This is a genomic window from Polaribacter sp. HA6-7 (genome assembly GCF_055693625.1).
Window position 1 is genome coordinate 1103871 of sequence record NZ_CM146338.1, and the last position, 461373, is coordinate 1565243.

General features: G+C 29.2%; 391 protein-coding genes, 3 tRNA genes, 1 other RNA gene, 127 pseudogenes and 1 riboswitch (2 of these 523 running past the window's edge). Of the genes and pseudogenes, 236 read left to right on the forward strand and 286 right to left on the reverse strand.

Going from position 1 to position 461373, the window contains the following annotated elements; genetic code table 11:
• Positions 1-514, reverse strand: a pseudogene (locus ACZ1HD_RS06035) (M14 family metallopeptidase); it reaches 1964 nt to the left of the window's first position.
• A gap of 206 nt (positions 515-720) precedes the next feature.
• Between ACZ1HD_RS06035 and bshC the strand changes: the two are divergent.
• Together bshC and rlmF are read left to right on the forward strand one after the other, a co-directional pair.
• Positions 721-2313, forward strand: a pseudogene (bshC, locus tag ACZ1HD_RS06040) (bacillithiol biosynthesis cysteine-adding enzyme BshC).
• A gap of 70 nt (positions 2314-2383) precedes the next feature.
• Positions 2384-3240 (forward strand): annotated as a pseudogene (gene rlmF, locus ACZ1HD_RS06045) (23S rRNA (adenine(1618)-N(6))-methyltransferase RlmF).
• A 12-nt stretch (positions 3241-3252) separates the two neighbouring features.
• On the opposite strand, the gene ACZ1HD_RS06050 reads toward rlmF, so the two are convergent.
• From ACZ1HD_RS06050 to argS, 4 genes and pseudogenes are all read right to left on the reverse strand, one after another.
• A complete protein-coding gene (locus ACZ1HD_RS06050) occupies positions 3253-3852 on the reverse strand; it encodes a hypothetical protein (protein ID WP_472688912.1) in 600 nt (199 codons plus the stop codon).
• 360 nt (positions 3853-4212) lie between these two features.
• On the reverse strand, positions 4213-4587 hold the full coding sequence (locus ACZ1HD_RS06055; protein WP_172830883.1) for a LysM peptidoglycan-binding domain-containing protein: 375 nt from the start codon (positions 4585-4587) through the stop codon (positions 4213-4215).
• Between the two features lie 135 nt (positions 4588-4722).
• Positions 4723-6108: pseudogene (lpdA, locus tag ACZ1HD_RS06060) on the reverse strand (dihydrolipoyl dehydrogenase).
• Between the two features lie 130 nt (positions 6109-6238).
• A pseudogene (gene argS / locus ACZ1HD_RS06065) lies at positions 6239-8013 on the reverse strand (arginine--tRNA ligase).
• An 87-nt stretch (positions 8014-8100) separates the two neighbouring features.
• Here argS and ACZ1HD_RS06070 point away from each other — a divergent pair.
• From ACZ1HD_RS06070 to ACZ1HD_RS06085, 4 genes and pseudogenes are all read left to right on the forward strand, one after another.
• Positions 8101-8625, forward strand: a complete 525-nt coding sequence (locus ACZ1HD_RS06070) for a YkgJ family cysteine cluster protein (RefSeq protein ID WP_472688913.1) — start codon at positions 8101-8103, stop codon at positions 8623-8625.
• 60 nt (positions 8626-8685) lie between these two features.
• Positions 8686-9512: pseudogene (locus tag ACZ1HD_RS06075) on the forward strand (sterol desaturase family protein).
• A 111-nt stretch (positions 9513-9623) separates the two neighbouring features.
• The gene (locus ACZ1HD_RS06080; RefSeq protein WP_472688914.1) at positions 9624-9812 is read left to right on the forward strand and encodes a thioredoxin family protein; all 189 of its coding nucleotides are present in this window, start codon (positions 9624-9626) and stop codon (positions 9810-9812) included.
• Between the two features lie 162 nt (positions 9813-9974).
• Positions 9975-10391, forward strand: a complete 417-nt coding sequence (locus tag ACZ1HD_RS06085) for a hypothetical protein (protein ID WP_472688915.1) — start codon at positions 9975-9977, stop codon at positions 10389-10391.
• Positions 10392-10421: 30 nt separating this feature from the next.
• Here ACZ1HD_RS06085 and ACZ1HD_RS06090 read toward each other — a convergent pair.
• Positions 10422-11677: pseudogene (locus ACZ1HD_RS06090) on the reverse strand (exo-beta-N-acetylmuramidase NamZ family protein).
• A 4-nt stretch (positions 11678-11681) separates the two neighbouring features.
• On the opposite strand from ACZ1HD_RS06090, the pseudogene ACZ1HD_RS06095 reads away from it, so the two are divergent.
• The 3 pseudogenes from ACZ1HD_RS06095 (at position 11682) to ACZ1HD_RS06105 (ending at position 15868) form a co-directional block, all read left to right on the forward strand.
• A pseudogene (locus ACZ1HD_RS06095) lies at positions 11682-12914 on the forward strand (ABC transporter permease).
• Between the two features lie 74 nt (positions 12915-12988).
• A pseudogene (locus ACZ1HD_RS06100) lies at positions 12989-14347 on the forward strand (pyridoxal-phosphate dependent enzyme).
• Positions 14348-14570: 223 nt separating this feature from the next.
• Positions 14571-15868, forward strand: a pseudogene (locus tag ACZ1HD_RS06105) (dipeptidase).
• Between the two features lie 278 nt (positions 15869-16146).
• On the opposite strand, the gene lipA reads toward ACZ1HD_RS06105, so the two are convergent.
• Genes lipA through ACZ1HD_RS06130 form a run of 5 tightly spaced genes read right to left on the reverse strand, consistent with a single transcriptional unit; the run spans position 16147 to position 20154 of the window.
• A complete protein-coding gene (gene lipA, locus ACZ1HD_RS06110; protein WP_079738544.1) occupies positions 16147-17016 on the reverse strand; it encodes a lipoyl synthase in 870 nt (289 codons plus the stop codon).
• Positions 17017-17055: 39 nt separating this feature from the next.
• Complete coding sequence (locus ACZ1HD_RS06115; protein ID WP_472688916.1) at positions 17056-18276, reverse strand: Nramp family divalent metal transporter; 1221 nt, start codon at positions 18274-18276, stop codon at positions 17056-17058.
• Complete coding sequence (locus ACZ1HD_RS06120) at positions 18277-18840, reverse strand: RNA polymerase sigma factor (RefSeq protein WP_340934232.1); 564 nt, start codon at positions 18838-18840, stop codon at positions 18277-18279. It abuts the gene before it with no gap.
• Positions 18831-19937 carry a glycosyltransferase gene (locus ACZ1HD_RS06125; RefSeq protein ID WP_472688917.1) on the reverse strand — a complete coding sequence of 369 codons (1107 nt, stop codon included), beginning with the start codon at positions 19935-19937 and terminating at the stop codon, positions 18831-18833. The genes ACZ1HD_RS06120 and ACZ1HD_RS06125 overlap by 10 nt, the downstream gene beginning before the upstream one ends.
• Positions 19938-19950: 13 nt before the next feature.
• Entirely contained in the window at positions 19951-20154 is a 204-nt protein-coding gene (locus ACZ1HD_RS06130; RefSeq protein WP_077808957.1) for a membrane or secreted protein, read from the reverse strand.
• 126 nt (positions 20155-20280) lie between these two features.
• Here ACZ1HD_RS06130 and ACZ1HD_RS06135 point away from each other — a divergent pair, with 126 nt between their 5' ends.
• The 11 genes from ACZ1HD_RS06135 to ACZ1HD_RS06185 all read left to right on the forward strand — a co-directional run bounded on the left by ACZ1HD_RS06135 (position 20281) and on the right by ACZ1HD_RS06185 (position 25250).
• A complete protein-coding gene (locus ACZ1HD_RS06135; RefSeq protein ID WP_472688918.1) occupies positions 20281-20649 on the forward strand; it encodes a mechanosensitive ion channel family protein in 369 nt (122 codons plus the stop codon).
• Positions 20633-21112, forward strand: a complete 480-nt coding sequence (locus ACZ1HD_RS06140; RefSeq protein ID WP_472688919.1) for a mechanosensitive ion channel family protein — start codon at positions 20633-20635, stop codon at positions 21110-21112. Before ACZ1HD_RS06135 ends, ACZ1HD_RS06140 begins: the two co-directional genes overlap by 17 nt.
• 83 nt (positions 21113-21195) lie before the next feature.
• Positions 21196-21774: an RNA polymerase sigma factor gene (locus ACZ1HD_RS06145; protein WP_472688920.1), complete on the forward strand. Its 579-nt coding sequence runs from the start codon at positions 21196-21198 to the stop codon at positions 21772-21774.
• A gap of 64 nt (positions 21775-21838) precedes the next feature.
• Entirely contained in the window at positions 21839-22153 is a 315-nt protein-coding gene (locus tag ACZ1HD_RS06150) for a hypothetical protein (protein ID WP_472688921.1), read from the forward strand.
• Between the two features lie 6 nt (positions 22154-22159).
• Positions 22160-22648, forward strand: coding sequence for a hypothetical protein (locus ACZ1HD_RS06155; protein WP_472688922.1), 489 nt, complete (start codon positions 22160-22162; stop codon positions 22646-22648).
• Between the two features lie 320 nt (positions 22649-22968).
• The gene (locus ACZ1HD_RS06160; RefSeq protein ID WP_472688923.1) at positions 22969-23076 is read left to right on the forward strand and encodes a hypothetical protein; all 108 of its coding nucleotides are present in this window, start codon (positions 22969-22971) and stop codon (positions 23074-23076) included.
• A gap of 170 nt (positions 23077-23246) precedes the next feature.
• Positions 23247-23567 (forward strand): hypothetical protein, encoded by a 321-nt coding sequence (locus tag ACZ1HD_RS06165; RefSeq protein ID WP_472688924.1) that lies wholly within the window; start codon positions 23247-23249, stop codon positions 23565-23567.
• Positions 23545-24024 (forward strand): YHYH protein, encoded by a 480-nt coding sequence (locus ACZ1HD_RS06170; protein WP_472688925.1) that lies wholly within the window; start codon positions 23545-23547, stop codon positions 24022-24024. The genes ACZ1HD_RS06165 and ACZ1HD_RS06170 overlap by 23 nt, the downstream gene beginning before the upstream one ends.
• Positions 24011-24460, forward strand: a complete 450-nt coding sequence (locus tag ACZ1HD_RS06175; RefSeq protein WP_472688926.1) for a toxin-antitoxin system YwqK family antitoxin — start codon at positions 24011-24013, stop codon at positions 24458-24460. The genes ACZ1HD_RS06170 and ACZ1HD_RS06175 overlap by 14 nt, the downstream gene beginning before the upstream one ends.
• Positions 24417-24605, forward strand: a complete 189-nt coding sequence (locus ACZ1HD_RS06180) for a hypothetical protein (protein ID WP_472688927.1) — start codon at positions 24417-24419, stop codon at positions 24603-24605. Before ACZ1HD_RS06175 ends, ACZ1HD_RS06180 begins: the two co-directional genes overlap by 44 nt.
• Before the next feature lie 60 nt (positions 24606-24665).
• Positions 24666-25250, forward strand: coding sequence for an SCO family protein (locus tag ACZ1HD_RS06185; RefSeq protein ID WP_472688928.1), 585 nt, complete (start codon positions 24666-24668; stop codon positions 25248-25250).
• Between the two features lie 53 nt (positions 25251-25303).
• Here the strand turns inward: ACZ1HD_RS06185 and murB are convergent, their stop codons facing one another.
• Both murB and ACZ1HD_RS06195 read right to left on the reverse strand, forming a co-directional pair.
• Entirely contained in the window at positions 25304-26314 is a 1011-nt protein-coding gene (gene murB, locus ACZ1HD_RS06190) for a UDP-N-acetylmuramate dehydrogenase (protein ID WP_472688929.1), read from the reverse strand.
• Positions 26315-27504: pseudogene (locus ACZ1HD_RS06195) on the reverse strand (pyridoxal phosphate-dependent aminotransferase).
• 195 nt (positions 27505-27699) lie between these two features.
• On the opposite strand from ACZ1HD_RS06195, the gene ACZ1HD_RS06200 reads away from it, so the two are divergent.
• On the forward strand, positions 27700-28998 hold the full coding sequence (locus ACZ1HD_RS06200) for a PDZ domain-containing protein (RefSeq protein WP_472688930.1): 1299 nt from the start codon (positions 27700-27702) through the stop codon (positions 28996-28998).
• Here the strand turns inward: ACZ1HD_RS06200 and ACZ1HD_RS06205 are convergent.
• Positions 28995-29399: a DUF1573 domain-containing protein gene (locus ACZ1HD_RS06205; RefSeq protein ID WP_340934219.1), complete on the reverse strand. Its 405-nt coding sequence runs from the start codon at positions 29397-29399 to the stop codon at positions 28995-28997. The genes ACZ1HD_RS06200 and ACZ1HD_RS06205 overlap by 4 nt on opposite strands.
• 123 nt (positions 29400-29522) lie before the next feature.
• Between ACZ1HD_RS06205 and ACZ1HD_RS06210 the strand changes: the two are divergent.
• Positions 29523-32160, forward strand: a pseudogene (locus tag ACZ1HD_RS06210) (valine--tRNA ligase).
• Between the two features lie 157 nt (positions 32161-32317).
• Positions 32318-33187, forward strand: a complete 870-nt coding sequence (locus tag ACZ1HD_RS06215) for an OmpA family protein (RefSeq protein WP_472688931.1) — start codon at positions 32318-32320, stop codon at positions 33185-33187.
• A gap of 148 nt (positions 33188-33335) precedes the next feature.
• Here the strand turns inward: ACZ1HD_RS06215 and ACZ1HD_RS06220 are convergent, their stop codons facing one another.
• Positions 33336-33683, reverse strand: coding sequence for a DUF4199 domain-containing protein (locus tag ACZ1HD_RS06220; protein WP_472688932.1), 348 nt, complete (start codon positions 33681-33683; stop codon positions 33336-33338).
• A gap of 70 nt (positions 33684-33753) precedes the next feature.
• Positions 33754-33921, reverse strand: a complete 168-nt coding sequence (locus ACZ1HD_RS06225) for a lmo0937 family membrane protein (RefSeq protein WP_149025846.1) — start codon at positions 33919-33921, stop codon at positions 33754-33756.
• A gap of 101 nt (positions 33922-34022) precedes the next feature.
• On the opposite strand from ACZ1HD_RS06225, the gene kdsB reads away from it, so the two are divergent.
• The 5 genes and pseudogenes from kdsB (at position 34023) to ACZ1HD_RS06250 (ending at position 36675) form a co-directional block, all read left to right on the forward strand.
• Positions 34023-34754, forward strand: a complete 732-nt coding sequence (gene kdsB, locus ACZ1HD_RS06230; RefSeq protein ID WP_375240328.1) for a 3-deoxy-manno-octulosonate cytidylyltransferase — start codon at positions 34023-34025, stop codon at positions 34752-34754.
• A 1-nt stretch (position 34755) separates the two neighbouring features.
• Positions 34756-35447: pseudogene (locus ACZ1HD_RS06235) on the forward strand (HAD family hydrolase).
• Positions 35448-35578: 131 nt separating this feature from the next.
• A pseudogene (locus ACZ1HD_RS06240) lies at positions 35579-36067 on the forward strand (CatA-like O-acetyltransferase); the annotation flags it as partial.
• A 26-nt stretch (positions 36068-36093) separates the two neighbouring features.
• A complete protein-coding gene (locus ACZ1HD_RS06245; RefSeq protein ID WP_079738567.1) occupies positions 36094-36354 on the forward strand; it encodes a hypothetical protein in 261 nt (86 codons plus the stop codon).
• Between the two features lie 123 nt (positions 36355-36477).
• Positions 36478-36675: a hypothetical protein gene (locus ACZ1HD_RS06250; protein ID WP_077808976.1), complete on the forward strand. Its 198-nt coding sequence runs from the start codon at positions 36478-36480 to the stop codon at positions 36673-36675.
• 45 nt (positions 36676-36720) lie between these two features.
• On the opposite strand, the gene ACZ1HD_RS06255 is transcribed toward ACZ1HD_RS06250, so the two are convergent.
• Positions 36721-36864, reverse strand: coding sequence for a hypothetical protein (locus tag ACZ1HD_RS06255; protein WP_472688933.1), 144 nt, complete (start codon positions 36862-36864; stop codon positions 36721-36723).
• A 551-nt stretch (positions 36865-37415) separates the two neighbouring features.
• Between ACZ1HD_RS06255 and ACZ1HD_RS06260 the strand changes: the two genes are divergently transcribed.
• A complete protein-coding gene (locus tag ACZ1HD_RS06260; RefSeq protein ID WP_472688934.1) occupies positions 37416-37553 on the forward strand; it encodes a hypothetical protein in 138 nt (45 codons plus the stop codon).
• A 200-nt stretch (positions 37554-37753) separates the two neighbouring features.
• Here ACZ1HD_RS06260 and ACZ1HD_RS06265 read toward each other — a convergent pair.
• Both ACZ1HD_RS06265 and ACZ1HD_RS06270 read right to left on the reverse strand, forming a co-directional pair.
• Positions 37754-38303 (reverse strand): annotated as a pseudogene (locus ACZ1HD_RS06265) (RNA polymerase sigma factor).
• Positions 38304-38354: 51 nt separating this feature from the next.
• A pseudogene (locus ACZ1HD_RS06270) lies at positions 38355-39799 on the reverse strand (TonB-dependent receptor).
• A gap of 77 nt (positions 39800-39876) precedes the next feature.
• On the opposite strand from ACZ1HD_RS06270, the gene ACZ1HD_RS06275 reads away from it, so the two are divergent.
• The 8 genes from ACZ1HD_RS06275 to ACZ1HD_RS06310 all read left to right on the forward strand — a co-directional run bounded on the left by ACZ1HD_RS06275 (position 39877) and on the right by ACZ1HD_RS06310 (position 43950).
• Positions 39877-40659, forward strand: a complete 783-nt coding sequence (locus ACZ1HD_RS06275; protein WP_472688935.1) for an MBL fold metallo-hydrolase — start codon at positions 39877-39879, stop codon at positions 40657-40659.
• Between the two features lie 106 nt (positions 40660-40765).
• The gene (locus ACZ1HD_RS06280) at positions 40766-41119 is read left to right on the forward strand and encodes a hypothetical protein (protein ID WP_077808982.1); all 354 of its coding nucleotides are present in this window, start codon (positions 40766-40768) and stop codon (positions 41117-41119) included.
• Complete coding sequence (locus ACZ1HD_RS06285; protein ID WP_472688936.1) at positions 41120-41659, forward strand: hypothetical protein; 540 nt, start codon at positions 41120-41122, stop codon at positions 41657-41659.
• Complete coding sequence (locus ACZ1HD_RS06290) at positions 41653-41925, forward strand: hypothetical protein (RefSeq protein WP_472688937.1); 273 nt, start codon at positions 41653-41655, stop codon at positions 41923-41925. The genes ACZ1HD_RS06285 and ACZ1HD_RS06290 overlap by 7 nt, the downstream gene beginning before the upstream one ends.
• 5 nt (positions 41926-41930) lie before the next feature.
• Entirely contained in the window at positions 41931-42275 is a 345-nt protein-coding gene (locus tag ACZ1HD_RS06295; protein WP_472688938.1) for a Rab family GTPase, read from the forward strand.
• Positions 42268-42417 (forward strand): hypothetical protein, encoded by a 150-nt coding sequence (locus ACZ1HD_RS06300; protein WP_472688939.1) that lies wholly within the window; start codon positions 42268-42270, stop codon positions 42415-42417. Before ACZ1HD_RS06295 ends, ACZ1HD_RS06300 begins: the two co-directional genes overlap by 8 nt.
• A gap of 7 nt (positions 42418-42424) precedes the next feature.
• Positions 42425-43132 (forward strand): sensor histidine kinase, encoded by a 708-nt coding sequence (locus ACZ1HD_RS06305; protein WP_472688940.1) that lies wholly within the window; start codon positions 42425-42427, stop codon positions 43130-43132.
• A gap of 62 nt (positions 43133-43194) precedes the next feature.
• On the forward strand, positions 43195-43950 hold the full coding sequence (locus tag ACZ1HD_RS06310) for an ATP-binding protein (protein WP_472689294.1): 756 nt from the start codon (positions 43195-43197) through the stop codon (positions 43948-43950).
• Between the two features lie 2 nt (positions 43951-43952).
• Here the strand turns inward: ACZ1HD_RS06310 and ACZ1HD_RS06315 are convergent.
• Positions 43953-45190: pseudogene (locus ACZ1HD_RS06315) on the reverse strand (DEAD/DEAH box helicase).
• 112 nt (positions 45191-45302) lie between these two features.
• Between ACZ1HD_RS06315 and ACZ1HD_RS06320 the strand changes: the two are divergent.
• Positions 45303-45960: pseudogene (locus ACZ1HD_RS06320) on the forward strand (methyltransferase domain-containing protein).
• Here the strand turns inward: ACZ1HD_RS06320 and ACZ1HD_RS06325 are convergent.
• The 15 genes and pseudogenes from ACZ1HD_RS06325 to ACZ1HD_RS06395 form a co-directional block, all read right to left on the reverse strand.
• Positions 45957-46340 carry a VOC family protein gene (locus ACZ1HD_RS06325; RefSeq protein ID WP_340934203.1) on the reverse strand — a complete coding sequence of 128 codons (384 nt, stop codon included), beginning with the start codon at positions 46338-46340 and terminating at the stop codon, positions 45957-45959. The pseudogene ACZ1HD_RS06320 and the gene ACZ1HD_RS06325 overlap by 4 nt on opposite strands.
• A 24-nt stretch (positions 46341-46364) precedes the next feature.
• Positions 46365-47006 (reverse strand): alpha/beta hydrolase, encoded by a 642-nt coding sequence (locus tag ACZ1HD_RS06330; protein ID WP_340934202.1) that lies wholly within the window; start codon positions 47004-47006, stop codon positions 46365-46367.
• A gap of 12 nt (positions 47007-47018) precedes the next feature.
• On the reverse strand, positions 47019-47345 hold the full coding sequence (locus ACZ1HD_RS06335; protein ID WP_077808990.1) for a hypothetical protein: 327 nt from the start codon (positions 47343-47345) through the stop codon (positions 47019-47021).
• Positions 47345-48529, reverse strand: coding sequence for a dihydroorotase (locus tag ACZ1HD_RS06340; RefSeq protein ID WP_472689295.1), 1185 nt, complete (start codon positions 48527-48529; stop codon positions 47345-47347). Before ACZ1HD_RS06340 ends, ACZ1HD_RS06335 begins: the two co-directional genes overlap by 1 nt.
• A 70-nt stretch (positions 48530-48599) precedes the next feature.
• Positions 48600-49076: a hypothetical protein gene (locus ACZ1HD_RS06345; protein WP_472688941.1), complete on the reverse strand. Its 477-nt coding sequence runs from the start codon at positions 49074-49076 to the stop codon at positions 48600-48602.
• Positions 49077-49888: 812 nt separating this feature from the next.
• Entirely contained in the window at positions 49889-50350 is a 462-nt protein-coding gene (locus ACZ1HD_RS06350; protein ID WP_472688942.1) for a hypothetical protein, read from the reverse strand.
• A 3-nt stretch (positions 50351-50353) separates the two neighbouring features.
• Positions 50354-50515 (reverse strand): annotated as a pseudogene (locus ACZ1HD_RS06355) (BatA domain-containing protein); the annotation flags it as partial.
• A 99-nt stretch (positions 50516-50614) separates the two neighbouring features.
• Positions 50615-51377 (reverse strand): annotated as a pseudogene (locus ACZ1HD_RS06360) (TIGR02757 family protein).
• Position 51378: 1 nt separating this feature from the next.
• On the reverse strand, positions 51379-51924 hold the full coding sequence (locus ACZ1HD_RS06365; RefSeq protein WP_340934198.1) for a CPBP family intramembrane glutamic endopeptidase: 546 nt from the start codon (positions 51922-51924) through the stop codon (positions 51379-51381).
• 48 nt (positions 51925-51972) lie between these two features.
• Positions 51973-52631: pseudogene (locus tag ACZ1HD_RS06370) on the reverse strand (ABC transporter ATP-binding protein).
• 99 nt (positions 52632-52730) lie between these two features.
• A complete protein-coding gene (locus tag ACZ1HD_RS06375; RefSeq protein ID WP_472689296.1) occupies positions 52731-52943 on the reverse strand; it encodes a DUF5916 domain-containing protein in 213 nt (70 codons plus the stop codon).
• Positions 52892-53137 (reverse strand): DUF5916 domain-containing protein, encoded by a 246-nt coding sequence (locus ACZ1HD_RS06380; protein ID WP_472689297.1) that lies wholly within the window; start codon positions 53135-53137, stop codon positions 52892-52894. The genes ACZ1HD_RS06375 and ACZ1HD_RS06380 overlap by 52 nt, the downstream gene beginning before the upstream one ends.
• A complete protein-coding gene (locus ACZ1HD_RS06385; RefSeq protein ID WP_472688943.1) occupies positions 53056-53358 on the reverse strand; it encodes a DUF5916 domain-containing protein in 303 nt (100 codons plus the stop codon). Before ACZ1HD_RS06385 ends, ACZ1HD_RS06380 begins: the two co-directional genes overlap by 82 nt.
• A pseudogene (locus ACZ1HD_RS06390) lies at positions 53306-54506 on the reverse strand (DUF5916 domain-containing protein). Before ACZ1HD_RS06390 ends, ACZ1HD_RS06385 begins: the two are co-directional and overlap by 53 nt.
• 2 nt (positions 54507-54508) lie before the next feature.
• Complete coding sequence (locus ACZ1HD_RS06395; RefSeq protein WP_472688944.1) at positions 54509-55216, reverse strand: carbohydrate binding family 9 domain-containing protein; 708 nt, start codon at positions 55214-55216, stop codon at positions 54509-54511.
• Positions 55217-55443: 227 nt separating this feature from the next.
• Here ACZ1HD_RS06395 and sucC point away from each other — a divergent pair, with 227 nt between their 5' ends.
• Together sucC and ACZ1HD_RS06405 are read left to right on the forward strand one after the other, a co-directional pair.
• Positions 55444-56640: an ADP-forming succinate--CoA ligase subunit beta gene (sucC, locus tag ACZ1HD_RS06400; protein WP_077808997.1), complete on the forward strand. Its 1197-nt coding sequence runs from the start codon at positions 55444-55446 to the stop codon at positions 56638-56640.
• Positions 56641-56725: 85 nt separating this feature from the next.
• Positions 56726-57190 carry a hypothetical protein gene (locus ACZ1HD_RS06405; RefSeq protein ID WP_375240316.1) on the forward strand — a complete coding sequence of 155 codons (465 nt, stop codon included), beginning with the start codon at positions 56726-56728 and terminating at the stop codon, positions 57188-57190.
• 339 nt (positions 57191-57529) lie between these two features.
• On the opposite strand, the pseudogene uvrB reads toward ACZ1HD_RS06405, so the two are convergent.
• The 6 genes and pseudogenes from uvrB to ACZ1HD_RS06435 form a co-directional block, all read right to left on the reverse strand.
• A pseudogene (gene uvrB, locus ACZ1HD_RS06410) lies at positions 57530-59515 on the reverse strand (excinuclease ABC subunit UvrB).
• 30 nt (positions 59516-59545) lie between these two features.
• Entirely contained in the window at positions 59546-59776 is a 231-nt protein-coding gene (locus ACZ1HD_RS06415; RefSeq protein WP_472688945.1) for a T9SS type B sorting domain-containing protein, read from the reverse strand.
• 1587 nt (positions 59777-61363) lie between these two features.
• Positions 61364-62443: a YncE family protein gene (locus tag ACZ1HD_RS06420; RefSeq protein ID WP_472688946.1), complete on the reverse strand. Its 1080-nt coding sequence runs from the start codon at positions 62441-62443 to the stop codon at positions 61364-61366.
• A 43-nt stretch (positions 62444-62486) separates the two neighbouring features.
• A pseudogene (locus ACZ1HD_RS06425) lies at positions 62487-63331 on the reverse strand (ABC transporter permease).
• A 58-nt stretch (positions 63332-63389) separates the two neighbouring features.
• Positions 63390-64289 (reverse strand): ABC transporter ATP-binding protein, encoded by a 900-nt coding sequence (locus tag ACZ1HD_RS06430; RefSeq protein ID WP_472688947.1) that lies wholly within the window; start codon positions 64287-64289, stop codon positions 63390-63392.
• A 121-nt stretch (positions 64290-64410) separates the two neighbouring features.
• A complete protein-coding gene (locus ACZ1HD_RS06435; protein WP_079738590.1) occupies positions 64411-64902 on the reverse strand; it encodes an IS1096 element passenger TnpR family protein in 492 nt (163 codons plus the stop codon).
• 71 nt (positions 64903-64973) lie between these two features.
• Between ACZ1HD_RS06435 and ACZ1HD_RS06440 the strand changes: the two genes are divergently transcribed.
• The 3 genes from ACZ1HD_RS06440 to ACZ1HD_RS06450 are packed head-to-tail and all read left to right on the forward strand — an operon-like array spanning position 64974 to position 66472.
• On the forward strand, positions 64974-65396 hold the full coding sequence (locus ACZ1HD_RS06440; RefSeq protein ID WP_077809006.1) for a PaaI family thioesterase: 423 nt from the start codon (positions 64974-64976) through the stop codon (positions 65394-65396).
• Positions 65397-65403: 7 nt separating this feature from the next.
• Complete coding sequence (locus ACZ1HD_RS06445; RefSeq protein ID WP_472688948.1) at positions 65404-66153, forward strand: chorismate-binding protein; 750 nt, start codon at positions 65404-65406, stop codon at positions 66151-66153.
• Between the two features lie 10 nt (positions 66154-66163).
• Positions 66164-66472, forward strand: coding sequence for a chorismate-binding protein (locus ACZ1HD_RS06450; RefSeq protein WP_472688949.1), 309 nt, complete (start codon positions 66164-66166; stop codon positions 66470-66472).
• 169 nt (positions 66473-66641) lie between these two features.
• On the opposite strand, the pseudogene ACZ1HD_RS06455 reads toward ACZ1HD_RS06450, so the two are convergent.
• A pseudogene (locus ACZ1HD_RS06455) lies at positions 66642-67009 on the reverse strand (PUR family DNA/RNA-binding protein).
• A gap of 77 nt (positions 67010-67086) precedes the next feature.
• Positions 67087-68839: pseudogene (locus tag ACZ1HD_RS06460) on the reverse strand (ABC transporter ATP-binding protein).
• A 280-nt stretch (positions 68840-69119) separates the two neighbouring features.
• On the opposite strand from ACZ1HD_RS06460, the gene nusB reads away from it, so the two are divergent.
• From nusB to ACZ1HD_RS06510, 10 genes and pseudogenes are all read left to right on the forward strand, one after another.
• Entirely contained in the window at positions 69120-70058 is a 939-nt protein-coding gene (gene nusB, locus ACZ1HD_RS06465; RefSeq protein ID WP_079739025.1) for a transcription antitermination factor NusB, read from the forward strand.
• A 50-nt stretch (positions 70059-70108) separates the two neighbouring features.
• Positions 70109-70570, forward strand: a complete 462-nt coding sequence (locus ACZ1HD_RS06470) for a DUF1573 domain-containing protein (protein WP_340934188.1) — start codon at positions 70109-70111, stop codon at positions 70568-70570.
• Between the two features lie 5 nt (positions 70571-70575).
• A complete protein-coding gene (yajC, locus tag ACZ1HD_RS06475) occupies positions 70576-70893 on the forward strand; it encodes a preprotein translocase subunit YajC (RefSeq protein ID WP_077809010.1) in 318 nt (105 codons plus the stop codon).
• 103 nt (positions 70894-70996) lie between these two features.
• Positions 70997-71293: a hypothetical protein gene (locus tag ACZ1HD_RS06480; protein ID WP_472688950.1), complete on the forward strand. Its 297-nt coding sequence runs from the start codon at positions 70997-70999 to the stop codon at positions 71291-71293.
• A gap of 43 nt (positions 71294-71336) precedes the next feature.
• Positions 71337-71516 (forward strand): hypothetical protein, encoded by a 180-nt coding sequence (locus ACZ1HD_RS06485; protein ID WP_472688951.1) that lies wholly within the window; start codon positions 71337-71339, stop codon positions 71514-71516.
• 415 nt (positions 71517-71931) lie between these two features.
• Positions 71932-72528: a dephospho-CoA kinase gene (coaE, locus tag ACZ1HD_RS06490; RefSeq protein ID WP_472688952.1), complete on the forward strand. Its 597-nt coding sequence runs from the start codon at positions 71932-71934 to the stop codon at positions 72526-72528.
• A gap of 115 nt (positions 72529-72643) precedes the next feature.
• Complete coding sequence (locus ACZ1HD_RS06495; RefSeq protein ID WP_472688953.1) at positions 72644-73546, forward strand: hypothetical protein; 903 nt, start codon at positions 72644-72646, stop codon at positions 73544-73546.
• Positions 73543-74199, forward strand: coding sequence for a sensor histidine kinase (locus ACZ1HD_RS06500; protein WP_472688954.1), 657 nt, complete (start codon positions 73543-73545; stop codon positions 74197-74199). Before ACZ1HD_RS06495 ends, ACZ1HD_RS06500 begins: the two co-directional genes overlap by 4 nt.
• A 15-nt stretch (positions 74200-74214) precedes the next feature.
• On the forward strand, positions 74215-74916 hold the full coding sequence (locus ACZ1HD_RS06505) for a response regulator transcription factor (RefSeq protein ID WP_079738598.1): 702 nt from the start codon (positions 74215-74217) through the stop codon (positions 74914-74916).
• Positions 74917-74986: 70 nt separating this feature from the next.
• Positions 74987-75603, forward strand: a pseudogene (locus ACZ1HD_RS06510) (L-threonylcarbamoyladenylate synthase).
• Between the two features lie 3 nt (positions 75604-75606).
• Here ACZ1HD_RS06510 and ACZ1HD_RS06515 read toward each other — a convergent pair.
• A pseudogene (locus tag ACZ1HD_RS06515) lies at positions 75607-76603 on the reverse strand (glycosyltransferase family 2 protein).
• A 69-nt stretch (positions 76604-76672) separates the two neighbouring features.
• Positions 76673-77113: pseudogene (locus ACZ1HD_RS06520) on the reverse strand (type I restriction enzyme HsdR N-terminal domain-containing protein).
• Positions 77114-77228: 115 nt separating this feature from the next.
• On the opposite strand from ACZ1HD_RS06520, the gene ACZ1HD_RS06525 reads away from it, so the two are divergent.
• The 3 genes from ACZ1HD_RS06525 to ACZ1HD_RS06535 are packed head-to-tail and all read left to right on the forward strand — an operon-like array spanning position 77229 to position 79095.
• On the forward strand, positions 77229-77627 hold the full coding sequence (locus ACZ1HD_RS06525) for a P-loop nucleotide/nucleoside kinase family protein (protein ID WP_472688955.1): 399 nt from the start codon (positions 77229-77231) through the stop codon (positions 77625-77627).
• Positions 77628-78629 carry a DNA polymerase III subunit delta gene (gene holA, locus ACZ1HD_RS06530; RefSeq protein ID WP_472688956.1) on the forward strand — a complete coding sequence of 334 codons (1002 nt, stop codon included), beginning with the start codon at positions 77628-77630 and terminating at the stop codon, positions 78627-78629.
• A gap of 13 nt (positions 78630-78642) precedes the next feature.
• Positions 78643-79095, forward strand: a complete 453-nt coding sequence (locus ACZ1HD_RS06535; RefSeq protein WP_472688957.1) for a DUF1569 domain-containing protein — start codon at positions 78643-78645, stop codon at positions 79093-79095.
• A gap of 42 nt (positions 79096-79137) precedes the next feature.
• On the opposite strand, the pseudogene ACZ1HD_RS06540 reads toward ACZ1HD_RS06535, so the two are convergent.
• From ACZ1HD_RS06540 to ACZ1HD_RS06590, 11 genes and pseudogenes are all read right to left on the reverse strand, one after another.
• Positions 79138-80912: pseudogene (locus ACZ1HD_RS06540) on the reverse strand (AMP-dependent synthetase/ligase).
• Positions 80913-81378: 466 nt separating this feature from the next.
• Complete coding sequence (locus ACZ1HD_RS06545) at positions 81379-82077, reverse strand: pentapeptide repeat-containing protein (RefSeq protein ID WP_472688958.1); 699 nt, start codon at positions 82075-82077, stop codon at positions 81379-81381.
• Positions 82078-82288: 211 nt separating this feature from the next.
• Positions 82289-82429 (reverse strand): hypothetical protein, encoded by a 141-nt coding sequence (locus tag ACZ1HD_RS06550; protein ID WP_472688959.1) that lies wholly within the window; start codon positions 82427-82429, stop codon positions 82289-82291.
• A 14-nt stretch (positions 82430-82443) separates the two neighbouring features.
• Positions 82444-82857 carry a hypothetical protein gene (locus ACZ1HD_RS06555; protein ID WP_472688960.1) on the reverse strand — a complete coding sequence of 138 codons (414 nt, stop codon included), beginning with the start codon at positions 82855-82857 and terminating at the stop codon, positions 82444-82446.
• A gap of 312 nt (positions 82858-83169) precedes the next feature.
• Positions 83170-83867, reverse strand: a pseudogene (locus tag ACZ1HD_RS06560) (phosphoribosylformylglycinamidine synthase subunit PurQ).
• A gap of 87 nt (positions 83868-83954) precedes the next feature.
• Positions 83955-84311: a hypothetical protein gene (locus ACZ1HD_RS06565; RefSeq protein ID WP_472688961.1), complete on the reverse strand. Its 357-nt coding sequence runs from the start codon at positions 84309-84311 to the stop codon at positions 83955-83957.
• A 14-nt stretch (positions 84312-84325) separates the two neighbouring features.
• Positions 84326-85549 (reverse strand): AIR synthase-related protein, encoded by a 1224-nt coding sequence (locus tag ACZ1HD_RS06570; protein WP_472688962.1) that lies wholly within the window; start codon positions 85547-85549, stop codon positions 84326-84328.
• Complete coding sequence (locus tag ACZ1HD_RS06575) at positions 85550-86845, reverse strand: hypothetical protein (RefSeq protein WP_472688963.1); 1296 nt, start codon at positions 86843-86845, stop codon at positions 85550-85552.
• A 159-nt stretch (positions 86846-87004) separates the two neighbouring features.
• On the reverse strand, positions 87005-87511 hold the full coding sequence (locus tag ACZ1HD_RS06580; protein ID WP_472688964.1) for a T9SS type A sorting domain-containing protein: 507 nt from the start codon (positions 87509-87511) through the stop codon (positions 87005-87007).
• 5 nt (positions 87512-87516) lie between these two features.
• Positions 87517-89208, reverse strand: coding sequence for an endonuclease (locus tag ACZ1HD_RS06585; RefSeq protein WP_472688965.1), 1692 nt, complete (start codon positions 89206-89208; stop codon positions 87517-87519).
• 80 nt (positions 89209-89288) lie between these two features.
• Positions 89289-90496 (reverse strand): annotated as a pseudogene (locus tag ACZ1HD_RS06590) (RsmB/NOP family class I SAM-dependent RNA methyltransferase); the annotation flags it as partial.
• A gap of 527 nt (positions 90497-91023) precedes the next feature.
• Here ACZ1HD_RS06590 and ACZ1HD_RS06595 point away from each other — a divergent pair.
• The 5 genes and pseudogenes from ACZ1HD_RS06595 (at position 91024) to recG (ending at position 96285) form a co-directional block, all read left to right on the forward strand.
• Positions 91024-91824: a hypothetical protein gene (locus ACZ1HD_RS06595; RefSeq protein ID WP_472688966.1), complete on the forward strand. Its 801-nt coding sequence runs from the start codon at positions 91024-91026 to the stop codon at positions 91822-91824.
• A gap of 254 nt (positions 91825-92078) precedes the next feature.
• A complete protein-coding gene (locus tag ACZ1HD_RS06600) occupies positions 92079-93107 on the forward strand; it encodes a hypothetical protein (protein ID WP_472688967.1) in 1029 nt (342 codons plus the stop codon).
• Positions 93108-93217: 110 nt separating this feature from the next.
• Complete coding sequence (locus tag ACZ1HD_RS06605; protein ID WP_472688968.1) at positions 93218-93892, forward strand: hypothetical protein; 675 nt, start codon at positions 93218-93220, stop codon at positions 93890-93892.
• The gene (locus ACZ1HD_RS06610; protein WP_472688969.1) at positions 93879-94124 is read left to right on the forward strand and encodes a hypothetical protein; all 246 of its coding nucleotides are present in this window, start codon (positions 93879-93881) and stop codon (positions 94122-94124) included. The genes ACZ1HD_RS06605 and ACZ1HD_RS06610 overlap by 14 nt, the downstream gene beginning before the upstream one ends.
• 68 nt (positions 94125-94192) lie before the next feature.
• Positions 94193-96285: pseudogene (gene recG / locus ACZ1HD_RS06615) on the forward strand (ATP-dependent DNA helicase RecG).
• A gap of 16 nt (positions 96286-96301) precedes the next feature.
• Here recG and ACZ1HD_RS06620 read toward each other — a convergent pair.
• From ACZ1HD_RS06620 to ACZ1HD_RS06665, 10 genes and pseudogenes are all read right to left on the reverse strand, one after another.
• Positions 96302-96979 (reverse strand): anti-sigma factor domain-containing protein, encoded by a 678-nt coding sequence (locus tag ACZ1HD_RS06620; RefSeq protein WP_472688970.1) that lies wholly within the window; start codon positions 96977-96979, stop codon positions 96302-96304.
• Positions 96980-97093: 114 nt separating this feature from the next.
• Positions 97094-97624, reverse strand: coding sequence for an RNA polymerase sigma factor (locus tag ACZ1HD_RS06625; RefSeq protein ID WP_472688971.1), 531 nt, complete (start codon positions 97622-97624; stop codon positions 97094-97096).
• Positions 97625-97773: 149 nt separating this feature from the next.
• Positions 97774-98493 (reverse strand): hypothetical protein, encoded by a 720-nt coding sequence (locus ACZ1HD_RS06630; protein WP_472688972.1) that lies wholly within the window; start codon positions 98491-98493, stop codon positions 97774-97776.
• 329 nt (positions 98494-98822) lie between these two features.
• Complete coding sequence (locus tag ACZ1HD_RS06635; RefSeq protein ID WP_472688973.1) at positions 98823-99734, reverse strand: hypothetical protein; 912 nt, start codon at positions 99732-99734, stop codon at positions 98823-98825.
• Positions 99721-100814, reverse strand: a pseudogene (locus ACZ1HD_RS06640) (3'-5' exonuclease). The gene ACZ1HD_RS06635 and the pseudogene ACZ1HD_RS06640 overlap by 14 nt, the downstream one beginning before the upstream one ends.
• A 25-nt stretch (positions 100815-100839) precedes the next feature.
• Positions 100840-101507, reverse strand: a pseudogene (locus tag ACZ1HD_RS06645) (YggS family pyridoxal phosphate-dependent enzyme).
• A gap of 1 nt (position 101508) precedes the next feature.
• Positions 101509-102746 (reverse strand): annotated as a pseudogene (locus ACZ1HD_RS06650) (DUF1015 domain-containing protein).
• 3 nt (positions 102747-102749) lie between these two features.
• Positions 102750-103700, reverse strand: coding sequence for a D-2-hydroxyacid dehydrogenase (locus ACZ1HD_RS06655; protein WP_472688974.1), 951 nt, complete (start codon positions 103698-103700; stop codon positions 102750-102752).
• Positions 103701-103752: 52 nt separating this feature from the next.
• Positions 103753-104820, reverse strand: coding sequence for a 3-phosphoserine/phosphohydroxythreonine transaminase (gene serC / locus ACZ1HD_RS06660; RefSeq protein WP_472688975.1), 1068 nt, complete (start codon positions 104818-104820; stop codon positions 103753-103755).
• Positions 104821-104845: 25 nt separating this feature from the next.
• Complete coding sequence (locus tag ACZ1HD_RS06665; protein WP_472688976.1) at positions 104846-105907, reverse strand: acyl-CoA reductase; 1062 nt, start codon at positions 105905-105907, stop codon at positions 104846-104848.
• 69 nt (positions 105908-105976) lie between these two features.
• On the opposite strand from ACZ1HD_RS06665, the gene ACZ1HD_RS06670 reads away from it, so the two are divergent.
• Positions 105977-106327 (forward strand): 4Fe-4S dicluster domain-containing protein, encoded by a 351-nt coding sequence (locus ACZ1HD_RS06670; RefSeq protein ID WP_340934163.1) that lies wholly within the window; start codon positions 105977-105979, stop codon positions 106325-106327.
• A 122-nt stretch (positions 106328-106449) separates the two neighbouring features.
• Here the strand turns inward: ACZ1HD_RS06670 and ACZ1HD_RS06675 are convergent, their stop codons facing one another.
• Both ACZ1HD_RS06675 and ACZ1HD_RS06680 read right to left on the reverse strand, forming a co-directional pair.
• Entirely contained in the window at positions 106450-106896 is a 447-nt protein-coding gene (locus tag ACZ1HD_RS06675; RefSeq protein WP_472688977.1) for a hypothetical protein, read from the reverse strand.
• A 76-nt stretch (positions 106897-106972) separates the two neighbouring features.
• On the reverse strand, positions 106973-107878 hold the full coding sequence (locus ACZ1HD_RS06680) for a carboxypeptidase-like regulatory domain-containing protein (protein ID WP_472688978.1): 906 nt from the start codon (positions 107876-107878) through the stop codon (positions 106973-106975).
• Between the two features lie 150 nt (positions 107879-108028).
• Between ACZ1HD_RS06680 and ychF the strand changes: the two are divergent.
• Positions 108029-109119: pseudogene (gene ychF / locus ACZ1HD_RS06685) on the forward strand (redox-regulated ATPase YchF).
• 40 nt (positions 109120-109159) lie between these two features.
• On the opposite strand, the gene ACZ1HD_RS06690 reads toward ychF, so the two are convergent.
• The 6 genes and pseudogenes from ACZ1HD_RS06690 to gcvT all read right to left on the reverse strand — a co-directional run bounded on the left by ACZ1HD_RS06690 (position 109160) and on the right by gcvT (position 114199).
• Positions 109160-109756, reverse strand: coding sequence for an aspartyl/asparaginyl beta-hydroxylase domain-containing protein (locus ACZ1HD_RS06690; RefSeq protein ID WP_472688979.1), 597 nt, complete (start codon positions 109754-109756; stop codon positions 109160-109162).
• Between the two features lie 276 nt (positions 109757-110032).
• A complete protein-coding gene (locus tag ACZ1HD_RS06695) occupies positions 110033-110827 on the reverse strand; it encodes a hypothetical protein (RefSeq protein WP_472688980.1) in 795 nt (264 codons plus the stop codon).
• 73 nt (positions 110828-110900) lie between these two features.
• Positions 110901-111134, reverse strand: coding sequence for a hypothetical protein (locus tag ACZ1HD_RS06700; RefSeq protein ID WP_472688981.1), 234 nt, complete (start codon positions 111132-111134; stop codon positions 110901-110903).
• Between the two features lie 103 nt (positions 111135-111237).
• A complete protein-coding gene (locus tag ACZ1HD_RS06705; RefSeq protein ID WP_472688982.1) occupies positions 111238-111897 on the reverse strand; it encodes a metal-dependent hydrolase in 660 nt (219 codons plus the stop codon).
• A 215-nt stretch (positions 111898-112112) separates the two neighbouring features.
• Entirely contained in the window at positions 112113-113030 is a 918-nt protein-coding gene (locus ACZ1HD_RS06710) for an SDR family oxidoreductase (RefSeq protein WP_472688983.1), read from the reverse strand.
• An 84-nt stretch (positions 113031-113114) separates the two neighbouring features.
• A pseudogene (gcvT, locus tag ACZ1HD_RS06715) lies at positions 113115-114199 on the reverse strand (glycine cleavage system aminomethyltransferase GcvT).
• Between the two features lie 132 nt (positions 114200-114331).
• Here gcvT and ACZ1HD_RS06720 point away from each other — a divergent pair.
• The 4 genes and pseudogenes from ACZ1HD_RS06720 to ACZ1HD_RS06735 all read left to right on the forward strand — a co-directional run bounded on the left by ACZ1HD_RS06720 (position 114332) and on the right by ACZ1HD_RS06735 (position 116840).
• Positions 114332-115959 (forward strand): annotated as a pseudogene (locus tag ACZ1HD_RS06720) (aminopeptidase P N-terminal domain-containing protein).
• Between the two features lie 155 nt (positions 115960-116114).
• A complete protein-coding gene (locus ACZ1HD_RS06725) occupies positions 116115-116366 on the forward strand; it encodes a hypothetical protein (RefSeq protein WP_472688984.1) in 252 nt (83 codons plus the stop codon).
• Positions 116348-116629, forward strand: coding sequence for a Rossmann-fold NAD(P)-binding domain-containing protein (locus tag ACZ1HD_RS06730; protein WP_472688985.1), 282 nt, complete (start codon positions 116348-116350; stop codon positions 116627-116629). The genes ACZ1HD_RS06725 and ACZ1HD_RS06730 overlap by 19 nt, the downstream gene beginning before the upstream one ends.
• Positions 116622-116840, forward strand: a complete 219-nt coding sequence (locus ACZ1HD_RS06735; RefSeq protein ID WP_077809049.1) for a VF530 family protein — start codon at positions 116622-116624, stop codon at positions 116838-116840. The genes ACZ1HD_RS06730 and ACZ1HD_RS06735 overlap by 8 nt, the downstream gene beginning before the upstream one ends.
• 152 nt (positions 116841-116992) lie before the next feature.
• Here ACZ1HD_RS06735 and ACZ1HD_RS06740 read toward each other — a convergent pair.
• The 6 genes and pseudogenes from ACZ1HD_RS06740 to lysA form a co-directional block, all read right to left on the reverse strand.
• Positions 116993-119310, reverse strand: a pseudogene (locus ACZ1HD_RS06740) (DNA topoisomerase 3).
• Positions 119311-119431: 121 nt separating this feature from the next.
• Positions 119432-119575 (reverse strand): hypothetical protein, encoded by a 144-nt coding sequence (locus tag ACZ1HD_RS06745; RefSeq protein ID WP_154066972.1) that lies wholly within the window; start codon positions 119573-119575, stop codon positions 119432-119434.
• An 18-nt stretch (positions 119576-119593) separates the two neighbouring features.
• Positions 119594-121717: a Tex family protein gene (locus tag ACZ1HD_RS06750; protein ID WP_472688986.1), complete on the reverse strand. Its 2124-nt coding sequence runs from the start codon at positions 121715-121717 to the stop codon at positions 119594-119596.
• A 207-nt stretch (positions 121718-121924) separates the two neighbouring features.
• Complete coding sequence (locus ACZ1HD_RS06755; RefSeq protein ID WP_472688987.1) at positions 121925-122290, reverse strand: GNAT family N-acetyltransferase; 366 nt, start codon at positions 122288-122290, stop codon at positions 121925-121927.
• A gap of 32 nt (positions 122291-122322) precedes the next feature.
• Positions 122323-122934 carry a fumarylacetoacetate hydrolase family protein gene (locus ACZ1HD_RS06760; protein WP_472688988.1) on the reverse strand — a complete coding sequence of 204 codons (612 nt, stop codon included), beginning with the start codon at positions 122932-122934 and terminating at the stop codon, positions 122323-122325.
• A gap of 90 nt (positions 122935-123024) precedes the next feature.
• Positions 123025-124269 carry a diaminopimelate decarboxylase gene (gene lysA / locus ACZ1HD_RS06765; protein ID WP_472688989.1) on the reverse strand — a complete coding sequence of 415 codons (1245 nt, stop codon included), beginning with the start codon at positions 124267-124269 and terminating at the stop codon, positions 123025-123027.
• Positions 124270-124487: 218 nt separating this feature from the next.
• On the opposite strand from lysA, the pseudogene ACZ1HD_RS06770 reads away from it, so the two are divergent.
• The 4 genes and pseudogenes from ACZ1HD_RS06770 (at position 124488) to ACZ1HD_RS06785 (ending at position 131001) form a co-directional block, all read left to right on the forward strand.
• Positions 124488-126346, forward strand: a pseudogene (locus ACZ1HD_RS06770) (DNA topoisomerase IV subunit B).
• Positions 126347-126541, forward strand: a complete 195-nt coding sequence (locus ACZ1HD_RS06775) for a hypothetical protein (protein WP_472688990.1) — start codon at positions 126347-126349, stop codon at positions 126539-126541.
• Between the two features lie 225 nt (positions 126542-126766).
• A pseudogene (locus ACZ1HD_RS06780) lies at positions 126767-129522 on the forward strand (DNA gyrase/topoisomerase IV subunit A).
• 159 nt (positions 129523-129681) lie between these two features.
• A complete protein-coding gene (locus ACZ1HD_RS06785) occupies positions 129682-131001 on the forward strand; it encodes a LuxR C-terminal-related transcriptional regulator (RefSeq protein ID WP_472688991.1) in 1320 nt (439 codons plus the stop codon).
• Between the two features lie 223 nt (positions 131002-131224).
• On the opposite strand, the gene ACZ1HD_RS06790 is transcribed toward ACZ1HD_RS06785, so the two are convergent.
• Together ACZ1HD_RS06790 and ACZ1HD_RS06795 are read right to left on the reverse strand one after the other, a co-directional pair.
• Positions 131225-131581: a TroA family protein gene (locus tag ACZ1HD_RS06790; RefSeq protein ID WP_472688992.1), complete on the reverse strand. Its 357-nt coding sequence runs from the start codon at positions 131579-131581 to the stop codon at positions 131225-131227.
• Positions 131578-132312 carry an ABC transporter substrate-binding protein gene (locus ACZ1HD_RS06795; RefSeq protein WP_472688993.1) on the reverse strand — a complete coding sequence of 245 codons (735 nt, stop codon included), beginning with the start codon at positions 132310-132312 and terminating at the stop codon, positions 131578-131580. Before ACZ1HD_RS06795 ends, ACZ1HD_RS06790 begins: the two co-directional genes overlap by 4 nt.
• 56 nt (positions 132313-132368) lie before the next feature.
• Positions 132369-132566, forward strand: a riboswitch (cobalamin riboswitch).
• Positions 132567-132650: 84 nt separating this feature from the next.
• Between ACZ1HD_RS06795 and ACZ1HD_RS06800 the strand changes: the two genes are divergently transcribed.
• Entirely contained in the window at positions 132651-134294 is a 1644-nt protein-coding gene (locus ACZ1HD_RS06800) for a TonB-dependent receptor plug domain-containing protein (RefSeq protein ID WP_472688994.1), read from the forward strand.
• A complete protein-coding gene (locus tag ACZ1HD_RS06805; protein WP_472688995.1) occupies positions 134272-134589 on the forward strand; it encodes a hypothetical protein in 318 nt (105 codons plus the stop codon). The genes ACZ1HD_RS06800 and ACZ1HD_RS06805 overlap by 23 nt, the downstream gene beginning before the upstream one ends.
• Before the next feature lie 68 nt (positions 134590-134657).
• On the opposite strand, the gene ACZ1HD_RS06810 is transcribed toward ACZ1HD_RS06805, so the two are convergent.
• From ACZ1HD_RS06810 to ACZ1HD_RS06825, 4 genes are all read right to left on the reverse strand, one after another.
• Entirely contained in the window at positions 134658-135170 is a 513-nt protein-coding gene (locus ACZ1HD_RS06810) for a DUF7935 family protein (protein WP_472688996.1), read from the reverse strand.
• A gap of 3 nt (positions 135171-135173) precedes the next feature.
• A complete protein-coding gene (locus tag ACZ1HD_RS06815; protein ID WP_472688997.1) occupies positions 135174-135893 on the reverse strand; it encodes a DUF3307 domain-containing protein in 720 nt (239 codons plus the stop codon).
• Between the two features lies 1 nt (position 135894).
• Positions 135895-136110, reverse strand: a complete 216-nt coding sequence (locus ACZ1HD_RS06820; RefSeq protein ID WP_472688998.1) for a sigma factor-like helix-turn-helix DNA-binding protein — start codon at positions 136108-136110, stop codon at positions 135895-135897.
• A 68-nt stretch (positions 136111-136178) separates the two neighbouring features.
• On the reverse strand, positions 136179-136508 hold the full coding sequence (locus tag ACZ1HD_RS06825; RefSeq protein ID WP_472688999.1) for a hypothetical protein: 330 nt from the start codon (positions 136506-136508) through the stop codon (positions 136179-136181).
• A 282-nt stretch (positions 136509-136790) separates the two neighbouring features.
• Here ACZ1HD_RS06825 and ACZ1HD_RS06830 point away from each other — a divergent pair.
• The 13 genes and pseudogenes from ACZ1HD_RS06830 (at position 136791) to ACZ1HD_RS06890 (ending at position 150996) form a co-directional block, all read left to right on the forward strand.
• A pseudogene (locus ACZ1HD_RS06830) lies at positions 136791-139106 on the forward strand (ATP-dependent helicase).
• 128 nt (positions 139107-139234) lie between these two features.
• Positions 139235-139884: pseudogene (locus ACZ1HD_RS06835) on the forward strand (DUF4290 domain-containing protein).
• A gap of 6 nt (positions 139885-139890) precedes the next feature.
• Complete coding sequence (gene murA / locus ACZ1HD_RS06840; protein WP_472689000.1) at positions 139891-141201, forward strand: UDP-N-acetylglucosamine 1-carboxyvinyltransferase; 1311 nt, start codon at positions 139891-139893, stop codon at positions 141199-141201.
• A gap of 101 nt (positions 141202-141302) precedes the next feature.
• Positions 141303-141850: pseudogene (locus ACZ1HD_RS06845) on the forward strand (nucleotide exchange factor GrpE).
• A 69-nt stretch (positions 141851-141919) separates the two neighbouring features.
• Positions 141920-143058, forward strand: a pseudogene (gene dnaJ / locus ACZ1HD_RS06850) (molecular chaperone DnaJ).
• A gap of 186 nt (positions 143059-143244) precedes the next feature.
• An RNA gene (gene rnpB, locus ACZ1HD_RS06855) (RNase P RNA component class A) lies at positions 143245-143552 on the forward strand.
• Between the two features lie 230 nt (positions 143553-143782).
• A pseudogene (locus tag ACZ1HD_RS06860) lies at positions 143783-146558 on the forward strand (bifunctional aconitate hydratase 2/2-methylisocitrate dehydratase).
• Between the two features lie 206 nt (positions 146559-146764).
• Positions 146765-149032, forward strand: a pseudogene (locus ACZ1HD_RS06865) (aconitate hydratase).
• 63 nt (positions 149033-149095) lie between these two features.
• Complete coding sequence (locus tag ACZ1HD_RS06870) at positions 149096-149362, forward strand: hypothetical protein (RefSeq protein ID WP_472689001.1); 267 nt, start codon at positions 149096-149098, stop codon at positions 149360-149362.
• A 65-nt stretch (positions 149363-149427) separates the two neighbouring features.
• On the forward strand, positions 149428-149790 hold the full coding sequence (locus tag ACZ1HD_RS06875) for a peptidoglycan DD-metalloendopeptidase family protein (RefSeq protein ID WP_472689002.1): 363 nt from the start codon (positions 149428-149430) through the stop codon (positions 149788-149790).
• Between the two features lie 68 nt (positions 149791-149858).
• Positions 149859-150308 carry a Crp/Fnr family transcriptional regulator gene (locus ACZ1HD_RS06880; protein WP_472689003.1) on the forward strand — a complete coding sequence of 150 codons (450 nt, stop codon included), beginning with the start codon at positions 149859-149861 and terminating at the stop codon, positions 150306-150308.
• A 113-nt stretch (positions 150309-150421) separates the two neighbouring features.
• Positions 150422-150529 carry a hypothetical protein gene (locus tag ACZ1HD_RS06885; protein WP_472689298.1) on the forward strand — a complete coding sequence of 36 codons (108 nt, stop codon included), beginning with the start codon at positions 150422-150424 and terminating at the stop codon, positions 150527-150529.
• Positions 150530-150606: 77 nt separating this feature from the next.
• Positions 150607-150996, forward strand: coding sequence for an anti-sigma factor (locus ACZ1HD_RS06890; RefSeq protein WP_472689004.1), 390 nt, complete (start codon positions 150607-150609; stop codon positions 150994-150996).
• Between the two features lie 16 nt (positions 150997-151012).
• Here the strand turns inward: ACZ1HD_RS06890 and ACZ1HD_RS06895 are convergent, their stop codons facing one another.
• Positions 151013-151180, reverse strand: coding sequence for a hypothetical protein (locus ACZ1HD_RS06895; protein ID WP_472689005.1), 168 nt, complete (start codon positions 151178-151180; stop codon positions 151013-151015).
• On the opposite strand from ACZ1HD_RS06895, the gene ACZ1HD_RS06900 reads away from it, so the two are divergent.
• Positions 151164-151379 (forward strand): hypothetical protein, encoded by a 216-nt coding sequence (locus ACZ1HD_RS06900; protein WP_472689006.1) that lies wholly within the window; start codon positions 151164-151166, stop codon positions 151377-151379. The two genes, ACZ1HD_RS06895 and ACZ1HD_RS06900, sit on opposite strands and share 17 nt — an antisense overlap.
• A 274-nt stretch (positions 151380-151653) precedes the next feature.
• Here the strand turns inward: ACZ1HD_RS06900 and ACZ1HD_RS06905 are convergent, their stop codons facing one another.
• From ACZ1HD_RS06905 to ACZ1HD_RS06935, 7 genes and pseudogenes are all read right to left on the reverse strand, one after another.
• A complete protein-coding gene (locus ACZ1HD_RS06905; RefSeq protein WP_077809074.1) occupies positions 151654-152004 on the reverse strand; it encodes a hypothetical protein in 351 nt (116 codons plus the stop codon).
• Between the two features lie 184 nt (positions 152005-152188).
• Positions 152189-153371, reverse strand: a pseudogene (locus tag ACZ1HD_RS06910) (aspartate aminotransferase family protein).
• Positions 153372-154301: a hypothetical protein gene (locus ACZ1HD_RS06915; protein ID WP_472689007.1), complete on the reverse strand. Its 930-nt coding sequence runs from the start codon at positions 154299-154301 to the stop codon at positions 153372-153374.
• Complete coding sequence (locus ACZ1HD_RS06920; protein ID WP_472689008.1) at positions 154298-154915, reverse strand: OstA-like protein; 618 nt, start codon at positions 154913-154915, stop codon at positions 154298-154300. The genes ACZ1HD_RS06915 and ACZ1HD_RS06920 overlap by 4 nt, the downstream gene beginning before the upstream one ends.
• A gap of 217 nt (positions 154916-155132) precedes the next feature.
• A complete protein-coding gene (locus ACZ1HD_RS06925; protein WP_472689009.1) occupies positions 155133-156404 on the reverse strand; it encodes an adenylosuccinate synthase in 1272 nt (423 codons plus the stop codon).
• A 41-nt stretch (positions 156405-156445) separates the two neighbouring features.
• A complete protein-coding gene (locus ACZ1HD_RS06930) occupies positions 156446-156895 on the reverse strand; it encodes a Fur family transcriptional regulator (RefSeq protein ID WP_077809077.1) in 450 nt (149 codons plus the stop codon).
• A gap of 73 nt (positions 156896-156968) precedes the next feature.
• Positions 156969-159190 (reverse strand): annotated as a pseudogene (locus tag ACZ1HD_RS06935) (RelA/SpoT family protein).
• Between the two features lie 113 nt (positions 159191-159303).
• Here ACZ1HD_RS06935 and ACZ1HD_RS06940 point away from each other — a divergent pair.
• Complete coding sequence (locus tag ACZ1HD_RS06940; RefSeq protein WP_340934126.1) at positions 159304-159771, forward strand: hypothetical protein; 468 nt, start codon at positions 159304-159306, stop codon at positions 159769-159771.
• Here the strand turns inward: ACZ1HD_RS06940 and ACZ1HD_RS06945 are convergent.
• From ACZ1HD_RS06945 to ACZ1HD_RS06965, 5 genes and pseudogenes are all read right to left on the reverse strand, one after another.
• Positions 159768-161003: pseudogene (locus tag ACZ1HD_RS06945) on the reverse strand (M48 family metallopeptidase). The gene ACZ1HD_RS06940 and the pseudogene ACZ1HD_RS06945 overlap by 4 nt on opposite strands.
• Positions 161004-161005: 2 nt before the next feature.
• A pseudogene (locus ACZ1HD_RS06950) lies at positions 161006-161811 on the reverse strand (TrmH family RNA methyltransferase).
• Between the two features lie 214 nt (positions 161812-162025).
• Entirely contained in the window at positions 162026-163321 is a 1296-nt protein-coding gene (locus ACZ1HD_RS06955) for an amidohydrolase family protein (RefSeq protein ID WP_472689010.1), read from the reverse strand.
• Positions 163322-163332: 11 nt separating this feature from the next.
• Entirely contained in the window at positions 163333-166284 is a 2952-nt protein-coding gene (locus ACZ1HD_RS06960; protein ID WP_472689011.1) for an amidohydrolase family protein, read from the reverse strand.
• A 103-nt stretch (positions 166285-166387) separates the two neighbouring features.
• Positions 166388-167458: a DUF3810 domain-containing protein gene (locus ACZ1HD_RS06965; RefSeq protein WP_472689012.1), complete on the reverse strand. Its 1071-nt coding sequence runs from the start codon at positions 167456-167458 to the stop codon at positions 166388-166390.
• 138 nt (positions 167459-167596) lie between these two features.
• Here ACZ1HD_RS06965 and dnaB point away from each other — a divergent pair.
• Both dnaB and ACZ1HD_RS06975 read left to right on the forward strand, forming a co-directional pair.
• A pseudogene (dnaB, locus tag ACZ1HD_RS06970) lies at positions 167597-169109 on the forward strand (replicative DNA helicase).
• Positions 169110-169256: 147 nt separating this feature from the next.
• Positions 169257-170441 (forward strand): asparagine synthetase B, encoded by a 1185-nt coding sequence (locus ACZ1HD_RS06975; protein ID WP_472689299.1) that lies wholly within the window; start codon positions 169257-169259, stop codon positions 170439-170441.
• Here ACZ1HD_RS06975 and ACZ1HD_RS06980 read toward each other — a convergent pair whose 3' ends face one another.
• From ACZ1HD_RS06980 to ACZ1HD_RS07005, 6 genes are all read right to left on the reverse strand, one after another.
• Positions 170442-170621, reverse strand: coding sequence for a helix-turn-helix domain-containing protein (locus ACZ1HD_RS06980; protein WP_472689013.1), 180 nt, complete (start codon positions 170619-170621; stop codon positions 170442-170444).
• Entirely contained in the window at positions 170618-172129 is a 1512-nt protein-coding gene (locus ACZ1HD_RS06985; RefSeq protein ID WP_472689014.1) for a hypothetical protein, read from the reverse strand. The genes ACZ1HD_RS06980 and ACZ1HD_RS06985 overlap by 4 nt, the downstream gene beginning before the upstream one ends.
• A gap of 74 nt (positions 172130-172203) precedes the next feature.
• The gene (locus ACZ1HD_RS06990) at positions 172204-172389 is read right to left on the reverse strand and encodes a hypothetical protein (protein WP_472689300.1); all 186 of its coding nucleotides are present in this window, start codon (positions 172387-172389) and stop codon (positions 172204-172206) included.
• A 2-nt stretch (positions 172390-172391) separates the two neighbouring features.
• Entirely contained in the window at positions 172392-173222 is an 831-nt protein-coding gene (locus ACZ1HD_RS06995) for a tetratricopeptide repeat protein (protein WP_472689015.1), read from the reverse strand.
• A 296-nt stretch (positions 173223-173518) separates the two neighbouring features.
• On the reverse strand, positions 173519-173902 hold the full coding sequence (locus tag ACZ1HD_RS07000; RefSeq protein WP_472689016.1) for a hypothetical protein: 384 nt from the start codon (positions 173900-173902) through the stop codon (positions 173519-173521).
• An 89-nt stretch (positions 173903-173991) separates the two neighbouring features.
• Entirely contained in the window at positions 173992-175509 is a 1518-nt protein-coding gene (locus ACZ1HD_RS07005) for a helix-turn-helix domain-containing protein (RefSeq protein WP_472689017.1), read from the reverse strand.
• 487 nt (positions 175510-175996) lie between these two features.
• Here ACZ1HD_RS07005 and ACZ1HD_RS07010 point away from each other — a divergent pair, with 487 nt between their 5' ends.
• Positions 175997-176842, forward strand: a complete 846-nt coding sequence (locus ACZ1HD_RS07010; RefSeq protein ID WP_472689018.1) for a transketolase — start codon at positions 175997-175999, stop codon at positions 176840-176842.
• Positions 176843-176984: 142 nt separating this feature from the next.
• Positions 176985-178110 (forward strand): annotated as a pseudogene (gene bshA, locus ACZ1HD_RS07015) (N-acetyl-alpha-D-glucosaminyl L-malate synthase BshA).
• A gap of 70 nt (positions 178111-178180) precedes the next feature.
• On the opposite strand, the gene ACZ1HD_RS07020 reads toward bshA, so the two are convergent.
• Positions 178181-178816: a DUF937 domain-containing protein gene (locus ACZ1HD_RS07020; RefSeq protein WP_079738666.1), complete on the reverse strand. Its 636-nt coding sequence runs from the start codon at positions 178814-178816 to the stop codon at positions 178181-178183.
• Between the two features lie 123 nt (positions 178817-178939).
• Here ACZ1HD_RS07020 and ACZ1HD_RS07025 point away from each other — a divergent pair.
• The 4 genes and pseudogenes from ACZ1HD_RS07025 (at position 178940) to ACZ1HD_RS07040 (ending at position 181429) form a co-directional block, all read left to right on the forward strand.
• Positions 178940-180267 (forward strand): annotated as a pseudogene (locus ACZ1HD_RS07025) (dicarboxylate/amino acid:cation symporter).
• A 12-nt stretch (positions 180268-180279) separates the two neighbouring features.
• Positions 180280-180801 carry a rhodanese-like domain-containing protein gene (locus ACZ1HD_RS07030; protein WP_472689019.1) on the forward strand — a complete coding sequence of 174 codons (522 nt, stop codon included), beginning with the start codon at positions 180280-180282 and terminating at the stop codon, positions 180799-180801.
• Positions 180774-181124, forward strand: a complete 351-nt coding sequence (locus ACZ1HD_RS07035; protein WP_472689020.1) for a rhodanese-like domain-containing protein — start codon at positions 180774-180776, stop codon at positions 181122-181124. The genes ACZ1HD_RS07030 and ACZ1HD_RS07035 overlap by 28 nt, the downstream gene beginning before the upstream one ends.
• Complete coding sequence (locus ACZ1HD_RS07040; protein WP_472689021.1) at positions 181121-181429, forward strand: hypothetical protein; 309 nt, start codon at positions 181121-181123, stop codon at positions 181427-181429. Before ACZ1HD_RS07035 ends, ACZ1HD_RS07040 begins: the two co-directional genes overlap by 4 nt.
• Positions 181430-181623: 194 nt before the next feature.
• Here the strand turns inward: ACZ1HD_RS07040 and ACZ1HD_RS07045 are convergent, their stop codons facing one another.
• The 8 genes from ACZ1HD_RS07045 to ACZ1HD_RS07080 form a co-directional block, all read right to left on the reverse strand.
• Positions 181624-183573 (reverse strand): SbcC/MukB-like Walker B domain-containing protein, encoded by a 1950-nt coding sequence (locus tag ACZ1HD_RS07045; protein WP_472689022.1) that lies wholly within the window; start codon positions 183571-183573, stop codon positions 181624-181626.
• Between the two features lie 434 nt (positions 183574-184007).
• On the reverse strand, positions 184008-185276 hold the full coding sequence (locus tag ACZ1HD_RS07050; protein WP_472689023.1) for an AAA family ATPase: 1269 nt from the start codon (positions 185274-185276) through the stop codon (positions 184008-184010).
• 12 nt (positions 185277-185288) lie between these two features.
• The gene (locus tag ACZ1HD_RS07055; RefSeq protein ID WP_472689024.1) at positions 185289-186491 is read right to left on the reverse strand and encodes an exonuclease SbcCD subunit D C-terminal domain-containing protein; all 1203 of its coding nucleotides are present in this window, start codon (positions 186489-186491) and stop codon (positions 185289-185291) included.
• Positions 186492-186543: 52 nt separating this feature from the next.
• Positions 186544-187326 (reverse strand): YkgJ family cysteine cluster protein, encoded by a 783-nt coding sequence (locus ACZ1HD_RS07060; protein WP_472689025.1) that lies wholly within the window; start codon positions 187324-187326, stop codon positions 186544-186546.
• Between the two features lie 215 nt (positions 187327-187541).
• Positions 187542-188726, reverse strand: a complete 1185-nt coding sequence (locus ACZ1HD_RS07065) for an ATP-binding protein (RefSeq protein ID WP_472689026.1) — start codon at positions 188724-188726, stop codon at positions 187542-187544.
• The gene (locus ACZ1HD_RS07070) at positions 188701-189207 is read right to left on the reverse strand and encodes a hypothetical protein (protein ID WP_472689027.1); all 507 of its coding nucleotides are present in this window, start codon (positions 189205-189207) and stop codon (positions 188701-188703) included. Before ACZ1HD_RS07070 ends, ACZ1HD_RS07065 begins: the two co-directional genes overlap by 26 nt.
• Positions 189208-189210: 3 nt before the next feature.
• Positions 189211-189891, reverse strand: coding sequence for an SIR2 family protein (locus ACZ1HD_RS07075; RefSeq protein WP_472689301.1), 681 nt, complete (start codon positions 189889-189891; stop codon positions 189211-189213).
• Positions 189846-190175 (reverse strand): hypothetical protein, encoded by a 330-nt coding sequence (locus ACZ1HD_RS07080; protein ID WP_472689028.1) that lies wholly within the window; start codon positions 190173-190175, stop codon positions 189846-189848. The genes ACZ1HD_RS07075 and ACZ1HD_RS07080 overlap by 46 nt, the downstream gene beginning before the upstream one ends.
• 398 nt (positions 190176-190573) lie before the next feature.
• On the opposite strand from ACZ1HD_RS07080, the gene ACZ1HD_RS07085 reads away from it, so the two are divergent.
• The gene (locus ACZ1HD_RS07085; RefSeq protein ID WP_472689029.1) at positions 190574-190858 is read left to right on the forward strand and encodes an HU family DNA-binding protein; all 285 of its coding nucleotides are present in this window, start codon (positions 190574-190576) and stop codon (positions 190856-190858) included.
• A gap of 122 nt (positions 190859-190980) precedes the next feature.
• Here ACZ1HD_RS07085 and ttcA read toward each other — a convergent pair whose 3' ends face one another.
• Together ttcA and ACZ1HD_RS07095 are read right to left on the reverse strand one after the other, a co-directional pair.
• The gene (ttcA, locus tag ACZ1HD_RS07090) at positions 190981-191637 is read right to left on the reverse strand and encodes a tRNA 2-thiocytidine(32) synthetase TtcA (protein WP_472689302.1); all 657 of its coding nucleotides are present in this window, start codon (positions 191635-191637) and stop codon (positions 190981-190983) included.
• The gene (locus tag ACZ1HD_RS07095) at positions 191594-191773 is read right to left on the reverse strand and encodes a hypothetical protein (protein ID WP_472689030.1); all 180 of its coding nucleotides are present in this window, start codon (positions 191771-191773) and stop codon (positions 191594-191596) included. The genes ttcA and ACZ1HD_RS07095 overlap by 44 nt, the downstream gene beginning before the upstream one ends.
• Before the next feature lie 333 nt (positions 191774-192106).
• Between ACZ1HD_RS07095 and ACZ1HD_RS07100 the strand changes: the two genes are divergently transcribed.
• Entirely contained in the window at positions 192107-192553 is a 447-nt protein-coding gene (locus tag ACZ1HD_RS07100) for an FKBP-type peptidyl-prolyl cis-trans isomerase (protein ID WP_079738676.1), read from the forward strand.
• Between the two features lie 52 nt (positions 192554-192605).
• Here the strand turns inward: ACZ1HD_RS07100 and ACZ1HD_RS07105 are convergent, their stop codons facing one another.
• The 6 genes from ACZ1HD_RS07105 to ACZ1HD_RS07130 all read right to left on the reverse strand — a co-directional run bounded on the left by ACZ1HD_RS07105 (position 192606) and on the right by ACZ1HD_RS07130 (position 197123).
• Positions 192606-193262, reverse strand: coding sequence for an aspartate/glutamate racemase family protein (locus ACZ1HD_RS07105; RefSeq protein ID WP_472689031.1), 657 nt, complete (start codon positions 193260-193262; stop codon positions 192606-192608).
• 11 nt (positions 193263-193273) lie between these two features.
• Positions 193274-194221: an L-histidine N(alpha)-methyltransferase gene (gene egtD / locus ACZ1HD_RS07110; protein ID WP_472689032.1), complete on the reverse strand. Its 948-nt coding sequence runs from the start codon at positions 194219-194221 to the stop codon at positions 193274-193276.
• Position 194222: 1 nt separating this feature from the next.
• Positions 194223-195371, reverse strand: a complete 1149-nt coding sequence (egtB, locus tag ACZ1HD_RS07115) for an ergothioneine biosynthesis protein EgtB (RefSeq protein ID WP_472689033.1) — start codon at positions 195369-195371, stop codon at positions 194223-194225.
• 197 nt (positions 195372-195568) lie between these two features.
• Positions 195569-195901, reverse strand: coding sequence for a nuclear transport factor 2 family protein (locus ACZ1HD_RS07120; protein WP_472689034.1), 333 nt, complete (start codon positions 195899-195901; stop codon positions 195569-195571).
• Positions 195902-196047: 146 nt separating this feature from the next.
• Entirely contained in the window at positions 196048-196704 is a 657-nt protein-coding gene (locus ACZ1HD_RS07125) for an HAD family hydrolase (RefSeq protein WP_472689035.1), read from the reverse strand.
• Positions 196705-196706: 2 nt separating this feature from the next.
• Positions 196707-197123: a thiol-disulfide oxidoreductase DCC family protein gene (locus tag ACZ1HD_RS07130; protein WP_472689036.1), complete on the reverse strand. Its 417-nt coding sequence runs from the start codon at positions 197121-197123 to the stop codon at positions 196707-196709.
• 178 nt (positions 197124-197301) lie between these two features.
• Between ACZ1HD_RS07130 and ACZ1HD_RS07135 the strand changes: the two are divergent.
• The 4 genes and pseudogenes from ACZ1HD_RS07135 to ACZ1HD_RS07150 all read left to right on the forward strand — a co-directional run bounded on the left by ACZ1HD_RS07135 (position 197302) and on the right by ACZ1HD_RS07150 (position 201607).
• Positions 197302-197998 (forward strand): annotated as a pseudogene (locus ACZ1HD_RS07135) (ABC transporter ATP-binding protein).
• A 1-nt stretch (position 197999) separates the two neighbouring features.
• Positions 198000-199231 (forward strand): annotated as a pseudogene (locus ACZ1HD_RS07140) (ABC transporter permease).
• Between the two features lie 2 nt (positions 199232-199233).
• Positions 199234-200478, forward strand: coding sequence for an ABC transporter permease (locus ACZ1HD_RS07145; RefSeq protein WP_340934095.1), 1245 nt, complete (start codon positions 199234-199236; stop codon positions 200476-200478).
• Positions 200479-200497: 19 nt separating this feature from the next.
• Positions 200498-201607, forward strand: coding sequence for an efflux RND transporter periplasmic adaptor subunit (locus ACZ1HD_RS07150; RefSeq protein ID WP_079738686.1), 1110 nt, complete (start codon positions 200498-200500; stop codon positions 201605-201607).
• Positions 201608-201739: 132 nt separating this feature from the next.
• Here ACZ1HD_RS07150 and ACZ1HD_RS07155 read toward each other — a convergent pair whose 3' ends face one another.
• On the reverse strand, positions 201740-202207 hold the full coding sequence (locus ACZ1HD_RS07155; protein WP_472689037.1) for a GNAT family N-acetyltransferase: 468 nt from the start codon (positions 202205-202207) through the stop codon (positions 201740-201742).
• Between the two features lie 217 nt (positions 202208-202424).
• On the opposite strand from ACZ1HD_RS07155, the gene ACZ1HD_RS07160 reads away from it, so the two are divergent.
• The 7 genes from ACZ1HD_RS07160 to ACZ1HD_RS07190 all read left to right on the forward strand — a co-directional run bounded on the left by ACZ1HD_RS07160 (position 202425) and on the right by ACZ1HD_RS07190 (position 208984).
• The gene (locus ACZ1HD_RS07160; RefSeq protein ID WP_472689038.1) at positions 202425-203558 is read left to right on the forward strand and encodes a helix-turn-helix domain-containing protein; all 1134 of its coding nucleotides are present in this window, start codon (positions 202425-202427) and stop codon (positions 203556-203558) included.
• A 99-nt stretch (positions 203559-203657) separates the two neighbouring features.
• A complete protein-coding gene (locus ACZ1HD_RS07165) occupies positions 203658-204146 on the forward strand; it encodes a serine hydrolase (protein ID WP_472689039.1) in 489 nt (162 codons plus the stop codon).
• A gap of 47 nt (positions 204147-204193) precedes the next feature.
• Positions 204194-204796, forward strand: coding sequence for a serine hydrolase domain-containing protein (locus ACZ1HD_RS07170; protein WP_472689303.1), 603 nt, complete (start codon positions 204194-204196; stop codon positions 204794-204796).
• Positions 204797-205056: 260 nt separating this feature from the next.
• Positions 205057-205914, forward strand: coding sequence for an alpha/beta hydrolase (locus ACZ1HD_RS07175; protein WP_472689040.1), 858 nt, complete (start codon positions 205057-205059; stop codon positions 205912-205914).
• A 479-nt stretch (positions 205915-206393) separates the two neighbouring features.
• Positions 206394-206690: a hypothetical protein gene (locus tag ACZ1HD_RS07180; RefSeq protein WP_472689041.1), complete on the forward strand. Its 297-nt coding sequence runs from the start codon at positions 206394-206396 to the stop codon at positions 206688-206690.
• Positions 206671-207906: a S41 family peptidase gene (locus tag ACZ1HD_RS07185; RefSeq protein WP_472689042.1), complete on the forward strand. Its 1236-nt coding sequence runs from the start codon at positions 206671-206673 to the stop codon at positions 207904-207906. Before ACZ1HD_RS07180 ends, ACZ1HD_RS07185 begins: the two co-directional genes overlap by 20 nt.
• Positions 207907-207988: 82 nt before the next feature.
• Positions 207989-208984 (forward strand): redoxin domain-containing protein, encoded by a 996-nt coding sequence (locus tag ACZ1HD_RS07190; RefSeq protein WP_472689043.1) that lies wholly within the window; start codon positions 207989-207991, stop codon positions 208982-208984.
• A gap of 197 nt (positions 208985-209181) precedes the next feature.
• Here the strand turns inward: ACZ1HD_RS07190 and ACZ1HD_RS07195 are convergent.
• The 4 genes and pseudogenes from ACZ1HD_RS07195 to ACZ1HD_RS07210 form a co-directional block, all read right to left on the reverse strand.
• Positions 209182-211385 (reverse strand): annotated as a pseudogene (locus ACZ1HD_RS07195) (M1 family metallopeptidase).
• A 146-nt stretch (positions 211386-211531) separates the two neighbouring features.
• Positions 211532-213657: pseudogene (locus ACZ1HD_RS07200) on the reverse strand (M1 family metallopeptidase).
• 106 nt (positions 213658-213763) lie between these two features.
• Positions 213764-214183, reverse strand: a complete 420-nt coding sequence (locus ACZ1HD_RS07205; RefSeq protein ID WP_472689044.1) for a DUF6702 family protein — start codon at positions 214181-214183, stop codon at positions 213764-213766.
• 30 nt (positions 214184-214213) lie between these two features.
• Positions 214214-215014, reverse strand: a complete 801-nt coding sequence (locus ACZ1HD_RS07210) for a hypothetical protein (RefSeq protein ID WP_472689045.1) — start codon at positions 215012-215014, stop codon at positions 214214-214216.
• Positions 215015-215244: 230 nt separating this feature from the next.
• Between ACZ1HD_RS07210 and ACZ1HD_RS07215 the strand changes: the two genes are divergently transcribed.
• Together ACZ1HD_RS07215 and ACZ1HD_RS07220 are read left to right on the forward strand one after the other, a co-directional pair.
• Entirely contained in the window at positions 215245-215484 is a 240-nt protein-coding gene (locus tag ACZ1HD_RS07215; protein WP_375240601.1) for an ArsR/SmtB family transcription factor, read from the forward strand.
• Positions 215485-215533: 49 nt separating this feature from the next.
• Positions 215534-215803, forward strand: coding sequence for a CBU_0592 family membrane protein (locus ACZ1HD_RS07220; protein ID WP_340934086.1), 270 nt, complete (start codon positions 215534-215536; stop codon positions 215801-215803).
• A 172-nt stretch (positions 215804-215975) separates the two neighbouring features.
• Here the strand turns inward: ACZ1HD_RS07220 and ACZ1HD_RS07225 are convergent, their stop codons facing one another.
• The 3 genes from ACZ1HD_RS07225 to ACZ1HD_RS07235 form a co-directional block, all read right to left on the reverse strand.
• Entirely contained in the window at positions 215976-216638 is a 663-nt protein-coding gene (locus ACZ1HD_RS07225) for a carboxypeptidase-like regulatory domain-containing protein (protein ID WP_472689046.1), read from the reverse strand.
• A 75-nt stretch (positions 216639-216713) separates the two neighbouring features.
• The gene (locus ACZ1HD_RS07230; RefSeq protein ID WP_472689047.1) at positions 216714-217130 is read right to left on the reverse strand and encodes a hypothetical protein; all 417 of its coding nucleotides are present in this window, start codon (positions 217128-217130) and stop codon (positions 216714-216716) included.
• Between the two features lie 104 nt (positions 217131-217234).
• Positions 217235-217498, reverse strand: a complete 264-nt coding sequence (locus tag ACZ1HD_RS07235) for a hypothetical protein (protein WP_472689048.1) — start codon at positions 217496-217498, stop codon at positions 217235-217237.
• Positions 217499-217596: 98 nt separating this feature from the next.
• Between ACZ1HD_RS07235 and pepE the strand changes: the two genes are divergently transcribed.
• Positions 217597-218298, forward strand: a complete 702-nt coding sequence (gene pepE / locus ACZ1HD_RS07240) for a dipeptidase PepE (RefSeq protein ID WP_472689049.1) — start codon at positions 217597-217599, stop codon at positions 218296-218298.
• A 170-nt stretch (positions 218299-218468) separates the two neighbouring features.
• On the opposite strand, the pseudogene ribB reads toward pepE, so the two are convergent.
• The 7 genes and pseudogenes from ribB to tpx all read right to left on the reverse strand — a co-directional run bounded on the left by ribB (position 218469) and on the right by tpx (position 225201).
• Positions 218469-219615, reverse strand: a pseudogene (gene ribB / locus ACZ1HD_RS07245) (3,4-dihydroxy-2-butanone-4-phosphate synthase).
• A gap of 7 nt (positions 219616-219622) precedes the next feature.
• On the reverse strand, positions 219623-220378 hold the full coding sequence (locus ACZ1HD_RS07250; protein ID WP_472689050.1) for an LptF/LptG family permease: 756 nt from the start codon (positions 220376-220378) through the stop codon (positions 219623-219625).
• Between the two features lie 10 nt (positions 220379-220388).
• The gene (locus ACZ1HD_RS07255; protein WP_472689051.1) at positions 220389-221072 is read right to left on the reverse strand and encodes an LptF/LptG family permease; all 684 of its coding nucleotides are present in this window, start codon (positions 221070-221072) and stop codon (positions 220389-220391) included.
• A gap of 60 nt (positions 221073-221132) precedes the next feature.
• A complete protein-coding gene (gene lolA1 / locus ACZ1HD_RS07260) occupies positions 221133-221789 on the reverse strand; it encodes an outer membrane lipoprotein periplasmic chaperone LolA1 (protein ID WP_077809125.1) in 657 nt (218 codons plus the stop codon).
• A pseudogene (locus tag ACZ1HD_RS07265) lies at positions 221786-224238 on the reverse strand (DNA translocase FtsK). Before ACZ1HD_RS07265 ends, lolA1 begins: the two are co-directional and overlap by 4 nt.
• Before the next feature lie 80 nt (positions 224239-224318).
• Complete coding sequence (locus tag ACZ1HD_RS07270) at positions 224319-224699, reverse strand: diacylglycerol kinase family protein (RefSeq protein WP_077809127.1); 381 nt, start codon at positions 224697-224699, stop codon at positions 224319-224321.
• 4 nt (positions 224700-224703) lie between these two features.
• Positions 224704-225201, reverse strand: a complete 498-nt coding sequence (gene tpx / locus ACZ1HD_RS07275) for a thiol peroxidase (RefSeq protein ID WP_472689052.1) — start codon at positions 225199-225201, stop codon at positions 224704-224706.
• 172 nt (positions 225202-225373) lie between these two features.
• On the opposite strand from tpx, the gene ACZ1HD_RS07280 reads away from it, so the two are divergent.
• The 3 genes and pseudogenes from ACZ1HD_RS07280 (at position 225374) to ACZ1HD_RS07290 (ending at position 227732) form a co-directional block, all read left to right on the forward strand.
• Complete coding sequence (locus ACZ1HD_RS07280; protein WP_375240607.1) at positions 225374-225940, forward strand: fasciclin domain-containing protein; 567 nt, start codon at positions 225374-225376, stop codon at positions 225938-225940.
• Between the two features lie 124 nt (positions 225941-226064).
• Positions 226065-227458, forward strand: a pseudogene (locus ACZ1HD_RS07285) (MATE family efflux transporter).
• A 49-nt stretch (positions 227459-227507) separates the two neighbouring features.
• A complete protein-coding gene (locus tag ACZ1HD_RS07290; RefSeq protein ID WP_472689053.1) occupies positions 227508-227732 on the forward strand; it encodes a hypothetical protein in 225 nt (74 codons plus the stop codon).
• Positions 227733-227800: 68 nt separating this feature from the next.
• Here ACZ1HD_RS07290 and ACZ1HD_RS07295 read toward each other — a convergent pair whose 3' ends face one another.
• From ACZ1HD_RS07295 to ACZ1HD_RS07310, 4 genes and pseudogenes are all read right to left on the reverse strand, one after another.
• A complete protein-coding gene (locus ACZ1HD_RS07295; RefSeq protein ID WP_472689054.1) occupies positions 227801-228193 on the reverse strand; it encodes an OmpH/Skp family outer membrane protein in 393 nt (130 codons plus the stop codon).
• Between the two features lie 166 nt (positions 228194-228359).
• Positions 228360-229568, reverse strand: a complete 1209-nt coding sequence (locus tag ACZ1HD_RS07300; protein WP_472689055.1) for a DUF2254 domain-containing protein — start codon at positions 229566-229568, stop codon at positions 228360-228362.
• 55 nt (positions 229569-229623) lie between these two features.
• Positions 229624-230535 (reverse strand): tRNA (adenosine(37)-N6)-dimethylallyltransferase MiaA, encoded by a 912-nt coding sequence (gene miaA, locus ACZ1HD_RS07305; RefSeq protein ID WP_340934075.1) that lies wholly within the window; start codon positions 230533-230535, stop codon positions 229624-229626.
• Positions 230536-231359, reverse strand: a pseudogene (locus tag ACZ1HD_RS07310) (ion transporter).
• A 192-nt stretch (positions 231360-231551) separates the two neighbouring features.
• On the opposite strand from ACZ1HD_RS07310, the pseudogene ACZ1HD_RS07315 reads away from it, so the two are divergent.
• The 5 genes and pseudogenes from ACZ1HD_RS07315 to ACZ1HD_RS07335 all read left to right on the forward strand — a co-directional run bounded on the left by ACZ1HD_RS07315 (position 231552) and on the right by ACZ1HD_RS07335 (position 236463).
• Positions 231552-232207: pseudogene (locus tag ACZ1HD_RS07315) on the forward strand (DUF4331 family protein).
• 26 nt (positions 232208-232233) lie between these two features.
• Positions 232234-232794 (forward strand): DUF4331 family protein, encoded by a 561-nt coding sequence (locus tag ACZ1HD_RS07320; RefSeq protein ID WP_472689056.1) that lies wholly within the window; start codon positions 232234-232236, stop codon positions 232792-232794.
• Between the two features lie 132 nt (positions 232795-232926).
• The gene (locus tag ACZ1HD_RS07325) at positions 232927-233871 is read left to right on the forward strand and encodes a tetratricopeptide repeat protein (protein ID WP_472689057.1); all 945 of its coding nucleotides are present in this window, start codon (positions 232927-232929) and stop codon (positions 233869-233871) included.
• A gap of 10 nt (positions 233872-233881) precedes the next feature.
• Positions 233882-234115 carry a hypothetical protein gene (locus tag ACZ1HD_RS07330; RefSeq protein ID WP_472689058.1) on the forward strand — a complete coding sequence of 78 codons (234 nt, stop codon included), beginning with the start codon at positions 233882-233884 and terminating at the stop codon, positions 234113-234115.
• Between the two features lie 123 nt (positions 234116-234238).
• A pseudogene (locus ACZ1HD_RS07335) lies at positions 234239-236463 on the forward strand (TonB-dependent receptor).
• 99 nt (positions 236464-236562) lie between these two features.
• Here the strand turns inward: ACZ1HD_RS07335 and ACZ1HD_RS07340 are convergent.
• Together ACZ1HD_RS07340 and meaB are read right to left on the reverse strand one after the other, a co-directional pair.
• Complete coding sequence (locus tag ACZ1HD_RS07340) at positions 236563-237036, reverse strand: DUF3124 domain-containing protein (protein ID WP_472689059.1); 474 nt, start codon at positions 237034-237036, stop codon at positions 236563-236565.
• 46 nt (positions 237037-237082) lie between these two features.
• On the reverse strand, positions 237083-238150 hold the full coding sequence (meaB, locus tag ACZ1HD_RS07345; protein ID WP_472689060.1) for a methylmalonyl Co-A mutase-associated GTPase MeaB: 1068 nt from the start codon (positions 238148-238150) through the stop codon (positions 237083-237085).
• 196 nt (positions 238151-238346) lie between these two features.
• Between meaB and ACZ1HD_RS07350 the strand changes: the two genes are divergently transcribed.
• The 9 genes and pseudogenes from ACZ1HD_RS07350 (at position 238347) to ACZ1HD_RS07390 (ending at position 243774) form a co-directional block, all read left to right on the forward strand.
• The gene (locus ACZ1HD_RS07350; RefSeq protein ID WP_472689061.1) at positions 238347-238799 is read left to right on the forward strand and encodes an RNA polymerase sigma factor; all 453 of its coding nucleotides are present in this window, start codon (positions 238347-238349) and stop codon (positions 238797-238799) included.
• On the forward strand, positions 238783-239058 hold the full coding sequence (locus tag ACZ1HD_RS07355; RefSeq protein WP_472689062.1) for a hypothetical protein: 276 nt from the start codon (positions 238783-238785) through the stop codon (positions 239056-239058). The genes ACZ1HD_RS07350 and ACZ1HD_RS07355 overlap by 17 nt, the downstream gene beginning before the upstream one ends.
• A gap of 261 nt (positions 239059-239319) precedes the next feature.
• The gene (locus ACZ1HD_RS07360) at positions 239320-239634 is read left to right on the forward strand and encodes a hypothetical protein (RefSeq protein ID WP_472689063.1); all 315 of its coding nucleotides are present in this window, start codon (positions 239320-239322) and stop codon (positions 239632-239634) included.
• A gap of 29 nt (positions 239635-239663) precedes the next feature.
• Positions 239664-239951 carry a hypothetical protein gene (locus ACZ1HD_RS07365; protein WP_472689064.1) on the forward strand — a complete coding sequence of 96 codons (288 nt, stop codon included), beginning with the start codon at positions 239664-239666 and terminating at the stop codon, positions 239949-239951.
• Between the two features lie 140 nt (positions 239952-240091).
• Complete coding sequence (locus ACZ1HD_RS07370) at positions 240092-240256, forward strand: hypothetical protein (RefSeq protein WP_472689065.1); 165 nt, start codon at positions 240092-240094, stop codon at positions 240254-240256.
• A 539-nt stretch (positions 240257-240795) separates the two neighbouring features.
• Positions 240796-242276, forward strand: a pseudogene (gene cysS, locus ACZ1HD_RS07375) (cysteine--tRNA ligase).
• A gap of 47 nt (positions 242277-242323) precedes the next feature.
• Positions 242324-242566, forward strand: a complete 243-nt coding sequence (yidD, locus tag ACZ1HD_RS07380) for a membrane protein insertion efficiency factor YidD (RefSeq protein WP_472689304.1) — start codon at positions 242324-242326, stop codon at positions 242564-242566.
• 54 nt (positions 242567-242620) lie between these two features.
• Positions 242621-243454 (forward strand): prolipoprotein diacylglyceryl transferase, encoded by an 834-nt coding sequence (lgt, locus tag ACZ1HD_RS07385; protein WP_299060819.1) that lies wholly within the window; start codon positions 242621-242623, stop codon positions 243452-243454.
• 8 nt (positions 243455-243462) lie between these two features.
• Positions 243463-243774, forward strand: a complete 312-nt coding sequence (locus ACZ1HD_RS07390; protein WP_340934063.1) for a DUF6787 family protein — start codon at positions 243463-243465, stop codon at positions 243772-243774.
• Here the strand turns inward: ACZ1HD_RS07390 and ACZ1HD_RS07395 are convergent.
• A complete protein-coding gene (locus tag ACZ1HD_RS07395; RefSeq protein ID WP_472689066.1) occupies positions 243771-243920 on the reverse strand; it encodes a hypothetical protein in 150 nt (49 codons plus the stop codon). The genes ACZ1HD_RS07390 and ACZ1HD_RS07395 overlap by 4 nt on opposite strands.
• Positions 243921-244270: 350 nt before the next feature.
• Between ACZ1HD_RS07395 and ACZ1HD_RS07400 the strand changes: the two genes are divergently transcribed.
• Together ACZ1HD_RS07400 and ACZ1HD_RS07405 are read left to right on the forward strand one after the other, a co-directional pair.
• A complete protein-coding gene (locus tag ACZ1HD_RS07400) occupies positions 244271-244750 on the forward strand; it encodes an NUDIX hydrolase (RefSeq protein ID WP_472689067.1) in 480 nt (159 codons plus the stop codon).
• A 57-nt stretch (positions 244751-244807) separates the two neighbouring features.
• Positions 244808-245622: pseudogene (locus tag ACZ1HD_RS07405) on the forward strand (lysophospholipid acyltransferase family protein).
• Positions 245623-245625: 3 nt separating this feature from the next.
• On the opposite strand, the gene ACZ1HD_RS07410 reads toward ACZ1HD_RS07405, so the two are convergent.
• The 6 genes and pseudogenes from ACZ1HD_RS07410 to ACZ1HD_RS07435 all read right to left on the reverse strand — a co-directional run bounded on the left by ACZ1HD_RS07410 (position 245626) and on the right by ACZ1HD_RS07435 (position 257550).
• Positions 245626-246075, reverse strand: a complete 450-nt coding sequence (locus ACZ1HD_RS07410; RefSeq protein ID WP_299060806.1) for a hypothetical protein — start codon at positions 246073-246075, stop codon at positions 245626-245628.
• Between the two features lie 161 nt (positions 246076-246236).
• Positions 246237-247241, reverse strand: a complete 1005-nt coding sequence (locus tag ACZ1HD_RS07415) for an aldo/keto reductase (protein ID WP_340934061.1) — start codon at positions 247239-247241, stop codon at positions 246237-246239.
• Positions 247234-248484, reverse strand: a complete 1251-nt coding sequence (locus ACZ1HD_RS07420) for an MFS transporter (protein WP_472689068.1) — start codon at positions 248482-248484, stop codon at positions 247234-247236. Before ACZ1HD_RS07420 ends, ACZ1HD_RS07415 begins: the two co-directional genes overlap by 8 nt.
• Before the next feature lie 4 nt (positions 248485-248488).
• Positions 248489-251384 (reverse strand): annotated as a pseudogene (locus tag ACZ1HD_RS07425) (FAD-binding and (Fe-S)-binding domain-containing protein).
• A gap of 179 nt (positions 251385-251563) precedes the next feature.
• Positions 251564-253772 (reverse strand): annotated as a pseudogene (locus tag ACZ1HD_RS07430) (endonuclease MutS2).
• A gap of 286 nt (positions 253773-254058) precedes the next feature.
• Positions 254059-257550, reverse strand: a complete 3492-nt coding sequence (locus ACZ1HD_RS07435) for a DUF7619 domain-containing protein (protein ID WP_472689069.1) — start codon at positions 257548-257550, stop codon at positions 254059-254061.
• Positions 257551-257953: 403 nt separating this feature from the next.
• Between ACZ1HD_RS07435 and ACZ1HD_RS07440 the strand changes: the two genes are divergently transcribed.
• Positions 257954-258616 (forward strand): uracil-DNA glycosylase, encoded by a 663-nt coding sequence (locus ACZ1HD_RS07440; protein ID WP_472689070.1) that lies wholly within the window; start codon positions 257954-257956, stop codon positions 258614-258616.
• On the opposite strand, the gene ACZ1HD_RS07445 is transcribed toward ACZ1HD_RS07440, so the two are convergent.
• The 5 genes from ACZ1HD_RS07445 to ACZ1HD_RS07465 form a co-directional block, all read right to left on the reverse strand.
• On the reverse strand, positions 258600-259130 hold the full coding sequence (locus ACZ1HD_RS07445; protein WP_472689305.1) for a glycosyltransferase family protein: 531 nt from the start codon (positions 259128-259130) through the stop codon (positions 258600-258602). The two genes, ACZ1HD_RS07440 and ACZ1HD_RS07445, sit on opposite strands and share 17 nt — an antisense overlap.
• Positions 259103-259612, reverse strand: a complete 510-nt coding sequence (locus ACZ1HD_RS07450; RefSeq protein ID WP_472689071.1) for a glycosyltransferase family protein — start codon at positions 259610-259612, stop codon at positions 259103-259105. The genes ACZ1HD_RS07445 and ACZ1HD_RS07450 overlap by 28 nt, the downstream gene beginning before the upstream one ends.
• A 3-nt stretch (positions 259613-259615) precedes the next feature.
• Positions 259616-260446 carry a UDP-2,3-diacylglucosamine diphosphatase gene (locus tag ACZ1HD_RS07455; RefSeq protein WP_472689072.1) on the reverse strand — a complete coding sequence of 277 codons (831 nt, stop codon included), beginning with the start codon at positions 260444-260446 and terminating at the stop codon, positions 259616-259618.
• Positions 260447-260732: 286 nt separating this feature from the next.
• A complete protein-coding gene (locus ACZ1HD_RS07460; RefSeq protein ID WP_472689073.1) occupies positions 260733-261182 on the reverse strand; it encodes a hypothetical protein in 450 nt (149 codons plus the stop codon).
• The gene (locus tag ACZ1HD_RS07465) at positions 261176-261634 is read right to left on the reverse strand and encodes a LysR family transcriptional regulator (RefSeq protein WP_472689074.1); all 459 of its coding nucleotides are present in this window, start codon (positions 261632-261634) and stop codon (positions 261176-261178) included. Before ACZ1HD_RS07465 ends, ACZ1HD_RS07460 begins: the two co-directional genes overlap by 7 nt.
• A gap of 91 nt (positions 261635-261725) precedes the next feature.
• On the opposite strand from ACZ1HD_RS07465, the pseudogene ACZ1HD_RS07470 reads away from it, so the two are divergent.
• Positions 261726-262321: pseudogene (locus tag ACZ1HD_RS07470) on the forward strand (NAD(P)H-dependent oxidoreductase).
• 90 nt (positions 262322-262411) lie between these two features.
• On the opposite strand, the gene ACZ1HD_RS07475 reads toward ACZ1HD_RS07470, so the two are convergent.
• The 10 genes and pseudogenes from ACZ1HD_RS07475 to rlmD form a co-directional block, all read right to left on the reverse strand.
• Positions 262412-262552 carry a hypothetical protein gene (locus tag ACZ1HD_RS07475; protein WP_154066975.1) on the reverse strand — a complete coding sequence of 47 codons (141 nt, stop codon included), beginning with the start codon at positions 262550-262552 and terminating at the stop codon, positions 262412-262414.
• Between the two features lie 19 nt (positions 262553-262571).
• A complete protein-coding gene (locus ACZ1HD_RS07480; protein WP_472689075.1) occupies positions 262572-263432 on the reverse strand; it encodes a substrate-binding domain-containing protein in 861 nt (286 codons plus the stop codon).
• Positions 263433-264300: pseudogene (locus ACZ1HD_RS07485) on the reverse strand (nucleoside phosphorylase). It lies immediately after the preceding gene.
• Position 264301: 1 nt separating this feature from the next.
• Complete coding sequence (locus ACZ1HD_RS07490; RefSeq protein WP_472689076.1) at positions 264302-265246, reverse strand: DUF1835 domain-containing protein; 945 nt, start codon at positions 265244-265246, stop codon at positions 264302-264304.
• 4 nt (positions 265247-265250) lie between these two features.
• Positions 265251-265574, reverse strand: a complete 324-nt coding sequence (locus tag ACZ1HD_RS07495; RefSeq protein ID WP_472689077.1) for a translation initiation factor — start codon at positions 265572-265574, stop codon at positions 265251-265253.
• Between the two features lie 74 nt (positions 265575-265648).
• Entirely contained in the window at positions 265649-266596 is a 948-nt protein-coding gene (locus ACZ1HD_RS07500) for an isopenicillin N synthase family dioxygenase (protein ID WP_472689078.1), read from the reverse strand.
• Positions 266597-266663: 67 nt separating this feature from the next.
• Complete coding sequence (locus tag ACZ1HD_RS07505; RefSeq protein ID WP_472689079.1) at positions 266664-267383, reverse strand: DUF6048 family protein; 720 nt, start codon at positions 267381-267383, stop codon at positions 266664-266666.
• Positions 267364-267855, reverse strand: coding sequence for a DUF6452 family protein (locus ACZ1HD_RS07510; protein WP_472689080.1), 492 nt, complete (start codon positions 267853-267855; stop codon positions 267364-267366). The genes ACZ1HD_RS07505 and ACZ1HD_RS07510 overlap by 20 nt, the downstream gene beginning before the upstream one ends.
• 31 nt (positions 267856-267886) lie before the next feature.
• Positions 267887-268183: a 4a-hydroxytetrahydrobiopterin dehydratase gene (locus ACZ1HD_RS07515; RefSeq protein WP_079738739.1), complete on the reverse strand. Its 297-nt coding sequence runs from the start codon at positions 268181-268183 to the stop codon at positions 267887-267889.
• A gap of 81 nt (positions 268184-268264) precedes the next feature.
• Positions 268265-269659, reverse strand: a complete 1395-nt coding sequence (rlmD, locus tag ACZ1HD_RS07520) for a 23S rRNA (uracil(1939)-C(5))-methyltransferase RlmD (RefSeq protein ID WP_472689306.1) — start codon at positions 269657-269659, stop codon at positions 268265-268267.
• A gap of 391 nt (positions 269660-270050) precedes the next feature.
• Here rlmD and rocD point away from each other — a divergent pair.
• Positions 270051-271326 (forward strand): annotated as a pseudogene (rocD, locus tag ACZ1HD_RS07525) (ornithine--oxo-acid transaminase).
• Positions 271327-271556: 230 nt separating this feature from the next.
• A complete protein-coding gene (locus ACZ1HD_RS07530) occupies positions 271557-271877 on the forward strand; it encodes a hypothetical protein (protein WP_472689081.1) in 321 nt (106 codons plus the stop codon).
• 139 nt (positions 271878-272016) lie between these two features.
• Here the strand turns inward: ACZ1HD_RS07530 and ACZ1HD_RS07535 are convergent, their stop codons facing one another.
• The 3 genes from ACZ1HD_RS07535 to ACZ1HD_RS07545 form a co-directional block, all read right to left on the reverse strand.
• Complete coding sequence (locus tag ACZ1HD_RS07535) at positions 272017-273027, reverse strand: AsmA-like C-terminal region-containing protein (RefSeq protein WP_472689082.1); 1011 nt, start codon at positions 273025-273027, stop codon at positions 272017-272019.
• A gap of 77 nt (positions 273028-273104) precedes the next feature.
• Positions 273105-274514: an AsmA family protein gene (locus ACZ1HD_RS07540; RefSeq protein WP_472689083.1), complete on the reverse strand. Its 1410-nt coding sequence runs from the start codon at positions 274512-274514 to the stop codon at positions 273105-273107.
• 119 nt (positions 274515-274633) lie between these two features.
• Positions 274634-274957 (reverse strand): YbaB/EbfC family nucleoid-associated protein, encoded by a 324-nt coding sequence (locus tag ACZ1HD_RS07545; protein WP_472689084.1) that lies wholly within the window; start codon positions 274955-274957, stop codon positions 274634-274636.
• Positions 274958-275090: 133 nt separating this feature from the next.
• Between ACZ1HD_RS07545 and ACZ1HD_RS07550 the strand changes: the two genes are divergently transcribed.
• The 14 genes and pseudogenes from ACZ1HD_RS07550 to hisIE all read left to right on the forward strand — a co-directional run bounded on the left by ACZ1HD_RS07550 (position 275091) and on the right by hisIE (position 287883).
• Entirely contained in the window at positions 275091-275717 is a 627-nt protein-coding gene (locus ACZ1HD_RS07550; protein WP_472689085.1) for a hypothetical protein, read from the forward strand.
• Positions 275718-275728: 11 nt separating this feature from the next.
• Positions 275729-276423: pseudogene (locus ACZ1HD_RS07555) on the forward strand (hypothetical protein).
• Between the two features lie 154 nt (positions 276424-276577).
• Positions 276578-277191 (forward strand): annotated as a pseudogene (locus ACZ1HD_RS07560) (prolyl oligopeptidase family serine peptidase).
• A 112-nt stretch (positions 277192-277303) separates the two neighbouring features.
• Positions 277304-278300, forward strand: a pseudogene (locus tag ACZ1HD_RS07565) (PLP-dependent cysteine synthase family protein).
• An 87-nt stretch (positions 278301-278387) separates the two neighbouring features.
• Positions 278388-279634, forward strand: a pseudogene (locus tag ACZ1HD_RS07570) (aminotransferase class I/II-fold pyridoxal phosphate-dependent enzyme).
• A 332-nt stretch (positions 279635-279966) separates the two neighbouring features.
• A pseudogene (gene hisG / locus ACZ1HD_RS07575) lies at positions 279967-280823 on the forward strand (ATP phosphoribosyltransferase).
• Between the two features lie 152 nt (positions 280824-280975).
• Positions 280976-282255, forward strand: a pseudogene (gene hisD / locus ACZ1HD_RS07580) (histidinol dehydrogenase).
• A 37-nt stretch (positions 282256-282292) separates the two neighbouring features.
• Positions 282293-283348 (forward strand): histidinol-phosphate transaminase, encoded by a 1056-nt coding sequence (gene hisC / locus ACZ1HD_RS07585; protein ID WP_472689086.1) that lies wholly within the window; start codon positions 282293-282295, stop codon positions 283346-283348.
• 39 nt (positions 283349-283387) lie between these two features.
• A pseudogene (hisB, locus tag ACZ1HD_RS07590) lies at positions 283388-284526 on the forward strand (bifunctional histidinol-phosphatase/imidazoleglycerol-phosphate dehydratase HisB).
• A 53-nt stretch (positions 284527-284579) separates the two neighbouring features.
• Positions 284580-285162 (forward strand): annotated as a pseudogene (gene hisH / locus ACZ1HD_RS07595) (imidazole glycerol phosphate synthase subunit HisH).
• Between the two features lie 78 nt (positions 285163-285240).
• Positions 285241-285977 (forward strand): annotated as a pseudogene (gene hisA, locus ACZ1HD_RS07600) (1-(5-phosphoribosyl)-5-[(5-phosphoribosylamino)methylideneamino]imidazole-4-carboxamide isomerase).
• 72 nt (positions 285978-286049) lie between these two features.
• Positions 286050-286684: pseudogene (gene hisF / locus ACZ1HD_RS07605) on the forward strand (imidazole glycerol phosphate synthase subunit HisF); the annotation flags it as partial.
• 138 nt (positions 286685-286822) lie between these two features.
• On the forward strand, positions 286823-287284 hold the full coding sequence (locus ACZ1HD_RS07610; protein WP_375240665.1) for a GNAT family N-acetyltransferase: 462 nt from the start codon (positions 286823-286825) through the stop codon (positions 287282-287284).
• Positions 287284-287883, forward strand: coding sequence for a bifunctional phosphoribosyl-AMP cyclohydrolase/phosphoribosyl-ATP diphosphatase HisIE (hisIE, locus tag ACZ1HD_RS07615; RefSeq protein WP_472689087.1), 600 nt, complete (start codon positions 287284-287286; stop codon positions 287881-287883). The genes ACZ1HD_RS07610 and hisIE overlap by 1 nt, the downstream gene beginning before the upstream one ends.
• A 574-nt stretch (positions 287884-288457) precedes the next feature.
• Here hisIE and ACZ1HD_RS07620 read toward each other — a convergent pair.
• From ACZ1HD_RS07620 to ACZ1HD_RS07630, 3 genes are all read right to left on the reverse strand, one after another.
• Complete coding sequence (locus ACZ1HD_RS07620; RefSeq protein ID WP_472689088.1) at positions 288458-288739, reverse strand: hypothetical protein; 282 nt, start codon at positions 288737-288739, stop codon at positions 288458-288460.
• A gap of 35 nt (positions 288740-288774) precedes the next feature.
• A complete protein-coding gene (locus ACZ1HD_RS07625; RefSeq protein WP_472689089.1) occupies positions 288775-289158 on the reverse strand; it encodes a hypothetical protein in 384 nt (127 codons plus the stop codon).
• Positions 289159-289220: 62 nt separating this feature from the next.
• On the reverse strand, positions 289221-289952 hold the full coding sequence (locus tag ACZ1HD_RS07630) for a hypothetical protein (RefSeq protein WP_472689090.1): 732 nt from the start codon (positions 289950-289952) through the stop codon (positions 289221-289223).
• 150 nt (positions 289953-290102) lie between these two features.
• On the opposite strand from ACZ1HD_RS07630, the gene yiaA reads away from it, so the two are divergent.
• Positions 290103-290591 carry an inner membrane protein YiaA gene (gene yiaA, locus ACZ1HD_RS07635; RefSeq protein WP_472689091.1) on the forward strand — a complete coding sequence of 163 codons (489 nt, stop codon included), beginning with the start codon at positions 290103-290105 and terminating at the stop codon, positions 290589-290591.
• Positions 290592-290724: 133 nt separating this feature from the next.
• Here yiaA and ACZ1HD_RS07640 read toward each other — a convergent pair whose 3' ends face one another.
• The 5 genes from ACZ1HD_RS07640 to ACZ1HD_RS07660 all read right to left on the reverse strand — a co-directional run bounded on the left by ACZ1HD_RS07640 (position 290725) and on the right by ACZ1HD_RS07660 (position 293160).
• The gene (locus ACZ1HD_RS07640; protein WP_472689092.1) at positions 290725-291462 is read right to left on the reverse strand and encodes a DUF5694 domain-containing protein; all 738 of its coding nucleotides are present in this window, start codon (positions 291460-291462) and stop codon (positions 290725-290727) included.
• An 8-nt stretch (positions 291463-291470) separates the two neighbouring features.
• Positions 291471-291653 (reverse strand): hypothetical protein, encoded by a 183-nt coding sequence (locus ACZ1HD_RS07645; RefSeq protein WP_472689093.1) that lies wholly within the window; start codon positions 291651-291653, stop codon positions 291471-291473.
• 93 nt (positions 291654-291746) lie between these two features.
• Positions 291747-291887, reverse strand: a complete 141-nt coding sequence (locus tag ACZ1HD_RS07650; protein WP_472689094.1) for a hypothetical protein — start codon at positions 291885-291887, stop codon at positions 291747-291749.
• Between the two features lie 183 nt (positions 291888-292070).
• Positions 292071-292553, reverse strand: coding sequence for a hypothetical protein (locus tag ACZ1HD_RS07655; RefSeq protein ID WP_472689095.1), 483 nt, complete (start codon positions 292551-292553; stop codon positions 292071-292073).
• A 175-nt stretch (positions 292554-292728) separates the two neighbouring features.
• Complete coding sequence (locus ACZ1HD_RS07660; RefSeq protein ID WP_472689096.1) at positions 292729-293160, reverse strand: TMEM175 family protein; 432 nt, start codon at positions 293158-293160, stop codon at positions 292729-292731.
• Between the two features lie 210 nt (positions 293161-293370).
• Between ACZ1HD_RS07660 and ACZ1HD_RS07665 the strand changes: the two are divergent.
• Positions 293371-294292, forward strand: a pseudogene (locus ACZ1HD_RS07665) (EamA family transporter).
• A gap of 197 nt (positions 294293-294489) precedes the next feature.
• Here ACZ1HD_RS07665 and ACZ1HD_RS07670 read toward each other — a convergent pair.
• Both ACZ1HD_RS07670 and smpB read right to left on the reverse strand, forming a co-directional pair.
• Positions 294490-295175: pseudogene (locus ACZ1HD_RS07670) on the reverse strand (UbiA family prenyltransferase).
• 9 nt (positions 295176-295184) lie between these two features.
• A pseudogene (smpB, locus tag ACZ1HD_RS07675) lies at positions 295185-295640 on the reverse strand (SsrA-binding protein SmpB); the annotation flags it as partial.
• Positions 295641-295741: 101 nt separating this feature from the next.
• Here smpB and ACZ1HD_RS07680 point away from each other — a divergent pair.
• A complete protein-coding gene (locus tag ACZ1HD_RS07680; RefSeq protein WP_472689097.1) occupies positions 295742-296485 on the forward strand; it encodes a DUF6503 family protein in 744 nt (247 codons plus the stop codon).
• A gap of 75 nt (positions 296486-296560) precedes the next feature.
• Here ACZ1HD_RS07680 and ACZ1HD_RS07685 read toward each other — a convergent pair whose 3' ends face one another.
• A complete protein-coding gene (locus tag ACZ1HD_RS07685; protein ID WP_472689098.1) occupies positions 296561-297058 on the reverse strand; it encodes a SixA phosphatase family protein in 498 nt (165 codons plus the stop codon).
• 91 nt (positions 297059-297149) lie between these two features.
• Positions 297150-299759 (reverse strand): annotated as a pseudogene (gene clpB, locus ACZ1HD_RS07690) (ATP-dependent chaperone ClpB).
• A 162-nt stretch (positions 299760-299921) separates the two neighbouring features.
• Between clpB and ytxJ the strand changes: the two are divergent.
• The 6 genes and pseudogenes from ytxJ to ACZ1HD_RS07720 all read left to right on the forward strand — a co-directional run bounded on the left by ytxJ (position 299922) and on the right by ACZ1HD_RS07720 (position 306098).
• Positions 299922-300323, forward strand: coding sequence for a bacillithiol system redox-active protein YtxJ (gene ytxJ / locus ACZ1HD_RS07695; RefSeq protein ID WP_340934020.1), 402 nt, complete (start codon positions 299922-299924; stop codon positions 300321-300323).
• Between the two features lie 60 nt (positions 300324-300383).
• Entirely contained in the window at positions 300384-301934 is a 1551-nt protein-coding gene (locus tag ACZ1HD_RS07700) for a DEAD/DEAH box helicase (RefSeq protein ID WP_079738767.1), read from the forward strand.
• 484 nt (positions 301935-302418) lie between these two features.
• A pseudogene (locus ACZ1HD_RS07705) lies at positions 302419-303809 on the forward strand (type III PLP-dependent enzyme domain-containing protein).
• Between the two features lie 71 nt (positions 303810-303880).
• Positions 303881-304824: pseudogene (speB, locus tag ACZ1HD_RS07710) on the forward strand (agmatinase).
• Positions 304814-305790 (forward strand): annotated as a pseudogene (locus tag ACZ1HD_RS07715) (deoxyhypusine synthase family protein). The pseudogenes speB and ACZ1HD_RS07715 overlap by 11 nt, the downstream one beginning before the upstream one ends.
• A 41-nt stretch (positions 305791-305831) precedes the next feature.
• Complete coding sequence (locus ACZ1HD_RS07720) at positions 305832-306098, forward strand: hypothetical protein (RefSeq protein ID WP_472689099.1); 267 nt, start codon at positions 305832-305834, stop codon at positions 306096-306098.
• A 47-nt stretch (positions 306099-306145) separates the two neighbouring features.
• Here ACZ1HD_RS07720 and ACZ1HD_RS07725 read toward each other — a convergent pair.
• The 3 pseudogenes from ACZ1HD_RS07725 to fahA form a co-directional block, all read right to left on the reverse strand.
• Positions 306146-307669: pseudogene (locus ACZ1HD_RS07725) on the reverse strand (GNAT family N-acetyltransferase).
• 100 nt (positions 307670-307769) lie between these two features.
• Positions 307770-310033 (reverse strand): annotated as a pseudogene (locus tag ACZ1HD_RS07730) (FUSC family protein).
• A 130-nt stretch (positions 310034-310163) separates the two neighbouring features.
• Positions 310164-311440, reverse strand: a pseudogene (gene fahA, locus ACZ1HD_RS07735) (fumarylacetoacetase).
• 197 nt (positions 311441-311637) lie between these two features.
• Here fahA and glyA point away from each other — a divergent pair.
• A pseudogene (glyA, locus tag ACZ1HD_RS07740) lies at positions 311638-312912 on the forward strand (serine hydroxymethyltransferase).
• A gap of 79 nt (positions 312913-312991) precedes the next feature.
• Here glyA and ACZ1HD_RS07745 read toward each other — a convergent pair.
• The 3 genes and pseudogenes from ACZ1HD_RS07745 to ACZ1HD_RS07755 form a co-directional block, all read right to left on the reverse strand.
• Positions 312992-313177 (reverse strand): CsbD family protein, encoded by a 186-nt coding sequence (locus tag ACZ1HD_RS07745; RefSeq protein WP_079738774.1) that lies wholly within the window; start codon positions 313175-313177, stop codon positions 312992-312994.
• 60 nt (positions 313178-313237) lie between these two features.
• On the reverse strand, positions 313238-313528 hold the full coding sequence (locus ACZ1HD_RS07750) for a hypothetical protein (protein ID WP_472689100.1): 291 nt from the start codon (positions 313526-313528) through the stop codon (positions 313238-313240).
• Between the two features lie 96 nt (positions 313529-313624).
• A pseudogene (locus tag ACZ1HD_RS07755) lies at positions 313625-314964 on the reverse strand (DNA recombination protein RmuC).
• Positions 314965-315057: 93 nt separating this feature from the next.
• On the opposite strand from ACZ1HD_RS07755, the gene ACZ1HD_RS07760 reads away from it, so the two are divergent.
• Complete coding sequence (locus ACZ1HD_RS07760; protein WP_472689101.1) at positions 315058-315444, forward strand: 1-acyl-sn-glycerol-3-phosphate acyltransferase; 387 nt, start codon at positions 315058-315060, stop codon at positions 315442-315444.
• 228 nt (positions 315445-315672) lie between these two features.
• Here the strand turns inward: ACZ1HD_RS07760 and pepT are convergent, their stop codons facing one another.
• The 4 genes from pepT to ACZ1HD_RS07780 all read right to left on the reverse strand — a co-directional run bounded on the left by pepT (position 315673) and on the right by ACZ1HD_RS07780 (position 318575).
• Positions 315673-316974: a peptidase T gene (gene pepT, locus ACZ1HD_RS07765; RefSeq protein WP_472689102.1), complete on the reverse strand. Its 1302-nt coding sequence runs from the start codon at positions 316972-316974 to the stop codon at positions 315673-315675.
• A 32-nt stretch (positions 316975-317006) separates the two neighbouring features.
• Positions 317007-317546, reverse strand: a complete 540-nt coding sequence (locus ACZ1HD_RS07770) for a hypothetical protein (RefSeq protein WP_472689103.1) — start codon at positions 317544-317546, stop codon at positions 317007-317009.
• The gene (locus tag ACZ1HD_RS07775; RefSeq protein ID WP_472689104.1) at positions 317536-317883 is read right to left on the reverse strand and encodes a WD40/YVTN/BNR-like repeat-containing protein; all 348 of its coding nucleotides are present in this window, start codon (positions 317881-317883) and stop codon (positions 317536-317538) included. The genes ACZ1HD_RS07770 and ACZ1HD_RS07775 overlap by 11 nt, the downstream gene beginning before the upstream one ends.
• A 71-nt stretch (positions 317884-317954) precedes the next feature.
• Positions 317955-318575 carry a WD40/YVTN/BNR-like repeat-containing protein gene (locus ACZ1HD_RS07780; RefSeq protein ID WP_472689105.1) on the reverse strand — a complete coding sequence of 207 codons (621 nt, stop codon included), beginning with the start codon at positions 318573-318575 and terminating at the stop codon, positions 317955-317957.
• Positions 318576-318620: 45 nt separating this feature from the next.
• Between ACZ1HD_RS07780 and ACZ1HD_RS07785 the strand changes: the two genes are divergently transcribed.
• Positions 318621-319589 (forward strand): patatin-like phospholipase family protein, encoded by a 969-nt coding sequence (locus ACZ1HD_RS07785; RefSeq protein ID WP_472689106.1) that lies wholly within the window; start codon positions 318621-318623, stop codon positions 319587-319589.
• Positions 319590-319627: 38 nt separating this feature from the next.
• Here ACZ1HD_RS07785 and ACZ1HD_RS07790 read toward each other — a convergent pair whose 3' ends face one another.
• The 3 genes from ACZ1HD_RS07790 to ACZ1HD_RS07800 all read right to left on the reverse strand — a co-directional run bounded on the left by ACZ1HD_RS07790 (position 319628) and on the right by ACZ1HD_RS07800 (position 322578).
• On the reverse strand, positions 319628-320455 hold the full coding sequence (locus ACZ1HD_RS07790) for a S41 family peptidase (RefSeq protein ID WP_472689107.1): 828 nt from the start codon (positions 320453-320455) through the stop codon (positions 319628-319630).
• 472 nt (positions 320456-320927) lie between these two features.
• On the reverse strand, positions 320928-321119 hold the full coding sequence (locus tag ACZ1HD_RS07795) for a hypothetical protein (protein ID WP_472689108.1): 192 nt from the start codon (positions 321117-321119) through the stop codon (positions 320928-320930).
• A 1-nt stretch (position 321120) separates the two neighbouring features.
• Positions 321121-322578: a S41 family peptidase gene (locus tag ACZ1HD_RS07800; RefSeq protein WP_472689109.1), complete on the reverse strand. Its 1458-nt coding sequence runs from the start codon at positions 322576-322578 to the stop codon at positions 321121-321123.
• 166 nt (positions 322579-322744) lie between these two features.
• Here ACZ1HD_RS07800 and ACZ1HD_RS07805 point away from each other — a divergent pair, with 166 nt between their 5' ends.
• The 10 genes and pseudogenes from ACZ1HD_RS07805 (at position 322745) to ACZ1HD_RS07850 (ending at position 329903) form a co-directional block, all read left to right on the forward strand.
• Complete coding sequence (locus tag ACZ1HD_RS07805) at positions 322745-323254, forward strand: RNA polymerase sigma factor (RefSeq protein WP_077809219.1); 510 nt, start codon at positions 322745-322747, stop codon at positions 323252-323254.
• Positions 323241-323675, forward strand: coding sequence for a hypothetical protein (locus tag ACZ1HD_RS07810; RefSeq protein ID WP_472689110.1), 435 nt, complete (start codon positions 323241-323243; stop codon positions 323673-323675). The genes ACZ1HD_RS07805 and ACZ1HD_RS07810 overlap by 14 nt, the downstream gene beginning before the upstream one ends.
• Before the next feature lie 40 nt (positions 323676-323715).
• A complete protein-coding gene (locus ACZ1HD_RS07815) occupies positions 323716-324222 on the forward strand; it encodes a DUF4252 domain-containing protein (RefSeq protein WP_077809221.1) in 507 nt (168 codons plus the stop codon).
• A 60-nt stretch (positions 324223-324282) separates the two neighbouring features.
• Positions 324283-324648, forward strand: coding sequence for a DUF4252 domain-containing protein (locus tag ACZ1HD_RS07820; protein ID WP_472689111.1), 366 nt, complete (start codon positions 324283-324285; stop codon positions 324646-324648).
• A gap of 306 nt (positions 324649-324954) precedes the next feature.
• Positions 324955-325611: a hypothetical protein gene (locus ACZ1HD_RS07825; RefSeq protein ID WP_472689112.1), complete on the forward strand. Its 657-nt coding sequence runs from the start codon at positions 324955-324957 to the stop codon at positions 325609-325611.
• Between the two features lie 143 nt (positions 325612-325754).
• Complete coding sequence (locus ACZ1HD_RS07830; RefSeq protein ID WP_472689113.1) at positions 325755-326465, forward strand: S41 family peptidase; 711 nt, start codon at positions 325755-325757, stop codon at positions 326463-326465.
• A 197-nt stretch (positions 326466-326662) separates the two neighbouring features.
• Positions 326663-328024: pseudogene (locus ACZ1HD_RS07835) on the forward strand (M1 family metallopeptidase); the annotation flags it as partial.
• 620 nt (positions 328025-328644) lie between these two features.
• On the forward strand, positions 328645-329103 hold the full coding sequence (locus ACZ1HD_RS07840; RefSeq protein ID WP_472689114.1) for a hypothetical protein: 459 nt from the start codon (positions 328645-328647) through the stop codon (positions 329101-329103).
• Positions 329104-329127: 24 nt separating this feature from the next.
• Positions 329128-329694: a zinc-dependent peptidase gene (locus ACZ1HD_RS07845; RefSeq protein WP_472689115.1), complete on the forward strand. Its 567-nt coding sequence runs from the start codon at positions 329128-329130 to the stop codon at positions 329692-329694.
• A gap of 53 nt (positions 329695-329747) precedes the next feature.
• On the forward strand, positions 329748-329903 hold the full coding sequence (locus ACZ1HD_RS07850) for a zinc-dependent peptidase (protein WP_472689307.1): 156 nt from the start codon (positions 329748-329750) through the stop codon (positions 329901-329903).
• A 48-nt stretch (positions 329904-329951) separates the two neighbouring features.
• Here ACZ1HD_RS07850 and ACZ1HD_RS07855 read toward each other — a convergent pair whose 3' ends face one another.
• The 3 genes from ACZ1HD_RS07855 to ACZ1HD_RS07865 form a co-directional block, all read right to left on the reverse strand.
• The gene (locus ACZ1HD_RS07855) at positions 329952-330632 is read right to left on the reverse strand and encodes a tRNA-uridine aminocarboxypropyltransferase (protein WP_472689116.1); all 681 of its coding nucleotides are present in this window, start codon (positions 330630-330632) and stop codon (positions 329952-329954) included.
• Positions 330633-330888: 256 nt separating this feature from the next.
• The gene (locus tag ACZ1HD_RS07860) at positions 330889-331251 is read right to left on the reverse strand and encodes a hypothetical protein (protein WP_472689117.1); all 363 of its coding nucleotides are present in this window, start codon (positions 331249-331251) and stop codon (positions 330889-330891) included.
• A gap of 280 nt (positions 331252-331531) precedes the next feature.
• Positions 331532-331840, reverse strand: a complete 309-nt coding sequence (locus tag ACZ1HD_RS07865) for a hypothetical protein (protein WP_472689118.1) — start codon at positions 331838-331840, stop codon at positions 331532-331534.
• A gap of 163 nt (positions 331841-332003) precedes the next feature.
• Here ACZ1HD_RS07865 and ACZ1HD_RS07870 point away from each other — a divergent pair, with 163 nt between their 5' ends.
• From ACZ1HD_RS07870 to ACZ1HD_RS07880, 3 genes are all read left to right on the forward strand, one after another.
• The gene (locus tag ACZ1HD_RS07870) at positions 332004-332531 is read left to right on the forward strand and encodes a hypothetical protein (protein ID WP_472689119.1); all 528 of its coding nucleotides are present in this window, start codon (positions 332004-332006) and stop codon (positions 332529-332531) included.
• An 8-nt stretch (positions 332532-332539) separates the two neighbouring features.
• Positions 332540-333316 carry a radical SAM protein gene (locus tag ACZ1HD_RS07875; RefSeq protein WP_472689120.1) on the forward strand — a complete coding sequence of 259 codons (777 nt, stop codon included), beginning with the start codon at positions 332540-332542 and terminating at the stop codon, positions 333314-333316.
• Positions 333317-333397: 81 nt separating this feature from the next.
• On the forward strand, positions 333398-333856 hold the full coding sequence (locus ACZ1HD_RS07880; RefSeq protein ID WP_472689121.1) for a hypothetical protein: 459 nt from the start codon (positions 333398-333400) through the stop codon (positions 333854-333856).
• 360 nt (positions 333857-334216) lie between these two features.
• On the opposite strand, the gene ACZ1HD_RS07885 is transcribed toward ACZ1HD_RS07880, so the two are convergent.
• From ACZ1HD_RS07885 to ACZ1HD_RS07895, 3 genes and pseudogenes are all read right to left on the reverse strand, one after another.
• On the reverse strand, positions 334217-334600 hold the full coding sequence (locus ACZ1HD_RS07885) for a DUF3037 domain-containing protein (RefSeq protein WP_472689122.1): 384 nt from the start codon (positions 334598-334600) through the stop codon (positions 334217-334219).
• Positions 334590-335368: pseudogene (locus tag ACZ1HD_RS07890) on the reverse strand (HipA family kinase). The gene ACZ1HD_RS07885 and the pseudogene ACZ1HD_RS07890 overlap by 11 nt, the downstream one beginning before the upstream one ends.
• Before the next feature lie 77 nt (positions 335369-335445).
• Complete coding sequence (locus ACZ1HD_RS07895) at positions 335446-335808, reverse strand: helix-turn-helix domain-containing protein (RefSeq protein WP_077809230.1); 363 nt, start codon at positions 335806-335808, stop codon at positions 335446-335448.
• 550 nt (positions 335809-336358) lie between these two features.
• Here ACZ1HD_RS07895 and ACZ1HD_RS07900 point away from each other — a divergent pair.
• The 5 genes from ACZ1HD_RS07900 (at position 336359) to ACZ1HD_RS07920 (ending at position 341094) form a co-directional block, all read left to right on the forward strand.
• The gene (locus tag ACZ1HD_RS07900; RefSeq protein WP_472689123.1) at positions 336359-337204 is read left to right on the forward strand and encodes a M14 family zinc carboxypeptidase; all 846 of its coding nucleotides are present in this window, start codon (positions 336359-336361) and stop codon (positions 337202-337204) included.
• An 85-nt stretch (positions 337205-337289) separates the two neighbouring features.
• A complete protein-coding gene (locus ACZ1HD_RS07905) occupies positions 337290-337769 on the forward strand; it encodes an Lrp/AsnC family transcriptional regulator (RefSeq protein WP_077809232.1) in 480 nt (159 codons plus the stop codon).
• 112 nt (positions 337770-337881) lie between these two features.
• Positions 337882-339870: an alpha-ketoacid dehydrogenase subunit alpha/beta gene (locus tag ACZ1HD_RS07910; RefSeq protein ID WP_340933996.1), complete on the forward strand. Its 1989-nt coding sequence runs from the start codon at positions 337882-337884 to the stop codon at positions 339868-339870.
• A 34-nt stretch (positions 339871-339904) separates the two neighbouring features.
• Entirely contained in the window at positions 339905-340909 is a 1005-nt protein-coding gene (locus tag ACZ1HD_RS07915; RefSeq protein ID WP_340933995.1) for an NADP-dependent oxidoreductase, read from the forward strand.
• A complete protein-coding gene (locus ACZ1HD_RS07920) occupies positions 340909-341094 on the forward strand; it encodes a CPXCG motif-containing cysteine-rich protein (protein WP_340933994.1) in 186 nt (61 codons plus the stop codon). Before ACZ1HD_RS07915 ends, ACZ1HD_RS07920 begins: the two co-directional genes overlap by 1 nt.
• A 165-nt stretch (positions 341095-341259) precedes the next feature.
• Here ACZ1HD_RS07920 and ACZ1HD_RS07925 read toward each other — a convergent pair whose 3' ends face one another.
• Positions 341260-341733: a pseudouridine synthase gene (locus ACZ1HD_RS07925; RefSeq protein ID WP_472689124.1), complete on the reverse strand. Its 474-nt coding sequence runs from the start codon at positions 341731-341733 to the stop codon at positions 341260-341262.
• Between the two features lie 10 nt (positions 341734-341743).
• Entirely contained in the window at positions 341744-341968 is a 225-nt protein-coding gene (locus tag ACZ1HD_RS07930) for a pseudouridine synthase (protein ID WP_472689125.1), read from the reverse strand.
• Positions 341969-342077: 109 nt separating this feature from the next.
• Here ACZ1HD_RS07930 and ACZ1HD_RS07935 point away from each other — a divergent pair, with 109 nt between their 5' ends.
• A complete protein-coding gene (locus tag ACZ1HD_RS07935) occupies positions 342078-342623 on the forward strand; it encodes a DUF4251 domain-containing protein (RefSeq protein ID WP_472689126.1) in 546 nt (181 codons plus the stop codon).
• A 3-nt stretch (positions 342624-342626) separates the two neighbouring features.
• Here ACZ1HD_RS07935 and ACZ1HD_RS07940 read toward each other — a convergent pair whose 3' ends face one another.
• The 10 genes and pseudogenes from ACZ1HD_RS07940 to ACZ1HD_RS07985 all read right to left on the reverse strand — a co-directional run bounded on the left by ACZ1HD_RS07940 (position 342627) and on the right by ACZ1HD_RS07985 (position 349888).
• Positions 342627-343829, reverse strand: coding sequence for a multidrug effflux MFS transporter (locus ACZ1HD_RS07940; RefSeq protein WP_472689127.1), 1203 nt, complete (start codon positions 343827-343829; stop codon positions 342627-342629).
• A 108-nt stretch (positions 343830-343937) separates the two neighbouring features.
• The gene (locus ACZ1HD_RS07945; protein ID WP_472689128.1) at positions 343938-344309 is read right to left on the reverse strand and encodes a DUF805 domain-containing protein; all 372 of its coding nucleotides are present in this window, start codon (positions 344307-344309) and stop codon (positions 343938-343940) included.
• A gap of 21 nt (positions 344310-344330) precedes the next feature.
• Entirely contained in the window at positions 344331-344765 is a 435-nt protein-coding gene (locus ACZ1HD_RS07950) for a DUF805 domain-containing protein (RefSeq protein ID WP_472689129.1), read from the reverse strand.
• A 12-nt stretch (positions 344766-344777) separates the two neighbouring features.
• The gene (locus ACZ1HD_RS07955) at positions 344778-345158 is read right to left on the reverse strand and encodes a DUF805 domain-containing protein (RefSeq protein ID WP_472689308.1); all 381 of its coding nucleotides are present in this window, start codon (positions 345156-345158) and stop codon (positions 344778-344780) included.
• Positions 345159-345201: 43 nt separating this feature from the next.
• Complete coding sequence (locus ACZ1HD_RS07960; protein WP_472689130.1) at positions 345202-346536, reverse strand: DUF58 domain-containing protein; 1335 nt, start codon at positions 346534-346536, stop codon at positions 345202-345204.
• A 20-nt stretch (positions 346537-346556) separates the two neighbouring features.
• Positions 346557-347575 (reverse strand): annotated as a pseudogene (locus ACZ1HD_RS07965) (AAA family ATPase).
• 97 nt (positions 347576-347672) lie between these two features.
• Positions 347673-348788 (reverse strand): hypothetical protein, encoded by a 1116-nt coding sequence (locus tag ACZ1HD_RS07970; protein ID WP_472689131.1) that lies wholly within the window; start codon positions 348786-348788, stop codon positions 347673-347675.
• On the reverse strand, positions 348789-349181 hold the full coding sequence (locus ACZ1HD_RS07975) for a hypothetical protein (RefSeq protein ID WP_472689132.1): 393 nt from the start codon (positions 349179-349181) through the stop codon (positions 348789-348791).
• Positions 349182-349488: 307 nt separating this feature from the next.
• Positions 349489-349830, reverse strand: coding sequence for a stage II sporulation protein M (locus ACZ1HD_RS07980; protein WP_472689133.1), 342 nt, complete (start codon positions 349828-349830; stop codon positions 349489-349491).
• Positions 349790-349888, reverse strand: a complete 99-nt coding sequence (locus ACZ1HD_RS07985; RefSeq protein WP_472689309.1) for a hypothetical protein — start codon at positions 349886-349888, stop codon at positions 349790-349792. The genes ACZ1HD_RS07980 and ACZ1HD_RS07985 overlap by 41 nt, the downstream gene beginning before the upstream one ends.
• 795 nt (positions 349889-350683) lie before the next feature.
• Here ACZ1HD_RS07985 and ACZ1HD_RS07990 point away from each other — a divergent pair.
• Positions 350684-351292 (forward strand): RDD family protein, encoded by a 609-nt coding sequence (locus ACZ1HD_RS07990; RefSeq protein ID WP_472689134.1) that lies wholly within the window; start codon positions 350684-350686, stop codon positions 351290-351292.
• A gap of 768 nt (positions 351293-352060) precedes the next feature.
• Here the strand turns inward: ACZ1HD_RS07990 and ACZ1HD_RS07995 are convergent.
• The 4 genes and pseudogenes from ACZ1HD_RS07995 to ACZ1HD_RS08010 form a co-directional block, all read right to left on the reverse strand.
• Positions 352061-353308: pseudogene (locus ACZ1HD_RS07995) on the reverse strand (NAD(P)/FAD-dependent oxidoreductase).
• A 1-nt stretch (position 353309) separates the two neighbouring features.
• A pseudogene (locus ACZ1HD_RS08000) lies at positions 353310-354321 on the reverse strand (4-hydroxyproline epimerase).
• 1 nt (position 354322) lies between these two features.
• A pseudogene (locus tag ACZ1HD_RS08005) lies at positions 354323-355895 on the reverse strand (aldehyde dehydrogenase (NADP(+))).
• A 71-nt stretch (positions 355896-355966) separates the two neighbouring features.
• Positions 355967-356902 (reverse strand): dihydrodipicolinate synthase family protein, encoded by a 936-nt coding sequence (locus ACZ1HD_RS08010; RefSeq protein ID WP_472689135.1) that lies wholly within the window; start codon positions 356900-356902, stop codon positions 355967-355969.
• Positions 356903-357067: 165 nt separating this feature from the next.
• On the opposite strand from ACZ1HD_RS08010, the gene ACZ1HD_RS08015 reads away from it, so the two are divergent.
• The 5 genes from ACZ1HD_RS08015 (at position 357068) to ACZ1HD_RS08035 (ending at position 360312) form a co-directional block, all read left to right on the forward strand.
• Positions 357068-357424: an AraC family ligand binding domain-containing protein gene (locus ACZ1HD_RS08015; RefSeq protein ID WP_472689136.1), complete on the forward strand. Its 357-nt coding sequence runs from the start codon at positions 357068-357070 to the stop codon at positions 357422-357424.
• Between the two features lie 2 nt (positions 357425-357426).
• Complete coding sequence (locus ACZ1HD_RS08020) at positions 357427-357912, forward strand: helix-turn-helix domain-containing protein (RefSeq protein ID WP_472689137.1); 486 nt, start codon at positions 357427-357429, stop codon at positions 357910-357912.
• Between the two features lie 678 nt (positions 357913-358590).
• The gene (locus ACZ1HD_RS08025) at positions 358591-359073 is read left to right on the forward strand and encodes a hypothetical protein (RefSeq protein WP_472689138.1); all 483 of its coding nucleotides are present in this window, start codon (positions 358591-358593) and stop codon (positions 359071-359073) included.
• Between the two features lie 359 nt (positions 359074-359432).
• Positions 359433-359669, forward strand: a complete 237-nt coding sequence (locus ACZ1HD_RS08030) for a hypothetical protein (protein ID WP_472689139.1) — start codon at positions 359433-359435, stop codon at positions 359667-359669.
• Positions 359670-359814: 145 nt separating this feature from the next.
• The gene (locus tag ACZ1HD_RS08035; RefSeq protein ID WP_472689140.1) at positions 359815-360312 is read left to right on the forward strand and encodes a hypothetical protein; all 498 of its coding nucleotides are present in this window, start codon (positions 359815-359817) and stop codon (positions 360310-360312) included.
• 437 nt (positions 360313-360749) lie between these two features.
• On the opposite strand, the gene ACZ1HD_RS08040 is transcribed toward ACZ1HD_RS08035, so the two are convergent.
• Both ACZ1HD_RS08040 and ACZ1HD_RS08045 read right to left on the reverse strand, forming a co-directional pair.
• A complete protein-coding gene (locus ACZ1HD_RS08040; RefSeq protein ID WP_472689310.1) occupies positions 360750-360911 on the reverse strand; it encodes an Lrp/AsnC ligand binding domain-containing protein in 162 nt (53 codons plus the stop codon).
• The gene (locus ACZ1HD_RS08045) at positions 360908-361159 is read right to left on the reverse strand and encodes an Lrp/AsnC family transcriptional regulator (RefSeq protein ID WP_472689141.1); all 252 of its coding nucleotides are present in this window, start codon (positions 361157-361159) and stop codon (positions 360908-360910) included. The genes ACZ1HD_RS08040 and ACZ1HD_RS08045 overlap by 4 nt, the downstream gene beginning before the upstream one ends.
• Positions 361160-361279: 120 nt before the next feature.
• On the opposite strand from ACZ1HD_RS08045, the gene ACZ1HD_RS08050 reads away from it, so the two are divergent.
• Together ACZ1HD_RS08050 and ACZ1HD_RS08055 are read left to right on the forward strand one after the other, a co-directional pair.
• On the forward strand, positions 361280-362020 hold the full coding sequence (locus ACZ1HD_RS08050) for an NAD(P)-dependent oxidoreductase (protein ID WP_472689142.1): 741 nt from the start codon (positions 361280-361282) through the stop codon (positions 362018-362020).
• Positions 362021-362212: 192 nt separating this feature from the next.
• Entirely contained in the window at positions 362213-362626 is a 414-nt protein-coding gene (locus ACZ1HD_RS08055; protein ID WP_472689143.1) for a VOC family protein, read from the forward strand.
• 120 nt (positions 362627-362746) lie between these two features.
• Here the strand turns inward: ACZ1HD_RS08055 and ACZ1HD_RS08060 are convergent.
• Positions 362747-363716, reverse strand: a pseudogene (locus tag ACZ1HD_RS08060) (IS110 family RNA-guided transposase).
• A gap of 355 nt (positions 363717-364071) precedes the next feature.
• On the opposite strand from ACZ1HD_RS08060, the gene ACZ1HD_RS08065 reads away from it, so the two are divergent.
• The 4 genes and pseudogenes from ACZ1HD_RS08065 to ACZ1HD_RS08080 form a co-directional block, all read left to right on the forward strand.
• A complete protein-coding gene (locus ACZ1HD_RS08065; RefSeq protein ID WP_472689144.1) occupies positions 364072-364611 on the forward strand; it encodes a hypothetical protein in 540 nt (179 codons plus the stop codon).
• Positions 364506-365888, forward strand: a complete 1383-nt coding sequence (locus ACZ1HD_RS08070; protein WP_472689145.1) for an RNA-directed DNA polymerase — start codon at positions 364506-364508, stop codon at positions 365886-365888. Before ACZ1HD_RS08065 ends, ACZ1HD_RS08070 begins: the two co-directional genes overlap by 106 nt.
• Before the next feature lie 6 nt (positions 365889-365894).
• Positions 365895-366542 carry an SLATT domain-containing protein gene (locus ACZ1HD_RS08075; RefSeq protein WP_472689146.1) on the forward strand — a complete coding sequence of 216 codons (648 nt, stop codon included), beginning with the start codon at positions 365895-365897 and terminating at the stop codon, positions 366540-366542.
• A 905-nt stretch (positions 366543-367447) separates the two neighbouring features.
• Positions 367448-368041: pseudogene (locus tag ACZ1HD_RS08080) on the forward strand (DUF6266 family protein); the annotation flags it as partial.
• Between the two features lie 140 nt (positions 368042-368181).
• On the opposite strand, the gene ACZ1HD_RS08085 reads toward ACZ1HD_RS08080, so the two are convergent.
• The 5 genes from ACZ1HD_RS08085 to ACZ1HD_RS08105 all read right to left on the reverse strand — a co-directional run bounded on the left by ACZ1HD_RS08085 (position 368182) and on the right by ACZ1HD_RS08105 (position 370612).
• Positions 368182-368436 (reverse strand): helix-turn-helix domain-containing protein, encoded by a 255-nt coding sequence (locus ACZ1HD_RS08085; protein ID WP_079738828.1) that lies wholly within the window; start codon positions 368434-368436, stop codon positions 368182-368184.
• A gap of 253 nt (positions 368437-368689) precedes the next feature.
• Positions 368690-368771: transfer RNA gene (locus ACZ1HD_RS08090), tRNA-Tyr, on the reverse strand.
• Between the two features lie 179 nt (positions 368772-368950).
• On the reverse strand, positions 368951-369865 hold the full coding sequence (locus tag ACZ1HD_RS08095; RefSeq protein WP_472689147.1) for a bifunctional metallophosphatase/5'-nucleotidase: 915 nt from the start codon (positions 369863-369865) through the stop codon (positions 368951-368953).
• Positions 369866-369867: 2 nt separating this feature from the next.
• Complete coding sequence (locus ACZ1HD_RS08100; protein WP_472689148.1) at positions 369868-370194, reverse strand: 5'-nucleotidase C-terminal domain-containing protein; 327 nt, start codon at positions 370192-370194, stop codon at positions 369868-369870.
• Positions 370172-370612 (reverse strand): 5'-nucleotidase C-terminal domain-containing protein, encoded by a 441-nt coding sequence (locus ACZ1HD_RS08105; protein WP_472689149.1) that lies wholly within the window; start codon positions 370610-370612, stop codon positions 370172-370174. The genes ACZ1HD_RS08100 and ACZ1HD_RS08105 overlap by 23 nt, the downstream gene beginning before the upstream one ends.
• Before the next feature lie 254 nt (positions 370613-370866).
• Here ACZ1HD_RS08105 and ACZ1HD_RS08110 point away from each other — a divergent pair, with 254 nt between their 5' ends.
• Together ACZ1HD_RS08110 and ACZ1HD_RS08115 are read left to right on the forward strand one after the other, a co-directional pair.
• Entirely contained in the window at positions 370867-372852 is a 1986-nt protein-coding gene (locus tag ACZ1HD_RS08110) for a sensor histidine kinase (RefSeq protein WP_472689150.1), read from the forward strand.
• 105 nt (positions 372853-372957) lie between these two features.
• A complete protein-coding gene (locus ACZ1HD_RS08115; RefSeq protein ID WP_077809286.1) occupies positions 372958-373575 on the forward strand; it encodes a DEAD/DEAH box helicase in 618 nt (205 codons plus the stop codon).
• Here the strand turns inward: ACZ1HD_RS08115 and ACZ1HD_RS08120 are convergent.
• The 3 genes from ACZ1HD_RS08120 to ACZ1HD_RS08130 all read right to left on the reverse strand — a co-directional run bounded on the left by ACZ1HD_RS08120 (position 373572) and on the right by ACZ1HD_RS08130 (position 375658).
• The gene (locus ACZ1HD_RS08120; protein ID WP_472689151.1) at positions 373572-373793 is read right to left on the reverse strand and encodes a hypothetical protein; all 222 of its coding nucleotides are present in this window, start codon (positions 373791-373793) and stop codon (positions 373572-373574) included. The two genes, ACZ1HD_RS08115 and ACZ1HD_RS08120, sit on opposite strands and share 4 nt — an antisense overlap.
• A gap of 100 nt (positions 373794-373893) precedes the next feature.
• Entirely contained in the window at positions 373894-374520 is a 627-nt protein-coding gene (locus ACZ1HD_RS08125; protein WP_472689152.1) for an FAD-dependent oxidoreductase, read from the reverse strand.
• Positions 374501-375658, reverse strand: a complete 1158-nt coding sequence (locus ACZ1HD_RS08130) for an FAD-dependent oxidoreductase (RefSeq protein WP_472689153.1) — start codon at positions 375656-375658, stop codon at positions 374501-374503. The genes ACZ1HD_RS08125 and ACZ1HD_RS08130 overlap by 20 nt, the downstream gene beginning before the upstream one ends.
• Before the next feature lie 189 nt (positions 375659-375847).
• Here ACZ1HD_RS08130 and ACZ1HD_RS08135 point away from each other — a divergent pair, with 189 nt between their 5' ends.
• From ACZ1HD_RS08135 to ACZ1HD_RS08180, 10 genes and pseudogenes are all read left to right on the forward strand, one after another.
• On the forward strand, positions 375848-376432 hold the full coding sequence (locus ACZ1HD_RS08135; protein ID WP_375241052.1) for a TetR/AcrR family transcriptional regulator: 585 nt from the start codon (positions 375848-375850) through the stop codon (positions 376430-376432).
• Positions 376433-376457: 25 nt separating this feature from the next.
• Complete coding sequence (locus ACZ1HD_RS08140; protein ID WP_077809289.1) at positions 376458-377090, forward strand: nitroreductase family protein; 633 nt, start codon at positions 376458-376460, stop codon at positions 377088-377090.
• A gap of 39 nt (positions 377091-377129) precedes the next feature.
• On the forward strand, positions 377130-378290 hold the full coding sequence (locus tag ACZ1HD_RS08145) for an iron-containing alcohol dehydrogenase (protein WP_472689154.1): 1161 nt from the start codon (positions 377130-377132) through the stop codon (positions 378288-378290).
• 1 nt (position 378291) lies between these two features.
• Positions 378292-379097: pseudogene (locus ACZ1HD_RS08150) on the forward strand (type 1 glutamine amidotransferase domain-containing protein).
• Between the two features lie 97 nt (positions 379098-379194).
• Positions 379195-380102 (forward strand): annotated as a pseudogene (locus tag ACZ1HD_RS08155) (EamA family transporter).
• 75 nt (positions 380103-380177) lie between these two features.
• Positions 380178-380745 (forward strand): annotated as a pseudogene (locus ACZ1HD_RS08160) (Crp/Fnr family transcriptional regulator).
• A gap of 64 nt (positions 380746-380809) precedes the next feature.
• Positions 380810-381550 (forward strand): acyl-CoA desaturase, encoded by a 741-nt coding sequence (locus ACZ1HD_RS08165; RefSeq protein ID WP_472689155.1) that lies wholly within the window; start codon positions 380810-380812, stop codon positions 381548-381550.
• A gap of 222 nt (positions 381551-381772) precedes the next feature.
• Positions 381773-383359, forward strand: a complete 1587-nt coding sequence (locus ACZ1HD_RS08170; protein ID WP_472689156.1) for a M14 family metallopeptidase — start codon at positions 381773-381775, stop codon at positions 383357-383359.
• A gap of 16 nt (positions 383360-383375) precedes the next feature.
• Complete coding sequence (locus ACZ1HD_RS08175) at positions 383376-384260, forward strand: M14 family zinc carboxypeptidase (protein ID WP_472689157.1); 885 nt, start codon at positions 383376-383378, stop codon at positions 384258-384260.
• Positions 384176-385117 (forward strand): M14 family zinc carboxypeptidase, encoded by a 942-nt coding sequence (locus ACZ1HD_RS08180; protein ID WP_472689158.1) that lies wholly within the window; start codon positions 384176-384178, stop codon positions 385115-385117. Before ACZ1HD_RS08175 ends, ACZ1HD_RS08180 begins: the two co-directional genes overlap by 85 nt.
• A gap of 73 nt (positions 385118-385190) precedes the next feature.
• Here ACZ1HD_RS08180 and ACZ1HD_RS08185 read toward each other — a convergent pair.
• The 7 genes and pseudogenes from ACZ1HD_RS08185 to hpf form a co-directional block, all read right to left on the reverse strand.
• A pseudogene (locus tag ACZ1HD_RS08185) lies at positions 385191-386726 on the reverse strand (SDR family NAD(P)-dependent oxidoreductase).
• Positions 386727-386741: 15 nt separating this feature from the next.
• A pseudogene (locus tag ACZ1HD_RS08190) lies at positions 386742-388071 on the reverse strand (DEAD/DEAH box helicase).
• Between the two features lie 96 nt (positions 388072-388167).
• Positions 388168-389491, reverse strand: a pseudogene (locus ACZ1HD_RS08195) (DEAD/DEAH box helicase).
• A gap of 103 nt (positions 389492-389594) precedes the next feature.
• Positions 389595-390410 (reverse strand): annotated as a pseudogene (locus ACZ1HD_RS08200) (YihY/virulence factor BrkB family protein).
• Between the two features lie 107 nt (positions 390411-390517).
• Positions 390518-390931, reverse strand: a complete 414-nt coding sequence (locus ACZ1HD_RS08205) for a redoxin domain-containing protein (protein ID WP_472689159.1) — start codon at positions 390929-390931, stop codon at positions 390518-390520.
• 100 nt (positions 390932-391031) lie between these two features.
• A pseudogene (locus ACZ1HD_RS08210) lies at positions 391032-392154 on the reverse strand (alkene reductase).
• A gap of 36 nt (positions 392155-392190) precedes the next feature.
• Positions 392191-392493, reverse strand: coding sequence for a ribosome hibernation-promoting factor, HPF/YfiA family (gene hpf / locus ACZ1HD_RS08215; RefSeq protein ID WP_077809301.1), 303 nt, complete (start codon positions 392491-392493; stop codon positions 392191-392193).
• Between the two features lie 165 nt (positions 392494-392658).
• Here hpf and ACZ1HD_RS08220 point away from each other — a divergent pair.
• The 4 genes and pseudogenes from ACZ1HD_RS08220 to ACZ1HD_RS08235 all read left to right on the forward strand — a co-directional run bounded on the left by ACZ1HD_RS08220 (position 392659) and on the right by ACZ1HD_RS08235 (position 394962).
• Positions 392659-393235, forward strand: a pseudogene (locus ACZ1HD_RS08220) (Maf family nucleotide pyrophosphatase).
• Positions 393236-393380: 145 nt separating this feature from the next.
• Positions 393381-394332 (forward strand): annotated as a pseudogene (locus tag ACZ1HD_RS08225) (transketolase family protein).
• A gap of 37 nt (positions 394333-394369) precedes the next feature.
• A complete protein-coding gene (locus ACZ1HD_RS08230) occupies positions 394370-394675 on the forward strand; it encodes a hypothetical protein (protein WP_472689160.1) in 306 nt (101 codons plus the stop codon).
• Positions 394600-394962, forward strand: a complete 363-nt coding sequence (locus tag ACZ1HD_RS08235) for an outer membrane beta-barrel protein (RefSeq protein WP_472689161.1) — start codon at positions 394600-394602, stop codon at positions 394960-394962. The genes ACZ1HD_RS08230 and ACZ1HD_RS08235 overlap by 76 nt, the downstream gene beginning before the upstream one ends.
• Positions 394963-395199: 237 nt before the next feature.
• On the opposite strand, the gene ACZ1HD_RS08240 is transcribed toward ACZ1HD_RS08235, so the two are convergent.
• Genes ACZ1HD_RS08240 through ACZ1HD_RS08250 form a run of 3 tightly spaced genes read right to left on the reverse strand, consistent with a single transcriptional unit; the run spans position 395200 to position 396006 of the window.
• Positions 395200-395421 carry a hypothetical protein gene (locus ACZ1HD_RS08240; protein ID WP_472689162.1) on the reverse strand — a complete coding sequence of 74 codons (222 nt, stop codon included), beginning with the start codon at positions 395419-395421 and terminating at the stop codon, positions 395200-395202.
• Entirely contained in the window at positions 395402-395614 is a 213-nt protein-coding gene (locus ACZ1HD_RS08245; protein WP_472689163.1) for a hypothetical protein, read from the reverse strand. The genes ACZ1HD_RS08240 and ACZ1HD_RS08245 overlap by 20 nt, the downstream gene beginning before the upstream one ends.
• Positions 395608-396006 (reverse strand): hypothetical protein, encoded by a 399-nt coding sequence (locus ACZ1HD_RS08250; RefSeq protein WP_472689164.1) that lies wholly within the window; start codon positions 396004-396006, stop codon positions 395608-395610. The genes ACZ1HD_RS08245 and ACZ1HD_RS08250 overlap by 7 nt, the downstream gene beginning before the upstream one ends.
• A 79-nt stretch (positions 396007-396085) precedes the next feature.
• On the opposite strand from ACZ1HD_RS08250, the gene ACZ1HD_RS08255 reads away from it, so the two are divergent.
• Both ACZ1HD_RS08255 and ACZ1HD_RS08260 read left to right on the forward strand, forming a co-directional pair.
• A complete protein-coding gene (locus tag ACZ1HD_RS08255) occupies positions 396086-396463 on the forward strand; it encodes an RNA-binding S4 domain-containing protein (protein WP_079738851.1) in 378 nt (125 codons plus the stop codon).
• Positions 396463-396965 (forward strand): annotated as a pseudogene (locus ACZ1HD_RS08260) (phosphoribosyltransferase domain-containing protein). The gene ACZ1HD_RS08255 and the pseudogene ACZ1HD_RS08260 overlap by 1 nt, the downstream one beginning before the upstream one ends.
• Here the strand turns inward: ACZ1HD_RS08260 and ACZ1HD_RS08265 are convergent.
• Positions 396957-397451, reverse strand: a complete 495-nt coding sequence (locus ACZ1HD_RS08265) for a shikimate kinase (RefSeq protein ID WP_472689311.1) — start codon at positions 397449-397451, stop codon at positions 396957-396959. The pseudogene ACZ1HD_RS08260 and the gene ACZ1HD_RS08265 overlap by 9 nt on opposite strands.
• Before the next feature lie 115 nt (positions 397452-397566).
• Here ACZ1HD_RS08265 and ACZ1HD_RS08270 point away from each other — a divergent pair.
• From ACZ1HD_RS08270 to ACZ1HD_RS08290, 5 genes are all read left to right on the forward strand, one after another.
• Positions 397567-397639 (forward strand) — tRNA-Lys (locus tag ACZ1HD_RS08270).
• A gap of 46 nt (positions 397640-397685) precedes the next feature.
• A tRNA-Leu gene (locus ACZ1HD_RS08275) sits at positions 397686-397769 on the forward strand.
• A gap of 94 nt (positions 397770-397863) precedes the next feature.
• The gene (locus tag ACZ1HD_RS08280) at positions 397864-398160 is read left to right on the forward strand and encodes a carboxypeptidase-like regulatory domain-containing protein (RefSeq protein ID WP_472689165.1); all 297 of its coding nucleotides are present in this window, start codon (positions 397864-397866) and stop codon (positions 398158-398160) included.
• The gene (locus tag ACZ1HD_RS08285; RefSeq protein WP_472689166.1) at positions 398147-398461 is read left to right on the forward strand and encodes a hypothetical protein; all 315 of its coding nucleotides are present in this window, start codon (positions 398147-398149) and stop codon (positions 398459-398461) included. Before ACZ1HD_RS08280 ends, ACZ1HD_RS08285 begins: the two co-directional genes overlap by 14 nt.
• Positions 398428-398649 (forward strand): hypothetical protein, encoded by a 222-nt coding sequence (locus tag ACZ1HD_RS08290; RefSeq protein ID WP_472689167.1) that lies wholly within the window; start codon positions 398428-398430, stop codon positions 398647-398649. The genes ACZ1HD_RS08285 and ACZ1HD_RS08290 overlap by 34 nt, the downstream gene beginning before the upstream one ends.
• Before the next feature lie 293 nt (positions 398650-398942).
• On the opposite strand, the gene ACZ1HD_RS08295 is transcribed toward ACZ1HD_RS08290, so the two are convergent.
• From ACZ1HD_RS08295 to ACZ1HD_RS08345, 11 genes and pseudogenes are all read right to left on the reverse strand, one after another.
• Positions 398943-399773, reverse strand: coding sequence for a prohibitin family protein (locus tag ACZ1HD_RS08295; RefSeq protein WP_077809310.1), 831 nt, complete (start codon positions 399771-399773; stop codon positions 398943-398945).
• A gap of 70 nt (positions 399774-399843) precedes the next feature.
• Positions 399844-400791 (reverse strand): hypothetical protein, encoded by a 948-nt coding sequence (locus tag ACZ1HD_RS08300; RefSeq protein WP_472689168.1) that lies wholly within the window; start codon positions 400789-400791, stop codon positions 399844-399846.
• 148 nt (positions 400792-400939) lie between these two features.
• Positions 400940-401635, reverse strand: a complete 696-nt coding sequence (locus tag ACZ1HD_RS08305) for a hypothetical protein (RefSeq protein WP_472689169.1) — start codon at positions 401633-401635, stop codon at positions 400940-400942.
• Positions 401636-401971: 336 nt separating this feature from the next.
• Complete coding sequence (gene fabG / locus ACZ1HD_RS08310) at positions 401972-402718, reverse strand: 3-oxoacyl-[acyl-carrier-protein] reductase (protein ID WP_472689170.1); 747 nt, start codon at positions 402716-402718, stop codon at positions 401972-401974.
• A gap of 103 nt (positions 402719-402821) precedes the next feature.
• Positions 402822-403694 carry a succinate--CoA ligase subunit alpha gene (sucD, locus tag ACZ1HD_RS08315; RefSeq protein WP_077809312.1) on the reverse strand — a complete coding sequence of 291 codons (873 nt, stop codon included), beginning with the start codon at positions 403692-403694 and terminating at the stop codon, positions 402822-402824.
• 61 nt (positions 403695-403755) lie between these two features.
• Positions 403756-404681 (reverse strand): annotated as a pseudogene (locus tag ACZ1HD_RS08320) (UDP-3-O-(3-hydroxymyristoyl)glucosamine N-acyltransferase).
• Between the two features lie 2 nt (positions 404682-404683).
• Positions 404684-405250: an elongation factor P gene (efp, locus tag ACZ1HD_RS08325; RefSeq protein ID WP_340933888.1), complete on the reverse strand. Its 567-nt coding sequence runs from the start codon at positions 405248-405250 to the stop codon at positions 404684-404686.
• A 53-nt stretch (positions 405251-405303) separates the two neighbouring features.
• The gene (gene lpxA / locus ACZ1HD_RS08330; protein ID WP_077809315.1) at positions 405304-406089 is read right to left on the reverse strand and encodes an acyl-ACP--UDP-N-acetylglucosamine O-acyltransferase; all 786 of its coding nucleotides are present in this window, start codon (positions 406087-406089) and stop codon (positions 405304-405306) included.
• A gap of 1 nt (position 406090) precedes the next feature.
• Positions 406091-407482: a bifunctional UDP-3-O-[3-hydroxymyristoyl] N-acetylglucosamine deacetylase/3-hydroxyacyl-ACP dehydratase gene (locus tag ACZ1HD_RS08335; protein ID WP_340933884.1), complete on the reverse strand. Its 1392-nt coding sequence runs from the start codon at positions 407480-407482 to the stop codon at positions 406091-406093.
• Positions 407482-408516 carry a UDP-3-O-(3-hydroxymyristoyl)glucosamine N-acyltransferase gene (gene lpxD / locus ACZ1HD_RS08340; RefSeq protein WP_340933881.1) on the reverse strand — a complete coding sequence of 345 codons (1035 nt, stop codon included), beginning with the start codon at positions 408514-408516 and terminating at the stop codon, positions 407482-407484. Before lpxD ends, ACZ1HD_RS08335 begins: the two co-directional genes overlap by 1 nt.
• 45 nt (positions 408517-408561) lie before the next feature.
• Positions 408562-409653, reverse strand: coding sequence for an HD domain-containing protein (locus ACZ1HD_RS08345; protein WP_472689171.1), 1092 nt, complete (start codon positions 409651-409653; stop codon positions 408562-408564).
• Positions 409654-409978: 325 nt separating this feature from the next.
• On the opposite strand from ACZ1HD_RS08345, the pseudogene porX reads away from it, so the two are divergent.
• From porX to ACZ1HD_RS08365, 4 genes and pseudogenes are all read left to right on the forward strand, one after another.
• Positions 409979-411520, forward strand: a pseudogene (porX, locus tag ACZ1HD_RS08350) (T9SS response regulator signal transducer PorX).
• A 68-nt stretch (positions 411521-411588) separates the two neighbouring features.
• Positions 411589-411996, forward strand: a complete 408-nt coding sequence (gene tsaE / locus ACZ1HD_RS08355) for a tRNA (adenosine(37)-N6)-threonylcarbamoyltransferase complex ATPase subunit type 1 TsaE (protein WP_472689172.1) — start codon at positions 411589-411591, stop codon at positions 411994-411996.
• Positions 411997-412002: 6 nt separating this feature from the next.
• Positions 412003-413199: an alanine dehydrogenase gene (locus ACZ1HD_RS08360; protein WP_077809321.1), complete on the forward strand. Its 1197-nt coding sequence runs from the start codon at positions 412003-412005 to the stop codon at positions 413197-413199.
• Between the two features lie 195 nt (positions 413200-413394).
• Positions 413395-413661 carry a DUF4258 domain-containing protein gene (locus ACZ1HD_RS08365; protein ID WP_472689173.1) on the forward strand — a complete coding sequence of 89 codons (267 nt, stop codon included), beginning with the start codon at positions 413395-413397 and terminating at the stop codon, positions 413659-413661.
• Between the two features lie 2 nt (positions 413662-413663).
• Here ACZ1HD_RS08365 and ACZ1HD_RS08370 read toward each other — a convergent pair whose 3' ends face one another.
• Together ACZ1HD_RS08370 and ACZ1HD_RS08375 are read right to left on the reverse strand one after the other, a co-directional pair.
• Positions 413664-414254 carry a YdeI/OmpD-associated family protein gene (locus ACZ1HD_RS08370; protein WP_472689174.1) on the reverse strand — a complete coding sequence of 197 codons (591 nt, stop codon included), beginning with the start codon at positions 414252-414254 and terminating at the stop codon, positions 413664-413666.
• A complete protein-coding gene (locus ACZ1HD_RS08375) occupies positions 414254-414925 on the reverse strand; it encodes a TrmH family RNA methyltransferase (RefSeq protein ID WP_340933871.1) in 672 nt (223 codons plus the stop codon). Before ACZ1HD_RS08375 ends, ACZ1HD_RS08370 begins: the two co-directional genes overlap by 1 nt.
• 70 nt (positions 414926-414995) lie before the next feature.
• Here ACZ1HD_RS08375 and ACZ1HD_RS08380 point away from each other — a divergent pair, with 70 nt between their 5' ends.
• Positions 414996-415685: an SIR2 family NAD-dependent protein deacylase gene (locus ACZ1HD_RS08380; RefSeq protein ID WP_472689175.1), complete on the forward strand. Its 690-nt coding sequence runs from the start codon at positions 414996-414998 to the stop codon at positions 415683-415685.
• Here the strand turns inward: ACZ1HD_RS08380 and manA are convergent.
• The 4 genes and pseudogenes from manA to ACZ1HD_RS08400 all read right to left on the reverse strand — a co-directional run bounded on the left by manA (position 415678) and on the right by ACZ1HD_RS08400 (position 418527).
• A complete protein-coding gene (gene manA / locus ACZ1HD_RS08385; RefSeq protein ID WP_472689176.1) occupies positions 415678-416889 on the reverse strand; it encodes a mannose-6-phosphate isomerase, class I in 1212 nt (403 codons plus the stop codon). The genes ACZ1HD_RS08380 and manA overlap by 8 nt on opposite strands.
• Positions 416890-416905: 16 nt before the next feature.
• On the reverse strand, positions 416906-417121 hold the full coding sequence (locus ACZ1HD_RS08390; RefSeq protein ID WP_472689177.1) for a hypothetical protein: 216 nt from the start codon (positions 417119-417121) through the stop codon (positions 416906-416908).
• Positions 417109-417324 (reverse strand): hypothetical protein, encoded by a 216-nt coding sequence (locus ACZ1HD_RS08395; RefSeq protein ID WP_472689178.1) that lies wholly within the window; start codon positions 417322-417324, stop codon positions 417109-417111. Before ACZ1HD_RS08395 ends, ACZ1HD_RS08390 begins: the two co-directional genes overlap by 13 nt.
• A gap of 64 nt (positions 417325-417388) precedes the next feature.
• Positions 417389-418527 (reverse strand): annotated as a pseudogene (locus tag ACZ1HD_RS08400) (response regulator).
• 172 nt (positions 418528-418699) lie between these two features.
• Between ACZ1HD_RS08400 and ACZ1HD_RS08405 the strand changes: the two are divergent.
• From ACZ1HD_RS08405 to ACZ1HD_RS08420, 4 genes and pseudogenes are all read left to right on the forward strand, one after another.
• Positions 418700-421792 (forward strand): annotated as a pseudogene (locus ACZ1HD_RS08405) (hypothetical protein).
• On the forward strand, positions 421792-422073 hold the full coding sequence (locus tag ACZ1HD_RS08410) for a hypothetical protein (RefSeq protein WP_472689179.1): 282 nt from the start codon (positions 421792-421794) through the stop codon (positions 422071-422073). The pseudogene ACZ1HD_RS08405 and the gene ACZ1HD_RS08410 overlap by 1 nt, the downstream one beginning before the upstream one ends.
• 46 nt (positions 422074-422119) lie before the next feature.
• Positions 422120-423004, forward strand: a complete 885-nt coding sequence (locus tag ACZ1HD_RS08415; RefSeq protein ID WP_472689180.1) for a hypothetical protein — start codon at positions 422120-422122, stop codon at positions 423002-423004.
• Entirely contained in the window at positions 422998-424512 is a 1515-nt protein-coding gene (locus tag ACZ1HD_RS08420) for a glycoside hydrolase 5 family protein (RefSeq protein WP_472689181.1), read from the forward strand. The genes ACZ1HD_RS08415 and ACZ1HD_RS08420 overlap by 7 nt, the downstream gene beginning before the upstream one ends.
• Positions 424513-424514: 2 nt before the next feature.
• Here ACZ1HD_RS08420 and ACZ1HD_RS08425 read toward each other — a convergent pair.
• The 3 genes and pseudogenes from ACZ1HD_RS08425 to ACZ1HD_RS08435 form a co-directional block, all read right to left on the reverse strand.
• Positions 424515-425695, reverse strand: a pseudogene (locus tag ACZ1HD_RS08425) (glycosyltransferase).
• 99 nt (positions 425696-425794) lie between these two features.
• Positions 425795-427072: an oligosaccharide flippase family protein gene (locus ACZ1HD_RS08430; protein WP_472689182.1), complete on the reverse strand. Its 1278-nt coding sequence runs from the start codon at positions 427070-427072 to the stop codon at positions 425795-425797.
• Between the two features lie 14 nt (positions 427073-427086).
• Positions 427087-427359: a hypothetical protein gene (locus tag ACZ1HD_RS08435; RefSeq protein ID WP_079738872.1), complete on the reverse strand. Its 273-nt coding sequence runs from the start codon at positions 427357-427359 to the stop codon at positions 427087-427089.
• 139 nt (positions 427360-427498) lie between these two features.
• Between ACZ1HD_RS08435 and ACZ1HD_RS08440 the strand changes: the two genes are divergently transcribed.
• The 4 genes from ACZ1HD_RS08440 to ACZ1HD_RS08455 all read left to right on the forward strand — a co-directional run bounded on the left by ACZ1HD_RS08440 (position 427499) and on the right by ACZ1HD_RS08455 (position 429568).
• Complete coding sequence (locus ACZ1HD_RS08440) at positions 427499-427636, forward strand: hypothetical protein (RefSeq protein ID WP_472689183.1); 138 nt, start codon at positions 427499-427501, stop codon at positions 427634-427636.
• A gap of 125 nt (positions 427637-427761) precedes the next feature.
• On the forward strand, positions 427762-428634 hold the full coding sequence (locus ACZ1HD_RS08445; protein WP_472689184.1) for a tetratricopeptide repeat protein: 873 nt from the start codon (positions 427762-427764) through the stop codon (positions 428632-428634).
• A 197-nt stretch (positions 428635-428831) separates the two neighbouring features.
• Complete coding sequence (locus ACZ1HD_RS08450) at positions 428832-429272, forward strand: hypothetical protein (RefSeq protein ID WP_472689185.1); 441 nt, start codon at positions 428832-428834, stop codon at positions 429270-429272.
• Positions 429273-429286: 14 nt separating this feature from the next.
• Positions 429287-429568, forward strand: a complete 282-nt coding sequence (locus ACZ1HD_RS08455) for a hypothetical protein (protein ID WP_472689186.1) — start codon at positions 429287-429289, stop codon at positions 429566-429568.
• A 52-nt stretch (positions 429569-429620) separates the two neighbouring features.
• On the opposite strand, the gene ACZ1HD_RS08460 is transcribed toward ACZ1HD_RS08455, so the two are convergent.
• From ACZ1HD_RS08460 to ACZ1HD_RS08575, 24 genes and pseudogenes are all read right to left on the reverse strand, one after another.
• Positions 429621-430496, reverse strand: coding sequence for a T9SS type A sorting domain-containing protein (locus tag ACZ1HD_RS08460; RefSeq protein ID WP_472689187.1), 876 nt, complete (start codon positions 430494-430496; stop codon positions 429621-429623).
• Positions 430471-431265, reverse strand: a complete 795-nt coding sequence (locus ACZ1HD_RS08465) for a hypothetical protein (RefSeq protein WP_472689188.1) — start codon at positions 431263-431265, stop codon at positions 430471-430473. The genes ACZ1HD_RS08460 and ACZ1HD_RS08465 overlap by 26 nt, the downstream gene beginning before the upstream one ends.
• Before the next feature lie 108 nt (positions 431266-431373).
• Positions 431374-432093: a LytR/AlgR family response regulator transcription factor gene (locus ACZ1HD_RS08470; protein ID WP_472689189.1), complete on the reverse strand. Its 720-nt coding sequence runs from the start codon at positions 432091-432093 to the stop codon at positions 431374-431376.
• Between the two features lie 5 nt (positions 432094-432098).
• The gene (locus tag ACZ1HD_RS08475; RefSeq protein ID WP_472689190.1) at positions 432099-432416 is read right to left on the reverse strand and encodes an Hpt domain-containing protein; all 318 of its coding nucleotides are present in this window, start codon (positions 432414-432416) and stop codon (positions 432099-432101) included.
• A gap of 2 nt (positions 432417-432418) precedes the next feature.
• Entirely contained in the window at positions 432419-433198 is a 780-nt protein-coding gene (locus tag ACZ1HD_RS08480; RefSeq protein ID WP_472689191.1) for a sensor histidine kinase, read from the reverse strand.
• A 40-nt stretch (positions 433199-433238) separates the two neighbouring features.
• Positions 433239-433460 carry a hypothetical protein gene (locus ACZ1HD_RS08485; RefSeq protein ID WP_472689192.1) on the reverse strand — a complete coding sequence of 74 codons (222 nt, stop codon included), beginning with the start codon at positions 433458-433460 and terminating at the stop codon, positions 433239-433241.
• Complete coding sequence (locus tag ACZ1HD_RS08490) at positions 433460-433657, reverse strand: FIST C-terminal domain-containing protein (RefSeq protein ID WP_472689312.1); 198 nt, start codon at positions 433655-433657, stop codon at positions 433460-433462. The genes ACZ1HD_RS08485 and ACZ1HD_RS08490 overlap by 1 nt, the downstream gene beginning before the upstream one ends.
• Before the next feature lie 2 nt (positions 433658-433659).
• Entirely contained in the window at positions 433660-434589 is a 930-nt protein-coding gene (locus ACZ1HD_RS08495) for an FIST signal transduction protein (RefSeq protein WP_472689313.1), read from the reverse strand.
• 26 nt (positions 434590-434615) lie between these two features.
• Positions 434616-435251: a sensor histidine kinase gene (locus tag ACZ1HD_RS08500; RefSeq protein WP_472689193.1), complete on the reverse strand. Its 636-nt coding sequence runs from the start codon at positions 435249-435251 to the stop codon at positions 434616-434618.
• 108 nt (positions 435252-435359) lie between these two features.
• Positions 435360-435566 (reverse strand): annotated as a pseudogene (locus ACZ1HD_RS08505) (PAS domain S-box protein); the annotation flags it as partial.
• 165 nt (positions 435567-435731) lie between these two features.
• On the reverse strand, positions 435732-436253 hold the full coding sequence (locus ACZ1HD_RS08510) for a PAS domain-containing protein (protein WP_472689194.1): 522 nt from the start codon (positions 436251-436253) through the stop codon (positions 435732-435734).
• Positions 436234-436587: a PAS domain-containing protein gene (locus ACZ1HD_RS08515; protein ID WP_472689195.1), complete on the reverse strand. Its 354-nt coding sequence runs from the start codon at positions 436585-436587 to the stop codon at positions 436234-436236. Before ACZ1HD_RS08515 ends, ACZ1HD_RS08510 begins: the two co-directional genes overlap by 20 nt.
• Positions 436587-437126: a heme NO-binding domain-containing protein gene (locus ACZ1HD_RS08520; protein WP_077809341.1), complete on the reverse strand. Its 540-nt coding sequence runs from the start codon at positions 437124-437126 to the stop codon at positions 436587-436589. Before ACZ1HD_RS08520 ends, ACZ1HD_RS08515 begins: the two co-directional genes overlap by 1 nt.
• Positions 437104-437540, reverse strand: a pseudogene (locus tag ACZ1HD_RS08525) (response regulator). Before ACZ1HD_RS08525 ends, ACZ1HD_RS08520 begins: the two are co-directional and overlap by 23 nt.
• A 126-nt stretch (positions 437541-437666) precedes the next feature.
• Positions 437667-438132 (reverse strand): annotated as a pseudogene (locus tag ACZ1HD_RS08530) (DUF6495 family protein).
• A gap of 64 nt (positions 438133-438196) precedes the next feature.
• Positions 438197-441320: pseudogene (locus ACZ1HD_RS08535) on the reverse strand (TonB-dependent receptor).
• A gap of 96 nt (positions 441321-441416) precedes the next feature.
• Positions 441417-441863: a 50S ribosomal protein L9 gene (gene rplI, locus ACZ1HD_RS08540; protein WP_079738883.1), complete on the reverse strand. Its 447-nt coding sequence runs from the start codon at positions 441861-441863 to the stop codon at positions 441417-441419.
• Positions 441864-441878: 15 nt separating this feature from the next.
• Positions 441879-442175 (reverse strand): 30S ribosomal protein S18, encoded by a 297-nt coding sequence (rpsR, locus tag ACZ1HD_RS08545; protein WP_077809345.1) that lies wholly within the window; start codon positions 442173-442175, stop codon positions 441879-441881.
• 3 nt (positions 442176-442178) lie between these two features.
• Entirely contained in the window at positions 442179-442520 is a 342-nt protein-coding gene (rpsF, locus tag ACZ1HD_RS08550; RefSeq protein WP_077809346.1) for a 30S ribosomal protein S6, read from the reverse strand.
• Positions 442521-442627: 107 nt separating this feature from the next.
• Positions 442628-443713, reverse strand: coding sequence for an alanine dehydrogenase (ald, locus tag ACZ1HD_RS08555; RefSeq protein ID WP_077809347.1), 1086 nt, complete (start codon positions 443711-443713; stop codon positions 442628-442630).
• 215 nt (positions 443714-443928) lie between these two features.
• On the reverse strand, positions 443929-444270 hold the full coding sequence (locus ACZ1HD_RS08560; protein WP_472689196.1) for a hypothetical protein: 342 nt from the start codon (positions 444268-444270) through the stop codon (positions 443929-443931).
• 807 nt (positions 444271-445077) lie between these two features.
• Positions 445078-445374 carry a hypothetical protein gene (locus ACZ1HD_RS08565; protein WP_472689197.1) on the reverse strand — a complete coding sequence of 99 codons (297 nt, stop codon included), beginning with the start codon at positions 445372-445374 and terminating at the stop codon, positions 445078-445080.
• Positions 445375-445474: 100 nt separating this feature from the next.
• Complete coding sequence (locus ACZ1HD_RS08570) at positions 445475-445882, reverse strand: hypothetical protein (protein WP_472689198.1); 408 nt, start codon at positions 445880-445882, stop codon at positions 445475-445477.
• Positions 445869-446428, reverse strand: a pseudogene (locus tag ACZ1HD_RS08575) (RNA polymerase sigma factor). The gene ACZ1HD_RS08570 and the pseudogene ACZ1HD_RS08575 overlap by 14 nt, the downstream one beginning before the upstream one ends.
• A 123-nt stretch (positions 446429-446551) precedes the next feature.
• On the opposite strand from ACZ1HD_RS08575, the gene ACZ1HD_RS08580 reads away from it, so the two are divergent.
• The gene (locus ACZ1HD_RS08580) at positions 446552-447697 is read left to right on the forward strand and encodes an NAD-dependent epimerase/dehydratase family protein (protein ID WP_472689199.1); all 1146 of its coding nucleotides are present in this window, start codon (positions 446552-446554) and stop codon (positions 447695-447697) included.
• Here ACZ1HD_RS08580 and mqo read toward each other — a convergent pair.
• The 3 genes and pseudogenes from mqo to ACZ1HD_RS08595 all read right to left on the reverse strand — a co-directional run bounded on the left by mqo (position 447692) and on the right by ACZ1HD_RS08595 (position 453029).
• Positions 447692-449167: pseudogene (gene mqo, locus ACZ1HD_RS08585) on the reverse strand (malate dehydrogenase (quinone)). The gene ACZ1HD_RS08580 and the pseudogene mqo overlap by 6 nt on opposite strands.
• A 33-nt stretch (positions 449168-449200) precedes the next feature.
• Positions 449201-451641 (reverse strand): annotated as a pseudogene (priA, locus tag ACZ1HD_RS08590) (replication restart helicase PriA).
• A 206-nt stretch (positions 451642-451847) separates the two neighbouring features.
• Positions 451848-453029, reverse strand: a complete 1182-nt coding sequence (locus tag ACZ1HD_RS08595; RefSeq protein ID WP_472689200.1) for a THUMP domain-containing class I SAM-dependent RNA methyltransferase — start codon at positions 453027-453029, stop codon at positions 451848-451850.
• 187 nt (positions 453030-453216) lie between these two features.
• On the opposite strand from ACZ1HD_RS08595, the gene ACZ1HD_RS08600 reads away from it, so the two are divergent.
• Together ACZ1HD_RS08600 and ACZ1HD_RS08605 are read left to right on the forward strand one after the other, a co-directional pair.
• On the forward strand, positions 453217-453942 hold the full coding sequence (locus ACZ1HD_RS08600) for a class I SAM-dependent DNA methyltransferase (protein WP_472689201.1): 726 nt from the start codon (positions 453217-453219) through the stop codon (positions 453940-453942).
• Positions 453939-454616 carry a ZIP family metal transporter gene (locus ACZ1HD_RS08605; RefSeq protein ID WP_472689202.1) on the forward strand — a complete coding sequence of 226 codons (678 nt, stop codon included), beginning with the start codon at positions 453939-453941 and terminating at the stop codon, positions 454614-454616. Before ACZ1HD_RS08600 ends, ACZ1HD_RS08605 begins: the two co-directional genes overlap by 4 nt.
• A 64-nt stretch (positions 454617-454680) precedes the next feature.
• Here ACZ1HD_RS08605 and ACZ1HD_RS08610 read toward each other — a convergent pair whose 3' ends face one another.
• Positions 454681-456864 (reverse strand): ATP-dependent DNA helicase RecQ, encoded by a 2184-nt coding sequence (locus ACZ1HD_RS08610; protein ID WP_079738894.1) that lies wholly within the window; start codon positions 456862-456864, stop codon positions 454681-454683.
• Between the two features lie 137 nt (positions 456865-457001).
• Between ACZ1HD_RS08610 and ACZ1HD_RS08615 the strand changes: the two genes are divergently transcribed.
• The 4 genes and pseudogenes from ACZ1HD_RS08615 (at position 457002) to lptB (ending at position 459933) form a co-directional block, all read left to right on the forward strand.
• A complete protein-coding gene (locus ACZ1HD_RS08615) occupies positions 457002-457970 on the forward strand; it encodes a KpsF/GutQ family sugar-phosphate isomerase (protein ID WP_472689203.1) in 969 nt (322 codons plus the stop codon).
• Positions 457970-458781: pseudogene (gene tatC / locus ACZ1HD_RS08620) on the forward strand (twin-arginine translocase subunit TatC); the annotation flags it as partial. The gene ACZ1HD_RS08615 and the pseudogene tatC, both read left to right, overlap by 1 nt.
• A gap of 30 nt (positions 458782-458811) precedes the next feature.
• Positions 458812-459117, forward strand: coding sequence for a carboxymuconolactone decarboxylase family protein (locus ACZ1HD_RS08625; RefSeq protein ID WP_472689314.1), 306 nt, complete (start codon positions 458812-458814; stop codon positions 459115-459117).
• A 77-nt stretch (positions 459118-459194) separates the two neighbouring features.
• Positions 459195-459933 (forward strand): annotated as a pseudogene (gene lptB / locus ACZ1HD_RS08630) (LPS export ABC transporter ATP-binding protein).
• Positions 459934-459987: 54 nt separating this feature from the next.
• Here the strand turns inward: lptB and ACZ1HD_RS08635 are convergent.
• Positions 459988-460728: a CDP-alcohol phosphatidyltransferase family protein gene (locus ACZ1HD_RS08635; protein WP_472689204.1), complete on the reverse strand. Its 741-nt coding sequence runs from the start codon at positions 460726-460728 to the stop codon at positions 459988-459990.
• Positions 460729-460834: 106 nt separating this feature from the next.
• On the opposite strand from ACZ1HD_RS08635, the gene ACZ1HD_RS08640 reads away from it, so the two are divergent.
• Positions 460835-461373: the 5' portion of a YheT family hydrolase gene (locus tag ACZ1HD_RS08640; RefSeq protein WP_472689205.1), read on the forward strand. It continues 91 nt past the right edge of the window; the window shows 539 of its 630 coding nt (coding positions 1-539); it begins with the start codon at positions 460835-460837; its stop codon lies off the right edge, out of view.

Below are 461373 nucleotides of genomic sequence, written 5' to 3' on the forward strand. Positions count from 1 at the left end.
GGTGTACTTTTTACTTGGTTGTACCAATTTACATATCGATCTCTACCATCAGGATTAATACAAGGGTCTAAAATAACAACCGTGTTTTCTAACCAAGCTTTTTTTGCAGTAACCAGTTCGTATAATGTTAACATTGCTGCTTCTGTACTAGAAGCTTCATTACCATGTACATTATAACTTAGCCATACAATGGCAATATCGTTTTTAGAATTACCGAAATAACCCCTGTTTGACTTAGATTATTTTTTCTTATGCTTTCTAAATTCTTAATATTTTCTGCAGAAGAAATGTAACTAACATACAAAGGTCTGTGTTCATTTGTTTCCCCGTATTTCTCTAACTTTACATTAGATAAAGTGTTGCTAACATAATTAAAATAGTCTACAACTTTATGATGTCTTGTAAAACGAGCGCCAATTTCGTAACCTAAAAATTCTTTTGGAGATTTAATTTTTTGAGAAAATAGTGTTCCTGTTAATAAAAAAAGAACAACTACAATAGATTTGATTTTCATGTAAGTGTTTGATTAGAAAATCAAAAGTAATAATATATTTTTAAAATTGTTAATTTGCAGAAAATAGAACTTGTTAAAACTTTGTTAGATTGATTTGTAGTGATTTACAAAGCTTAAAATAGTTGTATTTTTATAAAAAATTTAGAAGTCAAAATGAGCAGTAAGATAGATAGAGAATGTTGTTGTATTAAAAACCATGTAGCCTAATGAAAGTTACTCAAATTCCGTTTAAAAAAACAGGTTTTTTCTCTAATACAATGATAGATTATTTAGAGCAAAAAGATACTTTAAAACCGTTTTACAATAATTTTCCGAGATATTACAGGGTTTTACAATCAAATAGAAGAAAAAGAAACATCTTTTAGTTTGCAAACTCGTTTGGTTTTGGCAGAAGCGATAAAAAATCAATATTTAAATTTTGATGTTTCAGCGAAAACGGAAGAAAACATACAACTTTTAAAACTTAAAAATACTTTTACAATTACAACCGGTCATCAATTAAACTTATTTACAGGACCGTTGTATTTTTTATATAAAATTATTTCTGCCATTAATTTAGCAGAAGAATTGTCAGAAAAATTTCGAGAGAAAAATTTTGTGCCAGTTTATTGGATGGCAACAGAAGATCACGATTTTGATGAGATTAACTATTTTAACTTTAAAGGTAAAAAAGTTGTTTGGAATAGAGAAGATGGTGGTGCAGTAGGACGATTTTCTACTGAAGGTTTAGATAACGTTTTAAATGTTTTCGCAAATCAATTAGGTGGTTCTAAAAATGCTACATATTTGCGAACTCTTTTTTCTGATGGTTATTTAAAGCACAATAATTTAGCAGATGCAACACGATATATCGCAAACGAATTGTTTAAAGAATTTGGATTGGTAATAGTTGATGGAGATGATGAACAATTAAAAGAACTTTTTATTCCTTTTGTTAATGAAGAACTAGAGCATGGTACTTCGTATAAAGAAGTTTCTAAAACGATAGAAAAATTAGAAGAAAATTATAAAATTCAAGTAAACCCTAGAGAGATTAATTTATTTTATTTAGGTGATAACTTTAGAGAACGTATCGTTTTTGAAGAAGGAGTTTACAAGATAAACAACACGGAAATTACATTTACTAAATCAGAAATTCTACAGGAAGTAGAAAAAAACCGAAAGCATTTTCGCCAAATGTAATAATGAGGCCTCTATATCAAGAAGTTATTTTACCAAATATTTGTTATTTAGGTGGTGGAGGCGAAATGGCATATTGGTTTGAGTTGAAACAATATTTTAATAAAGTAAATGTTCCTTTTCCTATTTTATTATTAAGAAATTCTGTACAAGTTGTCTCAGAAAAACAACAACGAAAACTAGATAAATTAGATATTTCTATAGAAGAGTTGTTTTTAAATCAACACGAGTTGTTATCTAAAAAAGTAATTGAAAACGCAGATTTAGAAGTTAAATTTAACAATAAAATTACTTATTTAGAACAACAATTTGAAGAGTTAAAAACGGTTGCAGAAAAAACTGATGTTACTTTTATAAATGCAGTAAAAGCTCAAGAAAAGAAACAAATTAAAGGTTTACAGAATTTACAGAAGAGATTAATTAGAGCAGAAAAAAGAAGGCAAAAAGATTTGGTAGATCGAATTACTTTTCTTCAAAATGAAATTTTACCGAATCAAAGTTTAGAAGAAAGACAGCGTAATTTCTCTGAATATTATTTAGAATATGGTTGTGATTTTATAAAAGCGCTTAAAAAATCTTTAAAACCATTAAATCTTCAATTTACTGTTTTAGAACTTTAATTTAGTATAAAATTTACAGTTCTAAAAATATGGTTTATAACCATTAATTGTTTTAAAAATATCGATATTTATGAGTAAAGAAAAAGGTTTACATCCAAAAAATAAATTTAATACAGGTTATAATTTTGATGAACTTGTTCTTAATAATTCTAATTTAAAGGAGTTTGTAGTAACAAATAACTACGGAAATTTAAGTATCGATTTTTCGAACCCTAAGGCAGTAAAAGAACTGAATAAAGCACTTTTATTTTCTTATGATAAATTGACTGTTTGGGATTTTCCTGATGAAAATTTATGTCCGCCAATTCCTGGTCGTTTAGATTACATTCATCATTTATCTGATTTGCTTTCATCCGAAGAAAATATTAAAATATTAGATATAGGAACCGGTGCAACTTGTATTTATCCTATTTTAGGTGTAGCAGAGTATAATTGGACATTTGTTGGTTCTGATATTGATTTAGATTCTTTAGATTATGCGCAAGACATTATTTACGATAATAAGTTAGAAGATAATATCACTTTACGTCAGCAATTTAACGAGCAAAATATTTTAAAAGGAATTATAGAAGAAGTAGATTCTTTTACTGCAACCATTTGTAATCCTCCTTTTTATAAATCTGCAGAAGAAGCACAAGGTGCAAACCGAAGAAAGACTAAGAATTTAGGAAATAATGCAGTTAGAAATTTTTCGGGAATAACAATGAGCTTTGGTATGTTGGCGGAGAAAAAGCTTTTCTACACAATTATTTATACGAAAGTTCTTTATTTAAAACCAAAAGCAAATGGTTTACAAGTTTAGTTTCTAAGAAAGAAAATATAGAAAGTTTAGAAAAATCTTCAAAAAAATTAGGTGCAGTTCAGTTTAAAGTAATCCCAATGAATCAAGGTAATAAGGTTACTAGAATTGCTTGTTGGCAGTTTTAATTAAAAGTTTTTTTAATTGTATACTAGATCTTTAATATTGTATTTTTTGCAAAAGTAGTGTAGTATTGTATACACTAACATATGTACAAAAACCAAACAGATAAAAGCATATAGAGGTACTCCGAAAAGCTGATAAGGCCAATAATACGTCCAAACACCTAACTGAATCGTAATAACTTCACCGAAAGCAGGTAATATTAATGCTAAAATTAAAGCAAGTATAATTTTATTTTTTTGACTTTTATTTTTTAATAACGGAATTAATTTTAATTCTAATTTGTATAAAAAATAGAAGGCATACATCCAAGCAAAAGGTAGCCAAAGCGGTAATTCTCTGCTAACTTCATGGTATTGCCAATAACCGTTTGCAACACCCCAAGTTTCACCTACAATTCCGCCAAAGCAAGTTAAAAGCATTCCTATAAGTAACAACCAATTTTTATTTTTGGGTTTAATAATATCCTTGTAAACGTTATGTGTAAGTTTTGCAACTAAAATTAAGGCAATTATTAAGTCGTATTCTTTTAAATAACCAATAAAAACACCTGCAACTATTAGTTTGGCAATTCCTTTTAAAAGTTCTGCTAAAAATTTCTTCTTATTAGTTATCAAAATTCTGAGGGTCGTTTTTTAATTTTTGATATCTTTTCTCATACATATTATAGGTTATGTAATAGGTAAGTAGAAAATAAATACAGAAAATAGAAATAAATTTAAATGCAAATTGCAAAGTTAAAAAGCCTTTTAAACTTTCTAAAGCTTGAAAAATAAAACTAAAAGGAACGGCAAAATACAAGCTTTGTAGTAAAGCATATTTAAGTCTATTTTCTCTTTTGGTTCCCAATACTTTAGTAAACCTTCGTTTTTCTTTTTGTAGTAGTCTTTTGAGTTCATTAGAAACTTTTATTAATTTTCAAATATAAAAAAACCGAAGCAAATTTGCTTCGGCTTTATTATAGAATTTTATAATTCTTATAAATTAGGAATTACTAATTCTTGACCTGGATGAATTACATCCGGGCTTTTTAAGATATTAGTATTTGCTTCAAAGATAGCAGTATATTTAGATGACTTACCATAATATTGCTTTGCGATTTTACCAAGAGTATCTCCGCTTTTTACAGTATGGTTTGCAAAGATAGAAGTATCTTCTACAGAAATATCTGCCATAATATCTGTAGGGTTTTCACCACCAACTTTTTTTATTTCATCCCAAAGTAAATTTTTTTCATATTGGTTTTTTGCAGTACCTACAACATGTAGTACGCCGTTTTCTTCTTTTACATCTCCATTTTTAATAGCTAATTCTTCTCCTAGATTTAATACGCTTTGATATTTTGCTCTCATTTTAATTTTTTGATTTTTAATTATAGTCTAAATGTACAAAAAAACCAAAGCTTTTAGCTTTGGTTTTTCGATTAAACTACAAATTTTATAGTTAAATGATAATTATATATCAGTTATAAATTTTAAATAATAATCTTATAAATGAATTACTTCGTCGTAAGCATCTGCAACAGCTTCCATTACAGCTTCACTCATTGTTGGGTGAGGATGTATTGTTTTTAAAACTTCATGACCAGTAGTTTCTAATTTTCTACCAAGAACAGCCTCTGCAATCATATCAGTAACACCAGCACCAATCATGTGGCAACCTAACCATTCACCATATTTTGCATCAAAAATTACTTTTACAAAACCATCAGGCGTTCCTGCTGCTTTTGCTTTTCCTGATGCTGAAAATGGAAATTTACCAACTTTAAGTTCGTAACCTGCTTCTTTAGCTTTTGCTTCTGTCATACCAACTGACGCAATTTCCGAGTTGCATATGTACAACCAGGTACGTTACCGTAATCGATAGCTTCTGTATGCAAACCAGCTAATTTTTCAACACAAGTAATTCCTTCTGCAGAAGCAACGTGTGCCAAAGCTTGTCCAGGAACAACGTCACCAATTGCATAATAACCAGGTATGTTAGTTTGGTAAAAATCGTTTACTAAGATTTTATCTCTATCAACAATAATACCTACATCTTCTAAACCAATGTTTTCGATGTTCGATTTAATACCAACTGCAGATAATAAAATATCAGCTTTTAAAGTTTCTTCTCCTTTTTTAGTTTTTACAGTAGCAACAACACCATCACCGAAGTATCAACAGACTCTACAGAAGAGTTTGTCATAACTTTAATTCCGATTTTTTAACAGAGCGTTCAAATTGTTTAGAAATATCAATATCTTCTACAGGTACTAAATTTGGCATATATTCTACAATAGTAACTTCTGTTCCCATAGAGTTATAGAAATGAGCAAACTCAACACCAATTGCACCGTAACCTACAACAATCATAGATTTTGGTTGCGATGGCAACGTCATTGCTTGTCTATAACCAATTACTTTTTTACCATCTTGTGGTAAGTTTGGTAATTCTCTAGAACGTGCACCAGTTGCAATAATAATATTGTCTGCACTATATTCTGTTACAGTACCATCTTCTGCAGTAACATCAACTTTTTTACCAGTTTTTATTTTACCAAAACCATTTATAATATCGATTTTGTTTTTCTTCATTAAAAAAGCAACACCTTTGCTCATTCCGTCTGCAACACCACGACTTCTTTTAATAACAGCATCAAAATCTTTATCAATTGCTTCTGCTTTTAAACCATATTCATCAACATGTTTTAAATAATCATAAACTTGTGCAGACTTTAGTAATGCTTTTGTTGGGATACATCCCCAGTTTAAACAAATTCCACCTAAACTTTCTTTTTCTACAATGGCAACTTTAAAGCCTAATTGAGAAGCTCTAATTCCGGTAACATATCCTCCAGGTCCACTTCCAATAATTATGATGTCGTATTTCATTTTTTTAATATTTACTAGTTGTTTGTTTTATTTTGGGCGTTTTAACAGGCTTTACGTTCTATCTTTTTTTATCGTACCTCAAAAAAGGATGCCACTTCAATCCTTAACGCGTGCTAATTTACTAACTTTTTTACATTCTTTCAGGAACCTGAATTCCTAATAAAGAAAATGCCGATTTTATAGTGTCTGCAACTTTTTTAGATAATTGAACTCTGAATGTTTTTTTATCTAAATCTTGTTCTCCTAAAATGTGTACATTTTGATAAAAAGAATTAAATTCTTTCACCAAATCATAGGTGTAATTTGCAATAATTGCTGGCGAATAATTTGTTGCAGCTTGCTGTATTGTTTCAGGATATAATTCTAATTGTTTTAATAATTCTTTTTCTTTTTCGTGTAAATCTACACTTACAGATTTCGAATAATCAAAATTTGCTTTTCTAATTATAGACTGAATTCTAGCATACGTATATTGTATAAAAGGACCAGTATTTCCTTGGAAATCTACAGAAGATTTCGGGTCGAATAAAATTCTCTTTTTAGGATCTACTTTTAAGATAAAATACTTTAAAGCTCCTAAACCAATCGTTTTATACAACTCTTCTTTTTCTTCATCAGAATACCCTTCTAACTTTCCTAGTTCTTCAGAAATAGTTCTAGCAGTATCTGTCATTTCTATCATTAATTCATCAGCATCTACAACAGTTCCTTCTCTAGATTTCATTTTTCCGAAGGTAAATCTACCATTCCGTAGCTTAAATGATGTAATTGTTTAGCCCAATCAAAACCTAGTTTCTTTAGTATTAAAAATAATACTTGAAAATGGTAATCTTGCTCGTTACCAACAGTATAAACCATACCGCCAACATCTGCATAATCTTTTACACGTTGTATGGCTGTACCAATATCTTGAGTCATATAAACTGCAGTTCCGTCAGAACGTAAAACAATTTTTTCATCTAAACCATCATCAGTTAAATCGCACCATACAGAACCGTCTTCTTTTCTAAAGAAAACACCTTTTTCTAAACCTTGCGCAACAACATCTTTTCCTAATAAATAGGTGTTACTTTCATAATAAAGATTATCAAAGTTAACTCCCATGTTTTTGTAAGTAACGTCAAAACCAGCGTAAACCCAAGCATTCATAGTTTCCCATAAAGCCACTACATCTTTATCACCAGCTTCCCATTTTAAAAGCATTTGTTGTGCTTCTACAAATAAAGGAGCTTCTTTTTTAGCCTCATCTTCAGTTTTACCTTCAGAAATTAATTGAGCTATTTCTTTTTTATATTCTTGGTCAAATTTTACGTAATAATTACCAACTAATTTATCACCTTTTAAGCCTGTGGATTCAGGAGTTTCTCCGTTTCCGAATTTTTCCCAAGCCAACATCGATTTACAGATATGAATTCCTCTATCGTTAATAATTTGAGTTTTGTAAACTTTTTTACCAGACGCTTTTATAATTTCTGCAACAGAATATCCTAATAAATTATTACGAACGTGGCCTAAATGAAGAGGTTTGTTTGTGTTCGGAGAAGAATATTCTACCATAATAGCTTTTTCATTAGCCTTTGGTTTTTCAAAACCATAAGAAGTATTCTCTAGAATCGCATTAAAAAAGTTTGAGTAAAAAGAATCGTCTACAACTAAATTTAAAAATCCTTTTACAACATTAAAATTGGTGATTTCGGTAACGTTTTCTACTAAATATGTACCTAAATCTTCTCCTATTTGTACAGGATTACCTTTTTTGTAACGTAGCAACGGAAAAACAACAACAGTAATGTCTCCTTCAAATTCTTTTCTTGTTGCTTGAAACTCTACAGACGGAATTTCGATATTATATAATGCTAAGAAACCTTCTTTAACTTTAGTTTCTAGGGTGTTTTGAATATTCATTTATTAATAAAATTGAAATACAAAATTAAGGATTTTTATTTGTTTTTCTGAGTGATTTTTCCGGAAGAATAATTGTAATTTTGTATCATGGAAAAAATGCTGAAACAACTCCCAAAATTAGCTAAAGAAGCAAAAAAAGAAAACGAAAAATATTTTGCGAGACTTAAGAAACGAACGCCAAAAAGATTAGATTATTTAATGCAAGAATTGCACGATAAAGAGTTTGAAAAAACAGACTGTTTAACTTGTGGAAACTGTTGCAAAACAACTAGCCCAATATTTACTGATGTTGATATTGAACGTATTGCGAAATATCTAAAAATGAAGGTTGCAACATTTACATCGCAATATTTAGAGAGAGATGAAGACGATTTTATGGTTTTAAAATCTGCGCCTTGTACTTTTTTTGATGAAAGCGATAATACTTGTTTTATTTACAGTGTAAGGCCAAAAGCATGTGCAGAATATCCGCATACAAATCGTAAAAAGTTTATTGGCATAACAGATTTAACCATTGCTAATACAGCAATTTGTCCTGCTACCTATAATATTGTAGAAAACTTAAAAAAACGTTTGCCTTTAGAAGGTAACAAGAAAATTAAAAGATCTTAAACTCTTTTACTAGTAAAATTTGCATAATTTAATTTCACTATTTTAGTAGAAAATAAATTTATGCAAACTATTTTTTCTTATTTCGAATCGATACCATCTTCTCATCGAAGTTTAATTCTTGTTTCTGGTATTACATTTTTTGGCTTTTAGAAGGTGCAGTACCTTTATTTAATTTTAATTACAAAAAATGGAAACATGCTCTACCAAACTTGTTTTTTACATTTACAACGATAATTATAAATTTTTCGTTGGCATTTTTATTGCTTAAAACTGCAGATTGGGTAGATGTAAATAATTTCGGACTTATTAATTGTTTGCCTGAAATGCCACTTTGGTTATATGTTACTTTAGGAATATTATTTTTAGATTTTTTTGGCGCTTATTTGGCTCATTTTGTAGAACACAAAGTTGCTGTTTTATGGATGGTTCATTTGGTACATCATTCCGATCATAATGTAGATACAACCACAGCAAATAGGCATCATCCAATAGAAAGTATTATTCGTTTTGCATTTACTTTATTAGGTGTTTTTGTTATTGGTACGCCAATAGCTATTGTATTTATGTATCAATCGATGTCTTTAATTTTTACTCAATTTACACACGCAAATATTAAAATGTCTTCAAAATTTGATACTTTTTTAAGTTATTTTATAGTTTCTCCTGATATGCATAAAGTACATCATCATTATAAATTGCCTTATACTGATTCTAATTATGGAAATATTTTTTCTATTTGGGATAGAATTTTTGGTACTTACATGAAATTTGATAGAGATAAAATTGTGTATGGTGTAGATACTTTTCCTGATGAAGTAAAAAATTCTTCGTTAAAAGAATTGTTAAAACAGCCTTTTCAAGGATATAGAAAACCAACAAATATTTAATTTTTTACTGAAAAGCATTATATTTATCCAAAAAATAAATGCTATGAAAAAAATATTTTACCATTCACTTTTCTATTATTATTTACAAACAGCTTAAAAGCAGATCAATGGATGACATCTTTTGAAGATGCACAGAAAATTGCTGTAGCTACAAATAAATTTATATTAGTAGATTTTTGGGCTAGTTGGTGTGGCCCTTGTAAAAGAATGGATTCCGAATCTTGGAGTTCTACTGATGTTAAAGAATTAATGTCTAATTATATTCCTTTAAAAATAGATATTGATGTAGAAAAAAATTAACATCTAAGTTTACCGTAAATTCTATCCCTGAGTTTATATCATAGACCCAAATGGTGAAGTTGTTTTGCAAAGTAAAAGTTATATGCCTAAGATTGAAGTTATGAAGATCTTAAAAAATATTCATACGGAACAAAAATTTTACAAAATGAATATTTAGATTTTATGAAATTAAAATCTGGAGATAATTCTTTAAAAATTGCTGAGAAATACTTTAATTATTCGGTGTATGTAAAAGACGATGTGAAAAGAGATTTTTTAAGTATTGCAAATAGGTATTTAAAAATATCGAATAAGTTATATCGATCAGAAGGTGATAAAAATAAAAATTCACAAAAGATAAATTTATATGCAGATGTGTATAGATATTTAATACAAGGTAATTATAATAAAACTTTAAAAAAGTTAAACAAAGATTTTAAAGAAAATGAAATTATAGAAACCAATAAAGGGCTTTATAATTTTTTATACTTTACTGCTTACAGTAAACTAAATGATCGAGAAAATGCCAAAATTTGGTATGATAAATTAAAAGAAAATGAGGGGGCAAAAGTTTTTCTTCTCATGTCTAGAAAAATATAAAAAAACTCGAAGAAAATCTTCGAGTTTTTTTTATTTATAAATTAAATATTTTTCTCGAATCAGTTTAAAATCATTCAAATCTTTTTGCCAAGTATTTTTTATTTCATCAGCAGATAAACCTTTCTCTATTTGTTCTTGTAGTTTTTTTGTGCCCGCTAATTTTGTGAAAAAATTATTAAAAAAATCTTTAGCAGTGTTTTGCTTATAAGCACTAATCAAATAAGACAAATCAAGTTGATTTAAATTCTTAGAATCTCTTAAATCTTCGCCAAAACATAGCTTGTTTTGATGTTTAGGATATTTTGCTCCTTCATTTTCTTTCGGAGTAAAAGAAAAGCTATTCTTCGGTAAAAAAGGAGAACCATAAATTTGAAACTGCATAGATGTTCCTCTTCCAGCAGATACATTTGTTCCTTCAAAAAAACATAAACTAGGGTATAGGTTTATACTTTTATCGTTTGGTAAATTTGGCGAAGGTTTTATAGGTAAACTATATTGTGTTTGATGATTGTAGTTTAAAACTGGTATTACTTTTAAATCACATGCTATTCCGTTATTTAACCATTTTTCACCATTAATCATTTGTCCGTACTCGCCAATTGTCATTCCGTAAACCACAGGAACGTTATGCATACCAACAAAAGATTTATGGCTTGTTTCTAAAACAGGGCCATCAATATAATGAGCATTCGGGTTTGGTCTGTCTAATAACAAAACAGGAATATTGGCTTCTGCACAAGCTTCCATAACATAATGTAAAGAAGAAATATACGTGTAAAAACGAGCGCCAACATCTTGTATATCAAAAACAACAAAATCTATGTTTTTTAATTGCTCTTGAGTTGGTTTTTTATTTTTACCATAAAGAGATACAATAGGTAAATTTGTTTTGGTATCTAAACCGTCTTTTACAATTTCTCCAGCATCAGCTTTTCCTCTAAAACCGTGTTCGGTGCAAAAACTTTTTTTACATTTATTGTATTATTGTTGTGAAGATAATCTACTAAATGATGTGTTATTTTTTTAGAACCCATTACATTTGGTGCAACTTCGGCTCTTTGTAAAACGTTTAAAACAGAAGTTTGATTTGCCACAATGGCTACGTTTTTTCCTTTTAAAATATTTAAATATAAATCGGTTCTTTCTGCACCTGTTTTAATTTCAGAAATAGTTTTGACATGGTTATTCTGATTAACTTTTGTTTTCTGAGCACAAGAAATCAGGTTAAAATTCAGTAAAAGAACTAAGAATAAATATGTACTTTTGAAAGGTTTAAAATCTGTCATCAATTTGAATTACGAGTTATATATAGCCAAACGCATTATTGCAGGTAAAAAGTATAAAAATAGCATTTCATCTCCAATAATAAAAATTGCAATTGCTGCAATTGCCTTAGGTATGATTATTATGCTAATTGCTGTAGCAACAGCCGCAGGTTTACAAACCAAAATTCGCGATAAAATGGCCGGTTTTAAAGGTCATGTTCAAATTGTAAATTATGATAATAACAATTCTGATGTCTCTACAACGCCTATAGATATTGAGCAAGATTTTTATCCGGAGTTTAAAAATATCGATGGCATTAAAAACGTGCAAGTTTATGCCAGTAAAGGCGGTCTTTTAAGAACAGATACAGCTTTTGAAGGTGTTGTTTTTAAAGGAGTTTCCTCGGATTATGATTGGTCTATATTTAATGAGTATTTAGTTGAAGGTAGATTGCCAGATTTTACGTTACCAAGAACAAAAGGTGTGTTATTATCGCAAACAATTGTAAATAGACTTCAATTAAAATTAAATGACACAATTTCTGCGTCATTTTTAAAATCTGTACAAAATAAACTTCCATCTAATAGAAAATACCAAGTTGTTGGTATTTACAATTCGGTTTTATGCAGTTTGATGAAAATATGATGATTGGAGATATTAGAGAAGTTCAAAAATTAAATAAATGGACAGAGAACCAAGTTGGTGGTTTTGAAGTTGTTTTAAATAGTTTTGATGATATAGAAGCAAAAGGAGAAGAAATTTATAGCGAAGTAAGTTTAACACTCAATGCAAAAGCGATTACAGATATTTACCCAACAGTATTCGATTGGATTAAATTATTTGACAATAATGTTTGGTTTATTATTGCAATAATGATTCTAATTGCAGGTATAAATATGATTACTGCTTTGCTTGTTTTAATATTAGAACGTGTGCAAATGATTGGTATTTTAAAAGCTTTAGGAAGTAGTAATTCTAGTATAAGAAAGATTTTTTTATACAACGCTTCTTATTTAATTTTAAAAGGTCTTTTCTGGGGAATATTATAGGTTTATCAATTATTGGTGTACAACACTTTTTCAAACTAATTACATTAAATCCGAAACATATTACGTTTCTGTAATGCCTGTACATATAAGTATTGGTGCAATTTTAGCATTAAATATTGGGACATTAATTTTATGTTTTTTAATGTTGATTATCCCTTCTTATATAATCACAAAAATTAACCCTTCAAAATCTATTAAGTTCGCTTAAAAATTAGGTTAAGGTTTCTTAAAATATGATTTAAGGCATAAAAATATTTTATCTTTGCATCAGAAATTTAAGACATGAAATACGCAAAGAATATATTAGAAACTATTGGTAATACACCATTGGTTCAATTAAACAGTGTTACAAAAGAAATAGATGCTTTAGTTTTAGCAAAAGTAGAAACTTTTAATCCGGGTAATTCTGTTAAAGATAGAATGGCTTTAAAGATGATTGAAGATGCAGAAGCAGATGGTCGTTTAAAACCGGGCGGAACAATTATTGAAGGTACATCTCGGTAACACAGGTATGGGATTAGCTTTAGCAGCAATTATAAAAGGTTACAAATGTATTTTTGTAATTTCTGATAAACAATCTAAAGAGAAAATGGATATTTTACGTGCGGTTGGTGCAGAAGTTATTGTTTGTCCAACTAATGTAGAGCCAGAAGATCCAAGATCTTATTATTCGGTTTCCAAACGATTAGGAGCAGAAACACCAAATTCTTGGTATGTAAATCAATACGATAACCCAAGTAATGCAACAGCACATTACGAGCAAACTGGACCGAAATTTGGGAACAAACAGCTGGTAAAATAACTCATTTTGTAGTTGGTGTTGGTACCGGAGGTACTATTTCGGGTACAGCTAAATATTTAAAAGAGAAAAATCCAAATATTAAAATTTGGGGAATAGACACTTACGGTTCTGTGTTTAAAAAATATCATGAAACGGGTATTTTTGATGAGAATGAAATTTATCCTTATATCACAGAAGGTATTGGTGAAGATATTTTGCCAAAAAATGTAGACTTCTCATTAATTGATGGTTTTACAAAAGTAACCGATAAAGATGCCGCAGTTTACACAAGAAAAATTGCAAAAGAAGAAGGTATTTTTGTTGGTAACTCTGCAGGTTCTGCTATTAAAGGTATGTTGCAATTAAAAGAACATTTTACTAAAGATGATGTTGTAGTTGTTCTGTTTCACGATCACGGTAGTAGATATGTTGGTAAAATGTTTAATGATGATTGGATGCGAGAAAGAGGTTTTTTAGAAGATGAAATTAAAACTGCAGCAGATTTAATTAAAAATCATTCTGATAAACCTTTAGTTACAGCACAAACAGAAGAATTAGTTTCCCATGCAATCGAAAGAATGCGAGATTATAAAATTTCTCAAATTCCTGTAAAAGATGTTAATGGTTTTGTTGGATCTATAGATGAATCTGTTTTATTACACAATTTTATTTCTGATAAAGATATTGCAGATAAACCTATTAAAGATATTATGGGTAAATCATATCCTATTGTTGAGAAATCTGCAAAATTAGAAGAGATTTCTAAATTGATAAATAAAGACAATCAAGCTGTATTAGTGGCTTTAGAAAATGGCAATCATCATATAATTACAAAGTATGATATTATAAGTGCTATTTAAAATTATAATATAAAATTACAAAAAGAGCTTTCTATTCAGAAAGCTCTTTTTTTGATGATTGTTTAAAAAAGAAATACATTAAACGTTTTTATTGAATATTTTTAGTTTAAAGTTCATTTTTATTGATAATTAATAAATGAAAATAGTTAATTGTAAAAATATTAACACATAGTTTTTTAAAGAATTATATATCTTTAGGCATTAACTAACTTAATTCAAAAAAATGAAAAACCTAAAAATTCTATTTATTCTTACTTTAATAGTTGCTTGTAAAGAGAATAAAAAAGAGGACATTAAAGCAGATAATATGTTGTCTAAAGCTAAAGAAATTCACAAAAAAGTAATGACTTTAGATACGCATGTAGATATTAATGTTGCTAATTTTACAGACTCTATCAATTATACTCAAAAATTAAAAAACCAAGTCAACTTGCCAAATATGGAAGAAGGTGGCTTAGATGTTGCATTTTTTATAGTGTACACAGGTCAAGGAGATTTAACGGAAGAAGGTTATGATAAAGCGTATAAAAATGCAATGAGTAAGTTTAACGCAATTCATAAATTAACAAAAGAAATCGCTCCGAAAAGAATTGGTTTGGCTGTAAATTCTAAAGAAGCTAGAGAAATTTATGCATCAGGAAAAAAAGTAGCTATGATTGGTGTAGAAAATGCTTATCCTTTGGGTACAGATGTTTCTAGAGTAAAAGAATTTTACGATTTGGGTGCAAGATATATGAGCCTTTCTCACAATGGACATAGCCAACTGTGCGATTCTAATACCGGAGAAAAAGATAATGTTTGGTTACATAACGGTGTTAGCGATCTAGGAAAAGAAGTTATTAAAGAAATGAACAAATGGGGAATTATGATTGATGTTTCTCATCCTTCAAAAAAATCTATGCAAGATATGATTGCTTTGTCTAAAGCGCCAATAATCGCCTCGCATTCTTCTGCAAGAGCATTATGTAATCATAGTAGAAATTTAGATGATGAACAATTACAATGGATGAAAGAGAACGGAGGAGTTGTACAAACGGTTGCTTTTAGTTCTTATGTAAATACAGAAAAAGATAAAGTTTATAAAGAAGAATTAAATAAAGTAATAAAAGAATTAGCTGCAGCACAAGGAGAAGAAATGATGACTTGGGCAGAAGCAAGAAAGTTAAGTCCAGAAAGAGAGATGCTTTTATAGCTACTTACAGAAAATTATCTGCAGAAGCGAAAGAGAAAATGAAGTCTTCTGATGTTTCACCAGTTAATGTATCAGATTTTGTAGATCATATAGACTACTTAATAAGTAAAATAGGAATTGATCACGTCGGTATCAGCTCAGATTTTGACGGTGGAGGAGGAGTAGATGGTTGGAATGATGCATCGGAAACTTTAAATGTAACTTTAGAGTTGGTAAAAAGAGGTTATACAGAAGCGCAAATTGCACAATTATGGAACGGGAATTTATTAAGAGTTTTAGATGAGGTTGAAAAAGTAGCAAAAGAAATTCAATCTAAAGAAACAATATAATTACTTATATTATCAAAATTAAAAAACCATCTCAATTAAGAGATGGTTTTTTTAACTAACTAATTCAAATAATTTACACAATGAAAGCAGTTTACTACGTTGCTTTCATTTTTATAATTGCAACTACTGTGCCAAACTTTAAATTAGTGTTGAAAAATGTTAATAAAATATGATTTTTATATTTTTAGCAATAAAAAAACGATTCTTTTTAGGGAATCGTTTTAGTTTTTCGCTTATTATTGTGATATAAATAATTATTCGTTTAAAATTCAACTAAATTAATTAGCGTGTTTATGTGCTTTGTAAGAAGATCTTACTAATGCACCACTTTCAACAAACATAAAGCCCATTTCTAAACCTAAAGTTTCATACTTTTTAAACTGTTCTGGCGTAATAAATTCTTTAACAGGTAAATGTTTTTTTGTTGGTTGTAAATACTGTCCAATAGTAATGATGTCACAATTTACTTCACGTAAATCTTTCATTGTTTGTATTACTTCTTCTTCAGTTTCACCTAAACCAAGCATTAAACCTGTTTTAGTTCTCATTCCGTTTTCTTTTAAATACTTTAAAACACCTAAACTTCGATCATATTTAGCTTGAATTCTAACTTCTCTAGTTAGCCTTCTAACGGTTTCCATATTATGAGATACAACTTCTGGTGCAACCTCTATAATTCGATCTATTTGTTTTGTATTTCCTTGAAAATCTGGAATTAAAGTTTCTAAAGTAGTTTTAGGGTTTGCTCTTCTAATTGCATCTACAGTTTCTGCCCAAATAATAGAACCTCCATCTTTCAAATCATCTCTATCTACAGATGTAATTACTGCATGTTTGATGCTCATTATTTTTATAGAGCGAGCAACTTTTTCTGGTTCATCCCATTCTACTGTTTCTGGTCTTCCTGTTTTTACACCACAAAATCCGCAAGATCGTGTACAAATATTACCTAAAATCATAAAAGTTGCAGTTCCTTCTCCCCAACATTCTCCCATGTTTGGGCAGCTACCACTTGTACAAATTGTGTTTAATTTATATTTATCTACTAAACCTCTAAGTTCTGTGTATTTTTTACCAACAGGTAACTTTACTCGAAGCCATTTTGGTTTTTTTGGTCTTTCCGGTACTATTACAGATTCTATTGCCATTTCTATTGAATTTGAAATGCAAATTTACGAAGAAAAGATTTAAATACTTGTTAAAAACCAAATAGTAAAACCTATTAAAAAAGCAAAACCAATAAAACTTAAAATCTTTAAAATTAAACCTGGTCTGTGTTCTTTAGGTGTGTGGTTACTAGTTATTAATTTATAGTTTAAAATAGCATAAAAAGGAGCTGTTAAAAATGAAAGTATGGTAGCAATTTTAACTAACAAACCCATATTATCCATAAAAAAATGTAAAATCAAAAATGTACCTATAAATAAGAAGAGAATCCAAAACCAATAACCAAATTTAAACGGTTTATTAAATAAAAGTTTAGATGTTCTATCCATTGCTCTTGGTGATGCATCTAAAGTTGTTATGGTTGTGCTAAACATTGTTGTAAAAGCTGCTATGGCTATAAAAATGTAAGAGAAATCGCCGAGGTTTTTTGTGTATAATTCAATTAATTGAGTTGCAAATACACCTCCTTTATCAGAGAAAGTTGTTCCGGATTTATACATAACCAAAGCACCTAATAGTACAAAACAAATACCTAAAAATAGCGCACTGATATAGCCAACATTAAAATCGAAAACTGCATCTTTTTTCTTAGTTTTTATTAAAGAAGTTTCATCTTTTTCTACAGACCAAATCGAATGCCAAATAGATACGTCTAAAGGTGCAGGCATCCATCCTAAAAAAGCAATTAAAAAGGTAAGTTCTACAGCGCCAGAAGGTATAATTTGTGTTGCATCAAAAGCTTCTTTTGTGTTATAAAGAGCTACACAAACTGCAATAATTGTACTAAAAGTAAGAATTACTATAATGTATTTCATCACATTATCGAGTAATTTATACTTTCCAATAAGTAAGAAAATGATACTTAAAAACATTAAAAAAGTAGACCATAAAACCAAATTATCTGTAAAACCAAATAATTGAGAAGCTAAACCAGCGGTAACAATAGTTACTGCAGCTTGTATGGTAAACATGGTTGTAAAGTTTATAATATAATAAGCAACTAAAATACCTTTCCCTAATTTTTTATAACCATCTAAAAGTGTTTCTCCGGTTGCAGCAGCATATCTTGGTCCGAATTGAAAGAACGGATATTTAAAAATATGTACTAAAAAAAGTGCCCAAATTAACCCAAATCCAAATTCTGCACCAGCTCTTGTAGATTGTACTAAATGCGAAACGCCAATTGCAGCTCCTGCAAATAACAAACCTGGTCCAAGACTTTGTAAAAAAGTTTTTTTCACTTAAGATTTCTTAATAATTTCAGCTAAAAGTTTTTTTGCACGCAAAAGTTTAACTTTTACGTTATTCATTGGTTCGTTAATTTGTACAGAAATTTCTTTATAACTTAATTCTTGAAAATAACGTAATTGTATAACTTCTTGGTATTTAGGTTTTAATTGTTTTATGTCTCGTAAAAGATTTGCTAAATTCTGTTCTCGAATGATTTTATCTTCCGGAGTCGGGTTTTCATCAACGACTAAATAAACTTTATCTTCTTGTTCTTTAGAAGTTTCTGTAATTATAGAACTATTTTTTTTACGAAGTAAATCGATGTGTATGTTTTTAGAAATAGTAATTAACCAAGTTTTAAAAACATAAGTTTCATCAAAAGATTTTATTTTATCAAAAGCTTTAGAAAACGTTTGTATTGCTATGTCCTCTGCATCGTTTTCGCTCTTTGTTCTTTTTAATAAAAAATTAAAAACATCAGACCAATATAGGTTCAGTAGAAAACTAAAAGCAGATTGATCTCCGTTTTTAGCTTTTAAAATATTTGCTTCTAATTTTTTAATATCTATTTCCAATGATTTGGTTTTGATAACAAGTTAGCTATAAATATACTAAATTGAAAGAATAATAAACCAATTTCTAAAAAAGGAAGAAAATAAATTAATTGTGGTTCATCTAATTTTTTTGCTGATAAACCAATTACTAAAAATTGAACAAAGTAATAGGAAAGCAATATTGATAAAATAAGAATCCAATTAGGAAATAAAATAAACAACAAGGCTGCTGTTGCAAATAAAAACACTTTAGATATATAAAAAAGGCCTAATAAAAACTGATGTTTTTTCTTATAATAATTTGCAGTAGAAATATGTCTTCTTTTTTGTTGAAACCATTTTTTAAAATTTGTTGGAGCCAAAGATTCTGTAAAACTATCTTTAGTTGTACAAATTTTTGTATTTTTTTTATTTGCTACATCTTGTATAAACAAGTCGTCATCACCGTAATTAATATGCATGTGTTTTATAAAGCCTTTTACATTAAAAAACTCAGATTTTGCATACGCTAAATTTCTACCAACTGCCATATAAGGCATTTTTAGTTTGGCATAACTAAAATATTGTATTGCTGTTAAAAGTGTCTCGAAACGAACAAATAAGTTTACAAGAGATTTTTCTTTTTTGTACTTACCATATCCAATTATAATAGTTTTTGTTTCACTAAAATTTTTAGACATTTCTGTTATCCAGTTTTTAGAAACCGGTTTACAATCTGCATCAATAAATAATAAATGCTCGTAATTTGCCCCTTTAATACCAAGGGTTAAAGCATATTTTTTGTTTCCCCAAAAAGCTTCAATGTTTTCAACTTCTATACATTTAATTCTATCATCCTTTTTTTGAAAATCTTCCATTATTTCTGATGTAGCATCAGAAGATGCATCATTAATAAGTACAACCTCAAAATTAGAATATGTTTGTTCTAAAATTGATGGTAGAAATTTTTGAAGGTTTTTTGCTTCGTTTTTAGCACAAATTATAACAGAAACTGGTGTTTCTTTAGAAGTATTTGTTTGTTCTTTATCTTTAAAAAGAAAAGAAGTAAAAAATAAATAATATACAATTTGAAGTACTGCAAAAACTACAAAACTGTAGAATAGTACAGATATAATCATTTAAAGAATTAAATTAGTTATGTTGAGGCTCTGCACAATCTGCATATTGTTCCGGCGTTTTTCCGCAAAAGCCACAAGATTCACCAGATTTGTTTAACATTGGGTTTTGGCTTGCACAAGTACCTGCAAATTTACCGTCTTTTTTTGCCCAAATTTTAATTGCAATTCCTGCAACACCAAGTCCTAATAAAGCTAAAGTAATAAGTAATAGTTTCATAAATAATATTTCTAATGCAAAGATACGTATTCTAATTGTTACCTAAAAAATCACTTATACTTATTTTGTATCGTGACTTTTTAAATTATAAAGGGTCAAACATTTGTAACAAACTAAAACTATATAATGGATACAATTACAAATTCTTTACAAAATTTTTTTAACACAATTTCTTATGGATTAGGAAATTGGGGTTTACAGTTAATTGGTGCAATAGCAGCTTTAATAATTGGACTATGGATTATTAGGATAATTATGAAAGGTGTATCTAAAGCATTTGAAAAAACAAGTTTAGACGAAACTTTACAACCATTTCTATTAACAACAATTGGTTTTTTATTAAAATTATTATTAATTATTTCTATTGCAGGTATAGTAGGTTTACCAATGGCATCTTTTGCAGCGTTATTGGCAGGAGTTGGTTTAGCTATAGGTGCAGCATTTAATGGTTCTTTGGGGCATATTGCATCTCGGTGTAATGCTACTTATTTTTAAGCCGTTTAAGGTTGGTGATTTAATTAAGACAAACGGTGCTTTTGGTTTTGTAAAAGAAATTTCTGTTTTTGTAACAGTTATAGAAACTTTTCAAAATGAAACAGAAATTATACCAAACTCTGCTATAACATCTAACAAAATAACTAATTTAACTAAAATTGGTAATTTACGTATCGATATGCCTTTTGCTATTAGATATGATGCTGATATTTCAAAAGCTAAAGAGATTGTTTTAGATATTTTAAATAAAGATAAAAACGTTTTACAAGAAGGTGCAAGCAAACCAAGAGTTGCTGTAAATAATTTAGGACAAAATAGTGTTGAGTTATTAGCATTGCCTTATGTAAATTGTGAAAATTATTGGGATGTTTATTGGGATACTAGACAAGCTGTAGTAGAAGCTTTAGGTAAAGCAGGTTTCGAAGCACCATTACCACAGAGAATAGTTACAATGACTAAATAAAAGATCTTTAGAGATTAAATAAAAAAGACTGCTTTGTAAAGCAGTCTTTTTTTGTATGTTTACTTATTAGAAATTAAAAACTATTGACCGAAGAAAAATTAATAGCGGCATTAAAATCCGGAAATCAGAAAGTTTTTAGTCAAATTATAGATGATTATCAACAGAAAGTTTTTGGTACCTGTATCTCTTTTATTCCAAATAAAGAAGACGCAGAAGATGTTGCGCAAGAAGTTTTCTTAGAAGTTTTTAAATCTATCGCCAAATTTAAAGGAGATTCTAAATTATCTACCTGGATTTTTAAAATAGCCACAAATAAGTGTCTAGAATTTATCAGAAAAAAGAATGCTAAAAAACGTTTTGCTTTTATGCAAACCATTCTTGGTAATGAAGTGCCATTAGATAAAACTAGCTATTTTACAGAATTTAACCATCCGGGTGTTTTATTAGTAAATAAAGAAAAATCAGTAACTATTTACAAAGCTATAAATACCTTGCCCGAAGCGCAAAGAGTTGTTTTTACATTAGCTAAAATTGATGATAAAAGTTATCAAGAAATTGTAGAGATTACGGGTAAAAGTTTATCGTCTGTTGAGTCTTTAATGTTTAGGGCAAAAAAGAGTTTGCAAGAAAAATTAACAAAATTTTATAAAAATGATATTTAGGCGCAAGTTTTTACAAAAGTTTGCATCTAAATAGGTACGTGTTTATTTTAATAAAGTGTTAAAAATGAAAAATAAAGAAATAGATAAGAAAGTTGAAGATACTTTTATGGCTATAGAAACCATAGAAAAAGTAAAAGTAAGTCCTTATTTTAAACATAAAGTTCTTCAAAAAATAAATGAAGAAAAAGAAGAAAAAGAAAAGGTTTTCTCTTGGCTAACTCCGCAATTTCAATTGGCTGCTGTTTTGGTAATTCTGTTTTTAAATGCAATAACTATTTTTTACGCTTTTAATTCATCAGAAAAAACGACAAATTACTCTGTAGAAACGTTTTCTCAAGAGTATTCTTTAGAGTCTACAAGTAATTCTTATTTAAATTAATAAAATATGAAATCAAAATTACTCCCTATTTTATTATTGCTGTTGGTAGTTTTAAACGGCGTACTTATTTTTATGCTAATCAATAAACCTCACATTAAAGAAACCGAAAGGCGTGGTAGAGATTTTCTTATAGAAGAATTAAATTTTACCAAAGATCAAGAAAAAGAATTTTTGGTTTTAGATACGTCTCATAGAGAAACGATGAGAAGTTTAGATGAACAGGTAAAAAATAATAAAAATAAACTATTCAATTCTTTTGAGACATTAGAACAAGAAGTGGAATTAATAGCTAAAGAAATAGGCTCTTTAGAAGGTGAAAAAGAGTTAGAAGTATTTTCTTTTTTTATTAAGGTTCGTGATTTGTGTTCACAAGAACAGAAAGATAAATTAGAAAAGATTGTTAGAAAAGCTATACATGGCAATAATAAAATGCCACCACCAAGAGACGGTAGAATGCCACCTCAAAATAGAGGAAACCGACCACCACCAAGATAATTTTTGTTTTTAATTATATTCAAAAGCCTTATTTCTAAATTAGAAATAAGGCTTTTTGTTAAAATAAAGTTAACGCGCACAAGTTTTTTTAATACCTGCATCTAAATATTCAAAACAAGTAAAAACTTATAAAAATTAAGAATTTAGAAAACAAAATAGTAACATCTTTAGCAGTAATAGTTTTAACAACATCTATAAGTTATGCGCAAGAGGAAGAAAGAAGAGAAAAACCAAAAGGGCCACCATCAATAGCTAAAATTTTAAAAGATTTAGATGCTAATGAAGATGGTAAAATTTCTTTAAAGGAAGCTAAAGGTCCGTTGAAAAAAGATTTTAAGAAAATCGATACTAATGAAGATGGTTTTCTATCTAAAAAGGAGTTAAAAAATGCACCAAAACCAGAAAGAAGAGAAAGACCAAGAAATTAATAAAATATGTACAAAAGAAAATAAAAAAATAAAATTTGATTTGAGTTTGGTTAGTTGATTAAAGGCTTCGTAAGCAATTACGAGGCTTTTTTCTAAAAAAATATAAACTTAAGCACAAGTTTTTTAATTAATTGCATCTAAAATATATATAACTTTTAAAATACATTAATATGAGATTTAAAATCGTAAAAAAAATAGCTCTTTTAACAGTAATTATATCCTACAGTTTTGCGTGTAGTTCTTCAGAAGGTACTACATCAGTAGAAGAAATTGAAGAAGTTGAAGTAACACTTCATAGTGCATTTGCAGAGTTTGATACAACAGAAACAGATATTTATTTACAAGGTTCTAACGTTGTAATCGAAACCACGGGTTTACCAAATCATAAAACACCATACTGGAGTGAAAATCATCCATTATATGTAGCACCAACTGTAACTAGTACAGATAAAATGACACCAACCAGAATTGATACATCTCGGGCGAGATAATTCTGCTTCTTTAACCGTACCAGCAAATCCTAGTAAAGCCAACTCAACATCTAATACCCAATTAGGCGCAATTGGTATTGCAATTAGCGGTGCTTTTTTATACAATGATCAAGAAGGCAATGGACCTTTAGATTCTGCTGCAGGAAGTTTAGATTACTCAGGTGCACACATTGGCCCTTCAGATTATCATTATCATTTAGAACCTTTGGCTTTTTCTGATGATGACGATAAATTAAATGGTATTATTTCTGATGGTTTTTTTATTTATGGTAGAAAGTGCAACTCTACAGGAACATATCCAACAGATTTAGATAGTTCTGGCGGACATATAAGTACTACGCAACATACAGATATTGCAGAGTATCATTATCATATTATCAATGAGTTGTATGCAAGTACAGGTAGGTACATACTTTTTGCAGGACCATATCAAGGAACCCCAAATGCAGTTAACTAGAATATTACTTATCGTTATTCTAGCTCTTAGTAGCTGTAATAAAACTTCTGTTAAAACAACATCTAAAAAAGAAATTAAAAATTTTCTAGTTGATAAAAATGAATTAGAATTAATCAAAGAAAAAGGGCAGTGGTTTTACATGGGTAATCCTTTTAATGGATTTGCTGTAAAATATTATAGTAATTCATCATTATCTGAAAAAATAGGCTACTATAACGGAAAAAAAGAAGGTTTAGCTTATAAGTTTTTTAAAGATGGTACCATAAAAACTAAATCATTCTATAATGAAAATGTTTTAGAAGGAACAAAAATAAAATACTATTCTTCGGGTAAAGTTTTTTCTGAATCTAAGTATCTAAATGGTAAAAAACATGGGATAGAACAAGTTTGGTTTGAAAATAGACAATTGTCAAAAAAAGTACTTAAAAGATGGTAAAGAGAATGGTTTACAACAAGCTTGGTTAAAAAATGGAAAAATATATGTTAACTACGAAGCTAAAAATGGTAGAGCATTTGGTTTGCAAAGAGCTAATTTATGCTACCAATTATCTAACGAAAAAATTATAGAAAATGTTAAATAGATTTTTTTATTAATTGGTTTTATCATTATGATAAGCTGTAAAAGTAACAATAAAGAAAAAATGTCTAGTAGGGTAGATGTATTGCCTTTTTATAATGAAGCATCTTTTACTCCTAGATGGTTATCATCTTTAGATACAGATTTAGATGATTTTCATAGCATTCCAGATTTTAATTTTATCAATCAAGATGGTCGTGTAGTTAATCAGAATACATTTAAAAATAAAATCTATGTGGCAGATTTTTTCTTTACAACTTGTCCTGGTATTTGTCCTAAAATGACGGCAAATATGAGTGTAGTTGCAGATAAATTTAAAAACGATACCACTGTATTATTTTTATCTCACTCTGTTACGCCTTCAATAGATTCCGTTGCACAATTAAAAAAATATGCATTAGACAAAAATATTGGTAAAAATTGGCATTTAGTAACTGGTAATAAAAAAGAAATTTACGATTTAGGAAGACAAGCCTATTTTGTAGAAGAAAATTTAGGTGAACCTAAAGGATTAGACGATTTTTTACATACAGAAAACTTTGTCTTAATTGATAAAAACAAACACATTAGAGGTATTTATAACGGTTTAAATAAAAATTCTGTTTTGCAGTTAATTGAAGATATAAAAACCTTAAAGAAAGAGAAGTAGGTGTTTTTTTGGGGAATATTGTTGAAGAGAGCCTTAATTATTTAAGGCTTTTTTTATGCAATAACATTCACTTCAATTTCCAATGAAATTCCGAAGTTTTTAAATACTTTTTCTTGAATTTTTTGAGCTAATAAATAAATTTCTTTACCGGAGGCATTACCGTAATTCACTATAACTAATGCTTGTTTTTCATGTATACCAGCATCTCCAAAACGTTTTCCTTTAAAACCACTTTGTTCTACTAACCAACCTGCGGGAACTTTAATTTCTGTATCGGAAACCGGGTAATTAGGTATGTTTGGGTTTTCTTTTTGAAGTTCTAAGAATTGATCTTTAGAAATTACAGGGTTCTTAAAAAAGCTACCACTGTTACCAATTTCTTTAGGATCTGGTAATTTAGATTTTCTTATGGCAATTACTGCATTAGAAACATCTTGTAAACTTGGTGAAACTATATTTTTTGCTTCAAGTTCAGTTTCAATTGCTCCATAAGAAGTATTTAAAGTATGCTTGTTTTTTGTAAGCTTAAAGCTAACTGCTACAATAATGTACTTACCTTTTTCTTCGTTTTTAAATATTGAGTTTCTGTAGCCAAAATCACAAACTTCGTTAGAAAAACTAATTAGTTTTCCTGTTTCAATTTCTAAGGCTTCAACTTTAGTAATTACATCTTTAACTTCAACTCCGTATGCACCAATATTCTGAATTGGGCAAGTGCCAACATTTCCAGGAATTAAAGATAAATTTTCTATGCCACCAAAATCATTATGAATAGTCCATAAGACAAATTCGTGCCAATTTTCTCCTGCATTAACAGTTAAATAAACATTGTTTTCATCTTCTCTATCAATAGAAATACCTTTAAAATCTATATGAACAACTAGTTTTTCAATATCTTTAGTAAGTAACATATTGCTACCACCAGAAATTAAAAAAATATCTTTTTCTTGCTTTAAAATTTGTTGCAATAAATAAACAGAATCTACAGATATAAAGCGTTTGGCATTTACAGAAATGCCAAACGTATTATACTTTTTTAAGGATATGTTTTGTTGAATATTCAACTAGTTTTGGTATTGTTTTAATGCTTGTGCTAAAATTTCTACAGATCTTTTTAAATCTTTTTCATTTAATACATAAGCAATTCTTACTTGATTTTTTCCTTCGCCGGCAGTAGAATAAAAGCCACTTGCTGGTGCCACCATAACTGTTTCGTTATTATGATTAAAGCTTTCAAGAATCCATTGCGCAAAATGATCAGAATCTTTTACGGGTAATTCTGCAACACAATAAAAAGCTCCTTTTGGGTTCGCAACTTTTACGCCATCAATTTTTTGTAATTCAGAAATTAAAATATTTCTTCTAGATACATATTCTTCTTTTACATCATCAAAATAAGACTGTGGTGTGTCTAATGCAGCTTCACTTGCAATTAATGCATATGTTGGCGGGCTTAATCTTGCTTGTGCAAATTTTACCGCAGTTTTTATAAATTCTTCATTTTTTGATACAATACAACCAATTCTTGCACCACACATACTATATCTTTTAGATACCGAATCTATTACAATTGCATTATTTTCTAAACCATCGATAGAAAGTACAGATGTGTGATTTAAACCATCGTAAGTAAATTCTCTATAAACTTCATCAGCAATTAAAAATAAATCGTGTTTTAAAACAATTTCTTTTAATTTTTCAATTTCTTCTTCAGAATATAAATAACCGGTTGGGTTACCAGGGTTACATATTAATATAGCTTTGGTTTTAGCTGTAATTAATTTCTCGAAATCTTCTATTTTTGGTAGTGCAAAATTGTCATCTATACTAGAAATAACGGGTACAACACTTACACCGAAGCTGTAGAAAAACCATTGTAGTTTGCGTAAAATGGTTCTGGAATAATAATTTCGTCTCCTGGATCTGTAATACTTCCAATTGTAAATAATAACGCTTCTGAACCACCTGTTGTAACTACTATATTGCTTGAGTTAACTGGTATGTTGTTCTTTACATAATAGTTTGCTAACTTATTTCTGTATTCTTCAGAACCTTCAGATCTTGCATAAGAAAGTGTTTCTATAGTATTGTTTTTAACAGCATCTAAAGCTACTTGAGGGGTTTTAATATCTGGTTGACCTATATTTAAATGAAAAACCTTAACTCCTCTTTTCTTAGCATCTTCTGCGTATGGTACCAATTTTCTAATTGGCGATTCAAGCATTTGTATTCCTTTATTAGATATTGAAGGCATAATATATTGTTGTAATTTTTATCAATGCAAATTTGCAAAATATATTTTATATTAAGAATTATATTATTGAAAGTTTAAGGCTAATTTTTAGTTAAAAAAAGAATAATCAGCAAAAAAAATGTTGTATTTTTATAAATACCTAAACTAAAATAACTTGAATAATAATTCGCTTTTAATAATTTTTATTTTGTTTTTTTGACTTTTACTTGTCATTCTCAAAACGGATTTCGGTTTAAAAATACGTCTCAAAAAAAACAACGTCTTTCTTTTGAATTAATAAATAATTTAGTTGTAATTCCGGTATTCATCAATAACAAGAAAATGAGTTTTATTCTTGATACTGGTGTAAATAAAACCATAATTTTTAATCTTTCAGAAAATGATAGCATTGGTCTTCTAAATCCAGAAAAAGTATCTTTAAGAGGTTTGGGTGACGGAGAATCTGTAGAAGCTATTATTTCTAGAAATAATAAATTAAAGGTTAAAGACGCGATTGGTAATAATGAATCTGTTTATGTTATTTTAAAAGATTTTTTTGATTTATCTAGTAAAATGGGAACTACAATACACGGTATAATAGGCTATAATTTATTAAAAGATTTTGTAGTGAGAATAAATTACAAAACTAAAAAAATAGACTTTTATAATCCAGACTCGTTTAAATATAAACGATGTAAAAAGTGCGAAGTTTTGCCCATACAATTTTATAGAAAAAAACCATTTGTTGAGGTTGATGTGCAATTAGATACAGTTAACAATGTTCAAACTCCTGTTAAAATGTTGGTAGATTCTGGAGGAAGCGATGCAATATGGCTTTTCGAAAATTCTAAAGTCGAAATAAAAACACCATTAAAATATTTTAATGATTTGTTAGGTGAAGGTTTAAGCGGGTCTATTTATGGTAACAGAAGTAGAATACCAAAACTAATAATTGGTAAATATGAAATTAAAAGCCCTACGGTATCTTTTCTAGATTCTCTTTCTACACAAAATGCAAGTATGTTAAAAGAAAGAAATGGCAGTATAGGTGGTAATATTTTAAAGAGGTTTATGGTTTGGATAGATTACCCAAATAAAAAAATTACGCTTAGAAAAAACGCTTCTTTTAAAAGTGATTTTAATTATAATATGAGTGGTTTAGATATTGTTTATAATGGTAAGCAGTTAGTTAAAGAAGAGATTATTAAACCTGTTTCAGATTCTTTTAATAATGATATTCAAACAAATAATACAATTTCTTTTGTAGCCAATTACACGTATAAATTTAAGCCTTCTTATATTATTAAAAATGTTGTAAAAAACTCGCCAGCAGATAGGGCAGGTTTGCAACCAGGTGATATTCTCTCAAGTATTAATAGAAAACCCGTTCACTCATATAAACTAAATCAAATTGTAAGTAAAATGCAAGAAAGAGCCAATAAAAAAATTACAATTACAGTTCTAAGATACGGTTCTAAAAAAACATTTCAATTTCGATTAGAAAAAAGAATCTAACTGCCGGAAAGCATGCTTTTCTCTTTTTCTAAGAACTCTTTTTTATCTACAAAACCTCTAATTTTTAAAGTTTTTCTAGCAGTTTTTGCATTAGAGAAAATTGTAATTTGTTTAGAAAAACCACCAACCCTTTTTGTATCATAAGAAACTTTAATTTCTCCTTTTTCACCTGGCATAATTGGTTTTTCCGGTTTTTTAGGCACAGTACAACCACAAGAAGATTGTATGTTCTTAATAATTAAGGGTGCATCGCCAATATTTGTAAATACAAAAACTCGCTCTCCGTTAGCGCCTTTACTAACTTTACCATAGTTAATAGACTCTGTTTCAAACTTAAATTCTTGTGAGTTTATAGAAAAAGAGACAAATAAAAATAAGATTAAGGCTGTTAAAAGTTTCATATTTAATATTTTAAAGTGTAAAATTAAGCTTTATAATTTGTTTTAAAAAATCAACTACTAATTTTCTCTACAAAATAGATAATTGTATTTTTGTGAATTATATATCAAAAAGGATACCAAAGTATGACAATTCCATCTAAATACGATGCAAAACAAGTAGAAGATAAATGGTACGATTACTGGATGAAAAATAATTATTTTCATTCAACGCCAGATGAAAGAGAGCCTTACACAATCGTGATTCCGCCACCAAACGTAACCGGAGTATTACATATGGGGCACATGCTAAATAATACAATTCAAGATGTTTTAATTAGACGTGCACGTTTATTAGGTAAAAATGCTTGTTGGGTACCTGGTACAGATCATGCATCTATTGCCACAGAAGCAAAAGTTGTTGCTAAATTAAAAGAGCAAGGAATTAAAAAAAGCGACTTAACTCGTGAAGAATTCTTACAACATGCTTTTGATTGGAAAGATGAATATGGAGGAATTATTTTAGAACAATTAAAGAAGTTAGGTGCCTCTTGTGATTGGGAAAGAACTGCGTTTACAATGGATCCAGAAATGTCTGAATCTGTGATTAAAGTTTTTGTTGATTTATACAACAAAGGTTTAATTTACAGAGGTTACAGAATGGTGAACTGGGATCCGGAAGCAAAAACAACACTTTCTGATGAAGAAGTAATTCACGAAGAAAGACAAGGAAATTTGTATTATTTAGAATACAAAATTGAAGGTTCTGATGATACATTAACAATTGCAACAACAAGACCAGAAACTATTTTTGGTGATACTGCAATTTGTATCAACCCAAACGATGAGCGTTTTACACATTTAAAAGGAAAGAAAGCAATTGTGCCGCTTTGCGGAAGAATTATTCCGATTATAGAAGATGAATATGTAGATTTAGAATTTGGTACAGGTTGTTTAAAAGTTACGCCTGCACACGATGAAAATGATAAGAATTTAGGTGATAAACACAATCTAGAAGTAATCGATATTTTTAATGATGATGCTTCTTTGAATTCCTTCGGATTACATTACCAAGGGAAAGATAGATTTGTCGTTCGTAAAGAAATTGCTCAAGAATTATCAGAAAAAGGAATTTTAGTAAAAACTGAAGTTCATACAAACAAAGTTGGTACATCAGAAAGAACAAAAGCGGTTATTGAACCTAGATTGTCTGACCAATGGTTTTTAAAGATGGAAGAATTGGCTAAACCTGCAATTAAAGCAGTTTTAGGTGATGATACTGATATCAACTTATATCCAAAAAAATTCGAAAATACGTACCGTCATTGGATGGAAAATGTACGTGATTGGAATATTTCTCGTCAACTTTGGTGGGGACAACAAATTCCTGCTTTTTTCTATGGAGACGGAAAAGAAGATTTTGTAGTTGCAGAAAATATTGAAGATGCTTTAGTTTTAGCAAAAGAAAAAACAGGAAATGCTTCTTTGTCTGCGTCCGATTTAAAGCAAGATGAAGATGCTTTAGATACTTGGTTCTCTTCTTGGTTGTGGCCGATGTCTGTTTTCGACGGAATTAGAAATCCGAGAGAACGAAGAGATTAAATATTATTACCCAACAAACGATTTAGTTACTGGTCCGGATATTTTATTTTTCCGGGTGGCAAGAATGATTGTTGCAGGTTATGAATATAAAGATCAAAAACCTTTTAATAACGTATATTTAACAGGGTTAGTTAGAGATAAACAAAGACGTAAAATGTCTAAATCTTTAGGTAATTCGCCAGATGCACTTAAATTAATTGATGATTATGGCGCAGACGGTGTAAGAGTTGGACTTTTATTAAGTTCTGCAGCAGGTAACGATTTAATGTTTGATGAAGATTTATGTCAACAAGGAAAAGGGTTTGCAAATAAAATTTGGAATGCTTTCCGTTTGATAAAAGGTTGGGACGTAGATGCAAGTTTACCACAACCAGAAACTTCTAAAATTGGTTTAGAATGGTATGAAGCTAAGTTTCAAAAAACTTTGGCAGAAATAGAAGATCATTTTTCTAAATATCGTTTGTCTGATGCTTTAATGGCAATTTACAAGCTAATTAATGATGATTTTTCTTCATGGTTATTAGAAATTGTAAAACCTGCATATCAGAAACCAATAGACAAAACTACGTTTGATGCAATTATAGAAGTTTTAGAAAATAACTTAAAAGTATTGCATCCGTTTATGCCATTTTTAACAGAAGAAATTTGGCAACATATTACAGAAAGATCATCAGAAGAAGCATTGGTTATTGCTAAATATCCTACAATTAAAGAGTTTGATACGCAAATAATTACCAATTTCGATTTTGCTACAGATGTAGTTTCAGGAATTAGAACTATTAGAAAAGATAAGAACATTTCATTTAAAGATGCGGTTGAATTATTTGTAATTGATAATGATAAAAGTTCTAAAGATTTTGATGCTGTTATTCAGAAATTAACAAATACATCAGTAATAAACTATGTTTCAGAAAAAGTAGACGGCGCTTCATTTAGAGTAAAATCAAATGAATATTTTGTACCAATTTCTATAGAAAATATAGATGTAGAAGCCGAAATTAAAAAGTTAGAAACAGAATTAAAAAGAGCAGAAGGTTTCTTGTTTGGTATTAACAAAAAGCTTTCTAACGAACGTTTTGTGGCAAATGCACCAGAGCAAGTAATCGCTTTAGAACGTAAAAAAGAAGCAGATACTATTGCTAAAATAGAAACAATAAAGAGTAGTTTAAGTTCGCTTAAATAACTCGTACATACATTTTAATTTTTCTAAAAAACCATAATATTAAGTTATTATGGTTTTTTTAACATTTTAAGTTAAAAAGTTATAAAATACAGTTAGTGTTATACTAATTCGAAAAAATGTAGGTTTTAAAAGATAACTATTAATAAAACTTAAAATTATGAAAAAACTTATTATTCCCTTTGTAGCATTGTCTTTATTGGCAACATCATGTGTGTCTAAAAAGAAATATGCTGCTTTAGAAAGTCAATATATAGACGCTAAAGGAAATCTTCAAAAAACTACTTTAGAAAAAGAAGCTTTAGAAGGTAAATTTGCTAAAATTGAAAAAAGAGTAGCTAATTATAATGATAAAATTAACTCCTTAAAAAGTGACAACGTTACTTTGAAAAATGAAAATGACATCAAATTAGATATGGTTGGTAATACAGCCGTAATATCTAATAAGACTAGAGAAAGAATGAGAGAAACGCTAGCAAAAGTAGATGCAGCAGATTTAGCAGAGGCTAAGACTCTAAAAGATTCTTTAAACCTAGCGATATCTTATAATTTAAAGAATAAGATGAATACTTCTGATCTTAATAATTCTGATGATATAAATATAGATATCGACCAAACAGTTGTAATGATTTCTGTTTCTGATAAATTGTTATTTAATACGGCAAGTTATAGAGTAAAAAAAGGAGCTTATAGTTTAGTAGAAAAGTTGGCTAATGTTATAAATTCTGAACCAAGTATGGATGTGATGATAGAAGGTCATACAGACTCAAGAACTATCAACAATGCTTCTGTGCAAGATAATTGGGATTTGAGTGTTAAAAGATCTACGTCAATTGTAAGATTATTAGAAAATAAATACAATGTAGATGGTAGCAGATTAATTGCATCCGGTAGAGGTTCTACAATGCCTTTAGTAGAAAATAATACACGAGAAAATAGAGCGAAAAATAGAAGAACTAGAATTGTAATTCTACCAAATTTAGATAAGTTTTTTGCACTAATTGCTACAGATGAAGCATTAGCAGAATAAAAATTTAAAATAATATATTCCAAAAAAACTCCCAATTGGGAGTTTTTTTATTTGTTTAAATTCTCTTTGTCGTGGTTTTTATAAAACTGCATTATAATAAAAGAACCTATAAATGAAGATGCCATACCTTCTATTAATAAAGTAATTACTACTTCGGCAACGTTAAATTACCACCAATTAAAAAAGAGTTGTTCATTACAGTTAGAAAATCAGGATTTATAAATTGTACATAAATTACAACACCAATAATAGAAAGAATTACTGCAATAACAGAAGTTCTAATACCAATACCTAAATTTGTAGTGTATTTAGTTTCATTGTTTTTGTATACACTTTCTTTAATGGCTAAGTATATACCAAATAATACAAATGCTAAATTTAAAAATCTTAAATATGGGTTTTCTTCTAAGCCAACTAATTTACACAGTAGAAAAAATCCACCAATTAAAAATGTAATTAGCAATGCGTTTTTAATAATAATTTTATCTGTTGTCATCTTATCTTGTTTTTATATTCATGATTTCTTCTGAAACTCTCACCGAATTTTTATCTTATATTAAGAGACATTACAATGGTTTTCTACCGGAAATAATATTATAAAGAATTACAATAACTGCAATTACTAGTAATGTGTGTATTAAACTGCTAGTTGCAATTCCTGGCACAATACCTAAAACACCTAATGCCCAAATAATAATAAAAACTACGGCTACAAGCCACAAAATACTTCTCATGATAATTAATTTTTTTGTTCACTCAAAATTATAAAAATTGTAAAGTGTAGTTTAACGCTATCCATTTAAATATTATCTTTGATGCATACAAAAAGCTATTCATGAAAGTAATTGCAATGATTCCTGCACGCTACAGTGCTTCTCGATTTCCTGGTAAATTAATGAAAGATTTAGGTGGTAAAACCGTGATTTTAAGAACATACGAAGCTGCTTTACATACAGATTTATTTGACGAGGTTTATGTAGTCACAGATTCAGATATAATTAAAGAAAACATTTCTAATGCTAACGGTAACGTAATTATGAGTAAAAAAGAGCACGAATGTGGCTCTGATAGAATTGCAGAAGCTGTAGAGTTTTTAGACGCAGATATTGTAATTAATGTGCAAGGAGACGAACCATTTATAGACAAAATATCGTTAGAGAAATTAGTAGACGTATTTAAGAAAGATTTAAAAAAAGAAATAGATTTAGCTTCGCTAAAAGTAGAAATTACTAATAAAGAAGATATCGAAAATCCAAATAACGTTAAAGTAATTACAGATGTAAATAATTTGGCTATTTATTTTTCTAGAAGCGTTATCCCATTTCATCGAGATAAAAATATCAATGTAAAATACTATAAACACAAAGGTGTTTATGCTTTTAGAAAACAAGCTTTATTAGATTTTTATAAAACACCAATGACACCTTTAGAAGCTTCAGAAAAAATTGAAGCAATTCGATACCAAGAAATTGGTAAAAAAATAAAAATGGTAGAAACTTCTGTAGAAGCGGTAGGTATAGATACACCAGAAGACTTAGAAAAAGCCAAAAAATACTTAAACTTATAATATGTTTAAAAATATAAAAGTAATCGCATTTGATGCTGATGATACTTTGTGGGTAAACGAAACTTATTTTAGAGAAGCAGAAGAAACTTTTGCTGAATTAATATCTAAATACGAAACTAAAAATAAAATAGATCAAGAGCTTTTTAAAACAGAAATTAAAAATCTTGAAATTTATGGTTACGGCATAAAAGGCTTTGTTTTATCGATGGTAGAATGTGCATTAGAATTATCTAATTACAAGTTGCCACAAAAAACAATCGAAAAAATACTAGATATTGGTAAAGAAATGTTGGCACAACCTATAGAATTATTAGACGGAGTAGAAGAGGTGTTAAGTAATTTACAAGGCAAGTATAAATTGATAGTTGCTACAAAAGGTGATTTATTAGATCAAGAAAAAAATTAGAAAAATCGAATCTTCTAAAATATTTTCATCATATCGAAGTAATGAGCGATAAGAAAGAAAAAGATTATTTAAAATTGATGAAACATCTAGAAGTAGAACCATCAGAATTGTTAATGATTGGTAATTCTTTAAAGTCTGATGTTTTGCCTTTAGTTGCTTTAGGTGCATCTGCAATTCATATTCCTTTTCATACAACTTGGGCGCATGAAGAAGTTACATCCGAAGAAAAAAACGATGCAAGCTATAAAACAATTTCTAAAATTACAGACATACAAAATTTTTTATGAAGTATTTAGATATAGATTCTTGGAACAGAAAACAGCATTTTCAACATTTTAAAAGTTTAGAAGATCCTTTTTTTCGGTTACAGTAAATGTTGATGTTACAAATACCTTAAAATTGTCTAAAGAAAAAAACTTCTTTTTTTGCAATGTATTTGCACGCATGTTTAGTCGCGTTAAATTCTATTGAAAATTTTAAATATAGAATTCAAGAAGATAAAATTGCTATTCATGATGTAATAAATGCATCTGCAACAATAGCTAGAGAAGATCATACATTTGGTTTTTCTTATATTTATTTTGATGAAATTTTTAAAAATTTTAACGATAACTTTCTTAAGGAAAAGGAAAGAATTTTAAATTCAGAAGAATTGTTTCCACCGGTAAATTCTGATGATTGTATCTATTGTTCTGCATTGCCGTGGTTTTCTTTTACAAGTCAAAAAGAACCTGTATCTGGCGTTAAGAATGATAGTATACCTAAACTAGCATTTGGTAAAACATTTACAGAAAATAATCAAATAAAAATGCCTGTTGCTATTTCTGTAAATCATGCTTTGGTAGATGGTTATCATATTGGTTTATTTTTTGAAGAATTTCAGAGTCAATTAGATAAAAACAATTAACTTTGCATCTTTAAAATAAATAAATTATGGCAAGCATAAAAAACTTAAAAAAAGATATTAACTATACTTTAGGAGATATTATTGGATACGCTTCTGAAAAAGTTGATCTTAAAGGAGAGAATAAAGAAGTAGAGGCAGTTATAGATGAAACTATAAACACTTTTGACGATTTAATTGGAAAAATTAACGCAAAAGGTGTAGAAAACAAAAAAGCACATTACAAGCAAGTAAGTGCAGAGTTAGAAACAAGAGCCAACGATTTAATCGCTAAAATTAATAAGATTTAATCTTAATTTTTTTAGATATTTTTTAACAACCATCAACATTTCTGTTGATGGTTTTTTTATTAAATTTGGTTAGTTATACTAAAAATGAATTATTAACGTTAAAACTTTAAATATTATTAAATTATGGCTAGAGCAATGTTTGAATATACGAAAACGGTTTTAAAAAAAGTTAGCTTTAATTCAGATCTTTTTTGCAAAGAATTACAAAAAAGTTTAGACAGACTATTGCCGTACGAAATTAACGAACTTGTAATTTGGTTAAGAGGTTTTACAGCAAATAAACCAGAACTTTTAATATGTATGAATTTACTTAAGAAATAAAAAAAGAGGCTTTAAAGCCTCTTTTTAATTTATATAAAGTTTTTATTATTCTTTTTTACTTCTTCCTTTACCATATTTTCTCATTAACTTTCTAGCAAATTCTCTTTCAGAAATATGAAGTTTCATTATTTTTCTATAAGATAAAAACTTAGAAACTTTAGTGTTAAAATCTTCTTTTTCTGAAGCCATTTCGTTTTCTAACTCTAGTCTTAATAAAACTAGTTTTTTTGCATCAGATTCTTCTAATTTGCTTAAATCGCCTGCTTCTTTAATTTTTTTCTTGTATTCTATACGTCCTTTATTTCTAAGAAAATCTATCTTTTCTTCGTGTTTGTTGTATAAAGGCCAAAATTTTTCTGCCTCGCTAGAAGTAAGCTGTAATTCTTCTGTTAAATAAGCTGTTTTTAAAGCTTTAATTTTTTTCTACTTTCTTTAGTATGTTGTGCGATACTGCTAAAAGAAGTAAGTATTATTGTTAAAAGTAAGATGTATTTTTTCATTATTAATAGTTTTCGTTTAATAAAGATGTGTTTTCAGAATCTATAATGTAATCTTCTATATCTGTATTGTTTAGGCTTGCAAAAGCAAAGTCATTTTCGTTATTTACTTCATTATTAATTAAGGCTGCAAAATCTTCATCAGAAATATCACTAGCATTTTCAATTACCCAGTTTTCTATATCTGTTTCAGCTAAAGTGTCAAAATTTATTTCATCAGTTTTAAAATTATTATAAAAATTGATGCTTAAAAATAAAACAACAGAAGCGGCTGCTGCAATTGGTATAAACCTAATTATTTTATCTTTTAAAGAGATTACTTTACCTTTTTTAGAAACAATTACTTTGTTTATTATTGAATCTTCTAATGTGTCGAAGTAATTATCTGGTATAGAAAAACCATTTTCTTTTGGAAATTTTTCTTCTTTAAGAAAGGCAGAGAATTTATCTTCTGCATTCTCAAAATAATTTTTGGGAGCAGATAAACCAGTATTTTTTTAATTACCGATTTTAAAAAGTCTTCGCTATGTTTAATTTTGTTTTCCATAATTACTATTTAGACACAATTATTTACAAAAGGTTTAATCTGTTTGATTTTTTATATAGCTTTCTATTTTTTTAACTGCATGAAAATAAGAAGATTTAAGAGCTCCTACAGAAGTTTCTAAAATTTCTGACATTTCGTTATACTTAATTTCATCAAAATATTTCATGTTAAATACAAGTTGCTGCTTTTGTGGTAGGGTAGCAATTGCTTTTTGAAGTATAATCTGAATTTCATCACCGAGAAAAATACACATCACTTTCTAAACTAGATGCTAATTGTTCGTGCATTTCAGAAATATCTACATTTCTGTCTTTTGCACGTTTATTAATAAATGTAATAGATTCGTTTGTTGCAATTCTGTACATCCAAGAAAACAACTTGCTTTCTTGGTTAAACTTATCGATGTTTTTGTAAACCTTTATAAATGTGTTTTGTAAAACGTCGTCTGCATCATCATGAGAAACTACAATTTTACGTATATGCCAATACAAGCGCTCTTTGTAGAGTTTTATTAACTCTCTAAAGGCAGCTTCTCTAGTGGCAACATTTTTAAGTTGTTCTATTAAAACAATTTCGTCTTTCAATTGGGTTGTTTTTTAGTAAGACAAAATTTTATACAAAAGGTTTAATCTAGATTATTTATCTATTCTAGATCTAGAGTAACCAAACAATCTTTTTTGCTTAATTATTTCGGAATTCCTTCGGTAACATTTCTTCCCAACCTTTTTTACCGTCTAAAATCATTTTTAAAACTGTACGAGAAAAAATATCTAAAATTTCTTTATCAAAGTCATCAATATCTACAACTTTACCATTGTGCTTAAAGAATTTAAATAATTCTTTCATTCTAGGGTGCACTTTTAAGTTCTCGCTGGTAATGTATTCTCCTGATGCTTGATCGTGATAAGGATACATGTAAACTTTTAAATCTCTGTAGAAAAGTTTACCAAATGCTTCTAAAATTCCACCACTTAAATTTCTGTAGTACTTTTCATCAAAAATTTGAATTAAGTTTTGAACACCCATAGTTAACCCCATTCTTTCTTTGGTAAATTCACTAAAGTATTCTACCAATTTAAAGTATTGCTGAAAACTAGTAATCATTACATTTTGTCCGAGTGAACAAAGTAGTTCTGCTCTGTCTAAAAAGTCTCTTTCGTTAATTTTACCTTCTGCACTTAAATTACTTAAGGTAATTTCGAAAATAACTTGTGTTTTACTTTCTTCAACTTTATTTTCTTCGAAGAAAAGTTTTTTCGACTTCTCAAACATATCCATATTTACCTTAGTAACTGGTCTAAAGCTACCTCTTAAGGCCAAAATATTCTTTTTGTATAATACTTGTGCTGGTAATAAGTTGTTTCCGTCTGGGCCAAACATTACCGCATTTGTCATTCCGTTTTTAAGTAATTGTAAACTCATTAAACGGTTATCAACATACATAAAACGAGGTCCGGAGAAATTAATCATATCAATTTCTAATTGATCGTTACTTAAATTATGGTAAAAAGATTTTACCAATTCTTTCGGATTATCATTTAAGTAAAAAGCACCATAAATTAAGTTTACACCTAAAATACCTAAAGTTTCTTGCTGTAAACGAGCATCTGTTTCTTTAAAACGTAAGTGTAAAATAATTTCGTTGTACCCTTCTAAAGGATCTAATTGAAAACGGATTCCGACCCAACCATGACCTTTAAATTTCTTTGCAAAATCTATAGTTGTTACGGTATTTGCATAACTAAAAAATAATTTATCAGGATGTTTAGATCTACTTAATCGATCTTCCATTAAATCGATTTCATGACGTAACATTTTCTTTAAACGAGGTTGAGTAACATAACGTTTATCTTCTTCGATACCATAAATAGCATCAGAAAAATCTTTATCATATGCACTCATTGCCTTTGCAATTGTACCGAAGCAGCACCAGATCTAAAAAATTACGCGCTGTTTCTTGTCCGGCTCCAATTTCGGCAAAAGTACCGTAAATATCAGAGTTTAAGTTAATTCTAAGCGCTTTGCTTTTAGTTGTTGGTACACTACTTATTTCTTGATCTCCTTTTAAAGAAATTGCCATAAATTCGTTTTTAATTATCGCAACAAATGTACTAAATAAGTGTGTAATCAGTAAATTTTTATCTTATTTTTGTTTCAATGAAAACTGATAAAAAACTGTTAAATATTACTTTTTTAGGTACAGGTACATCACAAGGTATACCAATGATAGCAAGTAACGATCCTGTTTGTTTGTCTAAAGATTTTAAAGATAAGCGCTTACGATCTTCTGTGTTAATTTCTTCGGATGATGCGTCTTATGTTATCGATTGTGGTCCAGATTTTAGACAACAAATGCTTAGAGAGAATGTGCAATTGGTAGAAGGCGTTTTATTTACCCACGAACATGCAGATCATACAGCAGGTTTAGATGATTTAAGACCTTATTGTTATAAAATAGGAGAGATGCCTATTTATTTAAATGAGAGAACGTTAGAGAGTTTAGAACAACGTTTTCAATATATATTTTCTAAAGAAAACAGATATCCTGGTGCACCAAGTGTGAAACCAACTATTGTTGATAATCAAAGTTTTAAATTAGGTAATTTAAATGTAACGCCAATACAGGTTTTGCATGGTAATTTGCCTATTTTAGGTTACAAAATAGAAAATATTGCTTATTTAACAGATGTAAAAACTATTGAAACATCAGAAATTGATAAGCTAAAAAACTTAGATGTTTTAATAGTAAATGCTTTACGATTAGAGGCGCATCCTACACATTTTAACTTAGAAGAAGCCTTAGATTTTGTGGCAAAAATTAAGCCTAAAAAAACTTATTTTACGCATATTAGTCACAAATTAGGTTTTCATAAAGAAGTCTCTAAAAACTTACCGCCAAATGTTTATTTGGCTTATGATGGTTTAAAAATAACAAGTTAGATTTTAAATAATTATATTTTAACGTATATTTGTTATTATAGGTAATAAAAGCAAAAAAATTGCTTTATTTAATAAGCCAAATAAATCAACGCAATTAATAATATAGATGGAAAACAAGTCAGAGAATAGCAAAGCAACCAAAGCTAATCAAGTAGAAGATAGTAGAATTGCAGCAGTAAGAGACTTAATTTTTGGTGAAAATATTCAGCAATACAATTCTGAGTTTGAAGATGTTTTTAACAGAATTAAAGCATTACGAGACGAAACTCAAAAAAACTTAGGAGAATCTGTAGCAAATTTAGAAAATAAATTAGCAGATTTAGAAAGTCTAATGGATCATAAATTTCAAGATTTAAACGAAGATTTAGATAAGAAATTGGCAGATTTAGATGATGAAAAAGCAGATAGAAAAAAATTAGGAAAAGCTTTAGAAAAAATTGCATTGATGTTGCAAGAATAGATGAAAAAGGAAACTGTAGATAACAAAAAAGACAATCGTTTTGAGTTGCTCAGAGAACTTTTATTAGAAGAAGATAGAGATAAGTTTTCTGATCTAAGTAATAGAATTTTAGAAAAAGAAAGATTATCTGAGAAGGTTACGCCTTTAGTAGATGAAAAAATTGAAGATCTTCGTAAAAATTTTCCAGCTTATTTTGGAAGCACGATTACAGAAACAATAAAAGTACAAATTAGAGACTCGCAAGATGAGGTTGTAGAAGCTTTATACCCAATAATGGGTAAACTTATTAAGAAAGCAATTGTTAGTGAAATAACAAAGTTGTCTGACAGTATTAATAAAACCATCACAGAAAAATTCTCGATTACTGAAATCTTAAAAAGGTTTTTTAAAGGAAAAAAGAGTGATGCAGAAGATGTACTACAAGAAGTTTTTGAGCCAATAATAGAAGAGGTTTTTATCATAGAAAAAGACTCGGTTTATTATCGGGAAATTTTACAAGAGGTAATATTGCAGATAAAGATATGGTTTCTGGTATGTTAACAGCCATTAAATCATTTGCAGAAGAAGCGTTTTCTAAAGAAGATCAAAATTTAGAAGATATTCGATTCGATAACTTTCAGCTTACCATAAAAAACTTCAAAACGATATACATTGCAATTGCAACTTCAGGAGTAATTAACAATGAATTTAGAGAGAACTTGTCTGATAACGTAAATAATTTAGCAGAAATTATCTTAAGAGATCGCGATTATTTATCAGATGAAGTTAAACTGAATGTCTTAATAGAAAGACATTTAATAGATTAATAATAATGATAGCTAAAAAAGTTTTATTAGTTGGTAATTTTGGCGTTGGTAAAACATCTTTAATTAGAAGATTTGTTTTAAATCAATTCTCAGAAGACTATATAAGCACTATTGGTGTTAGGGTTAGTTCTAAAATTGTATCCTACGAAAATCAAGAAATTAAACTTTTAATTTGGGACGTTGCAGGAACAAGTGAAGATGAAAAAATACCCAAAGCTTATTTTTTAGGAGCAAAAGCAGCCATGTATGTTTTCGATTTAAGCAGAGAAGAAACGTATTTAAAATTAGATGAATACGTTGGTAACGTAAAAGAATTGTCTCGGTTTAAAAGAAATAACCATTGTGGGTAACAAAAAAGATTTACTTACAGAAGATGAGTTGTTAGCAGTTAAAAATAAAGTTTCTTTAGATATAGATCTAATTACAAGTGCAAAAGAAAATGAAAACGTAGAGAATGCATTTTTAAAGTTAGCAGCAAATTCATTAAAATAAAATTCACTTGATACCAGCAAAAATAGAAGATGTTTTTATACAAATTACCACCAATATTTCTGGTGTGATTTTAAATATCGATGCTGGTAAATTTGCTATCTCAGAATTTCGTTTAAATCAAAGTATTTTTGATGTCTGTCCTTTTTTAGAAGGAACATTAGAAGCTTTAGAAGAAAATACTTCGTTTCTGTTAGAGGGCATGGTTGTTAACGCAGATAATCAAGAATTTAATGTTGATTTAGAGTTGTTTAATACAAGCAAGGTTGTAACAGTTTTAATTCATAACAGAACAAATGTTTATAAATACGTCGATCAATTAAATCAAAATCGAAACGATATTTTCTTTGTGAAAAGAGAACTGGCAGAAAAAAATATTGAGTTAGATCGATTAAGAAAAATTGCAGATAAAGCAAACGAAGAAAAGTCTCGATTTTTAGCAATGATGAGTCATGAAATCAGAAATCCTTTAAATGTTATTTTAGGATATTCTGAAATGATTTCTAATGAAAGTATAAATGATAATGTTAAAGAATATGCCAATCTTTTATCTTTATCCGGTAAAAACCTTAAAGTAATTGTAAACGATATTTTAGATTTATCTAGAATAGAAGCCGGAAAATTAGATTTGGTAAATTCCGAATTAAATGTTCATGAAGTTGCTAAAAATGCCATTGATAATTATAGATTCCGAATAAAAACAATAAAATTACTTTAGCTTTAGAGGTTGATGAAAATATACCTAAAGTTTTAATTGGTGACGATGTTCGAGTAAATCAAATCTTATCTAATTTATTATCAAACGCTTTAAAATTTACTGAAAAAGGAGTTATATCTTTAAAGTTAAATATAGATTCAGAAGAAGAAAATCAGGTTCTTTTAAACTTTTTAATTGAAGATTCCGGTAGAGGAATGACTGCTGAACAAGCTTCTAAAATTTTTAATGAATATCAGCAAAATAATAAAGATGATAATCGAGTGTACGGTGGCGCTGGTCTTGGTTTGTCTATTGTTAAGAAGTTGCTTTTGGCAATGAACGGAGAAATCTCTGTGAAAAGTAAACTGAATTCTGGTACTTTGTTTAAAGTAAAAATTCCTTTTTCAAAACCGAAGCAAAATCAGCAATCTCAGAATCAGAATCCAGAGAAATTTACAGACATAAATTTAGTAGGCAAAAGAATATTAGTAGCAGATGATGATGTGTTAAATCAATCAATTGTTTCTCATATTTTAAAATCTGAAAATGTAGTTTTAACTTTAGTAAAAGATGGTTTTGAAGCTTTACAATTGTTAAAAAATAACATTTTTGATATCGTTCTTTTAGATATACACATGCCAAATATTACAGGCGAACAGTTAGTTCAAATGTCTAATGAATTTGCAAGTGATAACTCTAAAATTCCTTTTTTAGCATTAACAGCAAACACTACAGAAGAAGATGTTTTACGATATAAAAGTATTGGTTTTAAAGATGTAATTGGTAAGCCTTATACTGCAAAACAGCTTAAAGAGCAAGTTTATAAAGCTTTAAATTAAATTTAATACCAGCGTTTTTTCTTCTTTTTAGAAGCTTCAGATTTTCTACCTTTTTTATTTTTACTTATGGTGTTAGGTTGTTTTTTTGTGTGTTTTGGTTTGTTGATTACATACGGATGATCCGTAACCACTTTAATAGGTCTTTCGATTAGGTTTTCTATTAATTTTATATACCCATTTTCGTCAGGCGAACAAAATGAAAATGCTATTCCGGATTTACCCGCTCTACCTGTTCTACCTATTCGATGTACATAAGTTTCTGGTACATTTGGCATATCAAAATTAATAATACAGTCAACATTTGTAATATCAATACCTCTAGAAGCAACATCTGTGGCAATTAAAATGTTTGCTTTTTTATTTTTAAAATCTTCAATAGCTTTATTTCTTGTTGCCTGCGTTTTATCTCCATGAATACTAGCAACCTTATATTCGTTTTTTAAAAGTGAATTTTCTAATTTATCAACTCCAAATTTTGTACGCCTAAAAATAATAATTCTTCCATTAATTGTGTTTCTCAACAAGTTTAAACAGAGATCTGTTTTGTTTTTCTTTGGAAGATAATATAATAATTGTCCAATGTTTTTTGCAGTAGTTTCTTCCGGATGTATTTCTACTTTAACTGCATTTTTTAAGGTAGCATTAGCTAATTCAACTATTTTTTCTGGCATAGTTGCAGAAAATAATAGTGTTTGTTTTTTTCTAGGGCTAAGGCTTTCGATTTTTTTAATATCGTTTATAAAACCCATGTCTAGCATTAAATCTGCTTCGTCTAAAACAAAAATTTCTACATTACTTAAATCTATATTTCCTTGCATTTGCAAGTCTATTAATCTACCAGGAGTTGCAATTAATATATCTACACCGAAGCTAGTTTTTCTTTTTGAGGTTCTAAAGAAACGCCACCATATACAGCCGTTACAGTGCTATTTGTGTATTTGCCAAAACTTTCAAAATTTTCTAAAATTTGAATCGCTAACTCTCTTGTTGGAGTTAGAATAACAGATTTAATTTTCTTTTTTTCAGTTTCTAAATTCTCTGTGTCTTTTGTTATAAGTTCTAAAATAGGTAGTGCAAAAGCAGCTGTTTTACCTGTACCTGTATTTGCAGAAACGATTACATTTTTTTTATCTAAAATTAACGGAATTGCTTTTTCTTGAACCAAGGTTGCAGTGTGAAATCTTTCTTCCGAAACAGCTTTTAAAATTGAATTATTTAATGAAAACTTAGAAAATTGCATGTAATATTTTTTTGCAAAGGTAGTTTAAAAGAAAATATATTTTTATGATTTTATTTTAATACTATATTTAAATATTTTAAATATGCATTTCTAATTCTTGTATTAATTTAGAATGAGCAGAAAAAATAAAAAACCTTGGCCTACAAAAGCAGCTATGACTCAAGTTTATGATAAATATCTTTGGGGAAAAGGAGATGGCTTATTTTATTCTGGTGAAGGTTCTCATTTAGAATATATTGTAAAACCATATGTTCAAAATGTTCGTTTTTTTCTTAAATCATTTAAATCGCCTATTTCTGTGTGCGATTTAGGTTGTGGAGATTTTAATATTGGTAAACATTTTGTAGAATTTACTACAGACTATATTGCTGTAGATATAGTAGAAGATTTAATCAATTATAATAAAGAAAAATTTAGTTTAAAAAACTTAAGTTTTCTTACTTTGGATATTGCTAAAGATGATTTACCTAATGCAGATTGTGCAATTATTAGGCAAGTATTACAGCATTTGTCTAATAAAGAAGTAGAAGATATTGTTCAAAAATTAAATAGTTATAAATATCTAATTTTAACAGAGCATTTACCCATAGGTGATTTTGAACCCAATAAAGATATTATTTCTGGTCAAGGAATTCGATTAAAAAAAGAGCGGAATTAATTTGTTAACACCGCCTTTTAATTTGAAGATGCAATCAGAAAAAGAATTAGTGTCTGTTACTCTTACAGATAATAAAGGAGTTTTAGTTACAACGTTATATCAACTTTTTTAAACATCATTATTTATTTCGATCCAATAACCATCAGGATCTTGAAAATAAATTTGTTTAATGCCATCTTTTCTTAAATAATCTTTTGTAGGTGTATCTTTCCAATCAGAATATTCAATATTTAAATCGTTTAAATGTGAAATAAATGCATCAAATTGTGCTGTAGACAAAGCAAAATGAACTGCTTTATTAGTTTTTACTTCTAAATTTGGTCTAGGAATTAAATGTAATTGCCTGTCTTCATTTAGAGAAAGCCATCTTGTTTTAGAGTTTGAAGCAGTGTTTTCAATTTCTTTTAAACCTAATACTTTTTGATAAAAATCTATAGATTTTGTAACATCTTTTATAGAAATAGCAATGTGATTAAAGGTGAAATTATGCATAAAATTTTTGTTTTAAAAATAAGATTATAAGCGTTCTTCAATCCACTTTTTAAAACTAAAAAAGTTTTGAGGCGCAACGCCATGACCAATATTGTATTCTGAATAATCATTTTTAAAACCTAAATTATCTAAAAAAGGTTTCGATTTTCTAGCCCATTCTACGGGTAAAACTTGGTCAACAGAACCGTGCGAGCAATAATAATCCGTTTTAATTTCAGATGAAATATTTTCAGGTAATAATTCAGTATTTATATACCCGCTTAAAGCAATAACATGTTGAACTTTATTAGGGAAAAAGAAACTTAAAGAGTAGCTTAATATAGCACCTTGGCTAAAACCTAATAGAAATGTTTTATCTGTATTAGTATTGTATTTTAATTTAATCTCATCGATAAAAACGGCAATCTTATCAATAGATTCTTTGGCTTCTTTTAAATCAGAAAATTTACCATTTTTATCATCAAAATTAATAGAATACCAAGCGTAACCACCAAATCCCATAGACAAAGGTGCTTGTGCGCTTACAATTAATAAATTATCTGGTAATTCATTGGCAAAAGAAAATAAATCTTGCTCGTTACTGCCATAACCATGAAGTAAAATTAAAAGAGAAGGGTTTTCTATGTTAGTTTTTGGTTCTCTAACAACGTAATGTAAATTACTCATTTGGTAAATTTTTTAAATATTTTGAAACCATTCTTGAAACTTCTCGCCTATAAAAGGAACAAGTTTTTCTTCTCCTTTAATAGCGCCAATTAAAGAAATTATCCAAAAAACAAAAAGGATAAAGCCAAGTATTGCGCCAGCAGTAGCTCCAATAAATTCATAAACAACCCATCCATTAAAAGCTTGAATTAAGTTTAAACCTAAACTTTGTCTAATGTAAAAACTTGTAAAAAAGTTTTTGTTGTTATTATTTACAAAGAAAGCAATTAACAATCCTATAATCCATAAATGGCTAATAATTGCCATTGTTTTTCCTTCTTTTACAGTATGATTTTCCATTATTTATTTAAAATTAGTTGGTTGTTAGAAAAGATTCCGTAAACTTTTCCTGTTAGATTTTTATTTAAAAAAGCACTGTTTTTTGATGTTGATAAAATTGCGTCTTTAGTAAATACGTTTTTCTCTTCCGGATTAAAAAATGAGATATCCGCCATTTCTCCTACGGCAATAGAAGTTGGTTTAATTCCGAAAACTTCTCTTGGTTTTGAAGTGATGTTTTCAATAAAATCTGATAAGTTTAAAACAGAATTTAAAGCGCCAAATAAACTTTCTAAACCAATTGTGCCATCCTTAGCTTCGCTAAATTCTACTTTTTTATGTTCAATATCAATCGGGTTGTGATCTGAGGTAATAATATCAATAACTCCAGATTTTACACCTTTTTGCAAAGCTTTACAATCTTGATTAGTTCTTAACGGTGGATTTGTTTTAAAATTACTATCAAAACCATGTAATTCGTCATCAGAAAGTATTAAATGATGTGCAGAAACACTACATGTAACCTGTAAACCTTTCTTTTTAGCTTCTTTTATCAATTGTAAAGATTTCTCTGTTGAAATTGTAGGGATATGAAGTTTACCGCCAGTATATTCTAATAAAAATAAATCTCTAGCAATTTGTAATTCTTCTGCTAATGCTGGTATTCCTTTCAATCCTAACTTAGTACTGTTTATGCCTTCATTTGCAATACCTTCTCCAGCGATAGCTAAATTTTTAGGAAAACTTAATATTAAACCACCAAAATTTTGAGCATATAATAACGATACTTTCATCAAGTTATCATTAGCAATTGGTTTTTTATAATCACCAAAGGCAATAGCACCAGATTGTTGCATATCGAATAATTCAGCCATTTCAATTCCTTTACTCTTTGCGGTTAAAGCTGCAATAGGATATAAATTGGTCGCAGAACCGTTTGCTTTATTTATTAAAAACTCTACTGAAGATTTGGTATCTATAACCGGATTTGAGTTGGCGTTTACCGCAACTGCAGTAAAGCCGCTTTTCGCAGCAACTTTTAAGCCGTTTTCTATGGTTTCTCTTTCTTCGAATCCCGGTTCTCCAAAAGAAACACTTGTATCAAACCATCCGCAAGAAATATGCAAATTATCTTTATTTACTAGGGTGTAATCTTCTTTAGGGTCAATAGTGTCTTCTATTTTTTTGATAACTCCGTTTTCGATTAAAACATCTTTTTTTGGTTATGAAAAGAACTCGAAGCGTCTATAATTGTTGCCGATTTTATAAGCGTAATCATGGTTTATAGAATTTTAGAATAAAAATTTCTAATAACAAAGATACAATTGCCAAGGCTAAAAACCATTTCCAAAGCCACTGAACTTCGTTATTTTTATTAATTTCTGTAAAAACATCTTTTATAGAGTTATAAGTAATGATGTTTTTTTGTTCTTTTAAATCATTAAGATTTAAAAATTGTAAAGAGCTTTCTTCTTTAGGATTGTTAAAAGCAAGTTCTTTAAGTATAGAATCTTGTTTTTTTATTTGATAAAAACCAGCTTCTTGTGGTTCCTCTGTTGTGTTGATGACAACTTTATTTTGATAAGCTCGTTGTAAAGGAATAAAAGAGGATTTTTTGCTTGTAATTGATAGAATCTCATCTTTACTTGCTTTTACTTTTACTTCAATTTTGTTTTCTTCATTTAAATTGTAAGCTAATTTTGGATATGAAAAACTAGCTTTTGCAATGTTGTAAAATACAGGAACAACCAACGGTGAATTTATAAAGTTACTGCTGTTTTTATCGAGCGAACTTGATACAAAATAGATGTTTTTATTTATAAATTTTGAAATAAATGGTGTGTTATTTTCGAATGAAATTATCGAAGAAATATTTCCAGTAATAGGGTAGTGGTTGTTTACTGAAGGATATTGAAAATTTGAAATATTTTTTGAAAAAACATTTTCAAATATTGGATGTTTAAAATTAATTGAAGTTATTTTTAAGGTGTCTTTTTTGATGTTTTTAATCGAGCCAATTTTTAAATTTTTAAGAAATAAATTATAAGAAGAAATGTTTGTTTTTTGGTTCGGAATAATTACTAAATTCCCTCCGTTTTTTAGAAAATCTTCTAAACTGTTTTTAAGAATTTCCGGTATTTCTTTTAACTCGTTTAAAATAATTAATTGCTGATTTTTTAACGCGTTATAATTTACATTTTGTAATGATTTTTCTGAGAAATTAAATTCATTTTCAGTGTAAATTTTTTGTAAAAAATTAGCGCTGTTTCCTATCGAAAGAATATTGATTTTTTCGTTATTGTTTAATGTGAAATAATAAGTGTTGTCAAAACCAAAAGTATCGCTATAAGTAAGGGTTGTTTTTCCGGAAAAATCTAAAGATTTTTTTACTGTGAAAGTAATCGTTTTCTTTGAGTTTTCTTTAATAGGGAAGGTTTGCTTACTAACTAAAATGTCTTTGTTAAAAAGTGCAATTGGTACATTGTTTTGTTTGGTGCCAATGTTATTAATAACAACATTTACTGTAAAGTTGTTGTTATTTTTATTGCTGATAAAAACACTGTCTATAGAAATATTGTTTTTTTGCTAGATTGTAGCTGAATTAGCGATAATTCTTGTGTTACATTTGTGAACTTATTTATGTAAGTATTCTGAAAATCAGAAATTAATATGTTTTTATTTAAAGTGTTTGTTTTATTTTTATTGTTTAGGTTTAATTTTAATAAAATACTCTCTAAATCTAAATTTTTTGTGGTTTTTTCTACTTTTAAAAGTACATTTTTTAACTCGTTATTGCTAATGTTTTCGTAAAAATTAGAATTTGTTAATAAACTGTAAGAGCTTTTTAAGCTAGAGTTTTTAATAATTTCTTGTGCTGCAACTTTTAATAAATCTCCTTTCTCTCCTTTAGTATTTGTACTTAAAGAATTGTCTAAGTAAATAAAATTATGCTGTTTTTTATCAATATTTTTGTTGCTAAAATATGGTTGTGAAAAAGCAAAAACTATCGCGGTAAATAAAAGCATTCTTGTGGCTAATATTAGCCATTTTTTTATGCGAGAACTCTTACGTGTTTGTTGCTGAATTTTTTGAAGAAAAGCAACGTTGGAAAATGGTGTTTTAACGAATTTTTGTAACTGAAAAAGATGTACAATTATTGGTATAATTAGTAGTGCTAAAAAATATAAAATTTACGGATTTTTAAATTGCATCTATACAGTAAATATTCATTTTTAAAAATATAAATTTATTACAAAAATTACGATTAAAAAACTCTTGTTAATTACTAATTAAAACTTTTCGAAAACGCCTAAACCAAACAACGCAAAATCATATTTTACAGGATCTAATTTATCTAACTTTCTTAAATTTTTATCTAATTCTGCAACCGCTTTCCAATCGTTTTGTTTTCTTAAAAGTAGCTTTAACTTTCTTGCAACATTGCCGAATGTACATCTAAAGGGCAAGATAAATTAGCAGGATTATGAGTTGCCCAAAGTCCGAAATCTACACCTGTTTTATCGTTTCTAACCATCCATCTTAAAAACATATTAATACGTTTTGCTGCAGAATTTTTTAAGGGATCAGAAATATGTTTTAAGGTTCTATTATGATGTTCGATTTCAAAAAAACTTTTTTAAATTGATGAATAGAATTTTGATATGTATTCGAATTGTCATCAATATTTAAAATGTTTTCTAAACCACCGTGATTAATATAAATGTTTTGTAAAGATTTTACAAATTGTGTTAAATCGATATGATTAAATGTTCTGTGAACAAAATTTTCTAATACTTTTAAATCTTTACTTGTGTGATTTAAAATAAAGTCGTGTGGCGCATTATCTAACATTTCCATCATTTTATTCGCATTTCGAATAATCATGGTTCTATTTCCCCAAGAAATAATTGCGGTTAAAAAACCTGCAATTTCAATATCTTCTTTTTTGCTAAATAAGTGAGGTATTTGTATTGGGTCTGTCTCAATAAAATTAGGATTGTTGTATAGAACAACCTTTTCGTCTAAAAATTCTTTTAACTCTTTTTTATTCATGTTATTCGAACCCAAATCCTATAATCATTAGAATACTGTTATAGCAACCGTGTAATAACATAGACCAAATTAAGCCAAATTTAACTCGGATAAATCCAAAATATGCTCCCAATATAATTTGTGGTAAAACTAGTAAAGGAGCCGCAATTAATACATTGGGTGTAATATCAAAATTAGTTAAATGTACCAAACCGAATAAAACGGCAAAAACATAAAAACCTATTTTAAAAGAAGCAGGTTTTTTAAAAGATGTTATGGGTGCTCTAAATATTAATTCTTCTATTACAGGTGCTATAATTCCGCCAGTTAATAAAATTTGAAATAAGCTTAAGTTTTTAAACATTTCATCAATCTTATGATTGTCCATGTTTACAAATCCTATTTCATCTAAAATTACAAAAATTGGCGATATTATTAAACCTGTAGCAATACTAATAACTAATAAATGTAAGAATATCTTAAATCGATATTTTGTATCGGTATTTAGATCTTTCTCTAAAACTGGGTTTTTAATGTAGTCGATTAAGTTTAAAAAAGTTTCTTTCATATTATGGTTTACTACATTAGTGTTTCGTTAAAGTTATATGTTACAAAATTAAATGATTTTACCGTCTTTCATTGTTAATTTTCTGTCTGCCATTTCTGCTAAATCTTCGTTATGCGTTATCAAAACAAACGTTTGGCCGTATTCATCTCTTAATTTAAAGAATAATTCGTGCAAATTTTTTGCAGATTCACTGTCGAGATTTCCACTTGGTTCATCAGCCAAAATTACTGATGGATTGTTAATTAAAGCTCTTGCTACGGCTACTCGTTGTTGTTCTCCGCCGGAAAGTTCGCTAGGTTTATGGTTTATTCTATGGTCTAAGCCTAAAAAAGATAATATTTCTAGAGCTTTAGTTTCGGTTTCTTTTTTAGATTTATTTGCTATAAATGCAGGAATACATACGTTTTCTAAGGCTGTAAATTCGGTAAAAGTTGGTGAAATTGAAAAATAAAACCAATATGATTGTTTCTAAATGAAGAGAGGTCTTTATCAGATAAGTTTTTTAAGGAAATATTATTTATTGATAATTCGAAATCTTGCTCTTTTAAAGGTTTGTCTAAAGTACCTAAAATTTGTAGTAAAGTGGTTTTACCAGCACCGGAAGGACCAACAATTGCAACAATTTCTCCTTTTTTTACATGTAAATCGACTCCTTTTAAAACTTCAACATCATCATAATACTTATGAATATTTTTTCCAATTATCATATTTCTTCAAATTTAAAACGAATGTATAAAAAAGAAATCAGAAACACTTATGGAGCGTTTCTGATTTCAAATTCAAATCTTAAATAATATAGTAACTAATTAGCTAAAAATATTTTTTATACGATTGTAGTCGATAAAGTATACAAACCTTACAGATAAAGTGTGTTGTTGTGGTTGATCGAATAAATTATCTAAGTTTTTGAAGAATTTTAAGCCGGAATTATTGTTAGAATCAAAGATAGAATTTCTGTAAAATACTATTAGTTGACTTCCTGGTGCAAATTGCCGAAGTAGTTTAAATCTAAATTCCAGCTGTTAAAATTTAAATCGTTTGTATTATAATTGTTGTTTTCAGCCAAACTTCCATCGCTATTTAAATTGTAAAAACTATTGTACTCAACATCACTCCAATAATGTCTAAAACTTAAAGATAAAGAAGAATTTGTGCTAAAACTATATTTACCGAAATAGTATTTGTGTAGCTTTTTCGATCTCTTTGCCCAAATACAATGTTGTTATTTACTTGGTCTACATAACCTTGGTCATTTTTAGTTTTATTATAATTTAATCGATATTGAAGCGAAAATTGATTTGTAAAACGGTAACGCGGACTAATACTTACGCCATAAGATTGCTGCGGATGATTTGTGAAATTTGTAAAATATCCGTTGGCATTAAGTTCTAATTTTTTCTGAGAATTTGTAGAAATCCAACCATTTACATTCATTCTTTCCTGGTCTTTGAAAGAAAATACCGCTTGTTGTACCTTGTCTTGGCTCAAAATAATCTCGATTTTTAGAACCGTAGTTTAAATTACCACCAAACGTGAAACGTTTTTTAGTTTGTGCGCTTGCGTTAAAGCCAGCTTCGTAACCAGTGTAAGCACCAGAAAAATGCTGAAAATTAACCTGATTATAAAAGTTAAAACTATAATTGTTAAATTTTTTGGTTGGTTGTAAAGTTCTCCAACCTGCGCTGCCATAAATGGCTTGCTGGTCATTAGAAAACAAAATACCTAAATCATTTGGATTAAAATCTTTGTTTTCAAAATTATAACCAATTTCCCAGTTCCAATGCCCGAATTGTATCCAAAGCTATTATCAAAAGTATAACCGGTATTAGGGTTGTTTATATCATCAGAAATATTACTCATTTTAAAAGATCCATCTGCATTGTATTTGCTGTCTTTGGTTTCTATGTGCCAATCTAAAGCGGTAACGTTTGCATCTCTAAATCGACCATCTCTAGTTACATTTGTATTAATTAAAGTAACCGTAGAGTTTTGGTTAAACTGTTGGTCTAGAACCATGATGTTGTAATTCGAAAACGGATTTGTAGTTTCTTTTACGGTGGTTACAGTATTTGTTGTGGTTCCGCCGGACATTTGTTCTGTGGTTGTTTTTATTGTTGCTTCTGTAGTTTCTGTAATCGCATTAAAAAAACCAATTCCTAATCCGCTTTTAGTTCGTCCGAAATTTTAATCGCATTTAACATGGTAACTTTACCAGGATAATCTATTATTTCTTCGTTAATTCGTCTTCCATTTGCATCAAAATTTTCTTCTTTTATTAAGTTTGATGCTACATTAAATTGATCTATTGGTCTACCACCAACTCTTCTAGAGTAAAATAAATTTCCTTTATTAAAAAGTTCTGTTCCTTCTGTAAAAAATTGTCTTTGTTCTGTAAATTGTTGTTCGAATGGACCTAAATTTAATTCAACATTATCGAAACCAACCTGACTAAAATCCGGAATTAAGGTTGCATCTAAAGTAAAATTGTCTGTTAAACCATATTTTAGGTCCATACCAACACTGTAATCATACTCTGTTTCTCCATCAAAACTAATTGAAGTTGCAGAAGCGTATGGATACAAATTTAATCTAGTTGGGGAGTAATATTTTTAAAACCTTCTATTAAACCGTCATATTGAGTCCATCTTCCAACAGAATTATCAATATGTGTCCAAGTATGTTGTTCGTTTAATTTTTCTAGCCTTCTATGAAAATTAAAACCCCAAGATTGTACAGGTCTATTTGCAAATCTAATTGCCCTATATGGTAGTTTAATTTCTACATTCCAGCCTTTGTCTGTTATTTTTGTAGCGCTTTCCCAAACGGCACTCCAGTTAAAATCTTCATTACCGTTAGAAACTTTTGCATCTCCTTGATTACCGGTAACTTGAACTATGAATTCAAATGGGTTTTGACCGTCGTCATTAGGGTTTATAGTAACTAAGAAAAAATCTGCTTGACTAAAATTATCTCTAACCGCAAACTCTTGCGGAATATTTTCTGGATCTGGATCTAATAATTTTGCAGAAATATAAACGGCATCATCATCATAAGCTACTTTTACAAATGTTTGGTATTCAGAAGAAACTAATTTACCATTGTCCGGTCTAAAAATTACAAAATCTGATAATATTTCGGCATTTTGCCAAGCTTCATCATTTAATAATCCGTCTATTTTTGGAGCTTTGGTAACTCTTTGTGTAGTAACTGTCTTTCTGTTTTTGTTGTTTTGAGCTTGTGAAATTAAGACAGAAAACAGTACTAATTTAACTAATAAAATTCTTTTAAACATTTGATTTTGGTTGATTTACGTTTAAATACAAAGCGAAAGTATCTAACCTTTAGAGACTCGGTTCATAAAATTGTGTTAATTATAGTAAAGACTTTACTTTTTTAGAAGTGTTACAAATAAGAGGTGTTAAAAAAATCTTAAAGAAATATATAGATATTTTTTATTTAAAAGATTGCAGTTATAACCAATGAATTTGTATTTTTGTTTCTGTTAAAAACATTCACAAAATGAACTTACACGAATATCAAGGTAAAGAAATATTAAATAGTTTTGGAGTTAGAATTCAAAGAGGAATTGTTGCAAACACTCCAGCAGAAGCAGTAGCAGCTGCAAAAAAACTAACTGAAGACACAGGTACAGGTTGGCACGTAATTAAAGCACAAGTTCACGCAGGTGGTCGTGGTAAAGGTGGTGGTGTTAAGTTGGCAAAAAACTTAGACGAAGTTAAAAGTATTTCTGATGATATTTTAGGAATGATGTTAATTACGCCTCAAACGTCTGCAGAAGGTAAATTAGTTAACCAAGTTTTGGTTGCAGAAGATGTATATTATCCAGGTGATGAAGAGCCGGATGAATATTATATGTCTGTTTTATTAAACAGAGCAACAGGTAAAAATATGATTATGTATTCTACAGAAGGTGGAATGGATATAGAAACTGTTGCAGAAGAAACTCCGCACTTAATTTTTACAGAAGAAGTAGATCCATTATTAGGATTAATGCCTTTTCAAGCACGTAAAGTTGCTTTTAATTTAGGATTATCTGGTGTTGCATTTAAAGAAATGACAAAATTTGTTACAGCTTTATATACTGCTTACATCAAATCAGATTCTTCTATGTTTGAAATCAATCCTGTATTAAAAACATCTGATTCTAAAATTATGGCAGTAGATGCTAAAGTTTCTTTAGATGAAAATGCATTATATAGACATAAAGATTATGCAGCAATGCGTGATTTAAGAGAAGAAAATCCAATAGAAGTAGAAGCGAAAGCTGCTGGTTTAAATTATGTAGATTTAGACGGAAACGTTGGTTGTATGGTAAACGGAGCTGGTTTAGCAATGGGAACTATGGATTTAATTAAAGAATCTGGAGGTGAGCCTGCAAACTTTTTAGATGTTGGTGGTACTGCAGATGCTGCAAGAGTAGAAACTGCATTTGGTATCATCTTAAAAGATGAAAACGTAAAAGCAATTTTAGTAAATATTTTTGGTGGTATTGTACGTTGTGACAGAGTAGCACAAGGTGTTGTTGATGCTTACAAAAATATGGGAGATAAAATTACTGTGCCAATTATTTGTAGATTACAAGGTACAAATGCTAAAGAAGCAAAAGAATTAATTGACAACTCTGGTATGGAAATTATTTCTGCAACAGAATTTCAAGAAGCTGCTGATAAGGTTCAAGAAGTTTTAGAAGCTTAATTCTTAAAAAAATATATTTAGTTAAAACGTCTCAATTTTATTGAGACGTTTTTTTATTTCATATTTTAAATTGTATTTTTAAACTATGACATTTAAAATAAGATTTTTTGCTATTGTAATGTTGCTGTTTTTTGTTCAAACAGCAACATTACAAGCCAATGATTTATTTTTGAGGCATTCTAATTCTATAAGAGTTTTTCAGGATAATACAGTATTAATTAAAAAAATTAAAGCTAAAATTAATGCTTTAAGCAAAAGAAGAGATAAGCTAAAAGAACTAAAAAAGTGGTCTAATTCTCAAGAGAAAAAATATAATTTACAATTGAGTAAGCTTAATAAAAGTTTAAATAAGTTAGGAGAAGAATCTGAAATAATTTTAAATGTAGAGCAAATTGTTTCTAAGCTCCAAAAACAATTGAAGTATTTAAATAATGCAAGAGTTAATAGAGTTGCTAAAAATAAATTCACCCAAAAAGACGATTCTATTTATAAACGAAAAGCAGGTAAATTAATTGATAGTATTTTAAGGTTAAGAAGAAGTGTTGAGTAATTTTAAAGATTTATTAATTTATTTAAAAATACGAATTTATATAGCATTGTAAATGTTTTGATAGTTAATTTAGTATCCCATTAGAGAGAACAGGATAGGAGAGTATATTTTAATTTTATTTTTAGATAAAATAATATAAAATTTACCCTAGAATTAAAAATTATTACACAAAAATTTAAGCACTAACTTTTTGTGCTACTTTAGTAGCTTTAGTAGCTTTAGTAGCTTGCGAACAAGAAAATAGTTTCTTGATATTAGAAGAAAATGTTTCTTCAACAAAAAAACTTTGGGTTATTTTTATGATGTTGAAAAGTATTTTATTAGTAAAGTTTTAATGAATTAAATTTTCTCCTTTAAAACTGCAATTTCATCACGTAATTTTGCAGCAACAATAAAATCTAAATTTTTAGCTGCAGCTTCCATTTCTTTTCTTTTATCTCGAATTCTTTTCTCTATTTCTTCTTTAGGTAAATATTGTAAATCTTGCTCTGCGGCAACTTGTTTTGCGTTGTCATAATGATAACTTGATACTGCAGATTTTGACAAAGTATCGTCTATTTTTTTATTTATTTGAGTAGGTTTGATGTTGTTCTTGGTATTGTATGCTATTTGTTTTTCTCTTCTTCTATTAGTTTCATCAATAGTTTTTTGCATACTTTTAGTAACCTTATCAGCATACATTATAGCCAAACCATTTACATTTCTTGCAGCTCTACCAACAGTTTGTGTTAATGATTTTACATTTCTTAAAAATCCTTCTTTATCTGCATCTAAAATAGCAACTAAAGAAACTTCGGTAAATCTAGTCCTTCTCTTAATAAGTTTACGCCAATAAGAACATCAAATAACCCTTTACGCAGGTCTTGCATTATTTCAACACGTTCTAAAGTATCAACATCAGAATGAATATATCTACACCTAATACTTACTCTAGTTAGGTATTTTGTTAATTCTTCAGCCATTCTTTTGGTAAGAGTAGTAACCAAAGTACGTTCATCTTTTTCAACTCTTATTTGAATTTCTTCGATTAAATCATCAATTTGATTTAAACTTGGTCTTACTTCTATTGGTGGATCCAATAACCCGGTTGGCCTAATAATTTGCTCAACAAAAACTCCTTCTGTTTTTTGAAGTTCGTAATCTGCAGGTGTTGCAGATACAAATATTGTTTGATTTTGAATAGCTTCAAATTCTTCAAATTTTAAAGGTCTATTGTCCATCGCGGCAGGTAATCTAAACCCGTATTCAACTAAATTTTCTTTTCTACTTCTATCTCCGCCATACATTGCATGAGTTTGTGGTACGGTAACATGGCTTTCATCAATCACCATTAAATAATCATTAGGAAAATAGTCTAAAAGACAGAAAGGTCTTGTACCGGGTTCTCGTCCGTCTAAATATCTCGAATAATTCTCAATTCCGAACAATATCCTAATTCTCGAATCATTTCTAAATCGAATTCTGTTCTTTCTTTTATTCGTTTAGCTTCTAAGTGTTTACCAATTTCATTGAAAAAATCTACCTGTTTCATCATGTCTTCTTGAATCTGATGAATTGCATTTTGTAAAACATCCGGAGAAGTAACAAATAAGTTTGCAGGATAAATACTTAATTCTTCAAAAGAGTTAATGACTGAATTGCTTTCTAAATCGAAAAGTTCTATTTCTTCGATTTCATCACCAAAAAAATGAATTCTATATCCATTATCACCGTAAGACGGATATATAGTTACAACGTCTCCTTTAACTTTAAATGTTCCGCTTTTTATTTCGTGTTCTGTTCTAGAATATAAACTTTGTACTAATTGATGTAAAAATTTTGTTCTAGAAATTTGTTGACCTACTTGAATAGGAATAACATTCTTTTTAAATTCCGTTGGATTACCAATACCATATAAGCAAGATACTGACGCTACTACCAAAACATCTCTTCTGCCGAAAGTAGGGAAGAAGTGGTGCTTAATCTTAACCGTTCGATATCTTCATTTATAGATAAATCTTTTTCTATATAAGTTCCGGTTACCGGAATATATGCTTCTGGTTGATAATAATCATAGTAAGAAACAAAATACTCTACTGCATTGTCAGGAAAAAATTGTTTAAACTCAGAGTATAATTGTGCTGCTAAAGTTTTGTTATGAGCCAAAACCAAAGTAGGTTTTTTAACCTCTTTTACAACATTTGCAACTGTAAATGTTTTACGCGAACCTGTTACACCTAATAGCGTTTGAAATTTCTCGCCAGCATTAACACTTTCTGATAATTCTTTTATTGCTTGTGGTTGATCTCCGGTAGGAGAAAAGTTTGAAACTAATTTAAAATCCATGTTGTAAAAATACGGATACTAAATGAGAATTTATTTTCTTAATAACGAAAAGTGACCAGTTTGTTTTCTAATATTTCCGTTTACATCTTTTAGAACGGCGTTGTACCAATAATCATTTGTGGGTAAAAGCTTACCATTGTAAGTTCCGTTCCAACCATTTTCTGTTTTTAAGTCTATAATTTTAAGAACTTTACCAAATCTATCAAATATTTGTAAATCAACACCAGTATAAAAATTATTATCGATTCCGAAATGTTCCAAGTATCATTAACACCATCTCCATTTGGTGTAAAATGTCTCTGAAAATAAATAAATGAAATTTCATTTGTATTTATAATTCCGCATTCATTTCTATCTCTAATGTAAATTTTATTAAGACCGGTTGGTACATTGGTAAAAGTATACGATAAATTAGTATCACCTTTTTTAAATTCGGTTAAAGAGTTGTTATTTAAGGCGTATTCATAATCACCTAAACCCTCTACATTTATAGTAATACTATTGTTAAATCCTTCATCTTGATTATCAATGTATTTTATTGAAATGTTTTCTGCGATGCTAGATTCTAGAACAGAAAATGTTTTATAACCAGTAGTTTCTATATTATCTTCATTTCCTGGTTCGTTTTCATAAAACCTATTAATTATTACTTTGTAATCGCCACCTTTATTAATGGTTAAAGACGAATTTGTTTCATTAGGAATTTCTACAGAGTTTAAATACCATTTGTAACTATCTATAGAGTTACCAGTTTCTGAAACAATACTTTTAGTTTCTAAAACAGGAGAATTGTTTGGGAAATTTAAACATATAATATTAGGGTTAATTACATTTAACGGTTCTGAAGCTTGTTAACAAACAAGCTAAATTCTGCAATACCTTCACATGTATTTCCTTTAGAAATTCTTAAATAAATTTTTGTGTTATTTCCGTATCTGTTTGCAGTGTAAGGTGCCGTTATTTCGTTAGTTTCTTTTGCTGCATCTTCTGAAGTTAAATAGTATTTAAATTGATATTCACTTCTATTAAAAACACCAGATGAATTAGAAATTACCTTATCGATTTTCTCATCTAAATTAAAAGCGGCATCGTTAGACCCTTCACTATAATTTGTTAAATCTGTAGATGCGTTTATTTCTGCTTTGTAAATGTTTTTAAGTTGATTAAAGCCAGAAGTTGTTGGTGTAACTTTTAATTCTATTTGACCAAATACAGAACAACCAGTTGTATTATTAGTAACTTTTACTTTTAAAACATGTGAGCTTGTTATTGCAGCTTCTTTATTAACGTAGCCAACTTTATTAATTATCGGTGTATCATCTAATTCAAAAAACTCAACAGATACATCAGTAGCGTTATTTGATAATTCGATTTCTTTTGTTTCTAAATTGAAAAAAGTTTTTCCGTCTAAAGAATTAGTGTCATAATCACATTGAGTGTAAATTATTGAGTTGTTTATTGTAGGAATCGATTGAAATTCTACTTCTACAGAACTATTGTATGTTTTGTCATTACCACAACTATCTGTAGATTTAATTTCTAAATTATATTTTCCGAGCCTAAATTAGTATTTGTAATTTCTAAGCCTCTAGTGGTTATTATAATTGAAGGATCTCCTTCTTTTGTCCAAAGATACTTGTATGTGCCTAAAGAAACTTCTTCTAGTTCTGGCTCTAATTTTAAACTTTGATCAGCACAAACATTCTGTTTACTATTGCTTAAAACAATTGTAGGGTCGTTTACATCTACAATATCAACAGGTTTAAAAAAGATTGTAAAAAAGGAGGTAAGCCTTGGGTAGCTCTACCTGTGCCTAGGTCGACAGCTTCATTAATATAAATAACATTACTAGCATCGGCATCTCGGATTTTCGATAACACCAAGAAAAGGGGTTCCCGGTATTGAATTATAAATTTTTCCGTTAGGACCTAATTGTAAACCACTTCTATAACCCGTTTGAGAGCTAATTAACACCTTAGTATCAGCAACATCTGTTTTTGTCAAATCAAATTGGTAAATGTTGTTTTGTGAATTAAATGTAGATACATATAACTTATTAGATTGTTTAGAGAATTCTACTCCATAAGGAGCTCCTTCAGTATTCGGTTCTGTTAGTCTTTTTATATTTCTGCTTACTACCCCTGTATTAATATCAAAATCTAAAAGTACTAAGCTACCACCTCCAAATGAACCAAATCCTTCATTGTAATCTGCCATTGCAATTTTAGAGCCATCTGGAGATACTTTTAAGTAACCTCTTTTATCAGTTAAGTTGTAAAAAACGCGACTAATTACAGGGTTATTAATATCAACTCCTGCGCTTGTAATTTCATAGGCGAAAAATTGATTTTCTACTACTGATAAAGCCCGGATAGAACCACAACTACCTTGAACTGCAGTAACTTTTTCTGACCAAGAATAAGATAAGTCTTCACCAGTATATGGGTTTGTATCTAAACTAACGGGGCGAGATGTAACTTCACCTAAACCACCGTTTAAAGACAAGTCTATGGTGTAAAAGTTAAAACCAGGATTAACAGGATATGTTGTGTTACCAACAAAATTAGTACCAACTGTAAAAAGATAATAAATGTTTTTATTCGTTGGGTTTGGCACAAATAAAGCAGATTGCGTACTCGAAGGGTTTCCTTCTAAAGAAGTAGCTAGTCTACCATCAGAAAAAGTCATTATTTCATGTTTCGAGTTGTAAAGAGTTATTCCGTCTGAATAAAATAATAAATCACCGTCTGAATTAGAAATTGATGAACATCCTTCATCTGTACTTAATTTACCATTGTTGAGAGCTTTTGGTTCTCCGCTACTAAAATCTAAACCTGCATTTTCTCCAAAATACCAAAAATTAGCTTCTTTTTGTGCGTAAAAGTTGAGAGCAAAAATTAATATAAAAAATGTAAATAAATTTCTCATTTGATGTAATTACTATGAATTCATCAAATATATTTAAAATGTACTACAAATCTCTCTTTTTTAACAATGTAAAAGATAAATAAATAAAAATAAAAGTCCATACAGAAGCAATTACAACTGCAGAAAAATCTACAGTGTAACTTTTTGTAAAGGTTTCTCCTATTTGGTTTGCTACAGACCTAACAGCCCCTAATCTAGTAAAAGGTTCTTTTATTAAATTTGCCATAGATTCGAAAGGTAAAAACTGCATTACGCTATCTACTTTTTCGCTTGTGTTTTCAGAATCTTTAAAAGTCCGAATAAATATCCTTTAAACATGCTTTCTACAAATAACCAAACAACCATTGCTCCAACTGCAAATGCAGATCTTTTTACTAAAATTCCGAAGAATAACCCCATAGAAAAGAAGGCTACTAACTTGATAAAAAAGGCTAATAAATATTGTAAATCAGAAGTTATAATTGTCAATTCATTATAATCAGAATAAATTAAACCTAATACTAAAGAGACAAAGAATACGAATACAGTTGAAACAAAAGCAAAAACAATTACTGTATAAAATTTAGATAGTATAAATTCTTTTTTACTTAAACCATCAATTAAATTTTGTTTTAAAGTTTTGTAACTGTACTCATTTGCCATCATAGACACAATAACTAAGAGTAAAAAGAACTTTAAAATTGCAGCAATGTAGGTGTTAAAATGCCAAATGTATGGGAAATTAAAAATTCCTATTTCTGCCAAATGAAATTTTATTGGACCAATATCAAACTTAATTGCAGCAATTAATGCAATGCAAGTTAAAAGGCCAAAATAGATAAGTGAAAGTACTTTACTAGCTTTATTATGTTTTAATTTATGAAACTCTATAGTTAATAATCTTAACATGATGTTTGGTGTTTTTTGAAAGTTGATGAATGTTTTAAAACGCTGCTAAAACAATGAATTAGTTGTTGTTTGTTAAATCTAAAAATTGCTGTTCTAAACTTGGCTTACGTTTCACTAAATGACTTAAAGTTATTCCTTTTTCGAATAGAAAAGTATTTAATGTTGTTGCAGAAATAGCATCGTTTAAAGTAGCGATAATAGTTTCGTGCTCTTTTGTTACCTTATTTATAGAAGGATGATTTTCTAATTCTAAAAGTAATTTTGCTTCATCATCTTCAACTTTTAATTCAAATAAACCGTTAGAAGCGGTCATTTCATCAACTCTACCGCTATAAAGTTTTACTCCTTTTCTTATTACAACAACATGCGAGCAAACTTTTTCTACTTCGTCAAGTAAGTGCGATGCTAATAAAATTGTTGTACCTGTACTAGCAATTTTATTGATTATTTGTCTAATTTCATGAATTCCTTGTGGATCTAAACCATTTGTTGGTTCGTCTAAAATTAAAATTTCTGGATCATTTAGCAAAGCAGATGCAATTGCTAAACGTTGTTTCATACCTAAAGAAAATGTTTTAAACTTGCTATTTCTTCTCTCGAAAAGATTTACAGTTTTAAGTTTCTCGTCTATTTTATCTGTTGAAATTCCTTTGATAGTACAAATCAATTTTAAGTTTTGTACAGCCGTCATGTAAGGATAAAAATTAGGTCTCTCTATAATTGCACCAACTTTTTTTAAGGCTTCGTGCGTAGATAATTTTCCGTCGAACCAAGAAAATTCTCCGTAAGTTCTATTAACTACATTTAAAATAATTCCTAAAGTGGTAGATTTTCCACTTCCGTTGGGACCTAAGATTCCGTATACATTTCCTTTTTTAATATCAAAAGAAAGATTGTTTACTGCGTGTACGGTTCCGTATTTTTTATCGAGGTTTTTTAAAGATAAGATAGTTTCCAAAAAGTTGAATTTAGTCGGTTATGATAGTAAGACGACTAATTTACAATTTTGTTACTTAAAAAAAGGTATTTATTTAAATTGCTTATTTTAAGTGATTTGAGAGTTTTTGAATAATAGGATATTAATATTCGTTGAAATCAAAATCATCAAAAGGATCAAAATCATCTTCATCTTCATCAAATTCTGAATCTAATTTTTCTGCCACAAATTCTTTTTCTGGTGCTTCTTTTGGAATTTCTCCTACAGATAATATAGTTTGTGGTAAATCTTGTTTTTCATCCGAAGAAATATCTACAACATCAACATAAAAAGTCCACATATTTAAAAAGTCGTAAACATAAATAAGCTTGTCATTAACATTAGGTAATGTTTCTTTTAAAACACATGTTTGCATCGAAATACCTTCACCGGCTTCTGCCATGTTAAATAACGGGATTTCTTCTCCTTGATTCCATTCGTCATCCGTTCTATAAAAAGACGCCATTTCTTGCCCTTCAAAACCAAAAGATTTTGCAATTGTAAAATGTAAATCTTCTAAATTAAAAGAATTACTTACAATTATTGTTCTTAAAATGTCTTCTTTAGTGTCTAAAATTACGCGTATTTTGTACATAGAATGGTTTAACTTTTCAGTTGCAAAAATACAATTTTTTATACGTATTTTTACATAATTAATAATAGATTATGGATAAAACAAGTATTTTAAAATCATTTAACGAGCGTTCTAAAAACACGTTAATGGAAACTCTTGATATTGAATATGTTGCTGTTGGAGACGATTTTTTAACAGCCAAAATGCCAGTAAATTCTAATGTACATCAACCTTATGGGCAGCTTCATGGTGGGGCAACTGCCGCGTTAGCAGAAAGTGTTGGTAGTGCAGCTTCTAACTTTTTTATTGATAATAAAACTCAATTTATTAACGGAATTCAATTGTCTATAAATCATATAAAAAGTAAAAGAGAAGGTATGGTTTACGCAACAGCTAAAAATATTCACAAAGGTAAAACAACACATCTTTGGGAAGTGAAAATTGTTGATGAAAACGATGCTTTAATTTCTGTTGCTAAAATGACAAACATAGTTCTAGATATTCGTAAAAAATAATTTCAATTTGAATAATTTACTCGATACAATTGCTAAACATTTTTCTAATAATTTGCCTTTTGTTGCATACAGAAAACCGAACAAAAGTTTGGTTACTGCTTTTTTGCTAAAAGATAATAGTTTAGAATTTACATCAGAATTTACAGAAAGTGGTTTTGTTTTTGCGCCTTATAAAAAAGAAGAAAAGGCAATTTTATTTTCTGATAAAAAAGCTTTAATTATTTCTGAAAACATAGATACACAAGAAAAATCTCTAAGAGATGATATAGCAACTAGTTTAGTTGATTCTGTTAGGGACAAACACATAAATATTGTAGATAAAGCTGTAGAAACTATAAAAACTAGTAATTTACAAAAGGTTGTTATTTCTAGAGAAGAACTTGTGAAATTAAATCCTGTAAACATTTTAGAGATTTACAAAACATTGCTATCAACCTACAAAAATGCATTTGTTTATGTTTGGTTTCACCTGGAAATTGGTTTGTGGTTCGGTGCTACACCAGAAACGTTATTAAACTTAAAAGGCACTAATTTTAAAACAATGTCTTTAGCAGGCACTCAAGTAAATATCAACAAAAAAGACATAATTTGGAAGTCTAAAGAATTAGAAGAGCAGCAATTGGTAACTAATTTTATAGAAACACAATTACAACCAATTTCTAATAATTTAATTATTGATAAAACAGAAACAATTAACGCTGGAAGTCTTTTGCATTTAAGAACTAAAGTATCTCGGAATTCTAAGCGAAAAATCTAATTTAAAAGAATTGATTAGAGCTTTACATCCAACACCTGCGGTTTGTGGTTTACCTCGAAATTTAGCTAGTAATTTTATAGATTCTAATGAAGGTTATAGCAGAACATTTTATACAGGTTTTTTAGGTGAGTTAAACTTTAATGTTTCTAAAACAGCAATTCGAGAAACAGCTTTATTTGTTAACTTAAGATGTATGAAAATTAAAGAAAATACAGCTTATATTTATGTTGGTGGCGGAATTACAAAAGATAGTATCGCAGAAAAAGAGTGGGAGGAAACAGTTTCGAAATCTAAAACCATGAAACGTGTTTTAAACTAAAAATATAAATATAAAAAAACCGCAAATAGTAAATTTGCGGTTTTTTAATTTTTGTGTAAAATTTGAATTTGAATTGAAATTGTATATAATGTAATAAGAGATTAATTACTCTTTATTTATTATCTATTTCTTTTGAGTTGTTAAATTTAAGCAAATTTTTTGAATAAACTTATATATCATCGAAAGAAATGTCTGTAAAACTTTCTGTAGAAGCAGTTTCTTCTGTAGTAGTTTTAGGCTCTTCTTTCTTAAAATCTTTCTGATGACGCTCACTAATTACTTCATCTCCTTTTTCATTTATTATATAATCTGTTGCTTTTTTTAGCATTTCATGAAAATCTGTAAAATCTTCTTTATATAAATAAATTTTATGTTTTTGGTAATGAAAAGTTCCGTCATCGTGAGTAAACTTTTTACTTTCTGTTACCGTTAAATAATAATCGTCTGCTTTTGTTGCTCTTACATCAAAAAATACGTTCTTCTTCCTGCTCTTAATACCTGTGAAAAAATTTCTTCCTGTTCAACTCTCTCTGCCATGTTCTTTTAAATAGTAGTTATGTAGTTTATTATTAGTAACAAATCTAATAAAATATTTTACTTAGCAATGTTAAAGATTAATTTTCTTTTTCTAAAAGTTGTTGTTCATATAAATCTTTGTAATAGCCTTTTTCTGTTATTAATTGATTATGAGTACCTTGTTGACTAATTTTACCATCGTCTAACACAATTATTTTATCAGCATTTTTAGCAGAAGAAACTCTATGACTAATAATAAAAGTGGTTTTGTTTTTAGAAACTCTTTTTAAATTTGTTAGTATTTTTTCTTCAGTTTCTGTGTCTACTGCAGACAAACAATCATCAAAAATTAAAATTTTAGGATTCTTAATAATTGCTCTTGCAATTGAAACTCTTTGTTTTTGTCCTCCGGATAATGTTACACCTCTTTCTCCTAAAACAGTATCATACTTGTTCGGGAAATCGATAATATTTTTATGAACATCCGCATCTTTTGCAGCTTGTATAATTTGTTCTTCTGTTGCATCTTCTTTTCCGAATTTAATATTGTTACCAATACTTTCAGAAAACAAAAACGGATCTTGTGGCACAAAACCAATTTGATTTCTAACATCATTTAGGTTTGCTTGTTCAATTGGTTTATTATCAATTAAAATTAAACCTTCTTTTGTGTCGTATAATCTTGCAATAAGCTCTATAATTGTAGATTTTCCAGAACCGGTTTTACCTAAAATAGCGATTGTTTCACCAGGTTCTGCGGTAAAATTAATATTTTTTAATGCCGTAATATTTGTGTCTTCATATGTAAAGGTTACGTCTTTAAATTCTACTTTACCGTTTAAAACTGTTGGTTTTGTGTTATTATTCTCAATATCTGGCACTTGTTCTAAAAACTCGTTAATTCGAACTTGCGAAGCTTCTGCTTGTTGTATCATAGAAGTTACCCAACCTATTACTGCAACAGGCCAAGTTAAAATATTTACATAGAGCATAAATTCTATAATTGTACCAATTTGAATTTCATCATTTATATATTGTTGCCCACCAATGTAAATAACAATAATATTGCTTAAACCAATAAGAAGTACCATCAAAGGAAAAAAGTGCATTTGCTTGTTGTAAATGAATGTTTTTCTCTTTGCTTTTATCAGCAATTTCATCAAAATCTTTGATAATAGATTTTTCTATTCCGTAAGATTTTACCACACCAATTCCGGAGAAAAACTCTTGATTAAAAGTGGTTAATTTTGATAAATATTCTTGTACGATACTACTTCTTTTGTGAATTACTTTACTTAAAACGAAAATAGAAATTGATAAAACAGGGAAAGGTATTAATGTATACATGGTTAGTTTTACATCAATATTTATCATTTGAGTAAAACCAACTACAAGCAAAACAATCATATTCATGCTATACATTACTGCAGGACCAACGTACATTCTTACTTTAGAAACATCTTCAGAAATTCTATTCATTAAATCTCCTGTTCTATTTTTTTTGTAAAAATTTAAAGATAAGCGTTGGTATTGTTGATAGATTTCGTTTTTTAAATCGAACTCTATTAACCTAGAAGTTACAATAATGGTTTGTCTCATTAAAAAAGTAAAAAAACCAGCTAAAATTGCTACACCAATAATTATCAATACATTAATTAAAAGTTGATGTTTTACAAGTTCGATATCGGTAATTGTTCCGTTTTGGTAATCTTCTACAATATTTAAAGAATCGCCAACAATTTGCGGAACCTTAAGTGCAAGTAATTTAGATAAAATGGTAATTAAAATACCAATTAATAAACGCCATTTATACTTTATAAAGTACTTATTTATATATTTTAGAGCTTTCAATTTTTAATTTGAAGTTTTAGAGATAAAAATACTACTTATTGCAATTGTATTTATTTAATTAATGTTAAAAGAAATACAAATAAGAAGTACTTTTTAATGAAGTACGAAGATACATTTTTATAAATAATTTACTGCTTTTTTTGCCTTTGGAATCTTGATATAATAAATTGAAAAAAGAAATTAAAATAGATGTGTATTTAGAAGTAAAATAATATTATTTTTGTGGCTCGTTAAAAACCAAAACCATCGTGTTTTATTTCATAAAAGTTCTTTAGAAAAAATGATTAACAGAAGACATATTCGAGTTAAAGTAATGCAATCTGTATACGCAATGTTGCAGTCTCATAATGATGACATTATTAGAGAAGAAAAATTCTTAAAACACAGTGTTTTAAAAATGTTTGATTTATATGTGTTAAACATGCAGCTATTAGTAGAAGTACAAAAATTAGCTGCAAAGAAAATTGCACTTTCTAAAAAGAAAATTCTTGCTACAGAAGCAGATTTAAAACCAAACACAAAATTTATAGACAATAAGGTAATTAATATTATTGCCGAAAGTGTAAGTGTAGAAGGATATTTAGAATTAAATAACCTAAAACATTGGGAAGACAACGATGAGTATGTAAAGATTATTTTCGAAGAACTTCAAAACAGCGATTTGTATAAAAAATATATTGCTACAGAAGAAGATTCTTTTAAAATAGACAAAGCTTTTGTTATCGATTTCTTTAAAGAAATTATTGCACCAAATGAGAAGTTAGCAGAGTTTTATGAAGATGAAATGATTTCTTGGGTAGATGATATTCCTTTTGTAAATACTTGGGTTGTTAAAACTTTAAGCAAACAAAAAGCAAACGGATTGTTTGTTTTAGGTTCTTTATATAAAGATAAAGATGACGAAGAGTTTGTGTCTAAGCTTTTTAGAAAAACAGTTTTAAAACAAGCAGAGTATAAGCAAATTATAGAGGATAAGACACCTAATTGGGAGTCTGATAGAATTGCAGAAATAGATATGATTCTTTTACAAATGTCTATTGCAGAGTTTTTTAACTTTCCGTCGATACCAACTAGAGTTTCAATTAACGAGTACATAGAAATTTCTAAAGACTATTCTACAACTAAAAGTAGTTATTTTATAAACGGAGTTTTAGATAAGATTTCTAAAGAGTTTATAGCAAATAACAAAATTGTTAAAATAGGTAGAGGACTTATTTAAAATATGTAAACACAAAATATTTTATTAATTTTACAAAAAATAGATTTACAATGAAAAAAATATCATTCTTATTCGCACTTTTAATAGCATCAACTTTTATGGTTTCTTGCGATAGCGGAAGTGCAACAACAAAAATTAACAAAGCTAACTTAGATAATGCAAAATCTAGAGATGCAGAAATTAAAAAAGGAGTAGCTACAATTTCTTTAGACAAAAAAGAGTACGATTTTGGTACTGTAAACGAAGGGGATATTGTAGAAACTGTATTTAAAGTAACAAACTCCGGTAAAACAGATTTAGTTATTACAAACGCAACTGGTTCTTGTGGTTGTACGGTTCCTGTGTGGCCAAAAGCACCAATTAAGCCAGGAGAAACTGGTGAAGTTGCTGTTAAGTTTAACACAAATGGTAAACCAAACAGACAAATGAAAACTGTAACTTTAACTACAAACACAGAATCTGGTAGAGAAGTTTTAACATTAAGAGGTTCTGTTACACCTAAAGCTAAATAATCATAATGTTTAACTCAATTTTATTACAATTAGATTCTGGTAGTTTGGCTAGTATGTTACCATTTGCTGCAATGATTTTAGTCTTATATTTTTTTATGATAAGACCACAAATGAATCGTCAGAAAAAAGAAAAAGCTTTTCAAGCAGAAATTAAAACTGGTACAAAAGTGATTACTTCTAGTGGTATACACGGTAAAATTACAGATGTAAATAATACAGATAATACAATAACTATAGAAACAGGAGCAGGAAAAATTAAATTCGAACGTTCTGCAATTTCTATGGAATTAAGTAAAAAATACGCAGCACCTGCTAAAAAATAATTTTGCTTAACAAATAATTTAAAGTGAGTATTGTCTAAATTAGATAATACTCACTTTTTTGTTTGTACGCTTTTGTGTAGATTGCAGTAACAAAAAATTTCTATTGAAAACAACAAAGAAAATACCCAAAACATTTATTAGTTTCCTTTTAGTTTCTTTACTAATTTGGCTTTTAATTACATTTTCTAAAGAGTATAATACATCTATTGTTTTTCCGGTAGATTATAGTAATATTTCTCAAAATAAATTACTTCAAGCTACACCAACCAAAGAGTTAGAAGTTTTAGTAAAAGCAAATGGTTTTAAGATTCTTAGAACTAGGTTTAACGCAAAAACAATTGTTATTGATGCTAGCTCATTGATTAAAAAAAGGCACCAAACATTTTTTACTTTTAAATAAGCAACAAAAAAATATAGCGAAACAATTACCTTCCGGTATAGAATTGCAAGAAATTGTAAAAGACACAGTGTTTTTAGATGTTGGTAGTTTAGTTTCAAAGAAAATAGCCGTAAAACCCAATTTAAAATTAAATTTTCATGTTGGATATGATCTTTCTGAAGAAGTTAAAATTGCACCAGATAGTATTACTGTTTCCGGTCCGAAATGCTGTTGTCAAAATTGAACAATGTAGAACTTGAACCTTTATTTTTGCAAGACTTAAAAGTTGATTTTACCAAACAACTATCAATAAAACCTAAAGAAAATTACAAAAATTTAAAATTTAAAACCAATAAAATTACTGTTTCGGAAAAGTAGAAAAGTTTACTGAAGGGTCTTTAAATATTGAATATAAAATTATTAATGTACCGAAGGAGTTGTAATAAATACGCTTTCTAAAGAAGTAGAATTTACTTATGTTGTTGGTCTTTCTAGTTTTAATAAAATTAATAAAAGCGTAATTAAAATAGAATGTGATTACAGCGAAACAATTGCAAGTAATTTAGGATATCTAATCCCTAAATTAGTGCATAAACCATCAGTAATTAAAGGTTACAAGATAACACCAAAAAAAATAGATTTTTTAATTCAGAAATAAGATGATAATTGGCTTAACAGGAGGTATAGGAAGTGGAAAATCTACAGTGGCTAAAATGTTTAATGAGTTTTCTACAGTTGCAATATATATAGCAGATATAGAAGCAAAACAGTTAATGAACACATCAAAAGTTATCAAAGAAAATCTTATTAAATTTTTTGGTGAAGATGTGTTTAAAAATGCAGTTTTAAATAGAGAATTTTTAGCAAATATTGTATTTAAAGATAAAGAAAAGTTAAAGGTTCTTAACAATATTGTGCATCCAGAAGTTAAAAATCATTTTAAAAAATTTGTAGCAAATAACTCTGATAAAGATTACATTGTGTATGAAAGTGCAATTTTATTCGAAAATAATACTCAAAATCAATTCGATTTTATAATTACTGTTTATACTGATTTAGAAGAAAGAATCAATAGAATTATAAAAAGAGATAATACTACTAGAAAAGAAGTGTTAAACAGAATAAATAGTCAATGGAAAGACAATAAAAAAATGCTTTTATCTAACTATGTTGTTGATAATTATAGTGTTAAAAATACCAAGATTTTGGTTGAACAGATTCATAATATTTTAACAAAAAAGCAATGCTCAATTTAAGGAACCCTATCAGTTCTGTTAAATAAGTCTTAAAGTTCTAATAAAACAGTTAATTTAGGTTAAAATCGATAACTACAACTTTTGAAAGTAGTAAATTTGATTTATGCGTAAAAAAATGTTTATTCTTATTGTTGTTTTAATGAGTATTTCCTTGATAGGAATTATTGCTGTACAACTCTATTGGATTAACAATGCGCTAGAAAGTAAACAAGCACAATTTAAAAATGATGTGCAAAAATCTTTGGGTGCTGCAACCGAGAGAATTAACGAAAAAGAAATTTCTACTTTTCAGAAAAAAATTAACGAAATAATTTCTAAAGAAGGATTGGCTGGAACAGCCGAATTGAAGCAACATTTAATTCAGCAAATAGATACATCAACAAACACTAAAATTACAGTTGGTGGTACTTTTTTAGAAGAAAATTTTAAGTTAACATCAGATTTTTTAAATCACGATTCTATTATTTATAAGAGAGTTACAGGTAGAACAGATTTTTCTAAATTATCTTTAATTAAAAGTCCAGATGAATTATTTCCGAAGTTAGACGAACAAAGGTTTTCTTTTACAAGAAGATACACAGAGTTTGATAGATTACAGACTATAGAAATTTTAAATTTTGTTAATAATAGAAAATTAATTCACCAACGTTTAAGTAATAAAGATTTAAATGCAATTATAAAAGAAGAACTTGTTAAAAGAAACATTGTATTAGATTTTAAATATGGTGTTTATGGTTCTGATGGTTTGGCAACAAAATTAAAATCTGGTTATTACACAATCGATACAAAAGATAGTTTTAAATATCCGTTGTTTTTTGATCCTTTAGGAAACACAACTTATAATTTACATGTTACCTTTCCTGATAAAAATGATCATATTTTGGCAGGAATTTCTAATATACTATTGCTGTCGTTGTTTTTTATATTCATTATAATTATTGCTTTTTCAAGTTCATTATATCAATTAATTCGTCAGAAAAAATATCAGAGATTAAAACTGATTTTATCAATAATATGACGCATGAGTTTAAAACGCCAATAGCAACAATAAATTTGGCGTTAGATTCGATAAAAAACCCTAAGATTTTGGGTGACGATTCTAAGGTTTTGCGATATGTGCAAATGATACGTGATGAAAATAAAAGAATGCATTCTCAAGTAGAAAATGTATTAAGAATATCTAGATTAGAAAAAAATCAGATAGATTTAAGTAAGGAAACCATAGACTTACACGACATTATAGAAGACGCAATTACACATGTTAGCTTGTTAATAGAAGATAGAAAAGGTAAAGTTTCTACTCATTTTAAAGCAATTGTATCAGAATTACCAGGAAACCAATTTCATTTAACCAACGTGGTTGTAAACATGTTAGAAAATGCAATTAAATATTCTGAAGGCGCACCAATTATAGATGTTTATACAGAAAGTACAAGTAAGTTTTTTGTGTTTAAAATAAAAGATTCTGGTATTGGGATGAGTAAAAATGTTCAGAAACAGGTTTTTACAAAGTTTTATAGAGAACAAAAAGGAAACATACACGATGTTAAGGGCCATGGTTTAGGTTTGGCTTATGTAAAAGAAATAGTAGAAAAACACCACGGAACAGTTTTTGTGGAAAGTGAGAAAGGAAAAGGTAGCATATTTACAGTAAAATTACCTTTAATTTAAAATAAAGAAATAATAATGGGAAGTAAAAAGATTTTATTAGTTGAAGATGATCCAAATTTTGGAACAGTTCTAAAAGATTATTTAGCATTAAACGATTATAACGTTACACATGCAAAAGATGGAATAGAAGGTTTAATTATGTTTAAAAACAGCGATTACGATTTATGTATTTTAGATGTAATGATGCCTCGTAAAGATGGTTTTTCTTTAGCACAAGATATTCGAGTAACAAATAAAGAAGTGCCAATTATTTTCTTAACTGCAAAAACCCTTAAAGAAGACGTTTTAAAAGGTTATGCAGTTGGTGCAGATGATTATCTAAATAAACCTTTCGATTCGGAAGTTTTATTACACAAAATTAAGGCTATTCTGCAAAGAAAAGAAACAGATAATTCTACAGAAAACGAACAGTTTGAGTTTACAATTGGAAATTTCTTTTTCAATTCTAAATTACGTCATTTATCTATTGGTAAAGATGGAGAGCCTGTAAAATTATCGCCAAAAGAAAGTAAATTGTTGCGTATGTTAGCGCTTCATAAAAACGATTTAATGCCAAGAGAATTAGCATTAACTAAAATATGGAGAGACGATAACTATTTTACTTCTAGAAGTATGGATGTTTACATTGCTAAACTAAGAAAGTACTTAAAATTAGACGAAAAAGTAGAAATTTTAAATATTCACGGAGAAGGATTTAGATTAGTAGATAAATCTTAATTTCTAAAATTCTTCCCAAATAAAATAACTCAGTTTGTATTTCAAGCTGAGTTTTTTGTATTTTTATATTATGGCAGAATTTATAAGAATCTATAACGAAAATCCAAACCCAAAAGAAATTGCAAAGGTTGTAAAAGTTTTACAAGCTGGTGGTTTGGTTATTTATCCTACAGATACGGTTTATGGTTTGGGTTGCGATATCACAAAACCAAAAGCTTTAGAAAAAATTGCTCAAATAAAAGGAATCAAGTTAGAAAAAGCCAATTGGTCTTTTATTTGTAACGATTTAAGCCATCTTTCTGATTACGTTAAACAAATAGATTCAGCTACTTTTAAAATACTTAAAAGAGCTTTGCCGGGTCCTTATACTTTTATTTTACCAGGCAGTAAAAACTTACCAAAAGTCTTTAAAAAGAAAAAAACGGTTGGTATTAGAATTCGAGATAATTCGATAATTAGAACCTTAGTGCAAGAACTTGGCAACCCAATTGTATCTACATCTATTAGAGATGATGATGATGTGTTAGAGTATACCACAGATCCGGAGTTAATTTTTGAAAAATGGCAAAATCTAGTTGATGTTGTTATTGATGGTGGTTATGGCGGTAATGAAGCGTCTACCGTAATCGATTTAACAGAAGAGCCGAAGTAATTAGAGAAGGAAAAGGAAGTTTAGATATTCTTTAATTCTTATTTTAAGTTTTCAAATCTTTTTCTACCTAAAATAAAATATTGCCAAACAACACTTGTATGTAAATTGTATTGTTGTTTCTTTTGTAATAACTTTCTCTTCTTTAAATATTTATAAAAATTTTTATAGAAACTAAAATGCGCTTTTACAACAGCTAAAGTATGTACGGGTCTTAATTCGATTAAAAACTTTAATCCTGCAATTCCGTCTAAAATTAATCTAGAAAAAATTACAAATAAAAACCACTTTTTAGGCACGTTTTTTACAACGTTTAGTAAACTATTTCTAAAGTTTAAAAATGTTTTATGCGGATTGGTTTCTTGTAAAGTTGCTCCGCCAACATGATAAACAGTAGACGCACCAACATATTTTACTTTATAACCAATGTTTTGAGTTCGCCAACATAAATCTATTTCTTCTTGATGTGCAAAATAATCTTCATCAAAACCACCAAGTTTGTGATAAACATTTGCTCTAATAAACAAACAAGCGCCGAAGCCCAAAAATTTCTGAAGTATCATCAAATTGATTTTGGTCTGTTTCTAGAGAATTAAAAATTCTTCCTCTACAATAAGGGTATCCGTATAAATCTATAAATCCGCCAGCAGCACCAGCATACTCAAATTTATTTTTATTTTTAAAATCTAATAATTTAGGTTGAATAATAGCTGTTTTATCATCATTATTAAAAACATCTAATACCGGTTTTAACCAATTTTTAGTTACTTCAACATCAGAATTTAATAAACAATAAATATCTGCATCAATAGCTTGTAAAGAATCGTTATAACCTTTTGCATAACCGCCATTAGTTGGGTTTTCAATAATTTTTACCGACGGATAATTCTCTTTAATATAAGAAATAGAACTATCTGTAGAAGCATTATCGGCTACATAAACTTCTGCTTCATTTAAGCTAAAATTAACTACCGATGGTAAAAACTGTTCTAATAGTTTTTGACCATTCCAATTTAATATGACGATTGCTGTTTTCAAGGGTGCAAATTTACGTTATAAATCTTATTTAAAACTATTAGAAAATGGTTAATTCTAATAAGATAATAACTAAATATAATCTGGTATGTCTTTTAAGAAAATATAAGTTTCATTTTCAAAGTCCATTTTACAATAAAAATGTTGTAAACCGTTGGTAACAATTAAATAATTTGCTTTTAATTTTAAGTTATATCTCGCAATTTGATCAAAAGTAGCTTGCGTAATTTTAATAGATGGCGCTTTACATTCCACAATAATATCTGGTTCACCTTTTGTATTAAAAATTAAAATATCTGTCCTTTTTTTCTATTGTTTATCGTTAATTGTTTTTCTAAGGCAATAAGAGATTTTGGATATTTTTTTCTTCTAAAAGATATAAAACAAAATGTTGTCTTACCCATTCTTCTAGTGTTAGTACCAAGAATTTTTTCTTAAAATATCAAAAATAAGCATGTTATTTTCGTTACTTTTGAGACGGAAATTGTAGTTGGGTAGGTTCAGTTTTTGCATCGGTCAAAAGTAATTAAAAAACAGTTATGATACATTTATTAGTTGGTAATACTGGCGCAGGTAAATCTACATACGCAAGTAATTTAAAAAAAGAAACTTCGGTATTATTTTTACTTTGGATAAATGGAATAAAGTTTTATTTTTTCCGGATAAGAAAGATATAGATGGTTTAGATTGGTTTTTAGAAAGAATTGACAGAGCAGAAATTATAATAGAAGATTTGATATTACAGTTAGAAAATAGTGGTGTAGATAGTATTTTAGATGTAGGACTTTCTAAGTTTTTACACAGAGAAAAATATAGAAAATTCGCCAACGATAATTCTATTAATCTTCAACTTCATTTTTTAGATGTTTCAAAAGAAATTAGAAAAGAAAGAGTATTAAAAAGAAACTTAAATAAAGGGTTTACTTTTGAATTTGAAGTTAGTGAGGCTAATTTTGAATTTATGGAAAACTGGTTTGAAACGCCAACAGAAGAGGAATTACAAAATGCAATAATTATAAAAGAATAAATGAACGAAGTTAAAGCCATTGTATCAGATATTAAAAGCGGTACTATAAAACCCATTTATTTTTTAATGGGAGAAGAACCATATTATATTGATAAGATTTCTGATTATATTGAAGAACATGTATTAGATGAAGCAGAAAAAGGTTTTAATCAACAAGTAATGTATGGTAGAGATGCAAGTATAGAAGATATTGTGTCTGCAGCTAAACGTTACCCAATGATGGCAGAAAGACAGGTTTTAATAATTAAAGAAGCACAAGACTTAAGTAGAAATATAGAAAAGTTAGTTTCTTATGCCGAAAATCCGCAACCAACAACAGTTTTAGTTTTAAATTATAAATATAAAAAGTTAGATAAACGTAAAAAATTACACAAAGCGATTGCCAAAACAGGTGTTATTTTCGAGAGTAAAAAATTGTATGAAAATCAAGTTTCAGATTGGATTCGTAGAGTTTTAAGCGGTAAAAAATACCAAATAGAACCAAAAGCAGCTTTAATGTTAGTTGAGTTTTTAGGTACTGACTTAAGTAAAATTTCTAATGAATTAGAAAAATTAATGCTTGTACTAACAGAGGCAACAATTATTAACGATAAGCATATCGAAGAAAATATAGGTATTTCTAAAGACTTTAATAATTTTGAGTTAAGGAAAGCAGTAGGAGAGAAGAATATTGTAAAAGCAAATCGAATTATTAATTATTTTGCAGAAAATCCAAAAAGTAATCCTTTAATAATGACTATATCTTTATTAAACGGTTTTTTTACGCAACTACTTTCTTTTCATGGTTTAAAAGATAAATCAAAAAACTCTGTGGCAAAAGCAATCGGTGTTAATCCGTATTTTGTAGATGAGTATTTTTTGGCAGCTAGAAATTATCCAATGCGAAAAGTAGCACAGGTTATTGCTATGTTAAGAGAGGCAGATGTTAAAAGTAAAGGAGTAGGAGCAAATCAAACAAGTCATGATATTTTAAAAGAATTGTTATTTAAAATTTTACATTAAAATATAAATTAAAATGAAAAATATTTTTGAAAAAGAGGTTAGTAATCAGGTTATTGCTAGAATCGATAAATTAACAACATCTAGCCAACCACATTGGGGTAAAATGTCTGTTTCGCAAATGTTGGCACATTGCAATGTTACTTATGAAATGGTGTATACCGATAAACATTCTAAGCCAAATGCTTTTATGAAGTTTATGCTGAAATTGTTTGTTAAAAATGCAGTTGTTTCTACTAAACCTTATAGTAAAAACGGAAAAACAGCTCCTCAATTTATAATTGTTGAAGAAAAAGATTTTGAGCTAGAAAAAACAAGATTGATAAATTATATCAATCAAACCCAAGAATTGGGCGCTAAACATTTTGAGGGTAAAGAATCTCATTCTTTTGGTGCATTAACTTCACAAGAATGGAATAATTCCTTTTACAAACATTTAGATCATCATTTAACTCAATTCGGAGTTTAAAAAGTAAAATAAAAAAACCGAGCATTAGCTCGGTTTTCTTTTTTAAGGTCTATATATTTTTTCGTATAAATCTTTGTAAATATCTTTAATTATAGCTCTTTTCATTTTCATTGTCGGTGTTAAATGACCGCCATCAATAGACCAAACATCTTTAGTAAGTTCAAAACGTTTAATACGTTCCCATTTACCAAATTGTTCGTTACATTTATCTACTTCTCTTTGAATTCTATTAATCACTATTTCAGAACTGATAATTTCTTCGTTCGTTTTTCCAATTGATAAACCTTTTTTATCAATCCAATCTTTAATAAATTCAAAATTTGGTTGAATAATTGCTGCCGGCATTTTCTCACCTTCACCAATAACCATTATTTGTTCTATAAATAAAGATTGTTTTAATTCTCCTTCTAATAATGGTGGTACTACATATTTACCACCAGAGGTTTTAAACATTTCTTTAGTTCTTCCGGTAATTTTTAAGAAGCCTTCTTTATCAAATTCACCTTTATCACCTGTATGAAAATAACCATATTTTAAAACTTCAGAAGTTTTTTTAGGGTCTTTATAATAACCCAACATTACATTTGGTCCTTTTACTAAAATCTCTCCGTTTTCAGCAATTTTAACTTCAACCTTACTTATCGTTTTACCAACAGTACCTATTTTAAAACCTTTGTTTTTTTGGTCGTTTACAGAAATTACAGGAGAAGTTTCCGTTAACCCGTAACCTTCCATAATTGGCATACCTGCGGCAGCAAAAACTCTAGTTAATCTTGGTTGCAATGCTGCACTACCGTAAACCATAATTTTTAAATTTCCGCCCAAAGCTTCTTGCCATTTAGAAAATATTAGTTTTCTAGCTAAACTTAGTTGTTTTTCGTACCACCAGCCATTTGCACCATTAGGCTCGAACTTTAGCCCTAAGTTAACAGCCCAAAAGAAAAGTCCTTTTTTAATTCCGAAAAGAGCTTCTCCTTTTAAAATAATTTTATCGTAAATTTTCTCGTACAAACGAGGCACCGCAGTCATTACGTTTGGTTTAATTTCTTGAGCGTTTTCAGATAATTTTTCTATTGATTCTGCAAAATAAATAGATACACCACAATATTGGTATAGATACAAAATCATTCTTTCAAAAATATGACAAACAGGTAAAAAGCTTAAACCTAAATCTTTACCATCGTCTAAAGGAACACGCTCTTTAGCGGCCAAAACATTAGAAACAATATTGTCATGAGAAAGCATTACACCTTTTGGTCTACCCGTTGTACCGAAGTATAAATAAGTGTTGCTAAATCTGTTGGTTTTACAGCTTTTTTTCTTTGTTCAACTTCATCTTGATTTGCAGTATCTTTTCCTAATTCTAAAACATCTTTCCAAGATTTTTCTGAAGCAATATCATCAAAAGTATAAACACCTTTTAACTTTGTATTTCCTTTGATTTGGTTAAGCTTTTCTAAAACTTCTTCATCAGAAACAAAGCAATAAATAGCTTCAGAATGATTTAAAACATATTCATAATCTTCTTTACTAATTGTTGGATAAATTGGTACATTTTGTGCACCAGTTTGTAAAACACCAATATCACAAATATTCCATTCTGTTCTATTGTTTGATGATATAACTGCAATTTTATCGTTAGGTTGAACACCTAATTTTAATAATCCTCTACTTAATTGGTTTGCTTTTTCTACATATTCTTTGGTCGAAGTACTTACCCATTTATCATTCAATTTAGTTGATAACGATTTATTTAAATTATACGTTTCTAATTGATAATAAGGGATGTCAAATAACCTGGTAATTTCTATCGGCATAAGTTCTATTTTGTAAAATGCAAATTAGGGAAATTACAGCTATTTAGCAAATACTTATTTTAAGAGATTATAAATTATTAAATCTTTATTTTTAGTCTATTATTATTTTTGATAATATAGAATTAATGCATTTTTTTGACAATTAAGGTTTAAATTATTATTGCATTTAACTGCTTAATTTTTAAAAGTTTGCGTTTTAATAAAATTAAAAATTCTTAAAATATATGATTTATTCTAAAATTGAAAAACCTAGCTTTTTGATTAAAAAGCTAGGTTTAATTGGTTTTGGTCAGCCCCTAATCTAACCGTTTTTCCATTATGCTGCAATTTACAAAGATTTAAAAAACTGCATATACGTATAAATACCTATTTATTATTTATTAAATATTTATTGAAGTTTTTACCGTTTATTTTGGTGTATTTAGAGTCGATTTCATAATTAACATCCATCCCTGTAATATCAAAATCACCGAGAAACATTCATGTATTTTATATTAAGATCTTCCTTAAATTGAGTGTTGCTAAATGAAACTCCGTTTTTAAATTGTGTATATTTAAATGTAGCGGTATCCTTAAATATTGCATTTGCAAAACTTACATTTTCACTAAATTTAGCATACTTAAATGTTGCAACTTCATTAAACTTGGTTTTATAAAAGTTGCTTTTTTGAAGGAATTTAGCATATTTAAAAGTGTTATCATCATTAAAAGTTGAGTATGAAAAATCTGAATCTTTGTAAAAATCTGAATATTTAAACATTGCTTTTCTAGTAAATTCACATTTTTTAAAAATTACTTCTTCTTCAAAACTTGCTGTAAAAGTATAACCAGATTCTTCTGTAGGTATGTAAGCCAAAACATCATTTTTAAAAGTGCAGTTTTTAAAAGAAATTTTTACGCTAATTAGTTTTTTGATTTCGTTTGTATTACTGTTGTTATTAGAACTCCAGTTAAACCAACTGCTTTTTTTCTTTTTAGGTACATTTTTTAAAGCATCATCCATAAATGTTAAATCTAAAACTCCTATGATTGTTGCATTTTCGATTGAGATATTTTTGCCATTTTTTATATCATTTAAAATAGTTGATGCCTCTATTTTCTTTTGAGAAAAAATAGAATTGTTTATACAAATCGTTAAGATTAATAGAGTAATTATTTTTTTCATGTTATAAAGTTTTAATGTTTTATATAATGACTTTGTAAAATCTGATTTGTGACACTTTCTTTTTTAAAAATTAAAAGACCGAGAATACATCTCGGTCTTTTGCCTAAAACTAAAATACTAAAATAAATTTTACATCATTATATATAAATATCAGCCCCCCAATATCCATTGATGAAAATCTAATATAAATATACAAAGAGTAACTGTGGATTTAATGTAAATAATCGTACTTGGTATTTCTAAAAATCTCTTTTATTAATAAGAATTCGTCTTTAAAATAGTCTTTTAAAGATTTTGACGTAAACGATTTAAAATCTTTGGCAAAGTGAGATTCATCGTAATAATCATACATATAAATTAGGTCCTTCAGATCAATTTTTTTCCTTCATATTCTTTCATTAATTTCTTAAATCTATGAATTCTAATATATTTAGAAGGTGTTAAGCCTACTGTTTTTTTAAAATTGGTTTCTAAAGTTTTTTGACCAAAGGGTAAGTCTTCTAAAATTTCATTGACAGAAATCATTCCTTCTTTAAGATGAATTTTTTTTACAAGTTCATCTATAATTAAAGTATTTTTATTTTCTGTTAAAGGTAAGGTTAGAATATAATCTTCTAGTTTATCGAATACTTGGTGATATTCATCTTTTCCTTTTAAAAAAATGTTTTCAAGTTCTGAAGTTATAACTTGGTTTATTTTATGAAAGCACTTGTATTTATTAGTTATTGATGAAGCATCGATATTGGTTAATTTGTGTAAAGATGTTGCTTTAAAATTCATACCGCAAACAATACCTTCTTTGTATAAATTAAATTTATAAGATTTGCTAAATTGCCCATAAACACTAAGCTTATGTAAATCTGTAACTTCTTTTGCAAGAGATATTCTTTGACCTTTACTATAAAAATAGGCTAAACCAGGAAAAGTTTAAAGGCGGAATTATAGCTTCTAACGGTACGTCTTTTTTTGATAATCAATTAAAAAAACTCCTGGATTAAATGAGAAGTTTTTGTAACATCAAAATAAGTTAGCTTCATAGAATTTTAATTATAATTTTAAAAATAAAAAAAATCCTATAAAGCTATTTTTAATTTATTTTTTATTGATTATCCAGTCTTTTGCATTTACAAAAGCTTGTAGCCAAGGTGTAACTTCATCTTTTCTATCCGCAGGATAATTTGCCCAATTCCATTGAAAAGTAGAGCGTTCTATATGTGGCATTGTTACTAAATGTCTACCAGTTTTATCACACATCATTGCTGTATTAAAATCAGAACCATTTGGGTTATTTGGGTAACCCTCGTAACCATATTTAGCGACAATATGATAATTATTTTCAGTTTCTGGTAAGCTAAATTTACCTTCACCATGAGAAATCCAAACCCCTAACTCTGTACCTGCTAAAGATGATAACATTACAGAATTGTTTTCTTGAACTTTTACTGATGTAAATGAACTTTCGTGTTTTTTAGAATCGTTGTGCACCAATTTTCCATGAACTTTATGTTCGGATTAATTAAGTCTAACTCCATCCATAATTGTGCGCCATTACAAATACCAACAGATAAAGTATCTTCTCGTTTAAAGAAGTTTTTTAAAGCTGTATTTGCTTTTTCGTTATATTTAAAAGCACCTGCCCACCCTTTTGCAGATCCTAAAACATCAGAATTAGAAAAACCACCAACAGCACCAATAAATTGAATGTCTTCAAGAGTTTCACGACCAGAAATTAAATCTGTCATGTGTACATCTTTTACATCAAAACCAGCTAAATACATAGCATTCGCCATTTCACGTTCTGAGTTAGATCCTTTTTCTCTAATAATTGCAGCTTTTGGTTTCTCAGTTTCAATTTTAGGTAATTTACCTGTAAAGTTTTACTGAAATTTATATGTTAAAGGCTGTTTTTTATAATTATCAAATCTATCTTGTGCTAAATTATTAGCAGTTTGTTTTTGATCTAATAAGAAAGAAGTTTTGTACCAAACATCTCTAAGTTCTGCAACATCAAAAGAAAATGTATCTGTATTATTTTTAATGTTTACAGTACCAGAGTTATTTGCAGTACCAATTTTAAATACCGCAATACCTTTATCTTCTAATTCTTTTTCTACTGAAACATCTGCTTGAAATACAATTCCGGCATTTTCAGAGAATAATACTTTTATAGAATCTTCTTCGTTTAAAACAGAAATATCAAAGTCTGCACCTAAATTTACATCAGCAAAACACATCTCTAATAAAGTTGTTATAAATCCGCCGAAGCAATATCGTGTCCTGCCTTAATTTTATCAGCTTTAATTAAATTCTGAATTGCATTAAATGTCTTTTTTACATAAGAAGAATTTGTAACATCCGGTGTTTCGTTACCAATAGCATTTAAAGCTTGGTTAAAAGAGCTTCCACCTAATTTATATTCGTCTTGAGAAATATTGATGTAATAAATATTTCCACCATCAACTTTTAAAACAGGCTCTACAACTTTAGAAATTTCATTACAGTTTCCGGCAGCAGAAATAATAACAGTTCCAGGAGAAATTACATCCCCATCAGGATATTTTTGTTTCATTGATAAAGAATCTTTACCAGTTGGCACGTTGATACCTAAATCTACAGAAAACTCAGAAACAGCTTTAACTGCTTTATATAAACGAGCATCTTCGCCTTCGTTTTTGCAAGGCCACATCCAATTTGCAGATAAAGAAATTGAACTTAAATTATCTTTTAAAGGCGCCCAAATAATATTTGTTAATGATTCTGTTATTGCATTTCTACTTCCTGCCTCAGGATTAATTAATGCAGAAATAGGAGCGTGCCCAATAGAAGTTGCTACACCTTCTTTACCGTTATAATCTAAAGCCATTACACCAACGTTGTTTAACGGTATTTGTAACGGCCCAACACATTGTTGTTTGGCAACTTTACCACCAACACATCTATCTACTTTATTTGTTAACCAATCTTTACAAGCAACAGCTTCTAGTTGTAAAACTTGCTCTAAATAGATTTTTAAATTTTTTGTTTTATAACGAGGATTTTTATATTTTCTGATGACAGTTTTATCTGTCATTATGGTTTTTGGCGAAGAACCAAACATATCTTCTAAAGCTAAATCCATTGGTTTTTCGCCAGTAGTTTTAGATTCAAAAGTAAAACGATTATTACCAGTAACTTCACCAACAGTATACATTGGCGAGCGTTCTCTTTCTGCTATTTTTTGAAGTGTCTCTGTATGTTTTTTAGCAATTACCAATCCCATTCTTTCTTGAGATTCGTTACCAATAATTTCTTTTGCAGATAAAGTAGGATCACCAACAGGTAATTTATCTAAATCGATTTTACCACCAGTATCTTCTACCAATTCTGATAAACAATTTAAATGTCCGCCAGCACCATGATCGTGAATTGAAACAATAAAGTTTTCATCACTTTCTACCATACCTCTAACTGCATTAGCAGCACGTTTTTGCATTTACGGGTTCGATCTTTGTACAGCATTTAATTCAATTCCTGATGCAAATTCTCCGGTATCTGCAGACGAAACTGCAGCACCACCCATACCTATTCTGTAGTTTTCACCACCAAGAATAACAATTTCATCACCATCTTTTGGTGTATCTTTTAAAGCTTGTTCTGCTTTACCGTAACCAATTCCGCCAGCTTGCATAATTACTTTATCGAAACCTAATCTTCTTGCCTCAGCTTCACTAGAAGCTGCATTTTCTTTATGCTCGAAAGTTAAAACAGAACCTGTAATTAATGGTTGCCCAAATTTGTTTCCAAAATCCGAAGCTCCGTTAGAAGCTTTTATTAAAATATCCATCGGAGTTTGGTATAGCCAATCTCCGGCTTCAAATTTTTGCTCCCAAGGTCTTTTTTCTTCTAATCTCGAGTAAGAAGTCATATAAACTGCTGTTCCTGCTAAAGGTAAAGAACCTTTACCACCGGCAAGTCTATCTCTAATTTCTCCTCCGGAACCAGTAGCGGCACCGTTAAAAGGCTCTACAGTTGTTGGGAAATTATGAGTTTCTGCTTTTAATGAAATTACAGAATCAAAATCTTGTGTTTGATAAAAATCGGGTTTATCTGCTGTTTTAGGAGCAAACTGTTCAACTTTTGGTCCTTTTATAAAAGCTACATTGTCTTTGTATGCAGAAACAATGTCATTAGGGTTTTGCTTTGATGTTTCTTTAATCAATTTAAAAAGAGAAGTTGGCATTTCTTCTCCATCAATAACAAAAGTTCCGTTAAAAATTTTATGACGACAGTGTTCTGAGTTTACTTGAGAAAACCCAAATACTTCTGAATCTGTTAATTTTCTATCTATTTTTTTTGCTACACTTTCAAGGTATTCAACCTCTTCTTCGCTTAAAGACAAACCTTCTTGATTGTTATAAGCAGCAATATCATCAATTTCTATAATTGCTTCTGGTTGAATATCAATAGCAAATGAGTCTTGATGTAAGCTCTTAAATTTTTCTGAAATCATTGGGTCAAAATCAGAAAATCCTTCTGAAACAGCTGTAAATTCTTCAATTCTAATGATATCAGAAATACCCATGTTTTGAGTGATTTCTACTGCATTTGTACTCCAAGGTGTAATCATTGCAGCTCTAGGGCCAACAAAAAAAGCATCTATTGATGCCTCATTTATTTTTGGTTGATCGGCAAAAAGCCAAGTCAATTTTGCAATTGTTTCTGTTGTTAATTCTTTTGTTGTTTGAACAGCGAATACTTTACTGTTTTTGTTTCCAAAGAAATGAATCATTATTGTGTTGTGTTAGCGTTTGTTGTAAATGACAAATTTACTTTTTTCAACTTAATTTTAACTATTTATTTACGCGAAATTATATAGTTTTTCAATAGGTTTTTAACAAAAAAAAGACGACTAAAAATAGTCGTCTTTTAAATTTTACTAAGTAATTACTTATTGTTTGATAAACTTTTTAGTAATCGATTGGTTTTGCGTATTTAATTTTAATAAATACATCCCTTTAGATAACTTAGAAACATTTATAGAACTGTTTGCGTTTTCTATTGTTTCTGATTGCACCAATTTACCTAAAACATTATAAATATTTATAGTTGCTTTTTCGTTGATATTAAAAAATAACTTGTTACCTGTAACAGGGTTTGGATACATTTTGAAACCGTTTAAAGTCTCTGAATTTGTACTTAGAGTTACAGTGTGACTTCCAATTCCGTTAAATGTGTTTTCAGGAAAAGCAGTCCATTCACCTGTTTTGTCAAAAGTAGTGTTAGGTGCAGTAATATCTCCGTTTCTTCTCAGTGTTACGTTACTGGCAAATTGTGCACCATTTCCAAAAACACCAATCATATCAATTAATACATCGTCTTTAAATAAAGCAACTGCGTCATCACCATTAAAGTTTACTGGTTGACCATAGTTTGTGTCAAAGTTATTTGGTTGCACTAAATCTACTTGTCCATTAGGATTAGATGCAGAATATGGTTGTAATTCGGAGCAGAGTTATCTCCGTTACCAACAACAAAAACATCTCCAGGAACAATGCTTTTTACAGATCCTTTATCTAAAGCTAAAGGTGTAGTCCAAACACCAGATCCATTTCTTTCTAACTTTAAAACATACCCATCAAGATCTACTGTACTACCTGTTAAGTTCACAATCTCAATTGCTTTGTTAGTACCTCCATCTCCTTCAACATATTCAGAAATAAATAATTCTGTTGCAGTACCACCGGAAGAACCGTCTGTGGTTGTTGCGCTAACTGCTGAAGATTTTGCAGACATATTATTATCTTTGTCTTTAGCTAATACAGATACACTGTAAGTAGTAGATGTTGCTAAATTTATGATTGTATAATTTGTGTCTGTTGTATTTGCGTGAAAAGTATCATCTAAATAAACGTCATAACTTGCAACGGCATTATTATCTGTAGATGCAGACCAATTTACCATAAAAGAGCTGTCTGTAACATTTGTAACTGTAACATTACTAGGTACAGTTGGAGCTGTTGTGTCTGATAATGTTTGTCCTGTAACTACGTCACTTGCTTCAGAACTATTAATTTGATCTTTAGCAATAACTTTAAAGCTATATGATGTACCTGCTTCTAAACCTGTTATAGAAGTATTTGTTGTTGTAGTTTGTTTTGTTAAAACATTATTAACATAAACATTATAACCTGTAACACCAACATCATCTGTAGAGGCTGTCCAGTTTAAATCGATTGATGTTAAAGTTATATTACTTAAAGTTACATTTGTAGGTTTAGTAGGTGCTTGTGTATCGCTACTAGTGTAAATACCCCAAGTATCTTGTGCTGCATCTCCGCCCCAAATTCTAGTTGCTAAATATGGATTATCTATAAAAGGGTTTCTGTTTCCTTGTGCATAAGTATTCGAAGTATTTTCATGAAATGTGTTACGATCTTTTTCAAAGTCTGAAACAGGATCTTCTGCATTCCATTTTAAGAATAAATCAATCATGTCATCTGGCGTAAATTGATTACTACCAACACCTACAGCAGTAGGTAAACATTGATCTCCGTAACGAAGATACATGTACATAATAATTCTAGCAACATCACCTTTCCATTCATCTCCAGGATACCAACCTCTTGTATTTGCACCTTCCGGACCATTGTAAGTTACGCTAGAACGAGAAGAATTACCAGTACCTAAAGCAAATTTATAATTATTTCTTTCTGAATTTCTGTTTTTATCTGCAGGTCTTAAGTTGTGTGCATCTGTACCAGGACCAGGATTATTTGTAACCAAACTTGGGTTTGCCAAAGATTTAGAAAAAACATGTTCTCTGTTCCAAACAAAGCTATCACCATTTCCTCTATCTTGTAAAGAATTATCTCTAGTTCTGTCGTTTGTAATATCTTGGTCGGTACCATTTTCCCAACCATAAATTAAAACAACTCTAGATGCATCTACATCTTTGTCTGTAACCTTAGAAGCTTCCCAAACACCAGGAGTGTAACTTAATAAGTTTGTGTGTGTACTAATAATTTTTGTTGCTAAAGCATCTTTTAAATCTGTACTAGATAATTGTAAATTAACATCACTATAATAAGCTTCTTGACAGAAAGAAATTAAAGAGGTTAAAGTAAGAATACTAAAAAGTAATTTTTTCATCATATGTATTTATTAAAAATTAAAAAATAGATATTTCTTTTTCTGCAATTAAACCTTAATATTAGCAATATATTAAGCTTGTTTTTTTCTAAAAGCGCCATATAAAATCCGTCGAAACCGTAAATATGAGCTAATACTTTTTTATCTTTTACAAAAGTAAAGTCTTTTCCTGCTTCTGATGTTAAGAAATTATTAACTTGATCTTGATTTTCTGAAGGAAGTATAGAACAAGTAGCATACACCATTTTTCCGCCTGGTTTAACCATTTTAGAATATTGTTGTAAAACGTCTTGTTGAACTTTTTTAATATTGTCTATAAATTCTGGTTGTAATTTCCATTTAGAATCTGGGTTTCTTCTAATAACACCTAATCCAGAGCATGGTGCATCTATTAAAACTCTATCTGCTTTACCGTGCAATTTTTTTATAGGTTTTGTAGAGTCGATAACTCTTAAATCTATATTGTGGGCCTTGTTTCTTTTAGCTCTTACTTTTAGTTTACGTAGTTTGCTTTCGTAAATATCCATAGCAATAACTTGCCCTTTGTTTTCCATTAAAGCAGATAAATGTAAAGTTTTACCACCAGCACCTGCACAAGTATCTACTACTTTCATACCGGGTTTAACATCTAAATAAGCAGCTACCAACTGAGAAGAAGCATCTTGAACTTCAAAAAAACCATTGTGAAAAGCTTCTGTTTTAAATACATTTGCTCTTTTCGGTAATACCAATGCATCTGGATGATTTGGTACAAATTCTGTAATTACGTTTTCTGCTCGTAACTTTTTTTGAAGTAATTCTTTAGAAATGTTTAAAGTATTAGTTCTTAAAATAACTTTTGCTTGCTCGTTTAAAGCGGCAATTTCTTTGGTCCAAACTTCATTTCCTAATTCTTTTTCGCATAATTCATCCATCCAATCTGGTATAGATTCTCTAAATTTTCTTGTTTTAGAAAGTTCTGCAAAACGACCTTTAATTCTTCTTTCTCGGTACATCACCAATTTGGTTCCAGTCTCGGTAAAGCAATTCCTCTTAGAATACACCAAACAGAAAAGAGTCTCCAAATATTATCTCTATCATAAGGTACTTTTACTTCGGCAATTTCTGCATAAAGTCTATTCCATCTTACAATGTCGTAAATTGTTTCTGCAACAAATTTACGGTCTCTTGCGCCCCAACGTTTGTCTCTTTTTAAGGCTTTTTCTACAGCTTTATCAGCATAAACACCTTCGTTAAATATATCTCTAATACTGTCTATTACAGCAAAAGTTAAATTTCTATGTAATCTCATTTTATAATTTTGTACAAGGGGCAAAGTTACAAATATCTATTACTAGATTCTAGTTTTAACATTAATATTATTTTAAATTAAAATACACATAATAAAGAAGTCTTGGTTTATTGTTTAATTTGTATTATATTTAATCACAGTTTATTACGTTTTTATAATTCAAAAAATGAAAACGGAAAAACAAAGTATTTTAGAAATGAATTGTCATTTTTACAAATAGCAAATTTTGTTTAATTCTTAATCCTCCATATAGATGAAAAGCATAGCATGTAACATTTTAACAAATTGTAGATATAGTTTGTTGAATTCTTCGATTTTAAATTTAGAAAACGAAAATATCGTTATAAATGAGTTTTCGAAAACTTTACAAGAGTTTCCTTCCTAAATTTTATTTAGTACTTCAATAGTTTTTTAGATCCAAATATTAGCTTTTTCAAGGCTTGTATATGATCATCTTATTGTTTCCCAACAATAAAATGAATTCCCTGTTACTTTAAATTATTCTAATTAATTTTAAAACTCTCGACATGAAAAAAGAGATTATTAAAATTTTGATGGTATTTTTTTTAGTTTTAAAAACTACGATTCTTTTTTCTTTTTCAGAAAAATCTATTTTACTAAGTAAAGATTTAGCTTCTTTAAAAATATCTACCAACAAAATAAACCCTGCAGTAAACGATATTAGTTTATTGCCTAAAAATACGATTGTACCTTTAATAAATGATACTACAAATTTTACTTCATTAACCGTTACAGGCACTGAATTTTGCCCAATCATTGGAAGTTGTATAGATGATTGGACAGGAAACGGAGCAAATGTAATTGATGGCGATACCGATAATTTTTCTAGAGCATCAATTTTATTAGGTGGTGATGCTGAGGTTTTATCAATTACATATCCTACAGAAGATATTCCTGCAGGTTCATATGCTGGTTTTAGAATTAGAAATGCTTCACTATTAGGTTTGTTAGGTAATAATACTGCTATTAGAACAAGAGATGTAAATGGAGATATTGTAGATACTTATAATTTAGAAGGCAGTTTAATATCGGCACTAGATTTTAGTAATGCTACTAATGTAGGTTTTGTTACTACGGGTAATTTTAGAACAATAGAAATTGTATTTGGCGGAGATTTGCTTAAAACAGGTAGTTTAGATGTTTTCTATCCATTTATAAAACTCTATCAAGAAAATGCAACTTCTTTAACTTGTAATGATGTAAATACAATTACAAATCCACAATTTCCAGTAGAAGTTGTAGATGTGGGTGTAACAGGTGTTAATGTGTCTTTATTAGGTGATGTTATTCAAAATCCGAATTTTTAATTGATTCAGATTTAACAAATCATGCAACTTTAAATGCAGGTTTAGTTGGGGTAGGCGTTCTAGCAACTTCATATATTTCAATAGCAAAACAAGCAGATTTTTCAACAGGTGTTGTTACTCCTTTCTCATCAAATACTTATGCTGGTTTTAACATAACTTCGGCTAATTTATTAACCGCAGATGTAATTGGTAACATCACTATTTCTACATATTTAGATAATGTTTTTCAAGAAGATAATTCTAATTACAACGCTTTGGTAAATGTACCATTATTAAGTTCAGACACTCAAAATGTAGGTTTTGTTACAACAAAGCCTTATGACGAAATTAGAATAACCGTTTCACAACCAATTGGTGTAAATTTAGGTGAAATTCAAGTAAATTATCCTGTTGTAAAAAAATATTGTGTTAGCAATCCTTTTAACTGTAATGAGCAAGTTTCTTGGGTTCATTCAAATCATCCGGTAGAAATCTCTACTGTAAATAGCAATGGTTTGATTGCTGCTGGCGGAACTATAGATAATATCGACAATATTATAAATTCAGATACTACAGATTATGCCGAAATAGATTTAAGCGTTGGTGTAATTTCTAATCTAGAAATTGGTGTTTATGATGTTTTGCAAGAATATTCAGGGCCTCAATTTGTAGGTTTCGAAATTGAAACAGCAACTTTATTAGATGTAAATCTTTTAAATAACATTTCATTATCTACCTACTTAAATGGGGTTGCAACTGGCGATAGTGTTAGCGGCGCTAATATACTTTTAAGTGCACCACTTTTAGTGGGGTTAAATAAGCAAACAATTGGTATGGTTACTTCTAATATTTTTGATGAAGTAAGATTAGAGTTTAATACAACGGTAGGTGCAAATTTAGGTGTTTTTAGAATTTATAATTCTACGATAAAAAAATTGTGTACTAAAGAATTAGCCTGTAGCGAAACCTATTACTTGAATTCGCCGGAATTTTCTACTTATGTAGATTATTCAAAATCAAGCGTTTCTGGTTTAGTTTGTGTAGGCTGTAATGTTTCTAATACAGACGCGATATTATCTGCTTCAAATTCAGATTTTGCATCAATAAATATTACAGCAGGTGTTGCTGCAACTGGTAGTTTGGCAGTTAGAGACGCTACAAATGCTTATCCAGCAAATTCTACTGCAGGTTTTGTAGTTAAATCAAATTCTTCAATAGTAGAAGTTTCTTTGTTTGATAGTATAACTATAGAAACTTTAGACCAAAATGGTAATGTACTAGAATCTGCTTCGGTTCAGACTTAATTGATTTAACTGTTTTAATTAATCTTTTAGGAGGAACACCTAACGGAATTTATAATTTAGGTTTTGAAACCACACAGAAATATTACGGAATTCAAATTACTGTTGCAAAATTGGTAGACGTAAATACAAATTTAGATCTAACAGATAATAATGATTTAGATATTTACGGTGCTTTTGTAGACACGCGAGGCGCAACAGGTGCTGGTTTTGAGTTTTGTTTAGACACAGATAAAGATACAGTGCTTGATGTTAATGATTTAGATGATGATAATGATGGTATTATTGATGCTGAAGAAAACGGAGGTATAAATCCTATTTTAGATTCAGACGGAGATACAATTTTAGATTACAAAGATTCTGATACTCCTGGTTTTGTAGATTCTAATTTAGACGGAGTAGATGATAGATTTGATTTAGATTTAGACGGAATTATAGATCAACATGATACAGATGCCGATGGTGATGGATGTCCGGATGCTATTGAGGGTGCAGGGAATTTTATTTTTGATGATTTGGTAAATAATAATTTTGGAACGATTGCAGAAACATCTGTAGGAACAAGTTTAGGTATTCCGTTGTTAAATGGTGTTTTGGCTTCTCAAAGTATAACACCAGCAGTTCGTGATAATTTAGATAATTACTCTTGTTTTATAGATTTATCTATTGTTAAAACAGTTGAGAATCCTGTTGTTAAACTTGGCGAGACCGTAATTTTTAATATTACGATTACAAATAACGGAGGTTTAATTGCTAATAATGTTGTTGTAAAAGATGTTTTACCGTGAAGGATTGACGTATAATGAAAGTTCTTCTTCTATTCCAAATAATACATTATACAATCCAGAAACTGGTTTATGGAGTTTTGGAACGGTTCAAATAAAACAAGGCGAGTCGTTTACCTTAAAATTAGCATCAAACATTATAGAAAAAGGTATTTTAAAGATAAATAAAACAGAAGTTTTTACATTTAACAATGCACAAAATGAATTCGATTCTATAGCAAATTCTGATGATTAAATAATACGAAAAATTCTATATTAGTTTTAAAGGATAATCTGTATTTTCGTTACTCCTAAAAATTAATTTTGAATTTAGATTATCCAATAACATATATTAAAGGTGTAAGTGTGCAAAGAGCTGCTCTTTTGTATGCAGAATTGGGTATTAAAACATGTAATGATTTACTTAATTTTTATCCTTTTAGATACATAGATAAAACTACTTTTTACGCAATAAAAGATTTACAACCAAGTACAGCAGAAGTTCAAATTGTTGGTAAGATTACTAGAGTAAAATCTGTGGCTCAAAAAGAGGAAGTAGGTTAGTGGCAACATTTCAAGACGCTACTGGCACCATGGAACTAGTTTGGTTTAAAGGGCAAAAATGGATTAAAGATGCTTTAAAAATTAACGAGCCATACGTGGTTTACGGTAAATTAAACCATTATAATGGTAATTTTAGTATTCCGCACCCAGATTTAGAATTGGTTAAAGATTATAAAAAAGTTGCAAAGCAAAATGCAACCTGTTTATCATTCCACAGAAAAATTAGTGAATTCGGGTGTTTCTAATAAAATGATTCGAGGTTATGTGCAAAATCTAATTCAACAGGCGTTTGATATTATTACAGAGAGTTTATCTAAAGATATTTTAGAAGAATACAAGTTAATGCCCAAAAGAGAGGCACTTTTAAATGCTCATTTCCCTAAAAATCAAGAAAGTTTAGCCAAAGCACAAAGCAGATTAAAATTTGAAGAATTATTTTTTATTCAATTACAATTAGTTAGAAAAAAGTTAATTAATAAAACAAAAATTAAAGGTTTTGTATTTGAAAATGTAGGACCAATTTTTAATAATTTTTATTCAGAAAAACTTCCTTTTGATTTAACAAATGCACAAAAAAGAGTTTTAAAAGAAATTAGAAAAGATGTTGCCTCTGCAGCACACATGAACAGACTTTTACAAGGCGATGTTGGTTCTGGTAAAACAATTGTTGCAATTTTATCGATGCTTTTAGCTATCGATAACGGCTATCAAGCAACCATTATGGCGCCAACAGAAATTTTAGCAAATCAACATTTTACAGCTGTATCAGAATTATTAGAAGGCTTAAATGTAAAGGTAGATATATTAACAGGTTCTGTAAAAACAAAAAAAGAAGAGAAATTCATCAAAATTTAGAAGATGGCACTTTACATATTTTAGTAGGTACACATGCTTTGTTAGAAGATAAAGTTGTTTTTAAAAACCTAGGAATAGCAATTATTGATGAGCAACACAGATTCGGAGTTAAGCAAAGAGCTAAATTATGGGCAAAAAATACATTGCCACCTCATATTTTAGTAATGACGGCTACACCAATTCCTAGAACTTTAGCAATGTCTGTTTATGGTGATTTAGACATATCTGTAATTGATGAGTTGCCTCCTGGTAGAAAAGAAGTTAAAACTGTACACAGGTTTGATAGCAATAGATTGTCTGTTTTTAAGTTTATGAAAGATGAAATAGATAAAGGCAGGCAGGTTTATTTAGTGTATCCGTTAATAGAAGAATCCGAAGCTATGGATTATAAAGATTTAATGGATGGTTATGAAAGTGTTGCAAGAGAATTTCCATCACCAAAATACCAAATAAGTATTGTACATGGTAAAATGAAACCTGCTGATAAAGAATTTGAAATGCAACGTTTTGTAAAAGGCGAAACACAAATTATGGTAGCTACAACTGTTATAGAGGTTGGGGTTAATGTGCCTAATGCGAGTGTAATGATTATTGAAAGTTCCGAAAGATTTGGACTTTCACAATTACATCAACTAAGAGGAAGAGTAGGTAGAGGTGCAGATCAAAGTTATTGTATTTTACTATCTAGTTATAAATTATCTGAAGAAGCTAAAACACGTCTTAAAACAATGGTAGATACCACCGATGGATTTAAAATTGCTGAAGTAGATTTAAAATTAAGAGGTCCGGGTAATATTATGGGAACGCAACAAAGTGGTGTTTTAAATCTTAAAATAGCAGATGTAGTCAAAGATTCTAAAATTTTGGTTGCCGCTAGAAATACAGCTATTTCTGTTTTACAAGATGATAGTAATTTATCGAAAGAAGAAAACTTACCAATAAAACAAGCATATATAAAAATGACCAAATCATCTAAGATTTGGTCAAATATAAGTTAAACTTTTAGTTCATTTTTTATGGAGTAGAAGCTACCACAGCGCCTAAAGCATATAATTGCTCTAAAGTTGGAGACTCGCTACCACCTTCATCTTCTAAAGTAATACCAAACGCTTCAGATTCATTTGCGTTTTCAATAGTGAAAATCTTATTAGTATCTGCTGTAAAAGTATCGATTGTACCTAAACTTGTAGGTGTTAAAGGACTCATTTTTAAAGACCAAACCTGGTAAACTTTACCTTTTGGTGGTTCCGGTAATCCTTTAGCATCTAAATAAATACTTTTTGTTTTCTTGTCCCAATAAACTTTAGCGTAAGAATCCGGAGAAACTTTCTGTCCGTCTAGTGGTACTGATATAATTTCTTTATCTCTAAAAACTGTAATTAGTTTTTCTGCTTCTGCTAAACTATTAGAAGCTTTCTCTATTTGTTCTTCAAGTTGTACTTTTTCTGATGCAACTTGTTCTTGTAATTTATTGTTTTTAGAAATAGACCAAATTAATGTACTTCCTAAAAGTACAGCAGCTGCCCAACCAGTAAACTGAGTCCAGTTAGTTTTGCGTTCTGCAATTTTAATTACTTTTGTATCGTTATTATTTATGCCCTTTAAAATATCTGTAAATAAATAAGTTGAATCTTTTTTTGCAGCAGCAGTTAATTTTACAATAGCATTTTCTATTGAGGTAACTTCGGCCAAAAGTTCGGGCTTTTTTAACTGCATTGTACACTTCTTCATTCTCTTTTTCAGAGAGAGAGCCTGCTACATACAGTTCTAAAATTCCTGATTCTATGTATTTTTGTATATCCATTATTAAACGCCTACCATTGTTCTTAATTCTGCAATACAATTTCTATTGCGTGTTTTTACTGTACCAAGTGGTATGTCTAATTCTTCTGATGCTTCTTTTTGTGTGTAGCCTTTAAAGAATAACAATTCTATTACAGATTTACATTTATCACCAAGGTTTTTTACAAACTCTTTAATGCCTATTGCATCTGTAGAATTATTTAGATTATCACTTGTTTCTAATATATCTACGAAAAAATCTGAGTTAAGGTTTTGTTTCGACTGCTTAAACTTCTTAGAACGAGTGTAATCTATAGCTGCATTTCTTGCTATATTTAAAATCCAAGTAAAAAATCTACCTTTTTTAGAGGAGTAAGAATCAGATTTGTTCCAAGCTTTTATAAAAACATCTTGTGTTATTTCTTGGGCAACATCGTCATTTTTTACGATAGTATTAACAACACCGTAAATACTATTACAATACATATTGTAAAGTTTTTCATAGGCTTTTACATCCTTTTGTTGAAAATCTATAACTAGTTTATCTAAATTCATAATTTCTATTAATTGCTAATCTATTAAATATAATTGATAATTTAACAAATATTAACATTTTTAAAATAGCTGTTTACTATTTTTAAAATCAATTTTTAAGCTTAACTGTTTGTGGGTCAGTAGTTTTTATTTTTAATCTTCTTAAACTGTTAAACTTTATTTTTTTCTAATAGAATAAAAGAGTTTTCGGCAATAATTATTTGTTTAAAATATTCTTTTAAAGCGAAATATTCTTCACTCGTATATGTTTTTCTATTGATACTAAAGCTAACATATAAATTTATTGTATTATCTTTTTGTTCTGACTTTATAATAAACGTACCTCCTTTATTAGGTAATGCAATTGCTTTGTTTTTCGGTAATTTAGATACTTTATATTCTTTTGGAATTGTTAAACTTAATGAAAAAGTACTTTTAAAAGGGTGTGCGAAATCTACCGGATAATTTCTTTCTTTTAATTTAAAAGGATTCACATTTATTCTTTCAAAAATAAAAGGGTTAATTCTAGCCGTGTTTCCTAAATCTTCATTCATAAAGATCTTAACTTTAAAAACTTCTGTAATAGGTTTCTCAATTAAATCTTTAGAAACAACTTTATAGTCTTCTACTTCTAGATCAACATGTTTAGATTCTACTTCATCTAAGTATGAATCTTTTGATAAACTTGCTAGTTTTTTTCTTTGTTTTTGTGCGTAATATCCTGTTTTTCTTATAAATAAGTTTCCAGTAAATACACCTTCTGCATTTAAAGTAAGTTTACTATTTATATTTTTATTTGAATTTATCGTTGGCTCTAAATAAGTCCAGTTTCCTTCTTTTTCATAATTTATAACCCTTGCTTCTCCGTTTAAAGTTCTTATCGGAACCAAGCCAAAGGGTAAAAATTTATCAGTAGCATCTAAATAATAATCTTTATCATCGATATTTACTTTAACGATTACGTAATTATAATCATAAATAACAGGATGTAGTTTTGTCGGGATACCATTATTTCTTGTTGATAATACAACTAAATTTGTGTTTATGTTTGCAGCCGTTAAACTATTATAAAGTGATACGTTTATTTCGCCAACATTGCCGGATTTTTCATTAAAAGCTGTTTTTACTTTTGCGTCTTCATTGGTCCAATTTTTATCATTCCATGTATAATGATTTTGAATAAACTTGTAAATTTCTTTTGCTTTTTTAAGTTCATTTTCTATTGAGAATAAATTTTCTCGTAAATTTTTTCTAAAAAACTCTTCTTTGAAGTTTGATTGTTAAAAAATTGAGCTTTTAACTTTTTGTCTGCTTTTTTCCAAGTAGTTGTGTAGCTTGTTTTATCACCTCTCACATCTGTGTATGAGATTAAATCGAAAGTAATTCTTGCCAAATAATTTTTCTTACTTAGCATATATTCTTCTTTTTTAAAGGCCGGTACGTTATTCATACCATAAGAATATATAATACATGCACCTTCGCCAACGCCATCTATATAAACACATTTCTTTTTTATAGATGGATTATCTTTGTCTAAATTTAAATAGCCAATTAATCGAACATGGTATTTATAATTACCCAAAACAGCTGCGTCAAATTCACTTTTAATTTTTGGTATTTCAGATTGAAAAGTCCAATCGTCTAAACCTAAATATGGCGATAAAACACTGTATTTATATTCGATAACACTACCTTCTTTAATTTTAGAAAGTGTAAATTTTTTAGTTTTCCAGCTTTCACTATTTTCGATAGTAAAAACATCTTTATCCATAAGATTATTTTTTACAATTCTAGAATCATCATTGATATTGTATGTAATTGCTTTTAAATCAACTAATCTTTCTTTTTTGTATAAATCGATGCTAATATTTGCTAAATCGAAGGCAGATTTATTAAAGATTTTAATTCTGTAATAATAATCTGTTCTAGTATTATAATCGTTATTTGGATCTAGATAAACATTGGCATGTTCATATAAAACTACAGCAGCGGCAGTAGAATCTTTGTCATAAATAGACATTTTTAATTCTTTGAGTGTAGTTTTACCTAGTTTAGTAGATTTTTTTGCTTGTGCAATGTTAATAGATGTGTGTGTAAGTAATAGTAGTAGTAAAATTTTAATCTTTTTCATTTGAAAGTCTAACAATTTTTTTAACAGAGCTTGTATTTAAGTAGTTTTTAACAATAGTTTTTGCAAGGTTTTTATCTTCTATTGGTGTTAATACAGATTTTAAAATATCTAAACGATTTTCTTGATAAGCTAAATTTGTATAACCATAACCAAAAACCTCTTTGTTTTCTACAAGTATAACAGCGTGCTCTTCGACTTCTCTTCCTTTTTCATAAATTAAAAAATCTTCGTTGTTAAACTCGCGCAAGTTTGGTTTTCTTTTTTTCTGAAGTTAAATTTTGGTGAAAGTATATCTAATTCTATATAATATTTAAGTCTAGTAAATAAATCGTTGCCAGTTTTTTCGAAAGAAATTGCAGCAGCTCTATCTTGAATTTTTACCGCTCTACGTGTTTGTTTTAAAAACAATTTATTTACTTCTGCTTTTACATTTTTGCCACGACCTAAAAAAATCACTTTGCCTTTTGCATCATGAATGTAAAATAAACCTTGTTCTTTTGGTACAGAATCGATAAGTTTCTGTAACCTTTCTTTTTCAACTCTTTTGTCGTGGTATTTAACAGAATTTTGAATAATAGATTTGTCGATGTCTTTCTCTAACAGAAGTTTAAAAAGTTGCACGGTCGCCAATGCGTCACCGGAAGCTCTATGTCTATCGGTCATTGGTATACCTAAGGCTTTTGTTAATTTACCTAAGCTATAAGAAGGTTGATCTAATATTAGTTTCTGACTTAATTCTACAGTACAAAGTGTATTTCTATTAAAATCATAACCTAATCTATCAAACTCGGTGCTTAAAATTCTATAATCAAAAGCAGCATTATGCGCAACTAAAGTACAATCTGTAGTAATTTCTATAATTCTTTTAGCAACCTCATAAAATTTAGGTGCATTTTGTAGCATTTTGTTGTTTATACCGGTAAGTTTTACAACAAATTTTTGGATTTCTTTTTCAGGATTAACAAGACTAATAAATTGATCTACAACCGAGTGTCCGTCAAATTTATAAATAGCAATTTCTGTAATGCCTTCTTCATTAAATTTACCTCCTGTTGTTTCAATGTCTAGTATAACGTACAAATTCTATATCTTTTTAAGCAATTAATTAGTTGTAGTTTCTATTACCAAAGATAGAACTTCCTACTCTAATCATAGTACTACCACAATCGATAGCTAAGTTATAATCGCCACTCATTCCCATAGAAAGAGTTTCTAACTTGCAATTGTCTTTAATTGTAGCAGTTTTATGTTTGTTAAAAAAGGCTTTTAATGATAAAAACTCTTCTTCTAGTTGTTTCTTGTTTTCTGTAAATGTAGCCATTCCCATGAAACCTACAATTTTAATATTTTTTAAATTTTGTAATTCTTCAGAAATTAATATTTTTTCAATTTCATCAAAAGATAAACCAAATTTAGTTTCTTCCTTTGCTATTTTGGCTTGTAATAGACAATTAATTACTCTGTTATTTTTTTGGCTTGCTTATCTATTTCTTTAAGTGTCTTAAATTTATCTACACCATGAATTAAATCTACAAAACTAGCCATGTATTTAACTTTATTGCTTTGCAAATGGCCAATCATGTGCCATTTAATGTCTTTTGGTAAAACCTCGAATTTGTTTACCATTTCTTGAATTTTATTTTCACCAAAAATACGCTGACCAGCATCATATGCTTCCTGTAAGTCTTCTACTGGCTTTGTTTTAGAAACAGCAACTAAAGTTACAGAACTTGGTAAACTTTCTTTTATTTGATTTAGATTTTCTGTAATCATTTTAAAATTCGTAAATAGTTAATGCACTTCTTAATTTTGGTTCTATATAGGTAGTTTTTGGAGGCATCAACAAACCAGCATCTACTATTTCTTTTAATTCTGATATGGTTGTTGGTAACATGCCAAAAGAAACTTTAAACTCGCCAGTAATCTACTTTTGTTTTCAATTCTAAACTATCAGATTTATCTTGTGAATATACTATTTTAGAATCGTTTCTGATGTCTTCTATACCCAAAATTGGTTTTAAAACCGTTGTATATAATATTTGGGCATCTAATTTACTTAAAGAATCTGTAAAATTATATAAAGATTTGCGCAAGTATAAAGCATAAAACTCTCCATTAAGATACATGCTAAAATGGTGTTTCTCTTTTGGTTTGTACAACTCTTGTTTTCTGTTTTCTATTCTAAAAATAGTGTCTAATTCTATTAAAAATTCATGCGGAGTAAGGCCGTTTAAGTCTTTGATAAATCGATTAAATTCGTAAATACTTAATTGACTTTCTGTAACAAATAACTCATAAAAAAGTTATAAGCTTCTTTACCTGTATGATTTGGGTTTTCTTTTGCTAGTCGATCTGCCAACAAACAAGAAGATGTTGATCTATGATGACCATCGGCAATATATAACGTATCAACCTCTTTAAAACCTTGTTCTATCTTTGCAACATCTGTCTTATCATTAACAACCCACAAGAGATGAGCAGTTTTATCTGTTGATGAAAACTCGTATTCTGCTCTTTCTTTTGTGTATTTTTTTATTATTGATGATATATCATCATTGTCTGGATATGTTAAAAGCACTGGTTCTGCATTAAAACCAGTGTTTTTTAAATAATTTTCAAACAACAGTTCTCTTTCTCTTAAAGTGCCTTCGTGTTTTTTTATAACATCGTTATGATAATCTTCTACAGAAGTTGCAGAGATTATTCCGCAGAAAGAATTTGTTGCAGTAATTTTTTGATAAATGTAAAAACCAGGTAATTCATCTTGAAAGAAAATTTCGTCTTCTTTAAATTCTAAATATCTGTTATGTACCAATTTAAAGCGTAACTCTCCTGTAATATCTTGTTTGTGATATTTATAACCAGGATTTATAACGTGTAAAAATGTATACGGATTAAAAGCTAATTTAGAATTTAGCATTTCGGTGTATAAACTTCATAAGATTTAGAAGAAACCAAAGCTGCTTTATCTCTTTTAGCTCTTACCGCTTTAAAAGGTTTAACAATTGCCATATTTTATCTTAAAAGTGCAATAATTTGAGATGCTAATTCTGCACCAATTCTTTCTTGTGCGTCTATACTTTCTGAACCAATGTTTGGTGATAAAGAAATCTCCGGATTCATTAATAATTGTACCGCAGGTGTTGGCTCTGTTTCAAAAACATCTAAACCAGCAAATTGTACTTTACCACTTTCTATAGCTTTTACTAAATCTACTTCGTGTAAAATACCTCCTTTTGCAGTATTGATGATTCCTACACCATCTTTCATTTTTTCAATTTCTACACCACTAATAATGTATTCTTCTTGTGCTGGTGCATGTAAAGTAATAAAATCAGATGCTTCTAGAACATCATCTTTATCTATAGTTTCTATATTAATAGTAACTTTTTGACCGTTAAAAAAATCTATAGAAATTGGTGCTCCTGTAATTCTATCATCCGAAGCAATTACATTCATACCCAAAGCTAAAGCAATTTTAGCAACAGCTTGTCCTGTTTTTTCAAAACCGATAATACCTAATGTTTTTCCGCGTAACTCTAAACCGCTTGCATAAGCTTTCTTTAAATCTTTAAAGCGAGTATCTCCTTCTAAAGGCATTTCTCTGTTAGAAGAGTGTAAAAATCTTGCCATTCCGAATAAATGAGCAAAAACCAATTCTGCTACAGCATTTGCCGTTGCGTTTGGTGTATTTATAACGTGCAAACCATTATCTTCTGCAAATTCTACATCTACATTATCTGTATTTACACCACTAATACCAATCAATTTAATACTTGGGCAAGCTTCTATTAACTCTTGTCTTACTTGCGTATTATTTTTAACCAATATTGCATCAATATTATTATCGTTTATATAGTTTTCTAATTGATTTTGTGCAACTTTAGTAGTTAATACTTCAAAACCTCCTTTTTCTAAAGCGTCTATTCCGCTGTTAGAAATACCGTCATTTGCTAATATTTTCATTCTTTTATTTCAGTCTGTTCAAATTTGTAATTAAATAAGAACGGTTTGTATTTTATTTTTGATTTCTCTCAAATTCTTGCATTACATCTACCAAAACCTGTACACTATATAAAGGTAATGCGTTGTACATGCTTGCTCTATAACCACCAACACTTCTGTGTCCGTTTAAGCCATTTATACCAGCTTCTTTCCACATTTTATCAAAAGCTTCTTTTAAAGAATCATTTGTAATGTTAAAAGTTGCATTCATAATACTTCTATCTTCTTTAGCTACAATTCCTTCGAAAAACGGATTTCTATCAATTTCTGAATACAATAAATCGGCTTTTTTAGCATTTACTTTTTCAATAAATGGAATTCCGCCTAAATCTTTAAGCCATTGCAAAGTTAACATAGAAACATAAACAGCAAATACAGAAGGTGTATTAAACATACTATCTTTATCTATATGTACTTGATAATTTAACATAGAAGGAATGTGTCTTTCTACTTTTCCTAAAATTTCTTGTTTAATAACAACTAAAGTTGCACCTGCTGGCCCCATGTTTTTTTGAGCACCTGCATAAATTAAATCGAACTTTTCGAAATCTAATTGCCTAGAAAAAATATCTGAGCTCATATCACAAACTAAAGGAACATTTGTTTTCGGAAAAGTTTTCATTTGTGTACCAGCAACAGTATTATTACTTGTGCAATGAAAATAATCTACATCTTCCGGGATATTATATTCTTTAGGAATGTAAGAAAAACCTTTATCTTTAGAAGAACCAACTTCTATTAACTCGCCAAAAGCTTTTGCTTCTGTTATAGCTTTGTTAGACCAAGTACCCGTATTTAAATACGCAGCTTTTTTGTTTAATAAATTATAAGCAACCATTAAAAACTCTAAACTAGCGCCACCTTGTAAAAACAAAGCTTTGTAGCCTTTATTTTCTAAACCTAATAATTCTAGAGCTAAAGATCTCGCTTTTTCTATAACGTTTACAAAAGATTCGCTTCTGTGAGAAATTTCGATTAAAGATAAATTATCATCATTAAAATTTAAAATTGCTTCAGATGCTTTTTTAAGAACTTCATCCGGTAGAATACAAGGTCCTGCGCTAAAATTATGCTTTTTCATTTTTATAGTTGGTTGTGTTATTGTTTTATATTTTAGATAAGAATTCTAATGTGTTAATTCCGTCTGCATAATCCCATAATTTAGGATTCTGAGTTTCGCCAAAAGCAATTTCATTTTCTATAAAGTTGTTTGCAACAATACATTGAATTTTTTCTTTATCTTGATGTAGTTTAATTTTTAAATCTATTTCGTTGTCATAATATTCGTAAAATATTGTGGCAATAGGAGATGCGTAGCTTTCATCTTCTTTAATCATTAAAAAACCATTTTCTAATAAATCAAACTCGCTCATTAAATAGACAGCTTTGTTATAATCGTAATTATTGGCATATTTTGCATTGCCTATAATGTCTTTTTTAGCATACATTCCTGTAAAAAAAGCATCAAATTTATAATCTTTTGGCACATATAGTTTAGAAACACTTCTACAACCTAAACCAAAATATTGAAAAACATCATTAGATAATTTCGTAAAATCTTCTTCAGTTTCTTTACCTGTTAAAACCGCTACAGAATTTCTACTTTTTCTGATGATATTTGGTTTGTTTTTAAAGTAATATTCAAAGTAACGAGCCGTGTTGTCGCTACCAGTAGCAATTACTGCGTCAAAATTTTCTAATTTCTGCTCTGTAAAAGAGATGTTTCCTTTAAAACTAGAATTTACATATTCTAAATACTTGGCTAAAAAAGGTAGCAAATGTTTATCATTAGAAGATTGTTTAACCAAAACTGCATTTCCTGATATTAATACTGATAAAAAATCATGAAAACCAACCAAAGGAATATTACCTGCCATTACGATTGCCACAGTTTTAGCAGTAGCATCGTTTATCGAATTTTTAGAAATCCATTCTTTTAAGTTGTTTTTTGTTAGTGCGTTAGACCAACTTTCTAAAGAGAATAAAATATTATCTTTAGTAAACCAAGAATTATTTTCTTGAGCTAATTTTATTTGATGCTTAAATCCATCAAAAAAAAGATCGTTAAATTCTACACTTTCTTTTTTTGCTATTTTTTCTTGAGAAAACTGACTTAAAAATGCTCCTAATTTTACAAAAGCAGTAATTCTATTTTGAATACTATCCATTTATTTTGGTTGTAACTATTTTTGGCGTTATTTTTGCAATTGCAAAGGTACAAAACAGAAAAGAAAATTATGGCAATTATAATAACAGATGAATGTATAAATTGTGGTGCTTGTGAACCAGAATGTCCTAACACAGCAATTTATGAAGGCGCAGACGATTGGAAATATTCTGACGGAACAGATTTATCGGGAAGCGCAGTGTTACCAAACGGTAAAACAGTAAATGCAGATGAAGATCAAGAACCAATTTCTGATGAAGTTTACTATATTGTAGCAGATAAATGTACAGAATGTAAAGGTTTTCATGAAGAGCCACAATGTGCAGCAGTTTGTCCTGTAGATTGTTGTGTGCCGGATGATGATAATGTAGAAACTGAAGAAGAATTGTTAGCAAAACAAAAGTTTTTACACAACGATTAATCTTTTTTAAGTATAAAATTTTAAAATCCTGAGTTTTTTACTCGGGATTTTTTTATGAATTCTTTTCTAAATAATTTATTATTAGCTGTCTGTTTTTCCATAACGATGCGTTGTGTTTTTCATCAGAAATATAAGTAGATTTTTTTGAAATCTTCTTTTGTGTAAGGTATTAGATTTTTATTAGGTGTTTTTGTCGGCTCGTTTAATAAAACTTCTGTTACTTCATTTAGATTAACTTCTACTTTAATATTGAATTTTATTTTTTCTCTACTTTTTGAGTTTTCAATAAATTTTATAGGTCTATTTATGTACGCATAGTTTTTTATTTCCTGTTTTAGATAAGAAGCGTAAACGCTACCATTTTTGTCTTTTTCATAAAATAGAGTAGTGGCATCTTCGTTTTCTGAATATTTAATACCTAAAAGCCATTTTAAATTTACATGTTCACCTCGTTTTCCTTTTGCGTACTTATAAATTATTTTTTGTATGCTAAAATTAACAGGATTAATATATATTTTACCGGAATATTTTGCTTTAGATTTTTTAGGTTTAAATGAAATAACATACATTTTGATATCATTTATAGTTTCACTTTTTTCTAAAGATTGACTGTAAAATTTGCGGTTTAAAAAGTTGTTTTCGTCATTATTTAAAAAACCAACCTTTATTTTCTATAATTCTTTTGTTATTTGTTATTCTAAAATTGCCAAAAGAATTGTCGTTTTTTAAAGAATCGGTTTTTTTAGAAACCTCTTTAAAAGATAAAGAGTCTTCAACTTTAAACAATCCTGTTTTTACTTTATATGTTTTATTTTTATCTAAATGTGTTAAAACAATATTCTGAATTTTATTTTGAATATTATTTAAGGTTATGCCATTAGACAATTCTTTTTTTCGATATCCTTCCACATTATCAATCTTAATAATAGAAACTTTTTTATTAGTCTTTTTTGGTTTTATACTTTGTGTATTAATCTTAGCATAAAATTCCTTAGAAAACTCGGGACTTATATTTTTTAAATTTTTAGAAAAATTTTCAAAGTCTTTTTGTGCCAATTTTCTATTTTGTTTATTAAGTAGAGAGCTAGATTCTAAATCTAATTCTAGTTTGTTAAAATCTATTTTTTGATTTTCGTAAACATATATGTCTTGTTTATTACTAAAAGTAATATAATTTTTACGCATACTGTCTACAGTTTTCTGTATTAAACTTTCTAGGGATATTTTATCAAATTTTAGCTCTATCTCTGCTAATTGATTTATATTTTCAAATAAGTAGACTTTGTATTTTTGGTTGATTAAATCATTAATAGTCAATGTTACAGATTGATAACCCAAAGAAGAGAAAGTGATTTTGGTAGCATTTTTAAGTTGTAAATTATAATTGCCTAATTTATCGCTTACTGTACCTGTTTTGTTGTTTGTTATAATTGCAACACGATCAATTGGTTTATTAGAAGTTTTCGAGAATACATAACCGTAAATTTTTTGGGCGTTTAGAGAGAAATTAACAATTAAAACTGTTAAAAATAGATGTAATTTTGTTTTCATAGGATGCTTTTATTTCTAAAAGTATCATTTTTTATTATTGTAAAATAAAACCTTAAAAAGTTTAACAAAGTATTATATTTGCACTCTCAAAAATTTATGAAAGATTAACAAAAATTAGGTTAAATCTTTCTTTTATTAAATTTATTACACATGAAAGCCGGAATTGTAGGATTACCAAACGTAGGAAAATCAACCTTATTTAATTGTTTATCTAATGCAAAAGCGCAAAGTGCCAACTTTCCTTTTTGTACAATCGAACCTAATTTAGGTGTAGTAAATGTGCCAGATAAAAGAATAGAAAAGTTAGAAGAACTTGTGAATCCGGAGCGAGTTTTACCAGCTACAGTAGAAATAGTAGATATTGCAGGTTTGGTAAAAGGAGCAAGTAAAGGAGAGGGTTTAGGAAATCAATTCTTAGCAAATATTAGAGAAACAGATGCAATTTTACACGTTTTGCGTTGTTTTGATAATGATAATATTATTCATGTAGATAATTCTATTGATCCTGTTAGAGATAAAGAAACAATCGATATCGAATTACAGTTAAAAGATTTAGAAACAGTTCAAAAAAGACTAGAAAGAGTAAAAAGAACTGCTAAAACTGGTAATAAAGAAGCGCAAGCAGAATTGGTTGTTTTATTAAAAATTGAAGAAACTTTATTACAAGGTACTTCTGTTAGAGCTTTAGATTTTTCTGAAAAAGAAATAGAATTTGTACAATCTTTGCAGTTTATTACAGCAAAACCGGTATTATATGTTTGTAATGTAGATGAAGGTTCTGCAGTTTCGGTAACGAATATGTTGAAAAAGTAAAAGAAGCTGTAAAAGAAGAAGATGCAGAAGTAATTGTATTAGCTGTTGGTACAGAGGCAGATATAACAGAATTAGACGATTACGAAGAAAGACAAATGTTTTTAGCTGATATTGGTTTAGAAGAAGCTGGTGTTTCTAGGTTAGTTCGTTCTGCGTATAAATTATTAAATTTACAAACGTACTTTACAGCAGGTGTAAAAGAAGTTAGAGCTTGGACAATACCTATTGGTTCTACTGCACCACAAGCAGCAGGAGTAATTCATACAGATTTTGAAAAAGGCTTTATTAGAGCAGAAACAATTTCTTATGAAGATTATGTTACTTTTGGTAGCGAAGCTAAAGTGAAAGAAGCTGGTAAAATGAGAGTAGAAGGTAAAGATTATATTGTAAAAGATGGTGATGTAATGCACTTTAGATTTAACGTATAATTACTTTTTAAATAAAATTATTAAAAATCCCAATAAGAAATTATTGGGATTTTTTTATCAATTTTTTCAACCAATCATTAGGTATCATGTCTATTGTTAAGTTTATGCGTTCTTCATTACAATTGTTAGTAATTTGATGAGGCTTTGTTAAATCTAAATACCAACATTCGCCCGGTTTCATATTTACAGGTGTTTTGTTTAAATTAAAAACCATTTTATCATTATTTAAAATAGGTATTGTAATTCTAATTACAGATTTTTCTACCGTTATTCCTAAAGTTGGGTCTGTGTGTTCTTTTACATCAGAATATGGTGCAAGCCTTAATAATCTAACTAAAGTTACTGTTGTATTTTTTTGAAATTTTTCAACAATACTTTTTAGATATACTGATTTTTCTAAAGACTTTGTATTTAGCCATTTTGTCCAAGAACCATCGGCATAATCTTTCGCAGGTGGCGGAAAAGGTAAAGACGAATCTACTATATGAGCAGGACCTCGTAATTGGATTACATTATAATAAACAAAATCTTCATGGCATAAAATTTTTGCTTCTTGCGATAGTTTTTCAATATCAAAATTAAAAGGCAGTTGTACTCTGTCTTTAGTTATTTCTAAAATTTTATTCTGAGTCTCCATAAATTTATACTTAAAATTATTTACTACTCGAAAATAGAGGTTATAATAAAGATAAAAATGAGTATAAATACGTGAATTTTAATAATCGCTATTTAAGTCATTTTAATCTGTAAATAAATATCTAATGTAAAAACTTATTTTTGTTGATTGATAAAGGAGTTTCTATTTAAAATTAATAAGGTATAATTAGTAAATGATTTTACAGATTAAAAATAAAAAATCTCATTATCTATTTATAGATAATGAGATTTTTAAATTATAATAGGCAATAGATATTTATTTCTTAGTATAATTCTCTGGAATAGAAAAACTATCTCTAAAACCTTCAACAAATTTTATGTTTGTAATTTTAGCATTTCCAATTTTATCTGTTAAACCATCTTTAGAATTCCATCCGTAGAAATCCCAATTTGTGGCAATAGAAATACCTTCTATTTCTGTATAATCTGTATATTTTATAGCATGAGGATCTGCTTCTGCAGCTTCTTTAGTTTTACCAGCAGTTACAATATATGCAACGTGTTCTAGTAAATCAGTTTCGTTATTTTTATAAACAACGTACCAATCATCTGGTGCATCACCTGTATTTGCTTCAAAACTTAGTTTAGCCGTTTTTAAGTTATTGTTAGCTTCTTGTGTTTTATGATTAAAATCCCACTTTGTACCGTTGTCGTTTAACTTATAAGGAAATAGGAAAAAATAATTCCAAGTATACGCATGAAAACGCACTCCAGGATTTGCTTTTAATCCATCAGAAACAAAAATATCTTGTTTGTTAACATAGATTTCATCACCATTTTTATATGCTATTTTAGCAATATCAGAAGAAGTAGAAACTGTAATGTTAGCGTTTAAAATTTCATTGCCTCCAAAATTTATAACAGCATCGTATTGTATAGCTTCTTTTGCTAAGAAAATATCTTTTTTGTGTGCAGTTTCTATAACTTCAGCAAAATTTTTAGAAACAGTTTCTTTTTTAACTATTTCTGTTGTTTTTTCGGTTTTAGGTTGTTGTTTGCAACCTATAATAATTGCAGCACCAATAATGGCTGTAAAAAGTAATTTTTTCATGTTAGTTTAATTGAAAATTTAATTTAAAAATGATTAATCGTTTTTATGCTAGAAGCCTTACAAAATTTTAAGACTAACTTCCTTTAATTCTCATCCAAAGATCAGACATTAGGTTTTTAGCATCATTTTTATCTTTTTTTACTTCTATAAAAGTTACGTTCTCATTTTCATCAACATTAATTTTATACTTAAAAACAAAATTTTCTGCATTTTTACGCATGCTTAGGGTTCCGAATCTTAAATCATTAAAATATAAATCAGAATTTTGTTTGTTAATAGTGTACCAACCTTTAGAAATTGAAATCATTCGTTTTACTTTTTCATTATTCTTTAAATTTCCTAATAAGTGATGATTCTTGGGATAAAGGGAAAATTCGATTGGGTTTTTATCAAAAAAGATGAATGCCCAATTAAAAAGAATTTTTAGTTTCTACGTTTGCAGACCATAATATAGTATTTAAGGGCGCAGGTTTGGTTGCAATTTTAGAATAGATAATGTTTTGATTATTTAGCTCTTTGGTGAATTTTTTGTAAGAAAGACCTTTTAAAATTAAGGTAATGGCTAAGTAAGAGCTACTTATTATCAACCCTAAATTATTGTAAGTTTTTCTCTTTTTAGAAGTTCTTTTTTGAAACATTGCTAAAAGCACAAAAATGATAAAAGGTATTGTATATAGCGGGTCTACAACAAAAACATTTTTAAAGGCTAATCTTATATCTAAAGGCCAAAATAGTTGTGTGCCCCAAGTTGTTTGTGCATCTAAAATAGGATGTGTTATAAAGGCCCAAAAAAAGAGCAAAGTCCAATCTTTAAAATTTTTATATTTCTCGAATTTTAAAACTACAAGAGCAAAAATTGGAGCAAATATTACAGAGAACAAAATAGAATGAGTAAAACCTCGATGAATTTCTAAAGCAGTTACGGTATCTGTAAAAAAGCTAGAAATTACGTCTAAATCCGGTATTGTGCCTGCAATAGCACCATACAACATTGCTTTATTGCCAATTTTTTTGCCTAATACGGCTTCACCAACAGCAGCGCCTAAGACTATTTGAGTTAAAGAATCCATAGGTTTAGAGTTTTAATTAGTAATAACTTTTTCTAAATTTTTTTCGACGGAAAAGTCAATTAAGTTCATAAAGTTTTCATGCACACCAAGTGTTATGTCTAATTTTAATTCTTCAATAAACTTTAAAATTAAGGTAGATTTAAACTGCAAATCGTACAGAAACATATTTTTCAAAAAGATTACCAATACTTTTGTAGTAAAGCTGTTCAAAACTATTAAGGTTTTCTCGGCTTTTCAGAAACGTATTCGTAAGAATTTATTTTAAAAGATTCTAAAACGCTACCTACATAATTTTTGTGCAGAATTTGTTTAGGGTTTACTATGTTTAGTTCTTTTATAGTCGGATTTAAAAAAGCATGTAAAATTGCTTTAGAAACAAAATCTACAGGAACGATGTTTAAACCACTTTCTTTATCAATCCAAATTCTAAAATTATTTTTAGATTTTTTAGCGTACTTGTCTAAAAAGATTGCCCAAGAATAAAATACATCAAATTTAGGAGTTTCAAAAAAAGGTGCATCTAATAATCTACCGCAAATAATACTTGGTCTTAATATTTGTGCGTCTATATTTTTTAATTTGCAGGTTTCTTTTACATAAAATTCACTTTCATATTTAGATTTCTCATACGGATTTCTAAAATTTGTGACATTATAATTATCAATAGAGTCGTTTACTTTTTTATCTTGAATACCAAATGAATATGCAGTACTTATGTATAAAAATCGTTTTACATTTTTAGGCAGTTCTTCTAAAAGATTTTTAGTTACTAAATAATTTTGAGCATGAACAATTTGTTTAGAATCTGTTGTTTGTAATAAACTTGTAGAGCCTGCGCAATGTATAACAGTATCGAAATTATATTTTTTTAAAACCGTTTGATCTATAGATTCTAAATCATGAGAAATTACGGTGATTTTTTCTAAACAAGCTTCTAGTGTAAAATTATTCAAAAACTCAGGACGAGATTTATCTTTAAGAATTGCTAAAAGTCTTTCTTTTGCAGTTTTTTCGTGAGCTCGAATTACTACATAAAGATGATTAACTGTTTTATCTACAATAGCTTTACGTAACCATTCGAATATAATGTGACTACCAACAATTCCTGTACCGCCAGTTAATAAACAATTCATATAATTTTTTTGAAGTAATTAAAAAGTGAAATTAGTTCTTTAAACTAAAAAACCTCACAAATATGTGAGGTTTTTCTAAAATATTTATCCTTTATAAAAAGGTAGTTTTACAATTGTGGCTGGTATTATTTTTTTTCGAATTTGAATATTAATTCGAGTACCACTTTTTGCAATATTTGTGGGTACATATCCTAAACCAATACCTTTATTTAAGCTAGGGCTCATGGTACCGAGGTTACGTTACCAATTACGTTACCTTCAACATCAACAATATCATAACCTTGTCTTGGTATACCTCTTTCATTTAATTCAAAAGCAACTAATTTTTTTGTTGGTTTTTCTGCTTTTTGTTTTGCCAAAGCTTCAGAATTTACAAAATCTTTAGAAAACTTTGTAATCCAACCTAAACCTGCTTCTATTGGCGAAGTAGTATCATCTATATCATTACCGTATAAACAATAACCCATTTCTGTTCTTAAAGTATCTCTTGCAGCTAAACCAATTGGTTTTATACCAAATTCTGCACCAGCTAAGAAAACTCTATTCCAAATTTGTTCTACTTCTTCATTTTTGCAATAGATTTCAAAACCACCAGAACCGGTATAACCTGTAGCAGAAATAATTACATTTTCGATACCTGCAAAATCGCCAATTTTAAATTTATAAAATGGTATTTCAGATAAATCTAAAGAAGATAAAGATTGCATTGCTTCAACAGCCTTTGGACCTTGAATTGCTAGTAAAGAATAATCTTCTGATAAGTCTCTTAAATCAGCATTAAATTCTTTGTTGTAAGAAGAAATCCAGTTCCAGTCTTTTTCTATGTTAGATGCATTTACTACTAAAAGATATTCGTTTTCTTTAATTCTGTAACAAATTAAATCATCTACAATACCGTTTTCTGTATTCGGTAAACAGCTATATTGTGCATCTCCAATTTCTAATTTAGAAGCATCATTAGAAGTTACTTTTTGTATCAGTGCCAAAGCATTTTCACCAGAAACTAAAAACTCACCCATATGGCTCACGTCAAAAACACCAACAGATTCTCTTACCGTTAAATGTTCTGCAGTAACGCCTTCGTATTGAACCGGCATATTGTAACCAGCAAAAGGTACCATTTTAGCGCCTAATTTTTCGTGAACTGAATGTAATGCAATATTTTTCATGTATAGATTTCTTAAATTTAGCGCTAAATTATTGAAAAATTCGCAATTATCAATCACTAATATTTTGTTAATATTTTTAACTAAAAAATAAATAATGTTACATTTGGGTAAACAACTTATAAATCAGCTACAATGCAGCCATTCAAATTTATTTTAATTGCTTTTTTAGCAATTACATGCAACGGATTTTCACAAACACCATCAGATTTTTTATCCAAAGATTTTCATAAAAGTAAAAGAGATGCTTTACGAGCAAAAATGCCAAAAAATTCTGTAGCTGTAGTATTTGCAAACCCTTTAAGAAATAGAGCTAATGATGTGGATTATGTTTTTCATCAAGATCCTAATTTTTATTATTTAACAGGTTATAGAGAACCAAACGGAGTTTTAGTTTTGTTTTCTGAAAATCAAACTGATGAAAACGGATTAGTTTATAACGAAGTCTTATATGTTCAGAAAAAAATAAAAGAGCAGAACAATGGAATGGTAAAAGGTTAGGAGTCGAAGGAGCAATAAATGAATTAGGTTTTAAAGTAGCAAAAAATGGCGAAGATTTTATAAATGATAAACTAGATTTTAAAAAATTTGATAGAGTTTTTATCGAAAAATTTAATGACGATTATAGAAATTCTGCCAGAGAAAAAGCAGAGTTATATGATTTAGTATTGTCTTTTAAAGAAAAAGCAGATTTTAATCCAAAAAACTTTTTGTCACCATTAAAAAAGCAGATTTATGAAATGGTAAAATCTACACCAATAGAAAACAGTGCTAATGTTGCGCAAATAATTGGTAGAGCAGTTGCTTATGATGCATCTTTAAAAAATGATGAGGATTTAATGAAGTTTAAAGAAGCTACAGATGTTAATTTAAAGAAAGATTTACAGCAAAAGATAGCCTTAAAATTAAATGCTAAAACAAATATTGATGTAACTTTTTTATCTAGAAATTTAGCAACTTTAAGAGAGGTTAAAACAAAAGAAGAATTGGTTTTATTAACTAAGGCAGTAAGAATCTCTGCAATTGGGCAAGTAGAAGTAATGAAAGCCATGAAACCTCATATGTCTGAAACAGAATTACAAGGGATACACGAGTTTGTTTATAAAAAATATGGTGCAGAATATGAAGGATATCCGTCTATTGTTGGTGCAGGAAATAACGGTTGTATATTACATTATATAGAAAATAATAAAACAAAAGTTGGTAACGATTTAGTTTTAATGGATTTAGGCGCAGAGTATCGAGGTTATACGGCAGATGTAACCCGTACAATTCCGGCAAACGGTAAGTTTACAGAAGAACAAAAAGCCATTTACGAAATAGTTTACAAGGCTCAAGAAGCAGGTATTGCGGCTTATAAGATAGGAGAAAGTATGGCGAAACCAAATCTAATTTCTAAGAAAATTGTAGACGAAGGTTTGTTCAAATTGGGCATTATAAAATCTATTGACGAAAAACATCCATATTATCCTCACGGAACTTCACATCATATTGGTTTAGACGTGCACGATCCAGGAAATTATGGTAATTTTGAAGAAAATATGGTGGTTACTATGGAACCAGGAATATACATTCCGGAAGGAAGTAACTGCGATAAAAAATGGTGGGGAATTGGTATTAGAATAGAAGATGATATTTTGATAACTAAAAATGGGCCCAAAAATCTTTCTGCCGAAGCACCAAGAACCGTAGAAGAAATCGAAAAAATGATGGCTAAAAAGTCTGTTTTAGACGATTTTGTTTTACCAGATTTAGATAAATAAATGAGCAAAACAGCAATCATATTAGGCGCAACAGGTTTAACCGGTAATTTACTTTTACAAAAGTTAATTGCAGATGCTTCGTATACAAAAATCAAACTTTTTCTAGAAGTACTGTAAATATATCATCAAGTAAAATAGAAGAGCATTTAATAGATATGTTTGCTTTAGAAGCGCAAAAAACACTTTTTACAGCAGATCAAGTGTTTTGTTGTATTGGCACAACAGCGGCAAAAACAAAAGATAAAGAAAAGTACAAATCTATAGATTATGGCATACCTGTTACTGCTGCAAAATTAGCCAAAACAAACAATATTGCTACTTTTGTAGTGATGTCTTCTATGGGTGCAGACGCAAAAGTTCTTTATTTTACAACAGAGTTAAAGGCGAAATGGAAAGAGATATTTTAGCTCAAAAAATAAAAAACACATATATTTTAAGACCTTCTTTAATTGGTGGTAAAAGAGATGAGTTTCGTTTAGGAGAAAGTATCGGTAAAGGAATTATGAAACTCTTAAATCCGTTGTTTTTCGGGCCTTTAAAAAAGTTCAAAATGATTCATCCGGATAAAATTGCAACTTGTATGAAAACGGTCGCAAATACTTCTAATAACAAATCAATTATAAATTCAGACTTAATTTTAACGATAGCAAATTCTAATAATAATGAGTAAAGAACAACCAAACAACCCAATGCACGGTATAAAATTGGCAACAATTTTAGAACAATTGTTTAAAGAATATGGTTGGGAAGAATTAGGAGATCGATTAAACATAAATGCTTTTAGAAATAACCCAACATATAAATCTTCTTTAAAGTTTTTAAGAACAACACCTTGGGCTAGAGAAAAAGTAGAAAAGTTTTACGAAAGAAATATGTTATAATTTTTTTTGAAGCTTTTTCCTGCTTTTCGCACTCGCTTTTTTTCAGAAAAAGAAAAAAGAGCTCAAACAAATGCTACAATCAGGGCTAGAATTATTTGTGAACTTTAACCATTTAAGTAATTAAATTAAATATCTGCAAACGATATTTTACTTTACTTAGAAATAATACTAAGAACCAATTCTTTAGTTAAAGGTTGCCCATTTGCTATTTTTTTTATGTTTTCGAATGTAAAAACAAAATCACAACCAGATTTGTAATTAGAACATCCGTAAGCCGTTTTTCCTTTTAAAACTGTTCCTTTTTTACATTTAGGGCAGCTAATTGTATCCGAAGAATTTGTGGCAACTTTTTTAACAGCTTGTTGTTTAGGTTCTAGTTTTAAAGCGAAATTTTCATCAAACCTTATTAAACCATCAACTTTATTATCATTTAAAACAAAACCTTTTAAGTTTGTTGTACAACCTTTATCAATTAATCGAATAGTTTGATTTTCAGAAACTTTTTTACCGTAAATTTCAAAAGGTATTTTTAAGTCGCAACCAGCTTTGTATTCAGAACAGCCATAAGCAGAAGTACCTTTTAAAAGCTTTCCTTTTTTACATTTTGGGCAGGTTTTACCCGTAACTTCTTTTTTCGATTTAGCTTTTGGTTTCGCAGCTTCTGTTTGCTTTACTTGATTTGTGTTTGCAGAAGAAATTCTTTTTTAGATTTATTAGAACGGACTTCATACACCAACTCATCAACCATTTTTTTCATATTATTGATAAACGTTCCTGCGTTAAAATCGCCTCGTTCAATTTCTTTCAAACGTTTTTCCCAAAGTCCGGTTAATTCGGCAGATTTTAATAATTCGTTGTCAATAATATTAATTAAATCGATGCCAGTTTGTGTTGGTAATACCAGTTTTTTCTTACGCTCAATATATTTTCTTCGAAATAAAGTTTCTATAATACTTGCTCTTGTAGACGGTCTTCCAATTCCGTTTTCTTTCATTAATTCGCGCATTTCGTCATCATCAACTTGCTTTCCTGCAGTTTCCATGGCGCGTAATAAACTTGCTTCTGTGTAATTTCTTGGTGGTTTTGTCTCTTTTTCTAAAAAAGAAGGTTCATGAGTTCCTTTTTCTCCTTTTACAAAAGAAGGCAACGTCATTTTCTCATTCATTTCTTTTTTAACCTTACTTTCTTTAGTTTCAAAAACAACACGCCAACCTTTATTTAAAATTTCTTTTCCGGTTGTTTTAAAAGGAACTTCTGCTGCCTTACCAATTACAGATGTATTAGAAACATCAGAATCTGGATAAAATACTGCAATAAATCTTCTTGTAATAATATCGTAAACCTGTTGTTGGTTGTATTGCAAATTACCTTGAATTCCTGTAGGAATTATTGCATGGTGATCTGTAACTTTTTTATCATCAAAAACACGCTTTGTTTTTTTGATTTTCTGACCTAAAAGTGGTTGTGTTAATTCGCTATAATTGGTTAATTTAGATAAAATACCGTGTATTTTTGGATACAAATCGTTTGGTAAAAAAGTAGTATCTACTCTTGGGTAGGTTACTACTTTCATTTCATATAATTTCTGTACGATTTTTAAAGTTTCGTCTGCAGAAAAACCGAACTTGTTATTACAATATACTTGCAAACCTGTTAAATCGAATAATTTTGGTGCATATTCTTTTCCTTTCTTCTTCGTTACAGAAACAATTTCAAAATCTGATTCTGCAACTTTATTTGCTAAAATTACACCATCTTCTTTCTTTAAAAACCGTCCATCTTCATAATTAAACAGCGTATTTCTGTAGGTAGTTTGCAGTTCCCAGTAAGGTTGTGGTTTAAAATTTTGTATTTCGAAATAACGGTTTACCAACATGGCTAGGGTAGGAGTTTGCACTCTACCAACTGACAAAACTTGTTTAAAGCCGCCAAATTTTACTGTATATAAACGAGTTGCATTTAAACCCAATAACCAATCTCCGATAGCACGAGAATAGCCTGCGTAATATAAATTATCGTAATCTTCTGCAGGTTTTAAATTTTTAAATCCGTCTTTTATAGCTTCCTCTGTAAGTGAAGAGATCCATAAACGTTCTACTTTACCTTTATAATTACATTGGTTAATTACCCAACGTTGTATCAGTTCTCCTTCTGTACCGGCATCCCCACAATTTATAATAACATCTGCTTTTTCGAATAAAGATTTTACGATGTTAAATTGTTTTTTAATTCCGGAATCTCCAGTAACTTTTGTATCGAAACGATCTGGTAACATTGGTAAGTTGTTCAAATCCCAACTTTTCCAGTGTGGTTTGTAATCTTTAGGCTCTAAAAGTGTACACAAATGTCCAAAAGTATAAGTTACCGCATAGCCATTTCCTTCATAAAAACCGTCACGTTTTGTGTTGGCTCCTAGAATGTTAGCAATTTCTCTTGCTACAGATGGTTTTTCAGCGATGCAGACTTTCATTAATTATTTTTGTGTGGTCGAAAGTAGTAAATAATTATATATTTAATTAAGCTCTTTTTACGATTGTTAATAAATTTGAAGTTTTATATAATTTAAACTTTACATACCTATTAACTAAATTTTATTTCAGCTTAGAAAGTTCTTTTTTAAGATCTTCCCAAGTAGATTTTTTCTTTTTATTAGAATTAATAACTTCTTGTTGTATTTCATTCTTTTGAGAATCCGTTAAGTCATCCCATAACGCTGTTTTTTCTTTTTTGCTCATATTTTAAGAATAAAAATGTTATTTAATTAAAGCTAATTGAATTCGTTTTCTCACAACATCAACCTCTAAAACTTTTGCTATAATTTGTTGTTGCAAACTTACAATAGTATTTACATCTTTTACAAAAGTATCCGATAGATTAGAAACATGAATTAGACCACTTTCTTTAATACCAATGTCTACAAAACAACCAAAATTGGTAATGTTATTTACAATGCCGGGTAATAATTGCCCGATTCTTAAATCTGAAATTGTTTTAATAGTTGCATCAAAAGAGAAAACTTTGGCCTTTTCTCTTGGATCTAAACCAGGTTTTTCTAATTCTTTTACAATATCTGTTAAAGTTGGCAAACCAATGGTTTCTGTAATATAGTTTTTTAGATTTATTTGCTTTATCAAATCAGATTTTCCAATAAGATCTGCAACTTTTATCTTATTGTCTTTTGCAATTTTATCTACTAAAGCATAACTTTCTGGATGCACAGCAGAATCATCTAACGGATTTTCACCATTCTTAATTCTTAAAAAACCTGCCGCTTGCTCAAAAGCTTTCTCTCCTAAACGAGGTACTTTTTTTATATCGTTTCTAGAAGAAAAAGAACCATTTTTATTTCTGTAATTTACAATGTTTTCAGCTAATTTTGGCCCGATTCCGGAGACATAACTTAATAAAGATTCGCTTGCCGTATTAATATTTACTCCGATGGTGTTTACACAACTTTCTACAGTTGCATCTAAAGATTTTTTTAATTTAGTTTGATCGACATCATGTTGGTATTGGCCAACACCAATCGATTTAGCATCAATTTTAACCAATTCTGCCAACGGATCTTGCAAACGCCTACCTATAGAAACAGATCCACGAACGGTTACATCGTAATTAGGAAATTCGTCTCTTGCAATTTTTGAAGCTGAATAAATAGAAGCGCCAGCTTCACTAACAACAAAAACATCAACAGTATTTTTAAATTGAATTTTCTTTACCAATTGTTCAGTTTCACGAGAAGCAGTACCGTTACCAATAGCAATAGCATCAATTTTATATGCTTCTGCTAACGAACTAATTTTTTGAATGGCTTCAATTTTTTTATTTTGAGGTTCATGCGGAAAAACGGTTTCGTTATGCATTAATTCTCCTAATTCATTTAAGCATACTATTTTACATCCAGATCTAAAACCCGGGTCTATGGCTAACACTCTTTTTTCACCTAAAGGTGCTCCTAAAAGTAATTGTTTTAGGTTTTTAGAAAACACTAAAATAGCATCATTATCTGCTTTTTCTTTTGCTAGTGAAAGTCTTTCGTTAGATAAAGAAGGATATAGTAATCGTTTGAAGGCATCTTTAATAGCGGATTCTATTTGTTCTGAACATTCATTTTGCGTTCTAATAATTCTATTTTCAATTCTTTGCAATAATCTTTCGCTATCAACTTCAATTTTAATTCTGATAAAACCCTCATTTTCGGCTCTTAAAATTGCTAAAAATCTGTGAGAAGGAATTTTATTTAAAGACTCATTCCAATCAAAATAATCTTTAAATTTTTGTGCTTTTTCATCGTCTTTTTTAGACTTTATTACTTTGGATGAAATTGTAGCAAAACGTTCTAATTCTCTTCTTATATTATTTCTGATGTCTGCACGTTCATTAATCCATTCTGCAATAATATAACGAGCGCCTTCTAAAGCTGCTTCAAGAGTTTCAACATCATTTTTAATGTATTTTGAAGCCGTATATTCTAAATCATTTACACGTTGACTCATTATCATTTTTGCCAACGGTTCTAAACCTTGTAATCTCGCAGTTTCTGCTTTTGTTTTTCGCTTTTTCTTAAAAGGTAAATACAAATCTTCCAAAGAAATTAAATCTGTAGAATTATTTACTTTTTCGGTTAATGCTGATGTTAAGACAGCTTGTTCTTCTAGCGCCTTTAAAATACTTTTTTTACGTTTTTCTAAAGTTTCGAAAGCTTCTTTAAATTTTACAATTTCGCCTATTTCTACTTCATCTAAATTACCTGTCATTTCCTTTCTATATCTACTGATAAAAGGAATTGTAGCATCTTCATTTAATAAAGAAATTGTATTCTCTACAGATTTAGAAGAAAATTGTGTTTGTTGTGTTATATATTGAAGTAACTGCATTTTTAATTTGAATTTAAGCGAAAAAAAACCTCATAAAAATAAATTTTATGAGGATGTAAATATAGTTTTATTTTGTGTTTTAAGTAATTACTTTTTCAAAAGCTAATCTTTTTGCATTGTAATTGGTGTATATAATTCCGCAGTATTTGTAACCTAATTTTTTTAATAAAGATTGCATACCAAGGTTATCTTCGTGTGTATCAATTTTTAAACTTCTAACTTTTTTTCTAATAATTGTAAATGAAACTCATGAAACATAAAAGTGGCTAGCCCAAATTTTCTAAATTCTTTTTTTATTGCCATTCTATGAATTACACCGTATTTTTCATTTTCAGAAACCATCCATTCACCATCAATAACTTCCTTATAAGTTGGTTCTTTTCTTAAAGTGAACATAGAAGTTGCCATAATTTGATTTTCATCATTTACAACCACATAACTTTCATTATTTTTGATATCGTTTTCAACTTGTGTTGCATTTGGATATCCGTTTTGCCATTGATCTATTTTTTGTGATTTTAAATACGCTTTTGCATCATCAATAATAATAGCAATTTCTCGGGATGTCTTCAATTTTAGAAAGTCTAATCTTCATCAATATTTACTTAAATCATTTTAAAATCTAATAGCAATTCTCCGTTTACAGAACACTGTAAATGATCTCCTTTAAAGATTTCTCCTTTACCTAAAGCGGGTGTGCCAGTAAAAATTAAATCGCCAGGTTGTAAGGTCATATATTTAGAAATAAACACAATAATATCAGCAAAATCATTTATCATATATGCTGTATTGCTCTTTTGTTTTTCTACTCCGTTAATCTTTAAGTCGAAGTCTATATCATCTAAATTGTAATTAGAAACAGGTTTAAAACTAGAAATAGGAGCAGCACCATCAAAACCTTTTGCAAATTCCCAAGGATGCTTTGTTTCTCTCGCGTTTTTTAGGATATCCGTAGCTGTATAATCGATACCAACGGCAATTTCAGAAATGTAAGTGTTTGCATCTTCTTTGGTAATGTTTTTACCTTCTTTACCAATTTTTACAACCAATTCTACTTCGTAAATTAACTCGTTTGTAATTTCACTTGGGTAAACTACATCACGATTTATAGCTAAACTAGATTCTGGTTTTGAAAAGATGAATTTTTTACCTTTTTTCTTTTCTTCAATGTCTTTTAAATCGGTAACATAATTACTACCTATTCCTAATATTTTCATTGTGGTTATTGTTTGTTTATGGATTAGTAAATATAAAAAAATCCACCAAAAACAATTGCTTTGGTGGATTTTTAATGGTTTATATTTTTGTTAAGCTTCTACTTTTTCTTTTTTAGAAGCCTTTGTTTTAGAGAAATCTATAGTTTCTTGATTGTTTAAAATGTCTTTAATTGTTTGTCTTTTTCTGATAAGATAATCTTGCCCTTTATGCACCATAACTTCTGCAGGTAAATAGCGAGAATTGTAATTAGAAGCCATAGAAAAGCAATAAGCACCAGCGTTATGAAAACATAAAATATCTTCTTCAGAAATTTCTGCAATTCTTCTATTAGACGCAAAAGTATCTGTTTCGCAAATATAACCTACCACAGAATAATAACGATCTCTACCTGTAGGATTCGAAATATTTGTGATATGATGATAAGAATCATACATCATTGGTCTAACTAAGTGGTTAAAACCAGAATCTACGTGTGCAAATACGGTAGAAGTTGTTTGTTTTACAACGTTAACTTTTGCTAAAAATACACCAGCTTCTGAAACCAAAAATTTACCAGGTTCGAACATTAAAGTAATATCTTTACCGTATTCTGTACAAAACTCATTAAATCTTTCAGATAATTGTAAACCTAATTGCTCGATGTCTGTAGAAATATCACCTTCTTTATAAGGTACTTTAAATCCGCTACCAAAATCGATAAAATCTATATTTTCGAATTGTCTTGCAACATCAAATAAAATATCCGAAGCACGTAAAAAAGTATCGATATCTAAAATATCAGAACCTGTGTGCATGTGAATTCCGTTAATATTCATTCCGGTATTTTCTACAACACGCTTAATGTGTGGTACTTGGTGTATTGAAATTCCGAATTTAGAATCGATATGACCAACCGAAATTTTAGAATTTCCACCAGCCATAATATGTGGATTTATACGAACACAAACCGGAATATTTGGATGTTTTTGACCAAATTGCTCTAAAATAGAAAGGTTATCAATATTAATTTGAACACCTAATTTTGCAACTTCTTCAATTTCAGATAAAGAAACTCCGTTTGGTGTGTAAATAATATCTTTAGGGTCTATACCTGTAGCTAAACATAACTGAACTTCTTGAAAAGAAACAGTATCTAACCTAGAACCTAAGTTTTTGAAAAACTGTAAAATATTAATGTTAGATAGTGCTTTTACAGCATAATTTAACTTTAAGTTTTTTACGCTGCTAAAAGCATTTGTTAATCTGTTGTATTGAGATTCTATTTTGTCTGTATCGTAAACATATAAAGGACTTCCGTATTTATTTGCCAACGCTGTTAATTGTGTACTTTCCAATTTTAAATAATTTTAGAGTGTCAAAAGTAAATAAATTGTTTAATAAATTACGTTTTGTTTAAAAATACAACAAATTGTTTTTTATTGTGATTTTTACCCTTATTTTTAGGTTTTAGTTCGTTAAAATGATGTTGATAACTAATTGCTAAAAATGTTTATTTTTTAGTGCTTAAAACTTATTTTTACGATACGCCAAACCAATAGTAGCAAGAGATTATATGAGTCAAGAAACAAAATATACAGAAGATAATATTAGATCTTTAGACTGGAAAGAGCATATAAGAATGCGTCCCGGAATGTACATTGGTAAGTTAGGTGACGGTTCTTCTGCAGATGATGGTATTTATATTCTTGTAAAAGAAGTGTTAGACAACTCTATTGACGAGTATGTAATGGGTGCTGGAAAAACCATTGAAATTTCTATTCACGGTAGTAAAGTTACTGTTAGAGATTATGGTAGAGGTATTCCTTTAGGTAAAGTAGTCGATGTAGTTTCTAAAATGAATACGGGTGGTAAATACGATTCGAAAGCTTTTAAGAAATCTGTAGGTTTAAATGGTGTTGGTACAAAAGCTGTAAATGCACTTTCTTCTTATTTTAGAGTAGAATCTTCTAGAGAAGGAAAATCTGCTTCTGCAGAATTTTCTCAAGGTAATCTAGAAAATGAAGAGTTTTTAGAAGAGTCTTCGCGTAGAAAAGGTACCAAAGTTTCATTTGTACCCGATGAAACGATCTTTAAAAACTACAAGTTCAGAAATGAATATGTAGCTAAAATGCTAAAGAACTACGTATATCTAAATCCTGGTTTAACCATTATTTTTAATGGAGAAAAATTCTTTTCTAAAAACGGATTGAAAGATTTATTAGAAGACAACAATAATAAAGAGGACATGTTGTATCCAATAATTCATTTAAAAGGAGATGATATAGAGGTTGCAATTACACACAGTAAAACACAATATTCAGAAGAATATCACTCTTTTGTAAACGGGCAACATACAACACAAGGTGGTACACACCAAGCGGCATTTAGAGAAGCAGTTGTAAAAACTATTAGAGACTTCTACGGAAAAAGTTTTGAAGCTTCTGATATTAGAAAATCTATTATCTCTGCGATTGCCATAAAAGTAATGGAACCTGTTTTTGAAAGTCAGACAAAAACCAAATTAGGTTCTACAGATATGGGAGGTGATTTGCCAACCGTTAGAACGTATATTAATGATTTTTTAAAAACCAAGTTAGATAATTTTTTACACAAAAATGCCGATGTAGCAGAAACACTGCAGAAAAAGATAATTCAGGCAGAAAAAGAGCGTAAAGAATTATCTGGTATTCGAAAATTAGCAAAAGATAGAGCTAAAAAGGCAAGTTTACATAATAAAAAATTAAGAGATTGTAGAATACATTTAGGTGATGTTAAAAAAGAGAACTATCTAGAAACAACACTATTTATTACAGAGGGAGATTCTGCATCGGGTTCTATCACAAAATCTAGAAATGTAAATACTCAAGCCGTATTTAGTCTAAAAGGAAAACCTTTAAACTCTTACGGATTAAGTAAAAAGATTGTGTACGAAAATGAAGAATTTAATCTGTTACAAGCAGCTTTAAATATAGAAGATGGTTTAGAAGATTTACGTTATAATAATATTGTAATTGCTACCGATGCCGATGTAGATGGTATGCATATTCGTTTATTATTGATCACTTTTTCTTACAGTTTTTTCCTGAATTGATAAAAGAAGGACATTTGTTCATTCTAGAAACTCCGTTATTTAGAGTAAGAAACAAAAAACAAACTTTTTATTGTTATTCTGATGAAGAAAAACGAGAGGCAATTGAAAAATTAAGAGGGAAACCAGAAATAACTCGATTTAAAGGTTTGGGTGAGATTTCGCCAAACGAATTTGTACATTTTATTGGTGATGATATTCGATTAGATCCTGTGATGTTAGATAAAGAAATGTCTATAGAACAAATGTTGCAGTTTTATATGGGTAAAAATACACCAGACAGACAGAAATTTATTATCGAGAATTTAAAAGTAGAATTAGATTACGTAGAAGACGAAGCATAGATGAAAAAAGTAAAGACAGTTTTTAATATATTTTCAATAATTTTTCTAATCATTTTAATTTTCCGGATAACACAGGTTAATTATAATGATTTTTCGTACAAAGAAAACACTTCTGCCTATTTAGGGATTTTATCATCAGCTATGATGTCTTTAGCATTGCAGTTGATTATTAGAGGAGTAAAAGAAAAGAAATAAGGAATTTATTAGATGTTATTTTTTTAAAAAAACTGATATTTAGTAAATATATATTTTTTTGCGTTAAGGATTGAAGTGGCATCCTTTTTAGTTGTCAGTTCGAGTAAATTTGTGAAGAATGAGCAAATTTTTATCGAGAACAAAACTAAAAAGATATAACGTAAAGCCTGTTAAAACGCCCAAAGAATAAATAAATAAACTCTTAAACGAATAAACGTTTTTTACATGAGTGAAGAAATAAACGAAAACGAACACGAAGAAGAATTAACAAATGAAGGAGAACAATTAGATTCGCCTCAAGAAGAAACCATAACTAAGGTTACAGGAATGTACAAAGAATGGTTTCTTGATTATGCTTCGTATGTAATTTTAGAAAGAGCCGTACCTTCTTTAGAAGACGGTTTAAAACCAGTGCAACGTAGAATTATGCATTCTATGAAAGATTTAGACGATGGACGTTACAATAAAGTAGCAAATATTGTTGGTCATACAATGCAGTATCATCCGCATGGAGACGCAAGTATTGCAGATGCGATGGTGCAAATTGGTCAGAAAGAATTACTAATCGATATGCAAGGTAACTGGGGTAATATTTTAACCGGCGACCGTGCAGCAGCTTCTCGTTATATAGAAGCTCGTTTATCTAAATTTGCGTTAGACGTTGTGTTTAATCCGAAGACAACAGAATGGAAGTTGTCTTATGATGGACGAAGAAAAGAACCGATAGATTTACCTGTAAAATTTCCGTTATTACTAGCCCAAGGAGCAGAAGGAATTGCTGTAGGATTATCAACAAAAGTTTTACCACATAATTTTATTGAGTTAATAGACGCTTCTATAAAATATTTAAAAGGAAGAAGTTTTAAAATTGTACCGATTTCTTAACGGGCGGAATTGCAGATTTTACCAATTATAATGATGGTAAGCGTGGTGGAAAAGTACGTGTTAGAGCAAAAATTTCTCAGTTAGATAAAAAGACTTTGGTAATTTCAGAAATACCTTTTTCTACAACTACAACATCTTTAATTGATAGTATTTTAAAAGCCAATGATAAAGGTAAAATTAAGATAAAGAAGATAGAAGATAATACAGCTGCAGAAGTAGAAATTTTAGTGCATTTACCACCCAACGTATCGCCAGATAAATCTATAGATGCGTTGTACGCTTTTACAAATTGCGAAACCTCTATTTCTCCGTTAGCTTGTACAATTCAAGATAATAAACCAGTATTTGCAGGTGTATCAGAAATGTTAAAGCACTCTACAGATTTAACGGTAGAATTGCTTAAAAAAGAATTAGAAATTCAGTTAAACGAATTAGAAGAGCAGTGGCATTTTTCATCTTTAGAAAGAATTTTTATTGAAAATAGAATTTATAGAGATATAGAAGAAGAAGAAACTTGGGACGGTGTAATAGAAGCAATTGATAAAGGTTTACAACCACACATAAAACATTTAAAAAGAGCAATTACTGTAGAAGATATTACACGTTTAACAGAAATTCGTATTAAGAAAATATCAAAATTCGATATTGATAAGGCGAAGCAATTTATAGAAAGTTTAGAAGAAAAAATTGCAGAGGTAAAAGGGCATCTAGACAATTTAATTGAGTTTGCAGTTACTTACTTTAAGCGTTTAAAAGATACTTACGGTAAAGGAAAAGAACGAAAAACAGAGATTAGAATATTTGATGATATTGTGGCCTCTAAAGTTGCAATGAATAATGCCAAACTTTATGTAAATAGAGCAGAAGGTTTTATTGGTACTTCATTAAAAAGAGACGAATTTGTAACAGATTGTTCTGATATAGATGATATTATTATCTTTAGAAAAGATGGTAAAATGATGGTAACAAAAGTAGATTCTAAAACCTTTGTTGGTAAAGATGTTATACACGTAGCTGTCTTTAAAAAGAAAGATAAAAGAACTGTTTATAATTTTATGTACAGAGATGGTGTAAGAGGACCATCTTACATGAAACGTTTTAACGTAACTTCTGTTACAAGAGATAAAGAGTACGATTTAACAAACGGAAATAAAGGTTCTATTGTGCATTATTTTACTGCAAATCCTAACGGAGAAGCAGAAGTTGTAACAGTTAATTTGCGTTCTGTTGGAAGTGTTAAGAAATTAAAATGGGATATAGATTTTGCAGATTTAGCAGTAAAAGGTAGATCAGTAAGAGGAAATAGAATTACAAAGTATTCAATTAAATCTATTGATTTTAAATCGGAAGGAGTTTCTACACTAAAACCACGAAAAATTTGGTTTGATGATACAGTGCAACGTTTAAATGTCGACGAAAGAGGAGAGCTTTTAGGTGAGTTTAGAGCAGAAGATAAATTGCTAATTATAACACAATCTGGTAAAGCAAAAGCTGTAAAGCCAGATTTAACAATGCATTTTGAAGACGATATGATCGTTTTAGAAAAATGGCAACCTAAAAAACCAATTTCTGCTATTTATTTTGATGGTGAAAAAGAACGTTATTATGTAAAACGATTTTTAATTGAATCAGTTGACAAGGAAGAGGTTTTTATTTCAGAACATGCAAAGTCTCAACTAGAAATTGTAGCAACAGATTACAGACCTGTAGCAGAAATTCAGTTTTCTAAAAGGAGTTTAGATAATGAAGAAGTTAATTTTGAAGAGTTTATAGCTGTAAAAGGAATCAAAGCGCAAGGAAACCAGTTAACTACAGATAAGATTAAAAATGTAAATCTTTTAGAATCTTTACCATATGAAGTAGAAGAGGAAGAGGTTGAAAGTAGCGGTTCAGATCAAGAAAATGAAGAGGCAGTAGATGACAAATTACCAATTGATGTACCAGTACCTGAAACAAAAAAGCCAATTTTAGAGGAACTTTCTGCAGAAGAAAAAGCAAAAATAGCTTTGCAAAAATCGATAGCGAAAAAAAGGCTGAAGAAAAGAAGAGAGATGATGAGAATCAAACAAAATTATTTTAATAAGGCAATATCTTAATATTAAGTTAAAAAAATGAAATATTAACTATATAATGTTAAGATAAATTTAAAATTGTACCTTAGGTAATGTAAAAGATTTCAATAAATTCATTTTTAGGTTTTTCTGTGGAAAATAATTTCTTTTACATTCAATTTTTAAAGATTTAGAAAAGTAGCCATGAAAAATAAGCTTATACTAGTATTTATCTTTTTTACTTTTACTGCCCTTTCTCAGTCAGAAATATACTATTATAAAGATTTTGAAGCCAATTTAGAAGTTTTAGATATAGAAGATAAAACTTTTAATTTGTTAGAGAATAATATTTTAGAAAAACAATCAGACGCTATTTATTGGTTTAAAATACCAGCATCTAATTCTAAAGAGGATTATATTTTTAGAATAAAAAATTACAGAGCTAACAACTCTATAGCATATCAAAATAGAAGGCCATTAGAAAAAATAAAAAATTCTAGATTTACTTCATATAAAATACAAAGAGATTATCCTGTTTTTATAAAAGTTAGTTCAGAGTATAGTGCATATTATCCGGTCGAGTTAAAATTAGAAGAAGAGTATCATTTTGATGAAAGTGTCCAAATTTTAATTAACAGTTTTTATTATGGTGCTGCTTTTTTAATTATTGTTTTTAGTATTGTTTATTATTTTTTCTTTAAAGATAACTCTTTTATTCATCACTGTTTTTTACTAATGAGTTTAGTATTTGCCTTTTTGGCATCAGATGGTATTTTTAACTTTTTTAATTTTAATAATACTATTATTGATAATTTAATTTTATTCAATTATTTTTTTCTTGGTTTTTTCTCTTTTAAGTTTGCTCATAACTTTTTATTAGTTGATAATTATTATCCTGGGTTAAAAAAATATTCACATATTATTATAGTCAATATATTTTTGTTTGTAGTACTATTCTATTTCTTTAGAAAATCAGAATTGTTTGTTATTTTAAATATATTAACTTTTCTTTTGTTTTTAACCTATTGGATTGTAAGTGTACTTTTAATTAATAAGAGTGCGCACATTAAGTTATTTACAATTGCATTTGTTATTATATTATTTAATGGAATTAATTTTACAGTCCTAAAGAATTTCGGAATTTCATTTTTTGACAATGCCCCTTTCAATATGAAAATTGGAGGCCTTGTGCAAGTTGTTACTTTATCTTTTGCAGTTGTATATAGAGAAAAGACATTAAGAAAAAGAAATTCTTACATGAAGAACGAAATAATTAATTTTAATAAAGAGATAGATTTATTAACGAGTAATATAGACAAAGAATCTAAAATTAAAGATATAGAGAATTTAAGTATTAGAGAAAGAGAGGTTTTCGATTTAATTGTAATTGGTAAGTCTAATAAAGAAATTGCTTTAGAGGTAAATGTATCTATTAATACGGTAAAGTTTCATGTAAAAAATATTTACGGGAAACTAAATATAAAAAGTAGGAAAGAGGTGCTGACAATTGATAAAAACCAGTAAAAACAAAGGTTTACATCGATTTACTACCCGTTTACTACCCGTCGACTACCCATAAAACACCCTTGTTTTTTTTAATAATTACTGACTTTTTGTCTAAATTTGAACTATAAGAAAAGCATTCCCCCAGTCTTTATTAATAAAGCCTTTAATTTTAAATTAAAGGCTTTATTTTTTATGGCATTTCTTCAAAAAAGCTAATTTATAATCTGGTAGCAATTCCGGATTACAGATTTTTATAAGATCTTTTAACACCAAGTCTCGGTCTTGTACCTGCAAGTTCATAATAAATTACACCACCTGTTTTTCCTTTTTTTATTGTTGGAGTAAAAATTTTACCTTGCTGATAAGAATTAAACTTCGCATAAAGTTTATTACTTTTTAAAAGTTGATCTTTCGAAGTAAAATAACCAGGAGCTATCCAATAATTTGCACTTTGACCTTTATCAAAAACACTCTCGAAACTTAAGGACAAACTCCCTTTACCTTTTGTGTCTTGCCATAAGTAATTTAAATTTGCATCTCTTAAAAATTGTGCAACGTAACTTTCTCCTGCTGGTAAATTCCAAATATCTTTACTCATAATTGCACCGGACAAAACAGTAGGTTTGCTTTTTGCTGATAAAGCAATTTTTTTGCATTTAAATAATTTTTTTCGATGCTATTAAAAATACTGTCAGCCTCTTTTTCTTTATCAAATAAAACCCCAAAAAATTTAATCCATTCTGCTCTTCCTAACGGAGTTTCTTCTAGCCAATCACCATTGTAAATAACATTTATACCTGCTTTTTTTATGGTTGTTAGGCTTTTATCAGCACTAGAAACACTATAACCAACTACTAGTTCTGGTTGAAGATTAAGGAGTATTTCTGTATTTAAAGAACTTTCTTTTCCAATCTCTATAATTTTATTTTCTTCAATTAATTTTCTTGTTTTTTTTGAAGAAATATATTTTGAATAAGGAAAGCCTACAATAGATGTTTCTTCATTTAATAACTCAACCATTGGTATATGAGTTGTAGAGGTAACTACAATTTTTCGAATTGGTGTAGAGATTACAGTTCCATTTGTGGTTATCGTTTTTTTGTTTTGCTTGTTTCTTATAATATATTTAAAAACGTTATTAGAGTTTTGATATGCTGTTTTAATTATTAATTTTTTTGACCCATTTTCATTAATAATGTCAAAACCTTTAGCGTATTTAATTTTACTTTTTAGGCTATAATTGTTATCAATTTCTTTGTTGTTTTTTTGACATGATACAATTATTGATAGAAAAGTGACAAGTAATATTTTTGAGAAATTATTATTCATGAAAATTAATTTTAAGACAAGATTACAAAAATGTTTTCTAATATCAATTTATAGTCTACATTTGTGCCGATTTTGGTTTTGATGTAAAAATTGGTTTGCATCAAATTAAAAGGGAATCTAGTTAAAATCTAGAACTGTTCCCGCAACTGTAAGCTACAAAGCTTGTAACTATTCTTTTACCACTGACATTTTTTTGTTGGGAAGGTTTGTTACAAGACGCAAGTCAGGAAACCTGCCATTATCACGAGTTAAAAAAACTTTCGGGATAAAAGTTTATGTACTAATCTATTTTCGTACACAAAATTTACCTGATTTATTGTAAATCAAATTTATTAGAAATGAAAAAGCAATTTATTATTGTTGGTGCGTTGGCATGTAGTTTTGTCAGCACAAATCTTTTTGCTCAAAAACAAAAAGAAAATGTAGAAACTTTAAAAGAGGTTGTAGTTACTGCAACTAAATTTAATTTAAAAAAAGAAAATACTGGTAAGGTAATTCATAAAATTACCCAAGAAATGTTGCTTCAGAATTCAGGAAAAACGGTTGTAGAAATTTTAAATAACCTAGCTGGTATTGATGTAAAGGGAGTAAATACAAATCCATCAGAACCTAGAAGTATTAATATTAGAGGTGGTAGAGCTAGACAAGTTTTAGTTTTAATTGACGGAGTACCAGTTACAGATCAATCAGCAATTAATCAAGAATTTGATTTACGTTTATTAGCGGTTAATCAAATAGAAAGTATCGAGGTTTTAAAAGGTGCATCATCTACATTATATGGTTCTGGTGCTGCAACGGCGGTAATTAGTATTACCTTAAAAAAGGCTTCTACAGACAAAGTTTCTGGTTCTTTTAAAACAAGTTTAGGTACTAATAATACTGCAAATTCTTCTAATGGAAGTTTGTCTGATAGAAACCAAAACCTAAATGTTAACGGTACTTTAGGTAAAATTAATTTTTTAGGATCTTTTAGTTTAACAGGAGTTAACGGCATTTCATCAGCAAAAAGTAACACAAATACTGCTTTTGAAACCGATGCATTTTATTCTAAAAACGCTTTAGTAAAGTTAGGTTATAAAGTAAATGAGAAGTTAACTTTAGAGACTTTTTTAAATTATGATGAATTTGATTATGATTTCGATGCTGGTGCTTTTGCTGATAGTAAAGTTAATATTGGTAGTCAAGAGCAGTTTAGAGTTGGTTTTAAGCCAACATATACTTATAATAAAGGACAACTTTATTTATTAGCTTCTGCAAATGTGGTAGAAAGAGGTTTAAGTCAGTTTAATTCTTTTGCGGGTGTTTTACAAGATTATGAATTTGTAGGTAGAAGTGTAAATGTAGATTTAGTAAATAGATATGAGTTTACAGAGCAATTACAATTAATTACAGGTTTAAATTATCAAATTCATAGTAACAATACAATTACTCCTTTTGGTAAGATAGAAAAAGGATTGGCTAATTTTAATACGGTAGATCCTTATGCGAGTTTAGTTTATATTTCTGATTTTGGTGTAAGCGTAAATGTTGGTGGTCGTTTAAATATACATAATGTTTATGGCAACCATTTTGTTTATGACGCAAATTTAGCTTACGCACTTTTAAATACTAATGATACAGCTTTAAAGCTATTTACTTCTTATAGTACTGCATTTATAGCACCAAGTTTGTATCAATTATACGATGGTTTTTCTGGTAATATTGATTTAAACCCTGAATCTAACAAAACGTTTGAAGCTGGTTTTGATTTAAACTTTAAAGATTGGTTGCAATTAGAAACAGTTTACTTTAATAGAAAAGAAACAGATGCTATTATTTATGATGCTTCTACGTTTAAATATGGTAATGGTTCTTCTGATGCAAAAGGATTTGAAGTAAGTGCTAAAGTAGTACCAACTTCATTTTTAGCAATAAATGCATCATTTACTTATACGGATAGAGATGTAACCGAAGATTTTAATGATTACATTCCGAGAAAATAAGTTGGTTGCTGGTTTAGATATTACTCCGTTTGAAAATGCATTTTTTAATTTTACTTATAGAAATGTAGGTGAAAGAACAATTTTTGATAGATATGGTTCTTTTGGTACAGCAGGTAAAGATGTTGTATTAGAAAACTACCAAGTATTAGATTTTATGACGAATTATAAAGTTTTAGGAGATACAGTTACATTTTTTGCGGCAGTAACAAATCTTTTAAATGAAGATTATGATGATGTGTTTGGATATGCTACCGGAGGAAGAAATTATAAACTAGGAGTTCGATTACAATTCTAAGAGGAAGGTTTCAAAAAAAGAAAAAGTAAAAACTCCGTTTGTTACGTATGTAATAAACGGAGTTTTTTTTACAATAATATTTTAACTTCTTTCTTAATAAATTCGATGGCAGTTTCTGTTGGCGGAGTAGTAGTACTATAGTCTGTAAAAATAATTTCTCGAAGTTCGTTTGCAGATTTGGCTTGTTCTGCAACTTGTTTATATTTGTTTATTACAGCATTTTTTGCAGCGTAAACAGCTGTCCAAGTTTCATTTTGCACATAAATTTGTTGCACTAAATTATGGTCAAATTCTTGCTCTATATTTGCTATCAATAATTGTAAATAATCTTGCGTGTTTGTAGATATTGGCGGAATCCTCATAAGCATTTTTACAGGGTTTATTCTATCGCAATACAGCATTAAACGTTCGTAAGCTTGTAATTTAATAGGTAATGACTCCTTTTTTTGTTGTGCTAAAAGTTCGAGTTTTTTTTCAGAAATTTTATTTGCAATAAAGCCATTAAACATATAATAAGCAACAAAACCTGTAACTACTGCAGGCAATACATAAGCAACGCTTTCTATAAATTTATCTTCCATTAATTATGTTGTGTTTAGTAAGCACGAATATAAGATTCCTATTATAATAGCAAGTCCAAAACTTAATAAAGTACCAATTAAAATATATTCGGTTAATTTTCTGTCTTTAGAAGAGGTTAGATCACCAAATCTAAAAACAGATTTAGCTGCTACTAAAAAACCAATAGCTTCCCAATGATTTGTTACAATAAAAGTAAAAACAAAAAGACGTTCTAAAATACCAATATATCTACCAGCTTTTGCCAAAGAATCATCATTATTTGTTTTTGATTCTGGATTCCATTGTGTTATAAAAACTTTAATAATGATGCCAGATACACTTGTGACTAACAGTAATGCAACTATTAATAGCAAATTTTGTTGTGTAAATATATTTGCTAATTCTATATGTAAACCTTGGTAGATAGAAGTTGTGATTATCAATACAATTATATGCAGTAATTGATCTATAAAAAACCAATTTCTTTTAGTTTTATCATTCTGAAAATATAGTTTTATAACATCAATTAAAAAATGTGTTGTTATTACTACTAGAATACCAAGCCAATATATATTCAATTTAAATTCAAGAAGAATTAATAGTAAAATGGCGTGTATGCCAATATGTAGATATAACTTAGAAGACTTTAACTTGTTTTCTTCTTTGTTTTTTACCCATTTGTTAGATTGCAAAACAAAATCACCTAAAATATGAGCCAATAAAAGTTTTAAAAATAAAAGCATATTAATTGTTTATTTTTTGTGCTATTAAATTCATAAAAAGATTGTTTAGTTTTAATACAGGCTCTAAACCAGCTCTTTTTTGTCTTTCACTAACCCTGCCTTGTGTAATACTAAGCATTTTTGCAATTTCTTTTTGAGTTATTTCAGGATTTTCTAAAACGATTTTAAATACTTCAGCAGAATTTACAGACCAAGAATCTATAGTTAATAATGCCAAATCAAAAGCAATATTAAAGGTTTTATCTATTTCTTGCCATGGTGTTTTTATCGCTAAACTTTGTTTTTTTAAATAGTTATCAAAAGCAAAACCGAATTTATAAAAGCTTCTCCGTTTGCTTCTGTAATCTTATCAGCATTGTATTCCTTTTTACCAATTCCTATACCAATTCTAACATCTATATTTGCTATACTTTTTAGTGCCGATTTTATTTTTAAAGCAACAAAAAAGGCTTCTTCGGGTTTTTTAACTTCTACTTGAAAACTGTCGCCTCTATAGATTTGCCAGTATTTTGGTGATTCGCCAAAATTGACTAAAATTTCTTTTAGAGATTTTAGCCAATCGATATTGGTTGTTTTTCTAGAGTTGATAATGTCTCCGGTTAAAATACTAGTCATATATTTGCAAATAAATTTAAGTAAATATACTAAAATTTAATAGTAATAAATTATTTTTATCTGTTTTAAAGCAGATATTGTAGTTTATCTGTCTATTTGCAGATATTTAATTTTATCTGTTTCATGCTATTAAAGTTGATAAAACTTAATTGTTTGCTAAAATTATAAAAAATTAGAAATTATAAATGTGGAATAATTTGTGAATAAATAATAGTATTCATTTCATAAAATCACAATTAGTTTCGTTAATTTTAACGCTTAAATACTTCAAAAAAATATCTCTTGAATAATTACTTAGAATCTTTAAATGAGCCGCAAAGGCAAGCTGTTATACAAAAGGATGGACCAATGATAATTATTGCTGGTGCCGGTTCCGGTAAAACACGTGTATTAACCTATAGAATTGCTCATTTAATGAAGCAGGGTGTAGATTCTTTTAATATTTTGTCTTTAACCTTTACCAATAAAGCTGCAAAAGAAATGAAAGCTAGAATTGCTTCTGTGGTAGGACAAAGTGAGGCAAAAAACCTTTGGATGGGAACTTTTCACTCCGTTTTTGCAAGAATTTTACGTTCAGAAGCAGATAAACTTGGTTTTCCAACTAATTTTACAATTTACGATACACAAGATTCTGTTAGGTTAATAAGTGCCATTATTAAAGAAATGGGCTTAGACAAAGAACGTTATAAGGCAAAACAGATTTTAGGAAGAATCTCTTCATTTAAAAATAGTTTAATAACCGTTAGAGCATATTTTAATAATTCTGATTTGCAAGAAGCAGACATGCATGCAAGCAGACCAAAAGTAGGTGATATTTATAAAGCATATGTAGATAGATGTTTTAAAGCTGGCGCAATGGATTTTGATGATTTGTTGTTAAGAACCAATGAGTTGTTAGCGCGTTTTCCAGAAGTTTTAGCAAAATACCAAGACAGATTTCGATACATAATGGTAGATGAGTATCAAGATACAAACCATTCTCAATACATTATTGTTCGTGCTTTGGCAGATAAATTTGGTAACATTTGTGTGGTAGGAGACGACTCGCAAAGTATTTATAGTTTTAGGGAGCAAATATTCAGAATATTTTAAATTTTCAAAAAGATTATCCGAAGTTAAAACATTTAAATTAGAGCAAAATTATCGTTCTACAAGCAATATTGTAAATGCAGCAAATTCTGTAATCGAAAAAAATAAAACAAAGTTAGATAAAGAAGTTTGGACCTCTAACGACGCCGGAGACGCAATTAACGTAATGCGCACAATATCCGACGGAGAAGAAGGTAGGTTTGTTGCTCAATCTATTTGGGAAAACCAAATGAATCATCAGCTTAAACCTAGCGATTTTTGCGTTTTATATAGAACAAACTCACAATCTAGAGCAATAGAAGACGCCTTACGTAAAAAAAATATTGATTATAAAATTTACGGAGGAATCTCTTTTTACCAAAGAAAAGAGATTAAAGATATTCTATCTTATTTACGTATTTTAATCAATCCTAATGATGAAGAAGCCTTAAAAAGAATTATAAATTATCCTGCAAGAGGTATTGGTGCAACAACAATAGATAAACTAACAATCGCAGCAAATCATTACAAAAAATCTATTTTCGATATTATAAAATATATAGATAAAATAGATCTTAAAATAAATTCGGAACAAAGAATAAGCTTCAGAATTTTATGAACATGATGCTACGCTTTCAAATAGAAGCTAAAACTAAAAATGCTTTTGAAATTGCAGAAACTGTTGTAAAACAGACGCAATTAATTAAAGATTTAGAAAAAGACGGTACACCGAAGCTGTAAGTAAAGTAGAAAATGTACAAGAACTTTTAAACGGAATTAAAGATTTTATTACTGATAAAATTGAAGAAGGACAAGACGCATCTTTAACTACTTTTTTAGAGGATGTTGCGTTGGCTACAGATTTTGATTCAGAAAAAAATGATGACAAACCAACCGTTTCTTTAATGACAATTCACCAATCTAAAGGATTGGAATATTTGTATGTTTATGTTGTAGGATTAGAAGAAAATTTATTTCCGTCTGCAATGAGTATGAATACCGAAGCGAGTTAGAAGAAGAGCGCAGGTTGTTTTATGTAGCATTAACTAGAGCAGAAAAAGTAGCCTATTTAACGTATGCTCAAACTCGATACAGATGGGGAAAGTTAGTAGATGCAGAACCAAGTAGGTTTTTAGAAGAAATAGACGATCAATATTTAAATTACATAACACCAAAAAGTCCGAGTCCGGCAGTAAATAACTTTTTAGACAAAAGTATTTTTGATGATGCGCCAAAAGGAATTCGTTTTCAGAAACCAATTCAAAGAAAAAAATGGAGCGAGATTTGGCAAAGAAAAAAGAAATAGCAATACCCAAAAACTTAAAAAAAGTTTCAAATGTTTCTCCTAAAATGAATCTTTTTGATGGAGAAATATCAAAAGGAAATATTGTAGAACACAATAGATTTGGTAAAGGAACAGTTATAGGTATAGAAGGTAAAGGACCCGATAAAAAAGCAGAAATTCAGTTTGCTACCGCAGGTAAAAAGAAATTACTATTACAATTTGCTAAATTAAAAGTGATTGGGTAAAAAACTAAAAATAAATTGCTATTTTGCAACTTTAAAAAACTACAAAATATAACTTGTCAGTTCTAGTGTTTTCTTTTGATAAAATGATAAAGGAAAATGTATCGAGAACACTTCTCAAAAAAATATAAATGACATTCGATTTAGAGTACAATTCAGGAAGACCGTTAATGATTATACCAGAATACGGCAGACATATACAAAAATTAGTAGACCATTGTGTTGCTTTAGAAACTAAAGAAGAAAGAGACAAAATGGCCAAAGCAATTGTAGATGTAATGGGTAATTTACAGCCTCATTTACGCGATGTGCCGGATTTTAAGCACAAACTTTGGGATCAATTGTATATTATGGCTGATTTTAAATTAGATGTAGAATCTCCTTATCCGCAGCCTTCTAAAGAAGAACTTAGAGAGAAACCAGAAGGTTTGGCATATCCAAAATCAGCATCTAGATATCGTTATTATGGTAATAACATACAAACCATGATAGATGTTGCTTTAAGTTGGGAAGAAGGAGAAAAAAGGAGGCATTAGTTTATACAATTGCCAATCACATGAAAAAATGTTATCTAAACTGGAACAAAGATACGGTAGACGATAAAGTTATTTTTAAACATTTATTCGATTTATCAGACGGTAAAATAGATCTAAGAGAAACAACAGAACCACTTTCAGAAAGTAAAAACTTACTTAGAAAAAGAAACTCTCAAGGTCAGAATAATTCGAAGAGTAATTACAAGAAGCAACACAATAATCAACATAAAAATAGAAAAAGATAAACGTTTATGGCATCATTTAAAATTGAAGGCGGACATAAATTAAACGGAACAATTACACCTCAAGGAGCAAAGAATGAAGTTTTACAAATACTTTGTGCTGTTTTATTAACTCCGGATAGAGTAGTAGTAAACAACGTTCCTGATATTATTGATGTAAATAAACTAATTTTTATTTTAGGAGAATTAGGTGTAAAAGTAGAGAAGTTAAGTAGTAATGCTTATGCTTTTCAAGCTGATGATATTAATTTAGAGTATTTAGAATCGGCAGACTTTAAAAGAGACGGAAGTTCTTTAAGAGGTTCTATTATGATTGTTGGACCGTTATTAGCTAGATTTGGTAAAGGTTATATTCCTAGACCTGGTGGCGATAAAATTGGTAGAAGAAGATTAGATACACATTTTGAAGGTTTTATTAGATTAGGCGCAAAATTTAGATATAATAAAGAAGAATACTTTTACGGAGTAGAAGCCGATGAACTTCAAGGAACAGAAATGTTGTTAGACGAAGCTTCTGTAACTGGTACAGCAAATATCTTGATGGCTGCAGTATTAGCAAAAGGAGAAACTAAAATTTACAACGCTGCTTGTGAACCTTATATTCAACAATTATCTAAAATGTTGAATGCGATGGGCGCAAAAATATCAGGTGTTGGTTCTAACTTGTTAGTAATTGAAGGTGTAGAGTCTTTAGGAGGTTGCGAGCATACGGTTTTACCAGATATGATAGAAATTGGTTCTTGGATTGGTGTCGCGGTTATGACAAGATCAGAATTAACAATTAAAAATGTTAGCTGGAAAGATTTAGGACAAATACCTAGCGTTTTTAGAAAATTAGGAATCACTCTAGAGAAAAAAGGAGATGATATTTATATACCCGAACAAAAATCATACGAAATTCAGAATTATATAGATGGTTCTGTGTTAACAGTTGCAGATGCACCTTGGCCTGGTTTTACTCCAGATCTACTAAGTATTGTTTTGGTTATTGCTACACAAGCAAAAGGAACTGTTTTAATACATCAAAAGATGTTCGAAAGTCGTTTGTTTTTTGTAGATAAATTGATAGACATGGGCGCAAAAGTTATTTTATGTGATCCGCATAGAGCAACAGTAATTGGGCACAATTTCGAGAGTCAATTAAAAGCAACAAAAATGACTTCGCCAGATATTAGAGCAGGTATTTCTTTATTAATTGCAGCACTTTCTGCAAAAGGAACATCAATAATTAATAACATCGAACAAATAGATCGAGGTTATGAAAATATAGAAGCTAGACTTAAATCTATTGGAGCGAAAATTGAAAGAATAGAAGATTAATTTTAAGTATATAAAATGAAAATAGTGTCAGTTTGACACTATTTTTTTTGTTGGCAACATTTTTGCCATTAAGTAGTAGACAATTAAATGATTACAAAGAAATGAGTAAGAAAGAAAATATAAAGGAAGAAGAACTTAAAAACGAACAAAGTACTTCTCAAGTTGAAGAAAATCAAGAGATTGAAGCAGATGTTGCTAAAGAAGAGCCTACAGCAGAAGAGTTAATTCAAGCTGAAAAAGATAAGTTTTTACGCTTATTTGCAGAGTTTGAAAACTACAAAAAAGAACATCGAGAGAAAGAATAGAGTTATTTAAAACTGCAGGACAAGAATTAATGACATCTTTACTGCCAATTATTGATGATTTTGAGCGAGCACTGACACATATTGAAGAAGATAAAGAAGCAGAAGAATTAAGAAAAGGTGTATTGTTAATTTATCAAAAATTCTACAACACTTTAGAGCAAAAAGGTTTATCAAAAGTAGAAACAAAAGCTGGCGATACTTTTGATGCTGAAATTCATGAAGCAATTACTCAAATACCTGCACCATCAGAAGATTTAAAAGGTAAAGTAATTGATTGTGTAGAAAAAGGATACAAATTAGGAGATAAAATTATTCGATACCCAAAAGTGGTAATCGGACAGTAAATAATTACAATTAACAATGCACAATTACCATTGATCATTGATTACTGTTAATTGATAATTGAAATAAAAATGGCAAAACAAGATTTTTACGAAATATTAGGTATTTCTAAATCTGCAACTCAGGCAGAAATTAAGAAGGCTTATAGAAAAATGGCTATAAAATATCATCCAGATAAAAACCCTGATGATAAAACCGCAGAAGAAAATTTTAAAAAAGCTGCAGAAGCTTATGAAGTTTTAAGTGACGAAAACAAAAAAGCAAGATACGATCAATACGGTCATGCTGCTTTTGATGGTCCTCAAGGCGGAGGCGGTTTTGGTGGCGGTGGTATGAATATGGATGACATATTTAGTCAATTCGGAGACATCTTTGGCGGTGGCGGTTTCGGCGGCGGCTTTGGTGGTGGTTTTGGCGGTGGCGGTGGTCAACGTCAAGCTAGAGTTAAAGGAAGTAACATGAGAATTCGTGTAAAATTAACTTTAGAAGAAATTGCAAAAGGAGTAGAGAAAAAAGTAAAAGTAAAACGTAAAGTTCAAGCAGACGGTGTTAAGTACAAAACTTGTACAACTTGTAATGGTTCCAGGCAACAAATGCGTGTTACGAACACAATATTAGGTAGAATGCAAACTGCAACTACTTGTGGTACTTGTTCGGTGCAGGAGAAATTATTAGTAGCAAACCAAACGGAGCAGACGCGCAAGGTTTAATTGTTGCAGAAGAAACAGTTTCTATAAATATACCAGCAGGTGTTACAGAAGGAGTTCAATTAAAAGTAGGAGGTAAAGGAAACGAAGCTCCTGGTAAAAATTCTATCGCAGGAGATTTATTAGTTTTAATCGAAGAAATACAACATGATTCTTTAAAAAGAGAAGGAACAAATATTCATTACGATTTGTATGTAAACTTTTCTGAAGCAGTTTTAGGTACAAGTAAAGAGGTAGAAACTGTAACTGGTAAAGTAAAAATTAAAATTGATGCAGGTACACAATCCGGAAAAATTTTAAGATTAAAAGGAAAAGGTTTACCTAGTATCGAAAGATACGGCACAGGAGATTTTTTAATCCATATTAATGTTTGGACACCGCAAGAATTAAACAAAGAACAAAAGCAGTTTTTCGATAAAATGATGAACGATGATAACTTTGTTCCTGCGCCAAATAAATCTGATAAATCATTTTTTGAGAAAGTTAAAGATATGTTTTCGTAGACATATGTTAAAAAAATCAGTAAAAAAATGAATATTAAATAAAAAGGATACTTTTTTTACTAGATTTAATATATATTTGCAGTGTTGTTGGTTCGCCAACAACACTTTTTCTTTTTCATAGCAATTTTTCCCACTCAATTTATTGAGTGGGTTTTTTTATCAAATAGAAATCGTACAATATAATTTAAAGCAGGCTTATCTTATCGTCTTAATTTAATTAAGAAGGAAAGTCCGGACACCAAAGAGTATCATAGCGGATAACATCCGTCCAGCGTAAGTTGAGGACAAGTGCAACAGAAAGCAAGTACAGTTCGGCTGTAGTGAAACCAGGTAAACTCTATGAGGTGCAATGTCATGTATATTAGAACTTGAGAGCTACTCGCTCGATTCTAAAGGGTAGACAGATTGATTCTAAGAGTAATTTTAGAACTAGATAAATGATAAGAGCCTTATTTTATAAGGAACAGAATTCGGCTTATTAGCCTGCTTTTTTTAATTGATTACGATATCCTTAATAAAAAACAGATTATCTTCTTTTTTATTGAATAATATTCAGCTATTTAGAAATTTGCCTTTTTTTATTTATTAATTATTGCAATCGGTTATTTATCTTTTAAAATTAATATAAAAAATGTAAGTTTGCGAGAATAAATTTTAAAGAGTTTAAAACTTAATTTTTTAAAATTTTTAACAAAAGACTTATCAGTAATAAAAGATTTCTTTCATGAGTATTTATAAAGATTACCTAAAACAGATTGAAGAACGAAAAACGAAAGGACTTCATCCACAACCAATTGATGGTGCAGATTTATTAAGCGCAATTATTGAGCAAATTAAAGATACAGAAAATGAGTATAGAGAACAATCTCTAAACTTTTTTATCTATAACGTTTTACCGGGTACAACAAGTGCAGCCGTTGTAAAAGCTAAGTTTTTAAAAGAGATTATTTTAGGTGAATCTATTGTTCCAGAAATTTCTACAGATTTCGCTTTCGAGCAATTATCGCACATGAAAGGTGGGCCATCGGTTAAAGTATTACTTGATTTAGCTTTAGGAGTTGATGAAGTAACAGCGAGTAAAGCTGCAAAAGTATTAAAAACTCAAGTATTTTTATATGAAGCAGACACAGATCGTTTAGAAGAAGCTTTTAATAACGGAAGTTCTATCGCTAAAGATATTATTGAAAGTTATGCCCAAGCAGAATTCTTTACAAAGCTGCCGAGAAATAGAAGAAGAAATAGAAGTAGTTACTTACATCGCTGGTGTAGGTGATATATCTACAGATTTATTATCTCCGGGAGGTGATGCACATTCACGTTCTGATCGTGAGTTACATGGGCAATGTATGTTTGAACATAACAAAGACATGCAAAATGAATTATTAGCTTTAAAGGAACAGCATCCTGATAAACGTGTAATGTTAATTGCAGAAAAAGGAACTATGGGAGTTGGATCTTCTAGAATGTCCGGTGTAAATAACGTTGCATTATGGACAGGTATTCCTTCAAGTCCATATGTACCTTTTATAAACATTGCACCAGTAATTGCTGGTACAAATGGTATTGCTCCGATTTTTTTAACAACGGTTGGCGTAACAGGAGGTATCGGTTTAGATCTTAAAAATTGGGTAATTCAAAAAGATGAAGAAGGTAATACTATTGTAGATGAAGATGGAGAACCAGTCTTAAAACAAATGTATTCTGTAGAAACAGGTACTGTTTTAACGATCAATACAAAAGAAAAAAAATTATACCACGGTAAAACAGAATTAAAAGATATTTCTGCAGCTTTTACTCCGCAAAAAATGGAGTTTATGAAAGCAGGTGGTTCTTACGCTGTTGTTTTCGGTAAAAAATTACAAACATTTGCTTGTAAAACTTTAGGAATTGAAGTGCCACAAGTATATGCACCTTCAAAAGAAGTATCTATAGAGGGTCAAGGTTTAACAGCTGTTGAGAAAATATTTAATAAAAATGCAGTAGGTACATCAGGAGCTACATTACACGCAGGTTCTTATGTTCGTGCAGAGGTAAACATTGTAGGTTCGCAAGATACTACAGGTTTAATGACGTCTCAAGAATTAGAAATGATGGCTGCAACAGTTATCTCTCCAATTGTTGACGGTGCTTACCAATCTGGTTGTCATACAGCATCAGTTTGGGATGATAAATCTAAAGCTAACATACCGAGATTAATGAGCTTTATGAACGATTTTGGTTTAATTACTGGTCGTGACCCTAAAGGAAAATATTTCCCAATGACGGATGTTATTCATAAAGTATTGAACGATATTACTGTTGGTGATTGGGACATCATTATTGGTGGAGATTCGCACACACGTATGTCTAAAGGTGTTGCTTTTGGAGCAGATTCAGGAACTGTAGCTTTAGCATTAGCAACAGGTGAGGCATCAATGCCAATTCCAGAGTCAGTTAAAGTAACCTTTAAAGGACAAATGAAATCTTATATGGATTTTCGTGATGTTGTGCACGCAACACAGCAACAAATGTTAAAACAATTTGGAGGTGAAAACGTTTTTCAAGGTCGTGTAATCGAGGTACATATTGGTACTTTAACGGCAGATGAAGCATTTACATTTACAGATTGGACAGCAGAAATGAAAGCTAAAGCATCTATCTGTATTTCAGAAGATGATACTTTAATAGAGTCATTAGAAATTGCTAAAGGTCGTATTCAGATTATGATTGATAAAGGAATGGATAATGATAAGCAAGTGCTGAAAGGTCTTGTAGAAAAAGCAGAAACTAGAATCACAGAGCTTAAAACAGGTATTAAGCCTTCTTTAAGACCAGATGCAGATGCTGTTTATCATGCAGAAGTTATTATTGATTTGGATGAAATTGCAGAACCAATGATTGCAGATCCAGATGTAAATAATGATGATGTTTCAAAACGTTATACACACGATAACATCAGACCATTATCATATTACGGAGGAACTAAAAAAGTAGATTTAGGTTTCGTAGGATCATGTATGGTTCATAAAGGAGACATGAAAATTTTAGCTCAAATGCTTAAAAATGTCGAAGCTCAAAATGGGAAAGTAGAATTTAAAGCACCTTTGGTTGTAGCACCACCAACATATAATATTGTTGATGAGCTTAAAGAAGAAGGAGATTGGGAAGTATTACAAAAATACTCAGGATTTGAATTTGACGATAGCGCACCAAAAGGATTAGCACGTACAAAGTACGAAAACCTGCTATACCTAGAGCGTCCAGGTTGTAACCTATGTATGGGTAACCAAGAAAAAGCAGAACCAGGAGATACTGTAATGGCAACATCTACACGTTTGTTTCAAGGAAGAGTTGTAAAAGATTCTCGTGAGAAAAAAGGAGAATCTTTATTATCATCTACACCCGTAGTTGTTTTATCAACAATTTTAGGAAGAACACCAACTATGGCAGAATATGAAGCTGCTGTTGACGGTATTGTTTTAACTAAATTTAAGCCTTCACAAAAACAATTAGTTAGATAATTAAAAATCTATATAAATAGAAAATCCTGAGTTTTTAAACTCAGGATTTTTTTGTTTATATCTAAAATGAGTATCAAATTTTTCTATTTAGGTATAAGTTTTAAATCTTTATTAATAAATAAATCATTTATCAAATAATTATAAATTTTGTATCTTGTGAATTAGTAAAACTTATAACAAAAACCTTTAAATTATTTATAATTCTTATGGCATTTGATATTGATATGATTAAAAAAGTGTATTCAACCGTTGTTGAACGTGTTGATGCTGCTCGTGAACTTACAGGAAAACCACTAACCTTAGCAGAAAAGATTTTATATTCTCACTTATGGGATAGTAATTCTGATAAGGCGTTTGTAAGAGGAAAAGACTATGTAGATTTTGCTCCGAGATAGAATTGCTTTGCAAGATGCAACAGCACAAATGGCATTGTTACAATTTATGCAAGCTGGTAAATCTAAAGTAGCGGTACCAACCACTACCCATTGCGATCACTTAATTCAAGCTAAAAATGGCGCAAGTTCAGATTTGCAAAATGCATTAAATACAAGTAATGAAGTATTTAATTTTTTAGAATCTGTTTCTAATAAATATGGTTTAGGTTTTTGGAAGCCAGGTGCAGGAATTATACACCAAGTAGTCTTAGAAAATTATGCATTTCCTGGAGGAATGATGATTGGTACAGATTCTCACACAGTTAATGCTGGAGGGTTAGGTATGGTTGCCATTGGAGTTGGTGGTGCAGATGCAGTAGATGTTATGGCAGGTATGCCTTGGGAGTTAAAGTTTCCGAAATTAATTGGTGTAAAATTAACAGGTAAATTATCCGGTTGGACAGCGCCAAAAGATGTTATTTTAAAAGTTGCTGCTATTGTTTCTGCTAAAGGAGGTACTGGCGCTATTGTAGAATATTTTGGAGAAGGTGCTACTTCTATGTCTTGTACAGGTAAAGGTACAATTTGTAACATGGGAGCAGAAATAGGAGCTACAACTTCTACATTTGGTTATGATGAATCTATGGAACGTTATTTACGTGCTACAGACAGAGGTGATGTAGCTGATGCTGCAAATGAAGTTAAAGATTATCTAACAGGAGATAAAGAAGTATATGCGAATCCAGAGCAATATTTCGATCAAGTAATAGAGATTAATTTATCAGAACTAAGTCCGTTATTAAATGGTCCTTTTACTCCGGATTTATCTACAAAAGCTGGTGCAGATATGACAGAAGCAGCCAATGCTAACGATTGGCCTTTAAAAGTAGAGTGGGGATTGATTGGTTCTTGTACAAACTCTTCTTACGAAGATTTATCAAGAGCTTCTTCAATAGCCCAACAAGCTATAGACAAAGGTTTAAAGACAAAAGCAGATTTTGGAATAAATCCTGGTTCTGAAAAAGTTAGATATACTGCAGATAGAGATGGTATTTTAGGAATCTTTGAAAAATTAGATGCTAAGATTTTTACAAATGCTTGTGGACCTTGTATAGGGCAATGGGCACGTTATGAAGATCCAAAAAATGCTCCTAAAAACTCAATAATTCATTCCTTTAATAGAAACTTTGCAAAACGAGCAGATGGTAACCCTAATACGCATGCATTTGTTGCTTCGCCAGAGATGGTTGCAGCTGTAACTATTGCTGGTCGTTTAGATTTTAATCCTATTACAGATAAATTAATTAACGAAAACGGAGAAGAAGTAATGTTAGATGAACCTACAGGATGGGAATTGCCGCCAAAAGGTTTTGAAGTTAAAGATGATGGTTATCTAGCGCCTGAAGAAGATGGAAGTCACGTTAAAATTGCTGTAAATGAAGATTCTGAAAGATTACAATTATTAGAGCCATTTACGCCAATTGGAAATGATATTTCGGAGCAAAATTATTAATTAAAGCTTTCGGAAAATGTACAACAGACCATATTTCTATGGCAGGACCTTGGTTACGTTTTAGAGGGCATCTAGACAATATTTCTAACAATTGTTTAATTGGTGCAGTAAATGCGTTTGGTAAAAAAACAAATTTTGTTAAAAATCAAATTACAGGAGAATTTGGTGGAGTGCCGGATACAGCCGGAGCTTATAAGGCAGCAGGAATAAAAACAGTGGTTGTAGGAGATCATAACTATGGTGAAGGTTCTTCTAGAGAGCACGCTGCAATGGAACCTAGACATTTGGGGGTAGTTGCTGTAATTGTAAAATCTTTTGCAAGAATTCACGAAACAAACCTTAAAAAACAAGGAATGTTAGGTTTAACCTTTGCAAACGAAGCTGATTATGATTTAATTCAAGAAGATGATACATTTAATTTCTTAGATTTAAATGAGTTTGCACCAGACAAACCTTTAACTATAGAATTAGTACATGCAGATGGATCTAAAGATACTATTATTGTAAATCATACTTATAACCAAAGTCAAATAGATTGGTATAATGAAGGTTCTGCATTAAACTTAATAAAAAAGGAAAATGCTTAATATTTAAGTCAATTTAATATAAAACTCTCGATGAATTTCGAGAGTTTTTTTTACTTTTAATTTATGAAATTAAATCCTTTTGAATCTTTTTTAAAGAATATATCAGAAACGCCTTTATTAGCTATAGATAAAAAAATACATCTATCTAGTTATGTACCAATAAACATTTCTAATACAAATAAAGACTTATTAAGTTTTGATGTTTCTTCTTCGAAAGATTGGGAAAATTATATTGAAGCTTTTTTAAAAAAAGAAAATAAGCATGTAGCTTATGGTGGTTATCTAGAAAAAGAAATTTATATGACAGAAGTTCGTATTTTAAAAATTTAAGTGAAGAAGATAAAAGAAATATACACTTAGGTATTGATTTGTGGTGTAAAGAAAAAACCAAAGTATTGGCCGTTTTAAAAGGAAAAGTACATAGTTTTAATTTTAATAAAAATCACGGTGATTACGGACCAACAATTATTTTAGAACATAAAATCGCAGATTATAACTTTTATACTTTATATGGACATTTATCTGAAAATTCGATTCAAAATTTAAAAGTTGGCGATAAATTTAATGAAGGAGAAGTAATTGCAGAATTAGGAAATGCTACAGTAAACGGAGATTATGCACCACATTTACATTTTCAAATTATAAAAAATTTACAAGGTAATAAAGGTGATTATCCAGGTGTTTCCTCTAGTAAAGATTTAGATTTTTATAAAGAGAACTGCCCAAACCCTAACTTATTATTAAAAATTAACGATTAATTCATACTTTTTGTAAGTATATAAGCTGTTTTAAGACTTTTATAATAATTGTCTAAAACACTACCCTTATGAAAAATATATGGTTTTTTGATCACGTTAATTTGTTTCATCTTTTATGTCCACATAAATTTAAAGACTACAAAAAATGCCACAGTTTTGATACTTATCAAAAAAGTGATTATATCTATTTTACAGAAGATGCAGCAAATAAAGTTTTTCTTATTGAAAAAGGAAAAGTTAAAATAGGTTATTACACAGAAGCTGGTGAAGAAGTTATCAATGCAATTTTAACAAAAGGAGAGCTATTTGGCGAAAAGGCTATTTTGGGAGAAGAAAAAAGAAATGAATTTGCACAATCTATAGATATGAAAACGTCTATTTGCCCAATAAGTGTAGAAACAATGCATGATTTAATGCGTGATAATAAAACATTTAGTTTAAAAATTTATAAATTCTTAGGACTTAGATTTAAAAAGTTAGAGAGAAGATTACAATTAATTTTATTTAAGGATACGTAACTCGTTTTTTAGAATTTACAAAAGAACTTTGTGAAGAATATGGCTACGATTGCGAATCTACTGGAGATAAAATAATAGTTCATCCGTATACCCAAAAAGATATTGCATCTTTAATAGGTACATCTAGATCTAATTTAAATGTTTTAATGAACGAACTTAAAGATGAAAATATTATAAACTTTAATAGAAAAGAACTTAGAATTTTACAAAAAATGGCTTAAGTGTTCGCTAGCTAACATTTAAATATTTCTTTAGCTTTTAACTTTGTCATCAACATTAACAATAAACATTTAATAAGATGAAAAAAGTTTTAAACTTAGCAATTATTTTTGCTTTAACAACACTATTTGTTGCATGTAGCGACAATGAAAATGAACCAACCACAGGTAATTTAACTGTAAATTTATCAGGATTAGAAGAATTAGGTGCAGATTTTGTATATGAAGGTTGGTTAATTGTAAACGGATCTCCGGTTAGTACTGGTACATTTACTAGTGTTAATTTTCCGCAGAGTTACACTGTAGACCTTGCAGATTTGCAAGACGCTACTAAGTTTGTGCTATCTATTGAGCCAGCAGTAGATTCTGACCCAGCACCTGCAGCAACTAAAATTTTAGCTGGTGATTTTTCCGGAAATTCAGCAAGTGTAAATTCAGATAATATTGTAGTTGATGCTTCGGAGATTTAAAAACTTTAGGAGAATCTTACGGAAAATATATTTTAGCTACTCCAACTGATGACGATGATACAAATGAAGCAAGCGGAGTTTGGTTTTTAGACAATTCAGATGCTCCAACAGTTACAGCTGGTTTAGGTTTACCTGCTTTAACAGATGGATGGAAATATGAAGGTTGGGTGGTAATAAATGGCACACCTGTTAGTACCGGAACATTTTTAACGGGTTCAGGAGCCGATGATAACGCTGCAACATCTCCTTTTAAAGGAACTTTAAATAATGGTCCTGGATATCCTGGAGAAGATTATGTAATGGGTTCTGCAGCTGGTGTAGATTTTCCTACAGATTTAAAAGGAGCAACGATTGTAATATCGGTAGAGCCAAGTCCGAGATAATAGTTCAGCTCCATTTACATTAAAACCATTAGCGCATTTAGTGCCAAGTACCGCAAAAGATCATACAGTTTTAACAATGGGAGCAGGCCCTGTTGTAAATTTATCCGGAACAGTAACTAGATAACTGAAAAAATATATCTACTATTTAATTTTGTTAATGGTTGATTATTAAGAGCAATTCAATTTTTTTGAGTTGCTCTTTCAGTTTTTATCAAAAAAAATGCTCAAGTAAAAATAAATTTTAAATGAGCACCAACTAACCAACCAAGTTGTATTATTTTATTTCGAATTTTAAAGGCATCAAATAAATTTCACCTTTTTTAATTCCTTTTAAATTAACTTTCTTGTAATTAAATTTACTTTTTAAATAGGTGTTTAATTCTGATACTTTAGAATCTACAGACAGAACAACTATTTCGTTTTTATTATTAATTATAAAAGATACTTCTGCAGAGGTAGTTTGTTTTAAAACAACAGGAATCTTATTTCCTAAATAAGAAGACATTTCTGTTCTTAAGTTAGAATTTTCTTTGGTCTTTTTTAATACTGGATCTGTTGCAGTGGCTGTAAATACTGTTGATAAACTAATTGCTAATACTGCGATAATTGTTTTAAAATTTTTCATAATAAGTGTGTGTGAGATTAATGTTATACTGTAAAGACTACACTAACTTAAAAAGGTTTCACACAAAGTACTAGTTTATGATTTTATTAACGCTATTTAACTGAATTTAAGAAAATTAAGAGGTTTTTTAAAGTTTTTAAAAGTTCAAATAACTAACTTTCTCAAATAAATATTTGGTAATAAGTTATTTCGAGTTATTATTTAAACTATCTAAAATTATATTACAACCTAAAATAATTTCTTCATCAGAAATATTTAAAGGAGGAGTAACACGAAGTGCGCAATTTTCAAAAAGTAAAAAGAAAAGAATAAGTCCTTTATCTAAACAATCAAAAACTACTTTTGCTGTAATATTAGGATTTTCTAAAATTACAGCAAGCATTAAACCTTTTCCTCTAATTTCTTTTATAGCTGGATGTTTTAAATGCTTTCTAATTAAATCTTCTTTACGTAAACTTTTTTCAAGTAAATTTTCATTTAAAATCTCTGTCACTGTTGCATAACCCGCAGCTGCTATAACAGGGTTTCCTGCAAAAGTAGAAATATGACCAAGTTTTGGATTTTCTTTTAAAAGCTCCATATTTTTAAAGTCAGCAATAAAAGCACCTATTGGCATTCCGCCACCCAAACCTTTACCCGTGATAATAATATCTCGGAATTATATTGTAGTTTTCGAAGCCCCAAAAGGTTCCTGTTCTACCTATTCCTGTTTGTATTTCATCTAAAATTAAAAGTGCACCTACTTTTTCACATTTCGATTTTACTTTAGCTAAATAATTGTTTGTTGGTGCAATAAAACCAGCGCCACCTTGTATTGTTTCTAAAATTACAGCAGCTGTTTTGGTTGTAATTTTGTCTAAATCTTGTTCATTATTAAATTCAATAAATTTAGAACCAGGAATTAAAGGTCTAAAAGCCTGAATTTGTTCTTCGACTCCGAAAACACTCATTGCGCCCATAGTATTGCCATGATAAGACTTTTTTGCGGCTATTATTTCAAATCTATTTGTAACTCTCTTTGCTAATTTTAAAGCACCTTCTGTAGCTTCTGTACCTGAATTTGTAAGATAAACTGAATTTAATTTTTCTCGAGAATTTTTTACCAAGATTTTACATAAGTCTACCTGCGGTTTTTGTACAAACTCACCATAAACCATAACATGCGAATAAGCATCTAATTGACTTTTAATAGCATTTGTAACCTTCGGATGATTGTGGCCTAAGCTATTTGCAGAAACACCAGCAACAAAATCTAAATATTTTTTTTGATCTGTATCAAAAATATAACTTCCTTTTGCATGTGATATTTCTAAAGCAAATGGGTGAGGAGACGTTTGCGCTTGATATTTAAAGAAATCTTCTTTCATTTACTTATTTTTAGAAGTACTTTCTCTTGTGTTATTTTTAGGATCGTTCATAATTAAAGGTTTTATAAAATCTTTATCACTTTTTACAGGTAACTTTTGATTTTTATCATCTTTAAAAATATCTTCTTTTGTTTTTGGTTGCTCGCTTTCTCGCCAAATAAATCCTTGTAATTTTTTATCTTCTGATGGAAATAGGGAAGGAGGATATGTTTTTCCTTCTGATTTTTTTAAATATTTAATTGTAGCAATTTGTCCGTTTTCTAGAGTAAACTCAATATTACTAGATATTTCTTTGGTAATTGTTTCTATAACACCAGTTTCTTCGTTTCTGTTATAATACACAGATTCGGCATTTCCTTTTACCAACAATAATTTAAGTTTATTTTCTTTGAATTTACCAAACATATTTCTTCCTTTTATTTGGTTATATTCATCTATAGAAAGAGAATCTTTAGAAACTATAAAAGCGTTATTTAATACCTTTAAAGAATCTAATTTTTCAGTTTCTACATTAGATATTAAGTGAATAGTGTCACCTGTTATTTGGTTGCCATCAGACCATAGCACAGGGTTTCTAAACATTTTTGTAACACCTGTTTTTTGATCTGTATGTATAGAATCGCATTTACCTTGCAAATCTGATTTGAAAATTTTGACATCATGATAAGTTCTTACAATTCTTTTTCTCGGAGCACCAGTTATCAAAAGTGTATCACCATGAATAAATGTGGAATCTTTGTCTACAATAGAAATTGCCACAGCTTTTTCAATGATAAAAAGTGAATCTTTTTCTTCAAAAATTTCGGCATAATTACCACGAGTAACAAAGTTTTTAACTGTATCTATTACCTGAATATTGTTTGTAGCAGAGGCAAAACCTTGTTTTTTATCATAATACAAACTATCGCCTTCTACAGTTCTTTCTTTCAAAAAAGTTTTGCATTTTTTACAAAATAAGAAATATCTGTTTTTGTATTGTAAAAACCTCTTTCACAATAAATTTTATTTTCATTTTGAGTATTTGTAATTGTTGAAGGACCATATAAATAGGTTAAACCCGAGTTTGTATAATAATCTAAATGATTAGATTCTAGGTTATGCTCTGGGTTTACAACGGTAACTCTTGTAGTTGCTGTAAACTTTTTAGTTTCTAAATAATAGTTTCCGTTTTTACTATTTAAAGTATTTGTTTGGTCTTTTATAGTAGCATAACTTCTGTAATATAATTTCTGATTTAATCTATCAAACTGCAAAGTATCTGTAGTTAAAGTCATTTCCGGATCTTTTAAAACTACATTTCCCCAAGACAAAGCTTGTTTAGAATTAGCATCATAATCTAGATAATCACTAGTTTGCGTAATCGTATCACCTTGTTTAATAGTTACATTTTCTAATGCTTTAAAAAAGTTTTCTTTTTGATAAAACAAAGCTTGTTTACATGTAAGAATCGCGCCTTCATGCGTCATTTTTACATTACCAATTAATACGGTTGCTCCAGGATATTTGCTTTCATCTACATATTGTTGTTCTGCAGAATAAATCATTTTTTTGATTGTGAGAAACCTAAAAAACTAATTAAAAGAAAAGTAAATAATAGTATTTTTTTCAAAAGTTACTGTTTTAGGCAAAAATACTGAAAAGATAGTAGTTGATTACTAAAGAAAAGTGAAAATAATTAAGGCATTTAAACAGATTTAAAAATCAAAAAAGCATCTTTTAAATGAATAAAAGATGCTTAAATTATATAGTTTTAGAAAATAACTATCTCATAATAGTTTGTTTTCTATCCGGACCAACAGAAACAATCTTAACAGGTACGCCAGTTTCTTTTTCAATAAAAGCAACATAATCCATTAAGTTTTTTGGTAACTGATCTGCAGAAGTCATTTTTGTTAAATCTTCATCCCAACCTTTAAATTCAGAATAATTTACAGAAACATTTTCTGGTTCGATGTTGTATGGTAAGTGCGAAATTTCTTCACCTTTATAATTGTAAGATGTACAAACTTTTAAAGTATCAAAACCGTAAAGAACATCTCCTTTCATCATCATTAATTGCGTAACACCGTTTACATCTACAGCATATTTTAAAGCAACTAAATCTAACCAGCCACATCTTCTTGGTCTACCAGTTGTAGCACCAAATTCATGACCAACTCTAGCCATTTCTTCACCATCTTTATCAAAAAGTTCTGTAGGGAAAGGTCCTGAACCAACACGAGTAGTGTAGGCTTTAAAAATTCCGAAAACTTCACCAATTCTATTTGGCGCAACACCTAAACCTGTACAAGCACCAGCGGCAGTTGTGTTAGATGATGTTACGAAAGGATATGTACCAAAATCGATATCTAATAAAGATCCTTGAGCACCTTCTGCTAAAATTGTCTTTTTATCTTTAATAGCTTGGTTTAAAAACTCTTCGCTATCAATAAAAGCTAATGTTTTTAATTTATCGATTCCTTTGATAAATTCTGCTTCTAATTCTTTTAAATCATATTCTATCTGAACATCAAAGAATTCTAACATTTTGATATGCTTTTCTGTTAAAGCATCGTATTTTTCTTTCCAGTTGTCTAATTCTAAATCACCAACACGCATTCCGTTTCTACCAGTCTTGTCCATATAAGTTGGGCCAATTCCTTTTAAAGTAGAACCAATTTTAGCTTTACCTTTAGATGTTTCTGATGCAGCATCTAGCAATCTATGTGTTGGTAAAATTAAGTGTGCTTTTCTAGAAATTAATAATTTAGAAGTATAATCTATGTTATGCTTATCTAAGTTTTCTAGTTCTTTTTTAAAAATTACAGGATCTATTACAACACCATTACCAACTACATTTAATGCAGTTTTGTGAAAAATTCCTGAAGGAATTGTATGTAAAACGTGTTTGTGTCCATCAAAAATTAAAGTGTGTCCTGCGTTTGGGCCTCCTTGAAAACGAGCAATAATATCATAGTTTGTTGTTAAAACATCTACGATTTTTCCTTTTCCTTCATCTCCCCATTGCAGTCCTAGTAATAAATCTACAGCCATTAGTTGTGTAATTTGTTGTTTGTGTTGTGTATTGTTGTTAATTAAGATTTTTTCTTTTTTGTACCGTAAAAGTAAAGTGAGTGATTTTGAATATCAATATCAAAAATATCTTCTATGGTTTTTTTGATAATTTGAATTCTTGGGTCACAAAATTCTTTTACATCACCTGTATCTGTAAAAATAACATGATCGTGATTTTTGTCGAAATAACTTTTTTCATAACGGGCCATAGATTGCCCATCGAATTGGTGTTTTCTTACCAAACCGCAACTTAACAGAATTTCTATAGTGTTGTAAAGTGTGGCTCTACTAACTCTATAGTTCTTGTTTTTCATCTTAATATAGAGAGATTCTATATCAAAATGTTCGTCGGCGTCATATATTTCTTGAAGAATAGCGTAGCGTTCAGGTGTTTTTCTGTGCTTGTTTTCTTCTAAATATGCTGTAAATACTTTTTTTACTACTTCTTGATTTTCAAGAGAATTACTCATTATCTTAAAATTTTACGAAAAAGCAAAAATACAGTTATTTCTGAATAAATAACTTCTTTTTTGAAGAGTATATTTATAAACTATTAACACGGTCAACTTTTTTAACACCTTCTACCTTCTGAATGCTGTTAATTAGTTTGTTTAATTGTCCGCTATTCTTAACACTTAAACTAATTTTACCATCAAAAATACCTTCATTACCTGCAATGTTTATACTGTTAATAAAAACACCCATATTGCTAGAAATAATTTTTGTTAAATCATTTATAATACCTCTATTATCTACACCGCTAATGTGTAAAATAACCTTAAAGTCTTGTTTTGTAGAATCTATCCATTTGGCAAGCATAATTCTGTAGGCATAATTAGATTGCAAAGAAATTGCATTTGGACAATTCTTTTTGTGGACTTTTATACCTTCGTTAATTGTTAAAAAGCCAAAAACATTATCACCAGGAATAGGGTTACAACATTTAGAAAGTTTATAATCTAATTTTTCTTCTTCTTTACCAAACACTAAAGCATCGTATTTGCTTGTAACTTCTTCTGTGTCTACAGTTTCTTTATTGTTAGATGGAGACCTTCTTAACTTTGTTTTGAAAAAGTTTAAAATAGTACTGTTTCTTTGTGCAACATATGCCTTTAAGCTAGTATTGTCTATAGCACCATTACCAACTCTAAAAAACAAATCGAAACTAGTTCTAATCTTAAAAAAGTTTACAAGTTCGTTTATTGTTTTTTCGTTAAAAGGTATTTTTAAATGTCTTAATTTTCTTGTTAAAATTGCTTTACCTTCTTCTGCAATTTTCTTTTCTTCTTCTTTTAAAGCCGCTCTAATTTTTGTTTTTGCTCTTGCAGTAATTACAAAATCTAACCATCTAGCATTTGGTTTGTTATTAGAAGAAGTAATTACTTCTATTTGATCGCCACTTTTTAATTTATGACTTAAAGGAACCAATTTACCATTTACTTTTGCTCCTCTACATTTTAAACCAACATCTGTATGTATTGTAAACGCAAAGTCTAAAGCAGACGCATCTTTTGGCAACGATTTTAATTCTCCTTTTGGTGTAAAAACGTATATTTCTTTTGCATATAAATTCAGTTTAAACTCTTCTACAAAATCTACTGCATTTAAACTTTGGTTTTCTAAGGATTCTTTTAGTCTATTTAACCAAGTTTCTAAACCACTTTCGTTAGAATTACCTTGTTTGTATTTAAAGTGTGCAGCATAACCTTTTTCTGCAATTTCATTCATTCTGCTAGAACGAATTTGCACTTCTACCCATTGTGCATCTGGTCCAACTACAGTGATATGTAAAGCTTCATAACCTGTAGATTTGGGCTGAGAAATCCAATCTCTTAGCCTTGTTGGGTTTGGTTTAAAATAATCTGTAACAATTGTGTAAATTTTCCAAGCATCAAATTTATCATCATCAGAAGTAGGTTTATAAATAATACGAATTGCATATTTGTCATAAACTTCTTCAAAAGTAACATTTTGCTTTCTCATTTTTCTACGGATAGAATAAATGGATTTAAACCTACCTTTTATTTCATACGTAAAGTTCTCTTTGTCTAGACCTTTTTTTAACGTTTCGGCAAATGTTTCTAGGTATTTTTGTTGCTCTTCTTTACTTTCTTTAATTTTAGTAACAATATCTGTATAGACTTCGGGTTCGGTATATTTTAAACCTAAATCTTCTAGTTCTGTTTTAATGTTATACAAACCTAATCTGTGTGCTAGTGGCGCATAAATATATAAGGTTTCAGAGGCTATTTTAACCTGTTTGTGTGCAGGCATTGCATCCATAGTTTGCATATTGTGCAATCTGTCGGCAATTTTTATTAAAATAACTCGAACATCATCATTTAAAGTTAAGAGCATTTTTCTAAAATTTTCTGCTTGTATAGAAGCATCTTGCTCTTTATTTAATCGAGAAATTTTAGTTAAACCGTTTACAATTCGGCAATTGTTTCTCCGAACAATTGCTCCATATCATCTAAAGTATAGTCAGTATCTTCTACAACATCGTGTAATAAGGCAGCTGCGATAGAAGTTGCACCCAAACCAATTTCCATAGCAACAATTTTAGCTACAGCAATAGGATGAAATATATAAGGCTCTCCTGTTTTTCTTCTTTGTTCCGAATGGGCATCTACTGCAATCTCAAAAGCTTTTCTAATCAACTTCTTATCATCTGCAGATAAAATTTCATAAGTACCTTTTAATAGATCTTTATATCTATTTGCAATTTCCTTATTTTCTTCTTCTATAGTTGCTGTGTACTGCATATATTACTTTGTAGATAATGAATTATTCTAAAGTGAATTTAAGAATAAGAATTTTAACAAACAAGCATTTCGTTTTCTAAATTAACAGCAGTATTATTTATTATTTTTGAAAAATGAAAAATCTATTACTCGTAACCTTACTAACTTTATTTAGTTTTAATTTTTATGCGCAAGAAAATAATAAGAAGCATTCGATTTTCGAAATCCAAAAAAGGAAAATTAATATTGATATAGATACAGCTCTTTTTGAAAATTTTGCAACAAATATGTACGGATCTAAAAATAAAGATGCCGTAGTTATAGCTTTGTATTTACCGAATTCTTATGAAGATCAAAAGCTAAAAATAGCTAGTAAACAAAACGATAAAGTTTGGGCAGAAAAAAGTGCTTATGGTAAAAAAGTATATACTACGAATTACGAAATTAGTAAATCTGATAAACGGTATGTAAAATCAGAATATATTATTAGTATGCAAGATAGTTTCTGTATATCGTTAACCACAATGTTGCCTGTAAATGCATTAAAAACAGATAAAGAAATGATTAAGGATATTGTAAAATCAGTATTAAAGAAAAACTAACTTTTATTATTTAAATTTAAAACCCTTTCTAATAGAGTAGGATGCGAGTAATGCATAAAAACGTAGGCAGGATGCGGTGTTAAATTACTTAAACTATTTTTAGAAAGTTTTTTAAGAGAGCTTATTAATGGTTTTGCTGCATAGGTTTTTTTGCGAAATCATCTGCTTGATATTCAAATTTTCTAGAGATAAAATTCATTATTAAATTAGTTATTTCTGATATTGGTGAATATAAAATTCCGAAAGCAATTAGACCAATATGAAAACTTGGTTTTGTAACACTTAAGGCTTCAGAAAATATCGGATAATTAATAAATAACGATAATAAATAAAGTGTAAATCCTGTTATTAAAATTGAGGTAACAAGATTAAAAATGATATGTTTTTTCTTGTAATGCCCAACTTCGTGTGCTAAAACGGCAACAATTTCATCTGTTTCTAAATCATTTATTAGTGTGTCAAAAAGTGTAATTCTTTTTTGAGAACCAAAACCAGAAAAATACGCATTTGCTTTTGTAGAACGTTTAGAGCCATCAATAACAAAAATATTATCGAGTTTAAAGCCAACTTTTTCTGCGTATTTTTCGATAGCAGTTTTTAATTCTCCGTTTTCTAACGGAGTTTGTTTATTAAAAATTGGCACAATTAATTTTGCATAAAACATATTCATAAACAAAGAAAAGACAGCAACTAAGAGCCAAGTATACAGCCAAAAATTTTCTTTTGTTTGCTGATAAAACCAAATAATTATCGATAAAATAAGTCCGCCAATAATAATTGTCATTAGCCAACCTTTTATTTTATCTAACCAAAAAGTTTTTTAGAAGATTTATTAAAACCAAATTTTTCTTCGATAACAAATGTTTGATAGTAAGAAAATGGCGTAGTTAAAATATCAGAACCCAACATAATTACACCAAAGAAAATTAGAGCTACAAGAATGTTATTATCTGTAAAACTACGGGCAAAATTATCTACATAGCTAAATCCTTCCAAAATAAAAAAAGTAAGGTTAAAGTAAATGAAAATGTACTTGTAAGATTAGAGAATTTTGCATTTGTCTTTTTATAAGCTTGAGATTTTTTATAGGCAGTTTCTTCGTAAACATCTGCTAATTCAACCGGAATTGTATCATCAAAACGTTTTGCGTTTAAGTAATCTAAAACCTTATCGATTATAAAACTAATAATTAGAATCGCAATTAATATGTAAAACAAAGTTGTAGGTTGCATTGTTAATTGATGAGTTTATTTAAAATTTCTTTGTCTTTTGCTTCAAATAAAACAATTGCAGCTGCTACAGAAACATTCATAGAATCTATTTTTCCTTGCATTGGTATGTTTATATTTTGTGTTGCTTTTTCTCTAAAAACTTCGGTTAAACCTGTAGCTTCTGTACCCACAACAATCGCAGTTCCTTCTGTATAATTTTCTTTATAATATTCATTAGAATTCTGTAAAGTAGTCGCAAATATTTTAATGTTATGCTCTAGTAAAAAAGCAATAATTTCTTCGGATGAACCTACAGCAATTTGATTTGTAAAAACGCAACCAACACTAGAACGAATAATGTTAGAATTGTACATATCGCTTTTAGGATTTGCGATAAAAACGGCATCTGCATTTGCGGCATCCGCAGTTCTTAAAATAGCACCAATATTTCCTGGTTTTTCTACACCTTCTGCTACTAAAATTAACGGATTACTAGAAGAGAATTTAATAGCGTCTAAAGAAAAGTTTTTAGATTTTGTAACCGCAATAATGCCTTCTGTACTATCTCTGTAAGCTAATTTTTGATAAACTTCTGTAGAGATTTTAATACGATGAATATTTTCGTTAAATAAATGTAAGATTTCTTTTTCTGTAATTATATCTTCTACAAACAAAACAGTGTCAAAATTATAATTAGCAGCAATTGCTAAAGAAATTTCTCTTTTACCTTCTATAATAAATAATCCTTTTTTTTGCGTTCTCTAGACTTTTCTTGAAGTTTTAAAAGGTCTTTAACGTATGTGTTTTGTATGCTTGTAATTTCTTTCATCAATACAAATATACCTATTTATAGGTATTGTAGTAATAAAGATTTTATACAATATTTGTGTTGTAATAAAACAATTACTTTAAATTGTTAGACAGATTGTTTTAAGATCCGATTGCTAAGAAAAAGGAGAATTTAAGTATGTTTTATTACTGTTAACTGTTTTTGATTAAAAAGGCTCGCAAATTGCGAGCCTTTTTTTATTTGTAGAAAATTTTTATTTGGTTTTGTATTTGTTAGAATAACGTTTCCAAAGTTTAGTTTGGTGCGTTTCTAAACTTATATCTCTACCTTGTATAAATGCTTTTGATAAAATGTTTCCTCTCATTTCTAAAGCATCACCTTCAGAAATAAACAAAGTAGCATCTTTACCTACTTCTAAAGAACCAGCAAAAGAATCGATTCCTAAAATTTTAGCTGTATTTAATGTAATCAATTGTACAGCTTCTTCTTTAGTTAAACCATGTGCTGCAAAAGTACCTGCATAAAACGGTATGTTTCTAGTATTCATACGTTCCATTTGTCCTTCCATACCAACACTTACAATAATACCTTTATCTAAAAGTGTTTTTGCAACAGTGTATGTAGAATCGTAAGAATCATCTTCGTTACCTGGGTTTCTATGTGGTCTTTGTAAAATTACAGACACATTATTTTTTACTAACAAATCGGCTACTTTATCTGCATGCTCTGCATTTACGATTGTAATATTGTTAATACCTAAATTTTTAGCAATGGTAACTGCATCTGTAATTTCTTTTTGTCCGTCTACGTGAATAAAAAGCTTTTTAGAACCGTTAAATAAACCTTCTGTAGCTTGATATGGTAAATGAGTTTTAGCTTTTTTACCAGCTAAATAGATTTTAGCATTTTTAAAATAAGATCTTATTTCATCTACTTTACCAGCATATCTAGAATCTGGTTTTAAAGCAGGATCTTCGCCTAACCACCATCTACCAGTTGTAAAACTAGAAGGCCAGTTCATGTGAATTCCGTCGTCTGTTTTAATAGAAGCGTCTTCCCAATTCCAAGCATCCAATTGTACAATAGAAGAAGTTCCGTAAATTGTACCGCCTCTTGGCGTAATTTGTGCCATTAAAACTCCGTTAGGTCTCATAGACTCTACAATTTTACTTTCTGCATTGTAGGCTATTAAACTTCTAATATGCGGATTCATTCTACCAATTTCTCTTTGGTCATCACTGGCTTTTACAGCATCAATTTCAACCAAACCTAAAGTTGCGTTGGCAGCAATAAAACCTGGGTAAATATGTTTTCCGGTTGCGTTTATGATAGTTCCTTGTCTAGCTATTTTCATTTTAGCACTACCAACAAAAGTAATTTTACCATTGTTAAACATTACTAACGAATTTTCAATGACTTTTCCGTTACCAATATGAGCCGTTGCACCTTCAATTGAAAAAGCTTTTGTTTGCTTATCTGCGGGTGTTTGTTGTGCGATACTATTTCCTATAACAAAGAAGAATAGTAAACTATATATAATTTTTTTCATGTTTTCTAGTTTTAAATTTCTTCTAAAGTATCACAATGAAAATCTCTATCTGCTCTTTTCATTGGTACTTTTGTCTTACCACCATTCATTTTTTCGTTAAGCATCATATTAATTAATCTGCTTTTTTCTTCTTTTATAGCGGCTCTTTTTTTGATGTCTTCTTTTCTATCAAAGAAAATTCTACCATCTACAATTGTTTTTTCTGCTTTTGCGTAAATAGACATTGGGTGATGGCTCCATAAAACAACATCAGCATCTTTACCTTCTTTTATACTACCAACTCTATCATCTATATGTAATAATTTAGCAGGATTAATGGTTACGGTTTTCCAAGCTTCTAATTCAGACATTCCACCATACTTCATTGTTTTTGCAGCTTCTTGATTTAAACGTCTAGACATTTCTCTATCATCAGAATTAATTGCTACAGTTACACCAGCATTATGCATAATTGCCGCATTGTATGGTATAGCATCATTAACTTCGTACTTGTAAGCCCACCAATCAGAAAAAGTAGAACCACCTACACCATGAGCTGCCATTTTATCGGCTACTTTATATCCTTCTAAAATATGTGTAAATGTGTTTACTTTAAAGTTGAATTTTTCTGCAACCTTCATTAACATATTAATTTCTGATTGAACATAAGAGTGACAAGAAATAAAACGTTCTCCGTTTAAGATTTCTACTAATGTTTCCATTTCGTCATCTTTTCTGTATGGTTTACCAGTTTTCTTTAAAGCTTCATATTCTCTTGCTCTTGTAAAATAATCTGTAAACATTTGTTCTACACCCATTCTTGTTTGAGGAAAACGAGTTCCGTTAGGACTTCTAGATTGTTTTACATTTTCACCTAAAGCAAATTTTATAAATTTAGGCGAGTTGTCATAAATCATATTTTCTGCATTTTCTCCCCATTTCAATTTAATAATTGCCGAACGACCACCAATTGGGTTTGCAGAACCATGTAGTATTTGAGAAGATGTTGTACCTCCGTAAAGGTTTCTGTAAATATTAATATCGTTAGGATCTATAACATCTTCCATAGTAACTTCTGCAGAAGAATTTTGTGCCCATTCATTTACAGCAGATGCAGCAATATGAGAATGTTCATCTACAATACCTGCAGTTAAATGTTTACCAGTACCATCAATTTCTGTAGCTCTTCTTGCTCTTAAATTTTTACCAATTTTTGCAATTTTACCATTTTCTAATAATACATCTGTATTTTCTAAAATACCAGCATCTTCACTTGTCCAAACAGTAACATTTTTAATTAAAATCGTTTTTGTTTCCGGTAAAGAATAATTTCCGAAACCAAGGTTTGGATAACTTACCGGAAGCACAACAACAGGTTGTTCTTTCGATTTTTTACTTTTCTTTTTACTATCTTTTTTTACTTTATTACTTGCAGACCAAGCTGTTTCGTTTCCTAAAGTATCAAAAGCAGTACCTTGCATTACGTTAGCTGGGTTTATAATTTTACCCATCATTCTTGTATAGCCGCTATCTTCATTTAAAGTAATAGAAATCCAATTATCTTTAAATGAAAATTTAGATTTAATCTTTTTGTCACCTAATTTAATAACTGCTGTTTGTTTCGCTCCTTTACCAGAAATGGCTAAATCATAACTTTTATTGTTAACAGAAAGCATGTAGTTTCCTGTTATATCTTTAATAGAGATATCGTTTATTACATTTTTATCTCCTTGAATCCAGTTTTCGTAAATGGTTGTTTTAGCATCAAAAATATCACCGTAAGTAATAATAAAGTTTGCATAACTGCCTTGATTTAAATTACCAATATTGTTATTACCTATAATAGTTGCAGGAATAGTAGTTAAAGAAGCTAATGCTTTTTTAGAATCAAAACCGTATTTAATTGCTTTTTGTAAGTTCTTATGAAAAGATTTTACAGATTTTAAAGAGCGCGTTGTTAAAGCAAAATTTACTCCGTTTTCTGATAATACTTTTAAATTAGAAGGTTCTTGATTCCATTTACGCATATCTCTTAAAGAAATTTGTTGCGCTAATAAAGGATTAGAAACATCATATGCATTGCTAAAATTAATAGGAATTATAAAATTCGCATTTGTATTCTTAATATCCGCTATTCTTTCAAATTCGTCTCCGTAACCTACAATTGTATATTGTATCCCAAACTCATCACCAACTTTGTCTGCTCTTAAAGCATCTAGTAAATTGCTAGTTTCGAAAATTTGTACTAAATTTTTATTACTATTTAAAGCTTCTAAAGCCAAATCTTTATTTTTCATGTTACCATTAGCGTACCAATTAGCATCATTATAAGTTTGTCTTAACAAAGCCATTGCACCCATTCTAGAACCAGGATATGCTTGTCTAGAAGTTACACTTTTATTAAAAGATAAATATTGAGCAGATTTAGTATCTAAAATTCTGTAAGCATCAGAAGAATTAGGATTTAAAGCAATTAATAAACCGTTTCCACGAATAATTCCATCATTCATGTGCGTATTAACTACACCAAAACCAGCGTTAATTAAATCTTTGGCTTTTTTAGAATCGAAAGAAAAATCTTTAATAGGATTCACATCCGGTCTAATATGATCGTTCCAATAATAACCTTCTCTAGAAGCAGCATATTGCGTTCCTCTAGAATTACCGGATGCTCTATTTGGTTTTTTAATACCAAAATCTGAATATAAATCAATAAAAGAAGGATAAATTGTTTTGCCGGATAAATCTACAATTTTTGCACCTTTTGGCACATTAATAGATCTACCAACATTGGTAACTTTACCATTTTCTATTAATAAAGTTCCTTTTTTAATCACCTTTTCTCGTGTCACATAAATAGTAGCATTGGTAAATGCAACTAATGTGTTGTCTGTAATTTTTACTCCTGCGTCTGTTGGAAAATAATCTTGCGCTTGCATAGAAAAAGCCAACATACACGAGAATAATAAGAGTAATTTTCTCATGAGTTTGAAATAGTTATTTGAATTAATTGCCCTAAATTTAATTAGTTGCATTTTGTTAACTGTTAAATGTGGTTAATTTAACATAAATTTAAGAAAATGAAATCTACTCAATATCATCAAAATAGGTGATTAATAAATCGACAACATAATTGTAAGATTCAATTCCGTTTGTTTGATTATTTGCTTTTAAATAAGAGTTATAGCCTTTTTTTATAATAGGTTCAAATGGGTTTTTGTACTCTTGCCAAAAGTGATAGCTCGCATTAAAATCTTTCGAAATTCCTGGGTTAACCGTTTTCCAAAGTTCTTTGTATAGTTTAAAATCTCTTTTTCTAATTTCTGATATACAATAACTAAAAGCCATTCTGTAGCTGGCATATTTAAAGTACAAATCGTCATTATAATTCGCGGCTAAAAAACCAATAAAGTTCGCTTCGTTTTCTGCTGCGAAACCAATTTGATGCGCCATTTCATGACAAATAGTTGTTGGGTATCCTGTTTTCGGAATTCTATTATTTACTTGCGCTTCACCTGTTAACGGATTCAAATAACCAGATGTGCCGTTGTAGGTTTGTATCAAACTCATTAAAGAACTTTTTACAGATTTATATTGATATTTTAATTGCGGAAAATCGGTTTCTAAGTTCTTGTACCCATTAATAGCCATTTTATACATTTCTTTTTGATTATACGGATTTTTAACTTTTAAAGAATCGTTATTTGTTAGCTCAAATTGATATTTATTTAACTTATTAATAATTAATGTTGTGGTAGAAATTAATTGTGCAGTTGTATATTTATTTTGATGATAATTTAAGTTTTTAGCCAAAGGTTCTCTGTAATAATTTAATCCCTTGAAAAGATAAAAACAAAAGTAAATTATTGCTATAATTGCAGTAAAATGAATCATTTTCGGAATAAAATTTTTAAATCGAGTTTTAATTAATCGAAATAAAAAACGAAGGAAAATAAAAAGTAAAAAAGCAATTAAAAGATCGCCAACAGAAAAAGGAATCCATCCTAAAATTATTCTTAAAAATTTAGAAATGTAAGGGTAAATTCCGTTAGAATAATAATGCTCTATAAACGCATTATTCTTTGCCGAAAGCTGCACTAAAAGAATCATTATTGGCAAAGAAAAGGCTAAAAATAAATGTTTTTTATTAAAATTCATATGTGTAAAAATAAGAATTCAAAATAGAAGTTGACTGGTTATTAACAAGATAATAACAATTTAGTTTACAATATTTGTCAACAAATAAATGTTATATATTACAAACATCTAACAAAGTAAAAAAGTACATTTGCAATCATGGAAAAAACGAGTGCAATCGCAGGAAAAAAGATAGACAAGAGTAAAATTATTAGTCTAGAAAAAGGGAAAATCCCACCACAAGCAGTAGAATTAGAAGAAGCTGTTCTTGGTGCAATGATGATTGATAAAAAAGGAATTGATGATGTAATTGATATTTTAAGTGCAGAAGCATTTTACGATCAAAAGCATCAAGAAGTATACGCTGCAATTTACGAATTGTTTCAAAACTCAGAACCAATCGACTTATTAACAGTATCTAACTTACTTAGAAAGAATGCTAAACTAGATTTTGTTGGCGGAGATTTGTATTTAATTCGTTTAACACAAAAAGTAGCTTCTTCTGCGCATATCGAGTTCCATGCTCGTATTATTCTTCAAAAATACATCCAAAGAAAATTAATTTCTATATCAAGTGAAATTATAGAAAATGCTTATGATGAAGGTACAGATGTTTTTGACCTTTTAGATGATGCCGAAGGTAAGTTATTTGAAGTAACACAAGGAAATTTAAAAAAGAGTTCAGAAGATGCAGGATCGCTTGTTAAGCAAGCATTAAAAAAGATTCAAGAAATTGGTAACCAAGAAGGAATGTCTGGTTTGGCTACAGGTTTTACAAAATTAGATGCGTTAACTTCGGTTGGCAACCATCAGATTTAGTTATTATTGCTGCAAGACCCGGTATGGGAAAAACAGCATTTGTAATTTCGATGGCTAAAAATATGGCGATAGATTTTAATCATGGTGTAGCTATTTTTTCTTTAGAGATGTCTTCTGTACAGTTAATTACACGTATGATTTCTTCGGAAACAGGATTGACTTCAGAAAAATTAAGAAAAGGAAATTTAGAGCCACACGAGTGGGAACAGTTAAATGTAAAAGTAAAACGTTTGTCTGATGCCCCAATATTTATTGATGATACGCCATCTTTATCTATTTTCGATTTAAGAGCAAAAGCAAGACGTCTGGTGTCGCAGCACAATGTTAGAATCTTAGTAATTGATTATTTACAATTGATGACTGCAGGAGGAAAAGCAGGCGGAAATAGAGAACAAGAAATCTCTATGATTTCGAGAAACTTAAAAGCTTTGGCAAAAGAACTTTCTGTACCAGTTATTGCACTTTCTCAATTATCTCGTGCGGTAGAAACTCGTGGTGGAAGTAAAAGACCTTTATTATCAGATTTACGTGAATCTGGTGCAATTGAACAAGATGCCGATATTGTTAGTTTTATTTTCCGTCCGAATATTACGGAATGACAGAATGGGATGACGATGACCATTCACCGTGTGAAGGACAAGGAGAATTTATTGTAGCAAAACACAGAAATGGTGGTTTAGATAATATTCGTTTAAAATTTACAGGACATTTAGCAAAATTCTCAGATTTAGAAGAAGGATTTAGTTCAGAATTTCAATCTTCTATGAATGCAGATTTCCCAGAAGATCCATTTGCCGGAGAAGGTGGTGTAGATCCAAAAGATGCTTTTGGAGATGATGATGTTCCTTTTTAAGTATTAAAGTATTTATAAATTTATAGAAATACACAATTGCTTCTAAAGTAATTGTGTATTTTAGTTTTTAATATGAAGAAACTTTTAACAATATTTATATTTCTATTCGTTTCCAACTCAATTTGGGCATCATTTATATATGTTCCTATGAGTGATGATAATCAAAAAAATCACTTAAAAGCATACGGAATTGTTTATTATTCTTTAGAAGCAGGTTTAAAATCTAAATGGCTTTTAAATTATGATGGTGGCGCATTTTTAATTGAAAACAATAAGATTGTAGAAAATGAATGCAAAATTAGAGGTGTTTCTTATCAAGTAATTTCAGATGTAAAATCACAATTAATTTTACAGGAAATTGCTGCACCTTCTTCAAATCAAGATGCTGTTACCTTAGAAAAAGCGCCAAAAATAGCGGTATATTCTCCTAAAGATAAAATGCCTTGGGACGATGCTGTAACCATGGTTTTAACCTATGCAGAAATTCCTTTTGATGTAATTTATGACAAAGAAGTTTTAGACGATAAGTTGTTGTTGTATGAATGGTTGCATTTGCATCACGAAGATTTTACAGGGCAATATGGCCGATTTTATGGTTCTTTTAGAACGACGCCATGGTATATAGAAGGAAAGCAAAGAGCAGAAAAACTAGCAACCGAATTAGGTTTTAATAAAGTTTCTGAAGAAAAATTAGCTGTAGCTAAGAAAATTAGAGATTATGTAGTTGGTGGCGGATTTATGTTTGCAATGTGTTCTGCTACCGATAGCTTTGATATCGCTTTATCTGCAGACGGAATTGATATTGCAGAAGCAATGTTTGATGGTGATGCGTCTACACCAAATTATCAATCGAAAATAAATTATAACAAAACCTTTGCATTTAAAAATTTCGATTTAATTAAAAACCCAACAACTTACGAGTTTTCTTCTATTGATATGACAAGAAAACGTAAAATACCTAAAACTTCAGATTATTTTTCTTTGGTAGAGTTTTCTGCAAAATGGGATCCTGTGCCAACGATGTTAACACAAAACCATACAGTTTTAGTAAAAGGATTTATGGGACAAACTACTTCTTTTGATAGAAATACAATTAAAAGTAATGTTTTAGTTTTAGGAGAAAATAAAGTGAATAGAGAAGCAAGATATATTCACGGAACAAAAGGTAAAGGAATGTTTACTTTCTACGGCGGACATGATCCTGAAGATTATACCCATAGAGTAGGAGACCCTAAAACCGAATTAGATTTACACCCAACTTCACCCGGTTATCGATTAATTTTAAACAATGTTTTATTTCCGGCAGCCAAGAAGAAAAAGCAAAAAACATAATTATCCCTTTTTTTCTAGTTGTTTGATATAAAAAGAAGGATTCAATTCAGTTTCTTTAAAGAAGGCTTTCGAAAATGTTTCTGCATTTTTAAAACCGACCTCCTTCGCAATTGCATCAATACTAAATTTACGAATGGTAGCATCTTTTTCTAATAAATCTAGTGCATAATCAATTCTCAATTTTCGTAAGTACGTAGAAAAATTACAACCTTTTTTTGATTGATAACTTTAGAAAGATAATTAGAATTTGTTTCTAATTCTTTAGCAAGTATACTCAGAGTAAGCTTATTATTTTTAAAGTTTTCTGGCTGTTGTTCAAAAGAATCTAACTTAGCAAGCAATTCTGTAATAATCGTTTCTGGTAAGTTTTTCTGAACATTCGTATTAGAGTTTACTGAATTTTCAACTACTTTTTTATTTTTTAATTTGAGCGTAAGCTTATCAAATTTTTGTTCTTGTTTTTTTCGTTTTTTAAATTGATATAGAAATAATATAAATGATAGAATTAAAACTATCACAATATAAATTCGTGATTTCTTGTAAAAAGAGACCTCGTAGTTTAATTCTGATATGATTTTCTGTTTTTCAGCAATTAATTTTGGTCTGTCGTATTCTTCTGTAAATGTTTTAGATAGATTTTTATTTCTCGAATTTGATATGCTATCAACAGCAAGAAGTTTATTTAATGTTTTTAATTGATTGTCTAAATCATTTTCAGTTCTATAGTAATTTTTTAACCATCTATAAGAATTTATTAAGTTCTTATTAATTATTTGTTTTTCTAAATAAATTGAATCTATTTTTTTATGATATTTAAAAGAGTTTGACCTATCACCTAAGTAATTATAAGATTTTGCAATTTCACTATAACTCTTCATCAATAAAAGGTAATTTTCATCATTTAATAATTGTGGTATAGATTTTAAACTAGTTTCAATAGCTTTATTAAATTTGTTTTCTTTAAAATATAAATTACTTTTAATAGCATAACAGTAGCCTAATACAACTTTATCATCTACTTTAAGAGCTAATTCAAATGCTTCATTTATAAAAAACCTACTTGAGTCTATTTTTCTCAAATTAGAGTAGGTTAACGATAAATTCATTAGTAATGAAAAATAGTTGTCATTGGAAAGACCTTTATAATTCTTATTAAAATAACCATAAGCTTCTAAGTATAAGTTTTTAGCGTCATTAATTTCGTTGTTATTAGATTTTAAAGTTCCTATTCGTTGTTTAATTATGAATTTTAGGCTGTCACTTTTATTTAAAGTAGCACACTTTAAAGCAGAAAGATAATTTTTTAAAGATTCATTATTTGAACCTTTATGAAAAAATAAATTCCCTTTTTGTAAAAAAACATAAGCAGGAAAAATTTTTGTCGGGTTACTTTTTGAAATATTAATTATGGAGTCTAAATAATCAATATATATGGAATCATTTTTATGAACCTCTCTTAAGTAGTATTTTCCACTAATAGCATTTACAGTATCTTTTTCCTTGACCGCTTTATTAAAATAAAAATTGGCAAACTTTTTAGCCTTTAAAAAATCCGTAAATTTATATTCATAATATTTATCACTTAATTCATCAAACGTATAGTTTTCAATATTTTTAGAATTTTGGGCAATTGTATTAAAATTGCCAAGAAACAAAAGGAATGACGTTATGTGTAAAACTATTTTCAAAGGAGTGCTTTTTCTTTTTTCAATGCGAAAATACATTTTTATTTATTTTCGCAAAAAGTGCTTTAGTTTTAAGATTATTTTAAAAACACTACTTCTTTTTTTAGTTGTTTGATATAAAAAGAAGGATTCAATTCAGTTTCTTTAAAGAAGGCTTTCGAAAATGTTTCTGCATTTTTAAAACCGACCTCCTTCGCAATTGCATCAATACTAAATTTACGAATAGTAGCATCTTTTTCTAATAAATCTAAAGTATAATCGATTCTTAATTTTCGTAAGTACGTAGAAAAATTACAACCTTTTTCTGATTGATAACTTTAGAAAGATAATTAGAATTTGTTTCTAATTCCTTAGAAAGTATACTCAGGGTAAGCTTATTATTTGTAAAGTTTTCTGGCTGTTGTTCAAAAGAATCTAACTTAGCAAGCAATTCTGTAATAATAGTTTCGGGTAAGGTTTTCTGAGTATTTGTATTAGAGTTTACTGAATTTTCAACTACTTTTTTATTTTTTAATTTGAGCGTAAGGTTATCAAATTTTTGTTCTTGTTTTTTTCGTTTTCTAACTTGATACAGAAACAATATAAATGATAGAATTAAAACTATCGCAATATAAATTCGTGATTTCTTGTAAAAAGAAACCTCGTTGTTTAATTCTGAAATAATTTTTTGTTTTTCAGCAATTAATTTGGGTCTGTCGTATTCTTCTGTAAATGTTTTAGAGAGGTTTTTACTTCTTACATTTAATATACTATCGACTTTTAGGTATCTATTAATGTATTTGAGTTGATTTTTTATGTCTTGATTATTCTTATAGTATTTAATTAGAAAAGAATAACTATTTTTTTGTGCATAAAAAGTGATTTTTTGTTTTTGATACAGTGAGTCTATAAGTAAATTATATTTTAAAGCTTTTTTAGTTTTATTTAATTTTATGTATGATTTTGCTATTAAATTATAAGCATCAAAAATTGCCCTATAATTTTCATCCTCTATTAAATATGGCAAAGATTTAGAATAATATTTTATAGATTTTAAATATTCTTTTTCGTAGTAGTGAATTAAACCTTGATTATTCAGTGAATATCCAATTAACAAACTATCTTTTATTGATTTGGAAAATTCTAAAGCTTTTTTATTATAATACCTACTAGAATCATTGATTTTTAATTTTAGATAATTTCTAGATATATTAAAAAGTGTAATAAAATAGTTCTCTGAATTAATAATATTTTGCTTTAAATTATTTTCATCAATTATTTCTAATAATATTTTGTTTGACTCATTTATTTTACGTGTTAGAGTTTTAATACTTGCCAGTTTTATTTGAAAAAGATATTTTAAACTATCATTCTTATTCTGTTTTAAATATTTAAATCCTAAAAGACAATTTTTTAAACATTCATTGGTTTTTTCATTGTTATAATAAAAAAAGTCTTTTTATAATAAGCAAGCGCAGGAAACATTTTTGTCGGGTTACTTTTTGAAATATTAATTATGGAGTCTAAATAATCAATATATATGGAATCATTTTTGTGAACCTCTCTTAAGTAGTATTTTCCACTAATAGCATTTACAATATCTTTTTCCTTGACCGCTTTATTGAAATAAAAATTAGCAAACTTTTTAGCTTTTAAGGAATCCGTAAATTTATATTCGTAATATTTATCACTTAATTCATCAAACGTATAGTTTTCAATATTTTTAGAATTCCGGGCAATTGTATTAAAACTGCCAAGAAACAAAAGGAATGACGTTATGTGTAGAACTATTTTCAAATGAGTGCTTTTTCTTTTTTCAATGCGAAAATACATTTTTATTTATTTTCGTAAACAGGTGCTTAAGTTTTAAGTTTATTTTAAAAACACTACTTCTTTTTTTCTAGTTGTTTGATATAAAAAGAAGGATTCAATTCAGTTTCTTTAAAGAAGGCTTTCGAAAATGTTTCTGCATTTTTAAAACCGACCTCCTTCGCAATTGCATCGATACTAAATTTACGAATGGTAGTATCTTTTTCTAATAAATCTAGGGCATAATCAATTCTCAATTTTCGTAAATAAGTAGAAAAATTACAACCTTTTTTCTGATTGATAACTTTAGAAAGATAATTAGAATTTGTTTCTAATTCTTTAGCAAGTATACTCAGAGTAAGCTTATTATTTGTAAAGTTTTCTGGCTGTTGTTGAAAAGAATCTAACTTAGCAAGCAATTCTGTAATAATAGTTTCTGATAAGTTTTTCTGAGTATTTGTATTAGAGTTTACTGAATTTTCAACTACTTTTTTATTTTTTAATTTGATTGTAAGGTTATCAAATTTTTGTTCTTGTTTTTTTCGTTTTCTAAATTGATACAAGAATAATATAAATGATAGAATTAAAATTAGCGCTATATAAATTCGTGATTTCTTGTAAAAAGAAACCTCGTTGTTTAATTCTGAAATAATTTTTTGTTTTTCAGCAATTAATTTGGGCCTGTCGTATTCTTCTGTAAATGTTTTAGAAAGGTTTTTTTCAGCAGATGCTTGAATACTATCAAGAAATATTTGTTTTTCAATATATTTTAACTGGTTCTGTAAGTCTCCATCATTTTTGTAATGGTTAGCAATAAATTTGAAGTTATATTTTAAATGCTTAGAAGGGATTTGTAATTGTTCATATAAGGAATCAACTAAAAAATGAAATTTGAGTGCATTTTTATAATTGTCTAATTTTTCATAGGATTTAGCAATAAAATTGTAAGATTTAGATAACAATCTAAAATTCTCTGATTTTATTAATAAAGGAATTGATTTTTTACTGTTAATAATTGTTCTACGAAAGTCATTTTCTTTAAAACTAATTTTAGCATCTATATAAAGGCAATAACCTATTAAAATACTGTCATTTAATTTTATAGAATTAAGCAATGCTTTTTTATTATAAATTTTACTTGAATCAATGTCATCAATTTTTAAATACTTTGCAGATAAATTAATTAATACTCCAACATAGTTTACTTTATCAATATTTTGGAAATTAGAATCATAGTATTTTACGCAATCAAGTAAGTCTTTAATAGCATCTTTATGTTTACCATGATAACTTTTAATGCTACTTAAATATTCTTTTAATAAATATTTCAGGCTATCATTTTTAAACGTTTTACTAAATTCAAGACCTTTTAAGCAATTTTTTAGACCTGCATTAGCCTTTTCTTTATTTATAAAATAAGTAGTTTTACTCAAATAAGCATAAGTAGGATACATTTTATTTGGATTCACTTTAGTTTTACTAATTAAAGAATCTAAATAATTTATATATATAGAATCGTTTTTATAAACTTCGCTTAAATAATACTTCCCGTCAATAGCCTTAACTGTATCTTTTTCCTTAACCGCTTTTTTCAAATAAAGATCAACAAACTTTTTAGCCTTTATAGAGTCTGTAAATTTATACTTATAGTATTTTTCAGATAATTCATCAAACGTATAATTTTCAGTTTTTTTAGAATGCTGGCAAATTGTGTTAAAGCTAACAACAAATAATAGAAGTGATACGAACTTAGAAATGTGCAATTTTAATTTTTTTAGCAAAAATACTTAATTTATCACATAATTTTAATGAAATTTTAGTCAGTTAGCTATCAGGTAATTAAAGTTCCCATTTGTACCTAGTATACCGTAATTCATGAATTCCGACTAGCTTCATTAGAATTTCCTTTCAAAAAAATACATTTACACCGAAGAGTAATTGAAGAAGGGTTTATTATCAAACTTAGATAATTAAAAGGGAAAATTTACGTGAAAAAGAAATATTCGAACCCTTCTTTTACTTTCGCTTTTAAGTTGTCTATTGTATTAAAAAAATTACTTTTGCTAAAACAAAAACAACAGAATGCCAACAACACAACAATTACAAGATTTTACACAACAGGTTCGTAGAGATATATTAAGAATGGTGCACAAAGTAAATTCTGGTCACCCAGGAGGTTCTTTAGGATGTGCAGAGTTTATTACTTGTTTATATCAAGAAGTAATGGATTATTCTACAGATTTTAAAATGGACGGTGAAAATGAAGATTTATTCTTTTTATCTAACGGTCATATTTCACCTGTATTTTACAGTGTTTTGGCTCATAGTGGTTTCTTTCCTGTAGAAGAGTTAAATACTTTTAGATTACTAGATTCTAGATTACAAGGGCATCCAACAACACACGAAGGTTTACCTGGTGTGCGTATTGCATCTGGTTCTTTAGGGCAAGGTTTATCTGTAGGTATTGGTGCTGCAGAAGCAAAAAAACTAAACAACGATTCTAAAATTGTATATACTTTACACGGTGATGGTGAATTGCAAGAAGGTCAGAACTGGGAGGCAATTATGTATGCATCAGCAAAAAAAGTAGACAATTTAATAGCAACTATAGATTTAAACGGGAAGCAGATTGATGGTACTACAGACGATGTTTTAAACATGGGAAGTATTAGAGCAAAATTTGAAGCTTTTGGTTGGGACGTGTTAGATGTTAAAGAAGGTAATGATATCGAAGCAATTTTAGCAGGATTAGCAGAAGCAAAAGCTTTAACCGGTAAAGGAAAACCAGTTTGTATATTATTACATACAGAAATGGGGAACGGTGTAGACTTTATGATGCACACTCATGCGTGGCATGGTAAAGCACCAAGTGACGAGCAATTGGAAACTGCATTAGCTCAAAATCCAGCAACTTTAGGAGATTACTAATCATTTACTATTATTATAAATCACAAAAAGAGTTTTTCATGCATTTGAAAAACTCTTTTATATTTTTATTTAGAATAATAGTGTAAGATTAAAAGTATCTTTACAACTAAGAATTTAATTTTTTAACCTTTTTAGAAATTACATGAAAATAGGTATTGTTTGTTATCCAACCTTCGGAGGAAGTGGAGTAGTAGCTACAGAATTAGGTATGGCATTGGCTAATAAAGGACATGAAGTTCATTTTATAACATATAATCAACCAGTTCGTTTAGATTTTTTATCTCACAATCTACATTTTCACCAAGTTGTAATCGAAGAATATCCTCTTTTCGAATATCAACCCTATGAGTTGGCGTTGTCAAGTAAAATGGTAGAAGTCGTAAGAAAACACGATTTAGAAGTTTTACATGTACATTATGCAATTCCGCATGCTTACGCTGCATATATGGCAAAACAAATGCTAAAAGAAAAAGGTTTAGATGTGCGTGTAGTTACTACCTTACATGGTACAGATATCACTTTGGTTGGTAGTCATCCAACCTATAAAACAGCCGTAGAATTCAGTATTAATAATTCTGATGTAGTTACTTCTGTTTCTAACAATTTAAAAGATACTACCAATAAGTTATTCAATATTATAAAAGATATAAAAGTAATCTACAATTTTATTGATGTAGAAAAGTACGACAATGCACATAAAGAAGAATGTAAAAGAATTGCTTTGGCACAACCAAACGAAAGAATCTTTACGCATGTTAGTAATTTTAGACCTGTAAAAAGAGTAGAAGATGTAATTAAGGTTTTTGCCGCAGTAAGAAAGGAAATTCCTTCTAAATTATTGATGATTGGTGAAGGGCCGAGAAGAGCAAAAGCAGAAAAATTAGTAAAAGATTTAAAAATTACTGCTGATGTCTTCTTTTTAGGAAACAGCACAGAAGTTGCTAAAATTTTATGTTATACAGATGTGTTTTTATTACCATCACAAACAGAAAGTTTTGGTTTGGCAGCATTAGAAGCAATGGCGGCAGGTACAGCTGTTATTTCTACCAATACAGGCGGATTGCCGAGTAAACATTCATGGTCAAACAGGATACTTAAGTAATTTAGGAGATGTAGAAGACATGGCTAAAAACGCCATTTCAATTGTTAAAGACGATGCAACTTTAGAGCAGTTTAAACAAAATGCAAAAGCACATACAAAACAATTTTCTTTAGATAGTATTTTACCTGTGTACGAAGAAATATACAAGTCTTGTTATAAAAAGTAACACTTAAACTTTATAAAAAAAGCTCAAACAATATGTTTGAGCTTTTTTTATATCTAAAAATGTAGAAAACTTATTTTCCAAAAAGACCACCTAACATTCCTCCAAGGCCACCTTTACTCTTATTTCCTCCTAAAACCATTCCTGCAACATCATCAATTACACTTCCGTCACCATCAGCATCTAAAATTTTCTCTAAAAAGCTTTGATCGTTGTTGGCAGAACTACCACCTAACAAACCACCTAAAAGACCTGTTAAATCTCCTGAATTGCTAATATTTTGTTCTTGCTTTTGTTTACCTAAAACACCCATTAAAATTGGTGCAGCAACTTTTAAGATATTTCCTACAGAACCAGCATCTAAACCAGATTTCTGACTAATTACCTGTTCTACACCTTGTTGTTTGCTACCTAAAATATGTCCTAAAATACCAGCACCATCTTGTTTCACAGACTCATCAACACCACCTTCAAATAAACCACCTAAGTTGTTTAAAATACTACCATCATGTTTACCTGTTAAAGCTCCCATTAAACCAGCTGCACCTTCAGGAGAAGAAGCGTTTCTTTCCATTGCTTTCATTAAAACGGGTAAAGCCATTGTTAATGCACTACCTGTTTTACTTGTATCGTTACCTGTAGAACCTGCTACACCGGAAACAATTTGTTTTCCTAAATCACTGTTTAATAAGTCTAATATACCTGACATTTTTATGTTTTTAATAATTAATATGAATGTTTTCTAAAAATATGACACAATATACAAATAAAGTCACTTAAATTTTTAATTATTTTTTTATCTTTCACCACTGAAATAATTTTAAACAAATAGATGAAGAAACTAGCATTACACTGGAAGATTTTAATAGGAATGGTTGTAGGTATCCTTTTTGGATTGTTAATGACAACAGTAGACGGTGGTTCTACTTTTGTTGCCAATTGGATAAATCCTTTTGGAAGCATTTTTGTAAAATTATTAAAGTTAATTGCGGTTCCTTTAATTATAGCTTCTTTGGTAAAGGGTATTTCAGATTTAAAAGACATTTCTAAGTTTAAAAATATTGGTTTAAAAACAATCGGAATCTATATTTTTACAACAGTTATAGCGATTACCATTGGTTTATTATTGGTTAATGTTGTAAAGCCAGGTGATGGTATATCAGAAGAAACTATTACAAAATTAACAGAAACATATGCCAATAGTGGTGGTGTGCAAGCAAAAATTGCAGAAGCTTCAAAACAAAAAAGTAGCGGGCCTTTACAGTTTTTAGTAGACATGGTGCCAGATAATGCAATGAAAGCTATGAGTAACAACAAATCGATGTTACAAGTAATTTTCTTCACAATATTTTTAGGAATCTCTATGCTTTTAATAGGTGAAAAAAGATCGAAGCCTTTAAAAGATTTTTTCGATTCTTTGAATGAAGTTGTTTTAAAGATGGTCGATTTAATTATGTTATTTGCGCCAATTGCAGTATTTGCTTTATTGTCTAATGTAGTGGTGTCTTCTAATGATCCGATTTATTAATTGCACTTTTAAAGTATGCAGCAACCGTTGTTGGTGGTTTATTTTTATTGGTTGTTTTTTACATGATTTTGGTAAAAGTGTTTACAAAAAAGAATCCTTTTTGGTTCTTAAAACAATTAAGTCCGGCGCAATTATTGGCGTTTTCTACAAGTTCTAGTGCAGCTACTTTACCTGTAACTATGGAGCGTGTAGAAGAGCACATTGGTGTAGATAAAGAAGTATCTAGTTTTGTTTTACCGGTTGGTGCTACCATTAATATGGATGGAACCTCTTTATATCAAGCAGTTGCAGCAGTTTTTATTGCACAAGCGCTTGGATTCGATTTGACTTTTGTAGATCAATTAACAATTATAATTACAGCTTTATTAGCTTCTATTGGTTCTGCTGCAGTTCCTGGTGCAGGTATGGTAATGTTGGTAATTGTATTAGAATCGGTTAATTTTCCAGCAGATAAATTAGCCATTGGTTTGGCATTAATTTTTGCGGTAGATAGGCCTTTAGATATGTGTAGAACCGTAATAAATGTTACCGGAGATGCAACCGTTGCCTCTTTAGTTGCCAAATCTGTTGGTAAATTACACGACAATCCAACTCCAAAAAACTGGGACGATCATTACGACGAAGTAAAATAATACGTCTACAAAATGTCTTTAAAAATAACCAAACCGTTAGTAACTGTAGATTGGTTGTACAAGTATATAAACGATACAAATCTTGTCGTTTTAGACTGTACAATACCTAAAGTGACGGATGTTACTACAACAGACATTGCAAAGAAATGTATTAAAGGTGCCCTGTTTTTTGATTTAAAAAAAACTTTTTCAGATCAAAATGCAACGTTACCAAATACAGTTTTAACGGCAGAAGTATTTGAAAAGAAAGCTCAAGAATTAGGTATAAATAACAATTCTGTAATAATTTGTTATGATGATTTAGGCATTTATAGTGCACCAAGAGTTTGGTGGATGTTTCAGCTAATGGGGTTTCAAAACATAGCGGTTTTAGATGGTGGTTTGCCGAATGGAATGCTAACAACTATCCAACTGTTGCTAACTATTCTATTAAAAGTGATAAAGGGAACTTTACAGTCGATTTTAAGCCAAATAAACTCAAAAATACAGCTGCTGTTTATAAAGCAATGTCTAAGGACACCAGCGTTATTATAGACGCTCGTTCAGAAGAAAGATTTTTAGGAACAGCGCCAGAACCTAGACCAGAATTATCTAGTGGACATATTCCTAATTCTATAAATATTCCATTCAAATTTGTGTTAGAAAACAGAAAAATGAAATCTTTTGATGATTTATTTAAAATTTTTACTAAATTTGAAAACGAAAATGAAATCATATTTACCTGTGGATCAGGGATAACGGCTTCAATTTTAGCCTTAGCAGCAGCAGTTTTAGAAATTAAAAATACAGCTGTTTACGATGGCTCTTGGACGGAATGGGCCAGTAATGGTAATTTACCAATTGTAAAAGAAGTATGAATTTAGATTGGACTAAAAAAGACTTTGAAGCCTATGTATTATTATATGCAGCTCATTGTAACCATGTAGAAGATATTGCAGAGCAAGATTATATCCGAACCAAAGTAGATGAAGTAACTTTTCATAGAATGCATACAGAGGTTGTTGTAGATTCTGATGAAGAAAATTTAGATAAAATACAATCTTTTGTTTCAGATAATGAATTTACTCAATTCGAAAAAGAAGAATTATTAAAGAATATAAAACAAGTGTTTTTTGCAGATGGAACTGTAGACGAACATGAAAAAAAGGTTTTAGCATTTTAAAGAAAATAATTAGCTAAAATTTATAAATAAACGCATTACTGACCCTGCACGTACGAAATTTTTTCTATGGATTAGTCGAAATGGGGGTTTTTACTAAATTATAAGTAGGGTCGTAATGAAGTTTTTTATCAATCAATCAACGGCTTTAATCTTTTTAAAGCCGTTGTTTGTTTTTAATTAAGGCACATGCTGCTTTACACAATTTTTACTGTACTTACTCCGCTACTTTTTTTGGTAATTTGAATTTGTGTTGGTATGCGCTCTTTTAAGTTTTCTACATGAGAAATAATACCAATTGTTTTCCCTTGAGATTGTAAAGTTTCTAATGTAGCAATTACCGTCTCTAAAGTATTGCCATCTAAAGTACCAAAACCTTCATCTATAAAAAGAGAATCTATTTTTACATTTTTACTTGCCAAATCAGACAGCCCCAATGCCAATGCCAAACTTATAATAAACTTTTCACCTCCACTACAAGTGTCTACCAACCTAGCTCTGTCTGTTTGATAATGGTCTATTAAATTAAAGTTCAGTTCTTCTTTGGGTTTGTAAGTGTCTTCTAGTTTTAAAGAATAACGTTTGTTCAAATTATACAAATGCACATTTGCTAAATCTAACAATTGTTTTAATGTTAAACGTTGTACATACACATTAAACGCATCTTTTGAGTTACCAATAATTTTAAACAACTCGCGCCAAACGTTGCAAATTTCGGTTTGAGCATCTATTTTTTTATAAACCTCTTTATTTCTGTTTTTAATTTCTAAATCTTTTCTAAAAGTTTCTTCAATTTTACCTTTTTTAGTTAAAAGAGCATCTTTTTTGGCTTTTTCAGTGGCTAATAACTCTTTGCTTTCTTGCTCGGTAGTTGTAAAGTTTTTCGCTGCCTTTAAAGCGTTAAATTCCTTTAAATTATTTTCTTTTAAGGTTTTAATCTTTACTAAATTTTCTTGTATTCTTTCTTTTAACTTTTTATAATTTACACTTTGCTCGTCAGATAAAAGAGCTATTTCTATAGCTGTACGGGTTAAAAATTCACTAAGTTCAACTTCTTTATTAAAGTTGCTTTCTAGTTTAATTTTGGCATCTTTTAGCTTTTCTAAATCAATTGTTGTGTTGGCTAAAGACGTTTCTTGTTTGGTTTTTAAATTTTGTAAATTCTGCAGTGCTTCTTTACCAATTCGTTCTTCTTTCGATTGTTTTTCAATAAGTGATTGTAATGTTTTTCTTTTAGAATCTACAGAGGTTTCTATTGGTAATATGGCTACTCTTTGTACTAGAATTTTATTCGCAATGGCATCTTTTTCTTCAAAGGTTTTTTGCAAGGTATCCATATCTTGATGTTTTACCTTTAAAGTACTATCTATAGCTTCTATTTTAGCGGATAATACCTTTTGTTCAGATATAAACGAGGCTATTTCTTTTTCTTTGGCATCATAAGTTAAGATGCTGTTTTCTGTATCTTTTAGAAATTGATTTATACCGGAAATAGCAGGCATTTCTATAGCATATTTGGCTAAAGAAATTTTTAAACGTTCTTCTATTTCTTTGCTAAGTTTTGTATGGGTAATAACTTTTTCGTTATGCGCTGAAATCGATTTTTTAGCATGTTTAACTTGTTCTTCTAAAGCAACAATTTGTGTGTGCAATGCACTATATGTTTGCTGTTGCAGTTGCATTGCTTTGCTAAGTCTGTCTTTTTCGTTTTGAGTTTCTTGGGCTTTTTGTATATTTTCTTGATGCACTTTTAATTTCTGCGCTAGCAATTGAATTTCACCATCAATTTTTTCTGAATCAGCCAATGCAGTTGCAACAGGTATTTTGTCTGCTTTTGCAGTTAATGCAGTTATTTCTTCTTTTTTATTTTTTAATTGAAGCGTTGTATTTTCTATTCGGGTAGTTATGCTAGTTTTTTGTAGTAAAAGTTGATTTTGCTTTGCGTTCAGTTTTGCCAAATCTTCCTTTCGTTTCGTTAACGTGGCGGTTGCTTCGCTAATTTGAATTGCGGGTGAGTTTTCTGCAAACGGATGTTCTGTAGCACCACACAAACCGCAAGGTTCTCCTGGTTTTAAATTAGCTCTATCTGCTTTGTATTTGGCAACACTGCGCTCTAATTCTAAAATTTTAGTAGCATCTGTAACCAACGCTTCTTGTGTTTTTAGGTCTTTTTCTAAGGCACTAAGGTTGCTTTGTACTTCTTTTTCTTCTGTGGTTAATTTGTTTACGTCTAAAACCGTATGGGCTACCTGTTTTTGTAAAAGGATGTATTGTTCCGAAAGGCTTTTTAATTCTTTCCAATTCTCTGCTGCTTTTGCATCAATGGTTTGCAGCTGTAAAATGTCTTGTAATGTGTTTTTTTCTGAGTCTTTGTTTAAAAGACTTATTTTATTTTCTAGCTCTTTTTTGGCATTGATTTCTTTGTCAAAAAGTAGTTTTTTGTTTTTTAATGATTCTTCGGATGCGTCAATTTCTTTGTGAATCCTAATGATAGCCTCGTCACTTTCGGTGATTGCCGTATGGTGAGTTTTTAACGCCGAAAAATCTTCTCGCCAGTTGGTGAGTTCTTTAGATACCGAGGTTAAAAAGAATTCTTTTCGATGTAATTCGTTGCAGTCTTAATTTTAGCCTCAATAGAGTTTAATTGCTCTTTTAATCGATTTCTTTCTTCAGTAGCTTGTTTTATTTGCAAGTCTAAAACCTTTTCATCTTCTAGAATTTTCAGTTTAGCTTGCTTCTCGGTTTTAAGCGCAGCATCTAATTTGGTAATTTCTTCAAACTTTGGCAACCAAGCATTAAAGTTTTGTTCTTCTTTTTTTAAGGCCAAGGTATCTGCGGTTACCTGTTTTTCTAGTTGCAGTATTTTAGGATGTAAATCCTTTAATTCTTTATCTAAATTGCCCTTTGCTTTTTCTTTTTCTAGAATAGCAATATCTAGCTCTTTTAATTCTTTTATCTTTTCTTTAAAAGGCAATGCTTTTTCGTGCAAAGCATAGGCGTCTAATTTCGGTTTTTGTTCTTTAACGTATTTTTCAATAGCATCGGCATTTTTTTCATTCTCTTCCTTTGCTTTTGTCAATTTCGAAAATTCTGTATACCAGTCTACAACGGTTTGCGATGTTTTAATAACATTTGCAGCTGTTAGAATCGCGGAATCAATCCCTTTACTTTCTTCTGATAATTCCTTTTTTTGTTCTTCACTTAAAATATCATCCGCATTAATTTTTGCCTGAATTTCTTTTAAGGTATTTTCTTCTTTGGCCTTTCGTTCTAAGATTCCTTGGCCAATTTTTTTATAAATCTGTTCGCCAGTAATTTGTTCTAAAAGCTTTCCTTTTTCTGGTCCTTTGGCAGTTAAAAATGCAGCAAACTCACCTTGGGCAAGCATTACAGATCGTAAAAATTGGTTGTAGTCTAATTGAGAAACTCTTAGCACTTCTGCTAATAATTGTCTTTTTTGAGTTGCTAAAATAGCACCTGTCGTTAAGTTTTTTAAACTTACTTCTTCTTTGGCGTTTTTGTAACGCTTTCCATTTTTGTCAGCAATTCTGATACCCCAAAAAGCCTCAAAAGAAGCCGTTTTGTTTGTAAACACAATTCTACTATACGCGTTTGTTGCGCCATGGCTTACCACATCTAAAAGTGTACCTTTTGTGCCGTTAAATCTAGGTACGTTATGGTACAAGGCAATGGTAATTGCATCTAAAATAGTGGTTTTACCTGCACCTGTAGCGCCTGTAATGGCATACAAACCAACATCTCTAAATTGTTCACTTTCAAAATCGATACAAATAGGTGTATCAGATTTTAAGGAATTGATATTCTGTAATTCAATTTTTAAAATTTTCATATCTAGATGCTTTTACTGTTTTTTTACAGATTGTAAAATCTCATTAAACGCATCCCAAATGGCTGGTTTTTGCTCTAAATCATAGGCCATTTCTTTGCATTTTAGCTTAAAAACTTCTGTAGGCACCAATTCTTTTATAGATTTTGTATTTTCTAACAACTCTTCAATCCCTTTTACAGAGCGTTCTCTTTGCAAGCCAATTTTTAAGATTTCAAAAGCGTGCTGTTCTGCTGCACGTTTTAAATCTTCTGTATTTACCGTATGGTCTTCTTTTAAAACGATTTCTACCCAAGGCGTTAAATTGTAATCGTTTGTGGTAAGCTCTTTAAAAATTTCGATGCAAGTTGCTACAGTACCTGTAATTTTATAAAATTCGCGAAATCTTGGTACAATGGCTTCTTCAATATTGCAGATTGTATTATCCTCTACAGTTAATACAATAACTTTTTTCTCGTAACTCACTTCGCTAAAACTTAACACTGTTGGCGATCCCGAATATCGAACCTTTTCGTTGCCACCAATTATTTGCGGTCTGTGCAAATGCCCTAAAGCCACATAATCAAAATAGGGATTAAAATCTTCTGCACCAATATGGCCTAAAGTACCTACATAAATATTTTGCTCACTATCAGAAACAGAGCCACCGGTAGCAAACAAATGTCCCATGGCAATTACAGGTGCATTCTTAGTGTTGATAGCTTTTGCAGCCGCGGCAGCTGCATCGTAATGATGTATTAATGCCGTTTTGTATTTGTCTATCAACTCGTCAAAAGTTTCACCGGCAACAGCGCGCCTAATATCACCGTCTCTTAAATAAGGTACGGCAGCAACAATTACTTGTTGGTTGTTTACATCAATGGTAAAAACTTCGTCTTTAATGTCTTCTGTAGCTTTGCCAATTACTTTGATAGACAAGGCGTCTAAAATAGATTTTGGTGCATTTAAAGTACCTGGCGAATCATGATTACCACCCGTAATAATAACCGATTTACATGTAGTTGCTTTTAAATTCATTAAAAAGCGGTAATACATTTCTAAACTTTGGTTAGATGGTGAACCCGAATCAAAAATATCACGAGAAACCAATAAAACATCTATTTTGTTTAGAATGATGTAGTTTTCTAACCACTCTAAAAATAGTGTTTGTTCTTCAAATTGAGATTGTTCGTGCAGTCTATGTCCCAAATGCCAATCGGCAGTATGCAATATTTTCATCGGTTACAATTTTAAGAAGTGTGTCTTTTTCTAAAAACAAAGTTAACAACAATTAGTCTAAAGCACCATGACTTTTTGCAGTTGCTATCCAATGGCTTGCAATTTCTTGGGTATTTGCGCCCAAACCTCTTGCCAATTGTAAGGCTACGCCAATTAATAGAATGGCGGCATCGCTAATTTTAGCCAATGTATCTAAGCCACCAAAATTATCTTGAATCTTAGCCATTAATAGCTCGTTGTGTGCTGTGGCAAAGTCAATTGGGTTGTCTATGGTATTATCTATAGCCGGTAACATTAAAGCATCTAACCAATCTGTACCAATGCGTTGGGTTAAGTCTTCCGGCGATGCAGTACCCATTGCTTGCCACATTTGCAGTGTTTTGGTGTCTCCGGAAGTAGACAAACCTGTTTCTAACAACAACTGAAAAGCAACATCTGCAATATTTTGCATCATTTCTAAATACGCATCTTGGGCATTTTCAAAAGGTGTTGCTCCTTGTCCTTTTAAATAATTACCCACCGTTAATTTGGGCAAATTTAAAACCTCGGCACAATCTGTTAAGCACGGAAATTCTTCACCCTCGAACATATAATGTGCTTTGTTAAACTGTATTTGACGCCCTAAAGGATACAAACGACAAGCCAACGGTCTGCCATTATGCACACTGCAACCTTTGGTATCTATGTATTGGCTGCAAGCACTTTGCCCTTTGCTATCTTTTTTTCCGTTAAAGGTTAAACGAACGCCACCAAAATCTGTATACAAATCTCGAAACGTTTTTGGGGATACTTTTTTCTCGATGCTAAATTGTAACAACTCCCACGGATTTAACATTACGGCTTTACCATAGCAACATGTGCCGGCTCTAGAGCAGGTAAGGGGTAAAATACTTTCTGATGTTAGTTTTGTGGTTTGCATTGTTGTAGTCTATAAAACGGTAAATGTATTGTTTTTTTGCGTTCTTTTTGGGGTTGGTGATTGAATCTGTTTATTGTGATTTATAATAAAACCTTTTATTTTATATGTGCTTGATTATTTCTGTTGTTTTCTTAATGATTCAATTGCTTGTTCAATTCCGATTCAGCTTTATTTTTACTCCATTCATCCCAAAAATTAACTGTAGCGCTATCAGGTTGTATAATTGGTTTGTCTATTATTACCCTGCTAGGAAGCAAACACGCATCCCCTACAATTAGAGCTTCTCCAACATCTAAAATTGGTAACATATCCGAAAATCCACCAAGATTATCAGGGAACAATTTCTTTATTACATTTTGATCATCCGGATTTGTTAGTCTCATAGCTACAAAATTTCCACATTGGCTAAGAATAGTTTTATTCACATCTGAAGGTCTCTGACTTATAACAACTAAAGAAACTCCATATTTTCTTCCTTCTTTAGCAATACGTTCAAAATTTTGTAATCCTTTTTCTTCTATACCTCCTTTAAGATTAGCAGGAATATATAAATGTGCTTCATCACAAAATATGGCAATCGGATGTCTTTTTTCTACTTCCATCCATTGTTGAATTGAAAATATTAACCTACCAATTAAACCAGTTATTAGAGGAAGTATATCAGAAGGCACTTCTGAAAAATCTATAATTTTTAATCCTTTATTATTTCCGAAATCTAATAAGTTTTTGATAAGAGAAATAAACCAATCATATTGAAGTAATTCATCTTCTGAGTTAAATATAAAGTTTAATCTTTTATCTGCTTGTTTACTTTTTAATCTTTGAATAAATCGAGTAAGCTTTTTGGCTAAAGGTCCATCTCTACCTGCTTTACTAGAGGAATAATCTCTTTCTGTATCTAATTCTTGAAGAGAGGTTAATACATCACTAATTTTGTATGGAATAGGGCTTTCAACAGTGAAGTTATTCAAAACATCTTGTTGGTCTTCTTCTTCAAGTTTCTCTTTTTTGTATTTTATTATTAAATCAAATAATGCTCTTGATTGATTTGGTGCGTTATTATCACTTCTGTCCAAAAGCATTGATTCAATTTCCTCATAAGATAAAAGCCAATAGGGTAAAAACATAACATTTTCATCTGTTGGTTTATCAGAGGGACCAGCAATTTTTAATAATGTTGTGTTTTCTAATTTAGCTAAAGGCTTGTATTCACCATGTAAATCGAAGATAACACTATTAATAGATTTTAATTTAGTTGCTTTCTCTAAAACATTTGCTACTGTCCATGACTTACCGTGAGCCAGTTCCTCCAACAATTACTGCATGTCTTTGAAAGAATTTATTTCCATCAAGATTTGCATCAGATTCTTCTGCAATAGTATACTTTCCAATTTTAAGAGGATTTTCGCTATTAGAGGAAATAATATTCATAAAAGTAGAAAGATCGTTTCCTTGGAGTAAAAAACAATCCGCATTTATACTTGGTACAGTGTTTAATGTTCGTTTAAAAATGTTTTTTTCAGTCCCTATTTTTTCAATTAAAGTACCTACTAGATTTACCTTGATTAGGTTTTCTATTATAAAATCAGGCTCGAAATTTTCATCAATTTTATCAGCAATACCTTTTCGCATTATTTTAGAAATCAAGCCAATGATTTTTTCACCAGTTTTTGTAGAGCGAATTTGTACAATTTGATTTATTTGAACATTATTAAGAAGTTCCTCTTTATCAACCTTGATTGATACATTACCTGTATCAACACTTTGTACTTTTCCAATTAAAAAATCTGTTTCCATAAATTATAATATTTCCATGAAATTATTTAGTTTCCAAAAATCGCCTTCGATAATCTCTTCTGTTTGTTCTGTTGAATTACTTTCTTTGTAAATCACTCTAGTTTTACCCATTTCAGCTTCTTCAAACAAGATATATTTTTTCGCATTTGCTAGCTCCTTGAAGGTGCTTGAAGTGATTTCTTTTGTTATTAAAACAAGAGGTACTCCTTTTTTTATATTGGCTTGAATTTTTGGGGTTAGATGCTTGTCATTAAAACCAAAACCTACCACAAGAAAACTTAATGTATCATTGATTAGGATATCGGATTTTTGAATTAGTTCTCGGTAAGGAGTATTGTAAGTCTCCTCAAATTTGTTTTTACTTGGAACAACAATTTGCGGTGTCTCTGTCGTTATTTGATTTGACAAATATCTAATTTCTCCGTTTACGTTAAACCAATTTAAAGAACCATGTACTTTAATAATATTTACAATGTTTTTGTCTTGAAAGTTTGTTTCATCAAATGCGGATAAAGTTTTGCCTTCAAATCCATCTGAAAAGCAAATGTTCTCATAGGCTAATAAGTGCTCTAAAACTCTGTCGTAATTTGTTGTAACAATGTTTAATACTTTAGGATGTGTTTCAATGAATTTTTCAATTAGTAATTTAATTCCATTAAAAGTATCAGTCTCATTAGAAGTAATTTTTTTAAAACAGACATGTCTGCATTATTTACCTCATTCCATATTGTTTTTTTTATTTGGGGTAATTTCTCTCGATATTTATCTTTACTAAGCTCTTCTTCTAGATTATCATTAGAAATGTCAAAGTCTGTTATTTCCTTCTTTAAAGACTCGTTTAAACTCCACATACTTGGAAGTCCAAAAGAAACAGTTGCTCCCGAACCCCAAACTATTAATGGTGGATTTTTTAAGAATGTCTGAACAATTTTGAAAATTTGTTCTTCGATATCATTTTGTTTCTTCATTCAGAGCAGTTTTTTGCATTAAACTAAACTTAATTCAATCATAATCTCTTTTTCAACGATTTATAATCAACGTTAGCGAATTTCGTGTATTTATATGTAAAAGCCAATAGTAAATACATATTTGTTTCTAAGTAAACTATTTATGCGCCTTAAGGTTATACTATTTGCACTAGGGTGTATTTGTGCATCCCTCAGTAGGTTTTGTTGCATTGCTCAGTAGGTTTTGTTGCTTTACTGCTAAGGTAGTTTACAGAAGTACTAGTATTCTTTTGTAACTATTGTACTATTTATTTAAAAATATACTAGTATATTTTTAAAATTATTGTAGAATAATTTGTAGATTTAAAATTGGTAGGTAAATAGAAGATAATTAACAAGATACAAAAAATAAATTACAAATGGCGTTACGTTACAGAATTTCTAAAAGAAATAATAGCATTGGTAAAAATACCGCGAATTATATTTTACAAGCCGTAAATACAGGTACGATAGATTTAGATACTTTAAGCGAAAGTATAAGCAACGAGTGTACTTTACACAGTGTAGATGTAAAAGCTGTTTTAATGGCATTGGGTAAAAAGCTAGATTATCATTTAAGCGAAGGTAAAATTGTAGATCTTGGTGATGTAGGCAAGTTTAAAATGGGGTTTAGCGGTGTGGCGGCAGCTACACCGAAGCACTAAGTGTAAAACGAAACATTAAAAAGTTTCATATCAATTACCAACCAGCTCTTAAAATGAAAAGAAAATTAAAAGGCGGGTTAACTGTGTATAAAGAAAGTAATAGGGTGTAAGGGTTTTAAACTTTACAATACATTTTCTGTTACTTTGATTTCTAAGTTGTCGAAATCGTACAAGTTATGGTCTAATAAATGCGACGGAAATACGTTTTGTAAAGCATTCATCATAATCGAGTTTCTATTCGGGAATTCCTGTTCCCAATCTGCAATCATTTGTTTTACTTTTTTACGCTGTAAGTTTTCTTGCGATCCGCATAAATTACAAGGTATAATCGGGAATTCTTGATACGCTGCATAGGTTTCGATATCGCTTTCTTTGCAAAAAGCCAAAGGTCTTAACACCACTAAATCGCCAGCATCGTTTTTAAACTTTGGTGGCATGGTTTCCATTTTTCCGGCAAAGAAAAAGTTTAAGAAAAAGGTTTCTATAATATCATTTCTGTGGTGGCCCAAAGCCAATTTATTGCAACCTAGATCTTTGGCAGCCTCGTACAAAGTACCTCTTCGTAATCGAGAACACAAACTGCAAGTTGTTTTGCCTTCGGGTGTTTTATCCATTACCACTTTGTAGGTATTCTTTTCTATAATTTTATAAGGTACTTTTAAATTGCTTAAATAAGTTGGCAACACCTCTTCTGGAAAACCGGGTTGTTTTTGGTCTAAGTTAACGGCAACAATTTCAAAAGAAATAGGCGCTACTTTCTCGGAAATACAACAACATATCTAACATGGCATAACTATCTTTTCCGCCGGAAAGACACACCATTATTTTGTCTCCTTCTGCAATCATAGAAAATTGCTTGATAGCTTCTGCAACCGAACGCTGCAATTTTTTTATTACCTGTTTCTTTGTATCCATTTTGCAAAAATAGTAGTTTGTAAAAGAAGGGTAAAATGAAATTTAAAATTAATCGTATAAATTTTATAACCGTCTTTTGTACTTGTATGGATGACAAGTTTGCCTATTCTTTTCTGTAGACTGACAAACTTACTTGCAATGTGAAGTCTTTATAAAGCCATTGATAGCCTCAAATTTTAAATTGAAAACTTTCATTTTGCTATTTTGGTAAAACTTTTATTGGAAAGAACTGCTTTGGCTTGGTTTTAGTGGCTTTGTAAGTGTAAATTAAAAAAGTTTGTAAAGTGCAAGAGTTGTAGTTTATCAAACTTTATACATAAAATACATAGTATTATGATGCAAGTAAAAGAGAACAACACTGTAAAAGTACATTACACAGGGAAATTAACAGACGGACAAATTTTTGATACTTCGGAAGGAAAAGAGCCTATTGAATTTACTTTAGGACAAGGACGTTTGATTCCTGGTTTTGAAAAAGGGTTGTTAAACATGAAGCTGAACGAGAAGAAAACATTAAACATTGCCAAAGAAGATGCGTATGGTGAAGTAAATGAACAATTGATACAAGAGGTTGCTAAAAAAGATTTACCACAAGACATGGAGCCACAAGTAGGTATGGGATTGGTATCTAAAGCACCAGATGGTAGCGAAATGAATTTAATGGTGGTAGAGGTAAAAGAAGAGGCTATTGTTATTGATGGAAATCATCCGTTAGCGGGTAGAGATTTGGTATTTGATATTGAAGTAGTAGCCATTACAGAAACGGCTACAGAAGCATAAGCTTTAAGCGATTTTATAAAAAAAGCCTTTGCATTTGCAAAGGCTTTTTTATTTAGAACACTGTTTGTACAGCATTTTGTATTTGAAGATCTGCCATGTCTACAATAGCACGATTGCCTTGTGGTTTTAAAATAGAAAGTTCTGTACAAGCAATAACAACAATGTGTTTGGCTGCATAGTTTTTTAAAATTTTTTGATATGCTTTCACTAATTTTTTGGTTTCTGTATAAGCATAAATTGCTTTTCTAGCGGTATCAATTAATTCCATTTCTTCATCCGTAGGCAATACCACTGCAATGCTATTTTCTTTAAAAAACGAATTTAAATACGTTGCTTGCATGCTATGTAAAGAGCCAACTAAAAGGATTTTAGAAACTTGATGTTGCTTAATTTTTTCTAGTGTTAAAGGCAATGGATGCACAAAATCCGTAGTTGTATCAATACGATCTATTGTTTCGTGTAATGTAATATTAGGTACTATAATTTTATGAGGTTGTACGGCTTTTATTGCTTGTATATCTTTTTTTACAATAACATCTAAGGCTTTTGATGTGTTTGGTAATAACGGATTGATGTTATTAAAATTAGTATTGTACAACCACAAAGGGCAAGTACTATACCCGCCTTTTTTTAAATTGTATTGTTTGTTTAATTCTTGTAAATAATAGGCAGTTGCTCTGCTGCCCAAACCGTATAGTGCTAATTTCATAGCAAATTATTTTAGTTTCTTGTTAGTATGTAATCTGCAAAATAGGCATTGGTATCCATAATTTTAGTATCTAGCGTAAAGCTAGTGTTTGCAATGATTTGTTGTATCAAAGCATCGTTGTACTTTCTAGATATTTCTGTATGAATTTTTTCGCCTTCTTTAAAGTGAAAAGTGGTGTTTAATTGCTGTACCGTTACCTCTTGATCGTGGGTGCTTACAATAAAACTTTTGGCAATACCTTCTGCCTCGTTATATTCTGGTTGATGTTTAAATTGCGATGTATTAAAATCTGCGTTTAATTCTGTATTGATGCGGTCTAACAAATTTAAATTGAATTTTGCCGTGATACCTTGTGCATCATTGTAGGCAGGCAACACAATTTCTTTCGATTTTATCAAATCTGCACCTAACAATAGTTTGTCGCCTTTTTGCAAATTTGCGCCTAAATTATAAATGAATTCTGTCGCAATCTCATCATCCATATTCCCAATATTAGAACCTAAAAACAACATCACTTTAGGGTTGTTGTTTTCCTTTAGAGAATGAAGTACGTTAAAATAATCTCCTTGTTGGGTTTTTACAGAAACATTTGGCAATTCTTTGGCTAAATTGTTTTTTAATTGCGCCAAAGCATTTGCAGAAATATCTATTGGCATATAATCGAAACGATAATTTTGTGCGTCTAAAACCTTTAAAAGTTCTTTGGTTTTTGTGCCATCGCCAGCGCCCAATTCTATCAACTCGAAATGGGTGTTTTTATCAATACCAAAAGCATCTATTAACTGTTGGGTTTTATTTTTAAAAATATCAAACTCGCTTCTTGTTAAATAATATTCGGGCAGATTCATAATCTGTACAAAAAGCGCATCGCCAATTTTATTATAAAAATATTTAGAAGGCAACGTTTTAGGTGTTGCTGTTAAACCTTGTTTTATTTCTTCTTTAAAAGTTTCTATCATCTTATTTTACTAATCGAATTCCTGTAAATTGCCATCTATCTGTTGCACTAAAAAAATTACGGTACGTGTGCCTGCTATGGTTTGCAGAGGTTGCTGTAGATGCACCCCTTAACACCATTTTGTTGCTCATAAATTTACCATTATACTCGCCAACGGCACCGTTTGCAGTAACAAAACCAGGGTAGGGCAAATACGCACTATTTGTCCATTCCCAACGCAAACCCCAGTCTAATTTTTTAGCAGCAATTTCCCATTCAAATTCTGTTGGTAATCGTTTGTTTTTAAAAGTTGCAAATGCATTGGCTTCAAAATAACTAATATGGCACAACACCGCATCTAAGTCTATTTTTTGTAAACCTGCTAAAGTGTAATAATGCCATTGGTTATTTATTTTATGCCAATACATAGGCGCATTTATTTTTTGGTCTTGTATCCAAGACCAACCTTCATCTAACCAAAGGTTAAAATCTGTATAACCGCCAGCCTCTATAAACTCTATAAAATCTCTATTAGTTACTAGGTAATTGTCTATTTCAAAATCTGCTACATATACTTTATGCACGCCGAGTTCATTATCATAACAAAACCCTTTTTCTTGATGCCCAATAGTATACACACCTGCGGCAATTTTAATACTTGTATGCGCTGTGTTTTTATGGGCAACCAAATTGTATGTATCTGCAAAGGTTGGTAGTAAAGGGTTGTGCCCCAGCATATATTTTACATCAGTAACCAATAATTCTTGATGTTGTTGCTCGTGTTGTAAACCTAAAACAATTAAATCGATAATTTTTTGATCTGTAATGCGATCTATTACTGCTAGCATTTTAGCATCTACATGTTTTCTGTATTCGAAAACAGTATTTGTGCTAGGTCTAGACATGTTGCCTCTGTTGTTTTGCAAAACTCTGCTACCAACATTGTTGTAATAACTATTAAATAAGTAGTTAAAATTAGCATCAAACTCTAGGTAGTTTTTATCTATTTCTTTTAAGATAAAGGTTTCGAAAAACCAAGTAGTATGTGCCAAATGCCATTTTGCAGGACTCGCAAATTTTGCCACTTGTATGGCAAAATCTTCTATTTCTAAATGATTGCAAAAGGCTATCGTAGCAGTTCTAATTTTTTTATAACTTTCTTTTAGCTGCATTAATTATATTGGGGTCTTTGTTTAATTGTTTTGTGAAATTTACTAAAATTATAGTGCATTGCTACCTACTTAGTACATAAGTTAAAAGAAACATTACATTAAATTCACATGAATTGCTATTCTAATTTTTAGAAAGCTTTCTAAATAATCCGTAATTATTTATTAACTGATTCGTATGCTGTTCTTTAGTGTAAAAATTAGTACATCGTATTATTGTTGGCAGATGTTTTAGGCACTTGCTGTATGCTATCCCAATGCTCAACAATTTTACCATCATCTGTAAATCTAAAGAAATCCATAGTAACATATTGGTCATTTCCTGGCCAAATTTGATGTGTGTGTAGTGCCACCAAATCGCCTTCTGCAATTGTTCTTACAAACTGAATAGACTTGTCTTGATACTCTTTGTGCATTCTAGTAAAATAATCGATAAATGCTTGCGGGCCATCTGCTACCAAAGGGTTGTGCTGAATATAGGTGTCACCAACATACAAGGCTACAGCCTTTTCTGGATTGCCTTCGTAAGCCATTTTATAAAATGCAATGGCATTTTTTTATTGTTTTCGAGATTCATAAGCTTGGTTTTAAAAGTATTTTAAAAAACGTAGAATCTCTAAGATACAAAAAAAGTACAGTTTGTAAATACTGTACCTTATAGAGTGCTATTTACAAAAAGTTATAGTATCGATTTTAAATCTTTAAAATCTTTAATAACCGCATCGGCATTTTCTAATGTTTGTCCTTCGGATAAAATATTGGCATACCCAAAAACAAAGATATTGGCATCATTAGCAGCTTTAACACCATTGTCAGAATCTTCAATAACCACAGAGTTTTCTTTGGGTGTATTTCCTAAAACAGCTGCTTTGTTAAAAATTTCCGGGTTTGGTTTCGATTCCTTTAAATCTGCGCCACTAATTTTAGCCGCAAAATATGGATGTAAATTAAAACGATCAAAAACACGGTTGATGTTAATCATGGCAGAAGAAGAGGCGAGTACCAATGTGATGTTTTTCTGGTAGAGGTATTTTATTAAATCTTCTACACCAGTAACCAAATGCAAGTGCGGGTCGTTTTCGAAAAAGTTAACGTATCGCCTGCGTTTATCTAAAACCAAATCTTCCGGATTTTCATTTAGCTGAAAGTGTTTTACTAATTTTTGAAAAGCGTTTATTGTAGAAGAACCCGTAAAAGATTTGTACAAAGCATCAGAAACGGTAAGGTTTAAAGAATTAAAAGTTTCGTAATAGGCTTTTTTATGAATCTCTTCAGAATCTATAATTACACCATCCATATCAAAAATAACACACTTTATTTGTGAAGGTAATTTCATAACTAATCTAAAAATTTTGCTTTTAACTCTTTGGTGGGTATCATGCATTGCTCTTTTTTGCCAAACCATTTGTAACGGTTTTTAGCAACAAACTCGTACACATGATTTCTAAAACTCTCTGGAAATAAGTAAAATATGCGTGTTACATGCCATAAACCGCCAAAAGACTGCATAATTTTTAAAGCTGCTGTTGCTTTTACATCATAAGAAACGTCAGGTTCATATAAAATAATTGAGTCTAGTTTACGCGTATCAATGCCCAAATAGTTTATAATTTCTGTACCCTTTTTAGATTGAAGCGCAGTAAAAAGAAACTCGTTTTTTTTATCGTATTTAATCGTTTTTGTAACCGCATTATTGCATAAATTACAAACACCATCAAATAAAATTATCTTCTTGTCTTTAGGTATATCAAGCATTTAAAAAGGTTCTCATAAATTTATAACAAAGATACTTTAAGTTTTTTAAAATTTCTTGTAACATAATTTATTTTAAGACGTCTTATGTGTGTATTTGAAATGTGAATTCTTGCTTTTAACAAAAAATTAGTAAGTGTACTCATTGGTAATCAATACTTTTATACAAAACAACCACCAAATGATTAAAATAGAAGGACTACATAAATCTTACCCTATTGGTAAAGATTCTCTACACGTTTTAAAAGGAATCGATTTACATATTAAAGAAGGCGAATTTGTTTCTATTATGGGATCTTCTGGTTCGGAAAATCTACCTTACTAAATATTGTTGGTTTATTAGATGTGCATGACGAAGGTACTTACCACCTAAATGGGCAGTTGATAAAAAACATGAACGAGAAAAAGCCGCAATTTTACGTAATAAATTCTTAGGCTTTATTTTTCAATCGTTTAATTTAATTTCATACAAAACAGCTGTAGAAAACGTTGCTTTACCTTTGTATTATAAAGGTATGGCAAGAAAAGAGCGTTTGCAAATAGCATTAGATTATTTAGAAAAAGTTGGTTTAAAAGATTGGGCAAATCATTTACCAAACGAATTGTCCGGTGGACAAAAACAACGTGTTGCCATTGCTAGAGCTTTGGTTACCAAACCTAAAGTTGTTTTAGCCGATGAGCCAACAGGAGCCTTAGATTCTACCACAACAGATTCTGTAATGGATTTGTTGAAGGATATTAATGATGAAGGAATGACGGTTTTTGTAATTACGCACGAAGAAGAGGTGGCAGAACAAACCAAAAGAGTGGTACGTTTAAAAGACGGTTTAATTATTAGTGATGAAATTACTTCTGTAGGAAAAGCTAAAGCCGTTTAATATGTTTGATTTAGATCGTTGGAGAGAAATTTTTCAGAGTATAAATAAAAACAGATTGCGTTCTGTAATGTCTGGTTTTACCGTAGCTTTTGCAATTTTACTATTTACTTTATTGTTTGGTATTGTTAGCGGGTTAAGTAATTCTTTTAAAGGTGCTTTTGCAGATGATGCACAAAATGCCATGTTTGTAAGAGTCCGGAAAACGTCTAAACCCTACAAAGGTTTGCAAACAGGTAGAACCGTTCAATTAAAAAATAAAGACTACGATTATATTTCTGAAGAGTACGGAGACAAGATTCAGTACAAATCTTCTAGAATTTATAAAAACTTTACCATCAAGTATAAAAGTGAGGCAAGTAATTACAGTGTAATGGCTGTAAACCCGGACCATCAATATTTAGAAAAAACAATTATAGACGAGGGTAGGTATTTAAACGAAAGAGATTTAAAAGAAAAATCGAAAGTAATTGTAATTGGTAGGTTGCTTAAAAAAGATTTATTTGGCGAAAGACCTGCATTAAGAAAAAGAGTAAATGTAAACGGAAGTTCGTATTTAGTAATTGGTATCTTTTCTGATGAAGGCGGAGATAACGAAGAAAGAAAAGCATTTATACCATTAACCACGGCACAAATGATGTATGGTAATAACGATTACATTAGTCAGATTGCTCTAGGTTACGATCCTAATTTAAGTTTAGATGCAGCTGTTGCTTTTGGAAATCGAATGGAGCGCGACTTGAGAAAAAGATGGATATTCATCCAGACGACCAAAGTGCGCTTTCTGTTAGAAATATGGCAGAAGCCAACAAAGGTATTGGGCAGTTTATGGGCGTTTTATATGCCATTGTAATTTTAATTGGTTCTGGTACTTTAGTGGCAGGTATTATTGGTATTTCTAATATTATGATTTTTGTAATCAAAGAAAGAACAAAAGAATTTGGTATTAGAAAAGCACTAGGAGCCAAACCTGCGTCTATTGTTGGTATGGTTGTGCAAGAATCTGTATTAATTACCACGCTTGCAGGTTATCTAGGACTTACTTTAGGTACGTACATATTAAGTTTAATTGGCGACACTTTAGAAGAAGATTATTTTATAAAAGACCCAAGTGTAAGCCCAGGTATTGTAATAGGTGCAACGATAGTTTTAGTTCTATCTGGATTAATAGCGGCGTATGTGCCTGCAAAAAAGGCCGCAAATATTAAACCAATAGAAGCATTAAGAGCAGATTAATTATGAAATTTTTATTCGATTCAGATACTTGGCAAGAAATTTACGGAAGCATCCGTAAAAATAGAATTAGAACAGCAATTACTATAATAGGAGTTTTATGGGGTATTTTCTTATTAGTAGTTTTATTAGGAGCTGCTAGAGGAGTAGAAAATGGCTTTAACAAACTGTTTGGTAATTTTGCTACCAATAGTGTTTTTGTTTGGACACAAGCAACAGATACACCTTTTAAAGGTTTTCAAGAAGGAAGAAGGTTTTCTTTAACAATGAATGATATTGAGGTTTTAAAAACTGAATATAGTGATGAGATTAAATTATTAGCACCAAGAAATCAAACTAGTAATTTAATAGTAAAAGATTTTAAATCTGGTAATTTTCAAGTAAGCGGAGATTATCCTGTTTTAGATCAAATTCAGAAAAAACAATTGCTATATGGTCGTTTTTTAAATGAGAATGATATTTTATCAACCGCAAAAGTTACTGTCATATCAGAAGATATGTACAAGCAATTATTTGATAAAGATGAAATGCCTATTGGGCAATATGTAAAAATAAATAGTATTAATTATTTGGTTATTGGTGTTTACAAACCCTCTAATACAATAAATTTTGATGGAGATTGTGCATACATACCGTTTACAACTTTTAGAAAAGTATACAATACTGCAAATAAAGTAGATTGGATGATGATTACTGCTAATGAAGGTACAAACATCGAACAAATGGAAAGTGATATATTGTTAACTTTAAAAGGTTTGCACAAAGTACATCCAGAAGACGAAAGAGCATTTGGTAGTGTAAACTTAGGTAAAGAAATAGGTAAGGTTACCGGTTTTATAACTGGTATGCAGTTTTTAACTTGGTTTGTAGGTATTGCAACGTTAATAGCAGGTGTATTTGCTATTGGTAATATCTTATTAATTACAGTAAAAGAACGTACCAAAGAAATAGGGATACGAAGAGCCTTAGGTGCAACACCAAAGAGTATTCGTCAGCAAATTATATTAGAGTCTGTTTTTTTAACAACAACAGCAGGTATGTTAGGTATTATTTTAGGGAGTTTTGTGCTGTTTTTGATAGATTCAGCAGCAAGTAGTAATGAAGATATTCCGTTGATAAATCCAACAGTAAACATACCCATAATTTTAATTGCCTTTGCCACATTAATTTTTCTAGGAACATTAATAGGATTAATTCCGGCACATATGGCAACAGTAGTAAAACCAATAGAAGCATTAAGAGAAGAATAAAATCAATTAACAACAAATCATGAGTAAAAGATCTAAAATTATTTTAATAATTATCGCAGTATGTTTTATTGCAGCACTTGTTTGGTTCGGTAAAAAGAACAAGAAAAGTATTGTAGCATATGAAACGGAAACACCTTTTAGAACCACAATTGTTAAAAAAACTGTGGCTACAGGTAAAGTAACACCTTTAGAAGAAATTGAGATTAAACCTCAAATAACAGGAATTATTGATAAAATAATGTTGTTAGAAGGCTCTAAAGTTAAAAAAGGAGATTTAATTGCAACTGTAAGAGTTGTACCTAACGAGCAATCTTTAATTAGTGCAAGAGGTAGAGTAGACAATGCAAAGTTACGTGTTAACAATGCAGCAATTTCTTACAAAAGAACTAAAAACTTATTTGATAAAGGCGTAATTGCTAGAGCAGAGTATGAAGGTGTAGAGCTTACATACAACCAAGCAAAACAAGATTTAAAAAATGCTCAAAACGATTATTTAATTATTAAAAGAGGTTCTGCAGGTTCTGGTGGCGCAGCAAATACTAATATTATTGCACAAATGTCTGGTACAATCTTAGAGATTCCTGTGAAAGAAGGAGACCAAGTTATTCAGTCTAACAACTTTAACGCAGGTACAACAATTGCGTCTATTGCAGATATGAGTAAAATGATTTTCGAAGGAAAAGTAGACGAATCTGAAGTAGGAAAATTAGTAAAGAATTCAGATATAGAAGTTTCTATTGGAGCTATCGAAGGAAAGAAATTTCCTGCGAAATTAAACTTTATTGCACCAAAAGGAACAGAAGAAGGTGGTGCTGTACAATTTAAGATTAAAGCAGATGTTTCTTTAGATGATAACTTTTTTATTAGAGCAGGGTATAGTGCAAATGCAGATATCGTTTTAGTAAAAAAAGATAGTGTTTTATCTATAAAAGAAGGTTTGTTAAAATTTGATAAAAAAACTGAAGAGCCTTATGTAGAGGTTAAAACAGGTGAAGATACTTACGAAAAAAGAACGCTAAAATTAGGAACATCAGACGGTGTGAATGTTGAGGTATTAGAAGGTGTTACAAAAGATGATGAAATTAAAATTTGGAACAAAGCATCTAAAAGCGATACACCTAAAAACTAAGGTTTAGCAATTCGTTTAAATATAAATAAGGATACATGTAAAAGCATGTGTCCTTTTTTTATTTTAAGAATTTGAGGTTTAATTTAAGCAAGAATGGATGTGTATTTAAATAATTAATTAACAATAAGTTGCTTACGTTAAGTTATTAGTTTTAAGGCTGCTATAAACAGTAGGATTATGTTTTTCCATATATAATTCAGGTTTAGGTATTTTCGTAAACCCAAATTTTTTATAAAGCCATTCTGCCGTATCTGTTAATAAAATCCAGCGTCTCAATCCTTGTAGATTAGGATGATCCATTATTTCATTCATCAGCCATTTACTTAATCCTTTTCCTCTATACTCATTTAAAATATAAACATCTCCTAGATAAGCAATAGTTGAATAATCTGAAATTATTCTAGCAAAACCAATTTGTTTGTTTTCATAATAAATTCCAAAATTTAAAGAGTTTTCAATGGATGTTTCTAAAGTATCAATTGGGATTCCTTTGGCCCAATCAGTTTCGTTTGAAAGGAATTTGTGGATACTCAAAACATCTAATTTATTCTTGTCCGTTGAAATGGTATAATCATTTCTATGTGTTTCTCTAATTTCCAATACAGTTTTTAATTATTTTAAAGTATTTAAATATAATTAGTTTTGTTTAAAGTTTTTGATTTTGAATAAAAATATTCCACTTTTATAAAATAGCTGCTAATCATTCGAATCATTCAAAAGACTTTTTATATATTTATTTAAATAATAAGAACTTTTATGATGTAATACTAATTTTAGCAATTTTTGTTATTTATTTGTACTTTATAAATTAGCAATAATGTTTAAATTAGTCTTACTTAGTATAGCAATTTTTCAAGGAATCATAATTGGTATTATATTGCTTTCTTCACCATTTTTTAAAAATAAAATAAATAAATTTCTTGCTTTTGCACTTTTTTCTATTTCGTTTTCGCTACTTAAGATTGCTTTAGATATTAGTCAAATATTTGAAGTTTATCCTTTTCTAAGATTTATAGAGGTAATCGATTCTGAGGCATTACTTCCTGTATTCGTTTTTTTATTTATTGCTCATCAGGTTAATAACGTTAAACTAAATTTTAGAAAAACATTTTGGCTATTTATACCTGCACTTATCTCAACATTAGGTTTTGGATATTTAGAATTTGGTTTAAATAATGAAATAAGTGAAGAAATTAGTTTGTATAATATTGTTATTGCAATTTCGATTTTAGTTGTTCTACTTATCTTCTATCCTTATATTCTATATAAAACATATAAAGTCATCCAATACTCAAAACATAAACTAGAGAAAAAGTGGTTAACTTATTTATGGTCTTTCGAACTCTTTATTCTAGGTTCTCTTATGCTCATAGTAATTTTAGCACCATTTATGATAAGTGAAATTTTAAATACATTACAAATTTTAGCATTAATTTCTACGTTACTCGTACATTGGATTGCATATACAGGCGTATATAAACTAAAACTCTTGAACGACCGTAACAAAATTAAAAATTTAATAAAATACAGTAAATCAGAAAGTGAAGCGGCGCATACTTTTGAGTCTTTTGAACAACCTATAGCAATTAAAAAACAAATTGTAATATCAGAGGACAATAGTTATTATCAAAAGTTAGAGAACCTTTGTTCTGTTCAACAAATTTATAGAGATAGTAGTTTAGACCGAAATTCAGTAGCCGAGGTTTTAGGTATTAGTCCTAGTTATGTTTCACAATTAATTAATTCAATTACAAGTGAAAACTTTTCAACCTATATTAATAGGTATCGTGTAGAAGAAGTAAAAAGACTCATTTTGGATCAAGAATTTAAAAACTACAGTTTATTAGCAATAGGTTTAGAATGTGGTTTTTCTTCAAAAACTACGTTTCATAACTCATTCAAAAAAATTACAGGTATGACACCAAATGCCTACAGAAAAAAGTACAAATAGGTTCCATCTTGTTTGGTTTAGAGGTTTTGGAACTTTTAAAATACTACTTCTCAATAGTTTTGCATCTAGAAATATTTATTAAAACAATAAAAATTAATTATGCAAAAAAATCAAAAACTAATGAGAAATGCTTTAAAAGGAAAAACTTTATCACTAATTCTATCAATTGGTTTCATTTTAACAAGTTGCAACAAAGATGATGATATTGGTAATATACCTAGTCAATTATCAAATGATATCGAAAATAAAGACTATGTTAGAATTATTGAAAAAGATATTGCTAATTTACCAATTAACACTCAAGTTGCTATAGCTCTCATTAAAAACGGAACTACAGAGTATTTAGGAGTAACTAATGATAATAATACATTAAGAAGAATAAATAACGCTGAATCAATTTTTGAAATAGGCTCAATCACCAAAGCATTTACAGGTGTTTGCTTCGCAAAAATGGTTTCAACAAAAGAGGCTTCATTAACCGAAACACTGCAAAAACAGTTTGATTTTTCAATACCAACAGGTGGTGATATTACACTTGAGCAATTAGCAAACCATACTTCGGATTACCAAGATTACCTTCAAATATAGCTGAGGTTGTTGATTTTGATATTGATAATCCTTATGAAAATTATAGTATTGAAAACTTAGAAAGTTATCTGCAAACTGATGTTAATCTCAACTCAGTAAGTGGTACAGAATATTTGTATTCTAATTTAGGAATGGGTATTTTAGGGTACACTCTAGCACAAAAAAGAAGTACTACTTACGAAGAATTATTACAAGACATTATATTCTATCCATTAAATATGGCGAATTCTACAACTTTATTAGACAATGTGGATACATCAAAATTAGTAGAGCCAAGAGATATAAACGGAAATGTAGTATCGCATTGGGATTTTTCGGAAACAACTTCTGCAGGTGGTTCTATAAAATCTTCGGTATCTGATATGTCAAAATTCATTATTAAAAATTTTGATAATGATATGGTGTACAATATGGCGCAGAAAAAAACATTTGATATAGGAAATAATTTCTATATGGGTTTAGGTTGGAATTTGTTAGAAGGTGATGGATTTAAAATTCACCATCATAATGGTGGTACAGGTGGTTTTTCTTCTATGCTTATGTTAGACAAAGAAAAGCAAACAGGTGTACTAGTTTTATCTAATGTTGAAGGTTTTAATGACGCAATTGAGGAGTTATGTAATTCTTTGTTTATAGAGATTAATAAGTAAATTTCTCACTCTTTATGATTTTATGTTAAATTAGATTATCACTTCTATTTGTTTTATTAAAAACTATAATATTAATAGATAAAACTAAACAAGTTATTTTAAATTATTAAACAACCTTAATCTTTGAAACATAAAATTTTTGAAATTACAAATATGATAAAAATAGGATTACATATATTAAAGCTTGCTTTTTTGTTAATATCAATTAATGCTTTTAGTCAAAATATCAGTTCTGTTACGAATAGAATAATTACAAAAAAATGATATCTCAATATTTTAAAAACAAAAGAACCATAAAAATTCTTTTACCAGAAAAATATGATGTTAACAAAAGTTATCCAGTAATATACACATTAGATGGTTTTGAACTTTTTCCTATCGCAAGTAGTTATGTTAATTTTTTAACGAAATATGGTGTAATACCAAATTGCATAATAGTTGGAATATATCATAATAATAGAAATTACGAAACTATGCCCAATTATGGCAGTGATATAAGAATTCCTGTAACAGAATTTTTAGAAGGCTCTGCCAATCTTAAAAATCATTTGCTCGAAGAAGTAATACCAATAATAAAGAAAGAATATACAGTATCAGGGTTTAATGTAATTATAGGTCATTCTAATACGGCTACGTTTGTCAATGAGATAATATCAAAAAATGAAAATAATTTTAATGGATATATTGCAATAACACCAGATTTACTAAAAAAACAAACTGATTATTTGGAAAAATATCTTTCCGAAAAGCAATTGAAGCGTACTTATTATTTTGTTAGCTCTGGTTTAAAAGATGATAAATACAGATTAGAGTCTGGTATTGTATTAGACACGGTTTTTCAAAAATCAAAAAATACAAATTTTAAAGGCTTACATAAAATTTATAATGCAGGACACTTAGATTTAGTACCAAAATCATTAAATGATGCTTTGATGTTTATTTTTTCAGATTATAAGAATTATGATGATTTTAACGATAAAGTATTAAATAGTAAATTTTCTATTTCTGATTACATTGATGAAAAATCAATCCTTATTAATAACATTTACGGAATAAACTATAATTTAAATGAAGAAGACTTCTATTACCTATTGAATTTAGTTTTAGAAAAAAGATAGAAAACTTTTTGAACAAATTTTTGAAGTTGGTGAAAAAAATGAATTCTTCTTTAAAGACGACAAATATGCATCAAAAGCCCAATATTACGAAGAAATTGAACTTTATGAAGATGCTTTAAAAAATTGGAAACTTCAGATAGAAAATGGATTTTATAAAAACACATTTTATTTTGAAAGACCATTTATCTTACTTACTACAAAATTGAATCGACCTAAAGAAGCTATAGTGTTTTTAGAAAAAGCAATTGAAAAATATCCTGAAGGTAAATTAATATTTAATTATTTAATCGCAAAGACTTCCTTAAATACAATTTAAAAAAGAATAAGGGAGTTAAAGCGATTAATTATTGCATCAATAGATTTAAAGAAAATAATAAATTTAGTTTAAAGGACGCACTAGAAATTAAATCTAATATTATTAAAAATTAATACAAATCATCTTTAATTCACCATTAATTATTTTTCAATTCATATTACAAATGAAAAAAGTTATTATTAACTCATTTTTATTAATTTCTGTATTTACAGTATATAGTCAAACAATCGACCAACCATTTTCTAAAAAAATGAAAAAAGACTTAAAAATCTTTAAAGAAATACGTGTAAAAGCAAATTCAGGTCTTTATAAATATCGAACAGAGGCACAAATAGATAGCATCTACAATTGGGCAAATCTTGAAATTGAAAAATCTTCAAGTTATCGTGATTTTTATAATATTATTTGTAAGCTTACTGATTTTGAAGGAAGTTTGCATAATGAAACAAGTCTGCCGTGATAAAATCTTAAAAAAATTACAACAAGAAAGCTATGGTTATTTTCCTTATCCTGTAAAATGGAATCATGGTAAGTGGATTGTTAATTTTAAAAATGATAAAATTCCACTAGGCTCTCAGATTTTAGCAATTAATAGTTTACCTATCTCTGAAATAATTTTAAATCTTCAAAAGTATTATACTACCGATGGGCTTAATGTATCAGGTAAAAGAATTGGTATTAGAAAACATTTTGCAAAATATTATAGGTTAAATTATGGTCAAGAAAAAGAATTTAATATAACTTTTATTAGAAATGGATCAAATTTTAAAGAAAATATAATTGTTGAAGCTATAAGTTATTCTAATTATTATAAAAATTTTAATAACAGGCACTCAAAACCTTACGACAATATTTATTATACAGAATTAGCGGAAAGTGAAAAGTATAGTTTTAAAATATTAAATGCAAAAACTGGATTTTTGACTATTAATACTTTTAGTTTGGGAGACGAAACAACTAAAGAGCATAAAAAGTATTCAAATTTTTTAGATAGTATTTTTATTAAAGTTAAATCTTTAAACTTAAAAAACCTAATTGTGGATGTTCGTCAGAATAGTGGGGGCAATGACCCAAATGATGTGTTAACTTACTCTTATCTCACATCAAGAAAATTTCAAGAAAGTAAACAAGTTTGGATAAGTTTCAAGGAAATACCGTTGTTAAAGAATCTTAATATTTCAGTTCCTAAATTTTTGAGGCCATTTGGTGTTGGTAAATATAATCGTCACTTTCAAAAACGATTTCCTGTAGAAAAGGATGGAAAGTATTTTATTAGTCAAAACACAAGTGAAATGAAAATACGAGAACCAAACAAAAATGCGTTTATAGGTAATATCTATCTTTTAGTAAGTCCTGCAGTAGCTTCGGCAGGTAGTTTATTTGCATCAATGGTTTCAGGGAATGAGAATACTACAGTAATCGGAGAAGAGTCGATGGGAGGATATTATGGGCATAATGGTCATACATCTTTAGGATACGTGCTTCCTAAATCGGGAATTATTACTGATTTTTCTATAGATAATATTCAACAAGACGTTGTTAATAGAAAAAATCAATTAGTCAAAAGAGGAATCATACCCAACTACACGATTCATCAGAGATACCAAGACTTTCTAGAAAATAAGGATACCCAAATGAATTTCACATTAGAATTAATTAAAAAGGATGGGCAATAAAATATTCTAGATTATTATAATAACAATAAATTAAAATATTACTATTTATAAGCAGATTATCTATAGTTAAATAAAAACAAATATGAAAAAAATAACTTTTGGATTCGCACTACTATTAATTTTTTCTTGCAATGAAAAACAAGACTTGAAATTTTCATTGAGTGGAATAACAAACGGATTAGAGAATGGGACTATACTATATTTAGACTATAATAATAAACCAATAGATTCTTCTATAGTTAATGATAATACTTTTAAATTTAAAACCAAACTAGTTCATACACCAATAAAATTATGGCTTCATAACAAGAATTTTTCTAATTATAGAGCATTTTGGGTAGAAAATAAACCGATGTTATTTGATGCTACAAAAACTGATTTTAGAAATGCGAAAATAACAGGTTCTGAATCCGAAAACTTGAGTTTTAATTTTTATCAAGAAATAGATACACTACCTGAAAATGAAATAAAAGAAAAGGAAATTGAATTTGTAAAAAACAACCCGAATAGCATTGTAAGTGCATCAATGCTCTCTCTATATTCTACAACTTGGGGAAAAGAAAAAACAAAAGAATTATATGAAAAATTTTCAAAAGAAAATAAAAATTCAAAATTTGGTAAGGAAATTGTTAGATATATCGAGTTAAATAAATCACCTAAATTTGGAGATCAATTTATAGACTTTGAATCTGAAAATCAAAATGGCGAACTAAGTAAACTATCAAAATTTAATGGAAAAATAGTATTACTTGAGTTTTGGGCTTCTTGGTGTGGTCCTTGCCGTCAAGAAAATCCAAATCAAGTTAATACTTATAAAAAATTTAATTCTAAGGGGTTTGAAATATTTGCTGTTTCTTTAGATATCGATAAAGAAAGTTGGCTTAAAGCTATTAAAAAAGATAATTTAAATTGGGAACAGGTTAGTGATCTAAAAGGAGAAAAAAACGAAGTTTCACTTATTTATGGTGTTAATGAAATACCTGACAACTTTTTAATTGATAAAAATGGATACATTATCGAACGAAATTTAAGAGGCCAAGAACTAAATTCTAAATTAGAAGAAATATTAAATAAATAATTTTTTAATTTTTATAGGTTAACTAAAAAGATAAAAAACAATATAATTGAAATCATTCATTTTATTTACAGTTAATTATTTTTAAGAAATCACGAAGATTTTATGGTTCTTAAAAATAAAAAATCCAGAGAATAATTTCTCCGGATTTTCTTATAATTTAAATAGTACTTGTTTATAAATTACAAACAATAGAAGTTTTAGTTCTTTTGTTTCTTTTTAAAATCTTCAAATTTATTACCTTCTTTTTTAGGCCAGCTGTTGTTAGAAGTATCAACATCAGCAGTTTCAAAATCAGGATCTACTACTATACTTGTAATTTCTTTTGTAGAAGAAAATACTCTTCTTGCAGTTGTATCGCTACGCATCCAAATTTGTGCAGGAAAAGTTTCTCTTTTTGTAGTACCATCTGCATACGTTAATTCAACGATAATTGGCATTACTAAACCACCTGGCTTTTCAAATTCTACAGAGTAAATATACGCAGGTACTTCTTTACCATTTGCATATTTATTCATTGCATTTGCGTTTGCATCTTCTTTTTTGTCTGTAATATACACTAAGTCACCTAAGTTGTCAAAATACTGCTTGTATTGTTCTTTTAACTTAGTTACTCTTTCACTTGGCTTATCTGTTAAATATAAAGGCTTAACAGTTTTAATTCCGATATCTGTAACATCTGTAGTGTAAAACCATCCTCTAAAGAACCAATCTAAATCCATACCGAGATGCATCTTGCATAGTTCTAAAGAAATCTTCTCGAGTTGGGTGTTTAAACATCCATCTTTGAGAATACGTTCTAAATGCATGGTCAAACAATTCTCGGACCCATAATTGTTTTTCTTAAGATATATAAACCAGCAGCTGGCTTAGAATATGCATTAGGACCAAATTGCTTTACATAATCTCCTTGAGACATAATAGGAGAGATGTTTGCTTGGTCTCCGCCCATATAACGTGTAATGTTTTTAGCAGGATTAGAAGCAAATAATTCTGGATCATATACATCTTCAGCTAAAATTTCTACGAAAGAGTTTAAACCTTCATCCATCCAAGTCCATTGTCTTTCATCAGAATTTACAATCATTGGAAAAAGTTGTGACCAACTTCATGAATAATTACTCCTAACATTCCTTTTTTAGTTCTGTCAGAATACGTTCCGTCTTCATTTGGTCTACCAAAATTAAAACAGATCATTGGGTACTCCATACCTTGTCTTTCTGAGTGCACAGAAACAGCTTTTGGGTAAGGATAATCGAAAGTTAATTTAGAATACTCAATTAAAGTTGTTGCAACAGCTCTAGTAGAGTGCTCTTCCCATAACGGGTTTCCTTCTTTTGGATATAAAGAAGTAGCCATAACAGTTTTACCGTTAATGTTAACTGCCATTGCATCCCAAATATATTTTCTTGACGTAGCAAAAGCAAAGTCACGAACTTTGTTTGCTTTAAATTTCCAAGTTTTTGTACCCGTAGCACGTCCTTTTTCGTTTTTCTCTGCTTCTTTTTGAGTTACAATTAGAACTGGCTTGTCAAAACTTTTTCTAGCTTTTTCAAAACGCTTACGTTGTGTTTTAGATAAAACATCTTTTTCATTTTGTAAAGAACCTGTAGCCTCTACAATATGGTCTGCTGGTACTGTTAAGTTTACTTCGTAATCTCCAAATTCTAAAGCAAATTCAGAACGACCCTAATTGCATGTTTTGCCATCCTTCTACGTTATTGTAAACTGCTAATCTTGGAAAAAACTGAGCAATTGTATAATTTTTGTTTCCATCAGGAAAAGATTCTAAACCAGTAACGACCACCATCTTTGTTGATATCGTTGATTAAGTAATTCCATTCAATTCTAAATTCGAAAGTTTTACCAGGTGATAATGCTTGTGGTAAATTAATTCGCATCATTGTTCTGTTAATTGTATGAGACAATGGCTTACCATTACTTTCTACTTTTGTAATATTATATCCAAAACCTTTCTTTTCTCCCATGTAAGAGCTCATAAAGTTGTCTCGAGTAACAAAGGCAGCAGCACTGTTAGATTTTGCCAACGGTGTTTTAGAATCATCTGCACGCATGTTTTGGTCTAACTGTACCCATAAATATTCTAAATGGTCTTTAGAATTATTGTGGTAAGTAATGTTTTCGTCACCATAGATTTTGTTTGCATTTTCGTCTAAACGAATATCCATTATATAATCTACTTTTTGTTGCGAGTACTGATGTCCTGGAGCACCAGATGCAGTGTGTTGATCGTTTGGAGTAGCGAAAACATCTTTCATTTGTCTGAATTTGTTTTCGTCTGTGTGCCCTTGCTGAGTTTTCTTTTTTCTGTTGTTTTCTGTTGTGCTATTGTTGCAAAACTAACAAAGAAAAGAGAAAACATTAGTAAAGAAAGTTTTTTCATTTTGTTTGAATTGAATTAATTATGTCGCCTAAATTAAGCATATAAGTGCAGTTCTGTTAAATATTGTTAAAATTTTAACAAACCTTTATAAAAAAAGCGGTGTAAATATTAATTTACACCGCTTATAGTAATTGAATAGCTAAAAATTAGTTCTTCATTTTCTTTTTAAACTTACTAAATTGATCTTTCTTTTCTCTAGGAAAGCTGTTATTAGATACATCTACATCTGCAGTTTCTAAATCTGGATCGATTACAATCTTAGTAATTTGCTTATCTGAATGAATTGCTTTTGTTACTTGCTTGTCATTGTATCGCCAAATTTGTGCAGGATACGTTTTCTTTTCTTTAGTGCCATCTGCATATGTTAATTCTACTATAATTGGCATTACTAAACCACCTGGTTTGTTATAAGTAACTTCATAGAAATACTTTGGTTTAGCAGATTTTGGTTTTTTAATTGTTAAACCAGCACTTTTATCTTCAACAAAATTAACACTTCCGTTGTTAGATTCTTCTGCATAAAACTTTTTAACACCTTCGATACCGATGTCTGTAACATCTGTTGTGTAAAACCACCCTCTCCGAACCAATCTAAATCTACACCGAAGCATCTTCCATTGTTCTAAAGAAATCTGCAGGCGTTGGGTGCTTAAATTTCCATCTTTTTGCATAGGTTTTAAAAGCATGGTCAAATAATTCTTTACCCATAATTGTTTCTCTTAAAATCCATAAAGCAGTTGCTGGTTTACCATAAGCATTGTTACCAAAACTGTACACATTATCTCCTTTAGACATAATTGGCGCAATTCTAGATTGATCGCCGGCCATATAACGAACTATGTTTTTAGGATAACCTCTTGTAATAGGAAAGTCTTTATCGTAGTCTAATTCTGCAAGCATTTCCATGTAAGAATTTAAACCTTCGTCCATCCAAGTCCATTGTCTTTCATCAGAATTAACAATCATAGGAAAGAAGTTGTGCCCAACTTCGTGAATGGTAACTTTAATCATTCTATACTTTACTCTATCAGAATAAGTTCCATCAGGGTTTGGTCTTCCTGGATTGAAACAAATTTGCGGATATTCCATACCCATTTGTCCGTCTACAGAAATAGCTTTGTGATAAGGATAATCAAAAGTATATCTAGAATACGTTTTTAAAGTTTGTGCAACTGCTCGAGTAGAATGGTCGCCATATAAAGGATTTGCTTCTTTAGAATATAAAGATTCTGCCATTACAGTTTTACCATTAATATTTACAGCCATTGCATCAAAAATAAATTTTCTTGAAGTTGCAAAAGCATAATCTCTTACGTTTTCTGCATAAAATTGCCAAGTCTTTGTTTTTTTAGACTTCTTTTTTTCAATTTTTTCTGCTTCTTCTTGCGTTCTAATAACTACAGGATTGTCAAAAGTTTTTCTAGCTTTTTCAATTCTTTTAATTCTTTTTTAGAGAATACATCTTCTGGATTTTTTAAAACACCAGTTGCCCCTAACATATGGTCGTCTGGCGTAGTAATGTTTACTGTAAAATCTCCAAATTCTAAAGCAAATTCACTTCTTCCCCAAAATTGGTCGTTTTGCCATCCTTCTACATTATCATACACACACATTCTTGGGTAAAACTGTGCAATCACATAATTATTATTACCGTTTTCTTTAAAATGCTCGTAACCAGATCTACCACCATCTGTTCTGTGGTTGTTGATATTGTACCACCATTTTATTTTAAACTGAAACTTTTTTCCGTAAGCCAATGGTTGCGCTAAATTAATACGCATCATTGTTTGGTTAATCGTATAAGATAAATTACTATTATCTATGTTTTTAACGTGTTCAATTTTAAAACCGCCATCAAAAGGTGCATCGATATAAGATTTATTAAATCTTGCTGTTGACGTTTTACCCGGAATTCTACTAGATTGAATATCTGGAGTTTTAGAATCTGCAGCACGCATATTTTGGTCTAATTGCACCCATAAATATTGCAACGTGTCATCAGAATTGTTGTGATATGTAATTGTTTCTTCACCATAAATTCTTGCGTTTTCATCATCTAAAACAATATCCATATTGTAATCTACTTTTTGCTGCGTATATTTTATTCCTGGTGCACCGAAGCAGTTCTTTGTAAATTAGGAGTTGGTAAAATTTCTTTTAACTGTCTAAATTTGTTTTGATTTGTGTGGCCTTCTTTTGTTACAGATTCTTGTGCAAAAGTTGCGCCAATTACAAATACAAAAGAAAGGATTAGTAGCCCTATTTTTCTCATAATTTGAAATTTGAATTGATTAATAATAGTTAATATGTTAGTATTTCTGTGTAATTATCTTTCTCTAATAAAACGCTTTTATTTTTTTTACCAACTTTAGACTTTATTAAGTTTTGTTGTTCGGAAAGTGTTTCATTAGTATTTTGTTGCTAATTTCTATAGAAGAAACAGCGTTTACATCTTCTATTTCTAAATAGAAAAAAACCAAATCGCCTTCGTATTCTTTGCCAATATAATTAAAGTTTTTAGCGTTGTTATTAATTTTAAAATGCAATTTATCTTTTAAATAGTTTTCAAAATAAATATCGTTATTTTTTAATTCTTTTTTGGTGGTAAGCTGCAAATCGATATTGTTGTCTTTATTTAGAGCAGTTTCAATATCATCCATAAAAACATTTATAATTACCTGTACAGATTTACCTTCCTCGTTGTATTTTATTTGAGTTAAGCTTAAATAATATTTGTGTACAGAAAAAGAACTTAGGGTTATTACGAATAGTAATAAAATATATTTTTTTAATTTCATATAGTTTTAAAAAACAATTACTGAGCCAAATTACTCTTTTTTTATAATTAATAAGTAAGATTTACTTTCTGATTGTAAAATTTTAATAAGTTCTAAGATCTTTTTTTCTTTGTGTAAATCTTCTATCCCTAAAGGATTGCAATATTCAAGAAAATGAAAATAGCGATCGATTGGTATTTTTAATTCATCAAAAAAGAATTTATCACCTAACTCTGATAATATTTTGTACGGAAAAGCTTTTTGTCTCGCTAACTTTTTTCGCAAAGCCCATAAACGTTCAGAATCTTTAAAAGGCATGCTAAAACCAGCACCCGCGCCAGCAAATCTTGCAGTTGGGTCTGTGGTAACCAAATCGGGTTTCATTTTATCTATAAGATCATCTGGTGCTGCGATAGACATATCGATATCAGAAAAATCTAAAATACTTTTTAATGCTTTTTCTTTTTTATCTATTGGAACAGATTTAGAATCGGCCTCTAAACTGCCAAGTAAATCATGTCTTTTTAGCTCGAATGTATCTAAAACGACTGTGTTGTAAGCTAATTTAACAGCCATTTTTTTTGTGCTAATAATTTGCTCTGTAATAGTAATTATTTTGGTAATGTGTTGTATAGACGAAACTCTTACAGAATCTCCTTGTTTTACAAAAAGCCTAAAAGTACCATCATCCGCAGAAAAAGTACCTTGATTTGTTTTAAGATTGATAATATTGGCATTTTTTACCAACTTTAAAGAATCGTTAACTTTTCCGTTGATTATTGTTCTTCTATCTTGAGCAAAATTGAAGAAACTAGTAAAGCATAAAAAGAGGAAAAGTAATTTTTTTGCCATTTAATTTAGTTAGTTGTTTACAAATTACGGAATTACCTTGATTAAAATTACTGTTTATTTTTATAAACTTCTGTTAAAAGATACTCATTTTAAACTAGTTTATAGATTTTCGATAATATTAACTTAAATCATTTTGACATATCTAAAATTATAGATATGTTTGTTGTATGGATTTAAAATTAGCGACGCAAATAGGGAAGTGTTTATCTAACAAAGTGAGGTTTCAGATAATGGAATGGTTAAAAGATCCTGAAAATAATTTTCCGCCACATGAAACACTAAAGCATTTTAATGATGGTGTTTGTGTAACTTATATTCAAGAAAAAACAGGTTTGTCTCAATCTACAATTTCTACTTATTTAACAAATATGGAAAAATGTGGCTTATTAATCTCTACAAGGCATGGTAAGTGGTCTTATTTTAAAAGAAATGAAAAAGTGATACATAATTTTGTAATGTTTTTAAAATAAAAAAATTTAATTAATCATTTCGATATATCGAAATATAACAATGTGTAATATGAAAATATTAATAGATATTCTTGGTTGGTCTGGTTCTGGTTTCATAATTCTTGCTTATGCAATAACCCTATTAGAAAATAAAAAGTTTATTACTTATGGTAAATATTTAAATTTAGTTGGCGGAGTTTTAATAGCTATTAATTGTTATTACTATAATGCTATTCCGCCATTTGTTACTAATTTACTATGGAGTATTATTGCTACATTAACAATATATAAATCTAGAGGTAAAAAAGAAAAATGTGACAAAACGAAATGTATTTCTTAAGTATTTGTTATTCAGATTTTATATATATCATAGATTTAATGCTTTAAAAATTCTAAGCTTTCTATTTTTAAGATTGTTATTAGTTTTAACATCTTTTTATCTTTATATAATTGAATAATGTTTTTGTTTAAACAATAATTTATAAAAAGAGTATGTTGTTCTTTTTTAATATTTAAATCATTTTTAAAAAATCTTCGCCCAATAGGTTGTAAATTTTCTTAACTATTTTATCTTCTTCATCTAATACATCGCTAAAGTTTTTCTTTTTCTTTTTCTTGTTAGAATTACCAACACCAAAAGAGAAACCAACGCCTTCAAAAGTATTTGGCAATCTTAACTTAGTTGGTTTTATTAAATGAGCTTCACTCAAACCTACTTTCATGTTTGCAATTTCTTTTAAATCTAAATTTTTAATACCTATCAATAAATCGGCAACGGCTTTTTCTTTATAATTCTTTTTAGGTGTTTGTTTAATATCTGCTGCTAGAAAACCTGTTAAATTGGTTCTTTTGTATACAATTTCATCTAAATTATAAATCGCTTCTTTTACTTCGATCAAATTTTCTTTTTCTATAAAATGATAGGCTTTTACAATCATTTTTTTTGTTTGATAACCTATAGAACTCAATTGTAAAGTGTCGTTAACTTTAGCTTTTATTTGAAATTTTCCGTTTTCTAGAGAAAATGTTCCTGCTTTAGTATTTAAATTGATAATGTGTACATCTTTTACTACGGTAGTAGAATCAATAGTTTTTCCTTTAAATATAGAAGCTTGTTTTTGTGAGTAAATTGACAGAGGAATTAAAATAAAAATGTAAAGTAATTTTTTAGGCATGTGGTTGATTTTCTACAAAGTAAGTAGAAACCAGTCTTAAAAATCTATTAAAGCAATTGTAAAAGCATGTTAAAATTAATCCTTTTTTAGAGTCACTTTAATATCAGATGCCTCTTTTAAAGGAAAAGATTTACTTTGCTTTAAAAGTATTGCCATTACTTTTAAATTTTCCTTTTTATTAAAATGATAAATAATATTTTGCTGTATACAATAATTTAAAAAAGGATTAATTTGTTCTTCTTTAATCTGCAAATCTGTTATAAAAAAATCATCAGAAAAATACTTTCTAATTTTAGACAATCTGTTATCTTCTAATTGAATTTTCTTTAAAAGCTTAGCGCTTCGATTATTGCCATTTAAAGCATTTATTAAATTATCTAAATTTACAACGCCACCACTACTAACTTTAAAAATAGCTTTGTCTTCTTTTGCAACAGTATTGGCATATGGTAAATTTAATGTTGCTGAATTTATTACCGGACCTTTATACACAAAAATATCTTTGTCTTGTTCGAAAATACTACGTGGTTTTTCTAAAGTAAACTCTTCTAAACTAACAATTTGCTGTGTTAAATTGATGTCTATTTTTAAACTTTTTAAATCCTTTTTTTGATATTAATTACGCTATTTTTTAAATTGATATGAGAAAAAGATAAGCTATCGCCTAATTTTACAGGAATAATAAATTCGCCTAAATCATTAGAAATAGTACCAATATTGGTATTTAAATTTATAATATGTACATCTTTAATTGGTAAGCTATCTAAGCTTACAATTCCGGCAATTTCTAATCGATTACTTTGTGTATAAGTTTTGCTGATAAAAGTAATAAGAAGAATGAAAAGGATACAATTTCTCATGCTACAAAGAAAATTGGTAATCGTCTTAAAATTGTATTAATGCAATTGTAAATTTTTGTTAAACCTAAATTCTAGTACAATTTTATTATTTTTGATGTATGAAAAACATGATCATAGCAAGTACTTCTACAGTTTTTGGAAGTACATATTTAGAATATTTATTGCCAACATTAAAAACGCATTTTAAAAATGTAAAAACCATAGTTTTTATACCTTTCGCAAGACCAGGCGGAATCACGTATGACGCCTATACTGCAATAGCAAATAAAGCATTTGCTACCATTAATATTGCCGTAAAAGGGTTGCATGAGTTTGAAAATAAAAAAGAAGCTTTACAAAATGCTGAAGGAATTTTTACCGGAGGTGGAAATACGTTTGAGCTGGTAAATCAAATTTACAAACATGATATTTTACAAACTTTAAAAGCGGTATTAGAAAACGGAACGCCTTATTTAGGTACAAGTGCCGGTAGTAATATATGTGGTGTTAACATGAAAAACACCAATGATATGCCAATTGTGTATCCGCCAAGTTTTAAAACTTTAGGTTGTATTCCTTTTAACATAAACGCACATTATTTAGATCCCGAAGAAGGTTCTACGCACATGGGCGAAACAAGAGAAACAAGAATAAAAGAGTTTCATGTTTTTAATGATACGCCTGTTTTAGGTTTAAGAGAAGGTAGTTGGTTAGCAGTTAAAAATGTTGAAATTACTTTAAAAGGTTCACATACGGCAAGGTTATTTACTAAAGATAATGCTGCAATAGAATTGGAAAGTGGAGTAGAAGTAGTTGTTTAAAAATTAGATAGTATCAAACATAAAAAAACTCCCATGAATTGGGAGTTTTTTTATTTCTATAGTTTTCTTTTAAAATAAAAAGATTTTCTTTTAGAATTGCTGGGTTTACTTTTATTAAAGTATTTCAAAATCATTAAAATAATAATTAATAAAGATATCCAAAGCATAGATTAATAGGTTACATAATCTACAATTTCTAAACCATAACCAATCATACCAACTCTTTTTGTTTGTTGCGAATTGGTAATTAATTTTAATTTACTAATATTTAGATCATGTAAAATCTGTGCACCAATTCCGAAATCTTTATTATCTAATTTAATGTCTCGGTGCTTTTATTTCGCCATGTTCTTGATTTTCTTTTAATATTTTTAATCTAGTTAACAAGTTTTGCGATTGATTTTGTTGATTCACAAAAAGGATTGCACCTTTTCCTTCATCATTAATCACTTGAAACATTTGGTCTAATTTCTTATCTGCATTATTAGTTAAGGTACCTAAAATATCGTTATTAACTAAGGTAGAATTTACTCTAGTTAAAACACCTTCTTCTTTAGACCAAGAACCCTTTGTTAATGCAATATGAATTTGATTATTAGTTGTTTGCTCATAAGCTCTTAATCTAAATTCTCCAAAACGTGTTATAATATCAAAATCTTCTTTCTTTTCGATTAAAGAATCGTGCTCCATTCTGTAAGCAACTAAATCTTCGATAGAAACAATTTTGATGTCAAACTTTTTGGCAACTTCTAAAAGTTGTGGCAAACGTGCCATTGTACCATCCTCGTTCATGATTTCTACAATAACACCTGCAGGTTCTAAACCGGCTAAACGTGCAAAATCTATTGCCGCTTCTGTGTGCCCAGTTCTTCTTAAAACACCACCTTCTTTTGCTCTTAACGGAAAAATATGTCCGGGTCTTGCTAAATCGAAAGGTTTCGTTTCTTTATCTACCAACGCTTGCATTGTTAAAGCTCTATCAGATGCAGAAATACCTGTAGTAACTCCTTTACCTCTTAAATCTACAGAAACTGTAAAAGCTGTTTCCATTGGGTCTGTGTTATTATTCACCATCATTCCCAATTCTAACTCTTTACATCTTTTTTCTGTTAAAGGAGCACAGATTAATCCACGACCATGAGTAGCCATAAAATTAATCATTTCTCGAGTTGCTTTTTCTGCGGCTGCTAAAAAATCACCTTCATTTTCTCTGTTTTCGTCATCTACAACTATAATAACCTTACCGTTTCTTACATCTTCTATTGCCGCTGCAATACTATCTAGTTGTGTGTTATTTTTATTTGATATTGAAGTCATATTTATTTTAGTTGTCTTTTTTAGACTTAAATTTTAAAAAGAAATTTTTAATAGGTTGTGTAATTGCATCTACATTAAACAAGCCTTTATCTTTGGTTGCTCTTCTGGTTAATAAGATACCAAAAGGAACCATTATCATTGCAGAAACCCAAGAACCTAATAAAGAAGATATAGAGCTTTCTTCTGCTAAATTTTTACCAAATGTATTACCAAAGAAATACAATACATAAATAGAAATGGCTAAAATCATGGGTAAACCAAAACCACCTTTTCTAATAATAGAACCTAATGGTGCTCCGATAAAAAATAAAATTAAGCAAGAGAAAGATAATGCAATTCTGCCGTAATATTCAGAATCAAAAAAGTTAAGAGTTTTTCTTTTCCTTTTTATAGTCGTCATATTATTTTTCACATTGGTTAAGGCACTATTCATTTTGGTTTTTGCACCATTTAAAATACCTATTTTATCTTTAAGTGAAAAGTTGTTTAATATTTTTGTTGAATCTAAGTATTTAATATTTAGTGTATCGGAATATTTATAAAGTTCTTTAGATTTAGAAATTGTAGCAATACTTTTGGCTCTTAACGAAAGAATTGTGTTATAAGAATCTTTAATAACAGGTATGGTGTCTTGTAATTGGTTTAATTTTAGCATTTTAAAGCTATTCTTAAACCTTTGTTCATCCAATTGTCCGTCACCAACTAAATCAGAAATATCAATATTGAATTCATATTCTTTAAATGTTGCTTGAGAAGCAGGCATTTTTGCTTTTTTATCTCGGAGATCTTTGAGACTTGGTATGGTCTTCATAGTAATAACCGTCGTACAATATAAAAGTCATGTATCTAGAACCTTCTTCAGAAATAATTTTACCTCTTTCTGCAGTAATTACTTTTTGATTGCCTTGTCTAGAACTTAAATCATAGATTAAAACTTTTTTTAAGAGATTTTTTTCTTCACCATATTTTTCTTCAAACTTAATTTGATAATTTGGTAAATCGCTATTAAAACTTCCCGGAACTAATGCTAGTGCGGGTTTTTTCTTTTTTATATTATAATATAAATTTTGTTGTTTTAAAATAGCATAAGGAAAAATATTATTCAAAAATAAGAAGTTAATACCACTTAGTATTAGTGTTAAAAATACAAGAGGTCTAACCAATCTTTGTAAAGAAATTCCTGCTGATTTAGCAGCGGCAAATTCGTAGTTTTCACCTAAACTACCCAAAGCCATAATCGAAGAAAGTAAAACGGCTATTGGCAATGCCTGTGGCACAATACTTAATGATGTATAGTATAAAAACTTTAAAATAAACACAACACTAATACCTTTACCTGCAATGTTTTCGAAAGTTTGCCATAATAATTGCATTACTAAGACAAACAATACAATTAAAAATGTTGCAGCAAAAGGTTTTAGAAATGTTTTTAAGATGTATTTATCTAAAATTTTCATTGTAGCAAAAGTAGTTTCTTAAATATAAATATGCTACTAATTTTGTATTAATCGATAAAATTAGTCTATTGTGTAGTTTTTGCTTAAAAACTTTGCTTTGTTAAAAGAAAAGAAGTTTTTAGATAATTCTTCGTTTTTTCTAAATTTTGTGATTGTAAAAGTTGTTTTAGAAGTATTTGCTCCTGTTTGAATAAGCTTGTAAATGTGCTTTGTTTTAGCATCGATACCCAACTCTACTTTTACAATTTCTGAAGCACTATCTATAGGATTTAAAGTAACAAATTGTATTTTTCTACCTTTAATGTTTTGTAATTTACCCCATTGTAAATTGTAACCTTCTTTATAAAAAGTTAATAGTTTAGAAGGATAAATAAAGCCGTCGTCTCCACTTAAATCGCTATCAGAAATCGAAATTTCTTTTTCCTCATGATTGATTACATATAATTTTTTGCCATCATATATAAACTGATTGCCTAAATAATTTAAGCTATATTTTTCTCCTTGTAAATTAATTTCACCTCTAATTGGTGGTTCATCTCCTTCTTTAATTCCGGCATCTTCATTACTTAACGTTTGGCTAAAACCAATGTACATATTTTTATATGCGCCCATTTTAGTAGAAACTTCGTCTAATAAAGATTTTGCTTTTGCATCGTTTTGAGCAAATGTAATAGTTGTAATAAAAAGACTTAAAAATAAGATTCCTAATTTCTTCATAATTTAATAATTGTAAACTCTTTTATGAGATTATACTTTTTTTCGTTTTCTAATAATTGATCTAGTGCTACAAAATCCGGTACTAAAACTTGTCTCGCCTTACTACCTTCAAAACCACCTACAATTCCTGCCGCTTCTAATTGATCTATTAATCTACCAGCTCTATTGTAACCAAGTTTTAACTTTCTTTGTAGTAGAGAGGCAGAACCTTGTTGTGCTGTAACAATAATTTCTGCGGCATCTCTAAACAGTTTATCTCTGTCTGCAATGTCTATATCAACAGTTGTGCCACTTTCATCATCAACATATTCTGGCAGTAAAAATGCTTCTGAATACGCTTTTTGAGAACCAATAAAATCGGTGATTTTTTCTACCTCTGGTGTGTCTACAAAAGCACATTGTATTCTATTGATATCATTACCAGCGGTGTATAATAAATCTCCTCTACCAATTAATTGATCTGCACCACCAGCATCTAAAATTGTTCTAGAATCTATTTTTGATGTTACTCTAAAAGCAATTCTTGCAGGGAAATTGGCTTTTATAATACCTGTAATTACGTTTACAGAAGGTCTTTGGGTTGCAACAATTAAATGAATACCAATAGCTCTAGCAAGTTGTGCTAAACGCGCAATTGGTGTTTCTACTTCTTTACCAGCAGTCATAATTAAATCTGCAAATTCATCAATAACTAAAACAATATAGGGTAAAAATTGATGTCCGTCGTTAGGATTTAGTTTTCGAGCTTTAAATTTAGCATTGTACTCTTTAATATTTCTAACCATTGCAGCTTTTAGCAAATCGTAACGGTTATCCATTTCGATACATAAAGAATTTAAAGTATGCACAACTTTTGTCGTATCAGTAATAATGGCTTCTTCAACGTCTGGTAATTTTGCTAAATAATGTCTTTCAATTTTATTAAAAAGTGTTAACTCTACCTTTTTAGGATCAACTAGAATAAATTTAACTTCTGCCGGGTGTTTTTTATAAAGTAAAGAAGTTAAAACAGCATTTAAACCTACAGACTTACCTTGACCTGTTGCACCCGCCATTAATAAGTGTGGCATCTTTGCAAGATCGACTACAAACGTTTCATTAGAAATGGTTTTACCTAAGGCAACTGGCAACTCCATTGGCGATTCTTGAAATTTCTTTGATGAAATTACAGAATGCATAGAAACTATTGTAGATTTTTTATTTGGTACTTCAATACCAATTGTACCTTTTCCAGGAATCGGGGCAATAATACGAATACCCAATGCAGATAAAGAAAGTGCAATATCGTCTTCTAAATTTTTAATTTTAGAAATTCTAATTCCAGCTTCGGTACAATTTCATATAAGGTAATTGTTGGTCCTACAGTAGCTTTTATTTCTGCAATACCAATTTTATAATTTTTTAGAGTTTCTACAATTCGGTCTTTGTTGGCTTCTAATTCTTTTGGATCTATAGATATTGTTTCGTTGTATTGTTTTAATAAATTAAAAGTAGGAAACTTAAAATTTGCAAGTTCTAAGGTTGGGTCAAATTCACCAAAATCTTTTACTAATTTATCAGATAAATTCTGAGTCGAAGATTCTTCTTCTCTACCAATAGCAACATCGATGCCTACGTCGTTTAAATCTTCTACAGTTTCTTCAATATTTGCTTCTGGTTCATGCGCAACAGTTAAAGTTAACTCTTCTTTTTTTGTTTCAACATCAGAATGTTTAGAAATTGTTGGTTTTAAATCGATTACAGATTTTTCGAAATTAGACTTTTCTTTATCATCGGATGATTCTTCGACCGTTTTCTTTACAACTTCATTTGTTTTTTCCTTTTCAATAGCCTTTTCATCTTCTTTTGCATTAGAAATGTTTTCTTCAACAATTAAAGATTCTTCTTGTTCTTTAGCCGCTCTTTTTTGTTTTAACTTTTCAATAAAAAGGTCAAAAGTAACCTTGTATCGAACTACAATATAGGCAGCAAATAGAAAGATTAATGCAATTGCTAAACCAGTTTTACCAATAAAATCTTGTAAATATTGGTTGATTTCAAAACCAACAATACCAGATAATAGTGCAAACTTTACATGCAGAAATCCAAGTGAAATCGATATTAAAACCATCGCAACTAAGCTCCAGTTCCAAGCAAGAATAATTTTAGAAAGTTTTCTTTTAAACAATACATCTAAACCCATTAAAAATAACTGAATTGCGATTATAAAAGAAGCAATTCCGAAACCTTTGTATATAAAAAAGTGACTTAAATTTGCGCCAATTTTACCTAATAAATTACTGCTTTTAACGGCTCTATTTGTTAATTGATCTAATGTGCTTTGGTCTTCTTGCCAATTAAAAAAGAATGATATAAAAGCAATGCATAAAAAAACAGAAAACGATATTAAAAAAAACCAAAAATTGTCTGTGCCTGTTTTGTTTTTAAAAAAGCAAAAATAGGGGTTTATTTTCTAATGTTTTCGTGTGTTTTTTTACGCTAGGTTTTCTTTTAGCCATTAAGTAAATGAATTATTATAAGTGAGTTATGCTAAAATAGTAAAATGATTTTTGGAATATAAATGAACCCGGAAATAATTAAAGATATTATAGCTGCAAAGGTAGGTGCCCCAGCAGCAATATCTTTTATAAATCCGATTTTAACATGAAAATCTGGATGAATAAAATCTGCAATTTTTTCTACAGCGGTATTTAAAGATTCGGCAACTAAAACCATTCCTATTACCATAAATTGAAACATCCATTCTATATTAGAGATGTTAAAATAAAAGCCTAAAATAGTTGCAATTATTGCGATTGCAATTTGCGCCTTAATACTATCTTCTGTTGTAATAAGCAACCATGTACCTCTAAAAGCAAATTTTAAACTGCGTAATCTACCTTTAACAAAGCCGTCGTTTGGGTTTTTCATTAAATTATATTGCTTTTAATGCAGCTTCATAATTTGGTTCATCTGCTATTTCAGAAACTTGTTCAGTATAAATAACTTTACTTTCTTCATCTAAAATTACAACTGCTCTAGAGTGCAAGTTAGCTAAAGGTCCGTTAGCAATATCAAGTTCATAATCTTTACCAAAACTTCCGTTTGCAAAGTCAGATAACATTATAACATTATCAATACCTTCTGCACCACAAAAGCGAGCTTGCGCAAATGGTAAGTCTTTAGAAATACATAAAACAACAGTGTTTTCTAATTCTGATGCTTTTTTATTGAATTCTCTTACAGAAGTAGCACAAGTACCAGTATCTATAGAAGGAAAAATATTAAGAACTACTTTTTTACCTTTAAAATCTTCTAACGTTTTTTCTGATAAATCTACTGTTTTTAAAGAAAAATTAGATGCTTTAGAACCAATTTTTGGTAAATTTCCTATTGTATTTATTGCGTTTCCTTTTAAAGTTATATCTGCCATTATTTGTTTTTTTAATTAGAAATCAAAAGTAATAATAATTAAATTATTCGAGTAATTATATAGATGGAAACCTAAGAAATATTTGTTTTGGGATTTTTTTAACAAAACCAAAAGTAAATGAATATCGTAAGTGCTTTTGAGAACAAAAAATTAATAACTCAATTTACAAATTATGAAAAAATTAAATTTTATCAAAGCCTCAGTATTTATTTTTGCAATGTTTTTAGGTCAATCTTTTATGGCACAAAAAACCAAAATTGTTGGTGGTGCAGCAATGTATCCTTCTAAAAACATCGTAGAAAATGCTGTTAATTCTAAAGACCATACAACATTAGTTGCGGCAGTTAAAGCTGCAGATTTAGTTAGTGTTTTATCTAGCGATGGTCCGTTTACAGTTTTTGCACCAACAAACAAAGCTTTTGGTATGTTGCCAAAAGGAACTGTAGATGCTTTGTTAATGGCAGAAAACAAAATGAAATTACAGTCTGTTTTAAAATATCATGTTGTTGCTGGTAACTGGAGTGCAACAGAAATTATAAGCCTTATTGAAAAAGGAAATGGTAAAGCTGTAATTAAAACAGTAAGTGGTGCAGAAATTACTGCTTGGATGAAAGGAAAAGATGTTTATATTTCTGATGAAAATGGAGGAAAAGCAAAAGTTACAATTGCAGATGTAAACCAATCTAACGGAGTAATACATGTGATTGATGCCGTATTATTGCCTAAAGCCAAAATGTAGTTAAATAATTTCTAAATAAAAAAGCTACCTTTTTAAGGTAGCTTTTTTTGTGTATAACTTCTGTTCGCACATTTATATAATTTATGAACTAATTGTACTTTTGTTGTCCGAAAAACAAAGAAAGTTGAATCTATCTCAATACACCTCAGAATTTAATTACAACCTAAAACTAGCAGCACCAGTTATGTTAGGTATGCTTGGGCATACATTTGTTAGTTTTATAGACAATATTATGGTTGGTCAATTAGGTACGGCAGAGTTAGCTGCGGTTTCTTTGGGTAATAGTTTTATGTTTATTGCAATGTCTATTGGTATTGGTTTTTCTACAGCCATAACACCATTAATTGCAGAAGCAGATTCTTCTAACAACTTAAAACAAGCAAGATCTACCTATAAACATGGTTTGTTTTTATGCACTACTTTAGGCATTTTATTGTTTTTATTAGTGTTTTTTTCTAAGCCACTTATGTATTTAATGAAACAACCCGAAGAAGTTGTAGCATTGGCAATACCGTATTTAGATTTGGTAGCTTTTTCACTAATTCCGTTAATAATTTTTCAGGCAATTAAACAATTTAGTGATGGTATGTCGATGACAAGATATCCTATGTACGCTACTTTATTAGCAAATATTGTAAATGTGCTTTTAAACTATCTACTAATATTTGGTAAGTTTGGTTTTCCGAAATGGGAATTGTTGGTGCAGCCTATGGTACTTTAGCTTCAAGAATAATAATGGTTATCTATTTATGGCTTCTTTTACGTTTTAAAGAAAGATCTAAAAGAATTGTAAAAAATATTCAGTTTTTTGTTTTAGACTTTTTAATGATTAAAAAGATTATAAACTTAGGTTCTTTAAGTGCAATGCAAATGTTTTTTGAAGTAGCAATTTTTACTGCTGCCATTTGGTTAAGTGGTTTGTTGGGTAAAAATCCGCAAGCAGCAAACCAAATAGCATTAAATTTATCTTCTATGACATTTATGGTTGCCATGGGTCTAAGTGTGGCTTCTATGATTAGAGTTGGTAATCAAAAAGGATTACAAAATTACAGAGAGTTGCGCAGAATAGCTTTCTCTATATTTTTATTAGGAGTTTTGCTAGCCACATTCTTTGCGCTATTATTCTTTATTTTTCATAAAAGTTTACCAAATTTATATGTAGATTTAAGCGATACAGCAAATTATGTAGATAATAAAGAAGTACTATCTATTGCAGCAAATTTATTATTGGCGGCAGCATTTTTTCAAATATCAGATAGTATACAAGTTGTTGTTTTAGGAGCTTTAAGAGGATTACAAGATGTAAAAATTCCTACGGTGTTAACCTTTATATCTTATTGGGTTGTTGGTTTTCCGGTTTCTTATTATTTAGGGCAAGAAAGCATGTACGGCAGTTTTGGTATTTGGTTAGGTTTGTTGGCAGGTTTAACAACAGCATCTGTTTTACTATTTATAAGGTTTAATTCCTTAACTTTAAAGTTGATTAAAGAGAAAGACGAAAAAATAATTGTTGCTTAAATTTAAAGCAACATTGATAGATAAGTTTTAAAATATTAAAAAATAAATAATGGATTTACCAAAGTTTTTACTTGCAGATAATAGCAACGCACCAGAAGATATATTTGTGTTGCACACAGAATTCTCACGTTTTATAATTAATTTAAAAGATGATGAAATTGAGTGGTTTGAAGATTTAACAGGAGAAAATGAAGAAGATATTGCTACAGAATTAGCAGATTTAATGGATAAAGCAGGTATGTTTTATGATGAAGAAATGAAGCAGTACGAGTAATAATATTATATTCTGATTATAAAAAGCCTCATAATGAATAATTATGAGGCTTTTTATTTATCTATTTCTTATTGTTTAGTTGGTTTAGGAACTGTAATTCCTAATTTTTTAATGACTAAATCTGTAATATCAAATTTAGGATCTAAGTAAGCAAATTGATTTCCGGTAGTTGTAAGAATTTGAGTATAACCATTTGCTTTAGAAACTTCTGCAATAACATTAGAAAGCTTTTTGTAAAGCGGACGCATTAATTCGTCTCTTTTTAAGCCCATTAATGTGTTACCATTTTTTTGATATTGGTTGATGTCTTGTTCTAAAGAAGCCAATTCTTTTTGAACTGTCTTTTTCTCTAAATCGCCCATTTCTTTTTCTTTAGCTTGATAATCTTTTAATCTCGCTCTAAAATCTTCGACTTTCACAGTAAAAGAAGAATCTAGTTTCGCACCATATTTTTGAGCCATTTTTAAGATAACTTTATTCTCTCGGCATAAGGCTAATAATGTAATCGCTATCGATAGATCCAACTTTGGTTTGAGCAAAAGAAATTGTGCTTATAAAAGCGATAAACAATAATGTGATTTTTAATTTCATAATTTAATTTTAGGATAACAAATGTATAAAAGATTATTAATTTAAATAAGCCTCTAAATTTTTAAGATCTTCGGTGTTTTTAATATTAATTTTGGCATCTGTAATTAACAGTTCTATTTCAGAAGAAAGAATTGTTTTGTAAGATGTAATATTCGTTTTGTTTTTTGTTCTTAATAAAGAGATAATTAATTTCTTAACTATAATTATGTCATGCGAGCAATAGGTTCTTAAAGGCGCCATAATATTATAAATTAAATCTTTAAAATTTAACGTATTTATTATTAAAGCATCTGTGTTTTCTTTTTGTTTAATTTCAAAATTGGTAAGTTGTGCTCTAAGCGCCAATAATTCAGATAAATAATCTATTGCATTTATAGCTGTACCAGGATCATTTATTCCTGGTGACATTGATTTTACTGCTACTTCTGTAATTTGTTTGAAAGCTAAAAGATAATTGTTATCAATTAACTCTCCTTTAGAAAATTCAAAATTATTGTATATTTTTTCTAAAATTTCTTCGCTTAATTTAATATTCGATTTAAACAATACATCACCTTCACTGCAATAAGAGCCTTGGTTTGATAAAATTTCTAATTCAAATTTATGTTTGCAAGCCATATCAACTAAAATATCTGTAGATACAGTTTTAAAATAACCCGACTTTTTCGTCTTGTGTTCAATCCAGTTTGATGTGTCAGATTTATCTTTGACTTCTTTTTCAATTTCGATTAACCTTTTTAAGCTTTTTTCTGCTTTTCTATAAATTTTAAGTAAAATATTGTTAATCTGAATTTCTTGTGAAATTGAATGGATAAAATAGATAAAAGCGCCAAGAGAATTTATCATGAAAACGATAGAAAGTACCACAGAAAAACCTGGTAATTGATAATCTTTACCATTTGGTTCTATAAAAACTAAAATTAAAATACAGTAAATAATGGTAAATAAATAGCAGCCTAAAACAATTTGATGTCTTCTGTTAGAAATTAGACCAGGTAATAATCTAGGAGAAAAATTACTAGACGCTTGGTTAAGTAAAATCATAACCATAGAAAAGCTAAAAACCATTATTGATGTTAATCCTGCAATAAAAGTAGAAAGAATAGTTCTTGCAGTTTCTTCGTCATTCACTACTAATTCTGGTAAAATTTCTTGAAAATAATCAGAAATTCCTAGATTTTCTAAAAACATCATTAAATAAGCAAAAAACTCCGCCCAAAGCAATAATAGAAGGGTAGAAGGCAATTTTGTTTTTTAAATTGTAAACCTTACTTAATAATGTAAAAATTTTATCTTTCATTTAAAGTTTCGAATCAATTTCTTTTTGAATACTATGAATGTCTGTTAAATAATCAAACCACAAGGTATCAGTATCTCTTTTAAACCAAGTTAGTTGTCTTTTTGCAAATCTTCTGGTGTTTTTCTTTATTTCTGATATTGCAAAATCTTTAGTAAAGTTGCCTTCAAAATAATTAAAAAGTTCTCTGTAACCAACAGTTTGTAAGGCGTTTAAATGTTTAAACTCAAAAAGTTTTTTGGCTTCTTCAATTAAGCCATTTTTTATCATCAAATCTACTCGTAAATTAATTCTATTATAAATTAATTCTCTTTCTGCATTTAAACCTACTTTAATGCTATTAAAATCCCTGGGTTTTTTAGGTTTATTTTTAAAAGTAGAATAAGGCGTTCCTGTACCAATACAAATTTCTAAAGCTCTCATTATTCTATGCGGATTTTCAATTTCGATAGTATTATAAGTAGCAATATCTAACTCTTTTAATTGTTGTTGTAAAACTTCGATTCCTTCAGACTCTAATTGTTGTGTTAGCTTTTTTCTAATATTAGCATCTACTTCCGGAAAATAATCCAATCCTTTTAAAACAGCATCTACATACAAACCACTACCGCCAACCATTATCTGTATTGGGTTTTCTTGAAATAAATTGTCTAAAGTTTGTAAAGCATCTCTTTCGAACTCACCAACATTATAAGTGTCAAAAATACTTCTATCTTGAATAAAATAATGTTTTGCTGCGGCTAATTCTTCTGGTTCTGGTACGGCTGTACCAATAGTCATTTCTTTATAAAACTGTCTAGAATCACAAGAAATAATGCTCGCATTATATGCTTTGGCAAGTTTAATACTTAAAGCAGTTTTACCAATTGCGGTAGGACCAACAATTGTTATTAAAGTGTTTTTGTATTTGTTCATTTAATTTAAAATGCTACCGCAATTGTAACAGAATGTTGCGTTTTTTTATGTTTTTCTTTTAAACAAGTTGGGCAAGATTGTGTATTTGTGTCTATATCTTCATCTGCTTTTGTCATTTCAGAACTAACAATTCCGGTTGGAATTGCAATAATAGAATACCCTAAGATCATAATTACACTTGCAATTAATTGGCCTAATGGTGTTTGTGGTGCAATATCACCAAAACCAACTGTAGTTAATGTTACAATTGCCCAATAAATACTTTTAGGAATATTTGTAAAACCATTTTCGGCACCTTCTATCATATACATAACTGTACCTAAAATTACACAAACTATTAAAACGAAAAATAAAAACACAGCAATTTTTGCTCTACTAGATTTTAATGCTAATAATAATTTGTTTGAAGCGCCAATATATCTTGCTAATTTTAAAATTCTAAAAACTCTTAACAATCTTAAAGCTCTTAAAGCCACTAAACTTTGCGAGCCTATCAATATAAATGATAAATATTTAGGAATGGTAGAAAGTAAATCAATAACACCATAAAAGCTAAAGATGTATTTAAATGGTTTTCTTATCGATATAATTCTTATAATATATTCAATTGTAAAGAAAATTGTAATAATCCATTCGCCAATGTTTAAAAAATCATGATATTCATTATCAAAACTCTCTACACTTTCTAACATTACCAATAAAATACTGGCAATTATAGCAATAAGTAATGCAACGTCAAAAAGCTTTCCTTGTTTGGTATCTGCTTCATAAATAATTTCATGAAGTTTTTCTTTCCAAGAAGATTTTTTTTCGTTTTTATTCAAAATAATTATAATTTTCTAATACAATACTACGATTATTTACCATGTTTAAAAAATTTTTACAACTATTTTTAGCAGTGTTTATAAGGGATTAGAAAAAAATATGAAAAAAAGTTACATTTTAAAAAACCGTATATCTAATAACCTCGTAAGTAGTGTGAGATTCAATTAAATATTAACTATAAAACTCACACAATGAAAAAAAGTAAAATTTTAATAGGAACCGTAATTGTTGCAATTATTGGTTTAATTACAGTAGCGGCAGATCATATTGATGCACCTGCAGCTCAAGGAACATCTGCAGATATTACAGATTTTTATGCTTTCGAAGGAGAAAACACAGATAATTTAGTATTTGTAGCAAATGTTCAAGGTCTTTTAAGTCCTTCTGCCACTTCAACAACATCTTTTGATGAAAATGTTTTGATAGAGTTTAATATTGATACAGATCGTGACGCTGTAGAAGATTTGGTAATTCAAGCAATTCCTAGAGATGGTAAAATGTATTTCTTTGGGCCAGTAGCACCTTCTTTTCCAGGATTAACAAGTGATATTGCTACAATGTCTTCTGTAAAAGGAGAAGTAGATATTACAGCGTATGGTTCATCAGCAATTATTGCAGAAAATAGTGCAGGAATGAAAATGTTTGCAGGACCAAGAGATGATCCTTTCTTTATGGATTTTGCTAGATATAATGAAGTTGTTGGCGGAACTGCTCCTGGTTTTAATAACCCGGGTTCTGATACTTTTGCAGGTTCAAATGTACTTTCTATAGTTGTAGAAGTTCCTAAAAGTATGGTTGGTACTTCGGTACAATTAATACTTGGGTAGAAGCTAAAGTAAAACAATAATTAACAAAATTTAAAAACAAAATATCATGAAATTTAATTTTATAAAATATACAGCAGCTTTATTAATGTCTTCTATAGTATTTATTAGCTGTAATAATAACGACGATGATGTGGTTGCAGTTGTAGAAACAGATTTTTCCGGAACTTTTATGCAAAAAGACCAAATGGGAAGACCAGCAGTAAATACTGTTTTTGTTTCTTCGGATAATAAAGATGAATTTAATAATACAATTCCATCAGAACAAAACGCAAAGTTTCAATCTATGTTTGAAGCTAATTTAAAAGGATTAAGTCCTGCGTATGCAAATGAAGGAGATACAAATGCTTTAGGTTTAGATGTTGCAGCTTTTACTGGTTTATTAGCAACAGATGTTTTAAATGTTTCTTTAGACGGTACAACTACTTTTTACGACGGAGAAAACGTTTTAACAGGTAGAGCTTTAGCAGATGATGTAATTACTGTTGAATTATTATTGATTTTTGGTGGAGAAGATTTTATGGAAAATCCAACTTTATCAAATGATAATGTAGATGCAAATGACAAAGACTTTTTAACAAGTTTTCCATATTTAGCTTCTCCTTGGTAGTAGAAGCTTTTAGAAATGGCACATGTTTAAGGGAGCATGTGTCATTTTATTACAAAAGTTAACTCTCTAATATCTCGATGTATTTTCTCTGATAATACATCAGATATTTTTAACCAACATAAAATACAAACAATGAAATATATCCAACTAATTTTATTATTTGTAACTTTTTCAATCGCAACGAGTTGCAGTAATTCAACAGACAAACAAATAACAAATACTAAAGATTATAATGCCTATTTAAAAGCTACAGAAAATAACTCTTTAGAAAACATACAATTAGATTCTAATTTTTGGTCCAAGAAGTTAGAAAAGACTCCGAATCAATTTCCTTATTATGCAAAATTAGCATCAGCAAACAATGCAATGTTTAAGTTAACAGGAGAAATTGAATCTTTAAAAAGTGCAGAAAAAAACTTAACCATTGCCAATGAAAAAACATTTTATAATAACGCAGGTTATTTAAGAGGTTTGGCAAGAAACTACATTTCTCAGCACAGGTTTAATGAGGCTTTGCTTTTATTAAAAAAAGCAGAAAAAAACGGAGAAAAACTTCAACAGACTCAGTTTATGTTAATAGATGTTAACCTAGAATTAGGCAATCTTAAAGAAACTGAAAAATACTTATCTAAAGTTAAAAACTTTAAGAGTTTCGATTATTTAATAAGACTTTCTAAATACAACGATCATATTGGTAATTTAGATAAAGCAATAGCATATTTAGAAGCATCTTTAGAAATAGCAAAATCTTCAAATAACAAAACTTTAATTCAGTGGAATTATACAAACCTAGCAGATTATTATGGTCATGCAGGTAGAATAAAAGATTCTTATAATGCTTATTTAAAAGCTTTAGAACTAAACCCTAAAGATAGTTACGCTAAAAAAGGAATTGCATGGATTGTGTATTCTTACGAGCGAAACCCTAAAGAAGCTTTAAGAATTTTAGAAACAGTAACTCAAGAAAACAAATCCCCAGATTACCACTTATTAAAAGCAGAAATTTTAGATTTTATGGAAAACTCAGTAGAAAAAACAACAAATCGAAAAGTACATTACTCAAGTATCAGACTCTAATTACGGAGTTATGTATCATAAATACGACGTTTTATTGTATGCAGATAATAAAGATTTAAAATCGAAAGCTTTAAATATAGCTGCTCAAGAAGTAAGAGAAAGACCAACAGCACAATCTTATGATTTATTAGCGTGGTCTTATTTTAAAAACGGACAAATAAAAAGGGCTTTAGAAATTACAGAAAAATTTGTTTTAAATAAAACTTACGAACCGAAGCGTTATTACATGCCGCATATATTTTAAAAGCAAATGGTAAAATGCAAGAAGCCATTATGTTAAAAGAAGAATTGGTAGAAAGTATCTACGAATTGGGGCCTTTAGCTGAAAAAGATATTTTAAATATATAAGTTTGCAAAAAATATAAAAATGAGAAATTTACTATTCGTATTTATTTTTCTTGCAACTTGTTTACAAACAAAAGCACAAGAATTAAAGGGTAAAATTATAGATACTTATAATAATCCTGTAGAAAATGCATATGTGTTCAATGTTAGCTCTAATGCGCATACACATTCAGATTTAAACGGAAATTTTAAAGTATTAAATACAAATATTGGTGATACAATTCAAATAGGTATTTTAGGATTTCAGAAACAAGAAGTTGTTTTGACAGCAGAAAATTTTAATGATTTTAAAGTTGTTTTAAAAACTAAGGTATTTCAATTAGAAGAGTTGGTTTTAAGAAAAGAAATTAATGCTTTACAAACGATATCTAAAATAGATTTAGAAGTTAATCCTGTTAACAATTCACAAGAAATTTTAAGAAAAGTACCAGGTTTAATTATAGGGCAACATGCCGGTGGCGGAAAAGCAGAACAAATATTTTTACGTGGTTTTGATATTGATCATGGTACAGATGTTACACTTTCTGTAGATGGTATGCCAATAAACATGGTTTCGCATGCACATGGTCAAGGTTATAGTGATTTACACTTTGTAATACCAGAAACAATTCAAAAAATTGATTTTGGTAAAGGACCTTATTATGCAAAACAAGGCGACTTTAACACGGCTGGTTATGTTAACTTTTCTACTAAAAAAGCATACAAAACAGCATGATATCTATGGAAGTAGGGCAGTTTAACTCACAACGTTTTTTAGGTATGTTCGACCTTTTAGAAGGTAATAAGAAAGATGATGCTTATGTTGCAGTAGAATATATTGCTACAGATGGTCCGTTTGAATCTCCTCAGAATTTTAACAGATTAAATTTATTTGGTAAATACAATACCTTTTTAAACGGTAAAGACAGAGTTAGTGTAACAGCTTCTCACTTTACAAGTACTTGGGATGCATCAGGGCAAATACCGAAAGAGAAGTAAATAATGGTAATATTACTCGTTTTGGTGCAATAGACGATACAGAAGGAGGTACAACATCTAGAACAAATTTTAATGTTGAGTTAAATAAATCCTTGTCAGAAGAAAGTATTTTAAAATCGAATGTGTTTTATTCTAAATACAATTTCGAACTATTTTCTAATTTTACGTTCTTTTTAGAAGATCCTGTTAACGGAGATCAAATTAGACAATTTGAAAACAGAGATATTTTTGGTGCAAATGCACAAATTATTTCAAATAAATTATTTGGTGACGTTGAAGCTAAATTTACTAAAGGTGCAGGTTTACGATATGATATTATAAATGATATAGAATTGTCTCACACAAAAAATAGACAAGAAATTATCGATAGAATTCAATTAGGAGATGTAAGACAAACAAATATGTATGCATTTTTTAATTCAGAATTTGAAATAGGAAAATTTAAAATATCACCAGCAGTTCGATTAGATTATTTTAAATTTATTTACAACGATGCTTTGCAAACGAACTATAATACGTTAACAAAAAACAAAGCTATTGTAACACCAAAATTAAATTTCTTGTATTCTCAAAACGATAACTTACAATGGTTTTTAAAATCTGGAATTGGATTTCATAGTAATGATACAAGAGTTGTTTTACAGCAAAATGCAGATAAAGTTTTACCAAAAGCATATGGTTTAGATTTTGGTAATATCCGGAAACCAACAAAAAATATGGTCGTTAATACGGCTGTTTGGTATTTATTATCTGAAGAAGAATTTGTTTATGTAGGTGATGCTGGTATTGTAGAACCTTCAGGAGAATCTGAGCGTTATGGTTTAGATTTAGGCGTAAGATATCAATTTACAGATTGGTTATATTTTAATACAGATGTAACATTTACAAAAGCTAGAAGTTTAGAAAATATATCAGGAGAAGATTACATTCCTTTAGCACCAGATCTTACCGCAGTAGGTGGATTGTCTGTTAATAATTTAGGTAATTTTTCTCGGAGGATTTCAATATAGATATATAGATGATAGACCAGCAACAGAAGATAATTCTATTGTTGCAGAAGGTTATTTTGTTGCAGATTTTAATGTAAATTATAAAATGAAAGACGTAACATTAGGTTTGGCAATCGAAAATATTTTTGATGTAGCTTGGAACGAAACTCAATTTGCTACAGAATCTAGATTACAAAACGAACAAAACCCCGTAGAAGAAATTCATTTTACACCAGGTACACCATTTTTTGCAAAAGCAAGTATTACTTATACTTTCTAAAAAATGATGTTAAGATTTTGACCATGTTTGTTTTGGTTGATTTTAGTTGGATAGATGCCTGTTACTTTTTTAGTAGCAGGCATTTTTAATTGTAAGATATTACTCAATTCTTTTTGCTTGTGTTGTAAACGATAATCCTTGTTGGCCCATTGTAGAAGTCATAATACCTTCAAAAAGTGGTTCAGAACTATTTTTAGGTAATTTCCATTCAAACAAAAAATTAGAACCTGTGCCACCAGTTATATCAATTTCATCAATAATAATTTCGGTAGTTTCCATTGGCGTCAAATAAATAGGATAATCAAAGTAAGTTCTTATTGTTTTACCATGCGTGTCATAGTATTTAGCACTTAAAATATAAATAGAATCTTTGTCGCTTGTATTCCTTAAACTAACCATTGCCGTTAAGTTATGCTTTTTGTGCTCAGACAAACTGTAGATTTGCGAATAAATAGAAAGGTAAGATTTTCCATATTCTAGAGAATCTTTAGTCGAAATGTTAATTGCTCTCTTTGTCCAGTTTTCTGGATTTATAGAACTCAGTTCTTTTTTTTGAGTACAACTAGTTATCAATAAAATTAACGTAAAAAAATGTAGTATTTAGTCATAATGATAAGCTTTATAGATTCAATAATTTTTTTGCAGCATTAAAAGGCGTTGTAATGCCGTTTTCTAAATTATTAATCTCATTTTGTAAGGCATTTTTAACTTGTGGATTATTATAAAAATTTGCTTTTAATTGCTGATCGATAGTAGATAATAGCCAATATTTATTTTGTTCGTTTCGTTTTTGAGTAAAATACTTATTGTTTTTTGTTAAAGAAATATACTCTAAAATCATTTGATTAATTTTATCAATACCTTTGTTATGAAGCGCGCTAGCAGTTAATACTTTTGGTTGCCATTTACTTTCTTTTAAAGGATATAAATGCAAAGCTCTATTAAATTCTACTTTTGCAATTTTTGTATTTCTTTCATTTTCACCATCGGCTTTATTAATGACAATTGCATCTGCCATTTCAATAATTCCTCTTTTTATACCTTGCAATTCATCTCCGGCACCGGCTAATTTTAATAATAAAAAGAAATCTACCATAGAATGCACAACGGTTTCCGATTGCCCAACACCAACAGTTTCTATAATAATAGTATCATAACCGGCAGCTTCACATAAAATAATGCTTTCTCTTGTTTTTTGAGCAACACCACCTAAAGAAGTACCTGAAGGCGAAGGTCTAATAAAAGCATTTTTATCTGTTACAAGCTGTTCCATTCTTGTTTTATCGCCTAAAATAGAACCTTTATTTACAGAGCTACTTGGGTCTACCGCCAAAACAGCAACTTTATTACCTTTAGAAGTTAAATATTTACCGTAAGCCTCTATAAATGTACTTTTACCAACACCTGGAATACCAGTAATACCAATTCTTATAGATTTATTTGCGTGTGGCAAACATTTTTCTAAAATTTGGTTTGCCTTTTCTTGATGTTTCGAATTAGTACTTTCTACTAGCGTGATTGCTTTACTTAAAAAAGTGATATTTCCTTCTAAAATTTTAGAAACAAACTCATTAACAGAGTTTTGTTTTACTCTATTTAGTTTAATTTTTTCCGCAGAAGATCTACTAGTAGTTTCCGGCTGTGAAACACCATCTTTTTCGTGTAAAGCAGAAGAATTTTTGTTCATTGTTTAAGATAATATGTAAATTTAAAGATAATTAATTACAAATTTTGCAACACTTCAAAAAATGTATCGTCTTTAGAGTAAGAAAGAAGTAATGACATCAACCAAACAATTACATCAACCTATAATTAATAAATGCAAAAACAATTGCGCAAAGTCGCAAATGCAATTGTATAATTTATATTGCAACGCTATGTTTATGGTTGCAAATAGATATGTAAAAGACAGGTTTTTGGCAGAAGATATAATGCAAGATGCTTTTATTAAGGCTTTTAAAAATATCAAAAATTACAAAAATGAAGTTGCTTTTGGTGCTTGGTTAAAAAGAATTGTAATCAATCAAAGTATCGATTTATTAAAGAAAAATAAATTAGAATTAATAGCCATAAATAACGATGTTATTACAAAGGTAGAAGAAGAAGATTGGCAAGTAGAAAACACAATTTCTGTAGATGAAATTGTAGCAAATATAAACTCGTTAAAAGAAAAATACAGACTGGTTTTAACCTTGTACTTGTTAGAAGGTTACGATCATCAAGAAATTTCTGAAATATTAAATATTACAGAAAACACTTCTAGAACACAATTGTTAAGAGGTAAAAAAGTATTAAAAGAAAAACTAAAAAACACGATGTATGCCGCAAGATATTAGAGATTCTGTAAAGAAATACAAAGAAGAAAAGGTTGATTTATCAGCAAATCACGTAAATAAATTTGAAGCTTTATTAGAAAAAGAATTACACGGTAAAAAGAAAACTAAAATCAATTATAAATGGTTAAGTATTGCTGCAACTGTAGCTTTATTAGTTAGTATTTGTGTGCAGTTTTATCCTTCAAAATCTATTAACGAAACAAAAAAAATAACTAAAGAAATAAGTTTAGGAAGTATATCGCCGAATTTGAAACCATAGAAAAATACTATAAAAGTAGTATTAGTTTAGAAATTAGTCAATTAGAGTTAACAGAAGAGAATAAAGAGGTTATAGATGATTATTTATCTAAAATATCAGAATTAACAAAAGAATATAAATTATTAACCCAAGAGCTCAATACAAAAGGGGTTAATGATGTTACCATAAATGCATTAATAAGTAATTTAAAATTACGATTACAGCTGTTACAACGCTTGAAAAAGCAATTACAACAACTTAAAAATTTAAATAAAATACAAAATGAAAATCAAATTATATAATACATTCAGTTTTTTAGTTGCATTTCTATTACTCGGTACTATTTATGCGCAAAAATTCGACAAAAAATATACAGAAACTTTTACCGTAAATAAAGATGTACAATTAGACATTAATGCATCTAATTCTACAATAAACGTAACTACTTGGAATAAAAATGAAGTTTCTATAATTGCAACGATAGAAGTAGAGGGAATTTCTAAGGAAAAAGCAGAAGAATACTTTAAAAAATGGAATTTTGAAGCACTCGGAAACAAGAAAAAAGTAAGTGTTGTCTCGAATTCGGTAAATCTTTAGGCTTAAATAATATTGTCTTTTTTGAAAATATGGATATAAACATTCCTGATATTAATATTGCTGATATCAAAATACCAGAAATTGAAGATATAGAAATTCCAGAAATGGACTTCGATTTTGACTTTGACTTTGATTCTTTAGAGGATATTGAAAAAAGAATGATAAGAGAAAATAAATACTCTTTCGAATATCATAATGATAACGAACACATCATTATTAAATCTAAAAAAGAATGGGAAGAATTCAAAAAAACAAAACGATTTAAAGAAATTGAAGAAGAACTTAACAATTCGGCAAAAGAATTAAAGCTGAATTAAGAAATTCTAAAAATCATTTAAAAAACATCGATAAGCAAAAGTTAAAAGAAGCTTTAAATGAGGCTAAACTCCAAATCAAAAATATTGATAAAGAGCAAATTAAACAAGGTTTGTTAAAAGCACAAGAAAGTTTAAAAAACATGAAATTTAATTTCAATTTTAATGCTGATGAGAAAGAAACAAAAGGTAAAAATGTAAAAATTAAAAAAACGATAGAAATAAAAGTACCCAAAGCCGCTACTTTTAAATTAAATACTCGTCATTGTAAAGTAAATTTACCTAACTCAGTTGCTTCGGTAGCTTAAAATATGGTACTTTCAATGCAAATAACTTAATAGGAGGTAAGCTAAATATAGATTCATCACCTGTTAACATAAACAGTTTAAACGCTTGTACTTTATTTTTAAACAATGTAACCGATGCAAAAATAGCATCGGTTACAAATACTAATATTTTTAATAATTTTTCGAAATTAGAAATCGATAAAATCAATAAAAAAGTCTCAGTAACAGATAAGTTTGGCGAAATTACTATTAAAGGTTTTGATGCAAATTTCGAAGAGTTTGTTTTAGATTTAAGTAACTCAGAAGCAATCTTAAACTTTGGTAATGTGCACTCTAAATATAAATATCAAGTAAATAAGGTTAATTTGAAAAACGAAAGAGTAAAATATTTTAAAAATGATGCAACAACTAATAACTTGTTAAAAGTAAATGGGCAATTTAGTACTATTACAATCAAGTAAAATTAGAAACACATATTTAAGTAAACTTCACTCAAATTCCATTTCTCTATTCTTAATAAAGTGCCTATCTTTATCCGCTGTAATTAGTCACTTTTTTTAATGGAACTCTACAAAGAAAATCAATTGAAAGTATACAATTCTCTTACTAAAAAGAAAGAGGATTTTAAATCGATAACAGAAGGATACGTAGGCATGTATGTCTGCGGACCAACCGTATATAGCAACGCCCATTTAGGTAACGTAAGAACCTTTATGTTTTTTGATGTGGTGTATAGATATTTATTACACTTAGGTTATAAAGTACGTTATGTACGTAACATAACAGATGCTGGTCATTTAGAAAATGATGCAGATGAAGGTGAAGATAAAATTGCTGTAAAAGCACGTTTAGAACAAATAGAACCTATGGAAGTTGTACAGCGTTATACTGTAGATTTTCATGATGTTTTAAAAAATTACAACTTTTTACCACCAAGTATAGAGCCAACTGCAACAGGGCATATTGTAGAGCAAATAGAAATGATTAAAGAAATCATAGAAAAAGGATTTGCGTATGAGGTAAATGGTTCTGTGTATTTTGATGTACACGAATACAATAAAAAAGAAAATTACGGAATTTTATCTCGGTAGAAAAGTAGAAGATCTATTAAATAATACAAGAACTTTAGACGGACAATCAGACAAGAAAAATCCACAAGATTTTGCACTTTGGAAAAAAGCTGATGAAAAACATATTATGCGTTGGCCTTCTCCTTGGTCAGATGGTTTTCCTGGTTGGCATTTAGAGTGTTCTGTGATGAGTACAAAGTATTTAGGAGAAAATTTTGACATTCACGGTGGCGGAATGGATTTAAAATTCCCACATCACGAATGTGAAATTGCACAATCTCAAACATGTAGTGGTGTAACTCCTGTTAATTATTGGATGCACACAAATATGCTTTTATTAAATAGCCAAAGAATGTCTAAATCTACGGGTAATTTTATTCTTCCGAATGAAATTTTATCAGGAGAGAACGATATTTTACCAAAAGCATTTTCTGCAAGTGTTGTTCGTTTTTTTAACATGCAAGCAAATTACAGAAGTATTTTAGATTTTTCTCGGTGAAGCTTTAGAAGCTTCGGAAAAAGGACACGCTAAATTAATGGAGGCCGTTACTTTTTTAGATAAAATAGAAGCTAAAAAAACATCTACTTTTAATGTTGATTCTTGGAAAAAAGATTGCTACGCAGCCATGAATGATGACTTTAATACACCAATTTTAATTTCACATTTATTTGAAGCTGTAAAAGTGATCAATCAAATTAAAGAAAATAAAGCAAGTTTAACTGCGGATGATTTAGCAACATTTACAGCAACTATAAATGCATTTGTTTTTGATGTTTTAGGATTGATGAATGAAAATTCGCAAGACAGTTCAGAAAAAATAAATGGTGTTGTAGAGTTGCTTATAAAATTAAGAAAAGAAGCAAGAGAAAATAAAGATTGGGCATTATCAGACCAAATTAGAGATGAATTAATTGCATTAGGAATTCAATTAAAAGACGGTAAAGATGGTACAACTTTTAGTTTAAATTAATTTTTTTAGATTTTGGTTTATAAAATTAAAGTGCTTTTTAAAATTTAATATTGAAAAAAATCCTTTCATATCCATTTATTCTTTTAGTTCGTTTTTATCAAACGGCCATTTCTCCGTTTACACCGGCAACATGTAGATATAGTCCAACGTGTTCTCATTATACAATAGAAGCGTTGCAAAAACATGGTTTGTTTTCCGGTGGTTGGTTAGCTTTAAAAAGAATATTTAGTTGCCATCCTTGGGGCGGTAGTGGTTATGATCCTGTGCCGAAAAGAAAGAATAACAATTAATTTATTTAAAACAGCGATTGCTTTATTACTTTCGCACTTAGAAAAAATAAAAATATGAGTTTTTTAGCAATAGAATGGAATCCGTCTATAGGAATAGATTTAGGTTTTTTTACAGTTCGTTGGTATAGTTTAATGTTCGTAGCAGCATTTTTACTAGGCTTGCGTTTTATGAAAAAAATATATATCGAAGACAAAATTCCTGTAGAAAAAATGGATCCATTGTTTATGTATGTTTTTCTATCGATGTTAATAGGAATGCGTTTAGGAGACGTTTTCTTTTACAGTTGGGATTATTATCAGCATAATTTATTAGAAATATTTTTACCATTTAAAAAATCTGCAGAAGGATGGAAGTTTACAGGTTTTACAGGTTTTGCTAGTCATGGTGCTGCCATTGGTATTCCAATTGCGATGTATTTTTATGCAAAAAAACATTTACAAAAACCTTGGTTGTTTATTTTAGATAGATTGGCAATAATGGTTGCTTTAGCAGGATTTTTTATTCGTTTTGGTAACTTTTTTAATTCAGAGATTTATGGAAAAGAAACAGGAAGTAATTTCGGTGTAATTTTTAAAGCAGCAGGAGAAACTGCACCAAGACATCCAACGCAATTATACGAAGCTTTTAGTTATTTAGCACTATTTTTTGTGATGTGGTATTTGTACTGGAAAACAGATAAAAAACAACAAACAGGATTTTTATTTGGTTTGTTTATGGTTGTTTTATGGTCTTTAAGATTTATAATAGAATTTTTAAAAGAACCACAAGTTCAACAAAGAGGAGAAGAATGGATATTTAGTCCGTTAAATACAGGACAAGTTTTAAGTATACCTTTGGTTTTAATAGGTGTTTGGCTAATGTTTAGAAAATCTAAAACTAAAGCTTAATTATTTTTATGGAGAAATTAAAAAAACGTTGGAATATAGAAAGTAACTGGTCTGTAGTTGCTATTTTTATTGTTTTTGCAATAAACGGTTCTTTTGCCGCTTGGGTTGCAAAACCAATTACTGCTTTTTTAGGATTAGACAGAGAAACAATATCAGGTTTTATATACTGGCCATTAAGAATATTACTTATTTTTCCGGTTTATCAATTAACGTTACCAATAGTTGGTTGGCTTTTTGGGCAATTTAAATTCTTTTGGGCTTTCGAAAAAAAGTTTTTAAGTAGATTAGGTTTAGGATTTTTATTTAAAAAAGAAGATTAATTTTCTATTAATTCTTCATTTTTTCTCTTATTTATGATGTAGCTATAAACCCACATAATGGTAAAAGTTGGTATTATATCTAAAGGTAAAATCTCTTCTAAAAAAGAAACTATACCTGCAACTTTACCTTCTTTACCTTTGTACATCTTAGTCATTATATAACCGAGATATTGGCGCCCAAAGAAAATCTAAAAAAGGTACTGGTATTAAGCCAAAAGCATCTAATGCAATACTTGCTATCAATTTTTTGTATTTATTATTCATATTTAATATCTATTCAAAATTCTTGCCAAAAAATAATTATTATATTTAAAAGGCATTAGTTTAATTCTAAAATACATTTCAAAGTGAAATTTAATCAATTTAAATCAAATATAAACTCTTTTAAAACAAGCAAATTAGGTGGTTTAGATGCTCAGTTTAAATTAGCGCTGAACTTAGATTAAGATATGATGCAGATAAAATAAAAGCGAGTAATCCAAAGAAAGCCGCTGTTTTGGCATTATTTTACCCTAATGAAAATAATGAAACCACATTTATTTTAACAGAAAGAGCTAGTTATAAAGGTACACATTCTGCACAAATAAGTTTTCCTGGTGGAAAAATTGATATTTCTGATAAAAATTTAGAAGCTACAGCTGTAAGAGAAGCAAATGAAGAGATTGGTATAAAAACAGCATCGGTAGAAATTATAAGAGAACTTACAGATGTTTACATTCCGCCAAGTAATTTTTTAGCAACACCATTTATAGGTTATCTATCCGAAAGACCAAAATTTATTACAAATTACGAAGTAGAAACTACCATAGAGGTTTTATTAGAAGATTTATTAAATGATACATCGCTAACAACGGTCAATTTAAGCACCTCATATATGAAAAATACAGATGTACCTTGCTTTAAACTAAATGGTTATGTTGTTTGGGGTGCAACAGCAATGATGTTATCAGAAATTAAAGAACTTTTAAAACAATAAGGTTTGTAAATTGTTTTGTAAATTTGCAGTTAACCAAGTATTAAAAATTAATCTATAATGCCTTTATTTAAAAGAAATCCTTTTGGTCATATTTTGTTTTTAAAAAAATGATTATTAGAATTTTTGGTGTAATTTCTCATGGAAGATATCGTAAGTTTAATAATTTACAAATTGAAGGATCTGAAATATTAAGAAATTTACCAGATAGAAATGTTTTATTTATTTCGAACCATCAAACGTATTTTGCAGATGTTGCTGCAATGTTTCATGTTTTTAATGCTGCCTTAAAAGGTAGAGATGATTCGATTAAAAATGTAGGTTACATTTGGAATCCGAAATTAAATATTTACTTTGTTGCTGCAGGAGAAACTATGAAATCCGGTATTTTACCTAAATTATTTGCTTATGCCGGTTCTGTTTCTATTGATAGAACATGGCGAAGTGCAGGTAAAAATGTAAACAGGCAAGTTAAAAACTCTGATATTTCTAATATTCAGAAAGCTATTAAAGATGGTTGGGTTATAACATTTCCGCAAGGAACAACAACTCCTTTTAAACCAATTAGAAGAGGAACAGCACATATTATTAAAACTTGTAAACCAGTTGTTGTACCTATTGTTATTGATGGTTTTAGACGTTCTTTTGATAAAAAAGGCTTGTCTATAAAAAAGCGAAATGTTTTACAATCTATGGTTATTAAAGAGCCTTTAGATATAGATTATGATAACGAAACGGTTGCAGAAATTGTAACTAAAATTGAATATGCGATCGAACAACATCCTTCATTTTTAAAAGTTTTAACTGTAGAGCAGATAGAACAATTAACTAAGGAAGAAGAAGAGTTAAATAAGCAAAGAGAGTTTTGGTCTTAAAAATTAAGGCCTTCTTTTTCTTTTCAATTCAAATAAAGTGTATTCAAAACCGATAAAGAAACTATATCGATATTTTAAATCATCGTATAAATATTCTAAATCTGTTCTCTGAGTTATTTGATTTAATACGCTTAATCTAAACCTGTCTCCTAAAAAGTATTCAAATTGTAAACCTGCAGATAAACTAAATAAATTTTTACCTGTTCGGTTGATAATACCAGCGCCAATACTTGGGGTTACATGAAAATTGTAATCATCTAAAACTTCCATAAAAGAAAATCCGCCAAAAGCGCCAAATCGAGTATAAATATCATCTAAAAGAGCTTGTTCAAACTCTAAACCGTACATAAAATATCCGTATTTTTTGTCTTGGGTTTCGTGTTTTAATCTAAAATTATAATTTAAAGTTCCTGCTCGGTTACCAAGTTCATCACCCCAAATAAGAAGTTTCATGTCTTGATGTAAAGAAAGATTTACAGAATTTTGTGCTTTTAATATTGAGCAACTAGCTATAGATATAGCTAAAAATAGGATGGGGGTTATCTTTTTCAGAATCATATTTTTACTTTATTATGCACATAAAGGTACTATTTTTTTTGATTTGGTTTAAAAAATTATTTCATTTTTAAAACTTTTTCAATTTGTTCTAATTCATCATTATCAAAAATGATGTTGTCTAAAGCTTTTAAACTATCAGAAATTTGAGAAGTTTTACTTGCTCCAATTAATACAGATGTAATTCTTTCATCTTTTAAAATCCAAGAAATAGCCATTTGAGCCAAATTTTGGTTTCTATTTATTGCAATTTCATTTAATGCTTTAATCTTTAGTAAATTTTCTAAAACCATATCTGTTTTTAAATATCTACCATCTTTTATAGCTCTAGAATCTTTTGGTAAACCATTAATATATTTATCAGTTAACATACCTTGTGCTAACGGAGAAAAACAAATGGCACCAACTTTAGATTCTTCTAATAAATTTAATAAACCATCTTCTACCCAACGGTCAAACAGACTATAACGTGGTTGATGTATTAAACAAGGTGTACCTAATTCTTTTAAAATTTCAAATGCTTTTTTTGCCTCTTTTGGTTTGTAATTAGATAAACCAACATACAAAGCTTTACCTTGTTTAACCATTAAATCTAAGGCGCCCATTGTTTCTTCTAAAGGCGTATTGTAATCCGGTCTGTGATGATAAAATATATCAACATAATCAAGATTTAATCGCTGTAAACTTTGGTCTAAACTAGAAATTAGATATTTCTTTGAACCATTATTCCCGTAGGGTCCTTCCCACATATCGTAACCTGCTTTTGATGAAATAATCATTTCATCTCTATAGTTTTTAAAATCTTTTTTAAGGATTTTTCCGAAAGTAGTTTCTGCAGAACCGTATGGTGGACCATAATTATTAGCCAAATCAAAATGAGTAATTCCGTGGTCAAAAGCACATTTAATTAAATTTCTAGCATTTTTAAAATCGTCATTTTCTCCGAAATTATGCCATAAACCTAAAGAAATTTCCGGTAGTAATAATCCGCTATTTCCAGTTCTTCTATAATTCATTTTGTCATATCTTTCTTTAGAAGGAGCGTACTTTTGTTTTTTACTCATTTTGTATAGATTTTCTAAATCCGAAAGCTGCAATTAAGCCTATAATAGGGATTATGGTAAATGTTAAAAATAAATTTTCATATTCGTTAATTGTCGGATTTTCACCTAACATATAACCGTTAAAAAGAGACATAAAAATATCTGGTGTAAAACCAACTACAGATATAATACCAACTAAAGTACCTGTAAACTGTAAAGGCGTGTTGGTTTCTTCTATGATTGCAAAATATAAACCTCTTAGTGCATAAGTACCAAAAGCCATTAAAATAAAACTTGTAAAAGAAAATGCAATTATTTGGTTTTTAAAAACACGAGAACCTAATAGTAAAGAGCAGAATATTAATAGTATAAAACTAGGAATTAAAATTTTAGAAGGTATAAATTTATCAGCAACATACCCAATCGAAATTGCTGATAATGGTCTTAAAAACTGAATAAAAACAGCAAAATATGTAGCTTCTTGCAAACTGAAATTCCACACATCTTTTGCATAAGTACCATAAACTCCTGTAAGCTTATAAGCACAATATGCACAAAAAATAATTAATGAATGATAAATTATTTTTTTCTGTTTTAGTAAAGAGAAAGCTTTTTTAAAATTGAATTTAGCTTCTGTATTTAAATTTTTAACTTCATCTTTTGGTAAGAATTTCCAAACTAAAAAGGCAATTAAAAAAACAATACAGGTTATTGCTCCAATTATGTATTGTAAAGTATCTATTTTAGTTTCTTGGCTAATTTCAAGGGCATTTTTAGGAAAAAAGTAAGTAAGAATACTTGCGCCAAACAAAGCGATTGAAGCTGCAAAAAATCCTCTACCACCATCCAATATACCAAATGATAATCCTTGATTGTTCTTATTTCCCCATTGTCTAGTTGCTTTTATAAGCGATGCCCAAAATAATAATATTGTAGAAACTCCCCAAAATGCATATAATATTTTCAAGCTATTTATAGACGGAATCATAGTCATCCAAAATCCACCAAAAGCAGTTAAAATTAAAGATAGCGTAAGTAATTTTCTTGCTTGCCATTTGTCTGCTAGAAAGCCACCAATAAAATAAGAAATAACAGCAGTTAAGCCATATAATGCTTGGGCTTCACCAATTTGAGCATCAGAAATTACAAAAACATCTCTAATAATTGGCTTAAAAACACGCATTAAGATAAACGGAAGTAAAAAAATAGCTTCGCCTGCAATAATTAGCGTAAGCATAGAAGCTATTTTATTTTTGTTTTGCATTTTACTAAGATAATGCTTCTTTTAGAATAGTTATTGGGTGTTTGGCAATTCGTTTTGTACCGTCGTAAATTTGATGTCTGCAACTTGTACCAGCAGCGGCAATTTCTGTTTCTTTAGGTGTATTTCTAATTTTTGGAAATAAAGTATCTTCACCTACTTGCATAGAAATTTGGTAATGTTCTTTCTCATAACCAAAAGAACCTGCCATACCACAACAACCGTGAGTTTATAATTGTTACGTTATAATTTTTAGGAATATTTAAAATTTGAAAACTTGCGTGTGTACCAGATAAAGCTTTCTGATGACAATGGCCATGAACCTTTAAAGTTTTAGTTTTATTAGTAAATACATTAGTATCAAACTTTTTGTTTTCTAATTCTTTTGCAAGAAATTCTTCAAAAGTAAACACATTTTTTGCAATTTTTTCTGCGGATTTTTTGTCATCTGCTAATCGAATATATTCATCTCTAAAAGTTAAAATAGCAGAAGGTTCTATTCCTATTAAAGGGGTTTTCTCTGTAATAATATCTTTAAAAATAGTTACATTAAAATTACAAACAGCTTTAGCTTGTTTTAAAAATCCTTTAGAAATATAGCTTCTTCCAGATTCTTCATGATTTACAATTTTTAAATTATAGCCAAGTTTATCTAATAAGTAATAAGCATCTTTACCAATTTCTACATCATAAAAGTTAGTAAATTCATCACAAAATAAATAAACTGTTTTTTTATGTTTTGTAATTGGTTGTTTTTTATACCATTTTTTTAAAGTTGATTTTGCTAATTTAGGTACTGTTCTTTCTTTAGCAACACCCATGGCAGCTTTTGCAAACGGTGTATTTAAAATAGCATTTGTTAAACTAGGTACAATGCTACCCAACTTATTGTATTTTACATTTTCTGCAAATAATTTACTTCTAAAAGAATAACCATTTGTTTCTTGATATTGATATAAAAATTCTGCTTTCATAGTAGCAATATCAACATTACTTGGGCATTCTGAAGCACAAGCTTTACAGCTTAAACACAAGTCAAATACTTCTTTTAACTCTTTGTGATTGAATTTATTTGCTTCTTTAGAATTTGTTAGAAATTCACGTAAAGTATTTGCTCTTGCACGTGTGGTATCTTTTTCGTCTTTTGTTGCTCTATAACTAGGGCACATTGTTCCGCCAGCTTCTACGGGTTTTCTACAATCGCCGTAACCATTACATTTTTCTGCTAATTTTAAAATCCCTTCACTGTCAGAAAAATCTTGAATTGTTTTAATTTCTCGCTCATCACGATCAATTTCATAACGCAAATTCTCATCCATAGAAAAAGCATCTGTAATTTTACCTTTGTTAAAAATATTATCGGGATCAAAAGCTTTTTTATTCTTCTTAGCAATTGATAATTTTTTTCACCAATCATTAACGGAATAAATTCTGCACGTACAATACCATCCCCATGTTCGCCGCTAAAGGAACCTTTGTATTTTTTTACCAATTCTGCAGTTTCAGTAGTTATTTTTCTAAATAAAACAACATCTGCTTTCTTTTTTAAATTTAATATTGGTCTTAAATGCAATTCACCAGCGCCAGCATGTGCATAATACACAGCATTTTGCTTGTATTTAGACATTATTTGGGTGAATTCTTCTATATAATTTGGCAAATCTTCTAGGGCAACCGCTGTATCTTCTATACATGCAACCGCTTTCATATCGCCAATCATATTACCTAAAGCACCTAAACCTGCTTTTCTTAAATAATGAACTTTTGCAATGTCTTTACCGTAAACTTTAGGGTGATGATAACCTAAATTATTTTTTTCTAAATCTTTAATTAAATTATCGGCTAAAACCTCTGCTTTATCTAAAGAATTTGCAGAAACTTCTAACATTAAAACAGCTTCTGGATCACCTTTTAAAAAGAATCGATTTTTTGCCAAATCTCTATTGTTTTTAGTACAATCTAATATGGTTTTATCCATAAGCTCACAATTGTATAAATTATGATTCATTGCAGTTACAGTAGCAATTAAGCTTTCGTTTACACTTTTAAAATGCGTACAAACCATTATACTTTCAGTAGGTGGTAAATCGTCTAATTGAAGTGTAATCGATGTAGAAAAAGCTAATGTGCCTTCGCTACCACTTAGAAATTTAGCAATATTAATTGTAGATTCAGTTCCGCCAAATAAGTCTGAAGATAAAAATTCATCAACTGCATAACCTGTGTTTCTTCTGTGAATTGTTTCTTTCGGAAATTCTTTTTTTATTTCTTTCTGATTTTCAATTTGAGATAACTCAGAGTAAATTGCTCTATAAATTTTACCTTCTTGCGTATTTTCTTTTATTTTTTCAAGAAACTCATCAGAAGTAATTTCATTAAAAGTAGCAGAACTTCCATCACTTAAAATGGCTTTAATTTCTAAAACTTTGTCTCTAGTTACACCATATTTTATAGAAGTGCTTCCTGATGAATTGTTACCAACCATTCCGCCAATCATGCATCTATTAGAAGTAGAAGTATTTGGTCCAAAAAACAATCCGAATTCTTTTAAATAAACATTTAAAGAATCTCTAACAACACCAGGTTGAAGTGTTACAGTTTTATTTACTGCATCAAAAGAAATAATTTTTGTAAAATGTTTAGAAACGTCAACTACAATACCATCGCCAACACATTGGCCTGCAAGAGATGTACCTGCTGTTCTTGGTATTAAAGTCGTGTTGTTTTTTTGCAAATTCAATTAATGTTTTTAAATCTTTATCATTTTTAGGAAAAGCAACCGCTAAAGGTATTTTTCGATAAACAGATGCATCTGTAGCATACAATGTTTTATGTAAATTGTCGAATAAGACGTCTCCGGAAAGTGAATTATGAAGTTGTTTTAAAACAGTATTTTGAATCATTTTCTTTTTTAAATAGGTGTTGTTAAAACAAATATCTGAATAAAATAATGATAATTACAGAATAGGGAAGTGGTTTGTAAATTTTTATTGATTTTACAAAAAAGGCTCAAAATTATTACTGAATTGAAATTTATATTAATTTTTTATGCCTAATTCTAGTATTTTAAATTTTGAAGCTTCTATTTTTTAGCTTTTTCTACAAGTTCAATTTTATTTAAAGTTGTTTTTGTAGTGAATACGCCATAATTAATAGTAACATTTTTCTTGTCAATTTTATCAATAGTTCCTACAGAATTAGAGTCTATAATTCTAACACGATCATTAATTTTATAATTGTAAGAAGCCTTTTCTTTTGCAACTTTAATTTCTTCTATTTTTTTCTCTTTTCTAACTTCAACTACCTTTTTTAATACTTCTTTTTCTACCTTTTTTATAACCTCTTGCATTTGTTTTTCTACAACTTTTGCTTTTTGTTTTTGAGATTTGGTTTTAGGCTTTATCGGGTTTTTCTTTGCATACTTAACTTTTTCGTCTGCAACCCATTTATTAAAACTAGTGTTTAATTCTTTTTTATTATTATTTTGAAAGTATTTGTTTAGAAACTCATTAATTTTTCTACCAAGAGAAAGCATTCTTTGGTTATTATCATACAACTCTTGAAAACCAGCTAGTTTAGACTGAATTTTATCTTCTTTTTCTTGTAAACTATCCAAATGTTCTTGTCCTTTAGACTTTTGTTTTTCAAGATTATCTGAAGTTCTTTGCAATCTACTGCGTTCTTTTTGCAGTTTAGAAATTGTTTTATCTAATCTAACCTTTTCTGTTTCGACTCTTTTTTTAGCTTTATTAATTAAGCTAAAAGGAATTCCGTTTTTTTGTGCAACTTCAAAAGTAAAAGAACTACCTGCTTGTCCTACAAATAGTTTGTATAACGGTTCTAAAGTTCTCTCGTTAAACTGCATATTTGCATTGGTAACATTGTCTAATTCGTTTGCTAAAACTTTTAAATTAGAATAATGTGTTGTTATAATACCGAATGCTTTTTTATTATAAAACTCTTCTAAGAAAATTTCTGCTAAAGCACCACCTAACTCTGGATCAGAACCAGTACCAAATTCATCAATTAAAAACAAGGTGTTTTCGTTACATTTTCTTAAAAAATAGCGCATATTTTTTAAGCGATAACTATAAGTACTTAATTGATTTTCTATGGATTGATTATCTCCAATATCAGTTAAAATTGTATCAAAAACATAGGTTTGACTTCTTTCATCAACCGGAATTAACAAACCGCTTTGCAACATTAATTGCAGCAAACCTATTGTTTTTAGAGTGATACTTTTTCCACCTGCATTTGGTCCGAGAAATTACTATAATTTGCTGTTTTTCATTTAATTCTATAGACTGCGAAATGGTTTCTAAGTTTTGCGCATTATTTTTTTCCATAAAATAGGATGATAAGCGTTTTTAAAATAAACTCTTTTTTCTTTCGTAATTTTAGGTAACACAGCATTCATTTCTCTAGAATACTTCGCTTTTGCACCAACAGCATCTGTATGAACTAAAAAATCTAAATATTCTTCTAGAAGTGGCGTAAAAGGACGAATTGTTTCTGCTAAAGCACGTAATATTTTAATTACTTCTTGCTTTTCTTCGTACACTAAATTTTGATATTCTCTACTGTATGCTAAAGTTGCTTGTGGCGCTATATAAACGATATTACCGGATTTAGAAGCGCCCAATAAACTACCAGCAACTTTTTCTTCTGTGCATTGCAGAAACAGCCAATACTCGCTGATTATCTACAATTGTTTCTTTGATATCATCTAAATAACCTGCGGAAATTGCTTTTGATAAAGCACTAGAAAAACTTGCACCAATTTTACCTCTAATGTTATTAATATCTCTTCTAATTTGTTTTAATGCGGCAGAAGCATTGTTTTTTACTTCACCGGAAATATCAATAATTTTTTTTATTTCATCATCTACATAGGTTGTAAATTCTATTTTTTGAGAAACTTCAAAAAAGGTTGGGAACTGAACTTTAAATTTTTTAAAAAATTTAATCAATTCATTTACAGTTAAAGAAGTCGTTGCAATTTTTAAAAAAGCTTCTGTTTCTATAAAACTGTTTTCTATTGCCAAACGTTTTACACTTTCTGTAACATTATCAAAACCATGATTTGGTACTCTGTTTTCACTCTCAAAAGAAGATAAATATTCGTTTACCAAATGCAATTCTCTAAACAATTGCTTTCTACTTTCTATAGGTGTTGTATTAAAAACTTTTTCTTTACCTAAACCACTAATACAATGTTCTGAAACATGCTGTAAAACAGTCGTAAATTCTAAATCTTGTAATGTTTTTTCTGAAATATTTGTTCTCAACAAAAGTGTTTTTATTTATCTAACAAATTTATAAATTCTTTTGGTAGGTTTTATAAAATGACGTTCTTTTTTACAGTTCTATTGAATATGAAAACCTTTTTGTAATTAGTTGTTTTTTAAGAACTAATATTTCTAAATTTTAATAGATAAAAAAGTTTCAATTAAAACTCAATTATACTGTTAAGAGCTTATACTACAGGCAACAGTATAAGCTCTATTAACAATTTTAAAAAAAGTTTTTGAAACAATAACTTCTGATGTTTTTATGTGTTTTTTTAAAGTTTAATTATTTTTTTATTCCACTTCCTTTATCGGTATTTATTTTAATGAAATATATACCTGCAGGTAAGTTAGAAATATTGATTCTTTGTTTTTTAAGATTATTTTTTAATACTTTACCTTGAATGTTATAAATGCTAAATTCGTTTATTTTAATATTATTGTTAACTTTTAGTGAAAGTATATTTTCAACAGGATTTGGATAGGCAACTATATTTTTATCAATAAAATTAGAATCTAAACCTGCCGTTGAAGAAATTGTAAAAATACCTTCTGTAAAGTTTTCTTGATAGTTGTTACTTATAAATAAAGATCCTTTTTGTATAGCATATGTGCCAATAGTTTCTCCGGGAATTCTAGTCATGTTTCCAGTAAAAACATCGCCATTTATTAAACTACCATTGATAATTTGATATGTTAAATCTGGATCTACACTTCCTAAAGATTTTGTTATATTATCTGCTAAAATGCTAATTGGTCTTTTTGTAATATTTAAAGTTCCGTTTATAAAATTTAAAGAATAGTTGTTGTCGGAACCCTCTGTTAAAATTATGCTATAAGATCCAATATTAGAACTTTGTGATGCTACAGAAGAAATTTTTGGTTCTTCATCTAACATAGTCGCATTCTCTCCATTTATAAAACCTGAATATTGGTATGTAAAAGTAGGGTTTGCATCTCCGTAATTTCTTGAGTAGTCATCTGCTGTAACGTTTAAATTAGCTTTGCTAATTGTTAAAGTAATATCTTTAAAACCTGCTTTATAAATGTTGTCTGCTGCAATATTAGCTCTTATGGTTACTAAGGCTGCGTCTCCAATATTTACTATGTTATTATTTGTGCCACTTAAATAGGTTCCATTTGCGTTTCCTTCTATTGTATAGCTAATCTCACCGGAAGAATCTGATGTAGCGTTTAATTGAAAATCTGTATCTCCATAAGTTTTGTAAATGTCCGAAAATGTTATAGTTGGTGCTAAAAGAGCGTTGGTTGTAAAGGTTTCTAAATTACCATAATTAATTCCTGCAGAATTAATTGCGTAAGATCTAAATGAATATTGCGTATTTGGATCTAAGTTCGTTATAGTTTTACCGAAAGTTCCAATTCCAGTTCCGTCACTTATTTTTACAACATCGTTTCCATTAATTTCTGGATTGCTATTTTCTGCACTTATTGCGTAAACAATTCCTCTATCAGTAACCAAGGCACCACCATTGTTAGAAATATTACCTGATAAATTTACACTACTTTGAGTAATGTTAGTTGCTGCTGTTGTTGTTAATGTTGCAATTCTAGTTAATTGAGTTGAAGCTGTGTTCGTTATTATAGGAGCATTATAATCAAAATAAATGTACGAGGTATTTTCTGCAATATCATTTATACTAAAACTACTTTTAGGTTTTATTTTGAAGAAAATCCAACCATGACTTTCTGGTTCGTTAGATAAACTATCTGCTAAGTGAATGTTTTCAAAAATAAATTCTACCTTATTACCTTCTTTTATAGATGTTCTGTATTCATGACTTGCGGAAACAGGTGTAAAGGTAGACCAATCTAAATCTGCATCTAATTCATTTTTAACTACAATATTAATAGCGGATGCAGTACCTGTATTTTGAAAACGAACTCTGTAATTTAAAAAATTAGGCACTTCTATAGCGTCTATATAGTTTCCTTCAAAGCAAATAATATCATTAGGATCATAAGAATTTACTACAGTTTCTGTAAACGAACTTGTATTGTCTGTTGGGTTAACATCTGTATCTGTACTACTAATATTACTGGTATAAGTTATTAAGTCACCTCCATTTACAGGGTTTATAGTCGCAACAGGAGTATTTATATTGAAATTGACATCAATAAATTTCTTTTCAAATGGAAGTAGATTGTTGTAATTCCAACTTAAAATTGTATTTGTTTGAGAATCAGGAGCAATACTAGCATTTAAAAAGCTTAGTTGATTATCCGGAAATTCTAAATCTACAGAACCAGATAAGGTACTAGAACCTATATTTTCATAAAAAACTCTTACAGAAGTATCAAAACCAGGTCTTGCTTCAGATGTAGGTATTACTGTTATTTTAACATCATTTACAACTTGATTTGCTGTAATACAAAAATCAATTACTTCTGTATTACCGTAACCTGTAAATGTTTTTGATTGAGTTGTTGGAGTAACGGAAAAAAAGCTAGGTAAATTTAATAAAATTTCAACTGTATTTGTTGCCTCTTGTGTGTAAAGTATGTATTCTCCGTTAGAATTTGTAAACGCTACATTGGCAGAATTAGTGCTAGTATTTGTTAATTTGGTGTTTATAGATTTAGTATCTAATGCATCACAACCATTGTTATTAAAATCAAAAGAAACTGTACCTGTAATGGTATTAGAATTTGTTGGAATAAAAGAGCATATATCAGAATAAAATGATGATCCATTTTTATTTGTAAAAGTTGAATTTGCATAAGCTAAATTATCTACACATATTAATTTTAAATTAGGATTATTTAAAACGTTAAACCTGTTGTTGGTTATTGCAGAATTATTTCCGTTCTTAATATTTAAACTAGTTAATTGGTTATTGTTAGCGTATAAGGTGTTTAAACTTGTTTGTCTAGATAAATCTAAGCTTGTAATTTGGTTACTACCACAGGCCAAAGTTTTTAATAGCGTATTATTTGTTAGGTCTAAATTTGTTAACTGTGTAGTCGAACAATTTAATGTTTCTAGAGCTGCATTTTGTAATAAATTTAAATTTATTAGTGGATTATTTCTGCAATCTAAATGAGTTAATCCTGTATTGTTAGTTACATCTAAATTAGATATTTGGTTTACAAAACATTTTAAAGTTGTAAGAGTATTTGTGTTTGGTAATATTAAAGAGTTAATTGAATTATTATCGCAAATTAAACTTGTTAAAGATGTGTAAGAAGAAGCATCTAAAGAGGTAATTTGATTTCTTTGGCAGTTTATAGATGTTACTGTATTGGTAATTGGTAAAGTAAAAGCAGTAATTAAGTTATTATTACAGGTTACATTAATTAAATTTGTTTGCGCAGAAATGTCTAAGGTTGTTAATCGATTTCTACTAATGTCTAAGTTAGTTAAGGTGTTTGTAGTAGGCAGTATTAAAGAATTAATTTGGTTATAATTACTAGTTAAAACACTTAATGATGTTTGAGATGATACATCTAATGTTACTAAATCGTTTGTATGACATATTAAAGTTTCTAAACTACCGTAACTAGGCAAAATTAAATTACTTATTCCGGGGTAATAATTAATAGTAACATTCGGATTTTGATTATTAGAACAATCTAAATATGTTAAATTAGTTAATGCAGAAACGTCTAAACTTGTTAATTCATTATTACTACAGATCAAAGAAGTTAAATTTGTAAAGGCTTCAATACCTGTAAAATCACTTATTCCAAAAGATATAATTCCACCACCACCACCAACACAGTTTGGATCATTTGGATCCGGACAAAATCCTCCCATATCTTCAACACTTTGAAAGTTAGAGATATTTAAAGAGGTTACAGCTTGGGCCTCTGATAATGAAATTTGGTAATCGTTATTTGTATCTATAGTAGGTGTGTAATTTAGTAATGCCTGTTTAAATTCGTTATCTCGGAATATTTACATTCTGACTTTGTGAATAATTAGATATTAATAAAGTAATAATTGCAAAAAATAGTAATTTTGATTTCATAGCTTTTGTTTTATTTATACAAATATTACTTATTTTATAATTTTAATTATGAGGGTTTTACCTATTTTATTTTTGGGATATAACTGGAATTTTACTTTAAAATAATTAGTTATATAAATTTAATGTTTTCATAAAGTATATTAATTTTGAAATCTCAGAAAGTGTATCATTAACTTAATTAAATTTCGAATGCAACTAAAAATAGCCGATAGCTGGAAAAATATTTTACAAAATGAATTTGATAAAACTTATTTTAAAGAGTTGCTCAATTTTGTAGATGAAGAATATAAAAATCATCAATGTTTTCCTAAAAAAGAAGATGTTTTTGCTGCTTTCGATTATTGTTCTTTCGATGATTTAAAGGTTGTTATTATTGGTCAAGATCCATATCACGACGAAAATCAAGCAAATGGTTTGTGCTTTTCTGTACAAGATAATATGATACACCCGCCTTCGTTAAAAAATATTTTTAAAGAGATTTCTACGGATTTAAATCAAGAGATTCCAGAAAGTGGAAACTTAGAAAAATGGGCAAAACAAGGCGTTTTATTATTAAATGCAACTCTAACAGTTAGAGCGCACGAAGCCGGAAGTCATCAGAAAAAAGGATGGGAAACCTTTACAGATGCTATAATTAAACAAATTTCTAATGAAAAAGAAAATGTAGTTTTTTTACTTTGGGGTAAATTTGCTGAAAGTAAATCTAAATTAATAGATATAAAAAAACATATAATTCTTACTGCGCCACATCCTTCTCCTTTAGGCGCATGGAGAGGTTGGTTTGGTTCTAAACATTTTTCTAAAACCAATAAAATTCTTCAAAAATTACAGAAAACTACGATAAAATGGTAGGTAAAGAAGAAGATTTATAATATGGCAATAATAAAGCTTCTAAAAGGTCTTCTGTAGTGTCAGCATAATTTACTTCGATAATATTTTCAGAACGAATCCATTTTGCAATTTTAGGCACCTGTTTTTTACTTAGTTTTTTTATTGTATGAACACCCATTTCTTTTAGTGCAAGTGCGTTGCATTGTTGTTCATATTGATTTTTCATAGGTATAACCATTAACCTTTTCTTTAAAAATAAGGCTTCAGAAGGTGTTTCGAATCCCGCACCACACAAGACACCACTAGAACTTGCCATACTTTTTATAAAATCAAATTCGTTAACAGGAAAAATAGTAATATTTTTCTCGAAGATTAATTTCGTAGTATCCTTAGAAAAAATATGCCATTTTACAATCGGAATTTTAGAAAGTATTTTTGCTATTTTATCATGATGATAAGAAGGTAAATAGACAGTAAAATGGCCTTTGTTTTTTACTGTTTTGTGTCTTATTTTTTTCTGATAATTGGCAAAAATATTGCTGAACTATAACTGTTAAAATGAAAGCCAAATCTTACTTTAGAAGGTGCATAATATTTTAAAATTAGCTTTTCAATTTTAAATTTACCTATTTTTGGTGAAGCTGCGTCTAAAACAGCATTTTGATGACTTAAAGAAATGATGTTTACATTATTTAACCGAGCAGCCCAAGCAGAAACTGGTTCAAAATCATTTATAATTAGGTCGTAATCTTTTACAGGTAAGTTTTTTATTTCTTTATAAAATCGATATAAATTCATTTTTTTATAACTCGCTATAAAGTCTATTCCACCGTTTTTACCAAAAGTAAAATTTAAACCTTTTAAATTGTATTTTACATCAAAACCCAACGGAATATTATTTTCGTTACCACTTAATAATATATCTAAATCTCCTTTTTGTTGTAAAATTGGTATAATTTCTTTTGCTCTGGTTAAATGTCCGTTTCCTGTACCTTGTATAGCGTATAATATCTTCATAAATTATTTTACCGGTTTTTTTATGTCAAATTCTTTTAAAAATTCATTAAAAATAAAGTTTTGAGAATCTTGTTTTTTTAAAGCTTTTAACTCTTTTTTAGATAACTTTACTGTATTGTTTTTTACAATTTCATCTTTATTATATTCGTATAAAGTCCATTGCTTTTTCTTATATTCTAATGCAGTTAAATTTTCTATCCAATCGCCGGAGTTTAAGTAAGTTGTTTTTCCTTTAGCGTTCGCAATTTCTCTTATTTCTGGTTGATGAATATGACCACAAACTACATAATCGTAGTTGTTATCAATTGCAATATCAGAAGCGGTTTCTTCAAAATGATTGATAAATTTTACAGCACTTTTTACACTGTTTTTAATTTTTTTTGATAAGGATAGTTTTCCGTAACCTAATAATCTACTAATCCAATTTATAAATGTGTTAATCAAAATAAGTAAATCGTAGCCTTTACCGCCTAATTTCGCCAGCCATTTCGAATGTTTCATGGTTACATCAAAAACATCACCATGAAAAATCCATGTTTTTTTATCATCAATATCTAAAACAAGTTTGTTCAAAATTTTAAAATTCCCCAATTGAAAACCTTTAAATTTTCTAAGCATTTCGTCATGATTTCCGGTAATGTAATACACTTCTGTTCCCTTAGAAAGTAGTCCAGTAATGTGTTTAATTACATTCATATGAGATTTAGGAAAATAACGTTTGTTAAATTGCCATATGTCTATAATGTCTCCGTTAAGTATTAAAACTTTTGGATCTATAGATTTTAAATAGTTTAATAATTCTGCCGCTTTACAGCCATAAGTGCCTAAATGCACATCAGAAATTACAACATAGTCTAACTTACGTTTTTTGTTTTTTTCATCTTAAAAAGGTCAATGTTTAGAAGTTATTCTTTGGTTACATAAAGTATTTAGAAGATACTTATAGTTATGTAAGGTTAAATAAAATGTACGCAAACGCATTCTGTATATAGTTTATCAAACTTACAGACACTGTGTTTTGTTATGGTAAATTAATAATGAAAAAAGTAAGTTAATTCTTATTAAAAAGTTTATAAATTGTAAGCTAAGTGTTAAGTGTAGTGCTTTAATTATTAGGTAATTATTTTAATTTTGATGTGAATATTTTTCTAATAACATCTAATTCTTTTTTATATTTTAAGTCTGTTCTTAATGCAAAATATAAGGTGTTTTCTGTCTTAATTTTACCTTTCCAAACTAATTTTATTTCCTTTTTTAAAATTTGTTCTTCACATAAAAAATCAGGAACTAATGCAAGTCCATTACCATTTTTTAAACATCTAATTATAGAAGTAATATTTGGTAAAATATAATTGGGTTTAAAACTTGGCTTTTTATTAAAGTTTTCAAACCAAAAGCGTCTAAAATGCTCCATTTCGTTTGACGAACTGTACCATAAATTTTTGAGTAATTCTTCTTCTAGTTTTTTATAATTTTTAGAATTGATATGGCTTGTTATTACTGAAGTATCTGTTTTATTTCCTGCAATTAATACAATTCTTTCTTTAGAAAAAGGAATATATTCTACCAATGATTTTTTTCAACTTGTTTTTTAGGAGTAATTACTAAATCTAAAATACCATTATTTAAATCTTTTATTAAATCTGTATGCGCACCAAACCTAGCAACCAAATCAAAGTTTAATTTTTTAATTTCGGGTTCTAGAATCAATTGAAACATTTCAGAACACATTCCTATGTTTAAAGACGGGTTTTTTTCTTGAGTTGTTTTTTTAAAATGTTGCTCTGCTACTTCTAATTTTGTTAGCGATTCTATAATATATTCATATAAGAACTTACCATCTTCGGTAGGAATCATCTTTCTAGAAGTACGTTCAAACAGTTTTTTACCTACATAGGCTTCTAATGCATTTAAATGCACACTAACACCGGGTTGAGAAGCGTAAAGTGCAACAGAAGCTTTGGTTAAAGTTCCGTTTTCATATATTTCTTTAAAAGTTCTGTACCATTCTAAATTTACCATAATCATTATAATATTAATACAAAGGTATAATTTGTATTATTTTTACAATAGTAAATGTAGCTTTAATTTTGCTTCGGATAAAATTATAAACATGAAAAATATATTTATTATAAATGGAAGTCATCCATTTGCACATTCGGAGGAAGATTTAATGAAACACTTTTTAAAAGCACAATTTCACATTTTGATACACTAGAAGGGTTTGATGTTAAATTTACTCAAGTTGGTGAAAATTATGATGTTAAAAATGAAGTTGAAAAATTTAAGTGGGCAGATATAGTGATATATCATACACCAATTTGGTGGTTTCAAATTCCGTTTGGTTTTAAACAATATATTGATGAAGTTTTTACAGAAGGACATCAAAATGGAATTTATGCAAGTGATGGTAGAAGTAGAAAAAATCCTGATATAAACTACGGTACAGGTGGTTTAATGCATGGTAAACAATACATCCTTACAACTAGTTGGAATGCTCCTAAAACTGCATTTACACTTGAAAACGAATTTTTTAATCAGAAGAATGTAGATGAAGGCCCAATGTTTGGCTTTCATAAAATGAATGCTTTTACAGGTATGAAGTTGTTAGCTACTCATCACTTTCATGATATGGAAAAAAATGCTGATGTTCCTTTAGAATTAGATAACTATAGTGTTTTTCTTAGAGATTTAATAGCAAAACTTTAAGACTATTATATTAATAGTATTGTTAAATTGAAACAAAAAATCCGCTGTAAAAAGCGGATTCATTGAATTTGGAATTAAGAAACAAATAAATTATAAAATATTTATCTGTTTTAATGTCGTTTGGTTTGTTGTTATAGTATCTGCCAAACCACAAGGTTTAGAAGTACTTCTACAAGAAGAAAAACACATAAGACTTACTATACAAATTGCAACAAATACTACTTTTTTCATCTTTTAAAAATTTTAATATTTAAATGTACATATTTTTTACGAACTCAGTTGAGTTTTTCTTCTCTTCTATAACGTTAAAACTTACCATTTTATTTTGAATTCTCGTAATTAAATTTTTGGTAATTGGTTTTCCGTCATTCCATTCGGTTATTTTTAACCATTTCTGAATGTCTTCTAGCTTTTGCTCGTATCTTTTTGCTAGAATTTTATCGATATCTTCTATTTCCTTAAAATTGGCAGTTTGGTCGTTTATAATGTCTAAAACCTTTTTTACTTCGCTAGAATTGTTTTCTAAAACTTCATTTCTAACAGCAACAACAAAACATGGCCAAGGTGTTGGGCAATTATCGACTCTTCTAAAAGTGCCGTTATCTACCAATGGTTTTGTTGTAAAATGTTCCCACATAAAGTAATCTGCTTCACCATTTGTTAGTGCATCAATACCACCTTGCAAATTTCCTATAACTTTAAATTTAAGTTTATCAACATTCCAACCTTGGTTAAATGCATTTACAATTGCCATTAAATGAGAACCAGAACCATATCTACTAATTGCAATTGTTGCATGTTCTAAATCTTCAATTTTTTTGAATTTAGAATCTTTAGCAACATGAATTCCCCAAATTAACGGAGTTTCTACAAATGTTTGCACTATTTTAGAGGGATTACCAGCAGAAATATCTTTAATAATTCCTTCTGTTAAAACAATTGCAATATCAACTTCTCCTGCACGCAATGCTTTGCACATGGCACCAGTTCCGCCAGGGAAATCTTGCCATCTAAGATTGATGTTTTCTTTTGTATATTCTTTATTTTTAAGTGTTAAATACCAAGGATAATTAAAGTGCTCTGGTACACCACCAACTTTTAAATTCGTCATTTATTCAGCTAATTTGTTAAGCGAATATTCTATTAAATTTTCTACAACTTTTTTGTAATCTTCACTAAATGTTCCGTTTGCTCTATTTGCAATAATTGCATTCATAGAAATGGCATTATGGCCTAACAATTTAGACAAACCGTAAATAGCCGAAGTTTCCATTTCTAAATTTGTAATTCTATTACCATTAAAGTTAAAAGAATCTATTTTACTATTGATCTTTTCATCTTGTAAAGCCAAACGTAAAACTCTACCTTGTGGTCCGTAGAAACCACCAGCAGTAGCAGTAATTCCTTTAAAAATTTTATCCGAAGATAATTTTTCTTCTAAAGAACTACTATTTTTTACTAATAACGGATTCGATTTTTTTGTACTCCAATTAGTATGTTCTACAAAAGCATTTTCAATTTCTGGATTAGAAATTTCATCAATTTGATAGGAGTGAAGCATTCCGTTTAAGTCTAAGCCGAAAGAACTCATTAAAAACGAATCTACCGGTATGTCTTTTTGTAAAGAACCGAAGTACCAATTCTAACAATATTTAAAGCTGTTAATTGATCTTTAGGTTTTCTTGTTTTTAAATCGATATTTACCAACGCATCTAATTCGTTTAATACAATATCTATATTGTCTGGGCCAATACCTGTAGAAATTACAGACATTCTTTTGCCTTTATAAACACCTGTTGTTGTTTTAAATTCTCTTTTTGAGTTGTAAATTCAATTGAATCAAATCTATCTGTAATTTTATCTACTCTGTCTTGATCGCCAACAAAAATTATATCGTTAGCTATATTTTCCGGTTTTAAATTCAAATGATATATGCTACCATCTGCATTTAAAATTAATTCCGATTGTTGTATACTCATACTAATTTGTTATTTGTAATAGTTTTTCTGAAGCATTGCTGTACAAAAAGCTATATTTTTTAGAACCGCCAAGGTACGAATTATCAGAACGTAATTCTCTGTAATAATTCGTTTCATTTACTAGCAGTTCTTTTCCTCTTTTAGAGAGTTTTGTTGGGTTTATAGAATCAAACGCATTGTTAAGGTTATTGATAGCTGTTTCATATTGAATGTCACCAAACCCAAAAACTTGTTGCAATTCTAATAATTTTGTAATGAATTGTTTTTTTGTTGAAAAAGTGTAATTATTGGCCGTTTCTAAAATAAAATTTTCAGTATTATTTAAACCATTTTCTACAGACGGAAACCTTTTTAAATGAACTTTTAAAGCATCAACTAAATATTTAAAGGCTTTATTTGGTTTAAAATTATTTACAGTTTCTAGGCGTAATGGGCTATTAGAACAGTATAATTGCCAAATATAATCTGCATATTCAATATCATTTTGATCTAATTCAATTTTATTTTTATAGTGTTCTAAAATTTGATTTTCAGACAAATCTGTAAGCGAAAACATTTTATCAGAACCTTTAATTTTACCGCTACAAACTAAAAATATAGTATATCCTTTTCTATGTTTTTTTAACCAAGAAAGTACAGCTAACATATTAATTTGACAAAATAAATCATGCTCAAACCATAAAATAATTTCTTTACTATTTTTTGTATTACAAAGACTTCTATATTCTTTTAAAGTTAAATTGATAAACATTTCTTTAGAAACATTATAGCTGTTTTTAAAGAATTGAAATCTTGTATTCCAAAATTTTTCGCTACCAACGTCTGTTAACGTTTTACCTTCACATAACATTTCTCTCCAAGTTATAATTTTACCTTTTACTTGAAGTTTTTTAAGATAGTTTGTTGTACAATCTCCGTTAGTTATATGTAAAGTTTTGTTTAACATCTAATCACCCACCAACTCTTTTTACCTTAAATCCTTTGTCTTTAAGCATTGTCATAATTTTGTTTCTATAATCTCCTTGTATAATAATTTTATCATCTTTAAAACTTCCGCCAACAGATAATTTTGTTTTTATCTCTTTTGCTAAGGTTTTAAAATCTGAAGTTGCGCCATTATAACCTTCTAAAATTGTAATAGGTTTCCCTTTTCTTTTTTCGTATTTACAAACTATAGGATCGTCTTGTAACCAAACATTCGATTTTTCTTTTTTTGGTTCTTCGGATTCTTTATGCTCCGGAAAAAGGTTTTTTAATTGATCTTTTAAATCCATTTAAATAATTTGATATTAATTTTTTAAAACACAAAAGCGTAATTTAATTTTAAATTACGCTTTTGATTTAAAGATTATTTTTTTAACCCTAATTCTCTTAAACGTTGTTCTAAAAACTCTCCGGCAGTAATATCTTCGAATTGTTTAGGATTGTTTTCATCAACACAATTTTCTAAAACATCTAATTTCATTTCTGATATTGGATGCATAAAAAACGGAATGGAATATCTTGAAGTTCCCCACATTTCTTTTGGCGGATTTGTAACTCTATGAATTGTAGACTTTAGTTTATTGTTACTGTGTCTAGATAACATATCACCAACATTAATCATTAATTCATCTGGTTCTGCCATGGCATCAATCCAATCGCCATTATGATTTTGTACTTGCAAACCTTTACCTTGTGCACCCATTAATAATGTTATTAAATTAATGTCTCCGTGCGCAGCAGCTCTTTCCGCTCCTTTTGGTTCTGTTTCTATTGGTGGATAATGAATAGGTCTTAAAATACTGTTTCCGTTTTTAATAAAATTATCAAAATACGTTTCTTCTAAACCTAAATGCAATGCTAAAGAACGCAAAACATATTTTGCAGTTTTTTCTAACATTTTATAAGTTTCTTTACCAACTTCGTTAAACTTTGGTAATTCTTCTACAAGAACATTTTCTGGATATTCTTTAGCTCTTTCAGGATCATCTTCTACATATTGACCAAAATGCCAAAATTCTTTTAAATCTCCTTCTTTTTTTCCTTTAGCAGATTCTTTTCCAAAAGAAACATAACCTCTTTGACCTCCAATGCCAGGAATTTCATACTTTTCTTTAGTTGCAACAGGTAGTTCGAAAAAGTTTTTAATTTCTTCGTACAAATCACTTACTAATTTATCATCTAAAAAATGACCTTTTAAAGCCACAAAACCTATGTTCTCATAAGCGTGACCAATTTCGTCTATAAATTTTTGCTTTCTATTTTTATCATCAGATAAAAAATCGGCTAAGTTTACACTTGGTATTTTATTCATCTTTGTAGTTTTTTTATTAAAAACAGCCTATAAAGTTACTAAAAAATCAGTAATTGATAAAGTGTTCTTATTTTTTTGAAAAAGGAATTAAGTAACTTAAGGTATAATTAAAACCAAAACCTGTATTACTTTCGAAAATTCTGTTAAAACCAGGAGAAAATAAGGCTTTAACTCCGTCGGGATCTTTAACGCTCATCATTACTTTATAAGAAACACTAAAGCCGATGTAAAAATTGGTAAAGGTTTCTGCTTTGATACCCAACATAAGTTCAGACCAATGTGCGTTTAAACCAGTACTTGTTACAGCATTTGTGTTTAATTCTGCAGGAAAGTAATTACCGTTTTCAGCATCAGAAACATTGGGTGTATAATTGTTAAGCGTTTGCTCAAATAAGCTAAAACCATATCTGTAACCTACAAAAATTTCGTTATTCATGTCTAACCAATTTTTGTAAGCATTGTAATTAAATCCTAAACGGATATAACTTCCTTTTGAAGTTGTGTTTAAATAATCTTCATTAGAAGTTTCTTCTTCGAAACCAGCTTCTGCAGCTAAATAAAAATTCTTTTTTAATCTGTAATCTCCAACTATTTCAAAACCGCTGTAAGCACCATCAATAGTGCCTTTTATTGGTTTGCTAATATCTACACCTAAACGTAATCCATAATTGGTTTTATAAACAATAGAATCTGAAACTTTGTCTAAATTATCATTCTCTTTTTCTTCTTGAGAATAACCATTTATAAAACTAAAAACAAAACAAAAACTAATGAAATATCTGAACATGCGCTGTAGTTTGGTCATTTAAATTCGTAATTGTTGCTGGTGTAAAATCGGTTATCCAAGTATTATTTTCTGATGAAAAAGAAACGTTGTTAAAAATAACTTTAAAACCACAAGATCTAGAAACAAATTCTTGTTCTGTATTATATTTAATGGTAAAATTTGCAATTTCATTTGCAGCTGTAGAACCGTTTGTTGCATTTTTTTTAAGCGAATAAACTGTTTCTTCTGTTAAAGAGTTTAACGGTATTGCAATACTATCTTGTGTAACGCTTGTATACTGTGCAATCGTATCTTTTGTGCCCGACCAAATAGATAATCTTTGCACATTTTTAGATGTTTCTCTATTGGTTTCATCATAAAAAGTTATGATTAACTTTGGTGTTACCGGGTTTTGTAAACAAAAATCGTCTTTTTCGCATGCCGAGAAAATAGCGATTGTAAGCAATAAGAAAGGAATCAGTTTTTTTATCATTTAGATAAATGTTTTAATTTATTTCTACAGATTAATCTTCTTCTTCAACTTCTACAATTTTATTAATTGCTGTCGCTAATTTAAAGTCTAATTCTGTAACGCCATCTGCATCATGTGTTGTTAATGTAATATCTAAGGTATTGTAAACATTTGTCCATTCCGGATGATGATTAAGAGCCTCACATTCAAAAGCAATTCTATTCATTGCAGACATACAATCTTTAAAATTATCAAATTCAAAGTCTGTATGCAAAGCATTGTCATAATACTCCCAATCTACTAATTTTTCTAATTTGTTAGAAATTTCGAATTCTGTTAATTTTTTCATTTTTGTAAAATTTAAATTAATTCCTCTAAATATAAACTTTGTGAATTTAAAGTGAATTAAAAAGATGTTAAAACAAGTTTATTATTTCTCAAATAAAACAACAGTTTCTATATGACTTGTATGCGGAAATTGATCTACCAAACTAATCTTTTTCATTTGATAACCCGCTTCTCTTAATAACTCTGTGTCTCTTGCTTGCGTTGCCGGATTACAAGAAACATACACCATTCTATCTGCATTTAGATTGATGATTTTTTTAAGCGTTTTTGGTGCAATACCAGCTCTTGCAGGATCTAAAATAATCGTTTTAATTTTATTTTGATATTCTGGATGCGCAATTAAAAATTTACCAACATCTGCTGCATAAAATTGTAAACCTTCTATATTGTTTCTTTTCGCGTTTTTCTTTGCATCTTCTATGGCTGAAGCAACAATATCTACACCCACAATTTTTGCGTTTTCGCTTTTAAAAGCTACAATTTGACCTATTGTACCTGTACCACAAAATAAATCCATTACAACAGTGTTGTCAACTTTGTCTTTATCTTCTAAAACGTATTCTACAACTTTAGAGTATAATTTTTCTGCACATTTTGGGTTGGTTTGAAAAAAGCTTTTCATGCTAATCTCGAAATTTAACCCTAATAATTCTTCTACAATTTTATCTTTACCATACACAAGGTCTAATTTACCTGCGGTTGCTATTGTTCTATCGCCAGTTTCATCGTTAATTGTATGTAATAAACCTGCTAAACGATCTCCGAAAATATCTTTTAAAAAGTTTGCAAATTTATCTAAATCAAAATTTTCTAATTCTGGTGAAGTTGTAACTAAATTACATAATAACTCGTCTGTTTTAAAAGATTTTCTTACAACAAAATATCTAAAAAAACCAGTTTTTCTAGGACCGTGCCAAGGTTCTAAACCTGTTGCTTTACAATACTCTCTAATGTTTTTTAGATTGTCTTCTAATTGTTTGTCAAATAAGCCAGAATCTTTTTCTAGATTATCACCCATCCACCAAACACCACGTCTTTTAAAACCTAGTGTAAACTCGTCTTTATCTGTTTTATTAATTCTGTCATAACCAATTGCAGAAAAACCATATTCCATTTTATTTCTATAATGAAATGCGTTTGGCGATTTTACAAATTCGTCAAATAAATCTTCTATATTTTCTATTTTACCAATTCTTTTAAATAGAGAAAGTGTACTTTCTTGTTTGTATTTATGCTGTAAATCTATAGGTAATTGAATGTAAGGTGCACCAGGTATGTCTTGATACGGAACTGCAACTTCATCTTCTGATGGTTGTAAAACATCTATTAATTTTGCTTCTGCGTATTTTTTACTAGACTTACTTATTTGCGCTTTTACCAACTGACCAGGTAATGTATTTGGAACAAAAATTACAAAACTACCTTCTTCGGAATGGATTCTTGCAATACCTTTTCCGCCAAAAGCATAATCTTCAATTTTTAATTCTAAAACCTGATTTTTTTTACAAACTTGTTTCGTTCTCTACGTGGCATTTTAAAATATTTTGGTCTGCAAAATTAGTAAAAGATATTGATTAGTGTACTTGTTATTGCTACGAATTCTTTTAATTAATTATAAATAACAAAACTTTGCAGGTTTGCAATACGCGTTAGCGATTGAAACGTTATCCTTTTTGTTTTTCACAAAAAGATTTAGTGGAAAGCGCGACCTTTAGGTAACGCCCAAAAATTTTGTATTTAAAAGGTTTATTTTATTACTTTTGTGAAACTTCGGGGATGATTTCTTTCCCACGCTGAATTTCTGATAATTTTTCAGAAGGATAAAGGTAGAATAGGAATGGTTATTTTATAAACTTAAAACAATAAAAATGGCTGTTTTAGACAAACTTACGTCGCAAGAAGCGATAGAATTAGAGAACAAACATGGTGCGCATAATTATCATCCACTTCCGGTAGTATTAAGTAGAGGAGAAGGTGTTTATGTTTGGGATGTTGAAGGTAAAAAATATTACGATTTTTTATCTGCATATTCTGCAGTTAACCAAGGGCATTGTCATCCAAAAATTGTAGATGCAATGACAAATCAGGCAAAAACATTAAGCTTAACTTCTAGAGCTTTTTATAATGATATGCTTGGTAGATACGAAAAATTTGCAACAGAGTATTTTGGTTTTGATAAACTTTTACCAATGAATACTGGTGCAGAAGCTGTAGAAACGGCTTTAAAGATTGCTAGAAAATGGGCGTATGAAGTAAAAGGAATCGATGAAAATAAAGCAGAAATAATAGTTTGTGAAAACAATTTTCATGGTAGAACAACTACAATTATTTCTTTTTCTAATGACCCGGTTGCTAGAAAAAACTTTGGTCCGTATACAAAAGGTTTTCATAAAATAGAATATGATAATTTACAGCAATTGCAAGAAACTTTAGAAAGTAGTAATAATATTGCTGCTTTTTTAGTGGAGCCAATTCAAGGTGAAGCTGGTGTGTATGTGCCCTCTGAAGGTTATTTAGCAGCTGCAAAAAAAATGTGTGTAGATCATAATGTATTATTTATTGCAGACGAAGTACAAACTGGTATTGCAAGAACAGGTAGATTATTAGCTACTTGTGGTAACTGTTCTTGTCCGAGAAAAAATTGTTCCGGTATACCGTGAAGTTAAGCCGGATGTTTTAATTTTAGGTAAAGCATTAAGTGGTGGCGCGTATCCTGTTTCTGCAGTTTTGGCAAATGATAGTGTAATGAGTGTTATTAGACCAGGAAATCATGGTTCTACTTTTGGCGGAAATCCTATTGCGGCGGCTGTTGCAATGGCAGCATTAGAGGTTGTTACTGATGAGAAATTGGCAATTAACGCAGATAAATTAGGAAAGATTTTTAGAGCAGAATTAACAGAGTTTTGTAAAAATAATCATTTAGTAGAGTCTGTGAGAGGAAAAGGGTTGTTAAATGCTATTTTAATTAACGATTCTGAAGATAGTTCTACGGCTTGGGATATTTGTATTAAATTAAGAGATAATGGTTTGTTAGCAAAACCAACGCACGGTAATATTATTCGTTTTGCACCACCTTTAGTGATGACAGAAGAAGAATTAATGGATTGTATTTCTATTATTAAGAAAACAATTTCTGAGTTTTAAAAAACTTACTGTATCAATATATAAAAAGCCACAAATTTACTTTTGTGGCTTTCTTTTTATAAATTTATTATTTTTGATGCTTTTCTAACTTAAAACAAACTTTAGTATGCAAAATGCAATTACCGAATTAGAGCAATTAACTTTAACAAATTCTGCCGTGAAAGTTTCTAAAAGAAACAGCGAGTTGGTGTAAATTTTTATCTATTCTAGGTTTTATTTTAATTGGTTTAATGATTTTTGGAAGTTTTTTTATTGGTTCTATGTACAATAACTTTCCTGCAGCACAACCTGCACCTGTAGATATGGGCTTAATTATAACAATAACTTATATTGTTTTTGCTTTAATTTACATATTACCAGTTTATTATTTATACAACTTTTCAGTAAAAATGAAAAAAGCCTTAATTTCTAAAGATGATGCTGTTTTGGCAAAGGCATTCGAGATGTTAAAGTCGCATTATAAATTTATCGGTGTTTTAACCATTATTATAATATCTATATATTTCTTAGGAATTATAGTAGGTGTTACGGGCATGACAAGTGCTTTCTAGTCCAAAAAAACCGGAAGTCAATAGCTTCCGGTTTTTTTATTAATTGTTTTTGGTAGTATCTTTTTTCTTATTAAAAAGACCGCCTAAAACATTTTTAATTTTATCTTTTGTTTTATCTGTAGTTGATGTTGAATCTTTCTTATCTGATCCGAGATAATAAATCTTTCAATTTATCTTTACCTTGATTGATTAGACTTTGCTTTTGTTTTTCTACCAAGCTTTTTACTAAATTTTCTGTTGCACTTTTAATGTTTGATGAAAAATTAGGACTCGAAAAACTACCCGTTAAAGTCGCATTTACAGGAATACTTTTAACTTCTGCCGCGTCTTTAGGTGTTAGTTTTGCAATTGCATTTGTTACCGAAGAACCTAGATATTTTACTGGTACATCAAAAGTAATATTGTAATTCATAGAATTGTCAAAACCATGAGAACCACCAACATTAATTGCAACATCTTTGTATGTAAGATCGAATGGTTTTACGCTAACTTCACCGTCATTAAACGTAAATAAAGCGCTTACATCGTTTAAATTTAATTTACTTACATCTAAAAAATCTACTTTAGAACCTAATAAACTTAATACTTTAGAATTACTAGCTTTTAGTTTTGTGTTTAATAATTGTCCTAATAAATCACCTGAAATAGATTTTAATTGAGGCGTCATATCTTCACCTAAATTACCGGATACTTTAATTTTAGAATTAATTTTACCTTCTACAGATTTTGCAATAGGTGCAATAGCTTTTAACATTTCTAATTTGCTAAAAGAATCGGCAATATTTAATTCGTTTAAGTTTAAATCCATATTAAATTTAGAAGTTGTTCCTTTCGTAGAAACTTCTCCATCAAAACCAATATTTCCTCCAAAAACACTAGTTTTTAAGTTTTTTAAACTAACGGTTTCATCTTTAATTAAAATTTTACCGTAAACTTTTTCTAAATTAATATTGTCGTATACAACGGTGTTTGCGTTTGCATTTAAAGTAATGTCTAAAAAAGCAGGTATTTTTAATTTGCTGGTTGTGTTTGAAGTGGTATTCTCATCAGATTTTGTTAAAAAATCATCAACTTTAAAGTTTGTTGAGTTTAGATTGAAATTTCCTTTTAACTTTTGATCTTTAAATAAAAATCCATAAAAATTTTCCAAATTCCCTTTAATTGATAAATCAGAACTTCCTGTTTTTGCATCAAATTCTTCTAGTGAAATTGTATTTGTATTAAAATTTACAGCAGTTTTATCGATAATAAAAGGATTTGCAACATCTTCACCGAATATTTAAAGTTAGAAACAGATACTTTCCCTTTGTTTCTAATGTTTTGATAATTGCCTTTATCGATAGAATTCATATCAAAATTAGTTGTAACATCTGCAGTTAAAATTCCTTCTAATTCATTTTCTAAAGCTACCGGATAAACTTTACTGATATTCTCTAAATTAATTGTTCCTTTAGCTTTTAGGTTAATTGTTGCGTTATCTGTAATGTTGGCAACTTTACCTGTTGCATTAAATACATCTTTATCAATTTTAAAAGAAGTATTATTAATTGCAATGTAAGTGTCTTTAGCTAAACCTGTGTTATTAATAATATTGGCATCTAAATATATGTTATCCACAGATTTTGGTAAATCAGCATATTTAAACATTGCATTTTTAGATACAAACGAGATGTCTAAAGTCGGAATTGTAGTTTCTGATAATGTACCTTTAACAATACCTTTTAAATCAAAATTACCTTCAGTTTTAATAGTGTTTAAATTACCAGCGTATTGTTTCGGCATTAAAGCTAAAAGGTTTTTAAAAGAAGATGTTGGTGTTTTAAAAGTGATATCATACAATTGATTTTCTTCTATTAATTGTATAAAACCGTTAAATTCTAATGGCAATTGATTAATGTAACCTGTATTTTCTTTAAATGAATATTTTAAATTTTTTAAGTCGATTCCTAAAACAGCGTTAAGCTTTATATTTACATCATTTAAATAATTTACATTATCCATATCTAAAGAAACTTTAGCAGTAGTTTCTGTATCTAAATCTAGAATGTCTTGGGCAAAATTACCTTTACCAATATGATAAATACTATCTACAGCTAATTTAATTTTGGTAGTTTCATCAAAATAGCTATAATCTACATTTTGTAATTCATATTCTTTTATTGCTAAAGAAAGAGAACTGTCACTGCTATTTGCACTGTTATCAGATTTTTTAGCGATATCATAATTACCAATATTATCTTTGTTTAGTATGATGTTTACGGCAGCATTATTTGCAGAAATACTATTAATTTCTAAAGTTTCTGATGCGCTTTTAAAAAGTTCTGTAATTTTTAAATTTAAATTAAGTTCTTTTGCATTAAACAAAGTATCACCTAAAAAAGGAGCTTTATTTGTAACGTTGATGTAGTTTACTTTTAAACTGGCTAAAGGAAAGTTTCTTAAAAGGCTTAAATCTGTCTCTTTAAAAGTTACAGTTGCATTTACGTTATTGTTAATGGTATTAGAAACCATTTTTACAATTTTATCTTTAAATAAAAACGGAACAGATATTAAGGCAATTAATAAAACTAGTATTGTAATTGCTGCCCATTTTAATATTTTTTTACCAAGAGAAGTTTGGTTTTTATCTTTCATCATAATAAGTACTATTATAAATTAATACACACAAAAATACCTCTTTTAAAAGAGGTATTTTAGTTTATATACTGTTAAAAGTAACTCAATTGAGTTAATTTTTTATTAATGATAATGCATTGTTATTTAAACATATCCATACCAGGTATGTTTGGCATGTTTGTTTTGGCAGCAGCGGCCATTTCGTCTTCGTTAATTTTAGAAGCTTTGGCAATTGCTTTATTTAAAGTTAAAATTAAGTAATCTTCTAATTCTTCGGCATCAGAAAGTAAAGAAGGATCTATCGTAATTGCTTTAATTTCTCTATTTGCAGTTAGTGTTACTTGAATTTTTTTGTCTGCTGTTACTTCATCAATCAAAACAGAGTTTAATCTTGTTTTTGTTTTTTCTACTTCTTGTTGCGCTTCCTTTAGCTTATTCATCATTCCGTAAATATCTCCAAACATCTTTTTTCAATTTAAAATTAGATTACAAATTTACGAATTCATTATAGAAAAATATAGGCTAAAATTGAGAAAATATTTACGGTAAACTCACTTTAATAATCTTATTTTTGCAATTGCTTTAAAAAATGAAGTAATGAAAAATATAGATACAAAAGCACCAATTGCAGATAAAGAATTAGAAATTTTAGAAAAGCATGGCGATGTTAGAGAAGATAATTATTTTTGGATGCGTTTGTCTGACGCTCAAAAACTATCTGAAGTTAGAGATGAGCATACAACCAAAGTTATAAATTATTTAGAGGAAGAAAACACTTATCACGATAAAGTTACAGCGTCTTCAAGAAATTTCGAAGAGAAATTATTTGAAGAAATGAAAGGCAGAATTAAAGAAGATGATTCTTCTGTGCCATACAAGAGCAATGGTTACTTTTATATAACGCGTTTCGAAAAAGGAATGCAATATCCTATTTTTAGTAGAAAAAAAGACAACTTAGATGCAGAAGAGCAGGTTATGTTTAATGTAAATGAGATGGCTAAAGATTTTGATTATTTTCAATTAGGAGGCTTAAATATATCTACAAATAATAAATTAGTGGTTTTTGCTACAGATACTGTAAGTAGAAGACAATATTTTTTAAGAATTAAAAACTTAGAAACCGGTAAAATTTATAAAGATATCATAGAAAATACTACCGGAGCCTCTGTTTGGGCAAACGATAATAAAACTATTTTCTACACTAAAAAAATCCGCATACATTAAGAAGCGAAAAAATTTATAGACATGTTTTAGGCACACCAACTTCTGAAGACGTAGAAGTTTATCACGAAAAAGACGAAACTTTTAATGCGTATGTTACAAAATCTAAATCAGACAAGTATATCATCATAGGTGCTAGTAGCACAGTATCTACAGAAGCACAATTTTTAGATGCAGATAATCCTACTGGTTCGTTTACAATGTTGCAGTCAAGAGAAAGAGATTTAGAATATAGTGTTTCTCATTTTGAAGATCATTTTTATTTATTAACTAATAAAGACGATGCAACTAATTTTAAGTTGATGAAAACGCCAGTAACCAATACAGCAAAAGAAAATTGGGTTGATGTAATTCCACACAGAGAAGATACATTATTAGAAGATTTCTCTATTTTTAAAGAATATTTAGTTCTAGAAGAACGCACAAACGGCTTAAATAAAATTAGAATTAAACGTTGGGATAATGTAGAAGATTATTATTTACCTTTTACAGAAGAAACCTATTCTGTGGGTGTTTATGCAAATCCGATTTTGATACAGATGTGATACGTTATTCTTATAATTCGATGACAACTCCTGCTTCTATTATCGATTTTAACATGAAAGATAAATCGAAAGAAGTTAAAAAAGAGCAAGAAATCTTAGGAGGGAAATTCAACAAAGAAAATTATAAAAGCGAACGCGTTTGGGTTACTGCCGAGAGATGGTAAAAAAGTAGCAGTTTCTTTAGTATATCATAAAGACACAGTTTTAAATGAAAATACGCCATTGTTACAATATGCTTATGGATCTTATGGTTATACAATTTCAGACGGATTTTCATCAACTAGATTAAGTTTATTAGATAGAGGTTTTGTCTATGCATTGGCGCATATTAGAGGAAGCGAATACTTAGGTAGAAACTGGTATGAAGATGGTAAAATGTTAAACAAAAAAATACGTTTACAGATTTTATAGATTGTTCTAAGTTTTTAATTGAAAATAATTACACTTCTGCAGCGCATTTATATGCAATGGGTGGTTCTGCTGGCGGATTGTTAATGGGAGCAATTGTTAATATGAATCCTGAATTGTATAACGGTATTATAGCTGCAGTTCCTTTTGTAGATGTTATTTCTACAATGATAGATGATTCGATTCCGTTAACTACCGGAGAATATGATGAGTGGGGAAATCCTAACGACAAAGAATATTACGATTATATAAAATCATATTCACCTTACGATCAAGTAAAACCGCAAGATTATCCAAATATTTTAGTAACTACAGGATTTCACGATTCTCAAGTTCAATATTGGGAACCTGCAAAATGGGTTGCAAAATTAAGAGATTTAAAAACTGATGATAATATATTGTTGCTAAGAACAAATATGGAAGCAGGACACGGTGGTGCATCCGGTAGATTTAATGCATTAAAAGAAACCGCTAAAGATTATTCGTTTTTATTAGCTTTAGAAGGTAAAATTGATGCGAAATAATTAAATTTTAATTCAATTTTGTAATTCAAAACGAAAATGTACTTTTGCAGACGGTAAAAGACAATCAAACATCATTATTTATCAGTAATGATGTTTTATTTATGCATGTAGAATGGTAAAGAATAGCGCAATTAATAATAGTATTTTAGAATTAGTAGGAGAAACACCATTAATTAAACTTCGTAATATTACAAAGAATTTTAAAGGTAATTTTTTTGCTAAAGTAGAAGCTTTTAATCCTGGTCACTCATCAAAAGACAGAATTGCTTTACATATTATTAATGATGCAGAAAAAAAGGGATTCTTAAAAAAGGAGCTACAATTGTAGAAACAACTTCGGGTAATACCGGTTTTAGTTTAGCAATGATAAGTATTGTTAAAGGGTACAAATGTATTTTAGCAGTTAGCGATAAATCTTCTCAAGATAAAATTGATTTGTTAAAAACAATGGGAGCAGAAGTGCATGTTTGTCCTGCAAATGTTGCTGCAGATGACCCTAGATCTTATTACGAAGTAGCCAAAACAATTCATAAAAAAACAAAGAATTCTGTTTACATCAATCAATATTTTAACGAGTTAAATATTGAAGCACATTATAGATCTACCGGACCAGAAATTTGGAAACAAACCGAAGGTAAAATTACACATCTTGTTGCAGCAAGCGGAACAGGAGGAACTATTTCGGAACAGGTAAGTATTTAAAAGAACAAAATCCTGGTATTAAAATTCTTGGTGTAGATGCCATTGGTTCTGTTTTAAAGAAATTTCATGAAACAGGTGAATTTGATGTTAATGAGATTAAACCATACAAAATAGAAGGTTTAGGAAAAACGTTAATTCCTACAGCAACAGATTTTGATGTGATTGATGTTTATGAAAAAGTTTCAGACAAAGATGCTGCATTTGCCGCAAGAGATATTGTAAAACAAGAAGGTTTGTTTTGTGGTTACACAAGTGGCGCTGTAATGCAGGCTACTAAACAATATGATGCTATGAACTTTTTTGACAAAGACAGCTTTGTTGTAGTAATTTTTCCTGATCACGGTTCTAGATATTTAAATAAAATTTACAACGATTCTTGGATGAAAAATCAAGGGTTTTTAGATTAATTTTTTTCTTTTTCTTCTCTTTTTAGCTTAATTGTATAAACTGTTAAAATTTGTTAACTTTGCAAACTTCAAAAAACAGAAGACAAAATGACGACAGATTTATTTGATAGAATTGTAAAAGATAAAGGCCCTTTAGGTAAATGGGCAGATAAAGCAGAAGGATATTATGTTTTTCCAAAGCTAGAAGGACCAATTTCTAATAGAATGTCTTTCAATGGAAAAAAAGTAGTCACTTGGAGTATTAATGATTACTTAGGTTTAGCAAATCATCCAGAAATACTAAAAGTTGACGGTGAAGCTGCATTAGAACACGGTATGGCTTACCCTATGGGCGCTAGAATGATGTCTGGTCACACGCCTTTACATGAACAATTAGAAAGAGAATGTGCAGAGTTTGTTGATAAAGAAAAAGCATATTTATTAAATTTTGGTTACCAAGGTATTATGTCTGCAATAGACGCGTTGGTTACTAAAAACGATATCATTGTTTATGATATGGATACGCACGCTTGTATTATCGATGGTGTTCGTTTACATTCGGTAAACGATTTGTATATCGTCATAACGATATGGAAAGTTTCGAGAAAAACATTAAACGTGCCTCTAAAATGGCAGAGAAAACAGGAGGAGGGATTCTTGTAATTTCTGAAGGTGTTTTCGGAATGAGAGGAGAGCAAGGTCGTTTAAAAGAAATAGTTGCATTTAAAAAAGAATATAATTTTAGACTTTTAGTTGATGATGCGCATGGTTTTGGTACTTTAGGTAAAGACGGTAGAGGTACTGGTTTTGAACAAGGAGTTCAAGATGATATCGATGTTTACTTTGCAACCTTTGCAAAATCTATGGCAGGTATTGGTGCATTCTTAGCAGGTGATGCAGATGTAATACAATATTTACAATATAATTTAAGATCTCAAATGTTTGCAAAATCTTTACCAATGGCAATGGTAAAAGGTGCTTTAAAACGTTTAGATATGATTAGAACAATGCCAGAGTTAAAAACTAAATTGTGGGAAAACACAAATGCGTTACAATCTGGTTTAAGAAATGCTGGTTTCGATTTAGGTACAACACAAACATGTATTACTCCGGTATTCTTAAAAGGAGATATTCCTGAAGCAATGGCTATGGTAAACGACTTAAGAGAAAATCATGGAATCTTTTGTTCTATTGTTGTATATCCAGTAATACCAAAAGGATTAATTATTTTAAGATTAATACCTACTGCAACACATACACAAGAAGATATAGACGAAACAATTACTGCTTTTTCTGCAATTAGAGAAAAATTAGAAAACGGTACTTACAAGAAAATAGCTGCTCAAATAGCTTAATTCTTGTTCATAAATAATATTAAAAACAGCACAAATAAGTGCTGTTTTTTTTGTTTTAAATTTCAACAAAAAATTAAATTTTGATAAATATTCAACTTTAATTAAAATTTTACAGATATAGTTTGTTTAATTGAAAATAAATTTAGAATATTTGCATATATAAAAAAAGAACATGAATTTTATTCAATCACATCATCATCATTTTTACAATTGCAATCAAGCGATATAAAAGTGTATTGAATAAAATCAAGATATTTATAAACCCGTTTGAGCAAATCAAGCGGGTTTTTTCATTTTAAAACCGTATTTGTTCAAACATCAAATAAAACAAAATGAGTAATTTAAGAATTGCAGTACAAAAATCAGGAAGGTTAAATGAAGATTCAATGAGAATCTTAAAAGACATCGGTATTTCTATCGATAATGGTAAAGATCAATTAAAAGCAGCAGCCGGAGATTTTCCGGTAGAGGTATTTTATTTAAGAAATGGCGATATTCCTCAATACTTAAAAGACGGTGTTGTAGATGCAGCTATTATTGGCGAAAATGTATTAATAGAAAAAGGAAGCGATATCGAATTTGTAGAGCGTTTAGGTTTTTCTAAATGTAAAGTTTCTATTGCTGTGCCAAAAGATTCTAATGCAAACTCTTTAAAAGATTTAGCAGGTAAAAGAATAGCAACATCATATCCGAAACAGTAAAAAAGTTTCTAAAAGAACAAAACATCGATGCACAATTGCACCAAATTAATGGTTCTGTAGAAATTGCACCTAATATTGGTTTAGCAGACGGAATTTGTGATATTGTTTCTAGTGGAAGTACGTTGTTTAAAAACGGTTTAAAAGAAATAGAAGTTCTTTTAAAATCTGAAGCAGTTTTAGCTGTTTCGCCAAAAATTTCTGAAGAAAGAAAAGCAATTTTAAATAAAATTCAATTTAGAATTCAGTCTGTTTTAAAAGGTAGAAATTCTAAATATGTGTTGTTAAATGCTCCAAACGATAAATTAGAAGATATTTTAAATTTATTACCAGGCATGAGAAGTCCTACTGTTTTACCTTTAGCAGAAAAAGGTTGGAGTTCTGTGCACACAGTTATCAATAAAAATGAATTTTGGGAAATTATAGATGAACTTAAGGCAAATGGTGCAGAAGGAATTCTAGTTTGTCCAATCGAAAAAATGGTACTTTAAAATCGTTTCAGTATTTAAAAGAGAAATAAAAATGTTTTTTTGGGCGTTTTAACGGGCTTTTCGCACTCGCTTTTTTTCAGCAAAAGAAAAAAGAGCTCAAACAATTGCTGCAATCCCTAACGCTAGAGCACATTTATAAGAGATAGTAAATTATGAAAATCATTAATAATCCATCAAAAAAAGATTGGAATAAAATTTTAGAAAGACCAACAAAAACCGTTGATGATATCGAAGGTGTTGTAAATGAAGTTTTTTTAGATGTTCAAAAAAACGGAGATGCAGCTGTTAATAAATACACAACTAAGTTTGATGGTGTTTCTTTAGATAATACATTGGTTTCTTCAAGTGAAATAGAAGAAGCAATTGCATTGGTTTCTTCAGAATTAAAAGAAGCAATACAATTAGCAAAGACGAATATTACAAATTTTCATAAAGCTCAAAAAACGGATAAAGTTTCTGTAGAAACTACAAACGGAGTTTCTTGTTGGCAAGAAAAAAGAGCCATTCAAAAAGTTGGTTTATATATTCCCGGAGGTACAGCACCTTTATTTTCTACCGTATTAATGCTTGCAATTCCAGCACAAATTGCGGGTTGTAAAGAAATTGTATTGTGTTCTCCTCCAAATAAAGAAGGTAAAATAAATCCGGCAATTTTATTTGCAGCCAATTTATGTGGTGTTACTAAAATTATTAAAGTTGGCGGAATTCAAGCAATTGCGGGTTTAACTTTTGGTACAGCAACTATTCCGCAAGTTTATAAAATTTTCGGACCAGGAAACCAATTTGTTACTGTGGCCAAACAACTTTCTACAAAGTTTGGGGTTGCCATAGATATGCCAGCAGGACCAAGTGAATTATTAGTAGTAGCAGATGATACAGCTAATGTAAGTTATGTAGCATCAGATTTATTAAGTCAAGCAGAACATGGTGTAGATAGTCAGGTTATTTTAGTTTCTACATCAGAAAAATTAATAGCAGAAGTTTCAAAAGAAGTAGAGCGTCAACTTGATAAATTACCAAGAAAAGAAATTGCTTCTAAAGCCATTGCAAACTCGAAATCTATTTTTGTAGAAAATGATAAAATTGCTTTAGAATTAATTAATGAATATGGGCCGAACATTTTATAGTTTGCACAAGTGATAACGATTTTTATGTTGATAATATAGAAAATGCAGGTTCTGTTTTTATAGGAAACTATACACCAGAAAGTGCTGGTGATTATGCATCTGGTACAAACCATACGTTACCAACAAACGGTTTTTCTAAATCGTATTCTCGTGTAAATTTAGATAGTTTTACAAAAAGTATTACTTTTCAGAAAATTTCTAAAGAAGGTATAAAAACTATTGGTAATGCAATAGAATTAATGGCAGAAGCAGAAGGTTTACAAGCGCATAAAAATGCAGTTTCTATTCGTTTAAAAGATTTGTAAAATAAATAATGTTGCTCTTTTTTAGAGTTATTTTGGTATGAAAACAAGTAAAATTATTAGTGATTTAGTTAGAGATAACATCAAAGGAATAAAACCATACTCTTCGGCTAGAGATGAGTATAAAGATGTTGCTACAACAGAAATGATTTTTTTAGACGCAAATGAAAATCCTTTCGAAAATGGTGTAAATCGATATCCAGATCCTCAGCAAAACTATGTAAAAGATTTATTAGCCACAATTAAAAATGTTTCAAAAGAAAATATTTTGTTGGGTAACGGAAGTGATGAGGTTTTAGATCTAATTTTTAGAGCATTTTGCGAACCAAATAAAGACAATATTATAACATTACCGCCAACTTATGGTATGTATAATGTGTTGGCAAATATCAACGCAATAGAAAACAGAGAAGTTTTATTAGATGACAATTTTCAACCAAAAGTTTCACAAACTTTAAAAACTGCAGATAATAATAGTAAGATTTTATTTTTATGTTCGCCAAACAATCCAACAGGTAATAGTTTTACAGTGCCAGCGGTTAAAGAATTATTAATAAAGTTTAAAGGTTTAGTAGTTCTAGATGAAGCTTACATAGATTTTTCTGAAGAAGAAAGTTGGTTGCAAAGCTTGCAAAAATATCCTAATTTAATAGTAACTCAAACACTTTCTAAAGCATACGGTTTAGCAGGAATACGCTTAGGTATTTGTTATGCATCAACAGAAATTATCAATATTTTAAATACCATTAAACCACCATATAACGTAAACGAATTAACGCAACAAAGAGCAATAAGTCGTTTGCAAAAAATGGATGAAATTGATAATGAAATTTCTCAATTAAAAAGTGAAAGAGATCGCCTAAAAAAGGAACTAGAATGTTGTGTAGATTTTATTGAAAAGGTGTATCCTTCTGATGGGAATTTTTTATTGATAAAAGTAGATAATGCCACAAAACGATACAATCAATTAATAGAATTAGGTGTAGTTATTAGAAATAGAACAACACAACCACTTTGCGAAAACTGTTTAAGAATAAGTGTTGGTGTTTGCGAAGAAAATCAAAAATTATTAAGAGCTTTAAAATCTCTTGTATAAAGTAATTCTGAGTTTTAGAATTCGATAAAATTTATTAAAATGAGTAAAAAAGTACTATTTATAGACAGAGACGGAACTTTAGTTTTAGAACCGCCAGTAGATTACCAATTAGATAGTTTAGAAAAGTTAGAATATTATCCTAAGGTTTTTAGATACATGGCAAGAATTGCCGAAGAATTAGATTTTGAGTTGGTTATGGTAACTAATCAAGACGGTTTGGGTACAGATTCTTTTCCGGAAGATACCTTTTGGCCTGCACAAAACAAGGTGATTTCTGCTTTCGAAAAAGAAGGTGTTGTTTTTTCTGAAGTTTGTATAGATAAAACTTTTCCGCATGAAAATGCAGAAACAAGAAAACCAAGAACTGGTTTGTTAACTAAATATTTTTCTGAGGATTATGACTTAGAAAATTCTTTTGTTTTAGGTGATAGAATCACAGATATGGAATTAGCAAAAAACCTTGGTGCTAAAGGAATCTTTTTATCAGAAAACCCGAATTAGGCGCAGATGAAATTGAAACTTCAAAACAAGAAATTCTTGATTGTATAGCTCTAACTTCTACAGATTGGAAAGAGATTTATGAGTTTTTAAAATTAGAAGATAGAGTATCAGAAATTACTAGAAATACAAACGAAACTAAAATCTATATCAAGTTAAATTTAGACGGTTCTGGTAAAAATGATATTGATACAGGTGTTAAGTTTTTCGATCATATGTTAGATCAAATTGGTCGTCATGGTGCAATGGATTTAACAGTTAAAGTTGACGGCGATTTAGAAGTAGACGAGCATCATACTATAGAAGATACAATGATTGCTTTAGGTGAATTATTTCATAAGGCGCTTGGTAATAAATTAGGCATAGAACGCTACGGTTTCTGTTTACCAATGGATGATTGTTTAGCGCAAGCTGCTGTAGATTTTGGAGGAAGACCTTGGTTGGTTTGGGAAGCAGATTTTAAACGAGAAATGATTGGAGACATGCCAACAGAAATGTTTTTACATTTATTTAAATCGTTTACAGATGGTGCAAAATGTAACTTAAATATAAAAGCAGAAGGCGATAACGAGCATCATAAAATAGAAGGAATTTTTAAAGCTTTTGCAAAAGCAATGAAAATGGCCGTAAAAAGAGATGCAAACAAAATGTTTTTACCATCTACAAAAGGAGTGTTATAAAATTGCATTTAGCTGTTAGTTGTTTGCTAATAGCCAAAAGTTAAAAGAAAAAAATGAAAGTAGTAATTATAGATTACGGAGCGGGAAATATTAAAAGTATTCAGTTTGCTTTTAAACGATTAAGTTTAGATGCTGTTTTATCTAATAATATTGATGAAATAAAAGCTGCTGATAAAGTTATTTTTCCTGGAGTAGGAGAAGCAAGTTCTGCAATGAAAATGCTAAAAGAAAGTGGTTTAGATAAAGTAATTCCTACTTTAAAACAACCTGTTTTGGGTATTTGTTTAGGTATGCAATTAATGTGTAATTCATCCGAAGAAGGTAACACAAAAGGTTTGGGTATTTTTGATGTTGATGTTAAAAAGTTTTCTAAAGCTGTAAAAGTCCCGCAAATGGGATGGAATGTAATTTATAATCTAAATTCAGAATTATTTACAGGAATTAAAGAAAAAGAGTTTATGTATTTGGTACATAGTTTTTATGCAGAAAACTGTAAAGAAGCAATAGCAACAACAGATTACGAATTAGAATACGCATCAGCTTTACAAAAAGATAATTTTTACGGTGTACAGTTTCATCCGAGAGAAGTCATCAAAAGCAGGTGAACAAATTTTAAAAAACTTTCTAAATTTATAAAATTATGCCTTTTGCTATTTGCATTTAGCAGTTCGCTAAAAGCCAAAAGCCAAAAGCCAAAAGCCAAAAGCTAAAAGAATGAGAATAATACCAGCCATAGATATTATAGACGGAAAATGTGTTCGTTTAACAAAGGGAGATTACGATACAAAGAAAATTTATAACGAAAATCCGTTAGAAGTTGCTAAAGAATTTGAAGCTGCAGGTATCGAATATTTACATGTTGTAGATTTAGATGGCGCAAAAGCAAGTCAAATTATTAATTATAAAGTATTAGAACAAATTGCTTCTAAAACAAATTTGAAAATTGATTTTGGTGGTGGTTTAAAATCTGATAAAGATTTAGAAATTGCTTTTAATTCTGGCGCAAATCAAATAACAGGTGGAAGTATTGCTGTAAAAAATAAAGAAATTTTTGAAAGTTGGATTGCTAAATACGGATCAGAAAAAATTATTTTAGGTGCCGATTTTTATCCTGATAATTCCGGAGGTAAAATAGCAACCAATGGTTGGCAAGAAGAAAGTTCTTTAGAATTAATACCGTTTATTGCTGATTATCAAAAAAAGGAATTCAGTATGTAATTTGTACAGATATTTCTAAAGACGGTATGTTGCAAGGACCAAGTTTTGAAATGTATCAGGAAATATTAACCGAAGTACAACCTTTAAAATTAATTGCATCCGGCGGAATTTCATCTTTTGATGAAATTCCAAAATTAGCAGAAAATGGTTGCGAAGGTGTAATTATAGGAAAAGCGATTTATGAGAATAAAATCAGTTTAAAACAATTAGAAAACTTTATAATTAAAAAATAGTAATTTGCTTTTAGCAGTTTGCTATTTGCAAAAAGCCAAAAGCCAAGAACCAAGAACCAAAAGTTATAAATAATGTTAACAAAAAGAATAGTGCCTTGTTTAGATATTAAAAACGGAAGAACTGTAAAAGGTGTAAACTTCGTTAATTTAATAGATGCAGGAGATCCGGTGGTTTTAGCAAAACAATATGCAGAATTAGGTGCAGACGAATTGGTTTTTTTAGATATTGCTGCAACGTTAGAAAATAGAGGAACCACTTTAGATATGGTTTTAAAAGTAGCCGAACAAGTAAACATTCCGTTTACAGTTGGTGGCGGAATTTCTTCTGTAGAGCATGTAGATAAATTATTACAATGTGGCGCAGATAAAGTTTCTATAAATTCTTCTGCAGTAAAAAGACCCGATTTAATTAACGAATTGGCAGATAAATTTGGTAGCCAATGTGTTGTTGTTGCTATTGATGCGAAACAAATTAATGGCGAATGGTTTGTGCACTTGGCAGGCGGAACAATACCAACAGATATCAAACTATTTGATTGGGCAAAAGAAGTAGAAAAACGTGGTGCTGGAGAAATATTATTTACTTCTATGGACCATGATGGTACAAAAGCAGGTTTTGCAAATGAAGCATTGGCTTATTTATCAAAAACACTAAACATACCAATTATTGCTTCGGTGGCGCTGGTTCTATCGAGCATTTTGCAGATACTTTTACTAAAGGAAAATCTGATGCAGCACTTGCAGCAAGTGTTTTTCATTTTGGTGAAATACCAATTTTAGAATTAAAAGAAGCTTTAAAAAAACAAAATATACCAGTAAGAATTTAAGTTCTAAATTTTACCAATATGAAAGATTTAGAGTTTATAGAATATCAAGATCAATATCAAAAAGAGTTTAAAAGTATAAATTTACATTGGTTAAAGAAATTTGATCTTTATGAAAAAGCAGATGATCTGTTATTAGATAATCCTAGTTTATTTATAAAGAATGGTGCACATGTATTTTTAGCTAGAATTAATAATGAAATTGTTGGAACTATATGTTTAAATCCTATAAATAAAAATAGTAGCGAAATTTTAAAATTTGCCGTTATTGATGGTTATAAAGGTTTAGGAATAGGTTATAAATTAATGCAAATTTGTATTGATTTATGTAAACAAAATAATGTTGAAACAATTGTTTTAGAATCTAGTACAAAATTAGAAAAAGCTCTAAGTTTATATGAAAACTTAGGCTTTAAGCATGTAGAAATTAAGGATACACATTTTGTAACTGCGGATATAAAAATGGAATTAAAATTAAGATAATGAATATAGATTTCAATAAAAATAATGACGGATTAGTGCCAGCTATTATTCAGGATGCGACAACAAAAAATGTTTTGATGTTGGGGTATATGAATGAAGAGGCGTTTAACAAAACAGAAGAAACAAAATTAGTCACTTTCTTTTCTAGAACTAAAAATCGTTTGTGGACTAAAGGTGAAGAGAGCGGTAATACTTTAAATCTAGTTGATATAAAGCTAGATTGCGATAATGATACACTTCTTATTCAAGTAAACCCAAATGGCCCAACTTGTCATACAGGAACAGATACTTGTTGGAAAGAAGAAAACACACCAAATTATGGTTTCTTTTCTACTTTAGAAGATGTAATTACAGAAAGAGTTGCAAATAAAGACACAAAGAAATCTTATGTTGCCAGCTTGTTTTCTAAAGGAATTAATAAAGTTGCCCAAAAAGTAGGTGAGGAGGCAGTAGAAACTGTTATTGAAGCAATGGATAATAATGATGAGTTGTTCTTGTACGAATCTGCAGATTTATTATTTCATTATTTAATGTTATTACAAGCAAAAGGTTTTACTTTAAAAGATATTGAAGCAGAGTTAATAAAAAGGCAGAAATAAACTTTGTTAATTAGCAGTAAAAACAATTGTTTTTCCATAATTAATAGGCGCATCTCCTGTAGCAAAAATCATTTTTGTTTCTGATAATTCTTTTAATTGTAATATAAATAAACGGGTTTTAAAATTATTCTCTAAACTTTCTCCACGAGAAACATTTAGAAATATTTTGCCCGTTTCTTCGTAAAAATTTAAAGTGAATGTAGCGTATTGTTCTGTTGGATTTTGATAGAAACAAGATGTGTTGCCTAATGTGGATTCAACTTGTTCTTTATCATGATAAAAAGTAAAAGTATCATCTACATAACAATCATTAAACTCACTTAATACATCATTTGCAAAATTTAAATAAAATTGATTAACTGTCCAGGTTTTAGAAGAATCATCATTTATTTTTTTAAATCTGCTGCTGTATATTTAAAATCTATTTCGTTGTTCTCTTTACTGCAGTTAAACAATAATAATGTGGTGAAAATATAAAGGAATACATAGATTTTTTTCATGATTGTTGATTTTAAATAGTTTTTAACCAACTATTATGCCAAGAGCATATAATCACATTTTATATGTAAAAAAGTTAATTATTTATCAAGTTTAAAGTAACAAAATAAATATTTTGTTTAGTCATTTTTGCTTTTAACCAAGCGTAAAAACTCATTAAGAAAATATCTTCATTATTTCTATTTATCCAATTAAATGATTTTTCTACTCTATTGTAGAATTCAATAGTTGTAGCTATTTCCGGTTTTTTATAATAGATTTCAATCAATTTTAAATAAGAGATTACTCTTTCTTGTTTTATTGCCGATAAATGTTTAAAATAGTTTCTTTTAAAACTTATAAACCTAGAATCTACCAAATCAATATTTCCTAAATCAATATGAAGTAAAATTTCTATAAGATTTTTTTAATGGTCCATACAATTCCTGCTTTATCTATATACCAATTGTCAGTATGATAAAAAGTAGCCAACAAATTTTTAGCTTTTTCTAGAGAGTTGTTTTGATAATAATAAACAATCAGTGAAAGTAAAATGTCTAATTGAGAAACAAGATTTATATTTTTCTTAGTAATATAGGGTTCTAAAAGTTCTATAGCTTTTTCTTGTTCATTATGATAGTTATAATTTAAACTCAATAATAAATGATAATTTGGAGCAAAATCAGAATAATATTTTTGCTTTTTTTCATTCATATAAAAATACATTAACGCTAAATACTTCTTAGATTCTGTAAATTTTTTGCTTCTAAAAAGAACATTTGCAATAAGGTATAACACTTCGATATGATAGTAAAGTTGTTTGTCTTTAGATGTAAGATGCTTAATAATAGCATAAGTGTCTACCGAAATTTTTCAATATTCCAGTAATCAAATTTTTGCGCTGAAGAAATACTAGTAATTTGAATTATTTGATATAAAGATTTGAATGATAAGGAATCTGAAATGATAATATTTTGCTCTTTTAAAACATTTTCAATCAGTGTTTTGATGTCTTCTTTTGATTTTTGCTGTTGATATTCTGCTAATGAAATTCTAATTTTAGCACAGGCAATATTAATATTGTCTTCTATAATTAACTGTTTTTGATTGTCATTAAAAGTGGAAATAAGGTTATCAAAATTTAAAGTTTTATTTAAATGAGCATATTCAATTTTAGTGTGATAAATCTCGTTTAAAATTGTAAAAAGTTGATGTTCAATAGCAATATTTTCAGTTTTGTCTAAAATTTGATATCCAATTTTAATTTGTCCTTTTTTAAGAAAATTTCTTGCAGAAAGAATGTATTTAATCAATTGTATATCAATTGAATTTTCTTCTTTCATACTTAGATTTGCTGTAAAATCAATCAAAGACTTAAATAACCTTTTTCTTAAAGCGTGTAATGCTACTTTATTTTGTTTGCCATATAATTTGAGAGAAATCTCTGTAGAGGAAAAGTTGTCTGACAATAAAAGACGAACTAATTGAATGTTTTTTGCATCTTTTCTTTTGTTCTTTTTCTCTAAGTATAAAATAAACTCTTGCCGATTTTCTTTCGTAAAAGTTTCTAATATTTCTTTTAAATTTATCATTATATCGTCAGTAAAATATATGTAAATATAATTTATTATTGTTTTACTTGTGTTATTGGTTGTTTTTAGTCGTCAGTAATTGGTTGAAATTAAATTCTAAGAACTTCAAAACTGTCGCAAATTTGTATCATAATTATTAAACTAAATATTATGAATTATCAAACAACAGTTTCATCAAAAGAAGAGACTAAGAACAAAAGAGCAAAGAACAAATTAAAAAATGAATTGAACCAAAAACCAACATCTGCTTATGTAGGTGCAACTTGGGGAGTTGTAATTATTGGATTACTTTCTTATTGTATTGGACTCCGGAATGCAACCATGCAGTTAAATGAAAAAGGGTATTATTTTGCTATTCTTTTAATGGGAATTTATGCTGTTATTTCTCTACAAAAAGCAGTAAGAGATAAAGCTGAAGACATAAAAGTAAGCGAAATTTATTATGGAATTAGTTGGGTTATTGTAATTGCATCTTTACTATTATTAATAGTTGGATTGAGAAATGCTGATTTACTTTTAAGTGAAAAAGGATTCTACGCCATATCTTACTTATTAAGTTTATTTGGTGCAATTACTGTTCAAAAAAATACTAGAGATCTTGATTTTATCAAAACTAAAACTGAAGAAGAAAATAGTTAGTTTGATAATGGTTTGTACACCAAAACCTCATAAGCTTAAACTTATGAGGTTTAAAAAATAAACGCTCACAAAATATTGTGAGCGTTTTCTAATGAAAAGTAAAAATAGAAAGTTTAATACTCATTCATTAGAATTACTTTAAGGTGAGGATAGTTTTTTTAAACTCTTTTTCTAAACCAATTACATGTGCTGCACCAACAATAATAATATTTTTTGTTTTTTTAGAAACTAAAATTTGTTCAGCAATGTTTTTAGCCATTCTCATATTTCTTTCGTCAAAATATTTCCTTCCTTCTTTACAACCTTCAGTGTCTTTAATCACATAAGAAAAAGAAGCCATATCATGCAATTGCTGCAATGATTTTCTTTTATTTGTATGTTTGCCCAATTTTCTAAAAACAGCAGGTAAAATAGCGCTATTATAACTTTTTTTATACAATTTAGAATTTGCTGTGTTATTGCCATTTTTAGCACCTTCTTTACTACACTTATTCCAAGCTAAATGATATTCTTTATTGGTTTGTTGATCATCCATATTAATCACTCTTTTATGGTTCATAGCTAATGCTAATTTATATGTCAAATCTCCGTCTTCATGTCTTGTTGGGTTTTTAGATCCATTTACACCATATTTTTTTAAATAGGTATATAATTCATAGTTTCCATTATCTCTTTTGTAAATAAATGATTTAATAAGGTAATCTAAATCATCATCACTCATACTTGAAAAATTTTTTCCAATAGTAGCGTTAAATTTAACGTTGTTATAATTAAAAGTCTTTTGTAAAGAATCTGATAATTTGTAAAATTTTTGATATCCTTTAGACCAACCTTTTTTTAAATATTCCCAAGAAATAGAATCGTTGGCCATTGGCGATTCTACATAGATTGCTTCGGTTTGTATTTTTTTGCAAATCGTAACATAGGTTTGTAGCTATTTTTTACAATTTTAGGGACTGTGTGCATTGTGCCAACAATTAAAATTTCTTGTTGATTTTCTTGACTTGATAAATTAGAAATTGATAAAATAAATACGATAATTAATGTAATTAGAGTTTTCATAATGAGGTTTTAATTGATTAAACTTTCTGATACAAAACTATAAACTAATCAACAAAAAACTCAATATTTATAAGTGTTTGGGGTGAAATACAGCTATTCTGTGGTAGAATTTAAAATGCTTTTTACATTATTTTGATACGTTTTAGAAACGGGTACTTCTATCCGGAGAAATAAGAGAATAAATAGTTTGCTTTTTTCTGTTTTCCATTGTAAAAAGTGATAAGGATTTATCAAATAAGAACGATGAGTTCTTAATAATTCGGAAACTCATTTGCAATCACAGAAAGTTTATTTCTAATTAAAGTCTTCTTTAAAATAGAACCGTTTAAGTAAAAACTTCTATATAATTGTCTGATGATTGTATGCAAATTACATCATTAAAAAGTAAACGCAAACCTTCATAATTACCTTCGCCTTTTATTTCAATTTTTTTGCTTCAGTTTTTTTATTTTTATATTTTCCAAAAGCAAATCTTCCAAAAATAACAATTGGTAAAATTGTTAAAAAAGCAGGTATTAAAATTGCTTTTAAATGATAACCCAAGGTATATGGGTATGGTTCTCCGGGTACAACTGCATATAAATAAAATAACCTTGCAGCTATAATACTTATTATAACATAAATTAATAGAAATAATATTTCTGATATAACATACCAATTTTCTTTATACTTTTTAAATAAAATCTCTTGTATTGGTATAAATACCAAATAACAAGTTCCTACCAACAATCCATATAAAGACATGTAAAGTGGCATTTCATCATCTTTAAATTGATTAACGTCAAAAGGTTCTGTGTAAAACAAGAATATAAACACCCAAATAGCCAAACCAAAAGCAACAATACAATGGTTTTTTATTGATGGATCAAAAGGATATTTTCTATACAATAGTTTTTTCACTAATTAGTTTTTTTTTGTAAATCTTAACTAAGATAGCTTCTAATATAAAAATAAATAAGAATAACAATCCGGCAAACATTGGAAGCAAAAAGCAAAAATACCCGCCAAAACCCAAATAATAAATGCAATTAAAGCTCGGTATTTAAAATATTTGGCTAAAACGGGGTTATGCCAGTTAAACCTTTTTCTTTTTAGGAATGTAAATGTTAAGCAAATAATTAAAAAAACCAATTGCAGATAAGTTAAAGCAGTAAAAAGCAAATGGGCCTTTTAACATAAAGCCTCTAACATAAAAAGCAGTTGAAAAAGGGAGAAGAACTATAAAAAATAAAAGAAAAATATTGTATCGTAATACCTTTTTATTTATTGTAGAAACATATTTCATAATTCTCATATGTGCTACCCAATATAGAGCTATCACAATAAAACTAACTATTAGACCAATAATACTTGGAATTCTATTTTGTAGAATTTGTAAAGTATCTGCTGCTTTTAACTCTTTATAAGTTGGTGCTACAATGTCTAAGACTAAAAGAGTAATTGCAATAGAAAAGACAGCATCACTAAAACTTATTACACGTTGTTTATCAAATATTTCTCCTTTCATTTATTCAATTAAATATATAAAATTAAATATACTATTTCTAAAATTTCTTAAAAATAGGTTTAAAATATATTTATAAGAAGATAAAACTTATGTTTTCTTTAAAATAATTTTAATGTTTAGTTATATTTTCTTTGTCAGTATAAGAACTGACGAAAATTTATGCATTGTTTATTTTTAATAGTAGTATTTTCGCTTTTTAAATTTAAATAGATGTTTTTAAAAAATTCTAAAATATTAATAGTTCTCGCTTTTTTTACAATTTACGTTGTTTGGGGGTCTACATATTTGTTTAATAAAATTGCTGTAACTGCTTTACCAGCTTTTTTATGGCATCTGTAAGGTTTTTAATTTCTGCGGTTTTAATACTTATAATTTCTAAAATTATGAAGTTAAACTTAAAAATCTCTAAAAAGCAATTAATTAACTGTGCTGTTTCGGATTCTTTTTTTGGTTTATGGTAACGGAGTTTTTGTTTGGGCTTTAAAATATGTAGACAGTGGTTTTGCTGCATTATTGGCTGCTACGCAACCATTGTTTGTGCTAATTTTATTAAGATTGATCGATAGAAAACCAATGCAAAGACAATCGATTATTGGTGTTGGTTTAGGTATTGTAGGAATGTATCTTTTGGTTAGTCAAAAATCAATTACAACTTCAGAAGGTAGTTTATTGGGAATCTTTATGATTCTTACATGTGTGTTAAGTTGGGCTTATGGTGGTGTTTTTGTTTCTAAAGCAGATTTACCCAAAAACTTTTTTGTAACAACAGGATACCAAATGCTATTTGCAGGATTGTTATTATTATTGATGAGTTTTTCTTTTAATGAAACAATGTCTTCTCCTTTAAATTGGGCAATAGAAGTTCAGTTTTCGGTAATTATGCTGATAATTTTTGGAAGTATTATTGCTTTTACAGCTTTTAATTATTTACTAAAAGTAGTTTCTACAGAAAAAGTAGCAACTTCTGCATACGTTAATCCTATTGTGGCTTTAGTTTTAGGTTGGTATTTTTTAGATGAAGAATTAACTACTCAATCTATAATTGCATCTGTAGTTTTGTTATCTCGGAGTTTACTTTATCACTTCAAGAAAAAGAAAAGTGAAAAATGTTACAGGTACTTCTAAAACCTAAATAAAAGCATCGATAAAATTCCTAAAAACATAATAATTTTTAGTAAATTACTAATAACACTGTAGTTTTTTTAGTTCTTGCAAACCAAATTTTATATAATAAATAGAGTAGTGGTATGCAAATTAAGAATAAAATATACCAAAAGAATAATGATTCGTTTTTTATTGATTGTAAGATAATCAGTATAAAAACTAACATTATAGAGCTGATAAAAAAGCAATTCTTGCAGATCTTTTTCTTCCTATAAGAATAGGCAATGTTTTAGCTTTTATTTTTAAATCTCCGTTTACATCTTCAATATCTTTTATAATCTCTCTAATTAATGTTATTGTAAAAGAAAAGAATAAATAAATAGCAATTATTAAATCAGAAGAAATTTTTGAACTAGATTCTAAATTTGTGCCAATAAATTTGAATTCAGAAACTAAAAAAATCACTAGAGCACATAAGAAACTTACAATAAGATTACCAATTAAAGCGATTTTTTTAAACTTTTAGAATAGTAAAACAGGATGATCGCAGTTACAATAAAATATAATGAGTTTAAAGGTGTATTTGTTGCGATGGAAACAAAAATACCAAGAGCTAAACCAAAGACGTTAAGTAAAATATAAAAAGACCAAGCTTTTTTAATCGAAAAGTTTTTATCTAAGAATAATTTTGATGGCTTGTTTATTTTATCAGTTTCAATATCAAAAATATCATTTATAATATATCCGCTTGCGGTAATTAAAAGTACAGCGGTCGTTAAAATAATAAAATTAAAATGCGATAATAATGTATTTGAAAAGTTAGATTCTAATAATGCGTATTTAGTCAAAACCATTGTCAATAAAACCATTAAGAGGTTTTTATAACGAATCAGTTTTAAAAAAATAGGCATTTTAGTTGAAGTTCTTTTAATTCTAGCTAAATCTCTTTTATTATCTCTATCTTTTAGCGTATTTCTTTTGTCGTGAATTTGTTTTCCTTTAGCTAAGGCAATTTCTAGTTTTGCAAATCCTCTATCATTAATAAATAATCTTAAAGGTACAATTGTGTTTCCTTTTGCTTCTACATCTTTTTTTAAACTTCGTAATTCTCGTTTGTTTAATAACAATCTACGTTCGCTTTTTGGCTTATGATTAAAATGATGCCCAAACATGTATTCTTGTATGTACATATTTACAATAAACAATTCTCCGCGATCATTAAACTCGCAAAAACTCTCTGTAATTCTTGCTTGACTTAGTCGTATAGATTTAATTTCTGTTCCGGTTAATTGAATTCCGGCCACAAATTTATCTAGAATTTCAAATTCAAATCTCGCTTTTTTATTCTGTATGTTTATTTTTTTCTGTACAGCCATAGACTGATTTTATGTTTAAAAATTTTTAACAAAGATACATTTTTACATTCGGGAAAGAAACGTAATTTTGAATTCTATTCTAGAACTAATATTCTTATAAAATGAAAAAAATAGTATTACTTTTTTTACTGATTGCAATTTCTTGTAAACCTGCTAAGAAAGAGTTGAATGCACAAGAAATTATAGATAAAACAATGATTTCTTCTGGTGCAGATAAAGTTAAAAACTCTAAAATTGGGTTTAAGTTTAGAGATGTAGATTACGCTGCGGTTCGTAAAAATGGAAATTTTGAGTTATTTCGATTTACAAATAATTCTGATAATAAAACTGTAGAAGATGTACTTTCGAATAATGGATTTAAGCGTTTTGTTGATGGTAAATTAGTTAAAACAAACGATTCTATAGCAAATGTTATTGCTAATGCGGTAAATTCTGTACATTATTTTTCTGTTTTACCATTTGGTTTAAATGACAAAGCTGTTCATAAGAAATTATTGGCATCATCAAAAATTAAAGGTAAAGATTATCATAAAATTGAAGTTACTTTTTCTAAAGATGGAGGAGGAGAAGACTTTGAAGATGTATTTATTTATTGGATTGGTAAAGAAGATTTTTTAATTGATTATTTGGCGTATTCTTACCACACAAACGGTGGTGGAAAACGTTTTAGAGCTTTAAAAAAAGAGTCAATAAAAAACGGAATTCGTTTTGTAGATTTCGAAAATTACAAACCGTTGCATAAAGAAATTTCTCTTTTTGATATTGATAAAGCTTTCGAAAAAAATGAGCTTAAAAAAGTATCAGAAATTATTTTAGAAAATATTGAAGTTAAATTACTTAAGTAGTTTTAAAAAAGAAAAAGACTTGTAGTTTGATAGATATCTAATTATAAGTCTTTTCTAGTGTTAGAAAACATTATGCTAATCAATTTTTTCAATTTTACTAGTTTTATCATCAGCTGAAATAGTAACAATAAATAAACTGGCATTGTCATTATCGCTCATGTTTTCATACATTTTTTTACCCAATATTTTATTTGCAAATACAGGTGTTGTGTTGCTGTGACCAACAATTAACACTGTTTTACCTTTGGTATTTGCTTTAAATACAGAGTCGTACATTTTACCAGGATTGTAACTTGTAATATTTAAATTTTTACTATTAGCAGTAGGTTTTGCAGTTTGTTGTGTTCTATTGTAGTTTGTAGAATACACGGCATCTAAATCGATGTTTTTAAAATATTCTGCCCATTTTTTAGCTCTTTTTAATCCATTTTCATTTAAATCTGGATTTTTATTTCCGCTATCTGTTCTGTCTTTTTCTGCATGACGAATTAAATAGTAGGTTGTTGTTTCTTGAGAGTTACAAGAAACTAATAAACTAAAAATTAAGCCAAATACTAGAATATATTTTTTCATGATAATTTGTTTTGATGTACGAATATAAATAAAAAAAGCGATACTTATTAAAGTACCGCTTTCAACTAACTAACTAATTAACCTAACTAAACTATAACTTTTCTACCAGATCTGATTGATTTCTAAACACTAATTTGTCATCAAAAGAATCTAAAAGAATAATACTATCTGTTGTGATTTTTCCTGATAGAATTTCTTTAGAAAGTTGGTTTAAAACTTCTTTTTGAATAACTCTTTTTACAGGTCTTGCACCAAATTCGGTTGATATCCTTTTTTAGCCAAATAACTTATAGCTTCATCTGTAGCGTCTAAAGTTATTTCTTGTTTCCCAATCATTTTCTTTAAACTTTCAATTTGAAGTTTTACAATCTCAAAAATGTCAGACTGTTTAAGTGGTGTAAACATAATTACATCATCAATTCTGTTTAAAAATTCGGTCTAACAGATTGTTTTAAAAGGCCTAAAACTTCAATTTTAGCCAATTCTGTAACAGCTTCTAAATCTGCTTTAGGGTCGCTGAATTTCTCTTGAATTATATGACTTCCCATATTAGATGTCATAATAATTATGGTGTTTTTAAAATCTGCAACACGTCCTTTATTGTCTGTTAACCTACCTTCGTCTAAAACTTGTAATAAAATATTAAAAGTATCTCGGATGCGCCTTTTCTATTTCATCTAAAAGCACCACAGAATAAGGTCTTCTTCTAACCGCTTCTGTAAGTTGCCCACCTTCATCATAACCTACATAACCAGGAGGAGCACCAACCAATCTACTAACAGAATGTTTTTCTTGATATTCACTCATATCAATACGAGTCATGGCATTTTCATCATCAAAAAGATATTCTGCCAATGCTTTTGCTAATTCTGTTTTACCAACACCTGTAGTACCTAAAAATAAAAAGCTACCAATTGGTTTGTTTGGGTTTTGCAAACCTGCTCTAGATCTTCTAACGGCATCAGAAACAGCAACAATTGCTTCTTCTTGACCTACAACTCTTTTGTGCAGTTGTTGCTCTAGTTTTAATAATTTTTCTCTTTCGGATTGAATCATTTTTGTAACCGGAACACCTGTCCATTTTGCAACAACTTCTGCAATATCATCTAAAGTAACTTCTTCTTTAATTAAAGAACTTTCAGTTTGATTTTCTTGCAATGTTTTTTGTAAAAGCTCTAAATTTTCTTGAGCTTGTTTAATTTTACCATAACGCAACTCTGCAACTAAGCCATAATTACCTTCTCTTTCTGCTTTTTCTGCCTCTAGTTTAAAGTTTTCTATTTCTAATTTTGCATTCTGAATATTATCTACTACCTCTTTTTCTGATTTCCATTTTGCATTAATTTCATTGCGTTCTTCTTTTAGATTTGCCAAATCAGAACGTAAAGATTTTAATTTAACTTCATCTTTTTCTCGTTTAATGGCTTCAATTTCAATTTCTAACTGCATTACTTTTCTATCTAAAACATCTAATTCTTCTGGTTTAGAATTGATTTCCATACGCAATTTAGATGCAGCTTCATCCATTAAATCGATGGCTTTATCTCGGTAAAAACCTGTTGGTAATATATCTTTGAGATAATTCTACAGCACCAATAATGGCTTCATCTTTAATGCGAACTTTATGGTGAGTTTCGTACTTTTCTTTAATTCCGCGTAAAATAGAAATAGCACTTTCTGTGTCTGGTTCATCAACTTGAACTTTTTGAAAACGTCTTTCTAATGCTTTATCTTTTTCAAAGTATTTTTGATATTCATCTAAAGTAGTAGCTCCAATTGCACGTAGTTCTCCACGAGCCAAAGCAGGTTTTAAAATATTAGCAGCATCCATAGCACCTTGTCCGCCACCTGCGCCAACTAACGTATGAATTTCATCTATAAAAAGTACAATATCTCCATCAGAAGTTGTAACTTCTTTGATAACTGCTTTTAGGCGTTCTTCAAACTCACCTTTATATTTTGCACCAGCAATTAATGCGCCCATATCCAAAGAAAAAATTAATTTATCTTTTAGATTTTCTCGGTACATCACCATCTACAATTCTATGTGCTAAACCTTCTGCAATAGCCGTTTTACCAGTTCCTGGTTCTCCAACTAAAATTGGGTTGTTTTTAGTTCTACGAGATAAAATTTGTAGTAAACGTCTAATTTCTTCGTCTCGACCAATTACCGGATCTAGTTTGCCATCTTGCGCTAATTGATTTAAGTTTTTAGCAAATTTATTTAAAGAATTATACGTTTCTTCTTGTGATTGAGAAGTAACTCTTTCTCCTTTTCTTAACTCGTCAATAGCAGCTTTTAAATCTTTTTCACTCACACCTTGGTCTTTTAAAACTTGTGCAATATTACTTTTCGATTTAAAGATTGCTAAAATTAAATGCTCAATAGAAACATAATCATCTTTCATGTTTTTAGCAATAATTGATGCTTCGTTTAAACTTTTACCAGCTTCTCTAGAAAGCATTAATTCTGCACCGAAACTTTAGGCAAGCTTTCTAATTGTTTATCTATTACTTGCTCTAAAATTGCTGTATTTATATTTAATTTCTTTAATAGAAAAGGCAAAACATTTTCGTCTACTTGTGTTAATGCTTTAAATATGTGTTCATTTTCTATTTGATTATGACCAAAACCTTGCGCAATTTGCTGCGCCATTTGAATGGTCTCTTGCGATTTTGTTGTATAGTTATTAAAATTCATTTTCTATTTTTTTGTTTTTTTGATAAGATTAAAGCAATTTTAATACCATTAGATTATTTAACTTTAAATAGGTCAAAATGTCTGTAAATCACTTATTTTAACTGACTTTTTGACTGATGAAAGTTTCTTATATTTGTATCGACAAAGTAAAAAAACAAGTAAATGGGTATATTTAACAACGTATTTGGAGGAAATAGTGATAAAAAATCAAAACCAGAAAAAAAGTCATATTTAAACTGGATTCCTTTAAATAGTATAGATCAATTAGAGATTATAGAGAAACAATCTGAAACAGAGGCTGTTTTAATTTTTAAACATTCTACTAGATGCGGAATTAGTAGTATGGTTATAAAACAGTTTGAAAACCTTTTTTTAGAAGAACATCAAAATTTAAAAGTCTATTATTTAGATTTATTAAGTTATAGAAATATTTCTGATGAAGTAGGGTATAAGTTTCAAATTATGCACCAATCACCACAACTAATTGTGGTAAAAAATGGTGTTTCTGTGCATAACGCATCGCATTATGATATCACTCAAACAAACTTATCAAGATTTATATAGCTTAAATTTGGGAAAAACCTATTTTAAGTCTTACTTTTGTAGCTTAAAATTTTTAAACTTTTGGCAGAAACAAACACTTCACAAGTAAAGGTAGGAAAAGAATTATACGGATATCAAAAAGATGCACTTCAAGAGATTTTTAATCGTTTTGAAACTGCACCAAAAGATTATCATTTATTATATCAATTACCTACAGGAGGTGGTAAAACTGTTATTTTTTCTGAAATTGTTCGACGTTACATAGAAAAATTTCAGAAGAAAGTATTAGTTTTAACACACAGAATAGAATTAAGCAAGCAAACATCTAAAATGCTTAATGAGTTTGGTGTGCACAATAAAATTATTAATTCTACAGCCAAATTAGACGATCAAAACGATTTTAATTGTTTTGTTGCCATGGTAGAAACGCTAAAGAATAGACTTACAGATGATAAGTTAGACATTTCTGATATTGGTTTGGTTATTGTAGATGAGGCGCATTATAACTCTTTTACTAAAATATTTAAGTTTTTTAATGATTCTTTTATTTTAGGTGTAACAGCTACTCCTTTAAGTTCTAACATTAAATTACCAATGTACGAGAACTACCAAGAACTTTTTGTAGGAGAACCAATTCATCATTTAATAGAAAGCGGTTATTTAGCACAAGCAAATATGTATTCTTACAATGTTGGTTTAACTTCTTTAGAAGTTGGTGCTAACGGAGATTATACAGTAAAATCTTCTGAAGATTTGTATATGAATACAGACATGCTTACTAAATTAGTAAGCGCTTACGAAGAAACGGCTAAAGGTAAAAAAACGCTTATTTTTAATAATGGTATTAATACTTCGATACAAGTATTTCATGCGTTTAAAAAAGCGGGTTACCCAATTGCCCATTTAGATAATACAAATACTAAAAAAGAAAGAGAGCTTATTTTAAAGTGGTTTCATAAAACACCAAATGCTATTATTACTTCTGTAAGTATTTTAACTACAGGTTTTGATGAGCCAAGTATAGAAGCCATTATTTTAAATAGAGCTACAAAGTCGCTTACTTTATATTACCAAATGATTGGTCGTGGTTCTCGTATTTTAGGAGACAAGAAAACTTTTGAAGTTATTGATTTAGGTAACAACTTTCATAGATTTGGGCCTTGGGGTGCAGATTTAGATTGGCAAAAAATGTTTAGAGCGCCAGATTATTATTTAGATTCTATACTTTCTGATGAAGAAATAGAAAGCACTTTTAAATACGAACTACCTGCAGATATTAAAAAAGAATTTGCAAAATCTACAGATACTTATTTCGATATGAAAAAAGTATATATAGATACAATTAAAGCAGGTGAATCTTCAAAGCGAGTATTAGAAAAATCGATAGTACATCATGCAAAAATGTGTATCGAAAATAGTGAAGATGTTTTTGATGCTTTAATTTTAGCAAAAATGATAGGCGAAGAAATTGATGATAGAATTAATAGATATGCTAAATGTATTTCTAAAAGTACACACAATTTTGTTACTTGGTTAAAAGATGATTATCGAAAGAAATTAAATGCATATTTACGTGCAAATTTCGACGAAGATTTCGAAAAAATTCATGGGCATCCGCCAATTGAAGAATAAATATAAAAAGCTCTGTTAATTCAGAGCTTTTTTTTGTTTTAGACTTTTTTAAAGTAATTAAAAAACACTTTTTACATTAAATATTATTTTTTTTGATAATAATAAGTCGAACAACCTTAGTGTTTAAAAGAAGAAATACTGCATATTAAATAAAAGTAAATTTTTTTTCACTTTTGTTTTTTGTATTGAAAAATAATATACATTTGATTAACTTATTTAAGTAAAATGTTTAGTTTTTCTTATTTCGGAAATAATTTTCTAACGGAGAATGAAAATTATATCGCATTTTGGAAATGCAACGAAAAAATTAAGGTATCTCCATTTTCAATTCTTCAAGAATTGCAGCTTTTTTCTAAGTTGCATGTAGTTTACTTGCAAATATTACAGTGATAAACCCTTTTTTAAAAGGTTATAATATCTATTCTAAAACTTAAAAATGTTTTAGTTCAGACAGGTTTATCGTACAATTAATTTAAAAATACAAGTGAACACAAAATATAAAGATTTAATCGAACAAACGTTCGATTTTCCTCAAGAAGAATTTAAAACTGAAAACAATAAATTATTCGGCACGGAATAAATTTAATGGAATTAACAGCCAAATATGGTGCACCGTTAAAGTTTACCTACTTGCCAAAAATATCAGAAAACATCAATAAAGCAAAAGAATGGTTTGAAAATAGTATGCAAAAGCATAACTATAAAGCAGACTATTTTTATAGTTATTGTACTAAAAGTTCTCATTTTAAGCATGTTTTAAATGAAGCTTTAAAAAATGATATTCATATAGAAACTTCATCTGCTTTTGATATCGATATTGTAAAAAAATTAAAAGCAGAAGGTAAAATTAAAGACAACACATTTGTAATATGTAATGGATTTAAAAGGGATCAATACATTAAAAATATTGGTGATTTAATTAATTCTGATCATAGAAATGTAATTCCTATTATTGATAATTTTGAGGAGTTACCGTTGTTGCAAAAAGAAACAGAAAAACCTTTTATGGTTGGTATTAGAATTGCATCCGAAGAAGAACCAAAATTCGAATTTTACACATCTAGATTAGGTATTGGCTATAAAAATATTGTTTCTTTTTATGAAAGAGAAATTGCTAATAATACTCAAGTAGATTTAAAAATGCTACATTTTTTTATCAATACAGGCATAAAAGACAATGCTTATTATTGGAACGAGTTGATGAAGTGTTTAAACGTTTATATCAACCTTAAAAAAGTTTGTCCGTCTTTAGATAGTTTAAATATTGGTGGTGGTTTTCCCATAAAAAACTCTTTGGGTTTTGAATATGATTATCAATATATGATTGATGAAATTATCAATCAAATTAAATTGGCTTGCGAAGAAGCAGATGTAGATGTACCAAACATTTTTACAGAATTTGGAAGCTTTACTGTTGGCGAATCAGGCGCTGCTATTTATGAAATTTTATATCAGAAAAAACAAAACGATAGAGAAAGATGGAACATGATAAACTCGTCTTTTATTACAACGTTACCAGATTCTTGGGCAATTAATAAACGCTTTATTATGCTGCCAATTAATAAGTGGAACAAGCAGTACGAAAGAGTTTTGTTGGGCGGTTTAACTTGTGATAGTGATGATTATTACAATTCTGAACAACATATAAACGGAATTTATTTACCTGTTTATGAGAAGAATAATCCGTTATACATTGGTTTCTTTAATACCGGTGCGTATCAAGAATCTATAGGTGGTTTTGGTGGTTTGCAACATTGTTTAATTCCGCACCCAAAACACTTATTAATCGATAGAGATGAAAACGGAGAATTAACTTTTAACGTTTTTAAAGAACAACAAAAAAGCAACGAATTATTATCAATATTAGGTTATTAAAAAGAAAATAATCAATTAGATTTTAAATTTAATTCCTAATTGATTTTATAATTACAAGTATCTCAAATAAAATGAACACAAATAAAACATATGCAGGAATTTCGCAGGAGTTCGGAAACCTGTCAACTTCAAAAATAGTAATTATCCCTGTTCCTTATGACGGCACAAGTACATGGCAAAAAGGTGCAGACAAAGGTCCGGAAGCATTTTTAAATGCATCAGAAAACATGGAGCTGTATGATATAGAAACAGATACAGAGGTTTACAAAGAAGGCGTTTATTTAGCTGACGCGATTACTGAAAATTCATCTCCGAAGCAATGGTAGAAGAAGTACATCAAATAACAAAAAAATATATCAATAGAAATAAATTTGTAACTGTTTTTGGTGGAGAACATTCTATTTCTATAGGGACAATTAGAGCATTTAATGAGTGTTTTAGCGATTTAACAGTACTACATATTGATGCACATGCAGATTTAAGAAAAGAATATGAAGGTTCTTCTTGTAACCATGCTTGTGCTGTTTATGAGGCAAATCAAAATACAAATTTGGTGCAAGTTGGTATTAGAAGTATGGATATTTCTGAAAAAAGAAATATGAATTTAGATAAGGTATTCTTTGCACACGATATGGCTGTAAATGAAGATTGGATGGAAGATGTTATCGACCAATTAGGTAAAAATGTTTTTATCACGTTTGATTTGGATGCTTTAGATCCGTCGATTATGCCATCTACAGGAACACCAGAACCAGGTGGATTGTTTTATTATGAAACGTTAGAATTTTTAAAAACAGTATTCGAGCAAAAAAATGTTGTTGGTTTTGATATGGTTGAGCTTTGCCCAAATGAAAATGAAAAATCATCTGATTTTTTAGCAGCAAAATTATTTTACAAAATGTTAAGTTATAAGTTTTCATCAAATGAAGATTCTTATGATATAGGAGAAGATCTTACAAAAGAAAATGTGTTTAAAAAAGTGGCAAAATTTAAAAATGATGAAGATGAATACTAATCAAAAACCAATATCAGAATTTATAGAAAAGTATTTTCTTCACTTTAATGCAGCGGCTTTAGTAGATGCTGCAAAAAGTTATGAAACGCAACTTAATAAAGGAAACAAAATGTTGGTTTCTTTAGCTGGTGCAATGAGTACGGCAGAATTGGGTAAAATTTTTGCAGAAATGATTCGTCAAGATAAAGTTCATATTATCTCTTGTACAGGCGCAAATTTAGAGGAAGATGTTATGAATTTAGTAGCACATTCGCACTATAAGCGTGTACCGAATTATAGAGATTTAACACCGCAAGACGAATGGGATTTATTAGAAAAAGGTTTAAATAGAGTTACAGATACTTGTATACCAGAAGAAGAAGCTTTTAGAAGAATTCAAGAGCATATTGTAAAAATTTGGAAAGATGCAGAGGCGAACGGAGAACGTTATTTACCGCACGAGTATATGTACAAGTTGTTACTTTCTGGTGTTTTAGAAGAGCATTATGAAATAGATTTAAAAGATTCTTGGATGTATGCGGCGGCAGAAAAAAACTTGCCAATTGTTGTACCTGGTTGGGAAGATTCTACAATGGGTAACATTTTTGCATCTTATGTTTTAAAAGGAGAATTACAAGCTTCTACAGTAAAATCTGGAATAGAGTATATGACCTTTTTAGCCGATTGGTATACAGAGAATTCTAAAAACGGCATTGGTTTTTTTCAAATAGGTGGTGGAATTGCTGGTGATTTTCCTATTTGTGTTGTACCAATGTTGTATCAAGATATGGAAAGAACTGATACACCATTTTGGAGTTATTTTTGTCAAATTTCTGATTCTACAACAAGTTATGGGTCCTATTCAGAGCAGTTCCTAATGAAAAAATCACTTGGGGAAAATTAGATATAGATACACCTAAGTTTATCATAGAAAGTGATGCAACTATTGTAGCGCCTTTAATATTTGCTTATTTACTAGAAATGTAACACTTAAATTTTGCTTTTTGGCAAATTGAAAAACTATATTTATGAAAAGAGTAATTGTAGATTATGCAAAACTAACAACAGATATTTTAGATTTGTTGATAGAAAAATATCCTGATGGATATGATTATTTGGATATTTTATCTTTTAAAAATGCAAAAGGAGAGTATATAAAAGCTGTTGAAGTTAGGACAGAGGAAACCATTTATTTGGTGAAGATTAGTACTAAATTAGAGCAAACAATGGAAGATTATGCAGAAGATGAAGATTCTTTTGATGACGAATTTCAATTTAACGATTTAGATTCTTAATAAATAAAAAGCTCCGAAATTTTCGGAGCTTTTTATTTATTATCTAATTATTTCTTCTTTTTCAATTCAAAAATATCTTTTCTTCTGTCTTTTAAGTTTCTAACAGAACCAAATTTGTTTAAATCTTTTAATAAATCTAAATCAACATCAGCAATTAAAATCATTTCTGTGTTTGTAGTTGCTTCTGCTTTAATTCCGTTAGCCGGAAAAGAAAAATCACAAGGCGTAAAAACCATAGATTGGGCATATTGTATATCCATATTATTTACTTTTGGTAAATTACCAACACTACCAGCAATGGCCACATAACATTCATTTTCTATAGCTCTTGCCTGCGCACAATGTCTAACTCTAGAATAGCCATTTTGTGTGTCGGTTAAAAAAGGAATAAATAGAATATCCATACCTTCATCTGCAAGCAATCTACTTAATTCTCGAAACTCAGAATCGTAACAAATTAAAATACCTATTTTACCACAATCGGTATCAAAAGTTTTTAATTCATTACCACCTTGCATTCCCCAAACCTTTGCTTCATCCGGTGTAACATGTAGTTTTTCGTAACGGTCTGTTGTACCATCTCTTTTACATAGATAACCAACATTATACAATAAGCCATCTTTAATTTCTGGCATACTACCGGTAATGATATTAATATTGTATGTTATAGCTAATTCAGAGAATTTTTGAACAATTTCTGGCGTATATTTAGCCAATTCTCTTATGGCTTGCGATTCTGGTAAATGATTATTAGCAGCCATTAGCGGTGCATTAAAAAACTCGGAAACAGTGCAAAATCCGATCGGTATGCAGAAACGGCATCTACAAAATATTCTGCTTGTTGCATTAATTCTTCCAAATCTTTATACAAGCGCATTTGCCATTGTATTAATCCTAATCGAACCACTTTTTTATTACTCGTTGCTCTTTTAGATTTTTTTGATAATAAATGTTATCCCATTCTAGTAATACAGCAAACTCACCGAATTTTCATCACCTTCTAAATATCCCTTTAAAATTTTTGAAGGATGAAAATCATTAGAAATTTGAAAATTTAAAACAGGATCATGAATTTCTTTTCTTTTTACTTTTTCTATGTATTCTTTTGGGGATAATTTATTAGAAAACTTGTGATAATTAGGAATTCTACCACCAAAAGCGATGCCTCTTAAGTTTAGTTTTTCTGTTAATTCTTTTCTGTAATCATACAACCTTCTACCTAAACGTAAACCTCTATATTCAGATTTAATAAAAACATCAATGCCGTATAAAACATCACCGTTTGTATTATGCGTATTAAATGTAAATGCGCCTGTTATTTCTTTATACGTATGTTGGTCATCAAAACTATCGTAATCTAAAATTATCGAAAGAGCACAACCGGCTAATTCTCCGTTAATTTTTATCACTACTTGTCCTTCCGGAAATTTATCAATTAAAGCCTTAATTTGGTCTTCTTTCCAATAAGAATCTGGCATACTTGCATATGCTTCAATCATTGCTTCTTTTAACTGTTTGTAGTCATTTAATGTTAAATAATGAAGCTCAATATTCTCTATGTTTTGTATCATTTTTAATGCAATGGTTTTTTAAAATAGACCATTTTCTTAAAACAAAATTAGAAAAAAAGAATTGATTTAACGAATTGTTAAAAATTTATTTTACTGTTTTTTAGTGAGTTAATTGGTTTTCTAAAATAGTTTTTTTGTACTTATTTGTAGCTTTTTTTAAACTTTCTGATAGTGATTTTAACCAAACCATATGATTAGAAATTAAATAGGCTTCTTGCAATGCATGCAATGTTTTTTGATCTATTTCGGTATTGCCTTTTTTTATGCTTTCATCTCTTAAATTAGATAATTTTTGATATGCATTTAAAAGTTTGTTTTCTGCTTTTTCTACAATTTCTTCAGCTACTTTAGCATTGCTAGTTTTTGCTTGTAAATTGGTACAAGCAAGTTGTAAAGAGTTGCTAATTTTATCAATTAAAATATCAAATTCTTTAGAAGCCGGAGTCGTTTTATGATTGATTATAAAGTTACCAATAGAAGCAATTGCAGAAACCATAGTTTGGTTAATGGTTACAATTTCATACACCAATTCAAATTCTTTTTGTTTTGATTTAGGGTCTTGAGTTAATCTTTGAAAAGAAGCATTTAAATTACTTATTGCTAAAAACACTTCTTTTCGAGCTAAATTATAATGTAATTTATTGATATTTGGGTTTTTATATAGTTCTTGCGTTGCTAAAAGATAATTTTTATTCATTTTAAGCGCATTTACTAAAATTTGTTTCTGATTATCGATTTCCCAAGTAGGAAGTATTAAATAATTAGTTACAATGGCAATTATAGCTCCGATAATAGTGTCTAAAACTCTGTACTGAATTACTTCATATGCATCAGGATTCATTAAAGAGTATACAAATACAATACTTATTGTTACCAAAGCTGTTGCAGATTTATAATTTTGTTGCAACAATGAAACAGCAAAAATTAATGAAGAAAAAGCTAAAATACTATAAACTACAATATTTTGAGTTATAGAAACAATACTTAAAGCAATTGCAGCACCAATTAAAGTTCCTATAATTCGATCTTTGGTTCTTAAACGTGTTAAACCGTAACTTGGTCGCATGATTACGATTATGGTTAATAAAATCCAATAGGTATTTTGTATTTCTAGAAAATATCCGAAGAGATAACCAAAAACCAAGGCAAATGTTAATCTTACAGAGTGTCTAAATATGGTAGATTTTAAGCTTAAATTCTGCAACAACACATTAAAACGATATTCTTGTAATGTTAAAAACTGATTTGAACTTTCTCTTTTTAAAGAAATTTTAGATGCATCATGTACATTGGCCATTACACGTCTAATTACTCTTATTTCTTCTAATAATTGCTCTTGATAATCGTATAAGTTTTGCAACACCAAAGCACCTTCTCTTGCTTCCGGTAGTTGAACAATTTCTACATATTGATTAATAGATTCTTTTGTTTTTGAAAGAGCTTTTAATAAAACATCTTTATTGGGTATTTTTTCGTTCTGAATTAATAATTCTGATAAAACAATAAGATGGTTTCCCATAATTTTGTTTAGTTTTTTAGATGCCTTTAAAAATGATTTTCGTTCGCCAAAAATAGAATCAATCATTTTATAATCTAAATGCTTTGCTTCAATTAATTCGAAAATCTTAATAGAGGAAACAAAAATTAGTAATTGTTTTTCTTCATATCTAGATCTACCAGAGCGTTTTCTTGCGGTAAGTAATACTTCTCTTAAAGTTTCGTGTTTTTCATTAATTTGATTCTGAAGAACAAAAGTTTTTTTAAGTAACTCGTCTCTTTTTGTTTTTTTAGTTAAAAGTTTTGCTCTTAATTTTAAATAATCGCCAATTAGTAATAAAGAGTCAGATAATAATTGATTTTGATCTTTTTTAGGAGCTAGTTTTTGAAAAACATAAGAAACCACTAAATACCATAATCCGCCAAGAGTCATTAAACCAAGGTGAACTAATATTTCTTGAGTAGTTTGTTTCTGAATGGCAAAAGCAATAATCATTGCTAATAAACCGAAAAAGAAACCAACGAAGCTCTAAAACCATATACAGATAATAAAGAAACTATAAACGAAATAATTGTAATTACTAAAATTAAAACCACTAAAAAAGGTTTAGCAAACAATATTGCAGCCGTAATAACCATTGATAATAGAATACTTATTAAAATAGCATTTACTTTTCTTTTGATACTTCCAGGTATATCACTTGGTGAATTTAAAAAAGTACCAACTGCAATTGCAGGTGCGTATTCAAAATATCCTAAAAAGTAGAGTAGGGCAAATGGTATTGCAATTGCAACACCAATTCTAATGCCTCTATTAAAATCAGAACTTTTTAAGAATAACTCTAAATGTTTTAATTTCTCTTTCAAGATTTGTAGTTGATTGTTAAATTTATAAGATAGAAAAATCTTCTAACTAAGTGTTTGTATTTTGATATTAAAAAAACAAACCTCATTTTTTAATTTAAAAATGAGGTTTTGTTTCTAAAATAAATGCTATTTATTTGGCGGGTAAAACTTTACCAATACATTCTCCAAAACCAATTCTTATGGTATCATTTTTACAATGAGCACGCATAATAACAGTATCGTTATCGTTTATAAACTTACGTGTAGTTCCGTCTTTTAAAGTAATTGGGTTTTGTCCACGCCAAGTTAACTCTAACATAGAACCAAAACTATCTTTGGTTGGTCCGTAAATTGTACCAGAACCCATCATGTCACCAGCTTCTACAGGACAACCATTAACGGTATGATGTGCTAATTGCTGTGCCATCGTCCAGTACATATATTTAAAATTTGAGTTTGCAACAATTGTTTCTTCACCATTTTCTGGCTGAATACCAACTTGCAAATTAATATCGTAACTACCTTTTCCTTCTTGCTTTAAATAAGGTAAAGGCTCATGCACTTGCTTCGGATTTTCTGTTCTAAAAGGCTCTAATGCATCTAAGGTAACAATCCAAGGTGAAATTGTAGAAGCAAAATTCTTTCCTAAGAAAGGGCCTAATGGCACATATTCCCAAGCTTGAATATCTCTTGCAGACCAATCGTTAAATTGCACCAAACCAAAAATATATTCTTCTGCTTCTTCGATAGGAATTCTGTCTCCAAGTACATTTGCATCCGTAGTAATAAATGCCATTTCTAATTCAAAATCTAATAATTTAGATGGTCCAAAACCAGGAGTTTTACTTCCTTCAGCAGGTTTTGTTTGTCCTAACGGTCTTCTAATTGGTGTGCCGAAGGTATTATAGAAGAACTTCTACCATGGTAACCAATTGGTATATGTAACCAGTTTGGTAATAATGCATTTTCCGGATCTCTAAACAAAGAACCAACGTTTGTAGCGTGCTCTTTACTTGCATAAAAATCGGTATAATCGCCTACAGAAACGGGTAAAAGCATTTCAACTTCATCCATTCTAAAGATAATTTTGTCTTTATGGTTTGCGTTGTCTCTTAAATTGCCATTTGTTACATCAAAAATTTCTGCAATTCTATTTCTAACCAAACGCCAAGTTTTTCTACCATCTGCAATAAAATCATTTAAATTATCTTGTAAGAAAATATCATCTGTTAATGGTATTCCTTCAAAATAACCTAATTGGTGTAAAGCGCCTAGATCAATAGCAAAATCGCCAATTCTACTTCCTATTGTAATAATATCATCTCTTGTAATAAAAACCCCAAACGGTATATTTTGTATCGGAAAATCTGAATCTTCTTCTACCTTTAACCATGATTTTCTATTCGGATTATTTGCTGTTATGATCATCTTATAAAAATCTTTATTTTGTTCAAATTTATGCAATTTTTTCTCATCTTTAAAATGAAATTTAACGAATAACTTATTTTTAACAATGCTTTTTTTGAATTGTATAAATCTTAATAAGTTCTTTAAAAATATACGAAAAAGTTATTTAATAGGATTTTGTTTTTTGTTACATTTGATACTTATTCAAAACAATTACAATGCAATTAGACAATCAAATTTTTGACCTTATTCAGGAAGAAAAAGAAAGACAATTAAATGGTTTGGAATTAATCGCTTCAGAAAACTTTGTAAGCGACCAAGTTATGCAAGCTCAAGGTTCTATTTTAACGAATAAATACGCTGAAGGATATCCTGGTAAAAGGTATTATGGAGGTTGTGAAATAGTTGATATTGTAGAGCAAATAGCAATAGATAGAGCTAAAGAATTATTTGGTGCAGAGTACGTAAATGTACAGCCACATTCTCGGTTCACAGGCTAACACAGCCGTTTTTGCTGCTTGTTTAAAACCTGGTGACACTATTTTAGGTTTCGATTTATCGCACGGTGGACATTTAACTCATGGTTCTTCTGTAAATTTTTCCGGTAAATTATACAACCCAACATTTTACGGTGTAGATGAAGAAACAGGAATTTTAAATTATGATAAAATTCAAGATATTGCAAATAAAGAACAACCAAAACTTATTATAGCTGGTGCTTCTGCATACTCTAGAGACATCGATTTTAAACGTTTTAGAGAAATTGCAGATAGTGTTGGTGCACTTTTATTAGCAGATATTTCTCATCCTGCAGGTTTAATTGCAAAAGGAATTTTAAATGATCCTTTGCCTCATTGTCATATTGTTACTACAACTACTCATAAAACATTACGTGGCCCAAGAGGTGGTATGATTATGATTGGTAAAGATTTTGAAAATCCTTTCGGAGAAACACTTAAAAGTGGTAAACCTAAAAAAATGTCGACATTATTAAATTCGGCAGTTTTTCCTGGTAACCAAGGTGGGCCGTTAGAACATGTTATTGCTGCAAAAGCAGTAGCTTTTGGCGAAGCTTTAACAGATGAGTTTTTAGAATATCAAATTCAAGTAAAAGAAAATGCAGCTGCAATGGCAAAAGAATTTGTAGCAAAAGGTTATAAAATTATTTCTGGTGGTACAGATAACCATTGTATGCTAATAGATTTACGTAATAAAAATATTTCGGTAAAGATGCAGAAATTGCTTTAGGTAAAGCAGATATTACGGTTAATAAAAATATGGTTCCTTTTGATGATAAGTCTCCTTTTGTAACTTCAGGTATTAGAGTTGGTACGCCAGCGATTACAACAAGAGGTTTAAAAGTTGAAGATATGAAAGCTGTTGTAGACTTTATTGATGAAGCGATTAATAATGCAGATAACGAAGAGGCTTTACATGAAATAGGTGAACGTGTTTCTGATATGATGAGCGCAAGAAGACTATTTGTAATGTAATCGTCTATAAAAATTATAAAAAAAGCATCAAGAAATTATTCTTGATGCTTTTTTTATGCTAAATACTTAAAAGTTGTTTTTACCAGCTTTTAACTTCTTTTTCTATTTTTTCTCGGGTTTCACCGTATTTTTCTTGAATTTGTCCAACAAGTTTATCAAATTTACCATCAGTTTCGGTAGATTTATCGTTGGTAATATTACCAAACTCTTCTTTAAATTCACCTTTTATTTGTTTCCACTTACCTTCGTTTGTATCCGTATTCATATTATTTAGTTTTATGTACTATTTCTAGTACTGGTTAATAATACTACAAATTTAAAACCTTTATATATAGTATATTAGTGGTATCAATCGAAAGAATAACTCATATGAAATATTACTTGCTTTTTCTGAGTTTTGAATTTTATCAGCAACTTTGTCTTTATCTTTAGTAACACTATGAACTTGATCTTTTAATTTATCTTTATCTTCTCCTTTTAATCTATCTTTATCGCTATCAGTATCTTTATAGCCTTTTTTTACAGTTCCTTTTAAGGGATGTAAACCTCTTTCATGAACATCTCCGGAGTTTCCTTTTGTTACATTTTCGGCACTTGGTCTTTCTTTATTTGACATAATATTTTTCTTTAAGTTATAATACACCAAAATTAATTTTAATTGTACGGTTGTATTAACTAATAAGGATTAAATAATGACTCAAAAGAAATAAAATCAGTTTTCTTTAGAACGTTCTAATAAGTTTTCTCGAATAGATTTTTTAGCTTTAGCTCCCATTTCTTTTAATTTCTGAACGCTTTTAATAAGGTTTCCTCTACCATCAACTAATTTATTCATGGCATTAGAATATTCTCTTTTACTGTCATCAATTTTTTTACCAATTCCAATCAAATCATTTAAAAGACCTTCAAATTTATCATATAAAGCACCCGCTTGTCTTGCTATTTCGAGTGCATTTCTTTGTTGTTTTTCATTGTTCCACATCGTATCTATGGTACGTAATGTAGCTAATAGGGTAGAAGGTGTAACAATAACAATATTTTTATCGAAAGCTTTGTTATATAGATGCGTGTCTTCATTTAAAGCAATTGCAAAAGCAGGTTCTATCGGAATAAAAAGCAATACAAAATCTGGAGATGCTATCTTATATATGTCTTCGTATTTCTTATCACTTAATTGTGTAATGTGTCTTTTTAAAGAATTTACATGCTCTTTTAAGAAAGTTTGTCTTAAACTTTCGTCTTCTTCATTTACATATTGTTCATAAGCCACTAAAGAAACCTTAGAGTCGATAATCATTTTTTTATTGTTCGGCAGATGAATAACTACATCGGGCAAAACCCTTTTGCCATCGTCATTTGTAAAACTTTGCTGCACAAAGTATTCTCGGTCTTTTTCTAAGCCGATTTTTCTAAAACTCGTTCTAAAACGAGCTCACCCCAATTTCCTTGAACTTTATTATCACCTTTTAGAGCTTTAGTTAAATTAATGGTTTCTTTACTCATTTGTAGGTTTAACTCCTTTAAACCAAGTATTTGCTGACGTAAAGCAGCATGATAATCGATACTTTCTTTATGTGTTTTTTCAACCTTATCTTCAAATCCTTTTATTTTTTCTTGTAAAGGATTTAATATATTTTGAATATTTTCTTTGTTCTGAACAGTAAATTTGTTCGATTTTTCATCTAAAATTTTATTCGCTAAATTTTCAAATTCTTTGGTGAACTTTTGTTGTAAATTTTCTACTTCGGTTTTGTTTTCCTTTAATTTAAGCTGAAGATTTTCAATCTCAAATTCTTGTTTTGATGTTATCGCAAGAAGTTTTTCTTTTTCTTGTTGATTATTTTTTAATTCTTGCTGATTTTCTATGAAGTTGTTTTCTAAAGTTTCTTTAGATTGAGATAACCTAATAGATCTCTCTTCTAAAGTGGCATTTGCTTTTTCTAAAATCGATTTTTCTTTCTCAAAATTAATTTTTGAAATTAATTTACCAATTAAAAAGCCAAATATTAAAAAAACTACAGCAATTATTAAGTATATGATTATTTCTGTCATCATGTCGAATTAAGTCCTTAAATTTATCATTTATAAAAAGAACATAAAACCTTTACTTTAGGTTTTTGTAAACAATTAACTTATCACTATCATTTGAAAGCAATATCTAAGTTTATTTTACATACTATTTTGGGTTGGAAGATTGAAAATGGTTTTCCGAAAGAGCCTAAGAAATATATTGTTATTGCCGCACCACATACTAGTTGGGTAGATTTTCCTATTGCAATTTTAACAAGAATGAGCGAAGGTATAATGGTTCATTTTATAGGAAAAAGTTCTCTATTTAAATGGCCGTTTGGTTATTTTTTTAGAATTCTAGGAGGCACGCCTGTAGATAGATCTAAAAGTAATAATATGGTAGATGCTGTTATTAAACTTTTTAATTCTAAAGAAGAATTTAGGTTAGGCATTTCGCCGAAGGAACTAGAAAAAGGTAGAAAAATGGAAAACAGGATTCTATTATATTGCAAAAGGAGCTAATGTGCCAATTGTTATGGCAACGTTAGATTTTGAAAATAAGACAGTTAAAATATCTGAACCTTATTATCCAACAGACAGTTTAGAGAAGGATTTTGATAATTTTAAGAGTTTTTTAAGAATATTAAGGGGAAAAACCCTGAATTATTTTAAAGAATGTAGTTTTAATAAATAAAATTCACTAAGTTTGTATTAGTAAATCGTTTTTAATAGAGATTAGGGGCTCTATTATTAAAAATTTACTTTATAGCATATGCTATGATGTAAGTCTTCAGTTCGCTGAAGACTTTTTTTATGAATTTTTTCTACAACTTTTTCTGCAATACCAATAATTACTTCTGTAGCTTTTACCATAGATTCTACAGGAACATATTCATATCTTCCGTGAAAATTATGTCCGCCAGCAAAAATATTAGGACATGGCAAACCTTTATACGATAATTGAGAACCATCTGTACCACCTCTTATTGGTTTAATTATAGGTGTAATTTCTAAGTCTTTCATTACTTCTTCAACCAAATCTACAATATGCATAACGGGTACAATTTTTTCTCGCATATTAAAATATTGATTTTCTATAGAAACTTCAATTAACTCTTCACCCAATTTTTCATTAAAATCGAATGCTATTTTTTGCATCAAATATTTTCTTTTCTCAAATAAATCTAAGTCATGGTCTCTAATAATGTATTCTAAAACTGTTTTTTCTACATTACCATGCATGTCGTGTAAATGAAAAAAACCTTCGTAACCACTTGTTTTTTCTGGCACTTCTTCTTGCGGAATGGCTGCCATAAAATCATTTGCAATTTTAAGAGAGTTTATCATTTTACCTTTTGCATACCCAGGATGAACAATTTTACCTGTAACAGTTACTTTTGCACTAGCAGCATTAAAGTTTTCATATTCTAATTCTCCTATTTGGCTTCCATCCATAGTGTAAGCCCATTCTGCATCAAATTTATTTACATCAAATTTATGTGCACCTTTACCAACTTCTTCATCGGGTGTAAAACAAATTCTAATTTTACCATGCTTAATTTCTGGATGTTTAATTAGATATTCCATAGCGGTTACAATTTCTGTTACACCAGCTTTGTCATCTGCACCCAACAAAGTTGTACCATCTGTAGTAATTAAAGTTTGCCCTTTATATTGTAGTAAATCTTCGAAATAATCTGGAGATAATATGATGTTTTTTTCTTCGTTTAAAAGAATATCATTTCCTTGGTAATTTTCTACTATTTGTGGTTTTACGTTTTTACCAGTAAAATCCGGACTTGTATCAATATGCGCAACAAAGCCAATTGTAGGTACTCGATGTTCTATATTACTTGGCAACGTTGCCATGATGTAGCAATTTTCATCTAAATCTACATCTTGCATTCCAATTTCTTTCAATTCATCAACTAAAACCTTTGCTAAATCCCATTGTTTTTCTGTACTAGGAAAAGCTGGGTTATTTGGATCTGATTCTGTATCTACAGTTACATACTTAATAAACCTATCTGTAATGTGTTTTTTATCAATCATTTACTGTTCAATTTTAATTTTATCTATTAAAGTTAAAGCCTTACAAATTCTTTTTGTACTAAAGAATCGCCATAAACTTCTGCTTTTATAGCTAAAGAACTACTTTTATTTAAAGGTACAAATAGTTGTAAAGATTTGTATTTAAAATTCTGTTTTTTACCAATAGAAACAACATAATAACTTTTTCTATTTAAAAAAGTTATTTCTTTCTGTTCTTTTTGAATTAGTTTATTAGTTAAGTTTTTGTGTTCTATTTTTAGCTTAAAAATATCATCTATTTCTATAGCGTTATTGATAAAGTTTACATCTAAAAGCAAGCTTTTGGTAAGTTGCTTTGTTGTATCTGCTGTATAAATAGAAGATTGATAATTGTCTGTAAAATTGCTTGTTTTCCAATTATTAGGCAAACTTATTTTAAAGTTGTTTTTAGCATCTGAAATTTCTTTTAAATTCTTAAAATAAATCTCATTACAACTAAGGTTTTGTTTTAGGTCTGATGACTTATTGCAATTAAAAAGTAGGAGTAAAGCTCCTAAAATAAGTGCGTATTTAAAAAGAAATTTACAATTCAAGTTTTCCTATTTTATTTGCACCACCTAACCAAGCAGTATTTTTATTTATAAATTGAATGGTATAATAACTATCATTAGAAACTTTGTTCCATGTTAATCCACCATCTTTAGAGTAAGAAATACCAGTTTTACCTACAGCAAAAACTTCTTTTCCGTTTGTATTAGGTACATAATGTATGCAACTTTTATAATTAGGATTTTCTGCATCTGCAATTAAAGTCCAAGTTTTACCACCATCTGCAGTAATTGCTTTATTAGCCTTATTTTCTAATGGTTTCGAGTAATCGCCGCCAATTGCAATTCCGTTATTTTTATCATAAAAATCTATAGAATACATTCCTTGTGGTCCGTTACCTTGTATTATTGGGGTTTCAAATAGTTGCCATGTTTTTCCGAAGTTATTAGACTTTAAAATTCTAGATTTTTTACCGCCAGAGGCAATATAAACGGTACTGCCAATTGTTTTAATATTGGTGTTACTTGCAGCAAAAAAGCTTCACCTTCGGCTATTTCAGGTAAATTTTCACACGGAATTTTATGCCAGTTTTCTCCGCCATCATCAGTAATTAAAATAGAAGCACAATTCTCTGTAGGATCACCAACGGCAATACCATGCTTATTATCATCAAAAAATGCAATTGCATCATAAAAAACTTTGGCATCTTCTTCTGTATATTGTAAAGTAGCTTCCATATCAGAAATTTTATAAAGCAATGCAGGATTGGCTATGGATAATGCAAAGTAATCTGAACCATTAAATGCTAAACTTCTAAAGTTAGGAATTATAGAATCTTTATATTTTATATTTAAAATAGACCAAGTTTTACCGTTATCTACAGTTGTTCCTATAGTTCCGTTAGAGCCAGCATAAACAACTGTTGTCGAATCTATTACTTGAATTGCTCTTATGCTAGTAGCATCAATTTTATATGTTTCAATAGAAATTGTACTAATATTTCTTGGCTGATATTCTTGTTTACAAGAGATTAAAAAAAGGAAAATTAAAATAATACCGAATATTCTTCTCATTTTTGATATTTTTATACGACTAAAGTAATCAAATCATAATTGATAATGAAAAAAGCATTGGTAATTTCAGGCGGAGGTAGTAAAGGAGCATTTGCAGGAGGTGTTGCGCAGTACTTAATGAAACATGAAAACAAAAAATACGATTTGTTTTTAGGAACCTCTACAGGAAGTTTAATGGTATCTCATTTGGCTATGGATATGTTAGATGAACTTAAAGAGTTGTATACCAATGTTAATCAAGAAACTATTTTTAGTAACAATCCTTTTAAAATTAGAAAAGTTGCTGGTGAAAAAGTAATAAGCATTAACCACTTAAATACATTTTGGAATTTTTTAAATGGTAGAAAAACTTTTGGGGAAAGTAAAAATTTAAGATCTCTAATTAAGAAAAATGTTACCAAAGAAATGTATAATAAAATTAGGGCGGCAAATAAAGAGGTTGTTGTTACTGTTTCTAATTTAACGGCAAATCAAATTGAGTATAAATCGATTAACGATTGTAGTTATGAAGATTTTTGTGATTGGATTTGGGGGTCTTGCAACTATGTTCCGTTTATGAGTTTATTAGAAAAAGATCATTGTCAATATGCCGATGGTGGTTTTGGTTCTTTAATACCAATTAGAGAAGCTATTTTAAGAGGAGCTACAGAAATTGATGCAATTATTTTAGAGACAGAAGTTACTCAAATTAACAGGTTGCCTGCAAAGAATCCGTTTTCTTTATTATTTGATGTCATGGATTTTATGTTGGTACATGTAGAAAGGCACAATATTACTATTGGTAAATTAGCGGCTTCAAATAAAGATATCAAACTAAACTTATATTATACACCAACAGTTTTAACCACCAACTCTTTGGTTTTTGATAAAAAACTAATGAAAAAATGGTGGAAATCTGGATTTAATTATGCTAAATCTAAAGAAGAAGAGAAGATGAGCGAATTTAGACCAGATATTCTTACAGATCAAGAAATGGAAGATTCTGCAGAAGAGGCAGAAAATTTAAATATCTAGCAAAAAAATCCAGCAATTAAGCTGGATTTTTTAATTTGTTATTTTAATTCGGAATACATATTATTCTTTGCCGGTGTAGCCAATTTAGAATTAAATATTTCTTCTGTTTTAATAAAGTCTTTTGTTTTTGCTGATGATTTAGCGCCAGTAGAAATATATTCTAGAGTTCTATCTAATAAAGGATCTGATCTTTCACCTAAAACACCTAAGTTTCCAATATCTTCACCTAAATTAATACCTGTAAAATTTGTTCCAGGGACAATTCCGTTCGGGTAATTTTTACCATCTTTATTTGTAATTTCTAAAACCAATGGCTGCATTGCATATGTATGCTCTGTGTTTAAATTGTCTCCACTTCTAAATAAATTATCAGAATCGTACAAAGTAATAGAACCTACTTGTTTACCTACAGTTGTTGTACCAACAATTTTTACATCGATGTATGCATCTAAAGCATTTATAACTAATTCTGATGCAGATGCAGAGCTACCGTAAACTATAAAATAAACTCTAGATAAGTTTAAACTGTTTATAGCTTCATCAACAACAATATTATCATTAGCATCTGTTTTGGTAATTTTTGTTGGAAAATTATTGGTAAAATTATCTGAAGAGAATGCGCTTAAAACTTTGTTATTCCACACTTCTTTAGAATAAACTTCTCCTGTAAATTGACCAGTTACCATGCTTCCTAAATATCCGGCAGAATTTGTAGAACCACCACCATTATACCTTAAATCGATAATTAAATCGTTTACAGCTTCTGCTTTAAAATTACTAAAAGCAGCATTTAAATCTTGGTCGTACGAACTTGCAAATTGATTATACATTAAATAACCAATTTTTTGAGTTCCATCTGTAATCACTTTAGAAACTGCAATTGGGTTTTCTTGAACTTCTGTTTTTTCTAGAACAGCAGTGCTGTTATTACTTATAGGACTACCTTCATTATAATCTGAAAAACCTAGTGTTATTGAAGCATCATCATTAAATAATAAATCTCTAAAATTGGTATCTGTTAATTGAATTCCGTTAACAGTACTAAAATAAGTACCTCTTGTAACCCCAGCTGTTGCAGCACTAGAGTTTGGAATTACATATCTTACGTAACCAAATATTTTTGTACTACTGTTTACATCTCTTACTAGACCAAAATCTAAACCAGTACTTAAATTAATTCCTTGAAAAGAATTTTCTAAAGCTACATAATCATCAACAATCCAAGAAAAACGATCTACAACTCCGGGTTGACTTAATAAACTATTAAAAGTAGCTTCGGTGAGTCGTATTGTCTAAAGTGTGTGTATAAATCCTCAAAATTATTGAATCTGTTATCAGCTAAATCTGCACATCTTCTTGCCATAAATAATACAAGTTTAATCCTTTCCGGATAAAATAATTTATTTCATCATCTGTGGTAATAATAAATTCTTCAACCTCTTCTCGAATTTGATTATTGACTTCTTCTTTACTGCACGATGCAGTTAAAACTAATAAGGATAGTAAACTTGCTAAAAAGTATTTTTTCATATTAATATGTGTTAGGTAAATCTTGTTTAATAAATACACCATTATCTAATTCTCTCTGTGTATCTATAGATTTGTATAAATATATAAAATTATTAGGATTACAAGTAACATTTGTACCAAGATTTCCTGTTGAGATATATTCTAATACTTTATCTAAAATAGGTTCTGACCTTTCACCAATAAAACCTAGATTTAAAATATCTTCATTTGGACAAGTTGCAATTGTTGGTGTAAAACCCTCGTTATAGGTTTGGTCGTCTTTATTGTAAAAACTTAACACAACAGGTTGTAAAGTTACTGTATGTGTATTGTTTTTTAGTTCGATATCGTAGTCTTGAGAATTATATAAAGTTATAGAACCTGTATTATTACCACTAGTAGCTGTACCTACAATATGTACGTTTATATAAGGTTTTAGGCTGTTTATTAATAGTTCTATTGCAGAAGAAGCGCTAAAAGAATCTCCATTTAAAATTATATAAACTTCTGTTAGGTTTAAACTATTAAAATCTGTTGAAGAATTAAGTTTATCAGGAAATTTAGTTAGTAAAGAATCTGGTTGATTTTCTAAAAACCAAGGTTGTGCTTTCGAGTTCCATTCTTCTTTTATAAACACTTCATCTGTAAATTGCCCGGTAATCATAGTTGCCAAATTGGTAATGTTTTTAGCGAAACTACCACCAGTAATATTGTATCTTAAATCTAAAACCAATTCGTTAATATTTTGATTTTTAAAATTTAAGAAAGTGTTGTTTAAATTGTTAATTGACGATTTAGATAAATTGTTATTGTACATTAAATAGCCAATATTGTCTGATCCTATATTAAAGGTTTTTTCTAAAAATGTAGTATCGTAATCGTAATTTTCTTTATCTAAAACAACCGTTTTTGCATTTGGTGTAACAGTTGTTCCGTCAAAATCTACCATACTTAAAGTATAAGATGTATTGCCATTTATTAATAAATCGAAATAATTATCTTCTGTTAATAAGATGTTATTTACAGCGTTAAAAAACTCACCTCTTTGTAAATCCTTTGAAGCTGCATTCGAATTAGGTAAAATATGTGTTACATAACCAATAACAGTATTTGTAGTAGTGTTAGGTTGTGCGATAATGCCAAATTCCATTCCGTTTACAAAAGCAGACCTTGGTATATCTAAATCTAAATTTGTATAATCTTCAATAAGCATAGACTTTTCATCTGTACTTAATAATAAACTAGAAAAAAGTGTATTATAATCTGCAAAACCAGTTAAATAAGCATTTAGTTGTTGGTCTGAGTTAAAACGTCTGTCAGATAAATCATCAATTTCATCTTGATGCAAATAATATGCGTTTAAACCTTTCCAAACAAAATCGTGCACAACTAAATTATTGGGTATTTGGTACTCTTTAGAACAATTGATAAGTAATAGTGTAATTGCGCCTAAATAAAAGAGTTTTAAGAGGTTTTTCATTTATAAAAAATAAGAATTGTTTTAATAATCTAACGCAATATAAATAGAAATAGTATTATTTTTAAATTCTTGTGTAACAAAATATATTGTTACTCGTCGTAATGATGTAAACCCGATAATAAAATAAGTTTAATTAACAGGTTTACCATTAATCAACCAAACAAAAATGAACCAATCAGACTTTTTAAAAGTTGTTTTACCTTTTAAGGATAAGGTCTTTAGATTAGCCAAAAGATTATTGGTATCTACAGAAGAAGCAGAAGATGCTACACAAGAGCTTATTTTTAAGTTGTGGCGTAGTAAAGATAAAATAGCTGGTTATAAAAATGTAGAAGCATTTGCAATGACAATGACAAAAAATTATTGTTATGATAGACTAAAATCTAAGCAAGCAAGTAATTTAACATTAGTGCACAGTAATTATAAAGAGAAAGAAACGTCTTTAGATAAAAAACTAGAACATCAAGACAGTGTAAACCAAGTGCACCAATTGATAGAAAAGTTGCCTGAGCAGCAAAAGATTATTATTCAGTTAAGAGATATTGAACAATATGATTTTGATGAAATATGTAAAATGGTAGATATGAAGCCTACCGCAGTAAGAGTGGCATTATCTAGAGCAAGAAAAACAATTAGAGAACAATTAATTAAAAAACACAACTATGGAGTTAGCTAACATAGAAAAATTAATAGAAAAGTACGAAAACGCAGAAACTACTTTGCAAGAAGAGGCAACCTTAAGAAACTATTTTAAAGAAGATGATGTACCACAACATTTGCAAGAGTATGCTTATATGTTTACCTACTTTTCTGTATCGAAAGATGAAACGTATACAAAAACCATTAAGTTAGAAACTAAAAAATCTAAAAAGAAAAACTTTAAATGGTTGTCTGTAGCAGCATCTGTAGTCTTATTATTTAGTGTATTTGTTGGTAAACAACAATACAGCGAGTACCAAGAAAGAAAAGAAGCAGAAAAAATTTATGCAGAAGTAAGTAAAGGATTAAAATTATTGTCTAAAAACTTAAAAAAAGGAGAACAAGCAGTTGCAACTTTACATACTTATGATAACTCAGTAAAAAAGATTTTAAGATAAACCAAGTAAATATTAGTAAAACCAAGTAAAACAAGAAAAGATGAAAAAAATATTATTATTAATCGCATTTATAGTAACACCTTTGTTAAGCAATGCGCAATCTTTATATGATTCTTTAGAAGACATAAAAGAAGTAGATATGGTAGTTGTTACCAAAGATGCATTTGAAATTTTATCGAAATTTAATTCAGAAAAATTTAAAGATAGCGATGAGATGAAAGTGTTTCAAATGATACAAGAATTAAAAGAATTCAAAATGTTTTCTACAGAAGACAAGGCCATTGCAAACAAAATGGAAAGCATGGTAAATGCGTCTATTAAAAAACAAAACTTAACACAGTTAATGAGAATCAAAGAAGACGATTCTAGAGTTAAGATTTATGTGAAAGCATCTAAAAACAAAGACTTTGTTAATGAAGTTTTAATGTTTATTAAAGGTATCGATAAAAAGACAAATGGCATGTCTGAAGCAGTTATTGTCTCTTTAACAGGTAACATAGATATTAATAAAATGTCTGATCTAGCAGATACTTTTGCAAACAAATAATACAAAACATGTACAATCTAGTTTTTTTAAAATTAGATTGTACTTTTTAAAACTTAATCAATGAAAAAATTAACAACCATACTTTCTTTACTTTTTGTACTAGTTTTTGCAAGCTCATGTAAAAACGATAAATCATTACAAAGTTATTTAGTAGACACAAGCGGTAAAGAAGATTTTTATACGGGCGATTTACCAGTAAGTTCTTTACTAACTGCAAACTCAGATGTTTCTGATGATGTAAAAGAAACCATGAAAAGTATCAAGAAAATTAATGTAGCTTTTTTACCTAAAACTGCAGATAATTCTGTTGCTTACGAAACTGAAAAAGGAAAATTAAAAAAGATATTTACCAACAACGATACTTATAAGAACCTGATGTCTATGAAGACAAAAGGAATGAATGTAAAAGTCTACTATTCTCGGTGATACAAATTCCATAGACGAAGTTATCGCTTTTGGATACGGTAAAGAAGCCGGAGTAGGAGTCGCAAGATTATTAGGAGAAAATATGAATCCTTCTAAGATAATCGATATGCTAAATAGCGTAAATGTAGACGGAGACAGTACTTCTTTAAAACAGTTTTCTAAGATGTTCAACAAATAGTTAGCATTTTAAACTTACAAAAAACCTCAATTTCGAAAGAAGTTGAGGTTTTTTAGTTATTTTTAGAAAAAATTCTAATGAAAATAAGATTACTATATGTAGCATTTTTAATGCTACTAACTTCCTGCGTGAGTATTAAAAAACACAACGAACAAATTTCTAAACTACATTCGGTAAAAGATTTAAGAAAGGATATTGATGAATTGTATTCTGAACTTAAAAAATACCATCCAAGATTATATCAGTATAGAACTAAAGAAGTTTTAGATTATAAGTTTGATAGTTTAAAAAAATCACTGAATAAACCTTTAAATAGTAGGGATTTCTATAAAAAAGTAGTGGTAGTTATTTCTCAAATGGGGCACGGACATACTGCTATTAGTCCGCCTGCAAAAATAAGAACCAAAAAGGAGAGAAAACTTGATTTAAAAATGAAAAACGAGTTTAATGAGTTAAAGTTTGAAACATTAAATTCTAAATTATTTATAAGTGACGGGGCAGAATCTGATAGTTTACTAATAGGAGCACAAGTTCTTAAAATAAATGATGAGGACATTTCTGATATTTATGTAAATTATAGAAAAACCTTTTCTTCAGATGGCTTCAATACCACATTTTACGATAAAGTAATTGGTAAACACTTTAAAGAATTATATTTAAAAAATAATGGTAGACAAGATAGTATTCAATTAATTTTAAGTTTAAAAGATTCTTTATTTAATAGAACTTTCAAAAGAGTTCTAAGAAAAAAACGAATAGCAACGATAAGCAAAAAGATTCACTAAAAATTAAACCGAATACAAAAGAAAAAAATAAAATTTCATGGAAAGAAAAACGAAAGTATAATAAAATTCATGGCTATAATTATCGAGACAAAACTTATAATAGAAATTTAGAATTTATCGGAAAAGATAGTACAATTGCATACATGAAAATTAGAAGTTTCACTAAAGGAAATTTCAAAAAGTTTTATGAGCAATCCTTTGCAAAAATAGCTCAGAATGAAACACAAAATTTAATTTTAGATTTACGTTTTAATGGAGGTGGTAAAGCAAAAGAAATTAAAAATTTATATTCTTATTTAACAGATAAAGAATTCCAGTTTTATACGCGAAGTGAAGTAAAAACTAGAATGCCGTTATTAAAAGTAATTTATAGTAACAGCACATCTGCATTTACTAAAGTAATTTTTGGTGCAGTTTCACCTTTTATTGCTATGCATAGAATGTTTAGTGTCGAAAAAGAAAACGGTCAATTATATTTTAATTATGGTACAAAAAAAGAGAAACCTAATCCTTTGAATTTTAAAGGTAAAATATATGTTTTAATTAATGGATATTCATATTCTGCTGCAGCATTATTAGCAACATATTTGCATGGTAGCAAACGAGCGTTTTTTGTGGGTGAAGAAACAGGTGGTTCTTATAACGGCACTGTTGCTGGTTTTATGAGGCAGCATAGATTATCTAATACCAAAGTAGCAGTGAGGTACGGAGTTTTACATATTGCAACTCCTTACAAAGAAAACCCCGATGGTTATGGTGTTAAACCAGATGTAGAAATTATACCAACAATAAAAAATAGATTAAATAAAACAGATCCAGAATTGGATTGGATTTTAAGTGAAATCGAAAAATAATTAGTAAAATAATCGACAATGAAATTTAGTTTCTTATAAAATTACAAGTTGTAATTTTTATTAAATTTTTGTACCAATTACAACTAATTCTTTAATGTAATTTTAGGCTTTTTGGTACGTTTTTTGAATTTAACTGCTCATTAACACGTTCTATCTTCATATTTAGTATTTTTGAAGTTTAGAAGAATATATTATTTATGAAGATTAAAATCCGGATTCTACTTGCATTCCTATCGATAAACACCATAAGTTTCTCACAAAATAATGCCATTTATAGGGCAGAAAGAGAAAAAACGCACAACTTAATTCATACCAAACTAAAAGTTAATTTTAATTTTGATAAAAAAGAATTAAACGGTGAAGCTTGGGTTACTGCAAAACCTCATTTCTATGCTACAAACCTTTTTACGTTAGATGCAAAAGCAATGTTGTTTGATGAAGTTTCTTTAAACGGAACAAAATTAAATTACGATTATGATGATGCTCAAATTGTAATAAAACTTCCAAAAAAGTATACAAAAGAAGAAAAATTTACGATCTATTTAAAATATACAGCAAGGCCAGAAAAAGTTAAAGACAAAGGTAGTGCGGTAATTACTGGTGCAAAAGGGTTGTATTTTATAAATGCTGATGGTGCAGATAAAAATAAGCCAACACAAATCCGGACACAAGGAGAAACAGAGGGAAGCAGTTGTTGGTTTCCAACAATAGATGCGCCCAATCAAAAAACTACACAAGAAATTTACATTACAGTTCATAACAAATTTGTTACTTTATCTAATGGATCACTTGTAAATCAAACTAATAATGGCAATTTAAGAACTGATTACTGGAAAATGGATCAAAAACATGCACCTTATTTATTTTTTATGGGTGTTGGCGAGTTCGAGATAGTAAAAGATTCTTATAAAAATATTCCGGTAAACTACTATGTAGAAAAAGAATATGCACAATATGCAAAAGATATCTTTGGTAATACACCGTAAATGATACAATTCTTTTCAGAAAAATTGGGCGTTGCTTATCCTTGGAATAAATACAGCCAAATGGTTGTTAGAGATTATGTTTCCGGTGCTATGGAAAATACCACAGCAGTTGTTCATGGTGAACAAGCCTACCAAACACCCGGACAATTAATAGACGAAAACACTCATGAAAACACTATAGCACACGAACTTTTTCATCATTGGTTTGGCGATTTAGTAACAACAGAGAGTTGGGCTAATTTAACACTTAACGAGTCTTTTGCGAATTATAGCGAATATTTATGGCAAGAATATAAATACGGAGAAGAGGCAGCAGAAATGTACATGCATTCTAATGTTAGTTTATATTTAGAAGGTCAAGAATCTGATAAAGATTTGGTTCGTTTTAATTATTTAGATAAAGAAGATATGTTCGATTTAGTTAGCTATAACAAAGGTGGCGCTATTTTGCACATGCTAAGAAACTATTTAGGAGACAAAGCTTTTTTCGAAAGCTTAAAAACGTATTTAAATGACTATAAATATAAGGCAGCAGAGGCACATCAATTGCGTTTAATTTTCGAGAAAGTAACTGGTAAAGATTTAAACTGGTTCTTTAATCAATGGTATTTTGGTGCAAATCATCCAAAAATAGATGTTTCTTATGATTATAATAAGTTAAGAAAAACTGTGACAGTAAACATTTTACAACTGCAACCAGAAAATTTTCAATTTCCTTTAACATTAGATATTTTTGAAGGTAATAAGCGTAGAAGAGAAACTGTTTTTGTAGAGAATAAGGATGCTTCATTCACATTTCCTTTTAATACAATGCCGGATTTAATTCAGATAAATTCTGATGGTGTATTGTTGGCAGAGTTTAATGAAAATAAAGTTTTAAGTGATTATATTTTTCAGTTAAAAAATGCAACACATTTTATGCATCGAAGAGAGGCTCTTTTAGAAGTTGTAAAAAAACAAGACGATAAAGTTGCATTTAATGCTGTTGTATCAGCTTTAGATGATTCTTCATATAAAATTAGAGTACTAGCTTTAGAAAATATCGATTTAATTAATAAATTTTCTAAGAAAGATGCCATTAGAAAAATTATGCAATTGGCTAATAATGATGCTAAAACATTAGTTAAAGCTGCTGCTATAGAAACTTTAGGGAAATTAACAGACCCGAATTAAAATCTATTTTTACAAAAGGTTTGCAAAGTAAATCGTATGCAGTTTTAGGAAAATCTTTAGTTGCTATGTATTATATAGATAAAGATTTGGCTTTAAAAAAATCTAAAGAATTACCAGACGATGTTCGTAAAATATTGGCAACACCGTTAACACAAATATTTATTGAGTCTAAAGACGAAACAGAATTACCATTTATTGCTAAAAGTGTTGTTTACGGTATGTTTTTATCCGGACAAGGACCAACAAAAGTGATGTATGAAAAAGCTTTTAAAATGATCTCTAAAAGTAATAATATGTTGGCTATTCAGAATTTAGTAGAAGATATGGTAACCAAAGGAAATCAATATAAAAAGTTTAGCTTCGACAAAGTAGTAATCAACTTAATGAGAACAATAATACAAGAGCAAGAAAAATCTACAAACACCAATAAAGATAGAAATATTGCGATTGTAAAAGAAGCAATGACGGGTCTCTTGTAATATTTTTTATTAAAAAATAGTAGAATGCTTTATATTATTGCAATCTCTTTATTATTAATACTTTTAATATTTACTATTAGAAGTAATAAAAAAAGAGCGATTAAAAACATTGAAAAAATTTCTGTACCCAACCATTGGCATAGTGTTTTAAAGGATAACGTTTTATTTTATCAAAAACTTACAGAAAAAGAGCAACAACTTTTTCGAGAAAAAATGGCAGGCTTTTTAGCATCCGTTCATATTAGGGCTATTAAATTTGAATTGGAAGAGTTAGATGCGTTGTTAGTTGCTGCCAGTGCTGTAATTCCGGTATTTAGATTTCCTTCTTGGCAGTATACAAACTTAACAACGGTTTTAATTTATCCAGATTATTTTGATGATGATTTACAGTTTGACTCTAAGGCAGCACACAGAAATATTGGTGGTTTAGTGGGTACAGGAAGGTTTGAAAATCAAATGATTTTATCAAGAAAAGCACTGCATCATGGTTTTCATAATAAAACAGATAAAGGAAACACAGCTATTCACGAGTTTATTCATCTTCTCGATAAATCGGATGGTGTTATTGATGGTATTCCGAAGTTTTACTAGAAAAACAATACACGATTCCTTATTTACAGTTAATTCATAAAAAAATCGAAGAAATTAATAATGATGATTCTGATATTAGAAATTACGGAGGAACATCTGAAATTGAATTTTTAGCTGTGGCTGGAGAGTATTTCTTTGAAAGACCTAAACTAATGAAAAGAAAACACCCAGATTTATATAAGATGTTAGCGTCTTGTTTTATCAAATAATTTTTAGAAGTTTAAAAAGAGTAAAAAAAGTAGATTTAAGAACGCAAATTATTCTTGTTCGTAAATAATACTTCTTTGAGTTTCTTTCTTATAACTATTTTTAGGTGTAATAATATTACTAGCTTCCGGAAGATAATTTTTACTTTTGGGGTTTAATAAATAATCAAGTTGATACCCAATCATTTTTTTAAAAGGAACTAGAAAATTAGAAGTATCACAATTTTCTATTTCTGCTTTTTTAAGTAGATTTAAAACCGTGTAAACAGACTCTATCGTACTAAGACAAAGCGATTCTCGCTGTTGTTTGATAATAAATTTAGACTTTATTTTGTTGTCGAAACTTATTCTATTTAATTCCTGTAAGTTTTTACTTAGCTTCAGCATTTTTCTTGCACAAGGCCAAGTACCATCAAGAATAAAAATATGAGGTTTTTTATCTAAAAAACGTTCTATTTCCGGTTTTTTTCTAGTAGATAAATTAAAACTTTCTTTACCTGGGTATAATAAGAAAGAAGAATTTTCCTTATTATCAATTATATCATTAATTCGTTTGTTTTTGGTAAAGTCTACACCAACTACTATTTCAGCATTTTTTAACTGAAGATTTGTCATAACTCCCGTTCCGTTTTTCTCTTTTTTATATTCTTTCGGATGCATTAAAATAATAAAACGAGTTTTTGTATCAAAAGAACGGATGTGTTTACAAATACAAGTACTATTTGGTCTCATACATTTGTAACATTGTATTCTGTAATTATAACTTTCTTCTTGCAAAATAAATTTTTGTTTAGATGCCTTTAATTTGTGAGTATTAAAAATTTAGTTTGCAAAACTACTACTTTTTAAATCAGAAATATATCAGGGAAAAAAGATGATCATCATCTGTAAAATTTTTCTCTTTTCCAATTTTAAAAATACTACAATATGTAAAGAAGTATCTACGATGAAACAGAATAATTTAGTTACTCAAAAGTTAATTTCATTTCTATTTCGGATCCAAATGATATGTAAAAACAGCTTTTTGCTTAGTAAATGGTTTTTCTAGGTGATAAGCGTAAGGTGTTGTTAAAGTAGAATCGTACCTTTTTAACCAATAGTCTTTATAAATATGAACATTTGTATCAATTACCAAAGAATTATAGTGTTCTGTTTTCTTAGAAATAGCAACTTTTAAAGGATTGAAATTATTTGAAATTGTATTATTTAGTATGCTATTTCTAACATCAAAAATAACATCTAAAAGTTCTTCTTCTTTGTCAGGTTCATCAGTATTAATTAAAGAAGAAGTGAGCACCACATTTTCTGGAATCAAAATTACGTCTTTCTTAAACTGAGGTAATAAATTCATTAAAATAGGTACATAACATTCTCTATATAAAACAGCATCTAAAGTTTCGCTTATTAAAATGTTATAACATACACTTTTAGGTACTTTTATAGTTGTGGCGTCTGCAGTATAAATTGAACTTATGTATGGAAATAAGTTAAAGGCATGAATTATTTTTTTGTTGAATTTATTGATGCAATATTAATATCAAGCAAAGAAAACTCAATTTCACTTTGTTTAAAAAGAGTACATATCAATGTGAAAAAAGGTGCGTAAGGTCCGCAACCGGCATAAAATATTTTTATCTTTTTTTAGGTTTTTTGTCTTGCAGTTCTTTTATCGCAGTATATATCGCTTGTAAAAAAAGAGTTGTTCTTTTGTAATCTAATAAACATAAAGCAGCATAATTTAAACCCAAGGCTTTTCCTTTTGAAGTAGGTATTGCTGCTAAATTTTCAATTGAAAAATCAGAACCTGTAATAGCAGTTGTTTCTTGTAATTTAAGATGAATTTTATCTAAACTAATTTTAGCATTTTCCTGAGTAATTTCAGGATCTAACAGTTTTGTGGTTTCTGTTTTAATTTCAATAAAGTTAGGGTTACTATTCAAAATTAAATTGTTTTTAAGTTATAAAACGAATGTAAGTTTTTAGTTGGCAAAGAATTTACGTATAAATACCTGTTTTTGTAAGAAAATCAATCTTAATAAAAAGCATTAAAAATTTAAAGAGTAATTATAATTGAGGTAGTATCTTTGCATTTTAATAAATTAGATGTCTACTAACGCACTTTTAATTACTCCGCCATTTACGCAGTTAAATACTGCTTATCCTGCTACAGCATATATTAAAGGGTTTTTAGATGCTAAAGATGTTAAAACGAAGCAGCTAGATTTAAGTATCGAGTTATTTACAAGTGTTTTTACTAAAGAATTTATAGATGCCATTTTTAAACAAGCAGAAATGCTTGGTAATACTGCGTTGCCTTTGGTTTGGCAACAAAGAGAAGCATATATAGACAAAGTAGATACTGTAATGAATTATTTACGTGTACAAGAAGTTACTGCAGCTTATCAAATTGTGCACAAAGATTTTTTACCACACGGGCACAGGCGTATAAAACTAAACAAAGATTTATCTACAGAGTTTGGTAAACTTGGTATTTTAGACAAAGCAAAACACATTGCCACTTTATTTGTAGAAGAATTGGGCGATTTTATAAATACCAATGTAGACGAGTTTTTTCTTTTACACGTTATGCAGAACAAATTGGTAGAGCAGCATCTAGTTTTAATACTTTAGAAGAATGTTTGCAATATGAAACCACTTTAATAGAAGACGAAATGTTGTATTTGTTAGAAGAACAATTACAACAAGATGCTTATAATTTGGTTTGTTTTACAATTCCGTTTCCTGGTAACTTGTTTTCGGCATTAAGATGTGCGCAATTTATCAAAGAAAAATATCCAACAATTAAGGTTGCTTTTGGCGGAGGTTATTGCAATACAGAACTTAGACGTTTATCAGACACGCGTATTTTTAATTACGTAGATTTTATAACTTTAGATGATGGTGAAGGGCCGTTGTTAAGAATTACAGAATATTTAGAAAATAAAATAGGAGAGGAGTCTTTAGAAAGAACTTTTATTTGCAGAGAAAACAAAGTTGTTTATGCAGATAAAACTCCGAATACAATTTTTCATCATAAAAATTTACCAGCACCAAGTTATGTTGGTTTGCCAACAGCAAAATACTTATCTTTTTTAGATGTTATGAATCCGATGCACAGAATGTGGTCTGATGGTAAATGGAATAAGTTAACTATTTCTCATGGTTGTTATTGGAAACAATGCTCGTTTTGTGACGTTACTTTAGATTATATCGGCAATTATCAAAACACTACTGCAGACGATTTGGTAAATAAAATCGAAAAGATAATTGCAGAAACAGGTATAACTGGTTTTCATTTTGTAGACGAAGCAGCACCACCAAAAATGTTAAGAGCATTAGCCAATAAATTACTAGAACGTAAAGTGTTTATTACTTGGTGGACAAATATTAGATTCGAAAAAACTTTTACGCCGTAACTGTGTGCACTTTTATCTAAATCAGGTTGTATTGCAGTAACTGGTGGTTTAGAAGTTGCATCCGATAGGTTGTTAGCAAAAATGAAAAAAGGAGTAGACATTGGGCAAGTAGCAAGAGTTACCAAAGCATTTTCCGATGAAAATATAATGGTTCATGCTTATTTAATGTTTGGTTTTCCTACAGAAACAGCGCAAGAAACTATCGATTCTTTAGAAGTTGTGCGTCAGTTGTTTTATAACAATTGTATTCAATCTGCTTTTTGGCATCAATTTGCTTGTACAAGTCATAGTCCGGTAGGTAAAAATCCAGAAGAATTTAAAATTAAAATTACAGGACCAAAGTTTGAAGGTTTTGCAGAAAACGATTTATTTCACGAAGATCCAACAGGGGCAGAGCATCATCTTTATAGCGAAGGATTAAATATTGCATTAAATAATTATTTAAATCATAAAGGTTTCAAAATTCCGTTGTCTAATTATTTCAATTTTAAAGTACCAGAGGTTACTGTTAAAAATAATTTAATCGCTAGTCATTTATAGATTTTTTTAGAAGCTATTTCCTGCTTTTCGCACTCGCTTTTTTTAGTATGTTCACTTTATAAATTTGTTCATACTTCACAAATTTTCGCGAACAAACTAAAAAAGAGCTCAAACAAATGCTACAATCAGGGCTAAACTTGTTTGTTACTTAAGTTAAGAATCAAAAAATAGTTTTTATTTGTAAACGTAAATATGCTAACATGATTTAGCAAAAAAATATCTAGTATATTTATAAAAATATAGTAGATTTTTTTAGAAATATTAGTTAATCATAATTTTTATACCTGCTGTAAGTTGTCTTTGATAAAGAGGCAACATCAATTCAATAATTATTTTAGTATAATTATATGCTATTGTAAGTTACATTACAAATTTCTTAAAAATATCATTTAAAGAATCTTCTGGTTGTTCACACAAACCAGGGTGTGTTTTAGAGCTTTGTATAATTGTACTTCTGCAAGCAGCAAGCCATCTAAATCTGTCTGCAATTTCAAATTCACCAATTTTACCTCCGGCTTTATTGCCTTCACAAATTTGCACCCAAGCTGCTAAGTAATTATTTAAAAAATTAAGATCTAATTCTCGGGCAAGTGCTTTTAACTTGTCCGGGTTAATATGGTATTTAATTCCTAAAAACTTTTTTCTTTTAGAAAATAGAATTACACCCACGTTAAAAAATTCTTCGCGTTCTACTTTTGGCACAACACGTATAATTGCATATTCAAATGTAAATCTATCTTGCATCTTCTGCTTCTTTTACTAATGAATCTAACATCTTTAATTTTGCATTTAAAAAAGTAATATATGCATTTCTCATTTCGTTAGGTTTTAAAACTTCACCTTCATTCTCCAACCAATCTTCCGGAATTTTAGAAACGATTTCATTTATAATAGATTCGTTTATTTCTTTTTTAATTTCAAGTGCAGCTTCTTTTAGTTTTGTTGCTTTTTCTAAAAGTACATGGTCTTTAATTAACGGAAACGTTCTTGTTAAATGATTTTCCCAAGTACTCCAATTATGGTGAAAGTAAAAACTAGCGCCATTGTCAATTACCCAAAGTTCATTATTCCAATGCAGCAAGTTTGTATTTTTTGTTGTTCTATCGATATTACTAATCAAGCTATCTAACAATACAACTTTAGATGCCGTAAAAGCATCAACTTTAGAAACCAAAGGGTCGTAAGTAATTGCGCTCGATAAAAAATGAAGTCCTAAATTTAAACCCACACTAAATTTTAATAAATCTTGTATTTCTTCATCGGGTTCTGTTTTTGCAAAAGAATCATCCAAATTCATAAATACTAGTTCGGAACTTTCAGGTTTAAAGCTCTCGCAAGTTCGCCACCAATAAATTCAGAAATTAGAGCTTTGGTTCCTTGTCCGGCTCCTCTAAATTTTAAGACATACAAAAAACCATCATCTGCTTTTACAATTGCAGGCAAAGAACCACCTTCTCTTAAAGGTTGTAAATACTGAACCACATTTACTGTTCTTATATCAATTTTATTCATAAGTACTAAAATATACTATTTAAACAAGTTTGTTGTAAAAATTAGCTTTTTGTTGAAAACGAAAAGTAAACGTAAAATTATTTTTGATATTCTTCAAAAGTACCATCATCATAAAAAACTACAATTCGTTGAATATTTTTTCCGCTGTTATTTTTTTCTGAAGAAAATAAAGTAGGTGAAGAAGGGGTGTGCTGTTTTATTTTCTGAACTGCATTTTTAGGAAAAACACCTTCGTCTTTTAAGAGCCAATTAATATCTACGTCGTTAAATTCTGATGTTACTTTTAATATAAAATCTAAACTTGGTTTGTTTCTTCCGGATAAAATATGAGAGATGCTAGAACGTTGCACACCAACTTTATCTGCAAACGTAGATGCCGAAAGTTGATGATGTTCCATTACTTTTTTCAGTTTACTTGTAAAATTGGCTGTGTTTATCATTGTAACAACTTGTTGTTTTACAAATGTAAAATATATTATTGTAACCACAAAGGTAAATTTACACCTAGTTTTATTACGCGTTTAAATTGGTAAAGTAAAACTTTAGTTAATCTACATAAAACACTAAAATACATATATTTAAAATTTTTAAATAGAAAATTATTATATTGATATATAATCAAATATCTTTCTGAATTGAAAAATAGAAATCATGTTTACAAAAGTAACTTTGTAAACAGAATTATAGGTTTACATTTGTAACAATTGGGTGATTTACATTTGTAACATTTTAGTTTGATTACAAATGTGATTGCTTTATTTTTACAAAGATTTTACAACCGATTATTATGAGCTTGTTAGCAGTAGATTTTTTGAACACCATTTTTAAAGAACAAAAAGAAACTTCTCTTCTCGGAAAATGGATTCGTTTTAAAGACATAGAAAGTTTGTTTCAGAAATATGAATCAAAATTTCTTGTGCAAGAAATAGGTACATCAGAAAAAGGAATGCCTATTTATAAACTTAAAATAGGTAATGGTAAGAAAAAATATTGTTGTGGTCGCAAATGCACGGAAATGAAAGTACGGGTACAAAAGCATTATTCGATCTATTTAATTGCTTTTTAAATACTAATAAAGAGCAATTACAAACAATTTTAGATGCATGTACATTGGTTTTTATACCTATGTTAAATCCAGACGGAGCAGAAGTTTATACAAGAGTAAATGGTAATAATATAGATCTTAATAGAGATGCTGTAGATCGAATTGCAAAAGAAAGCAAGTTATTAAGAAGTGTTTTAGAAGATTTTAATCCGCAGTTTTGTTTTAATTTACACGACCAAAGAACTATATTTAATGTAGAAAACACTAAAAACCCTGCTACAATATCTTTCTTAGCGCCATCAGAAGAGGTAACAAGGGCGTTAACTAAAGGTAGAAAACAGACAATGAATGTAATTCTAGCTATGAACGCTGTTTTGCAAAAAATGATTCCGAATTATATAGGTAGATACACTGATGAGTTTTACCCAACGGCTACCGGAGATAATTTTCAAAAGTTAGGTTACAATACTGTCTTAATTGAATCTGGGCACTATCCTGATGATTATGTAAGAGAAGTGTCTAGAGAATATACTTTTTATGCTATTTTACAAGGTTTGTATCATATTGCAATTACCGAAGATTTTAGTGAGTATAAAGACTACTTTACTATCCCAAACAACGCAAAAGATTTTTATGATATAATTCATCGATATTCAGGCGAAAAGAAAGATATTGCCTACCAATATAAAGATCAAATTGTTGATGGTGAGTTAGTTTCGACATTGGTTAAAGTAGAAGAAAGTAGCTTAAAAGGCAAAATTGGTCACCACGAAATCGTTTTCGAAAGCTAAAAACATTAGATATTTCTCATTTTTTTCATTGTTCTCTTAAATTAAATTTATAAATTTGCGATTATAATTGAATAATATATAAATTATGAAAAAATTCATTTTAGACGAAATAGACCATCAAATCTTAGACATTTTAATAGAGAATGCTAGAACACCATTTACAGATATTGCAAAACAATTATTAGTGTCTGCAGGAACCATTCACGTTCGTGTAAAAAAGATGGAGGATGAAGGTATTATTCAAGGTTCTACTTTAACACTTAACTACGAAAAAATGGGCTATTCTTTTATAGCACATGTTGGTGTATATCTAGAAAAAACGTCTATGACACAGAGCGTTATAGAAAACTTAAGAAACATACCTAACGTTACTGTTGCATATGTAACAGCAGGTAAATATAATATTTTCTGTAAAGTTAGAGCAAAAGGAACAAATGATGCAAAAGACATTATATATCAAATAGACGATGTTCCTGGAGTAAATAGAACAGAAACTATGATTGCTTTAGAAGAAAGTATAAACGATAAAAAGAGAATGATGCACGCAATTTTTAAAGAATTGTAGAGTATTTTACTTATTAATAATTAGAAATCCTTATCATTAAAATGATAAGGATTTTTTTGTGGATTCTACTTTTGATTGTTTATGTTTGTTAACGTTATGAAATATACAACGTATGGCAAGTAAAATTAAATTTATCGCAAATTCTATAGCAAAAGAACAACTTTTACATTTATATAAAGAAATGTTGTTACCTAGATTGATAGAAGAAAAAATGTTAATTCTTTTGCGTCAAGGTAAAATATCTAAATGGTTTTCCGGCATTGGGCAAGAGGCTATTGCAGTTGGTGTAACGGCTGCTTTGTACGATGATGAGTACATTTTACCAATGCACAGAAATTTGGGAGTGTTTACAACACGTAAAATTCCTTTATACAGACTTTTTTCGCAATGGCAAGGTAAATTAAATGGTTTTACTAAAGGTAGAGATAGAAGTTTTCATTTTGGGACACAAGAATTTCATATTGTTGGCATGATATCGCATCTTGGGCCACAATTAGGCGTTGCAGATGGTATTGCATTAGCAAATAAAATAAAACAAAATGGCAAAGTTTGTGCAGTTTTTACAGGAGAAGGTGGTACAAGTGAAGGAGATTTTCATGAGGCCTTAAATGTTGCTTCTGTATGGGATTTACCGGTATTATTTTGTGTAGAAAATAATGGATATGGTTTGTCTACGCCTACATCAGAACAATTTAAATGCAATCATATTGCCGATAAAGGCATTGGTTATGGCATGGAGAGTTATGTAATTGATGGGAATAATATTTTAGAGGTGTATGCAAAAGTATCTGAAATAGCCGAAAGTATTCGAAAAAAACCAAGACCAGTATTGTTAGAGTTTAAAACCTTTAGAATGCGTGGCCACGAAGAAGCGAGTGGAACAAAGTACGTACCACAAGATTTATTAGATAGTTGGGCAGATAAAGATCCGTTAGAAAATTTTAAAGAATTTTTATTAGAAGAAGGTGTTCTTTCAGAAACATTAGATGCGTCTTTTCGTACTGAAATTACATCAGAAATAAATACAAATTTAGATATAGCGTATAATGAGGAAGAAATTACACCAAATTTAGAAGAGGAGTTAAAAGACGTTTATAAAGATTATAGTTATAAAGAAATAGTTCCGTCTCTTGACAAGAAAAAAATAAGATTTGTTGATGCCATCTCGGAAGGATTGGAGCAAGCAATGGAAAAAAATGGTAATTTGATTATCATGGGGCAAGATGTTGCAGCTTATGGCGGTGTTTTTAAAATTACTGATGGATTTTTAGAGAAATTTGGCAAAGAACGTGTAAGAAATACTCCAATTTGTGAGTCTGCAATTGTTTCTGCTGCTTATGGTTTGTCTGTTAACGGATTTAAAGCTGTTATGGAAATGCAATTTGCAGATTTTGTATCATCAGGATTTAATCCTATTGTAAATTTACTAGCAAAATCACATTATCGTTGGCAACAAAAAGCAGACATTGTAGTAAGAATGCCTTGCGGTGCAGGTGTTAATGCAGGGCCTTTTCATAGTCAAACAAACGAAGCTTGGTTTACCAAAACTCCTGGTTTAATTGTTGTTTATCCGGCTTTTCCATCAGATGCAAAAGGGTTGCTAGCTTCGGCAATAGAGAATCCAAACCCTGTAATGTTTTTCGAGCATAAAGCTTTGTACCGTTCTGTTTATCAAGAGGTATCAACAAATAGTTATACAACAGAAATTGGTAAAGCAGCTGTTGTAAAACAAGGTGATGCATTAACAATTATTAGTTATGGTGCTGCAATACATTGGGTTTTAGAGTCTTTAGAAAAGCAACAAATAGAAAATATAGATGTAATCGATTTAAGAACGTTACAACCTTTAGATGTTGCAACAATATATAGTTCTGTAAAAAAGACAGGTAAAGCAATTATTGTACAAGAAGATTCTATGTTTGGTGGTTTGGCTAGTGATATTTCTGCATTAATAAGCGAAAACTGTTTCGAATATTTAGACGCACCGGTTGCTAGAATTGCAAGCTTAGAAACTCCTATACCTTTTCAAGCGGAATTAGAAAATCAGTATTTAGGAAAAAGTCGATTAGATAAAGCTATAGAAGTGCTTTTAAATTATTAAAAATTAGTATTTTTAGAGTTAAAAATTAGTATTCATGATTAACAAACAAGTTATACTTAAAAATAGACCAAAAGGTTATCCAGATGAAAATACTTGGCAATTAGAAAGTAATGAAATTACTGAGTTACAAGACGGAGAAATTTTAATAGAACATCATTATATATCATTAGACCCAGCAATGCGCGGTTGGATGAATGATTCAAAATCATACATTCCGCCAGTAGCATTAGATCACGTTATGCGAGCAGGTGCTATTGGTAAAGTTATCAAAACAAATAACAATCCAAAATTTGAAGTGGGAGATTGTGTAACAAGTTGGGGTGGCGTACAACAATATTCTATTACAAACGGAGATGGCTGGTTTAAAGTAGATGAAAGTTTGGCCTCGATGCCAATGTATTTGGGTACTTTAGGTATGCCAGGAATGACGGCGTACTTTGGTATTTTAGAAGTAGGAAAAGTTAAACAAGGAGATATCGTTTTGGTATCCGGTGCTGCAGGGGCTGTTGGTGCTATTGTTGGGCAAATAGCTAAAATAAAAGGCTGTACAGTAATTGGTATTGCTGGCGGAAAAGAAAAATGTGACTACATTGTAAATGAGTTAGGTTTTGATGGTGCTATAGACTATAAAAACGAGAATATTTATTCTGCCTTAAAAAAGAAATGTCCTAAAGGTATCGATGTCTTTTTTGATAACGTAGGTGGTGTAATACTAGATGCAGCATTAAGCAAATTAAGAATGCATGCAAAAGTAATTATATGTGGAGCAATTTCTCAATACAACAACAAAAGTAAAGTACAAGGTCCTAGTAATTATCTATCATTGTTAGTAACACGTTCTACAATGCAAGGTCTTATGGTAATGGATTATACCAAAGATTTTGGTAAAGCTGTAAAAGAAATGAGTGGCTGGTTACAAGAAGGGAAACTAAAATCGAAAGAAGATATTTACAACGGAATCGAAAACTTTCAAGAAACCTATAATAGACTTTTTACGGGTAATAAAAACGGAAAATTAGTTTTAAAAGTAAAAGAGTAGTGGAGCAAGAGCATTTTTTTCAATGCCCATATTGTTGGGAAGAAGTATCGATGATTTTAGATGCAAGCGTACATCAGCAAACCTATATAGAAGATTGTGAGGTTTGCTGTAATCCTATAGAAGTTACACCAACTTTTGAGGCAGGAGAATTAATAGCCTTTAATACACAAAGTATCGAACAATAATTTTTAGAAGCTATTTCCTGCTTTCGCTACTCGCTTTTTTTCGCTTCGCTAGATTGTTTTTATAAAAATATCTTTTTATAAAAAAATCTAAAAAGAGCTCAAACAAACCGCTCTATCAGGGCTAAGAAATTTTGGAAACAATAGCTCTATACCGATTTTAAGTGCTTAATTTGCTAATGGATTTTTCCAAGAGAATTCTTTAAAAGCATGCTGCCAATCTTCCGGAAACTTTGCTTTTAAACTTAAGGATTCCTCAGAAAAAGGATGCTTAAATTCTAATTTACCAGCGTGTAAAAACATTTTGCACCAACCAAAGTTGTTTTCAAACATTACATTGTGGTTTTTATCGCCATATTTAGGGTCGCCAATCAACGGATTGCTGATTTTATTGGTATGAATTCTTAATTGATGCATTCTACCTGTTTTAGGTTTCATTTCAATAAGACTATAACGAGAAGAATCGTAGGGTTTTACAGGAATTTCTAGTGTTACCTTTTCTAAAGTTTTTAAAACTGTTAATGCATCTTTGTGTACATTGGCATCACGTCCTTTTACTGGCGAATCTATTATTTTTTCTTCTCGAGCAAAACCTCTAACCAAACCGTAATATGTTTTTTCAATTTGATTATTAGTAAACAATTCTTGAAACTTAGAAACGTATTGTTTTTCTTTTGCTAATAAAATAATACCGAGATGTTTTTCTGTCTAAACGATGTATCGGGTACGTTTTTATTCCTTTCAACGCTTCAACTAATTGTAAAAGAGAGGCTTCATCAGCAACGTTTCTAGAGTGATGCGCATGATGAACCACAACATTGTTAGGTTTACTAACGCATAAGATATAATCATCTTCAAAAATAATGTGTACACTCATTTCTATTATTTAGATTTCAAAAATACCATTTAATTTGTGATATCTTTAAATGAATTTAAATTCCTTTTTTGTAAATTTAGATACCTAATAATCAATAAAATATTTAATTATGAGAATAGTATTGGTAAGTTTATTAGTTTTTTGCTTTGGTTGTTCTAGTTTAAAAAGTACCGCTACACAAGCAGAAATTGATAATTTAAAAGAAACCGTAGCTAGTAAAAATATAGAAGCAATTTTTGATTGGGCGCAGCCAATGGGGTTAAATAATAATGTAAGAGGATTAGAAAATTTATTACCGCCAGGTAGCTCTACAAATAATATTAATTTATCCGGAAATGCTAATTTTTTTAGAATTAAAAATGATAGTGTTCATGTAGATTTGCCTTTTTACGGTCAGCAGCAATTGTCTAGGGGTTTCAATGCAGATGCAGGAATTAAATTTGAAGGCAAGCCAAAGGTTGTTAAAAAAACTTTTGATGCTAAAAAAGGAGCTTATATTTTAAAGTATACTTTAAATGCAAAAGACGAAGGTTACAATGCTACGTTAACTTTATACCCAAACAGCAATTGTAGTTTGAATGTAAATAGCAGTCATAGATCAACAATTTATTATAACGGAAATTGGAAAGTATTAACCGAAAACAGTAATAACTAAGTTTTAACTTGCTTTCTTATTAGCAATATTCAAATACTGAATTAAGCAAAGAGCAATTAATCCGCAGATAAAGAAACCTATAAATAATGGTAATGCAGTTTTATCTAAAAATCCACCAATATATGTAGCAATAGGAACTGCCATTATAGTAGAGAAAAAACCATTAATTGCTGCACCAATACCAGCAATATGACCAATAGGTTCCATGGCTAAGGCACGCGTATTTCCGAATAAAAAGCCAATTGCAAAAAATTGTACAGCAAAAAATGTTATCAACACATAAATACTTGGGTTGCTTTCACCATAAAATAGCGATATGTAGATAATTGGAATAAGTGTAAATAATACTGTAAAAATTTTAACCAATTTAAACATTCCTAATCTCACAACTAAAGTTCCGTTTAAGAATGTTGCAATACCAATGCTAATTGCCAAACCTGCAAAAATAAACGGAAATTCTTCTTTTAAATGATATTGTTTTTCGAATATTTGCTGACTTGCACTTAAATAAACCATAAAAGAGCCAGTAATAAAACCAGAGAATAAAGTAAAAATTACAGCATTTTTATGTTTTATAAATTCTTTTGTTCCCGAAACAAATAAAGATAATTTAAATTTTTTTCTATTTGCTACTTTCAGTGTTTCTGGTTGTCTTTTCCAAAGCCAAAGCATTACAAACAAACCAAACACTAATTGGCTATAGAAAATAGATTTCCAGCCATAAGAATCTAGCATTATTTTACCAATAGCAGGTGCAACAACAGGAACTAGAATAAAAATAACCACAACAAAAGACATTACTTTGGCCATATAATTACCGCTAAAACGATCTCTAACCATTGCAATACTTATAGTTCTAGGTGCAGAAAGACCAATACCTTGTAGAATTCTACCAAATATCATCATTTCTAAATTTTTAGAAAAGATACACACCAAACTTGCAAAAGCAAAGACAATAAAACCTACATAAATTACAGGTTTTCTACCAAAGCTATCTGATAACGGACCTGAAATTAACTGTCCAAAACCTAAACCTAGAAAAATCATGGTAATTAATAACTGATTATTCTGAGAATTTGTCACATTAATAGACAGACCAATATCTGTTATTGCAGGTAATAAAGCGTCTATAGCTAATGCCACTAAAGACATTAAAGAAGCCATTACAATAATAAATTCTATTTCAGATTTTTGTCTAATTTCCATTCGGCAAAAGTAGTTTATTCACTTTTATAATTCTGTAAATATTCGTTTTTTACATAAAAAAAGGACTACAAAATTGCAGTCCTTTTTATTATGTAAAAATTAAAGAAATTATTCATTTCCAATAAAATCTATTTCATTGCTGTTTCCTAAACCTTTTGGGTTTGATCCCCATTTATTTTCACCATTTTCACTATCAGTACAAGCTAAATACAAGTTGTAAAAAGGAATCAATAAAAACCAACCACTTTTACCAGCATCGTGCATTCTTCTAACTCCTACAGCTAAATATGGTAAAAATACTGCAATAGAATATATGGTTTCAATAAGCGATGTTTCAGTAGAAACCAATGAACCATACATTATAAACTTAAGCGAAAATGATATTATTGAATTTATCAATACAAACATCCAATACTCTTTTCTTCTTGCTCTTCCTTTAAAATCTGTATACTGCTTTAAAACTTTTAAATACCAATTCATTTTTCTTATTTTTAAGTGAACTTATTCTTTTCCTATAAAATCTATTTCTCTGTTATTGTTTATTCCTTTCGGATTTTCACCGTATTGATTCACTTTATTTTCGCCTTCCATACAAGTTAATATCAAAAACCAAAAACCACCAATGTATGGTATAAGGTTGATAAAAAACCATGCGCCACTTTTACCTAAATCGTGCATTCTTCTTGAGCTTACAGCTAAAGAAGGTATAATGGTAGCTAATGTATAAATTAATAAAAGGATTAAAAATAGATATGAAGTGTTTTCAGTTTCAAACTCTTGGTTATAATCAAAAAGATTTTCGTTAGAATATATAAAAAGAAACAATAAAAGTCCTGTAAACAAATAATGAAATAAAAAGAACATCCAATATTCTTTTCTTCTAGCTCTGCTGTAAAATTTAAAATAGTCTTTTAATACTTTTAAATACCAATCCATAGTTTTTTGGTTTTATTCTTTTCCTATATTTTCTAATTCTGATGCATCCATTTTCTTCGGATTCATTCCGTATTTATTTTGTCCTTCCCAGCTGTTTTCTAAAAATAAAATTAAGAGCCAAATAGGCCCAATTAACGGAATAAATCTAACAAACCAATAAGTACCAGATTTGTTAACATCATGTAATCTTCTAACTGCACAAGCTAAATGTGGTGTAATTATAAATAGACCAAAAATACCTATTAATAAAAACCCTTCGTTAGTTGAAGTGAATGTATTTATAAACTCTGCAAGAAACCCAAGTATTGTAAATATAATTAGATTGCAAAGAAGAAAAATCCAATATTCTTTTCTTCTAGCACGACCGAAAAATTTGCATAGTTTTTTATGCAGTACTTATAATAATTCATTGCTTTTTTTGACGAAAATAGTTTTTTTAGAACAATCCTCTAGATTTTAATTCAAGATATTTATTAATAACATCTCCAGTTAAATTTTCTGGTGCAGTTAAAACAGATTGAATTCCGTATTTTTTCAACTCATTTACAATTCTAACCTTTTCATACATAAACTTTTCTGCAATAATACTGTCGTAAACATCTTGTATATTGTCTGTATCTGTATTAATTAAAGCTTGCAATTCCGTGTTTTTAAAAAATATAATTAATACCAAATGATTTTTTGCTAAAGCACGTAAATAGGGTAGTTGCCTGTTTAAACCATCCATAGTTTCGAAGTTTGTATAGATAATTAACAAACTTCTGTGCGTAATTTTTCTTTTTATAACTGCGTATAGCGTACTAAAATCAGATTCAGAAAAATCAGTTTTAAGGTTATATAGAGATTCAGAAATCAAATTCATTTGAGAATTCCTTTTTTCAGCAACAATCCAATCTTCTAATTTTTTAGAAAAAGATAACATTCCGGCTTTGTCTTGTTTTCTTAAAACGATATTGCTAATTGCAAGTGTAGCATTTATAGCGTAATCTAATAAAGAAAGTTGATTGAATTGCATTTGCATTGCACGACCTTTATCGATTATAGCATAAACAGGTTGCGACTTTTCTTCTACATACTGATTGACCATCAGTTGGTTACTTTTAGCTGTTGCTTTCCAGTTTAAAGTTCTAATGTCGTCTCCGGAAACATATTCTTTAATTTGCTCAAATTCTAAAGAATGCCCAATTCTTCTCACTTTTTTTGTGCCGTAAGATACTGTGCTGTTGGTAAAAGCTTTAAAATCGAATTCTTTTAGTTTTAAAAATGAAGGGTAACATTTTAAGATTTTCTCCTCTCCTAAAACATATTTTCTAGTTACTAATTGTAGCGGAGTATTCGTATAAATGTTTGTTTTTCCGAAGTTGTAAACTCCTCTTTGATTAGGTTTTAAATCATAAAAAAGGGATTTATTATCACCAGTAGCAATGCTTAAATTGAAATTGGCATCTCTTTTTTGAAACTGATAGGGTAACTCTTCAATAATATTTAAATGCGCATTAAAACCATAAGTATTAGTAAAGTTCAAACGAATAGTATTCACATCTCCGTTAGATAATCTTTCGGGTAAATTTCTTGAAAATTCGACACCATTTCTTAATTTATACAAAAGAATTACATCAATTAACGAAATTGTTAAAAGTATAAAAAGTAGCACTTTAGAAATTTCGAAAAATACGGGTACAAAAAAGCCAACAACAAAAAGTGCTGCAATTGTACCTAATAAATAGAAAAATCTATTGTTTAAAAAGAGTGAATTGTAAAAGTTTTTCAAGGTTTGGTTTTCTCTTTAAATTATCTTGGTATTTCTACTGCTTCTATAATTTGCTCTATAATTTGCTTGCTTCCTAAACCTTCCATTTCTCTTCTGGAGTTACAATAACTCTGTGTTGTAAAACAGGTATTGTCGATTTTTTAACATCTTCTGGTGTTACAAAATCTCTACCATTTATGGCTGCAAATGCTTTAGATGCATTTAAGATTGCAATACTTGCTCTTGGTGAAGCGCCCAAGTATAAAAAAGAATTAGATCTTGTGTTTACAACAATGTTAGCAATGTATTTTAATAAATTTTCTTCTATTGCTATTTGATTTACCAAATTTCTAAATTCTTTAATTTTAGAGGCAGAAATTACAGTTTCTATTTTACTAGATTTTGTGGTATTATTTAAGGCTTGTTCTTTTGATATGATTTCAAATTCTTCTTCTGCATTTGGATATGTTACATTTATTTTGAATAAAAAACGATCTAATTGCGCTTCGGGTAATCTATAAGTACCTTCTTGTTCTATAGGATTTTGCGTAGCTAAAACCATAAAAGGTTCTTCCATTTTATAGGTTTTACCATCAATAGTTACCTGTTTTTCTTCCATCACTTCAAATAAAGCAGCTTGGGTTTTTGCAGGTGCACGATTAATTTCATCAATAAGAATCATGTTCGAAAAAATAGGCCCTTTTTTAAACTCAAATTCAGAGGTTTGTAGATTGTAAACCGAAGTTCCTAAAATATCCGAAGGCATTAAATCTGGCGTAAATTGAATTCTACTAAAATCTGCAGCAATAGTTTTAGATAAAAGTTTTGCAGTAATTGTTTTGGCAACACCAGGCACACCTTCAATTAAAACGTGTCCATCAGATAATAAGGCAACAATTAACAGTTCTAACATGTCCTTTTGCCCAACAATTACCTTTTGCAATTGTTCTTTAATTTTAAAAACATTTTCTTGTAATTCACTTACATCTAATCGATTTTTAAACTCGATATTATTCGTTTCTTCTGATGAATTTGGTTGTGCTGTATTTAAAGATTCCATAGTTATTTTTTAAAGAAATTTTCTATCATTTTATGCAATACAATTAATTGTTCTTTAGAACATTCTGTCTTTTTATTTAAAGTAATAATTGTATGTATTAAGTATTTTGTTTTCTGCAGTTCGTTACTGATTTTGCTGCTAGTTTTTTAATAAAATCAGCATTTAAAATTGTTGTGTCAATTAAGTATTTCGAACGAATTTTTTCTAAGAAAAATGTAATTTTTTTGTCAACTAAATTTTGATGATCTTCTTCGCTTAAATACAAGTTAGAAATTGTTTGGGTAAAAGCAACAGTGGTATTTTCTAAAGGTTTTAGAACTGGTATTGCTCTTTGTTTTCTGCGCGCATTAAAGAGCATAAAAAATAGTAAGCCAATTATTGATACATATAAAAACCAAGTAAGCGTTGGGTGTTTTAAGAAATAATTAAATATGGATGGTTTATCATCTGGATTCTGTGAAAATTCACTCGATTTAATATGCTCGTCCCATAAAACTTTATTGTTTGGTAAATAGGAGAGTAGGTTGGCCACGTAATCTGTTTTACCTTCTAATAAGTAGTAATTTGTAAATACAATAGGGTTTGTGTGTAAATAAAAAGCACCTTTACCATGATAGATTTTTACAAAATTAGGTACTTCTTCGCCATCTATCTTTGTTGTACCTAAAACCATTGTTTTACCTTCGTTGTATTGTAAAAAATAATTTCTTTTAATATTTCTAGAATACAAATATGGTTTTTTACCAAAATCTGGATGTTTTAGGTAAAATTCTCCGTTTAATTTTTTTAAGTTTTGATTGCCAAAAGTGTTTTTATCTAAATTATTGATGCTAAACTCTAAAGCTTCTTTAAAATCGGCATTAAAATAATGTAAAGATATAAATGCAGCATTTCCTTTAGACACAAACTCTAACAAAGATTTAGTACCTTCTTTAGTTTGTTTAAAAGCACTATTTTTTATTAAAACATAATTTTTTTTACCGATCGTATCGCCATCAAAAGAAAAAATAGTTGTGTCGTAAAAATTTTCTTTAAGAATTGTAACATCTGTATCTCGAAATAAGTTAGAAGCTTCTTTTGAGATTATATAATTTCCAAACGGACTTTTTTCTTTTTCTCTGTAATTTTCATTCCAATTGGTTTTTGTACAACCTGTTATAAAAACCAAGGTAATAATTAAGAAAATTCTAAATATGTTTTTAAAGTACATCATTTAAGAAATGTTTTTTATAAATGATTCATATTTAGTTTGTAATATAGAAAACTCACTTTTAGACACGGCAAAATCGCCATACCAAACGTAGCTATATACATAGGTTAAATAAGAAAATTGATTTCTAATTGTACCTTTTTTAAGTTCAAATTTGTACTCTGAATTCGTTTTGTCTTTATGATAATTAATTAGTTTTTTGGTAGCAAGTGCTTTTAATGTTTTTAAAAAATAATAACGAATAGCTAATTTATAATTTTCTGTTTGTAATGCTTTTTCTAAAAGTGCATTTAGATCTAATTCATTAATATCATCTTCTTCATAAATTAGTTTTTCTAACGTTTTTTTAGGATTTTTCTTAAAATTGAAAAAACCAATTCTAGAACCAAGAGCCACTTTTAAGATGATAAAAATTACAATTCCGCCTAATAGAAAAGGAAAAATTACTTTTAAAAAAGAGGCAATACTTGTTAAAAAACTTAAATCGGTATTAGATCTTTTCTTTTCTTTTTCTTCTTTATAAATAAAATCTTTACCTGTGTATTTTGTATGTAAACTATCAGAAAAAGTTCTTAAGGTACTGTATTCAATACTTTTAATGTATTTGGTTGTGTCTTTGTACTTTACAATACTATCAAGCTTTTTTCTTGCGCTTTGGCAATTAAGCTTGTAAAAATCATCAATAATAAAATAACTTTTTTCATTATCTTAATTGATGTTTTCTAGCCACTTTAAAAGGCAAAATTAAATAGTAATAACTAATGGTTGCTAAGCAAAATAGAATGATTGCAAAGCAGAAAAAGGTTGGCATAATATTAGAATATCTTGTAACGTAACCTTCTAAAAAAGCAGCCATAATTGTAAATGGTATGGTACTTAAAAAGATGTAAAAAGCATTTCTTACGCCTTTTTTAAAAGATTCGAATCTTTTTAATGTTCCAGGAAACAAAATGCTTGCACCAATAATATAACCTGTTGCAGCTTCGATAATCATTCCGAAGATTTCATAAGTACCATGAATCCAGCATTCCTTTAATACTATCAAAAAAACTATTTTGTTGGTAAAAGAATGCCTGAAATACAGCAACCATTATTCCGTTCATCACAACATAATAACCGGTTCCAATTCCTAGAAACAATCCGAGAAAGAAACATATTTAGACCAACTCTTTGGTTGTTATTATAAATACCAATAAAAGTACCCCAATTACTACCGCCTTTGTAAATCGCCATAGCATCACCACTTTCTATATTTTCTAGTGTTTGATCTATGTATTCGTCACTTAAAACTTGTCTAGCAAAACTATCATCATTAAAAGTAGAAAGTAAACCGATAAAAAAGCACACAAAGAAAAAAGCAAATGATAAATAAAAGAATTTCCTGTATTGATAGGAGAGAAGTGGCACTTTATCAAAAAAGAAATATAAAAATATATTCTGATCTCTTCTTTTAGAATGATAAACTTTGTCGAAACTGCTTTTAGCTAATTTGTTTAAGTACGAAGTAACCTTACTTTTTGGGTAATACGTCTGCGCATATACCAAATCATTCATGATTTTTATATGCAAGTTGGCAATGTCATCCGGACTTTTTTTCGTTTTATTTGAAATAACTTGTTCAAATTCGAGCCATTTTTCTTTATTTTGCTTTATAAAAGCGACCTCTCTCATTAAGAGCGAATTTAACCATTGCATGAAAACACTCCAAATAAAAACCGCACAAAATATAAATATAAATTTTACGGTAGCCAACGTTGGGCAGCGCTTATTAGCGTTTTTATTTGACAATATTCTTAAGTTTGCTTACATCTACATTGTGTATTATGTGTTTGATTTTCAAGCGGTAGAAGAAACATTTTCTCGGCGATACTTGGACGGTACAAGCCGTCGGAATTTTAGTGTTAATTCCGGTTACTTTTTACACATTATATTCAGAAATTTTAATGGACGGACAAACATTAGGGAAGAAGCTTTTACATGTTAAAGTAATAAATGTAGATGGATTTAAACCTTCGGTTTCTGATTATACAATGCGTTGGTTTTTACGAATAGTAGATTTTAATTTGTTTATACTTTTAGCGGTGTATATACAATCTATTACCATTGATGATTCTGATTTTCTTTTAGGATTGACATTTGTTGTAGGGAAGTTAGTAGGATTATTGTTGATATTATTTACACCCAATAATCAACGATTTGGCGATATCATTGCAAACACCGTTGTTATTTATTTAAAAGATGAAGTAAAGTTTTCTGAAACCATTTTAGAAGAATTAGCTGATAAATACGTACCAACATATCCGAACGTGATTAAATTGTCTGATAATGATGCACGAATAATTAAAAATACATTTAAGACTGCTATTAAATTTAATGATTATAAAACTTTAATAAAATTACGTAGTAAGATTATTGAAGTTACGCAGATTAAATCTATTCATAAAAGTGATAGAGAGTTTATTTCTGTTGTTTTAAAAGATTATAATTTTTACACTCAGAACATGTAATTATTATTTTTTATAGAAATAGAAGTATGGTTTTAAATATTCTATTTAACATAATATAAATTATATAACAAATATACAGTGATTTCTGTATAGCCGTTTTTCAGGCTATTTATACATAATTGTAGATATGACTTCTTTAGAATCATATCGTCAACAATTATGTTAAAAGAAATTACGGATATTTAACTTCTCGATTTATTTGATAGCTATAATTCGACATTATGTAAAATTGCCGCACCCAACCGCTTATTGTTTTTAAAAAATTAAATGCTTTATGGCATTTATTTTTTAACTCAATTTACTTAACGCTTGGCCACACCAAAAAAAGCTAAACCTTTTGCTCTTAATTATAATTCTCGTATTCGAGGAAAATCCTGCAAGATTTTTTTCTACGACATTCTCGTAAGCTTGCCACAAGAGTATAAAATTTTTCTCGGCTCATACCACGCTCTAAAATTTCTATACACTTGTTCTAATTGTGCTTTTATTTAAACTTTTAAGTGTTTGCCTATCTTTTTGTCTTGATACAAAAAGAAACAAAAAATCAAGGCTGCATAAACTTTTGGAAACAATTTACGGGTTGCTTGCTACACTTTAGAAAGTCTTTGTCAGTATTACGTTGCATTTAGCACGAGCATTACATATTGTAATTATCTATAATACTTTGTCTAACTCTCTAAAGCGCTTAACGCTCATTCACCTATTGTTTTAACCAAAGTTTTCTGAGGCCATTTTGCCAACGCTTCATCTGAAAAAAAACATTGGTTCTTAAAATTTTCTATCTCGGATTAAAAGAATTTAAATCTAAACTAGGTTTTTTTTCTGAAATTATTTCAGAAACTAGTTTACCTGTTGCTGGTCCTAAACTCCAACCCATCATTGCATGTCCTGCTGCAATTGTTAAATTAGTGCACTTAGAAGATTTGCCTATATATGGTAAACCATCCGGAGAACAAGGTCTTAAACCGCAATCTGCGGCTTCTTTTTCTTCTTTAGAAATATTCAGATCAGTATAATAATTCTTTGCAGCATTGGCAATAGTTTGTATTCTAATTGGATTAATGTTATGATTGATTCCTGCGATTTCCATCGTGCCTGCAAAACGTGTAAATCCGTCCATTGGTGTAACTGCTACTTTTGCTTCGCATAATATTGCAGGAATTGTAATTCCTGTTTCTCTGTTTACATTAATTCTGTATCCTTTTCCTGCTTGTATAGGAATTTGTAATCCTAGTTTTTTAGTCAATAAAGGGCTCCAACTTCCTGCAGATAAAACAACTTCATCAGCTTTTAATTCTTGTTTATTTGTTATTATTTTTGAAATTGTTCCGTTTATTAATTCAATATCTTTTACATCTTCATTGGTAAAAAAACAGCTCCTTTTGTCTTTAAATACTTTACCATTTCTGGCATAAAATCTGTTGGAGTCATATGAGCATCCGAATCAAAATAAATGGCACCTTTAATATTCAGGTTTGCATTTGGCTCCGTAACATTAACTTCTTCTTTAGTTAATTTTTTTACACCTAAACCTTCTTCAATTCCACGTTGACCAATTTTCCACTCTTCTTCACCAACTTTATCCGATTTATAGCACATTAACAAACCTTTACGTTCATAATGAAAACTAAACGCGTTAGAAGCTTTAATATCTTCATATAAATCTCTACTTAAAATATTAATAGCTTTAATAACTGGAATTGCTTTTTCTACTTTTGACGTAGTAGCCGATTTTTTAAACGCCCAAGCCCATTTTAAAAAATCTGAATTTAAACGCGGTTTTATGTAAAAAGGACTACTGGAATTAAACATCCATTTAATCCCTTTATTAATCATCCCTGGAGCAGCTAACGGAATAAAATGACTAGGTGTTATATAACCTGCATTAACATAAGATGCACCATGTGACAAATTAGATTTATCAATTATTGATACTTGATTACCTTCTTCTAAAAGATAATAAGCTGTACATAAACCTATTATTCCTCCTCCAATGATGATGACGTTTTTATTCATATTAAATCACTTGAAAGCCTAAAGCATAAGGGTCATCTTCAGTATCTATAGTAATTGTATTGTGTCCAAAAACTTTTGACCAACCTTTTACACTAGGTATTATTGCTCTTTTGCCATCTAAAGTAGTTTCTTTTTCTACACAACCAACAAATTTACTTCCTATAAAACTTTCATGAATAAATTCATCACCAACTTTTAATTTTCCTTTGGCAAATAATTGCGCTAATCTTGCTGAAGTTCCTGTTCCACAAGGGCTTCTATCTATAGCTTTATCACCATAAAAAACTGCATTTCTACCATCAGATTTTTCATCAATTGGTTTTCCTGTCCACAACATATGCGTTACATCTTTTATAGATTCATTCTCTCGGATGCACAAACAAATTAGGAAATTTTACATTAATTCTATCTCTAACAACTTGCGAATATTGAATAATTTTTGAAGCTGTAAAATCTTGAATCCCGCTAAAATTTTTCTGCGGATCTACTATGGCATAATAATTCCCACCATAAGAAACATCAAAAGTAATTTCACCTAATTCTGGGCAATGTACCGTTAAATTTTCTTCCGCTAAATAACTTTTAACATTGGTTAATTTTACCCAATCTACTTTTTTATTTGTCTGTTGATATTCAATTTCTACTAAACCTGCAGGCGCTTCCATTTTTATTTTTCCTGGAATTTTGGGTTGTATTAGACCTTCTTCAATTGCAATTGTAATAGTACCAATGGTTCCATGACCACACATAGGCAAACAACCTGAAGTTTCAATAAATAAAATAGCAAAGTCATTTTCTAGATTATGTGGTGGATACAAGATGCTACCACTCATCATATCATGACCACGAGGTTCAAACATTAAACCTTTTCTTATCCAATCGAATTCTTTTAAAAAATGAAGTCGTTTTTCACTCATGGAATTTCCAACTAAAATTGGACCTCCACTTTTTACAACTCTTACTGGGTTTCCACAAGTATGAGCATCAATACAAACAAAAATATGCTTACCCATTTTACTTTGATCTAATTCCGTCTTTGATTCTAAAAATTGATAACGGATTGTCATCTTGTAATTCTTTTGGCAACAAATTATTAGGCCAATCTTGATAACTGAATGGTCTTACCCAACGTTTTATTGAAGTAATTCCTACAGCAGAAAACCTACTATCTGTAGATGCAGGATAAGGACCTCCATGAACCATAGATTCGCAAACCTCTACACCTGTTGGAACTCCATTAAAAATAATACGTCCTACTCTATTTTGTAATGCAGCAATTATTTCTGAATATTCAGAAACTTCATTATCATCAGAAATTACAGTTCCTGTTAATTGTCCTTCTATTTTTGATATTATTGATTCTAATTCAACTTCATTTTCACATTGAACAACCATAGAAAATGGGCCAAAAACCTCTAAATGTAATATTGGGTTTTCTAAAAAATCTTTTCCTGTAACACTAACAATTGCCTGTTCTGCATAATTGTTTTTTATTTCTGATGTATAATTAGCTGTAACAGAAATATTTGCTTGAGAAATTACCTTTTCTTTATTATTGATATATCCTTTTTTGATATTTGGATGCAACATACATGACGGATTAATTTTAGTAATTTCTTCCGATACATTATTTATAAAGCTTGTTAAAGCGTCGCTTTTAATACCTAATAATAATCCAGGATTTGTACAAAATTGACCAGTCCCTAAAGTGATAGAACTTGCATACGTTTTAGCAATGTCTGCTTGTCTATTTTCTAATGCTTTTGGTAAAATTATAACCGGATTTATACTTCCCATTTCTGCAAAAACAGGAATTGGCTCTGCTCTTTTTGAAGCTAAATCTAATAAGGCTCTTCCTCCTTTTATGCTTCCTGTAAAACCAACTGCTTTTACTTTTGGGTGTGCCACTAATTGTTGCCCAACGTCAATTCCGCTAGAATTTAAATTAGAAAAAACACCATTTGGCATTCCTGTTTTTTCAGCAGCTTTTATAATTGCTGAAGCTACTAATTCTCCAGTTCCTGCATGCATTGGATGCGATTTTACAATTACAGGACAACCTGATGCTAAAGCTGCAGCTGTATCTCCCCCAGCAGTAGAATACGCCAAAGGAAAATTACTTGCTCCAAAAACCACAACTGGACCTAAAGGAATTAACATTTTTCTGATATCAGATTTTGGCATTGGTTCTCTATTTGGTTGAGCTGTATCTATAGTTGCTTCTACCCAAGAACCTTCTGCTACTAGATTTGCAAAACTTCTTAACTGCCCAATAGTTCTAGCTCTTTCTCCTTTTGCTCTTCCTTCGGCAAACCTGTTTCTAAACAATATGTTTGAATTAATAAATCATCCAAGGTTAAAATTTCGTCTGCAATTGCGTTTAGAAATGCTGCTTTTCTTTCTCCGAAACTTTTCTAAATTCCTTAAATGCTTCTGAAGATAATGCTACAGCTTCATTTATTTCGTCTGAAGTTGCTTTTGTAAAAACAGTTGTATTTTCTTCATTCAATTCTGGATTGAAAGTAGTATATGTTTTATTTCCGATGGCAGATAATTGGTTACCTATGTAGTTTTTTCCTGTAATCATTTTTATGTATTTTTTTCAATTTTATTGGATAGTAAGCTACTTTTTTTGAATGTTTAAAAAATCTTAACCTATTAAGTCCGAATTTCAAGTCTTTCTTTTGCCGTAATATATCTTGCACGGACATCATAAATTTGCTGTTGAGTTAATTTCTTACCAAAAGTACGAAGCCCTCCAGCAACATCATTATGATGAATTCCCATAGCAAGCTTAAGATATTCCATAAGCAGCGGCTGAGCATCCGGATATGATAATGAATTTAAAGCCTGGGAAATTTTGTTTGCCTCAGCCCATTCTCCATTTAAAACACACTCTTGCATAGTAACACTTGCTTTTGGAAAAATTGTACCTACACCTGTAATCCCTCCACTTGCACCAGCGAGTCCTGCATATACAGTAACGGTGTCTACTCCTGCCAAAATTTTTAAATCTTTGTTCTCTAACAACAAGGTTTCAATAATTGAAACATCTATAGTCGATATTTTAAGAGCAGTTACCATAGAAAGAACCGAAAGTCTTTTAAGAAGGTCTGTAGAGAGCGAATGATAACCGGCTGCATCAGGATTGTTATAAGGCATAATTGTTACACCTACATCTTTTGCAGTTGCTTCAGAAAGTGCATAGTACTCATACATTTCTTTTTCAGAAGGAATCTCCTTAGTTTTTGGTGGCATCACCATGACTGTATCAACGCCAACAGTTGCAAGTCCTTCAATGATTTTGGCAAGTTCTTCCTTAGTTTCTGCTGTTGCTCCGCTAATCAACGGAACATTGTATTCTTCAGCAACCTCAGAAAGTGATTTAAGTAAAGAAAGACGCTGCTTGTTGCTCAGATAGCTATTCTCACCCGCGAGTTCCGAACCTACAAGTCCGCTCATTCTGCTTCCTCCTTTTCCTGGAACTTTTAAAATACCTGCGGCCTGTTTTTGTGTTGCATCAAAGTCAATTTCAAGTGAGCCGATTTTGACTCTTTCAACCATGTAAAAACTGCTGGCATTACCCCATTCCAATGTACATTCATAATTCTATTTTTAATGTTATCAAAATTAAAGAGTTAACAGATACTTAAATAATGATAAATTAATCACATTTGATACTATATTATTCTTTTTTACACAATAATTCGCAAAAAAGCATATTATTTACATAATATTGTTAATAAATGAAATTTTTAAATGAAAGTTCTACCCTTTAAAATACCAAAACCAGAGAACAACTCCTTGATTTATCAAGAAGATATTGAGGTAGTTTTTTATGATAAGTTACATCAACATGACGAAATACAGATTAGCCTTATTGAAAAAGGCAAAGGAACTCTATTAATTGGTGATAGCATTTATAGCTATAGTGATAATGATATTATTGTAATTGGAAGCAATTTATCTCACGCTTTTAAAAGTGATAAAAACACACATGAAACCTCTAAAATGATGAGTTTGTTTTTTACTGAATCTTCTTTTGGCGATTCTTTTTTTAAGTTGAAAGAGCTTTCTGAAGTCAGTCATTTTTTTCTAAATCGCTACAAGGTTTAAAGGTGGAAACTAATAAAAAAGTAATTATTAAGGCTTTTAAACAGTTAAAAGAAGCATCAAAATTAAATCGATTTATTTTGTTTTTAGAAATTTTAAAAACGGTTACTATTTCAAATTCAGAACCATTATCAACTTTTGTTTACAATAAAAAATACTCTGATTTAGAAGGAAAAAGAATGCGAAATGTATTTGATTATACAATAGAAAATGCGCGTCAGAAAATATCTTTAGATGACATTTCTAAAGTTGCAAATATGACAAAAAATGCGTTTTGTAAATATTTTAAAAAACGAACGAACAAGACGTACATTAGCTTTTTGACTGAATTACGAATTGAAAATGCTTGTAAATTATTAAATACTAACACGGATCTATCTATTAATGAAATTGCTTTTAAATCGGGATTTAACAATATCTCTAATTTTAACAGACAATTTAAAATGAAAAAAGGTATATCTCCAAATGTATTTAGGAAAACTAACCTTTAATGTAACCTATAATAAGTTTAGTTTGTGAAATAAATCTTTAAGTATACAATCTTAACCCATTCCATACACATTACCATTTCACTCCTATCGTCGCTTCGAGCAAAGCGTATTCCATTTCATTTTTAAAGAAACTTTTAGAAAGAAAAAAACCAAGAAAATTGGGTTAAAGAACTTCGCTTTTCACCAAAGCAAAGTTACATAACGCAGAATATTATAGAACAAATACATAATAATTTACTTATAACCATTTTATGGCTATTTACGAATATTTATAGATATTAGTGTTTTAGGTTTCGTTTATGATTGTTTTAAGAGCAATTACGATTATGAAGTTTTTGTTTTTATTTATAGCAATTTTTAGAAAACATTAGACAATGAGAATGTTTAAAATCTAAATTCTCTGATTAAAAATTTTAAACAAACACATTAAATCTTTTGGAAAAAAATGTTTAAATCCTAAAGGAAAAGTTATTTATTTTGGTTCAGCTTAATGTTATAATAACGAAATGAAAAAAGCACTAAAACTTGTAAAAAATCAAAAAGATGACATTCAAATTAATTTGATTAGTATTTATCTAAAAGATTTATTACTGCCGATATGATCTATAATTAGATGCAGTTGGAGGTTGGAGTTATGGATGGCAAAGGTCTTTTGGTTTTGATAATTACGACTGGTTTATGTGCAATGGTTCTAATACTGGTGTTGGTGGTGATATTTTTGCTACTACAACAGACGGTAATGGTTTTGTTTTTCTTGCCAATGGAGAAAAACCAAATCGTTTTCCAGTTATCGACCAAACTCGAAGAAAGCTTTTATCTCTTATGAATTGGAAGAAAGAGTTAACAAAAGAAGAAACGCAGCAAATACCCAATGAACTAAAAGTCAGTCTGATAGGAAATTATAATGACTTTCTTTATGGACAAGGATTACCAACCAAAATAATAGAAAGAAATAACCGTATTTATGTGGAATCGCCTTTTTTTCAACATTTTAAAGGACAAAAAGACAGTGAATTGATTTATTTAAAAAATGGATTATTTAAAATTATTGACTATCCAAATTTCTTAAAATTCAATATAACAGATGAAAAACCAAACTCTGTAACTCTATCAAGAGATAATCTGAATGTTGAAATTGAAATAAATAGAAGCGAAAATTAACTATTGGCAACACCGTGTATAAGTAATAAGGGTAAGTGCCAAACTGAAAATTATTGTATATTTATACGCTTACTACTTATACGCTAACCGTTGGCAACAAGCTTGACCCATCCTGAAAAAAACCTAACATCAACAGAACTTTAATAAATTATTAAGTAGAAATAACTTTCTTAAGACTTCAGCATTATTTAGTTGATGATATTGCCAAAAAACAAATGTTGTTTGTATTTGATAACTAAAAGATATTTTATTTTTACAAATAAAAAAGTACTGCCATACAAATAAATAAAATCTAAATGCAATATATTTGATTTTATATAACGAGTCGTAGCTAATTAAACGAAATGCATAAATCAAACTTGACAATCATATTAATTATGTTTTCATTCTTTTCTAAAGGTCAATCGAACTTGGAAGCCAAGTTTTTAGAATCTAACTCTGATATGAATTTAAGAAATATGTATCAAAGAATAGTTTGGCAGATGCAACCAACAAATGAATATTTATTTGACCAAACTAAAGGAGAAGTAAAATATATTGTTGAGGAAAATGGATTCGAAGTTATTGTAAAACCGAGAGATATTAGGAACATTTAATCTAGACGATAAAACCTTTTTATGGTCGGACAAAAACCCTTCAATTAATGAAAAACTTAATAGTAAAGTAAATTCATTTAGAAAGACGCTACCAAAAAAATATCAAAAAGATAAATTTAAATCTACTACTGAATTCAATTCAAACTTGTTATCCCTTTTTAGCTATAACTTAAATTCAAATGGTTTCGACTCGAAACGTCAAGACAATGCAATTATATATTATTCTCTTTTAGATATCAAAATATTCAAAGACGGAAATGAAATTTCGATAATTGAACCTAAAAATCATACAATCCCAATTCAAGATGAACAAAATATTGAATTGATAAAAAAATTTCACAAAGAAAAACTTGAAATAAACAAACAGTATAATGATGAAAGAATTAGTTCAGACCAAGCTTTTGAGAAAATTAAATTCATTCATTTAAAATATTGGCTAAACGAAGATTCATACTTTTTCCCAGTTTTATCTTGGCCTTGTAATTTTGATGAAAAGTCCATACTTGAGTGGAAAGAATTCAAAATCGATGAGAATAGACTTTTTGTAATGTACACGACTGATTTAGGATGGACAACTGAATCTTACGCCTATGAAATTGATTCAGATGCTAATGGAGATAAAGTGATAATTAACGAATATTAAAAAATAACAAGCTACAACAATGTGTATAGCTCATTGCGACTGAATTCCTAATCGGAATTCATTGCAATTTGCTATCTTTCGGTTACGGCGGAAAATCATAGCTGATTTTCCTCAACGAGCCATACACAATTCCGTTCTCCCCTACTTATAATTACTCTACATACAAACAGGTAACCTTTCATATACATAAAAATTATTACCACAAATTTAAAAGAAGAACCTATTTTCAAAAGAACTTTAATAAACTATTAAGTAGAATTAACTTTCTTAAGACTTTAGCATTATTCAGTTGATGATATTGCCAAAAAAAATGCTGTTTGTATTTGATAACGAAAAGATATTTTATTTTTAACAAATAAAAAAGTGCTGTTATACAAGTAAATAACATCTAAATGCAATATATTTGATATTATATAACGAGTTAGCAAATATTAGAACTAAACCTTAGACAAAATTAAGAATGTATTTGTATCACTAAAAATCATTAATTCATCTAATAATTTCTGTAAATTCAATTGATTTTTAACTACAACTTTTAAGTGTATATTTTGACTTCCCGTTATTCTATGAGCTTCTTGTATTTCTTGAAAATTGTTTATTTTTTTAGAATATGTTTAAGTTGACCAGGAAAAACTTTCAGCAAAATAAAAGCTTCTAAATCATTTCCAAGCTTTTTATTATTTAATTGTATAGTATATTTTTGAATAACCTCAAACTCTTCTAACTTTTGAATTCTTTCTCTAACTGCCGATGGAGATAAATTTATTTTCCTCCCTAAATCAGCAAAAGACAATCGTGAATTATCCTTTAAAATATCAAGTAACTGCTTATCTAAATCACCTACCATTGAATCAACTTTAATTTAAAATTAAAAACCTTTTTTCAACTGTAAATATAAAAAATATCTAATTAATCAATTTTACACTTTCTTAAATAGAATTTACCTTTGTATTAAAATTTAGAAAGTATGAGTATCTTATTAATCTTTGAGAATAAAAATGTTGAACCTTGGAAAAAGGCTTTAATAGAAAAATTGCCGAATACAACAATTGAAGTATATCCAAATGTAAAAAACAATGAATCTGTAGATTTTGTGATCTGTTGGAAACCTAAAAAAAATGTTTTCAAACAATTTCCAAACATCAAGATTATTCAATCGATAGGAGCTTCTATAGAGCATATTACGAACTCACAAACTATAAATACAGACAGTATAATTACACGTATTATTGATAAGAAATTATCAAATGATATGTGGGAGTTTTTAATCGCAATTGTTTTGTCTGAATTAAAAAACACGAGAACTTATTTAGCACAAAAATCAAGTAAAACATGGCAACAGCATGATTATAAATCAATTAGTAATACATCTGTTTCTATTTTAGGTTTAGGACAAATTGGTAGTTATGTGGCTGAAAAATTTGGTCAAATTGGTTTTAATGTTAAAGGTTGGAGTAATTCGTCTAAACAAATTCCGAATGTTAATAGTTATCACAAAGAAAATGAATTTAATATATTTTTAAATAATTCTGATTTTTTAATAAACCTTTTGCCCTTAACTGACAAAACAAAAGGAATATTAAATAAAAGTACATTTCAAGAATTACCCAAAAATTCTTTTGTTATTAATGTTGGTAGAGGAGAACATTTAATAGAGGAAGATTTAATTAATCAACTAGATAATTCCTTACTTTCGGAGCGTTTTTAGATGTTTTTAAAGAAGAACCTTTACCAAAGGAACATCTGTTTTGGAATCATCCAAAAATTCAAATAACTCCACATGTGGCAAGTTTAACTAATGTAAAAACTGCCACTAATCAAATTATAGAGAATTACAATCGTTTTTTAAATAATGAAGAACTTATCAATATTGTATCATTAAAAAAAGGATATTAACATTATGGACAGCAAATTTCATTTCGCATTTAAAGTAAAAGACATTGAAAGTACAATTAAATTCTATCATACAATACTAGAATGTGAGTTAGGTAGACAGACAGAAAATTGGGTTGATTTCAATTTTTTTGGCCATCAACTTTCCGCTCATATATCAGATAATATTCCTGAGTTAGATTATTGTGGAAAAGTAGATAATCTTAAAGTTCCTATTCCTCATTTTGGTTGCATTGTAAATAAAACTACTTTTAATAATATAAAAAACAGATTAGAAAACAACAACGTAGATTTTATTCTTAAACCTCAAAAAAGATATGAAGGTAAAAAAGGAGAGCAACAAACTATGTTTATTTTAGACTTTAGCAACAATCCTTTGGAATTTAAAAGTTATGAGAATAATAACGATATTTTTAAATAACATTTGCTAACAAAGAACTGAGCTAAAAAACAACTATTTTCTTCGTTAAATCTATTCAATATTATTTTAGACTCAAAATGCTTTTACTTGGTATTTTGAGCTTTATTTTTTTAAACTTATTTATTTAGACAATACAGAAACATAAGTTTCATCATATGCTAATCCAGCATTTGGCAATTGCAAAACTCTGTTTTAACAACTTATTAGAAACCGCAATTAAAGCTAATTTCTTACTCTTACCTTTGTTTACAATTCGCTCATAAATTTCTCTACAACCTTTATTATGCTTACAAGCTGTAAATGAACACAAAAACAAAAGATTGCGTAGCTTTCTATTACCCACCTTACTAATTCTTGCTCTACCCCTCACACTACTTCCGGACTCTCTTATTGTTGGTGTGATTCCTACATAACTACAAAGTTGAGCCGCTGTTTCAAACTTTTCAAAACCACCTGTCACAACGATTAAAAATAATGCTGTCTTTAATCCTATTCCTGGAATACTGGTTAAAAGTGTTAATTGAGCTTGTTGTTCTTGCTTTACTAAAGTAAGTAACTTTTCTTCTATGCCTTTAATCTCTCTTTCTAAATGTTTTTTAACACGAATTAAAGAGCGATAGACCCATTTTGATGGAACCCCTAACACTTCTTCTCCATGAATTTTATTCTTGGTAGCTGTTCGTTTTTTTATTAAACTATCTAACCACCTAAAGAGCTGTAAACATTCACTTTGAACATCTGTAAGAGCATTGTATAATGGAACTTCATTTATCATTCCATAATCACAAATTGCTTTGGCATCACTTTTATCTGTTTTAACTTTTGCCAATTTCATTTGAATAAAACGCTTTATTGATAATGGATTTACAACAGAGACAATAACACTTTGCTTGTATAAAAATTGAGCTAACCTGTAATGATAATAACCTGTGGCTTCCATAATTACTAATGAGTTTTTAGGAAGATTTTTTAGAAAAAAATTAAATCCAGAGGCATCATTTTTAAATTGATTATGACCACTTGTACTTCCATAAACATCAAACACATCTTTGCTAATGTCAACTCCAAAAATTTCCTTATATTTATTCATAAGAACTGATTTATGAAAGAATAACCTACCATGACTCACAACAACTTGAAAACGAGATCTAGGTCTCACAGAACTGAACGTGGTTTATAGTAGAAAAGAGAGAGGATTACCAATGTTGTCGAAGTCGAAAGCTTCACCGTATATATTAACCTTAATTCTCTCTTTTATTCTTTCTGATTAGATATCAAATTTATTAAAAGACAAACTTAAGCCGTATATAATTTATTGCTGGCTTCTTGCCTACTTGCGAAAGTCCTCGCGGACTTTCTTGATTGGTAATTATTTACTAAATTAGTTGCTTGAAACACGCAACAAACCATATACAACAACGTTGTAAAACATTTGACCAAACTTTATGCTAACAGATAGATTTCATCAACTAAGAAAAGAAGAATTAGATAAAGTTTTTACTAAAATAAATATTACTAACATTTGGAGAAAAGTAGTACGAAATCAACTTAGGACAGTTGATATTTTAGATATATATGACTACTATGACTTTAATTACAATATAAATTCCAGAGCTCTTCTTTTAAGAAACGATATTTTATCCGGAAATTATTCTAGTTCAAAACCATTAATTTACAGAGTAGAAAAAAAACTTGGTATTTGCCGACATTTAATTATCCCTCAACCTTCTGATGCACTTATCTTACAAATTATCACTGACAAAATTAGTCAGGAGATTATATCAAATCAACCATCTGAAAACTCTTATTACTCTAGAGACAAGCATTATGTCAAGAAACCGCACGAAATTGACGAATATGGATTTGACTGGAGAGAGTTGTGGAAAAAAATGCAAAAAAAATATTTAAGTTTAGTGAACAAAAAGAACTTATTGTTGTTACAGATTTATCTAATTATTATGATTCTATATTCATTCCAGAATTAAGAAAATTAATAACAGGTTATATAAAAAACAATGAAGCCTTATTGGATATCTTATTTGGAATAATTGAAAGGAATTCTTGGTTACCTGATTACCTACCTTACACTGGTCGTGGACTTCCAACATCAAATCTAGAAGGCATTAGACTAATGGCTCATTCGTTTCTTTTTGAGTTTGATGAAATCATCAAAATGAAATCGAATGACAGTTTTACAAGATGGATGGATGATGTAGTAATTGCAGTAGACAGCAGAGAAGAAGCAGTTAATATTTTAAGTTCATCTTCTGATGTGTTAAAGAGCAGAGGTCTTGCATTAAATTTAAAGAAAACAAATATTTACACAGCAGAAGAGGCTGAGTTTAATTTCTTAATTGACGAGAATAAATACCTAGATTCAATTGATTTTGACTACCATTTACAACACGGTATTAAAACTATTAGTAGTGAGTTAATAAAAAGATTTCAAAAGCATCTTAAAATAAACCAAAGTGCGAAATATTTTGAAAAAATAACAAAGAGATATATAACAGCTTTTAGTAAAATCAATTCTAAACGAATCCTTAAAGACGTACCCACTCTTTTCAACGAAAACCCAGGTATAAGGTCAAATTTGTTATTCCATCTAGCTACACTTGGTTTTGATAAAAGAACAGCAGAAGTTGTTCTGAAAATTTTTGACGAATTAAAATTACACGATGATATCTCATTATTTAATATTTGTAAACTTATAACCGATTGGAATATACCATTAACAAATGAAGGAAATGATTTTATTGATAAAGCAATAAAAAAAATAAAATCATTTAGTATGACTAGAAAACAAATTTTTGACTTTTATTGCCTTTTATGGGTTCGAACAAAGTATGACCACCCGGAAGATTTATATAAATTTATATTCGATTATAAAGGTATTTGGAATTCACACCCTTTCCTTAGAAGACAAGTTACCTCAATAATGGGCAGGCTATTTCTTTACAAAGAGGACAAAGTTAGAAAGTTTTTAGAAAGTCAAATTTCTACAGCAGAACAACAGGTAGTTTCAACTGCTAACAATTTAATTAATTTAAAAAAATTAGATATAATAGAAAGCAAAGTCAAATTATACTTGTTTCCTGAAAAGAAATATAAGACTTATCCATTACAAAAATTCTTAGTTTTGTGTTCTTTCTTAAATAGCGAACCTTATAGAAATGATAAAGACATATCTGCGAAAATCAAATACCACATTGATGATTCATATTATAGAAAATGGCTTGAACTTCAATACAATATAAAATAAACAATAATGAAAAAACTTAGAGAACAGAAAGGAGATGCATTTGAAGAATTGTATGATAGAATTTGGAAAACTAAATCTGCTAGATTTAATGCCTATCATAGACTGAAAAAGAAAAAGATTATGTCATCATATACTTTAAGTTTACTTTCGGTTTATGTAATAATTTTAAAACTATTAGAACCATTTAAAGTAATCGAGAATTCCGAAACACTTGTGACAGTTAACTTTCTATCCATTTGTGTTTCTATATTATTGTTAGTATTTGTTTTAATTGAAAACTCTATGGAGTATAATTTAAAAGCAGAAAAATTCCATAACTGTTCAAAATCATTAGCAAAACTTTTTAAAGAACTAGAAATAATCAAAGAATCTAAATCTGACTATGAAAAGACTAGTGGTATTAAAAAAATAACTGAAAAGTATGATATCATAATAGGATTATATGATAATCACGACCCAATAGATTTTGAACTACATAGGGTTAATAATAACCTTAAAAATTATTCTTCGAGTAAAAACTGGTGGATTAAAAACACCTATTTATATTTTAATAATTTAGTTTATTATCTAGCTATTTATCTTTTACCTATTATATTAATTTTAACAATATTAATTTTAAATAAATACAACAGCGTAGATTTGACAACTACCTAATAATAAAAACGTTTTACAACACCGTATAAAATTAATTACTAGTTCTAGCCTACTTACGAAAGTCCTTGCGGACTTTCTTTGTCCGTAATTATTTACTAATTTAGTAGCTTAAAACACTATGCAAACACATACATAATTGTTACCTTTAATTGCGTTAACCTAAAAAAAATATAAAACAGATTTTTATTGGAAAATTAGCATTTACAAGAAAAGCAATTTTAATAATAGCTTTAGGGTTGCTTTTAACTGGTGTAATTTTAGGCAGTTTTATTTTTTCAAGTATAAAATCAAATACAAGTTTTAATAGTATTCCTTTTTTCTTTTTAAATATTCCGATTTGGGCTTTGTTAATTCCTAAAATCAGTAAAGAAATTACAGAAAATTAAAAAACACCTTAATTATCGCATCCTAATAGTATGAAATGATAACAGGGTCTTGCGTAATAAAATCGTTTCGACATACCTTTAAATTTGTTTTTATAAAATCGTCTTACCAAGAGTTTGGTATCTTAAAATACAAACGACACCCCGCATTTCTAAACCAATTGTTAGCAGCCTGATACCAGTTTGCTAGTAGATTTCTCCGTAAAAAGTCCATTTTTTAAAAATAACCCCTACCCGCACCCGAACAAACCCCGAATCAAACTCGAATAAACCACTATAAAAATTACATATCTGTGTCAGTAAGTATCAAGATGTGTCATAACGTGTCTTAATAGGTCAATTTTGGTCATAAAGTTTCAAAAGCGTTTACAAAACGTCAATTTGTGTCAATACGTGTCAGCAGGTGTCAAGTACTTGTTTTCGTGTGCTTTAGTCTGTATGTTTGGTTTCTATTAATCATAAAAAAAAGAAGTATGGCAACATTTGAAAAAGGCATCTTAGGCGGATTTTCTCGGAAAAGTAGGTAACGTAGTAGGCTCTAGATGGAGGGGTAAAAATGTAATGCGTAGTTTACCACAGCGTGGTAATTATACAGCAACAGAAAAACAAACAGAACAACGCCAAAAGTTTAAAACTGTAATTGGGTTTTTAAGTCCGATTGTAGAAATTTTAAATAGTTATTTTGGCAGTGCGCAAGGCGATAAATCGCGAGCCAATTTGGCAACCTCTTACCATCTTAAAAACGCAGTAATAAATACACCACAAGGTGCCGTAATGGATTACCCAAAAGTATTGATAAGTAAAGGCGATTTAAGAGGAATTGATGGCGGTACTGTGGCAGCTGCAGCAAACCAAACCCTAAATTTTAGTTGGCAAGACAATAGCGGCCAAGGCAAAGCAACCGCTACCGATACTTTAATGGTAGTGGTATATGCACCCGATCTAAATTTGTTTTATACCAACACAACTGTAGCAGATAGAAGCGCTACCACAGCCAGTGTAACATTACCCAATTTTATGGCAACTTTTAATGTAGAAATTTGGGCCTCTTTTAGCAAACCATCAACCAACTTTGCTGCGATAAGCACGTATATGGGGGCAGTTACGGTGCTGTAACATCCTGTAGGTTAAAATTTAAAACATGTGTATAAGGTGTTTGCACACAACGAGTAGCTAGTTGTGTACAAACACTTTTTTGTGTTCTTAAAAATTAGGTGTTTTTTATAAACAACCTACAAATTATGTATAAAATCTATTTACATTTTTACATTGCCCAATGCCTTGTTAATAAACAATTTATTTAACAAATGTTTTGGATACATAGGACTATGACCTAATTTAAAACTAGGTATGTTGTGCTGTTTGCGTAAACGATACATGGTGCTGCGGCTAACATTTAAATGCGCCATGGCTTGCTCTGTAGTTAGCCATACTTCATTTTCTAACAAATGTGCATCATACGCTAGATGCTTGTTTTGTACCGCAGGTTGTTGTTTTTTTTCTTTTTTCATAAGTACTTTTTCTTAGTAACCTACTCTTTTGACATAGAGTACGTTAGCCTAAATATACTTAATTTTTTTTAGTCTTGTTTTATAGGTATAAATACGGGGTTGTGTACAAAGTTAAAAGCTACCTACAATTATGCAAATACTAGAGATAGCATATCCGCTAAAAATTGTATACAATTTGGTAAAATAGCAGCGTACAAATAGTATCTAAAGAATTGATTGATTTTTGGGGTGTTTTGAAGTGAAAAACAAGTTGTGGGGAGAGCAGGATTCGAACCTGCGAAGACATAGTCAACGGAGTTACAGTCCGTCCTCGTTGGCCGCTTGAGTATCTCCCCTTTTTGTGTTATTTTAATACGATATACAGCTAGTTTTAAAGTAGCCATTATTGTAAAAAAACAACCTTGTTTTCTTAAGGTGTGCGAATATACAAAGTTTTTATAAACGACCTAAAATTTTTATAATTTTTTCAACTTAATTTTTCATTTATAAATACATAAAGCAGTTTAAGAATTTTTTAAACTAAAATTGTGGTGCCGTTTGCAGATTTATTGTTGTTTTCGTCAAAATAAAAATCAATACGACCCAAATTGATACCATAAGCACCAACCTGATTTACCAATATATTTTTATCGTCTAGGTTTTTTACCAGTGTGGGTTTCGGTAAAAAGGTATGTGTATGTCCGCCAATAATTAAATCGATGTCTTTGGTTGCTTTCGCAAGGTTTAGATCAGAAATTTTATTCGGATTATTTTTATAGTAATACCCTAAATGAGATAAACAGATAATTAAATCGCAGTTTTCTTCATTTTTAAGCTTTTTAGTAATATCCTGAGAAATTTCTACCGGATCTAAATACCCTGTTTCTTTATACATTTTTTTGCCTACCAATCCTTCAAGCTCAATACCTAAACCAAAGATTCCTATTTTAATACCATCTTTTACAATAATTTTATAAGGTTTTACATGCGTATCTAAAACGGTATTTTTAAAATCGTAATTCGCAGAGACAAAATCGAATTTAGCATTGGGCAATTGTTTGTATAAACCCTCTATAGAATTGTCAAAATCATGATTACCAATGGTTGCAACATCATATTTTAACATGCTCATTAGCTTAAACTCAAGCTCGCCACCAAAATAATTAAAATACGGTGTTCCTTGAAAAATATCACCAGCATCTAATAATAACGTGTTGTTGTTTTCCTTTCTAATTTTTTCTATCAATGTAGCTCTTCTTGCCACTCCACCTCTATTTGGGTTTCTGCTATGATCTGCATCAAAAGGTTCTATATGACTATGTGTATCGTTGGTATGTAAAATAGTAATATGACGCTTATGGTTCGTAGCAAGTGTTGGTAAAACCAAACCATCTACCATAGATAAAGCTGCAGCGCCACCTAATTGTTTTATAAAATTTCTTCTTTTCATAATTATAAAGTTACACGGTTATCTATTGCGGCTTTTATGGTATCTGTTTGTTGAAAGTAATGGATGATGGCATCTCTAACCTTATAATCTAACTTTGTAAGTTTTATAGGATTTTTAAAGAAGTTCATGCTATCGCCACCACCTTGTAAATAGTCTGATGTTAAGACATGATAGGTTTTGTTTTTATCAAAACTTTGTCCTTTAATTTTTAATTGATAACCATCTTTACGGATGTTTAATGCAACTTGTTTAGACAAAGGATGTGCACTTTTAGAAGCTATAAAATAGCTTACCAACGCTTCTATTTTAGCACCGAGATAGTTGCACAACAACCAACTCATTTTCGAAAGGCATTAAATTAAAAGCGTCTTCTTGTGTTACGTCTCCCATAGAAATATTTGCACGCAAACCACCACTGTTAAACATAGAAAAATCAATTGCTGCGTTTGTTTTATCTTTAAACATCGCATTTGCCATTTCAAAACACATATCTGCCATTAAATTCCCCAAATTGCTTTGTCTATTTTCGCTTTTTTTGGTAAAATTATAAGGCGCATAACTTAATACTTTTTCCATTTCACCAATCATTTTTCTAGTATAAGGTGCAATGATACTATCAATTGTTGCTGATGATTCTAGGGTACTATCAATCGCAATATTTTTTGCAGTAATTTTAGTAAGGTGTACTTCTGTCTTTTTACAAGCTGTAAATAACAGAAATAGACATAAAAAATGGATAAATTTCATGTAAGTAGTGTTGGTTATTTTAAAAATCTAAAATTATACTTTTTAATCAATATGTAGAATACAATTATCAAAATGTTTATGTTAAAAAATAAGAATGCTTTCTTTTAAAACATAGATAATACAAATTGAACACTTTAAATTGCTAATAGTATGTAAATGTGAAGTTTGATGCGCTTAGGCTTTAGAAAGTTAAATTATTTAAAAAGTAAACAAAATCTTTATTGTATTTTGCAATCTTAACAAACATTTTACAATTGAAGTTAGTAAGCTTTCTTTTTATATTTTTAAGTACGTTTATAAATCTTTATGGTTTTCAAAAAGTAAATAAGAACATTGATATTGCTAAGGATTCTAGCAGTTTAAGAGCAAATGATAAGATTGTTTTAGATACCGATTGGAACTTTTATTGGAATCAACTTTTAACACCGGAAAGTGTTAAATCTGCTACAATTTACAAGCAGGTTTCTCTACAAAATTGGACAAATTTTACTTTAAACAACCAAAAAAGTTTGCCTTCTTTGGGTTTTGCAACCTATACAAAAACGGTGACCATACCTAGTGATCGAGTTGCATCGTCATTATACATTCCTAAAATTTACGCTGCTTCAAAACTTTGGATTAATGGAGAATTTATTTCAGAGATAGGTACTGTGGGTTCCAATAGAATAGAAACCTTACATCGAAGATTTTCGCAAATAATAGCTTTAAATACAAACGAGTCTACTTTCGAAATCGTTTTGCAAGTTGCTAACTTTTATCACTCTAAAGGTGGTATTACAGAACCTTTAGTTATTGCACCTACAAAACAATTATTTGATAAGAAAACGAAACGTATAGTTGCCGATATGATTTTTATTGGTTGCCTTGGTTTTATAGGAGTCTTTTTCTTGTTTTTTTACCTTTGGTATTGGAGCAAAGACCAAGCGGTGTTGCATTTTGCAATAATGTGTATTGCTTTGTCTTACATGGCTTTAAGTGATCGTTATGCACCGTTTACACACCTTTTTGAAAATGCTAACTGGCTATTGTTAACTAGAATAGAATACGTTGCTTTATTTTTAGGCGGTTCTGCTGCAAGTTTGTTTTTTAATGATATTTTTAAAAAATTTAGGCATGCTATTTACGCTAAAATTATAAAAATTAGCTTTTGGACGCTTACAAGTTTGGCAATCATTTTACCGGCACCCTACTTTACATATCTCTTAATGCCATTTTTAGTTTTAATGCTTTTAAATCTAACGTATGTAGCGTTTATAATTATTAAAGTTATTTTTATAAAAAAATCTGAATCGATACTACTTTTGATAAGCATGTTATTAGGATCTGCAATTTTTATCATTCATATATTTTTCTTTATTGATGAAAATGATTTTGCCATAATTTTTGTAAACTTTGGTTATGTTGTTGCTTTTTTATTATTGTCTATGCTTTTAATGAATCGTTTTTCGATTTCTTTTAAACAGTTAGAAATTTCTAAAGAATTGGCTCTTAAACAAAAAAAGGAAATTTCGTTGCAATCAGAAAAATTATCGCAAGCCAACTTAAAGTTAGAAGAAAATTTACTGCTTTTAGAAAATTACAATACAGAGTTAGACGATTTTAATCATATTGTTTCTCACGATTTAAAATCTCCGTTAGTTTCGGTGTACTCTTTGGCTTCTTTTATAGAAGAAGATTTAAAAGACAATTTAGATGATAATACCAAGTATCATTTAAAACTTTTAAAAGATGTTGTTTCTAAAATGGAATCTTTAATCAATGGTTTATTGGCGTATTCTAAAGCCGCAAAAGGCAATAAAGTAAAAGCCTTTTTTAGCATACATCAACTATTAAACAAGGTATCTAGTGTTGTTGATAATCAGCATAAAAGTAGCATCCTTTTACCTGAAAAAGATGTAGATATTTATGCAAATGAAACAGAACTAAGTCATGTTTTTCAAAATTTAATTAGCAACTCAATTAAGCACAACGACAAAGAAAAGGCAATCATAAAGATTGATGTTAAAGAAATAACAGAAGGGTATTTGTTTAGTGTTACTGATAATGGACCCGGAATTGAAGAAAAATACCACGATAAAATCTTTAAAATCTTTAGTCAATTAAAAATTAATGAAGATGTAGAAAGTACAGGAATTGGTTTGGCTATTGTGAAAAAGATTATTACTCAGAATAAAGGAGAAATTACCATAGATTCTGATAAAGGGAAAGGGCTAACCATCAGTTTTACTTGGAAAATATAAAATACAACATCGATTGATAACTAAGGTATTTAATAGATAGCAAACATGAATTAAGTTGTATATTTGCCCTTACTTTATATAACTGTATTCTAAATAGTATTTTAAATGGAAAAGCCTTTTAAAAAATTACACAATCACTTAAAAGAAAAATTAACTTCTTTCGAAATTTCTGTACCAACAGAATTTCAAAAAGTAGCAATTCCTGCCATTAAAAGTGGCGCAAATTTATATTGTACAGCTTCAGAAAACAGTGGTAAATCAACAACATTAATACTTACAACTTTACATAAATTAAAGTGTGAAGAAGAAGGTGATGCACCAAGAGCTATTGTTTTAGTAGAAGACAACGAAAAAGCACAAGAACTGTACAATGCTTTTTTATTATATACAAGACATACAAGCTTAAGAGTTTATTTTGGTGATGAAAAAGAACATATAGACCTTTTAAAATCTGAAATTTTTGAAGGAATAGACATTCTTATTTCAACACCTAAAATTGTAAATAAATTATTATTACTAGAAGGATTAAACACAACACAAGTAAAAATTTTAAGTGTTGATGATGCTTCTTTTTTATCTCAAAAATCCCCATACACAGATATAATTTCTATTACACAAAGCATTCATAAATGTCAGTTTGTAATTTATGCTGAAAAATTAGATGCTACATTAAAACGTTTTGAAGCTAATTTTATGGAGTATTCTAAAAAAATATCTGTTTAAACCAATTGTTTGCTCATTTTGGTTAAGGCCACATCGGGTGCTGATAAGGTTCCCCAGGTAGTTTCCATTTGCTTAATTTTATCGTGCGCACCAGCTTGTTTTAAAATGCTTAACACTGCGTTGTATGCAGAATCTAAAGCACCAACAATCCATCCATGGTGAACAGAACAACATTCTCCTGCAAAATGTAAAGAACCATTAAATTCTGGCGTTAACAAGGTTGGATATAAACTTTTAAATTGGCCCGGTTTAAAAAGTGCAAAAGCACCACCATTGGCATGATTATCCCAAAACCAAGTTTTGGTAGTTTCCTCCGGTTTATAACCTGCAAAATGTTCGTAAATATCTACTTGGATACAAATACTGAATTCCTTTTAAACATTCGTTCACTCTTTCTTCATCAGAAAGGGCACCTATTCTTTCGGCATCTTGTGCCCAACAGTAAATTTGTAAAACACCACCTTCTGCATCATAGCCATAAGAAGGATATACAATTTGTCTGTTCGATTTATCTGACACTGTAACACCCAAACCTTTATCTTGTCTTTCGCCTAAAGTTGCCCAAAATTGTTTTTTAAATGTAATAAAAGCTTTAAAAGACGGCATATAATTACATTCTCTAATAGCTCTTGCTTTTGAAAAAGATAAATTATTAAAGAAATTTTCTTTTAAATCTCCGTTTAAATACGCTCCGTTTGGCAATGTTGTAATTACATACGGATACTGTTTTTCTTTAGTTTCACCATGATTTCTAATGGTCATTTTAACTCCGCCATGACCCTCGTATAAGTTTTCATCATAATTAATATGAGTAACTCTGTGTTCTAAATGCACACGTTCTTTCTTTTTAGATTTTGAACCTTGTACTGGTGCAGAAGCATCTGCAGCCGGAACTGTTTTTGGTGGTGCTGCGGCTATTGTTAAATTATCTCGGAGAGTACCCAACTTTACCATTTAAACCAGGTTTCATACCAATTAATTCTTGTGCTCTTTGTCCGTCTTCCGGTAGAATACCTTTCTCTAAATTTAAAACAGTTTTACAAGCATCAGGAAAATGTTGCATTCCTTTATCCATCGTAATCATATAAATATTTTGATCTGTGGCATCGTACGCGTTTTTGCTACCATCCCAATCATAACTTGCCAAAATAATTTCTACAAAAGATACAGAATACATGCCCGTACCAACATTTAAGGTTTCTAGATAACTGGCAATATTGTAAGGTAAATGAGCTGTTTTTTCTCCCATTGCAGGATTGTAGTATTCACCTAAATCGCCAAGTGTAAAAACATTGGTAAGATACGCCCACATAGAAAAATTGTCAAATTTCATCAATTTCTTAAATCCTTTTGAAAAAGATTGATTTATTGCCGTGATAAAAGGTTCATTCACTTTATCTAAAATTTTATTAATTGGTAAAAAAGATTCTGAACCTAGCGTTGTTTTAGTAACCCAAACCATTGGGATATCTCCGCCTTTATCTACACCAAAATTTAAAGCATTTAGATTAGAATCTTCCGCTAAAATTGGTTTTTTCATGTTGTTATAGCGCAATCTTTGTACCGGAGAATTGTAATAGAATTTTCTCCAAATTAACATGGTATCTTCTAAATCGTTTCTTTTTAGAACTGCATTTACAGACAATGCAAGTTGTTGTACCGGTAGCATATCATTAGAAAATTGTGGAATTCTCATACCACCTACTTCACCATATAATCCTGCTTTGTTTGTATCTTTTGCATCATACTTTGTAGAATACCAAGTATCTATTCTACCACCTACTCTTTCTGAGCTTTCAAATATTTCAAACTCTATATTTAAAGACTGTAGTATCAATCCGGAATATAACCCTGCAAAACCGCCACCAATAATTCCTACTAGTGGTTTGTCTGCTTTTTCAGAATTTATGTGTTCGTTAAAATGATTTGCTTTGTGTCTACTTCTATGTTCTTCGACTGTACTTTGATAATCTTTACCATAGTTTTCTATCAAAAATTCTGAAAAAGCATTTCTAACAGAATTTTCTCTTTTGTTATCAATATCGATAGATTTTGCATTGGGTCTAAAAGGTAAATAGCTCATAATTATAAATTAAAGTTTAAGTGATACAAACTTATTTATTATCCAATTTTTGCTTAAGCGTATAAATACCCGTTTATAAAATCGGTTATTAGGGTTTAGTTATCAGTATATTAAGTATTATGTTAAGTTTTGTTAAAAAAAGAATGAACATTCATTTTTTTACTATATTTGCATCGTAATTAGAAAACAATGGTAAAACTTCAGAAAAGCATAGACAAAAGAAACGCGTTAATAAAAGCCACTATAGAGTTGGTTAACAACAACGGTTTTCATGCAACACCTATGAGTAAAATAGCTAAAATGGCTAAGGTTTCTCCTGCAACGATCTACTTATATTTCGAGAATAAACAAGACTTGGTAAATAAAACGTACATAGAAGTGAAAGCAAAATATACAGATTACGCTTTCGAAAATTATAGTGCAGATATGCCTGTAGAAGAAGGATTTAAATTGATATGGCACAGAATTGCAGAGTTTAAATTGAAAGAATGTGAAAATGCAATGTTTTTAGCACAATGCGACAACACACCAATGATTGATGAGCCAAGTAGAATTGAAGGTATTAAACATTTACAGCCCCTACTCGACTTATGGACTAAAGGAAAAGAACAAAATATAATCAAACCCATGTCAGATTATTTATTGTATGCGTATGCAATAAATCCGTTATCATTTTTAATGATTTCTCAAAAAAGAGGTTCGTTCACTTTAAATGAAACGCATTTAGATGACGCCTACGAATCGGCATGGAACAGTATAAAAGTGATCAAATAAACAAATAGATATAAATTAGAATAACATGGAATTATTAGATAAATTAAATTGGAGATACGCCGCGAAAGCAATGAACGGTGAAAAAGTATCTGAAGATAAAATAGAGCGAATTTTAGAAGCTTCTAGATTAGCAGCAACATCAAGTGGTTTACAGCCTTTTGAAATTATTGTTGTAAAAAATCAAGAAATTAAAGAAAAAATTAGACCAATTGCTTGGAATCAATCTGTAATTACAGACTGTTCTCACCTTTTAGTTTTTGCTGCTTGGGACACGTATACAGAAGAAAGAATTAACTATATGTTCGATTTAACCAATGAAATTCGTGGTTTTAAAAACGAAGGATGGGAAAATTACAGACAAATGTTGTTAAGTTCTTATCCGCAAAAAGATGCAGACGAAAATTTTAATCATGCTGCAAAACAAGCATACATTGCTTTTGCACACGCAATTATTGCTGCTGCTTATGAAGGCGTAGACGCAACACCTTTAGAAGGTTTTGACCCTGCTGCAGTAGATGAAATTTTAAACTTAAATGAAAAAGGTTTAAAAAGTGCAGTTTTATTGCCTTTAGGTTATAGAAAAGAAGATGAAGATTGGTTGGTGAACTTAGTTAAAGTTAGAAAGCCAATGAAAGATTTAGTAACTGTTATAGAGTAGTAATTTAATATTACGAAGTATCAATCCAAAAAAAGAAAAATGAATAATTTCGATTTTAAAAATCCTACCAAAATTATTTTTGGTAAAGACACAATAAAAAATATCAAAGAAGAAATTCCTGCGGATGCAAAAGTATTATTGCTTTACGGAGGTGGAAGTATTAAGAAAAACGGAATCTATGAGCAAGTAAAAACTGCTTTAGCTGATGCTGATGTTACTGAGTTTGGAGGTATTCCTGCAAATCCGGAATATGCAAAGCTAATGGATGCCTTAAAAGTTATTAAAGATGAAAATATTACATATTTATTAGCTGTTGGTGGTGGTTCTGTAATAGATGGAACAAAATTTTTATCTGCTGCAGCAGTTTATGATGGCGAAACACCTTGGGATATTTTAACTAAAAATATTAGAACAGAAAAAGGAATGCCTTTTGGTACTGTTTTAACTTTACCAGCAACGGGTTCTGAAATGAATTACGGAGCTGTAATTACTAGAGAAGAAACTAAAGAAAAATTAGCCATGGGTGGTCCTGGTTTATTTCCTGTTTTTTCGATATTAGATCCTCAAGTAATAACGTCTATTCCTAAACGTCAATTAGTTAATGGTTTAACAGATGCGTTTACACATGTTTTAGAACAATACATGACGTACCCTGTTGGTGCATTATTGCAAGATAGATTTGCAGAAAGTATTTTACAGACACTGATAGAAATTGCTCCTAAGGTTTTAGAAGATCCTACAGATTACAAAGCAGCTTCTAATTTTATGTGGAGTTGTACAATGGCCTTAAATGGTTTAATTCAGAAAGGTGTGCCAACAGATTGGGCAGTTCATGCAATTGGTCATGAGCTTACAGCTTTATTTGGTATAGATCATGCACGTACGTTAGCAGTTATTGCACCTAGCCATTACAAGTTTAACTTTGAAGATAAAAAAGAAAAGTTAGCACAATATGCAGAAAGAATTTGGGGAATTAATAAAGGTAGTACAGATGATAAAGCATATGAAGCAATTACTAAAACAGAAGCATTTTTTAATAATTTAGGTATCGATACAAAACTATCTGATTATACAAAAGAGTATGAAGGTACTGCAGAAAAAATTGCGCAACGTTTTACAGATCGTGGTTGGACAGGTTTAGGAGAACATCAAACATTGTCTCCGAGAAGAGTTGAAAAAATTGTAAAAATGGCTTATTAATATGAAATTACTAAAAACTATTGCCATCGCGTTAACTATTGTTACGGCATCAAGTTGTAAAGATAAAATATCAAAAAAAACTTCAGAAAATGATTCTGAAACATCAATAAAAACTAAAATAAATAAAAATATGAACGTATTATTTGTACTTACATCTCACGACAAATTAGGAAATACAGGAAAAAAACAGGATTTTGGGTAGAAGAATTTGCAAACCCATATTATACATTATTAGATAAAGGTGCTAACATTACAATTGCAACACCAAACGGAGGAGCTGCACCAATAGATCCAAGTAGTGATGCACCAGATGCTGCTACAGAAGACACTGATAGATTTAACAAAGACGAAGAAGCAAAAGCTAAAATAGCGAATACTAAAAAGTTGTCTGATATGAATGCAGATGATTTTGATGCAGTATTTTATCCTGGTGGTCACGGACCATTATGGGATTTAGCAAATGATGCAACTTCAATTGCTTTGATAGAGAAGTTTAATTCTCAAGAAAAACCTGTAGCATTTGTATGCCACGCTCCTGCTGCTTTAAAAAGCGTAAAAGGAACAGACGGAGAACCACTTGTTAAAGGAAAAAAAGTAACTGGTTTTACAAATACTGAAGAAGATGCTGTAGGATTAACTTCTGTGGTACCATTTTTAGTTGAAGATATGCTAAGTGCAAATGGCGGAATCTATTCTAAAAAAGAAGATTGGGCTGCTTATGCAATTCAAGACGGTAATTTAATTACAGGTCAAAACCCAGCTTCTTCTGAGTTAGTAGCAGAAAAATTATTAGAAAGTTTAAAATAATTTAAACTAAAATAAATTATAAAGGTTGCCATTTAATGGCAACCTTTTTTTATGCAATTATTTTCAATAAAATAGTTCAAAAAACTATCTTCGCGCCATGTGGATGTATTTAGGTTTATTGGCTGCACTTTTCTTAGGATTACATAATTTATGTAAAAAACATGCAGTACAAGGTAATGAGGTTTTTCCGGTATTATTTGGTACAATAGCTTCCGGTTTTTTAGTGCTTTTACCTTTTTATTTTATGTCAATCTTTTACCCCGATTACACAAAAGAAATTGGTTTTTACATCACTTTAATTCCGCTAAAAACTCATGGATTTATTTTTATAAAATCGATGATTATGGCCGCCTCATGGGTATTGGCATATCAAGCATTAAAATTTTTACCAATAACAATTGTTGCACCTATTAGATCTGCAGGACCTTTTTTTACTTTTATTGGCGCTATATTAATTTATAAAGAACAACCTACTTTTTTACAATGGATTGGCTTTTTTTAATTATATTTTCTGTAATTCTTTATTCTAGAGTTGGTAAAAAAGAAGGAATTATTTTTAAAAAGAACAAATGGATATTTGCTATTATTGGTGCTACTTTTTTAGGCGCTTCGAGTGGTTTGTATGACAAGTTTTTAATTCAGAGTTTGTTATTGAATCCGCAGACATTGCAATTACGGTTTTGTTTTTACACGGTGTTTATTTTATTGATAATTTTAGCGGTAACTTGGTTTCCGTATTCCGAAAAAAGAAAAGCGTTTAAATTTAGATATACAATTATTGGTGTTGGTATTTTATTACAAGCTGCAGATTATTTTTATTTTAAAGCTTTACAAGATCCAGAAGCTTTGATAATGCTTTTATCAGCAATTAAAAGAAGTCAGTTAATTATTGCGGTTGTTATTGGAGGTATTTTATTCAAAGAAAAAAATAAACGTAAAAAACTAGTGCCTTTAGCGGGAATTATGATTGGTGTTTTCTTGATATTATATGCCGCAGGATTTTAAAAATTTATACCTTCTACTCCATTAGGATTAATACTAAGAAGCTTATCTTTGTATCTAATTTTAAGTATTAAAAAAGTGGATCAAATAAAAGAATACATCAATCAAATTGCAGACATTTCTGATAAAGATTGGAACTTCTTTACCTCTAAATTACAGCGAAGAGTAATTCCGAAGAAAACCACTTTTTAAAAATCAACGAAATAGAAAATCATATTTCTTTTATAGAATCTGGTGTTGTTAGGTTATTTATTCCCAAAGAAAATCCAGAAAAAGAAATTACATTTGGTTTTAGTTTTAAAAATCAGTTTGTAAGTGCTTATGATTCTTTTTTAACACAAAGGCCTTCTTTATATCAATTACAAACGCTTACAAAAACTACAATTTTAAGCATTACGTATAAAGATTTACAAGAAGTTTATAAAACGACACAAATTGGTAATTTAATTGGTAGGTTAACAGCAGAAAGACTTTTTTAATAAAATCTAAAAGAGAACAAAATTTGCTAAACTTAACGGCAGAAGAACGTTATTTACAGCTTTTTAAAGAAAGACCAGAGTTGTTAAAAGTAATACCATTAAAATATATTAGTTCTTACATTGGGGTAACAGCGCAAGCCCTTAGTAGAATAAGAAAAAGAGTGTAATTTTTATTGATTTGGGTTCATTGTTTTGCTTTTGATATCAATTTATCTTTGCAAAAAAACATTAATGATTATAGTTTTATTTGTAGTAATTCTTTGGTACGGAGGCTTATTTTTTCAGTCTTTCTTTTTACATCGGTACGCTGCACATCAGGTTTTTACAATGTCTAAAACCATGGAGCGTGTTACGTTTGTTTTAACTTGGTTTTTTCAAGGTTCTAGTTATTTAAGCGCTTATGGTTATGGTATAATGCATCGAATGCATCATGCATATACAGACACAGAAAAAGATCCGCACTCACCGTCTTATGATTCTAATTTATTTGCAATGATGTGGAAAACTAAAACGATTTATCAGCAAATAAATCAACAAAAAATACCAGTAGATAGTAAGTTTACCAAGAACGTACCACAATGGAAAAGCTTTGATAGCTTTGCAAGTTCTCGTTTTTCTAGATTACTTTGGATTGCTTTTTACATCTTATTTTTTGCTTATTTTACAACTGCATTATGGCAATGGTTTTTATTACCAATTGCACTTTTAATGGCACCAATTCACGGAGTTATTATCAATTGGTTTGGTCATATTTATGGATACGTAAATTATAAAATGACAAATACGAGTAAAAATCTATTTCCTTTTGATTTTTTAATGATGGGAGAAGGATATCATAACAATCATCATAAACATGCTAGTAGTGCAAATTTTGGTGTAAAGTGGCACGAAATTGATGTAACATATCAAATTATTAAAGTATTAGATTTTTTAGGCTTTATAAAATTAAAACCTATTTCAATCCAAAAATAACACTTCTTTATAATATCAATAAAAGTTGTAATTCTTTAAAGAATTACAACTTTTTAGTTTAAAAATGTTAAAATCTGTTAAACAATCCTTAATATTTAGGTGTAAAAGACACTAAAGAATGCATTATATATAGAAAACTATATATTTAAACATAATTATTTAAATTAACCAAACTTAACTATTATGTTTAATAAAAAACGAGCATCTCTCTTTTTGATAGGGATGACAATTTGTTTTACTACGTTACAAATTTCGGCACAATCCGATTATAGTAATTACAGTAAACTTACTCAAAAAATCAAAACACTTCAAAAATCGAATGCTGCTAATACTAAATTAGAAGCATTAACCACTACAATTGGTGGGCATAAGATTTGGGCATTAACATTATCTAAAGGCAATGCAGAAAATAAACCAGCAATTGCAATTGTAAGTGGTGTAGATGGTTCTCATATTTTAGGACCAGAAATGGCTGTTAATATTGCAGATAACATTTTAAAAAATCATGCAAATGTTTTAGAAAAAACTACTTTTTACATTTTTCCGAACATGAGTCCGAATGCTACAGAAAACTATTTTTCGTCTTTAAAACATTATAAAAATGGTAATGCTAAAAAGACAGATGATGATAGAGACGGTGCTGTAAATGAAGATTCTTTTGACGATTTAAATAATGATGGTTTGATAACCATGATGCGTGTAGAAGATATTACAGGCGATTACACAACATTAAAAGAAGATGACAGAGTTCTTGTAAAAGCAGATATTAATAAAGGCGAAAAAGGAACTTATAAATTGTTAAGTGAAGGAATTGATAATGATAAAGATGGTGCTTTTAATGAAGACGGTAAAGGCGGAATTTTATTCAATAAAAATTTTAGCTATAATTATCAATATTTTACACCTGGTGCCGGAGAACATCCTGTTTCTGAAAAAGAAAATAGAGATTTACTTTCTTTTTTATACGATCGATGGAATATTTTTGCCATTGTAACATTAGGGCGAGAAAACAATTTATCTACACCTTTAAAATATAGTGCCTCTGGTGCCAAAAAACGAGTTGTAACTAGTGTTTTAAAACAAGATGCAGCTTTAAATAAGTTTTTATCAGATAAGTATAATAAAATTATTAAAGCTAAAAATGCTCCTAGTTCTAAAGGCAAAGGTGGTGATTTTTTCCAATGGTCTTACTTTCATTTTGGTAAACTAGCATTGTCAACTCCGGGTTGGTGGGTGCCTCAAGTAAAAGATTCTGCTAAAAAAGCATCAAAAAATAAAGTAGTAAATTACTTAAGATGGGCAGAAAAAGAAAATGTTAAAAATGCATTTGTAGATTGGACAAGGGTTTCTCATCCAGATTTTCCTAATAAAAAAGTAGAAGTTGGTGGTATTGCTCCTTATAAAATGATAAATCCGCCCTATAAATTAGTGGCAGATATTAGTAAAAAGCATACAGATTTTATTATAGAATTGGCAAAAATGCAACCTAATATTACACTTCAAAATTTAACATCAGAAGCTGTAGGAAACGGAATTACAAGAATTTCTGTAGACGTACACAATAGCGGTTTATTACCAACACATACAGAAATGGGTAAAAGATCTAGATGGTTAAGAAAAATTAAAGTCGCCATAGGTTTAAAAAAGAATCAAGAAATTATTAGCGGTAAAGAAATTACATTATTAAATAGTATAGATGGTGACAGTTTTGTAAAATTTTCTTGGTTAATAAAAGGGAATGGTAGTGTAACATTAGAAGCAGGAACATCGCATACAGGCTTAGATTCTGCAACAATAAAATTGAAATAAATAAAAATTAGAAAAGATGAAATTCAATAGAAATATATTAAAATCATTGTTGCTATTATTTTTATTTCCATTAGCAATTGGTGCACAAAATAGTTCAGAAGTTTTTAGAGCTGCGGGTTCACCTCATAATCCAAAAGTTCAAATTTCTTTTAATAGATATTATACATCAGAAGGTTTAGCTGCTCTAAGTAAAAAAATTGCTGATGCGCATCCTAATTTAGTAAAAAGGCAATCAATTGGTAAATCTGCTTTAGGTAAAGATATTTGGATGTTAGCAATTACAAATTATAAAGAAGGAAAAGCAGATAGAAAACCTGGTTTTTATTTAGACGGAAACATCCATTCAAATGAAATTCAAGGAGGAGAAATAAGTATTTACACTGCTTGGTATTTAACAGAAAATTTTAATGATAACGAGTACATAACAAATATGTTAAATGATCGTATATTTTATATTGTACCAACTATAAATCCAGATGCAAGAAACGACTTTATGAAAGAAGCAAATACCGGAAGTAGCCCAAGATCTGGTATGATTCCTTTGGATGATGATAGAGATGGTAAGTTTGATGAAGATGGTTATGATGATATTGATGGTGATGGTTCTATTACTAGAATGAGAAGAAAAAGTGATGATGGTAATTATATTGTAGATCCTTTAGATCCTAGAAAAATGATTGCAATTGGGCCAGATGATGTAGTTACAACTCAGCGATATGAATACCTTGGTAATGAAGGAATTGATAATGATGGTGACGGAAGAATAAATGAAGATACACATGGTTATTACGATCCAAATAGAGATTGGGGTTGGAAATGGCAACCAGATTATATTCAGCGTGGTGCTTACAAGCATCCTTTTTCGTTACCGAAACAAGAGCCGTTGCAGATTTTGTTTTAGCGCATCCTAATATTGCAGGTGCACAAAGTTTTCATAACTCCGGCGGAATGATTTTAAGAGGTCCTGGTGCACAAGAGGATTTAGCAACATACAACAGACAAGACATAAGAATTTATGATGCTATTGGTAAAAAAGGAGAAAAAATGTTACCTGGTTATCGTTATTTAACTGTGTATAAAGACTTATACTCGGTATTTGGTGGCGAATTAGATTGGTTTTATGGTAGTAGAGGAATTTACACTTTTACAAATGAGATTTTTACTTCTTTTGCGTACTATAAAAAACGAGGAAGAGATAGAAATCAAACTTATGATTTTGATAAAGAGTTGTTAATGGGAGATGCTTTTACACCATGGAAGGAATACGATCATCCTACTTATGGTAAAATAGAAGTTGGTGGCTTTAAAAAGAATTTTGGTAGAGCAACACCTGGTTTTATGTTAGAAGAAGAAGCACATAGAAACATGGCATTTACATTTTACCATGCACAACATATGCCTAATTTATCAATTTCTAATATATCTGAAAAGAAAATTAGTGGTGGTTTAAAAGAAATTACAGCTACAATTAAAAATGATAGATTAATGCCAACGCATGCTAGTCAAGATTTAAAATACAATATTACAAGACCAGATTATATATCAATTTCTGGTGTAAAAGTAATTGCAGGTATGTTGGTTTCTAACGAAGATTTTAACGTCAATAAAGAACAAAAGGTAAATCCGGCTAAATTAAGAGTAAGAAATATACCCGGTAACGGCGTTGTTAAAGTACGATGGATTGTAAAAGGAAATTCTAAATTTACAATTACGGTAGACAGTGCAAAAGGAGGTTTACTAAGTAAATCAAATAAGTAAAGTTTATTTTTTAAACTTAAAAAGCCCATCTTTTAAGATGGGCTTTTTTATGTTTAATGCCTAAAAAAATGTTTTACCAATCGATAGGAAAATAATCTTTTAAGAACTTACCGCACCAATGCTTTCCTGTATTTATTCCGTCAATTAACGGATCCATAACTCTTGCAGCACCATCAACAATGTCTAGTGGTGGTTGAAAATCGTGAATTTCTGTTTTCTTTTTTGATAATTCTGCCGGATCTTCATCTGTAACCCAACCTGTATCTACAGCGTTCATATAAATACCAGATTTAGCAAATGTAGATGCAGAAGTGTGCGTTAACATATTTAATGCAGCTTTTGCCATGTTTGTATGCGGATGTCTATCTTCCTTTTTAAATCGATGAAACTTCCCTTCCATTGCCGTTACATTAATTATATGTTTTTTACCCGTATTTTCTTTCATCATTAAAGATGATAATCGGTTGCATAAAACAAAAGGAGCTACAGCATTTACCAACTGAACTTCTACCATTTCAGTTGTTTCAATTTCACCCAATCTTAAACGCCAACTATTGGTTTTTCTTAAATCTACTTGTTGTAAATCTGCATCTAATTTTCCTTCAGGAAAAACTTCTGCTGCTTGTAAAGAATTATCGAAACTATACGGTATTTGAGATAATTCTGCAGAATTACGCAAACCAATTCCTGGTTCTCGGACCATGCCATGTTACGGGTAAAACGTTATTTTTACTCGTTTTGTTTGTAGAAACACTTAAGCTAGACAATTCCTCTAAACATGCTTCATGATCTTTTAGCAGCGTTTGTGCTAATTTAGGTAATTGATCCACGGGCTTTTTTCATTTTCCATTAAATGGTAATAAAAACCGAAGGTCTTCTTACGGTTTGAGCCGCGTTGTTAATTAATATATCTAAACGATCGTATTTCTGTTCTATATAGTTACAAAAGATTTCTACACTCGGTATGTGTCTTAAATCTAAGCCATGAATATGTAAACGATGGCTCCAATCTTTATAATCTTCTTCTTTAGAAAAACGGATTGCAGAATCTGCAGGAAATCTAGTAGTTGCAACAACTGTTGCACCAGATCTTAATAACATTAAGGTTATATGATATCCAATTTTTAAACGAGAACCTGTAATAACAGCAACTTGGTCTTTTAAATCTGTAGTTTGAAAACGTTTAGCATAGTTTAAATCGCCACAATCTGTACACATTGTGTCGTAAAAGTGATGCAATTTAGTATACACTGTTTTACATACGTAACAGTTTCTTGGTGACTCTAATTCTGAGTCTCTTTTTCTATTTGAGCTGCACCTAATAATTTAGGAGCAACAAATAATGCAGCTTCTCTAGCAGACCTTATTCCGGTAGATTTTCTAGCATGTTTATCACTTTCAATTTTTTTACGTTTAGCAGCTTTTTTTGCATCTTTTCGTCTTCGCTGAAACTCGTCTCTATTGGGTCTAGACAATTCACCAGCAACCTTAAAAAGAGCAATTCTTTGTGCTTCGGTAATTCGAAAAGTTGATTTGTATCTTTTAATAAATTCTGAATAGTTTCTATACAAACAGCAACTTCTTTATTCTCTTTAATTTCTTTGCTCATAAAATACTAAAACTATTATTTTCTTTTATTTTTTGTGGTTTCTGATGAAGTATTTTTTGTATTCGCTAAATAGTTTGCTAAAATTTTATCTACCAATTCATCTTTAGTTAAATGGTGAAAGATGGTTTTAATTTGAGCTTTAAAATCTTCATCTACAGAACGGTTAGGTTTTGTTTTAAAAATTTTATTAGCCCAAACTAAAGCATTATTTTCTTCAATACTTTTAGCATCTGCTTTTTTAAAAGTTTCGAACCTAATGTCTAATTCTCTTTCAAAATCTGTAATATCTTCTTCTTCTTCCTTTTGAATGATGGATAACGATAATCCGCTTGCTCCTGCCCTAGCCGTTCTTCCACTTCTGTGAACATAAGCATCATACGTATCTGGTAAATGATAATTTACAACATACGCTAAATCTTTAACATCGATACCTCGGCAGCCAAATCTGTAGCAACTAATGTATCAATATGTCCTTCTCTAAATTGATCCATTATTCGATCTCTAATTCCTTGAGTTAAACTACCGTGTAGTGCACGAGAAGAAAATTTATTTATCGCTAATTTTTTGGCTAATTTATTTACTGCAGCTTTAGTTTTACAAAAAATTATACCTCTTTTGCCCGATTTAGAATTTAAAAAATGAAGTAAAACCTCTAATTTTTCTATCGGTTCTACAACTACATATTTATGATTAATTCCTTGATGACCCGTTGTTGCCATATCAGCTTCAATTTGAACAACATTTTTAGACATGTAGTTATTTACCATTTGTCTAATAGAACCTGGCATTGTAGCTGTAAAAAGTAGTGTTCTTCTTTTTTAGGAATTTCCTTAATAATACTATCTAAACCTTCTTTTAAAGCGCTAACCATTTCATCTGCTTCATCTAGAATAAAGTAAGATATATTTTTTATGTTTATTGCTTCTCTTTTTACTAGATCTGCAAGTCTACCAGGAGTTGCAACTACAATTTGAGTTGGTTTTTTTAAACGTTCTATCTGTGGTTTTATTGGTATTCCGCCACAAATAGTAGCAATAGAAATTGAAGGGCAAAATTTAGCATAAGCTTCTAAATTAGAAGCAATTTGTTGGCCTAACTCTCTTGTAGGTGCTAAAATTACAGCTTGTATATTCGAATTATCTGTATCTATTAATTGTAATAATGGCAAGCCAAAAGCAGCTGTTTTACCAGTACCTGTTTTAGCCAAAGCAACTATGTCTTCACTATTATTTAAAGCAATAGGAATCACTTTTTCTTGAATTTCTGTAGGCTTAGAAATTTCTAAATCTATTAAACCCTTTTGTAATTCATTATTAATTCCTAATTCGGAAAACTGTTTTAACATAAAAAAATATTTTATGCAAATGTACTACTGTTTTTAGTTTATATAATTGCCGTAGTTAGGTTTCTTTATTTTTAATTCTGATGGATAAAATGAAACTTAAAATTCAAAAAAATTAGACTTCGTAAATTCTAACTTTTTCTTCTTTAAACGAGAGTTGTTTAATTTATCTACTAAACCGAAGTTAAACTTGCAGGCACAGCAACAAATGCACAATCTTGTTTTAATTCTATAACACCAAGTTGATCTTTAGTTAGTTTACCTTGCTTTATAAATAAACCGGCAATATCACCTTTAGAAATTTTGTCTTTTCTTCCACCAGAAATAAATAGTGTTTCCCAAAAAACAGCTTTTCTTTCCGCTTGTTTAGATATGTTTGCTACTTCAACATTTTTAATAAAATCGGGTACTCTTTCATCTTTCCATTTTAAAACATAAGCAGTTCCTTTAGCAGAAACTCTAGCTGTTCTACCATTTCTGTGTGTAAATTCTTCTACGGCACTTGGTAATTCATAATGAATGATAAATTTCATTTCGGCACATCAATTCCTCTTGCAGCCAAATCTGTGGCAATTAATAATTGATTGGTACCATTTCTAAATTTTATTAAAGATCTTTCTCTATCTTTTTGCTCCATTCCGCCACTAAAGCAACCATGCTTAATATTTTTACTTTCTAAAAAATTACTTACAGTATTGATACTATCTTTTAGATTGCAAAAAATGATTCCTTGCTGATTGCCTAAATGATTCAATAAATGTAAAAGTGTGTTTTGTTTATTTTTAGCAGGCGATACAACTGTTTTTATTTGAAGTTTAGAAGTTGTAGCTTTAAGATAATTTACCGTATTTGGTTTATCCATTCTTACAAAATCAGGAATTTCAACACCTTGTGTTGCAGAAGTTAAGATTCTTTTATTTAAAGCCGATAATTGATTGATAACACCTCTCATTTCATATTCGAAACCTACTTCTAAAGATTTATCAAATTCATCTAAAACCAAAGTTTTAATATATGATTTTGAAAAACGTTCATTTGCAAAATGATCTGATATTCTACCAGGAGTTCCTATTAAGATTGCTGGTAAATGCTTTAATTCTATTTTATCTTTAGACATGGGTCTTCCGCCGTAAACTGCATTTACTTTATATCCAGAACCCATAGAACGAATAACTTGTTCTATTTGTATAGCCAATTCTCTAGACGGAACTAATACTAACGCCTGAATTTCTTCTATCTCTCGGATCTAAAAAATCTAATAAGGGTAAAGCAAAAGCTAATGTTTTACCAGTTCCTGTAGGAGATAATAAAATTGTATTTGTATTTTTTTGATTGTAGCAATAGCTTCCTCTTGCATCGGATTTAACTGACTAATATTCAGTTTTTGTAAAATTTCCTTTTGATCTTTAATATGATTTGCCATTACTGCAGTTTTGTAGAATTAAATAGGCTACAAAGATAGTTAGACTTCTTGCTTAAAGTGTATAATTCTGTAAATAATCTTATTTACCTATTAGAAGTTTATTTTATAAAATAAGTATCTGCATATACTTTGGTAAAATGTGCCCCAAAAAAAGAATTAAACTAGAGTAAGATACCCAAAGCATAATTAAAATAATAGATCCTGCCGCACCGTAGGTTGAGCCTGGTTCCATTTCATTAAAATACCAAGCCATTAAAAATTTTCCAATTACAAAAAGTATTGCGGTTACTGCAGCACCAATTTTTACAGCTCTCCATTTTACAGTAATGCTTGGTAAGTATTTAAACATTGCTGCAAAAAGTACATAAATAAAAATAACAGACATTAAAAAATCTATAATATAAATATGTTCGAATAAACTTTCTGGTAAGAATTTTTCGATTCTTTTATTAAAAGTGCTAATTAAAGCTGTTAACACAAAGCTTATCAGTAATAAAAAACCTATTATTAAAATGAAACCAAAGCTTTTTATTCTACTAAAAATCATTTTTATAAAACCGTTTTCTTGTTTGTTTTCTCGGAGTTTTCAGATTTTATCGAATGCAGCTTGTAGTTGGTAAAAAACACCTGTTGCACCATAAAATAAAGTTCCAAAACCAATAATTGTTGTAAAAATAGAAACACTTTCATCTCCTCTATCTAACATCATTAATCTAATAGACTCGGCAGTTTGTACACCAACTGCTTTGGTTATTTCATCTAACAATTCTCCTTGTACTATTTCTTTTCCCGAGACATTACCAACTAAATTTAAAATTATAACTAGTAATGCAGGTAAAGATAAAATAGCATAATAAGCAACAATAGCACTAAGCTCAAAAGGTTCACTATTAAGCCAATTTGTGCCTGTTTTTTTAATAAACTAGGTAAATCTTTAATAAGTCTTTTTAATTGCACGTTATTATAATTTGGTGTAATATAAAAACTTCCAATATCATTTTATAGATATTGGAAGTTTAAATGTATTTAATCTTCTCCTCTAGCAGGGTATCCTTCTTTCAAAATATAATCTATTCCGCCTAAAACATCTTTTAAATTAGGTCGTCCAAAAGGCATCGATTGTATAGACTGCCAATACATTTTATGCTCTTTATCAATTAAAAATAAACCTGGTTCAATAAATTGTTTTGGTTCTTTATCACTAATTCCGTTAGAAATAAACAATCCCCATTTTTCGGCTTCTTCAATAGAAAAGTCATATCCAATAGGTAAGTTTTCTATTTCCCATTCTTTGTAAGTCTCTTTTGCAACTTCTTCTGAGTTGGCGCTAATTGCAATTAAGTTTACGCCTCTTTCTTTAAAATCTGCTATCTTTTTCTCTACTTGTTCTAATTGTTTTTTACATACCGGACAGTGTTTTCCTCTGTAAACAAATATCAAAGTAAAATTTTCTCGGTTTTTGGTCTTTTAAATTCCATTTTGTGTCGTTAACTAAGTTAATAGTTAAATCGGGTACTACTTGTCTTGGTTTAATCATTTTTTATCTTTTAATTTCACTTACATCTATCGTAGCTTTTTCATAATCTGTATATCCTTCTTTACCAGTTGTGTAAAAAGTATCGTTATCCCAATCTGCTAAATCTACATCTTGTTCAAAACGTTCTACTAAATCTGGATTCGAAATAAATAGTTTACCAAAAGCTACTAAATCGGCATAACCATCTTCTATAATTTTATTTCCGGACGCTTCATCAAAACCAGCATTTATCATTAAAGTTCCGTTATAAATTGGTCTAAAATGTTTTGCTATGTTTGTAACTGCATGTGGCACATCAGAAACATCTGTAAAAGGTTCTGATAAATGCACGTAGGCTAAATTATAATCGTTTAATTCTGATAAAAGGTATTCGAAAGTTGGAATTGAATTCTCTGTAACTTTCATTCCGAAAATTCCGTTTAAAGAAGGATTAAATCGTACACCTATTTTACTTTCTCGGAACAACCTCTTTGACAGCGTCTAAAACTTCAAAGAAAAATCGAGTTCTATTTTCTACATTTCCACCGTATTCATCTGTTCTAATGTTAGATTCTTCGTTAAAAAATTGATGAAATAAATAACCATTAGAAGAATGTATTTCTACACCATCAAAACCAGCAGTCATTGCATTTTTGGCTGCATTTTTAAAATCTAAAACTGTTTGATTAATGTCTTCTAAAGACATTTCTTTAGGTGTTACTGTATCTTTTTCTCCTTCTGGCGTATATACTTGCACATTTGCATTAACCGCAGAAGGTGCTAATGGTAATGCTCCGTTATGAAAATCTGGATGAGAAATTCTACCAACATGCCATAACTGAATAAATATTTTACCGCCTTCTTTGTGTACTTCTTCAGTAACTTTTTTCCAACCTTCTGTCTGCGCTTCGCTATAAATTCCAGGAGTATTAATATAACCAACAGCTTGCTTAGAAACTTGTGATCCTTCTGTAATTATTAAACCTGCGGATGCTCTTTGTTTATAATACAAACCTTGTAAATCTTTGGTAGCAACATTTTGGTCGTTGTCTGCTCTACTTCTTGTCATAGGCGCCATTACAACTCTGTTGTTTAAAGGTAGATCTGTAATATTATTAAAGTTTTGTAATAAATATGATTTTTTCATAATTCTATTTTTTTGATTGAAATTCTAAATGACTTTTTAATAAGTTGCCATTTTACCTTTCTTTTTTGTTAATTGTTTGTCTAGTTCTTTAATAGATTCTGATATAGAATTCATAAAATTACTGTTTGTAGCCTCTGCAAATAACCTTGGCCCTGGCACACTTAAACGAATGTTACATATCATTCCGGTTTCATCAGAGCTTGTATTTTCTGTTTTAAAAAACACATCTGCTCTAACAATCATATTAAATTTTTTGTATAAATGCTCTAATTTTTCTTTTGTAAATTCTTCTAACCTCTCGCTAGCCTCTACATCGTGGTATTCAAAATTTATAGTCATAATCTCTTACATTTTTTAATTTATAATTAAATTTTCTGATGTAAAATTAAGAATACTTACAGCGAAAAAGTTGTCTTTAAGATTCTAATTTGAACTCATATCAAAAAACGATTTTCGTATAACTAAAATGTATAAATAGTATTAAATTTGTTTTAAATTAACCACATGATTCAACAAAAATTATCAAAATACAATGTTATACTGGCTTCGGATCACCAAGAAGACAGCAGTTTTTAAAGACTTAGAAATAGATTTTTCGATAGAATTAAAGCCAGTTAACGAGGTTTATCCGAAGGAATTAGTAGCAGAAGAAATTACCGATTATTTAGCAGATTTAAAGTCGAAAGCTTTTAAAAACTTAAACCATAACGATTTATTAGTTACATCAGATACTATTGTTTGGTTAGAAAACAAAGCATTGGGTAAGCCAAAAGATAACGATGAAGCATTTAAAATGTTAAGTAATTTGTCTGGAAAAGAGCATAAAGTGATAACATCTGTTTCTTTAAAAACCAATAGTTTTCAAAAGATATTTAATGATGTTACTAAAGTTACTTTTAAAAATTTAACTTCGGATGAGATAAAATATTATATCAAAAATTATAAACCATTTGACAAAGCAGGTAGTTATGGCATACAAGAATGGATTGGTTTTATTGGTATAGAAAAAATAGAAGGAAGCTATTTTAACGTAGTTGGTTTGCCAGTACAAAAACTTTATAGTGAGTTAATGAAGCTATAATTTTAAGATTGATTTTAGTCTTTTTATAGTTTTAAGAGAATTATGTTAAAAAGAACGAATTCTAATCTTCGTTTTCTTTTCTTAAAGACAAATAAAAGTTTATTTTTACCAAAATTTACAACACAACATTTTTTACAACTTAATAATGAAAAAATACACGTACACAGAAAAAAAGATACACGTTCAGGTTTTGGTGACGGATTAACAGAGCTAGGAAGAACAAACCCAAATGTGGTTGCTTTATGTGCAGATTTAATTGGTTCTTTAAAAATGGATCAATTTATAAAAGAAAACCTAGAAGGTTTTTTCAAATAGGTATTGCAGAAGCAAATATGATTGGTATTGCTGCTGGTTTAACTATTGGAGGTAAAATACCATTTACAGGTACATTTGCAAACTTTTCTACAGGTAGAGTTTATGATCAAATTCGTCAATCTGTTGCATATTCCGGTAAAAATGTAAAAATTTGTGCATCTCATGCAGGTGTTACTTTAGGTGAAGATGGTGCTACACACCAAATCTTAGAAGATATTGGTTTGATGAAAATGTTGCCAGGTATGACAGTTATAAATACTTGTGACTATAATCAAACAAAAGCTGCAACAATTGCAATTGCAGATTTTGATGGGCCAGTTTATTTACGTTTTGGTAGACCAAAAGTGCCTGTATTTATGCCAACAGATCAAAAATTTGAAATTGGTAAAGGAGTTCAATTAACAGAAGGTACAGATGTAACAATTGTTGCAACAGGACATTTAGTGTGGGAATCTTTGCAAGCAGCAGAACAATTAGAAGCTCAAGGTATCTCTGCAGAAGTTATAAATATTCATACAATTAAGCCTTTAGATGAAGATATTATTTTAAAATCTGTTGCTAAAACTGGTTGTATTGTTACAGCAGAAGAACATAATAAATTAGGTGGTTTAGGTGAAAGTGTTTCTAGAACTTTAGCTTTAAACGCTCCTACTCCGCAAGAATTTGTTGCTACAGATGATACTTTTGGAGAATCTGGAACACCAGAACAATTAATGGCAAAATATGGTTTAGACGCAACTGCAGTTGTAAAAGCTGTTAAAAAAGTAATTTCTAGAAAATAAATTCGTTTAACATTAACAAACTATAAATCTAAAAAACATGAAAAAAGTAATTTTAATGATGTGTTTGGCTTTTGCATTTAGTCAAACTTCTAATGCTCAAATCGATTTCGGTTTAAAAGGAGGTATAAACTACAATAACAACGGTGATGCAACTTTTTCTTCTACAGGAAGTGATGTTATTAAAGGAGGAGAATCTAGATCGGGTTATCATGCAGGTTTATGGTTTCGTGGTAAATTACCTTTAATAGGTTTGTATATTAGACCGAATTGGTTTTTACACAAGTTAAAAATGAGTATACAGATACAAACGATGCAACTTCAGAATATGAATATAAAAAATTAGACGTTCCTGTTTTATTAGGTAAGAAATTTTTAGGTGTTGCCAATGTTTTTATTGGTCCTTCATTTCAGTATATAATAGAAGATGATTTTAGCTTTTCTGGATTAACTACAGATGAGTTTGACAAGTTTTCTGTTGGGTTACAAATGGGTGCTGGTATCGAATTAGGAAGAATAGGTATCGATGTTCGTTGGGAAAGAGGTTTATCTAAAACTGAAGCAAATTTTGCTAACGTAACTGTAGATAACAGAACAGATCAAATTATTTTTGGTTTATCTTTAAAGCTATAGTAACATTTATAAAATATTAAAAAAGTCCTTGTATATATAAGGACTTTTTTTGGTTCTAAACTATTCTGAAAATAGTTTTATTGTTTTTTTTAGAGCTTTATAGAGTTTCATAAATTGGTAATTTTACTCACCTATTCTACTTTAAAATTATTTATAACTTTTAAAATTTAGTTTTAATTGTACAAAAAAAGCTCTTGAAGAATTCAAGAGCTTTTTTAAATATTGTAAAAATTCTAATTATACATTAGGATTTAAATAATCTGGTAAAGCAGGATTGCTATTATCACTAAAGTCGTTTGTTGGATCACCATCTCCGTCTGCATCTTCATCAATAGAAGGTATTCCGTCATTATCATGATCTGTATCTTCTACGATATCTAATAACTCAATGTAAAACATTAAGTTTGTGTCTACTAAACTACTTGTATAATTGTTAGTGTCAATTGAAGAATACGCCAAACCGTGAAGGAATAAATAAAATTCCTTTACCTGTATTTAAATATGTAATTGGTCCGTTAAGTGTTCCGCCATTACTATCTTTTTTTAATTCTCCTCCTAAAAAATTTGTAAAACCATATTTCCATCCATCAATAACGGCATTTAAAGTTAACCATGCTCCAGTGTCATTTCTATCAAAATTAGAAGTTAACAACTCTGTATTTGCAAAAGCTTGACCGAATATTTTACATATATAGAATCCATTACTGTTGGGTTTCCTTTTACTGGTGAAGGTTGACCTTGTTCTATTGTGTAAACATATAAAGTATGTTCAATATCATTTTCTGTAACTTTATAAGATTTTAATTTATCTGTATCTTCAAATAATGAAGTTTTACCACTTACCAATGTTTTTACAGAATCTAAATCAGTGTCGTAATAATTGTTCTTTAAAAATTTTACAATAGAATCGTTATCTTTTATTGCTAATTCTTCATAATTAATGTCTGCAAACGGATTAAAAAAACCGTTATTATCATCATCACAAGAATACATTACTACCACTCCTAATAAAAGAAGAAAGAAAATATTTTTTATTTTATTCATTTAACTTAAAAATTTAAGCGTGCAATTTACCATTTTTATACCTTTGTAAAAAGACAAAAATTATATTTTAACTTATTTTATGAGAATTGATAAATATTTGTGGTGTATTCGAGTTTTTAAAACAAGAAGTATTGCTACAACAGCATGTAAAAAAGGGCAAGTTAAGATAGATGGTAAAAGTATAAAACCATCTAAAGAAGTTTTTGGTAACGAATTAATTGTAGTTCGTAAAAATCAGATAAATTATCAAATAAAAGTTTTAAATTTACCAGAAAGTAGAGTTGGCGCAAAATTGGTAGATCAATATCGAAAAGATGTGACACCAAAAGAAGAGTTCGAAAAAACAGAACTTTTAAAATATGCAAAAGATTACTATAGGAAAAAAGGAATTGGTAGACCAACCAAAAAAGATAGAAGAGATATAGATAATTATCAAGATTATACAACAGAAGAGTAATGATTGCAGAAAATAATATTATTTTAGATAACACTCAAATAAATCAGAAAATTAGAAGAATTGCATATCAAATTTATGAAAGCAATAGTTCTGAAAGTGAAGTTGTAGTTGCTGGAATTATAGGTAATGGTTTCGTTTTTTCAAAAAAATAGCCACTATTTTAGAAGAAATTTCTTCATTAAAAGTGATACTTTGTGAAGTCAATATCAATAAAAAACAACCTTTACTACCTGTTTCAACTTCCATTTCTGTAGAAGATTACAAGAATAAACCTCTTATTTTAGTTGATGATGTTTTAAATTCGCGTACTACTTTAATTTATGGTATTAAACATTTTTTAGAAGTTCCTTTAAAAAGGTTTAAAACAGCAGTTTTGGTAAATAGAAATCATAAAAAATATCCAGTAAAAGCAGATTTTAAAGGAATTTCGTTATCAACTTCTATTAAAGAACATGTTCAGGTAGAGTTTAGTAACGATGGTGCTTTAGCGTATTTAGTTTAATAATTTTTTAATTTCTGTAACAACTTCTTTACTTGTTAAGTTATCTGAGTTAATAGTTGTATCTGCTTGCTCATAGAAAAAACGTCTTTCAAAAAGATGTTTAGCAACATATTCAGATAATTTGTCATCATTTAATTCTGATACAAGAGGTCTTGTGTTTTTTTCATTCTTAAGACGATCGACCAAAGTTTTTATGCTTGCTTTTATGTAAATAGATGTAGCTGTACTCGCTTTAATTAAATCCATATTACCGGCATAACAAGGTGTTCCTCCTCCTAAAGAAAGTATAAAATCTTCCTCAGAATCTAAAATTTCTTTTAAATATTTGTTTTCTTTTATCCTAAAATAGATTTCTCCTTTATTTTTAAAGATTTCTGAAATTGTCATTTTTTCTCTGTTAGAGATGTAATCATCCAAATCTATAAAATTAGTATTCAGCTTTTTAGAAACTTCTCTACCGATTGTTGATTTTCCGAAGCCATGTATCCTAACAGTATAATTTTCATTATTTTTATTTTTTTACAAATATCGATAAAAAAAATCATTTTTATGCTAATAAATCCAATGATTGATAGTATATTTGCAACCGATTTAAGAAAAAGACCTGGTAGCTCAGTTGGTAGAGCATCTCCCTTTTAAGGAGAGGGTCCTGGGTTCGAGCCCCAGCCCGGTCACAAAAAAGTTAAGCGAAAGCTTAACTTTTTTATTTTATATTAATTTGCGCACGTGGCGAAATTGGTAGACGCGCAACCTTGAGGGGGTTGTTTTCGTAAGAAAGTGGAAGTTCGAATCTTCTCGTGCGCACAAATTGACTTAAAATAACTTCTTTCACAAATAATTAACCAAAGTATAACGGATTATCATTAATTTTGTTTTTATGCAAAAACTGATTATAATCTTGTGCTTTTTAGCCTCTTTAAGCACATTCTCTCAAGCAGACACTTTACGTACTAAAGTTTTAAAAGGGCAAATTATACACGCTGAAAATAAAAAAGTCTTAAGTGCGGCCCATGTTTTGAATCTAAATACAGTTAGTGGAACTATTACTGATGATAAAGGTTTTTTCGAATTACCAACAAAAGTTAATGATACTATTTTGGTTTCTTACTTAGGGTTTACTTCAATAAAATTAAAAGTTACAAACGATTTACTTAAAGGAAACGAGTTAGAAATTGCGCTTTATGAAAAACCGTGAAAGTGTAAAAGAAGTTGTAATTCGTTCTACAAAATTAATAGGTGTTTTAGAAATTGATGTAAAACAAGTGCCTAAAGATAGATTTACAAGAATACATATTAATGGTCTACAACAAACTTATGAGGTTGGTAAACCACAAGCCAAAAACTTCTCATCTCCTGTTGCAGCCTTGTTTCAACCGGTAGATTTCTTGTATAATTTATTCGGTAAAAAACCAAAACAACTTCGAAAGCTTCAGAAACTAAAAAAGAAGACGACTTGCGTAAAATGCTTGCTGGTAAGTTTGATAGAGAAGTTATGATGGAATATTTAGACATGGATAGACAAGAATTGTCTGAGTTATTAACCGATTGTAATTATTCTGAATATTTTATTAAAAAAGCATCAGATTTACAAATGATTGAAGCAGTATTAGATTGTTATGAAAATTACAAAGCCTTAAAAAAGGGGAAAATAGAGCGTAACAAAATTCCGGATAAAAAGAATTAGTCTTAAATGAAAAAGGCCGAGAAACCAACGATTTCTGACCTTAATCAACTATTAAAAACTAATTACAAACTAAACTTTTTAAGGCTTAGTTATTTTTAAATTCTATTTTGATGATTAAATTTATAGTTACCCGAAAACTTTAGACCTAATCTATATTATTAAGACGCCATATTTTAGTATTTGTTACATTTTAAATTCTCTTTAACAGTATTTTAATAGATAGAAGAAATATACAAGCAAAAAAATCCAGCATTAAGCTGGATTTTTTTATTAAAATGTTTAGAAATATTTTCTTATTGATTACCTAATATAATTGGCATTCCAGATTTTCCTGCACCAATTAATACAACCTTACTGTTACTAGATTTAGATAACTCTAAAGTTGCTTCAATTCCTTTTTCTTGAAGAATTTTATCGGTTAAAGAAGCACTTAAAATCTTATTTGCTACAGCTTTACCTTCTGCATCAATTTTTTGTCTTTCTGCCTCTTTTTTAGCTTTTGCTAACCTAAATTCATATTCTAATGATTCTTGTTCTTGTTTTAATTTAGTTTCAATTGCGGTTCTAATGGTAGTCGGTAATTTAACATCTTCAACTAAAACTCTTTTTACAATTAAATATTGATCTTTTAAAACGTTTTTAACTTCATCTAAAATTTCTTGTTCTATTACATCTCTTTTACTAGAATATAATTGTTCCGGTGTATATCTACCTACAACGCTTCTAGCAGCAGCATTAATTGCTGGGTCTAGTAATTCTCTTTCGTAATCTTCTCCTTTTGTTTTAATTAAATTACCAAGATTAGAAAATTCTGGTTCATACCAAATAGTACCGTTTACTTTAACTTCCAATCCATTCACAGAAAGTACATTCATTTCATCAGAAATAGATTGCTGACGTACTTTTCTTACAATCATTTTATTCCAAGGAGCCACAATATGAAATCCTTCTCCGTACGTTTTTTCAGTATTAATACCATCACCTAAAGTTTCAAAAATTACACCGCCTTCACCAGGTCCGATAGTAACTGTAGATTTTGAGAATAAAATTAATGCAGCAACTGCAAGAATTACGAAGAATACTCCACCTTTTGGAAACTTTATATCCATTTGATTATTTGCCATTTGTTATATTGATTAAATTTAAAGTCAAATTTACGATATAACTTTAGGAATAACAATCTATAAGGTAGAATTAAATTTTACCAAAATATTTTCTAATAAACCATTCTGATGTAAATAAAATGACAACTAACAAAAGAATCCATTTCCAATCGACCAAATTTTGTTCTTTTATAATAGATTTTTGTGTTGTGAAATAAGAAGAATCATTTAACAAGTCGTTAATTAACTGTTGATGGTTGTTTTTATGATATAGCTTCCCTCCTGTTTTATTAGCTAGCTTTTCTAATTTTTTTACGTTAGCGCTTGTAAATTGCTCTTCAACCTCATAATCAGTTATTTTAAAACTACCGTATTTATTGATTTTTTGCCCTAATACAGAAACTTTGTAGGTGTAATCACCAGATTCAAGATCTTCAAAAGAAACTTGATAAGAGTTGTTGATTAAAGAGAAAGGTAACTTTGTGTTTTTCTTAGTTTCTTTGTTGGTTATTATAATTTCTAAAGAGGCTCTAGCGTCAAATTTGTAATTCTTATCTGTATAAAATGCTGTTATATTTACTAATGAATTTGCAGGATATAAGTTTTCTGAATTTACATCTAATCGTGCTCTTTTCTTTTGAGAAGATAAATATTGAACAATGTTACCAATAAATTGATCGAATTCTGTAAACGAATTATTTAGTAGATAATTAGATGCTCTCCATTTCCATAAACCTTCTCCAAAAATTACTCCAATTTTTTGGTTGTTCTCTTCTAAAAATGAAATTAGTGGTTGCTCTGTATTTAATCCGTTGATATTTTGAAATAATAAACTTTGATAATCTTTAGAAAAAGTAATTTCTCCAAACTTATCAACCAATGGTGGCATTTCATTAAAACCAATATCCTTTTGTAAAAAAGTTAAAAAAGAATTATTTAAAATTGGTGCATAATTTTCAGTTTGATTAATTGCTTTTTTAGAAAAACCAAATTGTTGTCTGTTGATAAAATTCCAGTCAGAATTGATACCATTAATCAATAAAAAATTTAGATTATTAGCTTTTATGTTTGAAATAATAGATTTAAATTGATTATTTAAATTGTATAGTATAATTAATTGAAAATCATTTAATTCAATGTTGTTGTTAATAGTGTATTCGAGCGTTACACTTCTTTGTTTATTACTTTCAATTGCTTTTTTTAAGACACCGATATCTCGGATGTTTTATAGAGGATAAAATTAGTATTTTAGATTGCTCGTCTATAACTTCAACAGAAAACTTTTTTCTATTATTTCGAGTATTTTTTTCGTTTTCAATTTTATCTAAAGTTGCAGTGTAATAATTAACACCTTCTTTTAAAGAAGTTAAATTTGTTGTAATTATTTTTGAATTATCATTTTTGTTGAATTTTACTTTCTTTGAAAATACAGTTTTACCATTGCTATAAATTTTAAATATTGAGTTCACATTCTCTAAACCATCATAGTTTAAAATTACTTCTACAGGAAATTTATTTTTTATGTAACTATATTTATTTACATTAATCTGACTAATTTTTAAGTCTTTATACTTAGTTGTATCCCCAAATACTACCGGATAAATTTTTTGTTTAGAATTTATAAACTCGTAATCATTACCAATTGTTTGGTTTCCATCAGATAATAGAATTATTGGCGCATTTTCCTTTTTATTTAATTGATTTAATGCTTTTAAAGATTTGTAAATGTTGGTTTCATTTCCTTTAAAATCTACAGAATCAGATACTTTTAATGTTTTATCAAATAGAAATGTTTCAATATTAAATTTACTTTGTAGTTTTTCATTGGTTTTTAACTTGCTAAGTACGTTCTCTAATTTATTTTCATCTTTAAAAAAACGCAATGATTTAGAATTATCTACTAAAATTGATAGTTTCGGCTTTTCATTTTTGTAGGATTTAGTATTAATTTTAGGGTTTATAAATAATACGAGTAAAATAAAAATCGAAATACTTTTTAGTGAAAAAAGAAGAATATTTACTTTGTGCTTGCTTTTATTCTTGTAAAAATATTGAAAATATGAAATAACAATACTTACTAATAAAGCTAAAATGATGTAAAATATGGTTGTTGCTTGCAATTAAAACTATTTTAGTGAAAGATATAAATAACTATTTTAAAAAAGAAAACCTGTAACGTTAAAATTGTTACAGGTTTTATTTATTTTATAAAATGTAGTTTATGTTAGCATTCCGCCGTCTACAGACAATGTTTGTCCGGTAATATAAGTACTCATATCAGAAGCTAAAAATACACATGCATTTGCAATATCTATTGGTTGCCCTCCTCTTTTTAAAGGAATACCATCTCGCCAAGATTGTACAGTTGCTTCATCTAATTTTGCAGTCATTTCTGTTTCTATAAATCCTGGTGCAATAACGTTACTTCTAATGTTTCTAGAACCCAATTCTAAGGCTACAGATTTAGAAAAACCTACAATACCAGCTTTAGAAGCAGCATAATTTGCTTGACCTGCATTACCTTTTAAACCAACAACAGAACTCATGTTTATTATAGAACCAGATCTCTGTTTCATCATTGGTCTTATGACAGCTTTTGTTAAATTAAAAACAGATTTTAAATTAACTTCAATTACTTTGTCAAAATCATCTTCAGAAATACGCATTAACAAATTATCTTTTGTTATACCTGCGTTGTTTACTAAAATATCAATAGCACCAAATTCTTTATGAACTTCTTTTGCTAATTCTTGTGCCGCATCAAAATTTGCAGCATTTGATTGGTAACCTTTGGCAGATACGCCAAAAGATTTTAATTCTTCTTCTAAAGCATTTGCTGCATCTACAGAAGAACTATAAGTAAATGCTACATTTGCACCTTGCTTTGCAAATTCTACTGCAATACCTCTACCAATTCCTCTTGTAGCTCCTGTTATTATTGCTGATTTATTTTCTAATAATTTCATAATTTTCAATTTATTATTTTAAACTTATCGCTATCAAAGTTTTTCAACTATAAAAAAGAAATTCCCGTAAAAACGGGAATTTATATATTGATTAATTTTAAAACTAGTTTAAAACTTTTGCAACCATTTCTCCTATTTTAGCAGGTGAACTCACTACGTGAACTCCATTTTCAGCTAAAATTTTCATTTTTGCTTGTGCAGTATCATCAGCACCACCAACAATTGCACCTGCGTGCCCCATTGTTCTTCCTGCTGGTGCAGTTTGTCCTGCTATAAAACCAACAACTGGTTTTCTATTTCCATCAGCCTTAATCCATTGAGCAGCTTCTGCTTCTAAATTACCACCAATTTCACCAATCATTACAATTGCTTCAGTTTCATCATCATTCATTAATAACTCAACAGCTTCTTTAGTAGTAGTTCCAATAATTGGGTCACCACCAATACCGATTGCTGTAGTTATACCAAAACCTTGTTTTACAACTTGGTCTGCAGCTTCATAAGTTAATGTACCAGATTTAGATACAATACCTACTTTACCTTTTTTAAAGATAAAACCTGGCATAATACCAACTTTAGCTTCATCTGGTGTAATTACACCTGGACAATTAGGACCAACTAATGTACAGTCTTTATTGTCTATATAAGCTTTTACTTTTACCATGTCTGCTGTAGGAATTCCTTCTGTAATACAAATAATTACTTTAATTCCTGCATCAGCAGATTCCATAATTGCATCAGCAGCAAAAGCTGGTGGTACAAAAATAATAGAGGTATCAGCTCCTACTTTTTCTACAGATTCTACAACTGTGTTAAATACTGGTTTTCCTAAGTGTTCTTGACCTCCTTTACCTGGAGTTACACCTCCAACAACATTGGTTCCATAATCAATCATTTGACCAGCGTGAAAAGTACCTTCACTACCTGTAAAACCTTGAACAATAATTTTTGAATTTTTATTTACTAAAACACTCATTGGTTTGCTATTTAATTTTTGTTACGCAAAAATAACTTTTTGAAACTTTAAAAAAAGAAAATTAAGAATTCTTTCTATCTTTTAAAAATCGTTTAATTTCTGCTAATTCTTTTAACTTTTCTCTTGATTCTGATATTGGTGTACCAAAATAACTTTTTCCGCCAGCTACAGATTTCGTAACCCCAGTTTGTCCTAGTATTACAGCACCTTTGCCTATTGTTATACCGCTATTTGTACCAACTTGCCCCCAAATAGTTACTTCATCTTCAATTACAACACAACCTGCAATACCTGTTTGTGATGCGATTAAACACTTTTTACCAATTACAGTATCGTGGCCAACATGTACTTGATTATCTATTTTTGTGCCCTCTCCTATCGTTGTATTACCAGTAACACCTTTGTCTATTGTACAAGAAGCTCCTAAATCTACATTGTCTTTTAAAATAACTTTTCCTCCAGAAATTAATTTATCATATCCCTCTGGTCTGTTCTTGTAATAAAATGCATCTGCACCTAAAACTGTGTTTGCGTGAATAGTAACATTATTACCAATTACTGAATTATCATAAATAGTTACATTGGGGTGAATTACACAATTCTTACCAATTTTAACATGGTTTCCGATAAATACATTTGGTTGAATAACTGTATTTTCTCCTATTAATGCGCTTTCAGAAATACTAACTTTAGAAGCTATAAATGGATTAAAGTTTTTAGTTATTTTATTAAAATCTCTAAAAGGGTCATCAGAAATTAGTAAAGATTTACCTTCGGACAAGCAACTTCTTTATTAATTAAAATAGTAGTTGCAGCAGAATTTAATGCTTTGTCGTAATACTTTGGATGATCAACAAAAACGATATCTCCTTGTTCTACAACATGAATTTCATTAATACCTAAGATTTTAAAATTTTGATCTCCAATAAATTTAGCATCAATTAATGATGCAATTTGTTGGAGTGTTTGAGATTCTTTGAATTTCAAGGCTATTCTTTAATTCGTTCTTGGTAAGTTCCTTTTGTAGTCTCTACCTTAATTTTATCTCCTTCATTAATAAATAAAGGTACATTTACTGTTGCACCACTTTCTACTGTTGCTGGTTTTGTTGCATTTGTAGCAGTATTACCTTTAACACCTGGTTCTGTATGTGTAACTTCTAAAATTACACTTGCTGGCATATCTACAGATAATGGCATGTCATCTTCAGAATTAATAATAATTGTTACAATTTCACCTTCTTTCATTAAATCTGGACTATCTAAAGCAGATTTTTGAAGTTGAATTTGAGTGTAATCTTGCTCATTCATAAAATGATAAGTATCACCTTCATTATATAAGTACTGAAATTTGTGAGTTTCTACACGAACATCATCAATTTTTCTTCCTGCAGGAAAAGTATTATCTACAACCTTACCATTGGTTACACTTTTTAATTTTGTTCTTACAAAAGCAGGACCTTTACCTGGCTTTACGTGTAAAAATTCAACAATTTTATAAATGTCGTTGTTATACTTTATACATAATCCGTTTCTAATATCTGATGTTGTTGCCATTATTTCGTTTTTATTTTATAATTTTTTTATTATTAATATCAATTGTAAACTTTTTAGTTAGAATTGAAGTATCCTTTCATGATTCCTCTATGAGAATCTTTTATAAATTGAATTATTTCATCTCTTTCTGGCGTTGCTTCCATTTCTGCCTCAATTATATCTATAGCCTGTGTATAATTATAATTTTTTTGAAATAAGATTCTATAAATATTCTGAATTTCTCTAATTTTTTCTGTAGTGTAACCTCTTCTTCTTAAACCAACTGAATTGATTCCTACATAAGATAAAGGCTCTCTAGCTGCTTTTACATAAGGCGGTACATCTTTTCTTACTAAAGAACCACCGGTTACAAATGCATGATTTCCTACGGATGCAAATTGATGAACTGCAACCATTCCTGCTAAAACTACGTTATCTCCAATAGTTACATGACCTGCAAGTGTTGAATTATTAGAAAAGATACAGTTGTTACCCACAAAAGAATCATGAGCAATATGACAATATGCCATTATTAAACAGTTATCTCCAATTTTAGTTTTCATTCTATCGGATGTTCCTCTGTTAATCGTAACACATTCTCTAATTGTTACATTGTCTCCTATTTCTACGGTTGTTTCTTCATCATCGAATTTTAAATCTTGAGGAATTGCAGAAATTACAGCGCCTGGAAAAATTCTACAATTTTTACCGATAATAGCACCTTCCATAATAGTTACGTTAGAACCAATCCATGTACCAGAACCAATTGTAACGTTATTATGTATTGTTGTAAATGGTTCTATTACTACATTTCTAGCAATTTTTGCCTGTGGATGTACGTATGCTAAAGGTTGATTCATATTACTTAATTTTAGAAATTTGTGCCATTAATTCTGCTTCTGCAACTAATTTTCCGTTTGCATAAGCATATGCTTGCATATGACAAATTCCTCTTCTTATTGGTGTAATTAATTCACATTTAAAAATCACAGTATCTCCTGGTAAAACTTTTTGTTTAAACTTCACCTTATCCATTTTCATAAAATACGTTAAGTAATTTTCTGGATCTGGTACAGTATTTAAAACTAAAACTCCACCACATTGTGCCATTGCTTCTACTTGTAAAACACCTGGCATTACTGGCGCTCCTGGAAAATGTCCAACAAAGAAATTTTCGTTCATTGTAACATTTTTCATACCAACAACATGCGTATCTGTTAGTTCTAAAATTCTATCAATTAACAAAAATGGTGGTCTGTGAGGCAAAATATCCATTATTTGATGAATATCTAATAACGGTGGTAAGTTTAAATCAAAAGAAGGAACATTGTTTCTTTTTTCAGCTTTTATAATTTTAGCCAATTTTTTAGCAAACAAAGTATTGATTAAATGACCAGGTTTATTCGCGATAACTTTACCTTTAATTCTTGTACCAACTAAAGCTAAATCACCAATAACATCTAATAATTTATGTCTAGCTGCTTCATTTGCCCAGTGTAGTGTTAAATTATCTAAAATTCCGTTAGATTTAACAGCAATGTCTTCTTTATTAAATGCCTTTTTTAATTTTTGCATTGTACTTTCAGACAATTCTTTATCTACATATACTATTGCATTGTTAAGGTCACCACCTTTAATTAAATCATTTTCAAGTAACATTTCAATTTCGTGTAAGAAACTAAAAGTTCTTGCATCTGCAATTTCTTCTTTAAAGTCTGCAATTTTATCTAAAGTAGCATTTTGAGTTCCTAAAATTTTAGTGCCAAAATCTACCATTGTAGTTACTTGGTACTCATCCGAAGGCATTAAAATAATTTCGCTTCCTGTAACTTCATCCTTGTAAGAAATAATTTCTTTTACAACATACTCTTCTATATCTGCATCTTGTTCTTGTACACCAGCTTTTTCTAAAGCTTCTATAAAGAATTTTGATGAACCATCCATAATTGGTGGCTCAGAAGCATCAATCTCAATTAATAAGTTGTCTATATCTAAACCAACTGCAGCGGCTAAAACGTGTTCTGAAGTTTGTATTTGAACACCATTTTTTTCTAAATTAGTTCCTCTTTGAGTGTTTACAACATATTCTGCTTTAGCAGCAATTATAGGTGCACCTTCTAAGTCTACTCTTTTAAAAGCAAAACCATGATTTGTTGGTGCAGGTTTCATTGTCATTGTAACCGTATTACCTGTGTGTAAACCTACACCAGATAAACTAATTTCTTTCTGTATTGTTTTTTGTTTCTTACTCATTATTTTTTTGTTTGAGTCTTCAATTCTTCTTCTAATTGATTGATGTTTGCTACTATTTTTGGTAAATTTTTAAAATGAACATAACTTTTATTATAATCATTAAACTTAAATGCTGGTGTTCCATTTACAAAAGCGTTGTCTTTTAAACTTTTGGTTACACCTGCTTGTGCTAACACTTTTACATTATTACCAATTTTAATATGACCTGCAACACCTACTTGTCCTCCAATCATACAAGATTCGCCTATTTTGGTAGAACCTGCAATACCTGTTTGCGAGGCAATTACTGTGTTTTTACCAATTTCTACGTTGTGTGCAATTTGTATTTGATTGTCTAATTTAACTCCTTTTCTAATAATTGTAGATCCTAAGGTTGCTCTATCTATTGTTGTAGCAGCACCAATATCTACGTTATCTTCAATAATTACGTTACCAATTTGTGGTATTGCATTGTATTCTCCATTTTCATCTGGAGCAAAACCAAAACCATCTGCAGCTATTATTGCTCCAGAATGAATTTTACAATTATTACCTATAATTGTATCTGAGTATATTTTAACTCCAGCAAATATTGTTGAATTATTTCCTATAACTGTATTGTCCCCAATATAAGTATTCGGATAAATTTTAACATTGTTACCAATTTTAACATTTTCACCAATGTATGCAAACGCTCCTATATATTCATGATCACCTATCGAAGAAGATTCTGAAATAAAATGAGGTTGTTCTCTACCCGATTTATTATTTTTTACCTCGTTGTAAAACTCTAATAATTTAGAAAATGATTTGTACGCATCATCTACCTTAATTAAAGTAGTGGTAATATCTTTTTCTGGAATAAAACTTTTATTAACTATTGCTATAGAAGCATTTGTAGTATATATATATGAATTATATTTAGGGTTTGATAAAAAAGTTAAAGAACCTTTTTCACCTTCTTCTATCTTAGATAATTTAGAAACTTCTTCATCAGGATTACCAACGATATCACCTTCTAATATATCTGCTATTTGTTGTGCTTTAAATTTCATCAAACGCAAAAATATAAAAATTATACCGTTTACTCTAATCTAAGGTTATTTTGGATAACAAATAAAGTGTTTTATTACCGGTAAAGTTAAAGCTTGTAGGTTTAATTGATCTGAAGCTTTTGCAATATCTTTAAGTTTTCCTTTTTTATTTAAAATATATATTGGTGTTTTTAAATTATAAGCTTGATTGCTTATTTCTTGATGAAAAACAAAATAATTTACTTCATCTAATTCAATGCCTAGTTTTTTAATGGCTTTTTCTTTTTTCTTTTGAATGTAAGACTCATTAAAAATTCCTTGTTGAATTTCTACTCTTAATAACTTTCTATCAACAATCATTTTAGCTAAAAGTGATAAAACTTTATCATCATGATTTACCCATTCTTTAATAGCAGATAATACATCATAATCATCTAATTTAGAAAACATTTCTAAGGTTTCTAAAGTGAAGTTTTCTGATGATATTGGATTATATAAGAAGTATTTTAAAGAAGAACTAGCGTATAATTCTACTCCTTTTTCTGCCAATTCTTTTGCTCTTTTTAAAATATTAACCAAAATATTTTCGGCAACTAAACCTGTTTTATGCAAATATACTTGCCAATACATTAATCTTCCGGCAATTAAGAATTTTTCTACAGAATAAATACCTTTATGCTCTATAACTAATTCATCATTTTTAACATTCATCATGGCAATTAACCTGTCGGATGAAATATTTCCTTCTGTAACACCAGTATAAAAACTGTCTCTTTTTAGGTAATCTAATCTATCAATATCTAATTGACTAGAAATTAATTGGCATAAAAATTTACGTGAATTTTTACCTTCAAAAATTTCGATTGCTAAAGATAATTTTCCTTTAAATTCTTTATTTAATTTCTTCATAAACTTTAAAGAAATTTCTTCGTGGCTTATTTCGCTCACAATACTGTGCTCTAAAGCATGAGAAAATGCTCCGTGACCAATATCGTGTAACAAAATTGCAATACAAAGTGCCGTTTCTTCATCCTTAGAAATTTCTACCTGTTTAAAGCGAAGAACTCTTATTGCTTTTTGCATTAAATGCATACAGCCAACAGCATGATGAAAACGTGTGTGATTTGCACCTGGATATACCAAGTTAGAAAATCCCATTTGTGTTATTCTTCTTAATCTCTGAAAATAAGGATGTTCTATAATATCAAAAATTAATGAATTAGGAATTTGTATAAATCCGTAAATAGGATCGTTTAATATTTTAAGTTTATTGGGTTTTTTTTCTTCAAAAGGACTAAAATTATCTATCTAATTATGCAAAATACAATATTTCTGATGAGATAATTACGAAAAAAACCATAAATTTTATTGATGAAATTATTATTTGTCAAATTATTATAAAATTGGCAATATTTTATCATTAAACATGCATAATAGAAGTAACATTTACTTAAATTTATCGTTAAAGAATAAAACGAAATACATGAGCATACAAATTCTATGGGTAGATGATGAAATTGAATTATTAAAACCGCATATTTTATTTTTAGAGCGTAAAGAATATAGAGTTACAACTTGCACAAATGGTGCAGATGCTATTAATTTAGTTGAAGAAGAAAATTTTGACATCGTTTTTTTAGATGAAAATATGCCAGGTTTAACAGGCTTAGAAACTCTTGCAGAAATTAAACAGAAAAAAGCCAATTTACCTGTGGTTATGATTACCAAAAGTGAAGAGGAATATATCATGGAAGAGGCCATTGGGTCTAAAATTGCAGATTATTTAATTAAACCAGTAAATCCGAGTCAGATATTATTAAGTTTAAAGAAAAACTTAGATCATTCTAGATTAATTAGCGAAAAAACAACATCTAATTATCAGCAAGAGTTTAGAAAAATATCTATGGATTTAGCCATGGTAAATTCTTACGAAGATTGGATTGAATTGTATAAAAAATTAATTCATTGGGAATTAGAGTTAGAAAACATAAGCGATCCTGGAATGCTTGGTATTTTAGAAAGTCAGAAACAAGAAGCAAATTCACAGTTTTTTAAATTCATCAAAAAAATTACGAAGATTTTTTAACAGGAAATGATAAGCCAACTTTTTCGCACACGTTGTTTAAAGATTATGTTGTGCCGGAACTTAAAAAAGAACAAAGTGTACTTTGGGTTGTGATTGATAATTTACGTTACGATCAATACAGAATTCTAGAGCCCTTAATTAACAATCATTATAAGAAAGACGAAGAATATACGTATTTTTCTATTTTACCCACAGCAACTCAATACGCTAGAAATGCGATTTTTCCGGTTTAATGCCTTCAGAAATGGAGAAAAGGCATCCGAATTTTGGAAAAACGATACTGATGAAGGTGGTATGAATTTATTTGAAAATGAATTTTTATCAGCTCAAATTAAACGTTTGAGTTTAAATATTAAACATGAATATTATAAAATTTCTACCTTAAAAAGTGGTAAAGAGTTAGCTGATAATTATAACGGTACAAAACAAAATGACTTAACAGCCGTGGTTTATAATTTTGTTGATATTTTATCGCATTCTAAAACAGAAATGGAAGTTATTAAAGAATTGGCTGGTGATGACAAAGCATACAGATCTCTAACCTTAAGTTGGTTTAAAAATTCTCCGCTATTCGAAATTATACAAAAAGCACAAGCTTTAGGACAAAAATTAATAATTACAACAGATCATGGTACTATAAATTGTAAACATCCTACAAAGGTTGTGGGTGATAAAAATATAAGTTCTAACTTAAGGTACAAAACTGGTAGAAGTTTAACCTACGAGGATAAAGACGTGTATGCTGTAAGAAACCCAAAAGACATTTTTTTACCTACGGTTGCAATGAATGCTCCGTTTATTTTTGCAAAAGAAGATTTGTTTTTTGCTTATCCAAATAACTTTAATCACTTTGTAAAATATTTTAAAAACACATACCAACACGGTGGTGTTTCTTTAGAAGAAGTTATTATTCCTTGTGCGGTTTATAGCCCTAAGTAATATAAAATAATAGAATTAAAATAAACTGATAGACTTTAAAAACCTATCAGTTTTATTATTTTTGTGATATGAATAAAGATTATTCCTTAGACAATTTACCTGAAATTGCGACAGAATTGTTAAAAGTTGCAGCTCATAAAACTTTATTGTTTTATGGTGAAATGGGTGCAGGAAAAACAACACTTATTAAACAAATTTGTAAAGTTTTATCTGTAGAAGATAATATCTCCTCTCCTACTTTTTCGTTGGTAAATGAATATGAAACTTCTTCCGGAGAAAAAGTTTTTCACTTTGATTTTTATAGAATTACAGATGAAGAAGAGGCGCTAGATATGGGTATTGAAGATTACTTATATAATAATACTTGGTGTCTTATAGAATGGCCACAGAATGTCGAAAATTTATTACCTTTAGATGCTGTTGAAATTCATTTATCAATTTTAGAAAATGGGCAACGCAACATTCAACTAAAATAACCAACTATGAGTTCATTTTCTCCGTTTAGTAAAGAAGAATTAATTCCTCAAGAAGAAAAATTAGAAATTAAAAAACAAAAAGGAGAACTTTTTATAGGTTTGCCAAAAGAAGCTTATCTAAGTGAAAAAAGAGTTTGTTTAACTCCTGATGCAGTTGGAGCATTAACAGCAAACGGTCATCGAATTGTTATTGAAACGGGTGCTGGGGACGGAGCAAATTTTACAGATAAAGAATATTCTGATGCTGGTGCTAAAATTTCTTATAACGTAGAAGAAGCTTTTAAATGCAATATTATTTTAAAAGTTGCACCGCCTACAGAAAATGAAATAGCTTACATCAATCCGCAAGCTATTTTAATTTCTTCACTTCAATTAAAAACGCAATCAAAAAAATATTTTGAATGCTTAGCAAAAAAGAAAATTACAGCCATTGCTTTCGATTATATAAAGGATGAGCATGATTCTTATCCTATTGTAAAATCGTTAAGCGAAATTGCTGGTACTGCTTCTATTTTAATTGCGGGCGAATTAATGAGTGGCGTTAATAAAGGTAACGGTTTATTATTTGGTAATATTGGTGGTGTACCGCCAACTAGTGTTGTTATTTTTGGTGCAGGAACTGTAGGTGAATATGCAGCAAGAACTGCCATTGGTTTAGGTGCAAGAGTTAAAGTATTTGATAACTCGATTAGTAAATTAAGAAAATTACAAGATTGTTTAAACTCTCCTATTTATACATCGACTTTACAACCAAAATCTGTTTCTAAGGCTTTAATGCGATGCGATGTTGCAATTGGTGCTATTCGAGGTAAAAGCAGATCGCCAATTTGTGCCACAGAAGATATGGTAGAAAAAATGAAAGAAGGTGCCGTTGTTGTAGATGTAAGTATCGATCGAGGTGGTTGTTTTGAAACTTCGAATGTTACAACGCATCAAACACCAACATTTGTAAGACATGGCGTTATACATTATTGTGTACCAAATATTCCTGCAAGATATGCAAGAACAGCATCTGTATCTATTAGTAATATCTTTACGCCTTATTTATTAAATATTGCAGAAGAAGGAGGTTTTGAGAATACAGCTAGGTTTGATAAAAGTTTAAGAAATGGTATGTATTTTTACCACGGAATTTTAACAAACAAAACAGTTGCAGATTGGTTCGATTTACCTTTTAGAGATATTAATCTTTTAATAATGTAACGTTTTTATTGATGTTTTATTCTATTAAAATAAAGTAGATCAATTTGAATAAATACATACAAAAAAACTAAATTTGCATTTCTAAAATTTTAGCATGTTAGCAAAAAGAATTTTTTATTATTTAGTTGGATTAACTTTAGGTTCTATTGGTGTATATTTTTTCGGCAAAAGAAAAATGCTAGTTTCGATTATGGTATGGATGCCGTAACATTAAAAACAATCAGAATAAAAAAGCGTCTTTTTTCTGATGAAGCTAAAAATGCGATGCTAAAATTTGATATTGACACACTTAAAATATCTACAATTTTAGAAAATGGTGACGTAGATTTTGGTAAAGGAAAACCTGGACAAAAACCATGTGCAGAATATTTTGTTACAGGTAAAAAAGAGTTAGAGAAAGTAAGTTTAATAGTAAAAAGATGTGATTCTACTTCAACTATACAAAAGGTTATAGTTAATTAAATTTATTTTTTATATTTATCATACAAGCCTATTCCGTTTAGAATTAATGGTTTTATTTTATCCAATCTATTTTGTTTAGTTGTTTCTTTTTTTGCTGATAAAATATGTTCACAAAACTCTCTTTTCTTTGCTATAGTAAAACTATTAAATTTTTCGGCTAGTATTTTATCACTTGAGAATGCAGAAGCCAATATGGTAGGTACTGCTAAAGGTTTTGTATTTCTTTTTGGCTTAATCTCTTTGCCAGCTTCTGAATTTGAAATTGCTTCTAAAATATAAGTTTTAATGATTTCTGGTTGAATTTCATTTGAATTATAAAACCTCATTTGGCGCATTGCTTTTGTTTTATCTTCTTGTGCATTTACAAGTAAATTAGCTTCATCTTTTAAAAATACGCCGTTATGAAACCAAATTCCGCAATAGTTTTTAAAAGCAGCAAAACCTAAAATATTTTTACCCTTATAAATATAGGCCGGAATTCCCCACTTTATATCTTCATCTAAAGGGAGTTTTAAAAGAATTGCTCTTATAGTTTCTAATTCTTTTTTCCAGTTTGATTTACCGTTAATATAAGAAGTAACATTTGCAGGCATTATTTAACATTTAAGTTATAATGTTCTTCAATTTTATCTACATTTTTTATAGTTTTCTTTACCCAATCGAAATAGATATTATTTTTCTCTTTTTCACTCAATTTCCAATCTAAATTAGAATTTCTAAGTTTTGTAGTTACATCTTGTAAAATAATTGCCGCAGCTACAGATATATTTAGACTTTCTGTAAAACCAACCATAGGTATTTTTAAAAAACCATCAGCAGTATCCATAACATAATCAGAAACACCTTCTGCCTCTACTCCGAAAACAAATGCAGATTTTTTTGTAATGTCAAAATCATGCAATAGACAAGAATCGTTGTGTGGAGTTGTTGCAATAATTTGATAACCTTGTTCTTTTAAACCGTTTAAACAAGTTTTTGTATTATCACCATCGTTTCTATATCTATATTGATTTAACCATTTTTGAGAACCTTTAGCAACATGTCTAGAAACACTATTATTATATTTATTCTCTATGGTATGAACATCTTGAATTCCAAAAATATCACAAGTTCTTACAACTGCACTTGCATTATGAGGCTGATATATATCCTCTAAAACAACAGTAAAGTGGCGAGTTCTTTCTTCAAGAACTTTTTTAAATAATAATTTTCTTTTTTCTGTTAAAAAAGTTTCGAAATATTGTAATAATTTATCATCAATCATAATTACAAACTTAAAATTATTATTTTTAGGTTTCAATAACTATTACTAAAAATAATAAAAATCTATACTATTGAAAAATTTGGTTGTATTAACTGGTGCAGGCATTTCTGCAGAAAGTGGCATTAATACATTTAGAGATGCTGATGGTTTATGGGAAGGTCATAACATAATGGAAGTTGCTTCACCTAAAGGATTTAATGAAAACCCTGAATTAGTTTTAGAATTTTACAACAAAAGAAGAAAGCAATTATTAGAAGTTTTACCGAATAAAGCACACTTTAATTTAGTTGAATTAGAACAATATTTTAATGTAAATATTGTAACACAAAATGTAGATGATTTACATGAAAGAGCTGGTAGTTCTGATGTTTTACACCTACATGGCGAATTGTTAAAAGTAAGAAGCACTTTAAACGAAAACTATGTTATTGAATGGAAAAAAGATTTAAATCTTGGCGATTTATGTCCTAAGAAAAGCCAGTTAAGGCCTCATATTGTTTGGTTCGGAGAAATGGTGCCATTGTTAGAAACTGCTATTAAAATTGTAGAAAAAGCAGATGTTTTAGTAATTATTGGTACTTCTATGCAAGTTTATCCTGCGGCTAGTTTAATAGATTTTGTAAAATCAAATACGCTAATATATTTTATAGATCCTAAACCTTCTGTATCAAACAAAAAATTTAAACAATTAGAAATTATTGAAGATGTTGCAAGTTCTGGAACCGATAAATTATTAAAACTATTAAAAGAAATTAGATAATTTCGGGAACACTAGCTTTATAAATTTCTACATGTTTAGATGTTTCAATTTTATAATCTGTATTTGCATTTATCAAAATACATTCTCCTTTATCTAAATCTACAATAAAAGAATTATCTTTTATTGTAGCATTTCCTTCTAAAGCAATTAAAATTTCTATTGAATTAGATGTTTTATGATAAGTAATAGAATCATCCAAGGAAATTTTACTTAATTCGAAATCAATTGCCTTTGTTTTAAATACTGTTTCACCGTTTTGAGAATTGAAATTTCCTTTTAATATTTCTGGAATGGTTTCTTCAAATTTTGTATTCTTAATAAGTTCATCAACATCGATATGTTTAGATGTTAACCCTGCTCTTAAAACATTGTCTGAATTCGCCATTAATTCAATGTTTTTTCCTTCTAAATATGCATGTGGTACACCTGCATCTTGAAAAACAGCTTCGCCTTTAGAAACATTTAAAATATTGAAAAAGTAAATAGAAAAAATACCCTTATCAATATCTTTATTAGATTTACCGTGAATTGATTTAGCAGCCCAATAAGCAGGAGATGCTTTATCTAATGTATTATTTACATATTTAGGTAGAATTCTATCAACTAAAGGTTGTAAAATATTATTTACTTCGTTTTGAGAGTAATTCATTACTAATTTATACAAACCAGCAAAACCTTTATCTAAGAAAATTTCCTTTAAAAAGTTTAGTTCTTTAGTATGCTCTAAATTTTTTATTAGTTTATTTCTTTCTAAAAATCCGTGTAATAACCAAAAATCACTAAGCGCTACCATTATTTCTGGTTTATGATTTTTGTCTTTATAATTTCTATTTTTAGCGGTTAATGGTATTCCTTTACTTTCTTCTAAATTAAAACCATTAATGGCTGCTTCTATTGAAGGGTGAACTTGAATAGAAAGCATATTATTAACATCTAAGACTTTAAAAAGAAATGGTAATTTTCCAAATTTAGAGGTTACATCTTTACCTAAACTATCCGTTAAATTTTCCGCTATGAATTTATCCAGTAAGATATTTTCATTTTCTGTGATAACTTCTGATGGAGCTTTTATATGAGCGCCCATCCAATATTCTGCATAAGTAGTATTTTCTTTGATATTTTCTGAAACTAAATTAGGAATGAAACTAGTACCACCCCAATCATAATTTTGAACTTTACCTTTTAATTTGAAAATTTTTCTCATTTTTAATATCGAATATTTACTGTAATTGGTATTTTACAACTTGTTGTAAATCATATAGTTTTCTAAACAAAACTCTTTGATCAGTTTCTTTTTTTAGAAAATCTTTTATATTTAATTTTGAAATTTTTTTAAAGATTTTTTGCTTTAAAAAAGAAATATTTTTTGAATATAAAATTAATCCTAATTCTTCATCTTTAGATAAAAATCTAGCACCAGCTTTTATAGCAAGCATTTCTTTTTTTGCTTTTTTAAATCTAATATAGAAATATCACAATCAGATTGTTCTTTAAACTTATAAAGCAAATCTAATATATTTTGCACATTTCCGTTCTTAACAAGGCAAATTTTTACTTTTTTATTAAAACAAGGTTTTATTAAAACCTCTTTATCAATTTTTGATTTTTCATCAAAAACGATAACTAAACCATTTCTCATAATTAATTAAAATTTAATTTTTTATGAGAAAGTCCCTACTCTTTCTCTACTTAATTTGTACTATTTATTTTCTATAGTGCCATTTTATTTGCGCTAATTGCCCAACAATTTTAACAGAGTCTTTCATCGAAAGTTTAGAACCATCTGCATGAATCCATCTTTTTAAAGGTTGCTCACAAAGAATTTCTTTCGCTTTATCTAATCCAAAGTGTAATGTTATTCTTCTAAAAATTTCTACATCAAAAATCCATTGAGTAACAAACTTTTCACCAAAAGAGATGTCTATTACATCTTTATGAAATATTTTGGCACCACATTGTGTGTCTTTAAAGTCCATTTTTAGAATATTTCTAATTATATAGTTAATAGTTAAACTAATAATCTTTCTTGCAGATTCTTTTGTAATGTTTGCACCCATTCTACTAATTCTAGAACCGCTAACAATTTTGTAATTGGAGTTTTCTATAGTTTTAACCAAATCATCAAAATCTGATAAATCTGTAGACAAATCAGCGTCTAAAAAACCAATATAATCTAAATCTTCTTGTTTGGCCATATGTAACATACCTTGCCTTACAGCTTCTGCTTTACCTCCGTTTTTTTCACAATCGTAAACTGTTATAAAGTCTTCTCTACCTTTTCTAAGTTCATTTAAAACTTCTAGCGTTTTATCTGTACTACCATCATTTACAAAACATAAATGATACCTGAATGCTTTTTTATATAGTCTGTAAATTCGGTACTAAAAAGTCTTTTTTCTTCATTATAACAAGGAATTACAACACCTACGCATCTTTCTTGAATAATTGTATTTTTAAAAGTCTTTTTAGGCCCGTTATTTTCTGGCACACCTATTAAATTCTTGGCCCTTAAACAAACTTCAGTTAAACTTAATGGCTTCTTCATGTAATCGTTAGCACCAAGTTCAAAACCTTCTGTAATCATATCATCATCTGTATTTCCGGAAAGAATCATTATTGGTGTTTTAGGCTTGTTAGAATTTCTAATGTGTTTTACAATTTCTAAACCAGATATTGTAGGCATATTTATATCTACAATTACTAAATCTGGTTGAAAAGAATTAAATAATTCGATTCCTTTACGACCATCAGTTTCTGTAATTACTTCGTATCCTATTTCTTTAAGTCTGTTTTCTAAAGGAATTAGAACTAATTTCTGATCATCAATAGCAAGTATTTTCATAGTTGAGTTTATTTTGTAAAAACGATTACACAAATGTACTTTTGTTTTCTTTTGTTTTTTTATTGATACTAAAGGTAAATATCTTTAGATGAATGGTTTGTTAGTAAAGTTAAATAAAAAAACTAACCTTAAAAATTTTTATATTTACATTATTATAAGTTATAAATAGTTAATGAAAGAGAAGTCTAATAAATATTTAATTACAGCGATATTACTTGCCATTGTTTTTCATGGCTCTTCTATATTTTTTACACTAGAAACAACTTATGATGCATTAATTCATTTATTTTTTGCAGATCATTATGCAAATGGATGGTTTGAACCATGGAACTACAAATGGTATACAGGCTTTACTGTACAAAGTTATCCGCCATTAGTCCATCAAACAATTGGTGCTTTATCTTTAATTGGTGGTTTAAAGTTTGGATTATTTACAGTTGCAATAATTGCAATCATTTTATTTGTAACGGGTTCTTATAGGTATTCCTTATTAATTACTTCTAATAGAACTGTTGCAGGTTACGCATCTGTTTTGGCTGTTTTTTCTTCTTCTTTTGTAGAAACACTGCATATTTTTGGCCAATTACCAAGTATAGTTGGTGTTTCGATATTAATGCACGCGTTGCCGGAAATTTATTTATGGTTAAAAACGGGTAAATATAAATTCTTTTTCACATCACTTTCATTAATTTCTGTAACAGTAACATCACATCACGTTACTCCTATTTTCGGAATGCTATTTTTTATTTTTCCGTTGATTGGAACTGTAATTATGGATGTTGCTCGAGAAGAAGTAGATTCTTATAAAGAAGTTAAATTTTCGTTATTTATAAAAACATTTTTTAAGCAGTTAAAAAAGAATATGGCTTTTGGGCTATCTGCATTATTTTTAATTGTTTTCTGTATTTTTCCATATTGGTTAAACTCGAAGAAGAATCCTATTACCCAAGTTCCTATTCCGCATGGTTCTAGAGATAGTTTTATAGAAGTTACATCTTCTGGTTTGGTGTTTTTTACAATTCCGTGGGGATTGTTATTATTTATTTTACCTTATATTTTTTATAGATATTATAGTAAAAGATACTTGTTTTTTGGTTTATCTTTTACAATGTTGGTAATTTTAGGTACTGGTGGTACAACACCAATTCCTAAGATGATTTTAGGTGAAACCGCCTTTAATATTTTAACGTTAGACAGATTTACACTTTGGGGTTCTATAATGTCGATTCCCATTTTTGGAGAATTTATATATCGATTTGTAGAAGGAGATTTAAAAGAATTAATACAGCGAAAATTTGGCGCTGTTTACCATCGTTTAATTGGTGGTATTTTAGCATCTATGTATGTTGCAATTGTAATTTTTACAATGAATTTAGGATATTTTAGACCTTCTCAACCGCAGAAAATTAAAATGCTACCAATTGTAAATTTTTTGAGCCAAGATTCTCATGATCATTGGCGCTATTTAACTTTAGGGTTTGGCGACCAAATGGCTTGGTTAGCAGCACAAACAAATGCAATGAGTGTAGACGGGAATTATCATTCTGCAAGACGACTACCAGAGCTAACTACAAGACCAATAGAACGTTTAGAAAATTCAAAATTTAAAGGTGTTGCTGGTATTGGATCTTTACAGCAATTTTTAACAACACCAGAAAAATACAATTTAAAGTATATTTTTTCTAATGATAAATTTTACGATCCGGTTTTATTTTTCTGCGGATGGCAACGTTTATCTCAATTAGAAAACGGAATTATGGTTTGGGAAAAGTTAAATGTACCGCCAGTTTCATCAATTTTACCTAAAGAAGATGTGCCTGCTTGGGTAAAAATAATTTGGGGTACAATTCCGTTTTTAACAGTTCTAATTGCATTTATGTTTAATGTGCAGTCTTTATTTGTAAATAGTTTAAAAACAAGGGTAAAACCAAAACCAGCATATTTTAAATTTCAGAATAACTACACCAAATTTTCTAGTTTGGTATTAAAATCTTTACATATTTGGGCTGTTATTATGATTATTGTTATTTCATATGCATGTTACATGTTTTACATTAAAAATGATACCCAAAGGTCTCCGTGAAAATGTTGTAAAAGCATATTACGATGCTATAGATTTTAAAGAATTAAATAAAAGTTATGGTTATATAGATCCGGAAGGAGACATGTCTAGAGCGCAATATCTTTTAGAAATTTCTGTAACAGATGGTTTGTTAAGTTCTTACGCAAAATTAGATGCAATTACTGCCGATGTTATAAAAGAAACAGACAGTTTAGCCACTTTAAATGTAGAAACAAAATGGATAACTCCATTAGAAAAATTATCAAAATTAGAATACAGAACAGCTGTTAAGAGAAAAGGAAAATGGTATATAAAAGCAACAAAAAAATCGATAGATTTACCACCAGATCAACTATATTTTAAAAATGTAACAGGTTATTTTAATCAAGGAAGAAGAAGAATAACCACAGAACAAACACATCATGAAGATGTTTTAAAACAACCTGTTTTAGAAATAGTTTCTGCAAAATTAATTAAGTTTAATAAACGTTATTCTATAATTGGTGAAGTACAAAATATAGACAATGTACCTACGGATGTGGTTTTAAAAGGAACACTTTATAACGACGATAATAAAGAGCTTGCAACCTATAATGCAAAGCATATTTTGAAGCATAAATTGATGCCAAAAGAAATAAGTGCTTTCAGAATAAATTTTGAAGGAATTGCGTGGTCAAAAACAAAAGATTCTATTCCTAAAACATTTAATCCAGATGAATTTACACCAATAGAATTGAGTGAACAACCAACTAAATTTAATTTACAAGCGGCTGGTAATACGTCAAATTCAGATTTGTTTAAAGATATTGTATTAAGTGATGTAGAAATTACTCAAAATAATATTAGCGGAACTTTATTTAATAGCGGAATTCAAGAAATTACGATACCGCAATTAATAATTACTTTTTATAATGAAGATAAAGAGATGATTTGGGTTGATAATCTATTTTTAAAAGAAGGAATACGTCAAGAAAGAAAACTGCCTTTTAATTATCAAATACCGTAGAAAATCCAACAATAAAAACCATTAGCGACGATATGAGTTTTTGTTTTGTAAATGGTTTGCCAAATGAAGATATTGCTTTTAAAATAATACCTAAAAGAATTGAAAATCATACATTTGGAAAACTACAAAAAGTAGAACATTCTTTGTTTAGTTATGTAAGAATAGAATTGAATATGTATATCGGTAATCCTAAATAATGCAGAAAAAACAACATTTAATATTACTAATTATTTATTTTTTAACTCTTTGCGTAAATGCACAAGAAACAAATTCCGCAGGTAAAGTTTCTCTACTTACAACGCAAAAAGAGTTTCGTGTTTCTGATGAGATTTTTTTAGATTTTGATGTAAAAGATTCAAAAAATTTTAATCTTTATTGCTCTAATAGTTATGGTTCTTCGATGATTTATCCTGATAAAAATGATGGTAAGGTAACATTTAGAATCCCTACATTCTTATCAAAAAAAGAGGACTTTTAACATGGAAAACGATAGGTTTAGAAACTAATATTTCGGTAGTTTATTTGTGAATTCTTTGCAACAGCCCAAAACTATAGAAACGTATTTAGGCCCGCCAAGTATAGACGCGGGTGCAATAGATTACACAATGTTAGTTGTAATACCTACAGATAGTTTAGACAATCCTATAAAAGATAATAGTAAAGTTGATGTAAAAAATCAGTTCTTAAAATCAGAAAGAAGTACCCCAATTTTTACAGATAAATTAATAGGTTACAAAAATATTTATTCTCCTTTAAAAAGTGGTAGAATGATTATTTCATCAGAATCTTACGGTTTAAATTCAAAAGAATTTGATGTAAATATAATGCCTGCAATTGCTACCAATTTTAAAATCTATGCAAAAAGAAATCATGAATATGCAGACGGAAATCAAATAACAACCTTTTATACATCAGTAATAAAAGACCGTCTTAATAATGTAATTATAGATGGTAGTTTTATAGAGTTTTACATTACTAATAAAAAAGGAAACATATTAAAAACTACTGGTACAACAATAAATGGTGTAGCACATGCGAAAATTATTCATCCAGATTTTGAAGAAAATTGGAGCGTAAAAGCGTATTCTATCGGTATTTCCGAAAGTAATGTTATAAATCTTAAGTTTAAGAAAGTAATAGATAATTATGCTGTAGACTTTAATAATAACAATAGAACTATAAAAATAGGTCCTTTAGAGAGTTTTATGGGGCAAATTATACCAGACGGTTTAATTGTAAAACTGTTTATTTATAAGGATAAAAAATTGATAGAAACTATATTTAGAGAATCTAAAGCTGGTTTTGCAGAATTTAATTTAAATCCGAATATTTTTGAGGACGGAATTTATGATTTCAAAACAAAAACTGCAGGTATAGAAAAAGAATTTAACGGTTTAAAAGTATGGTAAAAACTAATAGAAAAATAATTAGAGGCGTCTTAATGCTTACATATGTAATTATTATTGGTGTACTATTATTTTTAGTAAGTTCTTTATACAGCTTCTTAAATACCGGTGCAGACAGAAGTAAAATGTTGCATACAGAGGTTAAGAAAATAGATCAATATTTACCAAAAGTTACTTGGAAAGATGACGGAAATGAAGGTAGAAAAATTAGCGATCAGAAAGTAAAATCTGTAGAAAATGATTATTTGGATGCTTGGTATGTAAAACATATTGCATACAAAACAAACACAAGAGTTGGTATAGAAGATTATTTTACAGAAAGTGCAAGAACTAATATTTACAGCATTTTAGATTACAATAAGAAAAATAATATTACAGTAGAATCTACAACATTAAAGCATAATTTAGATATCGAATTTTTTAGTGAAGATGGGCAGTTATTGGTTTTAACAGATACAGATGCGTTAGAATATAAAAAAGTTTTTAAAGACAATGAGTTAATTTTAGAAACTACAGAGGTTAATACGTATAGATATATTTTATTACTAGAAGATGGTTTTTGGCGAATAAGACATATGGTTAAAGAAAACTCTAAACCATATCAACCAGAAAATACCACAGCAACATTAGCCTATAATGATATAAAAGGAATCAACTATTATCCGCAAGCAACACCTTGGGATATGTTTGGTGAAGATTATGATATTTCTATTATTGATAATGATTTTAAAATTATAGAAGATGCTGGTTTAAATACTATAAGAATTTTTGTTCAATATGAAGATTTTGGTAAAGCAAACGTAGATTACAACAAAATTTTAAAATTAAAAGAAGTATTGGATGTTGCTAAAAAGAATAATTTAAAAGCAGTTGTTACTTTGTTTGATTTTTATGGTAATTATGATGTGTTAGATTGGACTTTAAATCATAGGCATGCTGAAAAAATTGTATCTGCAATTAAAGATCATGAAGCTTTATTAGCTTGGGATATAAAAAATGAACCAAACTTAGATTTTGATTCAAGAGGAAAAGAAAATGTTGTTGGTTGGTTAAATTTTATGATTGATTTAATTAAAGATATAGACAAAGTTCACCCTGTAACAGTTGGTTGGTCTAACACAGAAAGTGCTACAATATTAAAAGATAAACTAGATATTATTTCGTTTCACTATTACGAAGATAAAGAGAAGTTTGAAAGTGATTTCTTAACTTTAAAGCTTAATATACCTAACAAGCCAATTGTTTTGCAAGAATTTGGATTGTCTTCTTATAGTGGAATTTGGAGACCTTTTGCAAGTTCTGAAGAAAAACAAGCAAACTATTATGCAGAAATGCAAAAAGTCCTGACAAAGAATAATATTTCTTTTATGTCATGGACTTTATATGATTTTGATAATGTGCCTAAAGAAGTTTTAGGTCGCTTACCTTGGCGAACAAATCCGCAGAAAAAATTTGGTTTTATAAATAGTTTAGGTGAAAAGAAACTTTCGTTTAAACATATTACTAACTAAAATTATTTCTTTGATTCTATAATTTTCTTAAATTCTTCTAAATAAATGTCTGTAATTCTTCCCATAGGAAATGCCGTTGCAGCTTTGTAGTTTGTTTCTCCTAATTCTTTTCTATACTCATCATTAGTTACAATTGCTTTAATAGCCTTTGCTAAACTTGGCACGCTTTCTGGTTCAAAAACTCTCCTCTATAACCCTCGTCAATTATCAAGGTTGCTAAATCACCTAAATTTGGCATTACCACTGCTCTACCATAACTTCCGGCTTGATGTAAAACACCGTAACTACCTGTTGTAGATGTATACGGAAAAACAACTACTGCACTTTCTGTAAATAAAGGTGCTACTTCTACTTCTTCTACATAACCAGTAAAAGTAAGTTGTGGTACATTTTGGTATTTCTTTTTAACACTATCTAAATAACCTGGTACATTTGGATTGTCTGTACCTGCAATAACAATTTCTAAATCTAAACCTGTTTGACTTCTTACAATTTCTACTGCCTCTATCATAGATTCTACTTTTTTGTAAGTACCAAATTTACCAAAAGTCATTATTTTCATTGGTCCTTCAGGTAATTCTTGAGATGGATTTTCTGGAATTTCAAAAGTTCCGTGAGGAATCATTTTAACGGAATCTTTCTTATACTTATTTTTTAACGTAACTACATATTTATCCATAGTAACAGCTACTAAATCTGCTTTTAAGATTAATCTTGTTAACGATGTACCAATAAAATTATAAACTTTTTGAGCAATTTTATTAGAAGTAAAACCTGCACTTTCTAAATCTACTTGTTCTAAAATATTATGCAGTAAAACAATAGTAGGTATATTTTTTATTTTACAAACCCATGGTAAAGTTAGGCCAAGTGCAGCAGCAACTTTTTTATCACCAAACTTCATAAACTGTAAATTATACAAAATTGCATCTGGTTTTGTTTGGTTTATAGCTTTTGTTACATTTAAAACATTTGTATAGCTATTAAATTTCCAACATTCTTTTACAGTTATTTTACAACCATCTTCTTCAAAGTCTAAATCCTTGTCATCATTAGTAACATCTGTTAAAAGAATTAATTCTGTAATTTTTTCTTTAAGTCTAAAACTTTTTACCAAATGATATGCATATTCATTTAAAGTTACTTTACTTGGCGGATAAGCGGTTACAATTGCTAATTTCATATTCTTTCTTTTTAATAGTACAAATTTCTTTATTTTTTCTTTTAATTTTTAACGAACTACGTTGAAATACAGTTATCTATAGATAATTGTAAAATTCGCTTAGATATTATTCTTTTGTGATCTCTTCAATTTTTTTTGACTTAACAGAATCTTTAAAAAGAAAAAGCTTAACTGTACAAATAATAATAAAACCATTGCTATAATTTGTACATGAACAACCTGCTCTAAAGAATCATGAAAAAGTATAACTAAAACTATTTGTAACATTCCGAAAATACCAGATAAAACTACAGGTACATACTTGTCTAAAGATAAATAATAATATGCGAAGATGTTAGAAATCGCAAAAATACCAGTAGCAGATGCATATTTCCATAATAGATTAGAAATTGATAGGTATTCGCTTCCAAATAATATTTTTATAATTTCATCAGGAAAGAAAAAGCAACTTACCACAATAGTTGCAGCAATTACAGCAATATAAGTTACATATTTTAAAAGTATTGGTAACGTATCTTTTCCTTCTTTTTTTAATTGTACAACAGTTGGTAAAAGCAACATTACAAACATCCATGCAATAAAGTATACTACTCTACCTATTAAAGCTAAAGAAGCATATAAACCAGCCTCATAAGACTCAAAATAATGTTTTACTAATAAAATATCACTATTGTTTATAATAATCTGTGTAAGCTCATAAAATGCTGTAATGATAAAAAAGTTTTTTACTAATTTTTTGTTGGCAGTATCTAAAACAAATTTTTTAGATAAAGAAAAATTGCTGGTTCTAAAAGGCAAAAGTCCGAAAATGAATGAGAAAAATATACCAATTGCAATTATTAAAGAAGAATCAATATCTAATAAATATAATAAAGTAAAAGTTAACAACAGTCTACTAATCATTTCTGATTGATACGTGATAGACAATGACTTAAGTTCTTGTTTTCCTTGAAAAACACCTCTATTTACGCTCATTAAAAAATAAAAAGGAACGCCAATTCCGAAAATAACAAACATTGTAGAAGATGTAGTTCTAAAAAAGCTTTGTAATTGTAATGAAAAAACTACTATTAAAATTGCCAAAAAAACACCAGTAAATAGCGCATTCTTATATATTTTAGAAATAAAACCACTAAATACAGAATCTTCGAAAAGTACAGAGAACTTTGCCGTTACCAATTGAAAAGTCATGGCAACAAAAGATAGTACTAATAGAAAAGTGATTAAAATAGCTGCATCAGCAAATTTTTCTGGACCTAATACTCTTCCTAAAACCAAGTTATATAAGTAATTACCACCATTTACTAGTAGTACACTTAACATAAACAATTGTTCTGGTTTTATACCTTTTTTTACAAATCTAATTAATGCTTGCATAGTTTGGGTTTCTTTTAAGCGATTTTCATTTCCTGAAAATAGTCATAAATTTCTTTACAACCATAGCCTTCTACAGAAAATAACATATTGTTTATATGAGACTTATCTAAAAAATTATAAATTGTTAGTAATCCTAATTTATCAATTTCTTTAATATTATTAATGTTAATAATTATTTGCTTAGATCTAATTTTATCAAAAAAAGAAATAAAATAAGGAACCGTTTCAGAATTAATTTTTCCTTTTAAATAAAATTTATTGTCTTTTTTTGAAATTTCTAATGGCATTATCTTTATTTTTATGTTAATAATGCTGTAAATATCTTTTAGTTCTATTAAAATGAGTAGATTTAATCGTTCAATTACAATTTTATGCCGTTTAAAAGAATATTTTTATTCTTTAAATTACAATCAAAACAGGTTAGATATGAAATATATTTTTACTACACTTTTTTGTGTATTCTTTTTTAGTTTAAATACTTTATGTCAAGACATGAAAGAAGGTTTTACGTATTTAGAAACCGGAAAATATAAAAAAGCAGAAGTTTTTTTAATGAAGTTTTAAAAGATTATCCAACAAATAAAACTGCTAGATTATGTTATGGTCGTGCTGTAGGTTTAAATGGAAATTCAGCTAAAGCAGTTGGAATCTTTACAGATTTATTAAAAGATTATCCTGCCGATTTTGAAGTGAAATTAAATTATGCAGAATCATTATTATGGAGTAAAAACTATAAAGATGCAAAGGTATATTATGAAAAGTTATTGCAAGAAAATGATAAAAGCTTTGCAGCTTTATTAGGTTACGCAAATACACTGTCTAATTTAAAAGAATATGAAAATGCTCTTATTAATGTTGATAAAGCTTTGGCAGTTTCTCCTGGAAATAACAATGCATTAGTTTCAAAAAAGTACATGAGACTAGGCTTGTCGAGTGCTAAAGTAAAAACCCAAGAATATAAAAAAGCAGAAGCTTTATTAAAAGAAAACCTAGTTACTTTTAAAAATGACAAAGAAACTTTATTAAATCTTGCAAACTTATATTTAATTTCTAACCAAACAGATAAAGCGAAAGAAACTTATGAAATTATTGGAGAAAATCCTGCAGATTTATTAACTTCTTTAAACGGTATTGCTCTATCGTATCATTTAGCAGAAGATGATAAAACTGCTTTAAAAATTAGTGAGAAATCGTTAAATAGCATCAAAGAGAATACATCAAAAACATTAAAAAATCAGACAATAGAAAGATATATTCAGGCATTAATTTGGAATAAAAAATATTCTGCTGCAGAAAATGAAATTCAAAAATTATTAGAAAATAATTCTACTCTAGAAAATTGGATATTATCACTTAGAGCAACTTTAAATATTTATAAAAGTGATTTTAAGAAAAGTATAGCCGATTATAATTCAATTTTACAAAAAGATAGCGCTTCTTTTGATGGAAACCTAGGAAAAGCAAATGCTTTAAAAGCTTCGGATATTACAAAAAGGCTTATAAAAGTGCAGAAAACACTCTTACGTTTTATGATGATCAAAAAGATGCAAAAAACTTTATAAAACAATTAGATTTAAGCTTTACGCCACATTTAGAAACAAAATATTCATATTCTTATGATAACGGAAACAACAAAGCCAATGCATTTGATTTTAAAACGGAAATTCCTTTTTCTACAAAATTCAAGATACTTGCAAATTACAATTACAGAACAACAAAGAATAGTGTAACTGCAGTAGAAGCAACAACTAATAATATATTGTTAGGTGCCTCTTATCAACTTTTGAATAATTTAACTTTAAAAGCTAATTTTGGTGCTACAAAATCAGAATCAGCACAAGAAAGTTACACACAATTATTAACAGATATTTCTTTAAACATAAAGCCTTTTAAACTACAAAACTTAGAGATTGGCTACAAAAGAGATATTCAGAATTTTAACGCTGCTTTATTAAATGATCAAATTGTACAGAATAATATTATTGCAAATTATAGTTTAAACACTAATTTTAATTTAGGTTGGTTTACCCAATATTATTATACTTGGCAGAGTGATGAAAATTCTAGAAATTTATTATTTACTTCTTTATATTATAATATTTTTTCAAAACCATCAGTAAAAGCAGGTGTAAATTATCAAAATATATCATTTAAAGAAAAAGAGGTAACTATTTTAGTCCAAGTAAATTTAATGCCGTAGAATTATTTATAAACTTGATAAAAGATGAAACCGCAGCAAAGAATAAAGAATGGTTTTATGGTTTAACCGCAGCAACTGGTTTGCAGTATATTGAAGATGATGATAGTTTAAGTACTTATAGAATCGACGCAAAATTAGGATACAAGTTTTCTGACCGAGCTTTGATAAACATTTATGGTTTACAAAGTAACATTGCTTCTGCAGTAGCAACAGCAGGTTCTACAGGATTTACTTACACAGAATTTGGTTTAAGATTTAAATGGATTTTTCTAAAAAAACCGATTTATAAAAAGTAAAGGCAAAAAAACTAACTCTCACCTTTACTATTTTCCACTATATGTTTTAATTTTAATTTATTATAAATGTCCCCGAAAAGGTTTTACCTTTTTCGTCCTTTAATAAATATTTATATTGACCATTTTTTAAATTTGGCGCTTTATAAGTTGCTCGCAATTGAGTACTATCTGTATCTATTTTTTTAGTATCTACTACTCTACCTAAAGAATCATACACTTGTAAAATTATATATGAAGAACTAGAAGATAATACCATGGTTGTATTGCTAGAAAACGGATTAGGATAATTAAATGGTTTTGCGTTTGAGTTTTTTAACTGTTCTTCTTGATTTAATACTGTAATTGAAGTGAAAGACAAATCATTAACTTCTATATCAAAAGGCACAAAGTTTGTATAATCTCCTATAACAGAAAAAACAATTGTTTTAATATTAGTAACTACAGCAGAATTACCATTGGCATCTTTAAAATCAGAAAAAGGAATACTAAAATTTCTTAATTCTGATGTTGCTGGTATTGAGTATCTTAATCTATTATCCCAAGTTCTGCCATCTTCCTGCATTATTACAATTTCTACAGGTTTATTATTTATTGATGCAAAATTTACAAAACTATAGTTTTTTACGTCTAAAGTTTGATCTCTTGGTAAAAGATGTCTAAATAGATTTACGTTTCCTTTAACTTCTCCGGTTACAGATGCATTTCTATCAACTTTATGAGCTTTTTCTGAATTACTTTTATTTTTAACGTTTATTTTAAAGTTGTTGATAGTTGCATATTCATTCAAATAATCCAACCCCCAAGGGCCATCTGCTAAATATAAAGCATCTTTTTGAACAGAATTGTTAGTTTGCAAAGTAAAACCGATGTCAAATAAAATACCTGTTTCAATTTGTAATACTTCAGTATAAGCACCGAGATAAAGCAATAGTTTTAGATGTTTTTTTATGCTTGTAAATTTCTGTAGCTGCTATATTACTATTTAGAATAACAGCAGTTTCACTAGTTTTATTAATAATAATTAATTTTAATAGTCCGTTTGCATAAGAACCAGACTTTACAAATACATTGGGAATTATATCTTTGTTTTTTAAACTTTTTAAACCGTTTAGTCGGGTTTGTTTATCAATAATAAAATTAGCAATAAACTCTACTTGTAAATAAGAACTTCCCCATATTTGAAAATTCTGATATTTTCCTGTAGGATATTGATCTCTATTCCAAAAACTAAATAATTCGTTTTCATTAGTATTTTCTCTTATAGAAAAATTCAAACTATATTCAATTTTTCCGTTAGCTCTTTTTATTTTAGAACAAATAATTTGATGCCCTCTTGTTTCTAAAATAGTAATGTCTTCTAACGAATCATTATAAAATCTATCGTATATTACTTTTGAATGATCATATATATTCGCTTTTGTTTTTGATGCTAATACAGTAGAAACCTTTTTATTATTTTTATAATAGTCTACAATAAATATTTCATTTGCGTTTGCAGTAGTTAATAAATCTGACGGCTGAGAAATATTTGTAGTTTCCGAATTAAAGACACCAGTTTTTGGTAAATAATTAACTACGGAAGTGGTATTTTTATGTAAAGATCCTTCATTAGAAATAAAATTGTCTAAACTATTTTTATTCTGTGCATTTATCGAGGTAATTGCAGTAGAAATTAATATTAGTAACAATTTTTTCATGATATAATTTTATACCACAAAAATAGTAATAAAGGTAAATTTGATATACTTTATTCGCTATTTACAACTAAACTATAGACCAAATATCAGTTTAGTTTAGATAAAAGATTACAATAAATCTAACCTTTTCATCAATTCAGGTCTTTTAGACCTACTAACAGGTACCACATCTTTCTTAATTAAAACACTATTATCTTCAATATCTATTATCTTTTTAATATTGATTATATAAGATCTATGAATTTTAAGGAATAGAGAATCTAGTAATTTTTCTTCTATTTTCTTTAATGTAGAATGTACAGTATAATCTTTATTTTCAGTTTTAATTTTAATGTAATCTCCCTTTGCTTCTATTAAATAAATACTAGGTAAATCTATTTTAATTAATCTTCTATCAATATTTACATAAAAGTCATTATCAATCTCATTATTAGAAGATTTTGGGTTGTTTTCTGATGTAGGTAATGAAGTAGTTAAAACCTTTTTATTAGCTTTATCTATCGATTTTTTAAAACGTTCTAACTCTAATGGTTTTAGTAAATAATCTATAATAAAATCATATTCAAAAGCTTCGATAGCAAATTGAGGATCTGAAGTTGTAAGTATTATTTTGGGAGGATTTTTAATGCTTTTGATAAAATCTAAACCATTAAAATCAGGCATATGAATATCTAAGAATATTAAATCTACAGCATTTTCATTTAAATATTTGATTGCTTGTAAAGCATTCGGAAAATCTTCTAGAACATTTAATTCTTTAACTTCATTGCATAAAGTTTTTAAAATGGTTCTAGCCATTTTTTCATCATCAATAATAATACAATTCATAAAAATTATAGAGTTTCTATATATTCAGAAATTGCTACAATTATTTTTTCGAAGTCTTCTTGACCATTAAAATTTAATTCTCGAAGATTGTGTTCGAATTTATTAGCAATTTCGTAACTTTTCTCAAGTCCCAAAATACTAATTTTATGTTTAACTCGGTGCACATTTTCTTCAATTTTTTTGAACTCACCTATTTTTACACTTTCATAGTAGTCTTTTTGCTCTTCAGGAAACTCAGTTTTGATTACATCTATAAGTTCTTTCTTAATAGATTCATCTCCTCTTGCTAGTTGATTTATATAATCTAAATTCGGTTTTTCCATATTTATTTCTTTAATGTAAAATAAAATGTAGTTTCTTTATCTTCAATAGATTCTATCCATATTTTACCGTTGTAAATATCTATAATTTTTTTTACAATTGGTAATCCTAATCCTGTAGAGTTGTTTTCATGATCTAATTTTTGAAATGTCTCAAAAACTTTATCAAAATAACGTTCTTTAATACCAAGTCCGTTATCTTTTACATAGAAATTAAAATAATTTTCATTTTCTTCAAAGCCAATTTTTATAATTTTTTCTTCTTTATCGTTATATTTTATTGCATTATCTAGCAAATTATAGAATAATTTTTCTAATCTAAATTTGTCACCGTAAACTGTAGGTAAATTATTAGGAACGGTTATTTTAATAGAATCAGATATTTTTAGTTGACCAATCAACTTTTTTAGAATTTCATTTAAATTAACTTTATAAAATTCTCCTTCCATTCTTCTAATGGTAGAGTACTCTAAAATACCACGTACTAAATTATCCATTTTTAATACGTTTTCTCTTATAATTTTTAAATTTTCTATTCCGTATGGTTCTAATGCTTCTTTATAATCTTCTTGCAACCAAGTGGCCATTGTCTCTATACTTTGTAATGGGGATTTTAAATCATGCGATACCATTTGGGCATAATCGTTCAACTCTTGATTTTGTAATTCTAAATCTTTTAAGAGTGCGTCTTTTTGATTATTAATTCGTATTATTTCTTTAGTTTGATTATCAATAAAATCTACAAGCGTTAACGAATCTGTTGTTTCTTCTGGTCTATCTCCCAATAAATTATAAGATTGTAATTGATCTATTACACCTTCTAATTTATTGATAACTTTTTTGAGAATTAGTTTCTTCTTTTAGTTTACTATTAACATTAAATAGTTCTTCAGAGCTAATTGTTGTAGCTCTTTGCAACATTACAAACTGCTCTTCGGATGTTTTGTATGATTTATTTATAGCATCTAAGAATGCATCTAAATCTTCACTTTCACGAAGTTCTTTAGGTAAGTATTTTCTGATTTGTCTTTTTAAAAGAGGATTCATTATTCGCTGATTAAAGTAATAGTCATTGTTTGATTGTGCAATTGACAATTACTTTCACCAATAAAAGGAGCAATTTCTCCGTATGAATATAATCCGGTTACAGTAGTAGTTTCACCTACAATTTCTATAACTTCTTCAACCTCTTCTTCTACTCTTTGATCTAATACTAATTTTCTACCAATACAACTTACCAGAATAGCTAATTCGGCTTGTTTTTTCTAATTTGTGATGCACTGATAGCGGCTTTTTCTGCAGCATTTACGATATTATCTACATTGGTCATCATTAATTGAACTTTTGAATTTTCAATAATGTCACCTGCTAAAATCATCGAATTATCATCTTCATTAATATTAATAATAGTTCTTACGATAGAATTTTTTTCTTTTTCAGACTTAACATTTAAAGGATATAACAAGGCTGCACTTGGCAATTCTTTAGATTTATCACCTAAATATTTTTTATAAAGATCTAACGCTGGTAAATTATCTAACTCATATAAAATATTCCCTTTAGATTTTGTTACTATTCTTTCAGGGCCAAAAGGCGTCCAACCACCATTAATAGAAAATGAAACTTCTAATGATTCGCCATATAAACCAATTGCTACCAATTCACCCTGTTTAGGGTTCTCATTATAAGAAGATACTGTTTTTTCAAATCTTGCATCATCACCACACAAAGCACCAGTAATTAAAAGATTATCATCTGTAGCGGCGTTCATACCATTAGTAAATTGACTTCCGTTTAAAAAACTACCTTCAGAAACCACAAAAATATACTTTAAATTCTTTGTGTTAAACTTACTAATTAAATCTTTACCAGCTTTAAAACTGTCGTAATGATCATCAATTTTGTTTTCATTTACATTGGCAGTTTTTATTTCAAAAGTACTTTTTTCAAATTCTATAGCTGTAATTGTAATTGTTTCTTCATCGATTGCATCAGAAGAAATATCACCACAAGAAGAACCAAATACAATATGTCCATCAGTAAACATTTCTTTAACTTCTTGGTAAATATTTTCATCTTCTAATAAAAAACGATTACCGAAAACAAGTACTAAGGGTTTTTTTAAACTAATATTTTCTGATAAATATTTCCAATTAGAATTTTTATTTTTTTTAATTGTACCGTTTTCATTTTAGTTCTTTTTTAGTGTGAAGAAAAAGTTGTGCCTACATTTGGTTCACTTTCTAGCCAAATATCACCTTCGTGTAGATCGATTATTTTTTTTACGATTGATAAACCAATTCCTGTAGAATCTTTTCTTTTATTTAATGAGTGAAATACCTGAAAAATTTTTTCGTGATACTTTTTTTCTATACCAATACCATTATCTCTTATGAAAAATTGATGGAAGGTGTTTTTATCTTCGTACCCAACTTCTACTAAACCTACTTCTTTATCACAAAATTTAATTGCATTACTAATAAAATTTTGGAATAATTGCTGAAATTTAGTTTTATCTCCTTTTATAACTGGTAAAGTATTAACAACGTTAATAGAAATGTTTTCTGGTACATATAAAAAGCTCTTTAAATCGGATAATGTAACATTTAAATCTACGTCATCGGGAGAAGAAGTATTAGAACCAGCACTAGAATATTCTAAAACATTAGAAATTAATTTTTCCATTGTTTCTAATGTAGTATTAATTAGATTGAAATTTTCGAGTGTCATTTCATCAAATTTCCCTTCATTATCTGTTTTAATCCAAGAAACCAGAGCGTCTATACTTCTTAGCGGAGATTTTAAATCATGCGAAACAATATGTGCATACTCATGCAACTCTTCATTTCTTTTTTCTAACTCTTTTAATATTTTTTCTTTTTGAAGTTCTAATTTTTTAAATTCTGTAATATCTAAGTTGATACCTATAGAACCTACAATTTCACCAGAAAGATTATAATTAGGGGCACCACTTACTAGCCAATGTCTAGTTTCACCAGATTTTGTTTTAACTTTAAGTTCATAAGAATCAGATTCTCCTTTAAGTCTTTTCTTTCTTTTTTCTTTTAACTTTTCTGTATCTACATCAGTTAAAGGAAAATAAATATTACCTTTTTGACCTATTAATTCTTCTTTTGAATAACCGAGACATATCTACAAAACTTTGATTTACCATCAAAATTTCATTATCTGTATTTATCTCTATTAAACCTAGATTCATGTTAGCAATTATATTGCTATACTTTGCTTTTTGAGCTTCTAAACTTAAACTATAATTTTTCTCTAAAGTAATGTCTCTAAATGTCCATAAAAAACCATTTAGATTTCCGAAACTATAATTGGCATATAATTTCTTTCTAAAACTGTTCCATCCTTCAATTCTAAATGATCTCCAAAAACTGCAGTTTTGTTAGAAACTATTTCAATAATTCGGTTTTCAAATTCATCAGGCTTTTTAAAGAGTGTTTTTATTTCATCTAAAGCCCAATCACTGTTTTTACCATACAAATCTTCTGGACTCTCATCAATTTTAAATAGTTGACAAAATTTATTATTTGTTAGAGAGATTTTTCTGTTTTCATCTTCTAAAATAATTCCACTATTTAAATTTAAAACTAAAGCAGATAGTCTATTTTTAGACTCTAATAATTTTTCATCTGCAGCTCTTTTCTCTGTAATATCTCTTACAATACCTTGTGCACCAATAGGTTGTTTTTCTTTATTATAGATGATACTAGCATTAATCTGAACCCATTTTATTTGCTTAGATTTTGTGTAAATCCTAGATTGATAATTCTTAAAAAAACCTTTGGTTAGTAAATCAAAAAGAAGATATTGCATATTCCATATCTTCTTTATAAACTAAATCTTTAACGTTTAAGGTTTCATTATTAATATCATAACCAAAAAGATGTATTGCAGGTTCATTAAATTTGACAACTTTTCCACTGAGATCCATTACAACAAATGCGTCTACAATATTTTCGAAAACACCCTCTAATTGTATAGATTTTTCATCTAATAATGTTTCTAATTTTGTGTTAGTATCTTTTAACTTTTCAGATACAAAATATAAATCTCTAGATTTATCTTCTAGAATTTTTTCTGCTGCTTTTCTTGCAGATTTCTCTCTTTTGAGAGCTCTTTCTAATATGTCAATTTTTTCTTGACTCATTAATTTTTATTAATAAGAAATTTAACTACCGTACCATCTTCCTTTATTTTTTCTAAAACAATATTTGCTGTAGAATTAAAGTGTTCGAAAGTTTTATTCATTAAACCAAGACCAAAATGATGCATAGCTCTACTAGATTTATAAATTAAAACTAAAGAATCTTCAGTTTTTTCTTCTACTATAAAAGTAGGGAGCTCTGCATCCGGGTAAATTTTTCTAACTTCTATATGAATATGATCTTCTATTGAAGAAATCATTTCTATGGGATCTTTGTAGGTTGCTAGTAAACCAGGGTAACTATTTTCTATAACACTAAAAAAGTGTTCTGCGTAAACTAACAATAAGTTATCAATAGATATATTAGTGTTTTCACTTAAGTGTTTTAGTAGTTGTAACATTTCAGAAAAACTATACGTACCAATAGACGTATAAATACCTTCTGATTCTAATGTTGACTGCGAAATAATCTTATCAACCATTTCAATACCAAACTTTTCTTCAACTAAATCTAAGAATTCAGTGAAAACAATACCTTTCATAACTAATATTTTTTAATTCATTAACGCTCCAATAATTTAATACAGTTTCTATTTTTTTAACGTAATCGTCATATTTTAAGGGTTTTAGCATATATCCGAAACCCCTATACTATAACATTCTTCTAAATCTTTTTGATTGTCTGAAGTCGTTAAAATTACTGTAGGAATATGTTTAATTTCATCATTACCTTTTAGAATTGTAAGAAATTCTATTCCACTTAATTTTGGCATGTTTAAATCTAATAAAATTAAATCAGGAAATTTACTTTTATCTTCTAAAATTTCTAATGCCTCTTCTCCGTTTTTTGCTACTGTAATATTGTGTGTTAATTCTAATAATGAAATAGTTCTTTTCATTTTCATTATTTCGATTAAATTATCCTCTATTAACAGTATATTAATTTGTTTACCCATGATTAATTTACCTTGATTTTAGACAAAAATAATCTAATAAAGAGTTGTTAACTTTTATAGTAGGCCAAACAGATTTATCTGTAGACAATATACAAAAAAGTATAGATGAATGGTAATAAAATTTTATTAAGCGATAATTTGCTCAAAATAGTTGAAAATTTCTCCTCTAGATATAGATCCTCCTTTTTCAATTAAATCAAATATTTCGCTATTTCTCTCTGTATTGTATTCTTTATCTCCAGTAAAAATATCTACAGAATTGTCTAAAGGATTTTTCATTAACCACTCAAAACCTTCTTGCTCTAGTAAATTAATGTCCCAATTTATTTTTATGGCAATTCTTTTAATTTTTTTCATCACATTTAAAAAGGTTTACAGCTGTTTTAGAATAATGTTCTACAAACTTCGTTTTTGTTAAAACATCATCCCATACAATATCAGAAAAAACATTCATTTCTTCTTCTGCAATTTTTGGTTTTTCTTCCTTAATTTGATTCCATTCTTTAACATCTATACTTTGCGAAGCTAAAAATCTAGCAAATTCTTCATGTAAACTTTCAAACTGTTCTTTAGTAAGTTGTCTATATTTCATAATATTATATATAAAAAAAACCGCCCATAATTGGGCGGTTCAAATATCTTAATTCTTAATTGATTTAGAAAATATAACGTAAACCAATTTGAGCTTGCCATCTTGATAATAATGAAGATGAGTAACCAAAAGTTGTTTGTTGATTTTCATCAAAAGTATAAACTGGGTCACCAGCATTATCAAAACTAACACCAATTGGTTGTACACTGTTTGGTTGCTGAATTAAACCCCATTTAGAGTTTAATAGATTACCAAAGTTTAAAATATCTACACTAAACTGAACAGTATTTGTTTTACCATTACCAACGTTTATGTTTAAATCTTGTAATAATTTGATATCCCATTTTCCTCTCCAAGGTGCCAAGGCTCCGTATCTTTCTGCATATTCTCCTCTTCTACCGTTTAAGTAATCATCTTGCTGAATGTAGTTTTCGAAAGCAGTAGCTTGTCCTGCTCCGAGAATTGCATTTGTGTAACTTCACTAGTTGTTGGAATGTAAATTAAATCGTTTCCGGCTGCACCGTCTCCGTTAATGTCTCCACCATATGTGTAGTTAAATCTTCCACCTTGTGCATATTCAAAAAATGCAGATAAAGTAGTAGACCATTTGTCATTTCCGTAAGTCCACTTTTTACTAGCAACACCAACTATACGATGTGTATCACCATATTTAGAATAACTTAACTGCTCGTCGTTTACATTATTTAATGCTGGATTAAATGCAAATGCATCACCTGTAATTTCTGCTTCGATAGAGTTTACATCTTTAGCATTTAAATAATTATAAGCAATAGTTGTATACAAACCATTATCAAAAGTTTTTTGAGCTTTAAAAGAAGCATTCCAAATTCTACCTTTGTTTGAGTTAGTTAAAGTATATGCGTTAGCATTTCCTAAGAAAGAAGTTGCATGATCTCCTGCTAAATAAACAGGTCTATTATCTACACCACTTAAAGTGCCGAAGGTGTTTTTAATCCCCAATTTTGTACATGAACACCGTTAATGTCTTTCGTGTAAGAAACATCTGTAGTTAAAACTACTCCGTTTTCTAAACGTTTATCAATACCAATATTTGTTCTCCAAACTTGTGGAAATTTAAAATCTGGATCTACAACTTGATAAAAGAATACGTCAGAACCACTTACTTGGTTTCCAATCCATACAAACGGTAAACGACCTGTAAATAATCCTGTTCCACCTCTAATTTGTAAACTAGAATCTCCTTTAGCATCCCAGTTAAAACCAACTCTTGGCGAAATTAACCATTGGTTAGACGGCATTTCTGTAGAATCAAATACGTAAGGATTTCCTGTCTCTGGATCTGTATATTCTATTCCTGGTACAAACCATTCTGAATTTTCTGTATCTATAAATTTTTGAGCTAATTCTGATGTATTAAAGAATAAAGGTTTATCAAATCTTATACCGTATGTAAGTTTAAAATTGTTATTAACTTCCCATTCATCTTGAACATAAAAAGCTAATTGGCCAAAATTCATTTCAGCTAAATTCCATCCACCATCTACTCCTTCACCTAAATTATTTTTAGTATTAAAAGTAGTCTGAGCATTTGCCAATGCATTGGCGTAATTATTTGCATCAAAATTATTAATATCAACATTTCCAAAAACATCAAAACCATAACCTTTTAAGTTAAACGAGTTTTTAAACATAAATTTTTCGAAAGAAAAACCAACTGTATAAGTATGATCTCCTTGAAAAAAGTTCATATTATTTGTTAATTGAAATACTTTTTGATCTAATCTATTGTTAATAGAAAAAGGTTCATGACCAGCTATAATATATGGCGAACCATTTTTATAAATATTGATTACTGGTGCTGGAGCAGAAAAAGGATCTCTTGAATCTTCAAAATGAGAATATCCTAATTGTAACTTATTTGTAGTATTTTCTGTTAAATTAGAATTCAATTCAAATTGAAAAGAATTTAATTTATTATTAATTCTATATCCTGAGTTTTGAAATTGTAAAGTGTTAAAATCTGCCCACGTCTGTTAATTGCAGTTGGATGCGCAGGTTTATCTTTAGAGGCATTTAAGAAATTATAAATAAAAGCAACTCTATTGTTTTCATTTACATTCCAATCTAATTTAAAAATACCTTTCGTAGATTCTGTATCGTGTGTAAAACCTTCGTAACTACCAGTATCATAACCAATACCAGCAAGAGCGTTTTTAACATTGATTAAATCTTGCTCTAAAACTCTAGATTCATTTATTAAACCAGAACCTCTATTTGGTAACCAATTTTGTCCTAAATCTACACGTTCATCTTTTTCAAAATTTGCAAAAAAGAATAATTTATTTTTTACTATTGGTCCACCAATACTAACTCCGTATTGATTTTGAGTTAATTCCGGCACAAAAATATCTTGACCATTGACTTTACTACCCGTTAAATCTTCATTTCTATAAAAACCATAAACAGTACCTGTAAATTCGTTTGTACCACTTTTAGTTACTGCATTTACAGAAGCTCCTGTAAAACCGAGATAATGTTACATCGTAAGGCGCTGTTGATACAGAAACTTGATCAATTGCATCTAAAGAAATTGGTTGTGCACCTGTTTGTCCTCCTGGAGTTGGCGCATCTAATCCGAATGGATTGTTAAAAATTGCTCCGTCTAAAGAGAAGTTATTAAACTGATCATTTCTACCACCAAAAGAATTTCCACTAGCCGAAGGCTCTAAACGTGTAAAATCTGCAGTAGATCTAGAAATTGTAGGTAATGTTTTTAATTGCATAGCAGAAACACTTGTTTGTGCACCCGTTCTATCGCTATTAAAAGTTTTGTTTTTTGATGAAGAAATTACTATTTCATCTAATGATTGCCCTTCTTCTGCTAACTTACCATCGATGTTAGTAGTTTTTCCAAGTAGTAAAAATACGTCATTAACTTCTTGAGTTTTAAATCCTAAATAACTAAATGTTATTTTGTAAGGACCACCTACTCTTAAATTTAATACTGTATACCTACCATTGTCTTGAGCGGTTGTACCAGTTAAAGTTCCTGTTGGTACATGTAATACCGAAATGGATGCACCAAATAATGGTTCTCCTGTAACATCTGTTACAATTCCTTTAATCTTTGATGAAGTAACTTGAGCGTTTACGCTAATTACTGCAAATAAAAATAAAGAAAGCACTAAAATAAATTTTTGCTTCATTTTGTATAATTTGAGTTTACATCTCAAAAATAAAACAAATAAAAAGCATCTACTTATAAAGTAGATGCTTTTTTTAACAATATGTTAACATTTTAGTTACTCTGCTACTACTTCAAAAGTAATATCAGCAACAACTGCTCTGTGTAATCTTACAGCAGCTTCGTATTTTCCTAATCTTTTAACATTACCACCAGTAACTTTGATAAATTTCTTATCAATATCTGTACCAGCTTTAGCTAATGCTGCAGCTAAATCTATGTTGTTTACAGAACCAAATAATTTGTCTCCAGATCCAACTTTAGATGCAATCTTAATTTCATATCCTTTAATTGTTTCTGCAATTGCATTTGCATCTTCAACTAATTTAGCTTCTTTAAAAGCTCTTTGTTTTAAATTCTCTGCTAAAACTTTCTTTGCAGATGAAGTAGCTAAAACTGCTTGTCCTGTAGGGATTAAAAAGTTTCTACCGTAACCGTTTTTCACAGATACAACATCATCTTTAAATCCTAAATTTTCTACGTCTTGTCTTAATATCAATTCCATGTCTCTACTTCTTTATTATTTTAACAAATCTCCAACGTAAGGCATTAACGCTAAATGACGCGCTCTTTTTATTGCTTGTGCAACTTTACGTTGATACTTTAATGAAGTTCCTGTTAAACGTCTTGGTAAAATTTTACCTTGTTCATTTACTAAATACATTAAGAAATCTGCATCTTTATAATCGATATACTTGATACCTTTCTTTTTAAATCTACAGTATTTTGCTTCTTTTTTTGTATCTATATCTAATGGCGTTAAATATCTAACGTCAGCAGATTTACCACCTTTTGCTTGTTGTTCTATTGATGCCATTTCTTATTTTTTACTAGATTTAACACGTTCAGTTCTAACTTTTGCCCAAGCTGCAGCATGTTTGTCTAATTTAACAGAAAGGTAACGCATAACGCTATCATCTCTTCTAAATTCTAACTCAAATGCAGCAATTTCTTCTCCAGCTACTTTGTACTCGAATAAGTGATAAAAACCACTTTTCTTTTTTTGGATTGGATACGCTAATTTTTTTAAGCCCCAATCTTCTTTAGAAATCATTTCGGCACCTCTAGAAACCAAATAGTCATTAAACTTTTGTACTGTTTCCTTTATCTGAGTATCAGATAAAACGGGATTCAAAATGAAAACAGTTTCGTAATGATTCATAAATTAAATATTTATTGTTTATTTTTAAGGGTGCAAATATAGTAACTTTTTAATTATTAGCACTAATAATATTGAAATGTTTATTTACAATCTTTTTTAAGATAATTTTAAAGATTAAAAGCTTCGTTTATTTCTTTATAAACAACGTCTCCTTTTACAATACTTAATCCTTTAGATAAGTTTTGATCTTCTTCGCATGCTTTTTCCCAACCTTTATTAGCTAGGTTTAGAACAAATGGTAAAGTTACGTTTGTTAATGCCATTGTAGATGTGTAAGGTACAGCACCTGGCATATTTGCTACACAATAATGTACAACATCATCAATAATATATGTAGGATCTTCATGTGTTGTAGCTTTTGTAGTTTCAAAACAACCACCTTGATCTACTGCAACGTCTACAATAACGGTACCTGGTCTCATTTCTTTTAGCATATCTTTGGTAATTAATTTAGGCGCTTTACCTCCTTTAACTAAAACACCACCAACAATTAAATCATGGGTTTTAATTAATTGTCTAATACTATATTCACTAGAAAAAGCGGTAGTGACATGATTAGGTAATACATCATTTACGTAACGTAGTCTTTTCATGTTGATATCCATAATAGTTACATGAGCACCTAAACCTGCAGCCATTTTTGCAGCTTGCACACCAACAACTCCTGCACCTAAAATTAAAACCTTACCAGGTTTTACACCCGGAACTCCTCCTAATAAAATACCACGTCCTTTAATTGGTTTTTCTAAATATTTAGCACCTTGTTGTATTGCCATTCTTCCGGCAACTTCAGACATTGGTGTTAAAAGTGGTAATGTACCGTCATTATCTTCTACAGTTTCATAAGCTATACAAATTGCTTTGCTTTTGATCATAGCAAGTGTTAACGGTTCGCTAGATGCAAAATGAAAATAAGTAAATACTATTTGGTTTTCTTTAATTAAAGGATATTCTGATGCAATTGGTTCTTTAACCTTTACAATCATTTCACTTTTACTGTAAACTTCTTCTATGGTTTCTAGAACTGTAGCACCAACTTCTAGATAATCTTTATCAAAAAAACCACTTCCTTCTCCTGCTGTAGATTGCACAAAAACTGAATGATTTCTTTTTGTAAGTTCAAAAACACCTGCAGGTGTCATACCTACTCTACTTTCGTTGTTCTTAATTTCTTTAGGAATTCCAACTATCATTTTGCTTAATTTAGATATTTTAAGCGAGTAAATTTAGTTTGATTTTTTTGATATTTGAAACAAAATTTGATATTGTATAATTTTTATGAGATTACTAATTAAGGCTCTTAATAATTAAATTTTAATAATTAATCTTTAATAATTCCCTAAATCAATAAAAAAGTCAGCTCAAATGAGCTGACTTTTTTATTATCAATTATAATTTTTATGATTTCTTAGTTTAAATCTAAACGAAGTCCCATAGAAATATTTCTTGTTTCAGTGTCTTTAAATAATGGATTTAAATCGTATTTTAAATACAAACTTGTAGATTTATAACCAACATAAGCACTTAATCCGTAGTTTACTGTATTCATGTTATAATTGTTAAACTGAATTTCTTGCACTTTAACATTTCTATCATCTTCATATTCTAAGTATTGTCCGGTACCTAATTTAACACCAACAAAACCACCTAAACCTGCTCTTAAACCTCTGTTTGTTCTATCATAAACAAAACCATCTTTATATTTTTTGTTTTTAGAAAAATCCCATTCGAAATGCATAGGAATATTCATTTGAACATGTCTTAGCCTACTTTCGATTAAATTATTAGGAAATACTACAATATCTGTTCTATCTCCGTTTTTAATATGAGATTGATTGTTATCTAACCTTAAGTTATTCCAAAGAAAAGAAAGACCATATTTAAAGTATACTTGCGAAGCTTCTTTTGTTAATCTTGTTTTCCATGTAAAACCAATTTCATAAAAATGAGATTGCCAAAATTTATATTCAGAATCGCTTAAAGAACTAAATTTATGATCTTCTAAAACATTGTTTACACCTAAAGCAAATACAAATTGGCTTGTAGTTCTTCTATTATTTTTTCCGTCTCTTCGCCATCTTCTCTCTTTTCTTTCTCTATCTAAATCATTCTCGTCATTAACATCTTTGGTGTTTATTGAAAAACGAAAAGTTTTGTTACCTACTTTAAAAGTGTTTACATCTTCTTCATTTAAATCGCTATCGTCTGCACTAATAATTTTTCCATTTGTTTTTTCTTGAACAAGTACCTGTAATAATTGTTCTTGTTTACTAACTTGTTCTTCTATTTGTTTAGCATGATACTTAGCAACATCTTTCTTTAAATTATCTGCTGTTTCTTTTGTAATTTCTCCTTTTTCTAATCTTTTATCAATTGCAATAACTTTTACTTTTAAAGAATCTTTTTGATTTTTTGTAATTTCTTCTATCTTTTTTGATATTTTTCTTACTTCTTTTTCAAAAGTTCTTTTTCTTGACCAAATGTTGTTATCGACAACATTAAGAGGAATATGATTGTAATTTTTTTCATTATAAATTGTTTTATCAGGTTTGTTTTTTTATTTAATTGTTTCGACTAGCAATTGCAGTAGCAATGTTAGATATTTTTTCTTTAAAGATTTTAAAAAATTATTTTCAAAAACATCATCATTAATACTTCGCTCTACTTCTGCCAATATAGTTTCTGGATTCACTTTTAAATCAGATTTTATGAGCTCAGATTTAATCGCTTTTAAAAGTTCTTCTTCACTAATATTATTATTTGCGTAATACGCTTCTACTTTTTTACTTTTTGTAGATACAGATTTTAACAAGTCATCTGCATTTACGGTAATACTAAATTTATCTTTGTTCAAATCAGAACTAGGGTTTACTTCATTTTTTGCAACTACATTATTTGTTGTTCTTGTTATTTTATCTACTAATGATGATGCTTTCTCTTTATTTTTTTAATATTTAACTGAACAATTTTAGTACTATTATTTGTTTTGATACGATTGCTATTATCAATCTTTTTGGTTTTTTCGGTATAGATTTTTCGTTTTTTACAATTGCTTTTTCTACTGAAACTTCATTAAAATGTTCTTCTATATTTTTAATAATATTTACAGTATCTATAACTTCTTCTACAATAATTGTATCGTTTTTAATGATGATGTCTTCATCAGAAAAAATAAAAAATCCTATCGAAATTATTACGATAATACTTGCAGCATAACCTATATAAAAAAACCAACCTTTCTTTTTTTGCTTTGGTTCTTCATCTAATTTTGTAGATAAACGTTCCCAAGCCGAAACCGATGGTTCTAAAGTTCTATTTGCAAACTTTTCTTTTACGCTATTGTCTAACTTATTTGTTTTCATGAATTACTTTATTCATTTTTTTATAATTTTCTTGCAATAATTTACGTGCTTTAAATAATTGCGATTTTGATGTGTTTTCTGAAATATCTAATTTTTTTGCAATTTCAGAGTGTTTATATCCTTCGATAGCAAATAAATTAAATACCATTTTATAACCTTCGGTAATTTGTCTATTAATTTCTGAATATCTTCTACCGAAGTATTTTCTAAACTTTCTGTTGCTGCATCGTTAAACACAAAATCTTCATCAGATACATCTACAAGGTTCTTTTTTCTGAGATAAGAAATGCACGTATTCACCATTATTCTTCGAATCCAACCTTCAAAACTACCTTCATGTTTAAATTTATATAAGTTGGTAAAAACTTTTAAAAAACCTTGCAACATTAAGTCTTCTGCATGATGCATATCTTTTACATATTGCCTACAAACACCCAACATTTTAGGAGAATGTTGCTCGAACAATTGTTTTTGAGCTTCTCTGTTGTTATCAATCGCTTTTTTAATTAACGATTTTTGTTTGTTATGCAATGTTATAATTTTCAAGCCTCTTTTTTCTGTTTTAACTGCCTTACAAATATATAGACTACAAATGTTTTAAAATGGTTGCCTAAAAAAATATAATTATTTAATTATATTAGCTAAAGTTATCAAAATCAGTAGTAAAATATGAGTAATTCTAGAAGAAAATTTATTAAAAATAGTGTTTTATTAAGTGCAAGTATTCCTTTGTTAAGTAGTAGTTTGCTCTCTTGTAGTTCTATTGATAAAAATAAATTATCAATATTAATTCTAGGCGGAACAAGTTTTTTAGGTCCACATCAAATTAAATATGCTTTAGAAAGAGGTCATAAAGTTTCTATTTTTACAAGAGGAAAAACTAAACCAAACGTAAATAAAGAAGTTTTTGATAAAGTTGAACATTTAATTGGTGATAGAGAGAATAATTTATCTGCTTTAGAAAACAAAAAGTGGGATATTGTTATTGATAATTACGGTAAAAAAGCTAAATGGACTCAAAAAACAGCTCAATTATTAAAAGATAATTGTGGTGTTTATGTGTATACATCATCTACAGGAGTTTATTTCCCTTATAAAACTGCAGATATTAAAGAAGACCAAAAAGTTCTTTTAAAAGAACCCGAAGTTATTGAAGACGAAATGCTAAAAATGGAATATTGGTATGGAGTTATGAAAGCTAATTCTGAACAAGAAACCATAAAAGCTTTTGGTAAAGAGCGTTCTATAATTGTAAGACCAACTTACATGTTTGGTCCTGGTGATAAAACAGATAGATTTATGCATTGGCCTGTTCGATTGGCAAAAGGTGGCGAAATTTTAGTTCCTGGTAAAACAGATGACCCTGTACAATATATTGATGTGAGAGATGTTGCAGAATTTACAATTCGTTTAGCCGAACAAAAATCTGCAGGAACTTACAATGTTGTTGGTCCTTCTGATAAAGAAACCATGCTAGATTTTGTTACCAAAACTCAGCATACTTTTAATGCGGAATCTACTATAGTACAAATTGATGATTATGATTTTCTTAAAAAACATAACGTATTATCTTTAGTACCATGGATTCCTGTTGATGAATACAATTATGGTTCTGCAAGAGTTAGTAATACTTTAGCTATAAAAAATGGTTTGACATTTAGAGACACAAAAACATCTATAAAAGAAACGCACAATTGGTGGTATTCTGATAATTTAACGGATGAAAGACGTGCAAAATTTGAGCAAAAAGAAGATTCTGTTTTAGTTAAGGAAAAAGAAATTATTGCAGATTGGAAAAATATATCAAAATTATAATTTCAAAGAAATCTTACTCTTTTCTAATTCTTTATCAAACAATTCTTTGGTAATTTCTGTTTTATAAAAAGGTACCATTTGTTTTAATTTTTCTTTTCCTTCGGATGAATTCATCAATTCGGAAACGCTTTTTCGATTACTTCTAACATTATAGAAGTTGCTGTTGATGCTCCTGGTGAAGCACCTAACAAACACGTAATACTTCCATCTTTACTAGAAATTACTTCTGTGCCAAATTGTAATTTTCCGCCTTCAAATTCATCCTTTTTGATAATTTGAACTCTTTGTCCTGCTTTTACAACTTCCCAATCTTCATCTTTGGCATCTTTTACAAACCTTCGTAAAGAATCCATTCTGTCTTCTTTACTCATTAAAACTTGCTCTATTAAATATTGAGTTAATGGTAAATTGTGCCAAAAAGCACCAAACATAGAAGGAATATTATCAAACTGAATAGACTTAAACAAGTCTAAATGAGAACCTTCTTTTAAAAATTTAGGACTAAAACCAGCAAAAGGCCCAAACATTAATTGACGTTTTCCATCAATAAAACGCGTATCTAAATGTGGTGTAGACATTGGTGGATCTCCAAGACCAGCTTTAGAATATACTTTTGCATTATGTTGCTTAATAATTTCTTCGTTTTTACAAACCAGCCATTCTCCACTTACAGGAAAACCTCCATAACCTTCTTTCTCGTCAATTTCTACTTTCTGTAGTAATAATAAACTGCCGCCTCCTGCTCCAATAAAAACATGTTCTGCTTCTAATTGATGTATTTTTTTTGTTTTTAAATTCTTTATTTCTACAGTCCAATCTAAATCTGTATCAGGATCAATATCTAATACTTCCATATTACAATGCACTGGTGTATCAAATTCTTTTTCTAAAATTGAAAATAGTTTCTCTGTTAAAACTCCGTAATTCATTTCTGTTCCTCTATCAATTCTAGAGGCTGCCATTACTTCACTTTCATCTCTATTTTCTGTAATTAAAGGAAACCATTCCTTCATCTTTTCTTTTTCTCTTGTAAATTCAATAGAATCGAACATAAAATGTTCTTTAAAAGCCTTAAATCTTTTATCTAAATAATCGGCATTTTCTTTACCTAAAACCCAACTATGATGTTTAACTGAAGCAATAAATTCTTCTGGATTTTCTAAGAAACCTTCTTTAGTTAAAAAAGACCAAAATTGTTTTGAAGTTTCGTATTGCGAACAAATATCGATGGCCTTTTTTATAGAGATTGATCCGTCTTTATTTTCTCGGACAATAATTTAATTCACACAAAGCAGAATGACCAGTACCTGCATTATTCCATGCAGCAGAACTTTCTTGAGCAACTTTGTCTAACCTTTCTAAAATTAAAATTTCTTTCTTTGGATCTAAAAGTTTAGTAATTAATGCCAAAGTAGCACTCATAATTCCACCACCAACACATATTAAATCGTATTCTTTTTTTAATTTCATAAAGTTTTTTTAGAATTTACATATTTTAAATTACTAATAAGCATCAACATCTATAATAAACCGAATAGGTCTAAAATCTTTTACAGCTTCAAAGGTATTTCTAATTTTTGTAATCTGATTTTTAGTATTTACCAAACTTTGTTTCGGCGGAATCTTTATTACAATATTTTTAATGTATTGATTTCTTATTCTTGAAACTGCGGGCGCCGTTGGTCCTAAAACATTTTCGCCAAATGAAGTGTACAATGCTTTAAAAAGCCAGTTAACACCAGAATCTACTTTGTTATAATCTTTATGTTTTATCGTAATTTTTATAAGTCTGTAATACGGCGGATATTTATATTGCCAACGTTCTTGCAATTGTTCTTTATACATTTCTGTATAACTTGTAGTAGAAACTTGTTGTAATATTTGGTGATAAGGGTTGTAGGTTTGAATAGCTACATTTCCTTGTTTTTTACTTCTACCTGCTCTACCGGAAACTTGCACCATCATATCGTAAGCGCGCTCATGTGCTCTAAAATCTGGAAATTCAACATGGTATCTGCATTTAAAATTCCGACTAAAGAAACGTTTTCAAAATCTAAACCTTTAGAAAGCATTTGTGTACCAACCAATATATCTATTTCTTTTGCTTCAAAAGCGCCTATTATTTTTTGATAACCGTATTTACCACGTGTTGTGTCTAAATCCATTCTACCAATTTTATAGTCTCGAAATAGTTCTTTCAATTCTATTTCAATTTGTTCTGTACCAAAACCTTTTGTGTCTAAAGTGTTACTACCGCAAGCACCACAACTATTTGGCATTGCTCTTTGGTAATTACAATAATGGCATCTTAATTCGTGCTTGAATTTATGATATGTTAAAGTAACATCGCAATTTGGACATTCTGGTGAAACACCACAAGTTTTACATTCTACAACTGGCGAATAGCCTCTTCTATTTTGAAATAAAATAACTTGTTCTTTCTCTTCTAAAGCTTCTTTTATTAATAAAAGCATTCTATCAGAAAAATGCCCAGTCATTTCTTTTTTCTTATGCTTTGTCTTAACGTCTATAAGCTCTATTTTTGGCAATTGTACATTACCATGGCGTCTATTTAAAGAAACAAAACCATATTTATTTTGAGTAGCATTAAAATAAGATTCTAAAGATGGTGTAGCAGAACCTAAGAGTATTTTTGCCTTATGTATTTTAGCTAAAACAATAGCTGCATCTCTTGCATTGTATCTTGGTGAAGGCTCGAATTGTTTATAAGAAGTTTCGTGTTCTTCATCTACTACAATCAATCCTAAATTAGAAAAAGGTAAAAAAACAGAGGATCTAGCACCTAAAACGATTCTTGCTTTAGGCTTGTTATTTAAAACATTATTCCATACTTCTACTCTTTCGTTTATAGAATATTTAGAATGAAATACAGAAATTTGTTCGCCAAAATAAAATTGCAAACGTGTTATAATTTGTGTTGTCAATGCAATTTCTGGTAATAAAAATAAAACCTGTTTGCCTTGATCTAAAACTTCTTGAATTAGCTTTGTATAAACTTCTGTTTTACCAGAACTTGTAACACCATGTAAAAGTGTAACATCTTTATCTTTAAAAGTTTCTTTTATTTCTAAAAGTGCTTTCGATTGGAACTCATTTAATACTTTTAAATCGTTTGTATCTCCTTTAAACTGAACTCTATCAGTTTGAATGTGATAAAACTCAAAGATATTTTTATCTACTAAAGATTTTAATATTGATGAAGAAACATTTGCAGACGTTTCTAAATCTTTAGATTTTATAGGTTTTTTTGATGTCGCTAATTGAAAGAAGATTAAAACAGCTTCTCGTTGTTTTTTTGCTCTAGATAAATCTTCTAATAATTTGTTTAAAGCAGTATCTGAATTATAAGTAGAATTTAATCGTACATATTTTACTAATTTGGGTTTATATTGCTCGTAAATTTCTTCTTTAACATAAATGGCAGATTTTTTTATTAAAGAATTTACAATTGGCATTACCTTCTTTTTACCAAGAATAGCAACTACTTGATGTATTGTTAATTGAGATTGATGATGTAGCGCTTCGAAAATTAAAAACTCATCATCTGCTAAAATAGTATCGTCTGTAAAAGCCTCGTTTTTAAAAAGTATTGTTTCACTTTCTAATAAAAAAGCCGATGGTAGCGATGCTCTATATACATCTCCCAAAGAGCACATGTAATAATTAGCAATCCACTGCCAATGTTGCAATTGTAGCTCATTTACAATTGGTGTTTCATCTAATATCTGATGAATTTCTTTAGCTTCATATAATGTAGGTGCATTGTTATGAATATTAAAAACCAAACCTGTATACATTTTGGTTTTACCAAAAGATACCGCTACTCGCATACCTTTTTGTAAGAAATTGGCTTCATCTTCTGTAACCAAATAAATAAATGTCTTCTGAATAGGAATTGGTAAAATAACGTCTATAAAATGCATAGAATCTAGAATTCGCTAATTATAATTTAATTATTACTATAGCATCAAAACTAATAAAAAATAGAACTAAAATAAGAAAGCAATTCCTTTTTTTAATTCTAAATTTTACTGTTTAATATGTTTAGCCCTGATTGTAGCGTTTGTTTGAGCTCTTTTTGAGTTACGAAAAAAAGCGAGTGCGAAAAGCAGGAAATAGCTTCTAAAAATTAATTTTCAGAAGTGTCTTCTTGTTTACGTTCTTTAAATTTACGGGTTCCTTCGTACAATTCGTATTTCACAAATTTACAATCTAAATCTCCGTTTTTAAGAGCAATTCTCTTAGAGGTTCTTAAACCTACACATTTTAGAGCATCTGTATCTGATGTGATTAACCAAGCCGTAGAACCAGGATAATTGTGTTTTAAAGTGTCACCAATTTTTTTGTAAAACTCTTCTGTATCGATGTTTAATCTTTCGCCATATGGCGGATTGAATAGAATTGTTGTGTTACCAAAAACTTCTTTTGTTGAATTAAAAAAGTTTACATGATGTACACCTATAAACTCATCTAAATTTGCACTTTCTATATTTGCTTTTGCTTTTTGAACTGCAGATGGCGCTTTATCGAAGCCCATTATTTTAAAGTGAGAACTTCTAATTTTCTTTAACAATGCATCTTGAATGGTAAAGTACAAATCTTCATCATAATCTTTCCAATGTTCAAAAGCAAAGAGTTTTCTGTTAATATTTGCCGGAATATTATTGGCAATCATTGCTGCTTCTATTAAAATTGTACCAGAACCACACATCGGATCAATAAAGTTCTCATCACCTGTATAACCAGATAATAATACCATTCCGGCTGCTAAAACTTCATTAATTGGTGCAATGTTAGTAGCGGTTCTATAACCTCTTTTATGTAAAGAATCTCCGGATGAATCTAAAGAAACCGTTAACCAATCTTTCTGAATGTGAACATGTACTTTAACATCTGGGTATTTTAAATCTACATTTGGTCTTTTATGATATTTATGACGAAAATAATCTGCAATTGCATCTTTAGATTTTAAAGAAATATAATGAGAGTTCGATGTAAAATTTTTAGAATTTACTACAGCACCAATTGCAAAAGTACCATCGGCATCTAAATAGTTTTCCCATTTTATTTTTTGAATAGCTTCATATAAATCTTCTTCATCATAAATTTTACAAGTTTTTATTGGCTTTAAAATTCTAACAGCCGTTCTTAGAGCGATATTAGCTTTGTACATAAAACCTGTATCTCCTCTAAAAGAAACACTTCTTACTGCTTCTTTAACATCTTGTGCTCCTAATTTTTTAAGTTCGTCTGCCAACACACCTTCTAAACCAAAAAGTGTTGTTGCTGTCATTTTAAAATCTCTATTCATACTTGTAAAATTGTATGCAAAAATACATTTAATTGTTAGAATGATGTTATTAGAATACGGAAGTTTTAAATTAATAATTAAATTATACAATAGACTATTAAGCTTTTAATATTAATTTAAAATACTTTGTTAAAATTTCATTTTACAGAATGTAAGTTTTAGTTACTTTTACAGACTCAAAGCACTTATGAAAACAAAAGATTGGTTTACAGATTGGTTTAATACAAAGTATTACCACATTCTTTACAAGGATAGAAATAACTCTGAAGCACAACTATTTATTAAAAATATTACTACTTATTTAAATATTGATAAGAAAAGTACTGTTTTAGATATGCCCTGTGGTAAAGGAAGGCATTCTGTATATTTAAATTCTTTAGGCTATAATGTAACCGGAGCAGATTTATCTGAAAACAGTATTAAGTACGCAAAAAAGTTCGAAAATGATACGTTAAGTTTTAAAGTACACGATATGCGTGTTAATTTAGACGATACATATAACGCTATTTTTAATCTTTTTACAAGTTTTGGCTATTTTGATGATGATAAACAAGACATTTTAATTCTTAAAAACATTAAAAGTGCGTTAACTAAAAATGGCCTTTTTGTTTTTGATTTTTTAAACGCAAATAAAGTAAAAGCCAATTTAGTTACACAAGAAACTAAAACAGTAGAAGGTATTACTTTTGATATTAAAAGAGAAATCGTTAACGGGTTTATCTTAAAACATATTTCTTTTGTTGCTGATGGTAAAAATCACGCTTATACAGAAAGAGTAAAATTTTTAGATTTAGAAAAAATGACTTCTTATTTAGACGCTGTTGGTTTTACAATTATTGAAACTTTTGGTGATTATAGTTTAAATAATTTTGATGCTAATAATTCTAATAGATTAATTATTGTAGCTAAATGATAAACATCTTATTAATATCTTCTGTTTTAATTGGTTCTTTATTAGTTTTTGTAATAAAACCAAGTACCAAAATAGTTCGATTATTGTTAGCTTTTAGTGGTTCTTACTTGCTTTCTGTAACTATATTACATTTGTTGCCAGAAGTTTATGAAACGACTACAGATCCTAAAAAAATAGGAATTATTATTCTTTTTGGAATAATTTTACAATCGATTTTAGAATCTTTTTCTAAAGGAGCAGAACATGGTCATATTCACATTCATACAGACGGCAAAAAGTTTCCCACCTTATTATTTTTAAGTTTATGTTTACATGCATTTTCCGAAGGTTTGCCTATAAATCATTCTGATGATAATTTGTTATGGGCAATTGTAGTGCATAAAGTACCAATTGCCATTGTACTTACTACCTTTTTAGTAAATACAAAGTACAGTAAAAAAACTATTTTTGGGTTTCTCTTTTTCTTCGGATTAATGAGTCCGTTGGGAGTTTTAATAGGAAATAAAATTGGTTTTTTCACGGATTATTATGCGGAAATTATCGCTTTAATAATCGGAATTTTCTTACACATTTCAACTATTATTCTATTTGAAAGTTCAGAAAATCATAAATTTAATATACAAAAGTTTACAGCAATTCTTTTAGGAATCTTACTTACTATTTTTACGCTATAAAAAAAGCCTATTTCAAAGAAATTAATTCTTAAAAATAGACTTTAAAATAGTGTAATAAAGTTGGTTAATTACCTACTTCATTTATAAATTTTATACGCATTAAACGTAATTCATCCTCATCATAGTCACCATCAAATTCATCTAAAGCTTCTTGTATTTTATCAGTTTCTGCTTCCATGAAATAATCATAGATTTCTTCTTGTTGGTCTTCATCTAGAACATCATCCAAAGCATAATTAATATCTAGCTTTGTACCAGAAAAAATAATTGCTTCCATTTCTTTGATTAGTTCTGTCATTTCTAAACCTTTCGATTTCGAAATATCTTCTAAAGGAAGTTTTCTATCTGTATTCTGAATGATGTATAACTTTATTCCTGAATTTGTACCGGTACTTTTTACTATTAAATCGTCTGGTCTTAAAATTTCATTTTCTGTAACATAATTAGAAATTAATGCTACAAATTCTTTACCAAATTTTCTTGCTTTACCTTCTCCTACTCCATGAACTGTAGAAAGCTCTTCTAAATTAATAGGATATTTTAGAGCCATGTCATCTAATGACGGATCTTGAAAAACAGCAAACGGAGGAACACCTTGTTTATTAGCTACTTTTTTACGTAAATCTTTCAAGAGTTTAACCAATGTAGCATCTGTTGCAGCGCCAGCAGATTTAGCATTTGTAATTATTGTATTGTCATTTTCTTCAGAATATGAATGATCTTCTGTCATCATAAAAGAAACTGGTTTTTCTAAAAAACTTTCTCCTTCTTTAGTTAATTTTACGACTCCGTATTGTTCTATTTCTTTTTTTATAAAGTTTACAACTAAAACTTGTCTAACCAAAGCCATCCAATAAGCTGCTTTTTTCTCTTTACCAATTCCAAAAAATGGTTGTAAATGTGTTTTATGAGAAGTTAACAATGCATTTTCTTTACCTATTAAAGTATTTACAACTTCTTTAGATTTATATTTTTGCATTGTATTTTTAACAACTGATAATAGTTTAATTACATCTTCTTTTGCTTCGTGTTTTTTCTTCGGATTTCTAGAATTATCATCCATATCGGCTCCTTCACCGTTTATTTCATCAAAATCTTCACCAAAATAATGTAATAAATATTTACGTCTATTCATAGAAGTTTCGGCATAACCTACAACTTCTTGTAACAAAGCATGACCAATTTCTTGTTCTGCTACAGGTTTACTAGACATAAATTTTTCTAACTTTTCTATGTCTTTATAAGAATAAAAGGCCAAACAATAACCTTCGCCATCATCTCTACCTGCTCTACCAGTTTCTTGATAATAGCTTTCTAAACTTTTAGGAATATCGTGGTGTATAACAAATCGAACATCTGGCTTGTCAATTCCCATTCCAAAAGCTATGGTAGCAACCACAATATCACAATCTTCCATCAAAAACATATCTTGATGTTTTGCTCTTGTTTTTGCATCTAAACCAGCATGATAAGGAACAGCATTTAAACCATTAACTTGTAATATTTGAGCTACTTCTTCTACCTTTTTTCTACTTAAACAATATATAATACCGGATTTGCCAATTCTTTGTTTAACAAAACGAATGATATCTTTTTCTACTTCTTTGGTTTTTGGCCTAACCTCGTAAAACAAGTTTGGTCTATTAAAAGAAGCTTTAAATCTATTGGCATCTGTTATACCCAAAGTTTTTAAAATGTCTTCTTGTACTTTTTCTGTAGCTGTAGCAGTTAAACAAATAACAGGTACATTATCTATAGCTTTAATTATGTGTTTTAAATTTCTGTATTCAGGTCTAAAATCATGTCCCCATTCAGAAATACAATGCGCTTCGTCTATTGCTACAAAAGAAATTTTTTGAGTTCTTAAGAATAAAACATATTCTTCTTTAATTAAAGATTCTGGTGCTACGTATAAAAGTTTTGTAACTCCGTTAGAAATATCTTCTTTAACTTTTGCAATTTCTGTTTTGTTAAGAGAAGAATTTAATACATGGGCAACACCATTATTTTCTGAAATACCTCTAATGGCATCTACTTGATTTTTCATTAAAGCAATTAACGGAGAAACTACAATTGCTGTACCTTCTTGCATTAATGCAGGTAGCTGATAACATAGAGATTTACCACCTCCTGTTGGCATAATAACAAAAGTATTATTACCATTTACAATACTATTAACAACTTGCTCTTGTAAGCCTTTAAATTTATTGAATCCAAAGAACTTTTTTAGAGGGCTATGTAAATCCATTTATAAAATATTCGTTTAACGTTAAAAACAAAATACAAACCTTTATATAGTTTGATGAAACTATTTTTTGTAGTAAATTTGCCTGTTTCTTATATCTAAAGATATAACTTTTTTTGTTTTAATAAAATACAAAACTATTGAAAAAAATTAATCCAATACTACAAACCGCAAAAGAAACTATCTTATTGGAAAGTAGTGCAATTGCGAATTTAGCAAATTTATTAGATGATAACTTCGAAAATGCCGTTAATTTTATATTAAATGCAAACGGAAGGGTCATAATTACAGGAATTGGCAAAAGCGCAAATATTGCAAACAAAATTGTAGCAACTTTTAACTCTACAGGTACACCTGCAATATTTATGCATGCAGCAGATGCAATTCATGGAGATTTAGGAAACGTACAAGAAAATGATGTAGTTATTTGTATGTCTAAAAGTGGTAATACTCGAGAAATTAAAGTATTGGTTCCGTTAATTAAAAATTATGGTAATAAAATTATTGCTATAACAGGTAACGTTGATTCCTTTTTAGGTAAAAATGCCGATTTCCCTTTAAATACTTTTGTAGAAAAAGAAGCTTGTACAAATAATTTGGCGCCAACAACTAGCACAACAGCACAATTAGTTATGGGAGATGCATTAGCTATGTGCTTGCAAGATTTAAGAGGTTTTTCTAGCAAAGATTTTGCTAAATATCATCCAGGAGGTGCTTTGGGTAAACGTTTATACCTAAGAGTTTCTGACTTAATTGCAAATAATCAGGTTCCTAAAGTGAATAGCACAGATTCTATTGCAAAAGTTATTGTAGAAATATCAGAAAAAAGATTAGGTGTTACAGCTGTTTTAGAAAACGAAACGTTGGTAGGTATTATTACTGATGGCGATATTAGAAGAATGCTTAGCAAAACAACAGACATAAACCATTTTACGGCAAAAGACATTATGGGTAAAAACCCAAAAACTGTCTTAGAAAACGCAATGGCTATCGAGGCTTTAGATAAGTTAGAAAACAATAGTATTACTCAAATTTTAGTAATAAACGATAAAAATGAATATGTTGGTGTTGTACATTTACATGATTTAATTAAAGAAGGAATTTTCTAATGGCAGAAGAACAAAAAGAAATGTCTTTTCTAGGACATTTAGAAGAATTAAGGTGGCATTTGGTAAGAAGTGCATCAGCAATATTTATTATCGGAATTTTATTATTCATTTTTCAGAAAGAAGTCTACGAATACTTTTTACTAGCGCATAGAAAACCAGATTTTATAACCTATCAGGTTTTTTGTGACTTTTTTAATTTCTTAGGATTAGATAGTACTTTTTGTAACGTAAAATTTAATGATAATTTAATCAGTTTAAAACCAACACAACAATTAATGAATGCTATTTGGTCTTCATTAATTTTAGGAATAATACTTGCTTTTCCTTATTTATTATGGGAATTATGGCGTTTTATTGCACCAGGATTAACAGAAAGAGAAATTAAAAATTCGAGAGGGTTTATTTTTATAGCTTCTTTTTTATTTTTCTGCGGAATCGCATTTAGCTTTTATGTAATTGCGCCTATTTCAATTCATTTCTTGTACAATTATCAAATTACAGACTTAATTCAGAATAATTTTACAATGGATTCTCATATTGGTTTGGTAACTAATATGTTATTAGGAATTTCAATTTTATTCGAATTACCTGTTCTAATTTATTTTTTAACTAAAATAGGATTGGTAACTCCGAATTTTTAAAAAATACAGAAAACATGCGTTAGTAGTTGTACTAATATTAGCAGCTATTATTACGCCTCCGAGATATTGCTAGTCAAGTTATTGTAGCAATTCCGATACTTATTTTATATGAAATAAGTATCAAAGTTTCAAAAATGGTGATCAAAAAACAATTAAAAGATGCACAAAAAGTCCAAGAATTTAACGACTACCGTTCTAAAATGAACAAGAAAATTTTAGATTCTGATAATAAAGTAATTAAAAGAATTTTTAATTTAGATACAAATGCTTTTAAAGAAGGGCATTTACCAGTAAAAACAAAAGAACTATTAGGTTTAGTTGCTTCTGCAGTTTTAAGATGTGATGATTGTATTCAATATCATTTAGAATCGGCTAAAGAAAGCGGAGTAACAACAGAAGAAATGATGGAAACAATGTCTATTGCCAACTTAGTTGGTGGTACAATTGTTATACCTCATTTAAGAAAAGCAGTAGAATATTGGGAAATGTTAGATGAAAAAGAGTAACTGTTTAAGATACCTTTAAGAATAACAAAGTAGTTTTTTACTACTTTTAACAAACCCAAAACCTACATATTTAAAATATGATTTTAAGAGCAGATAACATTCAGAAAATCTACGGAAGTAGAAAAGTTGTAAAAGGTATTTCTTTAGAAGTACAACAAGGAGAAATTATAGGTTTATTAGGACCAAACGGTGCTGGTAAAACTACTTCTTTTTACATGATTGTTGGTATGATTAAACCAAATGCTGGTAAAATATTTTTAAATGATGAAGAAATAACCCAAGATGCCATGTACAAACGTGCGCAAAAAGGGATTGGATATTTAGCACAAGAAGCTTCTGTTTTTAGAAAACTTTCTGTAGAAGACAACATTATGTCTGTTTTACAATTTACAGGACGTTCTAAAAAAGAACAAAAGATAAAATTAGAATCTTTAATAGAAGAATTTAATATTGGTCATGTTCGTAAAAACAGAGGTGATTTATTATCCGGTGGAGAAAGAAGAAGAACAGAAATTGCTCGATGTTTAGCTTCAGACCCTAACTTTATTCTTTTAGATGAACCTTTTGCAGGTGTAGATCCTATTGCTGTAGAAGATATACAAAGTATTGTAGCGCATTTAAAAGACAGAAATATTGGTATTTTAATTACAGATCATGATGTACAAGCAACTTTAGCTATTACAGATAAAACGTATTTAATGTACAACGGAAGTATTCTTAAAGAAGGTACACCGAGAAGAACTTGCTGCTGATGAAATGGTAAGAAAAGTATATTTAGGTAAAGATTTTGAGCTTAAAAAACGTAAAGTATTTTAAGACAAACCTTATTCTACAAAAAAAGCATCAATTTAAAATTGATGCTTTTTTTATTTACGCTTTTTTAGAATTTGATATGAGCGATAATAATACATAAATTGTTATTATTAAAGGAATCGATAAATATTGTAAACTGATAATCATTATAATTGATATTAATAAAAATAAATATTTAACGATATTATTTTTGATTGCATAATTTTTAAATTTCAAAGAAAACAAAGGTAGTTCTGCATTCATTAAATAGGTTAATAAAAGTGTAATCGTTATTAAGAAATAATTATTTCTAATAAGATCATTTACAAATTCTAGATCTGAATATTCTAAAATTAATGGTAATGAAATTACAAATAAACTCATTGCAGGTGTTGGTAATCCTATAAAAGATTCAGATTGTCTTGTATCAATATTAAATTTTGCTAATCTGTAGCATGCGCCTAAAGTGAGTATTAAACCAATTAAAGAAACTACATTTAAATGCATACCTTCAAAAGAAGAAGTTTCTGTAAAATGATTAAAAAAAGATGTACCTTTTTCTCCTGAAATCAACTTAAACATTATAATTCCTGGCACAACACCACTAGTTACCATATCTGCTAAAGAATCTAATTGTTTTCCCAATTCTCGCGAAACGTTTAATAATCGAGCAGCAAAACCATCAAAAAAATCAAAAAAGATACCTAAAACCACGAACAAACCTGCAGATACAAAGTTATTATTAACAGCTAAAATGGTTGCAATTGTTCCGCAAAATAAATTACCTAATGTTAGTAAGTTAGGAATGTGTTTTTTCATTATAAAATTTGATTAGAGGGCTAAAATAATAAATCCTAATTTGGTAATTTTCTAAAACTATCAATATTTTATGTATTTTTAAAAATTATCATACAAATCATTACGAATGCCAATATTAAAATCGGACTTCTCTCCTACTTTACCTTTTAAAAACGGACATTTTAATACAATTTATCGTCCTTTATTTTCTAAGGAAACTTGTACTTATTCTCGTAAAAGAATTTCTACCTGGGATAATGATTTTATCGATTTAGATTTTTCTAAAGTTGGTTCTAAAAATTTGGTATTGTTAATTCATGGTTTAGAAGGAAGTTCTCAATCAAAATATATTATTTCTTCTGTAAATCATTTAAATAGTAAAGGTTTAGATACTGTTTCGTTAAATTTAAGAAGTTGTAGTGGTGAAGACAATTTACTTTTAGACACTTATCATAGTGGTAAAACCGAAGATGTAGATTTTGTAATTAAACATATTAATACCAACTATAATTACGATTCAATAGTAATTATAGGTTTTAGTTTGGGCGGAAATTTAACTTTAAAGTATTTAGGAGAGTATCAGGATAAACTATCTAACATTGTTAAAGGAGGAATTGCTGTTTCTGTACCAATTGATATTACTTCTGCAGAAAAAGAATTAGACAA

Excerpts from the sequence above, each read along its gene's own strand:
- ACZ1HD_RS06960 (WP_472689011.1), bottom strand. The coding sequence starts at position 166,284 with ATGAGAAAATTACTCTTATTATTCTCGTGTATGTTGGCTTTTTCTATG.
- ACZ1HD_RS07845 (WP_472689115.1), top strand. The coding sequence starts at position 329,128 with ATGCTTTATATTATTGCAATCTCTTTATTATTAATACTTTTAATATTT.
- ACZ1HD_RS08050 (WP_472689142.1), top strand. The coding sequence starts at position 361,280 with ATGAGTATCTTATTAATCTTTGAGAATAAAAATGTTGAACCTTGGAAA.
- lpxD (WP_340933881.1), bottom strand. The coding sequence starts at position 408,516 with ATGAAATTTAAAGCACAACAAATAGCAGATATATTAGAAGGTGATATC.
- ACZ1HD_RS06185 (WP_472688928.1), top strand. The coding sequence starts at position 24,666 with ATGTCTAGTAGGGTAGATGTATTGCCTTTTTATAATGAAGCATCTTTT.
- ACZ1HD_RS06505 (WP_079738598.1), top strand. The coding sequence starts at position 74,215 with ATGGGAAGTAAAAAGATTTTATTAGTTGAAGATGATCCAAATTTTGGA.
- rplI (WP_079738883.1), bottom strand. The coding sequence starts at position 441,863 with ATGGAATTGATATTAAGACAAGACGTAGAAAATTTAGGATTTAAAGAT.
- ACZ1HD_RS06890 (WP_472689004.1), top strand. The coding sequence starts at position 150,607 with ATGAAAAAAGTTTTAAACTTAGCAATTATTTTTGCTTTAACAACACTA.
- ACZ1HD_RS07295 (WP_472689054.1), bottom strand. The coding sequence starts at position 228,193 with ATGGCTCAAAAATATGGTGCGAAACTAGATTCTTCTTTTACTGTGAAA.
- ACZ1HD_RS07780 (WP_472689105.1), bottom strand. The coding sequence starts at position 318,575 with ATGAGAAGAATATTCGGTATTATTTTAATTTTCCTTTTTTTAATCTCT.
- ACZ1HD_RS07885 (WP_472689122.1), bottom strand. The coding sequence starts at position 334,600 with ATGCAAGATAGATTTACATTTGAATATGCAATTATACGTGTTGTGCCA.
- ACZ1HD_RS08295 (WP_077809310.1), bottom strand. The coding sequence starts at position 399,773 with ATGGCAAATAATCAAATGGATATAAAGTTTCCAAAAGGTGGAGTATTC.
- tsaE (WP_472689172.1), top strand. The coding sequence starts at position 411,589 with ATGAATAAAGATTATTCCTTAGACAATTTACCTGAAATTGCGACAGAA.
- ACZ1HD_RS08625 (WP_472689314.1), top strand. The coding sequence starts at position 458,812 with ATGAACAAGAAAATTTTAGATTCTGATAATAAAGTAATTAAAAGAATT.
- ACZ1HD_RS07750 (WP_472689100.1), bottom strand. The coding sequence starts at position 313,528 with ATGTCAAATAAAGAAAGACCAAGTGCCGAAAATGTAACAAAAGGAAAC.
- ACZ1HD_RS06565 (WP_472688961.1), bottom strand. The coding sequence starts at position 84,311 with ATGTGTTTTGCTGATGTAAATTTAGGTGCAGACTTTGATATTTCTGTT.
- ACZ1HD_RS08290 (WP_472689167.1), top strand. The coding sequence starts at position 398,428 with ATGCTTGCTGGTAAGTTTGATAGAGAAGTTATGATGGAATATTTAGAC.
- ACZ1HD_RS06805 (WP_472688995.1), top strand. The coding sequence starts at position 134,272 with ATGATTACATTCCGAGAAAATAAGTTGGTTGCTGGTTTAGATATTACT.
- ACZ1HD_RS07365 (WP_472689064.1), top strand. The coding sequence starts at position 239,664 with ATGGATATAAACATTCCTGATATTAATATTGCTGATATCAAAATACCA.
- ACZ1HD_RS08510 (WP_472689194.1), bottom strand. The coding sequence starts at position 436,253 with ATGCAATATCTTCTTTTTGATTTACTAACCAAAGGTTTTTTTAAGAAT.
- ACZ1HD_RS08135 (WP_375241052.1), top strand. The coding sequence starts at position 375,848 with ATGGTAAAACTTCAGAAAAGCATAGACAAAAGAAACGCGTTAATAAAA.
- ACZ1HD_RS07080 (WP_472689028.1), bottom strand. The coding sequence starts at position 190,175 with ATGAAGAAACAAAATGATATCGAAGAACAAATTTTCAAAATTGTTCAG.
- ACZ1HD_RS06695 (WP_472688980.1), bottom strand. The coding sequence starts at position 110,827 with ATGAAAAAATTACTTTTTACAGCCATTATTGGTGCTGCAATTATTATA.
- ACZ1HD_RS06920 (WP_472689008.1), bottom strand. The coding sequence starts at position 154,915 with ATGATTTATTCTGCAGAACAACAATATGTAGATGAAAGCAAATATCCT.
- ACZ1HD_RS06705 (WP_472688982.1), bottom strand. The coding sequence starts at position 111,897 with ATGGATTCTTTAACTCAAATAGTCTTAGGCGCTGCTGTTGGTGAAGCC.
- ACZ1HD_RS07870 (WP_472689119.1), top strand. The coding sequence starts at position 332,004 with ATGTCTACTAACGCACTTTTAATTACTCCGCCATTTACGCAGTTAAAT.
- ACZ1HD_RS06585 (WP_472688965.1), bottom strand. The coding sequence starts at position 89,208 with ATGATGAAAAAATTACTTTTTAGTATTCTTACTTTAACCTCTTTAATT.
- ACZ1HD_RS07660 (WP_472689096.1), bottom strand. The coding sequence starts at position 293,160 with ATGAAAGGAGAAATATTTGATAAACAACGTGTAATAAGTTTTAGTGAT.
- ACZ1HD_RS07805 (WP_077809219.1), top strand. The coding sequence starts at position 322,745 with ATGAACCAATCAGACTTTTTAAAAGTTGTTTTACCTTTTAAGGATAAG.
- ACZ1HD_RS07685 (WP_472689098.1), bottom strand. The coding sequence starts at position 297,058 with ATGAAAAAATATATTCTAGTATTTGGCTTAATTTTTAGTTTATTAGTT.
- ACZ1HD_RS07905 (WP_077809232.1), top strand. The coding sequence starts at position 337,290 with ATGAAAAAATTCATTTTAGACGAAATAGACCATCAAATCTTAGACATT.
- ACZ1HD_RS08075 (WP_472689146.1), top strand. The coding sequence starts at position 365,895 with ATGAAAAAACTTAGAGAACAGAAAGGAGATGCATTTGAAGAATTGTAT.
- ACZ1HD_RS07085 (WP_472689029.1), top strand. The coding sequence starts at position 190,574 with ATGGCGTTACGTTACAGAATTTCTAAAAGAAATAATAGCATTGGTAAA.
- ACZ1HD_RS07050 (WP_472689023.1), bottom strand. The coding sequence starts at position 185,276 with ATGAAAATTTTAAAAATTGAATTACAGAATATCAATTCCTTAAAATCT.
- ACZ1HD_RS06955 (WP_472689010.1), bottom strand. The coding sequence starts at position 163,321 with ATGAAAAAAATTATATATAGTTTACTATTCTTCTTTGTTATAGGAAAT.
- ACZ1HD_RS06245 (WP_079738567.1), top strand. The coding sequence starts at position 36,094 with ATGGCAAGCATAAAAAACTTAAAAAAAGATATTAACTATACTTTAGGA.
- ACZ1HD_RS07105 (WP_472689031.1), bottom strand. The coding sequence starts at position 193,262 with ATGAAATTAGCACTATACGGTTTGGGCAGCAGAGCAACTGCCTATTAT.
- ACZ1HD_RS07190 (WP_472689043.1), top strand. The coding sequence starts at position 207,989 with ATGAAAAAAATAACTTTTGGATTCGCACTACTATTAATTTTTTCTTGC.
- ACZ1HD_RS07220 (WP_340934086.1), top strand. The coding sequence starts at position 215,534 with ATGAAAATATTAATAGATATTCTTGGTTGGTCTGGTTCTGGTTTCATA.
- ACZ1HD_RS08470 (WP_472689189.1), bottom strand. The coding sequence starts at position 432,093 with ATGAATTGTATTATTATTGATGATGAAAAAATGGCTAGAACCATTTTA.
- ACZ1HD_RS06975 (WP_472689299.1), top strand. The coding sequence starts at position 169,257 with ATGAGTGATGATAATCAAAAAAATCACTTAAAAGCATACGGAATTGTT.
- ACZ1HD_RS08025 (WP_472689138.1), top strand. The coding sequence starts at position 358,591 with ATGTGCAATGGTTCTAATACTGGTGTTGGTGGTGATATTTTTGCTACT.
- hisC (WP_472689086.1), top strand. The coding sequence starts at position 282,293 with ATGAAAACAAGTAAAATTATTAGTGATTTAGTTAGAGATAACATCAAA.
- ACZ1HD_RS08440 (WP_472689183.1), top strand. The coding sequence starts at position 427,499 with ATGAAATATATTTTTACTACACTTTTTTGTGTATTCTTTTTTAGTTTA.
- ACZ1HD_RS08145 (WP_472689154.1), top strand. The coding sequence starts at position 377,130 with ATGAATAATTTCGATTTTAAAAATCCTACCAAAATTATTTTTGGTAAA.
- ACZ1HD_RS08165 (WP_472689155.1), top strand. The coding sequence starts at position 380,810 with ATGATTATAGTTTTATTTGTAGTAATTCTTTGGTACGGAGGCTTATTT.
- ACZ1HD_RS07390 (WP_340934063.1), top strand. The coding sequence starts at position 243,463 with ATGGAGAAATTAAAAAAACGTTGGAATATAGAAAGTAACTGGTCTGTA.
- ACZ1HD_RS06135 (WP_472688918.1), top strand. The coding sequence starts at position 20,281 with ATGGATACAATTACAAATTCTTTACAAAATTTTTTTAACACAATTTCT.
- ACZ1HD_RS07505 (WP_472689079.1), bottom strand. The coding sequence starts at position 267,383 with ATGTTCAGATATTTCATTAGTTTTTGTTTTGTTTTTAGTTTTATAAAT.
- ACZ1HD_RS08370 (WP_472689174.1), bottom strand. The coding sequence starts at position 414,254 with ATGCCTGCAAATGTTACTTCTTATATTAACGGTAAATCAAACTGGAAA.
- ACZ1HD_RS06130 (WP_077808957.1), bottom strand. The coding sequence starts at position 20,154 with ATGAAACTATTACTTATTACTTTAGCTTTATTAGGACTTGGTGTTGCA.
- ACZ1HD_RS06150 (WP_472688921.1), top strand. The coding sequence starts at position 21,839 with ATGAAAAATAAAGAAATAGATAAGAAAGTTGAAGATACTTTTATGGCT.
- ACZ1HD_RS07410 (WP_299060806.1), bottom strand. The coding sequence starts at position 246,075 with ATGAAACTTCTTATTTGGGGTGATGAACTTGGTAACCGAGCAGGAACT.
- ACZ1HD_RS06125 (WP_472688917.1), bottom strand. The coding sequence starts at position 19,937 with ATGATTATATCTGTACTATTCTACAGTTTTGTAGTTTTTGCAGTACTT.
- ACZ1HD_RS06495 (WP_472688953.1), top strand. The coding sequence starts at position 72,644 with ATGTTTATTCTTATTGTTGTTTTAATGAGTATTTCCTTGATAGGAATT.
- ACZ1HD_RS06220 (WP_472688932.1), bottom strand. The coding sequence starts at position 33,683 with ATGACAACAGATAAAATTATTATTAAAAACGCATTGCTAATTACATTT.
- ACZ1HD_RS06665 (WP_472688976.1), bottom strand. The coding sequence starts at position 105,907 with ATGGATAGTATTCAAAATAGAATTACTGCTTTTGTAAAATTAGGAGCA.
- sucC (WP_077808997.1), top strand. The coding sequence starts at position 55,444 with ATGAACTTACACGAATATCAAGGTAAAGAAATATTAAATAGTTTTGGA.
- serC (WP_472688975.1), bottom strand. The coding sequence starts at position 104,820 with ATGAAAAAGCATAATTTTAGCGCAGGACCTTGTATTCTACCGGATGAA.
- ACZ1HD_RS07030 (WP_472689019.1), top strand. The coding sequence starts at position 180,280 with ATGTCTTTAAAAATAACCAAACCGTTAGTAACTGTAGATTGGTTGTAC.
- ACZ1HD_RS08180 (WP_472689158.1), top strand. The coding sequence starts at position 384,176 with ATGGCAACCAGATTATATTCAGCGTGGTGCTTACAAGCATCCTTTTTC.
- yajC (WP_077809010.1), top strand. The coding sequence starts at position 70,576 with ATGTTTAACTCAATTTTATTACAATTAGATTCTGGTAGTTTGGCTAGT.
- ACZ1HD_RS08435 (WP_079738872.1), bottom strand. The coding sequence starts at position 427,359 with ATGCCATTAGAAATTTCAAAAAAAGACAATAAATTTTATTTAAAAGGA.
- lolA1 (WP_077809125.1), bottom strand. The coding sequence starts at position 221,789 with ATGAAGAAATTAGGAATCTTATTTTTAAGTCTTTTTATTACAACTATT.
- ACZ1HD_RS06155 (WP_472688922.1), top strand. The coding sequence starts at position 22,160 with ATGAAATCAAAATTACTCCCTATTTTATTATTGCTGTTGGTAGTTTTA.
- ACZ1HD_RS07795 (WP_472689108.1), bottom strand. The coding sequence starts at position 321,119 with ATGAAAAAATACTTTTTAGCAAGTTTACTATCCTTATTAGTTTTAACT.
- ACZ1HD_RS08285 (WP_472689166.1), top strand. The coding sequence starts at position 398,147 with ATGAAAAACCGTGAAAGTGTAAAAGAAGTTGTAATTCGTTCTACAAAA.
- ACZ1HD_RS06500 (WP_472688954.1), top strand. The coding sequence starts at position 73,543 with ATGACGCATGAGTTTAAAACGCCAATAGCAACAATAAATTTGGCGTTA.
- fabG (WP_472689170.1), bottom strand. The coding sequence starts at position 402,718 with ATGAAATTATTAGAAAATAAATCAGCAATAATAACAGGAGCTACAAGA.
- ACZ1HD_RS08520 (WP_077809341.1), bottom strand. The coding sequence starts at position 437,126 with ATGAAAGGTATTGTTTTCACTGAATTCTTAGATTTAGTTGAAGAAAAG.
- ACZ1HD_RS06405 (WP_375240316.1), top strand. The coding sequence starts at position 56,726 with ATGACATTTAAAATAAGATTTTTTGCTATTGTAATGTTGCTGTTTTTT.
- ACZ1HD_RS07830 (WP_472689113.1), top strand. The coding sequence starts at position 325,755 with ATGAAAATTAGAAGTTTCACTAAAGGAAATTTCAAAAAGTTTTATGAG.
- ACZ1HD_RS07515 (WP_079738739.1), bottom strand. The coding sequence starts at position 268,183 with ATGAAAAAATTAACAGAATTCGAAATTTCTAACAAATTAGAAAAATTA.
- ACZ1HD_RS07395 (WP_472689066.1), bottom strand. The coding sequence starts at position 243,920 with ATGTACAAAGGTAAAGAAGGTAAAGTTGCAGGTATAGTTTCTTTTTTA.
- ACZ1HD_RS07450 (WP_472689071.1), bottom strand. The coding sequence starts at position 259,612 with ATGAAGATATTATACGCTATACAAGGTACAGGAAACGGACATTTAACC.
- ACZ1HD_RS06260 (WP_472688934.1), top strand. The coding sequence starts at position 37,416 with ATGCTTAAAAATAAAACAACAGAAGCGGCTGCTGCAATTGGTATAAAC.
- ACZ1HD_RS07160 (WP_472689038.1), top strand. The coding sequence starts at position 202,425 with ATGTTTAAATTAGTCTTACTTAGTATAGCAATTTTTCAAGGAATCATA.
- ACZ1HD_RS06815 (WP_472688997.1), bottom strand. The coding sequence starts at position 135,893 with ATGCTTTTATTTTTAAAACTTTTATTGGCTCATATTTTAGGTGATTTT.
- ACZ1HD_RS07270 (WP_077809127.1), bottom strand. The coding sequence starts at position 224,699 with ATGAAAAACCCAAACGACGGCTTTGTTAAAGGTAGATTACGCAGTTTA.
- ACZ1HD_RS07440 (WP_472689070.1), top strand. The coding sequence starts at position 257,954 with ATGCAACTAAAAATAGCCGATAGCTGGAAAAATATTTTACAAAATGAA.
- ACZ1HD_RS07800 (WP_472689109.1), bottom strand. The coding sequence starts at position 322,578 with ATGAAAAACCTCTTAAAACTCTTTTATTTAGGCGCAATTACACTATTA.
- ACZ1HD_RS07010 (WP_472689018.1), top strand. The coding sequence starts at position 175,997 with ATGCCAACAACACAACAATTACAAGATTTTACACAACAGGTTCGTAGA.
- ACZ1HD_RS08485 (WP_472689192.1), bottom strand. The coding sequence starts at position 433,460 with ATGAATCCTCTTTTAAAAAGACAAATCAGAAAATACTTACCTAAAGAA.
- ACZ1HD_RS08605 (WP_472689202.1), top strand. The coding sequence starts at position 453,939 with ATGATAAACATCTTATTAATATCTTCTGTTTTAATTGGTTCTTTATTA.
- lipA (WP_079738544.1), bottom strand. The coding sequence starts at position 17,016 with ATGGCAATAGAATCTGTAATAGTACCGGAAAGACCAAAAAAACCAAAA.
- ACZ1HD_RS07935 (WP_472689126.1), top strand. The coding sequence starts at position 342,078 with ATGAGAATAGTATTGGTAAGTTTATTAGTTTTTTGCTTTGGTTGTTCT.
- ACZ1HD_RS06595 (WP_472688966.1), top strand. The coding sequence starts at position 91,024 with ATGAAAAAAGAGATTATTAAAATTTTGATGGTATTTTTTTTAGTTTTA.
- ACZ1HD_RS06905 (WP_077809074.1), bottom strand. The coding sequence starts at position 152,004 with ATGAAAAATTTTAAAACAATTATCGCAGTATTAGCAATTAGTTTATCA.
- ACZ1HD_RS08170 (WP_472689156.1), top strand. The coding sequence starts at position 381,773 with ATGACAATTTGTTTTACTACGTTACAAATTTCGGCACAATCCGATTAT.
- ACZ1HD_RS08375 (WP_340933871.1), bottom strand. The coding sequence starts at position 414,925 with ATGATTGATGATAAATTATTACAATATTTCGAAACTTTTTTAACAGAA.
- ACZ1HD_RS07480 (WP_472689075.1), bottom strand. The coding sequence starts at position 263,432 with ATGACGAATTTAAAAGTTGGTGGTGTACCAGAGCACTTTAATTATCCT.
- ACZ1HD_RS07095 (WP_472689030.1), bottom strand. The coding sequence starts at position 191,773 with ATGGATACAAAGAAACAGGTAATAAAAAAATTGCAGCGTTCGGTTGCA.
- ACZ1HD_RS07500 (WP_472689078.1), bottom strand. The coding sequence starts at position 266,596 with ATGAATAAAATACCAAGTGTAAACTTAGCCGATTTTTTATCTGATGAT.
- ACZ1HD_RS08610 (WP_079738894.1), bottom strand. The coding sequence starts at position 456,864 with ATGGATTTACATAGCCCTCTAAAAAAGTTCTTTGGATTCAATAAATTT.
- ACZ1HD_RS07820 (WP_472689111.1), top strand. The coding sequence starts at position 324,283 with ATGAAAAAATTAACAACCATACTTTCTTTACTTTTTGTACTAGTTTTT.
- ACZ1HD_RS06285 (WP_472688936.1), top strand. The coding sequence starts at position 41,120 with ATGAAAAAGGAAACTGTAGATAACAAAAAAGACAATCGTTTTGAGTTG.
- ACZ1HD_RS07060 (WP_472689025.1), bottom strand. The coding sequence starts at position 187,326 with ATGTTAAATCCGTGGGAGTTGTTACAATTTAGCATCGAGAAAAAAGTA.
- ACZ1HD_RS07490 (WP_472689076.1), bottom strand. The coding sequence starts at position 265,246 with ATGTTAAACAAAACTTTACATATAACTAACGGAGATTGTACAACAAAC.
- ACZ1HD_RS07225 (WP_472689046.1), bottom strand. The coding sequence starts at position 216,638 with ATGCCTAAAAAATTACTTTACATTTTTATTTTAATTCCTCTGTCAATT.
- ACZ1HD_RS06610 (WP_472688969.1), top strand. The coding sequence starts at position 93,879 with ATGTTTTACCGTGAAGGATTGACGTATAATGAAAGTTCTTCTTCTATT.
- ACZ1HD_RS07945 (WP_472689128.1), bottom strand. The coding sequence starts at position 344,309 with ATGAATTGGTATTTAAAAGTTTTAAAGCAGTATACAGATTTTAAAGGA.
- ACZ1HD_RS08095 (WP_472689147.1), bottom strand. The coding sequence starts at position 369,865 with ATGAAAAGAAGAAATTTTATAAAACAATTAGGTGGCGCTGCAGCTTTA.
- ACZ1HD_RS08105 (WP_472689149.1), bottom strand. The coding sequence starts at position 370,612 with ATGAAATTTATCCATTTTTTATGTCTATTTCTGTTATTTACAGCTTGT.
- ACZ1HD_RS08560 (WP_472689196.1), bottom strand. The coding sequence starts at position 444,270 with ATGAATATTCCTATGCATTTCGAATGGGATTTTTCTAAAAACAAAAAA.
- ACZ1HD_RS07970 (WP_472689131.1), bottom strand. The coding sequence starts at position 348,788 with ATGATGTACTTTAAAAACATATTTAGAATTTTCTTAATTATTACCTTG.
- ACZ1HD_RS07855 (WP_472689116.1), bottom strand. The coding sequence starts at position 330,632 with ATGAGACCAAATAGTACTTGTATTTGTAAACACATCCGTTCTTTTGAT.
- meaB (WP_472689060.1), bottom strand. The coding sequence starts at position 238,150 with ATGAACAAAAATTCTTCTGCTTTACACGAAAAAGATGGTGTTTCACAG.
- ACZ1HD_RS06435 (WP_079738590.1), bottom strand. The coding sequence starts at position 64,902 with ATGTACAAAATACGCGTAATTTTAGACACTAAAGAAGACATTTTAAGA.
- ACZ1HD_RS08250 (WP_472689164.1), bottom strand. The coding sequence starts at position 396,006 with ATGAATAAAATAAAAAATATTTTCTTTCTTCTTTTATTAGGAGTGGTA.
- ACZ1HD_RS07550 (WP_472689085.1), top strand. The coding sequence starts at position 275,091 with ATGAAAAATATAGATACAAAAGCACCAATTGCAGATAAAGAATTAGAA.
- ACZ1HD_RS07475 (WP_154066975.1), bottom strand. The coding sequence starts at position 262,552 with ATGAAAAAAGTAGTATTTGTTGCAATTTGTATAGTAAGTCTTATGTGT.
- ACZ1HD_RS07215 (WP_375240601.1), top strand. The coding sequence starts at position 215,245 with ATGGAATGGTTAAAAGATCCTGAAAATAATTTTCCGCCACATGAAACA.
- ACZ1HD_RS07940 (WP_472689127.1), bottom strand. The coding sequence starts at position 343,829 with ATGGAAATTAGACAAAAATCTGAAATAGAATTTATTATTGTAATGGCT.
- ACZ1HD_RS06080 (WP_472688914.1), top strand. The coding sequence starts at position 9,624 with ATGACATCTTTTGAAGATGCACAGAAAATTGCTGTAGCTACAAATAAA.
- ACZ1HD_RS08015 (WP_472689136.1), top strand. The coding sequence starts at position 357,068 with ATGAAAGTTCTACCCTTTAAAATACCAAAACCAGAGAACAACTCCTTG.
- ACZ1HD_RS08065 (WP_472689144.1), top strand. The coding sequence starts at position 364,072 with ATGCTAACAGATAGATTTCATCAACTAAGAAAAGAAGAATTAGATAAA.
- ACZ1HD_RS06625 (WP_472688971.1), bottom strand. The coding sequence starts at position 97,624 with ATGAATTTAGATAAACTAGTTATAGATTTTCAACAAAAGGATGTAAAA.
- efp (WP_340933888.1), bottom strand. The coding sequence starts at position 405,250 with ATGGCAACAACATCAGATATTAGAAACGGATTATGTATAAAGTATAAC.
- ACZ1HD_RS07070 (WP_472689027.1), bottom strand. The coding sequence starts at position 189,207 with ATGGAAACAGATTTTTTAATTGGAAAAGTACAAAGTGTTGATACAGGT.
- murA (WP_472689000.1), top strand. The coding sequence starts at position 139,891 with ATGGCATCATTTAAAATTGAAGGCGGACATAAATTAAACGGAACAATT.
- ACZ1HD_RS07895 (WP_077809230.1), bottom strand. The coding sequence starts at position 335,808 with ATGATAAACACAGCCAATTTTACAAGTAAACTGAAAAAAGTAATGGAA.
- ACZ1HD_RS07035 (WP_472689020.1), top strand. The coding sequence starts at position 180,774 with ATGTCTAAGGACACCAGCGTTATTATAGACGCTCGTTCAGAAGAAAGA.
- ACZ1HD_RS08365 (WP_472689173.1), top strand. The coding sequence starts at position 413,395 with ATGGATGCCGTAACATTAAAAACAATCAGAATAAAAAAGCGTCTTTTT.
- sucD (WP_077809312.1), bottom strand. The coding sequence starts at position 403,694 with ATGAGTGTTTTAGTAAATAAAAATTCAAAAATTATTGTTCAAGGTTTT.
- ACZ1HD_RS07040 (WP_472689021.1), top strand. The coding sequence starts at position 181,121 with ATGAATTTAGATTGGACTAAAAAAGACTTTGAAGCCTATGTATTATTA.
- rpsR (WP_077809345.1), bottom strand. The coding sequence starts at position 442,175 with ATGGCATCAATAGAACAACAAGCAAAAGGTGGTAAATCTGCTGACGTT.
- ACZ1HD_RS06395 (WP_472688944.1), bottom strand. The coding sequence starts at position 55,216 with ATGTTTAAAAGAATTTTATTAGTTAAATTAGTACTGTTTTCTGTCTTA.
- ACZ1HD_RS07180 (WP_472689041.1), top strand. The coding sequence starts at position 206,394 with ATGAAAAAAGTTATTATTAACTCATTTTTATTAATTTCTGTATTTACA.
- ACZ1HD_RS06255 (WP_472688933.1), bottom strand. The coding sequence starts at position 36,864 with ATGGCTTCAGAAAAAGAAGATTTTAACACTAAAGTTTCTAAGTTTTTA.
- ACZ1HD_RS08395 (WP_472689178.1), bottom strand. The coding sequence starts at position 417,324 with ATGAGAAATGGTTTAGTTATCGTTTTTGATGAAAAATCAAAAATTGAT.
- ACZ1HD_RS06800 (WP_472688994.1), top strand. The coding sequence starts at position 132,651 with ATGAAAAAGCAATTTATTATTGTTGGTGCGTTGGCATGTAGTTTTGTC.
- ACZ1HD_RS06670 (WP_340934163.1), top strand. The coding sequence starts at position 105,977 with ATGGCAATTATAATAACAGATGAATGTATAAATTGTGGTGCTTGTGAA.
- ACZ1HD_RS07370 (WP_472689065.1), top strand. The coding sequence starts at position 240,092 with ATGAAATTTAATTTCAATTTTAATGCTGATGAGAAAGAAACAAAAGGT.
- ACZ1HD_RS07810 (WP_472689110.1), top strand. The coding sequence starts at position 323,241 with ATGGAGTTAGCTAACATAGAAAAATTAATAGAAAAGTACGAAAACGCA.
- ACZ1HD_RS06325 (WP_340934203.1), bottom strand. The coding sequence starts at position 46,340 with ATGCATAATTTCACCTTTAATCACATTGCTATTTCTATAAAAGATGTT.
- pepT (WP_472689102.1), bottom strand. The coding sequence starts at position 316,974 with ATGATTGATAAAAAACACATTACAGATAGGTTTATTAAGTATGTAACT.
- pepE (WP_472689049.1), top strand. The coding sequence starts at position 217,597 with ATGAAAAACATGATCATAGCAAGTACTTCTACAGTTTTTGGAAGTACA.
- ACZ1HD_RS06070 (WP_472688913.1), top strand. The coding sequence starts at position 8,101 with ATGGAAAAAATGCTGAAACAACTCCCAAAATTAGCTAAAGAAGCAAAA.
- ACZ1HD_RS06350 (WP_472688942.1), bottom strand. The coding sequence starts at position 50,350 with ATGCTTTTATTTACCGCGATAGTTTTTGCTTTTTCACAACCATATTTT.
- ACZ1HD_RS06635 (WP_472688973.1), bottom strand. The coding sequence starts at position 99,734 with ATGAAAAAGATTAAAATTTTACTACTACTATTACTTACACACACATCT.
- ACZ1HD_RS06440 (WP_077809006.1), top strand. The coding sequence starts at position 64,974 with ATGGATAAAACAAGTATTTTAAAATCATTTAACGAGCGTTCTAAAAAC.
- ACZ1HD_RS07130 (WP_472689036.1), bottom strand. The coding sequence starts at position 197,123 with ATGCTTGATATACCTAAAGACAAGAAGATAATTTTATTTGATGGTGTT.
- ACZ1HD_RS07325 (WP_472689057.1), top strand. The coding sequence starts at position 232,927 with ATGAAATATATCCAACTAATTTTATTATTTGTAACTTTTTCAATCGCA.
- ACZ1HD_RS06795 (WP_472688993.1), bottom strand. The coding sequence starts at position 132,312 with ATGAATAATAATTTCTCAAAAATATTACTTGTCACTTTTCTATCAATA.
- ACZ1HD_RS08430 (WP_472689182.1), bottom strand. The coding sequence starts at position 427,072 with ATGCAAGCATTAATTAGATTTGTAAAAAAAGGTATAAAACCAGAACAA.
- ACZ1HD_RS08130 (WP_472689153.1), bottom strand. The coding sequence starts at position 375,658 with ATGAGCTATTTACCTTTTAGACCCAATGCAAAATCTATCGATATTGAT.
- ACZ1HD_RS08390 (WP_472689177.1), bottom strand. The coding sequence starts at position 417,121 with ATGCTTGCTATAAAAGCTGGTGCTAGATTTTTATCTAAAGATGAAGAA.
- ACZ1HD_RS07775 (WP_472689104.1), bottom strand. The coding sequence starts at position 317,883 with ATGTATTCTATAGATTTTTATGATAAAAATAACGGAATTGCAATTGGC.
- ACZ1HD_RS06760 (WP_472688988.1), bottom strand. The coding sequence starts at position 122,934 with ATGAAAATATTAGGAATAGGTAGTAATTATGTTACCGATTTAAAAGAC.
- ACZ1HD_RS07320 (WP_472689056.1), top strand. The coding sequence starts at position 232,234 with ATGAAATTTAATTTTATAAAATATACAGCAGCTTTATTAATGTCTTCT.
- miaA (WP_340934075.1), bottom strand. The coding sequence starts at position 230,535 with ATGAACAAATACAAAAACACTTTAATAACAATTGTTGGTCCTACCGCA.
- manA (WP_472689176.1), bottom strand. The coding sequence starts at position 416,889 with ATGAGAAAAATTTTCAAATTAAAAGGTAAAGTTCAAAATTATGATTGG.
- ACZ1HD_RS08580 (WP_472689199.1), top strand. The coding sequence starts at position 446,552 with ATGAGTAATTCTAGAAGAAAATTTATTAAAAATAGTGTTTTATTAAGT.
- ACZ1HD_RS06775 (WP_472688990.1), top strand. The coding sequence starts at position 126,347 with ATGAAAAAAGTAAAGACAGTTTTTAATATATTTTCAATAATTTTTCTA.
- ACZ1HD_RS07745 (WP_079738774.1), bottom strand. The coding sequence starts at position 313,177 with ATGAATACGGATACAAACGAAGGTAAGTGGAAACAAATAAAAGGTGAA.
- ACZ1HD_RS06335 (WP_077808990.1), bottom strand. The coding sequence starts at position 47,345 with ATGGAAAATCATACTGTAAAAGAAGGAAAAACAATGGCAATTATTAGC.
- ACZ1HD_RS06535 (WP_472688957.1), top strand. The coding sequence starts at position 78,643 with ATGAAAAATATTTTTGAAAAAGAGGTTAGTAATCAGGTTATTGCTAGA.
- ACZ1HD_RS08635 (WP_472689204.1), bottom strand. The coding sequence starts at position 460,728 with ATGAAAAAACACATTCCTAACTTACTAACATTAGGTAATTTATTTTGC.
- ACZ1HD_RS07165 (WP_472689039.1), top strand. The coding sequence starts at position 203,658 with ATGCAAAAAAATCAAAAACTAATGAGAAATGCTTTAAAAGGAAAAACT.
- ACZ1HD_RS07435 (WP_472689069.1), bottom strand. The coding sequence starts at position 257,550 with ATGGGAGGATTTTGTCCGGATCCAAATGATCCAAACTGTGTTGGTGGT.
- ACZ1HD_RS06275 (WP_472688935.1), top strand. The coding sequence starts at position 39,877 with ATGAAAACTGATAAAAAACTGTTAAATATTACTTTTTTAGGTACAGGT.
- ACZ1HD_RS06280 (WP_077808982.1), top strand. The coding sequence starts at position 40,766 with ATGGAAAACAAGTCAGAGAATAGCAAAGCAACCAAAGCTAATCAAGTA.
- ACZ1HD_RS08255 (WP_079738851.1), top strand. The coding sequence starts at position 396,086 with ATGAGAATTGATAAATATTTGTGGTGTATTCGAGTTTTTAAAACAAGA.
- ACZ1HD_RS07720 (WP_472689099.1), top strand. The coding sequence starts at position 305,832 with ATGAAAAGAGTAATTGTAGATTATGCAAAACTAACAACAGATATTTTA.
- ACZ1HD_RS06785 (WP_472688991.1), top strand. The coding sequence starts at position 129,682 with ATGAAAAATAAGCTTATACTAGTATTTATCTTTTTTACTTTTACTGCC.
- nusB (WP_079739025.1), top strand. The coding sequence starts at position 69,120 with ATGATTAACAGAAGACATATTCGAGTTAAAGTAATGCAATCTGTATAC.
- ACZ1HD_RS07290 (WP_472689053.1), top strand. The coding sequence starts at position 227,508 with ATGGATTTACCAAAGTTTTTACTTGCAGATAATAGCAACGCACCAGAA.
- ACZ1HD_RS07630 (WP_472689090.1), bottom strand. The coding sequence starts at position 289,952 with ATGATAAATTTAAAAGAAATATTAGAAACTTTTACGAAAGAAAATCGG.
- ACZ1HD_RS06925 (WP_472689009.1), bottom strand. The coding sequence starts at position 156,404 with ATGGCTGTAGATTTATTACTAGGACTGCAATGGGGAGATGAAGGAAAA.
- ACZ1HD_RS06205 (WP_340934219.1), bottom strand. The coding sequence starts at position 29,399 with ATGAAACTTTTAACAGCCTTAATCTTATTTTTATTTGTCTCTTTTTCT.
- ACZ1HD_RS06550 (WP_472688959.1), bottom strand. The coding sequence starts at position 82,429 with ATGTATGATTATTACGATGAATCTCACTTTGCCAAAGATTTTAAATCG.
- ACZ1HD_RS07510 (WP_472689080.1), bottom strand. The coding sequence starts at position 267,855 with ATGATAAAAAAACTGATTCCTTTCTTATTGCTTACAATCGCTATTTTC.
- rpsF (WP_077809346.1), bottom strand. The coding sequence starts at position 442,520 with ATGAATCATTACGAAACTGTTTTCATTTTGAATCCCGTTTTATCTGAT.
- ACZ1HD_RS06225 (WP_149025846.1), bottom strand. The coding sequence starts at position 33,921 with ATGAGAAGTATTTTGTGGCTTGTAGCCGTAGTTTTTATTATTATTTGG.
- ACZ1HD_RS07785 (WP_472689106.1), top strand. The coding sequence starts at position 318,621 with ATGAAAAAAGCATTGGTAATTTCAGGCGGAGGTAGTAAAGGAGCATTT.
- ACZ1HD_RS07645 (WP_472689093.1), bottom strand. The coding sequence starts at position 291,653 with ATGAAAACTCTAATTACATTAATTATCGTATTTATTTTATCAATTTCT.
- ACZ1HD_RS06810 (WP_472688996.1), bottom strand. The coding sequence starts at position 135,170 with ATGGAAGATAAATTTATAGAAAGCGTTGCTTATGTATTGCCTGCAGTA.
- ACZ1HD_RS08600 (WP_472689201.1), top strand. The coding sequence starts at position 453,217 with ATGAAAACAAAAGATTGGTTTACAGATTGGTTTAATACAAAGTATTAC.
- ACZ1HD_RS07235 (WP_472689048.1), bottom strand. The coding sequence starts at position 217,498 with ATGAGAAATTGTATCCTTTTCATTCTTCTTATTACTTTTATCAGCAAA.
- ACZ1HD_RS07880 (WP_472689121.1), top strand. The coding sequence starts at position 333,398 with ATGAAAAAAGGAGTAGACATTGGGCAAGTAGCAAGAGTTACCAAAGCA.
- ACZ1HD_RS06690 (WP_472688979.1), bottom strand. The coding sequence starts at position 109,756 with ATGGAGACTCAGAATAAAATTTTAGAAATAACTAAAGACAGAGTACAA.
- ACZ1HD_RS07350 (WP_472689061.1), top strand. The coding sequence starts at position 238,347 with ATGGTTGCAAATAGATATGTAAAAGACAGGTTTTTGGCAGAAGATATA.
- ACZ1HD_RS07915 (WP_340933995.1), top strand. The coding sequence starts at position 339,905 with ATGATTAACAAACAAGTTATACTTAAAAATAGACCAAAAGGTTATCCA.
- ACZ1HD_RS07330 (WP_472689058.1), top strand. The coding sequence starts at position 233,882 with ATGTATCATAAATACGACGTTTTATTGTATGCAGATAATAAAGATTTA.
- ACZ1HD_RS08475 (WP_472689190.1), bottom strand. The coding sequence starts at position 432,416 with ATGGAAAAACCGAATTTAGATTATATAAATCAACTAGCAAGAGGAGAT.
- ACZ1HD_RS06700 (WP_472688981.1), bottom strand. The coding sequence starts at position 111,134 with ATGATTTCAATTTCTAAAGGTTGGTACACTATTAACAAACAAAATTCT.
- ACZ1HD_RS08515 (WP_472689195.1), bottom strand. The coding sequence starts at position 436,587 with ATGAGTCAAGAAAAAATTGACATATTAGAAAGAGCTCTCAAAAGAGAG.
- ACZ1HD_RS06140 (WP_472688919.1), top strand. The coding sequence starts at position 20,633 with ATGCTACTTATTTTTAAGCCGTTTAAGGTTGGTGATTTAATTAAGACA.
- ACZ1HD_RS07145 (WP_340934095.1), top strand. The coding sequence starts at position 199,234 with ATGAAATTTTTATTCGATTCAGATACTTGGCAAGAAATTTACGGAAGC.
- ACZ1HD_RS08465 (WP_472689188.1), bottom strand. The coding sequence starts at position 431,265 with ATGAAAAAATTGTTACTAATATTAATTTCTACTGCAATTACCTCGATA.
- ACZ1HD_RS06870 (WP_472689001.1), top strand. The coding sequence starts at position 149,096 with ATGAAATTAAATCCTTTTGAATCTTTTTTAAAGAATATATCAGAAACG.
- ACZ1HD_RS06725 (WP_472688984.1), top strand. The coding sequence starts at position 116,115 with ATGTTTGCTTTAGAAGCGCAAAAAACACTTTTTACAGCAGATCAAGTG.
- ACZ1HD_RS08175 (WP_472689157.1), top strand. The coding sequence starts at position 383,376 with ATGAAATTCAATAGAAATATATTAAAATCATTGTTGCTATTATTTTTA.
- ACZ1HD_RS07680 (WP_472689097.1), top strand. The coding sequence starts at position 295,742 with ATGAAAAAAATAGTATTACTTTTTTTACTGATTGCAATTTCTTGTAAA.
- ACZ1HD_RS07545 (WP_472689084.1), bottom strand. The coding sequence starts at position 274,957 with ATGTTTGGAGATATTTACGGAATGATGAATAAGCTAAAGGAAGCGCAA.
- ACZ1HD_RS08345 (WP_472689171.1), bottom strand. The coding sequence starts at position 409,653 with ATGGGATTTTCTAACTTGGTATATCCAGGTGCAAATCACACACGTTTT.
- ald (WP_077809347.1), bottom strand. The coding sequence starts at position 443,713 with ATGATAGTTGGAATTCCTAAAGAAATTAAGAACAACGAAAGTAGAGTA.
- ACZ1HD_RS08335 (WP_340933884.1), bottom strand. The coding sequence starts at position 407,482 with ATGAGTAAGAAACAAAAAACAATACAGAAAGAAATTAGTTTATCTGGT.
- ACZ1HD_RS06250 (WP_077808976.1), top strand. The coding sequence starts at position 36,478 with ATGGCTAGAGCAATGTTTGAATATACGAAAACGGTTTTAAAAAAAGTT.
- ACZ1HD_RS08595 (WP_472689200.1), bottom strand. The coding sequence starts at position 453,029 with ATGAATAGAGATTTTAAAATGACAGCAACAACACTTTTTGGTTTAGAA.
- ACZ1HD_RS07210 (WP_472689045.1), bottom strand. The coding sequence starts at position 215,014 with ATGGCAAAAAAATTACTTTTCCTCTTTTTATGCTTTACTAGTTTCTTC.
- ACZ1HD_RS06470 (WP_340934188.1), top strand. The coding sequence starts at position 70,109 with ATGAAAAAAATATCATTCTTATTCGCACTTTTAATAGCATCAACTTTT.
- ACZ1HD_RS06940 (WP_340934126.1), top strand. The coding sequence starts at position 159,304 with ATGAAAAATCTATTACTCGTAACCTTACTAACTTTATTTAGTTTTAAT.
- ACZ1HD_RS08230 (WP_472689160.1), top strand. The coding sequence starts at position 394,370 with ATGAAAAAAGTAATTTTAATGATGTGTTTGGCTTTTGCATTTAGTCAA.
- ACZ1HD_RS08055 (WP_472689143.1), top strand. The coding sequence starts at position 362,213 with ATGGACAGCAAATTTCATTTCGCATTTAAAGTAAAAGACATTGAAAGT.
- ACZ1HD_RS06575 (WP_472688963.1), bottom strand. The coding sequence starts at position 86,845 with ATGATTCATTTCTTTGGAAACAAAAACAGTAAAGTATTCGCTGTTCAA.
- ACZ1HD_RS06680 (WP_472688978.1), bottom strand. The coding sequence starts at position 107,878 with ATGAAAACAAAATTACATCTATTTTTAACAGTTTTAATTGTTAATTTC.
- ACZ1HD_RS06730 (WP_472688985.1), top strand. The coding sequence starts at position 116,348 with ATGGAAAGAGATATTTTAGCTCAAAAAATAAAAAACACATATATTTTA.
- ACZ1HD_RS07120 (WP_472689034.1), bottom strand. The coding sequence starts at position 195,901 with ATGGCTTACGAAGGCAATCCAGAAAAGGCTGTAGCCTTGTATGTTGGT.
- ACZ1HD_RS06295 (WP_472688938.1), top strand. The coding sequence starts at position 41,931 with ATGATAGCTAAAAAAGTTTTATTAGTTGGTAATTTTGGCGTTGGTAAA.
- ACZ1HD_RS07530 (WP_472689081.1), top strand. The coding sequence starts at position 271,557 with ATGATTTTTGGAAGTTTTTTTATTGGTTCTATGTACAATAACTTTCCT.
- ACZ1HD_RS08085 (WP_079738828.1), bottom strand. The coding sequence starts at position 368,436 with ATGAAAAAAGAAAAAAAACAACAACCTGCGGTACAAAACAAGCATCTA.
- ACZ1HD_RS07125 (WP_472689035.1), bottom strand. The coding sequence starts at position 196,704 with ATGAAATTACCTTCACAAATAAAGTGTGTTATTTTTGATATGGATGGT.
- ACZ1HD_RS06290 (WP_472688937.1), top strand. The coding sequence starts at position 41,653 with ATGTTAACAGCCATTAAATCATTTGCAGAAGAAGCGTTTTCTAAAGAA.
- ACZ1HD_RS07355 (WP_472689062.1), top strand. The coding sequence starts at position 238,783 with ATGCCGCAAGATATTAGAGATTCTGTAAAGAAATACAAAGAAGAAAAG.
- ACZ1HD_RS06420 (WP_472688946.1), bottom strand. The coding sequence starts at position 62,443 with ATGAGAAATTTATTTACATTTTTTATATTAATTTTTGCTCTCAACTTT.
- ACZ1HD_RS06165 (WP_472688924.1), top strand. The coding sequence starts at position 23,247 with ATGAGATTTAAAATCGTAAAAAAAATAGCTCTTTTAACAGTAATTATA.
- ACZ1HD_RS07610 (WP_375240665.1), top strand. The coding sequence starts at position 286,823 with ATGAAAGATTTAGAGTTTATAGAATATCAAGATCAATATCAAAAAGAG.
- ACZ1HD_RS08410 (WP_472689179.1), top strand. The coding sequence starts at position 421,792 with ATGCAGAAAAAACAACATTTAATATTACTAATTATTTATTTTTTAACT.
- ACZ1HD_RS07415 (WP_340934061.1), bottom strand. The coding sequence starts at position 247,241 with ATGAGTAAAAAACAAAAGTACGCTCCTTCTAAAGAAAGATATGACAAA.
- ACZ1HD_RS08570 (WP_472689198.1), bottom strand. The coding sequence starts at position 445,882 with ATGAAAACAAATAAGTTAGACAATAGCGTAAAAGAAAAGTTTGCAAAT.
- ACZ1HD_RS08420 (WP_472689181.1), top strand. The coding sequence starts at position 422,998 with ATGGTAAAAACTAATAGAAAAATAATTAGAGGCGTCTTAATGCTTACA.
- ACZ1HD_RS06215 (WP_472688931.1), top strand. The coding sequence starts at position 32,318 with ATGAAAAAACTTATTATTCCCTTTGTAGCATTGTCTTTATTGGCAACA.
- coaE (WP_472688952.1), top strand. The coding sequence starts at position 71,932 with ATGATAATTGGCTTAACAGGAGGTATAGGAAGTGGAAAATCTACAGTG.
- ACZ1HD_RS08115 (WP_077809286.1), top strand. The coding sequence starts at position 372,958 with ATGGAAAAGCCTTTTAAAAAATTACACAATCACTTAAAAGAAAAATTA.
- ACZ1HD_RS07055 (WP_472689024.1), bottom strand. The coding sequence starts at position 186,491 with ATGAAAATATTGCATACTGCCGATTGGCATTTGGGACATAGACTGCAC.
- ACZ1HD_RS06710 (WP_472688983.1), bottom strand. The coding sequence starts at position 113,030 with ATGAATTGTTTATTAACTGGCGGTACAGGAATTGTTGGTAGTCACATT.
- kdsB (WP_375240328.1), top strand. The coding sequence starts at position 34,023 with ATGAAAGTAATTGCAATGATTCCTGCACGCTACAGTGCTTCTCGATTT.
- ACZ1HD_RS07420 (WP_472689068.1), bottom strand. The coding sequence starts at position 248,484 with ATGCAAAACAAAAATAAAATAGCTTCTATGCTTACGCTAATTATTGCA.
- hisIE (WP_472689087.1), top strand. The coding sequence starts at position 287,284 with ATGAATATAGATTTCAATAAAAATAATGACGGATTAGTGCCAGCTATT.
- yiaA (WP_472689091.1), top strand. The coding sequence starts at position 290,103 with ATGAATTATCAAACAACAGTTTCATCAAAAGAAGAGACTAAGAACAAA.
- ACZ1HD_RS07360 (WP_472689063.1), top strand. The coding sequence starts at position 239,320 with ATGAAAATCAAATTATATAATACATTCAGTTTTTTAGTTGCATTTCTA.
- ACZ1HD_RS07280 (WP_375240607.1), top strand. The coding sequence starts at position 225,374 with ATGAAAAAATTAAATTTTATCAAAGCCTCAGTATTTATTTTTGCAATG.
- ACZ1HD_RS06655 (WP_472688974.1), bottom strand. The coding sequence starts at position 103,700 with ATGAAAATATTAGCAAATGACGGTATTTCTAACAGCGGAATAGACGCT.
- ACZ1HD_RS07815 (WP_077809221.1), top strand. The coding sequence starts at position 323,716 with ATGAAAAAAATATTATTATTAATCGCATTTATAGTAACACCTTTGTTA.
- ACZ1HD_RS06880 (WP_472689003.1), top strand. The coding sequence starts at position 149,859 with ATGAAAAATATATGGTTTTTTGATCACGTTAATTTGTTTCATCTTTTA.
- tpx (WP_472689052.1), bottom strand. The coding sequence starts at position 225,201 with ATGGCAGATATAACTTTAAAAGGAAACGCAATAAATACAATAGGAAAT.
- ACZ1HD_RS07175 (WP_472689040.1), top strand. The coding sequence starts at position 205,057 with ATGATATCTCAATATTTTAAAAACAAAAGAACCATAAAAATTCTTTTA.
- ACZ1HD_RS06385 (WP_472688943.1), bottom strand. The coding sequence starts at position 53,358 with ATGAATGTAAATGGTTGGATTTCTACAAATTCTCAGAAAAAATTAGAA.
- ACZ1HD_RS06085 (WP_472688915.1), top strand. The coding sequence starts at position 9,975 with ATGAAATTAAAATCTGGAGATAATTCTTTAAAAATTGCTGAGAAATAC.
- ACZ1HD_RS06930 (WP_077809077.1), bottom strand. The coding sequence starts at position 156,895 with ATGAGTAATTCTCTTGAAAATCAAGAAGTAGTAAAAAAAGTATTTACA.
- ACZ1HD_RS06555 (WP_472688960.1), bottom strand. The coding sequence starts at position 82,857 with ATGAATTTTAAAGCAACATCTTTACACAAATTAACCAATATCGATGCT.
- ACZ1HD_RS07950 (WP_472689129.1), bottom strand. The coding sequence starts at position 344,765 with ATGGATTGGTATTTAAAAGTATTAAAAGACTATTTTAAATTTTACAGC.
- ACZ1HD_RS07930 (WP_472689125.1), bottom strand. The coding sequence starts at position 341,968 with ATGAGTGTACACATTATTTTTGAAGATGATTATATCTTATGCGTTAGT.
- holA (WP_472688956.1), top strand. The coding sequence starts at position 77,628 with ATGAACGAAGTTAAAGCCATTGTATCAGATATTAAAAGCGGTACTATA.
- ACZ1HD_RS06055 (WP_172830883.1), bottom strand. The coding sequence starts at position 4,587 with ATGAGAGCAAAATATCAAAGCGTATTAAATCTAGGAGAAGAATTAGCT.
- ACZ1HD_RS08360 (WP_077809321.1), top strand. The coding sequence starts at position 412,003 with ATGAGTTCATTTTCTCCGTTTAGTAAAGAAGAATTAATTCCTCAAGAA.
- hpf (WP_077809301.1), bottom strand. The coding sequence starts at position 392,493 with ATGACTATAAATTTTGAATACCACGATGTAGAGGCTAGCGAGAGGTTA.
- ACZ1HD_RS06825 (WP_472688999.1), bottom strand. The coding sequence starts at position 136,508 with ATGACTAGTATTTTAACCGGAGACATTATCAACTCTAGAAAAACAACC.
- ACZ1HD_RS07985 (WP_472689309.1), bottom strand. The coding sequence starts at position 349,888 with ATGAACGGAATAATGGTTGCTGTATTTCAGGCATTCTTTTACCAACAA.
- ACZ1HD_RS06745 (WP_154066972.1), bottom strand. The coding sequence starts at position 119,575 with ATGAGCAAAAAAGAAAAAACAGCGTTATGGGATGACTTAACGGATTCT.
- ACZ1HD_RS06545 (WP_472688958.1), bottom strand. The coding sequence starts at position 82,077 with ATGAAAAAAATAATTACTCTATTAATCTTAACGATTTGTATAAACAAT.
- ACZ1HD_RS08140 (WP_077809289.1), top strand. The coding sequence starts at position 376,458 with ATGGAATTATTAGATAAATTAAATTGGAGATACGCCGCGAAAGCAATG.
- ACZ1HD_RS07465 (WP_472689074.1), bottom strand. The coding sequence starts at position 261,634 with ATGGTAAATTTAGAATGGTACAGAACTTTTAAAGAAATATATGAAAAC.
- ACZ1HD_RS07910 (WP_340933996.1), top strand. The coding sequence starts at position 337,882 with ATGGCAAGTAAAATTAAATTTATCGCAAATTCTATAGCAAAAGAACAA.
- ACZ1HD_RS07860 (WP_472689117.1), bottom strand. The coding sequence starts at position 331,251 with ATGAATTTATTACCTCAGTTTAAGAAAGACGTAATTTTGATTCCAGAA.
- lpxA (WP_077809315.1), bottom strand. The coding sequence starts at position 406,089 with ATGAATCAACCTTTAGCATACGTACATCCACAGGCAAAAATTGCTAGA.
- ACZ1HD_RS06675 (WP_472688977.1), bottom strand. The coding sequence starts at position 106,896 with ATGTATGTTATTTCATTTAAACCTAAAAAATCTAAAGCAAAATATTCC.
- egtB (WP_472689033.1), bottom strand. The coding sequence starts at position 195,371 with ATGCAGCTAAAAGAAAGTTATAAAAAAATTAGAACTGCTACGATAGCC.
- ACZ1HD_RS07150 (WP_079738686.1), top strand. The coding sequence starts at position 200,498 with ATGAGTAAAAGATCTAAAATTATTTTAATAATTATCGCAGTATGTTTT.
- ACZ1HD_RS07020 (WP_079738666.1), bottom strand. The coding sequence starts at position 178,816 with ATGTCAGGTATATTAGACTTATTAAACAGTGATTTAGGAAAACAAATT.
- ACZ1HD_RS06330 (WP_340934202.1), bottom strand. The coding sequence starts at position 47,006 with ATGAGTAATTTACATTACGTTGTTAGAGAACCAAAAACTAACATAGAA.
- ACZ1HD_RS06570 (WP_472688962.1), bottom strand. The coding sequence starts at position 85,549 with ATGCAAAAACGTGCTGCTAATGCAGTTAGAGGTATGGTAGAAAGTGAT.
- lgt (WP_299060819.1), top strand. The coding sequence starts at position 242,621 with ATGAGTTTTTTAGCAATAGAATGGAATCCGTCTATAGGAATAGATTTA.
- ACZ1HD_RS07100 (WP_079738676.1), top strand. The coding sequence starts at position 192,107 with ATGATGCAAGTAAAAGAGAACAACACTGTAAAAGTACATTACACAGGG.
- ACZ1HD_RS06790 (WP_472688992.1), bottom strand. The coding sequence starts at position 131,581 with ATGAGTAAAGATATTTGGAATTTACCAGCAGGAGAAAGTTACGTTGCA.
- egtD (WP_472689032.1), bottom strand. The coding sequence starts at position 194,221 with ATGATAGAAACTTTTAAAGAAGAAATAAAACAAGGTTTAACAGCAACA.
- ytxJ (WP_340934020.1), top strand. The coding sequence starts at position 299,922 with ATGGGTATATTTAACAACGTATTTGGAGGAAATAGTGATAAAAAATCA.
- ACZ1HD_RS07540 (WP_472689083.1), bottom strand. The coding sequence starts at position 274,514 with ATGATGAAAGATAAAAACCAAACTTCTCTTGGTAAAAAAATATTAAAA.
- ACZ1HD_RS06735 (WP_077809049.1), top strand. The coding sequence starts at position 116,622 with ATGAGTAAAGAACAACCAAACAACCCAATGCACGGTATAAAATTGGCA.
- ACZ1HD_RS07255 (WP_472689051.1), bottom strand. The coding sequence starts at position 221,072 with ATGAAAATTTTAGATAAATACATCTTAAAAACATTTCTAAAACCTTTT.
- ACZ1HD_RS06175 (WP_472688926.1), top strand. The coding sequence starts at position 24,011 with ATGCAGTTAACTAGAATATTACTTATCGTTATTCTAGCTCTTAGTAGC.
- ACZ1HD_RS07250 (WP_472689050.1), bottom strand. The coding sequence starts at position 220,378 with ATGCCTGCTTCTCAAGCAACATTTAAAGAATATGAATTCAATATTGAT.
- ACZ1HD_RS07640 (WP_472689092.1), bottom strand. The coding sequence starts at position 291,462 with ATGGCCAACGATTCTATTTCTTGGGAATATTTAAAAAAAGGTTGGTCT.
- ACZ1HD_RS08045 (WP_472689141.1), bottom strand. The coding sequence starts at position 361,159 with ATGGTAGGTGATTTAGATAAGCAGTTACTTGATATTTTAAAGGATAAT.
- ACZ1HD_RS07185 (WP_472689042.1), top strand. The coding sequence starts at position 206,671 with ATGAAACAAGTCTGCCGTGATAAAATCTTAAAAAAATTACAACAAGAA.
- ACZ1HD_RS06365 (WP_340934198.1), bottom strand. The coding sequence starts at position 51,924 with ATGAAAGAAACTTTTTTAAACTTAATCGACTACATTAAAAACCCAGTT.
- ACZ1HD_RS06750 (WP_472688986.1), bottom strand. The coding sequence starts at position 121,717 with ATGCAGTTACTTCAATATATAACACAACAAACACAATTTTCTTCTAAA.
- ACZ1HD_RS07495 (WP_472689077.1), bottom strand. The coding sequence starts at position 265,574 with ATGGATTTAAAAGATCAATTAAAAAACCTTTTTCCGGAGCATAAAGAA.
- ACZ1HD_RS07205 (WP_472689044.1), bottom strand. The coding sequence starts at position 214,183 with ATGAAATTAAAAAAATATATTTTATTACTATTCGTAATAACCCTAAGT.
- ACZ1HD_RS06965 (WP_472689012.1), bottom strand. The coding sequence starts at position 167,458 with ATGAATTTTAATAAAAAACATTTATTTTTAGCCTTTTCTTTGCCAATA.